This window comes from Spirosoma horti, from assembly GCF_054776595.1.
The window spans coordinates 459,668-921,040 of the sequence record NZ_BAAHBQ010000001.1 but is presented as its reverse complement, the minus strand read 5'-3'; the positions used below and the strand labels follow the sequence as shown (position 1 = coordinate 921,040).

Genomic DNA, 461,373 nt, shown 5'->3' with positions numbered 1-461,373 from the left:
CGGTCGCCATCGCTATATCGATACGGAAGTCGTGCGTGGAGCTCCCGATCAGCGGACCGGGCTTGGTGGGTTGCTGCTGGAAGCCTGGCAACGCTACGGTATTCCCATAGTCATTACTGAGGCTCACCTGGGCGATAGGGAAGAGGAGCAGATGCGTTGGCTGGGCGAAATCTGGCAACAGGCGCAGCAGGCGAAAGCGCTTGGTGTCGATGTGCGGGCGGTTACGTGCTGGGCCCTGATGGGATTATATGACTGGCACTGTTTGCTGACCCGTCAGGAAGATAAACACGAACCCGGCGTATTCAATGTGAGCTGTGGCCATCCCGAACCAACGGCGCTGGTGTCTATGCTACAGGGGCTGGCGGCAGGTAAACCCGTTGAGTCTTTGGTGCCTCCTGGCCTGGGCTGGTGGCAGGTGGAGCATCAATTCTCCTGTCTGGGAACGTCATTTGCCAACAGTATGCAATCCTATTAATGAATAATGAACGAACAGTTTACGAAACAGGAGTCTCCCGGGTCCGGGTCCTCACCTAAAGTAACGTGAATAATGAGTTTAAGTGTGAGGTGGAGTCCTTAACCTTAGGACGCATACACGTCTTTTTTCTTACAGAAAAGCCCTATCAGGTGCGACCTAGATGGACAAAGGTAAGTCGCACCTACGGCGCTTCAGATCAGACATAAGCTAGACAACTATTAACAGGCCATCCCTCGCGGGATTAGGCAGGTCTTTAATCTATTATTCACGTTAAAGTAGCTTATACACCCATCTCGACTGATGCCGTAGGCATCCGATATTTCGGAGCCGCCCGTGGGGTAGAAAAAGTAGGCCATCTTTCGGTCTTTTTGGTCGCGATCGAACGGAGCAAGGGTTTGATCGCGATGTGACCAAAAAAGGAGAAAAGAGGTGTCAGTTTGACAAACATTTAGCCGCTACGCGACCCCAAAAGATGTGTGCATACTCTACGTGTCTTCACGAACCGCCGGAGGGTTAGCCAGATTTACTTGCCGGATGTGCGGTCTTTAAGGAAACGGACCTAAGAGACAGTGTCAGTTGCTTAAAACGGACAATTAGAACGCTCTACTAATGAGCTTTTTACATAGTTAAAATACACAAAAAAAGGCTGGTTCGCCCATTTGTAAGTCGAACCAGCCTTTTTTTGTGTACTGCAGCTTATAATTTATCGACGATCTGCCGAGCTACTTTCAAATGGGTTTTTACCAGCGGATGAGCGGCTTTTGCAATGGCTTTCAGACTAGCATCCGATGCGCTTGACTGAACAGTTGACATAACCGTATCAAGTTTCTCATGGCCTTTAACCCCACTCTCGGTCAGGTATAGGCGGTCGAAAGACATTCCTGTAGCGCTTTGCAGTTTACTCAACATGGTCTGTGTTTCGGCGTCCGGTCCCGTAGGCAGCGTCATCCCTTTAGCGCTGGCAATTTCCTGGAGTTTAGCCGACAAACCGGTTTGTTCCTCGACCTCGGCCTGCGCCAGAAGTTTGATTTCGGGATTGGTGGCCTGTTGTACGGCCAGCTTGCTGGCTTCCAACTGCATGACGCCCCCTTTGGCTACCTGAAGCATAAGGTCCTGATCGGCTCCGGAGAGCTTCTCGGGGCTAGCCTTCACGGCGGCTACAGCGGCAGCCCCTTTCTTATTCTGGTTGTCGAACGACGACGTACTTTCTTTACCCACAGTAGTGGTCGAGCCTGCGTTCATTGTTGTATTGGTCTGCTGCGCCAGCGATGCTGTTGCGAGCGACAGAGAGACTAACAGGCCGAAAGCCATTGACTTAGTTTTCATAACGTTTTTTAAGTATTGATTCTGGAACAATTGCTGTTTCTTCTGAGCAACGACCTGCGTACGATTCCTGTTTACTGTCGCCGGAAAGAGTAAGGGAACGGGGCCTGGCAGCCCGGAAGAGGAAACTGCTCCGCATCAATTATGCCTACGGGTTCCTTTCAGGTTGGTTTGGGTAGGGTAACGGCACCCTACCAATAGTGGCGAAACCCATCGAAACAATCCAGCCATTCTTTATACGTGTTGGGCTTAACAATGTAGGAATTACTGCGATAATGATAGGAGTCCCGAATATCAGTAGGATCGCTGGAGCAGCTTAACATAACAACTGGAATCTCCCGGTATAAATGATGGGTTTTGAAAATCTGAAGTAAATTCCAGCCCATTGCGCGATAAGGCAGATACAGGTCCAGCAGAATCAGGCTAGGTAATTTTTTTTGCTCCAGTGAACAGTTCTCTAAATAATGAATTGCCTGAGCTGCATCGGGCATCCAGACGGCCTCCACTACCGGAAAACGTTGTAAAAGAGCCCATCGAATAATAAACTATTGATCGGGATTGTCCTCGATAATCAGGATAGATGCTTTTCGCTTAGTATCCGCTTTGGTAGTAGGCTGATACGACATATAGAGACTTAGTGAGATTACCTACAAATGTATATAATTATGTTTCTCAATCATTTGTAGGAGATATCAGATGTTGCTAAAAAAATAAAAATCGTTTTATTGATGGTCTAGTAGTGTTCGTAGTTAATCATCGGTAAACGTCTGGAGATGCATTTCTCCGTCGAAAAGGCTATTAAACCTTCTTCGTATCTGTTAGTTAAACGGATGAAAATAGGTTGTTCATTACTCAACATCTAGTACTATGGAAGACGAAGATAAAGAAGCGATCATTCGGGCTAAACAGGCCGTTTCGCCCGCAGGGTTGGGCGACCGCTCCGACAAATCCACTACTTTACCCGGTAACAACACGCCTGAAGATACCCCGCTCAGTGGTATGGATACATCGCCATCCGACGATGAACTGAATGATGATGAGGCAACAACGACGCATCCAAATCGAAATCGTGATGGGAAAGTCGACATCGGTAAGCCACCCTATAGCTAGGTAAGCAAGCCTGAGCTAGACGTTCGACACACGGCGAAGGCGTTTCCATCGGAAACGCCTTCGCTGCATAAAATAGCTAGAACGCTCCGCACTGTGCCCAAGCGCCGTTACCTGATTCAAGGGCTTTCCAGGGAATTGCAACCCCTGAATAAAGCCTAACCAAAATCCAGCGCTGAACCCATTGCATAACAATACCAATACAGTTGCCAACTAGGCTTTGTCCCGTAGCCCTCCGTAAAATTGCCTAGTAACGCGGTTAGACTAAGCGGAAATTTACTTCATCTGTACTAGCCACAAGCGTTAAATTAAACCAAAAACTAACGAAAAGCGCATGATTTTTGGCTGAAATGGAATAACTTTATAATCCATTGGTCAAGTAGATTAGTTCTATCTGTAACCGACCAATATCTCCCTTCAACTGTATGAAAAGTAAAAGCGATCAAGCCAGAATTAAGGCTAATTTTAGCCAGGCCAAAGTACTGGTCATCGACGATAGTGATGATCACTGGCTCCTCATTAAAAAGGCTATGCAGGTGTGTCTTTCTGAAGTGATGGCCGTACGGGCAACTACTGCTGATCAGGCACTTGATTGGTTAAGAGAGTGGCAAACCCAGGAGTGGGAACTACCTAAGCTGATCGTGCAGGATTTGTATGTACCCGAGCGGGAAAATGGCTGGACGTTGCTGCGGGCCATAAAAGATATGCCTGCCCCCTTAAATCAGATACCAATTCTCATGCTTAGCTCCTCTACGAGCAGCCACGATATTATGGATGCTTATAAACTCGGAGTTTCCTCTTATGTGACGAAACCAAGCAGTTACGAAGAATGGATCGCCTATTTCCAGGAACTGCGGGCTTACTGGTGGGAAACGGTTAGTCTGCCACCTTTGCAGTTTAGCCTATAAGTAACTAACCAGATAGCCTACGCACGGCCTTAAAGTCAAACTCCGCACCCACGTTCAGCGAACGTGGGTGCGGAGTTTGACTTTAAGGGTGAATACGTCGAAACGCATGCGGGCCTATCAGTCCGGATCTCCGCCCTGAGGTCTCGGCTGACCCGGATCATTCATGCCTGTACCGGTCGTTATCTGGCCTCCGCTTGTCCATAAACCACCGCCATTGACGCCATTGTTTTTGGTGTTTTCACCACTGGGCTTGTCGCGGGGGCCATCAGGATCGGCGGTGTTCTCCGGGTCATAATTGCCGGCATGGCTCCCCACATACGACTCACTTTCTTCAGCCATGTCCGCTTCTCTGGGGTCGCCGGGAGTAGGGCTGTTTTTGGCATCTGGCTTGTTGTTGGTATACTCGTCGTCCTGCGTTGTCATGAGTTTATAGATTAAGTTGATGGATCAATCAGGCCTCCAGGCTAATCGGTAGCCTGATCATTGCCTTAGTGTGGTTGCTTGAACTGATCGTTGAGATTTTGTGCTTCAATGACTTTTTCCAGCTCGACCTGTTCTGTTTCGTGCGGTAGATTGGACTCCGGCGTTTGGGAGAAGGGTACGTTTTGCGGGATGAAATCTTCCATGGCTCCGGGCTTGCTATACTCATACGGCCACCGATAAACGGCTGGCAGCTCGCCGGTCCAGTTGCCGTGTCCGGGATGGATAGGAGCCGTCCATTCCAGCGTGTTCGACCGCCACGGGTTTTGCGTTGCCTTTTTGCCTTTGAACATGCTATAGAAGAAATTCCACAGGAAAATCCACTGGCCAGCGAAGGTCATAATGGCCGCAATGGTAATGAAGGTGTTCATGCCCGAAAAGTTACCCTTCATGAAGTCATAGCTCGTAAAGGCATAATACCGCCTTGGAAAACCCGCAATGCCCAGGTAGTGCATCGGGAAAAACGTCAGATAAACGCCAACGAAGGTCAACCAGAAATGGATGTTGCCCAACCGCTCGTTCATCATCCGACCAAACATCTTGGGAAACCAGTGATAGACTCCGGCCAAAAGTCCGAATGCCGCAGCGGCCCCCATCACCAGGTGAAAGTGAGCCACTACAAAATACGTGTCGTGCAACGGAATGTCCAGCGTCGAATTGCCTAAAATAATACCCGTTAGACCGCCTGAAATGAAGAAAGAAACCAGCCCGATCGAAAACATCATGGCCGTTGTAAACCGAATGTTACCTTTCCAGAGCGTGGTGATGTAATTAAATGCTTTAACCGCCGACGGCACCGCAATGATCAGCGTCAGGAACATGAACACGGAGCCCAGAAATGGATTCATGCCGGAGACAAACATGTGGTGACCCCACACGATAAACGACAGAAACGCAATGCCCATCAGCGAGGCAATCATGGCTCTGTACCCGAAAATTGGCTTGCGGGCGTTTGTCGCAATAATTTCGGACGTGATACCCAGTGCTGGCATAATCACAATGTATACCTCCGGGTGACCCAGAAACCAGAATAAATGCTGAAACAAAATGGGGCTTCCACCAACGTTAGGCAGGGCTTCCCCTTTGATATAAATTTCGGATAGATAAAAGCTGGTGCCAAAGTGCCGGTCGAAAATGAGCAGCAGCACGGCAGAAAGTAGAACAGGGAAGGAAATCAAGCCCAGTACCGCCGTCAGAAAAAAGGACCAGATCGTTAAGGGTAGTTTGCTGAACGACATACCCCGCGTGCGCAAATTGATAACGGTGGTGATGTAATTGATGCCACCCAGTAGCTGAGAGATAATGAAGAACGCCATGCTAATGAGCCATAGGGTCATCCCTATTCCCGAACCCGGGTGAGCCTCCGGTATGGCACTCAGGGGCGGGTAGATGACCCAGCCGCCAGCCGCTGGCCCCGTTCGAACAAACAGCGACGAGAACATGATCAGACTGGCTAGGAAGAAAAACCAGTAGGAGAGCATGTTGAGAAAGCCCGACGCCATGTCGCGGGCACCGATCTGCAACGGAATCAGAAAGTTGGAAAACGTACCGCTCAGGCCGGCTGTCAGCACAAAGAACACCATGATGGTGCCGTGCATGGTGACCAGCGCCAGGTAAAAATCCTGATCCAGTTTACCGGCTTCATTGATCCAGTTACCCAGAATCGGACGTAGAAAATCCAGCTTCATGGACGAAAATCCCAGTTGAAGTCGAAAAAAAACGGATAAGCTCAGACCAATGACCGCCCAGAAAATTCCCGTAATCAGGTATTGCCGGGCAATGGTTTTATGGTCTTCGGAAAATAAATATTTCCGCCACCGGCTTTGGGGTTCGTGTTCGGCATGAACCGCGTGATGGGCCTCCGTTTCGGTCGAAAGAGCATCGGCTCGCGGGGTTGTTAAGCCCAGACGCATGCTGGCCGACCCGGCGAATAACCAGCCAAAAAAAATAGCTGAGATCACAAGTACTCCTGTAAGTAACATACAATGAGACTTTTAATGATTGATTACTAAGTTGTTGTCCTGGTTTCTGAGAGATAGGTGGCGGTACGCTGTTTATGTGGGAGACAGTTTACTTGAAAGGTGGGGCGTGGCCGTCTCAACTAGTAAGGATACGTGTTCACTATAAACCTATAAGGTTTTTGAAACCGCTCCGGCGGGCCTGGCTTATAAGTTTTTAATCGTGAGGCTGGGATCTTTCTCGGAGAAAGGCGACGTATCCTGGTCGCCGAGTAGCTGGAGTTCGGACTTTGCCTGGCGTTTTTTGTTGTGTTTCTTCTCCCTGACAAACTCGTTCTCAGAAGCTGGGTTTAACTTTTGTGTCAGGTAGGTCAATAGACCCGAAGCCAGCAATAAACCAATTATTCCATATATCATTTTTACCTCTTCCATGGCTTGTGTGGATCGGTTTAATGAGTTAAAACGCCATGCTTTAATCGGTATCATCATCCAGGCTATGCGTCACCAGCTTAGCCAGACCGATCGCACCCTGTTTCGCTTTTGCATCGCCACCCGGAATTTGGGCTACGACACTGAATACGTGATTGTTGTACAACACATGAAGGGCTCTTTTGCCGGGTTCCCAGATCGCCTTATCGCCTACGTTCTCAACCGCCACGCCAGTCGCCGTATTTTTGGCCGGGCTGGCAATGGGCGGAGTCGGATTCGTCATGCCATCGATCGGAGCCGATGGGTCATTGCCGCGAGCCGAGTCCTGCTTAGCGCTGGTCGTGGTAGTACTGGCCGGTAATTCGGCATTTGTTCCCTGGGGTTGCGGCCCGTAGATCGTTGGTTTGGCTACTGCATTTTCATCAGCCGCTTTTTTAGCTTCGGGTTGAAAAAGCTTATCGAAGAAATATTCAGACTGGAATGTAGACTCGAACGGTTTGTTACTTTCCAGGTAAATACCCACTTTGTTGGATCCCCACCGCAACTCGCAACTGTTGATCTCGCTGTACTTTGCCAGTTCTACGTTTTCGCCCAGTTGAAACAGATTCCGGACAAATTCTTCGGGCAGGTAATTACAGCGCTCCTGATAATGGTAATCGGTGCTGAGAAGCCAGGTTCCGCTTACGCGTTTGGCGACCTCATCATCACCCGTACCGGCTGCGCTGCCGTTGTCGATATTGTCCCGTTCCTGCGTCGAGCAGGCGATCAGGCATAACCCAATAAAAAAGAGATTTAGTTTTCTCATCGTTAAGGTTGTCAGAATGGCTTTGTCAGCCAGTTTTGTCTATCACAGTCCGGGAGCGAAAACGACCCGCATCGTTTCTTTTTTGTTGAACAGATCGTAGCCCTTCATACCCTCATCGAGCGACATTTTGTGTGTCAGCAGAAAAGATGAGTTCAGTTCACCTTTTTGCAAATGCTCCAGCAAACGCGGAATGTAGCGCTGGCCATGTTGCTGTCCCATCCTGAAGGTCAGGGCTTTGTTCATAGCCGCACCCATGGGAACGCTGTCAATCAGACCACCGTATACGCCCACAATGGAGATCGTGCCGCCCTTTCGGCAGGCCATAATGGCTTCACGGAGCACAATGGGCCGGTCGGACTCCAGCCGGACATATTGCTTGGCTTTATCGTAGTAATAATCCAGCCCTTCGCTCACGGCCTCCATGCCTACGCAGTCGATACAGCGGTCGGGACCGCGCCCACCCGTTAGTTCGCGCAGGGCTTCGTGAATGTTTACGTTCGAAAAGTCGAGGACTTCGGCTCCGCTAATTTCCTTCGCCATACGGAGCCGTTCGGGCTCCCGGTCAATGGCAATCACGCGGGATGCGCCCAGCAGAAAAGCGCTCTGAATCGCCATCTGGCCGACTCCTCCGCAGCCCCATATGGCCACAATATTGCCCGGTTGAATATCGGCGAGGTCAGCCGCCATAAATCCCGTCGGCATCGCATCCGACGCAAAAACGGCGGCTTCGTCGGGGAGTCCTTCCGGAATCACAAAACAACCCCGGTCGGCAAACGGAACCCGGATATAATCGGCATGCGAACCGGCATAGCCCCCAAAGGCGTGTGAATAGCCCAGAATGCCCGCTGGAGAATCGCCATAGGCTTTTTCCGGAATCCAGGCGTGTGGGTTCGAGTTATCACACAACGACCAGTTGGTGTCTTTGCAGTACTGGCACTCGCCACAGCCCAGAATCGAGCAGACGACCACCCGGTCGCCTTTCCGTAGCTGCTTCACCTCGGAGCCGATTTCGACCACCTCGCCCATAAACTCGTGGCCAATAATGTCGCCTTCGCGCATGGTGGGCACATAGCCATTGAGCAAGTGCAGGTCCGAGCCGCACACCGACGATAAAATAACCCGGATGATAGCATCCTTGGGGTTAATGATGGATGGATCGGGAACCCGCTCGGTGCGCAGGTCGCCAATGCCGTTATAACATACCGCTTTCATGTTTTTGGTCCGCGTCTGCGTATTCAAGTGAAGGTTTCTGACTCGTTTTCTGTTCGCTTTCGCGGCCCGATGGCTGCCCTTCGATGGTAGCAATCTCGCCGGTCTCCATCAACTGCTTGAACCGGCGCAGATCCTGCTTGATCATTTGCTCGAAGGCCGGATTGAACAGTTTCATAATGGCTCCACCCAACTGGCCTGCTGGTGGACGATATTGAATAACCGCATGAACTTCGGTGCCCTGCCCACTGGGCGCGTCCACAAAGCGTACTTCGCCTGCGTTGTCGATCCTGGCGTTGTCGACCGACTTCCAGACCAACTGCTCATTTTCGACTTCCGTGATGATCTGGGCATCCCACTCAACGGTTCCCAGTATGCTGGCCAGCTTCGTATCGGCCAGCTGGGCTACCCAGTGCGAGCGTTTATCGTCCAGTTGCCGAACCTCCTTCAGGTGATACATGAAACGGGGTAAGTTTTCCAACTGCCGCCAGTAGGCATATACTTCTTCGCGGGGTTTATTGACCGTTAGGCTTTTGGTAATTTCGATCAACGCCTTCGTTGTATCGGTTGAATCGGCCGTGTTACGGCCAATAGCGCTGTTGATCAGACAATTGCCTGATGCCCCCCGGTAAAAAAGGTAACCGCCCAGGGCCGCTGTAACGAGTCCGCCCAGCGAGTGCCGACGGAGGCCGGATGAGAGCAATAGGGCACCGCCCGCCACGGACAGGATTCGTTCACCTGCGCCTATATTTACCTGGCTTGAGCCCGTATTGTCTGGCTCAAGCTCGCCAATACCGAGTACACTCGACAGGGGTTTTTGCTTGTTTTTCATAGTTGTTGGTCGTTCTATGATCAAGGGTCGATCAGGCAGTCAGCTTAGCGGATAGCACCGTCTGATGCCGGACGTCCTGATAATGAGTTGGGTGAATTTAGATGAGCTCCATCGTCGACGCCTACACCCAGCCGGTCGATCAATTCGCCCCCTAGCCAGCCGGTAACGCCGGAGACAAGAAAGCCAAGAAAAGAAGCCGTTAGCGACAGCATCGACGGTTGGTAGGCTGGTTCGTCGCGCCGGAGGAACCAGCTCAACCCGAAGAGTAACAGCACAATCACGTTGCCAATCCCATGAAAGGCACCCACTTGTCGGGCGCGAGTTCCGGTGGGTATGGCCAGCCAATCGATCAGGCCCGGCACTGCGGCAGCAAGGCCACCGAGGAGACCGGCAACCGTCATCCAGTATGATACAACGGACATCGTGGGGTTGTCGTTGACGAGATAGACGATGTTGAAAATAACCGACGTGGCCAGCAGGCCAAGCGGGAATACGATAAGAATCGGGTGCGCCGGGTGACGCGCCAGCTTTGCTTTACTTTCCATAAATCAAGGGTTGGACGGCTAGAAAATGGCCGGTCAGTAGGGCATCCAGCTAAGGTATAATCAGCTCATCGATAGTCAGTAAGTTCATGGGAGAGGACGGTGCATGACGATCATGCGCCGTCCTCCCTGCACATGCGTATGCTTATGACCGGGCCGCTTGCTGATTGACATTGCTGGTCGCAATGGTCGTCAGCTTCTCGTCTGTCGACTTTTCTTCCTGTAAGGTTTGCTCCAGTAGATCTGCTACCTCATTCTGACCCGCCTGTTGGGCCAGTGTCCGGGCAGTACCATAGGCCGCAATTTCATAGTGCTCCATTTTCTGAGCGGCTCCAATGATGGCTGCGTCGGCCAGTTGATCATCTTCGAGTTGACTCAGCAGATCCTCTGCTTCATCAATCAACCCCTGCATGGCCATACACGTTTCGCCATCGGGATCAATGCCCATTTGCTGGGCAATCTGCTCAAGCCGTTTTACCTGCTGCTCGGTTTCACGCTGGTGTGTTTGAAATGCCTGGCGCAGTTGATCGTTCTGGGCGCGCTCCATCAGTTGAGGCATGGCTTCGAGAGCCTGCATTTCTGCGGAGTACAGATCCTGGATCGTGTGCTCCATAAATTCCTGTATTGTTTTCATGAGTGCTCTGTTGGTTTTGTTAGCGATATAACTTTATCGGCCAATGAGCGTATGGAACTTCAGCAAAAAGTAAGGATTTGGTCTTAGGCTTTTTTGAGGATGGAAATCATCAATAAAAACTCTCGATCTTCAGGAGTTGCTCTTCAACTGGCCGGGGAACAACTGCCCGGTCGAGCAGTATGGATGGAGCAGACTTCAGGGCTTCCCAAAACCCTCTACGCATATTGATGTCCGAAGCCATCTGCCTAAGAATAAGCAGTGTATGCCGGAAGGCGAAATACGTTGGCCGACGCAGCCAGTAATACCAGAGCGTATCGCGCGTGATATGCCGGGTCCGCTGGGCGACGTTTCGTAATGGAGAGGGGTAGTGATGGGCCACCATGTCTTCGGCATAAGCTAAACTCCAGCCGCGGGTGCGCATGTCGACCGAAAACATCCGCTCTTCGCCTGCTATGGCGAACCGGCTGTCAAAACCGCCTATGCTCAGGAAAGCTTCCCGCCGAACAACAACGGCGCAGCAAACAAATCCCAGTACGGGTGGGCCGGGTAGCGGGCGAGGGTCGGTCAGGGGGCTATTCTTCATGGCGTCGCAAACAGAGTCTACTTCCTGAGAGTCACCAATCAGTATTTTGCCGGCCAGTACGCCCAGGTGCGGATACTTTCGGAAATAAGTAGCGGCTTTGGATAGGGCATCCGGCTCCCAGAACGAATCATCGTCGCAGAAGGATACCAGGGGTGTTTTGGCCAACTCGACGCCATCATTACGAGCCGCACACCATTTGTTCTGGTCGAGAGCCAGCACCGTTACCTGGGGATAAGCGGCTTTCACACGGTCGGGGGTGTTATCCGTAGAGGCATTGTCGACAACGATGATGGGTGGTTTTTGCGGGAGGCTGGTTAATTTATCCAGTGTCCACAACAAGGTGTCGATTCGGTTTCGCGTAACAATAACAACTGTAATATCTTCCATTGCTGATCTAACGGAATCCTGCGGGATCGGTCAAGTAAAAGAGGGGAGGTTTATTCATGCTGGTGGAACGAGAGTAGTTCGTCCGACGAGGCCTCGTAACGGTGGGCCACGTGGTAGGCTGCGGGCTGCACATATTGTCGGCGCAACCACCGGCTCAGGCCGTCTAAACCGGGAAAAAGTACGCGCTCATTAACATTGGCCTGATCCAGCTTATCGCGTATTTCCCACTTCAGGGAGTAGTCGATAATTAATTTTCGATACATGTCCGGCCGTTGTTCGAGCCACTCACTCAGCGACATGCAAGGGCTGGATACGACCGAAAACAAAGCGTATTGATTGATAATGCGGTCATCAATCGAGGGCGGCTCGAAAAGCAATACAAAACGATCATCGGCCAGTTTATCGAACGCATCCAGTGACTGAAGGTGACTCAACATGTCGATCGTAAAAATATCGGCTCCTTCCTCTTTGAGCAACTGGCTTAGCGAATCAGGTAATTGCTGATGTACTTTCTTGTAATCGAGGCACCAGATGACCCCATCCCGGTCGTATAACTCCAGGGAGGCTGTCACAAAATGCAGAGCAACATAGGGCGAAAATGTCCAGTCCAGCAACCGGGTGGGTAAGCCGTGGTGCTGCGCTACGGAAAGCCAGTACCAGAACGAGTCGTGCTCTGCTAGGTTACGAAGCGCGTACTTTTTGAAGTTTCGGAGTAAATGCCGCTCGTTATGGGCATAATCGTCCCCCAACCGCATCAACGATGTGTTGAGCGTATAACTCGCATCGGCCATTCCCCGAAAGGCAAAAGGTGGCCGAAAACGCTGGATGGTCGGCGACCAGGCGTCTTCATACAGGCAATCCATTAACTGGCTCCAGGTGGTAACCCGCTCCTCACGCATAGGGCTGTCTGTTAAATATAGGGTGTGATCAGGCGCCGAGGGCTGTTTGAGTTACCGTGCTGTCAGTTTCAAGAAACCTATTGGATAGGCGGTCAACTGGACGAGGTTTTTAGGAACCTCCCGTGTCAGTTTTAAGCACGGCAACCGCAGACGGTCAGCGACCCGGCTGACAGCACGTCCATCGTGTCTGCACAACCGTCGGAGTAAGTTTTAGAAATCCTGATTTACTAAATGACTTACACGAACGAGTGAGCGTTGGTAGGCTCACTCGTTCGTGTAAAAATCGGATAAAAGAAGCCTGTACTACTTAAGGACGGCCACCTCCGCTACCCGACGAGCCGGACGTGCCGGACGTGCCGCTGCCGCCCGATCCACTACTTCCTGAACCGCTGCCCGTGGTGCCGCCACTGGCTTTGCTGTTTTTCTGCTTAGCACCCGATTTGCTACCCATTGAACCCTGGCCTGATGTGCTTCCGCTCGCCTGGCTGCCAACGCTTCCTGAGCCGCTCGAGGAGCTGCCCGAGCCTGAACCAACCGTTGAGCCGCTGCGGCCCGAGCCGGAGGTGCCTGACCGGCTACCGGAGCCACTGCCCGACTGGGTGCCTGAGCCGGTAGAGCCTTGGGAAGATGAACTTCCACTTTTGGTGTTCGTGGATGACTGGGCTTGTGTGCCCACGGCTACTGCTGTCAGCAGGGCAACCGTCATGATTACTGTTTTCATACGTTGAATTGGTTTATGAGTCTATGTTTCTAGATACTCATCCACCTCAACCGATCAGTAAGGTGAAAAGCTTTGGTGATGCGTAATGAGTGAGGAAACGGTTCTACTGATTCGATCACTCGTCGAGAGCTGTTTTCTTCTATAGATGAGGCAGCGGACCAATCAGACAAGGGCATGCATCAGGCCCGAGAGTTGCTTTACCAGTTTGTCGTACTGCGCTTCTTTGGGAAGAACTAATTCGTAGCCAAGTTGCTGGCATTTGGCTTCATCCACGGGCCTCTGGTTAGTGGCCATAATGACCACCGGAATGGTTTGCCAGGCGGGTGTCTGGGCCAATACGGTCAGGGCGGCATAGCCTTTCCGAAGGGCCATGTGCCAATCCATGATCAACAGGGATGGTTCCGGGTAAACATTCCCGCGCAGCGCATCGAGTAGTTGCGCTTTCTGCGTAAAAAAATAGAGAACGGCCATCGGACAAGCTTCGCCAAATGCCTGTCGGTACAGATATTGGTCGTCGAGCTGGTCGTCATCGGCAATAAATATAACTGGAGGACAGTTAACGGATTGTGTGTGCGTTTTCATAAAGGGTTGCTATGCCTTATACGAATTACGGGTTGAAATCAGGGCAGTTCAGCTGCCTTTGTCAGTTGGTGATGATTGACGAACTCCCGCAGCAGTGCCAGCACCTGCGGCACCGATTCGATCCGGTACAGGGCTGAAGTGGCACCTTGGCCAACCTTGATCGTGTGGTGCTCCGGGCCCGACAGGACCGAAAACAGGTCTTCGTCGGTGCGGTCATCGCCAACGGCAAGAACAAATTCATAGGGGTAAGCCAAGGCCAGCTGTCTGGCCATTCGGCCCTTGTCGGTGTCCGCATTTTTAACTTCCACGACTTTATTGCCGTCGATGACGCGAAGTTGATAGGGCAGGAGCACGTCGAGCGTGGTAATCATTTCCCGTGATCGGTCGAAGCCAATTTCTTCGCCTACATTCCGGTAGTGCCACACCAGCGAGTGGCTTTTTTCCTCGACGAATGAACCGGCGCAACGGCTACAGAAATCAGCCATGAAGGGCCGCACTGTCTCTTTCCAGGCATCATCATCCAGTACCGAACTGCGCCAGACGCCTTCCTGGCGGAGGTAGGTGCCGTGTTCGGCCACAAGGTCAATGGGCAGTCCATCCAGCCAGCGGTCGAGGGTGTCATGATCCCGACCGCTTATCACTACGACCTTGTTGTTGGGAAGGGCTGCCAACTCGTTCAGCAAATTGAGGAGGGCTGCCGACGGTGTGGCCTGCTCGGGTTTGTCGGTGAATTCAGTAAGTGTACCGTCATAATCCAGCAAGAGTAACCGCGACTGGGCTTTTTCATAAGCCTCCAGCAATTTGTGCTTACCAGCCCCCCGCAGGCTGCGGCTATGGCCTAACCGCTTGCCTTGGCGTGTGGCGAGTAACCTATCGAAAAAGTCATTTGCCCACTGCTTAACGTCGTACTCCCGAATGCGTTGCTGCATGACCCTCATCCGACGCTGCTGTTCGTCGGGCGGCATGGTGAGCGCCACCAGCATTTGTTCCGCTACTTCGTATTCATCCAGCGGGTTCACCAGCAGGGATTCTCCCAGCTCATTGGCTGCGCCCGTCAGTTCGCTGAGCAGCAGGACGCCCTGCTCGTCCTGACGCGATGCGATAAACTCTTTCGCTACCAGGTTCATCCCGTCTCGCAAGGGCGTGATCATGGCGACATCGCAGGCGGTGTAAAGGGCCAGTAACTGCGAAAAACGGAGTGAGGCATACCGATACACGATGGGCACCCAGGTCAGGGTGGCGAATTTCCCGTTGATGCGCCCAACGGCCTGTTCGATCATTTGCTTCCGTTCGCCGTAGGTCTGAATCTCATCCCGTGATGGAATCACGACCAGAATAAACACCAGATTCCCTTTCCAGTCGGGATGTGCTTCCAGAAAGGCCTCCAGGGCGTCCAGACGCTGCATCACTCCCTTGGTATAATCCAGGCGGTCTACCGAAAAAATGATCTTGCCTGAATAGCTCGCTTTCAATTCGTCGCGTTCGGTGACTACATCGGGCTGGTCGAAGGCGTCATGGTATAGATCGTAGTTAATGCCAATCGGAAAGGCCTGCCCCTGTACAAACCGGTCCTGATGTGGAATTTTCGCCAGGCTGTGCGACAGGCCGAGGTTAAGCTGTACGGATTCCAGAAAATGGACCAAGTAATCGTTGGTATGAAAACCGATCAGGTCAGCGCCCAGAAGACCTTTCAGTAAATACGTTCGGCATCGCCTGGTCAAAAGCCGCAATAATTCATTGGACGGAAACGGGATATGCAGGAAAAAGCCGATGGTTGCCTCCGGAACCCGTTCGCGAATTAGCTGGGGCAACGCTAAAAAGTGGTAATCGTGTACCCAGACCATATCGTCGGGCTGTAGTAATTCAACCACTTTCTCGCAAACGGTCTGATTGGCAGCCTGATAGGCCCTGAATGTCTCATCGTGATAGTCTACGTAAGACGGAAAATAGTGGAACAGCGGCCAAAGTACCGAGTTCGAGAAGCCATTGTAAAAGCCTTTGTTGGTGGCTTTGTCCAGAAACACGGGGACGTACTCGAAATCGTCATTGACCTCGTGTTTGTGATTCTCCCATATCCGCTGGGTAAAATCAGCGCATCCAATCCAGAGTGGTTTCTGCGGAGACGTTCCCAATTCCAGCGATTTAATGGCCGTTACCAGCCCCCCGGCTGACGGCGTAACCGTGGTTGTTCTATTTTTAGTTTTGATCGAAAAGGGCAACCGATACGAGATAATGACAAGGCGATTGTTCTTCATATTGTCTTGAATCAGGCATTTCAGGGCACTGGTTACGTTGATTAACCGCTGTCGCCACTGAAAGGCTTTACTAAGACAAAAGGAATCAGAACAATCGCCCAGACTACCTCACAAAGAAAGGTAATGGTCCTGTAGGGAGCGTATGCGCTTTATTAATCGCTACTCACCGCCCGACGTTGCTGCGCCCGACGGAAGCTTTTGCGGGGTAGTCGTTGGACCCAAAATGGTTATTTTACCGTTTTTTACCTGCATGCGATCAATAAACACGACACGATCGTCGCCCGTTTTGGCGGTCCGGCCATGGTAAACGCAGAACATCTCTTTGCCATCCGGCGAGTAAGCGATGCTGTTGTGCCCGGTGCCCGTCACGACTCCGCCTTTATCGATGTTTTTGGCCAGGATCGGGTTGTCGGCCGATTTTTTGAATGGACCCAACGGCGACGAGGAAGTAGCGTAACCAATGGCATAATGCTGACCGCCAAAATGATTGGCCGAATACATTATGTAATACACGTTGTCTTTCTTGAACATAACCGAACCCTCCGTCCAACGGCGGTTCGCTTCATGCGCCGTAACGGAAAGGCTTTCCCATTGCGCTTGTTTATCGCTGAGCTTAACGGGGGGGCGCAACAGTAAAACCGGCTGGCCGATGACGCCGGAAAAATCAGACTTCAGCTCGACGCCATATACCCAGCTTTCTTCAATCTCGTTGTACCAGCCTTTTTTGCGCGCCCATTCGGAAACGTCGCTCTTGACCGGATGCTTGTAACAGCAACGCGAGTAGTACAAATAGGCTTTGCCATTGGTGTCAAAAAATACATTGGCATCGATAATCGGGTAGCCCGGATCAAAGACGGGCCGGTTAGTCAGGTCAACAAAGGGGCCCGTGGGTTTGTCGGCAACGGCCACCCCAATGCGGAAGTTTTCCTTTTCATGCGTTGGGTTCACGTTCCACTGGGCACTGTAGAACAGGTAATATTTTCCCTTCACTTCATACACTTCGGGTGCCCAGTAAGCACCGTCCCAACTGGCTTTGGGATCGCTCCAGCCATTTTTGTTGTCGTGAAAGTAGACCTGTCCTTCTTTTTTCCAGTTGACCATGTCCGTGGACGAGTAAGCGGCAAAGCCCTTATCGGCTCCTCCTGTGCCGTACATATAATACTTGCCCTGGGTAAACAGCACGAATGGGTCACCGAACTGAACGGGTAGGGGATTAGAAAAGGTAACGTTATTACTGGCCGGGCGCTGCGTGGATTGTGCTTTGACAGCGTAGCAACCCAGGGCTGCGAAAAGGAATAGAAATGGCACGAATGGTTTCATGAGAGCAATCGAAGCGTTGAGTAACAAAAGTAGGTAAATTGGTTTTAGTAGAACTCTTGAGAAAGCGTTGATCAGGAAACTCTCTTTATAAACGTACTAAGGTTGCCAATTGGTCGTAGCTTTCTGTAAAACTCGTTTAGCTGACCAAAGGCTGTGCTTTGACTCGGTTTACTCGAAAACAGGCACTTTGCTCCCTGAGTTTGGCCTATTGTATATTTCTGCCTCAGCCACATTGATTACACAACCGGACATTAGCTATGAATCAGTCGTTTCAGTACCTGCAAGTGGTATTCATTATTCTCACCATTCTTTCCTATGTGGTGGGCCTGACGTTGGGTATCCTGGGTATTCTGGCCCTGCTCAAGTACTTGAAAAAGTAGGTCTACTTTAGTTTAGCACCGTGGCTGCTGAGAAGGCCATCAGGGCGATTTAAATTCACTTTTGTAACAGTCATAGCACTTATACAACGAGCTACATGAAGAAGTGCCTATCAAGTATGCTTTTAAAAAGTTAAAACAGTTTCTCCATTTAGACTTACCTTATCGACACATGCGCTATAAAAGGACGGAATTAAGCCTTTATCTATCATGAACCGTCGAATTTCTTTACTGGGGCTCGTTTATGTGTTAATTCTTTTGAGTCCGTTTGCCAGAGGGCAGTCCACGCTAATCACCCAGCCATTAAGTATTAGTGTCACCTGTCCAGGTTCTTCATTCATCGTTCCATTTTCGTCTAGCCCTGTAGACGTAGGCTATTCGACTAATACCATTTTTACGGTACAGGTCTCGGATGGGGGAGATTATAAAGATATTCCCACGAAAGGCACTTATGATACGTACGGTATACCCATAACGGCTACTGTTCCCGCCGATGTAATTCCGGGTCGCTTTTATTCGGTTCGAATAAGAACCACCAATCCCGATGTTGTAGGAACCCCCAGCTCGACCCGATTATTTATTAAAGGAAACGAGGCCAAGCCGCCCCCACCCCTGGTGGATTCGCTAACCTGGGATTGTATGTCAACCAACCAATCATCCATGTCTGGGCTTTACTCGTACTTAAATTTTAAGGTAGCAGCAGGCGCTACCCCCCGCTTGTACTACAATGACCAATGGAACCGCTTTAGCGATTACGCCGAATTTCCGTATGAAACCCAACAACAAAATGGTGAATATGTACACGATAAGCAGCGAGGCTACTTTCAGCTTAACAAGGCCAGCTTAACGTCACCGACCTATGTGTATCCCGTTTATGAACACACGTACTACATAACTCAGTACATTGATGGCTGTGAAAGTGAACCGGTCGCCAGCAAATTACGAATAGTCTGGAAAGCGGGTGGTGGTCCTAAGCCGCTTAACCCTTTACCCGGTTCTCCCACTTTCGGCCGGGTAACCTATTGCCAGGGCGAACAGGCGTATCCTCTCAATGTCAACGGACACCAGCCGCCATCCGAAAACTTCCAGGTTGCTTACGGGGTGGGAGGGTTTCAATCCGTTATCCCATTGTCCTTACTTGCGCCTACTCCCGACACCCGCACACCGGGTCTTACGGGTTATATCCTGAACTTAGTTCCCATTGATTCCCGCAAAGGTTGTGCAAACCAAAACTACCTGACCTTTACCTACTTGACCGTAGTCGTCAATCCCACACCAACTAAACCAACTACTACTACTGGTTTGATCGACTACTATCAGGGTCAGCAATCGACTTTCCTGACCGCTTCAACGACTGATAGTTCAGCCTCTTTAGTTTGGTATGGCACCAACGCAACCGGCGGCATCGGCTCTCCTACGGCCCCCCAGCCGTCTACCAGCCAGAGTGGTACATTTACCTATTATGTCGCCCAAAAAGTGGGGTCCTGCGAAAGTGAGCGTGTAGGTATTAGCGTCCGCATCAATCCATTAGTAGCCGTAGAGGATGCTTTGTTGGAAGCGCACAGTGAGGTATCCCCTAATCCAGTGACCTCTCGACTGTACGTGAAGGTTGGTGGTGTGTCACCTCAACAACCTGCCGTTCTGGAATTGGTGGAGTTAACGGGGAGGCCTCTACAGAAATATGTAATACAAGGCGATACGACTGTCTTAAACTTGGAGAACTACCCACACGGAAATTACTTCCTGCGGATTCGGGTTGGCAATCGTCAGATCATAAAACGGATTGTGAAGCTATAAAGGTGGTGGCGGTTTCAGATGCTGGTAAGAATTTAGGCTAACCAAACCTCTACAAAAGTACACCGGAATGGCTCACTCCTGAGCAAGCTGACTCAAAATCCGCGCTGGTTCGCTGTAGAGATTGAAACGGCTATCGCGGACAAAACCGGCCAGGGTCATTTGTGCTTCCTTCGCCATTTGAACCGCCAGACTCGATGGAGCACCGACAGCGGCCAGCATCGGGACACCCGCCAGCCAGCTTTTCTGAACAAGTTCGACGCCAATTCGGCCACTCAAAAAAATGCCGAACCCACTCAGCGGAAGCCAGTTCTGCCAGAAAGCAGCCCCAATGAGTTTGTCAAGCGCATTATGGCGACCAATATCTTCCCGGACGATCAGCAACTTACCCGTTGCGTCGAACAGCGCCGAGGCATGGATACCGCCCGTATGCGCAAAGGCCCGTTGTACCTGGCGAACTCGCTCGGGCAGGGCGTGCAGTATGGCCGGATCAACTGAGAAGTCGCCAACGATCGGGCCAGGGGTGAGCGCCATCACGGCGTCTATAGTGGCTTTGCCGCAGAGCCCACAACTCGATGAGGTAAAGGTATTTCGTTCCAGCCGCGACCAGTCCACCACAACGTCGGGATGGAGTTCAACCCGGAGTACGTTACCTTCTTTATGGGCATCCTGCACGCAGTGCCGGCACGACACGATGTCGGTCGGTTTGTGAATAATCCCCTCGGTAAACAAAAAGCCCATAGCCAGCTCTTCATCGTGGCCGGGCGTGCGCATGGTCACCGATACGGGTCGTTGCTGCCGGTCGGTTACCGGTCCGAAACCCAGCCGGATCTCCAAAGGCTCTTCCACCGCCAGCAAGTCGGGAGCCTCGGTGAGGCTTTCTCCAGAAATTTTATGAACGATAACGGGCGCAACGAGCGACATGAACAGTGTATTGAGTTACCAGAAAATCCGTGTTTTATAGTAACTCAATACACCGTTAAATGATTGCGGGCGGGATTAAAAACTAAACGAGGCCGACGCTTTCAGGGCAAATGAATTGAGTGGAATACCGTTGGGGCCGTCGTCCAGGTAATTCAACCGGTGAATAGCCTGAAGCCGAATTATTTTGAAGATGTTGTCGATGCCGTAGCCTACTTCCATGTAGGGCTTTTGGCCATCCAGGGTGCCGAAGTAAACAGGCCTTGTGCCGCCCGGCAGGGGCTTGAATGACTCCACATCCTGGTTGGCTTTGGTTTGCGATCCCCATAATGCGTCGATGTTAGCGACCAGCCTCCAGTTCAGTTTCCGAATACCTGGAATCCGGTTAAACAGCAGCCCTTCAAATCGGTGCTGAATATGAACAGCCACAAAACGGTCGCTGACAAATTCGTAAAACTGCATTCGGTTGAAGGTGTTGGTTGTCAACAGCGGAGTCGGGTTGCCAATGTGCGGGAACAGCAGGGGCGCGGGTAATGTAGAGGGCGTGTAGCCAGCCGAAAGCAGATAGGTCATCCGGCCAAGGGCCCCCAGTCGTAAGGATTGCTGAGCGCGTAGGGTCAGCCGGTCATAATTGTATTCGCCCCCCAACGATTTGGACCCATGCGTATACCGGATGGTCAGGACAGGCGCCCGTTTGGTACCTAGTGTGATTCGGTCGTTGCCATCCATCAGGTATTTTTCCTTGCGAGCCAGCCGTGCTTCAATGGACCAGTAGGCATCAAAAATATCGGACCGCAGCGCCGACTGATCGCCCAGTTCCGGTTCGGTTCGGTAGTGAAAAGGAAAGAGTGGGTCAAAGGTTCGGCTACCCAGGGTGGCCGTTAGCAAGATACCTCTGACGGGCTCCGTTTTAAAGAAAACTTCTTTCTGATAGCTTTGGTATCCACCGCGGAAGCGGCCAAACCGGCTCAGGGCGTAAAAGATCCGGTTGCCGCCGATCAACTCGGGGGTCAGGCCGAGTCGTTCAAGGTCATTGGCTACCCGAACACCCAGAATGGTCCAGTGCTGGCGTGAAAACAGGTAATTTATCTCGCCCCCATACTTAAATTCCTTGTCCAGTGTCCCATAAGCAACGTAACCCCGAAGCACCCAGTTGCGACTGAATTGCTCGTTGGTCCGGAACCCGATTCGTGTTCGCAGGCCTTCTACACTGTTTACGGCAAATAGATAGGGGTAGGGGCCAATGTCGAACCCGCCCACTTTATAAAACCCCGTTACGGCCACTTGCCCCACCGCTTCGGCCATTTTTACGGCCGGAACAGCACGTAATTTTTCGATGACCTGACGGGTTTTCTGATCCTCTTTATTGAGCGAATCCGCGCCAGCCAATGTACTCTGGACAGTATGCCAATAGGCTTCATTATTGGTTGAAACCGTATCGCTCGGCTCAATTGGTTGTTCATAGAAGGCCGCCGGGTGCGGATGATTCACAATAATATTACTGTTCCGCAGCGTAACCTGTGCCCGCAGCCCCAGCGATTGCTTCCCAACGCCGGTCAGATCGGCTTTGAGGTGAATGCTGACGGGTAACCAGCCCGCCGTAACCGATGAACCCGCCGAATCGGTCGTCGTTTCCAGTTCCTGTTCGATGGTGATTTCACGTACGTAGTTCAGATTGGCACCGGATCCAATGCGGGTTTCAATCTGGCACAGGGCAAACGAAGTGGTGTCGATCCAGGCTTTCCCCACAAAAGCGAGGTCTTCGGGGCGTTTGGGGTCGAACTGGATTTCGTAGCAAATGTGGTCGCCGATCTGGGTTGTATCGGCCAGAAAGAATTCATACCAGTTTTTCCAGTTATCGCCGATGGGCGAGGCAAAATCCTTTCCCAAAATGGGAATATAGTTATCGTAAAAATTCTGGTTGACAAGATTGGTTCCCCCTAATAACTGCGAGCTTAGACCAGCGTCGTCAACGGCGACACCTTTAATGCGTGTTTTCAGAATGTCCTCCCGTTTGTGTTGGGGGTTGGCTTTAAAATAATAGCGCGATACCGATTCGGAGGCTAATAGCGGCAGTACGCGATGCCCATCTTTGTCAATGATCGAGTCGTGCTTACTCATGGCTTCGTTGATCCGTTTGATGAGCGGATTCTTGCGCATGCGATCCGAAACGTGACTGAGAGCGATTTCCGTTTTTACGTAGCTGTCGTATTCATAGGCGGAGAGCCGTTTTCGGTCGTTGATCGAGCGGTTTTTGCGAAGCTGCCGTAGCACGCGCCAGGCTGGGTTTTCACCGGCTTTAACCGTGACTTCCTGTAAGGAATTGCCCCCCGATTCCAGCTTGATGTCAACCGCCTGGCTTGTCCGCTCCGGGTCGATAGCCCGACGGTTCACTTTATAGCCCATTGAGCTAACGGCTATCGAATCTGTCAGTATTTTGGCTACGAGCGTATAACGGCCTTTTTCGTCCGTTAGCGTCCCAGTGCGTCGCCCCACCAGCGATACACTGGCAAACGGTATTGGGTCACCCGTGTGGGCATCCGTAACCAGCCCGGTAACTGTATAGACGGTTTGCGCCTGAGTAGCGGTTACGGCTACGCTAAGTACTAACCACAAAAAGATTACTAGAGGAGGTAACTGTGTCTTCAAGCGTTCTGTCGTCTTGTCGTTCTAATTCGCATGGCGAAGATAACCAAATACAGGTAGTTATCAGGGGTTACATCAGATGAATCGACATTAAAAAACGATGAGTTGTTAAAACTACTCTATGAACAGTATGGAGTTAGCCGTTTATTTTTTATTCGTCAGGAGTAAGTAATTTTTACTAAATCAATTTTTTATCGACTGATTGGGCCTGTTAGCCAACTAACCAGATTCGATCCGCTTCGGCTCCCTGCTCAGTCCATTCCACCAGTACTTGCTGGGACTCCAGCGTATTAACACGTTTGCCGGTATAATCTGGTTTAATGGGCAGATCACGGTTATAGCGCCGATCGATCAGCACGAGCAGTTCCACTTTTCGAGGACGCCCGAAGGCGGTCATGGCATCGAGGGCGGCCCGCACCATCCGACCCGTAGCCAGTACATCATCCACCAGAATGACGCGCTTGTTTTCGATGATGAATGGAACATGCGTTGTGTTGGGCCGCAGGGGCGTATCGCGTCGCCGGAAATCGTCCCGATAAAAGGTCGCGTCAAGATAGCCAAGAGGCACATCATGCCCCAGCGCCCGGTTCAGTTCACGGGCCACACGTTCCGCAAAATAGATGCCCCGCGGCTGTAAGCCAAGAATGACCGTGTCGTCGAAATTCTGGTAATTTTCAATGAGTTGTTGGGCGAGTCGGCTCACAACAATTTCCAGCAACGGACTGGATAAAATTAGGCGTTGTTGATTCATGGAGTAAAAATAGTCGTAAGTCGTTCAGATACGGGTTAAAACTCATAAAATCATGCAAAGACAATAGTTCGGCCCGCAACTGTTTCTTTGTAGCTTTGATGGAAGCATATAAAATCCATCAAGTATGGGGGTTCGCACGTGTACTGGTCTAGTCTTACTTCTTTTTCTGAGTTTCACCCATGGCAACGCCCAGAACGTAGCTGGCCTTTGGCTGGGAGCCACGTATTCATCGACCACGGGAAAGCTTCTGTATGATTACACCATGACGCTGACCCAAACGGGTAGTACGCTGAATGGCACTACGCAGACGGCTACCCTGGCCGGTCCATTCGGCAGGCAGGCCGCTGTATCGGGGCAACTGAACGGATCGACGGTGACGTTTACGGAGTCTAGTCAGGATGGTAGTTTAGCGGGTAGTTGTTACTGGCGGGGAACAATGACGTATAATCCGGTAGACGAAAGCCTGATCGGTACGTTTGAAAATATTAGTACTAATATATACTGTTCGACTGCTCCGAACGGTCGAGTCGAGTTATACCGAATCGCGCTGAAAAGTGGGACAACCTTTTGTAAAAGTACACCCGCACACCTGACCGTTACGGGCAAAAATATCCGGTGGTATTCATCCGAGGCTAAAACTAACCTGCTGGCAACGGGCAACACATACACACCAAGGCTTAATGAGACAACGACGTTTTACGTTACGCAAACACTGAATCAATCTGAAAGTCCGGCGGTGCCGGTTACCGTTACCATCACTGAACCCATTTTTACCGTTGCGATTACCAATGCAGGCTGTGCTAAAAACAACGGGTCCATTCAGGTAATTGCTTCCAATGCAACCAACTGGCAGTATAGCCTAAACGCGGGTGCTTTTCAGGGGAGCCCCCTGTTTGCGAACCTTTCTCCGGGCTCTTACACTGTTGTTGCCCGAGATACCGATGGTTGTCAGGCCGCTCATACGGGCATCATTACGGCTGCGGCTGATACGGCCATTACCATCAGGAATGTACAAACGACACCCCCTGGCTGTGCCAGCGCCACCGGCGCTGTAAGCATTGTAGCCGTGAGTGGCAACGGACCGTTAATGTATTCTCTTGACGGCGGGGTTACGTTTCAGCCCAGCCCGGTCTTTTCGAAACTAGCCGGGGGAGCCTATACACTGCGGGTGCGCGATGCAAATGGATGTGAAGTGGATAAAGCCGTTACAGTGCCTACGGCCACACCCATAGAGGTAAATAGCCTGACCAGCGTACCTACTACGTGTGGACAGGCCAATGGGCAGGTGGCTGTGACAACGTCGGGTGGTCGAAAACCTATATACTACAGCCTTGACAACCGTCCGTTTCAGGCGAATTCTTTATTTATAAAGGTGCCAGCGGGCAGTTATTCCCTTTTGGCTAAAGACAGTGCGGGTTGTACCATTAGGCAGGCTGTAACCGTGGCTGCCAGCACGGTCCCTCAATTCGGAGCTATTCAAACCACAGCCTCAACCTGTGATGAGCAGAATGGGGCTATCCATATAGCACCGAACGCAACAACGGCAAATCTGCTGTTTTCCATCGACGGACAGCCGTTTCAGAAAAGCAGCGATTTTACCGGGCTAAAGGCAGGCCTGTACACGCTGACAGCGAAGGACGATAAGGATTGTATGGCCAGCCGATCCGTCCAGGTTTCGCTCAACTGCGCCCCTGTTCTCCATCTGCCAACGGCCTTCTCGCCTAACCACGATTCGATGAACGACGCCCTGACCGTTTATTTTTCGTTTCCATCCCTTACCGTCACCACCTTCATTGTTTATGATCGCTGGGGTACAGTCCTGTATAATCGTGCTAATTTTGCACTCTCCAGTGGAGAACCGCTCTGGGATGGTCAACTCAATGGTCAGGCAGTGCCAGCGGGTATGTATGCGTACCGGCTCGATTGCCAGTTTCCGGATGGAACACCCATGACGTACCGCCAGTCGGTAGCCCTTTTATACTGATTGTTTATGAAATTTCTGATTGTTGGTTTGGGCAATATTGGCCCAGAGTACGCGCTTACCCGGCACAACGCTGGTTTTATGGTGCTTGATCGGTTAGCGGCTCAGCACGGGTTTACGTTCACGATGACCCGGCTGGCCTATACGGCCAAGTGGCAGCACAAAGGCAAGCAATTGTTCTTTGTCAAACCCACTACATTTATGAACCTCAGTGGAAAGGCCGTGCTGTACTACATGAAACAGGAAAATATTCCGGTCGACAATGTGCTGATTATCACGGACGACAAAGATTTGCCGTTTGGCAAACTGCGCCTGAAGCCTAAAGGATCGCCGGGCGGTCACAATGGCCTGCGCAGTATTGACGAGTTGCTGGGCACGCAGGAATATGCGCGACTTCGGGTAGGGATTGGTAATAATTTCTCGAAAGGACGGCAGGTCGATTTTGTGTTGGGGGAGTTTCCGGAGGATGAATTGATTCAGTTGCCCGACTATTTGGACCGGGCAGGCAGCGCTGCACTCGCTTTTTGTACTATGGGAATACAAATGGCCATGAATAATTACAACCAATGATATAACTATTTAAAGAAAATTGCATTTTTCCTGAATAGTATAAACGCATAGTATATTATCTTAATATTAAAATTTTATTTGGTTTGTTTTCAATTTGTTTTGACAGATAGTGATTATTTAAAATAAAACGGCATAAAATTCGGAAGAAAATTTCGTAGAGGACATAATGGGCGTTTGCACTTTCAAACTTTCTATAGACCTTTGTGCGTTATCTAATTGAAAACAAAATAGAACAAAACAATGAAATCGCGTGTTATCTTTGCATCAGTAGTTCTTGGATTAGGATTAGTGATCACTCAGGCAAACGCGGCTACCACCACCAACACTGATGATAGCCCGGCAGCCACCAAGCCGGCAAGTGCTATGCTTGTCAATGGTTCACAAGTGCAGTTTGCTGCATACATTGGACAAAACGTTGGCAAGTTTGCGCAAACTACCAATTGGACAAACTTTATGAGTGTTGTCTCTTTGTATAACCAAAGCCCAGCGGCCGTTCTGAACATCAGTCCTGCCGACCGCGCTAAGTTTAACGAAGCAGCCGCTCAAGTAACGAATACACTGGCCAAGCAAAAAGATGCGAACGCTAGTCTTTGGATGCACCAGGCCGATCACACAACACGCATGATTAATTTCCTTTGGAATGCTAATCAATCTGCTGTTGAAGCCGCTGACATTCAGTAAGATAAATCAAATCCTGATTTCTTTTGGATTTGGAACAGAAAAGAGTAAAAGTTAGTTTTTCATGTAGAAAAGGTTAAGGGTTTAGGAATAGTCAGTATAGGGTTCTCCGCTTCGATCGGGGAACCTTATCTTTTTTTAGGGCCATTGGATTGGTTGATGACCGGCCTATTTCACCTCATTATTGGGTACAATTATGCGCAGTGCTCCAGGTCTGATGGCGGCTTTGAGGTTGGTAACACGGCCCCGATATTCCCCATCGACCTGAAAGTAGACCCGTCGCTGGGTTTCGATCTCCACGGACGTTGCTGGATGGATCTCTATTTTTTTAGGATCGAACGGCCGGTAACGCCAGAAAAGTTTGATGATTTCCCAAAACGATAACCGACGGAAGATAACGACCTCAAAGTGACCGTCGAAAGGATCTCCTTCGGGATTGATAATGGCTCCGGTTCCATACATCCGCGCATTGGCCAGCACCACCATAAAGGCTGCCCGCTGAATGCGCTCGTCACCAACCGTGATGGAAACCCGTAATAATCGCCGTTTTTGCAGCACCCTGACTACTCCCCGCAAATAACCCAGCTTACCCCGCAGGTTATTTTTTTCATAATAGCGAACGAGTTGCGCATTCAGGCCAATATCGCTCAGGTGCAGGCAGGTGTCATTTTCGTTGACAGTAATAATGTCAGTTGCCCTGGGCACACCGTCGATTAACAGAGCAAGGCTACCGTTAATATCGGGTGGGATGCCCAGTTCGCGGGCCATACCATTGGCTGATCCGGCTGGCAATACGCCCAGGAGAATATCCGTTTCAAGCAAGACAGTAGCCACGATCTTAAGGGTGCCGTCGCCCCCAACGGCAACAACGCAGTCGGGCTTGTGCTCATCGATTTGCTGACGGATGGTAGCCTCATCTGTTTTTCCGTTGAGGTGGAACTGATGGCAGGTATGCGGTAAGTCGGCGAAAAAATTAGTGATACCCTCTTCCCAGGCGCTTTTGTCCGTCCCACCTGATACCGGGTTGATTGCAAATAAAAATATCAACTTCTAAACAGATTATAGGTTATACAAGGGCTGAAACTGCTTGAACGTTATGGACACTGTGCAACCCCCTTTTGGGTATAAACAAAAAATAAGCCTGAAGGGTAGATTAAAACACTATTTATTAACATTGCTCCGGATAACAGATCAGCCGGTCGTTAAAGTATATAGAGGTTTTGGGAACGATAAGTACGCCACAGTTTACGGTCATGTCCTTCGACGAAGCGCAATGCCGCGACAAAAATACCGGGATATTGACTTCATCAACCTGCTGGCTGTATTACGGTTGTTTCTGGTGCGGCCTTATCCGCACGCCCTGGTTCGGCTGCGCGTAGAAAACCAGACTGTGCAGGTCATGTCGGACGCCGATGGGTGTTTTCAGGTCGACATACCGCTGCCAGCGCCATTGCTTCCTGGCTGGCATGCTGTTCGAGCGCAACTTATCTCCCAAACATTAGCGCCCGAGACCATACTCGCCGAGGGTGAAGGGAACGTTTTATTGCCGCATTCATCCCCGTTTATGTGCATTTCCGATATCGACGATACCTTTCTGGTTTCGCATTCGGCCACCATTGCGAAACGCTTGCTGGTATTGCTCACCGAAAATGCCCACAGCCGGATGCCATTCGATGGTGTTGTGTCTCATTATCAATTGCTTGCCGGAGCGAATAACAATCCGCATGCTGCGAATCCGTTTTTTTATGTGTCGAGCAGCGAATGGAATCTATACGACTATATTCTGGAGTTTTCCCGGAAAAATGGCTTACCCAAAGGCGTATATCGCCTGAGCCAGCTTAAACGATTATCGCAGGTGCTGAAAACCGGGAAAGGCAAGCACCATACGAAGTTTGATCGAATTGCGCAGATCCTGGACACCTATCCTGATCGACAGTTTGTTTTACTCGGTGACGACTCGCAGCAGGATCCAATCATTTATGAGTCTGTTGTTCAGCAGTATACCCGGCAAATACGCTGTGTTTACATTCGCCAGATTCACGCGAAGCACAAAGCCCGGACTATGGAGTTGATGGCCCGCATCGAAGCAAAAGGTGTGGCTTCTTGTTACTTTGCTCATAGTGCCGACGCCCGGCAGCATTCCATTTCCATTGGCCTTGTCACTAGTTAATCGACAAGATTCATACGCAACAAAGCAGCGCCCGTTGAACGTTGAAAAAATAATTTCCCGGATAATCAATTGTGCTGATACTGCACATAACTTATGTAGTTTGCAGTTTTACTGATAAATAGAACATATAGGCCATTTATTTGTATTCGTATAAGTTAAATTGCTTTAATATAGCAAAAGGTTAAATATCTGTGATTTTGTTAGTATATAATAACTGTATATCGTATATACTATATTTTCGTATAATAATTTTAAGTATATTGGAGTTATTCTTAAGTTGGCATGTTTTAAAGATCTGGTTGATTTTACCAGGGCTTACTGAAGAGTTCGATACCGACTAGTAGTGATCCTATAAAAGGTATAGATGTAGCCAAAAACAAGCATCAGCCGTGAGTCGAAAGACTTTTGCCAGAATCTATCTCTTTATCCACAGCTTGATTGGTGTTTCACTAGTAAATTCTTTTGTTTATGAATGTGGATCAGTTTAATCGGTTGACCATCGCCGAGCAGGTAGTTCTCATTCCCCTCAAAGGCCGCTTTGTTGCTGAGCGTCAAGCCAAAAAACAACTAGTCAAACTCTATCATTGGGGTAATGTCTTTTTGGAAATCTATTATCGATGGCCCTCTTCCCGGGGAAGCGGAGCAAACTGGGAGCCTTCTCGGGTAAATAGCTTTGCCGATAAGGCAGGTTGTTCAGGCCAGTTGCTGCCCTATGTAGATCAAATTAGTCTGGAGGCTATAGTGCCTTGAGCGAGCTACTTTGTTTCATATAGTTGTTAAGCTGTTTTCTCAACTGACTTTAGGCTTAGCCAGGTAAACTGCCTGTGTCTGATCGTTCTTAGCTGGCATACGAGCTTCGGCTAGCCGATAAAATCAGGCTCAGGTACCGACGAATATGTCGCAAATTCCCCCTTAAATTGCCTTCATCAGCCCCCTTCAGTCGCAACAGACTGTAGTATATTTGTAAAGCCACCTACCGATCCGGCAATGCGTGTCTGTGTAGTCTCAGCCGTAAAAACGATACTATATTGGTGAGCTATTATCCCCTAGTTGGCGATCTGACAAACAGCAAAGGCTATGAAAAAAACAAACATTATCTACTGGGTTTTTACGGGCTTATTTGCCTTCGCGATGGTAGGTTCGGCCATTCCCGACATTATGGTGGTTCCAATGGCTGTACAGGGATTCAAAGAGATAGGCTATCCTGCCTATCTGATTCCGTTTCTGGGCGTCGCCAAGCTCCTGGGCGTCATTGCCATACTCGTTCCGGGTTTTCCGCGCCTTAAAGAGTGGGCGTATGCCGGTTTGTTCTTCGATTTGCTGGGGGCAGCCTATTCCGTTTACAGTGTCGGCAAACCAATTACCGACTGGATACCCATGTTGGTGTTACTACTGATCGGGTATGGTTCTTATAGTTTCTACCATAAAAAGAGTCAGCCACAGCCCAGGATGATGGAGGCTGTTTAGGCTTTTAGATTAGCAAGGAAGCCGTTTGAGGGGAAAAGATGACCTAATTCAGAAAGTCATATTTTCCTCTCAAACGGCTTCTTTACCTTTACCTGATCTTGGCGCCCAGATACTCCCGATTCAGGCGGGTTATGTTTTCCAGTGACACCGAAGCCGGGCATTCGACCGCGCAGGCACCCGTAAACGAACAGGCGCCAAAGCCCTCAGAATCCATTTGGGCAACCATGCGTTCGGCGCGCTGCCGACGTTCAGCCTGCCCCTGCGGAAGTAATGCAAAGCGGGATACCTGAGCGCCCACGAATAACATCGCCGATGCATTTTTGCAGGCCGCTACACAGGCCCCGCAGGCAATGCAGGCGGCCGCGTCCATGGTCGTCTCCTGCGTTTCGCGGGAAACCAGAATCTCATTGGCTTCAGGTGCCGATCCGGTATTCACCGAAATATAGCCCCCCGCCTGCACGATCCGGTCGAAAGCGGATCGGTCGGTCGACAAATCCTTGACAATCGGAAATCCTCGCGCCCGCCAGGGTTCTACCACAATGGTATCGCCATCATTGAAGCTACGCATGTACAATTGACAGACAGCCGCTCCGGTTTGCGGCCCGTGTGGTCGCCCATTGACGTACATGGAACAGGAGCCACAAATGCCCTCGCGGCAGTCGTGATCGAAGGCTATTATTTGTTCCCCCTTGTGTGTTAACTGGCCATTGAGAATGTCGAACATCTCCAGAAATGACATATCCGGGTCGATGTCAGCCATTTTGTATTCGACTAATTTACCGGGGGTGCTGGCATTCTTCTGCCGCCAGATTTTCAGCGTGACATTCATGCGATTATAAACGACTATATTTTATACTTTACCTTTATAGTCCCAATGGTCTTTAGATACAGCCCCATTGGCGTCTTTCAGTAATCGGCGGGCAAATTAATCTCCTTTGATAATGCCTCGCTCATCGGCAGTACCGACAAACACAAGAATTGGATTACCTTCTTCGTTGGTCTTTGCCGCTACGTCGTATCGGCCAAACCGGAAGGCAATCATCCGGTTTGGCTCGTACGTTTTGTTGAGGTGTTTGAGCAGGCGTTCACCTATCTTCATGAGGTATTGATATATTCCTGTCAGCCAGAATTAATGGGCTGGATCAGCTAAGTCTCCGTTTATGGGCCACCGTAGGCTTCTTTTTGCGACTTAATAAGGCGATTACGGCTGTGGTAACGACAACCCCGACCAGTACATTTTGCACGAGTCCTTTCCGGTTGTATTTCCAGTCGGCTTTCCATCCCTTTTCGGCAAAAATGTTGGGAATATGTCCTTGCTTCAAGTCATCCACGATCCCTTCTACCACATTGATCCGGTCGGCGAGGAGGAGGGGAAGCCAGTGGCCGTATTCGGATTCACTAAAGGTGAAGGCATACCGGCGCAGGGCGCCACTCAGGCCAGAAGGGGGCGACGAGGTGCCAAAAACGGCCGTAAGCGTAGGGCGTTCGTTGGAGTGAAGTACCTCTACCGTTGCTGGCTGTAATGGTGGCCGTTCCCAGTTCAAGCGCTGGTGGTCGTCACCCGTGTAATGTTTCATGGGGTAGGTCGGCTCGTTTTTCGGGTCGGCATCTATTCCCCAGCCATTTATGTGCGAATAATCGCCTGGTATCTGTTCAACTATCGGAGTTGCTTCCATAATACGTTTCTTATTTTCGGGCAGAAGGTGGAATTAGAATTGGTTTGATACAGTTGTCCAGCTTGGCTGAAAAAATGTGATAGGCGTCCGCTACTTCTTCCAGAGGCACCCGATGTGTAATGATTTCTTTTGGGTTCAACCGACCCGCCTGAATGTGGTCGATGAGTCTGGGCAACAGGCGCTTGACCGATGCCTGGTTGGCCCGAATGGTGATGCCTTTGTTGACCACGTTGCCAATAGGAACCAGGTTGTCAGTAGGGCCATAGACACCCACAATGGAGACAATACCGCCTTTTTTAACGGAATTGATAGCCCAGTGAAGCGCCGTTGCCGAACCGGCCTGCAGGAGTAACTTTTTCCCGGTAATAGTCTGGAGCGGGCTACCGGAGGCATCGCCCCCAACGGCGTCGATACAAACATCGGCTCCGAACCAGTCGGTGGTTTGCTTGATAAACAGAACGGGGTCCTTCATCGACCGGAAGTTATACGCTTCGCACTGGGCATATTTACGAACGAAGTCAAGCCGGTATTCGAGGTGGTCGATAACGATGACACGTCCTGCACCGAACAGCCACGCACACTTGGCCGCCAGAATGCCCACGGGGCCAGCGCCGAAAACGACCACGGTGTCGCCCGGCTTGATGCCGCCCATTTCGGCCGCCTGATAGCCTGTTGGTACTACGTCGGTTAACAAAACGGCATCATCATGGTCCATCCAGTCGGGAATGATGGTCGGTCCAACATCGGCATACGGCACCCGGACAAATTCGGCCTGACCACCGTCGTAGCCACCCGCCGTGTGTGAATAGCCAAATATGCCGCCCACAGCTGTCGCTTCGGGGTTCGATTCGTGGCAATTGCCAAAGAGTCCCTGCTTACAGAAGGCACACTTCCCGCAGGCAATATTAAAGGGTACAATGACGTTGTCGCCGACTTTCAGGTTCTGGACCGACGATCCGATCTCTTCAACGACGCCAATGAATTCGTGGCCGAAGGTCATGCCTACCCGTGTGTCGGGAACCAGACCGTGATAGAGGTGTAAATCAGACCCGCAAATGCAGGAACGGGTGACCCGAACAATGGCATCGCTGGGGTGTAAAATTTCAGGAATGGGTTTTTGAGTGGCCCGTACTCGAAACGGACCTCGGTAGTTCATCGCTAACATATATCAGGTTTTTAGTTGAGTGCTCGTATGTCTACTGGTTGTTGGAGCTTCCTGATGTGCCGCCTGTTTTACTACCTTGCATGGTGCTGCCCTGCCCGGCGTTTTTACCGCCCGATTTGCTGCCCGTCATACTCTTTCCCTTTGGTGACGAAGATGAACCTGAGTTCGCCGATACACTGGCCGAAGCAGAGCCTGTTCCTTTTGAGCTTGCCTTCTGTTCAGCGTCTTTATTATACGGAACTCCTCTGCCTGTTGTCTGGCTGGTGTTGGCCTGTCGGGCGTTATTCTGAGGGGATGAACTTTGGGTTCCTCTATTGCTCCCTTTGTCATTACTACCTGTGTTTCCACCAGCCTGAGCCCATACGCTCATCGGTCCTAACAGTAGTGCCATGGTGAATACAATACCTACCTTTTTCATACCATACGTTGGTTTAAGAACGTGGAAACCACGTTCTCATGAAACCAGCTCCGTCAGACCATAGTGTAGTACAAGGTGAGAGAAGTAAGGTAACGGTCTTTGGGTATTTGTCAGGCTACCGGAGTTATTTGGGCGTATAGGTAAGTTGAACGATAGCCCCCTGGCTACCATCCTGGTTGGATCGGCGCCAGCCCAGGGCGAGGGGGAGATGTTTCTGTAGGTAAACTTCCACGCCCAGCACCAACTGGCCGTATTCGTGGGTGCCAGTGGCCCAATCGCCCAGCAAGTGAACTTTTTCGTACCAGATACCGGCATCGATGCCCAGGTGCATACCAACGGTTGAACCTTCGGCCAGGTAGCGTTGATTCCCGGCATAGGCCCCGATAACAACCTGATAGTGTTCCTTGTCGAAACTAGCCCCCAGATTCGCGTAGCCCCAGCCTACCCAGGCGCTGCTGTGTGTGGTTGGGAACAGATTGAGGCCCGTTTGCCCGCCCAGGCCCAGGTGCAGGGTCTCGGTCAGGTCAATGGTCCGTTGCGCATTGATCAGTAATAAAGGCGCGTAGGGCATTTGTAAGGTCGTGTCATTGCGTTGCCAGCTACGTTGTTTGGGTGAATAGTCGAGGTTATAGATATTCAGTCCGACCTCCCAATTGTGCCCCAGCCCAAAATCCACTGTTGTCGACGACCGGATCTGTTCCCCATTAATGTCGAGCTGTTGCTGGGCGAGGATTTTGTGGGTTGGCGTTATGTCTGAAGACGGTACACTAAAAATGGTTTGCTGCGCCAGGGCCGTTAGACTCCAGCTTACGAATGTCCAGAAAAGAAGAAGTTTTTTCATGTTGAGATAAAATGGAGGGTATTTCATTCGCCCGTTTCCGAATCTGGGGCATCGACAGGTTTGGATTCGGGAGAACCTTTCTGCCGCAGAAAAATAGACAGTACGACAATGGACAACACGGATAAAAATTCGCTCTGCCAGTTTTGAAGCGACTGAAACCAGAACTCACTCGTACCCAGAAATTGCCAGAGCGACAGCTGCTCGGGTTTGCCCATCAGGACCTGTTCTGCATTATACTGTTTTACGCCCCCGATGGCATGCAGGAAAAAGGAAAGGCCAAAGAGTAGGAAAAAGGCGATGCTGAGCGAATTCTTGTACAGTGCCAGCACCCAGCCCCCCTGCCGAACGGGCCAGGGAGCGCCTTTTCGCGTTGGCGAGGGCTCCCGATCAACCTCCTCTTCTGAATCCAGACTTTTGGATTCAGAGGAACCTTTCTGCCGGAGTGACACGGTTAGAAGTACATACAAGCCCATTTGCAAAAACTCACTCTCCCAGTTTTCGAAAACAGCTTCAATGCAATGGCCACTGGTCAGGTAGGCACCAAATGTTAAAGGGGAGCGTCCGTAATCGCTCAACTCGTTGTTGAACTCGTGCCAGCCCACAACGAGTTGCCCCGACAAGGTCAAAATGGTGATAAAGAGCAGGAGGAGGGAAAGGCCATTTTCATAGAGAAACTTTTTCATACGAATGATAGGTACGAGTAGATAAGGGTGTCTCGCAATGGAGAAGCCGCATCGATCAACTGGATTAACCGAATCCTTCTTCCTTTGTTTTTCTCTGGATTTTACAGGGCTGAATTAACTAAAACTCTCTTTTCTCATCGCTGAGCATCAGCCCAATGCCAAAGCCGGCAAGGAGGTCTTTTGTATCATGGCTTCACTCTGACAGGAATAAGCTTTACTGATTTTGTTTATGATAAATAAAATAGCTTAACTTGTTCGAAATTTTACCCCAAAAAGTAGTAACAAAAATCTGTTAGTCAGCTTGGCGTCATTTAATCCAAGAAAGCATGAACTCGGATGTTCTGAAACGCAATAACGTAACGATAATCGGTGAGGGGACCCAGCCTATGCTTTTCGGCCACGGACTCGGTTGCGACCAGCATATGTGGCGTTACGTTACACCCGCCTTTGAAGAGAATTACCGCCTGATTCTGTTTGATTACGTTGGCTCGGGCAAGTCCGACCGGTCTGAGTATGATCCAGTTCGCTACAATGATCTTGCTGGTTATGCACAGGATGTGCTGGATATATGCCAGGCTCTGGAGTTGACAAAGGTAGTCTTCGTGGGCCACTCGGTCAGTTCAATGATTGGCCTTCTGGCGGCTATTCAGCAACCGCAATACTTTGATCAGCTTGTTATGATAGCTCCATCGGCCCGTTACCTAAATGACCAACCCGATTACATCGGTGGTTTTGAGCAGACTGATATCGATCAGATGCTGGATATGATGGATCAGAACTACATGCGATGGGCAACGACTTTAGCGCCCGCAGTTATGGCTAATCCGGACAGGCCTGCTTTAAGCCAGGAGCTGGCGCAAAGCTTTTACGCGGCAGACTGGGTCATCATGCAGCAGTTCGCCCGTATTACGTATTTTTCCGATTGCCGTTCTGAATTGCCGAAACTACAGGTGCCAGCCCTGATTCTGCAATCTTCCCAGGATATTGTTGCGCCCTTGTTTGTGGGTGAATATATTCATAAGCATTTGCCATACAGTACATTGCGGTATATGCGGGCAACAGGCCATTATCCACACATGAGCGCTTCGGCTGAAACAGTTGCTTTGGTGAGGGACTATTTATCCACTCTTCAACAGAACTAGTTTGTCAGTTATGGATGATTTGATCAACCAACTTCCTTGTGGAGTTATTCGGGTTAGTGAAGATAGCTCAATCATCAGTATTAACTCGACCGCCGAACAACACCTTGGCTATGCACCGTCCGAATTGGCCGGGAAGCATATTAGTCAGATTTTAACAAAAGCGAGTCTGCTGTTTTACCACAATAATTTCTATCCACTTGTCAATCATAACGGGCGGGCAGACGAAGTCGCGCTGACGTTGTTGACCCGGCATGGTGAACAAATTCCAATACTGCTGAACGCCGTTGGTCGGCAGCACAACAAGGCGTGGGAGATGAACTGCGCCTACTTGCCAATCGGGCAGCGCCAGAGTTACGAAACGGAGCTTATCCAGGCGCGCAAATCGGCTGAACAAGCCCGTTTTGCTGTCGAGCGGAGTGAAGCCAATTATCGGGCTTTAGCCACGGCACTTGAAATACGGGTAGCTGAACGAACCCAGGAGTTACTCGTGGCTAATACCGATCTTAGTGATTTAAACGCTGAATTAAATCGGTCCAACGAAAATTTACAACGGTTTGCGTATGTAGCGAGTCATGATCTACAGGAGCCGATGCGCAAAATTCAGGCCTTTGCCGAATTGCTCAAGGATCAGTATGCGGATAAACTTGGAGAAGGAATCGGGCTGCTGGATCGGATGTACTCCGCATCTGGGCGGATGTCTACGCTGATTAGTGATTTACTGGCCTTTGCAACTATTTCGACGAAGCAGGACGTACAGGCCGAGGTTGACCTGTCGGAAGTGGTCAAGCTGGCTCTGGCAGATTTAGAGATGCGTATTCAGGAAACGGGCGCTGTCATCCATGTCGACCAACTACCAACTCTGCTAGGTGACGCCACTCAGCTGGGCCAACTGTTCCTGAATCTGATCAGTAATGCCTTAAAGTTCCGGCAGCCCGGCATAAGTCCGGTTATTCAGCTAAACACGCGATACCTGACTGCAAAACGTTTACCGGCTTCGATAAGGCCCGCGCGCACCGCCCGGGCTTACTACTGCATCACCGTAGCGGATAATGGAATTGGTTTCGATGAGAAATACCTTGACCGGATCTTTCAGGTTTTTCAGCGGCTGCATCGAAAAAAAGACTATTCTGGAACGGGTATTGGTCTGGCCATTTGCGAAAAAGTAGTTTCTAATCACGGAGGGGCGATCACGGCTACGAGCCAGCTCGGTCATGGCGCTACCTTCCATGTATATCTGCCCGTGTAAGACCGAACCGCAACCAGCATCTGTGGTTCGTGATCGCTGCCTGACGCGTCAAGGTTAAGTAATCTGGCTTAAGTTATTCGCGACCGAGCCGGGTACTCGAGAAGTCAGGATGTTTAAAGAGATGTATGGTTGGTCTTGGGAACCAGTAGTTTAACTATTTTCTCTAACTCTTCAGAAGAGGTAGGCTTGATCAGATAGTCGGTGGCACCCTGGTCCAGATAACGTTGCCGGTCTTCTTCCTTTAACTGGCCAACGAGCATAAACACAGGCGTGTTCTCGCAGCAAACATGGCTCAGTAAGGTTTTTAGCCAGGCTACTTCTTCTCCTTTGGGAACTACGCCATCGAGTACAATGGCGGAAGGTTTAGTGGGAGCGGTTATCGCTTCGTTCAGGAAGCGCTCGGCCGACGAGTACCACTTTAATTCGCCTTCGGTAGCCCAGGTCCGAAAGCCGTGTTGCCAGAATACAAAATCGTCCTCATCCTCATCCAGGAGGGCTACCCAAAAAGCTGATGTATTCATCCGTGTTGAACAGGTTGTCGTATGTACATAGACACGAGATAGTGGGTAATTGTTTACTTAAGTAAATCTATAAATTATATATGTTCAAAGGGTAATTGAGTTCATTGTTGTATCTTGGTTGCAACAAACCCCGTAACGATTATCCAGGTCCATGAAAGATTTGCCGGCTCATAGTGTATTTATTGCAGATGATGATGAAGACGACAGGCTGCTTTTGCGCTACGCTTTCGCTCGGTACAGCCCTGAATGTCATTTGCTATTTGCTGAAGATGGGTTAGCTTTACTCGATGCGCTGTCGGAAGTTAATACGGAGCCCTGCCTGATCATACTTGATTTGAATATGCCTCGCATCAATGGTCTGGAAGCGTTGCAATTGCTGCGACACCACTCTTTGTATGCGAATAAACCTATTGTAATTCTCACCACATCCAACGACGCCGTTGATCGTCAGCGTGCTTTTGCTTTAGGGGCAAACGAGTTTTTGACTAAACCGCTTACTATGGACCTGTTGGGCCAGATGGTGCTGGATCTTCGCGAAACATGGCGGCTGGATCAATGTATTTAACCTGAACTAAAGTTTGGTCAACTTCCTGAAGCACGTTGACTTTTCTAAATAGCGCGGCAATTATTAATGAAAAGCGATAAGCTGCCCATTAACGGATTCAGTTGACATCTGGATATAGGAGAGACACGAGGCAGATGGGAATAGGCAGGTTGTGACTAAAAGAAAGCCCGTCGGAGTTTGGACGGGCTTTTCTGCTTATAGTCTATTTTGCTCAGCTCACTGTAGAACATACTGCGTTTACCAGCCCACGGTTGCTGGTGGAGTGCTTTGTTTGGCCTTGTCAATAATGGAATAGACAAAACCAGCAATGTCGGGAGCTCTTTTGAGCGCGCTGACAACCTCCTGATATGTTTCCGTTACGTTAAACGGCTGTGCAATGCCTACCACATAAACATAACAACCCGCTGCCATGTCCATCACGCTTGCAATATGACCTGCATCGAATAAGGTATTTCGCTCACTAACTGTCACTTCAATAAATCTAGCCATAGTTAAGGTGTTTTGCCTAACCTACAAGGTAACTATTTCTGATTACAAAACGCATTTCTACCTGTATTCATACTACATGCTGATAACCAGTATCCGGCAATTTGCCTGGTTACTATGTCTATACGTCAAGCATGGGTGCCGATTATATTTGGGAATTCTGAGATGACATTGGCCGATTGAGTAAGCAACGAAACCGAGACAACAAGTGTAGCCAGCGCTTCTTTTGTTTGTTCATCAATCATCATCACCCAGTCGGTTTTGACGATTTTGTGGGTTTTGTGCCCAATCGGATCGTGCACAGCTTCATTGGCTGTTTCTTTTCGGGAAAGGGCAATGTTTATTTCATCGCCTTCCTTAAACGTGGGTACGAAGCTAAAATAGGCATCAGCGATAATACGACCCGCCTTACTTTCAGATGCAGGTTCGAAAAAAATAACTTTCAGATTTTCGGAGTTACTACTCATTGGTCTATCAGTGGGATTAAGGATACCGACAGGTAGATAACTTCTTTGCCAGGTAAATGTTATTCGCTCACCTCAATCTGATTCGACTGGCAGCGTTTACGCAAAAGCTCGTCCAGATTCGGAGATAACTCGGGTCATCCTTGATGTGCGGCACTGATCCGATCAGTTACTGCTAAATTTAAAAATGGCTCTGGTTGCTTAGTTTTTTTGCATTATCGTATCAATGGGCGTAATTTTGATGCTTCTAGACACTCTGCTAAGGAAAAGCTCAGCCTGCTTGTGTAGAAAAAGATTGGTTTGTCGATGGCAGCCAGTTTCCAAATTTGGTCCCGTAGCTCAGCTGGATAGAGCATCTTCCTTCTAAGAAGGCGGTCATTGGTTCGAATCCAATCGGGATCACCTTGATAATCAGCTAGTTAGCTTCGTTGCTAGCTAGCTGATTTGCGTTTAGGCACAACATTAGGTACAACAATCTTCTCTCATCTTACTTAGTCAGGAAGTATACTGCGATTCAATACAGTATTTAAAAGTGTGTAAATTGCTATATAAAACCTCTATCCAAATATAAAATGTTAAGTAAGGTACTACGTTCGCTTAGTAAGATGGGTGCTTGGTTAGGAGTGGTGGCCTTAACTCAGAACCATGATAAAATAGATTTACTTGATTCTGTAAATATTGATGATGGGCTCATTGACTTCGTTAAGGGGCTTGCTTCAAAAAGATTTTATGATTATTATAAATTAATCAGAGAACTTCCTACTTATAAAATTAGCAATGATCTTGAATCTGCCATAGGAAAGGCGATTGAGAATTTAGCAAAATCTTTATCAGTTAGATATATTGAACAGCGAAATTTAACCGAAGAAGAGAGTCAAAAAATTAAATTGTTTTTTGACTCTCTTTCTTTTCAACTTAATAAAGAGCAGATTAATGAGCGATACATTGATCTTTATATATCAGATAAGTTATCCTTTTTCAAGTCAATCTGTTCAAATAGAGGTGGTGAAGTATATACTCCTGATTTAAATGACATTATCTTAACTGATCTAGTTAATTTTATTGTAAATGAGTTTGATAGTGAATTGAAAGATCACTTAAATGAACAATTAAAAAGAGATAGTAAGGCGCAGGTAGATTACTTTGTTCACATTTTAGAATATGCTGCTCGTACTTTGAATGAAAATCAAGAAGAATTAAATAAAATATCAACTGTACTTAATGACTTAATTAATAATGCAAATAGAAGTAATGAGACATTATATAATATAGGTCATGGTTTGCAGTTAATAAGAGATAAACAAAGGGCTAGTGAATTAAATTTTAAAAAATACGTAGTAGATAATGAAAGATACCAAGAACGAATTAGTAAACAGTTAGAGCCAGCCTTAATTTTAACTCTATCAGATCGGTACACATCACTGCCTAGAGATTTTAGTTACCAATATGTATTGCGTTATACGACTTTTCTTCATAGAGATAATGAAATAGATAAATTGTGGCAATTTCTAAATAATGATAATTCAAATAAGTTTAGTTGGTGGATTGTTGAGGGTCCTGCTGGTGTGGGAAAAAGTAGATTAAGCTTAGAGTTTTGTTTGCAAGCAGATGCTGTAGATATATATGCTGGCTTTTTAGAAGTTTCTGAATTGGAAAACTTCAATTGGAGTAAATGGCAGCCTGATAAACCAACACTTATAATAATTGACTACGTATCTTCATACGCTGATGATGTAAGAGAAATGATAAGTAAGTTGAATAGAAATGTAAATAATATAAATAAACCTGTTCGGGTTTTACTTTTAGAACGGGAAATAAGAGGGAATTGGTGGGAGGGCTTTGTTAATAATAGGGATGTCTTTGCAAGTTCTTATAATGCTGGGGAGCCGAAAAATACTCTTCAACTCGGGGCTATTTCTAGAGAAGATAGTTGGAAAATAATTTTAGAAGTTCATAGAAAACAAGGGAAAACGGTAGGAGTCAGAAAAGAAGATGCTTTGAATGCATTGAGCAAAATTGATCCTTCAGGTCGTCCTTTATTTGCCTTTATTGTGGGGATGGCTTTAGCTGAAGGTGAGGAAATTAAAAACTGGAATATTCATGATTTACTCAAAAATTTACTTAGTCGGGAGGAAAGAGAAATTTGGAGCAAAAGTAATAAATGGAATGAATTAGGGGAGACACACAAAAATTTAGTTGTATTAACTACATTGACTAGAAGTATATCAAAAAATTTATTACATAATATTTATCTAGAAAAACATGCTTGGTTTAAAAGCTTACCAGTTGTAGAAATATATGACAAATTGTCTCAAGTACAAGAGAGTAAAGAAGACGTTGGGGATTTGATTTTTAAAGAGATGGAGCCAGATATAGTTGGAGAGTACTTTATACTGGAAAACCTATCTAATATGTTGAGAGAATTTGATGGCACTAATGCCGTAAGAGATTTAATACAAACAGCTTGGGTTTTAAAACCGGAAGAAACCAGATATACTGTTGAACGAATACTTCGTGATTTTGAAAATTTTCCTCATCATTTAAGAAGTGCTTATAAATATTTATGGACAACACTACCTCCCCAAAATTCTAATGAACAAGTATGGAGTGAATGGGGTTGGTTGTGGCCCCCTTTATCTTATTATCCTTTGTCCACTATCGATGTAGAGTCAATTAATGCTCAGCTTCAAAAAGGCCCTGTAACTGATTTATTAAAATTGCAGATAGCCGCTTCTAACCTGGGGGCTATTGTCTACTATTGTATGAATAATCAATGGGATGATGCTGAATCGAAATTTAAACAAATTGAAGAACTTAGTAACAATTATAAAAAAGATGAGGAACTATTTGTCTGTCAAATTAAAGGTGTCTATAATTTATTGATGGGATATGTATATGCGAAAGATTGGGAAATGTGTGAGAAAAAATTGAATTATATAAAAGATCTAGCTATTTCTAGTCATAATGAAATTGTCAAAAATCATTATTCAATGGCTTTGAAAGAACTAACTCTTGTTTACTTAAAAGAAAGAATATGGAATTTTATTGATTCAAAATACAATCAACTATTGGAATTTGCATTATTAAATCCTGATACTGAATCAGTAATTTCTAATTATGCAGATACAGTTAATAATTTGATATATTACTATGGCGAGAATGGAAAACTAGCGTCTATTTTATATATCAAAGATAATGCCTTTAGTTTACTGAATCAGTATTCTCATAGCAAATCAATTACTTATTTATTCGCTTCAATTAAGTATAATATATTCTATATGTTTATGAAAGAAAAGGATTTAATAAATTTTAAAATTTATTATGATGAGTTATTAGATTTAGTAAGCTCTAATCTTGAAGATCAAAAAATGATTACACTTGGGGCTAAATCAATTTATTATTATGTCAGATTTTTAGGGGATAATAATAAACTTAATGAAGCGATAGAAAGTATTAAGGAATTAGAGGAGTTTCTACTTAATTACTCCTTTGATACAGATGCGTGGTTTTTCTTAGCTAGAGCGTGTTACGATTGGTTATATTATACGCAATATTCGCCAATGGAAAAAGCATACTTCGCTACTTTATTAGAAAGCTTATTGGATAAATATGCAAGTGGTGCATGGTCTGAGCATTATGTGTATATCAATAATATGTTTAAAGTATTAGATTCATATAGTAAGAATGAAAAAATATCCTTTATTGGCAATTTTGTTTTTCGTAATGGCTAATTTTTGGTAATGGCTGAACTGTGTTGATCAAAAGAAGACTAGCTAGTACATAACAATCATTGACCTATTAGCATTTAATACGTTAGCTATTTAATCGTTTGACTACCAACTGCCTATCAACACAGTTCAGCCATTACCAATTTTTTCGTTCAGGATAAACTCTTGTAGTAAACAAAAGTCAAGTTAGCCAAAAGTGATTGCTTTTGTGGAGAGCTATACATGTACCCAACTTTACTGCTTTACCACGGATCAATAGTCTTCGGTTCTTAGCGCTGGCCGACTGCCGGGCGGTTCCATCAATACGTCGCCGATTTCTTCGGAGAGTGTCAAAAACAAGCTCATTTCATTCGATTCATCGGGGGCTGGCTGTCAACGTTACCGGGCGTACCGGCACTACGAATTAGTTTCGCAAAGCCACTGGGTGAAGCAACGGTGAGCGCCTGATTGGGTGCCTTGCCCGTTACGGCCACCACATGAGGGCACTAGCCGAGACTAGTTCCGGCCAACGACCGTAATTCGTATCCACCGCAAATAAAGCAGCTAAAGTCGGCGCGTCTTTAATGTCGGAAATAGAAACTGGAACGAACAGGTTTTTCTGAAGACCAATTCGCAGGAACTGCCGTCCAATCCGGCCAAAGCCATGTAAGGCAATACGTGTCATCAGGTAGGTTGTTTTGTGTAGTTAGTTGATTCACAGTGATAATACTTCCGTTACTGGGGAGAGTAGCACTGTTTATCGTTTACTGATCTGGGTAGGCAGTTTCTGAGACGCTTCGATAATAAAGGTGGCGACCTCTTTAGGATGGGACAGGATCGATACGTGCCCGCTGTTGAGTTCGAGCGTTGTCGCTTTTATGCGTTTGGCCTGATCCCGTTGCAGAACCGGACTTACCATCCTGTCTTGTTTGTCGATGATCACCCAGGATGGCTTGGTTTTCCAGGCCGCTCTGGTCACTTTATCGCTTAAGGCTTTTTTTGCCCACGGCCCCTGGGTGGCAAACACGTTTAACCGGTCAACCTGTGACAAATCCGGGACAAAATCCTCGTTCATTCCTTTTTCACTCAGGTACAAAAAGCCCGAAGCGTCTTCCTGCGTTTCAGCACCGCCGGGCGAATCCGGATACCCTTTTACCACGTCGACCACTGCCTGACCATCGTTGGGTATCAGCGCCGATATGTAGAGAAGGCCCTCTACTTTAGGATCATTACCGGCCTGCGTGATAACCATGCCCGCCCACGAATGGCCGACCAGCAATACAGGACCTTTCATGCGGGCGATGGCCCGCTGGGTGGCCGCGACGTCGTCTCCCAACGACGTCAGGGGGAGGTGTACCGCCACCACGTTGAGGCCTTTCGCATGCAGTTGAGGAATTACTTTATTATAGCTGAAACCGTCGGCATAGGCTCCATGAACCAAAACGACATTTTTTAAACCCCTAGACTTGACCTGGCCCTGGGCCGATTCGATGGAGAGAAAAGCAAAAAACAAACCCGTCAGAGCGCCCAGCGCAAGTTGATTGAGACGTAACATGATTGTGATAGATTTTGGTGAAAATGATAAGGTGATGGAATCGCCTGGCTTAGTTTCGCTCAGGGACAATGAAAGTGATGGATTTAGCAGCAATAATTTTGTGGGTGGGGTCAGCCAGCTCAATCAGCAGCTTGTGTTGACCCGCCGGAAAACCATTCAGTGTGATTGGTTCGTTACTTGCGTCAAGCCAGTGCCAGGGAGCATCATCAACGGTTACGTGCAGATGACCAATGCGCGGAGAAACATCCAGGGCCGCCGGACCATAGACGGGCACGATGTGCAGATTCTCTGTACGGTACTGGACAACGACCCGACCCAGGGCCAACGGCTCGGGTAATGGGTCATCGACCACCAGTTTGGCGGGTGGTTCTGATGCCAGTGGGACGACGGCCGCAGCGCCCCGAATGGCCCGTGCCGATTGTTGATCGGCCGGTGATGAGGCCGATTGTGCCTGCGTTGAATCGGTGACAGAAAGTGCCATAAGGATAGACACGAGCGCGTTGAGCGCCAGTGGATTTAAGTAGAATATGAAGCAAAGAAGTTTAGGGGAAGTGGAAAATGAAGGCCAGGCAGAAGCCTGATTTTCAATGGGATGGATGTTCAAATGCCGTTTCTGTGCCCGGTGCCAGAATGGTTAAGCGCTGGTCGATACCAAGGACCTGATAGGCGCGTTGCAGGTCTTTCTTGTTTTGCGTGTAATGCTTCCAGCCCTCGTAATGCAACGGAATTATGGTGGCATTCGGGAAAGCCAGGGCGGTATCCAGGCCGTCGTTCGTTCCCATCGTTACGTTGAATGGATCCCTGGTTTGAGCCGCTCCGGCGAAGATAAAAACATAAGCCGGGTTGTAGCGGTCAGCCACTTCGGCAATGCCTTCGTAATACACCGTGTCGCCGGTCAGGTAGATGTCGGCCTCCTGCTCCCCTTTGATCGACAACAGAAACCCCGTGACGTCTCCCTGTATTTTCTCCGTTCCGGCAGGGCTATGTCTGGCTGGCGTGGCGGTAATATCAAGAATCGTTCCGTCGGGCGTCACTAGGGTATCGCTTTGCCAGGTGTGATTCGACAAGCCCCACTGTTGTGAGGTTCTCGCCAAATAAACCGGGTGTCCAGTCATCCAGACTAATTTCGTTTCGCCAGTACCTATAATGAGTGGTATCATAGGTATACACAGCTTTATCAGGACCACCATGTACGCTGAAGTCAGCCTGTCGATCCCCCTGGAGATTGTGCAACTCGATGGATACTGGCCCTGGCACAGGCTCTTTGAAGATACCGGTCAGGATAGACCGTTCGCCCCACTGCACGAGGCAAACCAACATTAATCGAATGAATACGCATAAAAGTTGTGACAAGTTAAACGCTAGGCCATAGTTGGGACTTATAACAAAACGGTTAGACGCCTTCAACAAGAACGTAGGCTTCCTAAAAGCGTGCCAAAGCACAAAAAGGAGCTTAGCGGGGAGAAAAACCAGGTAAATGCCTCTTTAAATGCTTAGCAACCGTCATGACTTTTAGTAGGTCAACGTCATAAGGCTCTATCGGTTTGGAGACTCCAACGCTTAACTCCATCATAGTGGATGGGTGCTTAGATAGGGAAGAGTCAGAAATTAGCCAAAGTGCTCGATATGGGGAATGAAGGGGCCATTCAACGTTGTACTGAAGAGGAGTTAATGATTATGACGCTCAGTAAGCAACTTACTATTATAGGCCAGGCGGGATACATAAAACCATAAATTAATGTCAAGCCATCGGGTCGTCTGGTCAACGCCGTTCAGATGATCCGTTACTAAACACATAAATCAAGGGGAAACATGCAATCAACTGTTTATACATCGTTTGGGATTGCATTGGCTACCTTACTGGTGGTCTTTAGTTGGGTTGGTAGCCATACCGTAGTACCCGGAGCGAATCGCCAGCGTCTGGAGTGCCAGCAAAGTAGACCAGAACATCAGGACGGTGTATTTTAGAAGGACTAACACCGTTCCTGGTTATTCTAAATTTCAGCTAGACTTGAGTAGTCCTACCTCAGAAAACGGGTGGTACCACAAATATATACACCTTCAAATTCCTGAATCCTTATAACACGGGTATTTGGAGGCAGCTCACATGAATGTGAGCTGCCTCCGTTGTTCCGGGAACAACTTATTTTAGGAAGATACACAGGCTATTTTCCTGAAACTGTTGGGCGGTTTTTCTGAACGGTAGCCAGCCAGGAGGGAAGTGGCTGAAATCGGCCTGTTTACGGTCAATTAACACGCTTTGAGCAACTAAACAGTTAAAAGGCGAAAGATATCCAGTGATGAATGCTGCCGCTACTCGGCAATAGCCAATCCTGCACTTACGCTAAGTCAGCTCGGTTAGGTACCCGGGTAAACTCGATTCAACGCTGATACCTTGGGGTTCAATTTCGGTAATTGGTTTTGTAGAATACCTCTACCAACGCCATAATTGTATTATTCTCTATTTTCTCGACTATGGGTATATACGGATCGCTTATAAACGGAAGCTCTTGCTTGAGATGGTCTAACTCGTGGGCCGATAACGTTTTGTAACCCATCGACCAATCTGAAAAAGATCGTTGTTCAATTGGATCACTATATAACTTAATCACTTGTGTATGCTGGGGATCCCGACGAATAACTTCGTATAGGGATTTCACCCGCTCTTCAGGTCCTTCCAGCACCTGAATAATGCTGCCGTTGAAATAGAGTAAGATACCGGTAATACCTAACGCACGGTTGTTTTTCTGACTATGAAAGAGGATACGATTTAAGTCTTCATCGGAAAAGATACCTTTAGACGAACTCAGGTAAACAATACAGTAGTCCATGTTCATATTTCGTATACGAATAAAATGTATAATAGCACTTGGGCTAATAATCAGCTTCTTATTCTTCGCTAACTTCTTCAAGAGATAAGTAACGGACAATATCTGTATTGTTACCGATATAAACAAGAAGTAACATGAGGGACATTCTCTTCTTTATTCCGTCATTCATACTCGTTCACCCCATTCACGAACCGCCTAAGTTGAATCTATGGCGTTAACGTTGCTTGATCAGGAGTTGTCGAGCCTTTATTACGTCGTTGTTGAGGGCCATCGCCGTCAGCAGCCCGTTACTGTTTTCTAAAACGGGGAAGGAAAACGATGGCGATTCATAGATTTCCTGCACGGTAATCTTGTTGAGCGTCAGGGGGCGATTTTGTCGGTGCAGATATACGTAACTGATCCCTTCGTTACTGAATCTAGTCTTACCCAGGCAGGCGGAGTTAGAGAAATTAATTCATGAAATGGACCAGCTCGATGAGTTCAGACAAAAGGATTCCAGTCAGCATTTCGCTTATTTTATTAAGCATACACGTCGGTTAAATCAGTTAAATCGGAACGCTCGAGTTCGGCTCGATTTGGCCTCGGCCGCTTCCAGCTAACTCAACGGATCCGAACGCCTTCTGACCCTTGCCCTGCTGCTTCCCAAGTAGTAAAACCATCACAAATCGGGCGTTTCCGTACTTTTGTTTGCTTAACTTTAGGGCTAGGGGAGTTTTACATGATAGCGGAGGCAAAGAGTTGACAAACGATTTAGTGACAACCAGCGAGTTATTCGAATTACTGGCCAAAGCTACGAGTGATGCGGTTTGGCATTGGGATTTGAATACGAACACAATCTGGTGGAATGAGGGCCTTAAGACCTTATTTGGCCACGACATACAGGATAATACAAGTGGACCAGAGTTCTGGTATACCTTCATTCACCCCGACGATAAGAAACAGGTCGTCGACGATATTCATAAGCTCATTGATGAGGGGGGTCTAAATTGGGCAGCTGAATATCGGTTTCTTCGTGCCGATGGGACTATGGCTACTGTTTTAGATCGGGGATACGTTGTGCATCGTGAAGGCCGTGCCGTGCGAATGGTAGGCGCTATGCAGGATATAACCGAGCGAGTCGCCCTGCAGCAGCAACAGAACGAAAGCGAAGAGCGACTTCGTTTCGCGCTGGAGTCGGCGCAAATGGGTACCTGGTCATTCGATCCTGCCCGTAACCTGGCCAGTTGGGACGAGCGTTGTGAACGATTACTAGGCTGGGTTAAGGGCAACGTCAGTTATACCGATTCACTGAAAAATATCCATCCTGATGATAGAGGGCGGGTCGATAGAGAAGTACAGTGGGCGCTAAATCCCTTATCTGGGGGCAGATACGATACTACTTTCCGGACAATTAATAGCCAGAACGGTACGCTACACTGGGTACGGTTTATTGGTCAAACTCATTTTACCGAAACGGGAGATGTCCAGCGATTTTCGGGAGTAGCACAGGAGATAACAACCCAGGTACGCGCTCAGGAGCAGGCTGCGTTGATGGAACAACAGGCCCGAATAGCTATTGAAAGCTCTGGTTCCGGCTCTTTTTCGATCGACGTCGAGACGGATCAGATGCTCTATTCGCCTTCGCTCGCCCGCATATTTACGGGGGAAGAACAAGGTCTTATATCCCGAAGCACATTCATTGATCACCTTCATCCCGACGATCGCTCCATCCGCGATCAGGCGTACGAAACGGCGAAGCAGACCAATACTGTAAATTACGAAGCCCGTTTTATCTGGAAGGACAACTCCATACACTGGGTCAAAGTAATTGGGCAGTACCTCTTCAACTCAGCCGGTGAACCCGTATCGCTTTCGGGTATTGCGCTGGACATTACCGAACAAAAAGAACAAAAAAAGGCACTTCTTGAGGCTGAACAACGCTTTTCTGTTGCCTTTAACAATGCGTCGGTAGGCATGACGTTTACCGACGATACCGGTAAATTTACCGTAGCGAACAATGCATTCATACAACTACTGGGTTATCCGGCCCCGGAACTGTATACCTTTAACTTTCTGGATTTAACGCATCCCGATGACCGGGAAGAGAATCGTCGGCTCTTCGGGGAGCTTATGCGTGGTGAACGGAATTTCATCAGTCTGGTCAAGCGGTACATTCATAAAGATACCTCCGAACGATGGGTGCAGGTGAATGTTAACCGGATCGCTGAAGCCCGCGACGATACCCATGGTCTGCTGGTTATTGCCAACGACATCAGTGCCGAAATGGCTACGCGCCAGGCACTTTCTGATAGTGAAGCGCTGTTTCGAAACATCACCGATGCCTCAACGGCAGCGCTCTGGATTACCGACGAACACCTGGCTATTTCGTACGTAAGCCGAAAGTGGATCGACTGGACGGGCGCTCCGCTCGACAATCACCTGGGTAACGGATGGCTAATGTATGTAGTGGAAACCGACCGGCAACGCGCATCCGAAGAGCTGCTGGCCGACTTTACGGCACGTCGGTATCATGAAAGCCAGTTCAGGGTAACGCACGTAGACGGTACTGTTCGATGGGTTGTTTGTACGGGCACGCCACAATACAACGCCAGCGGGACATTTACCGGGTATATTGGCGCCATTCTGGATATTAGCGACCGGGTTGAAGCCGAAGGCAGGCTCCGGGCCAGTGAAGAGCGTTTCCGGCGAATGATTAACCAGGCTCCCGTGGCTATTGGGATTCTGAATGAGCGAAATATGGTCATTGAAACGGCGAACCTACCCATGTTAGAGATATGGGGAAAAGATGTGTCGATCATTGGCCTGCCCTTACTTGACGCGCTCCCTGAAATTAAAGAGCAGGAATTTCCCCAGTTGTTACTGGAGGTTTTTAATTCAGGTAATGCCCACTACGGCTATGAGACTCCCGCCTGGCTACATCGCAAAGGAAAACTGGAAGAAGCCTATTTCAACTTTGTCTATGCGCCGGTACAGGATCTTACAGATGCTACGGCGAGTATCATCGTTATTGCTACCGAAGTAACCCAACAGGTAAAGGCAAAAAAAGCATTACAGGAAAGTGAGCAACGGTTTCGCAACCTGATCGAAGAGTCGCCCGTGGCTATGAATTTATTCGTTGGCCCGAACCTGGTCATTGAAATGCCCAACGAGCCCATGCTCAAGTTCTGGGGCAAAGGCAATACCGTTCTCAACAAACCCCTTCTCGAAGCCCTGCCTGAACTGGAGGGACAGCCTTTTCTGGACATTCTGAATACCGTTTATGTGAGTGGTGTTCAGTATTCGGCTCAGGAAGCGGCCGCCGATATTATGGTGGATGGCAAGCTGGAACGCTATTATTTTAACTTTACCTACAAACCCCTGCGTGATGCCGATGGCCAGGTGTATGCCATCATGAGCATGGCTATCGAGGTGACCGAACAGGTGATAACGCGCCGTGCCATCGAAGAAAGCGAGTTGCGCTTCCGTACACTCATGGAAGCTATTGCGCAGATGACCTGGACCAACACGCCCGATGGGGAAATGAATTTTTTCAATCAGCGCTGGTATGATTATACCGGACTGGATGCCGCGCAGGCGAAATCCATTAATTGGGAGGATGTTGTGCATCCCAACGATCTGGCGTATACATTGGAAGCCTACAAGAAAGCCCTCGCTGACGGAACGAATTTTGTTGTGGAAAACCGGTATCGAAGAGGTTCGGATGGAATGTACCGCTGGCATCTAAACCGAGCTATTCCGATTTGGGATGAGAACGGGGATATTACGATCTGGGTAGGAACGGCGACCGATATTCATGAGCAGAAAGAACTGGCAGCCAATCTGGAAGAGCAGGTGCAGATACGTACTAAAGAGCTGGAAGCTTCCAATTATGACCTCCGTCGTTCCAATGATAACCTGGAAAAGTTCGCCTACATTGCCAGCCATGATTTGCAGGAGCCGCTTCGGAAAATTCAATCGTTTGGCGACATTCTAAAAAGCCAGTATGGTAGCCAATTAGGCGATGGAGCTAACCACCTAAAGCGAATGCAGGTGGCTGCCGAGCGAATGTCTTTATTGATCAAAGATTTACTTTCTTTTTCCCGGATTTCTACCCGACAGGAAAGAACGACTCCCGTGCGACTAAACGTACTGGTGGCCGAAGTATTGGATGATCTGGAAGTGGCCATTCAGCAGGCCGGTGCTAAAATTCTGGTCGATGAACTACCCACTATTCGGGGCGATGCGTCGCAACTGCGGCAATTGTTTCAGAACCTGTTGAGCAATGCGCTGAAGTTTCGCAAGATGGGTGTCATACCACACATTCATGTTCAGAATAAGCGTGTTCTGCCCAGTCAATTACCCGCATCGGTTAAGCCAGCCCGCGAGGCTGCCGCGTATCACTGTATACAGGTGATCGACAACGGCATTGGGTTTGATGAGAAATACATTGACCGGATCTTTCAGGTGTTCCAGCGGTTGCACGGCCGCAGTGAGTATGCCGGTACGGGTATCGGCCTCGCCATTTGTGAGAAAGTAGTGGCCAATCACGGTGGAGCCATCACGGCCGTCAGCCAACTGGGCGAAGGCGCTGCCTTTCTGATCTATTTGCCCATTAACGGGTAAAGGGCTTTTACTCATTGAACTGGTCTCACGACAGGCTGTTCTAAACGCCTACAAACCATTGGACTAGTTCTAAATTAGCGGGCATAAGGCAAGTGAAGAAACTTTGAACGTCATTCGGCGTTAATGGGTTGAAAGGCAATTCGTATGAAGTCAATTGTTGCATTCTTACTGGCTGGTCTGATCCTGGGAAGCAGTTTGCTGCCTGGTTTCAGTATTGACCAATCGGCTAAGTGGGTCGAGTTGATGCAACACTATGAGCAGCATCGCGTAGCCGATGCTCAGCTGAGTTTTATAGATTTTCTGGCCATGCACTATGGCGCTAATTCAGAACACCAGAAACATCCCAAACACAGCCATCAAAACTTGCCTACGGGTGGTCATACCGTACCTGTCTTTTCTCCCAATGCCGTCCGACTCCATTTCTCATCAACAGTTGGGGCCATCCTAGCCAGCAAAGCGGACTTTTTTCGCAAAGCCGACCTGTACTCGTTCCTGTCGGATTTCTCGCTCATCAACCCACCCCGAACGGTCATCGGTTGATTTGGTAAGCCTCATTGTGCCCATACGGGTGCATGAACCGCCTTCTTTAGACTAATTTCTACTTTCTACAGCGACTAGCTGACACACTCGGTGTTGTTCGCTTTTGTACCATGTAGCCTTCCGGCCAGGTTGGCAAGTGCTGTTCATTTTTTATTCTGCCGTTTTCCCATGTTAAATGCAATTATTCGGTTTTCCATCCGCAATAAGCTGATCATAGGCCTGCTCTCCCTTGCCCTGGTGGGGTGGGGTGGCTGGTCGGTCACCCAATTGCCGATTGACGCCGTTCCGGATATTACCAATAATCAGGTGCAGGTGATTACAAGCAGCCCGTCGTTGGCTGCCGAGGACATCGAACGCCTGATCACATTTCCCATCGAAGTCAGCTTATCCAACATTCCCGACATTACTGAACTTCGTTCCTTTTCGCGCTTTGGCCTGTCTATCGTGACGGTGGTTTTTACCGATGCGACCGATGTATACTGGGCCCGGCAACAGATTGCCGAGCGGCTTCAGAACGTGGCGGGCCAGATTCCGCCCGGTGTGGGCACACCCGTAATGGCTCCGGTTACAACGGGACTGGGTGAAATTTTTCAATACACGGTTACGCCCAAAAAAGGGTACGAATCCAAATATTCCCTCACCGACCTGCGAACCATTCAGGACTGGACGATTCGGCGGGGGCTGCTGGGTACGCCCGGTGTGGCCGATGTGAGTGGATTTGGGGGCCTGTTGAAGCAGTACGAAATTGCAGTTGATCCCGACCGGCTCAAGAGTATGGGCATCACCATCACCGATATTTTTACGGCCCTGCAGCAGAACAACCAAAACACGGGCGGGGCGTACATCGATAAAAAACCAAACGCCTACTTTATCCGGTCCGAAGGACTCATTACGTCGCCGGCCGATATTGGCGACATCGTGATCCGGCTCAGTACGCAAGCCTTACCAGTGCGCGTTCGGGATGTGGCCACGGTGCAGATCGGGTCGGCCGTTCGGTATGGGGCCGTTACCCGCAACGGAACGGGCGAAACCGTTGGGGCGGTGGTGATGATGATCAAAGGCGAAAACTCATCGGCAGTGATCAAACGGGTGAAAACCAAAATCGCTGAAATTCAGAAAACACTGCCCGAGGGCGTTCAGATCGTACCGTTTCTGGACCGAACAAAAATGGTTGACAGCGCCATCGGCACCGTTGAGCGAAACCTGCTGGAAGGAGCGACTATCGTGATTTTTGTACTGGTGTTACTACTGGGTAATTTTCGGGCTGGTTTTGTCGTAGCTTCCGTTATTCCTCTGGCGCTGCTGTTCGCCATTGCCATGATGAACCTGTTCGGCGTATCGGGTAACCTGATGAGTCTGGGCGCTATCGACTTCGGTCTGATCGTGGACGGGGCCGTTATCATTGTGGAAGCCACGCTCCACCACATTACGCTCCGCAACAAGGACAAAACCCTGACACAGGACGAAATGGACGAAGAGGTGTTTCTGTCGGCTGCCCGGATTCGCTCGTCGGCGGCCTTTGGCGAGATCATCATCCTGATTGTTTATTTACCCATTCTGGCCCTGTCGGGCATCGAGGGAAAAATGTTTCGGCCTATGGCCCTGACGGTGGCCTTCGCTATTCTGGGGGCGTTTATCCTGTCGCTGACGTATGTCCCCATGATTTCGGCGCTGATGCTGAATAAAAAGATCGTTCATAAAGAAACGTTTTCGGACAAGATCATGGGCCGGATCTACCGGTTTTACGAACCCGTTTTGCTGCGTGCCTTGAAACATAGGCTGCTCATTCTAGTGGGTGCCGTATCGTTGCTGGTGGTTACCATTTTTCTCTTCAGCCGAATGGGCGGTGAATTTATTCCGCAACTGGACGAAGGGGATTTTGCCGTCGATACGCGCACACTTACCGGGAGTTCACTCTCCGAAACCGTGGATGCGACCTTAAAAGCCGAGCGAGTGCTGCTCAAGCAATTTCCGGAGGTGGAGCAGGTGGTCGCTAAAATCGGCTCCGGTGAAATACCTACCGACCCGATGCCCATTGAAGCGGCCGATCAGATGGTTATTCTGAAGCCCAGAAGTGAATGGACGTCGGCCAAAACCCGCGATGAACTGGCTACCAAGATGGCCGAAGCCCTGTCGGTTATTCCGGGCGTTACGTTTGGCTTTCAACAGCCGGTTCAGATGCGATTCAACGAATTGATGACGGGTGCCCGGCAGGATGTGGCCCTCAAGATTTACGGCGAAGACCTTAAGGAACTGACCAGGCTCGCAACTAATGTGGGCCGTATTATCCGAACGATCAATGGGGCGCAGGATCTGTACATCGAGCAGGTGGGTGGCTTGTCGCAGATTCTGGTCAAGCTCGACCGAGCGCAGATTGCCAAGTTTGGCCTCAACGTGTCGGAGGTGAACCGGGTGATCAACACTGCCTTTGCCGGTCAGTCGGCGGGTCTTGTCTTCGAAGGCGAAAAGCGATTCGATCTGGTTGTGCGGTTAGCCGCCGATAAGCGGCAGAGCCTGGACGATATTCGCAATACCTACATTGCCACCTCAGGCGGTCAGATTCCGCTCAGTCAAGTCGCTACGGTGACGATGGAGCAGGCCCCTAACCAGATTCAGCGCGACAACACCCATCGACGGATTACCCTGGGTTTCAACGTCCGGGGGCGCGATGTGGAAAGTATCGTGGCTGAACTTCAGCAGAAAGTTGGTCGGCAAATCAAATACCCACCGGGCTATTACATCACCTACGGCGGTCAGTTCCAGAACCTTGTGGATGCCAAAAAGCGATTGACCATTGCCGTTCCCATTGCCCTGGGGCTCATTTTTGCCTTGTTGTTTTTTACGTTCGGCTCCGTCCGGCAGAGTCTGCTCATTTTTATGGCCATTCCTATGGCCGCCATTGGTGGCGTTTTCGCCCTGTTGCTACGGGATATGCCCTTTAGTATATCGGCGGGCGTTGGCTTCATCGCCTTATTCGGCGTGTCTGTCCTAAATGGAATTGTGCTGATTGCCGAATTCAACCGGCTCCGGCACGAGGAAGGGCTAACGGATATGACCGAAATTATCCGGCAGGGGGCCGAGGTTCGGTTGCGTCCCGTGATCATGACGGCCCTGGTAGCTTCCTTCGGCTTCATTCCGATGGCCATTTCCAATTCGGCGGGGGCAGAAGTGCAAAAACCGCTGGCCACCGTCGTAATTGGTGGGCTGCTCACGGCTACCTTGCTCACCCTCATCGTCTTACCCATATTGTATTCGCTGATGGAAAAGAAATCGTTGGAAAAAGAAGCGAAAGCGGCCACGAAAAAGCCGGCTACCGTAGCCACGATGTTGCTGTTGGCGCTCCTGTCGACGGGCTACCGGGCGCAAAGTCAAAGTGTGCAGATGCAAACGATCACCCTGGAGCAGGCATTGCAGCAGGCGGGTAGCCGAAATACACAGGTACAGATTGCAGGACTGGGCGTGAGTCAGCAGCAGGCTCTTCGCCGAACGGCCTACGATGCGGGCCGGTTATCGGCAACGCTGATGCTTGGTCAATACAATACCCGCCGATTCGACAATAACCTGACGGTTACGCAAACGATTCCAAATCCTGCGCTGATGCGCCGGTTAGCCGAACTGAACGATCAGACCGTTGCCAGCCGGGAAGCGGGCGTGCTCGTTACCCGCAACGACATTCAGTACCAGGTCAAATCGACGTATTACGAACTGAACTACCTGTATCAGAAGAGTCGTTTGTTTCGGCAACAGGACACCTTGCTGAGTGAATTCGTACAGGCGGCCAACCTTCGGTTTCGCACGGGCGAAACGGGGAGCCTGGAGAAAGCCACCGCCGAAAGCCAACGGGCCGACCAGCAGGTTCGGCTGGCGCAGAACGAGGCCAATCGGGTAGGGGCTCGAACGCGATTGCAGACATTACTGTATAGTTCGTCCGCTGTTGATATTGTGGATCAGCCACTGGCCAAACTGTCGCTCCAGATGCCGACCGATACCGCTAGTCTGAGGCAAAACCCATTGCTGCGGCAGTTGACCCAGCAAATCAGGGTGGCTCAACAAAGCCGGTTGGTGGAACAGGCGCGGCTAAAACCTGACTTTCTGGTGGGGGTATTTACGCAAACACTCGTTGGTAGTCAATTGATTGACGGCCAGGAATTATACTTTGGGCCGGGCCATCGTTTTCAGGGTGGGCAGGTTGGTATTTCGCTGCCTCTGCTGGGACAGGCCCAGAAAGCACGCATCAATGCAGCCCGCATTGGGGAGCAAATCGCCCAGACGGAGTTGCAGCAACAGCAGTTTGCCCTGAGCCAGCAAATGACGCAGGCGGTACAGCAATACGAGCAGTACCGGGATGCGCTGACGTATTATGAGCAGAACGGCTTGACACAGGCGGGCCTGATCCAGACCAATGCCCGCCGGGCGTTCAGCAGTGGCGACATTGGCTATGTCGAGTTTTCGCTGGCTCTCCAGCAGGCGCTCACAATCCGGTCAAACTACCTTGATCTGCTGAATCAGTACAACCAATCGGTTCTTTACATTAATTATTTACTGGGTAATCCATAGGCCCATTGCTATTCTCCTGCACTCGTATGAATTCTTCAATAAATTTAACTCAGTTATTCCGCCTGTTTGTCTTGTTCATCAGCGTTTTTATTGGGACGATGGCCTGCCAGTCCGGAGGAACGTCGGAGGAAGGGCAGACCAAAACAGACGAGAAGTCGCCAGCCGCTAAAGCCGATTCGGGCGGGGCAACGGCACCCTCGGGCCCGGTTGTCGTTTCGCTGACGCAGGCTCAATATGATATGGCTGCCATTGCGCTGGGCCAACCGACGCTTCGGCCTCTTAGTACCACCTTAAAAGTAAATGGGGCTATCGACGTGCCCGCTCAAAACATGGTGTCGGTGTCGGTGCCGGTTGGCGGATATATCCGCCAGATTCAGCTTGAACCGGGCATGCGCATCCGGAAAGGCCAAACGCTGGTTGTCCTCGAAAACCCTGAGTATATTCAATTGCAACAGGATTATCTGGATACCAAAGCCAAACTGGAATTTGCGGACCTGGAGTTTGCCCGCCAGCAGGAACTGAGCCGCGATAATGTCAACGCCCTGAAGGTTTTCCAGCAAATTCGATCCAGTCGGCAAAGTTTACAGGCGCAGCTGGCGGGTATGGGGCAGCGGCTGGCAATTCTGCGGATCAATCCAGCTACCCTGAGCCCCGACCGCATGACCCGAACCATTACCGTGCCAGCGCCCGTGTCGGGCTACGTGACCGACGTACCCGTGAACAATGGCCGTTTTGTGAACCCGGCCGATGTACTGGTGCAGATCACGAATGTTGACCACCCACACGTTCGGCTGAATATATTCGAGAAAGATATCAGCCGCATTCATACCGGGCAGATGGTTCGTTTCGGCATGGGGAGTGATGCCGCCCCCAATCGGCAGGGAACAATCTTTTTGATTGGAAAAGCCATTGCGGCCGATCGGACCATCTCGGTACTCGCTCACCCTGAAGGCACAGGCAGCGATTTTATTCCGGGCGCTTATGTATCAGCACAAGTTGATGTAAAAACACAGCCCCTGCCAGCGTTACCCGAAGCCGCTATCATTGAATATGGTGGCAAGTCATACGTTTATGTACTTGATCGTAAGGATACTAAAGCCGCCGTCTATCATTTTCGGCAGATAGAGATCAAGACCGGGGTGCATGAAAATGGGTATATCGCGGTTACGCTGCCCAACGACATTGACCCCCAAAAGACGCCGATCGTGATTCGTGGTGGGTATGGGCTGCTATCTAAACTGAACAACAGCGAAGAAGAGTAAGGGTACCCCACCTCCGGCTCCTCCACTAAAAAAAGGGGAGGGGGGCGTGAAGTCAGCGGGGCCGCCCGCTTCTCAAAACTGACTACACACAAGGGCAGGAATGCCGACCGCCAGGGAAGCCGCGAACAACGCTAGCTGACTCCGCAATGAACCTGAGATAGATTTGAATAGCTCCTTGAGATGAGGAGCTATTTTTTTTTGATAAGTACTCTGATAACGAATTTATTAAGTCTGTGCATTGGGCGGTTTTGTTAAATAACTGATAATTTTTTCAATAGTCATGCAACCTCTTCCCACCGTTCTCACATCTTCCTGTCAACTAACACAAAGAATACAACCTGAAGAAAACGCAACATCAATTTTCCTAAACCCTAATCTTGACTACAGCCATGAAAACGATCAAACACCTCCTCGCTTCGGCTTTATTGTTCGCATCAGTCGCTTCGTTTGCCCAAACGACGACCGTTATTATCAACTCTGATTCGACGGTTTCAACGATTCGCCACCGGAGAACGATGGAGCGGATTACCTCGGATTTTAGCATTTATCTGGGCTTCAATAATTTCGGTGGATCGCTGCCTTCGGGCTATGATTTTCGGCCTATTGGCTCTCGCTTTGTGGCGCTGTCCTGGCAAAAACGCATTCCGCTTTCGGTGAAAGGGGCCACCAAACTCCGGTTGGTTACCGGCCCCGAAGTTGCCTGGAATAACTTCATGTTCGAAGGCAGAAACACGCTGGTCAATCGGAATGGCCAACTGAGCATCGAACAGGCCGACGTTGATCTGCGTAAGTCGAAACTCGTAACGGCTCAACTGAATTTGCCGGTGATGATCAACGTCGCGTTTCGGTCGGGACTAACGTTGGGGGTAGGGGCGTATGCCGGTATCCGGCTGGATAGTTATACCAAAGTGAAGCCAGAAGGTGCATCGGCCGTTCGAACACACGGTTCCTACAACCTGAATCCCGTACGCTGGGGACTTACCACCGAACTGGGTTTCCGGGGTAGCTCGAAACTATTCTTCCGGTACGAACCAACGAGCCCATTCCGCACCGGACAAGGCCCGGACGCCAGCGTATGGGCCGTGGGGGTCAAAATCTAAACCAGTTTTTTATGCTTTTGCTTACTGACTCTGATTTTCGCAATGATGCTTTCGCTGAACGCATCATTGCGTTCGCAAACTGTCGAGGGGTACACTGCCGGTGAACTGTTGCAACTGATTATAAAGAGGTAAGCCGAGCAATCGCCATTCCAGCACACCGGCTGAAGTGTAATGAATATGCCGATCCTGGCCAACCGTTACAACTGAGGTTATGGGTTTCCATAAAATGCCCGATATAAAGCCGGTTAAATAGACTGCACTAGTGATTTGCGTCGAATCGGATTGACTTTTTCGGTGTACCATCAGATCTTGATTCAGTTGGAATGAACCCAAATCAACTAAGCGAGCCTGATACGGTTTTACCCACTCGGCGGAAAAGTTAGGAATCAAAACGGTTGTCGTCGAAAGACCCTTATTAGCTTGTGCGGACTGATTAGTTTCTGGTGATTGGCACATGGATACCGTTAGCAGAAACAGAATGCCGGTGGCGAGTAAACCATACCGTTGTGAGAAAAAGCGGAAGTATCGGTACGAAACGACAAACAGCGTAATGCCTAACCCAATATTTAAGAGCCCCCAGATTGTATAAAGTACTGCCATGAACGATGTGATGTATACGTTGCCGAAAAGTACAAATAAAAAGTATCGTAACGTGCAACGTTTACTTCTTCCTTGTGTCTTTCGTCTGAATTCCCCCTCCAGAAGTTAATCCCGCATTAAAATCCGCTTATCCTTCCGTTCAGACCGCTTGTGTAAGAACAGGTACTTTGTGATGCCCACTACCTACCTTTGCCATGTACTTCTGAAGAGAAGAACACAACCTCCTGAAAAGTCTATCATTATGAAAACTATTTTATCGGCCACACTCTTAAGCCTATTTGCTCTATCATCTGGGTTTGCACAAATCCTGACACGGGGTACCGTAAATGGACAAGTCGGTTCCGCAGCAGGGAAACCGCTTGAGTTTACAACCATGATGCTGCTGAAAGCCAACGATTCTACATTGGTGAAAGGCGCCATCAGTGACGTCGATGGGAAATATGCTTTTGAAAATGTTGGGGCCGGTAACTACTTGATCGCAGCTCAACAGATAGGCTACCGCAAAACGTATAGCGCACCGTTCGCGGTCGACGAGGCCCATCCTACGGTTAGCGTTCCCGCCTTAGCCATGAGTGATGAAACCAAAAGCCTGACCGAGGTAAAGGTTGTTGCCCAGAAACCATTCATCGAGCAACAGGTCGACCGCACTGTAATGAACGTGGAAAACAGCATCGTTGCCAGCGGTAACACCGCGCTGGAAGTGCTGGAGAAGGCGCCCGGCGTCACCATCGACCGGCAGAATGACCAAATTCAACTGAAGGGAAAGGCTGGTGTCATTGTCTATATCGACGGCAAACAGACTTATCTCTCGCAGCAGGAAGTGTCGAACTTACTCAAAAACACGCCCAGCGATAACATTGCCAGTATTGAGATCATCACCAATCCGGGTTCTAAATATGATGCGGCTGGTAATTCGGGGATCATCAATATCAAGATGAAGAAGAACAAGAATTTTGGTACTAATGGCACATTCATCCTCGGCACTGGCTACGGCTGGGTGAACAACCTAGTGGGCGCCCGCGACGATCTGCCAAAATTCAACACCTCGCTAAACCTGAACCACCGCGAAGGCAAAATCAACGCGTTTGGCAACTATAGCTATGTAAACCGGCAGAGCGCCCAGACGAACGAAATTAACCGGGCTATTCCGTACAATGGCAAGACGACCTACTTCGACCAGTATTCGTTCCGGCCGAACCAGTTTGCTGGTCATTCGTATAAAGCTGGCCTGGATTATTTTATCAATACGAAAAGTACGATTGGCGTTTTGTTCAATGGCTTCACCAACGACTGGCGTTCCAATGGCCAGAACAATACGTACATCAGCGATCAGAATCGGCAGCTGACCAGCCGACCCACGACCAAAACCGATGCCCGTGAATTTATGTCGAACGTGACGGGGAATATAAACTACAAGTACGATTTTGACGGAAAAGGGCGTGAATGGACTGTCGATGCCGATTACGTTCACTATGGCGGACAGAACTCGAACAACCTCAGCACGATCTATTACAATCCCGACAATACGCTGAACCGCCCGAGTCAGGATGTGCGCAACAACATGCCATCGGTGATTAACATCCTGGCCTTCAAGACGGATTATGTACATCCCATGAAAAACGGCAGCAAGGTGGAAGCCGGTTTGAAAAGCAGCTTTGTCGATGCCGACAACAATACGATTTATGACACCCTGCAACAGGAAACCCGGCAGTGGTTGCCCGACGCCAGCCGCTCGAATCAGTTCAAGTACAACGAAAATATCAACGCAGCTTACATCAATTACGCGGGTAAAGTGGGTAAGCTGAAAATCCAGACCGGACTGCGGGCTGAACACACCCACTCGACGGGGACGTCGGTTACGCTGAACCAAACGGTTGACCGCAATTACCTGAATCTGTTCCCGACGGTGTTTCTGTCCCGTCAACTCGATACCAACAACGTGTTGAATCTGTCGTACAGCCGCCGGATCGACCGGCCTGATTACCAGAACCTAAATCCATTCGTGTTCTACCTGGACCCCTATACCTACCAAAAAGGAAATCCATTTTTACGGCCCCAGTACACCAACTCAGTTGAATTGACCCACGTGTTCAAGGGCGCTTTTTCGACCACACTTGGTTTCAGCCGGACAACGGATTTTATCAACCAGGAAACCCCCCGGCAAATTGCCGCTCAGAATATCACCTATGTAACGCCCGAAAACTTGGGTCATCTGGACAATTTGAGCCTGAACATGAGTTTCCCGGTGCCCGTAACGAAATGGTGGCGCATGCAGAACAACATCAGCACTTACTACCAGAATTATCAGACCGTTTATTCAGATACCCCTTACCAGGTGAAGCTGGTGGCGTTCAATCTGTACACATCCAACAATTTTACGCTGAGCAAAACAGTATCGGCCGAGGTGTCGGGCTGGTATAATTCGGCCTCTCAATATGGCTTCTATCGGGCACAGCCTATGGGTGCGTTCAGTATCGGGGTTCAGAAGAAACTGATGGATGGAAAAGCCAACCTGAAACTGAATGTCAACGACCCGTTCTGGATGAACCAATTTAGAGGTCGCGCTGCGGTTCAGGACATTGACTTCCGGGTTGGATCGCGTTGGGAGAGCCGCCGGATTATGCTGACGTTCACCTACCGCTTTGGCAATCAAAACGTGAAAAGCGCCCGCCAGCGGAATTCAGCCACATCGGCCGAACAGAATCGGGTGAAATCAGGCAACTAGAAAGATATAAGATGTATGATATAGGCCGTAGGGTGGCGGATGTAGCGTAAATCATGCCAGACGCCAGAGCAGACGTCCTACAGTACAAATGATAACGGACTTAGTTTAGGTTAAGAAAATGCGAAAGCCATTCCCGTCTTGAGGAATGGCTTTTTTGTCTCTGGATAACGGCAGCACGGGCTTTCAGCCATTAAACAAGTTTGCGCACGGAGCCAATAACGAATTCGCCGTTGCGTAATCGCTCAACAACGATTTTGTACTGGCCATAGCCTCCCGTAAACTGAATCGACTGCATTTCAAATCGATTCAGTCCCAATGAGCCCTCCCGGCTTGTCGTCAAATCCCGAATCATCCGGAAATTATCAAACAGAAAGTCGGCAAATCCTTCTGTTTGCATTAAGGTGTGACTCACTGCCACGTACCCGGTAAAAGGCTTAATGGGGGTATACGTGTCAAGTGCGGTTGCGGTGGGTAAACTTTCGTTGATCATAGTATATGGTTTTGAAAATCAATATACGTCATATATAAAAGCCGCGCAACTGAAGTCCCGTTCGATTGTTTGCTTATTTATTTGATTTTTTAGGCAAAGGTCCTGCTTTTTACAAGGGCGCTAATATGGCTTCTGTTGTCGGAAAGACCGGTAAGTGTTTGTAAACGGCTCAATTCATCATTTGGGGCGTCTCAAATCTAGTTTGGGTCGAAGTGATGGGTACGGATCTGTCACCTTTGGATCGTCAATCACAAACGGCCAACCCCATGATACGATTCGTTACGTTCTCACTATTGTCGCTAACTACAATTTGGTCAATGGCCCAATCCGTAACGGGTTCCGTGCGGAATGCTACAAACCAGCCCATGCCGTTTGCGGTCGTCAAGCTGCTTCGGGCCGCTGACTCGACACTCGCCAAAGGAACACTCGCTAACGAAGCCGGGCAGTATGTATTTGCTCAAATAAGTGCTGGTACCTATCGAGTTCAGGTATCGCTGGTAGGCATGGCAAACACCACCAGTGAGCCTGTTTCGGTGCAGGATGGGCAGTCGACCGCACTGGAGCCGCTGGTGCTCAACGCTGCCGGGCAAACGCTGGCGGATGTGACCGTACGGGCGCAGAAGTCATTCGTCGAGCAACAGGTCGACAAGACCGTGCTCAATGTAGCGGCCGATGCCACGGCTCAGGGGAAAACGGCCTACGAACTCTTGCAACAGGCACCCGGCGTGGTCATTGACCCGAACGATAACATTCGGATGGCCGGGAAACAGGGCGTTAACGTGTTTATCGACGGAAAACCGACCAACTTGTCGGCGGCTGACCTGGCCAATTTGCTCCGGGCCACACCCGCGTCGACTATTGATAAAGTCGACTTAATTACGAACCCGTCGGCGCGGTTCGATGCTCAGGGCGGAGCGGGGATTATCAACATTAAATTCCGGCGGGATAAGCGCCTGGGCCTAAACGGAAATGCATCCGCAGGCTATGGGCAGAGTGACCACCATCGGGCCAACGCGGCTCTCGACCTGAATTACCGCGCCAACCGTGTAAACCTGTTCGGGAATGCCGCCGTCAGCGACAATTTCCAGATTACGAACGTTTTGCTGGACCGAATGTCAGGTGGGTCGCAGTTTCTCCAGCGCGGCTATGACTCCGACGGAACCCGGGCCGTTGTGTATAAAGCCGGGGTAGATTATACGCTGGATCATCGGAAGGCATCGCCCCGGCAAACGATCGGCCTGATTGTGTCGGGTAACTCGACGGCCAATCGCTTTGGAACATACACCACGACGAGAATTATCAACAGTCAAAACGCACTGGATTCGAGCCTCATAAACCAATCGACTACCGGAACGGCCGCACATCCCGCGCGAAACAACCGGGTCAATGCCGCGCTGAATTACCGCTACGCCGATACGCTGGGCCTGGAATTGAACCTCGATGCGGATGTGACGCGCTTTACCAACACCGCACCCAGCGCCATCACCAGCCACTATGTAAATCCAAATGGCCAGCCGCTGTTTCGGCGGCAACGCCGGTTCGATGCGGCAACCGACATCACCATCGTTACGTTGAAAGGTGATTTTGTGAAGGAGTGGAAAAGCCGCCATCTGAAACTCGAAACTGGCCTTAAACGTACCGATGTCGCCACCGATAATGACTTGTTGGCATTCACCGGGCCGGATAATGCAGAAACGACTGAGCAACCCGACGTCAACCGGACAAATCGGTTCACCTATCGGGAGATCGTCAGTGCCGTGTATGCGTCATTGAACCGGTCGGTGGGGAAATGGTCGATGCAGGGCGGGGTACGGGCCGAACACTCGAACGTGACAGGGCGCTCCGTCGATTTGCGCCAACGAGCCATCAACTCGCCGGATACCACTTACCTAAACCTGTTTCCAACGGCCTTTGTGCAGTATCGGGCTACCGACAACAGCCAGTTTTCAATCAATTACGGACGACGCATTGGGCGACCCAACTACCAGGATATGAATCCGTTTGTGTACCAGATGGACCCCTACACCAGCCAGCGGGGCAACCCCTATCTGCGCCCGACTTATACGCACAATGTTGAATTCAGCTATACCTACAAATGGGCGTCGACGATTAAACTAGCTTTCAGCCATACCGACGATTTTGCCACCGACGTGATCCGGCAGGAAGGCCTCATGGCTTATCAAACGGTTGCCAACGTGGGTCGGGTCGATGCGCTGAATGTATCGATCAGTTCACCGTATCAGTTTACGAAAGGGTGGAGCGTGTATGCGTATGCCGGGGCCACCTGGAATCGGTTTCAGGGTAAGCTGTCGGCTGATGAGCCATTCGATCAGCGGGCGTTTGCCTTCGAGGGGTATATGCAGCATTCGTTTACCCTCTCGAAAGTCTGGTCGGCGCAGGTGTCGGGCTTCTGGAGTGCTCCCACCCGGCAGACGGTTTATCATATTGGCGGCCTGGGTGCCCTGAACCTGAGCCTCCAGAAGAAAGTCATGCAGGAACGTGGTAAAATCACCTTAGGAATCGACGATTTGCTGAATACCATGCGCTGGAAACAGTCAGCTGATTTTCTGACCCAGCAATTCAACATCGACCGAAAATGGGAAAGCCGCCGGGCAACGATTCGGTTCAGCTATCGCTTTGGCAGCAAAGACATTAAAGCGGCCCGCGAGCGCCAGACCGGAACGGAGGCAGAACGAATCAAAACGAAAAGCAATCTATAAACTGAAGAATATGAACACGAAAATTGGCTGTTTTGCCCTGATCCTGCTTACACAAACTCTTTCTTCTATTGGTTTTGGGCAGAAAACGGAGCCAACAGATGCGGTTGCCCGCGTGGCGTTTACCCTTCGAAACAACCTTGGCTACCACCGGATGTTCCGCGCCGAAGGGCCGGGGATGGCCTATGGATTTACCATGAACCGCAACGAATCGACGCCCAAAAACTGGCCGGTCGGCAGCAAGCTCTATTTTAGTAAAGACGGCGAAACGACTGAGGGCTTTATCTTCACCGTAACGGGCGATGACGCAGGCAAGACATTGTTGACGAAGCCCGAAACAACAACCCGTTCGTCAATTCCCCTGGTGACCGTTCGTTTCCGGAACAATAGTATGATGCCTCGTAAGATTAGCCTCATTACGTATCGGCCCGACGAACCAGGAAACGGGACGAAGATAATGATGCTCATGCCAATGGACAATACGAAGCAAGAATTGCCCGTCGGTACGAAAGTTTACATGGCCGATGAGATGCAGGTTGATATCGTTATGAGTGGGAAGCGGATCGACGGGAGCAAGCCGTTTCTGGTCGTCAAAAAAGAGGACGGTGGCAAAACCATCAATATCTTTCGGTAATAAAACAGACTGTATCTTGCCTGAAAATAGATGTATCCATGACGTTTGAGTTCAACGCCTATTCATCGCCCCTGTTATTTGGCTTCATTCAGGGCTGGATTTACGCCCTGTTGCTGTGGATACGGGCCTGGCGCGAAGAACGCCTGTCCGACTGGCTGCTGGGCTGGGTATTGGTGGGCCTTAGTCTGAACATCTGGGAATACATGCTGGGCTTTGGCGGCATTGAGATTCTCTGGCGTGAACTCGAGTTTTTCCCCCGGACGCTCGGTTTTCTGTTCCCGGCTTTATGCTATTTCTACCTCAAAAGCCAAATCAATGCCGATTTCCGGTTCACCCGGCACGACATCTGGCATGCCGTTCCGTTTTTGATGTACGTCGTTTACCACATCAGCGTTTTTTCCATGGGTCCAGCCTTCGTCGAGCGTTGGAAAACCACCGTACACTACCCGTACCATATCAATGACCTGGAGACGATTGCGAGCATCGGTCTGGATGTCTATTACCTGATGCTGTCATTACGGCTTTACCGGCAGTATAGAGCCTGGATAAAAACGCAATTCTCCGATACAGAGGTTATTAGTTTTCGCTGGTTCCGCAATTTCCTGATTGCGCTGACGGCCACGTTCCTGTTCAGCTTAATCATGATGGTTCTCGATTTGATCTTCACGCTTACATTCTGGCAGGATTGGTGGGATGAGCTGGCGGGCGTTTTTATGATCTATTATGTAAGTATTCACGGCTATGCCCAAATCCAGCCCGGTCGGCGGTTAACGTTTGTGCAAACACCTGCGCCCATTCTGGCATCATTGCCCGATGGTGTAGAAGAGGAGCTGGAACGGGTAGCTGGCCCGGCACTGGTGGCCAGCGGATCGGCACGGCCGTTGAGTAAAACGCCCACCGCTTTAGCGACGGATTTAGTACTCTGGCGCGATACGTTGCTGGCGTATATGGAGAACGAACGGCCTTATCTGGACCCCGATCTGTCGCTGAATGACCTCGCCCGGCGGCTCAAAACGAACACCTCCGTATTATCGCCGGTGATCAACGCCGGAACAGGAAAAAACTTCAATGATTTTGTCAATCAATACCGGGTCGATGCGTTCAAACGCCAGGCGCTTGATCCGGCCAATGCACATTTAAGCTTGTTAGGCATTGCTCTCGACTGTGGCTTCAATTCAAAAGCAACCTTCAACCGGGCTTTCAGGAAACTGACCGGACTGTCGCCCCGAGAGTTCGTAGAGTCGGTTGGGTAGGGGAGTTATTTTGCAACCTAAGCCGGAATCAGGGAGTTGATAAACGTTGGCCGTCCCCGCTTTTTCGATGCCTGTTCATAGGCGTATCCCATTGATAATAAGGCACCTTCCTGATACGCCCCGGCAATGAGCGAAAAGCCGACGGGTAAGCCGTGGACGCTCCCCATTGGAATCGTCATGTGCGGATAACCCGCCATAGCCGCCGGTGGACAGAAGTAAAAACCAGTGTCGTAGTCGCCGTTGATCAGGTCGATACAGCCCGCAAATCCAATGCTGGTCCCACAAATGGCATCCAATTTATGATCCGACATGAGTTTATCGATGAGCTGGCGCGAACTCCGGGTTTTGGCCAGCGCATCGGTATATTCCTTGCTATCCAGTCCGGCTTTAGCCTCGCTGCTCTCCAGGGTTTCCTGTTTGAAGAAAGGCATGGCTTTAGCCGCGTTCTGCTGGTTGAACGCAATCACCTCCGCTAATGTCTTGACGCGGGCATTGGCCGTTGCCAGATACCGGTTTACGCCGTCTTTAAACTCGTATTGCAGGACGGTAAGTTCGGCCCCGCCAATGTCATCCAGTGACTTAAGCAGATCGACTTCAACAATAGTTGCCCCTTGTTTTTTCAGTACCTCAATGGCCTGTTTATATAAGCCAACCACACCTTCGTGTCCTTTCAGGAATGATTTCTCGACACCAATGCGCTTGCTCGATAACCCGTCTGCCTTGAGAAAGGTGGTGTAGTCGTTCGCGCTTTTGCCGCTGCTTTCGCTGGTAACCGCATCCGCCGGATCGACACCCGCCATAGCGCCCAGTAAAATGGCTGCATCGGTGACGGTTCTGGCCATTGGCCCGGCCGTATCCTGCGTTTTGGAAATGGGTATGATACCACTGCGGCTGATCAACCCGACGGTTGGCTTTATGCCGACTACGCCACAAAACGAGGATGGCGCAATCACCGAACCATCCGTTTCTGTTCCTACGGCCACTGCACATAGATTAGCGGCCACGGCTGAGCCCGACCCCGAACTGGAGCCACACGGACTGCGGTCCAGCACAACTGGGTTTCGGGTTTGTCCGCCCCGGCTACTCCACCCACTGCTGGAGCGCGTTGATCGGAAATTCGCCCATTCACTGAGGTTTGTTTTGCCCAGAATGACCGCCCCGGCTTCCCGTAATTTCGTGACGACAAACGCATCTTTTGCCGCTTTATGGCCTTCCAGCGCCAGCGAACCAGCGGTTGTCATCATTTGGTCGCCCGTGTCGATGTTGTCTTTGATCAGCACCGGGATGCCATGTAGCGGCCCTCGATTCTTACCCGACTTGCGTTCTTCATCCATCGCTTTGGCAATGGTCAGCGCGTCGGGATTGACTTCGATAACGGCATTCAGACCGGGGCCATTTTTATCAATGGCCTGAATACGGTCCAGGTACAACTGGGTAATGGTGGCCGAGCTGGCCTGGCCCGATTGCATTTTCTTCTGGAGATCACCGATGGTCAGTTCATTCAGCTCAAACTCATCCGTGAAGGGTTGAGTGTCGTTTTCTGTGCTTGTCTTTTTGGGTGTGTTACAGGCTGCTACGGTCAGCGACGCAGCCGATACACTGGCTACGGAACTACTCTTGATAAAATTCCGTCTGTTCATGACGTGTTTGCGAAGAAGATAGGAGTAAGAAGAACGGGGTATCGGGCAACTCGGTAATCCCTGCGTTATTGAGGCCGCTTGAACAGGCCGACATAGGCCGCTTTGCCCAATACGTGGGCCTGAATGGCGTTTAGCACGGCTGTCCGTGTGGCTGAGCCTTCGGTACCTGGTTTTACATCGAGTTTGGTGTCCAGGGCATACAACTCAAAAACATAATGGTGCAATGGCCCCGAAGCAGCCGCACCCGGTCCCCGATAGGAGGGCGTCAATACATTTACCTGGTAACTACCATCCGGCAACTGCGCCCCGGCGGGGATGGCCTCGGGGAGTCCGGTCGACGTAGCCGGAATGTTCCAGACCAGCCAGTGCAAATTGTCGTCAATCGTTTTATTTCGACTCACATCGACATCGTGCATGTGCAGCACAAAACTTTGCGTACCGGCTGGCACATCGGTCCAGGTCAGCGCCGGAGAAGCGCCACCGCCCGGCGCAGCACCCGGAGCCGCCTGGGTAAACTTGATCGGAATGAGGCCCCCATCCGGGAAGGCCGTGGTGGTTAATCGCATCGGCGGGGCTGCGGTTGATGCGGCCGGGGCTGGTTGCTGGGCAAGCGAAACTGAAACCGAACGGATCAGTAGGGCAGCGGCAAAGAGTATGCGTTTCATGTTAGGCGATGGTTAGTTTGTTCCTATAAATTGGCTCTCTGCGAAAGCTAAAGCTGACTCAGTATTTTTTGAGAATTTTGACTAGCTGGCGGCTAATCACTTCATACCCCTTATCGGATGGATGCAAGCCGTCGTAAGTCATATCGATAGCCTCCACCGGATACGGGTACTCATCGGTTTCTGGATTAAACGGAATGTCGATAAAATCCGGATACGGGTAGTTGGTGTATTGGCCGGTTTTCGGATCTTTCAGGCGTTTGAACTTAACGAGCTTCTTTACCTTTAACCCGTTCGTATGGTAAAGATCCAGGACGGGCAGGTGTTCTAATTTGCCGATGGAGTCGATGGCGTTGGCAAATGCTTCGAGATACTGGCCGTTTTTGGCTTTATACGAGCCATAGGCGTTGTTCTTGAAGTTCGTCAGGTAGACAAAATCAGCCCGCTGCATGGGCGTGATCAAAATGATGGGTGCCTGCGGATTCAGTTGGCGGAGTTTATTAATAATGATCCGGAACGACCCGTATACCGTCGTATTGCCCGCATTGGCCTGATAGTCAGCCAGACGGCCCAGAGGTCGGCTTGACCACCAGTCGTTGGTGCCCAGGAAGATGGAATATATATCTGCCTTAACCAGACCCAGGTTGTCGATTTCTTTGGCAATACCACCCGAGGTCCAGCCATTATGACCCTGGTTGGTGAAGTGCATATACGGGAGCCGTTCAGTGACTCGGGTCATGTATCCTTTGGTGATTCGATTGCCGGTTTCATCCAGGTGGTCATTCAAATACGTGATGGAATCCCCAATGGCCACCCAGCTAACCGCTTCGTGTTTGACGGCGCCAGTTAAACAGATCAGAGTCAGAAGAATGCAAAACTGTTTCATGCTTTTGAGTGTAGTGCTGGCTGGAAAAGAAAATCGGCTAATCTGTTTACTGTAGGACGTTCATCTGCACCGGGTTTATTCAATCGCACGAACTAAGCATCGGCATTTTTTACTCCTTCACATAGTTGTTCAACGGGCAGGTTTTCAGGGACTTGAGCCCATCAATTACCGACGATGCGTTGACTTTTGCTCCGGCAGCGTTTGTGTGCGTATTGTCCTTAACAAAGTACGTAGCTTGCAGGAGAGTGGAATCACCCACGACGTCGTATTTTCGGGCAACCAGCTCATTGAGGTTAAGGAAGTAAACGCCATTTTTGCCATTCTGCTCGGCGCTGGCTACTTCGGCAGCCCATTTGCCGTAATCGGTATCGCCACGAACCACTTTCCCCTCTTTCCAGGCATTGCGTGGAACCAACGACAAGACAATCGGTATGGCTCCCTTTGCTTTGGTATCGGTCACATATTTACGGATATACCAGCCGTAACTGTGCACGACCTCATGCTTCCGGGTCAGCAGATTATCGATTTCCTGCGTTTCATTGCCCGTACCTTTGAGGGTACCCCGGGCGCGGAGGGTATCATTGACGGCACTGGCGTCGTTATGCCCGAACTGGATCATAACAAAATCACCGGGTTTTAACCGGGTCATCAGTTTATCCCAGCGGCCTTCGGTCAGAAAGGTGCGGCTGCTTCGCCCGCCAATGGCGTGGTTCTCTATATGGATACGCGTTGTGTCGAAATAAGCGTCGATGAAGTGCCCCCAACCCCACATGCCGCCATCGCCCTTGTCGTTGGCATTCTTAACGGTCGAGTCGCCGATGAGGTAAAGGGAGGGACGTTGAACCTGGGTAGCAGCCATCCAGAAAAGAGCAGCGAGGAAAAACAACAGGATGGGTAGTCTCTTTTTCATAAACGTTAGTACGGTAAATCGAACTGATTTTTGGCTTCGTAGCCGCTTAACCCGATAGTTTCGGTTAAGTTTGCGAATGTACGGCTTCAGGTGTTGTCAGACCAGCCTAGTCGTTGACATTAACCGGAGCAGATCCATTTTTTGACTAAACGTTGTTTTCATTTCCTATGCAGATTAACCCTATGTCGCCCGAAAAAGCCTTTGCTGATACCGGTCTTTCGCTCCCCCCCGCACCCCAGCCCCTGGGTGTTTATAAACCATTTCTGATTGACGGTAAATACCTGTACGTGTCGGGGCATGGCCCGGTGCAGGATGATAAAAGCCTGATCATCGGCCGCGTTGGCGCTGATCTGGATATCGAGCAGGCCAAGTTGGCCGCCCGGCAAGTGGGCCTCACCATCCTGTCGACCATCCGAACGAACTTGGGTAGTCTTGATCGGGTAAAGCGCGTCATTAAAGTCCTCGGCATGGTGAACTGCACGGCCGATTTTGGTCGGCACCCGTACGTTATCAATGGATGCAGTGAACTTTTCGCCACCGTTTGGGGAGCTGACAACGGCATCGGTGTTCGGTCGGCAGTGGGCATGGGCTCGTTGCCCGACAATATTCCGGTTGAGATAGAAGCCTTATTTGAACTGGTTTAAGTCATGGAACAAGCCCCCTGGTACTCGATTGCCGACATAACCCAACTCGATACGCCTGCCCTGATGGTTTATCCGGATCGGGTCAAACAAAACATTGCGTCGCTGATAAAGGCAATCGACAACGTGAGTCGGTTGCGGCCCCACGTGAAAACAAACAAATCGCGGGAGGCCTGCCAGTTGATGCTCGATGCGGGGATTCGAAAGTTTAAATGTGCGACCATCGCTGAAGCTGAAATGCTGGCCATGATCGGCGCGCCCGATGTGCTGCTGGCTTATCAGCCAAACGAAGCCAAAATGCACCGGCTGCTCAACCTGATGACTACCTATCCCGATACGGAATTTTCCTGTCTGGTCGATAACCGCGTAACCGCCCAGCAACTGTCCGATCTAGCCGTGGCGGCTGGTCGGGTCGTTCCGGTCTATATTGACCTGAATGTGGGTATGAACCGCACTGGGATGGCACCGGGTGGCGCTGTTCTGGCGCTGTATGCCGAACTGGAGCAATTACCGGGCGTTCGTCCCGTGGGGTTGCATGCGTATGACGGACACCTGCGCGACCCGGATATGGCCATTCGCACAACCCAATGTGATGCGGCTTTCTGGCCCGTTCAACTCCTGCGCGATACGCTTGTTTCGCAGGGGTTCGCCAAACCCGTGCTGGTGGTAGGCGGGAGCCCGACGTTCCCGATTCATGCCAAACGGCCGGATGTGGAGTGCAGTCCCGGTACGTTTATTTACTGGGATAAAGGCTACCAGAGTGTGCTGACCGAGCAACCATTTTTACCAGCTGCGCTGGTGGTTTCGCGGGTGATCTCGCTGCCCGATGCGACAAAATTATGCCTCGATGTTGGCCATAAGTCCGTTGCTGCCGAGGGCGAACTTGCCCAGCGGATTACGTTTCTGAATGCGCCGGAACTAAAGGCGATTGGTCAGAGTGAGGAACATTTGGTGGTTGAAGCCGGAGCCGGACACCCGTATCAGATTGGCGACATATTCTATGGCATACCGAACCATATTTGCCCGACAGTAGCTCTGTACGAACGGGCTTACACCATCGAAAACGGTCACGCAACCGGTGAGTGGCGAACCATCTCCCGCGACCGGCTGATTTCAGTATAGTAAGGGGTAAATCTGTCTGGGCCAAGCCAGAGCTTGGCCCAGACAGATTTACCCCTTTGTTTCGAAAGACAACACTAGTCAACGACCCAGCCAGTCTTTGAATTCTGACTGGCGGCTTGTGCTGACAAACACATCCTGACGGGGAACGGGCAATAAGTCCAGTTTGAGCTTTCCGGCTGAATAGGCATGGACGGACTGGATCGCGGTTCGGGCAATGATAATCTGGCGGTTCACCCGGAAGAAGTGACCCGGATTGAGCAGGCCCGATACCTGATCGAGGCTGTATTCGAGCGGCAGCAATTGCCCTCCTTTGGTGATGAGGAACGTGGCTTTTTCCTCCGAATAGAAGTACGCAATATCGGCCACCTCCACACTATGAATTTTGGTGCCGATACTAACCATAAACCGTTCTTTAAAACTGTTCGACGCGGGCTGTTGCATCAGCTGGACCAGGGCCTTCAGGTCGGGCAATACGGGTTGACTTCGGGTGGATTTGAATTTTTCAATGGCGGCTACCAGCTCGTCATACTCCACCGGTTTGAGCAGATAATCGACACTGTTTACCTTGAAAGCCTTGAGCACATACTCGTCGTAGGCGGTTGTGAAAATAACGGGCACGGTCAGGTTTATCTGGTCAAAAATACGAAAAGCCAGGCCGTCTTCCAGATGGATATCCATGAAGGCTAAGTCAAGCTGTGGCCGTTGGTTGTTGTTAGGCTCACTGAACCAGGCAACAGATTCCTTCACAGAAGGCAGTTGGGCTAAGATATGAACCGAGCCATCATACTTTTTCAGCATTCGCTCCAGTTGACGGGCCGTACGGGCTTCATCTTCAATAATGACGACGTTCATACGAGTAAAGGGATTTTGACAACAAACAAATTATCCTGATGACCATACCACACCGGTCGTTTGGTGAGCAGCGAATAGCGATTGACAATATTCTGTAATCCCAGGCCGGTTGAAGATTCGGGCTGGTCGCGGGGTAGCCAGGTATTCTCGATAATCAACACATCATTCTGACAATGGATACGCACGCGTAGCGGTTCGTCAATGGCCATTCGATTGTGTTTGACGGCATTTTCAACCAGCAACTGAAGGGATAAGGGCGCAATTCGATACTGATTCTGCTGGGCTGGACTCGGCTCTATAACGACCTCGAATTTGTTCTCGAACCTGATCTGAAGCAGAAATGTGTAAGCACGAATGAAATCTACTTCAGTTTTAAGAAGAACCAGTTCCTGGTCCCGCTGTTCGAGGATGTAGCGATACACTCTGGCTAACTGCTTGATATATTGCTCCGATAAGTCGGCATCCTCATGGACCATGGCCGTAAGAATACTAAGGCTATTGAACAGAAAATGGGGACTGAGTTGATTTTTCAGGGCTTCGACCTGGCTTATGGCGGCCTCTTTCTCTGATTTTTCGGCCCGGAGCTGCACATGCTTTAGCTGCTGGTAAGAGCGGGAAATAAGGGTCAGGTAGAACGCCGAAAGCATAATGACCAAATTGAACACTTTATTTACCCGTTGCAGGTACGTAAAGACTTCGGGGCTGAACGGTGGCGTCTGGGAGGAGGGTCGTTTTAAAAAATCGCTGTGAAAGAGTAAGGAAAAAAGTGTCGATATGATCAGTTGAAAGACCTGTGCGTACAGAGCCGCCAAGCCAAGCGAAATGAGCATGGTCAGCACCAGTGCCTGCCAGCTGAAATCGAGCAGAAAGTCCTCCCCAAACCAGCGAAATAACTGAATCTGAATCCAGTCAGTGGCCGTAATCCAGATGAAGTATAAGCCCAACGCAATGAGAATAAAGATCGCGATGAAGGGCGATATCTCTACCAGCTTGGCCGGGTGTCGGACGGAGTTAGGCAAGTTAACGTACAGCAGCAGAGGTGAATACAGCAATAGTAACCGAATCACCACTTGCCATTTTTGTTGATAGGTCAGCTTTTCGACCATTGTCCATTTTTAGTGAAAAGATAAAGATGTCCGTTGGCTACTAGCTTACAAAAAAGTTGCGTTTCCACGGCTTGTTTCCCGCCCTTAGTTGAGCGATCAAAAATAGAGTCCAGGTCGGCCGCTCAAAAATCAACGCTACCGAAAGGCCACATCAGGCTGACGAGTGAAGCGTTTAGGCCGATGAGCGCCGTAAATGATACTACTCATCGGCCTGATGGCCCTTAGCGGTAAACGGTTGAGCCGGGTACGATTGCCAGGATTGGCAAAATAACGCGAATACTAGCTTAAGGACTTGCCCAATCCCGCTAGGGACGGCCTATTAATAGTTGTCTGGCTTATGTCTGGTCTGAAGCGCCGTTGGCGCGACCTACTCTTGTTCATCTGGGTCGCACCAACGGCGCTTTACATAAAGCTCATCCTCACGATTCTAGTAACAGGTCGCCCTTGACAGGGCTTTTCGGTAAGAAAGAAGACGTGTATGCGCCACAAGGTTAAGGACCCCCGCCCACGCTTAACCTCATTATTCACGTTAAAATAGGGGTCAGTATTATTAATTAACCGGCTGATTGTCAATGTCTATGCGGTTGTTCGTCCGGCAAAAACGGACACTCGTCAGGCCAATTTGACTGCTCGTCGCCTTTCATTTTCTGAGCGAATCATCCTATAGCACCTTTGTCACATCGAAACCGGTAGGCCGGGGCGGGCTTACCGTCAAAAACGAAATAAACAAAAACAGCCATGAAAAAAGTAGTTATTCTGATGCTGGGTCTGGTAGCCAGTACCGCATCATTCGCAACAACCAATGAGCCGGACAAATCCACAGCCGCTCAGACACATCTGGTGATGACCCCCGAACATAAAATCAAATTTTATGTCCAACCTATTCCAGCGAAAGGCCAATTGATGATTCGGGATGCCAATGGCCAATCCGTCTATACGGAAACTGTAAATCTTCAAAAAGGGCTGAGTCAGCAATTCGATCTCTCAAGTCTAGGCACCGGTACTTACCAATTGGCGCTGGTAGCAGGTACTCAAACCCTCACTAAAACGTTCGTTATACAGGTCAATCCGAATGAGAGTTTTGTCGTTCAGGAATAAGAATCGTAGGGCTAGGTTAGGGCGTCGATGACTCCCGGAGGACGTCGTAACCTAGTCAGCTCTATTACCTGTAGTCATTAAACGTATTGATTCTGATTTTAGATCTCTAGTTATGTTCTCGTCGCCAGGCTGCAACTCCTGCCGTTTTCTGGCTAAAAGAACTTACCACAACGAACGAATGGACCGCCGTAGCGGTTTAAAATTTTACCGACCCCAAGAAGTTCACTTGTCAGGCTGGAGCGGTGCCTATCGACCCGATCGAAACCGAGTCGATGTGCGTCGTACCTCAATGAAGTTGATTGCCAATGCGAACGTGACCGTTGGCCAATGAAATCAGTGAGGCTTCCAGCGCCAGTTTGTACTCAGCGAAAAGTCGATCAGAAAGTCGCTGAGGGTAACAACAGGTTGAATAGGGTCGTGTTAACCATTTTCGGTTGTTTCTGACAAAGACAGACGTATGAAACGGGGCGTTTGTATACCTGAATCGTGGAGAATCGGGTAAAAGCTGCCGTCACACACATGCGTTGCCTTGGTCAGCTACCAACTGTTACCATTTCGATCACCTACACAATGCTCGATATCTGTATCATAGGCCATATATCGCTGGATAAAATAGTTACGCCACAATCGGTGGCGTTTAAGCCGGGCGGTACCTCTATTTACATGGCCAAGTCCCTGCTCCATTCAGGGTTAAAGTATAAACTGGTAACGGCTTTATCGTTCGAGGAACATCAATTCGTTGACGACTTACGAGCAGAAGGCGTTGAGGTTGATGCCTTACCGAGCCCGCATACCGTTTATTTCGAAAACATTTATAGCGAGGATCAGGATCACCGTGATCAACGAGTTGAGCAAAAGGCGTTACCGTTCCGGGTTGCCAACATACCACCGATAGACGCCAGAATTGTTCATCTGGGGCCGCTGTTGTACGATGACATACCCACGAAGCTGATCGAGAATTTATCGAAAAAGAGCCTTGTCTCGTTAGATGTGCAAGGGTATTTAAGGCATGTCAGGCAGAAAAAAGTTGTTTATCAGGACTGGTCAGACAAGAAGAAAGTGCTCCCTTTTGTGCATACGCTGAAAGCGAACGAGTTTGAAATGAACGTGCTCACGGGGCAAACGGATGCACACGATGGCGCCCGTTATTTAGCGGATCTGGGCGTTCGGGAAGTCATCATAACGCTTGGCAGCAAGGGGTCACTCATTTATAGAGATGGTACATTCTATCCGATTCTGGCCGCACAGCCAACGGCCGTAGTCGACGCAACGGGTTGTGGAGATACCTACATGGCGGGCTACCTCTGGAGACGGCTGCAAGGCAGTTCCATCGAAGAAGCCGGTGACTTTGGTTCGGTCCTGGCTGCCGCGAAAATCAGTTCATCGGGCCCTTTTTCCGGCTCTCCGGCCTTAATTTCGTCGCTCTTAAACCAGGAAGTATAAGCTGATAAAGTATATACGCTAGTTTTGGGCAGCGGTGCTGCCCGGAGGTCCTTACTCGTACCAATCCTTGTAGTAGCCGCCCAACTCAAGCAAGGTGTAGAGAGTGGCTCGTAAAAGATCCGTTTCGGTTCCTTCATTGATCAGTAAGAGACAACTTTCTCCTTCTGCGTATAAACTGAATAGGTCATTTGAGTCAAGTGGGTTGGTTAATAGCCATTTGCTGGCTACGTACGTGGCGTCGATGCCGGTACGCTGACGAACACGCTCGATGATGTCTGGAATAGAAGGCGGGGGCCCTTCAAAGCACACTTGCCGACTGTATACCATCCGGTCTGCCTATTAGCGATTTAGTTAGCTAACTTAAACGTTTAGCAATCGATAGGCAAATGAAGTAAGCGGAATCGCCTTTTGCATCAGCGGAATGCCCTGATCAGGTGGTTAAAGGTTACGTCTCATTGCAGAAAAATACGGGTAAAACAGCGCTGATGAATGATGTATGGGCCTTGTTAGCCCATTCCCGAGTTACCGGTATGGTGTATACTTTTGGGACTGGCCCATACATAGTAATCTACCAGCTGAAGGCTATTCAGAATTTAGGTGGGATTGCCCCTCGATCATCCAAAACCACCGCATAGCCCGATCCAAAACAGTCTCATCGAACACCGTCACATACTCGCTGGCTGATCCAGGCCGGTCAAGCTGTAGCATACGACTTTGATCGTGGTTATGAATCACCAGCGTTGATTGACTTCCAATGGGGAAAAATTGAATACCCATTCCATTTTTCTGAAACGACACTGTCGGGCAACCTAAACAGCATAAATGCATTGGTAACGAATCGAGCGTGAAGGCCGCCAATGCCTGTTCGCTCAACGTGATCAGGTCGTCAAGTGTCAACTGACCAACGACTGAATATAGCCGATCAGCAGCCGTTGGGTGTTCCTGCCGAACACGCTCGTAAAGGGCTGTGGTGAATTCACTCTGGCCGCTAAACACCAATCCATACGGGCTTTGCGCCAAAAGCCGGGTGGCGAGCTGGCACCAATAATCAACCGATAACATGCGAATGGCACTGCCTGATTCGGGACAGAGTAAAATCGTTTTGCTTGCCGGCGCCGGTTGCCCTAGTTTACTCCACAGTTGCTGGGCTGACTGAGCCGGGTGAAAAAAATAGGGTTTAACGGTTCGGAGCTCGCCCTCGACGCCCATGGGCTTGAGCAGCATAAGTAGCAAATCAAAATTATTCGTTTCCTGATCGGGGAGAAAAAATTCGTTGTCCAGCAAGCCACCTAACCCGCGTGAGCCAAAGCCGATTTTGCGTTTGACCTTCAGGAAAGGCAGAATAAAATGCATAGGCGAATCGGAATAGCGAATGTCAACCGAATAATCGTACACTTCATCTTCCAGGGACTTGATGGCTGAACGGGTCGACTTGAAAAACGTCTGCCATTTGTCCATGCTGGAGCGTGTGCTTCGGTTGGTAGAAACGTGATTGAGGTGAACGACGCGCCGGACATACGGATTGTGTCGCCAGATGGGGTCACACCAGCTACCCGCCAGTATATCAATCTGAGCATTTGGGTAACGCTGCCGAATGAGTGGAAAAGTATAAGATAAAACGAGGGCATCGCCCAAATGACCCGCCGTCATCAATAAGATAGAGGGACTATCTGGTTCAACTGTGTCGTGCGTTTTAAGCTCGGTAGATGTCCGTCCCCGTACGTAGTTGTCTACGAATAGATCCAGAAATTGTAGGGGATAGGCAATACGGCGGGGTGCACAATATTTACGGACTTTACCAAGCATGAATTTTTCAGTGTTTTCAGCAGTGAGCAGACCAGTTTCTGTCTGATCAGGAGTTGCGTTTAACCGCGGTATAGTAACCCAACTGCGATTGCCGTAGATTTGTTACGTTGACTGTAACAACCTGGTGAAACTAAAAGTACCTAAGCTGGCGCACCTACTTAGTGTCTTGGCCATCACCGAAAGGGGCTGGAGAAATGGGAGCCGGGCGGCTCGGCGTATGGGTTTTAGCCTGGCTAACGATATACGGTTCTGTAAGCACAGCTTGAGATTTCTCCCTGTAGTGTGGCTGGAAGGCGTTTGATAAATAGGTAAAATAACTTAAAATGATTGATACCCCAGTCGACGGTTTTCGCAGTATTGGTTCATAAGCGGTTAGTCCATCGGTATGGGTTGAACCTTATAACTGATGACGCCATGCAGGGCGGGATGAAGCTTTTGCGCTAAGTCGTTGAGGTAAAGAAAGCCCAGCCGGGAGAGGGCTGATTTACTTTTTTCTTTGTGGTACGATGCCTGAATGACTTTTTTAGAAGCCAGTCCGGTACTTTTCTTAATAGATGGGGCCATCTGTATGGTGCCGGTTAATTTGACCAGACCAGCATGGACTGATAACTGGCTGATCAGTAGTGGCTCTGCTGACGAGGAATACGGAGTCGATTTGAGGGGGACGCTTATCTGTAAACAGTTACTGGCAACCTCGATTGGAATATTCTGTTCCATCAATACCTGGCTGATCGTAAGGTAAGCTTCCTTATCGGCTAGGTCAGTGGTGATGACAATGACATTAGCACCCTCAAAAGCAACTGGCTGGGCTTTCACTGCAGGCAAAAGAGGCAGAAATAAGAGGGTCAACCAGTAGTGAATTGACAAATAGGAAACGGATCTCATTCGTTCAGAGAAGTGAAAAGTACTGGATGGCACAATCGGTCGAATACCGTGATCAACAGGTGTGCAGAAAGGGTGAAGGGTATCCAAAGGCTACCTATAAATCGGAGTTATTAGCCTTGTTGATCGGACGAGGCTGGTGCATAAGTCGCCATTTGAGAAATTTCAGACCTAGCCATGAGTAAAGAAGCAGACCTGCTGTTTCCAGGCCAGTTTTTGTAGGCTGGCTGACAAACATGCCTGTTTGATAGTCGTGAACGCAATCCACAAATGTGACAAAATAGAGCGCTAAGCCGAGTATAGCTGCCGTAAACAGACCGAGGAGTAACAATAATTGTCGCATACGCAGGTGAGGCTATTGAATGATACCAAATGATTTGACGAATCTATATTAGCCATTTGTATGCCAGCCAACTCTCGCAAATAGCCTGACTGTCCTGTTAATGCTATATACGGCCGTATTTAGTCACATGAATGCAACGTAAACTCAATCCACTAAATGATGGGTCTTCTTTGATCGATCTGGTACAGGAAGCCGGTCGCGGAGTGGATTGATGCGGATAAGATTTCCGTAAGAAAAGGTGTAGCAGGAGGGACAGCGCATCTATTCTCAAAAGTATCAGCGATTGACTCATTTGTGACAGGGCTTCCTCTGCTGTGTGCCGACCTTTGATCTATCAAAACAGATCATTAATCACAAAACACATAGATCATGAAAGCGCTCATTAATCCCCTCGTCATTGCCTTTTCCTTAACCATCGCTACGTTCCAGGCTTCATTTGCGGACACCAATCCTGGTGGACGCCCTGCCACGGTGGCCAGCTACAAAACGGGAATGTACACCACGGCAGAAGGCAAACTTCAAATCGCCGTCGACAAAGAAGCGACGGGTGCGGTCGATATTCAACTGGTGAATGCAGCCGGTAAAGTGCTGTTTGCTCAGCGGGTCGCCAAAAAAGAAACGGTGGCTCGTCTTCGCCTGACGCTGAGTGACCTGCCCGACGGCGATTACAAAGTTCAAATGAACAACGGAGTAGAATTGACGACCTATTCGGTGACGTTGTCTACCCCGCAGCCCAGCGCCCCCAGTCGCCTGGTAGCCATTAACTAAAGCCAACAACTAACCTGTCTCACAAAGGGCAGCCATTCGAAAGAGTGGCTGCCCTTTGTGGCATAAACAAAATGGAGTTGTAGCGAATCGCCTATCAGGCAACTTGGCCGGTTACTAAAGGCACATGAATAGATTCGAGGAATCGTAGCGGAACAAATAAGTAATAGCCCAGTTCAAGGATGACTTATTCGTACTTGGTTCGTTCGCTTTTTCGTACAAAGTTATACGTCTACTAATCAATAAGTTAGTCGAGATGTACACACTTTGTCTACGGTCGGTTTTAGGATACCTTTTCAGCAAGACGTTAGTTTGTTAACTTACCCTTTACTAACTCAACGATTTTATGTAGTTCCTGATCGTTGACAAGTTGACTTGATTGGCCTGTCTTACGGAGCCAGACAGGTTTAAAACGGCTGCCAGCGCCTGGCCAGAAGTATGCTGGTTTGCCTATTCTTTTCGTACATAAATGATCCATTGGGTCATTTATATTAATTTCTGATCAATGTATATTACTCGCGAAGCCTATAACTTGAAACCCTTGCTAATTAAACAGGGAGCTTTATTTTTATGGGGCGTACACCTGACTAAATGGACCGATAACCGCTCTATTCATCACCTTTACCGATTTAACGATTTTTACGTGGAGATGTGCTGTGACAAACAGACCAGCCGGTTGATTCGTATAACTACGTTTACCAGTTCTTACCAGTTAATCCCTAACCGAGGCACCATGAACCTCGTTCAGCTTGACCAGTCCATTTAATAGGCTGCATTATATTGACTACGCATTCGTTTCGTGTAGCTGAATGGACCATCGATTATCCCGATGAGCAAAAATGGTTTTCTTGCCGCGAGGCAGAAAAGGATTATCAAGCTTGCTGCGCGTCAACGGCTAATAAATAGACCGTCATCGATTCTCCAACGGTTGCAATCCAGTGATCATAATCCGTAATGGCTTGCTGGCGCTGGCTTTCGGTAATGTACCCGGCATCCACCAATTGGGGACCGCGCAACTCGGCTACTTCGGACCATAAACGGCTGGCGATGCCAAAGTCAGGTTCGCTTTTCTGGGTTCGTTCAAACTGTTCGGTTACCTGCACCGTTGGAAAACCGATGCGGTGCATCAGCTCGGTAAGGTTGTCGGCAATGGCATTGTCGAAACCTGCATCCTGACGCCAGCGTAGAAAGGCATCATAGAAGAGTTGCATCGCTTCAGGTGGTTCTGGTGTCCACGTGATTTTTTCGTGGTTGAAGTCAAGTATGGCCAAATGGCCACCTGGTTTGACAAGCCGCTTCATAGTGATAAGGGCAGCCTCGGGCCGGGCCAGCCATTGCAACGTACGGGCGCAGGTTACCAGATCGAAGCGCTCAGTTGTGTCAAATGTGTATACGTCAGCTTGCTGAAAGGATAGGCCAGGTATCGTACTAGCCTGTTGCTTAGCCTGCTCAATCAGGGTTGGACTCGGATCGATACCCAGTACACGACCCGAAGGCCCGGTTTTCTCGGCAATGCTGCGCGTAATAGCCCCCGAACCGCAACCCACGTCGAGTACCGTCAGGCCCGGTCGCAAATAGGTGAGCAGATTTCGGTTCGCGTTCTCGACGGTTCTGCGCTCCAGAACGGGATTGTACGCAACCGGCATCTTGGCCCGGTCTGTAATGTATTGATCAGCCATAAATAAGGGAAATAAAAACAGGGCGTGCTAACACGCCCTAAAATGAACAATTTTTAACCACAGAGGCACAACGAACACAGAGGATTGTTGCCTGAGGGGCATTCTCCGTGTTCGTTGTGCCTCTGCGGTTAAAAATTGGTTATGCTATTACTTTTTTGTCGAGAATTGATAAATGGTCGTGGTCTTGTACGTTTGACCAGGTTTCAACTCGGTGGTTGGGAAGGCCGGATGGTTAGGGGAATCCGGATAATGTTCGGTTTCCAGACAGAGCGCATAGCGTTTCTTATACGCGAATCCTTCCCGACCCACTACCTGCCCATTCAGGAAATTGCCGGTATAAAACTGCACGGCCGGTTCGGTGGTGCGAACCTCCATAACCCGTCCGCTGGTGGGTTCATATACCGTTGCCGCCAGTTTCAGCTCGTTCGCCGGACCGTTCAGAACCCAGCCGTGGTCATACCCGCCACCATATTTGATCTGGGTATCGGTCGAGTCGTTAATGCGAGATCCTACCACCGTTGGCTTCAGAAAATCGAACGGCGTGCCCGCTACCGGCTTCAGTTCGCCCGTCGGAATCAGGGTTTGGTCGACGGCAATGAACTTGTCTGCGTTGAGGGTTACAACGTGGTCGAGAATATCGCGCTTGGCACCACCCGTCAGGTTGAAATAGGTGTGGTTAGTCAGGTTCACAACCGTGGGTTTGTCGGTTGTGGCCTTGTAGTCGATCTTGAGCGCGTTGTCTTTCTGCAACGTATACGTGACTTCAACCGACAGATTACCTGGGTAGCCTTCCTCCCCATCTTTGGCGGTGTAGGCTAATTTCAGGCTAGGTTCGTCGCCCTCTACCGGCGTGGCTGTCCAGAGAACTTTATCGAAGCCTACTTTACCACCGTGCAGGTGGTTGCCCATATTGTTGATGAACAGATTATAGGTCTTGCCTTCGAGCGTGAATTTCCCTTTGGCAATCCGGTTCCCATATCGGCCAACCAGAGCCCCAAAAAACGGATTGTTTTTTACGTAGGAAGAGAGCGAGTCGAGCCCCAGCGTAACGTCTTCAAATTTACCGTCTTTGTCGGGTGTTTTCAGCCCTACGATGATACCGCCGTAGTTCGTTATCTGGGCCGTCATGCCCGACGCATTGGTCAGCGTATACAGGTCGGCTTCCCGGCCATCAGGTAATTTACCGTAGGCTGTTTTCTCGATACCCGGCTTTTTTTCGTCGGATTGGTCTTCTTTTTTAGAGGAGCAGGAGGTCATAGTTAAACAACTTGTTAACAGGGCCAGCGATAAGAGTTGAGGCAGAAGCTTCATTGAACGATTAAGATTTAAGGATTTTACCGGAGCAATACGTTGGTCTAAACGAGATATATTGTGTTTTTACTATCTGGTTTAACCGGCGAACACCCGGACAGTTCGAACTGTAGGACATTTCTCTACGTAAAGAATAGTTGCGGGTATTCATACTATAGCGATTAGCAACCTTGCCCGTAGTACGCGTTTTTTCCGTGTTTTCGCTCGTAATGTTTGAGCCGTAGGGTATCCTTGATGCGGGGTGTATTGGGGTTGATCTGGAGCGTGAGGTAGGCCATGCGCGCCAGCTCTTCCAGAACGGCTGAGTTGTACACCGCTTTTTCGGCGGATTTTCCCCAGGTAAACGGGCCGTGATTTTGTAGCAGTACCATTTCCATTTCGGTATTCACTAATCCTTTCTGCGCGAAGCAGTTGAAGATCTGGTGGCCCGTTTCGTGTTCGTAGTCTCCCTGAATCATCTCGTCGGTGAGGGCAGGGGCACACGGAATATCCTGGTGGGTATGATCGGCGTGGGTCGTTCCAAAAATCGGGATGTCCATACCCGCCTGAGCCCAGGCAACGGCGTGGGTGCTGTGCGTATGCGCAATACCGCCGATGGTGTGCCAGGTTTTATAGAGCAACGCATGGGTTTTCGTATCCGATGAAGGCCGCAATTGCCCGTCGACCACGTTCCCCTCGTAATCGCAGATCACAATGTCTTCAGCCGTTAGTTTCTCATACGGCACTCCGCTGGGCTTGATGGCAAATACCGCCCGATCCCGATCCACCGCACTGACATTGCCAAACGTAAACAGCACAAGCCCCAGCTTAGGGAGCTGCATGTTGGCCTCGTAACATTCTTCTTTTAGCGTCTTGTACATGATTAAAGAGCGAATGAGTGAAAGAACGAAAGAGTGAAAGGCTGGCGCGAGTTTTAGCACTCTTTCACTCTTTCACCTTTTAAAGCTCCAGCACGACCACCGATACCGGGGGCAGCGTTACCGTTAAGTTATCGCCGGTCAATTTGGCACCCGTAAAAGCGGCTGGTTTGATTTTGGTGAGGTTCTCGAAGGTGTTATGATCGCGTACGTTGGCAGACGTTAGAATTCGTCCGGTTACGCCAGCCGCTTTCAGGCCATTCAAGTCTACCGAAATGTTCTGCGGTTTGGTTGGGTCGATGTTGACGAGCGAAACGTGAATCTTACCAGCTTTGTCGCGGGAGGCCGAGACCGAAACGGCAGGGAGCTTGTCTTTCTCAAACGTAAAATCGTCGGATTTGACACTCACCGGCAGTAGGGTCGCGTCCTGGTGCACATTGTACATTTCCAGAACGTGGTACGTAGGCGTCAGCAATATTTTGTCGCCTTTGGTCAGAATGACCGCCTGCAACACGTTGATGGCCTGCGCCAGATTCGCCATGCGAACGCGTTCGGCATGTTTGTGGAAAATGTTGAGCGTTGCACCAGCCAGTACAGCATCGCGCATGGTGTTTTGCTGATACAAAAAGCCCGGATTCGTGCCCGGTTCAACGTTATACCAACCGCCCCATTCATCGACGATCAGCGCAATTTTTTTCTCCGGGTCATACTTGTCCATAACGGCCGAATGCTTCTCGATCAGTTCGTCCATTAACAACGCCTGCTGCATCGTTTTGAAGTATTCCTGGTCCGAGAACTGCGTGGCGGAGCTTTTCTTACCTTCGCCCCACGACAGTACCGAGTAGTGGTGCATGGCCAGCCCTTCCATCATATTGGCAGGAATATTCTTCATGAGTGTTTCGGTCCAGTTGTAATCATTGTCGCTGGCTCCCGATGCGATTCGGAAAATTTTCCCTTTACCTACGACAGGGTTCATGAAGGTGCTGTACTGACGATACAGGTTGGCATAATAATCGGGTTTCATGTTGCCTCCGCAGCCCCAGGCTTCGTTGGCTACCCCCCAATATTTGACATTCCAGGGTATCTGTCGGCCATTTTGCTGCCGCAGGTTAGCCATAGGGCTGTTCTTCTCGAAGTTGACATACTGGACCCATTCCGACAATTCCTGTACGGTTCCACTCCCCACGTTTCCTGCCAGATAGGGCTCAGTCCCCAGTAGTTCGCACATATTCAGGAAGTCGTGAGTACCGAAGCTGTTATCTTCCGTAACGCCCCCCCACCAGGTATTGACGATCTTGGGCCGTTTTGCTTTCGGTCCGATGCCATCTTTCCAATGGTAGGTGTCGGCAAAACAGCCACCCGGCCAGCGGAGATTCGGGATTTTAAGTTTTTTCAGGGCGCTGACAACGTCGAGTCGAACGCCATTCTTGTTGGGTATCTTCGTGTTGTTTTCGCCTACGTAAAAGCCATCATAAATACTTCGCCCCAGGTGTTCGGCGAAATGGCCATAAATGTGTTTACTGATGACCGTTTTTCCGTCACCGGCATTGATCGTCACCTTGTTCTGCGCCGATGCGCCAAGGGCAAAACAGGCAAACGCAAGGGTAAGGAGTTGTTTTTTCATGAGGATGGTAAGGGGAAGAAGCGTTAATAGCACGAACGAAAACAGTCGCCCTATCAACGACACGCGATTTATTTATAATACACCTCACTCCAGCGCAGTTCGTTTTTCAACTGGCGAAGGTTGGTATTCTGATCAATGACGACTAACTCGACACCAAAAATATCGGCGAAGTCCTCGATATGATCCGTCGTGAGGTTTTGGCTGTACACTGTATGGTGAGCGCCCCCGGCTAGTATCCAGGCCGCACAACCCGTCTGCATGTCGGGCATGGGTTTCCACAACGCGCGGGCTACGGGTAATTTTGGCAGTGATTCGGTTACGGCAACAGCCTCTACTTCGTTGACAAGCAGACGGAAGCGATTGCCCATGTCGATCAACGACACATTGATGGCCGGGCCAGCAGGCGCGTTGAACACCAGCCGAACAGGGTCCGCTTTACCGCCAATACCCAGCGGGTGAATTTCACAGCTGGGTTTGTCGGCGGCAATGGATGGGCATATTTCCAGCATGTGCGAACCCAGTACCAGCGGGTTCGACGGATCAAAATGATAGGTGTAATCTTCCATGAACGAATTGCCACCACGAAGACCAGCCGCCATTACTTTCAGTGTACGGACCATAGCCGCCGTTTTCCAGTCGCCTTCGCCCGCAAAGCCATACCCATCGGCCATCAGCCGTTGAGCCGCAATGCCAGGTAGTTGGGTCATACCGTGGAGGTCCTCGAAGGTGTCTGTGAACGCGGAGAAATTACCATCTTTCAGGAAGGCCCGTAAGCCCAGTTCGATCTTTGCCGCGTCCCGCAGCGAGCCGTGCTGAGCCCCGCCACGCAGCAGCGAATCCATGAGCGTGTAGGTATCCGCATATTCGGTCACCAACTGGTCAATCTCCGCGTCGGATATTTGATTGATAACGGCTACCAGATCGCCAATACCGTGGGTATTGACTGACATGCCGAAGGTTATTTCAGCCGCCACCTTATCGCCATCCGTAACGGCTACCTGGCGCATGTTGTCGCCAAAGCGCACCACTTTCATGGTTTTCAGCTCGTAGGCGGCTACCGCTACCCGACTCCAGTCGGCTAGTTTAGCTAGCACATCGTCCTGCTCCCAATAACCAACAACAATCTTTCGATTCAGGCGCATACGGGACATAATGAACCCAAACTCCCGGTCGCCATGGGCCGACTGGTTGAGGTTCATAAAATCCATGTCAATAGAACTCCAGGGAATGTCACGATTGAACTGCGTATGCAGGTGGAGAAGTGGCTTCTTAAGGACAGACAAGCCACGAATCCACATCTTAGCGGGCGAGAACGTATGCATCCAGGTGATAATACCTACACAATTTGGCGCTACATTAGCCTCCTGGCAGAGGGCATAAATCTCATCCGGCGTTTTAACAACGGGTTTATAAACAACCCGCACCGGAATGGTCGGCGACTTATCGAACGATTGTGCAATGATTTGCGAATGGTCCGCTACCTGACGCAACGTCTCTTCGCCGTATAGATGCTGGCTCCCCGTTACGAACCAAATTTCAAATTGTTTCAGATCAAGCATTATTGAAAAATGTATTTTGTATATATCGTCAGTTACCTAAAGCTGACGTTTCATATGGTGTCAGTTTTAAGAATCGCACCGCAGCCGCGGACGGCCGGCGACCCGGCTGACAGCACTACCGTTACTCATTTCCCTTCGATAAAGGCGCCCAGAGCCAGGTATTTTTGATAAAGCACTTCATACGTCGCCACATGCGCTGGCCGGGGGTGGTATTCGGCGTCGAAGCCGGAACCCATAGCTTGCTGAGCCGCTTCCATAGTCGGATGGACACCAGCCGCTACCGAGGCACACATGGCGGCCCCCAGTGCACAGGCCTGATCGGCACTGGCAACCTGAATAGGCTTATTCAATACATCAGCCAGCGTTTGCATAACAAAAGCCGATTTTTTGGCGACTCCGCCAATGGCAATTACCTTTTTGATCGGGACGCCTTCCTCAACAAAACGATCCACGATGCTCCGCGAACCGAAGGCCGTTGCTTCCACGAGCGCTTTGAACACTTTAGCCGCATCGGTACCAAGATTAAGCCCCGAAATGGCTGCTTTGAGCGTGTGATTCGCGTCGGGTGTCCGGCGACCATTGATCCAGTCCAGCGCAATAACATCCGTCGGCGTAACCGGTAATTTAGCGGCCTGCGCCGATAGATGCGGAATCAGCTGACGGCTCATGGTGTCGGCGGCTTCGTGGCCCAGCAGTTCGCGGACGGGTCCTGTAATCAGCCCGGCAAACCACGCATACAGATCGCCAAAGGCCGACTGGCCCGCTTCCAGACCCAGCATCCCCGGAGCCACCGAGCCGTCGACCTGCCCGCAAATGCCCCGAATTAGTCGGTGCCCGATTTCGTCATTGGGAGCCATCAGAATGTCACACGTCGACGTACCAATGATCCGGACAAACGCATATGGTTCAATTTCCGCCCCAATGGCGCCCATGTGTGCATCGAAGGCGCCTACGCCCACAACGACATTCGTGGAAAGGCCCAGCTTTTCCGCCCATTCGGCCGAGAGATTGCCCATGGGTAGGTCCGATGTGTAGGTATCCGTGAACAGATGCTCCCGTAAACCACTGAGTAACGGGTCGAGTCTGGTTAGAAATTCGTCGGATGGTAATCCATTGAATTCATTATGCCAGAGCGCTTTATGGCCAGCCGCACACCGTGACCGGCGAATGGTAAGCGGGTTCGTATTCCCCGTGAGCACGGCTGAAACCCAGTCGCAGTGTTCAACCCAGGAGAAGGCGTGTTGCCGAACGGCTTCGTCTACCCGCAACGTCCGCAGAATCTTGGCCCAAAACCACTCCGACGAGTAAATTCCGCCTACATATTTAGTGTAGTCGACATCCCAGTGGTGCGCCAGGGTATTGATTTCTTCCGCTTCGGCGTTGGCAGTATGGTCTTTCCACAGAATGAACATGCCATTTGGATTCTCGGCGAAATCGGGCCGCAGCGCTAATGGCAGACCTGTTTCGTCTACCGGACCAGGTGTGGAGCCCGTCGTGTCGATGGATATACCGACGACCTGTTTCCGAATCTCGTCGGAAACTCCCGCTAAAGCCCCATTGATCGTTTCGGTCAGCCCTTCCAGGTAGTCGAGCGGGTGCTGCCGAAATTGCGAACTAGCCGGATCGCAGTATAAACCTTGTTTCCAGCGGGTGTATTCATGGACGTGGGTGCCACTTGTTTCGCCGGTTTGGGCGTTGACTACGAGTGCTCTGACGGAGTCGCTGCCAAAATCGATACCGATAACATACGAGTTGTTCATGGCTGGATTAGATTCCTGATGCTGACGAATAGGTTTATCAGATCGGATCATTGAATCGAAAAGGTTTTTGAGAATGGTGTTTAACTGACACAATACTACTGGAAATTTTGACTATTTCCATGACAAAACGTGATTATCTTCTTAAATCTTCAGGAAAGGGTCAGTTCAGGGAAGAAACTAACGTAATCGGTCAGGTATTCCTGGTACTTAATTGTGTTTAACCGATACAGTTGTCCTTTCTTGGTTACCGACGTCGTGTCTTTTTCGCCCGTACCGATCAGCAGATCAGTTGACAGGATTTTCCGACTGAAGTTTCGGCGGTCAAGTTGTCGGATATAGATGGCCTCATACAATTTTTGAAGCTGTGGAATCGTAAATTTTTCGGGCAGGAGTTCAAAACCGATTGCGTGCAGAGCGGCTTTGTAACGCAATCGGCGAAGCGCCTGCTCAACCATCGTGTCATGGTCGAAAATCAGGTTGGGTTTCTCCTCCAGATTGACCCAGGAAGCATTATGGCCCCGGATAGCCTGGATGTCCTGATCCTGAATATTGACCAGAGAGTAATAAACAACCGATATGGTTCGCTCAACTGGATCGCGGGCTACGGCCCCAAACGTCTGCAACTGTTCAAGATAGGTGTTGGTCAGGCCCGTCAGGTCATATAGAATACGCTGGGCCGCCGATTCCAAGTCTTCATTATCATGCAAAAATCCACCCATCAGCGACCACCGGCCCTGTTCGGGTTCCATGTTGCGTTTGATGATCAGTAATTTCAGTTGTTCGCCATCGTACCCAAAGATGATACAGTCCAGGGCAACCAGGATTCGATTGGGATGTGTGTAGTGGATCATTCGCTATTGTTGAAGGAGAGGTGCCTGCTAGCCCATCACGTCAAATAAAGGCAATGAACAGGCCGGAACGATGTACCTGCTAATAGCTATAAATAGTTTAGTCGTAAAACTTACTGATGGCATAAGGCAGAATTTATTTTGTATTAGGCAACCGGGAGGTAACGGCAAGGCCGTACCATTTGGTTAGGTAGACCGTTAAGACACTAGTGTATGCACCCACCTTTTTCGGTCGCGTAGCGATCAAATGTTTGTAAGATCGGCCTTTGTCGCTATTCTTTTGGTCGCGTAGCGATCGAACTCATACGTCGTCCAATTGCTACGCGGCCAAAAAATGAGGAACTGGCCTACTGCACGGGCGGCCCGGAAGCCAGCGCCACTATGCTACAGGCTCCGATTCGGGCTGTCCCAGCGTTACGGGTTGCATTTTCGGGGCCAGCAGGTGCATAACCAGCCAGGCTAACAAATAAGCCGAGCCGCACATCAGAAAAATAATGCCGTAGCCACTCTGCACATCACCAGCTCGTTTATAGCTATCCAGAATCCGACCGACAATTTCGGGGAAAATGATCCCGCCAACCGATCCGGCCATGCTCCCAATCCCTACAACGGAACTAACGGCCCGCTTGGGAAACATGTCGGAAGCTGTCGTGAAGATGTTGGCGCTCCAGGCCTGGTGGGCAGCTCCCGCCAAACCAATCAGCGCTACCGTTGTCCAGATGTCGGGACCGAAGCGAACGGCGATGACCGGAATGACCAAAAGGGCGAAAATGAGCATGGACGTTTTGCGTGCCTTCCAGACGCTCCAGCCCCGGTTAATGAGCGCTGATGATAGGTACCCACCGCCGATGCTGCCAATACTGACCAGCGTGTAAAGTACTGCCAGATATAGATTCGGCTTCTTGGTATCGAGGTGGAAGGTAGTCGAGAAATAATCCTGTAGCCAGAAGAGAAAAAACCACCAGATGGGGTCTGTGAGCATCTTGCCAAAAACGAATGCCCACGTTTGGCGAACACTCAGCAACTCGCCCCAGGATACGGGTTTGCCGTGGTCAGCTACCTCATCAGGTGTGGTTTCGTTGTCGCTGTGTATATAGTCGAATTCGGCTTTGGAGAGTTTGGCCTGCTTGGCGGGTATTTCGTAGGTAATGTACCAGACCACCAGCCAGATAAACCCAACGGCTCCCGTCACAATGAAAGCCATCTGCCAGCCATAAATGCCTAAGATCCAGGGGACGAGAATCGGCGCAACGACCGCGCCGATATTGGCACCCGAATTAAAAATGCCCGTTGCCAACGCCCGTTCCTTTTTCGGAAACCATTCGGCTACTGTTTTGATGGCCGCCGGAAAGTTACCCGCTTCGCCTAATCCCAGCCCTATGCGCGCAAAGATAAAGCCAAGGGTGCTGGTTGCCAGGGCGTGGCCCATAGCCGCTATACTCCAGAAAATAATGGCGATGGAGTAGCCCATTTTGGTGCCGATGCGATCGATGAAGCGACCGAAGACGAGCAGCCCAATGGCATAAGCCGCCGAAAAAACCTGCACAATTCGGCTATAATCCAGCTCCGACCAGGCAAATTCTTTCTCTAAGGTTGGTTTAAGCAAGCCGACCACTTGCCGGTCGAGGTAGTTGATGGTCGTCGCAAAAAAGAGAAGCGCTACGATGGTCCAGCGATAATTTCCGAGGGGTTTGTTCATACGGGCGTCGGTATCAAAGTGGCCACAAGCTTAACCAAAGATGCGATTCGGTCACGTAGAGCATCGGGCGATGCCGCCTGACCGGAAAAGAGTTGAGAGCCTATCCCAACGGCCGTGACGCCCGATCGGAACCAGGCCGACAAGCTATCAATGGTGGGCTCCACACCTCCCGTTACCATTAGTTTCAGGCCGGGCATTGGCCCTTTAATGGCTTTGATGAAATCGGGCCCGACAACATTTCCCGGAAATACTTTAACCAGATCGGCCCCCAGTTGTGTTGCCTGGTAAATCTCATTCAAGGTCGAACCTGCTGGCATCCAGGAGACGCCCCGCGCCCGGCAAACCTCGCCTACTGCAGCCGTGGTAACGGGTTGGACCACAAAGTCAGCGCCCGCATCCAGAAACCGTTCGGCGTCTTCGGGCGTTAGGATCGTACCGATGCCCATGGCCATATCGGGGCAGTTCTGGCGGACATACTGAATTAAGCCCGTGAAAACAGACAGGGCCATCTCGCCCCGGTTCGTAAACTCAAACGCCCGTAACCCACCATCGTAACAAGCCTGGACAATGGCCTGCGCATGAGCCCCGTCGGGATGGTAAAAGACCGGTACAATCGGGTGACTACTAATCAGGTCAAGGATTTTATCGGGAGTGAATGCTGACATAATAAGTTAGGATAATGGGGTTAATGTGTAAATTCTGTTGGTTATATCGGTAACGGATTGGCCGGTGGCGTCCCCTAATTCCTGTAATTTTCCAAAGGCAGCCTCTGCCGCGAACGTGACGACTTGTTGAGGAGGATGCTGGTGATACAGGCCATAGATCAGGCCAGCCATGAAACAATCGCCACTGCCGACCCGATCAACGACCGAATCGGTCAGTAATTCGGGCGAGAGATATTGTTGGCCTTCGGTAAAAAGGGTTGTGTAATAGCGGAGACCCGCAGGGGTCGTATCGAAACGGAACGTGTTCGCTACGACTTTGCAACGCGGGAACTGTTTCTGGATAGCCTCTGAAGTGGCCTGAGCATGGGCTACATAATCGGATTGTTGCCCTTTGGTATGGATCTGTTCATCGACCGGAATCCCCAACAAGGCGTTGGCCGCCCATATATTGCCCATCACCACATCGCAGTACGCCATCAGACCGGGCATAACATCGGTGGGAGCCATGCCATATTGCCAGAGCCGTGCCCGGTGGTTGAGGTCCATCGAAATGGTAATTCCTTTGGCCGAGGCTGCTGCCATCAGCTCCCGACAGGCCGCAGCCACATCAGCGCTTAGGGCGGGGCTAATGGCGCTTACATGTAGCCAGGCCGTATCGGTAAGCACCTCGTTCCAGTCCACTTTACCCGGCGAAAGCTCAGAAAATGATGAATGAGCTCGATCATAAATTACGCCCGCATGTTTGAGGTCAGTCCCTTGTGGCAGGAAATAGCTGCCTATTCGTTGGCCAAATCGAGCGATACCCGATGAGTCGATGCCTTTACTGTTTACATACCCGATGATGTCATCGGCTAGTGTGTTTACGGGTAAAACGGTGCTGTATTTAACCGGAAGACCCCAGTTGGCCAGGGCTGTGGCTACGTTCAATTCGGCGCCACCCACAAAGACCGGCATTACTCCCTGCCGAATCCATTCCCCCTTGGCAACGGGTGAAAAGCGTAGTAATAATTCGCCGAAGCAGGAAATTTTAGTCATAGCTACTAATAGGGCAATGAATGAGCCGGGGATAGGTTGATTAACCGGCTCTGCAAATTCATACAGCAAAGAGTAGTTGTTGCCTGTTTCATACCCATTTTACCCCCTAAAAACTACGAGATTGAGTTTGTAAAGTACGCAACCAGAAGGAACGGGGCATAGAATTGTCTTTTTCGTGGAAATGGCAGTTTGCCCGGCATATATCGAGCTTAGGCTATCCCTTATAAGGGTAAGCAAGCTATTTCTTATAGAGAAGCAATGCACCGTATTTTTTCACGCAAACGTTATCGGGAACGTTGCCGACTTGCCTATTTTTCGTAAATACTTATCGTAGGAGCCATGGACTTGCTGGCTAATCCTGTGAAACAAGGCTACTTTTGCTGATTCATTTTTTGCATTTTCCCCATAAAGCGGAAATACTTAACTGAGTTATCCTGTCGTTCTGCCGATGACGGAGGTGATTTTGCTGTCTGTAGATTCGGCCATAAGATCACCATTTTTATCGTAACGACGCTCCCCATTAGTCAGACCATTCCATTGCATCTAGTAGCCTCCATTATCGTTTATCTGCTTCTGATCGGTTCTGCTTTCTCAACCGATGCAGGCGTTTTGCCAGTCAACCCAACCGTCGCCTGCTTCAACCTGAAAGCGGGTCCTGTAAAGCGCAGCGGCACGAAACCGTTGCGCCAAAAGGCAGCGGTTCGGAAATCCCGTCCAAAAAAACCGGGCAGGAAGCACCCAACGTCGGCAAAAACGCGACGCTCAACGCATTCTGTCAAAAAACGCCACTCTGCCTCACCATCCGCTAAGCCCCTCAGAAAAACTACCGTGCGGACCGTGAGCAAAACGCTGGCCATTATGGGCCGCCGATACGCCACAATCCCCATACTGGATAATCAACTCAGCGGGGCAGTTTATTACCTGGCTTCCGGCCATGGCGGGCCCGATCCGGGGGCCATTGGCAAGTATGGTTCCAAGCGCCTGCCCGAAGACGAGTATGCGTATGATGTCACAATTCGGCTGGCACGCGTGCTCATTCAGCATGGCGCTACGGTCTACATGATCGTGCAGGACCACAATGATGGTATTCGGGATGGGGCCGTGCTGCCCATCGACTACGATGAACGGGCCTACCCAAATCAGGCTATTCCCCTCGATCAAACGACCCGACTTCGGCAAACCACCACGGCGGTCAATCGGCAATTTGCCAGTCATAAAGAACGGTACCAGCGGTTTGTAACCATTCACGTCGACAGCCGAAGCAAAGGGGAGACGATTGACGTCTTTTTTTATCATCATCCCCAGAGCAAAGTTGGGTTGAGGCTAGCCCGGAATATTCATCGGATGTTTCAGGCCAACTACAAACGCTACCGACCGGCGCGGCCTTACATGGGCCGGGTGAGCAGCCGTGGGAGCTTGTATGTGATCAGAAACAGTCAGGCCCCAACCGTTTTTATCGAGTTGGGCAACATTCAGAATCAACTGGATCAACGGCGGTTTCTACTGGCCGAGAATCGCCAGGCGCTGGCCAACTGGCTCTGTCAGGGAATGGTGGTCGATTATAAAAAACGATAATACACCCATCGAATCGTCTTTTTTGACCCTTAATGGTGCTAAATAGTCCCGTTAAATTTACAAATTTTTGAATTGGCCAGCTTGATCTATCAGAACCTTGTGTACTTTTGACACAAAGAAAAAAGGATGGCTATAAATCGGGTAAACTGCCTGCTTACGGCGTTATTGCTGGCGGGTAATCACTGGGTGCAGGCCCAGCAGGCGCACGTCAATCTGGATTGGAATCCTCAGAAAAACACACAGAACCTACTGCCGTTTGGCGCGAATGTTATCTCGCCCGATGTGCACGACGACCATACCATCACCTTTCGGCTCAAAGCTCCTGAGGCAAAGCAGGTGATGCTGACGGGAGGACCGCTATTACTGGCCCTGAACGCCAAAGAGCCAATACCCTTTCAAAAAAATGCCGACGGCCTTTGGTCGGTGACGGTTGGGCCCATCAAACCGGATATTTACGTGTACAAATTCGTGATCGATGGCGTACAGGTCGTTGATCCGAACAATACCCTCACGGGTTTCAATGACCAGCCGGGCTACAGTAACGTGGTCGTTCAGGGCGACGGGCCGGCTTACTACGATGCCAAAGCCGTGCCCCACGGCGCCGTAACGCGCCACATTTATCATTCGGATGTGCTGAATGGCGAACGGGAAATGTACGTGTATACGCCCCCCGGCTATTCATCCAAAAAGAAATACCCCGTCCTCTACCTAATGGGCGGCAGCGGTGAGCTCGCTTCGGGCTGGAGCCTCGACGGGCGGGCCAATTTCATTGCGGATAACCTCCTGGCCGAGGGTAAAATGGTGCCTATGCTGATTGCAATGCCCAACAACCAGGTCGTCCACCGCAGTGATCCGGCGCATGCCGAAAAGACGTTCAAACTGTTGGAAGACGAACTGAAAAAACAGATCGTACCTTTCATGGACAAAACCTACAGCACCCGGGCCGACCGCACCGGCCGTGCGTTGTCAGGCTTGTCGATGGGTGGACGGCATACGCAGCTGGTCGGCCTCACGAATCTGGACATGTTCAGTTCGTTTGCCATTTTGAGTGCGGGTGATCTGGAAACCGAAAACGTAAGTGCTGCCTTTCTAAACGACCCCAAAGCGAATCAGAAAGTTGATTATTTATTGGTCGGGCAGGGGACGGGCGAAGTAGAAACGATTGGCAAACGGGCCGTTGCTCTGCACGAAGCTCTTCAGAAGCACAACATCAGGCACGATTATTATGTCGGGGGCGAGGGTGCTCATGACTGGGGTACCTGGCGTCATCTACTGTATTACAGGCTCCTGCCAAATCTATGGCGTAACAAGTAGTTCGTCGATGGCGCGAGGCTCCAGCCTCGTGCCGACTATTACCCGGCCTCCGGCCGGTTTGAACAAAATTGCAAATAACAAAACAGTAACTACAGACCGGCCGGAGGCCGGGTAATAATTGGCACGAGGCTGGAGCCTCGCGCCATCGGCGGCCAAAGGCGGTGCCTTGCGCCATAGCTACAGTTCAATTCCTTAATCCTTTTTTCTTATGAAAAGACTCAACCCAATTCTCAAATCCGGCATTCGTAGCTTCGGGCTCGCTCTAGGCGCATCAATGGCTCTGTCGGGCGCTATGGCCCAAATGCCGCAGCGGACACCCACGCCTAACGACACGCTGAAGTCGCCTAAAGTAATGGCCGATAATCGGGTGGCTATTCAGATCTATGCCCCTAAAGCTACGGAGGTAACCGTCGGGGGCGATTTCTCGTCGACTTACAAACCCATTAGTCTCGTCAAAAATGAGCAGGGCGTCTGGTCGACGGTACTCGGCCCACTTCGGCCGGATTATTACACCTATACCCTGATGGTTGATGGCGTACGGACGATGGATCCGAAGAATCCGGTCATCAAGCAGGGTATCAGCAGTTTGGAAAATGTGATGGCCGTGCCCGGTGCCGAAACTGCTTTCGAGGACAACCGGGCTGTGCCCCATGGCCAGGTCAGAGAGGTCTGGTACTCGTCGGGTTCGCTGAATATGATGCGCCGAATGCACGTGTATACCCCCCCTGGCTACGAGCAGGGAAATGGAAAATACCCAGTCTTCTATTTGCTGCACGGAGCAGGCGACGATGATTCGGGCTGGAACACCGTTGGCCGGGCTGGCTTTATCCTGGATAATTTACTGGCCGCCGGACAGGCTAAACCCATGATCGTGGTGATGCCTAATGGCAGCATGCCGATGCCACCCGCAACGGGACAGGCCAACCCCATGCAGGGATTGAGTACCATGCGCGATATGTTTGCCAATGAATTCCTAAAAGACGTCATGCCCTATGTCGAGAAGACGTATCGCACGTTGCCAAATCGGGAAAACCGGGCATTGGCGGGTTTGTCGATGGGTGGATTTCAGACACTGGACGTGAGCCTGACCCGTCCCGACTTATTCAATTATGTTGGCGTGTTCAGCTCAGGCTTTTTTGGCCCGTCGATCGACGAAGCGGAGACTAAATATAGCAAAGCTCTGAACGACGCTTCCTTCAACAAAAACAAGAAACTGTTTTGGGTGGAGATTGGGAAAGATGATTTTGTGATGGATGCCAACAAGAAAACGCTGGCCCTCCTCGACAAGCACAAGATCAAATACCAGTATAAAGAAACCACTGGCGGCCATACCTGGATCAACTGGCGGCAGTATCTTAATGAGTATGTCCCCCAGTTATTCAAATAAGACAACCCTACTACGGCTCTGAAGAAGCGATTCATTTTTATGAAAGGAACGGTATTGGTATTGCTGCTAAGCCTGATCGGCGCTCCCATTCTGTCGGTCGGGGCTAAAGTCGATTCGCTGGATATTCCCTCGGCCGTTATGCAAAAGAACTTGCGGGCGGCTGTTGTCTTGCCAAACGCGTACGCAAAAGGCAAGGCGACCTATCCCGTATTGTATCTGTTGCACGGGGGAGGAGGGCGGTTCAGCGACTGGCTATCGAAAACGCCTGACAAACAGTTGTTGCAGAAGCTGTCCGATCAATATAACCTCATTATTGTAACACCGGAAGGCGAAACATTGAGCGGTTATCTGGACAGTCCCATTCAGAAAGACAACCAGTTTGAAACATACATTACAAAAGAGGTAATCGAAAAAATTGACAACACATACCGTACCATCAAGGACCGCAAAGGGCGGGTAATTAGCGGCTTAAGTATGGGCGGCCACGGGGCTTTATACCTTTCGGCGCGCCATCCGGACTTGTATTGTGCGGCCGGTAGCATGAGTGGGGCCGTCGATCTGGATCGGAAAAATTGGAAACTGACGCCCGAATTTGCCAAACAGATTACCCCGCAATTCGAACGGATCCTGGGTCCGGCCGGGGCTACTCCCGATTTGTACGCGGCTAATTCGGTGGTGAACATGGTCGATAAGATCAAAGCCAATGGCCTTAAGATCATTATCGATTGTGGGGTGGACGATTTCCTGATCGAGCCCAATCGGGAGCTACATCGGCGGCTCGTTTACAACCAGACGCCCCACGACTATACCGAACATCCGGGCGGGCACACCTGGGATTACTGGGAGAATTAACTGCCCTCTCATCTGCTGTTTTTTCATAAAATCCTGAAGGAGAATGGGAGTGCCATGCCTTGATAAGACCCTAGTTTTGAGACTCGATTAGCTCGTTATTCTATGAAACAAGTCATTTCTCTTTTCCTGATAAACCTCTCTTTATCTGTTGTTGGGCAATCGCTCGTTGTAAAGACTGACAACGGACGCATTGAGGGAACGGCTAATAAATCGGGCGACATACGGATTTATAAAGGCATCCCGTTTGCGGCTCCGCCGGTTGGAAATCTGCGGTGGAAAGCCCCGCAACCGGTCACCAGCTGGCGTGACATTCGGAAATGCCAGGCATACGGGCCTAGCCCCATGCAGGCGAAACCGGCACCCTTCATGTACTGGTCGTCGGAGTTTCTGATTCCCGAACAGCCTATCAGTGAAGATTGCCTGTACCTGAATGTGTGGACGGGGGCAAAATCGGCTGCCGAAAAACGTCCGGTGATCGTCTTCATTCCCGGCGGTGGTTTCCGAAGCGGGGGAGGAGCCTGCCCAATTTACGACGGGGAATCGATGGCGAAAAAAGGCGTCGTATTTGTCAACATCAACTACCGGCTTGGCGTGTTTGGTTTTCTGGCTCACCCCGAACTGTCGGCTGAGTCGGGGCATCACGCATCGGGTAATTACGCTTTGCTCGATATGATTGCCGCGTTGCAATGGGTACGGAAAAACATAGCCGCGTTGGGTGGCGATCCCAACAACGTCACCATCGCCGGGCAATCGGCGGGTGCGTTTGCGGTCAATTTCCTGACAGCATCACCCCTCGCCAAAGGACTTTTTCAGAAGGCAATTGCCGAGAGTGGCGGTAGTTTTGTGACCAGTCCTATCCGGCCCAACCTGACGTTGCAAGGCGCCGAGCAACAGGGTGTATCATTTGCCAAATCGTTGAATGCGAGTTCACTGGCCGAACTTCGGGCGTTATCCGCCGATGCCATTCAGCAGGCGAAAGGGGGGCTGAGTTCGCCCATTGTCGATGGGTACGTTACGCCCGAGCCGATTATGAACATCTACGCGAAGGCCCGCCAGAGTGACGTTCCGCTTATTGTTGGCTGGAACAAGGATGACAAAATTATGGGACCTCCCATCGGCGCCGAAGCCTTTCGGGAACAGGTAAAAAAGCGGTTCGGAGATAAACATGACGCCTTTCTGTCGGTATATCCGGCTCAGAACGATGCCGAAGCAGCCCAGGCGCAGGGAAATAGCAACCGGGACGAATCGTTTGGTATTCAGGATTACACCTGGGCCAACATGCAGGCCAAAACGGGTAAAGCACCCGTCTATATGTATAATTTTAACCGTCAGGTACCGGCCGCCACAGCAGCATCTCAATTTGGCGCGTTTCATTCCGGTGAAATCGTGTATGCCTATAATAACCTGCATACGCTCCACCGCCCCTGGGAGCCCGTTGACCAGCACATTGCCGATGTGATGTCGTCCTACTGGGTCAATTTTGCCAAAACCGGTAATCCAAATGGGGGGAGTTTACCCAACTGGCCAGTGTATACGCCAGCCGCTGAACGGGTTATGATCATTGATAAAACCATCGATAGCGCACCCTTGCCAACAAAGTCCCAGCTTGCCTTCTGGGAAACCTATTATGGAGTTAACAAGTAAGTAAATCAGCAGCGCCGAATCACTGCCGTAAACAGACAGGGATTTAATCCTCTTACTAACCTAAGAAAATGAAGAAACAACGTATTTGTATCGGTTTGCTGAGTTTATTCTCGGCCTCCGTTGCGTTTGGTCAGAACTGGACCGAAGCCAAACTGGGTAACTGGACGAAGGTGACCAACAAAGGAGGCAAAACACTGGGTTACTCGACCACTTCGGGGGTGAAATTGATTACGGAAAAAGGCTTTGCCTTCAAAGACCTGAACAAGAACGGTAAACTGGATAAATACGAAGACTGGCGCTTATCTGTCGATATTCGGGCCAAAGACCTGGCCTCGAAATTGACCGTTGAGCAGATTGCCGGACTGATGCTGTACAGCAAACACCAGCCCATTCCGGCTGCAGCCGGTGGCCCGTTTGCGGGGACCTACAACGGAAAAATATTCGCCCAAAGTGGCGCGAAGGTGGCTGATCTATCGGATCAACAGAACGAATTTTTAACCAAGGATAACCTGCGGCATGTCCTGATCACATCGGTGCAAAGTCCCGAGGCTGCCGCCGAGTGGAACAACAACGCCCAGGCGCTGGTCGAAGGGCTTGGCCTGGGTATTCCCATCAACAGCAGTTCCGATCCCCGGCATGGTACCCGTGCCGACGCTGAGTTCAACGCCGGAGCGGGCGGTGCCATTTCCATGTGGCCCGGCTCGCTGGGGCTGGCCGCAACGTTCAACCCTGAGCTAGTACAGCGATTTGGCCAAATTGCCGCTACTGAATACCGGGCGCTGGGTATCGCCACGGCGCTTTCTCCGCAAGTCGATCTGGCAACGGACCCCCGCTGGAACCGCGTTAGCGGCACATTTGGCGAAGACCCCAAACTGGCCACCGATATGGCGCGGGCGTATATCGACGGTTTTCAAACCTCAACGGGCGCGAACGAGATTACGGGCGGCTGGGGCTACCACAGCGTGAACGCGATGGTGAAGCACTGGCCGGGCGGTGGCTCAGGGGAGGGTGGCCGCGATGCACACTACGGCTACGGCAAGTATGCCGTTTATCCGGGTAAGAATTTTGAGGCTCATTTTCAACCCTTCCTCAACGGGGCTTTCAAGCTAAAAGGAAAAACGGGAATGGCATCGGCCGTCATGCCTTACTACACGATCTCATTCGATCAGGATAAAAAGTATGGGGAGAACGTGGGCAATAGCTACAATAAATACATTATCCACGATCTGTTGCGGACTAAATACAAGTACGATGGTGTGGTGTGCACGGACTGGCTGATTACAGCCGATGAAACCGCCGTCGATGTGTTTCTGACGGGTAAATCCTGGGGTGTCGAGAAGCTAACGGTGGCGCAGCGGCACTACAAGATTCTCATGAATGGGGTCGACCAGTTTGGGGGTAATAATGAAGCCAGGCCCGTGATTGATGCCTATCAAATGGGCGTTAAAGAGCATGGCGTCGCCTTCATGCGCAACCGGTTTGAGCAATCGGCCGTTCGGTTGTTGAAGAACATCTTCCGGGTGGGGCTCTTTGAAAATCCGTATTTGGATCCGCAGGTGTCGCAGCAGTCGGTGGGTACTGCCGAGTTCATGAAAGCGGGCTACCAGGCGCAGCTTGAATCGGTGGTGATGCTGAAGAACAGAGAAAAGGCGCTGCCGCTGACAAAAGGCAAGACCGTTTATATTCCTAAACGATTTACACCGGCGGGCCGCAACTTCCTGGGCATGCAGATTCCCGAGAAGCTGGATTACCCGGTCAATCTGGCCGTTGTTAAAAAATACTTTACCGTGACCGACAATCCTGCCGAGGCAGATTATGCGCTGGTGTTCATTCAGAGCCCTAATTCGGGCGGGGGCTACGACTCCGACGATGCCAAAGCAGGAGGCACGGGCTACGTGCCGGTTAGTCTGCAATATGGGAATTATACGGCTCAGGGTAGCCGCGACCCGAGTATTGCCGGTGGCGATCCGCTGGAAAAATTCACGAACCGGACCTACAATGGTAAAACGGCCAAGACCATTAATGCTTCTGATTTGGGTATGGTCACCGAAGCCCACGCCAAAATGAAGGGTAAGCCCGTGATCGTATCCTTGCTGGTATCGAACCCCACGGTTGTTCGCGAATTTGAGGCCCAGTCGAACGCTATTCTGGCTCATTTTGGCGTTCAGGATCAGGCGTTGATGGACATTCTGACCGGTGCCCATGAGCCTTCGGCGCTGCTGCCCATGCAGTTTCCGGCCGACATGAAAACCGTTGAAGCACAAGCCGAAGACGTTCCCCGGGACATGACTCCTTACAAAGATGCACTAGGGAACGTGTATGATTTTGGCTTTGGTCTGAACTGGAAGGGTGTCATCAACGATGCCCGGACAGCCACATATAAAAAGCCGGGGCAGTAGGGGTTCCTGTTTCCACGATCCGTGAGGACAATCAAAAGTTGATCACTACTGCACTAAAACAAGGCACCGACTCAAACCTGAATCGGTGCCTTGTCCTTTCAACATAAATCAATTATTTACTTTAGAATAGGCTCCAGGGCGGCCCGGTTTTCGTTGAGCCAATCGTGGATGTCCGTCACGATTTCGCGGATGCCCAACTCGGGTTTCCAACCCGTTAGGTTCGTGACGTTGGTGTTGTCGGTAATATAGAGCCGGATATCGGCGGCCCGGTTCTCGGCGACCTGCGTGATTGGAATCGTTTTGCCCGTTACTTCCTGGCAAATTTTGGTCAGTTCCTGCAACGAAGCGCTGCTCTGCTGACCACCACCGGCGTTCAGGATCTGGCCATTGACGGCATCCAGATGGTGCAGTTCCCAGTCGATCAACCGGTAGAGGTCCGCAATATGGAGCATATCGCGGGTTTGTTTTCCGGTGCCACCATAACCGATATACGCCAGCTTCTGCTCGAAAAAGTGCTTGGCGATCCAGAGCACCATAACGCCCTGGTCGACCTTACCCATTTGCCAGGGACCGGTGATGACGCCACAACGATTGATGACCGTTTTGAGTCCATAAAACTCGTTGTACTCCTGAATCAGCAGTTCGGACGCCAGCTTCGTGGTACCATACAGAGACCGGGCACCGTCGAGCGGGAAATTCTCCGCAATCCCTTTTGATGATACGCCGGGTACGGGTTGGTTGTCGGTCAACACAAAACGGGTATCGGCTTCCTCGAAATTTAGGGTTTCGATGGTCTTGATGGGATACACGCGGCTCGTCGACAGAAAGATGAAGTTGGCTTTGTGCTTCAGCGCATAGTTGAGGCAATTGACGGTGCCGAATAGATTCGTATTGATCAGGTAATCGGGCGTACCATCCAGACCAGCCAGTACCGATGGCTCAGCCGAAGCCTCGATCACCGTGTCTACAGCGGGTAAGGCGTCAAAATCTTCCTTATTCCGGATGTCGCCATGCAGAAACTCGATGCCAGCGGCTTTCAGGCGGGCCAGACTTAACTCCGATCCCCGTCGTTTAAGATTATCGAGCGCAAAAATTTCATACTGCGGGTAATTCTGCTTCAGCGAGATCGCCAGCGATGAGCCCACAAACCCGGCTCCACCTGTGATGAGTAGCTTCATAATTGAATGACCGAAGGATAGATTGATTGAAGGATTGAATAGCTGGCGCGAATACCTATTCAATCAATCTATCATTCAAAATTAAGTTGTAATACGTTTGAGTTGGACGTTTTCGACAGGGCGGATTACCAGCGGTACTTTTTCGACCTTCACCGAACTGCTATCGAGGCCGAACCACCGATCTTCGGGTGTGGTGAATCCTTTTATGGTAAAATATAGGTTCATGATGAACCGTTCGCGGGCGGGCAATTCGTTTTCAAACGACAGGAATTTCTCCAGAACCACGAACCGGAAATCGCCGATAACATTCTGGCGGCTAAGGGATTCGTAGCGGCTGGTAATATCTACTTCTTTGTTCTTAACCATGTCTTCGATCACCTTACGGAAGAACAGGTTGATGCGTTGTTCAACCCGGAAGCCCAGTTTAAAGGTTACTTTGTAGGCGTCGTCCGGGGCAATGGTGTTTACTTTATACTCCATCGTATACGGATCATCCGTTGTATCGACGTGAACAAACCAGTAGATGTCCGCACGTTTTGGCCGCTTCTGGAAGATCGAGTAAATAATTTTCGATTCGATCTCCGACTGCCGGGCGGCATTGCTCATGAATACGATGTGCGTGGCGTATTTAGGAATACTGATGTCCCGACTCAGCTCTTTGATCGCCTGTGTATATTGGTCGATGCGGACATATTCGGTCAAACGAAGTTTGATCTGGAAGGCCTGTAGCCAGATGTACATCACTCCGGCAATTGTTGAACCAATCAGTACAGAAACCCAGCCGCCATGCGGGAATTTGATGAGGTTGGCGACCAGAAAAGACCCTTCGATGCCCAGATAAACGGTCAGGAACAATACCACCCACCACGCCTGGTACTTGTGGGTATACAGGTAATAGGACATGAGCAAGGTGGTCATCAGCATGGTCAGCGTAATGGCAAGGCCATAGGCTGCTTCCATATTCGATGACTCGCGAAAGTAAAGAACCACCCCCACGCAACCCGCCCAAAGAAGCATGTTCACGCTGGGAACATAAAGCTGGCCTTTCTGAACACTTGGATACCGCAGCTGAACTTTGGGCCAGAAATTAAGGCGTATAGCCTCACTGATGAGCGTAAACGAACCACTGATGAGTGCCTGGCTGGCAATAACAGTGGCCGCCGTTGCAATGACAATACCGATGGTCAGGAACCAGGGGGGCATTACTTCATAAAAAGGAATGCGATCTTTCAGCACTTGCCCCTGAATGCCCAGGAGCCATGCTCCCTGGCCAAAGTAATTGAGGACCAGACACGATTTTACAAATATCCAGCTAACCCGGATGTTTGACCGGCCGCAGTGACCCATGTCGGAATAGAGAGCTTCGGCTCCCGTCGTACAGAGGAAAACGGAGCCCAGGAGCCAGAAACCGCCTGGGTATTCAACGAGTAACCACCAGGCGTAATAGGGATTGATAGCTGCCAGAACGCCCGGTGCCTGAGCGATCTGGATAGCGCCGAGCGTACCAAGCATCACGAACCATACGAGCATGATCGGCCCAAAAGCCGTTCCGACCACATTTGTACCAAACGCCTGAATCAGGAACAGAATGGTCAAAATCGCGATCACAATCTCAATAATTTCGGTGGGGGTGATGGCCGGATAAAGCAGACGCAACCCTTCTACCGCCGACGAAACCGAAATAGGGGGCGTAATGATCCCATCGGCCAGCAGCGCCGACCCCCCAATAATGGCCGGGAGAGTAAGCCAGCGGGCATGCCGTCTGACCAGTGCATACAGCGCAAAGATGCCTCCTTCACCCCGGTTATCGGCCCGCAAGATCAGAATGACATATTTGACGGTTGTTTGCAGGGTGAGCGTCCAGAGAACGCAGGAGAGGGCGCCACGAACAACATCAGGTCGAATAACATTTTCGGCTCCAATAATTGCCCGGAGCGTATACAGGGGCGATGTACCAATATCACCGTAAATGATGCCCATGGCCACTAACAGACCGGCAGCCGTAACAGTGTCTATATGTTTCTTATCTTCCATAAAATAGGCTAGCGCCTTCTTGTCTTACGAGCGGGTAGCGAGTCAAAACGGCGCAAAGATAACCGATGTTTACACCGTTTTGACGAGTAATGGGTTGAAAGTTACGCTCAATCGAGCCGTATAAAGATAGATACCTGGCTGTTTAGACGTATTCTTTACAGGAAAGGGGACACTCACAGCAATACAGGCCTGAAAATCAACAGAAAACGGAGGTTTTTATGTGGTATATATCAATTAAAGAAAATAGCGACAAATGCCATTTTCTTTACATGGGGCGCTTTTACTAGCGCCATAGAACCCATAAAAATAATTGAAAAGGCAGCCGAAGTAACCTTAGATTGATAAAACTAAAACCAGCTTTAAATCGTAAGTATGTATATAGTTTTAGTGCGGATTTTTTGGTTCTGTTTAATTAGGTGTGTTTTGCAGATGGCCCGTTAGCTTAACGGGCCATCTCTTTTTGAATAAATAAATAGTATACGGATAACTGCATATGTAAAGGAAATAAATTACCTTCGCTTCATAGAGTAGATATGCTATTAGCTAGTCGATTCTACAGCTTCCACACCCATGAACGATAGTCAGTTTTATCAACTGATCGATAACTTAAGCCAATTAACTGCTTATACAATTGGACGAAGTGTCGATAATCAACTGGTTCTTCCCCAGAGTAAAATTAGTGGGCATCACGCCCGGCTAATCCAATGCACCTCCACGAGCTTCATCGTTGAAGACCTTTCCAGTAAAAACGGCACGTTTGTCAATGAGGTGCGTATTACGCGTAAAGTAGTTGACCAAAAAGACACGCTCCGGCTTGCCGATACGCTCATTACCGTCGAAGAACTTTTGGCTCAGCTACCGGTTGCGCCCGCTAGCTCGACAGTAGAGGCAGCACCAGCAACGCCCCAAAAAATCCCCCAGGCAGAAGCTAATCCGCTGGATTTTACCAGCGCCTTCGCCGACCTGCAACAGGTTTATGTGCAATACCCGATACTTAGAAAAGACTGCCGTAATCGGGAGAAAATGATTCGGACGGGTAGCGTTATTCTTTCATCAATCGTTGGGATTAGCTCAGTTCTGTCAACGGGAGGAGCCGCTTTGCCACTGCTTCACATTATGTCTGGAGCCGGCCTGAGTATGCTGGTTCCCACGTTGTGCTCGACGCTGCTGTCGACCGAAGAGAAACTGGAAGTCATCGATAAAGAATACCGTGAGAAATATCGGTGCCCTAACCCGGCCTGTCGTGACCCATTTGGGAATCGGGAGTGGGAACTGCTCGTCCAGCAAAAGAGCTGCCGACGCTGTCAGGCTATCTGGGTCAACTAAAAAAGTTTTCTCCAGGTCACTTACCTTTTTCGGGCAATCCCTATCCATACACATCAATCAAGATTTAATCTTATTCAGCCATGTCGCAACTTGCCAACCAGTCCGATTTGCTAACCGATACCTATTCCATGACACCATCAACGTCTTCCTCTTCTAAATCTGACGCAAACACTAGTCAGAAAAAAGTACTAGGCATTGCTGCCGCCACCATGTTGTTAGGCGGAGCTGCCTGGGCCGTTTCTCATAAAATAAAAGAACAGGGGAAAGAACACGGTGATTCGTCTACTGAATCAGATACATCAACCACTACATCTACTGTGGTACTACCCGATGATGTTGACGTAGCTGGAAAGGTGACCGACAATATGACGTTTGAGCAGGCATTTACGGCGGCCCGCCAGGAAGTAGGTATGGGTGGCGTATTTAGCTGGCATGGTCACTGGTACAATACCTTCGAGAAAGAAGAATGGAATAGTTTGTCGCTCGAGCAACGTCAGGAGTATACCGAGAACATTACGGGCGAGAAATTACCGGTTAAGCCATACGGATTACCGGTGCATCGTGAGCAGGTTGCTGCTGGGCCAACAGCTGAAGCAGAGCCAACGATTATTGAAGGCTACCTCAATGGGCAACGGGTAATGGGTCTGGATTTCGATCAGGATGGCGTAATTGACACAATCGTACTGGATGGCGCAGATGGCTACACCTACCGCGTCGTCGATGCCCGTGGCGACGATGGCCTCGATACGCTCTATCGCTATGACTCGCTTAGTGGTGAATTGGTAGAAGCTGAGCGAATCGTCGAACCATTTGTTCTGTCCAATGATGATTTCAATCAGGGCCTCGAAGCGAGTATGTCGAAAGAGGTCGTGGATTCAATTCTTGAGCCAGATGCCGATGCCCCCGTCGAAACACCTGCCCCTGACGCCATAGAAACGCCCGATGTACATGGTTTTCGTGATCACGAAATGGATGAGTACAGAGCCAGTGAGAGTGAGTACCTCGCTGATTCCCATGAGGCCGATGATACCTATGTCAATAATGGGGATGTACGTGACATGGACGAATAGGAAACATGGCCGGATTTAAAACAACGCTTATTAGCTGCCAGCAATGTGGCCGACGAATCATGGTGCGTGCTGCCGATGCCGAACGCGGATCCATTATCTGTTCGCATGTTGGCTGCGGGGCCATGAATGTATTACCGACAGCGTTTCATTACGATGAAGCTATTGTGCAGGGCCTACCTTCATTTGGCCAACTGACGCATCTGGGCGAATCCGGAGCGACCTATCTGCTTCGGTTTGGCAGCAACGTAATCGGTACATCCGAAGTGAATACGATTCGGGTAGATCGGTTTGTCCACAATGGTCGCTGCTTCATTAGTCGTCGGCACTGTACGTTGACGATTACCTTCGATAAATGGGCGGGCCAGCTTCGGTATCACCTTCAGGACGGTGCTCCTGAGCCGGGTTCTCCATCGTATCAACCCAGCCTGAACGGGACAAGGGTTGACGGTACTCCGTTGCTGAAGACAGAAATTGTTGATGTTAACGATCAGTCAATTATTACCCTGGGTGGCCTGGATCGATTTCGTCTGACGCATTTTTCAATACCCTCCGCGATGCTCGAAACCTATAAGGTTTCATTGGATTATAACCCCGACCGCACCGAATAACGTATGTATATCCAATCCGCTTTGCCCTTTGCGTTTACGCACATTGGACAGCGCAGTATCAATCAGGATGCACTCTATCCGGCTGTCGGCATGGCAACGGATAAGACCCGGCTCTTCATCCTTTGTGATGGTATGGGTGGGGCTGATAAGGGCGAAATAGCCAGCAACTTATTGTGCAAGGCTATAAACGAGTATGCCCTGGCCATGAATGAGCCGGTTTTTGATCAGGCACATCTGAATGCTGCTCTGGATCGGGCGTATGATGCGTATGCCGCTTATTTTGAGCAGCATCCGTTTGTGAATCGCATGGGCTCTACGCTTGCGTTGCTACAGATTCATCAAAACGGCGTTACGGTAGCTCACGTGGGCGATAGCCGGGTTTATCAGTTTCGGGCGGGTAAGATCATCTTTCAAACCCAGGATCACCGGCAGGTGAACGACATGGTCGAGTCGGGAATTATCACGGCAACGCAGGCCCTGTCGCATCCCTGGCGCAATCGGTTGAGCCGGGCGGTGGTAGCCAGCTCTACCGACAAAAAAGGCCAAACGTCCCGCTCTGTGCCTGACATGGTAACTTTAACCGATATCCAGTCCGGTGATTATTTTTTCATGTGCACCGACGGTGTTCTGGAACAGATGGATGACTATGTGCTGGAAACGGTGCTCGCCAGCAACCTACCCGATCTGACCAAAATTCAGTCGTTGCAGGCGGTGTGTGGCGATCAGACAAAGGATAATTATTCTGGCTATTTGATTGGCATCAGTTACGTAAAACAAACTGAATTAGTCCATTCGTCCGATTCTTCCAAAAGGTATGCTGACTAATTTACTGATCTGTTTAGGTTCGTTTCTGGGCTACCATCCCACAGCCACCCCCGGAACTACCTATGCGGTGGTAGTCGGTATTGCCGATTATCAGGCTCTAACGTATGCAACGGGTGATTTGCGGTTTGCCGATCGGGATGCCAGGCAGGTCGTGGCCTTTTTGCGCAGTAAATCCGGCGGAAACGTACCAACCGCAAATATTCAGCTCCTGACCAACCGGCAGGCTACGCAGTCTGCGGTGCAGCAAGCTTTACGGCTCTTCCGGAAGGCGGGACCGGCCGATCGGGTTATTCTTTACTTTTCGGGACACGGTTTGCCAGGTAGCTTTGCTCCCTACGATGCCCAGCCCGGTAATCTGCGGACTATGGTATCCTATCAGGCCATTAAAATGGCTTTCCATGATTCTCCGGCCATAACTAAACTATGCATCGCCGATGCTTGCCTATCAGGCGGTATGACCCGGCAGAAAACCAGCCGACCGGCCATAGAGAGTAAGGGAAATGAGAAAAGTAATGTGGCCATGATACTGGCCAGCCGATCTACGCAGTATGCCGTTGAAGATGGCCAATTAGCGGGTGGTGCGTTTACGCATTTCCTGATCAAGGGCCTGACCGGGCAGGGTGATCTGGATGGCAATGGAATTGTGACGATACGGGAACTGCACCAGTACGTAGGGCCAGAGGTAAGGAAACGAACAAAAGGCCGTCAAACGCCCATGTTCTATGGGCGTTTTTCTGATAATCTGCCCTTGTCGTATCGCTAAATTTAGTAGTTATTGGTTTGTTGATCAGGTATATGCATCAAACGTTTACGTCGTTTAAAGACTTCAAACAACGATACCCTATTCGTCCCAACGACGAAGGGGCTTTGCTGGGTAGTGGTTCATATGGCCGGGTCATCAAGGTCGAAGACCAGCTGGAGACCGAATGGGTCGCCGTTAAAATAAGCGAGTTCAAAGGGAACGATACCAAGTCGCTCAAGGCCGAGGTCGAACTGGCGCAGCGCGTGCCCCGGCAGACCAACATCGCTCGCTATGATGCCTGCTATCGGCTCGAAACGGACACCAGCGTTAGTGACTTCGCCATTATGAAGTACTATCCGGATGGTAATCTGGCCGACCTGATCCGACGTGTCGTGCTAACACCTTCCCAGATTTATGACATTACGCAGGGCATTTTGCTGGGTCTTCAGCATTTGCATCGCCACCGGATCGTTCACCGCGATTTCAAGCCAGCCAACATTCTGATCTCACGCGACAACTCAGGCCGATTTATTCCCAAAATCGCGGATTTTGGACTGAGCAAGCTGGTCAGCGACGAGGAACTGGACAGTTCTGATTTTGACCTGAGCGATGGCCGGGGAACACCATCCTATAAAGCACCGGAGCAGATTGAAGGGAGTCGGGTAAGTTTTAACCTTGACTTGTGGGCGTTCGGCGTCATTCTGTATGAACTGATGACGGGCGAGAAGCCCTTCCGGTCCGACCAGCGTAACAGCAGTGAACAGTCCGTCCGGCGCGAGATCGAGAAGAAAATCATGACGGTCGACTTACCTGCCCGCCTTGACCAGATTGCTGAGCCATACCGGGCTATTATTCGCCGGTGTCTGGTTCGCGATATTCATGAACGTGCCCGCAAGGAGCAGGAATTACTGGATTTATTGGATGCAATTCCCCAACTGATCGCTGAAGCGCAGGAATTACTGAACAAACGGGAATACAAGCTCGCCAGCACGTTATATGAGCAGGTTCTCACCAAAAGGGAACACCATACTGACGCGCAAAAAGGGCTGGAACAATGTGTGGCTGGCTTACAGCATCAGCAACAGAGGGGTATTCTGAAGAAAGCTGATAGCCTCATCAGTCAGCAGCGTTTTGAGCAGGCCAAGGACTTATATGAGCAAGTACTACGGCTCGATCCGGTTGAGGAAACGGCTATTCGTGGTTTGGCGCTGTGCATCGAGTCTCTTCGGCCAAAATCATCCGTACCTGAACCTGAGTTGACCGATGTGTATCAGGAGGAGCGTACCGATGTTTATGTGCCGACGCCAGCACCAACTGTGAAGCCTAGTAAGCCGTTGGCTGTCAGGGAAGTAAAGCGCGAGTCGGCAAAGGCGATAAAGTCTGCTTTTGCGGCACCAGCTAAATCGTCGGCCAAACCCGCTAGTCAGCCGCCTGTTCTACCACCGACAAGTCAATCCGTTCTCGTTAACCCAACGGGGCGAGCGTTTCCCTGGCGGGTTATGGCGCCCATCGCCCTCGTTGTTGGGGGCATTGTGCTGTATGTTAATCTGCGAAGCATTACACCTGGCCCGTCAGAGTCCGTAAGAAAAACAGAGAGTAATTCAATGGCGGCAGTTAGTCCCTCAATCGGCCTAAAGCCGGAACTGGGAAAAAAGCCGGAAGTGATAAAGCCAGTGCCGGGTGAATCGAAAGAGGCCCTGAACAAACGAATAGATGTGGCCTTGGGTAAAGCGAAACGGTCGTACCTGCAGAAAGATTACATGGCTGTTGTTACGATGACCAACAGTGCATTGCGTCTTGATCCTGAACGACGGGATGTGGCTGCCTTACGGACGGAGGCTATAACGGCTATGAAAGAATTGCCGGGTAAAACGCCGGAAGAGAAGAAGACAGAGGAACCAGTTGCTGGTTCGTCAGAATCACCCAAAAAAGAAACGCCAGAATCAGACAAATCAAAAGCGACGGAAACAACTCCAATTCCAGAATCACCGAAGAACGCAAAGCTGGAAGCACAGGAGAAATACGATCAGCTCATCGAGAGTGGACAGAAGGCCATTGCAAAGGGAAATAACAAGACTAAAGCGATAGCTGATTTTACAGAAGCCCATTCGCTGGCAAAAGACCAGGACCTCAATACAGCCAAAGCCGATGCCGCTTATACAACCTACATGGCGACCGCCAATAGAATCTTTGACCGGGAAGAGTTTGAGGGAGCTAAAGACTGGTATCTGGTCGCCAAGTCGCTGAAAGACACTGACGAAGTCCGTCGGAAGATCAAACAATGTAATAACCAGTAACCCAATTTTATGCGTAAAGCACTACATCTTTTTATCCTTGCCGTATTATTATTCGCTCTGGTGCCTTCCGTTAGGGCGCTGGGTCGCATATCGGGTGCCGCCATTGTCGATGATGAATACGACCGTTACAAAAAACGGGGTGACGATCTTTTTAAAGAAGGTAGATACCAGGAAGCTCGTCGGCAGTATCAGAATTGCCTTGAAGTCCCCGGTTTCGAAAATGACCCCTATGCCAAGGAACAAATTCAGGAATGCACAACCGGACTGGCCTTGCGCCAGCAGGCCGACGATGCACTGAGAGGGAATAAAGGCCCGGAAGCGGTCAAACTATTTGGCCAACTGTTAAATCTTAACCCCGACGATGCCATTACGAAAATGCAGTTAGCGGATTACTATGAACGCGTCGGCAACCAGCTTTTTAACCAGAAACGCTACCTCGAGGCAAAGACTAATTATACGGAAGCCGTTAAGTACGCCACGGCGACAAAGAAAGAAACGCTGTCAATTCAAATTCAGACTATCAACGATATTTTGTTTCCAAAACCCTCCAAACGTGTTGGTATAAAGGTCGTTACGGGTCTGGTTGCGGTAGGGGCGGGCGCGTATGCTGCCCTGTTACGAAGTGATTATCAGTCGAAAATGAGCACGCTGAATCAGGTCAGCCAAACGACCGATCCAACCGGAAGTGGCGTTATTGCCGATCCTTCAAGTTACCAGCAATACGAAGCCGCTTATAATGCTGCTCAGGCTGCTCAACAGAAAAACGGGCTATTCAAAGCCTGTTTAGGCGTGGCGGCCGTGGCCACCGTAGCCGAACTTTATCTGCTATTGCATAAGCCAAAGCCAAGGGTGAGTGCGCTGCAATGGAAACCTTCGTCCCAGTCGTGGGGCTTGGCCATTAGCTACACGTTTTGATTTTTCTTATTCATACCATACAAATTCAATTTTGTGATGACTCGTTTATACACCTATTTACTTTGTTTGTTCTTTGTCGGTAGCGGTGGAGCACTTCTTTTAAGTTGTAATAGCTGGGATTTGCCCACAAAAAAAACGCAGCGGATTTGTGAACCTCCCAGTGGGAGTTTAACGGCAAAAGCGCAGGAACGGAAAGTTGATTTTTCGATTAGTGATGCCAAAGGAACCATTGACCAGGTTACCTGGAATTTTGGAAATGGAATTACCGCCACAACTACAAGTACAACGGTTACGTATACGTACCCGACTTCTGGTACATATACCGCCAGTGCAACGATGACAAATACGTGTACTGGTAAAGCGACATCATCCGCTGTAGTTAGTGTTTTTAATATCGTTGCTCCTTCGGTTAGCACGGCCAAGCCATCTAATACCAGTGTCGTAACAGTCAGTGCAAACATTATTGTTACTAATTATGGTAATCCTGCTGCTATAGAATATGGTATTTGTTATTCATCAAGTAGTAATATCCCAGACGACAAAAACTCAACTCTTGTGTCGGCAAACACGCCAACAGTAGGCGTAACCACGGCCGTCAACCTGACAAACTTGACCCCAAGTACGACATACTATTATCGTGCTTATGCCAAATTGCCTTCAGGACAGTTTGTCTATAGCTCAACAGTCGAAACCTTTACGACGCTAGCAGACCCGCTTCTTCAGGATCTGATTGCCTCTATCTCCTTCACCGATCAATCGCTTTTGGACGTCAGCGGGTATAATAACCATGTTAAACTGGTTGACAATCCTACGTTCACGACTGATCATAAGGGGAGAGCGAATTCCGCTATTTTCCTGGATGGTGTGAATGACTACTTCTATATGGATGAGAGCAACAGTCTGAATCCGGATGCTCTATCGGTAAGTGTCTGGTTTAAAATGTCTTCCTTCACGCACCGGATGCAGATATATAACAAATCGCACTTCACCGACAGCGCTAATGAAACCTACAGCGCCTTGCTAAAATTAGAAGACGATAAAGGACCTAATACGGTAGTTATGACCAATATCAAACAAAATAGCAATTGTCAATCCGGCAAAGGCTGGCAGGATTTTCCGGTTACCAGTAGAATACAAAAAGATACCTGGTATCATCTGGTCTTCACCTATAGCGGAAGAAGCATTCAAATGTATTTGAACAATGTGTTACTATACAGAAATGACGAACTTCCTTATAGCACAATGGATAAATGTCCCGGTGCCGAACTGAAATTTGGCGCGGCCATTCAGGAGCTCAACTGGTTCTTCCACGGCGCCATGGATGACATCCGTATTTACAAACGGGCGTTGACTGCCGGCGAAGTGGACGCGTTATATAAGCAGTAAAATCAGCTTACTCGATTTTTTTGAGCACTCGCTTGGCCAGCGATTGAAAAGGATGGGCCTTGTCTGTACTGATTCGTTTCAGGATGGGCAGGGCCTCTTCTTTTTGCTCGTTCTTCACAAAGGCCAGTGCCAGAAACCATTCCGATTTTTGCTGAAGTGTTCCTGACGATGTCGCCCGGGCTTTCGTCAGCAACGGAATAGCCTCCACGGGTTGCTTGTTGGCCAGGTAGCTTAGGCCCAGAAAGTAGTTTCTATACGGAAGCGTCTGTTTGTCGGCGGGCAACGTTTTTAACTGGTCGATCACCTCATCGTACTTTCCAGACTTGTACTTCGTCATCGCGTCCATGAACTGGTTGCGGACGGAAGGCAATACCTTGCCGGAAGGGAAATCCTTCATCAAGTCAGCCGATGGGTCAGACGAGAACGTTTCGGCGTAGGCAAGATCCGCCTGCCGACTTGTCGTCTGCTGATAAGTGAAATACCCCACGCCCAGCACAACGACGACCGAAGCAGCCGCAGCCCAATAGCGCCAGGAAACCAACGGACGAACAGTGGGCTGGTGAATAGATGCGGTTTCAACCGGAGCCGAAGTTGCCTTGTACTGCGCTTTTGCCTGTTCCAGTGCCCGTTCGATGCCCAGCGCCCGAAGGCCCAGCCGGATGTCGCGTTGCCGGTCGACCTCTGCCCGAAGTTCATTATCCGCTTGTATGTCCATCTCAAAGGCAGCCCGGTCGGCTGCCGACAGCTCATTAGTCAAATAAGCGTCGATAAGTTCGTATTGCTCTTCTGATAACTTCATAGCCCTTGCTGAGTCACGGTTTTCAGGTAAAACGTTTTCAGCTTTTCTGCGCAATCATAGCGCTTCGATTTAACCGATGATTCTTTCATACCAAGTCGTTCGGCAATATCCCGGAGGGAGAGGTCATCCATATAAAACCACTCCATCAATTTTCGGCATTCTCCTTTGAGCTGGTCAAGTGATTTTCGAACGGCGTCCACGACCTCCATCCGCTCTAGATCCTTGACCACATCGGCCGTATCAGCCGTGTCGATATCATCGGACAATGCTGTTTTTGTTCGGAACCGGGCCGACTTCAATTCGGTCTGCCACACGCGTTTGCAATACTCAAAGACGACCGTTGTAATGCGGGCCTCTGCCTGAAGCTGGTATTTTCCGGTTTCTACATTGAGCAGAAAATTAAGTAATCCTTTCTGAAACGAATCTTCGGCGTCCATATCGGAGCCACTGTTGGACAGTACCCAAAACCGAAAGGAAGGGAACACATCAGCGTACAGAAACTGATAGGCCCGCTCATCGCGACGGGTCAAGGCCGTATAAAATTCAAGTTCCGTTGAGTAAACAGGAAGTGGTCGGGTTGACATAGGGCTGTAGAATGGGCGAATATAAAGCCCGATGGCCCACAATCGTATCGACCCGCTAACTATTGGTTAATAGGAGACAGCTTAAAAAGGTAAGTGAAAATAAATTTTAAAAATTTCGCACTTCAGCCACTCACCTTTTTATCCCTCCGGCTATATACCGTCGAAAATCAACTGATTCCGCTTTCCGCATCTATCTACATCCATAAAACAGACCAATGTCCAACCTTTCTTTTCGCAAAATTCATGACCAGACAAGCTTATGAAAACGACTAATCCCCGGTGATTCACCGGGTGTCAACGCTGATGATCTATAACGCCTGATAGCCTGGATGTTGAGTCAAATCAGGTTAGAAAAATAGTTTCTCTGTAAAATAGGCTAGTAGGCACAAAATTTGTCCTGCTATTTATGGGGAAACATGCGTGAGACATTTGTAAACAACTTAAATTAGCTAAATCCTTTTTATCTGATCCACATTCAGCATGAAACTATCCATACTCATTCCCGCTTTCAATGAAGAACGTACAATATATTTCCTACTAGAACAGGTTTCGACCGTTCAGCTCCCAAAAGGCATTGAGCGAGAGGTAATTATTGTCGATGATTGTTCTCAGGATATGACCCAGGCTTGTGTGCAGAATTTCATGAGTCAATTTGATGGGGCGAACATTCAATACATTCGGCATGCCGTAAACCAAGGAAAGGGAGCCGCTTTAGTCACCGGAATAAATGCCGCAACCGGCGACTTTCTGGTGGTACAGGATGCCGATCTGGAGTATGATCCAACGGAATATTCGTTGTTGCTCCAGCCTATACTCGATAACAAAGCCGATGTGGTGTTTGGCTCCCGGTTTCTGGGCGGGCGACCGCATCGGGTCCTGTATTTCTGGCATTCTGTAGGCAACAGATTTCTTACATTGTTGTCGAATATGTTTACCGATCTGAATTTGACGGACATGGAAACCTGCTACAAAATGTTTCGTCTGGCCACGCTCAAGCAAATAAAATTACGCGAAAAACGGTTTGGCTTCGAGCCCGAAATTGTTGCCAAGATTTCTCGTATTCCCGGTATTCGTATTTATGAAGTAGGCATTTCCTATGCGGGCAGAACGTATGCCGACGGGAAGAAAATTGGCTGGCGCGATGGCTTCCGGGCCATCTACTGTATTGTCTATTACAATCTGTTTCGTGCTGCCAAGCCCCGGAAGTCTGTTGCACCCGTTAATGCGATGTATGAGCATCTGGATACTGTTCTGGGCAGTCGCTAGCCTCTGGTACGGCCAGTCTGTGTACCGGGCCCGTTGTGCAAATCCGGCGCCAGTTCGGTACGGGCTGATGGATTCACTACTTGTCAATACGGGAGCTGTCGTTTTTTTGACAGAGACATTAAGCTATTTTCATCAACTCAATCACGCCAAAGCAGGCCTGGCCTGGGTTGGGATAGCCATCTTTTTTACAGGCTGGGCGATCATTCAGCGCCGTAGAGGAGGAAACATAGCTGGGCTTCCGTGGCGTCGGTTGTCCAGGTTTGAGCGCCGATGCCTTCTCATAACAGGTATCATTCTGGCTCTGACGCTTCTGACCGCGATTCTTTATCCCCCCAATAATTTCGACTCCCTCACGTACCATATGGGGAGAATTGGGCACTGGCTGCAACAGCAAAGCATCCGGCCTTTCGCTACGCACATCGAACGGCAGATTTACCAGCCCCCGCTGGCAGAATGGGTAATTATGCACACCATGCTTCTTAGTCAGTCTGATCTGTGGGCTAATGTTGTACAATGGCTGGCGGGCGTTGGGTGCCTGGTTGGTTTGTCGTTGCTGACGCAGCAAATGGGCGGCTCTCGTTCCTTACAGATAGCTACCGTTTTCGTGGCCGGAACGATTCCTATGTTTATCCTTCAGGCATCGTCTACGCAAAACGATTTAGTCGTATCGTTCTATTTAATTCTACTGGGGCTCTATTTGCTTCGGTATTATCAGCATAGACAGATTGCAAGCATCGTTTGGGCCGGTCTTGCCTTAGGATTTGCCTGGCTTTCTAAAGGAACTGCCTATTTATTCAGTGCTCCCCTACTGCTAACGTGGGGCCTTATGGAGATTAGGCACCTGTTGTTTGTGGACAGAAGCAGCGCCATTGCAAACCAGTTTGCATACAAACTGGCATTACCCACGGTGCTACTCGTCCTGATAGGCCTGGGGCTGAATGCGGGCCATTATTCACGAAACGTTCTCGTTTATGCGCATCCGTTAACAAATGCTCAACTGGAGGGCGACTATACGAACCAGGTCCATTCGTTGCGCATGATGGTGTCGAACATAAGCCGTAATCTGGCTATTCATTTTGGGTTCCCGGGCGTAAATACGTTGGTTCAGCAGAGTGTAGAAAGCCTTCATAAGTTATTGGGCATCCGTACAAACGATCCAACTACCACCTTTGCGGGCAGTTCGTTCAAGCTGCCGAGGCTGAGTAATAATGAGGACAATGCCTCTTCGTTTATTCATTTTCTGTGGCTGACTGGCAGTCTCGTCTGGTTAATTCGCCACAAAAACCAGTCGAATCGAACGCCTTACCTCATTTTGGCCGGAATCATTTCCCTCACCTTCATGCTGTTTTGTGCCTACCTGAAGTGGCAACCCTGGCATACGCGTTTGCACCTGGTTCTGTTTCTGCTGGCCTCCCCAATCGGAGCCCTTGGGCTACAAGCGGCAGTTGAGAGAGGTATACACTGGCCCTTCTGGCTATTTGTGCTGTCGGCTGGCGGGTTTGTCTTGACGAACCCATTCCGGCCATTGATCACGTTGCCACCCCTCACGCAACCAGTGTCGTTTCTGACGGGCCGGGAACGTAATTATTTCGTGAATGGTCATGAATACCGAAGCGCTTTTGACCAGATTTCAACGTTTTTGAACCAGCAACGGCATGATTCTTTACAAATCGGGTTGATTTTGGGGGAAGATGACTTTGACTACATGTGGTACCATCAGCTCAGGCAACCTGTTCAGCTCTACCATATTCGCGTTACGACACCCAGTAAATCATTGGATACCCATCCAAAAGTCGACTACATTATCGCGATGCACCCCGGGAAGGACACCCTTCAGTATGGTGATAAAGTTTACCAGCGGCTACAACCTGAAACGGGCCCTATAGCTTTGTTCGGCCTTCGTTAACAACGTAGACAGACCTGTATCCAGGTAATCATAAACTCGAAACCGTATCCCACAGCAAATACCCATTCAGGCCAATGATGAGCACGGCAACTGCCCATGACAACGCCTTTATCCAGAGTGGATTAACGAAACGGCCCATTTTAGCTTTACTGTTCGTAAATAAAACCAGGGGCACTACCGCAAAACTAAGCTGAAGTGACAACACGACCTGACTAAGCACAAGCAACTCGCTGGTGCCGTGCTCGCCATATAAAATAGCCACAATCAGTGCCGGAACGATAGCGACCAGGCGGGTGATAAGCCGACGTATCCAGGGTTTAACGCGCAGGTTGATGAAGCCTTCCATCACAATCTGCCCGGCCAGCGTACCGGTGAGGGTCGAGTTTTGACCGGAAGCCAGCAGCGCTACCGCAAACAAAATACCGGCCATCTTAACGCCAAGTACGGGGTCGAGCAGGCGGTGGGCATCCGTGATGTCGGCCACTTGCTGATTGCCCGAAAAATGAAAGGCTGCTCCGGCCAGAATGAGTATGGCCGCGTTGATAAAAAAGGCTAAAAATAAGGAAACGGTCGAGTCGATGGTGGCGTACTTAATGGCCGATTTACGGCCCTCATCGTTGCGTCCGAAATTGCGGGTTTGCACAATGCTGGAGTGCAGATAGAGATTATGGGGCATCACCGTGGCTCCTAGTATGCCAATGGCAATGTAGAGCATACCCGGATTACTGATGATTTCGGTCCGTGGAATCAATCCCGAAACGACACCGGCAATGTCGGGTTTCGATACCAGCAGTTCATAGCCAAAACAGCCCACTATCAGGAAAATCAGGCTGGCAACAATCCGTTCAATGAGCTGGAATCCTTTGTTCTGTAAAAACAGCAGGAGTAATACGTCCAGCGCCGTAAGCAGAATGCCAACCGTGAGGGGTAGGCCAAACAGCAGGTTAAGCGCAATGGCTGAGCCAATTACTTCGGCCAGATCGGTGGCGGCAATGGCGATTTCGGCCAGCAGCCATAAACCAATGGAGACTGGCTTGCTGTAATGATCGCGGCAGGCCTGTGCCAGATCACGGCCGGTGGCAATGCCCAACTTGAGCGCCAGATGCTGAAGTAATATGGCAAAGAGGTTGGAAATCAGCACGACTGATAACAACCGATACCCATATCGCGCACCGCCCGCAATGTCCGTGGCCCAGTTGCCGGGGTCCATATACCCGACGGCAACCATCAGTCCCGGCCCCGCATAGGCGCGTAAGGTTTTGAAAAAGCCTCCGCCCACAGGTATTTGAACAGAGCTATGCACGTCGGCCAGTGAATTTGCCTTATTCTCCTGCCGCCAGCCGCTCATCGACGTATTCGTTGCTTCCATTTACTACAATCGAACGTTAACTACTTACTAGAGTTTTGTTCAACGAATTAGTTTACACGTTAATCGGTCCGCCCTCTGCTTTATGTGTCAGGGCGCTTGTTGTCAATACACTGTTCCTCTAACGAAATAAAGGTAAGGATTGTTGAAATAAAAATTTAGACTAGTCTAAATTTTTAGAAAGTTTAACATAAAAACTACCTTTGCCCGCAAACGGTTTCCGTTTGTTCAGCCGTTATGAATAAGCAGCCGTCTAGTCCATGCATTCATTCACTGAAGAGAACTATCTAAAGACCATCTATTACCTCGCCAATCGGCAACAGGGTGAAGTGAGCACGAATGCCCTGGCAGAAATGACGGCAACAAAGGCGGCATCGGTGACGGATATGCTGCGTAAACTGGCTGATAAACAGCTCATTCATTATAAGAAGTACCAGGGTGTCCGGCTAACCGAAGAAGGAGAACGGATTGCCCTTCAGGTTATTCGGCGGCATCGGCTCTGGGAGGTCTTTCTGGTTCAGAAACTTGGTTTTGGCTGGGATGAAGTACATGAGATTGCCGAAGAACTGGAACATATTCGGTCCGAAGAACTGGTGACGCGATTAGATACGTATCTGGGTTGTCCGCAGTTTGATCCCCATGGTGATCCGATTCCTACCCACGCCGGTCAAATGCCTGAAATGGGGTATCGAAAGCTGTCGGAGGTGGCCACGGGAGAAGATGTTTGCCTGATGGCCGTGCTGGAACACTCGACTGAGTTTCTGAAACACCTTGATCACTCGCACCTTACCCTGGGCAGTACGGTTACGGTCAATGAAATCAATACGTTCGATAAGTCTGTTCTGGTGCAGATAGAAACCGGACGGACAGTATTTGTCACTCACGAAGTCGCCATTAATTTATTAGTAAGTTAAGGTATTCGATTTAACGTGGTGTCGGCGGGGCCGCCCGCGCGGTTCTTAAAACCGACATGCCAACTAGTTTAATGTGCCGGTTTCTTAAAAACCGGCACCCCAAAAGATGAAACTTCTAGACGCCTACATACTGAAGCGCTTCCTGCAAACCTACATTTTTGTGGTGCTGGTGATTGTGCTGGTGGTGGTGATGATCGATTACACCGAAAAGGTGGACAACTTTCATAAAACCCATGCACCCGGCAATGAAATCCTGTTCAATTATTACCTCAATTTCATTCCCTACTGGGCTAATTACATCAGCCCCCTGATGGTGTTCATTGCGACCGTCTTTCTAACGTCGCGGTTAGCGGCTCGTACGGAGATTATCGCTATTTTAAGCAGTGGCGTCAGTTTTGTTCGGCTGCTTTTTCCGTACGTGCTGGGGGCATCGGTACTTGCTGTGGCTACCTATTTCATGGTCAATTACGTGATTCCCAGCGCCAACAAAACCCGGATCGCGTTCGAAATAAAATACATCAACGACGCGTATAATTATTCCGGCCGGAATGTGCATCTGAAGATCGCCCCCAATACGTACGCTTACCTGGAGAGTTACAACAACCAGAGCAATACCGGTTATAAGTTTACGATGGAGCGAGTGGAGGGCAATCAGCTCAAGCAAAAACTTTCCGCCGACCACATCGAATGGGATGCGAAAAAGAAAAAATGGACCGTCTATGATTATAAGATTCGGACAATCAATGGGTTACGGGAGACGCTCACGCCCGGTCCCCGCATCGATACGACCCTGAATCTTAAACCCGACGACTTTAGTTCGGATTTTAACTTGTACGAAACGCTCACGCGTCCGGAGCTGAACCTCCACATTGCGCTCTTGCAAAGCCGGGGTGCCGATGGGGTCGAAACGTATCTGCTCGAAAAATACAGCCGGGACACCCGCCCGTTTGCCATTATCATTCTGACGGTGATTGGCGTTATCATGTCGGCTCGGAAGAGTCGGCGGGGTGTAGGCTGGCAAGTGGCATTAGGGTTTATTCTGGCCTTCACGTATCTGCTGTTCTTCATGCTGGCCAAAGGCATTGCCGAGTCGGGTAACCTCAATCCCATAGTGGCGGTCTGGTTACCAAACGCTATTTTTGCGGCCATTGGCGTACTTTTGTACAACACCATTCCAAGGTAAGGAGTAACGAATGATGCATTGGGACCGTCCGGACGGTCCCAATGCATCATTTACTATTATGCAAGAAAAGGCTTCACTTACAGACTATCTTCAACTTCATTTCATTGTTCTGATCTGGGGCTTTACCGCTATTCTGGGCAAATTGCTGCAACCGCTCGATCCATCGGCGGTCGTTTTGTTTCGGACCCTGCTGGCGGTTCTCGGGCTTGGGGTTGTGCTCACCATCCGACGGCAAAACCTGCGGGTAACGACTGCTGACGCCTGGGGCCTGCTGGGAACGGGTGGACTTATTGGGTTACACTGGGTCTTATTTTTTCTGGCAGCCCGGTTGTCCAACGTGTCGGTATGCCTGGCCGGTATGGCAACCAGTTCGCTTTGGGCGAGTGTACTGGAGCCGTTGCTGTTGCGCCGGCGGGTGCGTCCTGTTGAGGTTGCGCTTGGGGCGGCCGTTATGGCAGGGCTTTACCTGATTTTTCGCTTCGAGTTCGATAAGGTAGTGGGGCTGGCCGTTGCCGTCGGGTCGGCCATGCTGTCGTCGCTGTTTACCATTATCAATAGCCGATTCACGCACCGGTATGATGCGCTGGTCATTTCATTCTATGAAATGGCCGGGGCCTTGTTGGGAGCAATTGTTCTCTGGTTGCTGGTACGGCAACTCAATGTTCAGGAAACCGGCGTTATTGTTCCGTACGTACCCCAGACAGCCCTGCAATGGCTCTGGCTGTTCGTGCTTTCGATGGTTTGCACCGTCTATGCCTATACCGTTGGGGTTAGCCTGTTACGAAAGTTTTCGGCGTATCTGGCCATATTAACTGTAAATTTGGAGCCGGTATATGGTATTTTACTGGCCTTATTGATTTTTGGCGATACCGAACACATGACATCGGGCTTCTACATTGGTACGCTCGTTATTCTGATTGCTGTCCTGGCTTACCCGTTCCTGAGTGGCCAGAAACCGACAAATACCACGCCTACCGGGGGTGATTTGGAAATAGATAGTCAACAATAAAGCGAATAGAGGGCATCGTTTGTGCCCTGATTTACGCCTGTACGAATTTTTGCATGAAACATCCGCTTATTGATCGGTTGGCGACCGTAACCGTTATTCTTCTGTTTTTACTGGCTTACCTGCCCTTAGTACTGCTCTCGTTTCACAACCATCCATCGGCTGCCGACGATTACTGTTTTGCCGATACGGCTGTACGGTACGGGTTCTGGCAGGGACAGAAATTTTATTACGATGGTTGGACAGGACGTTATTTCTCCAATATGCTCGTGCATGGCAGCCCCCTGGTGTGGGGCTGGTATGATGGGTACCGGTTTATTCCGGCGCTGTTAGCGACGGCACTGGTCGGCGCCATTTATGCACTAACCAATGAATTACTGCGGGGCGAGTCGTTGAAAAACCGGCTTCAGGTAACGGGGCTGCTGTTCTTTATGATTGTGCTGGCCTTGCAAAGTACCGTCGAAGCGTTTTTCTGGACAGCCGCCATGGCGACCTACACCGTCCCGACCATTCTCACCATTTATCTGCTGGCCGTTATTATTCAGTGGTATCGTTTACCGGATGGTGCGCTGAAATGGCTGACTGCTGTATGGGCGGGTTTTTTGGTATTTGCCAGCATCGGCTCCGGCGAAACGAACCTTGTTCTATTAATTTTACTGCTGCTGGCCATACTGGGATACCGCTTGGTGTTTCTTCGGCGGTTCGACCCCTTGTTGGTCTGGCTGGTGGTGGTGGCCTTCGTGTCGGCCTGGTTGTTGTTCCGGGCACCTGGCAATGCGATTCGGATGGGAAGCAATCAGGCAAAGGCTGGCGAACTGGTCAAGTCGATGGTGCTCTCATTCGGCTGGCTGGCCCGGTCGATGGGATTGTGGTTGCTTAAAACACCTGTTATTCCGTTCTCACTGCTTTTCATTCCAATTGCCCGTCGACTAGTTCGGCACGGTAGCCCGGTTCGTGAGTTATTTTTATTGCCGGCCGGTCTGGTGGCTGTTGTCTATCTGGGCCTACTGGCTGCCACCATTTTTCCGTCCTATTATGGGTTAGGCATTCCACCTTTTGCCCGAACGATGAACGTCCTGTTCGTTTTCTTTGCGCTCGGCTGGTTTTATGTATTGACGGTCTGGGTCGGTTGGCTGGAACGGCGTGGCCGCAGCCTGACGCTCGTTCAGAAGTGGCCTGCGCCCGTGTGGATGCTGGCCGGCATCTGGGTAATTGGCAGTGTTAGTTTCAGCAAGTCGATGAAACAGATGGGCACTGACATCGTAAGTGGCGATGCCGCCACCTATGACCGGGAAATGACCGAGCGGCATCGACAGTTGATGCTGTCTGCCGATACGGTTCATTTACGCCCCATTAGCGTCTATCCGCCCAGCATCTTTGTCGAAGATATTAAGCCGGACCGCTCACACTGGTGGAACCGTTGCCAATCAGGTTATTACGGACATAAAGTTATTGTTCTTGACTCTACCTTCACCGCCACCGCCAAGCCATAAATGTCGTCTGTCTGCATCATTATTCCCTGTTACAACGAAGCGACCCGCCTTCGGACCGAGGTTTTCCTGGCGTATATGCAACAGGGTACGAACGTGAATTTTTGCTTTGTCGACGACGGTAGCACCGATGGTACCAAAGCGGTGCTGGAAGGAATGCAAAGGCAATACGGCAACCGCATCGAGGCCTTAATTTTACCCCGGAATCAGGGGAAGGCGGGCGCTGTGCGGGCGGGCATGTTGCATTGTGCCGATAAACCATTCGAATACCTGGGTTATCTGGATGCCGACCTCGCCACACCGCTCACGGCCATTGCTGATCTGACCACTGTGCTGGATGCCAATCCGGTGCTTGATCTGGTCATGGGCTCGCGCATTAAGTTCCTGGGGGTCGATATTCGGCGGGATGCCTTTCGGCACTATGTTGGCCGGATCATTGCCACCGTTATCAGTACAATTCTGAAACTGCCCGTTTACGATTCGCAATGTGGCGCCAAACTGTTCCGGTCGGGCATTGTGGCGAAGCTGTTTCAGGAACCGTTCATCAGTCCGTGGCTATTCGATGTCGAACTACTGGCCCGGCTCACCCAACACTATGGTCGGCCGGACGTACTGAGCCACCTGGCCGAGCAGCCTCTGCGGCAGTGGATCGAGCAAAGCGATTCACGAATCAGCTCAGGCTATGTGTTTAGAATGTGGTATGAGTTGTACCGGATTCAGCGAAAATACAGAAATGTATAATCGACCATTAATCAACTTCTGTGAACACCAACCGGGGTGTTGACGGGAAGGAATCTGAAAAATTAAGTTCTGCATTATGTCTACAGTTAGTACCGCACCAGCCCAGAGCCGACTCGTTTCACGGCTACAAAGCGTTGCCCCTGTATTAATAGCGTTGCCAATTGGTTGCTTTATTCTGTTCGTAGTTACGTATGCGGTGAATGTTCCCTGGTTCGACGACATTGATGCGTTTCTGGGGTTCACCCTAGCCTATACGGATGCCACAACGCTCTCCGACAAGGTTTATAACGTTCTGGTGCCCAACAACGAACACCGGATTGTTATTGCCAAGTTGATTACGCTGGCCATGTATTACCTGACGGGTGAGGTCAATTTTCGATGGCTCATCCTGATTGCTCTATTGTTTATCCTCGGCACGCTTGGCTTGCTTTCCCGGGTATTCCGGTCCATGCAGTTGCCCTGGCTGGCTTTTTTGCCGGTGCCCTTCCTGCTGTTGCAACCTGAATACTACCTGACGAGTCTATGGTCCATTCCCGGTTTGCAGCATTCCGTTGTCATTTGCCTGACGCTGTCTTCGCTGTATATGCTTACCCAGCCGGGACGCAGCAACTTTGCGCTCGCGATTACGTTGCAGATTCTGGCGGCACTCTCGATGAGTAATGGGCTGATGGGCCTGATTGCCGGGGGAATCATTCTGGCCTTAAGCCGGAACTGGTATCGTCTGGGCGGCTGGGTCGTCGGAAGTGTAATCGCTATCTGGCTCTATTTCTACAATTTTCAGAGTGCTGGCCGGACCAGTGATAGTTTAGCCTACAGCCTGGCCCATCCTGTGCAGGCCTTCGGTGCCTTTTTTACGTTCACAGGAGCCATGTTCGATCTGACCCCGACTGTTCAGGGGAGCTGGCGCTATGCCGCACCCACGCTGGCGGGTGTGGTGCTGGCGGCATTGGTTCTAAGCCTGGTGTATCGAATGGGCCTTGGCTTTTGGCCCGCTGCCCATGAAAAACGGAATGAGGAGCGGCAAAAACGGCGACTGTTCTTTATCGGTGGGTATGTTTTCCTGTTCGGGAATGTCGCCATTATTGCGCTTTTACGCCTTCGCTACGGTTACGAGGTCATGGTTGTCAGCAATTACATGATCTATCCGGCGGTAATGGCTGCCCTAATCTACCTTAACGTACTGAGTGAAAGCCTGAACGGACGGGCTCAGCAACAGTGCCTGAAAGTAGGCGCATTGGTCAGTATCCTGATTTGGGTATTTGCCTATGGCCTGTATTGGCCCCGGGCGGCCTACCGGAAACAGATGTTGCTGACCAGCGCTATGAATCAGAAACACAATGATATTGGGCTGGGAGCCACTTGGGGAACACCGTTTGCCAATATGGCCCGCTCGGTCATGCGCGAATCGGCCAAACGGGGCATTTATAAATACCCGACTAGTTATGTTACGCCGGTTGAATCGCTGCTGACAGCAGCAACGGCTACTCCACCGAAGGACTCCTGCCTGACCATGCAGGTGCAGGGGGGAGGATACAGCTATGTGGCACAAACGGACCCAATGGCGTATCAAAACGGTTTAGGGCAAGCAGCTATTTTGGTGCAGTCTGATAAGCGACTGCTCCTGTATGCATCGGAAATACCGTTTACGCTACGAAATTTCTGGTTAAACAGGCCTATTACGTCGGTAAAGGCAGAAATTATTAATATCATGCTGGAGCCAGGTCGTTATAAAGTGGGCGTGTTGACGCCGTCGGAGCCGAATCGCCCGATTCAGTTTAGTTGCCAGACGGTGACCATTCCTTAAGAAAAGAACGGGCAGCCACGATCTGCAACGTCAAAAAGTTTACTTTTGTCAAGTCTGTACTGACTCAATATACACTGTTTTGCCGAATCCACAGATTTCTATTGTCGCTCCATTATACAACGAAACGGAATCGTTACCGCGTCTTGTCGACCGGCTGAACGCCGTCATGGATGCGTCGCCCCTGTCTATTGAAGTCGTCCTGGTCGATGACGGGAGCCGCGATACAACGGCCGTGCTGATGCAGCAACTAGCCCTCACCGACAGCCGATATCAGTGCGTATTCTTATCCCGCAATTACGGGCATCAGATTGCGCTCACGGCGGGTATAGCCTCGGCCAGCGGTACAGAAGCGCTCTTTATCATCGACGGCGATTTGCAGGATCCGCCCGAATTGCTGACGGAGTTTTACCAGAAATACCAGGAAGGGTACGACGTAGTGTATGCCGTTCGGAAGAAGCGAAAGGAAAACTGGTTTAAACGAACGGCTTACTCCCTGTTTTATCGGCTGATGCGGTCCATTTCGTACGTCGACCTGCCGTTGGATAGTGGTGATTTTTCCCTCATCAGCCGCCGGGTTGCTGATGTGCTCAAGCAGATGCCCGAAGAAAGTCGGTTTATCCGGGGGATGCGGAGCTGGATTGGATTTCGTCAGATCGGCGTTGAATACGAGCGTGACGCCCGGCTGGATGGCGAGTCGAAATACTCATTCGGTATGCTGCAACGCCTGGCCTATAATGGCATTTTTAACTTCAGCGAATACCCCGTGAAGCTGATTACCCGAATGGGGATGTTCACGATTGGCGTTGCGGTGATCTACCTGATCCAGACGCTGATAAAACGGTTTATTTACCACGACGTGCCTCAGGGCTTTACGGCGCTGTTGTTCGTTATTGTTCTGTTTAGCGGTGTACAACTGATTGCGCTGGGGCTGATTGGTGAATATGTATTGCGCATATTTTTTCAGGCCAAAGGGCGTCCGCTGTATGTTGTTCGGGAGGTTATCCGACACCAGCAGCGTCAGCCGTTGCCAACCCTCCGGAACGCAGATCCAACAACGACTGCTCCGCAAAACACACACTAAACAACCTGTTTCTCTTTGTAAAGAACCCCGATGGCTTTAGATAATACCTTGACCGCCTTTCCTGACCGTATCAACATCGTCATTCCTTTATTCAATGACTGGCAGGCGCTGGGGTTATTGCTGGAACGTATTCGGGACGTCAATGAACCGGCGTTAACGAGCCGACTGACTTTTTTGATTGTTGATGACTGCTCGTCAACGAACTTCAACACATTGCCCGGCGGCATTGGGCAGTCGTTATCGGTGCTGCGTCTTTTCCGGAATGTCGGACACCAGAAAGCCATAGCCCTGGGGTTATCGTATCTGGCTTCCTTACCCGATCAGTATCCAACCATCGTTATGGATTCCGATGGCGAAGACCGGCCCGAAGATATTCCGCAGTTGTTACAAACCGGCGCTGCCAACCCGGGTAGTATCGTGTTTGCGCACCGCGCCAAACGGCATGAAAGCTTTATCTTTCGTATGTTCTACGAGGTCTATAAAAGTGTTTTTCGTCTGCTAACGGGTAAGGTAATCACCTTTGGGAATTTCAGCCTTGTACCCGCCAGTCAGTTGCGTAAACTGGCGTATGTGTCAGAAATCTGGAATAATTATCCCGGTGGCGTGATCCGGTCGCGATTGCCTTACACGGCAGTTCCCCTGGAACGGGGCCGTCGGCTGGCCGGCGAGTCCAAAATGAATTTTGTGTCGCTGGTGCTACACGGTCTGAGCGCTGTATCGGTGCTGATGGATACGACCGCCGTGCGGCTAGCCTTATTTTGTGTTATGATGGTGGCCGTGTCGGTATGCGGCATAGGTGTGGTCGTATTCCTGCGTTTGTTTACCGATGCCACTGTGCCGGGATGGGCCACCTATCTGGTTTTTTCATTCCTAATCGTTATCCTGCAGGCTTTTCTGATTTCGCTACTGCTCGTTTTTATGGTGCTGTCGTATCGAACGCAACCCCAGTTTATTCCGGCCCGGCAATTTGAGGATTTTGTCGAAAAGGTTGAAAAGGTATACTAACAGGTTTACGGCGTATGGTTTACCGTTGGCTTATTGCCGCTGCAACCACACACGGTGCCTATTGAACGATGTTATTCAATTCACTACAATTTTTACTGTTCTTTACGGTCGTTACGCTTAGCTATTTCAGTTTGAAATGGCAGGGGCGGTGGATACTGTTGTTGATAGCCAGTTGCTATTTCTACATGGTTTTCCAGCCCGCGTACATCCTTATCCTGTTTCTGACCATCGTTATCGATTACATCGCCGGCATCTGGATCGAAAAAACGAGCGGCAAGTACAGGCGATGGCTGCTCATTCTGTCGCTTATTTCGAATCTGGGCATTCTGGCTTTTTTCAAATACCTCGGTTTTTTTGCCGAAAATCTGTCGTTCCTGTTTGACAAACTGAGCATGCCCGGTATGGCCGAAACAGTCACGGAACAGGTGAACCGGGTGTTTGTCAAAGTGCTGCACGTGTTTGGGCAAAGTGGCATCTCGTCGTATAAAGACAACATGAGCATTTTGCCTATCGGGCTGTCGTTTCACACGTTTCAGGCCATGAGCTACACGATTGAGGTCTACCGGGGCAATCAGAAAGCGGAGCGTCATTTCGGTATCTACGCGCTTTACGTCATGTTTTACCCGCAGCTGGTGGCCGGGCCAATTGAGCGACCACAAAATGTGCTCTGGCAGTTTCACGACTATTTTAAATACGATAAAGAGAACGTCAAAGCGGGCCTGATGCAAATGGCCTTCGGCTTGTTCAAGAAACTCGTCATTGCCGACCGGCTGGCGATGCTCGTCGATCATGCCTATGCCGAACCGGCTCAGCAAAATGGCCTGACGTTGCTGGTTGCCACGTTTTTCTACACATTCCAGATCTACTGCGACTTTTCGGGTTATTCCGACGTCGCCATCGGAGCGGCCCGGGTCATGGGTTTTACACTCATGGAAAACTTCCGGACGCCCTATATTGCCCAGTCCATCTCGGAATTCTGGCGACGCTGGCATATTTCGCTTTCGACCTGGTTCCGAGATTATCTGTATATCCCACTGGGCGGCAACCGAAAAGGGGAGGTGCGGCAGTACCTGAACATGCTCATCGTTTTCCTGGCCAGTGGTCTTTGGCACGGCCCAAACTGGACCTACGTGATCTGGGGAGGATTAAACGGCCTTTACCAGATTCTGGCCGTACTGCGGGATAAGCTACTGGCGAGAATGGGCTTTTCGAGTACACCGCCGAGTCAGGTAACGTCGCCCGCCAGCGAGAAGCCGGTGCAAAAATCGCCCGTGCGGGTGGTCGTAAACACCCTGATCACGTTTGTGCTCATCATGCTGACGTGGGTGTTTTTCCGCGCCCGTAGCCTGAGTGATGCCTTCCTGATTCTGAAACGGATTCCAACGCTCTCGTTCAGCGATCAGCTCAATAGTCCAATGAATACAACCGAGCTTTGGTTCAGTGTTTTTCTGATTGTTTTCCTTCTCCTAAAAGAGCAGTTTTACCTTACCATCCCCACCCGAAACACCATCCGTTTTGCGGCTTTGTTTGTGCTGGTCACGTTCGTTACCTATCTGTTCGGCGTATTCTCCTCGAACCAGTTCATCTATTTCCAGTTCTGACGAATCTCCGGACTTGTTTGACTTTATGCCTGGAGTCTATCCGGCCAGAAGTTGAAACCGCAGGTTGACTCACGTGGGAAAAGTACTTCTGTGCGTTGACGGCTGGATTACAGCCGCTTGTTTATTCTTTTCGTTAAGTCTTCTTCTGCAGCAAAGCAATACCCATCGATCAATCTTTCTGATTGGGTAGGAACGCGTATACGCGCTAATCGCGGTCAAGTGTACTGCGTTTATCAGCTGGGTAAACGTAAAAAATGATCATTTCATGCTTATTTAGTAGACGGTATGCCTGTTTTGTATATTACAAGTTACCTTTATGTCGATATGTTTACAAATGTTTACGTTCTATATAACGCAGCTCAGTTCTTATGAAACAAATTTTACTGGCAATTTCATTGATTCTTCCATCCACACTCTATGCGCAGTCTGACCTGTCCGCAACAGCATCGGAGCGTACGTCTCTTTCAGCCCGTTCGTTACCTGCTTATCGGCCGGGCTTTGCCATTATGGCGTCCGCGGGCACAGCTGGCGGGGGGCTGGCTGTAGGTTACTCCATCAACCGACGGTTTGCTGCCCGGCTTGGTGTTAATGCATTCCAATACTCAAATACGCTGAAAAGTGGTAAGGATTCCGACGATCTTCAAATCGGGTTTGACTATAAGATCAAACTGAAAACCATCAATGCGTTAGTCGATTATTATCCATTTGCTCAAACTGGATTTCGGATCACGGGGGGGGCTTTTTATAACCTAAACCAGATTGATTTTTTCGGCAAACCTACTAAAGACGTCAAATTAAACGACGTAACATTTTCGATTGACGAAGTTGGTACATTGACTGGACAAGCTGATTTCAATCGGATTGCGCCCTATTTAGGCCTGGGCTTCGGAAACCCCTACACGCGTCGCCGGGTGAAGTTTATGTTCGATCTGGGCCTCTTTTACCAGCAAGCCCCCCAAATTACCTTTAAAACGACTGGGCTCCTGGAACCCTCCTCCGATCAGGGTCCCATAATTCAGGAGAACCTGAAACCGCTCAAATTTTACCCAGTCATTAACATTGGTCTTTCTTATAAGCTGTAACCATACCATCTATTTAGCCAATATCATCTCGTATTATGAATCACTTTTCACTTGCCTCATCGCGTCCTTTTTTGAAGACATTATTCATCCTGACAACACTTGGGTTAGCCGTTGGCTGTCAGGAGGTAACCGATATTAAAAACATAGACCCTTTGAAAGGGGTAGTATTTAAATTAAACTACCAGCCTGGCAAAGCGCAGGTTCAGGGCCTGGTAGTTGATGCCAAAACGGGTGCACCTCTGGATATTCCGATTCAGGTCTCTATTCAGGGTAAAGATGCCAGCCGCACCATTACGTTCGATGGCAAAGCCCTAACCACGTATACGGCCCCGAAAGGTGATTTATACATTGGTTTAAAGGGAACTGTGCCTACAGCCGCAGCTCCTGCCGAACTGAGAATCGTAGTCGATGCCGAAGGGTACATCGCATCCAGCGCTAATCTGTCCTTAAAGCGGGCTTTAAACGACCCGTTTACGATTCGTTTAGTAAAGATCACGTCAACGCCAGCAGGGGTGGCGGCTAAAGTTGACGACGCAACGTCGTCAACTGCCGGTGCCTTAACGACCGATAAGCTGATTCAGGTAACAACGCCGTCCAGTGCTTCGGCAGCGTCTACGAATATGGCTGTCTCGTGGCCCGCCAGTACACTAATCAAAGATAGCAAGGGCCAACCCGTAACGGGCAAGATAACCACCTCTGTTGTCGCTTATTCGGGGCAGAGCCGGGAAGCTTTACAGACTTTTCCTGGTGGTTTAGACGCGTCAGTCGCGAAAGATGCTCAAGGTAAAAGTAACACAAAGGGTATTTTTGAGCCGATTGGATTTGTCGCCATTGAAATGAAAAATTCGGCTAATCAAACGGTTTCCACCTTTAGCAAGCCCGTTACGGTTCAAATGAGTATCCCCACTAATAGACTAAACAGCTCGACGGGTCAGCCTATAAAAGAAGGTGATAAGCTGGAGGTGTATAGCTATAACGAAACGACGGGTGCCTGGACCTACGAACGGGAGGTTATGGCCGAGCGTAAAGGGAATGATCTGGTTGCCAACGTATCCATCAATCACTTATCGTATTACGCGGTGACCATTCCCCGCAGTACGACAACCTGTCATGTTTCCTATACCGTTCGTGGGCTTCCGGCGGGGTATTCCGTCCGCTATACGATTTCGAAAGATGGCATGACAATAACATCTGGGAACAGTGCCGAGACTACGGCTGATCGTGTTTTTGAGTTTGATGTGCCGGCTGGTAATTACGAAATTTCGGTGCTCGACCCTGTTGCGAACAATGCCGTGCTTGGTACCACAAACGTAACGAACCCTTGCGGGGCTATTTCTCTGAATGTTACTGTCCCCTCCAGCGTAGATGCCAGCTTCACGGTTCGGGCTCGATGCGAGAATGGAAAGAATCTTGAAGTGTATCCAACCGTCACGGTATTCTATGGCGAAGTTGGTAACGCGTATGCAGGCGGATCGGCTACATTTGTGAATGGAAAAGGCGTACTGAAAGGGTTGAAGCCAAATTCGAAATACCAGGCTTGCGTTCATTACGAGGGTGAGTATTGTGAGGAATTTACAACCACAGGCGCAAGCGCCGAACAAACCCTGGATTACATCCTCAAGTCAAACACCGAGGCCTGCAAAAATTAATCAGGCAGAACCGGTAGCTTTTTTGATTCAATACATTTCGGCCTGCGACTAAAGTACGGTTTGCCAGGTAAAAGAGACCTCCTTTATGACGTTAGCATTGTTGTGATGCTTTACGCCGTCAGGGAGGTCTCCGTTTGTCAAGCCATAGGCGATTGAGGAGCCGTTAAATTTTGGTCGTCAGGATTTTTAATATGGGTTTCCGCTATGGCTTCCCCTCTTCGAACACCATTGCCACGCCATTCATGCAATAGCGCAGGCTTATTGATCCGTAATACGTTTCCAGATATTGAGAATACGCTGTGCTCGCTGACTCGCTGTTCTCGGCTCCAGGTGAGCGTATATGTTTTCGTAGACATTAGCGTCTGAGAGTAATACGGCTATCGCTTCTCGTAGATAGGAACGAACAGAATCCGTGCTCTGGATTAACTCATTTAAAAGTTCATTTCGATTATCGAACAGATAAATAATATCCTCGAAATCAGAATTACAGCGCAGGTCCCGGCCGTGTCGAAACGAGCTTAGGGCTTCTAATTTAGTGGCGACAAAATAAGGCGCAGAGAAAATTTGGATGGATTTTCGTTCATCTAATTTGTAGCCAATTGATTGAGTAACACCAGCTTCATACCAACGATTCGTAAAACCCAGAATGGATGAATCTGTAGGCATGATGTCGACAATCAAGCCACGTATTTTATACCGGCAAATGATTCCCGATTCAATGTCATTCACAAAACCTAACTGACGTAATCGATCGTCGAGCTGACGGCTGAATTCCGCATACGTAGCGACTTCAACGACTACATCTACATCCTCTGTTGGGCGTGGTTCGGAAGCGGCCGGGTCAGTTGCATACAAACTGACTGTTGCTCCACCCACAAATACGACTTTCTCGTTGAGTTCAGCTAATGCGTTTGCTACTGCTCGCAGTCGTACTAGATTAATGTGATGGCTCATTCGGTAATTAATAAACGTTGTCTAAGTTCATCAACGGCTAACTTGACCTCTCGGGCTTTTCCAACTCGTATAGCATCGATCAACGCCAACATTTCGTACAATAAGGAATCATTTTCAACCGCCTGTACGATAGTTGGATACAATGGCTCAATGGCCTGGCCACGAACCGTGCCATCAGCACTAGGCCAGACGTAATGTTCACTGGCCTGAATTAAAGCTGATAAAGGTTTTGCCGAATGAGCTGTTGGAGTTCCCCGAGTTAGGGCTCCCGGTTGTTGTGGGAAGACGTATTTCAAGCCATACTCCAAAAACTCGAATAAAGCCCTGGACATAACTCGTTTACTTTCCGGGTCATATAGGCCTGCAAATGCTGAGCGGGCTAGAGACTCCGTTACCTCTGAAGGGCTAATTCGGAGTTGAGCAGCAATGTCTTTATTTAATAGATCTCGTCCAGATTTTGGCAAGATCCGTATTTTATCTGAAGGGTTAAATTCACTCCAGCTTCTATTGTATTGAGCGCTAATCTTCAATAATACAGGTATATCCTGAGGGCGCATTCCATTGTGTTTTTTCATAATTCGCGATTCGCAAATTGCGAATTTTTGTCAAAGGTAACAAAAGAGCTATAAGCCTGATCAGTTCAATAATGGATGTAGGCTTATAGCTGACTTAAATAAGCTGTTTTGTTACAAAGATGTGGATTATGGCTTCCCCTCGTCAAACACCATCGCCACGCCATTCATACAATAGCGCAGGCCAGTAGGGGCCGGGCCGTCGCTGAAGACGTGCCCAAGGTGGGCGTCGCAAACAGAGCAACGCACTTCTGTTCGGCCACCATCGGGCTCGTTGTAAACCGCATTAGCGACGATGGGGGCGTAAAAACTAGGCCAACCCGTGCGGGAATCAAACTTGGTGGCCGACCTAAATAATGGATTATGGCAGCAGACGCAGGCATACACGCCTTGTCGGTGCTCGTGGGTGAGTTCGCTGCTATTTGGCCATTCTGTGCCACGGTCGCGGGCAACATTGTACTGGGAGCCAGTCAACTGCGTTTTCCAATCGGCATCTGATTTCTCAACCCGGCGGTTACCGGGCGATGTCGTACCGGCGGGGCGTTGGTGCGGGGGCCTTGGCCTGGCTATAAAGGTGCCATAAACCCATAAACCGGCAATCAGCAACACCGCTAATAATACGAAAATCCTGTTTTGTGGCATAGATGGAGACCCGAAGGTTTTTGTCTAAAACACAAAACGTACCATTTACCGTTCACCGGGACTTACCGGCCAATGGCTACTTTTCGCAAAATGGAATCGATGACCTGTAAGGTTGTCACACCGTCGGCTTCGGCTTCGTAATTGAGCATGATGCGGTGATTGAACACATCCGGGGCTACTTCTTTAATATCTTCCGGCAAAACATAATCCCGGCGGTCGAAGTAAGCAAGCGCCTTAGCAGCCAGGTTCAGGTTGATACTGGCTCGTGGCGACACACCAAACTGAATGTACCTGGCCTCGTCGCGGAGGTTATATTCCATGGGCCGACGCGTCGCGAAAACCAGCTCAATAATGTACCGCTCAAGGGTATCTGAAATGGTAATGCCATTGATCTCATTGCGAATGGCAGCCAGCTCTTCCTTGCCCAGTACCGGCTGCACTTCGTAATCGAAATTCATGTTCGACATCCGACGCATCACGGCCAGTTCGTCTTCTTTATTGAGGTAATCGACGAAGACTTTCATCATAAAGCGGTCTACTTGCGCTTCGGGAAGCGGATACGTACCTTCCTGCTCAACCGGGTTTTGGGTCGCCAGCACCAGAAAAGGACGGTCCAGAACAAACGTTTCTTCGCCAATGGTGACCTGCTTTTCCTGCATCGCTTCGAGCAGAGCCGCCTGTACTTTGGCAGGTGAACGATTGACCTCATCGGCCAGAATCAGGTTGGCAAAAATAGGCCCCTGTTTCACTTCGAATTCGGCCGTCTTCTGATTAAAGATCATCGTGCCGATCAGATCGGCGGGCAGCAGATCGGGGGTAAACTGAATGCGTTGAAAATCCAGTTCCAGCACCTTAGCAAGTGTGTTGATGGTCAGGGTTTTGGCCAGACCTGGTACGCCTTCGAGCAAAATATGGCCGCCCGTAAACAGCCCAATGAGCAACCGGTTGAGCAATCGATCCTGACCGACCACAACCTGGCTCATTTCGTTGAATACCTCGCGGATTTTAGTATGATAGGTGAATGAGGTCGTTGATTGCATAATAATTCGTTTATGATTTATGGTTTGTGGTTTACGGAGGCAATCACCGTCATGACTGGCCACTGTAAACCACAAACCGCAAACAGTAACCTAAATACCTTAAAACGTTATCCGAATACTGCGGTCTTTGCCGTGGATGTCTTTGTAGACGTGAATTTTGGTAAAGCCCCGGTCGGCAAAAACCTGCCGGGTCGCTTCGCCAAAGCGTTCGTTGATCTCCACATAGCAAGCTCCGTCTTTTGTCAGGTGCCGGACGCAGAAATCAGCCACGGCTTTATAGAAAACCAGCGGATCGTTGTCTTCAACGAAAAGAGCCAGGTCGGGTTCATAATCCAGCACATTGCGGTCCATATCGGCGGCCTCCGAGCGCGTCACATAAGGCGGATTGCTGACAACGCAATCGAACCGATGGCTGAAATCGGCGGGTACGTTCAGAATGTCCTGAATGGCAAAGTCAACATCGGCGTGGAGATTCTCCGCATTTTGGCGAGCCAACGCAAGCGCTTCCGTCGACACGTCCCAGCCCGTTACAACGGACTGAGGCAGGAATCTGGCCAGGGTGATGGCAATGCAGCCGCTGCCTGTACCAATGTCCAGAATGGGTACATCGTCGACGCGGTCGGCAAAATCGTGCATGATGAGCCGGACCAGGTCTTCGGTTTCGGGGCGGGGAATCAGCACATCGGGCGATACTTCAAACTCTAAACCGCAAAAAATTGTCGTACCAATAACGTGCTGAATGGGCTCCTGCCGGTTCAGCCGTTCCAGAATCTTGAACCAGTCGGGCTCCGTACGGTTTGGCGGAAGTGGTTTATCGGTGAGCACATCGGTTTTGCGTAAACCGAAATAATGATCAAGGAGCATGAAGGCCATTTCCCGGGCTTCTTCGGGCGCGTAAGCCGTAATGTTCTTGCTTAGGCGTTCGTATAAGGGTTTGGCAGTAGCCATTTGATTCGTGACGAGTAATTTTGCCAAAAATAGGAAAGTTTAGGCGGTTCCGTACCGGGATTTGCGGCATCTGATAGGCAGATTGCTTTTGTTGTCTGTAAAAAATACGATTAGCAGGGTACCGGATACCATTATAACGATAAACCTGTTTAAAGTTTCCGTACTTATGGAAAACGTTAAACAGGGTCGATATTCAAAACGTACAGAAACGATGTTGACTGGGATAGATGAACGGTTTATGAGTCGCGCGCTCGAACTGGCAAGCCTTGGCCGGGGGCAGGTCAGTCCGAACCCCATGGTTGGTTGTGTAATCACGCATGGGGTGGGTTCGACGGAGCCGCGAATTATTGGAGAAGGCTGGCATCAGCGTTATGGCGACTGGCATGCCGAGGTGAACGCCATTCGCTCGGTAAAGCCCGAAGACCGGCAGCTGCTACCCGAAGCGACCTTTTATGTGACGCTGGAGCCCTGTTCGCACTGGGGCAAAACGCCCCCCTGCGCTGATTTGCTCATTGAAAACCGGGTGAAACGGGTCATTTGTTGTAACGATGACCCAAATCCACTGGTGTCGGGGCAGGGGTTTGCCAAACTTCGGGCGGCTGGTATTTCCGTAGAAACGGGACTGCTTGCCGAACAGGGCCGCCAACTGAATGCCCGGTTCTTTACCTTTTTTGAGCGTAAGCGTCCGTATGTTATTTTGAAGTGGGCCGAAACCGCCGACGGATTTATTGCCGGGGAACAGGGTCGGCAAGTTACCATAAGCGGTGAACTGTCGCATCGGTTAGTGCATCGCTGGCGCAGTGAAGAACCGGCTATTATGGTCGGGGCCAATACCGCCCGGCTGGATAATCCGCGTCTGAATGTCCGCCTGTGGCCCGGCCCAGCTCCGTCCAACCAAAATCCAACACGCCTTGTGCTGGATAGTCAGCTATCGCTGGATCATTCGCTACACCTGTTTGATGGTTCTCAACCAACGATTGTGTACCATCGTGTCGAGGAGAAAACCGAATCCGGGTTTCCCAATGTCATGTATTCATTCGTGCCTGACGATACCCAATCGACACTCATTCATGTACTGGACGATCTCTACCAGCGAAAGATCCAGTCGGTGCTGGTAGAGGGCGGAACGCGCTTACTTACATCGTTTATGGAGGCTAGCCTCTGGGATGAAATGCGGGTATTTCGAAGCCAGACTATGCTGGGTACGGGCATCGCTGCTCCCCGGGTGCGGGGTAAGTTAAGTAATCAGGAAGCAATAGGTAAGGATGAATTGACCGTGTATGTAAACGCATGAAGACACACTGCCTGTCAGATTTTTCGGAAATAAAAAACACTCCGGTTTTAGCCGGAGCGTTTAGGGTGTGGAAGAGGAAGGGTGTTGTTTGCTCAGGCAACTGGCCTGAACGCCTTGTTACTGCGATTGGGCAACGGGTGTCGCATTACTGCCAATATTACCACTCGCCACCAGACTCGTGCCCGCCATAATTTTAACGTTGGCATTATAGGCATTCAGCTTATCATAGAAGCCCGCTTCGCTTATCGTGTAATATTTATTAGTGGAGAACTCGCCGGTCGTACCACTGATTGCATCGAGGGGTTTGAGCGTTTTGGCCGCACTATCGGCAGCCTTTCCCTCATAAATGGATGCGGCATAAGACGCTCCCGTTGCCGTGTTATACAGGCCCATTTCGACCAGGGTAACCGTCGAATTGTATTTGTAAAAGACCACCCGTCCATAAACGGTTGTTCCTGTGGCAGACGTGATGGTGTACGACTTGAAGGTCGTTATGGTACCACCGCCCGGCGCTACACTCGTATTGGGTTCGAATTTCTGCTGTTCACAGGAACTCAGGAAAGCAACGAGTGAGAAAAAGATGCCCAGTACGGCGATCGTATTTCGTATAGTGGAAAATCGGTTCATCGCTGGAAGTATAGTTAAAAGTTGAACATCAAACGGCCATAATAGTAAGCACCGTTGGACCCTTGCTGATTGTTGGAGTACAGATAAAAACCCTGGTTCTCGGGGCGGAGAATTTGTGGGTATTTATCGAAGATGTTGCTGCCACCGATGGATAGTTTCACATTCCGGTTCAGATCATACCCAACGCTTAAATCGAAAACTGCCTGTCCCGAAAATGTCTGGTCGTAAAAGTTACCGTCGTTATCTGAGGAAACAGACCGCTCCGTGACCGAACCAAAGTAGGTGCCTCTCAGCATGGTGTTAAATTTGCTCACCCGGTAGCTCACCGAACCGATCAGTTTTGTGCGGGGAGTGCCCGTTTCAAACTGGCCAATAACATCGCGGCTGAGGTATTTGCCAACAATTTGATCTTCGGTAAGATTGGCTACGTTCAGGTCGAGCACCTTTCGGTTGAGTACCGTATTCTTACTGAAAATGGCGGCCAGGCTGAACGTAACGCTGCTACCTTTTTGCAGATTAAGCGTGTAATTGCCAACGGCTTCGAGACCTTTCGAACGGACATCCGCTCCATTGACGAAAAACTGAGCTTCTCCGTCGCCGATGACTTCCTGGTAGTTGTTGCCAACTTCCGACGCGTTGAAATAACTGGTTCTGAAAATGCGGTTGTCAACATCGATCTGATAAGCGTCCAGGGTTACTTCAAAGCCTGGCGCCGGTTGGTAGGTCAGACCGAACCCATAGGTGCGCGACTGCTCCTGTTTTAAGCCTTTGATACCCAACACCCGGGCCGCTGTGCTGTTGGTCGGGTAAGTCGTTACATCCAGCGGTTGTGGAATGCCGTTCGCGTCGGGTACGAAAGCGGTTGCTGTATGGGTGTAGTTCAGCTCCTGTAGCGAAGGTGCCCGGAAGCCAGTAGCAATGGAGCCACGAATAGACAGGGTTTTTGTCAATGAATAGCGGGCGGCCAGTTTGCCGATGGTCACCCCGCCGAAATCCGAATAATTTTCCAGCCGGAAAGCGCCCGCCAGTAAAAATTTCCGCGTAAGTTCCAGTTCAGCATCTAAATAGGCGGCCATTGTGGTTCGGAATTCGTTCCGCTCATTCTTGGGTCCGAATCCCGCAAAGCACTGACAGTTAGACGACAGGGATTTTACCGTTACCTGCTGTCCGGCAAATACGGATAGTGGTTGCCCGTTTGCATCAACGATCGGGGCACTGTTGGCGTCTTCCAGTGGTTTTCCATCCGGGCCAACCAGCAGACCGTCCTTAACTACGGAAAGTATGCCTGCATTTCCGTAAGCGTAGCTCTCTTCCTGTCCCTTGATGATCTTGTAATTTTCAATCCGCATTTCTGCGCCAAAGGCGATATTCAGGCCATTCATCACGCCTTTGAAATAGCGGGATAAGTCGAGGTTCGTCGAATTCTGCGAGAACTGGTGGGTGCCCAGATTCATGTTCACCGGCGAATTGGAGCCGAGAGACGCATTGAACGTATTGACCATGCCCAGGCGCATGGTGTTCCTGCCAAATGTGTTGCTGAAGTCGACGCTGAAGTCTCCGATTTTGCTTTTGAGGCCAACGGTGTTCGAGATATCCGACGTATTCGACGTCATCTGAGGTCTGAATCCGTTGGGATAGAGCAGGTAGTTGAACCGGTCAGTTTGGGCGGGCCGGCGGAAATAACAGGAGAACCCTTCCAGGTATTTATACGACGCCCCGCCAAAACTGTAAATGGTGGTGGTCGGGTTTATCTCATAACCAGCATTGTAAAAGGTACTTCCCAAGGTAATGGCTGGCATGCCCGCATACACCGCAAAATCGGCTTTGGTCAGGCCTCGGGCACTCATCAGACCCGTCTCCGTTTTCAGGGCCGTAATCTGCGACGCGTTACCGGCCACCTGTGCACTGATCAATTCCGGGTTCGTAATGACTGGGTTTCCGTTCTTATCGGTTCGCAGGTTGTTCAGATAGGTATTGTCAAAAAAGCCCCAGTCGTTGACGAATGGCCGTAAGGTGGGTCGGCGCTGGGTAATCTGGCCTGAAATATTGAAAAAACCTTTGTCGCTGATCTTGAACCCGTAGTTGGCATCGAACTGATAATTGAACCCGTCTGGTTTTCCCGACTTGGTCAACGCGCCAGCCTGTCCGCCCGTGTTGGCATACCCGCCACCGGTAAGGCTACCCGTTAGTTTGTTCGTTCCTTTCTTCAGGATGATATTGACTACACCTGCCACGGCGTCGGAGCCATACTGTGCGGCTGCTCCATCCCGAAGTATTTCGACCCGATCGATGGCCGAGACGGGAATGGTCATTAAATCGACTGTAGTCGATGGGCTGCCAACGGCCGTTTCAGTAATGAGCAGGGCAGACGTGTGTCGTCTTTTCCCATTGACAAGAACCAGGATCTGGTTAGGTGCCATGTTCCGCAACTGAACCGGATCAACGTGCGAGTTGAGGTCGCCCCCCTGCGAACGAACCGCATTGAAACTCGGTGCCACAAAGGCGAGCATCTGGGCCAGATCCATTTGAGGCAGTTCGCCCATAATGTCTTTGATCGAGATCACATCGACGGGTACGGGCGTTTCCAGAATAGTGCGTCCCGTATTGCGCGATCCTGTCACGATCAATTCCGTTAATTGAGTGGCATCCTCATCCAGCGATATGTTGAAGGTGGTCTCGTTTCCTACTTTGACCTCTTTTGATTTGAAGCCAATAAAGCTGATCACAAGGACGTCTGTTGGCGACGCTTCCAGCGCAAACATGCCCTGGCTATCGGTAACGGCTCCTTTTCGTGTATTTCCTTTGACTAATACGTTGACTCCCTGCAGGGCTTCGGTGTTCCCGCTGATCGAAATTTTGCCCGTTATTTTCCGGCTTTGGGCCCACGTTTCTATAGGACACAAGGCGACCATGATGAACAGGGCGACCAGCATGTGATACTCACGTAATCTTTTTTTCATGGTTTGTATTTAATAGAGTTGAACAAACGAGTAGTAGGTAATTCGTGCATTTGGTGTGTTGTATCAGGTACTGGATTTAGGTAAAGGCAATGGTAAAATCTGGGCAATAGCAGACCGGAAGTCGATTTTATCGGCTTTACCAATTAGTAAAATTTGGGCTTAATCTTTTGCTGTAATCAGTTCAGTTATAGATGGTTCTATACGCTATACTCCTGCTGACTCAAAAACTCCCCGGAAAGTACCCGTGCGCACGGTTAGAGAGTAGTATTTACTGTTATTAATCAAATATTAATATTATAATATTGCATTCCAATAGTAAGGTAAAATATAATTCTGAAATACTTGATAAGTGCAATAGATAATTACTTGATGTCTATTTTTTCCAACTATAAGATTTTTTAGTATACTGATTGTCCAGAATTTGTTGCTGTAGGTTTAGACTGGAAAATTTGATCGCATTCGTGGTTACCGCCCCTTTCCCTCACAATCAGCGTACCGGCAAACTTGAATTGTTATCTTGCTGTATCAACCGGTTATGCATTTTACGGTATAGTCCTCTGTCCAACAAATGATTACATGTGTATGAACTACGTCTTCTTACTTATTTTCCTTTTATCGTATCCGTTTTCTGCCTTGGCCCAAAACGCACGTAACGCGGTGGAGGCTCAACATTTTATTAAGCTGGGAAATACCCTACGAATGGTTGATCGGTCTGAGCAGGCCATTGATTTACTATTGAGGGCCTTGCCCGCCGTCAGGTCGAAAGATGCGTATATGGAAGCGGTTACGTACGAAAATTTAGGCTATGCCTACCGCGAACAGGAGAACAGCCAGACGGCACTGGGCTATTTTCATAAAGCGCAGATGCTATACAAACAATTGAATTTTGGGGCTAGTGAAGCAGCCATGCGGCAATTGATCAGCGAAACCGCATCGAAAGATTTGTACGCGGGAATTGACGTCGGGGCGTCGGGGGTGAAGCTCGCTATTTTTCGAACCATCTACGAAAATGGGTTTTACAATAAAGACGTTAAAGTGAAACCCATTGCTCCCAACGTAACCCTGGTGTCAGGTACGGCTCAGTCGTTCAAAGATGGGCAGGAGGTGATGAAAGCCTATCTGGATTCGATTCGGCGCTACAACATTCCGGCCGATCATATTTACGTTGCCTTTAGCAGCGGGGTCAATGAAACGCTGGGGAAAACGCCCGCCAAGAAAAAGAAGCTGTACGAATTATTTTCGGCCCTGGTGACCAATAGCCTGCCCGGAAGCGATAGTCTGTTCATTGACTCGACACTAACGGCGGCCCGTGAAGCTGAACTGTTTATGATCGGGTCCATTCCTCGAAAACTGTGGCTTACGGCGTCCTGTGTCGATATCGGGAGTGGTAATACCAAAGGGGGGTATTATGACAGCGGCCATCGGTTTCATTCCGTTAGCTTACCCGTCGGTACCAAAACGCTGGCTAATCTGATCGATAACAATCGTTCATTATCCATTGATGCCTATAAAAAAGAAGCACAACGCGTTATTAAAATGATCGCCGATACGGCCATCAGTGTGGAGTTCAATACCACAAGTCCCGGCCTGCACCAACGCAGAACAGTAGCCCTGGGTGGCGGCATAGCCTGGGCCATGGCCGCCTACCTGCATCCCGAAAAAGCAGGCACGACGGCCGTGCCCATCACGCTGGCCGATGCTGAACAATTTGCCCGGTTGGCCATTACGGACTATCAAAGCCTGATTCACCCCGACTTGTCGGACCTGACCGATCCGGTTGTGCGCCGGAAGGCGGAGGCTGATCTGGTCAATGTGCAGAACCAGTTCAACGAAAAACAGCTTATTGCCGGGTCACTTTTAATGGAAGCTGTTTTACGCGCCTACGCCGACACGTCGATACCCAAGCGGTTTGTGTTTATTCGAGACTCGGATATCAGTTGGATAACGGGTAAGTTTCTGGAAACGCTGAATCAGAACTACGAGAAAGCCATCGCCAGAGACGCCCGATAAGTCATACTTACGCTAGCGGTTCACCCGATGCCCAGACACCTTTTACGTTCATAGACTGATCCAGCCGTACCAGATTGGCTACGTAATCAGGGTGAATTTTGCCTAATTGATCACCCATACCAATAATTTCGGCGGGAATAACCGAGGCCATTCGGAGCGCGTTCGTCAGCGGAATACCGGCTTGCTCAACGGCAATTTTAACGCAGTCGATCAACGTGATGGCCGAGCCAGCCAGGTTCCCTTCATTGTTGACATAGCGGCCGGGCCTGGGTTGATCAGGCTCAAAGTGCACGATAAACTGGCCCAGCTCAAAGTTGGGTCGGGGAGGATTGGCAAAGAGCGCGTCAGAAATCAGAAACAATCGTTCCGGTTCGCCGTCGGGGCACAGAAGCCGGTAGGCAATGCGGATGGCGGTCGGGTTGCAGTGATACCCATCGGCAATGATGCTGGCGTGAACCGTCGGGTAATCGAAAACCGCCCCGACAACCCCCGGCTCCCGGCTTTCGAAGCCGCGCATAGCGTTATAGAGGTGCGTTGCCAGCGGAATGCCCTCGTTGAACGCCGTGGTGGCTTGCTGGTAAGTTGCATTACTATGACCGAGGGAAAGAAGCGTGTTAGCGTGCTTTCGTTTTTTTATGGTGTCGAGCTGGTCGGGCGTCAGGATTTCGGGGGCCAGGGTTAGTATCCGAATGACATCGGCGTTGGTGCTGAACAGGGTTTCCAACTCGCCATCGGCTGGTGTTCGAACATAGGCGGTGCTGTGCGCACCCCGCTTAATCGGGTTAAAATACGGGCCTTCGATGTGAATACCCGGTACGCCAAATGGATTTTCGGCCCTTACAACCTGCACGGCCGCCATCGACTCCTGCATGATCGCGAGGGACGTGGAGTGAATGGTCGGTAGCAGGGTCGTGGTGCCGTTCCGGGAATGGGAGTCATAAATATGCCGAACCGTTTCGGGGGTTGGCTGATCGTTCAGAAATAAATCAGAGCCACCATACAGTTGCAGATCGACAAGACCCGGAATCAGGTAATCGCCGTCGAGATCAATGATCGTGGCCTTATCAAGATCACGTTGGGTGGGTGTTGAGGAGTTGATTTCCCGGATACGCCCGTTTTCGATGCGGACGGATGCGTTTGGTAACCAGTTGGTTCCGGTAAATAAATGGGCGTTTGTGAAAATAAGGGTCATGCCTGTTCAGCCTGAATGTTAGTTGAGTTGCCGGATACGTTCGGCGCTTTTAAGGACAGGGTTGCCGGATGGAGATCGGACAGACACTCGATAAATCGATCATTCTGTCGAAAAAGAACTCCCCGTCTGATACCCTAACGCAGATAATGGCCGGAATGTAGTCGATTTTTCGTTTTTTTGCGAACTATTTCGTGTCAGTACCAACCTGTTTATCTCTTGAACGCTGTTCGTTTAACACCCCCCGCCACGCTAACGCAATCCCGACTGGATGCTTCCGGTCTTGTCCAGGCCACGATTCCACTGGCTTCGTCGAAAAGTGAAAGTAACCGCGCGTTAATTATCGACGCACTCACCGGATTTCGCTGCGATTTGCAAAACCTCTCGACCGCCCGGGATACACAAACGATGATTCGGTTGCTGAAGTCAACCGATCAGACGGCCGATGTGCTGGATGCCGGGACAACCATGCGTTTTCTGACGGCTTATTTTGCTGTAACGGGCCAAGAAAAAATAATGACGGGCACCCCCCGGATGTGCGAGCGCCCAATCGGAATTCTCGTGGATGCCTTGCGGACGCTGGGTGCCAATATTACCTACCTCAAGCAGGAAGGCTACCCGCCCCTGCAAATCAAGGGGTTCTCCTCAGCAGCGGAAGCCGGTAATCGGCTGAGCATTCGTGGGGATGTGAGCAGTCAATACATATCGGCACTCGTGATGATTGCCCCACTGCTCCCAAATGGGCTGACACTGGAGTTGACGGGCGCCATTGGTTCCCGTCCATATATTGAAATGACCCTCGAACAGATGCGGTATTTCGGGGCCGATGTTCAGGCCGATTGGGAGACAAAGACGATCACCGTAGCGCCCAAACCCTATACGCCTAAATCATATGCGATTGAATCGGACTGGTCAGGGGCAAGTTACTGGTACAGTGTCGCAGCGTTGGCCAACGACCGGATCGCCGGACCGCTCACGACGGAGATCAACCTGCTGGGTCTGAAAGCGAAGTCGCTCCAGGGCGACAGTGCAATCGTCGACATCATGCGTTCGTTGGGTGTCGAGAGTACATTCACGGATTCGGGGGTTCGCCTAACCAAAGGCCCAACGGCCACATCGCTGGCCTGGGATTTTACGGATTGTCCTGATCTGGCCCAGACCGTAGCCGTTTGTGCCGCCGTGAAAGGAGTCGTGCTCCGGCTTACGGGTATCGAAAGTTTGAAGATAAAGGAGACGGACCGGGTGGCGGCTTTGCAGGCTGAGCTGCAAAAGATTGGTGCTGAGCTGGTTGAGGTAGAGCCGAATCATTTATACGAAGTTCATCGATTGGCGGAAAGTCCTTCAGGCCCGGCTACCATCGCAACCTACGACGATCACCGGATGGCCATGGCGTTTGCGCCGGTAGCCATGCAGCATGAAATCATTATTGACGAACCCGGCGTTGTGGCTAAGTCCTATCCTTCCTTCTGGGATGACATGGCGCAGGTGGCAACGGTATCGTACATACAGTAAATCGAGAACCATACATTTAGACCCAATTATGACACATCGGGAGCAATTCGAACAGCAGGGCTATCTCATTGTCCGTAACGTGTTTACGCCCGACGAAGTAGCTAACTTACGCCATTCGGCGTATGAACACCGGGATCGGCAACAGAAACTTGGCCAAGTGGCGCAGGTCAAACAGGCAGCTTCGGTGAAAGGGGATCTGTTGAGTAAAGACGGCCTGAGCTGGGTCATTTATGACCCACGAATTGTGGCCATTGCCACCGAACTTCTGGGCGATACACCTGTCTATTTTTCCGATAGTACGTATCAGATCGGAACGGGTACGCGCGGTTTCCACCGGGACAACATCGACCGCTATCAGTTTGGTCAGGGGGCTGACTGGGAAGGGCCATACCCGCTTATTCGTTTCGGTATTTATTTACAGAACCACGACAGCTTTAGTGGCGGCATTCGGTTTAAAGCCGGGAGCCACGAGGCTGCTGATGGCGCCGATGTCTTCGCCGACACGCGTGCGGGCGATATTGTGGTCTGGAACATGCGAACGCTCCACAGTGGCAACGCCCGTCGGATGAAAGTGCTGACCAATCTGCCCCTGCACGTGGGTCTGGAAAACCGACTGCCCGATTTTCTGTTCCGGGAGCAGCAGGGCGAACGCGTATCGCTGTTTTTTAGCTATGGTCTTGAAGGAAAACACCTCGATCGTTACCTTGAACAGCACATTCAGAAACGAGCTGATATGCAGGAAAACGTGCGTCTATCTACATACTCGCCCGAAACGCTTAAAAAAGCGCAGCAGAATAACGTAAAAGTGCTGGATGTGAAGAAGTTAGTTTAATCCGTAGATTTGGCCGCTGCTACTTTCACCGAGTTTGTGCTCCCGGCCAAGGCCTGAGACGGCGTATAGGTCGTTGGGAGAGTGATGCGAAACGTAGTTCCTTTTCCTATGACCGAATCGACCTGAATATGGCCATGATGCAATTCAATGATGCGTCGCGTCAGGGCCAGGCCAATGCCATGACCAATAATGGTCATGGTTGATTCTGAGCGGTAAAAAGGCTCAAAAATATGCGGAAGATCATTCTCCGGAATGCCATAGCCCTGATCACTGAAGGTAAGTTTTAACCGCCCTTGTTCAAAAAATATGCGCACCGATACGGACCCGTCCGGCGAATATTTACAACCGTTTTCCATCAGGTTCTGGAAGGCCGTTTGCAGGAGTGATTCTTCCCCAACAATGACCAGTTCTTCTTCATGAACAGGAAGGTTATCGAAGTCGATGTCAATCTGATAATCGGGCTTTTTGCTGATAATCAGACTCTGCGCCTGCCATAACAGCTCATCGATACGAACCGGCTGGTAGTTGAGCGTTACCACATCCGAACTGGCCCGGGCCAGTTCGAGCAGGCCGTTCACAAGCCGGATCATACTCTTCACTTCATCCAGCAACGCATCGAAAGCGACTTCATATTCCTCCGTTGTGCGGGCCTGTAGCCGGGTTACCTCAATCTGCCCCATCATGACCGTGAGCGGAGTACGCAGCTCATGGGATGCGTGCGAAACGAAGCTTTTCTGCAACACAAAGGCTTCTTCGAGTCGGAAAAGCAGATCGTTGAACGTTCGAGCCAGATCGGCCAGTTCATCGCGCGAACGACCCACCCGCAGGCGCTCGTGGATATTGGTTGCCGAGATGGCATTCACCTGGGTAATGAGCTCAGCCACAGGCCTTAGTGCATCGGTTGCAAACAGATAACCCGCTATGCCAACGATAACCAGGCTTAATAACCAACCTGAAAACAGGATTTCCCGCAGCCGGTCGAGCTTACTTAATCCATAGCGATCGTTGCCGGAAGCCACAATGATCAAAGGCTCTTTCCGGGCGTTCAAATGCAGCACCGCAATGGCCTCGATATCGCCAATTCGACTATACTGGGGTTTCTGGTAAGCAACTTTGCTCAGGAACGCCGGTGTTACCGGGAAGCGTGGGCGCTTGTTTTCCTGGTTGTATAAAACGGTACCCTGTCGGTTGTAGATCGTGACCTGCTCATCGGTCATCACGGGCAGATCCGCCCGCGGCACTTCACCGACGTCCTCACGCAGCCGGACAGTCGTGAACGCTTTCTCAACGAGCCGCTGCTGAAATTCCTGCTCCCTGAACTGGTCATACAGGTAATAAACAGAGACTGTAAACAGCAGGACTATCGAAGCGACCAGCAGTACAAATAATAACGTCAGGCGAGTGCGGATGTTCATAAAATAAGTCGTACGTTGAACGGTGACCAGTTATGACTGGCGACTGACCAACGTACGACCTGCCACTACCTGATGGATTCGATTTATTCTTCTTTTAACATATACCCCATGCCAATGACCGTATGAATAAGCTTGGTTGGGAAATCTTTGTCAATTTTTTTGCGAAGGAAATTGACATAAACATCAATAACATTCGTGCCTGTATCGAAGTGAATGTCCCAGACTTTTTCGGCAATATCGACCCGCGAGACGACGCGACCCCGGTTCCGCATCAAATAATCGAGCAGACCAAATTCTTTGGCTGTGAGCTCAATACGTTTATCACCCCGACGAGCAATTTTCTCATTCAAGTCCAGTTCCAGGTCGGCTACTTTCAGCACATTGGCCTGCATACCGGCATCGCTGCTTCGTTTGGTCAGTGCCCGTAAGCGAGCCATTAACTCACGAAACTCAAACGGCTTCACCAGATAATCATCGGCACCCGCTTCAAAGCCCGTTAATTTATCATCTACCGAACCCATAGCGGTCAGCATGAGAACGGGCGTCCGGTTTTTTTCCTGTCTGATGGATTGAACCACATCAAAGCCATTCATTTTTGGCAAGTTGATATCTAGTACAATCACGTCGTAGAGGTTATTGAGGGCCATGTTACGACCAACTTGCCCATCATAGGCCACATCTACTTCGCACGATTGCTCCTCCAGCCCCTTCTTGACAAAGGAAGCTAATTTGGGTTCATCTTCTACTACCAGGATCTTCATATCGGCAACATACATAGCTATCGGCTGATTTAAAAACGGCAGATTAATTTATTTATTAAAAGATATACACAGCCTAGCGAAAAGTGCCACACTAGTGTCGGCAGATGTTTACTTGGTTGAGTGTTTAAAACTCGCTGTGTAACCTTAAAAGGAGTTGAAAATGGAATTAAAAGGCTGTTAAATAAAAGCGGGGCTCTCGACTGGAGCTGGGTTCGGGTTCCTGAATCGGTAAATGGGAGCCATAGGTAGGCCAGAAAGCTAGTTGAATTCGGGCTTGGCTAATCAACAAAAAAGCCGCTCCGAATATCGGGGCGGCTTTCCGCTTCTATCCACACCATTTCAAGATTGACGACCGGGTGGCCGCCAAATCTTGATGTTCAACCTTCCCTTTGTAAAGGATTGTTATGCTAAAAGTAAGCAATTTTTTTATATATACAGAAAAGCAAGCACTTTTCTGTATTAACACCCTGCAAGGTTGCAATTTCTTTTTAAAAAAAACGAAAGAACCCGGTTAAAATTATTTAACGTATCTAAAATAGCCGCAATTAAATGTCATTGAACTTCTGCCGGTAGAAAGCATAGAATATCAGTGGAAAGATAAACAGCGTTAACAGGGTAGCTGTAATCAAGCCGCCGATCACGACAATGGCCAGAGGCTTAGCCGTTTCAGAGCCAATCCCGTGTGAAATAGCCGCCGGAATTAAACCGATACCGGCCATCATCGCGGTCATTACTACCGGTCGTATTCGTGAGATAACCCCCTCGCGTATCGCGTCAGTCAACGGTATACTATTGCGAAGATTTTTCTTGAAAACGGATATAAGAATGACACCGTTTTGAATACAAATTCCGAAGAGAGCGATGAAGCCAATGCCCGCCGAGATGCTGAAGTTGACGTGCGTAATCAGGAGCGCTGCAATGCCACCAATGATTGCGAAGGGGACATTGAAGAGCACCAGACCCGCGTCTTTTACATTGCCGAACAAAACAAACAGAATAAAGAAAATGGCCAGCAAACTAATGGGAACAACCTGCGCTAACCGGGCCGTGGCGCGTTGCTGATTCTCAAAATCGCCAGCCCACTTGGCCGTATAACCAGCCGGAAGTTTCACATTGGCCTGCACTTTCTGCTGAGCCTCGGCAACGGCACTACCCATGTCGCGGCCCCGTACCGAGAACTTGACCGCTCCGTAGCGCTGGCTGGCTTCCCGGAAAATCAGCACGGGTCCGGTCTGGGTGTATACATTGGCAATTTCTTTGATAGGAATCATACTGCCATTTTCGGTCGGCACCATCAATTGGCTGATCTGTGACTCGCTGGAACGGAACGGACGATCATATCGGATACGGAGATCGAACTTCCGTTCGCCTTCGTAAATCTGGGTAGCCGCCTTGCCACCGATAGCCATTTCAATCACCGCTTCGGCATCTGATTTGTTAACGCCATAGACGGCAAGCTTATGTTCGTCCAGCTCAATCCGCATTTCGGGCTGGCCCGTTGTGCGAATAACGCCCAGGTCTTCGATGCCCTGCACTGTAGCTAACTGGTTCCGGATCTCGTTGGCTTTCGTTTCCAGAACACCCTGATCCGGACCATAAATTTTCACAGCAATGGACCCTTTTACGCCCGATACAGCCTCTTCGACGTTGTCCATGATGGGTTGTGAGAACCCAAAGTTTACCCCCGGAAAAACGCTGAGTTTCTCCTGCATTTTTTCAATCAATTCTTCTTTGCTCAGACCACTTTTCCAGTCATCCTGCGGATAAATATCCACCAGGAACTCGATGTTGTAGAAGCCGGTTGGGTCCGTGCCGTCATTGGGGCGCCCCGTTTGGGAAATAACGCCTTTCACCTCGGGAAACTGCTCGAAAATGTGGCGCATCTGCACCGTTTGTTTCACCGACTCGGGCAGCGAAATACTCATGGGCATTGTTGCCCGTACATAAATAGACCCTTCGTTCAGCTCGGGTAGAAACTCGGTGCCCAGCAGCGTAAAGCCCGACAGCCCAACAGCGACCAGAACGCCCGTCAGAATCATGCTGATTTTTTTATGGGCGAAGGTAAAATTGAATAACCGTGTTGAAGCACTCGTTACCACATTTACGAACGGATTGTGCTTCTCCCGGACGTCTTTCTTGAGCAGAATACTCGCGAGTACGGGCACTAAAGTGAGGGTAAAAATCAGCGCACCGAGGAGCGCAAACCCAAGGGTCCAGGCCAGGGGAGAGAACATTTTACCTTCCACTTTCTGGAATGAGAAGATCGGTACCAGACAGGTGATGATAATGGCTTTGGAAAAGAAAATGGCCTTTCCCATTTCGGTGCCGGTTTTCCGGATGATTCCCATTTTAGCCAGCCGGTTGAACTTAGCCATTCCTTTTTCATGGGCCACTTCGTCGAGCGTTACGAAAATGCCCTCCACCATCACCACGGCACCGTCAACGATGATCCCGAAGTCGATGGCGCCCATGGACAGCAAATTGGCCGACATGCCTTTTAGCCGCAGGCAGATAAAGGCGAACAGCAACGCCAGCGGAATCACAATCGATACCGTAACGGTGGTACGCCAGTCGGCCATGAAGATAAACACAATGACCGTTACAAAGACGATCCCTTCGATGAGGTTGTGCGTAACTGTGTGGGTGGCGAAATTAATGAGCGTTTCCCGGTTGTAGAACGTGTTTATTTCTACGTCGCTGGGCAAGATGCTGGTATTCAGTTCGTTGATTTTGGCTTTCACCCGGTCAATGACCTCGCTCGGGTTTTCGCCCTTGCGCATCACCACAATACACTCAACGGCATCGTCTTCCTTATCGCGACCCGCCTGCCCGAGCCGCGGCATGGCCGACTCAGAAACCTGGGCGACGTTGTGGACCGTGATGGGCGTTCCTTTAATATTCTTGACAATGATATTCTGAATATCCTGCTGGTTCTTCAGTAGGCCAATGCCCCGCACTACGTAGGCTTCCGAGTTTTTCTCGATCACATCACCGCCCACATTGACGTTAGCGTTGGCAACGGCCTGATACAATTGCAGAGGGGTGATGTTGTAATCGATCAGGCGACGGGGGTCGACTGAGATCTCGTACGTTTTTACCTCGCCACCGAAACTAACGACATCGGCAACACCGGGTACACTCTTCAGCTGGCGTTCGATCACCCAGTCCTGCATGGTTTTCAGCTCACGGGCCGTGCGGGTGGGCGATTGAAGAGTATACCGAAAAATCTCGCCGGTAGGTCCATACGGAGGTTGCACATCGGGCTTGATCCCTTCGGGCAGTTCGACCCCATTGAGCAGGTTATTGACCTGCTGGCGGGCAAAGGCGTCATCGACCCCATCGTCGAACAGGATTTTAACCACCGACAGGCCGAACAGCGATGTAGATCGAATATCGGTGCGCTTCTGCACTGAATTCAGACCAATTTCGATGGGAATCGTTACAAACTTTTCAACTTCCTCGGCCGACCGCCCCGGCCATTGCGTAATAAGCGTGATCTGGGTATTGGTGACGTCGGGGAAGGCTTCAATGGGTGTATTCTGATAGCTGATAACACCCGCAACAACAGCTAAGCCTGTCAGAAAAAATATAAAAAACTTATTCTTCAGCGAGAATGATAAAATACTCTTTATGAATTTATTCATACCGATTACGGCGTGTACGTCATTTAGGTCTACAAAAGTGCTGGCCTGAACTTAAATTGGTCTTAACCTGCGGTTAAAAGAGTGTTAAATAAGTAGTCGGGATTCGGGGCTATAAAAACCAGGGTCAATTAGCCATTAATAAATGAATCCCAATTTTTTGAGACTTTCTTCCGTTTGATCGGTTTACTAGGTACTCAATCAATGTATAGCCGTTAATTGTCTTACGTATTATGTCCGAAATCCAATCAAATTTTGGTCTTACTGATAGTAAAGAGGAAGGCACTGCCGTCGATGAACCCATTAATCCGCTACCCAGAGCGGTACTCCGCTCCAACTCACACTGGCTGCTGGATGGCGAGTGGAAGTTTTCAATTGATGCCAATGACGCTGGTTTGCAGGATCGCTGGTTTCTGGGGCATTCGTATGAAGGAGTCGCTGAGTGGCCTGGTTCAATTGAAGAACATATGGCACAGGCGAAGGGACAGGCTGGCCCCGTCATCTGGCAGGACAAGGTGATTGCCTGGTATGAACGCGAATTTATCCTGCCCGAGCGAACCGAGCCACTTGCCAGTTCAATTATTCAGCTAACCTTTGGCGCCTGCGGTTACGAAACGCGCGTATGGCTCAATGGTCATCCGCTCAGCACGGTTGAAGGTGAGGCTATTCACTATGGGGAATATACGTCTTTTTCCTACGAATTAGCTGACGAATTGCTACGTCCCAATAACCGACTGACGGTACGTATCGCCGATACGATGGATGCTGAAACACCGCGCGGCAAACAGGAGTCACACGTCTATAAACGGGGTGGCATCTGGTATCAGACCTACACGGGTGCCGTGCGCTCCGTATGGCTCGAAACCGTTGAGCGAAACCGGCTACGCTCACGAGTGGGCGTGGTGAGCACTGTTGAGGACGAGTTGGTTCGGTTTAGCCTGACCACCCGGATTCACGACCCTGGCAATTACATTTTACGCCTGCAGGTATTCGAGCGAAAAGCGCCTTTGTCGTCGACACCGATGGCCACTTCCGATTTTCCATTGATGCTGGAAGCCGGGCAAAAGCAGCAACGAGTGGTGATCGAAGTACCGGGGGCGCAACTCTGGTCGCCCGAAAATCCGGTTCGGTATCGGCTCATAGCTCAGCTTATTGATGAAAGTGGCCATGTAGCGCAGATCGAATCGCAGTTTGGCCTTCGAAAGATTGAGGCACGGGGACGGTTCGTTTACCTGAATAACAAACCCATTTACCTGGACGGCATCCTGTATCAACCGGGTACGGCAACGTATGAGGAAATGAAACGCCACATGCTGGCCATGAAAGAGCTGGGTTGTAACCTGGTACGGGTTCATATTGCTGGTATCGACCCGCGCATTTATAATCTGGCCGATAAATTAGGCATGTTGCTTTGGGTCGAAGTGCCGAGCCCGCACAGCTCAACAGCTCGTAGCCGACATAATCACGAGGCTGAGTTAATGCGTATGCTGGCCCTGATTGGTACGCACCCATCGGTCGTGATCTGGAGCCTGTACAACGAAGACTGGGGCGCACAGGATATTGCAACGAATCCGAATACCCGGGAGTACATTATCAATATGTACCATTTCATGCAGCTTGCCTATCCGCAGTTTCTGGTGGTCGATAATGATGGCTGGCAACATATTTCTTACGAAGGACGCCTGAAGTCGGATCTGCTGACAGCTCATTTATATACGCCAGATCTGGACCGCTGGCAATCGCTCCTCGACCGGCTGGTGGCGGGGGATCTGGATACGGTTGCGGCTTTCCCGTTGGTTGTGGGCGATCCGTTTTTCTACCGGCGGCAGGTTCCGCTGGTGGTCAGTGAATGGGGCGGCTTCGGCTTTGCCGACTACGGTGGACCTCAGAGCGCGGACGAACGTACCGAACGCATTCGTCAGTTTAAGCAGGAAATGCGCAAACGCTCCATCGCCGGGGATGTGTATACCCAGGCAACCAATATTGAAGATGAGCAGAATGGCTTGATTGAGCCACATACCGGCGAGCTGACCGTACCGGCCGGCTTGCTGGCATCGGGCGGCTACAGTGAAGTGGCTGCCATGCCAGCGTAAAATGAGGCTATAACCGGGATTTTCATCGGCTTACTATTTCAGCAGATATTCGCAGAGGCAAGAAGGCATTTTCTGCGGGTATCTGCTGTTGTTCTGGTAGGGGATGTTTCCGGAAAGCCGTACGTAGGCCAGTGCGCAATTTTGTACGGATCGTCCTGAATTCTGTAAGCATAAAGAGGGAGACAGAACCGAAATTTGTTAACGAAAAGAAACGAGCTAAACGCTGAAATCATGGAAACCATAAAATTCAAAACCAATATAAAATGTGGCAACTGCATTGCTACCGTAACCCCATTTCTGAACGAAGCCGTGGGCGAAGGCAACTGGCAGGTGGATATCAGCGATCCCAAAAAAGTGCTGACCACAGAAAATGCCACGGCTGAGAAAGTCAGACAGGCGATTGAGAAAGCGGGGTACAAGGCCGAGCCGCTTAACTAATAAACCTATGAATACGACCATTGCCGATTCGGGGACGGCCACGGCCAGGCGTGGCGCTGTGACCGACATTCGGAAAACATATCCTGTGCTGGAAATGAGCTGTGCGGCCTGCGCCGTCAGTGTCGAATCGATCCTGAAACATACGCCAGGAGTTAGTGATGCCGGTGTGAACTATGCCAACCAATCGGCCTGGGTCCGGTTCAATCCGGCTGTCGTTAGCCCAACGGAGCTGCAACATGCCGTTCGGGAAATGGGCTACGACATCGTCATTGAAACGGAAGAGTCTGGCCCTGATGCCCGGCAAATACAGGAAGAAGCGAATCAAAAGCGGTTTCAGAGCCTCAGACAACGGACCATAGGGGCGTTGATTCTATCGTTGCCCCTTGTGGTGATCGGCATGTTTTTTATGTCGATTTCCTACGGGAACTACATCATGATGGCGTTGGCAACACCGGTCGTGTTTGGCCTGGGTCGGCCATTCTTTGTCAATGCCTGGAAACAGGCCCGGCATGGTAAAGCCAACATGGATACTCTGGTGGCGTTGAGTACGGGCATTGCTTTTCTGTTCAGCGCGTTCAATACGTTTTATCCTGAGTTTTGGCATCGTCGGAGCGGAGTTCATCCACACGTATATTTTGAGACTGCCGCCGTCGTTGTTACCTTCATTCTGCTGGGTAAACTGCTGGAGGAGCGCGCCAAACAGAACACCTCATCGGCCATCAAAAAGCTGATTGGTTTACAACCCAAAACGGTACATCTGGTTGAGGGAGATACCGAGCGCGAGATGCCTACTGCTGCCGTTCAGGTTGGTCATTTGTTGGTGGTGCGGCCGGGAGAACGAATTCCGGTAGACGGCCTTGTTGCATCGGGCCAGTCGTATGTCGATGAAAGTATGATCAGCGGAGAGCCCGTACCTGTACTGAAGCAGGTGGGGGAGCCCGTCTTTGCGGGTACGATCAACCAGAAGGGCAGCTTCCGGTTTCATGCCGAAAAAGTTGGTTCCGATACGCTTCTGGCGCAGATCATTCGCATGGTTCAGGAAGCGCAGGGAAGTAAAGCGCCTGTACAGCAGCTTGTGGACAGAATTGCCGGTATTTTCGTTCCTGTGGTGCTGGGCATTGCGGTATTGACGTTCGCCGTCTGGATGGTGTTTGGCCATTACCTGGCCCCCAACAGCGACCCGTTGACAACCGCTCTGCTGACCTCTGTTGCCGTATTGGTCATTGCCTGTCCGTGTGCGCTTGGGCTGGCAACGCCCACCGCCATTATGGTCGGTGTTGGCAAAGGGGCCGAAAATAACGTACTGATAAAAGATGCCGAAAGTCTGGAGATTGCTCATACGGTCAACGCGGTCGTGCTCGATAAAACGGGGACTATTACGGAAGGAAAGCCCCTCGTTACAGACGTACACTGGGCTGTTCCGGTCAATGAGCAAACCCATTTGATGCCCATTCTGTATTCGTTGGAAAAACAGTCGGAGCATCCGCTGGCCCAGGCCGTTACCGCTTTTTTTTCAACCCGTGAATTGTTACTCTTGGATGCCTTCAACAGTGTAACGGGGCGGGGCGTCCGGGCGACGTATCAAAACGTCGTTTACTACGTCGGCAACGAAAGCCTGCTAAACGAGAATCATATTACGCTACCTGCTGACCTGAGCCTGTATGCCGCTGACTTGCAAAATCAGGCAAAAACGCTCATTTATTTTGCCCGGGAAAATGAGTCTACCGGACAGGTTCTTGGGCTAATCGCCATTGCCGATCCTGTAAAAGCAAGCTCGAAGCAAGCCATTGAAACCTTACAGAGTCAAGGTATTGATGTGTATATGCTAACCGGCGACAATGAACAAACGGCTGCCGCCGTGGCTGGTCAAGTGGGGATTCATCACTACAAAGCCGGTGTCATGCCGGGCGATAAAGCTGATTTTGTAAGCGCTTTGCAGGCGTCGGGCAAGGTCGTGGCGATGGTGGGCGATGGCATCAACGATTCGCAGGCACTGGCCCAGGCCGACGTGAGTATTGCGATGGGCAAAGGGTCTGACATTGCCATAGATGTCGCCCGGATGACCCTCATTACGTCCGATCTGACCAGCATTCCCAGAGCACTCAACCTGTCGAGACAAACGGTTCGCGTTGTTCGACAGAATCTGTTCTGGGCATTTATCTACAACCTCATCGGTATTCCCATTGCGGCTGGTGTGTTGTTTCCGGCCTTTGGCTTTCTGCTGAATCCCATGATTGCGGGAGCCGCTATGGCGCTCAGCTCCGTCTCGGTGGTGAGTAACAGCCTGCGGTTGCGGGGCATGAAACTATAGTTGTAACGGCTTCTATCGGTAGAAAACACCGCCTGATAAAACAAGAAAGCCCGGCCAGAAGTCTGACCGGGCTTTCTTTGTAAATCTATTAGCCTTAAAAAATTGGCAGATATAATCAACCTTATTTGCCCACCGTACCACGCAGTGCACGTGGAATTTCGATGCTGGCAACTGGGTTGGATGCTTCTTCAAGCAGTTCGATGTTCTGTACAGAAATCTGACCAACACGAACCGATTTCCCCAGATCAAGATTCGAAACATCCACATCGATAAAGTCAGGGATGTTTTCGACGGTACCTTTCACGCGCAGTTTCCGAACGCGGGTCACCAGTTTACCACCTTTCTGAACACCCGGTGCTGTACCCAGTAAACGAACGGGAACGGCAATTTTGATGGGCTTTTTGTCCGAAATAAGCAGAAAATCAGCATGTAAAAGAACATCGCTTACTGGGTGGAACTGAGCTTCCTGAAGAATAGCCCGGTACTCAGCACCTTCAATGTTAAGCGCTACTTCAAAAATATTAGGCGTATAAATCAAATCGCGGAACAGAATCGCTGGTGCATAAAAATGCACTTGCTCTTCACCACCATATAACACGCATGGAACATTGCCCTCGGCCCGAATCGCCTGTGATTCCGTGCGGCCGAGATTCGCTCGTTGATACCCTACAATCTCGAGTTTTTTCATGATTTCAACTTTGAAAGAGTGAAAGAACAAATGAGCGAACGAATAAAAGGTGCAGATGAATTGCTCTGTCATTCGTTCACTCGTTTGCTCGTTTAATATTTTATAAACAGTGAACTAATAGATTCATGATCACGAATACGGCCAATGGCTTTGGCAAATAACTCGGCCACCGACAATACTCTAATTTTTTCATTCGATTGCTTCATCGGCAACGTATCCGCCACCACTAATTCCTGCAATACGGAATTGGCAATGTTTTCGTGCGCTTTGCCCGACATGATCGGGTGCGTGCAGACGGCTCGCACGGATAGAGCACCCTTATCCATGATGATCTGGGCAGCCTTGGCCATGGTACCACCCGTATCGATCAAATCGTCGACCAGCACCACGTTGGCGCCTTCAACATCCCCGATCACCTGCATAGACGCAATTTCATTGGCCCGCTTGCGGTGCTTGTCGCACAGTACAATGTCGGCGTTGAAGTGTTTCGCGAATGTGCGGGCCCGGTTAGCACCACCCACGTCCGGCGAGGCAACCACCAGATTTTCCAGGTTCAGGCTTCGGATATACGGCACGAACACCGATGTTCCTTCCAGATGGTCGACCGGAAAGTCGAAAAAACCCTGAATTTGTCCTGCATGCAAGTCAATCGTCATCAACCGGTCAACGCCCGATGCCGCTAGTGTATTGGCAACCAGTTTGGCTGCAATCGACACGCGCGGTTTGTCTTTACGATCCTGACGGGCATAACCGAAGTAAGGAATGACAACGGTTACGTAGTGTGCCGAGGCACGGCGGGCCGCATCGACCATCAGCATCAGCTCCAGCAGATTATCAGCGGGTGGGGGCGTCGACTGAATGAGAAAAACATCGCAGCCACGCACCGACTCTTCAAAACTGGGTGACATCTCACCGTCGCTGAAGCGTCGGCAGGTGTAACCACCTAAGTCTTTCCCGTAATAATGTGCAATTTTTTCGGCCAGATAGGTAGACTGACTGCCCGAAAAAATTTTAACCGGATTAAACGAAGCCATGTGTGCCGGACAAATTTCCCGCAAAGGTACGGAAAAAACAGCCCACTTGCTGGTAAGATGTAAACTTTCTTCCTATAAACTGGCTAGTGAACCCCAATATCAGGAAAAGCCAGCCCCAAAATCGGCCTTCATATGACAAATAGCTCAAACAATTTCGCGAACAATAGCTTTGATTCATATGGAAACGCTTAGACCTTTTCAGACTGCCGACTTGCCAAAAAAGCCGCTTTTGGAGCTGGATTCTGAACCAGTAGAGGCTTTATTGCGGCAAATTGCTGACACGGCTGCCCAAACAGACGATGATAAAACATTTCCTGAAGAAGCCTTCAGCCGTTTGGCCGATGCTGGTCTACTGGCGGTTACCCTGCCTGGCAGGCAACTGGATAATCAATTGCCCCAAACCAGCCAACTGCTTCAGTTATTGAAACGAATCGGGGGCGCTAATTTATCCGTTGGGCGGGTTTATGAAGGGCATATCAACGCCCTGAACCTGATTCATTTATACGCCAGGCCGGAGCAAAAAACAAGTTGGTATGCTGATGTAAGTCAGCACAAGCGATTATTCAGCGTCTGGAATACACAAGCGGGCGACGGCGTAACAATTCACGCCATTGGTAATGGTCGATACCGACTCGAAGGAGCTAAGACGTTCTGCTCGGGTTCGGGCTGGATTCAGCGACCCCTTATAACGGGTCAGCTCCTGGGTGACTCGTCTAAGCAAGGATGGCAGATGTGTATTATTCCAACAGAACGGATAAAGCCAATCCCGAAGGATACTACGTTCTGGCAGCCACTGGGTATGCGCGCATCGGTTAGCTATAAGCTCGATTTCACTGGTCTGGAAATCGGTGAGAATGACTTGCTCGGGCAACCCGACGATTATTACCAGCAACCGTATTTCAGCGGGGGAGCCAGCCGGTTTGCGGCCGTACAGTTGGGTGGGGCAGAGGCTTTGTTCAACGCAACGCGGGCACTGCTGATATCCATGAATCGAACCAACGATCAACTTCAGCGTACCAGGCTGGCCGAAATGGCCTGGCTGATCGAATCGGGCAATCAATGGATCAGGGCTGCCGGCGAGAACACCGATGCCTGGCTGGCCGAGGAGGACGGAGCTGAAAAAATTGTGGCTTATGCCAACATGACCCGGACGGCCATCGAAGAAATCTGCCTTCGGGTGATGCCCCTGGCCGAACGGTCGGTGGGCGCGCGCGGACTCATGCGGCCACTCCCCTTCGAGCGTATTCATCGCGACTTGACGTTCTATTTGCGGCAACCCGCCCCCGATGCTACCATCCTCGATATTGGGCGCTATGTTTTAGATAATCCCCAAAACGTGCATGAACTCTGGCGTTGATAAAGCTACTTTTCTGGACGCCATGGCGCATCCGATGGATGTGAATTTAATTGGCAATTCCTTGGTCATCGCTCCGCATCCGGATGATGAATCGTTGGGGTGTGGTGGAACCATAGCGCTTTTGCGGCAACGGGGTTTCCAGGTGCATGTGCTGTTTGTGAGCGACGGAACCATGTCGCATCCGAACTCGCTCAGCTACCCGGCCGATCGGTTGCAACAGGTGCGGGAGCTAGAAGCACTGGAAGCACTTCGGCAATTGGATGTGCCTACTGAAAATGCCTTTTTCATGCGGCAGAAAGATACCCAGGTGGCAACAGTCGATAGTGCACACTTTTCCGATGCGGTTGCTTTTGTTCATACGCTCCTGGCGGATATAAAACCCGCGACCGTGCTGGTTCCCTGGCGTCGGGACCCACACCGTGACCATCGGGCATCCTGGCAGATCGTACAGGCTGCCCTGTCAACGCTTCCGATGCGCCCGCGGGTACTGGAATACCTGATCTGGTTGTGGGAGCTTGGTAATGAGCAAGATATGCCTGGTCGTGACGAAATGGTTGTCTGGCATATACCGATTGAGCCGGTCATGGCACAGCGGAATCAGGCCATTGCGGCTCATCAGTCGCAGGTGAGTCGGCTGATCGACGACGACCCCACGGCATTTTATTTATCGCCCGAGTTGCTGATGCATTTCAGCAAACCACGGGAGTTGTTTCTGGAAGAGCGTATTAATGAAGTCGACTATGCCTAAATCAAGCTTACCCAAGACCTACTTCGATGATGTCTATCGGGCCAATGATGATCCCTGGTCCTTTGAAACCAGTTCGTATGAACTGGATAAATATGTGACGACGCTGGCCGCCCTGCCCCGAGAGCAGTACGCCAACGCGTTCGAGATCGGTTGTTCAATTGGGGTGCTGAGTGAATTACTGGCGCAACGGTGTAGCCGTTTGCTGTCGGTCGATGCGAGTGAACTACCCCTGGAAGCCGCCCGCAAACGGCTGGCTCCATATGAGCAGGTGACGGTCCGGCAATTGAGCATTCCGGCCGAATTCCCTGATGAACAGTTCGACCTGATCTTACTATCGGAAGTAGGGTATTACCTCACACTGGAAGATTTACAGCGGGCGCGTCAACAAATGCTCGATCACTTGACCGAAAATGGCCATCTGCTACTCGTCCACTGGACGCCATTCGTACCCGACTATCCGCTGACGGGTGATCAGGTCCATGAAGAGTTTTTAGCCATAGCCGGTGAAGGTAAACCGCTGAAGCATTTGCTAGGGCAGCGTCTGGAAACGTATCGTCTGGATCTGTTCCAGAAGTAGTAGCGTTTTTTATTTCGGGTATTTTTGCTACAAACATGCCGTGCCTACGGCACTTAATAAATTGAAATATAGGGACTTCAATTTATTATTTACATCAATTTACCTGACCAAATAGTTTCGCATGTCCTGAATGGCGACGGTAATGGGGACGGGTTTCCATTGGGTAATCCATTGCCCCGTTGTCATGCGTTCATCGATCATTTCCCAGATCTCTCCGAAAAACCGGCTCTTTTTGAATTGCTCGATGAGCCAGTCTGGATCAATGAGTAGTTCACGGGCGATATGCTTCAACGAGTCGGTGTGTACACCCTGACTACGTTTTTGCCAGCAGAGCCGTAATTGCTGCCGATTGCTGAGCCGCGTGATGACGGCTCCGGCGGGCTCTGCCAGTTGACATTGATTTTCCTGATTCAAGCTCGACCAATACCGTAGTTGCTCCGAAAAGCCAACCGCCACCCGGCCCTGCAATCGGGTCGATGTGTAGACCTTCACATGCGGGCTTTTTCTAACTTTAGCATCGATGCGGAGCAAAGCCCGATAAAAGGCTTCGTCTTCCAGGTATGGCGTTTCCGGAAGGCCGCCGACCTGCTCATACATACGGCAGGTGACAGCGATACTCGCACCAAAATGTTGAAAGTGACGGGGCCAGGGGTCATGCAAGCAGGGGTCGAACAGGGCTTCGGCTTTAGCCACCAGCGTTCGGTACATCACATCGCGCAGGTGAAACAACCGCACGGTACTCTGGTCGGGTCGGGTCAGAATGCGCCCTCCAACGGCGTCGTTGCCTTTCGCCATTTCCAGCATGATATGGTAAACCCATCGACTGTCAACGACCGTGTCGCCATCCGTTGAGGCTATAATGCCATCGGATTGCCCCTGACTCGTTAACCGGCGGTAGGCTTCGTCCATCAGCAACCGCCGGACAGTACCAATATTTGCTTTATCGGGCGGTAAATGAATCTGCGCAATATGTAGTTGAAATTCGGGGTAGTGCTGCTGGTATTGATGGGCAACGGCAAAAGAGGAATCGGTACAGTTATTAGCTAATAATAGAACTTCGTACAAGGATGGACTTAATGGTAATCTATTGCCATCCAATTGCTTACGAAGCGATTCCAAGGTTTCGGTCAGCTGGTCGGCTTCGTTTCTTACCGGAACAATTACCGTGAGTCGTGTCTGTAAAGAAGGCGGGCTATCGTTAAATAGGAGAGGCTGGGCAACTGCACCATTTATCTCCTGTATCTGCGTTGGCATAAGGCTATTCGTGGCCCATGTGAAAGATTTGATCACACGGAAAGGTCCTTAGTTACAACGGAATGTATGTAAGATTGTTAAGGCAATTTGTGAAGTTATTTGTACTCAATTATACCTTCTGTGGAGTCAGGTTCTCAAACCTGTCTACACGAAGATGCTGGCAAAAGTTAACCTGATGCATGTTTGACGCGCTTGTTAAACCAATTTACTCTTCTCTGAACGGACCTGTATCTTGCGCAGGACAAAAACACAAAAGGCTGCCGATACCATGCCAACGCCCGTGCCCGCCAGTACGTCGAGCGGGTAATGGGCCGCCACGTAAATCCGGCTATACGATACAACCGCTGCCCATAAAAAGCCCACCCATAGCCAGCGATGTTGTTTACCCAGCATGAACCAAAGACTGGCGGCCAGGGCAAACGTGGTGGCCGCATGTGAGGAGACAAAACCGTACTGGCCTCCGCATTCCATTACCGGATGAATGAACGTTTGCAACGCTAGTTCATGGCAGGGCCTCAGCCGGTGAACAAGTGGCTTAAAAACCGAAGAGGCCACCTGGTCGGCGAGCGCTACGGAAAAAATAATGGTCAGAATAAACCCAATGGCTTGCTTTCGGTACTCATAAATAAGCCAGCCAATGAGTAGGGCGTACAGCGGAAACCAGCTGTTGCGTTCCGTAATCCAGATCATGATCGGGTCCAGCCAGGGCGTGTAACGACCATTGAGCCACAAAAAAAGGTGGATGTCGAGTTGGTTGAGGGTTTGCAGCACTCCGAAAAAACAGATTGGTTAAGGCACTTCGTCACCCGCCCCTTGAGCCGGTGAAACGCCGGGCCAAAGATACAATAAATCAAACGACCGGTGTGCAGACCCTGCCCTACACTCGCCTAAGGCCTTGCGCCGGGAAGCGTCAGCGTCCAGTCAACATAGATATTCCCGGCCTTATCTATAGCCCAGTCGACCGCGCTGCCCGACGGTAAGGGTTTCTGACGGCTGAGGGCTATGTCGAGATTCGCCTGGCTCTGGTCGGCCCGAATGTAGGGTATCTGCCGGTTGTCGAGAACCGTCAATAAATCCTTAAAGGGAATCCGATCCCAGCGAAACGTTTTGGCTTTTGCTTCATCGACCGGGATAAGCGTATGTAGATGGGGACTACTTAGTTTGGTAATGCCGCGTGTGTTGGGCGTTGCGTTCTGGCTACCATGATGCCCCATTTTATAGAAAATAGTACGAGCCATCAGGTCCTCAACGGTTACTGCACGGGCTGGGTTGGTGGGTAATGTCCAGGCATATTGCCGTTGCTTAGCTGGTTTTTTTATGTCGCTTTCCCAATCATCCCACACGCCAAATTCAGCATCGCCTGAGAAGAAAAGCACTTCGTTGGTTTCCTCAATTTCAATGGCCAGCACCAAACTGGTATTATTAACGCCCGTGTTGAGCTTAATGGCCAGTTCGTCGGCAGTGCTCAGGTAATCGGCGTTGATTTGCCGCCAGGTTTGTGTCGGGTCAAAATAGGTCTGGAACGCCTTTGTCTGGGCAAGCCCATCGAAATTTTTCTGAACCTGTTGGCTAACGGCTGTCTGATTTTCGAGGAGGTTCAGGACCGCAGATGGCGGCAGCTTCTGCGTTTTTAGGTCGATAGGCATCACGAATTCCTCGTCGAAGGGGGCTTTCTGAACGTAGTACCAAAAGTCTCTGTCGGCCGAATCAGGGGTATCGGCAAAGTTGCTTTGCCCGAAATTAAATTCATTGGTGGTCGTATCGGTCCGCAGCGAACTTTGCCAGTCTTCGGGTTCGCTGGCCTGCATGACACTCAAATTACGCGGGGGACCCAACACAAATAGCTTCAGTCCCGGAAAAATAGTCGGGCTGGGCACGCTGGTCAGGCCTTCGCCAATGATATGCCCCGGCACAACCGTTTGTGATGGTTCTGTATAACCGGGTCGCAGGTACCGGACATTATCTTTTCCGACCTTCTCGATGAGCCTGTCGTAACTCTCATTCATCGAAAAATCCAGGTCGGGGTTGTCCGTGTCCTCTGCCGTTTCGTTAGCCGCAAATTCAAAACCGGCCATCAGATTTAACCGCTCGGCCAGACCAGCAGCCACCTTTGCCGTATGGTCGGTTGCCTTAAGCCGGGCTTCTACCTCTGATTTCTGGGCCTTGTTGGTTGCAGTTGCTAACTCTGCCGAATGCAGGCCGACCTGCTTTGTTAGTGTGTTTACTTCCTCCTGAACCTGCTGAACGGCCTTCTGGACCGACTCGCGGGTCCGCTTTTTATGGGTGCGCCATGCCTTTGCCATCTCATCTTTGGGGTCTTCGGTCCAGGCGAACCAGACTTGGCCAATATCAATTCCTTCCAGTTCATCGCGGGCCTGTTTCAACCCCGAAATGTGGTCCTGGTGTTCGTGCGTAATGGCCAGCACGTCCACAAACGGTTTTCCATCGCGTGTCAGGCCCTGGTTGGTCAAATAGTCTTTCAGGTGTCTGGCTATTTCCTGCATTCGGGTTGATTTTCCGGCCCGTGCGCCAAAATCAATCCAGAGGGTTTTTGCCGTTTTTGTTGTGGGCGTCGTTGATTCTTCATACCAGAAGGTCAGCAGAAAACAGTCGCCGAAGCCCGTATAATACATTCGAACGGAAACAGACGTAAGTTGTGCCATGAGTAAGGTTAGGTTAGCGGTGAAGTAGGGCAAAAGGTTCGACAAGGGCGGAGTTGGTGGGCCAGGTAGCTGGAGCAAAGGGCGATTCGCCTTCGGTCACGTCGGCGTTATACCGACGCAGCAACTCATCCGCCAGCCGGTTGGCGGTGATCACATTTCTGAACCGACGCAAAATGCCTTTGTGTACGAACCGAACGGTTTTCAGGTCAATATCAATGATTAAGGTGCAGCCGCCCCGGTATTCATAAAGCTGCCCGTCGGTCAGCTTCACCTGACACCGCTGCATAACCGTCAGAATAACCTGATTCAGTACATTATAGTCTGGCCCAACGCGCTGCGCCCGATTGAGTGAGTGGACCTCAAAACCCGGTCGTCCGTTGGGAATTGCCGTGCCGTTTTCGTCTTCAAGCGTGTTCATGAAGATTCTGTCGACCGCAATCTGAAGGCTGTTGTCGGTAGTTTGAGCGGCCAGTGCCCCGTTGATTGCCACCTTGCTATTTCGACAAAACGTGTCGTACAGGAATCTGTCGTCCAACATTAGCGTACCAGTCAAATCCTGAAAAACCTGTTTTGTGTTCTTGTCAAATTGGTCGATTAAGCGATGGACCTTTATTTTATAGGCCATAGACAACCGAAACAACTCTTTCCGATTCGATAACTCCACCGCCGTATCGTTGTAGTAGGTCCGCATCAGGTCAACCAGCCGCTGGATTTCACCACCTGTACCGGGATTTAATTTGCTGAGGTCTGACACGTCATTTTCGGTATAGAGCGTATAAGACAGATTTTCGACCGACAGCGTGCGGATGCCCACCGGATAGATGCCCCACCGTTTGAACGATTCGATAATTGCCACGCGAAAGCCAAGCGGGTCGTTGGGCACTAAATCGACATCGGCGGTGATCATGGCCCGAAGCAGTTCGCCGAAGGTGGTGCCGACGGGCGGGCAGTAATCTAATGCCCGGATGCAGAGCGAAAGAAATTGCTTGGCCGTTCGGGCAGCTTCGTCGGCCAGCCGCCTGACTAAGTCGGGATGAATTTCGCCATCGGGTAAAATGCCGCGCCCTTCGGTGGCAATTCGGTAGAGGTCGGCTGTCCGGCGGTTGTAAATATTGAGGAATGCGTCGAAAATGGCGGCTACCAGAATACTTCCCCGTTTGTGCGGTTCCCGCGTTTGTGCCAGTTCTTTGGGGCTGGGCTGCGTTCGCCCAATGGCATCGCGCAGGGCATTATATTGACCAATTGCCAGCCCGAACTGCTGCGCTAACTGCGAGAGCCACTGCTGACTGGCCAGGTTGCCTTTGGTGCGGGCAATCTGGCTTTCCAGAATCTCATTAAATGTAAAGTGTTGAAACAGAGCGACAATATCGGAGAAAGCTTCGTGGAGCGCGAGTGTATCTTCATGTACCGGCATTATGTACCGCTTGTAAATGCCGTCAATCAGCGCGTGGGTGATCTCGTGCGTGATAATGTCGTGCGATAAACACGAGAATACCAGACTGCCGGGCATGAGCAGGCTGGCATCGCTGGGACGGGCCGAGAAATACCCGAACAGCACCGCTTTTTTCTGCGAGCTGTAATATGCATTGGCATCGCGGAAGGCGTGTGGATAAATCCGCAATCGCTGCACAAACTGTTCCCGTTGTTTCGTTGCGGTGTCATACTCCGTCGAGGACCACTGCACCGGCCGGCCGAGGGCTTTCTCGAAGTGCTGAATCGTTAGCATGGCGACGGCATAGACCATCTGCTGATGAAACTGCGGATTACTCTCCGAGGGCGGTAGTCCGTCCTGCGCCAGTAGCTTGGGGTCGTCTAAATGAACCGGAGGGTACATGACTCCACTGGCCGGGTCAATATCAATGACTTCAATGTATTCGCCAATTGGCCCCGCTTCGAGGTCTTCCCAGCGGATAGGATAAACGACAATATTAATGCCGAACGCATCGAGTCGGTTGGCAAAACTGGGGTCGAAGGCATAGCCGCGCAGCCGTCGGTACGCGGGCTTCAGCGATGAGTCATTGATATTCATAAAGATATAGTCTGGCTAATGGATGTGAACAGATTGTACATAGCAGGTGCTATGTAGGTACGAGAGGAAGAGTCGAGCGGGGTAAAATAGTTGGTTTACTCCACCCATCAGGGAGAGGTTGGAGTATTGCTTAAGCGCTTTGTGATGGGCTTATTAGCCTGGGGTTATTCAGTGTATTGGCCTGCGCAATGAGCTGGTCGGCGGTACAGGCTGGATTTTTAAGGGTCGATAGCAGACCGGGATGCAGGTGAAAATCTTCCCCTGCTTTCTGGTAGGCATCCCAGATCAGCCGCGCCCGCCGGTTCAATTCCTGCCCGCGAGGGCCGATGGGAGCTTTCCGTTCAAACTGGCGTAGCAACCGGTAGCAACCGGTTATTTCGGCACTCGCTATCACGGCATTCATCCGGGGCTTGTCTGTCAGCCACCACAGCGTTGTGCTCATATCGCTGCCTGTACGGACGGTTTCATAGACAGCCTCCAACTGATTACGCACGGACGTTGGGGGTGTGCCGGGCCGTAGCGGCTGATTGTGCTCTTTAACAATACCGCCAATAATGCTGGGTATAACAACCATATCCGGTGGCAGGCCGTTGTCGGAGCCAAATACCAGCCCGTAGTCCAGCCCACGAACCCGACGCAGAAAAACGCTGGATAACAAGGTCAGCACACTGGACACACGAATGCGCAATAAATAGCCTAGTTGTTTGAATGACAGCCCCTGAAATGGGGGCAGGGCCAGTGCGTGAATCTCTACGCCAAGCAGCTTGAAATAGCCGGTAATTTTGTTCCACAGCCATTGAACACCCAGCGTAATGAGCAGCCCAACCGCCGATAAACCAGCTAGTAAACCAGCCCAGAAACTGCCGTGCCCATAATGGCTATTCTGAAATATGGCTAGTAGGAATACACCCAGCAACACCCATTGGGCCATGGTTCGGAATCGGCCCAACTGCCCAATCGACGAGCTTCCGGCGCGGGCAGGGCCCGGTTTGGGCGTATCATACAGATCCATCCCTGCACTGTCCACATCGGAAATTAATAGCAGCGTCGAAGGGTCCAGAAGTGCCCGCTGTGGCGGCAATAGAGTAGCGAGGGCCGGATTTGGGTTTTTAGGGTCACAATACCGGCGGTTACGCGCGTTGGCAGTCAATAGACTTTCAATTCCCTGGTTGTCATACACGCCCCCGTCTACCAGCCCAATCCGGTCCCGCTCTATCGCCTGCCCGTTCGCGTTGAGCAGAGCAGGTTGAATGCCATCTGGCGGAAAGAAATCGTCGGGCATTACCAGTGGCTCAAACCCGCCCGGAAAGCACGACGAAGCCGCAACGGTGTCGGCAATGCGTAGCTCGTGCGCCCGCTCCGCACGAATATGTACGTTGCCATTCCCAACTAGAAAACCGGGCCGGATGATACCCTTGTCATCGGTAATTGTTTCGGGTAGGAAAGACGCATACTGAAAGCGAAACGTTAGCCCCGAGAACAACTCGGTCGAACCGAATATGATGCTTTGCAGATGAAAGGGGTTGGCTGGGTCGGGATCCGGATCCCAGAATGCACCAAAACGTGCTTTATTGTACAGGTCCCGGTCATACACATCGGCAAACGCCTGAATGAGTTTGTAGTTGCTTTTGTCGGTATCAATGTTGATTTTCCATTGACGGAGCGCTTTGGGTAACAGCGTATCCTGCTCAAGAAACGTGTAAAAATCCTGGTAAATAGTCTCGAATGGCTTTCCCTGCTTTCGCCAGAACGCATAGAACGCGCCCGTAATGGTGCCGCCCGATGCAGTAGAGAGCATATGTACGTTGTCGAGCAGGCCAAGCAGGTAAAGGGTGTTCAGTGTGCCAAGACTATAAGCCGACGCCCGGAATCCGCCACCGGATAAGCTAAGGGCAATGCGATCAAAGGCCGAGTCGGGCGTACCCGAGGGCATAGAGGTAGAAGCCTGCGGCAAGGCAGACGGTTCAGCAAGTGACATGAAGAGGAAGGGTTGACGTATCGAAAGATAGGTATCTTCCCCTGTCACACCGATGAACTATAGCGCCATTTGAGTTAACGGTAGGTTTATGGTTGGTGTAGAACGGTACTCTGAGATTTTAGAGCACCAGGAACTGACTGAGGTAATTTCGAGCGGTCAGAATGGCCGTTTTGACATCGTCGGGATGGCTTTCATAGGCTTTATCTTCCACCTCGATACAAACAGGGCCTCTATACCGAACGTCCGTCAGGGCGGCAAAGAAATCGCGCCACCGAACATCGCCCAGACCAGGAAGTTTGGGCGAATGGTATTCCAGCGGATTGGCCATGATACCCACACGATTCAGTTTGTCGCGATACAGTTTTACATCTTTCAGATGAATGTGGTGCAGCCGGTCGCGATAGTCATAAATGGGTTTGACTTCGTCCATGATTTGCCAGATCAGGTGGCTGGGGTCGTAGTTGAGCCCCAGCGTCCGAGAGGGAATAATCTCGAACATCCGATCCCAGATGGCTGGGGTCGTGGCCAGGTTCTTACCCCCCGGCCACTCATCGTCGGTGAACCACATCGGGCAATTTTCGATACCGATTTTCACGTTACACGCTTCCGCTTCCCTGACGATGGCGGGCCAGTGTTCAGCATACAGTTTCAGGTTATCGGTAATGCTTAATGATGGGTTTCGGCCAATAAACGTGTTAACAACCGGAACGCCCAGCTTGGCGGCTGCCCGGATTATTTTCTTGATGTGTTCGCGGTAGAACTCTGCTTGCCCGGGGTTCGGGTCGAGGGGATTTGGGTAATAGCCCAGGCCAGAAATAGCCACGTTATGGAGCCGGGTCAGCGAGTGAATCTGGTCGACGTTCAGGTGGTCGACATCGATGTGCGTTACACCTGCATACCGGCGTGCATCGGCGTTGCCCGTTGGCCAGCACATGACTTCAACGCATTTAAACCGATGTTCTGACGCAAATTGGAGAACGCCATTTAAATCATAATCGGCCAGGATAGCCGAAACAAAGCCGAGGTTGAGCATATAAGGGTTTATTGCAGCCCGGATGGCCACATCCGGGCGGGTTAACACACATAGGAAAACACACGTCCGGATGTGGCCGTCCGGACTATTGTCAATACCCTGCCGAGTTACGCGCAGTCAAGTAGTTCGCCTATTCCGAAACTAAAAAACAACGACATAAACTGCTGAATGAAAACCAAAGGTAAAGGCTTTGGCGGTATAGAGGAGAGGACGTTCACGGAAAAGATCGGGACGACGCCTGGCGGCTTTGGGTGTTTGTTGCCAATAAAGGGTGTTTCTCCGGTAGGATTTTTTTAAACAGACGGGCATATTGCAGGGATTTTATACGCATTCGAGAGGTAGATTACCCCTAAAAGTGAGCTTCCTTCATCGCGTAGTCTACCGTTCTTTTACTGCCAGTCAACAGTTGGCAGAAACGTAAATTCCGATTTGCTATCGTATGAAAAAGAGTCAGCTCATTATCTATTCACTGGTTGTCGTTTCCTGGCTGGCAGTGGGTTGTGTTAGCAACAAAGCGATAAAAGAATTCACGGGCACATCCCTCGACGCCACCCGACGATTGCCGGTATTGGCTGCTGATCTGGCCGAGTCGTGCGTTCGGCAAAATCAGTATGGCGCCATCCGGGAGGGTCAGTTCGATCCCATCAAACTGAGGCAGGACGCCGAAGCCGAGAAAGCCTGTATTTCTCTGAAAGCCTCTGAAACGAATTTTGTCGTTGCCAATAAAGTACTTGTCCAATACCTGCAAATACTGGACAAATTGGCGGGCGACGATGTAGTTACCTACGATAAAAGCATCGACAAACTAGTTGCGAACCTGGGCGATTCCAAACTTATTCCCAAGGCGCAGGTAATGACGCTGTCGAAGCTTGCGAATTTGATAAGCGATGCCTCGTCAACGGGGTGGCGACGGAAGAAGTTAGGCAAAGCCATTGCGCAGGCCAATCCCGATATTCAGACGTTGCTGACGACGCTGTCGACGATTATAAAAAACGACTATGTTCAGCTGTTACAAAATGAGCAACTGGCTGCCAAAAACTTCTACCTGAGCACGATAAAAGAAAACGCAAAAAAAGAACCGGTGGCCGTTGTTCTTTTGCAGCAGCAGTGGAGTAAGGAGCTCAACGCACTGGAGGACAGGAAAGTCGCAGCCTCTACTTACGCCAGCATTCTGACAACCATTGCCCAGGGACACCAACTCCTGTTTGACAATCAGGCCAGGCTGAGCCGGAAGGAAGTGAAAAAGGAAATTTTAGATTATACCTCGAAGCTGATCCCTCTGATCGGCGAAATCCACGATAAATTTTAAGCCCTATCGTTATGGAACTAACGGCTGATCAGGCTCGTACGCTGGCGCGATCTTATTTCGATCTGGCGCAGGCACTGGGTGAATATCGCTTCGATAAATTTGATGCCTTAACCGCATCTAAACGCAAAAAAATAGAAGAATTTGAGCGGGCGCTGCTCGATTCATCAACGGCGTTTACCTCGCTGGCTATGTCTATTTCGCTGGCTGACCTGGAGCCCGTTCTGGCTCGGGTTGGCGAGGTGACAACGACCATGAAAGATAATATCAACGAACTGCAAAAAGTGGATCGAGTGCTTAAAATTGCAGGTAGTGCCGTTCAGCTAGCCGGTGCTATACTAACCGGTAATCCGACGGCAATTTTTGAGGCTGTCGATGAGTCGGCATCCCTTTTTGCCTGAGTGAATTTGTTTTTTGATTTGTCGGGTTAATTGGGTTCGCATTAAATAAGCGCAGAAAGATTATCTATTCATTCTCGCCGGGTTTTAACCCGGCGAGAATGAATGAAAACTGGCCTTATTTACGTCAAATCAATTAACCTGACGAATCAAAATAATTACAACGGCACAATTCCCGTTCGTACGGCCCACATAGCCAGCCCAACCCGGCTTTTGACTTGTAAGCGTTCAAAAAGGGCTTCCCGATAGCCGTCAACCGTGCGGGGACTGACACACATTTTGTCGGCGATTTGAACGTAGGTTAGCTCGGAACAAGCTAATTGTAAAAAATGGCGTTCACGATGATTCAACTGAACAGCGTCCAGATTATGGTTAGAGGAAGGATTGTACATTGTGTGGTGCGTATTAGTGTTCAGGCTAAAGGTAGATAACTGCCTGAAAAATAAACGCATACGCACTTTTTTCTTGAACGAAGTGAGTTAACGGTATGCTTTTTTTACAAGGCTACGAAAAGCCCAGTTTCTCCCGAACTCGGGCAATCGTTTTGCTCGCAACGGCACGTGCTTTCTCTTCGCCTGCCTGAAGTTCGGCTTCCAGCGCATCGTTGTTGTTCATATAATAGGTAAAGCGTTCGCGTTCGGTGGCAAACCGTTCCAGGATAAGTTCGTAAAACGCTTTTTTTGCCATTCCGTACCCGTAATTGCCCCCTTCATACAAACCCCGCATCCCGGAAATCTGCTCGTCTGAAGCCAGCAATGAATACAACTGGAAGGTGATGTCCGAATCAGGGTTCTTCGGCTCTTCAAGCGGAGTCGAATCCGATTTGATCTTCTTAATCACTTTCCATAACTCATTTTCGGGTAAGAAAATGTCGATGTAATTATTGTACGACTTGCTCATCTTCGCCCCGTCGATGCCCGGAATCGTCATCAGTCGATCATCAATCCGGGCGTCGGGTAGCACAAACACCTCACTGTCATATTGCCGGTTAAAAATGCTGGCAATATCACGCGTCATTTCAATATGCTGGCGCTGGTCTTTTCCGACCGGAATAATCTCGGCGTCGTATAAAAGAATGTCTGCCGCCTGCAAGACCGGGTACACGAACAAACCCGTATTGACTGGTCCGCTGGAGCGATCTGATTTTTCTTTAAATGAGGTAGCATTATTCAACATCGGTATCGGCGTGAAGCAACTCAGGTGCCAGGCTAATTCGGTATGCTCCGGTACCCTCGACTGCCGCCAGAACGTATTCTTATCTGTATCTAAGCCAAAAGCCAGCCAGGTAGCGGCTACCGCCCGGGTAAACTCCCGCCGGGTGGGACCATCCTTGATCGTGGTCAGCGAATGGAGATCAGCTATAAATAAAAACGACTCATTATCAGGATGTTTCGATAAGTCGATGGCTGGTTTGATCGCGCCCAGAATATTGCCTAAATGCGGCCGGCCGCTGCTTTGAATGCCCGTTAAGATTCGTGCCATAGTTTGTATGTAGTATTCAGTTTACGGTTTGTGGTTTGTGGTTGGCTGACGCGCCAGTGGACTGGCCAAGCTATGTATGTGTCAGCTAACCGTAAACCACAAACTGTAAAACCACAAACCGTAAACTGTATTTATTTTCCTTGTGCTTCGACAACGGCGATGGCGACCATATTGACAATTTCGCGTTCCGACGAACCTAGCTGCAATACATATACCGGCTTCCGAATGCCCAGTAGAATAGGGCCGATGGCATCGAAGCCAGCCGCTTCGCTCATCAAGTTATACGCAATGTTGGCCGCCGATAAGTTAGGAAAGATGAGCGTGTTAGCGCCTTCGCCAACCAACTTACTGAACGGGTGATTTTGCTGAAGCAATTCGGTATTAAAGGCTAAGTGCGCCTGAATTTCACCATCGACAATCAGATCTGGGTGTTTCTGTTGTAGAATTTCAACCGCCCGATTCATCTTCTCCGCATCTTCGCCCTTGGCGCTACCAAAGTTGGAATAAGTGACCAGGGCAATGCGTGGTTTGATGTTGAACCGCTCAACCGTGCGGGCTGTCAACTCGGTGATCTCAACGATTTCTTCAGCTGTGGGGTTGAAGTTTACCGTGGTGTCGGAAAAAAACAAGGGGCCACGTTTGGTGAGCAGAATGTACATCCCAGCCACTTTTTTAACGCCCGGCTCTTTGCCAATAATCTGCAGCGCGGGCCGAATGGTATCGGGGTAGCTGCGGGTCAGACCCGAAATGAGCGCATCGGCTTCGCCCGTTTCCACCATCATCGCCCCAAAGTAGTTGCGATAATACATCATTTTCCGGGCTTCGGTCGCGTTGACGCCCTTGCGTTTGCGCTTATCGAAATAGACGTCGGTAAACCGATCGATCAAACCTGATTGTTCGGGCGACCGTGGATCAAAAATGGGAATCTGACCCAGATCCAGACTGTTTTCTTTGATGAGTTGCTCAATGGTTGCCCGTTCACCCAGCAGGATTGGGGTCGCAATGCCTTCATCCCGAACCTGTTGGGCGGCTTTTAGTACTTTCAAATTCTCTGCATCGGCAAAGACCACTCGTTTGGGGTTTGCTTTGGCTTTGGTCAGAATGACCCTGGAAATCTGGTTATCCTGCCCCAGCCGTCGGGCAAGTTGTTGTTCGTAGGCGTCCCAATCGGTGATGGGCAATCGGGCCACGCCCGAGTCGATAGCGGCTTTAGCCACGGCTGGCGCCACCGTCGACAGCAGGCGCGGATCAACGGGTTTGGGTAGAATATAGGTTCGGCCAAAAATCATGTTGGATTCACCATACGCCAGGTTGACCAGATCAGGTACGGGCTTTTTAGCCAACTCTGCCAGCGCATAGGTAGCCGCCAGCTTCATGGCTTCATTGATTTCGGTGGCGCGCACATCCAGCGCACCCCGGAAAATGTACGGGAATCCCAGTACATTGTTCACCTGGTTGGGATAATCGGACCGGCCGGTGGCCATAATGATGTCCGGGCGGGCCGCCATGGCTTCGTCGTACCCAATTTCGGGCGTTGGATTGGCCATGGCAAACACAATGGCATTGGGGGCCATCGAGCGAATCAGATCCTGGTTCACAATGCCGCCTTTCGATAAGCCGATAAATACATCGGCACCGGCAAAGGCATCGGCCAGCGACCGAATGTCGCGGGTGGTTGCGAACGGGCGCATCAACTCGCTCAGGTCGGTGCGGTCTGTGCGGAGTGGGCCGTTTACATCGAACATCACGATGTTCTCATGTTTGGCCCCCAGGGCAACGTACTGGCGAGCGCACGAAATGGCGGCAGCCCCAGCGCCGAGGATCACAAACGCAGCTGTTTCAAGGGGTTTATTGACCAATTCGAGGGCATTGAGCAAAGCGGCTCCACTAACGATGGCTGTCCCGTGCTGGTCGTCGTGCATGACCGGAATGTTCATGTCGCGTTTGAGCCGTTCCTCAATTTCGAAACATTCCGGGGCTTTAATATCTTCCAGATTGACTCCACCAAAGGTGGGTTCCATAATCTTGACCGTGCGGACGAACTCGTCGATATTCTTCGTATTCAGCTCAATGTCGAAGACGTCGATGTCGGCATAGATTTTAAAGAGCAGGCCTTTACCCTCCATAACAGGCTTGCTGGCAGAAGGCCCAATGTCGCCCAGGCCCAGCACGGCCGTGCCATTGCTGATCACGGCGACAAGGTTTCCTTTGGCGGTATATTTAAACGCATCATCGGGGTTGGCTTCAATGGCCAGACAAGGCTCGGCCACGCCCGGTGAGTAGGCTAACGAAAGGTCGCGTTGGGTGCTGTATTCTTTTGTCGGAATGACTTCCAATTTACCCGGACGCCCTTTGGAATGGTAATCAAGGGCATCTTCGCGCCGGATTTTCTGATTCATACGAATGTTGATGAGTTTTTTGCTCAACGGTTGGGAGCGCGAAGGTACGGAAAAAGTCAGCCGGGTGGCGTATCAATCTGCTCCGATAACCGGCTGACGATCTACGGCAATCCAACCGACCCAGCATAAAAGCAGTAAAAAGCTGAGCAAGAATGTACGCTGGAGTGGGTTGGTGTGCGTTGGCTCCTGAACATCGGTGAGGTTGGGGGCCAGGCTATGTACGAAATCACCCTGCTCAACCCCAAAAATGGAAATTTCACTGTAATGATCGTACTTATCGCCAAACGTAAGAGGCTCCGTTTTAACCAGCTTTTTTTGCAAATCACTTTGCCGAAGGAGCAATGTAATGGGCTGGTTAGGCCGGATCGCATAACGAAGCGTATCCAGCCGATTGTCAAAATTATGACGGCCAACGTAAAACGAATAGCCGGGAAAGCTGCGTAAGGTGAGTGTTACGCCCGTTAGTCGGCTTTTGTTTCTGTTTTCCTTTACCCGAACCACTACGTCCGTAAGGGAGGCAAGCGGAGCGGAGGTTTTTTCAACGGCGTTGTGTGCCAGATAACCGAAAGCGATGTTCACCAAAATGAGCATACTTTGAGCGATGATTAACCAGCGGAGCCGGATCTTCTCCGTTTTTGTCAATACTGTTTTGAAGGTAATGGCCTGTCCATACTGTGTGAAGGTCTCCTTCAGGTATTCGTAGTCGCGAAATTCATTGGAGCGAATCACAAACCAGTTATCGGTCAGGTAAATCGTCAACTCCATAAATGTTCCCATCTTCGACTCGCTGGGCCGCTCATTATACGCCAGAATGGACTCGTACGCATGTTGGGAAGGCGTCTGTCCCGATTTTTTGACGCTGAAGGTTGCGTCATCGAACATGTGTATGGCGATCGTTTGCCACATGGAATACGTGACCCACATAAATACCACAAACCCCCCTATCAGAAAGAAGCTCAACAGCGTGTTCCAGTTGGGATAATACGGCGCTTCAAAAATCAATAGGGTAGGCCCGACCACCGTTGTCCCCAGCAGGAGCAAGAAAAGGAGCCAGCGAAAAAAGGTATTGATGGGTTTTACCCTAAAAAGATAATGGGGCTGATCGCTCATCTGATAAATGCCTTCTTGAGGGAGAAATAGGAATGTATATCCTTGCTAACTCCCAACAACGGCAACTGTCAGGCGACTTACGCACACCAGTTTACCCTGCTCGTCGGTAATGCGAATGTCCCACACATGGGTCGTTCGTCCGGTATGAATAGGCGTACACCGGCCATAGACCCAGCCATCGCGTACGGACCGAATGTGATTGGCGTTGATTTCCAGACCTACCGCCCGTTGGGTGGTAGGATCGTCCAGCATCATCCAGGAAGCGACGCTGCCCAGCGTTTCGGCCAGCACCACCGAGGCTCCGCCGTGCAGAATGCCAAAGGGTTGATGCGTGCGTTTGTCGACGGGCATCCGGGCAATCAAATACCCTTCGCCCGCTTCAACGAATTCGATGCCGAGGTGTTTGCTAATCGAATCGGTATCCATAAAACCAAGGGTAGTCAGGTCGAAGCCAGCTTTCATACGATTAAGTTTACGTGAATTTAAGCGCAATGTTTACCGCGAAACCTTGTCTCTGAAACAGATAAATACGGTGTTTTTTGTAATTTTGCACTCAAATTTGGAAAAAATTGCCAATAGGCAAGGCGAGACGATTGATACAGAAAACAATTTATCTGATTCGCCACGGCGAAACCGACTATAACCGGCGGGGAGTAGTCCAGGGCAGTGGCGTCGATTCAGACCTCAACGAGATGGGAAGAGCACAGGCTCAGGCTTTTTTTCAGGCCTACCAGCACGTGCCATTTAGTAAGATTTACATTTCAGGCCTCAAGCGGACTTACCAGACCGCCGAACCTTTTATTGAGCTTGGGCTGCCTTTCGAAAAACTAACCGGGCTGAATGAGATCAGTTGGGGCGTTATGGAAGGCAAAGCGCCCGGTAATCTGGAAAATGAGTATTACCGCGCGCTGATCGAAGCCTGGGCATCGGGAAATACGGCCAGAACGACCGACGGTGGAGAAAGTCCGGATCAGGTGGTAGCCCGGCAAAAAGAAGCCATCAACACTATTCTGGCACATCCTGAAGAAGAAACCATTCTGGTGGCCATGCACGGCCGGGCCATGCGTATTTTGCTGTGCTGGATTACCAACCAGCCACTTTCGATGATGGATCAGTTCGAGCACAGTAACCTTTGCCTGTACAAACTACAATACGACTACGACACGACGGCCTTTACCATTGAGTTGGCGAACGATACGGCGCACCTGCTATCGCTGGCAATGGCATAAGGGAAAAAGTAAGACAAGCTAGTGATGAGAAACGGATTGATGCTTTCTGCAGAATCGTTATATCGCTTCAGTCTATTCTTCCGCTTACGAACCCGGCCTTCCCGCTTTTTTTCCACTGGTGTAGTATAACCTATCCGCTGGAGTTAAACGATTTATATTCGCTGATTGACGAGTAGCGGGGCCGTAACAGAAAGGTATGTCGAAGCAAAGAATATATTGGTTTTGTCAGCTGTTCGGCTGGTCACTCCTCATTTTGGTGGAGTATCTGGCCTATTTGCTGGAAGATGGCTTTCAGGCCGATGAACTGTATTTAGCCATTGCCAATATCTTTCTGGGTATTACCCTTACTCATCTCTACCGGCTCATGATTCGGCGGTGGAACTGGGTGCGGCTGCCTTTCTTTCAACTGGCTCCCCGGGTGTTACTGTCTGTTTTTGTACTGGCCCTGATCATGACCATGGTCAATTTACCCATGGATCGGCTCATTGTCCCACAGCATTTGATGGACGAACCCTGGCCCTTATTCGGCTATATCATGACCTGGGGTAAAACCATGCTTGCCTGGGTGTTGAGTTATACGGCTTACCATTATGTGGAGGAGAACCGGAATGCCGAAATCGAAAAAATACTGCTCAAAACGAGCATTCGGGAAACCGAAGCCAAAGTATTGCGGTCGCAATTGAATCCGCACTTTGTGTTCAACGCCCTGAACAGCATCCGGGCGCTGGTCTATGAAAATCCAACAAAAGCCCAGCAGAGCATTACCCAACTTTCTAATTTGTTACGCAATTCGCTGCTGGCCGACCGGCGCAAAACGGTTGAACTTCGCGAAGAAATCAAAACCGTGGAGGATTACCTGGCCCTCGAAAAAGTGCGGTATGAGGAACGCCTGGAGTCATCGATCGAACTCGATGGCCGTACCCTTTACTGGCAGGTTCCTCCCATGATGCTGCAAACGCTGGTCGAAAATGCCATCAAACATGGCGTGTCGACGGCGGTAGGGGGTGGGTTTATTGAGGTGAAATCCAGCCTAGTAATGGATAAGCTCCACATCATTATTCGAAATACGGGCGTTCTGGGCGATAAAAAAGCCTCCGGGGGCTTTGGACTTGCCAATACTTCGCAGCGGCTTGAACTGCTGTATGGCCCCGATGCCCAGTTTCATATTTTCCAGGAAGATGACACCCTCCATGGGCACCCTGTTGTTTGTGCCGAAATAACCATTCCTGCCCAATCGGAGGGAATGTTCAGGCGCGAAAAAGTAAAAAGCCATGAAGGACGAGCGATAAATTAATTCTTGTCTATTCTAAACCTATGAGGTTTTAGAAACCGCTCCGACGGCCCGGCTCATAGGTTTTTAAACACACCAAATCAGAACCGATTATTTATCATTCAACCCTTATAATGAAAACCCTGATCATTGACGACGAACGCCTGGCTCGTAACGAGTTGCGTCGGTTGCTGGAAAACTTTCCTAAAATTCAGATTATTGGCGAAGCCGCCAACGCCGATGAAGCTCTTCCGATGATTGAAGAACTGGAGCCGGACCTTTTGTTTCTGGATATTCAGATGCCGGGCAAAAATGGATTCGAACTGCTACAGTCCATTGAAGGAAAAACTCCGGAAGTGATCTTTACAACGGCTTTCGACGAATACGCCATCAAAGCATTTGAATTCAACGCCCTCGATTATCTGCTCAAACCTGTCGAACTGGCACGTCTGTCGGAGGCTATTCATCGGGTAGAAGAAGAGCAGCACAATCAGGAATCGGCTCACACAACGTCGGCTGGTACGTCGACGAAGATATTGGGTGAAAATGATCAGGTCTTTGTGAAAGACGGCGAAAAATGCTGGTTCGTTAAACTAGGGAAGGTGCGGCTTTTCGAATCGATGGGTAACTACGTCCGGCTCTATTTCGATGATCAGAAGCCACTGGTGCTCAAGTCGTTGAATGCACTGGAAGATCGGCTCAATCCCGCTACGTTTTTCCGGGCAAATCGCAAACATATTATCAATTTGCAGTGGATTGAAAAGATCGAACCCTGGTTTAGTGGCGGTTTACTGGTTACCCTTAGAGGAGGAGATAAAATTGAAATTAGCCGTCGACAGGCCATCCGGTTTAAAGATTTGTTAAGTTTGTAGTATAGGGCGCCTGGTTTGTCGGAAATTTTATCCTGACAGCCAAGTGCTGCTAGTACGACAACGTCCTCATGAAGCATATCTTAGCCCTATTTTTTTGTGGCTTATTCTATATCGTTACGGCTTGCCATTCGACAAATTCAACGCCACCCGCCCTCGAAAAAAAGCAGTACGTATTTACGGGTTCAAACCGCTGCGATACGGCAAAAAATGCCGGTGTCGATGTTTCTGTCGCGTTTGTGTTACTTAAGGATGATACAGAAGGCTCCCGAAAAATTAATGATAGCCTTCGTCAGCTGGCCGCAAACAGTATCGTGGGCTGGCTCGACAGTGCATCGGTAGCCGAGCATCCCGAGGCAAAAACGGACCTGGCCAAAGCCGCTTCGCTGTTCGCCACCGATTATGAAGTTGTCCGTAAAGATATAGGTAACCTGGGTGGTTGCTGGGAAGTAAAGACGACTGCCGACACCGTTCATGTTGGTCCTAAAGCATTGACGGTGAAGTACGAAACCATGGCTTATACGGGTGGTGCGCATCCAAACTCCAGCCTGTCTTTTTATAACTTCGACCGAAAAACGGGCCAGATGCTAACGCTCACCGATATGGTTTCGGACACAACGGCACTGCTTGATTTAGTAGAAAAAGCATTTCGGGAGCAACAGCAGGTAATGCCTCAGAATAACCTTGAAGAGCGAGGGTACTTTCTGCGCGACGGTCGGTTTTTTCTGCCAGCCAATGTAGGGATGAGCCCCAGAGGTATGATATTCTATTATAATCCCTACGAAATTGCTGCATATGCCGTTGGGCCAATCCAGGTTACGGTGCCTTATGCCCAACTCGATGGGATATTGCAAAAAGACTGGCACTAAAAATTCCTTTTGTTACCAATATGGGTAGATTATTAAATTGATCAGCCAGAAAGACGTTTGCCCATCGTAATTTCGTAAATTTGCTTCACAAGATGTGCCGATCACTGCCTGCAATGGGCTCCTGGTTTATGTATGAGAACAAAGTGGATTGCTCCGGTTGCTGTCAGTAGCCTGATTTTACTTCTATTTTTTTGGTTTAAGATTATCCGGTTTCAGGGACTGTACTACACGTTCAATGACATGTACATCTTTCTGCAGGCGTCATGCAGCTGGATGAATGGACGACCACTACTTTACGAAAACATATGGGGATACGACGACCGGATTCATAACAATTATGCCATGCTACTCTGGGGGCCGCTCATTTATATAGCCGGTCCTTATGCGGTTTTTACAATTCAAACGGGACTTTCGCTGTTGAGTTATGGCTTACTGCTTCGTCAGCTTGGTACCCGAATGGCAAGCTGGGCCGTCTGGTTTATGCTATTCGTTTTACTGGCAGGCCCCGTTTGGTTCTGGTTCAATGACCACCCGGGCATTGGCTGGCATCCCGAATTGACCTATTTTCCGCTTTCCATTCTCTTCATTCTGGCCTTACAGGCAAAGCGTCCCGGCTGGTTCCTGCTCACGGCTCTATTGATTGTCCTTGTTAAAGAAGATGGGGCCTTACTGGCCGGCGCCATTCATCTGGCGTATTTAAGTATACAATACCTCGTCACCGATCGCCAGCGGAACGTCTTTGGTCTGCTGGCGCTGCCGAAGTTCTGGATTGTACTGGTAAGCTGGGCTGTTCTGTTTATCGCAGGAATGGCGTTTTTATCCTATAAAAATCACGCAGCTGAGCCGGAACCCCGTTTGCAGCAAGCCCTTACGGCGATTCAGAACGGGTTGCATGAATCTGTCTTTCTTCGCCGAAATGGCCTGTTGTTCATGCAGACAGTTGCCCTCCTGTTGCCCTCCATTGGCGCGTTGTTGTTCGGGTTATACCAGGTAAACTGGCGACAATCGGGAAGTATTCTGCTGGTGTATGCCGTGGCGCAGTCCGCTTTGCTGGCGTCAAACTGGGTGCAGGGAGCCACCTACTATGGCACAAACCCTTATTTTGACCTGGTTTCATTAACGTGGCCTCCGCGGTTCGTACTTGTCTATACGTTCTCCGTAACCTATGGCCTGCTTGTATGGGTTTTGTTCGGGGCGGGCAAGATCGTATTTACCTGGAAACCTCTGCTGGTTGGCTCACTGCTATTTGTCAGCCAATTTCCCATTGTTCAATATGGACGCCCGGACTATCAATGGGGTACGCTGCTCCGTAATATGGTGAAACATCGATACGACCCGATTAAGGAGCCTATGCTACCGGAGTCCGATGTGGCTATTGTCCGGGATCTGGGCCACGCCATTCCGGCGCACTCCAATGTGTTCATCTTCGATTTTCTGATTCCATTTTTTTACCAGCATTACAACATTTGGCCAACCCAAAACCAGTGGGAGAACGCCGATCTGGCGATCATCCCCAAAAAAGACTTTCAAAATCTTGGCCAGTATCTGCCTCGGGTAATGAAACATCCCTACCGGGCGGTATCGTTAAACGAGTATACTATTTACGTTACGCCCACCTATGAGCCATACGTAAGGGATTTGTTATCACAAAAAAACGCGCCAAAATGACGCTGGATCAATTCAATACTTCGCTTAGCCAAAGCGAACCCCCGGCAGATCTTCATCCGGTACTAAAAGGACTCTGGTACGATGCCAGGGGAGACTGGGAGCAAGCCCACAACATCGCCCAAAGTCGGGAAGGAGAGCCGCCCTACGATCGGCTGCACGCGTATCTGCATCGAAAGGAAGGCGATCGCTTCAATGCCAGTTACTGGTATCGCCGGGCCGGGGCTACCGTTTTTGAGGGCTCTTTACAGGACGAGTGGACTGCGCTGGTGACGCACTATTTATAAAGTGATTAAGGAATATAGGGACCTCCTGTTTCGCCCCATCCCCAGCTTGGCATCGGGGCATCTACCTCTTCACTGACAACACCGGCTTTAGAGTTGATAACGGCTAATCGGGAGCCCCACTCCAGATAGCCGACCAGTGCCGACCGGAATTCCGGGTCGTCGGGTAGTCCGACGACATCGGCCGTGTCGAGGATCAGACCGATCCAGCGCTGCCTTTGGCTTTCGGTGAGATGCTTTCCCAAATGGTGGTGGATCATGTCGTAGTGGCTTCCTTCCTCCGAACTGTAGGTAGTCGGACCGCGGAAGACTTCGGCAATAAAATGGGCGACATGACGGGCATGGTCAGCCGACATACCCTGAAAGACCGGAGCCAGAAGGGCGTCTTCCTTAACACGCTGATAAAATAAGTCGGTCCAGGCTTCAAATTTTTCCATACCACCGGCCCACTCGTATAAAGTCGGTACAGTTGCTTTTGAGTTTGTGTTCATCTGAGAAGTCTTATTTTGCTGGTCAAATTACAAAAAAAAGGCCGCACTCGTAAGAGTGCGACCTGCGTCTGTCGATGAATAAGTAATATTTGTTAGGCCATTTCTTCGGCCGTCAGCAGCGTGCTCACGTCGGTCAATGGCAAGTTAAATGCTTCAGCAACGCCTTTATAAACCACTTTACCATCCACGACATTCAATCCCATTTTGAGATCTGTGTTGTCGAGGCAAGCCTGTTGCCAGCCTTTGTTGGCCAGTTGCAGTGCGTAGGGTAATGTGGCATTGGTCAGGGCAAGCGTACTGGTATATGGAACAGCACCCGGCATATTGGCGACGCAGTAATGAACGACACCGTCAATAATGAAGGTTGGATTTTCGTGGGTGGTGGGGCTGCAGGTTTCAATGCAACCGCCCTGATCGACAGCTACGTCTACCAGTACTGTACCCGGCCGCATCTGTTTCAACATCTCCCGCGTAATGAGGTGGGGCGCTTTAGCACCAGGAATCAGCACAGCACCCACGATCAGGTCGCAAACTTTGATCATCTCCCGAATATTATATTCGTTCGACATCATGGTTTGCACGTTTGGCGGCATGATATCCGACAGATAACGCAGACGAGCCAGGCTGACATCCATGATGGTCACGTGTGCGCCAAGACCCGCAGCCATTTTGGCGGCCTGTGTCCCGACGATACCACCGCCCAGAATAAGTACGTTGGCTGGTTTTACACCCGGTACACCCCCGAGCAGAATGCCCCGGCCTTTCAGTGGTTTCTCTAAATATTTTGCTCCTTCCTGAATCGCCATCCGGCCCGCTACCTCCGACATGGGAACCAGCAGGGGCAAACTACGGTCAGGACGCTCCACGGTTTCATAGGCCAGGCAAACCGCTTTTTTAGCCAACATGGCCTGGGTCAACTCTTCTGACGAAGCAAAATGGAAATACGTAAACAGCAACTGGTCCTGTTTGATCAGGTTATATTCACTGGCAATCGGCTCTTTCACCTTCATGATCATTTCGGCAATGCCGTAAACGTCTTCGATGGTCGGGAGCATCGTCGCACCAGCCGCAATGTATTCTTCATCCTCGAATCCACTGCCCTCACCCGCATTGACCTGTACATACACCGTATGGCCATGCTTACGTAGTTCGGTTACACCAGCGGGCGTTAGCGCCACGCGGTTTTCGTTGTTTTTTATTTCTTTTGGAACACCAATAACCATGACGAATGAGTACGATTGGAGGGTTGTTTAATTCCTTGTCACAAAGGTAAAGTCGCTATGTCTGTTTTCTAATAGAAACTTGTTTTTCAGGATAAAGTACTTATCAACGCTATTTATGAAGGAAAAAAATCTATAAATTGCCGGATAACATAGCCCACGCCGTAAAAATGCCGTTATGGAAGGTTTAGATAAAACGGATCGCCGGATCCTCACGCTGTTACAACAAAATGCCCGATTGACGATCCAGGAGATCGGGCAGCAGATCAATCTTTCGAAAACGCCGGTTCATGAGCGCATCAAACGACTCGAACGGGAAGGTGTCATTGATCGCTACGTAACGATTTTGGATAAGAAGAAACTAGGGAATTTGCTGATCGTTTTCTGCCAGGTAACCCTTGACCGACAAACCCGCGATGCCTTTGCCGATTTTGAATCAGCTGTGCGCGTTTTGCCGGATGTTCTGGAGTGCAATCGCGTGTCGGGTACGTTCGATTATCTGATCAAAATCGTCAGCCGCGACATGGAAACCTACAATTACTTTTATCAGGAGCAGTTGTCCGTTATTCCGGGAACGCTGCACATCAGTAGTTTTTTTGTCATGGCCGATGTGAAAAATTCCACCGTCATTCCTGTTGAGTAGGCCATCCGATCAGCTTGTTGGTCAGTCCATTCTGTTTGGTTTGGCAAAACGATGGTTAGTTAGAGTAGTATCCGGTGAAAATATGATTTATTGATTCGTCTTGTTTTCTTCTCATTATTGATGTTTATGAAAGTATATTACGTTCCGCTTCTTTGTCTGCTGGGCAGTTTCCTGACCGGGCAGGCTCAGAGCTGGCAACCCGTAGTCACCCAGAATACCTGCTCGACCCGGCATGAGAATGCGGCAACGCTCATTGGTGATAGCCTATATGCAGTCGGTGGGCGCGGCATGAAACCATTAGAAGCACTGAATCTGAAAACGCTGGTGTGGCAAACCCTTCCGACGCCACCCGTCGAGATGAACCATTTTCAGGCCATTACGTACAACGGAGAGCTGTATGTCATCTGCGCTTTCCAGGGAAAATACCCGCACGAAACGCCCTTGCCGAACATCTACATCTACAGTCCTAAACAAGGAAAATGGCGTACGGGCCCCGAAATTCCGAAGGAACGGCTTCGGGGTTCGGCCGGGGTAGTAGTCTACAAAAACAAAATCTACTTGGCTTGCGGTATCACCGACGGGCATTATGACGGCCATGTTGCCTGGTTCGATGAGTATGACCCGAAAACCAACACCTGGAAACGACTGCCCGACGCACCCCGCACCCGCGATCACATCACAGCTGCTATGGTGGGCGATAAACTATATCTGGCGGGCGGCCGTAACTCGACGGCGCGTATCAATAAAGTACTCGAAACAACCATTGCCGAGGTCGATGTGTACGATTTCAAAACGGGACGCTGGGAAACGCTGCCTGCCAGTTCAAACATTCCAACGCAGCGAGCCGGGGCCACGGCGGTAACCCAGGGCGGCAAAGTCTGGATTATTGGTGGCGAAACGGTGCAGTTGCTGGCCCATAACGAGGCCGAAGCACTCGACCCGAAAACGAACAAATGGACCGCCGGGCCGACCTTAAAACAGGGTCGGCATGGCACGCAGGCCGTTGTTCATGACGGAAAAATTTACATCGTTGCGGGCTCGGCCAATCATGGTGGCGGCCCGGAACTGAATACGGTCGAAGTATTGAAGTAAGCATGACAAAAATAGCCTAAGGTCATTTATCCCGTCCTCCTACGTATGAAATCATTCCTATACATCGTCTATATTATTCTGTTTACCTCCAGCTTATCATCTGCGCAAAAAGCGGCCAGTAAAGAGGAGTGGGTGTCTATTTTTAATGGCAAAGACCTAACCGGCTGGGACATAAAAATTGCCGGACGACCGTTAAACGACAATTATCAAAACACGTTTCGCGTCGAAAATGGGATCATGCGCGTTGTCTATGACCAGTACAAAACCTTCGATGGGAAATACGGGCATATCTATTACAAGAAGCCCTATTCATACTATCGGGTGCGGTTCCAGTATCGGTTTTTGGGGAATCAAACGCCAGAGGGCGACTCCTGGAATGTTCGGAATAGCGGCATTATGCTCCATTCGCAATCGGCCGAAAGTTTGTCGCTCAATCAAACGTTCCCGGTCTCCCTGGAAATGCAGTTACTGGGTGGTCTGGGTAAGGGAGAGCGGCATACGGGCAACTTGTGCACTCCCGGCACGCAGGTATACATGAACGGGGAACTTCATACCGAACATTGCACGGATTCTGACTCGAAAACGTATGATGGCGATCGTTGGGTAACGGCCGAAGCGATTGTGATGGGCGATTCGATCATTCATCATCTCATTGATGGTGATACCGTATTGACCTATCAGCGTCCGCAGGTGGGCGGTGGTTTTGTGAGTCAAGACCACGATTGGAAGGCCGGCCGATTTAGTACTGAGGCCGAGAATTACTGGATCAAGCGGGCCAATACCCCACTTGGTAGCGGATTTCTTGCCTTACAAGCCGAAAGCCATCCCATTGATTTCCGGAACATAGAGGTGCTTGACCTTGCTGGTTGTATGAATCCGAAAGCCCTGAATTATAAGTCATACTACGTGAAAGCGGACAACACGAAGTGCCGGTATAAGAAATGAAGCGCGTCAATGCCATCGACATAATCCGTGGGCTGGTCATGGTCATTATGGCCCTGGATCACGTTCGGGATCTGCTGCATACGCCCGCCCTCACCCAAAATCCGACCGATCTGGCGACGACGACACCGGCGATCTTTATGACCCGGTGGATCACGCATCTATGCGCCCCAACGTTCGTTTTTCTGTCGGGTACATCGGCTTATCTATCGTTGAGGAAACAACAGGCAACGCATGGCGATGACAAAGCGGCCCGCCGGTTTCTGCTGAAGAGAGGTCTGGTTCTGATCCTGCTCGAACTAACGGTTGTCAACTTTGCCTTCTGGTTCGACATTCATTTTCAATCGCTGATGTTGCAGGTGATTTATGCCATTGGGGGCAGCTTGGTTATCTTATCGCTCCTGGCGAAATTACCCGTTAAGTGGGTGGGCATTATTGGCCTGGTCATTCTGTTTGGTCATAATACCCTGCAGTTGGTGCCCGCGTTCACCAATCCGACAGCGAAAGTGGTATGGGCGTTATTATTCCGAACGGAATTCTTTCCGTTCAGTCCGCACTTCGTTATGCTGGCAGGCTATCCACTCGTTCCCTGGCTGGGAATTATGCTGGTTGGCTTTGCGACAGGGCAATTGATCGAACGCCCGATCGAGCAGCGAAAACCGTTGCTCATGCGCATCGGTTTAGGGGCTTTGCTTTTATTTGTCCTGTTGCGTGTCCTGAATATATACGGCGACCCAGCACCCTGGTCTACCCAGAAAACCGGGCTGTTCACCGTTTTATCGTTTATCAACGTCACCAAATATCCGCCTTCGCTTCTATATGCGCTGCTCATGCTGGGCCTGATGCTACTTTTCTTATCGGCTGTAGATGGGAAGGATAATGCGTTTACCCGCTGGCTCACCGTGTATGGCAAAGTGCCGATGTTCTATTACATTTTACACTGGTACCTGGTGCATCTGGCCATGATCGGAATGAGTCTGCTTCAGGGCTATTCACTGGCTGATTTGCCAACGGGACCCCTGAACTTTGGCCGACCGGCCAATGCGGGTGTTTCTCTGGGCGGAGTTTATCTAGTATGGCTTGGCCTGGTTCTTCTGTTGTACCCTCTTTGTAAATGGTACGGGAAGTACAAAACAGCTCACCCGGAGATTGGCTGGCTGCGGTATATATAAGCACCAACATTCGTTTTGATGGCAATTTAGTATTCAGTAGATTTGGTATTAGCTGATAACGCACCTGACTATGCAACTTCCCCTGCACATACCTCAACTCGACGGTTTTACCGATGATGAATTAGTGAGGTTCTGTCTGGCCAATCCTGAACTAACGATTGAACGCGACGAGAATGGTATTTTATACATTAATATGTCTCCCACCCACCTGCTGACAAGTACAAATAATAGTGAGTTAAACGGCGAGTTCGTTATTTGGAATCGTAAGGCTAAAGCTGGCAAGGTGATTGATTCTAACGGCGGCTTCTTTTTGAAGGACAAATCAATGAAAGCGCCCGATGTCGCCTGGATACGACGCGAACAATGGGAAGCACTGAGCAAAAAAGAGAAACATTCCTTTCCTCATCTGGCACCAGATTTTGTACTCGAATTAGCCAGCGACTCGGATAATCTGGACCTAGTCAAAGAGAAAATGGAGAAGTGGCTTGCCAATGGTGTCCGATTAGCCTGGCTAATTTCACCGGAAGAAAAATTGACGTATATCTATCGGCCTGAACAATCTGTCGAAACAAAAGCCTTTACGGAAACGCTCTCCGGTGAGGATGTGATGATCGGCTTTGAGACGGTGCTGGCGGATATTCTGGAGGAGTAAGCCTACCTGCTCAAAAAAACAAGAACGCCGAACGGGCATCCGTTCGGCGTTCTCAACTCATTAAGTCGGCGACCTTTTTTACAACGCCCCCGCCTTGATGTCCTCGACAACAGCCGGATCGAGTAGGGTAGAGGTGTCGCCAAGGCTGCTGGTTTCACCCTCCGCAATTTTGCGCAGAATCCGGCGCATGATCTTCCCCGAACGCGTTTTTGGTAAGCCCGTGACAAACTGAATTTTATCCGGTTTGGCAATGGGCCCGATTACCCGACTAACCGTTGCCAGAATATCCCGTTTGGTCAGGTCGGCGTCGTGCCCTTCGGGAAACTGATCAGTAATGACATAGGCATAAATGCCCTGCCCCTTGATGTCATGCGGGTAACCGACCACGGCGCTTTCTACCACGCCGGTGTGCATGTTGATCGCATTTTCCACTTCGGCGGTGCCAATGCGGTGCCCCGATACGTTCAACACGTCATCGACCCGACCCGTGATTCGGTAATACCCATCTTCGTCGCGGAGGCAACCGTCGCCTGTAAAGTACAGTCCCGGATAAGTTGCAAAATAGGTTTGGCGGCAGCGTTCGTGGTCACCGTAGGTTGTCCGAAGCAGCCCCGGCCAGGGGAACTTGATACACAGATTTCCACTAACGCCGTTGCCTTCTATTTCTGCGCCATTTTCGTCAACCAGAACGGGTTGAACACCTGGTAGCGGAAGCGTCGCATAGGTTGGTTTGGTCTTGGTAATGCCAGCCAAGGGCGAAATGAGAATTCCGCCCGTTTCGGTTTGCCACCAGGTATCCACAATGGGGCAGCGGTTTTTACCAATGTTGTCGTCGTACCAATGCCAGGCTTCTTCGTTGATGGGTTCACCCACCGAGCCAAGCACCTGCAAACTGCTCAGGTCGTGGTTTTCAACCGTGTCCAGCCCGAAACCCATTAACGACCGAATGGCGGTCGGGGCCGTATACAGGATGTTGACGTTATGTTTATCCGTAATATCCCAGAAGCGTCCGGCATCGGGGTAGGTGGGTACCCCTTCAAAAAGCAGCGATGTCGCGCCACTAGCGAGGGGGCCATAGACGATATACGAGTGCCCGGTAATCCAGCCGATATCGGCGGTGCAGAAGAAAACCTGACCCGGCTCGTACTGAAACACATTCTGGAAGGTGTACGTCGCATACACCATGTAGCCTCCGCAGGTATGCACCACGCCTTTGGGTTTGCCTGTCGAGCCGGAGGTGTACAGAATGAACAGCATATCTTCGGCGTCCATTTCTTCGGCCGGACAATCGGCGGTGACCTGCTTGAGCTCCTGTTCCCACCAGACGTCGCGCCCTTTGAGCATCGAGACGGGCGTACGGGTGCGGGTCAGGACAATGACCCGTTGAACGGTTGGACAACCCAGCAACGCATCATCGACGGTGCTTTTCATCGGAATTTCTTTGTTTCCCCGATACGCGCCATCCGACGTGATGATCAATTTGCACTGTGCATCGTTGATGCGGTCGGCGATACTCTGGGCCGAAAAACCACCAAATACGACGGAATGGATTGCTCCAACGCGGGCACAGGCCAACACCGCAATGGCTAGTTCAGGAACCATCGGCATGTAGACGCAAACCCGGTCGCCTTTTACTACGCCATTCCGTTTCAGGACGTTGGCAAACCGACAAACCTGGTCGTGAAGCATGCGGTAGGTGAGCGTAACTCCGGCTTCGTGCGGGTCATTTGGTTCCCAGATAATGGCCGGTTGGTCGCCCCGCGTGGCCAGATGGCGGTCGAGGCAATTTTCCGTGATATTTAATTTGCCACCAATGAACCACTTTATACTGGGTTCGGTGAAGTTCCATTGCAGGGTTTTGGTCCAGGGTTTACGCCACTGAAATTCCTGGGCTATTTCGGCCCAGAACGACTCAGGATCGTCAACACTCTTTTGATAGGCTGTCTGGTATTCGTCAAAGGTTCGGATACGCATGGGTTTGTGACGTTGTTGGGGAATTGTTGTATTCAGCCGTTAAAGGTAAAACGGTCTGCGGAATTTTGGCGCACATTTACCGGCCAAACTTCCTGATTGGCTATTTAGGGTGGCTTGGCACCCGAGAAATAGCCGTCTTGACGGTCAGTCGTCGTATTCGCCCTGCAGTGCATAGAGGCCGAATCGAATCAACCCACCTACTATCAGGGGCATCAGGACAAACACAATGATGATGCCGAACACCAGGTCGTCTGTCTTGCCGGACGTGAGTTTGGGCAAACCCAGCGTCGTAATGCCAAAGTAACCAGCCAGGGTGGCCAGGGCCAGCCAGACAATGCCTAAAAATCGTTTTACCGTGTTCATAGGAAGTAAAAGTTAAAAACGGATAGCGTTAATCAACCACTTGTGCGCGGTTCCTGATGTAGAAAAGACCAATCAGAAAACTGACACCGGCCACAATGATCGGATACCAGAGTCCTTCCAGATAGGGAGCTGCGTAGGGCAATGCCTTCCCGGCTTTTTCGGCAGCGGTATTGGCTTCGTTGGCTCCCGTAGCCAGGTAGGTCGCCACGGCGGGCAGCAATCCACCAAAAACACCATTGCCAATATGATACGGTAGCGACATGGACGTATACCGAATCTTGACGGGAAACATCTCGACCAGAAAAGCAGCAATCGGGCCGTAGACCAGCGTGACGAAGATCACCTGGATAAAAACCAGCCAGATCAGCGACCATCGGTCATGATCATTCACGGTCACCGTTCTTTTTTTCTCGGGTTTTGCCGGTTCGGTGGCTGGGTCGGTTGAGCGTTTCAGTTTAGTTACTTCGGTTAGTAGTGTGCCGTCGGTATAGGTACGCTTAATGGTTTTGGTCATAATCGTGCCCCCCGCTACTTTCGGGTCAGGTGTTACGGTCGAGTCAGCCGAGAAGCTAGTTGCGATCTCCTGCTTGTTCTTTACGTTGGTCGTCTGGTACATCGACTCATAAATGGTCCGGTAGGAGAGAATGGCCACCAGCATGCCAAAGAGCATGATGCCCTTACGACCGATTTTGTCCGACAGCCAGCCAAAGACCACAAAGAAAGGAGTGCCCATAAGCAACGCCACCGTCATTAACTCATCGGATTGAATGGCGTCGACGTTGCAGACCGTTTTGACAAAATTCATGGCGTAGAACTGGCCCGTGTACCACACAACGCCCTGGCCCATCGTCGCGCCAAACAGGGCCAGCAGCACAAATTTGAAATTGTATTTGTTGCCAAAGCTTTCCTTGAGCGGATTCGTCGAGGTTTTGCCTTCGGCTTTCGCTTTAGCAAACAGGGGCGACTCATGCATGTTTTTCCGGATAATGTAGGAAATGAACACCATCAGGATCGACACCAGGAAGGGAACGCGCCAGCCCCATTCATCGAAATCGTCTTTCGACATGGATTTGCGGGTCAGCAGAATGACCAGTAAGGACACAAACAGGCCAATGGTTGCGGTCGTCTGAATCCAGGATGTCCAGTAGCCGCGTTGCCCCACGGGTGAGTACTCGGCCACATAAGTTGCGGCTCCTCCGTATTCGCCACCCAGCGCAAGTCCCTGAAGAAGCCTGAGGACCAGTACCAGCGTAGGGGCCAGGTAGCCAATGGTTTCGTAACTCGGAATCAGGCCAATAAAGAAGGTAGCCCCACCCATCAGCATGAGGGTGACCATGAACGTATATTTACGCCCGATCAAATCGCCCAGACGGCCAAAGAACAGGGCGCCAAAGGGCCGGACAATAAATCCGGCCGCAAACGTAGCCAGCGTAGAGAGAAAAGCGGCCGTTGGGTTACCTTCCGGGAAAAACTTGGTAGCCAGCACGGTAGCCAGCGATCCGAAAATGTAAAAGTCGTACCATTCAATGAGCGTACCGACCGATGAGGCCCCAATGACGCTAATCAAACTGCGTGTGCCGGACGTAGTTTTAGGTGCTTCTGTAAGCATAAAAAGTAAGGAAGTAGGCTTTATTTCATGTAAGCCATCCTAGCCCTACTTCCTACTGTAATAAGTTGCTCAGAAAGGTGATCGCGGTGGTTATTGACGCCTGCTAGGGGGCCAGCCGCTCCAGTTGCCAGGGTTGGGCAAGGTCCGTCCGGCGATACTGAATGCGGTCGTGTAACCGGCTGGGGCGACCCTGCCAGAATTCCAGCGTATGGGGCACCACCCGAAAGCCGCCCCAGTAGGGTGGGCGGGGCACGGCTTTGCCCATGAACTGAGCTTCCAGGTCACGCTGCCGCTCTTCCAGCACCTCGCGGCTGTCGATAATCGCACTTTGGTGCGAAACCCAGGCACCAATCTGGCTACCGCGCGGGCGACTGTTGAAATAGGCATCCGATTCTTCTGCACTCACTTTTTCAACAAGCCCCTCAATGCGTATCTGGCGTTCGAGCTGGGGATAAAAAAAGGTCAGGGCGGCAAACGGTTGTTGAGTCAGCTCAAGGCCTTTGCGGCTTTCGTAGTTCGTGTAGAAGGCAAACCCTGTCTCCGACACATCTTTAAGCAGCACAATTCGCCCGTCCGGACGTCCTTCTGCGGTCACCGTACTTAGGTGCATGGCATTGGGTTCGGGAACGCCCGCCTGAAGGGCTGCATCGAACCATTGCCGGAACTGAGCAAACGGGTCTGGTAAAACATCCGTGGTGTCTAACCCGTTTAGGGTGTATTCATTTCGTAAGTCGCTGATTGCTGAAGGCATTGCTGAGTTGAGATAATGGCTTTTGATGACTCTACTACAAGAAAATCCGCATATTGTCGTACTTTTGCAAAAGTAATCGGTACGTTCCCAACATGGCAAACCAAGAACAGGAAATTAACCAGCAGCCGGAAGTCCAAAACCTGGCTACTGACTCGCTGGCAGTAAATACTCCCGAAGATAACTCCACACCCGTTTCGGAGTCAACAGCTCCAGAACCTGCTGTAGAGGATAGTGAAACAACTATGTCCGATCCAGTAGATACGGCTGCAAACGCGCAGCCAGAATCCGTTGATGTCGTTAACTCCGCGGAAACACCAAGCCAAACACCGGTAGAGGAATCGACACCGGAAGTTTCATCTGTAGCAGATACCCCCGCTTCAGCAGGCGAAATTCCCGCGTCTACTGAGCCCGTTGCATCAGAAAATACAGATCCGTCAACGGCTGAGTCAGCACCGGAAACAAGTGAGCCGGTTGCTGAAACGACTCCGGATGTTACGACGCCCGTGGCCGATGCGAGTCCGTCGGAGCCAGCGTCCGAAGCGGCCGTTGTTGAAGAGATGACGGCGCAATACGCTGAGGTTCACGAGCCAGAGGAGGAAACACCTGCGCCGTCGACGGTCGATTACAGCCAGTTCTCAAAGCAGGATTTTGTTAATTTGCTCGAAACGCAACTGGCGGCTATCAGCCTTGCTGCCGTTACGCCCGGTGACTTCAAGAAAGCCGATCAGGTGCTGAAAGACGTAAAGCCGCTGTTCGACCAGATGAAGCGGGCCGAGCGGGAAGCAGCCTCTCAGTCATACATTGCCGAAACCGGTTCTGAAGAAGGATTCGAGTATAAATATGACGACGCCGTTCAACGGTTCGATGAGTTATACAAACTGATCAAGAGTCAGAAAAATACGTACTTCCAGAATCTGGATAAAGCAAAAGATACCAACTTCGCTTCGAAAACTGAATTGTTGACCCGCTTGCGCGAACTGGTTGAAACCGATGAAAATAACGCCGGTGATCCAAAAGTAAGCTGGAACGAATTTAAGAAAATTCAGGATGAGTGGAAGGCTGCCGGAAACATGAATTCTCCGCACAACGCTACGCTCTGGGCTACTTATCATGCGCTGGTCGATCGTTATTACAGCAACCGGAATATTTATTTTGAATTAAAAGAACTTGACCGGAAGCGCAATACCAACCTGAAAACGGAGGTGATCGAGAAGGTCGAAGCGATGGCGAAAGCTGCGGAAGAAACGCCTGTTACCCGCCAGACAATCGACGAAGCCAACGCGCTGTTTGAAGAATACAAACACATTGGTCCGGCGCCCAAAGCCGAACAGGAAGTACTTTGGGGTCGTATGAAAGCCGCTCTGGACGTATTGTATGACAAACGCCGGGGACAAACCAATGAGCAACGCAAAGAATCGGCGCAGTTATACGAAGAAAAGTCAGCCATTTACGAAGAATTAGTGCCCATTACCTCATTTACGTCGAACAGCATCAACGACTGGAACGACAAAACGAAGGCGGTAATGGCTTTGCAGGATCGCTGGAATGCCATCAAAGGGCCAATGCCACGCGAAGAAGGTAAAGAGCTGAGTAAGAAATTCTGGGCGGCACTGAAAACGTTCTTCCACAACAAGGGCGAATTCTTCCGGCAACTCGAAAGCAAGCGGGAAGAAAACCTGCGGGCTAAAACCGAACTGTGCGAGCAGGTAGAAGCCATCCTGGCAGCAGGAGAGGAGTCGCCCGAAATTACACAGACGGTAATTGAACTGCAACGCCAGTGGAAAAACATCGGCCAGGTGCCGGAGAAACAGAAAAACTCCATTTTTGACCGATTTAAAGCGGCTTGTGATGCGTTCTTCAACAAAAAACGGTCGAAAAATCAGGAAACCGAGCGTGAATTTGAAGGGAACCTGGCCAACAAACTGGCGCTGATCGAACGAATTGAAGCTGCGGCAACCGCCAATGCTGATCTTTCGCAACTTAATGAGTTCAAGAAGGAGTGGAACAGCATCGGCTTCGTTCCCAAAAAAGATATGCAGTCGACCCAGAAGCGGTATATCAATGCGATAAACGCACTGGTTGGCGCAACGGGTAAAATTCCGGCCAAAGATAAAGAGCGGATCATGCTCCAGAGTGAAGCCGAAGCAACCCGTACGGGTGGTCGTGGCGACCGCGACCGGGGTGACTACAACCGGGGCAATCGCGATGGAGGCAACCCTGATAACAAACGCGAAAGCGACATCCGTCGGCGCATTACCTCGATTGAAAACGATATCGCTACGTATCGCAACAACATCGAGTTTTTTGCCCGCTCGAAAAATGCCGATAAACTCCGCGCCGATATCGACCGGAAAATCGCCGATGCTGAAAAGCAACTGGACGACCTTCGGCATCAGTTGCGTGTAGCCCAGGCATAAGCCGCTGATAGACAAAATGAAAAGTGGTCTGATTTTAAATCAGACCACTTTTTTTTGCTTTTTTTAGGCATAGCCTTGCACCGACACACTAAAATTCCTACTTTTGCATCACAATTCGGAAACGAGTTGAGAATTGTTGCCAGTGTCGGATAGCGGTCGATTCCGCCTGATTTGTAATCAGGATGCGCAAGCGCGTCGGGGGTTCGAATCCCTCCACTGGCTCGTTGATTACCAGGTAGTTACAAACGAAAAACCGCCCTCAGTTCTGAGGGCGGTTTTTCGTTTGTATACATATTCGCATACGACGCATTTTATATCGGCTATGTGTAAAGTATACGTTCTAGTTCAGCTTCCGTTTCTTAAGTACCTGTTGCAACATCTGCTCCAACTGCGCTTGCTTCTGCTTAATAACCTGCAAAGCTTCGGTCTGCTGCTGAATGGTTTTATCTTGGTGAATACTGTATAAAGTCAACTCCTCAACTTTCTCTAACAGCGTAGCATTCATTTTTACCAGGTCAACACCGTCCTTGACCACCTGTTCAGCTGAGGGTACGCCGGGCAGATGCTGGTTAGCGTCAACGTATTTCTTTACCTCTGCCAATGGTTGCAGGGTATAGCCTGGTGCAAATACTTTATCACTCCAATCAGTAGCGCTGTTGATACGAAGCTGATAACGAGCTTTAACGACCTCACCCCTTTCGGTAATGGTTAAGAATTGATCAGTGGTTCGAGTAGTTGGACTGTCGGCGGTTAGATTGGTTAGCGTTAAGCCGCTGGTGTTGGGTGATTCACTGACTACTTCCAGGCGGTTAGCCGGTGCCGAGGTACCAATACCTACCTTCACTTGATTGCCCAGGATCAGGGCATTGCTGACGGCAACTCGACTATCGGCGCCAATGGCAATGGCGTTATACAAACCATCTTCAGCCTGACTGTTATAGCCCATCAACACATTGTCGTTACCCGTGGTGACAGTGGTGCCCGAGTTAGGGCCAATGATGATGTTGTTGGAGCCCGTGGTGTTGTTGGCACCTGCATTCGCGCCCAAGAATGTGTTGTTCTGCCCCGTTGTATTTTTCCATCCCGCCAATGTTCCGAAAAAGGAATTATAGCTACCTGTTGTATTGTCATTTCCTGTTTCGCGGCCAAAAAAAGAATTGTGCCAGCCAGATGTATTTGATCTGCCTGTTGTTGAACCGACAAAGGTGTTTGAATAGCCTGTAGTGTTAGAAAACCCCGAACTGTTACCTGCAAATGTATTTGTATAACCTCCTGTATTTTGAAAGCCAGCCTTGGAGCCTACAAACACATTGCTGGAGGCCGTATTGTTATAGCCAGCCGAATCACCAATGGCAACTACATTATGTCCATCTTGATTATTGGTGCCAGCGGCAAAGCCGATAAACACATTCGAGTAGCCTGTACGACTAAAGCTACCTGCACCATTCCCTAAAAATGTATTGTAAAAGCCTGAGGTATTCTGCCAACCTGCAAAGGCACCTACAAATGCATTTTCATGACCAATACCTGTATTTGTACCAGCATTAAATCCTAAAAACGAGTTACTACCGCCAGTGGAGTTAGATATACCTGCCTGCGCACCGACAAATGTATTCGATGATCCAGCACTCGTTGAACGACCCGCCCCAGATCCGACAAAACATTACTATTTCCTGTATCCGTGTTTAAACCAGCCTCCCAGCCAATCATTACGTTTACAATACCCGTTTTTGCATTCTTCCCAGCATCCATGCCAAGAAATGTATTTCTATTACCAGACGTTAAGGATGATCCGGCTCGAAAGCCAACTATCGAGTTTCGGTCACCTGTCAGGGTACTGTTACCTGACTCAGGGCCAATGAATGTATTCGCATTGCTGGGAGTTGCAGAATTTGGTGTATTGGCAATGTAATTAGATTGAGCAAGTAATGTAGCAGGTAACAGAAGTGTGACCAGGTAGAGGTTTTTTTTCATTAGCAAAGAAAGTCGCTAGAAATGGTTTGGTTTATTAGCGCAACTGTAGCATAAATCGTACCATGCCCTAGTGACTGTTAACTTATATTTTCAACAGAATTTCTATGTCTGAATCCGTAGGTAGCCAACTGACAGGTAATGCGAAGTTTAAGCGGGAAAGTACCACTATTCTGGGCTGAGGCTGGATTACTCAGGCGTCATAAAGACTCCTGTAGTAGGCCGTTAATTCGATCAGGCGCTTTTGGGACTCAGCTATCCTGTCCGCGTTGCGAAGGGCCAGATCATTTGACTGACTAAGGGTTATCCCGCTCGACATCCGATGTGTCAATTCTTTCAGGCACTCTATTCGACTGTTTAATAGCTGTCTATGCGTTTTCACTTTGGGGTATAGGTTAGTTTTGGTATGCTTTCGTCAATCAAGTCGACGAGTTGCCGGATAGGTATAGGTTGTGAAAGTCCACCGGACTGACGATAATAAATCTAATCTGATCGAAACTACGGATTAAAGGGGTAAGCCCTCCGAAATAGGGTGTAGACAAAGTGTAGACAGCTTATGTAAAGAATTGATTATTAGTAGATTAGTTTTCTGTATCCGTAATTTGCTGGCCGAAGTTGCGGCTGAATGATTATCTGTTCTTTTGTCTGTCGTTGGTTTTTAAGCAAGCCTTTCCAGACTAAGAACGGCAGCTCCTGTTACTACTTAAATTACCTTCTCCCGCCGTTTTGTGGCAATTTATGGGCGCAGCCCCAGCACGAATCTATGGCTGCTACAGTAGGTTCGTTAAGGCTTCCTGAGGGAAGTGACCTTAGTGCTGTTTGTGTGGCTGTTGCCTCTGTCAAATTATCCCTACCGACTGTTCGAAACTACTAGGTTTTTTGTCTCCATGGGGATAATTATGCATGAATCCTCCAACTATAACCCGTGGTGTAGCGCGTCATACACGCAAAATCAACTCAATCTTTTATGAATTTATCTTTACGTATATTTATAGGTTCATTAATTGCGTCAATGCTATGTTGTCAGGCGGCATTGGCGCAACAAGTTACGATTACCTCTGTTGCGCCTACTCCCGTCTGTGCCGGTGCAGCCATCACGGTTTCTTACGCACATTCGTTCACCGGGCTTGGAGCCTTCACTTTATATTTGTACGGCGGCAACTCGCCTGTACTGTTATCAGGGCCGACAAATTACAACTGGGTGCCGGGCTCCTATTCCCAGACGGCAACAATTCCTGCCAATCTGCCTACGGGAACCTATACGGTAGGCATTACAAGAACGCCTGTCTCTGGTCCCAACTATGAAAGTCCCCGAAGTAGCGGATTTACGATCAATGCAGTACCTTCAGCACCCGGCGTGTCGAATCTGGCCTACTGCGTAGGAGCGACAGGAGTGCCTCCCTTAACGGCTACAGGCCAGAATCTCAAATGGTATACTGCCAGCACGGGGGGTACTGGCAGCACCACAGCGCCCACGCCCCCAACCTCAACGGCGGGCACGAACAATTACTACGTAAGCCAGAGTGTGAATGGCTGCGAAGGGCCTCGGGCCACCCTGGCGGTGACCATCAATCCAAAACCCGCCCAACCCACGGTCGTTTCGTCGGTGTCCTATTGCCAGAATTCAACGGTGCCCTCCTTAGCGTCATCGGTGACTTCGGGGTCGAACCTGAAATGGTACGCATCCTTAACTAATGGTACTGGAACGACTGTCGCGCCAACGCCCTCAACCGGCAGCACAGGGTCAACGACCTACTACGTGAGTCAGACTAATGGCAATGGTTGCGAAAGTGACCGTTCGGCGATTACCGTTACCATCAAACCCAGTCCGGCGGCCCCAACCGTAACCTCGCCCGCTATCTATTGCCAGGATCAACCGGCCGCTCCCTTATCGGCGACGCCTGTTTCGGGTGGTAGCCTGAACTGGTATGGCCCCGCCAATAATTCGCTGGGCAGCACGGCTCCTACGCCCCCCACAAATTCCCCCGGCAGCACCTTTTATTCGGTTAGCCAAACGGTAAGTGGCTGTACGAGTGCAACAGTGACCATTACAGTTACTGTCAATCCAAAACCGGCGGCTCCAACGACGAAGCCCGTGGGTGTTTGTCAGGGGACGGCGCCGGTTTCCCTGGCCACGGGCGTTACCTCCGGGACGAATCTACGTTGGTACACCGCTGCCAGTGGGGGGACGGCCTCCACTGTAGCGCCAACGCCCTCGACGGGCAGCACGGGCTCTACACCCTATTACGTGAGTCAGATTAATAGTAACGGCTGTGAGAGCGACCGGGCGGTGATCACCTACACGGTGAATGCCTATCCAGCGGCTCCCGCGGTGAGTTCAACTCCACTGAGGTATTGTCAAGATTCGCAGGCAGTGCCGTTAACAGCCACGGGTGTGGCCAGTGCCACCCTTACCTATTATACTCTTGCCACAGGTGGAACACCTTACTCGACGCTGACGCCGTTAACGGATCAAAGTAATAACTATTATGTGAGTCAGACGCTCAATGGTTGTGAAGGCCCCCGGGCAACCATCAGCGTTGTTATCAATGCATTGCCTGCCCGGCCCGCCGTGACCACGCCCATTACCTACTGTCAATTCACCGTTGCTGCTCCCTTAAGTGCCACTGCGACTACGAACAACACACTCAGTTGGTACAATATGAATGCCCAGGGCGGAACGGCCTCGACAGTTGCGCCAACGCCGTCCACCGCTACGGATGGAGCCTTCACCTACTTTGTCAGTCAGAAAGATCCTTTTGGTTGTGAGAGTTCACGGGCCCAAATCAACGTGACGATCAATCCCAAGCCCGCAGCTCCGACGGTAATGGCCGCCAGCGCCTGTCTCAACAGCGTGCCCGCTCCCCTGACGCAATCCGTCACGGCGACCGGTACCCTGAAATGGTATACAGCCTCAACGGGCGGCACCGGCTCGACGGTTGCCCCTACGCTGTCGACCACCGCCACAGGATCAACGACGTACTACGTCAGCCAGACCAACGGCAGCGGCTGCGAAAGTGACCGCTCGGCGATTAGCTTCACGGTGAATCCGCTCCCGTTGGCTCCGGTACCCACACCGGCAACGCTCACCTACTGCCAGAATGCCCCAGCCCAGCCTTTAACGGCGAATGGCCAAAATCTGAAGTGGTACTTGGCTGCCACGGGCGGTAGCCCATTAAGCAATCCGGTAACGCCGTCTACGGCACTGGCGGGACCTATTACCTATTATGTGAGCCAGACGGATGGGAATGGTTGCGAAAGCCCCCGGGCCAGCGTCACGGTAACGACTACGTCAAGGCCTGTTGCTCCCACGGTGAGTGCGGTGAGCCCCAAGTATTGCCAGTTTGCGACGGCTGCCCCCTTATCGGCGACGCCCATAACGGGCAACACCCTTAGCTGGTATGGTCCCAATGCCACGAGCGGAACGGCTACGTCAGTCGCTACGGTTCCATCGACGGCTACACCCGGCAACACCCAGTATTACGTCAGCCAGACGGATGGCAATGGGTGCGAAAGCAGCAGCCGGGCATCTATTACGGTCACCGTTAATGCCAAACCGACCGCACCAACGGTGAACTCGGTTACCCTGTGTCAGAATGCACCTACGGTTGCCCTGGCGACGGCGGTGACCTCAGGCAGTAATTTGAAATGGTATACCGATCCAACGACTGGCACCGGCTCAACGGTAGCACCGACACTCTCGACGGCTGCTGTAGGATCGAAGACGTATTATGTGAGCCAGACGAGTGCCGAAGGTTGCGAGAGTGACCGGAGTGCGATTGTGGTCGAGGTGAAATCGCTGCCTGCCGCACCAACCATCACGCAGAATAACCAGAATCTCTGCCAGAGTTCGGTACCCACCCCGCTGACAGCTATTGCGACGGGAACGTTGACATGGTATAGCCCTAATGGTCAAATTACTTCGTCGGTAACACCGTCGACCAATGCGGTTGGACCAACCTCGTATTCAGTTAGCCAAACTGTTGATGGGTGCGAAGGGCCAAAGGCTACGCTGAACGTAGTGGTCATTCCGAAACCAGTAGCACCAACAGTTACCTCATCACTTACTATCTGTCAGGCAGCACCGACCATCACCTTGAGTGCTACGGCAACCTCGGGGAATACCTTGTTATGGTATACGAACCCGACAGGGGGGGCTTCGTCTGCAACGGCGCCAACACCACCAACATCGGATTCAGGAACAACATCATATTATGTTACCCAAACCGATGCCAATGGCTGCGAAAGTGACCGGGCATCCATTTCGTTTACTGTTAAACGGAAGCCAGCTGCACCAGGAACGGCACCTGTTAGCTTCTGTTCCAATCAGGTAACGCCCCTGACGGCCACATTTGAAGCGGGGACTATCCCGAACTGGTATGGTACGAATTCAGCGGGAACGCCAACCACAACGCCTACTACACCATCAACGGCCGTCATTGGCCAGGCTGTTCCTTATTACGTGAGCCAGACGTTGAATGGTTGTGAGAGTACCCTGGCCTCTATTGCCGTCACGATCAATGCACTTCCCGTAGCGCCTTCGGTGAGTTCAACGCCCGTCACGTATTGTCAGGATGCCACCGCAGCTCCTTTGTCGGCGACGGCATCCAGTGGTGGCAGCTTAAACTGGTATACGACATCAACCGGTGGTGTCGCGTCGCCGACCGCGCTGGTTCCACAGACGAATAGTAGCCTGCCACCCACAACGTTATACTACGTCAGTCAAACCAATACTAATGGCTGTGAAGGACCTCGGGCTACGCTTGCCGTAACCATTAACCCAAAACCCGATAAACCTACGGTCGTTTCGTCGCTAAGCTATTGCCAGAATACAACTGCCCAGCCGTTAACTGCAACGGGCGCTTCGGGGAATACCCTGCACTGGTACACGTCTTCGACAGGCGGCCCCGGATCAACGACCGCCCCAGTCCCACCCACATCGGACGCCCAAACCCCCATTACATATTACGTCAGCCAGACCAATGCCAATGGATGTGAAAGTGATCGGGCCGGTATTACGGTAACCATCATCGCTACCCCTGCCACTCCGGGTGTGTCTTCGCTGTCCCTGTGCCTGAACGAAACGGCCAGTCAGTTAACGGCAACGCCTGTTAATGGAGGTATCTTATACTGGTACGCTGCTACCTCGGGTGGAACGGGCAATACAATGGCCCCCACACCAATCACCTCTACGACGGGTACGGTTACCTATTATGTGAGTCAGCGTGTGAGTGGCTGCGAAGGGCCACGGGCAAGTCTGGATGTGACCGTTAAGCCTTTACCAACAGCTCCTACAGTAGACCCAACACCGATCAGGTACTGCCAGAGCGCGGTGGCTACTCCGCTGTCGGCTACGGCTAGTGCGGGGGGCACGCTAAACTGGTATGTCCTCCAGGGGGGCGTAGAAAGTTCGCTGGGACAGGCCACGCCAACTCCCTCAACGACGATAGCAGGACCGATTACGTATTACGTGAGCCAGAGCGTGAATGGCTGCGAAGGACCACGGGCCACCCTGACGGTGACCGTTAGCCAACGCTTGCCTAAACCAACAGTCGTTTCGTCGCTAACCTATTGCCAGAGTACAACGACAACCGCGCAGCCGCTCACCGCAACGGGAACAGGAACGTTGAAATGGTATAGTGATCCGAACACTACCACCACGATACCAACCCCGACGCCCTCAATCGCCACGGCAGGTCCTCCCGTTACGTATTATGTGAGCCAGACCGATGCCAATGGATGTGAAAGCGACCGGGCCAGTATCACAGTTAACATCATTGCTACGCCATCGCTTCCGGGTGTATCTTCGCTGAGTGTGTGCCAGAATGCGGCCGCGCCGACCCTGACCGCCACTACCAGTCCGGGAGGCAGCTTAAACTGGTACACAGCTGCCATAGGTGGAACAGCCAGTCCGTTCCCTTCAGCACTGTCCACCTCCACCGTAGGGCCGATCACGTTCTACGTGAGCCAGAGCGTGAGTGGCTGCGAGGGGCCCAGGGCTAGCCTGGAGGTAACCATTAAACCCTTACCCGCGGCTCCGATAGTGACCAACGGTGCACCCGCTTTCTGCCAGAATGGCGTGGCTACGGCGCTGTCGGCCACCCCGGCTAATGGGGGAACGTTAAACTGGTATATCATTCAGGGGGGCGTTCCGAGCCCGTTGGGGCAAGTCGCGCCAATCCCCTCGACGGCAACCGTGGGTGTGTTGACATATGCCGTGAGTCAGAGCGTGATTGGCTGCGAAGGACCACAAGCCACCATTACGGTGACCATTAAAGCCTTACCAGCGGCTCCGACTGTTTCGGCCAGCAGCGTAACGTTCTGTCAGGGTACTGTTGCAACAGCCTTAACCGCGGGTGTTAGTCCGGGAGGTACGTTGAACTGGTATACAACAGCAACAAGTGGTGTTCCTTCGCCTTTTGCACCGGTTCCGTTAACAGATACGCCGGGTCTCACTACGTACTATGTTAGCCAGATTGTCAATGATTGCGAAAGCCCACGGGTGCCGATCGTTGTCAATATAAAACGTACACCATCCGTTCCAACGGTTGGCACGGCTCCGATCTACTGCCAGGGTGGTACGGCAACGGCGTTGTCGGCCGTCGCGCCGGATGGTGGTTCGCTGAACTGGTACACCACACAGACGGGCGGAACAGCGTCGCCAACACCACCCGTTCCGCTGGTTAACACGGTTGGCCCGGTCACGTATTACGTCAGTCAGAATCTCGAAGGCTGTGAGAGTGGAAGGGTTAGCCTGACGGCAGACATCAAAGCGGCTCCGGCTGCACCCTTCGCAACCCCTTCGGTAGCTTATTGTCAGGGTGCTACCGCTGTTCCGCTGACGGCTACGCCAACGGCTGGCGTTCTGAACTGGTACAGCGCCCCAACGGGTGGTGGTGGGTCAACTGTGGCGCCTGTGCCTTCGACCAGTGCTCCTGGATCAACGCCGTATTACGTCAGTCAGATCGATGCGAATGGTTGTGAAAGTGTCCGCTCGGTCGTTACCGTTAAAGTAAATGCACTGCCTGTAGTTCCGTCGACAGTACCGGTTACATATTGTCAGGACGGCCCTACTACGGCGTTGACCGCAACCCTGACGGGTGGTGTGTCATTAAACTGGTACACGGCCGCAGCGGGCGGAGTTGCTTCGCCCGTGGCGCCTACACCCATAAGCACCAGCCCCGGATCAACGCCCTACTATGTCAGCCAGACCGATGCTAATGGCTGCGAAAGTAGCCGGAATGTGGTGCTGGTCACCGTCTCGCCAGCGCCAGCCGCACCGGCCGTTGCTGCGATAGATCCCGTTTGCCAGAATAGCCCATCTTTTGCCGTACAGGCTGCCGGGCAAAATCTGAAATGGTATAGTGATCCAACGTCTACCGCCAGCCTGGGAAGCTCAGTTATCCAGTCTACGGTGCTACCCGGAACGTTTATCTATTATGTCAGCCAGACGATTAACACATGTGAAGGCGCCCGGGCACAGGTGCAGGTCGTGGTCAATCCACTGCCAGCCGCGCCCATCGTGGCGAATCTGACGGGTTGCCAGGATGCTGTGGTGCAGCCGCTTACGGCTACCGGGACGGCCCTGCAGTGGTACGATGTTGGCGATAACCTGATTTCTGCGCCAACGCCCGTCACCAAAGTGGACGTAGCCCAGACCTATACCTACAAAGTATCGCAGACACTAAATGGCTGCACGAGTCCTAAAGCTACGTTTACCTATACGGTCAATGTGACGCCATTGCCAACGGTCGTTCCAGTGGTTGCCTACTGTCAGAATTCCGTAGCGACTCCCTTGCAGGCCACGGGCAGCAACTTAAAATGGACTGACCCGACCGGGGTCGTTAGTGCCAATGCACCCACGCCTACTACGCTGGCCGTAACTGCCGGAAGCAGCTATTCGGTCACCCAGACAAGCGTGCTCGGTTGCGAAAGCCGACCCGCCGAAATAAAGGTGGCGGTGAATGCGCAGGCTACCGCTAAACTAGACGGGAATGCATCGGTGTACCTGGGTAGTCCGGCGCTGCTGACGCTTACCTTAACCGGAGCGGGTCCGTATAGCTATACCCTGTCTGACGGGACATCCGGGATTGCCGAGACATCGGCAATCTCGCCGATAACCACGAAGCAGGTTTCCGTTACACCGGCTGCCACAACAACCTACACGATCGCGGCTGTGTCCAATGCCTGTGGCGTTGGACCTTCCAGTGGTGCGGGTACGGTCGTGGTCAAAGTGCCTACGATTACGACGCTTGCGTTATCAGCGTCATCAGTTTGTGCAGGAACGTCATTCACGGTACCGTTTTCAACCACGGGCGAATTTGTGACAGGAAATGCATTTACGGTTGAAATTGCCAATGTCGTGGGCGATTCGGCGAGCCGAAAATACATTCCGATTTCAAACGGGGTTATCCGGGGGCCGTTTATTACCACCACCATTCCGGCCACAATCGCTCCGGGACAGTATTATGTCCGGGTAATGGCATCCAATGCGCCGTATTCGATTTCAGGAACACTTAGTCCAACGATATTGACCGTGCGACCAGGAGCAACCGCTGGGTTTACTGCCAGTAGAAAGGCTATTTACAAAGGAGAAAGTGTCATACTGGTCTTCAATCTGGGGGGAGATGGGCCCTGGACGGGAACATATGCGGCTGGTTCGGAGATCAGAGCGTTTGGCACCACAACGAGTGTGTACTCGGCAACGCTCTCGCCAGCCGTCACGACAACCTATAAGTTGCTTTCAGTTGCCAATGGGTGTGGCACGGGTAAACTGGAAGGGGCTGACACCACAACGGTTCGCGTCGATATTCTGACGGCAGAGGAAGATCTGTTGAGCAATTCGGTAAAAGTCTATCCGGTGCCAACAGACGGGGCCGTGACCATCGATATCGATCTGCCTCTGCAGAGTAAGCCAGCCGAACTCCGATTGATTAGCCCGAGCGGACTCGTTACGCAGCAGATAGCAACCAAAAAGCGACAGACTATACTGGACCTGACCAAGGAGCCAGCGGGTACCTATCTGTTGTATATTACCGTCGGCGATCGATCAACGGTGCGTAAAATTCTTAAGTGGTAGCCTGATAAGCGTCGCTTATTGGGCTTTACCCCACCCCAACCCCTCCCCTTAGTTCAAGGGGAGGGGCTAAAAAAACTGAAAAACAAGTGCACCCGTACCTAATCCGCAATGATTATCGCGGTGTAGTCGTCGGCTCCTAATAGCTGCTGAGCCCGAAGCGTTTGCGTATAGGTCAGGAACTGAGCAGGGAAAGCCAGCGCCGTTCGAAGGGGGCTCCACACTGATTCTTCGAAGTTGACTCGTTTTTCAGACCAGTAGTTCAGGTGATTCTGCGCTCGATTGCCCAGGGCTGTTGGCTGTTGCGCCACCATTCGCAAGGTTTCCGAATCGCCCTGTAAGGCGGCATAGGCCATAAGGACAAACTGGCCTAAAGCGTCTGATAGCAGCGCATATTGCTGGGCGGGCCGATGCGGCCAAACGCCAGCCTGAAAGCCGTCGAAACTGGGCGGACTGAGCCAGTTGAGCAGATAGGGCGCGGCTTCAAACTGGCGTATGTCCGGATTGGCTGCCCATAACTCCCCCGTTGCCGGGCTGAAACAAAGCGCTACTGCGTCGCCGTACACCATCCAGTGGACTCTGTCTGCCTGCTGATGCAGCGTAGCCAGTGTCGCGCTGGAGCCTTCGCCCATAAACTTGCGGTCGATCAGGTAGTTTAGTTTGGCCTGAGGCTGGTAGGTGTCAAAAAAAGAGCCCCATCCGGTATCTAGCCAGTGGGCCAGCCCCTCAAGTCCCTGAAAAGGCAAAGCGGGCACATGCTGAACCAGATGCTCTGCCCATTCGCCGGCATAAATGCCCGTTCCACCAGCGCCATCGGCAACGGCCCACACGCCCGTTTCGCTATCGGCTCGCCAGGCGTCTTCGTTGTCGGTATACACCGGTGCTTCTTTGCCAACCGACTGCTGACAGCTTTTCATAAATCAGGCTGTAGGTTAGCCGCAAAATGCTGGTTGTGTTGCGTAGGCGTCCCAATGTTCATGAACTTGACCAGGGCGTCCATGTCGGCATTACTGCACATCCCTATGTAGGACGTTCGCTGATCGAGTCCGAACAGGCTGGCGATATCGGCATGATAGGAGGCAGGCATGTCGCTCGACATATCATAGAGCAGTCGTGCGTAGGGGTCGGCACCCAGTTCGTCCGCTTTCGAAGGAAAGAGAATCGTTTTTCCCTGCTCGTCCGACACATGAATGTTCATCAGGAGCACATGGCCATCCGTCGTGTGCAGGTTTTTTAACCGGTTGCAACAGGCCAGCAATTCATCCGTGGTGGCGTCGGTGGCTACACCATCGGTAATATTGATAACGGTAGGCGGGTAAACGTCTTTCCCGGCCTGCGCCACCAGCCACTGTTCCACCAGCGATTCGGCCAGACAAATGGCGCTCTTCATGGGCGTCCGATACCGATGAAGCGGCTGTAGCCAAATAGGACGCTTCTCCGTAACGGGAATAACCCGGCCCCGAATGGTGCGTTGGGTGGTCACTTCCTCGACCCGGATAGCGGCTTCGGCTAATTCGGCCGGGCTGAGAAAGGTCTTGCCCGTCATCGCACCCGACCAGAGCAGATTGGCTTCCTCATTGCTGAAACCACCATAACCAATCAGGGCAATGTCGTAGTAGTGTCGGATTTCGTCGCCTTTCTGGCAACGAAGTACCAATTCCAGCAGCGTTTGATTGATGATCTGCGCCACGGCCGCAGCTTTAGACAGCGATTGTCCCCGGTACGTCGTCCGTTCGTCCATCGACCCTGACTGATCGATCAGAAAGATGAACGCGGTAGGCGTCTGGCGCATGATCTGGGCCGAATAGGGTCGTGCCTTAATGGGCTGTCGCAGCGCGTCCTGCAGCGCTTTCTGCAAATCGGCGACCGATAGGGCATAGGACGGTAGGGGCTGTAGGTCGGTCATTGGGATGGTGATTACAAGGGTGGAAACTGTTGCTGTAGGTGGTTTATCTGTTGCTTCATCTGTTCCCGCAAGGCTGCAAAGTGCGTCATCAGGTCCGTCAGGCTGGTTTGTCGGCAGTAGGCATCATCTGCTTTCAATCGGTTGATTTCAGCTTGTAGCGTTGTGTTTCGGCCGGTGAGCCGCTGATACAAGTGTTGAAGCACTTCCATCGATTGGGTCGTTTCGAGGGGAGCCATGAACAGGAGGCCATCGGTAAGATCCTGCACCAATCGACGGACCATCGCCAGATCACGACGCTGATAGGCATCGTTGAGCCGAGCCATGTAAGCCGTTGCCTGGGCCACACGGTCAGGATCATTGATATGGCGGTCGGGATGGGCCAGCGTAACGGCTTTCCGGTAGAGCCGCCGGAGGTCCTGTTCGGCCGTATCGTCGAGGTCCGCTGGTTTATGGGCGATGGCTTCCTGAACCGCCCGATTCGTTTGCTCGAACCGGTCTTGCCAGGTTTGAGCGTCTTCGGCATCGCTCCGCCGACCGGTTTGCCCAGCCCGGCGGATCGCCAGTTTCAACTGGAGTTCGACAGTCTGGGTGAGCAAGTCGCCCAGATGAAGCCGGAATAGTCGGTAATACTGGTCGATCTGGTACTGACAGGCGGCTTTTTCTTCTTCCAGTAGTGCAATCTGCGATTCCAGCGCCCGAATCTGAGCCAGCAAGTCAGCTTTGGCGGGATGGACGACAAGCGAAGATGGGACAGACGAAGCGTTCATCGATTCAAACAATACATTGATTTTGCCATACTATTGCTCTTTTTTAGCTCACCGGGTTCGTTGAGCTGTATTAAATAAGGGGCGATTCGGCGGTTAGTTACGTCAGACGAAGTATCCCGGTGAGACTGAAGATACCGACGCTTATTTAGTGTAAACCAATTAACGTATTTAGGGATAAATTGACCGGCGAACAAACATACTTATGAACTTGAAGTGAAAAGCATAAAGAGACGTACCATATGGTTTATGTAGAAAGTGAGGGGGACTGATTGCTTTACTGTAACTTTTTGAGCAACTTAAGCCGGTTCCTCCATTTCGTCATAGTGCCTGCCTGTTCACGGCCTGCCACGCGCGCATGTTTCCTTCAATTAGCGAATATATACAATCTATTGAACTCTCAACCGAAACCTTACATCGGCTGAATCACCTGATTCCCGTTCGGAAACCAAATGGACAACTGTATTTCAGCAGCGGAAACTTTGCCGTGGTCTTTCGCATGCAGGATACCCGAACGGGCCAGCCGGTGGCGTTGCGTTGTTTTTTGAGAGAAATGGCCGGGCGCCGGGAGCGCCTTAGCGCTATTGCCAATTACCTGAGTGAAAACCCATCGGACTATCTACTCCCGTTTACCCTTTATCCGAACGAACTATGGGTCGACACCCGCTTTGGCCAGGAGCATGAATTCGATGTGATGGTGATGCCCTGGGTGGATGGGCAAACGCTGAGCCAGTATGTGGCCGATTGTTGCCGTAGCCAGCAGCCGCAAAAGCTCGATCAACTGGCTCATCGATTCGATGAACTGGGGCGCTGGCTGCTCGAGCAGCCCATGGCCCACGGTGACTTGAAAGCGGATAATATTCTGATCCGGCCCAACAGTCAACTGGTGCTTATTGATTATGATGGTTGTTTCGTGCCTGCGCTGGCCGGACAGGAAGCGACTGAAACCGGTACTTTGCCTTACCGGCACCCGGCTCGTACGCCCGCGCATTTCGACCGCCATCTGGACGATTTTAGTTTACTGGGCCTCTCGCTGGAGCTCCATGCACTACGGGTTTCCCCATCCTTATACACCGGCGCCGATACGTTACTCCTAACGCTTGGTCTTCTGAATGACCCGTTTAAAACGGACCAATGGAATCTGTTTCGGCAATTGTCGTCCGCTACCGTATCGGCCCGGGCAAGCCTGTTAGAACACGCGATTCATTGCCCACCCAAACCAATTGTAGGGCTTATGGAACTGTTGCCCACCCCAAAACCAGCTACCAGTACCGCTCCGGTAACGGCGTTGCTGGATACGCCGATTCCGTATTTTCAAAAACGACGTTGGGGATTTATCAATCAGGCGGGTGAACGCATCGGTCCCGGCGATTGGGAAAATGTCGGGCTTTTTACGGAAGGGCTGGCCCCCGTTCGCAAACAGAGTAAATGGGGATTTTGCAACCTGGAGGGCCAACTGACGATTGATTATCAGTTCGATGAAGTCCGGGAGTTCAGCGCAGGACTGGCCTTGGTTCGACAACGGGGAAAGTACGGGTTTATCGATCCGGACGGTCAACCGGTCATTCCCTGCGTTTATGACGAAGCCGGCCCGTTTGCCGCGAGACGCGCCCTGGTCCGGCAGAACAACGCCTATGGCTTTATTGATGAACGGGGGCAGGTTGTTATTCCCTTACAGTTTGAATCGGCGGGCCCCTTTGTCGAGGAATTGGCCCGGGTTAAACTGGGTGGTAAGTACGGATTTGTCGATGTAGATGGAAGGCTGCAAATAGCCTGCGAATTATCCTTTGCGGATAATTTCTCGGAAGGATTAGCTACGGTTGAAAAGGATGGTCAGTTTGGCTTTATCGATCAGGCCGGAGCCATTCCGATTCCGTACCAGTTCGACATGGCCGGTAGTTTCGCCGAAGGGCTGGCACCGGTGAAAAAAGGGAGAAAAGTTGGTTTTATCGACCGCAACGGAGCGCTGGCGATTCCCTATGAATTTGACGAGATCATGTATAATGTGGCCTTGCCCTTTCGGGAGAATCTGGTGTTGGTGAAGAAAGGAAGTCTGTTCGGCTACATCAACAGGCAAGGGCATACCGTTATTCCGTTCCAGTTTACGAATGCGGATAATTTTTCGGAAGGGCTGGCCGCTGTTCAGATGGGGGATAGGTGGGGCTATATCAACCAAAAGGGCGACCAAAAGATCGCCTTTGACCTGGACCATGCCTATCGTTTCCGCAAAGGATTGGCGCTGGTGCGAAAGAAAGGCCAATTGGTCTACATCGACCAGACGGGATTTGTATACTGGGATCAGCCGTAAATAAATGTGAAGGCCAAATTTTATTTTTGTCACCCTGACGTCAGGAACGATCTCGTGGTTCCTTATTACTCAGTTAAGACGAGTTAAGATCCTTCCTGACGTCCGGATGACAAAAAATATGCGCGAAAGAAGGGTTTTGGTCAAACCAGTTTCTTAAACAAGGTCACCCACTGCTGAATGGTTTCGGGCTGAAGACGGGTGGCTATCGTATCGAATAGTTTCGCTGTGCGCTGGGCCAGAGTTAGCTGCCAATCCGGGGCCAATACATACTCATTAGTCTCCGCAAACGACTTTATTTGATTCAAAATCGATTGGTCAGGCTGCAGGATATAATCAAAATCATCCGTTTTCAGACCACGATACATTCTGGAAAACTGCCGGGCAAGCTCATTCGCGGGAAATAAATCTTCCATCACCTGTGCCTCACGTAATGTAAGGACACGGGCGGGGTAGTCCTTAAACACGGTTTGCTGCAGGGTTTTGGCCAATGCCTGCTCCTTTCCCGTTCCGTCAAGCAGCACATGGGGCATCGACCCTGTCTGCTGAACCAACACGCGCGACAAGGGCTCCAGATCGGCTAATGAAGTGGTAGGGATAAATAAAAGGTCTTTTGTGGTGGGATGCCTACCCGTTTGCAGCAGGTAGGACTGAATAAGTTGTAGGTAGATCTGACTCGAAACGGCATTGACCAGCACTACTGAGCGCCCGGTCAGCAAGTGATCTGACACGCGCAGGTTTAAAGCCGCGCGGATCGGGTAAAAGGACGCATTTGCATCCGACGTCGATGCCTGGTACACATCCGAAACAATCGAGTTCCCATCTGGCCCAACGTGCAGCATGTTCAGCTTGCCTACTGCCTGGCTACCAATCATGAAAGGCGAATGCGTTGTGTAAATGAGTTGATTCGTATGGGAAAGCGACTGGAGGAATGTCAGCAGGTCCTGTTGAGCAATGGGGTGCAAAGAAAGACCGGGCTCGTCGAGCAGTAAAATACAATTCGCGTGACCGGTTGCCTGCTCGGCCCGAAAGGTTAAAAAGAAGCTGAAAAACCATTGCAGACCTTTGCTGCGGCCATCCAGTTCAATTTCTTCGGTCCGTTTTTCATCGCTAACCCAAATTCTGAAGTGATTTCCATCGGCCTGGAACCGGAACCGGTATTTACCTTGACGCCACCAGTCCTGAAAGGCCTCCGTGAGTTGAGCCGAAGCGGTTTGAAGAATAACTTCCCGTTTCTTTTTATTGGTCCGTTCCTGATCGACGGTGTTTTCCAGGGCGGTTTCGATCTCTGTGCTTTCAATTCGGCCATACGAATCGCGGGTGAGGATCTTCGTGTGACGTACCTCTGAGCCTAACTCCAGAATTTCTTCCGGCTTCAGTCGAACGAAATCAAATAACACGTTCAGCGTGCGCACTTTGGCCTGTTCCCTGAAACCAAGGTCCTGACGGGTACTGTTCTGAATTACATAAGGCAGGTAAATCTCAGCATCCAGATTGCTATACTCAGAATAGTAGAAGAAACGGGGCAGTTGCTCAAGAAACAGCCGCTGCTGGTCTACGGAGAGCAAAATACGCTTGTTCGCCAGCAGCCGGGCAATGTTTTCGAGGGGTGTTTTTAACTGCTCATCAACAAAAATCCGAAACGGTTGCCGCCGGGAATATTTGACTATACTAAATTCGTCGATCTGAGCGATGAGGTTATAAACATCGTATTCGCCCAGGCTTCCGGATTCCGGCAAAAGGGCGATCAGCCGATCAATAAATTCCCGTAAGTCCTGCGTATTTTCCTCTTTGTCCCTCGTGATCAGGTCGCTGGCTAAGTAGGTTTCCCAAAAGGCGCTCAGCAGGGCATGAATGTATTTGTTTGGGTACTGCTCCAGAAATGAAGCCGGGAAGTTCACCGCGTAGGAACCCGTGTAATAGCGGGCTACCTCGACCGTTGCCAGCAACTCCATAGGAAAGCCAACGCCAATGAGTGAAGCCAGTTGCTCCCTGGTCGATGCATCCAGTGCAAACGTGGCCCGAATGAACGGTTCGTTAGCCGCGTCGGTCTCGTAGGTTGCGTAGTGCTTACGGGGGTAATCGGCTAACGGGTCGATAAGCGTATCATCTGCCGGGTTGAGCTTTTGTAACGCAAGCAGCAAATTTGTCTTACCCGACTCATTCGTCCCGACCAGGCACATGTACTCGTTAATGGACAACTCACCCGAATCGAGGATGGACCTAAACTTAGTGACCCGGAACGACGTCAAGACAAAGGGCATTACTTAACTAGTTAAATTTTCGGGTGTTAACGAGCGTTTGGGGCTGTTTCCACCAATAATACGTTAGCACGCTTGGCCTACAAATATAGCTGAAGGTTTGAGGTTAACGGCCATGCTTTCCGGTTTCTACCAGCCAAAGTTGCGTGCGTTTCTGGTGTTCGGAGTGGGAAGTGACCAGGCGACCGAAATGGGCTTTTTCGGTATTACCCTGCCGACCCGTCCGACATAGCGCAGGTGTAATTGAAGCTACACGTGGCAATGCTCCAGGGCGGTTTGAAAAAGCTACCAGTTGTTTGAATACCATTATATCTATTTGCCTTATCTCTTCTTTTTAACCAGTTTAGGCATGACAGTTTCCTTTTTACTGAACTAGTCATTGCTCTTTTTGATATAGCTTAATTACAGTTCACCGAAATCCTTAGTCTGTATGCTTAGTCAGGACAAACAGAAGAAAAAAAACGTTGACAAAGGGAAAAAGCCTAGTAAGGAAAAAAAACAGCATTCTGGCCGGTTTGGTGTTCTCAAAAAAGAGAAAGAAGAGGAAGAACTCCTATTAAAAGACCGATTGAAACCGTTGAACTCCGGGGAGGTGTTGACTGTGTTGGCGAAGCCACAGGTCTTTGAAGGGCCTAGGGTTAATATTCAAAGTATGATTGTTCAGGAGTTGGAAAAGTTGATTACAAAGCGCCTGAATAGTATTGAAAATGAAGAAGAAAGAGTCAAAGCAGAGGAGAAATTAGCATCAGCTCATTTTATAGGTTCAATAGAACTGACGCACTCTCCAACGGGTAATCTACAGGAACTGATCGCTAATGCCAAACTCACCGATTCGCTTACTAAGAAATTTGATACTTGGGGAGAAAACAGAATGACTGGGCATTCATTAAATAAAGAAGACACCTTGTTTGATTTGGTCCAGGCGGCTGGATTAGAGCGGGCTATCGTTGAAAACACGCTGGCTACTATGGAGTCAGCCGGACAACTCGACTATTTGCAAAAGAGTGGACTGTTCAATGATGATTGGAAAGTCCTCATTGAGGTTCATTATTACCGCGACAGAGACAGGGCTCAGACTGGTTTACACAAAGATACACTAGGGCAAACGCTATTTGTTAACCTCAATTTTGAAAACGACCAAGAGGTTGCTGGCCCCGAATACATTATCAATCCGAACAGCAATGATGAATATGACAAAATACTTTCGAAAAATTTGCCAGCTTCCTTTGTCAATCACCTCGGTGAGATCAGAAGAAATTTTCCTGAGCCAGATGAATTTGGGGCGAGTAAGATCCCGATGCATGGAGTGGTTGCTTTTGTCGATGAAGCCATCCACCACAAGACGCCGACGCTAGGGCACCGCCAAATTGCGGTCAGTAAGGTCGTCGAGAAACTGGAAAATGAGTATCCTAAACAGTATGCAGATGCGAAACAGGCGTATCAAGAATATAGCTTAGATAAAAATCTTAGCACCTTCTCCTCATGCCTCAAGCTAATTAATCCTAAATACGCCAGAGCTTGGCTAACGTTTTGGGAAAAGAGCCTACAGCCAGATGCAAAATTCGACCGAACCGAACTTTCCAAAATTCTGCCAGCATCAGATATTGATATACTGATCGGAGGAGAAGGAGAGTGGGCTAAATCAGGGTCTCCTTATTATAACCAGTTTGGAAGCGCCAAATCACCTACATACACCAACAGAATGGTTGTTACAGGCAAACCCCAGTTAAAGCGTCAGATGAGTCAAATGCTACTAGATGGCACGGCACCAAATCCCGCGCAGGGTCGGCGTACATTCTTCCGTACCTGGGTCCGGGCGATACCGACACTAAATAATCAAACGCACACCGTTGCAATCAGTGACATAATCAAAAAGAACCCTAAGGTCAAAAAAGCTTACAACGATTTTGAGGGACGTTTCTGGTTTAATAAAGAGAAGAAATTCACCGATTACCTTCCTGATATATATCATCCTCAAGCTGATCAATGGTACGACATAATGAGTAAGGGTAAAAATGCTCGCTATTATTCAGCCGCACTCCATCCAGTGATAAAGGGCACGTTAAAATAGGCTGAAAGGCGAACCATGTAGTAATTAGCAGAATAGACGCTCACCTCCGCATCGTCTGTTTCTCCACCTCCTCCAGCGACTTTCCTTCTTTGTGAAACTCGCGGTTCAGGCTTATTAAAATATCATCCTGCGTTATTGGCCGTTGCCGATTCACCGAAATCATGACGCAGGAACGTAAGACGTTCATAATAATAGCGCCCGTAATGGCGAACCGCTCCGCCAGTTTATCGAAATCGACTTTGGCGTCAACCTCTACCGAGCCTTTAAACGCCTGTCGCCATAAATTAGCCCGTTTGGACGCGTTCGGCGCCGGGAAATAGATCATGGACTGGAAGCGCCGGGCAAAGGCTTCGTCAATGTTGTCTTTCAGGTTGGTCGCCAGTACAATCACGCCCGGAAAATTCTCCATCCGCTGGAGCAGGAATGCTACTTCCTGGTTCGCATGGCGGTCATTGGAGGACGTTGTTTCGGTCCGTTTGCCAAAGAGCGCATCGGCTTCGTCGAAAAACAGAATCCAGCGTCGGCGTTCGGCTAAATCGAATACACGACCCAGGTTTTTTTCGGTCTCGCCAATGTATTTCGAGACAATCATGGATAGGTCGATCCGGTACACATCCAGCCCCGTCGATTTTCCTAATAAACCTGCCGTCAGCGTTTTGCCCGTGCCGGGAGGTCCATAAAACAAGGCGCGATAACCTGGTTTGAGAAACTTCTTGAGTTGTTTGTTTTTTAAAATGGCTTCGGCATTATCGATCCAGGTTTTAATCTCCTTTACTTCTTCCATGATCTGAAAATCGAGCACCAGGTCATCCCAGTCCAGGTTGGTCGTTACCCGACTGGCCGGGAAGTCGGTGCTGAAATCCGGCCGGTTACTTTCGCCCGTGGTGAGCAACGCCCGGTATTCGTCGGATATGGTCAGGGCGCCACACGTTGCCGGTTCATTGGGCCCCGAGGGTCCAACCAGAATAATATTCAGCTGCGTGAGCATCGATTCGTGAAACAGATGCGACTGCAGACGGATACGGCGGGTCAGATCAGAGCCTGCCACCAGGAATAAAATGGTTTCCACCGTTGGTACAAAGCCACCCCGTGTGTTGTCCCGAACGCCACCAAATTCCGTAAAAACCCGGTCGTATGTACTGTTATTTGTGTAGAAGAAATCGAGCACCTGCGGCCGGATGTGAGGAGCCAGTGCCGTAATCAGCATCAGCCGCTCGTAATTATCCAACCCATGTTCGCGAACGAGCTGCGCATAAGCCGACTCATTGTCCGTTAAATCAGGCTCATCAATTTCTTCGACAGACCCATACTGACTTTCCTGCTCGAAATAAAGTTGAAAACGGGCTGAAATGACGTTTTCCAACCAAATCAATTCCTGTTCTAAAGCTGTTGCATTGATTGTAATCGCAAACAGGTCGGCGCTTGTTACGTCACTCATGGGATCATTTCGTTAGCTTACTTAATGCTGCCTGTTGCTGCCGGATCGCCTGCTGCTGCCCGTTTATTTGCTTGCGGTATTGTATCCAGGCAATGCTATAACCTATGCTGAAGGCAATGCCGAGCAGTAACAGCATTTCAATCAAAGCTACCCAGGGGTTTAGTGGATTCATGGTAGAAATAGGGGATTACTGTCTCTGGATTCGCCCCGGCGCATCTGATCCTGCCACGCCCGCAGTTCATCCCAACGGCCATCGGCCGCCAGCAGGGCCTGACCGGGCCAGGTAGCCGGATCATACGTATGCAGGAGCGGTCCATGCTCGGCCAGCACCCGCCGAACGGTGGAAACGGGTGTCTGGGCCAGTTGCATAAACCGAAAAATGCCGATGCCATTCAGAATGGCTTCTGCTTTGGGATTGATACCCGCAATTTCCTTTAAATCGTCTCGACCCGGTGTCGTCGAAAAGACTTCTTCAACGTCCAGCTCAATAATCTCTGCCTGCTCAAGGGCTTCTTCCAGCGCCTGGCGTTTGGCGACCAATTGGTTCAGTTGGTATCGGAAGCGTTCTCGAAAAATAAAATAAGCCAGTACCGCTGTTCCCTGAAGCATCAGGAAGTGCAGCAGACTGGCGTCTTCTAAATGAAACGGATTCAGGTCAAACATACTTAACGTCGTTCTACAAGCAACGTTACCCGCCGATTAGCTTCGCGGCCTTCCGGCAGGGCGTTGGGCGCAATGGGTGATTTATCACCCTGAGCTACAATCCTGAGCCATCGCCTGTTGGCCCCCTGCTTCACCAGCGAGTCCTGAACAGCCTTCGCCCGCAAAAAAGACAGGCGTAGGTTGCTCTTAGCCGTTCCAACACTATCGGTATGGCCCGTGATCACCAGCCGTTCCTGCCGGTGGTTGCGCAGGTAGGCAATGGCCTCACTGGCAAACTGTTCATTGTCGGGCGTATGGATGTAGGTTGTACCGCCCGTTGGAAAATATAAATGCAGTGGATGATATAGGTCAATATACTTCTGGTGCCGGGCCAGCCAGTCTGCATCGATGCGTATGGACTGAAACGCAAATGACAGGGCGTTGGTCGAATCCCGGACGAACATCAATGCTTCCGATGGAACTCCCCAGGTTTTCAGTTGATCGGCCGGCACACCCGCATTCAATAGGTATTCCTGAACAGCGTGCGCTCGTACACTGCCCAGGTTTGCCGTTAATGTTCGCTTGCCTTCGGCGGAGGTATGGTAGCCAATCACCGTGAGCAACCGCCGGGGATGGGAAATCAGGTAATCGGCCAGCGTGTCGAGTCCGGAACGGATGTTTGCTGACCGATTGCCTAATGCTTTAAGTTCGCCCCCGGCCTGTTGGAACAGACTGCCGGGAAGTTTCAGACGCAGTTGATTTCCATCAATGATGGGCACGGAGGGAAGCACAGGTTCTTCGGATAATCGAATTCGTTTGATATAAAATATATGCACATAAACGGAAACGATTACCCAGATTCCTAATGCCATCCACCAGACCCACAGCTTACTCATGCCGAATCAACTAGCTATTGATTGGCCACTGGGCGTCGTAGGCGGCTGTGCCAATGGTTATTTTCTCCGCCGTAATGGATATATCCGCGCTGAAGTTACTACCCCCCGCCGGTTGAAAGCCTTCCTTGTAGCTCGTGATGTAGCCACTTTTGAAATCGACCGTCCGGAAGACACCGTCTTTACCAGACTGCCAGAACTCGACCTTTCCTTCGATCATTTTATTCTGGGCATTGATCATGGTATCGATCAGGTTCTCGTTCTGCGTCACTTCGATCGTCAACGACATATCACCTGCCCGAACGGCTGAAGAAGGGCGGCCTTTTTGATCATAATCGCGCGAGAAGGACGCGCCAAAACTGAGAACATCAAACTTTTTAGCACCAATTGTTAATGTCGATGTAAACCCTACATCCGCTGCATCTGCCATGTTTGTATCTGATTAAAAAGTTAGGAGTTATTTCTTCACGGGCCACCGCTGATCAAGAATGGCTTCCTGAATTTGAATTTTTTCGGCCGACAGCGTCAGTGAACACGTATAAGCAGCACCAGCCGCTGAAAATGACTCACTGTAATTAACAATGTAGGCGTTGGTGAACGTAATCTTACGCGTTACTCCATCATCACCGGCATCCGTAAATTCTAAGGCACCTGTATCAAAAGGTTTGTTCTGCGAATTGACCATGTGCTCGACCAAGTTTGATTTATCAGTGACTTCCACCGTAAATGAGAACTGGCCACCCATGACGTGGCTGGACGGTCGTCCTTTGACATCAACACTTCTGGTAAACCCAATGTCTCCTCCCAAAATATCGTATGAGTCGGCGCCCAGCGTAATTTTACTTGAATATGGCATAATGCTAGCTTTAAAAAGTTGAAAGATAAATCGTTAGGAATAGTCAGTTGACCGGGCGGTTAAATCTGACCGTAATCGGATGTCCATTCCGGACTTTCCACATCATCGCCCCGGCGACCGTCTAACCGGATCACAAAGCTCTTGGCTGGGAAGTAAGGCGTCAGGCGAATGTCGAGGTAGATACGATCTTTTACTTTGTCGTCGCGTTCCAGGCGCATGATACGGAACTGATCGATCAGCTTGTCTGGTCCTTTGATGCTGTCCAGGAAGCCCGCAATCTGACGACGCAAATCGGCTTCGATGAGTGAGTTCCAGTTCTCGAATGCCCGACGGTTGAGGAAATCGAACAGCACTTTGGTGATGTAATCGAATACCCGGACAACGGAGTAGGTTTGCAGCCCCATGTTGTCGCCGTTGAAGAGGGTTTTGCTACCGAAGGCCATAACCCGACCATACTCGTCGATCATAGGGACCAGGTTCAGCCGCTCAACCGCCGACAGTTCGCTTTTACGAAGGGGGAAACGAACACCCGGTACTTCGTTCATACCGCCGTGTTTCTTACCCGCCGTTACCTGCGACATCAGTGTGTAATAGATTTTACCGGCCAGCGCCATGGAGGGTGGAACATACAGGTTTTCCGATTCGCCCACCTCAGCTACTTTGCTCCGGCCCACAACCCAGTTACAGGTCATGATCACGCTGGAGCGGAACAGTTCGGCACCCGTCATGTTGGCCGTGCTGAACAGGTCGATAACGTCTTCCGAGCTTTCCAGATCGGCGAAATCGGTGAACAGCGTTACCTTGTTGTTGTGGGCAATTTTGGCCCATTTTTCCAGTACGGCATTCGATCCCATAAAGCCGGGAACGACCATCAGCGAATAGTTCTGACGGAGGTCGAGCCGGTCATAGTTCTGTTTCAGTTCATCGGCAATGTAATCGATGAAACGGGAGTTGTCCAGGTCGGTCAGTTGCTCGAAACTGGCGTTTACAACCGTAACGTTCGGGAGTTTATCGGCTTCAGCGTTTTTGTAGAACAAGGAAAGCGCGCGGTAGCTGGTTTCCAGCTCGCGGGTCGTTTCCAGCGCCGTCAGCAGGTTTTTTTGCAGATTTTGCTCAACTTCCGTTGCTTTCTGTTTAGACAGATCGAGCATCTCGTTCTGATTATCAGACGAGCTCAGGACTTCGATCCAGAGTTTGAGTTTCTCTTTCAGGACGGCCCGGTCGGCTTCTTTACTTGAGTCGCCCAGGTATATTTTCTTCCGCGCTTTGCGGTCGGGGTTCAGGTTTTGTGAACCGTCGATAAAACTTTCAATAAAGGCGTAGCCGCCATAAGCAGACAATTCAGGAATGCCGGGAAGTGGCGCACTGCGGCTAACGGCGGTTGAGGGTCTGGCATCGAGTTGTGCCGTAGGTACTGTTGGTTCGCTTTCCATAAAGACGATAAAAGGACTAACTGGTAGAACTTATTGGTAGAAAAGAAGATGGTTTTCCGAAGGTTAAGCCTCCGTTTTTTCGTTTGCCTCCAGTTCAGCGACCAGGGCTTGCAGCGTCTGAATCAGCGACGCTTTGGTATCCGGATTACTGAGCGCAGTCTGCAAAATGCGGTGCCCCTGTAGGCGACGGCTGATCTGCGTATATTCCTGATACTGAGCATCCAGCGATCGAAGAAATGGGCTCTGCGCCACCATTTCCTTCACCCGGAAATCGGCTACGCTCCGAAACTTCATGGTTTCTTTCGTCGGCATGCCATCCAGTGATTCCATTTCGATTTCCACTTCGGGCTTGAAGTGTTCGAAAACAGCCTCAACGGTTTTCAGGCCATAGACCGTCTCCGGGTTGACGGGAGCCTCCTGCGTTAGTTTTTGTGCCAGCAGCGTGCGATTGTGGGGGATATTAGCGATACCCTCTGCTGATTCGGGCTTTATCTCATTACCACCAATTTCGAAATCAAACATGTCTTATTTGGGCTGATGTTTAAGTTTATCAAAGCTATCAATAAGACGACAGGCAACAAGGCAACTGGCTGATGCAGAAAGGCAATTTCAAACAAACGGTACTTTTTTTTGTTTCGGTCAATCGTTGCTCAATGACGGGGTGCTAGATGCCCGGACAATCACTTGACCTGAGTCAGGGATTAACCCAGGTTGCGGGATAATCTCATGACTTGGCCCATTGTCCTACCAGTCCAACGGATTATCAATTCGTTGGACTGGTAGGACAATGGGCCACTTTTTTAGCCTGTCGGCTCAACGGATTGTCACTGCGTGGGCGGTTCCGTACGTTGTATAGCAATCGGTCATCTCCCAACTGGAGTTAGGTATCAGCTTACCTGCCAGATCAATTCGGCAGATTCGTCATTCCAACCGACGTTCAGCGCCTGACCGCTTTGAAGTTGACCGGAGATAATTAAGCGCGAAATTGGCCGACGGAGCTGGTTGCGGATGATACCGGCCAGGGGGCGGGCACCATACTGGGGCGTAAATCCCTGCAAGGCCAATTGCCGCCGGGCTTCGTCCTGAACCGTCAGGTCAATGCCCTGCTGTTTGAGGCTTTTGTGCAGGTGCTCCAGTTGGATATCGAAAATACGGACTACGTTTTCTTCCTTCATCGGAGAGAACGGAATGATTTCGGTAATCCGGGCCAGAAATTCGGGTCGGAACTGCCCCGTCATTCGCGTCATCAATTGCTGCGATGTCGGCATTCGGTTGGCCTGAAATTCACTGCTGATCCATTCACTGCCGATGTTGGACGTGAAAATGAGTAAGGCATTTGTGAAATCGCCCTCTTTCCCCAGTTTGTCGTGTAGTCGCCCTTCGTCCATAATCTGCAGAAAGACATCGAAGACTGAATTATGCGCCTTCTCAATTTCATCGAACAGGACAACCGAGTAGGGCTGTTTTCTGATTTTATTGACCAACAAGCCGCCTTCTTCGTAACCCACATAGCCCGGAGGAGCCCCGTAGAGTAAAGCCGCCGAGTGCTCTTCCTTAAACTCCGACATGTCGAAGCGGATCAGCGCCCGCTCGTCGTTGAACAGAAAATCGGCCAGCGATTTCGATAGTTCAGTTTTCCCGGTTCCCGTAGGGCCCAGCAAAAAGAAGGAGCCAATCGGCTGACCGGCCCGCTGTAGTCCACTGCGCGATTCCAGAATGGCATCGGACAGGGCATGAAGGGCATGATCCTGCCCCACGACCCGGCGCTGCAGAAAGCTCTCCATCGTCAGAAGTCGCTCTTTTTCCTGCGCCTGTACTTTCCCCATTGGAATACCCGTTTTGTGGGCCACCACGGCAGCCAGATCGCTGGTGGTAACGGTAGCTTCCTGCTCGCTGGCCAATGCCTGAAAACGGGCAAGTTTAGCCATGATGTAGTCGTGGTAGGCCGCAGGTGTTTCCAGCTCGGCGGGGTTGATCTCATCTTCCCATTGGCCGAGCAGGACCGGGCTGACCTGGTGATGCAGCAGCGTATCGAGCCAGCGGTACTCTTCCAGGACTTCATCGGGGGCCATGTCGCCAGCGGCCAGTTCGTTGATGGTTTTCTCAATCTGAGTCAATTCATTGCCGGAGGTCTCGATGGCCATTCGGATGGCCGCCATCGTTCGGTCGAGCAAGTCAAGGGCGGAGTCAGGGAGTCGACGTTCTTTGCTATAGCGCCGGGCCAGCCGGATACAGGTGGCTATAACGTCGGGCCGGATCGCCAGCTGGTGGTGTTGCTCATAAGCCGGAGCCAGCCCACGCATCATCCGTTCAGCCACTTTTTCGGTCGGTTCACCCACTGTCAGCATTTCAAATCGGCGGCTCAGGGCCTGATCCGGTTCAATGAGCTTACGGTATTCTTCGGGCGTTGTTGCCCCAATCACGGTCAGTTCGCCCCGCGCCAGTTCCGGCTTCAGCAGGTTAGCAACGCCGTTTCCGGCCGATCCCTTCGGGTCGAGCAGCATGTGGATCTCATCGATGAACAGGATGCATTTTTCATACTGCTTTACGTCTTTGATGACATTCTTGAGCCGATCTTCGACCTCACCCTTGTATGATGCACCCGCCAACAGCGCCCCGGGGTCCAGTTCCAGCAGAATGGCATTTTTCATCCGGGCAGGCACCAGCCCGGCAACGATCTGTTGGGCCAGCCCATCGATCAGGGCCGTTTTGCCGACGCCCGGATCGCCTACCACCATCACATTCGGTTTGCTGCGACGCCCCAGAATTTCGAGCATGGTCCGTACTTCCTGGTTCCGGCCAACAACGGGGTCCAGTTTCCCGGCGCGGGCCTGAGCCGTTTTATCGATGCAGAATTTGGGCTCTCCTTTGGGCGACTGGCTGGTGCGATGCTGTCCGTTCGTATGGTTCTGGGCCTGTCCGGTTTCGGGGGTCGGCGTTGACAACTCGCGAACAAAACGATCGAGCAGATCGCGCTCCGTCAGGGGGAGCGAGCGGAGCTGATCGGCGCTGAAGCCAATGCCGGGTTTGGTAATAGCGGCTAGTACACAGATTATTTCGATATAGTCCAGCCCCAGTTTTACCCGCAGGAAATCAGCTTCATTCATGACCCGCTCAACCGACATGTCGTGTTCGGGTTCGGTGACAACCAGCGCCGTGCGGGGCACTTCCTCCATCCAGACATCGGCCCAATCGAAAATATAGGGCACATCGTGCTGCATCGCGTTCAGAAGCGCGCTACCGCCCACATCATCATGGAGCAACGCGCGCAGCAGGTGAGCCGCCGAAAACTGTTCATTGTGGTATTCACGAGCCAGCGCGCGGGCAATGTGCAGGGCTTTTTCGACCGATTGGTGTAAGGGTAACTGACGCATAAAGAAGAATGGGTAAGGCAGATGTTATTTAAATAGGTCTTCACTGATCCAGTAATACGTCCGTTCGTTGGACGTGAATCGACTATTACGAAAGGTTGGTATGCGCCGGTAATAGTCACGTCGTTCGCGTAACAGATAGAGTACCTGATTGAGCAGGGCATCGGACACTTGTTTCCGGCTAATTAGCTGACGAATGGGCAGGCGTTTAAATAAAGGGTTCGTAACGGGTAAATCCAGAAAGCTGTTCAGTAACTGGTCGAGGGTAATCGAGGCTCGTTTCGACAAACCGGCTTCGCTCAGTACCTGTCGATATCGGTTGTGGAGTTTGAACCGGTCGAGGTTAAGGGCGGGGTCAATATCGTCGCCACTTAACTGATCCAGCCATCGGCTGATCCCGTCGTATTCATCGACCGGAAGCAGGGCAATATATTTCCAGCGTGTGCCTTCTTTACCAATCGCTGGTGTGTAGGCACGGGACAGATAGGGGTACTCATCCAGGCGCATCAGCGAAGAAGCACTGGCCGGTAATTTCATCCCCGCCGATGCATAGACCGGCGACAACTTGGGGTTGACCCGGTCGCCCTGCGGTTCCAGCCGCTGGAATGTTTTTTCTAAGGCTGTCGTGACCGTTTGGGATTCATTGGCAACCTGCAAAAACAGGCTGTCAGTGGCGGCATACAATTCTTTAAACGGGAGCGCCTGATTTTTGCGGGGGAAAAGTACCCAGCCCGGTACCATACTGTGGTCGGGATAGGCTAGCTGATAGACGTTCCGGTCACCCATGCGAAGGTTAAATTCATTCGTGGACGTAACCATATCGGGCCGTACGAGCCGGGCTTTTTTGAGATCGCTCCCGCGGTCGGCAATTTCCTGAACCAGTTCCCGGCTGTGAAGAATGAAATTGTTGGGAATGTCGCCCGGGGCGCCGAAAACCTGGAAGGACAGCAGCCGGCATTCTACTCGCTTCAGAGCAGCTGGTATTAGAACCCCATTGACGACCGACTGTACGTCGCCGTTAATGCCGACCAGCACGATAATGTTGTTTTCATTGGGGTGAGCCGCAAACTGTTTCAGGGCTTCGCCAATACCGGATCGAATACACTTGACTTCCGTTTCAGGCCGATTGCGCGGGGGAGGAGCCGTTTTGCTGATCAGACTTAACAGACTGGTGTAATTCGTTGTCAGGGGCATCAGCGTAACCTTGCCTTTGAGGGTAAGGCTTTTGTTGTCCGGAGTTTTTTCGTACTCGTTGTAGATCGTTGCGCCAACCTGCAGTGTAATCGATCGGGTTGTATCCTGCGTTAACTGCGTGACCGTATACTGTATGGTGTTGAGTAGTTCGCCCCAATAAGGCTGCATGGCCGAACTGCCCTCAATGACATACATCAGGTTGTAGCTGTTCGTGTGCGCCCGAACATTGGTCAGGACCTGGCTGGATATGGCCTTACCCGTAACATTCAGGACCGGCACCTGGCGTTTCTCGACCAAAGGGGTTAGCGCATTGGTCAGAATCACCGATTGACTGTCTGCGGTATTGTATTGTTTCAGCACCGGATATTTGGGCCCCAGTCGATTCCAGGAAACGGCCGGAAATGGACCATTGACAAGGGTCGAGTCCCGGCCTGCCCGGCGAAGCGCAGAAACAGAACGGTAAAAGGGGATCGGCTGGGCCGCCAGATTCATGGTGTCGGCCTCAACGAACACGCGCTGGCCGATGGGTTGCAGGACCTCAATGGGCGTCCAGCCCAGCATTATCTGTTTGACGCTATCCGTGGGAAACCAGGAAGCTCGACCAACCAGTGCCTGCTGGCGCGTTTCGGAGAGTTTATAGACATAAGCCAGATCGTACAGCCGCATTCTGGTTTCGGTGGCTGTATGTTGCGACGGATCCGTGAAAAGCCGTACGGAATCATGGGAAAAATACTGATCGGGGTTTGTCAGTAGAGCAGGCTGCGCCAGAACGGCACTGACAATCTGCGCCCGGCGCTGATCCGATGACCGGCTGCTCTGATTGGCCAGCAGAAACCGGCTTTTGAGCGCCCACCCGTAATAAACGGCCGCCTTTCGATCGGCAATGACGCGCTTGGAAAACTTATTGCCAATGGGAAGTGCCGGATCGTATTTAATGATCTTCAAATACCCATTTCGTTCCTTCAGGACGTAAAACGCTTCCATGAAATTCATCTTTCGAAACGGCACCGTTCCATTCGAACTGCGAAACGTCGTATTGTTGTTGCGATCTGAATAAACGATCCAGGGCGTGCCGCCGGGCGGTTGCAGGCTGGCCTTGAAGCCTTCGGTCGAAATGCCCACGCCAGACTTGATCTGACTCGGGTTTCCGGACACCGGTACCAGATTGGACGGTTGACGGGCGACCCGTAAAAAAAACGGTAACTGAGCCGTTGCCAACTGAGGGCCGCATAGCCAAATCAGCAGAAAAACAAGCCAATACGGAGGCCGGGCCAACCGGAAGATTGGCTCAGACGTAAAAAATAGCCCCTTGATTGGCAGACATCTCATGGTTTATGTTGAGTCACGTTTAAGCGTGTAATGCAGGAAGTCGTCGAATCAGAGATGACGGATACCCCGTCAATATGGACGCCCTTATCGAACTGGAGTCCCATGCAATAGGAATAAAAATCATTGGCTTTGGTGCTGTTTATCTGCACCAAAGCCCCGTTCCGGTTGCACAGGTACTTCCGCAGTAAATAATTATAATGGGTATTGAAGGATTGTCCCTCCGCAATCTGCTGGAGCTGCTGGCGAATATCGTTGCCGACAAAGTCCAGCGAATCGACCGGTGGGTCGAACCGGTTGTACCCCCGAATAATGGTAACCTGCTTCCGAATCGGGTACTTTGTGACATCGGTCATCAGTTCGACGGTGTAGGTATGGGGTTTCGAGCGATCCTCTTCGGTGGGATAACTGTATATGGCGGTCTGATCGCGGGAGTCAATCTGGCCGGTAGCGCCAAAGCGCCACGTAAACTGACGCGCCCCCCCGCCCACTGCCGTAAAAACCAGCTTTTCCCGCTCATACCCATTGCTCGGCCCCTGTATGCGGACAAGGGAATCCCGTCGGTCGGTCAGTGGTTTGGGTCTGATGACAACCGTAAAGGTTCGGGTGGCTTCTTTATTGACTCGTAGGCGAATCAGATACGTACCCGGCTGATAGTAGTACACGACGCCCCGTGACCGCCAGGATTCCTGCCCGTTTCCAAACTCCCAGCGCCATTGCTCGCCCTGGCTGGTGCTGTCGTTGTACCGAATCGGCTGGCCAACGACTTGCTGAACGGGATACACCCTCGCCTGAATTTCGAGCTCAGACGTGTACCAGTACAGCACAAGGAGTATGCCTACGGTTACTAAGAACGTCTGAGCCGATAAGGTCATTTTACTGTTCATAACACTTACCGGGAGCTGATGATAGGCGTAGTGGGCGCTGTAGCAGGCGCCGAACCAGGGAACATACCGACGCTACAGTCGTCTAATTGTTTACGAAACAGACTGATATTCGATTGCTTGCTCCAGACCAGCTTTTTATCTACATACATCATTCGATAGAAATCCGCGATCTGCGCAAACGTCCTGAACCGGGTGCCCTCCTGCTGGGGGCCGGATAGCCTTCGGATTTCATTCAGGTGGTCTTCAATATCGACTTCAATAAACACGGCGTTGATCTGCGGTTGATAGGCAACGATGGAATGATAAGCAGAGTCGAGCAAGGGCAGGTTATCGAGTTGACTGGTCAAAATCCGCTCTTTCAACTTAATCTGATCCGACAGGTATTTCGATTCCGCACTGGAATACGTTCTATTACGAAAAGCGATCCAGCTTACCAGAACGGATAACAGGCTGATGGCTGCCAGTAGGTATAGGAACTGAAGCCGCCGTTCACGCATTGTGAGCCGAAAAAAAGTATTCATAACTACTTGATTAAAAAGCTTTGGAAGCTCTGCCCCGTTTAACCTGCCGATTCTTTTCTACTGCCTGTTGAAGACAGCCCCTGAGTTCATCCCGAAGGTCGCCCTCTTCCATCATCGACTTGTTGAGTGAGTCTTTCAACAGAAGCATCTCGTTTACATGGCTGAATAAGCGGTTATAAACCACAAAATACCGTTGACTTTTTTGTTGCTGACTAACCAGTTTGGTGAATTCTTCCTTCTTTCGGGTTACCAGACGTTGCAATTGCTGGTCGTCCTGATTCTGATTGGTGTTCATCAGGCTCATATACGTATACAGAGAGTCAACTTTGTCGGCCAACATGGCATCGGTATAAATGACCCGATCAAACGCTTCTTTCTGCTGAATCAACTGGGTTGCCTGACGGGAACTCGTTTGAACACAGGAATAAACACAGGCAATCGTAACCAGCAATAAACTGGTGAACCAGGTTAAAAAATGATTGAACGCCTGCCTAATTTCTTTATGATTTAATGATTTCATCTGTTTACAAAGGTTCTTTCGCCAGAAACGGGTAACTTGTTTTTAAATAGTTCAATTCGTTCGTTGATCATGTCCGTTCTCCATCAATCTTCCGTTTCAACGCCTTATTTTCTTGACCTGCTCGATGTCGATTTTAAAGCCGAAATTCTGGCCGCTTCGTTAGCCAGTCAACAAGTGGCTCCCGAACGGATTATTATCAATCCAACCGGGCTCTACAGCCGGGCGTATTCTAAAGATATCGAAGACGTCAGAGACTGGTTGCTGGACGGCTCTACCTTCATTTATAACCGGATCGACACGCCCCGCGAGGGCTTGTTCGATATGATGCCCCAATACCTGTTTTTCAGCCCGGCCGAATCGACAAAGGCCGGAAACGTTGACCAGCTGCTCGACGATATCCGCCGGGATCGCGACGAGGAGCAACAGGGACGCCTGTTTTTTCTGCCCTTCGATGCTGAACTGAATTACTTACGAACCTTATCGGTCCATTACGACAATTCCGTTAATCACCTCGACCATGCTACCGTCATCATTGAGCAATTTGCTGAGCAGTGGCCAATTCTGAAAGCCATGAGCCGTATGCAGGCGGGCATCTTCATTCAGATACTACCCTGGCTCCATGCGCTTCGCAGCAATCTACCCTGGTTTAGTCGTTTCCTGCATCTCTTCTTCAATGTTCCGGTTCAGATTCAGACGGGGCACCGACGGCCCGAATCAGCGCGGACTGACAGTGCTTTAACCCTGGCCAACTTCCGACTCGGCATCGACTCTGTTGTCAGTGATCATTTCAGTTCCGATGAACATACCATTCAGATTAACGTTGGTCCTGTTCCGGATGCGCAGATAGCTGACTTTTTGCCGCATACCCAAACGATCGCGTTGTTACATAACCTCGTTGATTATTTCCTGCCTGTTTCCAGCGATGTGTCCATTTCCATTCTAACGGAACCGGATGTTCCCCAGCCCGACACTACTTTCCTGGGCTATAATTCCTTTCTTTAAGTACATACATAGGGTAGTCTAGTTAGGTGATTTCTTTATCGTGGGTTGCCTGGGTGGATTGCTGTATTGTAATCGCTTATTTTTAGCGGCTTCGTAAATGATCGTCGAACAACCGTCGGGCTCAACAAGCAGGTAATGGTTTTTCACAATCTGGCGATTACTGACGCGACTGATGATGTACTGATAAACAGTTGGTTGAGCGGGTAACGGTGCTAGACCCGGCCAGGTGAAATCCGGCTCCTGGATGGGGCCGTCATACACAAGCCTGAACACCACCTTGGTAGCGGTTGGGACTGGGGTGGACCGTATGGTTCTGGCCCGCACCGAATCAGCCCGTATAGAGTCCGTACGCACGGAATCCGATCGGACGGAGCGGGATTGAGTAGAGTCGGACCGAATGGAGTCAGATCGGACCGAATCGACCTGAACAGGCCGTAGTCGAATGGAATCCGATCGTACCGAATCCGGGCGTATGATCGCTGCCTGCAGCGAATCAACGGGCTCGGCCGATTGGCTGGCCGGTTTTGCCTGAACGGGTTTTTTGCCTTTGATGAGCTTTGCCTGTTTAGGCATACCCTTTGCCAGCGGAGTAGCGCCTTTGGCCAGGGGTACCAACCGCAGTTCATACAATTTGAGCGTATAGGCGGGTTCACGAGGGGCCGTTGGCTGCGTCTTCTCGGCCGATGGACGTTTATAAAAGCCGAGGGTGCCAACAACGGGCTCACTCCGGCATGTTTGCTCAAAATTATCAACCCGGGTTGTCGAAATCGAGTAGAAAAAATAGCTCGCTGTGTCGGGTATCGCCAGTTGCGCTGGCCAGGCCAGTTGGGGCTCCTGAACCGTTTTCTCGTAGACCAGTTTATTGCCTGGCAAAGTATAGAGCCGGACTGCATACCGCTCGCCCTCGGTGTAAATGGGCGCACTGCTCCGCCATCTGATAACCGGCTGACTAGTTGTACCTACGTAGTACTCATTGATCTGAGCGGGGTCCAGAATGGGTGGATAGCAAACGGGTCGGGGGCTGGTGGTGGGAACGACAGGATTGACGCGCGTTCGCTGCGAAGACAGAAACCGGTATGAAACCGCAACCTGAACGCCATACGTCGTTAGATCGACCTGCTTCTGGTTAAAGTTATTCGTACTACCTACCTGCGAATACCCAAACGAACTGAGTGAGGTACTGGCCGACAGGCCCGCACTCATTTGTTGAGTAAGCTGGTATTTGATGCCCGCACTGGCGTTGAAGCCAGGCCTGAACCGTCGATCGCTGGGGATGGCTGTCGTAAGGAATACGCCGTTCGACGGATCGTCCTCAAAGGAGTTCGACAGGTAAGCTCCTAAAACGGGGGCATCATTATAAAACAAGCCGCCCCGCAGGTCAATATCCAACAGAACTCGCTGACTAAGCGGAAACGAAAAGGCAGGCCCGATGGTCAGCATGAAGCTATTCTGAGACTTGAGAGGTAAAAAACGGGGCGTAGGAAATTTAGGAATTCCCGGATCTTTCTTGTATAATTCGCTGACGGCTAGGTTCTGGTAGCCCATAGAAATACCCAGGCCCCAGTACCGTCCAACGAAATAATCGGCAGACAGGCTGGTCTGAAAGCCATGCGTCAGGTAAAGATTGTCATTGGCATATCCTTTGGGAAGTAGCCGGTGATAACCAGCAGAACCACTCACGCGCCATTTTACAGGCGTATAGGCATCAATAGTCGTTGATTGGGTTAGTGTTAACGGGTTATAGTTTAGTGAATCCTGTGCCGCCACACGATTGACCAGGACGAGAACAGCATGACTAAGTACAATCCAGAAAAATATACGCATAAACGAAATACATGGATAAAATCTAAACGTGTGGCGTTTCCTGTGCCAGGAACAACCGGTATGAGGTAACCTGGCCCGAGCGATGAATCAGCTTTTGAAGAAGCCCTTCCATCATCACATGCCATTCGTCCTGGGTAAGCGTACTATCCTCCGCCGGATGCAGGCTGATATCGACGGTACGGATCAGCCCTTCTTTTTGTGTGTTGCCCGTCGCAACGCCTTTTCGAATCGTTACCGAGCCCAGTAAAGTCCCTAGTTCATGGTGAAAAAAGGCCCTGATATCTTCCAGCGTGACAATGCGCTGGTGAGTCATCAGCGCATACCGGTAGGTCTGCACACGATGAAGTGCTGAAGGACGGCTGCGGCCGCCGAGGGTGGTGGTCAATAACTTGATGCTTTCGTTTTGCAGGCTATTCGAACTGTAAGCCTGCAAGGTGGTACCGGCGGGGATGTGGTTGGCCAGTTCGCAATTGGTTGTCCAGAAATCGACCTGCATGGTATCCCCTTCCTCAAACGGCTTGAACAATACATATTGATTCAGGGCGATCGATGGAGTCATCGTGTTCTGAACCTTGCGTTCAAGTTGCTCGATCTTTTCCTGCAGTTGAGTCAGGAGCAAGCGCACCGTATCCTGACCGTACACCGCAAAGGCAACCGATTCATCGCGAAGCAGTTCCAGCAGAAAGGTCAAGTGTTCGCGGGCATTGCGGACATCGAACCGCTCGACCCCGCCCCGACGAACCGTATACCCGCCCTCGTCGATGTGATCCGCTTTGTGAAAAGGAAACGGCGTAAATACCCGTTCCTTACTGTCCACGACCATCCTGACCAGCAGCAGGGTCTCAAAAGAAGCCGTTTGCAGGGGGAGGAGGTTATAGTTGGCGTTGGTCCGGTAAAGAATTCGGTTGGCTTTTCGGTTCAGGGCCGGGAAGGCATTGAGCTCAACGGCTATTTTCTCCAGTACGGTTTCATCGAAGCGGGCCGGAAAATCAACCTCTAGCCAAAGCAACGATTCGCTTCCCAGCGATTGCAGTCCCTGCGCGCCAAAAACCTCATTGAAGGCGGCTGGATAGGGCACTTTGAGGGGCTCCATTTCTCCACTGGCAGGCTGCTTTATGTGCACAAAGCGAGTCTGGTAGGTTTGCCGAATGTCGCTCTCGAGCTGATAACTAATTTCATATTCGGACAGCAGTTGAGCCGGGCCATCGCTGCTACGCTCCTCAGCCTCGGCATAGGCCGGACCGGTAGCCGTCTGTAGGGGAGAGCCGTTCAGATACCAGCGACTCAAGGCTAGCAGCGGAAGTAACGGTTGTGAATCTACGTCACTGGGCCAGTTGAAGAAGAAATTTACCCGATCGAGGGAGTCGATGGCCGGGTTGAGCGCTAAACCGATCCAGAGCGTCTTCGGAGCCAGTTTGCGGAGCGGCATGGTTTGCGCCACCAGCCGTTTGCCCAATTGCGGATGAATGGCATGGAGGTGAGAACCGGCCGCCAGATAAGCCACCCGCCCGTCGACGAGCCTGAGCGAATCGACAGCCGAGAAAAACAGATCCTGCAGGCTATCCAGCTCGCCCATCAGCTGCGAGGCATATTTCTGCTGAAAAAGAAAACTTTGATTGGGTTCTAATTCAACCACCGGTTCTGCCGGGTGAGCCTGCATGATGGCATGGGCCGGACGGGGAATGGTCAGTAAGTCGGGGGTTAGCAGGTCGGCCAGGTGCTCAAGAACGCGCCCTTCCGACTCCATAAATTCGTTACTGATTTTATATACCTCATTGGCGAGTGTATCAATCAGCATCCTGACAAACGAATCGAGGTTATTCAGGTCCCGAACGCCCCACATCTGCATCATATGCAGCAGTAAACGTTGCCGAATAGCTTCTTTGGAAAAATAAGATCGTTGGTCACTCAGCGGCATGGGTGGTCAGGTAATAAAGTGAAATTGCCGGAAGAATAGGGCTCATTAGGTTGACAGCTGGCCGATGTGCAGTTGGGTGGCAAACCGGAAGGGCTCTTCTGTTTCGCACAGCGTCGCATTGATCGTCACGGTTGCCAGCCGTCGGTATTCGGCCGGAGTGGCATCGAGCCGATGCTCAACGGACTGGAATTGTACCGTTACCTGCGGATTTTTCAGCCGGCGTTCATGTTGCCGGATGGCGGCCTCCAGGGAGTCGCACAGGTAGTCGATCCAGCGGCTGTTTCGAATGGTATGGTCGAACTCGATATCCCATATTTTGCAGCCGAACGAGCGGTCACTCCGGAGCTCGCCATACTTGGTATGAAGCAGTAAATACAGCACTTGAGCAATCGAAACGCCCACACCGCAGGTGGGTAGTTCTTTGCCGGCCATCAAAGGTCCAAATCGAATTGGTAGACGGTAAAATGGCTGATTCATAATCATTTACGGGGCGTACGATAGTGGGCTGTAACAAATCCTAACCAATAAACAAAATTGGTTGGTAATCGACAAGCATTTTCTTACATTCGGCGTGGTTAATTCCAGGACCTAATTTTAACCCCGTTTACCTGCTCTGTTGAAAACTGACCAGGCTCTCTTACTCTCTCGTTCCCCTTGCCATGTCCGTTTATTCTGTTGTTACCGAAACCACATTGCTCATTGAAGGAAAACGAATCTCTTCCTTTCGTTCGCTAACCCTACAGCAGTCCATCCATTCCACGCATGAATTTCGGTTGCTGTTTGAGCACGACGCCATCGAAGAATTGGTGACCTTGTTTTCGGATCAGTTTGATCAATTGCAACGGAAGTCGATTGATATCACCATCAAAGGCGATGCGTCATCAAGTCCGCTGGAGTTTAAGGGCGTCATCACCCAAACCGAATTGCGGCAGCAAGACGATGCGTACTGGGGCCTCATGACGCTGATCGGGCATGGCCATTGCGAAGCCTTACGGACCGTACCCGGCACTCAGACATTTATTGACAAATCGATTTCAGATGTCGTCTCGGCCTCCCTGAGTACGTATGCACAGCCCAAAAAAGTAACAGCTCCCCTGGGGCCCGCCAGACTTCCGTTCTGCGTTCGGTACCAGGAGTCGGTCTGGGACTTTCTCAAACGGCTGGCCTATGACTTTGGGGCCTGGTTTTATTATGACGGAGCAAAACTCCAGTTTACGACCAGCCCCGGCACGCCGTCGGCCATGAACTTGACGTTTGGTGCCAATCTGGTCCATTTCCGCACGGGCGTACGGGCTGCCCCGACCTATTTTAAACAGTACGATTATTTGCCGGAGGAGGATCGTCGGCTAGAAACAGAATCTACAAAGGATCTGGCTCCCTACGGTAAGCCTGAAAATAATGGGGTGATCACTCCGCACCCGGCGCAGGCTACTGCCGACATGACGCCCTATCGCGACAATCGCAAGGCGGCTCTGGCTGCCGAAGAAAAATACATGGAAGGGCAGGCACGCGTGCCTGGGTTGTATCCGGGTTGTAAAATTATCGTGAAAGACGCCCCATCGGGCAAAGGAGGACAATCTGCGCCCTACCTCGTTACCGATGTGGTGCATTATGTAGATGGCGTCGGGCAGTACCACAATCGGTTTCGGGCTATTCCGGCCACGGTGGTGGCCATGCCCGTTCGGAAACTGGTGCGCCCCATGGCACAGACGCAGATTGGAGAGGTCACTGACAACAAAGATCCGAAAGGCATGGGCCGGGTAAAAGTAAAAATGCTGTGGATGAAAGATCCCGATACAACCCCGTTCATCCGAATGACGTTGCCGCACTTTGGGCTTCATGCCGATAACAAGAAAACGCGGGGCTTTCAATTCGTACCCACCGTTGGCGATCAGGTAATGGTGGGGTTCGAGTACAATGATCCGGAGCGCCCTTTTGTGATTGGGGCAATGCCTCACGGGAAGAACAGTGGGATCGATACCAGTAAGCCCGAAGAAGAAAAGCACATAAGCGTGGGCAGTGGCAGCACCCTGACATTTATCGAAAAGCCATCGGTGAAGGAAATTCACGTGCAGGTCGACGAGAAAAACTTTGTCAAGATCACCGTGCCGAGCGGTAATGGCACCATCACCGTTCAGTCGTCCAAAGACATATTGATAAAGGCCACCGCCAAAGTAACCGTTGAAGCGCCGGAAATTGTTCTGTCGGGTAACACTGTGACGATAGAAGGCAAGCAGGCCGTGAATATCAAAGGCGCTCAGGTGAAAATAGAAGCTACCGCCCAGATGGCCGTGAAAGGTAGCATGACCGATATCGAAGGCACCGGTACAATGAACGTCAAAAGCTCCGGCATGACTACCGTCAAGGGCTCAATGGTCATGATCAATTAACACGATTCGGGTAATTTATGCCATTTGTTGCCACAAATCCGCTGAGCCAGCGGCTGGCTGTGTTGGAACGGCTCTGGCTGGAATTCCGGCGGCTGCCCGATGCTCGCCTATGCCGATGGCTGTTTGCGCCGGGTGAAGCCTGGTTTCTGGATGTTTTCCTCCAGGAACAGGCCGGACCCGATGCCATTTCCAACGATATATTCATAACCCTTCGGACGCCGGTGCAGCACTGGCAGACCTATTTTGACCATGCCCTGGACGAATTGTCCAGCCTGATCGACCACGATACCGCGCTTCTTGCCGACCGGGATCTGACCATTGACTGGGCCGTTGACCCGAAAAAAAATGAAGCGGATTCCCTGGTTCGTTTCGTGGGGTATGTAAACCGGTTCGTCAAAGGACTCGGTGCGCATACCGATGGCGTATTGGTGTTGTGTATACTGCCGCCCACCTCGGCGAGTCCCGCTGTACTGGATCAGGTGCTGACGGCGCTGCTACTGGGCAAGTTGTCGTCCGACATTCGTATTATCGTAGCCGATACGATCGGGGAGGAGCAACTGGCTACCTTACCGGGTCGGTTCGGGAAGGAGGTTTATTCACACGCCATTGATCTCCAGCTTCAGAAAGTGACCCGGCAGGTAGCGTCCCTGGGGCCGCCAACAGCCCCCGATGTAAAGTTCCGGCAATGGCACGCGGAGTTGTCGAACGCGATGACCCAGCGGAACCTGCGGGACGTGGAGTATTTTGCCAGCAACTGCCTGCTGATCTGCCAGCAGGAACAGTGGTCTACGCTGGAAGGAAGTGTTCATTTGTCGGTCGCGCACGCTTACGTAACCCATCGTCGGTATGAAGAAGCGCTGGCCCGATACAGCCGGGTGGCCGACCAGATGGAAGCGTTGTATACCCAAGGCGACGAATCGGCCGGCCGAATGAGCATTATGGCCTGGCTGGGTGCGGGTGGCGTGTATGAGGCATTGCGCCAGCGTCAGCGCGCCATCGATTCTTATGATCTGGCCAGCGAACGGGCCGAAACGCTGACGGAGTGGTTACTGGCCATTGAAAGCCATCGTCGATTAGCGATTGTTCATGCCCAGGAAAGCCGGATGCGGTTATCCGAAACACATTACCGTCAGGTATTTGCGCTGGCCGAACAGCTTCCTCCCGAACAGCATCAGCTCGCCCATCTGTCGGACATCGGTCAGATTTACTGGCAGCAGCAGCAGACGCCCGAAAAAAGGCAGAAAGTAATGGAATTAGTGACCCAGGTACTGGGCCCTGAATGGCGCAAAACGTAAAGACATTTTTGTTACCTATAACGCAGTTCTTGCGATATCAAATTTAAGAGTCTGACATCACGTCGACACGAATGCCAAACCCGCCAATATGCCAGAATCACCTTTATTTCGGTCAGGATTACGCCGATTACTTTACCCCGCTGTTGTTCGCAGCTTGACCAGGGACGAGGAGAACCCCGGGCAACTGGACGAAAGCAGGCAACGGCTGGCGCTTCGGCCAGAAGATTGCCAGGCACTGCCCACCACACGCCGGATGCTGGCTGGCCGATTCGTGGATGTGGCAACCGGCGAAGTGCTGGTTGAACAGGTTGATGTAGAAATTCCGGGTGTGGTGCCGTTTCGGTGGGCTCGTCTCTGGCGTTCCAATCAGGAAAGTGCCGGATCGGTGGGCAATGGCTGGCGTCATTCGTATGACTTTGTGTTGCTGGAAGACCGGCTCAGTCGGCAGGTGATCATCCGCCTGCCCGATAACCGGGGCGTCTTGTTCCCGGCTCTGGCAGAGGGTGAAACGTTCCTGAACCGATCCGAAAAACTACGGCTGAAACGCGATTCGTATGGATACCAGTTACAGGGAACCGATGGGCTCCTGTATCGTTTTGCGATGAATCCGGTTGGCAGTCTTTGTCGGCTGGCATCAGTTGGAACGATTGGTACCAACTACCAGCTACGGTTCAGTTATACCAACACGGGTCAACTTCGTCGTATAACAGATGATTTTCAGCGGGTTATCGACATTACGACAACTGCCAGACAGCACATTAGCCGACTGGAAATTGTCCAGCCCAACCAGCCTCAGAAGTGGGTGACGCTGGTGGAGTACCAGTATGATGAGCTGCACGATCTGAAAGAAGTGATGGGGCGCGGGCAGCCTATGGCGCAGTACCATTATCGACAGCATCGACTGATTCGTGTGACGGATTTGTTTCGCCAGAGTGTCTACTTTACCTACGAAAAAATAGGAAATCAGCACGTGTGCAGCGAGCTGACAATCGAGAAAGGACAGCCTTCCCTGCAGTTTCGTTACCTGGTCACCGAGGGGCGTACCCAGGTCATCGATGGGACGGGCGGAATCAGGCAGTACGTACACGAAGACGGTGTTGTCCAGCGCTTCATCAGCGCGGGGGGGCGGCAGCGGGTCTGGTTTTTTAGTGAGTACGGCGAACTGCTCAGCGAGCAGGATGCGCTGGGAAATACCTCCTTCTTTATCTACGACGAGCAGGGAAACAGGACCGAGGCTGCCTGGCCAGACGGGGGGACAATGCACATGCAGTACAACGAGGATGGGCAATTAATGACCCTGACCGACCGTGCGGACGGCGTCTGGCAATGGACCTACGATGAGGCCGGTCGCCTGCTTTCCTGCATCGATCCCGTTGGCACCGAAACCAATTTTAGCTATGCCGAAGATGGTCTGTTGGCGGAACGTACTAAGTCCGATGGCCAAAAAAGCCAGTGGGCATATGATGCGTATGCAAATCAGTCTATACACACGGATCAACTAGGCAGGCAGACTTCCTGGGAATACGACTTTTTAGGCCAGTTGATCAGCGTTACCCAGCCAGATGGAGCCAGAACGAACGTAAGTGAGAAAACGAATGGGCGTTCGGTCGTAGCCATTCCTAAAGGAGAGACGACATCGGTGCAGGATCACCCGACATACGATGCGGATGGACTGCTCATTCGGCTTCGGCGCAGTAACCGGCTGAACTGGCAATTCATTCGGGATGCTGCCGGGTGTGTCCGCGAGTACACCCGGCCGGATGGCACATCGACCCATTTCCACTACAACGCAGCCGGACGCCTGACCGAGGTGCTTTTCAGCGATGGGAGCTGGTATCACTACACTTACCGACTGGACGGATGGCTTATCGAGGCCACCTCACCCACCACGGTCGTTCAGTTCGAGCGCGACCCCCTGGGCCGGATTATTGCCGAAACTGCACGACCCGTGCAGGTGACAACGGCCTACGACAACGCCGGTCGGCTGGTGAATTGGCAATCATCGAATCAGGTTGCCGTGCAGTCTACCTACGATGATCGGGGTTACTTAAGCCACCAGGCGCATTCGGACTGGCAACTTCAGTTTACTTATGATCGGCTGGGGCGCCTGACCGAGTGCCAAATGCCCGGTGGACTACAAAGCCGCTGGCAGTATGATATTGGTTCGCTGCCCGTCAGCCACAAGCTTTACTGGGGGAGTGGTTATCAGGCTTCCCGCTCGCAGACGTATAGCTGGGAACACCAGCGACTTGCCCGGATTGAGGATAATCGATATGGAACGGTTACGGTACAGTACGATGCCTTCAATGACCCAACGGAAGTGGTCTGTTCCACTGGCTGGACCGATCGTTGGGTAGCCGAACGGGCGCATTACCAGCAGCAACTCCTGAAACCCGCTCCGGAAACGGCTGAGCCGGGCTGGCAGATGCTGACGGTGGGGACGGCTCGTTTCTATTACGATGCCGACGGATACCTCCGTGAAAAACGGGTATCTGGTCAGGTCTGGACATTTCAATGGCACGAGTCCGGCGTTTTGCAGCGGGTTGTCCGACCCGACAACCGGGCCGTGACGTTCGCCTACGACGCCCTTGGCCGACGCCTTGAAAAAAAGCTAGACGACACTACCGTGCGCTGGGCGTGGAACGGCCGTCGACTCCTTCACGAATGGCACCATTCGCCGGGGAGCGAGCCCATTGAGTTAACCTGGCATATGGCAGGGAATGACGAACCGACAATGCTCCGGGTTGGCAGGCAATGGTATAGTGTCGTTTGCAACGTGGCTGGTCACCCCCTGTCGTTCCATAGCTTGCAGGGCGACCCGGTCTGGGAATGGCGCTGGTGTCTGTTTGGTAAAAAGCACAATATGACCGGCCCCTCCCACTGGCATACTTACCTGGGAAGGGGGCAATTTGAGGATCAGGAAACCGGTCTGATTTATGCGGATTTCAGGTACTATGATGCCGGTACCGGCTTGCCTATCAGTCCAGAATATTCCAGCCCCGCCGGGTGGGCGCGAGCTGAATGGGAGCCTCCTCGCGCACCAGAATCGTATCTTTCCGCTGCCCGATATATTCGAGCGTACTGAGTTTGTTCCAAAGCCGGGTAAAAACAGCCAGAAACTGCTCAACTGCCAGCATGGATCCCCCAATTTGCTGGTGGTTGTAGTCATGTTCGAGCAACCGTAAAAGTAATTCCTCAAATTGCCCGGGTGTCACATCGGTCCACTCGTAGAAATAATGCAGCAACTCCTCTTTCTGACGAGTGGGCAGGCAGTATAGTTCCGTGTAAATGATGCTGGTCAGGTTGGCGAAATAACCGACCAGATACACCGGCGGATGCTGGTGATCCAGGTTGCGGTACTCAAAAAAGACGGTTCCCAGATAATCCAGGATTCGGTTGCAAAACGCCTGAACCCGGCGGGCCAGATCCGACGGTTGGGACTGGTCGAGTATTTTGCGGATAATTTTGAACGAACTAACCTGAATTTCATTCAATCCCCAGCCAAAGTTCTTGTAATACTGAATCAAGCGGGGATGACTGGCCACGGAGGCACAGGGGGGAATGTATTGGCTATCGACGATATAGTGTCCTTCGTGATACGTAGCCTTGCCGATAATCAGGTGGTGATGTCCCAGATCGTTGGCATTGACCTGCTCCGACGACACCACCATCAGTTGGTAGGAATACTCCGTATAGGGATGCCGAAGCGGTGATTCTTCCGGATCGGGATTCCCGACGGGTACTTTTTTGAACGGATTGACAACCAGCACGATGTCATAATCCGGCCTGAGTTGATCGTCCAGACTTTGATTGATCTCAAACGAAGCTGTCAGCACCGTGAATTTCAGGACATCCGGATTGATGGCAATGCGGCAGCCGCCCTGCGTGATGGCATTGCATCGGTATAAGCGAACCTCAACGTGATCGCTGTTTTTTTCAAGCAGATCAAATTCGTGGGCCACCGACGTACCTCTGACCGGCGGCAACAGGCCGTAATTATAACTGGTCAGAAACAGCGATACGGAATCACGTACTAAATCCTGAACGTGATGGTCGGCTTCTACAAAATGCTGTTGCGACAGCTTCATGCCGTCGATCCAGTTGACAGGAAGGTGGTTCTTAGGAAATAACATAGGCTGTTAGCTGATTTCTTCTACCCGTTTGGCAACAATCAGGTAGTTTTCGCGAAGGTTATTCTGAGCGATTGTCTGCTCAAAATCAATATACGACCGTAATCGGAACAAAGAAGGCTTCAGGCTATAAAATAACCAGCCATATTCATGGGCCGTATCATCGAAGGTCTGAATCGGGTCGTTAGGGAATTTATGATTGTAGTCGTCAACAAATTTTTGAAACCAGGTGCCAAACGGCACATCGCCGGTTGTGCGCGCCTTTACTTTAATGGGGGGCTCTTTTCGGTTTGGATCTTTGTAGATCTGAACTTCCAGGAGCATAAGCCGGTAATAATCGACCCCTTCCATCTCGACTTCTTCGGCATGACGCGGGTAGTACCATAATTTATAGATTTCGTTTGGTACGTTCACCAGCGAATTAAAGGTATAAGCGAACAGCACCGGCAACAGGAACGGTAACAAACTGCTCGACGCCCATAAATCATACTGAAGCAACCCATACCTAAGGCTGCTCAGGTAATTGAAAAGGGGAGTGAACAAGACCAGGCCAAGCCCAACGGTACTGACCGTCATCAGGAGTACTAACGTAGGTTTTGTGGCAAACGCAGGCCCCATATCGGCGATCATCCGGTTCAGAAACAGAATGCCGCATAACAAACTGAATACCTGGACCACAACGTAGTAGACGGGAATAAATTGCAACCCATTCAAGCCGAACAGTCCGGCAATAGCCAGAACGAAGCCACTGAGCAGGACCGTTAAGATCAGCCGCTTGTTGCTCATTAATTCCAGTTTACGATTCAGCCATATCGTTGCAATGAACAGGCCTAACGTAACCAGGAATAAAAGTATATAACTTACTAAAAAAGGGGAAATAACATCCATAGAGCGTAATCTTAAGTCCTGACTAGTTATCCCGCGCTTAACCGCCAATCATTACTGTCGGAAGACCCAGTATGATAGAGCCTCCGTGTGCGGTCAGATCGCCCATACGAGCCGCTGGCGCTCCGCCAATCAGCACGGTTGCCGAGCCTTTGACGATGGTGTCTGGCGGGCCTACGCAGACAAGCGAATCACCCACGCGGGCGGCCGGCAGGTTGCCAATCATGACCGTCGGGCAGCCGGGTCCCACAATTGGCCCACCCACATGCGGAATGCCTGGTGGTGTTACTTGAGGACAGGTGTGCATGTCAGTTAAACGGGCGGCAGGCGGCATAAAAGCAGGAAAATCGAAGAATGTATAAATATAGGGTATAATTGATCCCCGCATACGTTTACCTGCTTTGCAGGCAACGGTTATCCCCAATAAAGATGTTGCAGCTCTTTTTTTACCATTGACCAGCGACGGCGGGAAATGATGATTTCAGTACCTGTCGCTAGGCGCAGCATAGGGCCTCGATGCGTCAGCTGCGTTTTCTGAACAAAATTCCGGTTGATCACACAGTTCTGATGAACGCGAATGAAATCGTCGATCGGTAACTGGTTGGCATAGTGCTTGATGGTATAGGCCATCATTTGTTTGCTGCCATCGTTCCAATATAACCAGCTGTATCCGCGTACCCCCTTGATCATGATCAAGTCATTGATCGACCGGCTTTGCCAGCCAATCCGGAGGTCATTGACACGTACGGATAAAATAATGTCTGAAACAGATGTTCCATCAGAACCTGAAACAACAAAACTTTTGCTCATTGGTAATTTTAGGTAGAGGGTTACAGATTAGGAGTATTGGTGATAATGCTACTGACTTCCTGCTCGTTTGTAATCAGAAAATAAATTCAGTTTACAAACTATACGATTACCTGTTTTGTAAAAAAAAAAGAACAAGTACTATTATACTTATTTTTCTCTCTTTTTTTTAGTTGACAGCTAATTATTATCCGATTTGTCGAAACTATACTCCACAAGTCATCAAAGCTGATTATCAGTTGCTTTAGCGGTTGTGTTCCAGGCTATTGTGTAAATGATTTGCTCATATATAGATATGGTTTCTCATTTCTGTTTAATTGTTCTTGTAGTTAATTTTACCGTTCAGCAAAAGAGTTACATCAAGTATTCGTCATTTAAAACTAGAGAATAACTAGGCAATAAGGTAGTCAGCATTGTCACTTACCTTGAAACAGCTGGTCATGGTCCTTCCTATTGCCTGTTAAGATGACTGTATTCCCGCACCGGAAAGTTGCTGGTCGTTACCTGGCAGGTGGTTATTGACCCGTTGAACGCAGCCGGTTTTAGTCGTCTCTCCGCTTTTTTTATACAGTCGAAGTTAACAGATGATCCGCCTGTGAATTACCGTATGTATACCAATGACAACAAACAGGGTGTGAACGACAATTTGTAGTATGTGAGTGGCGTCTTTTTGCCAGTGAGCTGCTTCGATTTTACGTATAGCGCATTTACAGACACTTTATTGGTCAGTTGCCCGACCCCGTTCCCGTTCCACAAAAGAAAGTAATGGGGCCTCGAATGCCTAAAATGAAGCATAGACAAAGTGTAGACAGCTTGTCTAAGCTGTTGATTATGAATACAATAAATTTAATGGATCCTGCTCTCCGGATAACTATTGTTACTGGATACTGACGTGTTTTTTCGCCCGGTATCTTTTTTTGAGCAAGTCGGGCCGGAATTACCCGTTATTCACCTGCTGCATCGGGTATGTGATCCGGCGACGTTTCCTGTAGGTTGGAAAAAGGAGATGACGTCTACCGCCCTGAGCAGGGCGGTAGTGCTTTTAATCGGGGACAGCGGTTTTGGGCTAAAGAAAGCCCTTAGTTATTGATATCGACGGTGCTTCCCGCCACATAATACAGCCTCGCAATCGTTTTTTGATACGTTGCCTTCAGGTATTCGCCTTTTACCCGCAGGTCGATCAACTTGGTTTCCCGGGAGTTGACCAAAAAGAGGGAACTCTCGCCCAGGAGAAATTTATCCGTCTCCCCCTTGACCAGAATCTGCTGGTTCTCGATCGTCCGCTGTTGGGTTTCCATCTGATTGATCAACGCCTGGAGTTGATTATACGCTACCTGAACACCGTTTACAATCGCTCGTCCCTGGTGCTGGCGATCCAAAAGCGTTTGCTGGTGTTTGATCTGAACCTCCCGAAGCTTGCCCCGTTCTTTGCGCAGAAACAAAGGAAACACAAGGTCGAGGCCGATTTTATAATTCTGGGGGCGGAATGAATAATAGCTGCTCCAGTCATAACCAACATCAAGAATGGGGGTCTGGCTGAGCAAACTGGCACTCAGGGCAATCTGCGGCTGAATCATGGCTTGCCGGAAACGCTCCTCCAGTGTCAACTGCTGCAACTTATTGTCGAGTTTAAGCAGATCAGGGTGGCGCTGGGCGGCCTGCTCCGACAACGACCGCTGGAGAACATCAATCGGCAGGGCGGAAGGGGGCATCTGCGGAACCGAATAGGGCGGCAGATCGACGGGTTGCCCGTCGGGAGTCCACAGGAAAACATTAACCCGCAGCCGGGCGTTTTGCTCATCGGCTATGGCCTGCTGCCTCTGAACCAGGCGGTCCTGTACCGTAATCAGCGCTTCTGTTGTGTCGATAAAGGCCACATCGCCCAGTTGAGCCTGCTGGCGCAGAGCCATGAACCGCCGTTCGGCCAGCACATACCCTTCTGTCAGTAACTGACGCTGCTGATAAGCCAGGAACCAGTCCCAATAGGCCGTGGCGGCTTCATACAGCGTTTTGTTGATCAGACTGATTCGATCCGCTTCCGCCAGGTTCTGGGCTACCCGGGCCTGCCTCACGGCATTACGGCGGGCATCGACGAACAGGGTTCGCCCGATGGGCACACTCAGCCCGACACCTGTCAGACCCGTTGGGGGAGTACGTTCTTCGGGGTTGATGTACTTTCCGGCCGGGTCGTTTCGATCATACGTAATGTTGAAATCGATGCCAGCGGGCCAGATGGGGATGGCCAGTTTGTTCTGCCAATGATCGTAATACAAATCGGAGCCGAACTCTTTGCGGTCATAATGAGACACCAGTTTGGGATCGAAGGCACCCCGAGCCTGGAGCACGATCTGGTTGGCCTCTTCGCCAAACAAACCTGCCTGCCGAATGAGCGGATGATGTTGCCGGACCAGCTCATAAAAGACGCGGGCCTGAAAAACAGTTGTGTCCAGACGGGCTGAATCATTCTGGCCGCGAAGCGTAAACGACAGGACGCACAGCCATAGAACCAGCCAGCCAGTCAGCAGATTACGGAACGAAGTCAGTCGGATCATGAGGGTGTTGATTTAGAAGGCTCCGCTTTCAGGCTGGGAGGAAATCCATTCAGTAGTCGCCACAGTTCGTACCAGATCGGTACATCGTCGAGCATGACCCAGCCGCGCACACCCGACCCGACCCGCAACTGCGCGGGCCACGGCTGGTCGCCCGGTTGCTGTATGGGCCGTACCAGCAGCCGATAGCGACCGTCGGGGCTGCTAACGGCGTCGATGACCGCGACTTTACCGCCAAAAGTACCGACCGCTACGCTGGGCCAGCCCGAAAACTGAATGGCTGGCCAGCCATCGAACTGCAGTCGGACGGTGCGGCCCCGCTGAATCAGGGGGACATCCATTGCGCGGACGTACAGCTCGACGGCCAGCTGAGGCTTGTCTGGCTGGAGGGTTGCAATGGGTTCACCCGCCGAAATAGTTTCCCCGATTCCTGTTTTGGCTGGCTGAACGATAAACCCGCTTTGCGGGGCCCGAACGATGTACATTCCCTGGCGAACCTGAACATTGCTGATCTGGTTGCGCAACTTGGCCACTTCACCCGCCGTTTGTGTGCGGCTCGACACGGCCGAGCTTTGATCGGAGCGGGCTTTGGCGATATTCTCGTCAAACTGAGCCTGGATCGTACTTAAATTGAGCCGGGCGTTAATCAGCTCCTGGCGCGTTATGCTCAGCTTATTCTCCTGGGCAATAACCTTGGCATTATCCTCCTGCACGCGGAGCCGCCGGGTTTCCAGATCGGTCAGGGAAATAAGCCCGCTCTGGTAAGCCTTTTCGTACCGGGCAATTCGGTCGAGTGTGATCTGGTAATTGCGTCGAATGGCCTGCAGATCAGCCTCATCGGCAGCCAGCCGAAATTCCGACTGCTTGACGCGGTTTCGGGCGGCATCCAGATTGACCCGCACACCGGCTTCGAGAGCCTGGATTTGCTTATCCAGGGCGCTGATCTTCGCCAGATAGGCCTGCTCGGAGCCGACTTTGGCCGTCAGCTGTTCATTCAGTCGCTGAATGATGGCGGGATCGAAAAACTCGTCTTTGATGTCGGAGATGACCAGCAGCGTGTCGCCCTGTTTGACAAAATCACCATCCTTGACCAGCCAGCGTTCGATGCGGCCGGGTATGACATTCTGAATGGTCTGGGGCCGATCTTTGGGCGTAAGTGCCGTTAATTTTCCCATGCCATCGATATTCTGACGCCAGGGCAGGAACATGACGACCAGCCCGACAAGCAGGAAAAACAGCCACCATCTGCCCAACCGCCGACCGCTGTCGGGATTGGGTAAGGTGCGTAGGGCGTTGATGGGATACCGATCAAGATCGTTGACATCGATCCGCTCGTTCGAGATATTAAGCATAGACTATATAGCAACAGGCGGTCGTTCAGGACGTTCTGCGCTTAGGATAATTCAGGTTCAACGTTGGGAATGGTAAGCGGTAAATCCGTAACCGTCGCAATCTTTTCAACGGCGGTGAGCATGTCAAACACCGTGTCGACGCCGGACAAAAGCTTGTCGACAGCGCCGGTGATCAACACAATCATCACTTCTGAAGCAACGAACTGACCCAGCGACATTTGCCGGCTAACGACCAGAGAGGTGCCGAGGATCAGCAAACCACCAACGACAATGGTCTTGAAGGCCACGCCACTATACAGGAATCGCTTGATTACCTCAAAGTGAGCCTGCCGGTTGGTGAGGTACTTGGCGACCAGCTCGTCCATTTTGGCCATAGCCTCGGTTTGGTCAACGAGTGGATGGCCCGGTTCCTGTTGCCGGTCGGGCAAGTTACTGGCCATCTCTTCCAGCCAGGCTTCAACCTTGTATTTATACTTGGATTCGGCCAGGCTGGTCTTGATACCACTCGGGCTGAGGATGCGGATAACCAGCCCCACCGACAGCGCCACGAAAAGACTAAATCCGATAAAAATAGGGTGATAGGCTGACAGCAATAACAAGCCAAATACGATCTGAACGATGGCCGTCGTGATGTCAACCAGGAGTTTCGGCATTCCTTTCTGAATTGTCAGAACATCGAAGAATCGGTTCATCAGCTCCGGTGGATAGTAGGCCGACAGGGCTTCCGGATCGATGCGGGGCAGCCGATAGGCAAACTCAAACGCGGCTTTGGTGAAAACACGCTGCTGAAGAATTTCGACCAGTGTCGTTTGCGCCACCATCAGCAATCCGGCAACAACGATGCCTACAATGACCAGGGCAATCATTACATACACTGAACTAAAGACCAGGCCACTGGAAACCAGTGTGAAAACGGCCTGCGTGCCTAAGGGTAATGACAGGCTGATGGCGCCTGTGATCAGGGCGTACAGGAAGATATAGCCGATGTCTTTTTTTTCGGCCGTCAGGAGCCGAATCAGTCGTTGGGTCGGTGTAGGCAAAGATTCAATACTACGTTTACCTGCCATTTGTAAAAGAATAAAGACGTTTTAAGGGACCAGATATTGACATTCATTGTGTACTGCACAGGACGTCCATTTACCTGTCTTCCAGGACTGATCGAGTAGAGGGCCAACCAGAAAACGATTTAGCCACTGCGTAGTAGTAAGCAGCCTGGGATTGGTAGAACTACTTAAAAAGGGATAGAAAGGTTTACCTATTCATCGAGTATGTTCTCTCTTGAAATGTGGCGCAATTTACGTTAAAAATTAAAAAGGGATTAAATTTTTAACAATAATTATCTTTTATGCCCTCTGGAGGCCGGTAGGGGTTAATCCGGATGAAAAGAATCAACTGGCCAGCTTCCGGGTTTACCCTACTTTTCTGCCCTCGCCTGTCTCCGTAATCTTACTCATTGCGCTGGATGGGCTTTCCAGCGACTGAATCGACTATAGCAGGGTTTGATAGTCAAAGTCGTACTGCAGATGCCCCTAAACGGAAATTGTTTCCGGCTAAACCATATGCTTTCGTGGCAAAGCAGAACGTATGCTGAACGGGTAGCCCCGGCAACAACTTGAGTACTATTGTAGTTTGATAGAGATTGGCTTTTATCAACTCCTTCGCTACACAGACTGCCAACAAAGTCGTGACCTGTCGTAACCTGATGGTCAGCTTTGTCAACGGTCCATGAAACGAACGATATCTGACCAGTCAATAGCCAGCTATATAAAACTCTATTTTAGTTAGTACCCTATGCGTATTTCGCCACATCCACACATAGAAACCTATAGGTTAGAAGCCCTGAAACGATATGATATATTGGATTCGCTGCCCGAGCAGGACTATGATAATATGGCTAAACTGGCCTCTCAGATCTGCCAGGCACCTATTTCGTTAATCAGTCTTCTCGGCGAGGAACGCCAGTGGTTTAAAGCCTGCTATGGCATTGCTCTTTGCGAAACCCCGCGTGAGTTTAGCTTCTGTATTCACCATGACCAGACCGATCCAAACGGAGCGCTGGTCGTGCCGGATTCCCGGCACGACCAGCGCTTTGCCAACAATCCCTTCGTGACGGGTGAGCCGCACGTAGTGTTCTATGCAGGGGTACCCCTCATCGATTCCGGCGGCTTTATGTTAGGCTCTTTGTGCATTATCGACCATGAGCCCCGGCAACTGGATCAGCGGCAACTGGACGCATTAAAAATTCTGGCCAAACAGGTGGTCAACCTGATCGAGCTCAGAAGTTCCAACAAAGCCCTGAAGCAGAGTGAAGAACGGTATTCCACGCTGTCGGCGGAACTGGAGAAGCAAGTGAAGCAACGAACCCAGGAACTGGCAACGGCCAATGAAGCCCTGAGCGACTCGAACAACCTGCTCTCCCGGTCCAACGAAAACCTGCAGCAGTTTGCCTACATCGCCAGCCACGACCTGCAGGAGCCCCTGCGTAAAGTGCAGTCGTTCGGCGATTTGCTGATAAACCAGTACGCCGACCAGCTTGGTGACGGCATCGTTTACCTGGAGCGAATGCAGGGCGCGGCCACCCGCATGTCGACGCTCATTCGGGACTTGCTCAGCTTTTCACGCATTCATACCCGGCGCGAAAATACGGTCGCCGTGTCGCTCAACGACGTTGTGAAGGCCGTATTGATCGATTTGGAACTGACTATTGCCAAAAATGGCGCGCAGGTAGAAGCGGGTCTCTTACCGACTATTCCGGGAGATGCCTCCCAACTGGGCCAGCTTTTTCAGAATCTGCTCACCAACGCGCTCAAGTTTCGCCGAAAAGATACCCCGCCCGTCATTCGGGTAACGTCCCGCTGGATCTCTGCCGATAGTCTGCCTGCCGGGAAGCAGCAGCCTGCAAATTCGATTGCCTATTACTGCATCGACGTGTCGGACAACGGGATTGGCTTTGACGAAAAATACCTGGATCGGATCTTTCAGATTTTCCAGCGGCTGCATGGTAAAAGCGAGTATGCCGGTACGGGAATAGGGCTGGCCGTGTGCGAAAAGGTGGTCGCCAATCATGGTGGGTTTATCAGCGCCCGGAGCGAAGCCGGGCAGGGGGCTACCTTTAGTATATACCTGCCCATCTGATCGGTGGTCCCATTTCCTGCAAATACATCCCGATTTGCCAACAAGCTGGCGGGTTAACCGTAGAAAAGGGAATCGTACAACGTTAAGAGGGTACACACAGCCGTTGCCTTTTAGGGGGCGGCTGGCGTTGTCTGAGCCCCGTTTCCTCACTGGCCCAAACCTTTTCCCCGAACCGGCGTCCCTACCTTATACTGCTGTATGCAGTGAATGGTGGAATACAGACAGCTGTCATCTCGTAGGTGACGGCTGTTTTTTTTTATCCGGGTCACCTCTCTGGGCCAAGCTCTGGCTTGTCCTTGTAATCTCTACGGCTTAGCCAGAGCTTGGCCCAGACAAGCCTCCAGGCAAGTCCACAAAAAAACGCTGACCCTAAGAGGGTCAGCGTTTTGGGCCTATTCCACAAAATAGATGAGCCATCAGGGCTCATATAGTCTATAGCAGGTACGCGCGGATCGAACCAAACGTGGCAAGGCTGATCATCAATTCATCGGGCGACCCATAGGAGAGAGGCTGCCCGGAAAGGCAAAAACCCAGCTTATTAAGCCGGGCCTTGCGATTTATGGGATAGATGTCAACTTAAGACCCATAAGCGGTGATAAGTAACGGGATTTGCAAAAAAAATAGTCAGCCCGACTCGTATCAGAAAGGAGTTAACCGGACTTTACCTCAGGATATATGGGCCTGTTATCGCCCAGACGCGGCCCGATCTGGAAAATTTTTAGTAATTATTTTGGTGTACCTATATCCTGGTACGTATCTTAAAACAGATCATGTCGTTACAATTGGCTCTATTTTTGCTACAAAAAGCATAAAATAAAGTATGTAGGTGTAATTATTAAATCTTAAGTAAACCTCTTGTGAGCACTATTACTTATTATGAAAATAGTTAAATTTATTGATGCCTAAAATGACATTTCATCTGAAGAGCGGTCTAAACAGTAAATAACCCGATTACATGGAAGGTAAAACCCACCGGAATAATAAACAGTCAACTGATCGATCGACATACGAAATGGTTTTAACAAAATGGTTTGAGGCTGCCTCTACGTTTTATAATCACTACAATCAATTACGGCCCTATGCCGCGCTGGTGAGTTCAGAGCAGGGCTTGAAAACGACTGCGTTTGTTAATCAGAGTCAATGTCCGGTCGGGCAATTGAGAAGGCTGCTGGGGCGGATGCATCAGGAACTGGAACTGCTCGTGCAGGATATGGACCAGGTAGATTCGCCTGATTTGGGCTGTACGCAGCAACAGTGCCGTAAACTGGTCAATCATACCCGCATCCTGACGCAGTTGAACCAAAGGGCGCAGACCATGAGCCTGCTCATTGCCCTACCCGCCAGTTAATCCAAAACACCTATCTGCCCGGGTCATTCTACGGCCCGCTGTTTATACCCGCCGACGAAAAGTCAGCGCTAATACGCTCAGCCCAACCTGACCAATTCGCCTTGCCGGTTGGTTTACGAAAGCAGAATGGGCGATCCCATCCCCCTAATTCGGATGCTCCTTCGGCGCAAATCCAGCGTCAGGAACGTATTTTCGGACAACAGCAAAAAGGCCGTTCAGGAGAGCCAACCTGCTCCGTCTGCCGACGCTGTGTACTGTTATTTCTACTCAGTCTATACTATCGCGAAAATTAGCCATTGACCTGCCTTGCACCAGGTTAACCGATTCGGCATGTCCAGGTAATCAGGTTCGCCGGGTATCGGGTTTAGTGATTTGACATACTTAAGCGCCAAATCGAACATGATCAGCCCACTGCTTTAGCTGTGGACTGATCATGTTCGATTCGGTGTCCATTCAAATCAACCCTGCACTATTATCAACTTGTTAAGATTTCGCTAGAGGAAAACCAGAGCCAGTCCAACCGCGTATGTTGACCGAATTATACACAAGACTGTATGAACTATGTGCTTTTTTACGGTTGGCAGGTGGGCTACCGTAAGATAACGTCAGTCCAGCTTTTTCAGGATCTGTTTGACCTGACTGTGTTTGATGCCTATGACCGGACACATTCGCTATTGAGCGGAGAAACCTTTTCACTCCCCCTCGACGACACCCACAGCATAGACCAGGTGATTAGCCAGTTCAGAGCCATTGGCGCACTTTGCCGCCCGGTAAACAGTCCACATGGTATAGCCCGGCAATAGAAGCGGTTAGATAGGCGATGGGTACCACCCATGAATGCCCACCCTAAAAGATGGCTACATTGTCGAGGCCGCCACTGTCTGGCCCGGATCGGTACTCACCCCGGATTCGCAGACCTGTCAGATTCGTTAACACTTTCTGTATATCGGCTTTCGTTGCCCGCGCATCTCCTTTTTTCCAGCCACTCAATTCATCCAGTTTAAGGGAATAACTGGTCCAGGTTGTGTTGGGATTGTAGGCTGTATCGAAGGTGAGGGTGGTTTTCCCATCCGTCAGGATCACATCATCGGCATACCGCTGCTCGGCGGTGCCTGACTGGATCAGATCGAAGCGCAGGGTTTTGCCATACCCTTTCCGGACTTCTGCCAGAAACGGATCAGGCGCAATAAAATACCACAATGTCTGAATGGGATCCAGATTATCCGACCCGGCCATGAAGCCACCGGGATAGCCGCCCGTAGCGCTAAAGCTGCCAACGCCCCCTTCACTAATCCGCCAGCCCTGGTCCCCATCGTCAAATGAATTGGTGGCCGGCGGAGCTAAGGGAGTAAGCGTAAACCGATAACACCCAATGAGCAGGGCCAAAAGCAACCCACCGACAGCCGCGAATTTATAAAAGACAACTTTTTCTGGGTTAGAGCCTAGTAACTTCATAAGTTGTTGATTTTTAGCTATTATCAACTTGAAGATACTGTTATAAGTAATAGAGTGATAAAAAAATGAGCTTGTACGACCTAGTCACATGAATAACCACCGCTTGATTAAGCGGATGTAAATGGCGTGAAGCTTAATAAATAGTAACGTTATCCAGACTCCCTCGATCCGGACCAAACTTATAATCACCTCGTATTCTAAGCCCAATCAGGTTTTGTAAAACAACTTGCATGTCAGTTTTAGTCGTTGGTTCCAATCCTTTTTTCCAGCCACTTGATTCGTCCAGCCGCACTGCATAGGTTGTCCAGGTTGTTGCTGGCTTGTAGGCCGTTTTAAAGGTCAATGTGGTCTTACCGTCGGTCAAAATAAGATCACTGATGTGGTCTGGGCTTAATTTGACTGCTTCTTGTTTCAGATCGAACCGAAGACTTCTTCCATAAGCCTTGCGTGTCTCCATAATAAAACTGTCGGAGGCATGGAAATACCAAGCCTTGCCGCCGGCATCATCCCCATAAAAAAAACCATTGGGATTTCCACCCGTAAGACTGTAGCCAGCCGTACCTCCTTCACTGACCAGCCACTCTTCATTATCTGCCTCAAAACCAACGAAGCCAGGATATCTCAAAGCCGTAAAGTTTCCTTCTGTACAAGCTGTAGCAAAAAAAGAAAGGATGAAAGATAAAGAAACTAATCTATAAAGTGTATTATTTATCACTTAAAATTTTGTTTTATGAAATGTTTACTTTTAACTTATAATAGTGAAGTTTGAAGAGGAGATTAAAAGCATGTTGCAAAATAATTTCACTAACTTTATTACTCTGTAATTAAATCTACTACCTCTTCTTTAGGTAAGTTTTCATTATAATTATCTTGGTATAATGTAAATGGGCTTTTATATAGATTAAGTTTTTGCTTAATTATGAAGTAAAAGAAAGGTAAATCATCTACTAAATAGCGTTTAACTAACCTTTTTGGATCGCAACACATACGATAGAACCATTCTAAACTTAAACGTCTAAAAAAGTGAGGTGCTCGCTTAATATTACCTGCTTCAAAATCTATGGTGGCGCCTAAAGCCATAAATAATTTTATATTAGGTAGTTTAGATTTATATTTACTTATCCAAATTTCTTGTTTAGGCGCACCTAAGCCAACGACCAAAACTGTTGCCTTACTACGATTTATAATAGAAATAATCTCGTCACACTCAAATTCATCTTGTTCAAAGCCGTATGAAGGTGAGTGAGTAGCTACAACTAGATCACTTTCAAGTCGTTTGTTAATATTACTCATAGCCTTACTAGCAACGCCTGGTCCTGCTCCAAGCAGGAATATTTTAACGGAGGAATCGCTTTTATGAAAATCACAATAGGCGGGAAAAAGAGAAGATCCTGGAATAGTTTCTTTAACTGGTGTTCCTAAAAATTTTAATGACCAGTAGACAATTTTGCTATCACAAATTACCCATTCTGCATTACTATAAACTTCGAAAAGCAATTTATTTTTTTGAAGTTTTACTAAATGATCAACATTAGGAGTTAGTAGAACACCATTGTTCATGCTCTGTAATAAATCATTTTGAGTGAGATTATGAATCTCAATGTTTAAAATAGAAGTTTTATCCATAATTCACTGAGAAGCTAAAGTGCGTACATGAAACGGTATCTTTGAGTGTAATTAATTTCAGAAGACCTCTCTTTGATATATTTTGCTGGATTTCCTCCAACTATAGTAAAAGGTTCTACATCCTTTGTAACAACACTACCAGCTAATATAATGGAGCCTTCCTTAATGGTAATTCCAGGCATAATTAAAGCATTTGAAAAAATGAAAACGTTATCTTCAATAAAAACAGGGGCTCCTTTCGTTTCAAACTTAGGACTTTCAAAATTATGTCCCAGTGTATAAATTTTTGTATTATGCGCTATGCCTACATTATTTCCAATGAAGATGCCTCTCCTATTATCTAAATAACAACCAAAATTTATTACTGAATTTTTTCCCAAACTAAAATTGCTAATGTGAAAAAATTTCACATTACGATGAATAGTTGAACCTTTATCTACATGAATGAAAAAACATCTTAAAAAATAATTTCTTAAAAAAAATGGTACATAATTATATAAACCATTTATAAAGTGTACAGATATAAATTTCAATTGCAAAAAGACTGAATTTTTCAAGTTAAAATAAAGTTTTGTAGTTTTGTAACATTTTGTCAACCGTGAATTTATTTTCATAAACAGATCTTGCATTTTTACATAATTGAATGTATTCAGGAGTACCGGGCAAAACAAGTTGTTCTAAATCTATTGCAAGTGAATTTATATTATTTACTAAATAGCCATTTACATTTGGTACAAGAATTTCTAAGTTTCCGCCAACATCATTACAAATAATAGGCTTAGCATGCATACATCCTTCAATAAGTACTGTAGGTAATCCTTCCATCTTTGAAAATAAAAATACATAATCATATTCAAAAATGGCTTTATTTATATCTACAAATCCTAACATAAAAAATTGAGGATGATCTTTAATACTATCCCTAAGTAATTTTTCGTCTGGTCCAGTACCAGCAAAATATATTTTTATATTTTTTGGAAGAGATGTTTTTAAAATTTCTACAATTTTTAGCTGCTGTTTAATAGTGGTAATTCTAGCGGGGTATATTATTTTTATCTCATCTGATACTATAGGACTATTCATATTAAAGGAATATTTGTCTGTAACTCCATTATAAATGACTTTTATTCTGTTACTCTCAATATTAAAATAATTTATTAAATTCTCCTTTACACCATTAGAAACAGCTATAATATCGTATGGTAATAAAGTAAGAGATTTTAAAGAATAAAACTCATTATGGGCAATGTGTATTATTTTAAAATTTTTATTGAACAATTTCCTTAAGATAATTAATATAGTTGTGAACTTTCTATGATGAGACAATATTATATTGTTCTTATTCAAGGTTAATATTGTTCTAATATTAATTCTTTCAATTTTAATTTGATCAATTTTGTACTTATAATTAATTGATCCAAACACAGGAAATAGTAGTAGTCTAGAATTAAAAGTTCTGTTAGATAATCCTTTCGTTAAGGCAATTGCAATGAGTTCTGCACCACCATAGACAGAGAGTGATGTGTAAGCATTATAAATTCTTCTTTTATTCATGACTTAATTCGAAAAAAGATTTAATCAATATTAGATTGAAGGCCAATCCAATTTTCTGGAAAGATATTAGGTTTTAGATCACTTGGATTCATCCAGCTAAATGGGTATATAACTAAACTAGTGTTTTTATTTAAATAAGCTGCCCAGTAACTAAAAGTACTGTTAGCTAATATATTTACTTTGCAGTGACTCATTAAATACATATCTATGTAGCTTTCTGATTTAATATTCCAGTCAATAAAAGTAGAATTTTCAACCTTAATATGTGCCTTTGCCCAATCTATATCATCCGAAAAAACATAGAAATTTAAACTTGAGTATCGAGATTTTGCAAATTTTATTGCATCTTCATAATAATGTTTTGTACATATATTGCCATAAATTGAGATGTTATCTGGATGATAATAATCTCCTCTTCTAACGTGGATAGAAACCGAATTGAAATCTTTTATTTCATTAAAAAGTTTCAAGTTGGTATCATTTAGATTTAACTTTTTAAATGAAATCCAATGATTTAAATAGTTGTAATATTTCAAATCGGGTTTGAATGCATTAAAAAAAAGTGCGTTTAAATTATCATTTTTTGGATTTAAATTGCAAATGGTTGTTTTAGGGAAAATTCTCTTATGTATATATAATAGGTAAACAAATATATTTACAAATATATTCGCTTTCGGCAAAGTCACATTGAATACTTTGTCTAACTCTAAACCATTATGCGCATTTAGCCACTTCTTATGGTAAACGCCAAATATATCATGGCTAGGAAACGTATTTTTTAAATGAAGGTAAAAAGCGTATTCGAAAATCTGATTTCCTAAACCGCCACCAAACAATACAATTTTCATAAATATTATTTAAAACTAAGTAGAAGTTTTATATACTGTTGTTTATCCTTTGCAGTATATGAAAATGAAAATATAATAGGTAGTTTAAGGAAAAAATAAAAAAATCTGAAAGTTATATATGTGGTTAGAGAACTCCATTTTTTTAAATATGTGAATAAACCATTTGTGCCAATTATGAGCTTTCTAAAATTACCTGTAGTGCTTTTGCCTTCAAAATGAATTATTTTAGGTCCATTTATAATAACACTACGGAGGCCATAACTAAAATATTTCCGCTGTAAATCATTTTCTTCGTGATACATAAAAAAACTGGGGTCAAAAAAACCATGTTCTTCAATAATCGATCTTCTTATGAAGAGATCGGCCCCGATAATTACATTTACATCACTAGGTAAGTTATTTAAATAAATATCTTTCTTTTCCTTTATAGAATTCAACTTTATGAATTTAAGATATGACTTAAGAGAAGATAGAAGTACGTCCTTTGTATTAAGAAAAGTGCCATAAGAAAAGGAGTAAGCGCCTGTTTCGTCTAATAGTTGACAGCCTAAACAAGCAATATTATTATCCATTGCTTCGGCGTAATCAAAAAATAATTTAACTGCATTATTTAGTAAAATAGTATCTGAGTTTAATAAAAATATATATTTTCCTTTTGTATAGCCTAATCCAATGTTGTTTGCTTTAGCAAACCCTAAGTTTGATTTATTACTTACTAATATTATGTGTTTTAATTTAGAGAAGACTTCAATACTACCATCAGTGGATGCGTTGTCAATTAATATAATTTCGTAAGAAATCCCAGAAGTCATTTTTAATATACTATTAATGCAGTCAGATGTTAACTTTAGCGTGTTATAATTAACAATAATGATCGAGACATCCATAATGTTTGAAATTTTTATAGTATTTCTTGGTAAAGTTTAATGATATTTTCCGCACAGTTCTCTGTCGAGTAAAGAGATGACACAGTTTTTTGTGATCGTTGAATTATAGGAAAATAATAATTAATTCCATTTTTTACAATTGTTTGCATGGCATTTACTAAATCATTTTCAGTTTTATATCTAACAGCGATTTCATTTTCACATAAAGCGTAACCGTTGTCAAATTGTTCTTTTGTGCCAGCACAATCTTTGCCAATGACTAAACAGCCATTAAACATAGCTTCTGCAGTTGTAAATCCGAAACCTTCACTAGAAGAGGCTACAATGAGAGCTGTAGCATTAGCCATTAAAATATCCACGTCATTTCTAAAACCTAAAAAAAGTATTTTATCGTTGAGCCCCTGGTCGATAATATTTTTCAAAAGTATTGATGAATATTTATCCTTCACTTCACCAACTATATGTAATGTATAATCACAATTATCTTTAAGAAATCTAATAAAGGCTTTTATTATTTGATCAACTCCTTTATGCTGGCAAATATTTCCAACAAATAAAAAATATTTACTCTTTTTTGAAATAAAATTAATCTGTTTATTTTCTCTTACCCCGTCATATATTATACGAGCTTTATGATTCATAGAAAAATGCTCAAATATCCCTTTGGTTATAGCTATAGGGAAATTATTTTTTCTTTTTAATAAAGAAGATAAATAATTTTTGCCACCAAGTGGCAAATAGCCCATATCAGTATCCTGGTATTCCCTAATGTGCCATACATGGGGAATTGATAGAGCTTTTGAAACTTTATAGCCAACTCGGAAAACTCCAATGTTAGTATGTATTATATCTGGATTTAATTGTTTACATAATCGAATTAGTTTATTTTTTCCAATATAATTTATTTGTATATTATTTAGAATCCTAGGTATTAAAAATAATATGTCAATCGTAGAGCGATATTTTGGTAAGATTTCAAATTTCAAATTAATTACTTCAAAAGGTATTTTCAACGTATCTATTTCGTTTTCTAGACCTAATTTTTTTGAAATTATAATATAAGGTTCAACATTTTTAAATGATGTGGATTTTAAAACATTTAAGAGTGCCTTGCCAGATCCATAAGAATCACCAACTGCGATATAAAGAACTTTTATCATAAAAGTTAACTTAATTAAAAAAAGTATAGTATGGGACTACAATATCACCATTTGTTGCTGAGTACTGTGAAGCAAGACCAGCACAAGTTTTATAGAAGAAATAAATTGTTGTAGTGGCATATACTGCTGCTGTAATCCTTGATTTTCGATCGAAGATGTATGGTATAACAACCATTACCATCATTAGTAGATACATGACTAATCTGAAACTAATTGGATGAGATATAATCACATTGTTTAATATTAAGCCAACTAGAAATAACTTTAAAAATAAATTATTTATTTTACTTTGATCAGCAAATTTATAACATGCAAAGCACAATAGTGAGAGAGGAAGCATATCCCATAAAATTCTATGAGAATTATAACTAAAATTCATAGATGTGGAATAATCATCATATCTATCAAACATATCGTAAGTTCCCCCTAAAAATTTGAATGTGTAATCTATTATAGTTCGATAATTAAGTAAGTCCAATATCCCTATAACAAAAGATGAAAAAATCAATATATAAGATAATCTTTTTGATATTACAACGTTATTGAAAATTAATACAATTGGAAGGCAATACAAAACTGTTGTATGAAAGAGTACGCTTAAACTAAAGAATATTATAGCATTTATATTCTTTTTGTTTACGTAATAATTCAGTGATATCAAAAACATAGAAATCGCCATAATCTGCCTAAGGCCAGAAAAAGTTAGCATGTAAAAGCTGGTTATTGTCCCGCATGTAACATATAAAAATAATGAGAATATTTTATGAGAAGAATTTTGATAAATAAAATAAATTACACCTCCCACAGAGATGAAAGATGTTAGAAATAAATAAAAATGAGGATTAGGTGAAATTGAATTTATTACATCATTCCATATTTGAAAACCAAGCTCTATATTTTGACCACCATATCCATAAACTGGACTTTGAAAATATTTTATATAATTTACAGTGTCTGTACCTACTTTAAAATCTCTTAAGGCAGGTAACAAAATTATGTATAAGCTTAAAGCCCAGAAACACCAGCTCGAAAAACTGTTATCATTCTTCCATGTTATTATTGAAGAAGCAATTAATAAACAAAATAGTATTACGTAGATAGTCATAAGGGTAGAATAACTTTATTTCCGTTCTTTTTTACAATGTATGCTGGATTACCAACTACGACGCAATTATCGGGAACGCTTTTCGTTACAACTGAACCAGCTCCAATGGTAACATTATTACCAATAAATATATTTCCAATTATAATTGCACCAGCTGAAATTTTTACATTATCACCAATCGTGGCTTTGTTTCCTGAATGTGAAATGTTTGTTCCAATAGTAACATTTTGCCATATTTGACACTTTTTACCGATCTTCTTTGCCTCAATAATTGTAGAAAAACCATGTTGAATTACAAGCCCTATCCCAACTTTATCAGGTGACATGTTTATATATAAAGATTCTCTACCTTTCGCAAGTAATTTTAAGATTGTTGAAAAGGGATATTTAATTCTAAAGTAATATATACTCCTATATTCTGGTACAAATCGCATTAACCAGATGAATTTTTTTACATTATAGGTGTCAACGTTCATGATTATTTTGATCCAATAATTTCTTTCTTCTAGTAAAATATTTTTCATTGGATGAAGATAGAAAATTATTATGTGAGGCAAGTATCTAATATATATAAAAGCCATATTTATTAGTTTAAATATTTTCCTCATATAATATTTTTGTCTAAGTAAGAGAATGCCAACTTTTGAAGTTCTTCTTGCATCTCCAAAACTTGTGTCCAATTAATTTTATTTTTAATTATATTCTCAATTAAATCTTCATCATAATGCGTCAATATTCTGTCAGATAATTGAAATTTATTTAATAAAGTATATATTCGATCATTCATCCCTTTATGCTTACCTTCAACCGGTATAGCGACAAAAGGTTTTTGAAATAGAATTGAAAATACTACTCCATGGAATGAGTTCGTTATAACAAATTTTGAGTTTCGTATATTAGAAAGCCAAGACTCAATACTAAGCATTGAGCTTTTTAAGTTTTTGGTATTTACTATTTTTATATTCTTTTTAATTTTTACATATTGATTTATATTTTTTATTAATATTTGATTTTTTTGTAGTGCATATGAAAAGTAGTAATCGTCCTTATGTGGTGGACGGCGAGGGATTAAATTATAGAGATCATTATATGATAACAGTAATGTCGGATCGGGCATAATTTGAGCTAAAATACCTTCGTTTTTTAAAATATCAATTCCACTATTTTCTCTAACACTTATTGCGTCGAAATTTTGTATATAAGGCTTTACTAATTGCATTTTTTCTATTGGGTAATCTGTGCAACCGAAACTTACTGCATAAGATATACGTTTCGTACTTGCTTTGCCAAACGAAAGGAAGTATGGGCTTGCTTTCTCGCTTATTATATACGGATTCCATATTTGGTCGCTACCACATATATAAATATCAAAATCGGGATAATCAGCATTTAAATCATCTAAGCTGTAATATCTTTTTGTTGTTAATAGATATTTTTTTCTAAAGTGTACAAAGTTTTTTTCTTTGAAATATGTTATTAGATTGCTTTTAATATTTCTGATATGCTTTGTTGCTACGCATTTATAGAGTGATTCGATGTGTGTTTTTGGAGCATAGTTAATAATACATACTTCACTGCCTTTTATATTATTTTTAATAAATTGTTGTAAGGCGTATGCTTGTAAAACACCACCATAATTTGTTCCCCAGTGGAAAGTCATTATTCCAATTTTCATAGCTCTAACTTATACAATAATTACAATTGTTCATTTTATTCACATTCTCTATCAAAAGAGTGCCTGTTTAATTTGTTTTTAGAAAAAAAATTTTATCTGTAAAGGATTTAATTTTTCCTTTAATTTTTAACTTTATAGGTTTTTGATATAATTTATTGTATTCTACAACCATTGGATTCATTAGTTTTACAAAGGTGCTAAAGGAGCCAGTTTTTATAGCTTCGACAAACGCTTTGTGACTTTCCTGTGCTAGTAAAAGTCTGTAATCTTGTTTTTTTTGCGCAATATTATCTAAGATATTACTAGCGATTACTCTTTTCTCTGGCCTCCATTGATCTTTTTTATCTGCTAATAATAAGCGGTAGGATAATCCTTCACGACGATGGAAAAAACCTGATTTTTGAGATTCTATAACTTCGCTACCATCAATTACCGTTAATTCTAATCTACCTTCAAGTCTTGCTGCTTCAATTATTTTTTCAATTTCTGGGTTACGAATGATTATAATATTTGTTCCTTTTCCATCTTTTACATATTGGGGTAACCAAGCATCACCTATCGATATGTCAGCTGTTTCTGCAACAACATCATCACAGTAATCGCACGCCTTGTACTTAAAGAAACCAAGCCCCCAATTTGTTCCATATAATTCGTTTACCGGTTTACTTGTTATGAAGATAGCTTTGCCGTTTAATATACTAGAAGCTGTAACTCCGTATTGGTTCGCTTTATAATTAGGTAATTTTGTTCTAAAATCAATAGAAACTAATTTTGAAGGACTTATTCCACACTGCCATGCAAACATTTTAGCAAATGATGCGCTTTTTAAATGTCCACATACTAGCCCTATGCAAAATTTTATTTTATCATTTAAAACTTCGTCTTGTTTTGCCAATAAGCGAACTGCTTTTATAAAGCATGGTATACCAACAATTGCATATTTTCCAGGCCTATTTTTTATTAATAGTAAAATTTCTGCTAAATCTATTGGATAGTATTTTGATTTTGCGCCTTTCATTATATCTTCTAAATTTGTTGAAAGGTGATAACGAAATAATCTTTCGTTACTTTCACTCGGAGTATTTTGTTGGATATGTATTATCCCGTCAATTAATCCTTTGTTTAGAAGTTCAGTTAGTATCCACGATCCCATACCACCAGAGCTACCTTTCTCTCGAAATGTAGATTCTATAACGTGCCCTGCGTAAGCTGTACGATAATACCCTAATTTGGTGTCATATTTTGCTACTTTATCATACAATTCTTTGCCTATCTCATCTTCATTTAAGCTTTTGTTTGAGAATGGACATACAGCTTGTATTTTATTTTCTAACGAAGATGATAGCTGCCTATCTGTTGTTGCTTGCAACTGAGAATATTGGTCGAACTTTATTTTTATTGGTGAACCCTCAATGACTGCACATGCTCCGCATCCGATACAGTAACCACCTTTAACAACTGTTTGAAAAAGGCCAAAACTGTCATTTTCTTCTTTCATATTATTTTGCTAATTATCTTGTTTCGGCTTATATAATTATGTAAAATGAGTTTTTCATCTTTACATAAACCAGTGAAATAAATGCTAATACTAAAAGTTATTATACATGTAATTGTTGTCAGAATAAATCTATTATCAATATCAATGTACTTATTTATCAAATAAGCAGTAAATATTATTGATATTAATGGAATTAACTCTTTTAAGACGACTCTATTAAAAAATTCTTTAATTGAAAGGCCTCCTATGTGTTTAAGGAAATATATTCTTAAACCACAAGTAATTAATTCAATTATTATATTAGTTATTAAGACTGAGTAAACCGGAAAGCTTTTTTTTAATAAAAAGTATGCAATAGGAACGTTCAAAATTAAAATTGATCCTACTATTGATTGGTATGATCTTATTTTGCCAATTGCTTGAAATGCGGTTTGTAACCCTATCGTTAATTGGTTTACCATCACACTAACCAATATTAAATCACAAAATATTACTGTATATGCTGGTACATTTTTCAGCCATATATTTAATATATTTTGCATTTCAAATATACAGGGAATAGCAATTATTGATAGCAAAAACAAACCTAACTTGCTAGCCATCATTGATAAACGTAACATTCTTAATCTGTCGCCTTGCCCTTCGCTTTTTATGATTTGTGGATTCATAGCTTGTAACATTGTCGCAGAAAAAAAATTTATTTGTGCCGCAATTTGGTTAGCAATTCCATAAGCAGCGTTTATTGCACTTCCAAGAAACAAATTTAAAATTATAGCTAAGCCTTGAATACGGCCTACACCACAGGCAGCGCCGAATAAATTCCATCCTGCAAATGACGCTAGTTCTTTTAACAGAGGCTTACTTATATCTTTATAAGTTCTTAGTGTGCATTCGGTATACTTTTTTAAGCAATATACAGCGTACAAGATCATACTTACAAAGCTAATTGTTGCAATTGCTAATCCATAAAAATAAAGTTTATCTAATTCGACAAATTTAAGAGTGTTTGCAATGAAAAACTTAAGTAATACTTCAATTATGTTTACTATAGATATCCATAACATATTTTCATGGGCATTCAGCGAACCTGAAAATGGTACTGAAACTACAGTAAATAACACCGTAATTGACATGAAATGGTATATTATTTTAGCAGTTGAAAGTCTATTGGTTGGTATATTCAAAAAGTTTTTAAATAATAGTATTCCTATTAACTCAAGTGAAACCACAATAATTAGTCCAATACATATATGCAACGTTAAACTGTTACTAAAAATACTTTTCAGTTTCTCCTTATCATTTTTTCCCTGGTAAATTGATAAGTAACGTTGGGTTGAAGCTGTCATCGCTGAATTTATAAATGAAAGCATTATAATTATTCCAGCAACTAAATTATATATTCCATAATCTACAACACCTAATGTTATTAATACCATTCGAGTTGAATATAATGATATTCCCATAGTTAATAGCATTCTTATATATAGAATTCCCGTATTTTTTATTACTAGTTCTCCTCGATTTTCCTTTTTCATAATATTTATTTTCTTACTTTATAAATACTTATCAGTTTTTATAAGCTATAAATGTTTATGTTTTTACAGATTTGGATTGATAATAGATTATGCTTTGTGTCATGAGTCTACAAATAAGTCATAGTTTTATGTTAGAATTTGTGTATACCAATAATGTGTATTAGTATACTTCATGAATTTGAGAGTATACTGTTAAATTTCATTATTGATTTACTATTTGTAATATTTGATTTTCATTTCATATTTAATTAGGTAATTTATGTTTGGTTCTACTATTTAAGTTATATTTATTCACCAAGCGTTTATATTTCCTTTCATCATAGCTGACAATGTCCACCAACATATTTTTATGTCTAGCCAAAACGATTTTTTTCTATTATAAAATCGATCAAGTTTCACTCTGTGCACCATTTTGATAAGTTCATCAGTTTCACCTCGGCAGCCTCGAACTTGAGCTAGTCCTGTAATACCTGGCTTTGTCCGGTATCGGCTTCCATATTTGGGTAATACTTTCCAGAATTGGGCGTCATGTTGCACGGCGTGGGGCCGAGGTCCAATAACACTCATTTGTCCCAGTAATACGTTGATGAATTGGGGCATTTCGTCCAGATTTGATCTCCTGAGGAATCGACCAATGCGTGTTACTCGGTTGTCCTGTTTCTGTGCCTGTTTAAAATGGGCTTTCGGGTTGTGCATCATAGTCCGAAATTTCAGGCAATCGAACCAGGTGCCTTTATATCCTGTGCGTTTTTGGACATACAGGATGGGTCCTCGTGAGTCTAACTTAATCAAGATGCCCAGCAAAGGAATTAACCAGGAGAGAACAAATAAGACAACGAGCAGGGAAAAGCAAATATCGAAGCCTCGCTTGCCTATAGTTTGATAGTCTACTCTGCGCCGGGTGTTAGGCTCAGTGTACACGTACAGGGGCTTGTAGTGTGTGTCAAGACTAAGCATACAAGTTTAGTTTTAGTTGGGTTGATTGTGGAGTGAGGAAGCAATGTTTATGGTTACTTTAGGTTGTTGTAAGGCGAACAGGATCGGGAGCGCTCTTGCGATCCGCGTCACGGTCAGGCATTCCCGTTGCCCAGCCATTTTTTCTTTTCGCTGCCGCCATAATACTCACCGTAGTTATAATTGTAGTAGTAGGATTCACCTTCGCCCACGCCGTTCAGAATGATGCTGAGCCGCTGGAAACGCTGCTCCTTAAACAGCACATCCACCATCTTGATCGAGTTCTTGGGTGTGTGATCATGGCGCACCATGAACAGGGTCGCATCGGCATAGGGAGCAATCAGTTGGGAGTCTGTCACCAGCCCTACGGGTGGGGAGTCTACCAAGATGTAATCGAACCGTTCTTTCAATTCCTCGAACAGTTTCCCCAGCCGGGGCGAACTCAACAGCTCCGCCGGGTTTGGGGGCAGCGGTCCTGCGGTAATAATGAAGTAGTTATCGTAGCCGGTAACAGGCTGCAGTAGTTCGTCGATGGTCGCTTCCCCAATCAGGTAATTGCTCAATCCTGAGTGGTTTTCCATATGGAGGCTCTTGTGGAGTTTGGGCTTGCGCATGTCCATCTCCAGAATCACCGTTCGGTTATTCACCAGGGCCAGGCTGGCCCCCAGGTTAAGCGACATAAAGGACTTGCCTTCGCCACTTATGCTGGAGGTGAACAGGACCACTTGGGGCGCATTAGGGTCACTTCGCAAAAAGTGCAGGTTGGTCCGTAGCGTACGGATCTGCTCACCAATGACCGATTGTAGCCGGGGTTTGAACACCATGTTGTCGATGGTGATCTGGCGGCTTTTGACTACCTCACCCAGAATAGGCACCTGGGTTACGTCCTCTACATCAGCCCGGTGCAATACCCGATTGTTCAGGGCATCTTTAGCAGTTAAAAAGCCGACCGGAACTAATAAACCCAATAAGCTGAAGATGGCAAAAATCATCATCTTTACGGGTTTTACCGGTTTACTGCCGGCCCGTGCGCTGTCTACAATGCGGCTGTCCGGAATGGCAGAGGCTGCCGAAAGGGCCGTTTCTTCGCGTTTTTGCAGCAGGTAGGTATACAGGCCGTTTTTGATCGCCTGCTGGCGCGTAATGTTGAGCAGGGCCCGCTCTTTGCCTGGCACCGTCCTAATCATGCCTTCCAGGCGTTGGTTGTTGGCCACCAATTGCCCCCGGTTGCTGGTCAGTTGCTGCCGGATGGTTTGCACGTTTTCGTTGATGCTCGCTTTCAGGGTTTTCAGCTGGCTATCCAGCGATTGAACCAGCGGGTTGTTGGGCGACATAGTGCGCGACACTTCATCGCGTTTCGCTTCCAGTTCGGATACTTTTACCAATAATCCAGTCAAAATCGGATCGCTCAGCCCCAGGGTCGCGGGAGCCAGGCCATTCTGCCCGGCCTGGTGCTGCAAATACCGTTCCACATCACCCAGGGCGCTCAGGCGAATGTTGACCTCATTCAACTGGGTGTCGTTGCCCTGAACAGTGGTCAGGAAGGTTTGCGCCTGCACGCCCAGGTCCGTAATGCCCTGGGTCGATTTATAGAGTTCGACTTCTTTCTCCACAGTCGAGAGCTCCCCGGAAATCAGGCCCAGGCGGTTTTCGATAAAGCTGAGCGTATTGCCCGCTTCCTTGTTTTTGTCGATAACGGCCTCCTTGTTATATTCATTGATGATCTGGTTCAGGATGGCCACGCCTTTGTCAGGGACGGCTTCATCCAGGGTCATCATCAGCACGGTAGCCTGTTTGGTCGTCGGCTCAACCGTCAGGTTGCCCAGATACCCTTCTACTGTAGCTGTATGATCACCCAGGGTGGCCACAACGGGCTCCATCTTATTGCTAATGGGCTTACGGGTCAGTATGCGGAGCTGGCCGTAGGGTGTCCGGATGCTCTGGTTCACGGGGTAGGGCTGCCCGTTCAACATCACCGTCCTGGCGTCTTTAAACGTAAACTCCAGGGCTTCGTCGGGTAACTGGGCCACCGGTTTCTCCACCAACAGGCGGATAGGGGAGTCGCCATAGATCTCTTTTTTCACCGTCCGGGTGGGCGTGTAGTAGTGCACATCGAGGCCCAGGTTCGTCACCACCCGATCCATGAGGGTATAGGACTTCAGAATTTCTATTTCATTTTCCACGACCTTACTAGGCGTAAAAATGTCGAGTTCTTTCAACATGCTGGTCCCATCCATGCCTTTCTTTTCGTCTTTGATCAGCAGGCTGGCTTTTACTTTATACCCCGGTGGCTGGTAAAGCAGATAAACGTAGGCTGCTCCCAGCGCCAGTACCAGCGACAGCACGAACCAGGGCCAGTTGCGCACATAGCGCATGAGCATGGCTCGTAAGTTGGTCTCCGGTTCTACTTCGTAAGCCTGAGAGGGGGTGTATAAATTATTGGTTACCATGTTGGCTGGTGTTAAAGGCGCGTAACTATAATGGCGATAAAGGATAGAGCACTGATAATAATGGGTAAAAGCTGGAATGTCTGGTCGGCGTTGTTCACGCGGGCCTTGCCGGGTTCTACATACACCACATCATTGGGATGCAGGTAGTAGTATGGGGATTTGAAAACATCCCGTTTCGTCAGGTCGATGTGGTTAAAGGTCCGCTTGCCGTTTTCCTCACGGATAATCAGGACATTGTCCCGGCGGCCGTAGATGGTAATGTCACCGGCCAGCCCCAGGGCTGCGGGTAAGGATATGCGTTCGTTGGGGATCGAGAAGAGCGAGGGCCGGGCCACTTCTCCCGATACGGCAATCTGAAAGTTCAGATTCCTGACGTTGACCGTGGGTTCTTTCAGGAAGTCGAGCAGTTTGGTCTTGATCTGAGCGGCCGCCTGGCTGTTGGTGAGGCCTGCCACGGTGAGCTGGCCCATCAGGGGCAGTTCAATCTGCCCTTCCTCGCTCACGACATAGCCGGGCGTGTAGGGCAGGGGTGTGGTGGGCGTTACCGTTTGGGGTGATCCGGCCCGTTCGGCCAGGGTAATGGCGGCATAGGGATTAAAGAACGTGGTGGCTTCGGGGCTCAGGCTACTGACCTGCACAGAAAGCACATCTCCCGGTTTAATGGTCGGAACGTAGCGGGGAGCCAGCGCAACGGTTGTGTCAGTACCTGCCGCACTTTGTTGGTACAGCACCAGCTCCTTGCTGGAGATGCAACCCGATAAACACGCCACCAAACCAAGAAACAAGCACCCAGCCTGGGCACGCAGCACGCGTAATTTCATAAGGGTAAAAGTCATTAACTAACGATACTGATTCTGTATATACCGGCTATGATACTGCCGCAGCAACGCATCCAACTGGTAACCGACTTTATAGCGCGACGCAATGTTGTAGCCCCGGCTATAGGCATATTCCCAGCGAAACTCTTCCGTTGTGCGCAGCCGTACCCGCTGGCCCTGTGCAATCCGTCCGGGTGCCAGGGGAATGGCAAAGTTGAAACCACCCGTTCCCCCGTTTACCGTTTTGCTGGCATAAAAGCCCACTTCCACATTGCCCAGCTGCCGGATGAGATCCAGTCTCACTCCCCGGTCCTGGTGCAGATATTGTCCGCCCGATACCTTGATCGTCACATCGTGCCGGGGCAGTCGGTAAGCCACATCGGCCAGGAGCAGAACATTACGCATGGATTCATAATAAAACCCGTTTTGCGGGAAGAAATAGAACCCCGTCAGGCCCGTTTCCAGACCATATGACCAGTTTTTGGTGAGATCAGCATGGCGGTACTGCACATTGACGCCATACTGATCCGAATAAAATAACCCCGCCGACAGGCTCATAAAATTGACCCCGTCCAGCGCCAGAAACTGGTTCAGAAAGGTCGGCGCGGGCCGCACATTCAGGCCCTGGTTGTCCAGGTGATTCGCAATGGGGAACAGCACCCCCCAGTTCAGCACCAGCCCCCGGTTCAGGTACAACTGGCTTTGCAGCAACAGATTCGTTTTCGCTTCAACCGTCTGTTCCCGGTACCCGAACTGGGCAATGAACTCGGGCTGCAAACGAAAATCGAACTTATAGGCCCGGCTGTCGAACGGATGCTGTTTTGCAAACCGTTGCCGTTCCTGCCGCGACAGGATCGTGGTGGTTACCGTGGTGTCCAGCCGGTATTGGGCAATGGGCACCCCCTGGTAGAGGGGAACAAACGTCTGTATGCCCCTGGCCGCCATGGGTTGTGCCGCATCCAGCATTCCCATGAACGGGTTTCGATACAGCCGCTGCTCGTAATATACCCGGTGTTCGGTGCTGTCCACCAGCACGTTTTCCAGGTTGGACAGCCCCTTACGCGACTGGGCAAGGCCGTCGGACAAGCCACTCAACAAGAGTGTCATTCCCAGCAACCAGGCCACCAACCCGTGGCGTTTTTCCCTCATCAAGCCGCTCCTCATGGTCGTTTCGGTTTACGGAGTAAAGGAAGGGCGTAGGAGGTTGACGCCGTCACCTGATCGCCGTTCAGCAGCCCCGCCTGAACGGTCCAGTGCTTGAACAGCAAGGCATACGCGCCCACGTTGACATGCTGCGAATCCCACTCCACCATGAACCCCCCTTTCTTGTTAAGATTGAGGTTAACGCCCCCAAACGGCCCGGCCAAGTAATAGTAAGGCTTGTCGCGCTTGTCGGAAAAGGTATAGCCCGTGAAAATGTCAGAATCCTGGTCATTTTTCACCTCAGACCGATAGAGCGAATAAGGGCTCCCCATGCCGAGGGTAAAGGCCGCCGATATCGACTTCGAAAGGTCGACATGCTTGGTCGCTACCAGCGCATTGGTGATGAGCGAGTTGTCGATGCCAAACGGTGCCGAAACAATGATCGCTACCGATGGCCGCTTTGCCGTCTCGGTCAACACGGCATACTTAATGTCGATTTGCCGGTCGCCAATGCCACGGCCGCTAAAGCCGATCGGGCCATTCGGATTCAGCAAATTGATATTTACTTCCAGCCGGGGCAGTATCGACAGATTGACAAAACAGATGCTTTCCGAATTCTTCTTATTGAAGCGAAACGCATAGCTCGATGGGTTGAACCCATACCCAAACGAGAACGTCCCATCCGCCACTACCTCGGCCGAGGGAATGTAGATCAACCCTGGTTTACCGGAAATATTTACCTGCGCCCAGCCCAGCCCCGGAAGCCCAAGGCAGAGCACTACACCCAGCATGAAAACCTTTTGAACGGTCTTCAAAACGGTGAGTAGATTGAACGATGTAGTATATACGTTACGTATAGTACTGTGATAAATCATTGCCGATAGGGGCTGAAAAATGAACAGGATGAACGAAGGGCTGCCCGGAGGCCTGTGAGTTGTACCGGAGAATCAGACCATGATCGGCTCGATCCATCCGGGACAATGTCCTGCGTTCGGTTTACTTACTTGAATTTGACTTTCAGGGAGAGACCGGCTTCCAGCCCGTTGAGGCTCACCTTCTGGGTTGTGCTGCTTGTCTCGCTTTTGACAACCTGGTTGTAGCTGCCCAGATGATACCGGACGTCGAGCGCCAGGAACAGTTTCTTCACCAGTTTTTTCTCGGCACCCACAAACACCTGCAGGCCGTAGTTATTGCCCGACTGGGTTTCGCTGACCGATCCCGTATTGCCCACTACCTGCCGCGAGAAATCGTTATTGATAAAATAACGGGACACGCTCACCCCCAGGTAGGGCGTCAGGAATGGCGCTTTGGGTTCACTGCCTGCTTCTTTGGTTGTTGTACTCACGGGAGCCGCTTTGGCAAAGGTGTACTTCAGATCGAGCGAGACCGGAATAATGGAAAGCGTCAGTTTTTCGGACCGGTTTGTGCCCCCCACGCTGACATCCCCCGAAACGGAGTTTTTCCAGTAGCCAACCCGGCCCCCGATGGAGAGACCCTGGGTAAGGCCTACTTCAAGAGCGGCTGAGGGCATAATGCCACCCGAAAAGGTTGCGCCTTTGCCGGCATTGTAGTCGAGCAGCATGGAGCGTTCGTTCCAGTAGTCGAGCGAGGGTTTCCAGTAACTGGCCCCTACGCTGATACTTTTCAGATTGACCTGCGCCTGTACAGCAGAGGGTCCGGCAAACAGGCCGCCTACGAGGGCAGCGACTGATAAAAAAAGGTAATTTGTTTTCATCGTACTGATTCGGTGTGAGTTACTGCAAACGTGTCTCTTGTGTGGAAGCATCTGAAAATCAACCGCCATTGCCCTGGTTGTGGCAGCTGGCCGTCGCTTTCGTCAGGGTTGCCTTGAGCGAGCCTGCGGCTGCATTGAAGTTGCTGTTGATCGTGCTCAGATCTTTGTCGCGGGCAGCCTGGGCGTTCACCAGTTTAGCGGCTCCAACGGCATCGCAGGCGGTTGTTTCGGCAGCCTGTAGCTTGGTGAAAACGTCATTGGCATCGGCCAGCGCTGCCAGGTATAGTAACCTCAGCAGATCGTAGGCACCGCCCAATAGGGCTTTATTTGCATCCAGGCTGGCCATGCCCGCGTCGAATGCCTGTTGCGCTGCGGCCCGCAGGGGTGTGTACTTCGCCGTTAGACCAGCCTTACAGGGAGCACTCTCGGCCGAGATTCCCGTCTGGATCTGAGTAAAATTCGCATTGATAGCCGCTGTCTGGCTGGCCTGAATTGCCTGCAGACCGGCCAGCGCTGTGTTATAGGCTGCGTTGGCAGCTGCCTTACAGGCGTCGTCATCCAGCGCTGCGTTGGCGGTTGCTACGGTAGCAACAATGTTACTGCCCGAGGTAGCCCCCACGCGTCCGCCTACTGCTTTCCCATTCACGGTCGGCAGGGTGAACGTTGGCAGATACGCTTTGAGCGCTGAATTGTTGCTCAGGGCGGTCAGCTGGCTTTTCAGGTTGGCCGGAATCTCCCCCGTGGTCGACATGGTTTTGATGACGTCGGGCGTGAAGCTGGCCGAAAGCTGCGAGGCAGCGGCTGGCGTAATGGCTTTACCGACATCGCTGGCGGCCTGTTGTACCGAGGCTGGCACGACGCCGGTGGCGCTCATGCTGGATAAACCGGAACTTACGGCAGCGGCAGCGGTGGAGGAGGTAACCGAAGCCGATGTAACCGAAACAGCAGCCGGTGCCGTTGGCTTGACGTCAGGCAGTTTGACATCCGTAAATCCCTTGAAGGTGTAGGTGAAAGGCGTCAGCGAATCAACATCTTTCGTTTTACAATTGTACAGGACGGTTGCCAGACAAAACCCGTAAAAGAGCAACTTGATGTTCGGTTTTGCAGTTTTCATGTAAAGGTTTTTGTGTGATAGTGAAACGTGATTGAATAATTAAATGCCAACTACTTGCTCAATTGACATGATGAGTAAACCAGAGCAACTGGGGTAACATGGATCACCAGCGTTCTGACCGGGAACCGTATTGTCTACTAAGAATGCAGGGTGGTTTACCCCATACGCGCTATTTATCTGAATAAACTAGACAAATAAAATCCGCGCATAGGACGTCCAGCCTATGTAAAGTATAGGTCAATGACAACGTGTATTCTTCCCTGACTGGGTGAGAACAGAAATAGGCCTTTCGATGTATGGAGTATACACCACCAGAGAACATTAAAAAATGTCACATTATTCTGATGGGCTAAATCCGGCGATAGTTATTTCTCGTAATTAGATAACACCGTGAACTTGATGTTCATGACTACTGGCCCAGGCTGGCGTAGTAGGAATGGTAAAGACAAAATTTTGTCTGGTTGACATAGCAGGTGTAGAAAAGATCATAGATGTAGATAACTGGGTGCTTGCTCATGTTTACTGAAACACGATGAAGTAAATTTACAAATAATTCCATTCGATAATCTTTTCGACAAAAACGGGGCGTAGACACGGGTCAGCGCCTTTAAGTATATAGTGATTTCTACGGATGAGTATATGTGCGCAAGAATGAAGATAAATTATAACTAATTGTTTGTATAGTTATACATGTGTATGGGTTTAGAGTAAAAAAGTATTAAAGCACACCTGTTTTAGGCACTTGTTGAGTGTTTTGGTAACAGACTACATGGTTCAGAATTAATCTATTTTTAATCTCTTTTTAATCTTAAACCCTTTTTATTATGAAATTCACTGTTTTGTATATAAGTAATGTAGTAGTTTATATTAAATATTAAACGGTAACTATATATTGATGTATATGGGAGTATAGATTATATTAAATAGTAATTTTTTGCAAAAGCGCATCTTTATTAATAGGGCGAACTTTTGTCCTAATAACGTATAGGCTAGGATACTATTTTGGCTAGTAAAGTGGTCAGTTTGACTAATTTAATGTATATACTATCTTTATAAGTATATATTTCTGTGCCCTGTTAAATTGCCTCTTTCTTTCTTTAGCTAGTTAATGAGGAGTGTAGGATAGTTTGTGGTATCTCTTAAAGGGTTACATGGTCTACCGGAAGTTACTAGTTAGTTTCTACTAGAAAACATCAGGCAGGCATAGTTACTTTGGGCCGGGAACTCCCTTCAGAAGGCTGGCTCCAGAGGTAAAGCCGCGGGCCGTTATGTCCGTTCGATCCCTAGTTGTAAACCAGTAATCTGGCTAGTCAGGCCATTCTTTGGGACCGATCCATTGAATCAGATAGTTTTTTTTTGAACAGCGGGAAGGGGACCACAGGGTACCTTTGCCCGATGCATAGTGATGATGAGAAACTAATTGCCTTCTTCAAAGGCCGGAAATTACCGCCCAAAGGGTACTTCCAGATCTCTGACTGGGAATCGACGTTCAACGTCAGAAAAACAGTGGAACTGGCCATACTTGGCCTGCGGGCGGGTGATAACGCAAGCCGGGAAACCCTCCGGCGAATCAGACAAAAGCTGGATACAACTGAGAAAACAGACTAAAAAAAGCCCGGCAAACCGAAGCGGACCGGGCTATCATCATAGGTTAGTAACGGTAGTTTAGACGACAGTGTGGAACCGGAGTCACTTCATATGGCCGCTGGATGGGCCCCGGCTGGTACAGCAGGTGTGTGTTGCCTTAGGTCGCCATTGACCACTGAGTAAGCCGTCAGATTAATCAAAAATTAATCTGACAAACGCGGGCGGGATTCGTTAAAGAGGTGCTGTACCAACGATTTACCTTCCCCGACTTACCTGTATGAGCGCTTTCGATCAACTTGTTCCTTTGCCCGGTAGCGAAAAATCGGCTCCGGATGCTAGCCCGATCCAGACACTTGATCCCAATGACGTGCTGACCATTACGGTTCGAATCCGTCGAAAGCAGTCGCTGGATCCGCTGGTCAGCACCAGTAATCCCGTTGAGAGCGTCGTAAGCCGCAGTGCCTATGCGGGGCGGTTCGGGGCTGATCCTTCCGTTATCAGACAGGTAGAAGCCTTCGCGACAACCTATGATCTGAGCTTGGTCGACCAGAGTGCGGCCCGCCGGACGGTGTTGCTGCGGGGAACCGTGGCCCAGATGGAACGGGCCTTTGGCGTCCTGTTAACCAATTACCGCACCGCCGATGGCACGGAGTTTCGGGGCCGAACGGGGCCGATCAATGTGCCGCTGGAACTGGTCGACGCCATCGAAGGTGTCTTTGGCTTAGACAATCGGCCGCAGGCACAGGCTCATTTTCAGGTTCTGAAGACAGAGGCAGGAACGCACATTGCTCCCCTGGCAACGAGTGTCTCCTTTACGCCACCCCAACTGGCCAGCCTGTACAACTTTCCGACGGGTGTAACGGGGAAAGGGCAGAGCATCGCCATCATTGAGCTGGGCGGTGGCTTTCGAAAGGCAGACATCACCACTTATTTTGCGGGTTTAGGCCTGAAGCCGCCGACAGTGGTGGCCGTTTCGGTCGATGGTGGACTCAACGCACCCAGTACCGCCGACGGGGCCGATGGCGAGGTAATGCTCGATATCGAAGTGGCCGGAGCCGTTGCACCGGGCGCTACCATTGTCGTTTATTTTGCGCCTAATACAGATCAGGGGTTCCTGGATGCCATCACCACGGCCATTCACGATACAAAATACAAACCATCCGTTATTTCCATTAGCTGGGGAGCCGCTGAAAAAAACTGGACACCGCAGGCGCTTACGTCCTTCGATCAGGCCTTTCAGGCGGCAGCCGCCTTGGGGATAACGGTTTGCGCAGCCGCGGGCGATACCGGTTCTGACGATAGCGTTGGGGATGGAAAAGCGCATGTCGACTTCCCATCGTCGAGCCCGTTTGTGCTGGCTTGCGGAGGCACAAAGCTCACCGCTTCGGGCAACTCCATCTCGGCCGAAGTGGTCTGGCACGAAAGCAAGACCAGCGCCACGGGGGGCGGCATAAGCGACGCGTTCGACCTGCCCGACTATCAGCAGAAGAGCCATGTTCCTGCATCGGTGAACGACAAAAAACGAATTGGCCGGGGCGTCCCCGACGTAGCAGCCGTAGCGGACCCCGCCACGGGCTATGCTGTTCGGGTCGATGGCAGCAACCTGATCATTGGCGGAACGAGTGCCGTAGCGCCGTTAATGGCCGGTCTGATTGCCCTGATCAACCAGCAGCGGGGCAAAGCCGCTGGCTTTATTCACCCTATCCTCTACGCGAATCCAAAAGCGTTTCGGGATATAACTCAGGGAAATAACAGCACAACGACGGGCAACAAAGGCTACAAGGCGGGAGCGGGTTGGGATGCCTGCACCGGGCTGGGCGTTCCTGACGGCAAGCAGTTGGCTACGGTACTGGGGAGCCAGACCCAAAGCTAATACCGCCACAACGCAGTCTGGCCGCTGACTTCAGGTCAGAAAATAAAGCAGCCCGGGAACGGTTAGCAGGAAGAGGAGAACAAGTAAAAAAACAAGTTGCCAGGATCGCTCATACTCCACGTATCGGCTGTTTCCAGCAACCAGATTCATTAGTTCATTTAGCCAGTGGCGTATCATTCAGGTAATTAGATCGTAATGCCAGACGAAAGTAAACGATTCCGGCATACCGGCGGTATTATAAAATTGTTACGTGGGTGACGGCTACCTTTTGCGCGGATAAAAATAAATAAACTGTTTTGCGGTAAATGATTTCTCGGTGCTGGTGTAATAACCCGACCCGTCGATTGTCCAGCTAATGGCTTCGCCCTGTACTTCGTAGGCCAGTGGGAGCCGTCGGGGTATACGGGCGAGGGCATCGCCAACGGTTTCTCCTTCCCGGCGGCTGTAGTAAAAAATCTGCTCGTAGGTTCGAATCAGAATTTCGTGGCCATCCGTCGATACGGCTGCCGATGTGGCATGGTCGAAGGGAATCCGCAGCAGGGGCGTCATCTGGGTAGACTGGGTCAGCGACTGTGGGTAAGCGGCCCGGTAAATGGCCGAGTAAGTGCCTTTGGAAATAAGGAACAGGTCTCTGGTGATTGGGTCCAGCAGAATCGCTTCGGCATTTTGTGAGCCATCGGGCAGGTGTAGCCGAATGGCTTCGGCATTGGTAATCTGCCCGTCAAAGGGGCGAGTTGGCCCGGCAAGGGTTGGTTCGGGAAAACGATAAATGATTTTTTCGGAACGCCAGCGCCGGTTGTCCCCGATATCGGCTACGTAAATGTAGGATTTTCCGGGTATTGGACCCGGTCCGACGGCTATATCTTCCCAATCCCGATTTTTCGCTCCTTCGATGCTGAACCGGGCCACGATCTGGCCGGTGGGACTGATCAACTGAATTTGATTGCCATTCCCCGAATCTTCTTCGGCCCAAAGGTGGCCCGTATGGATACGACTTGCGGCTAACCCAGATACTTCAGCCAGGTCGTCGTCATGCATGATACCCACCTTGCGGGCTTCCTTGAATAGGGTGGCGTCTTTGGGGATCGTGTCGATGGAATAAGTTACCCAGGGTATCGAGTCTGTGGAGAAGCCCGGTGCCGACTGGTGGTTGGATGACCCACAACCGCCAGTCAATAGGACCAGAACCGCCAGTTGGAAACGAATGAATTTACGTGTTGGCATAAGCGTATTCGTTGGGTATATTACCCGGTTCCTAACCTGGAACGACTCGTTTGTTTAGCGTGCACAAAGCCCAAAAGTCACTTAAACCGCCACGATCCGGGAACCGTGGGTACCGCATACCGCTATTTCCCCTGCAGGGCGGCCGAATTGACGAAACTACCCGGCAAAGACTTTAAGCGGGCTACCCGGATGCCCGACAAACGCTTGTGCCATTGAACATACTCGCTGATGGGATACGCCGAAATGACCACCATACCCTGGTCCGACGAGGCATGTAGCAGGTGCATCCGGCCATTGGGTTGCCGGACGGCCAGACCAACGTGCTTCATGTCCAGACCAGGGCGGGCTGCAATCAGCATGACAATGTCGCCCTCGCGGAGCTGGGCCTCGGCCTGCCGGATATTTTTGGTCGGTATGAACGAAAAGGACTGCTGACTCAGGGAAGCCTCGGTGAGAGCGACCTGTTTGAAAATATCCGGGTTATTGAGCTGGGGATATCTGTAGGTTGTCGACGTCATATAGGAAACGGGCTTGGCAACCATCAGACTACCGGGGAGTTCACCACTCACATCCGAGATCAGTCCTTTTCGTTCATTATCGCGGAGCCAGTCCGAAAAATAGTGTAAGCGGCTGGCGTAGCCATCGATCCGGCCGTTTCGATACCGTAGTCTGGTCAGGTAATTGCGAAACGTTTGCTCAGAAAGCACCGGACTGGGCTTGCTGGCTACGTCCTGCCAGGCCAGGGTCAGCGCCAGCACGCTTTCCAGAAAGGTGGTGCAATCGAATTCCCGGAGGTCGACAACCAGTTGTTCCGTTGTGTTCTGGTCGAGCGTGTTCGGGATGTAAGGCCTGCCCAGAAATTGCCTGCCGATGGTCAGGGCCGTTTCGGCCGGGGATTGGCCGCTCACAAAGGTCAACGACCGTAAATCGCCGGACGTCGTATCCTGGGCCTGTACGAGTGGCGATAAAAAAAGCAGAAAAAGTGCAGTAACGAATTTGGTCATGAATGGGCGGGGACTTTCGGGTATGGCTGTTGAGGAAACGACACCCGAAATGCACCACGAAGTTACGATTTAATTTCCAGCACCCGCACACTCCAGGGAGGAAGCACCAACGGTATGCCCGTTCGGCCAATGGCTTCCAGATTTTCGTTGGTGAGGAAAATATCCGTTAGCTGAAGCAAGGTGTTGGGGTCAATGCCCATATGCTCAAACGCTGCCGCCGGAATGGCAACGGTGGTGTCGTAGGTCGTGTGCTGCGAAAAGTTGCAGACGATGAGCAGCTTTTGCCGATCGGTGTAGCGCAGGTAGCTATAGAGCTGATGCGCGTCGTATCCGGCGCTTTGCCCATGATCATTCACGTATTGCAGATCATAGAAATACCCGTTTTGAATGGCATCGGAGCCATTGATGAGGTAATTCAACTGCTGGTAAAAAGCCCGCAACCGCCGTTGCTCATCGGGCAGATCTGCGCCGTTGTAGTGTCCATGACTGAGCCACTGTTGCCATTCAGGAATGCCCCAATAGTCAAAGATCGTTGTCCGGCCATCGTCGCCACTGAACCCTTCAGAACCGGCTGCCCGAACGCCAACTTCCTGGCCAAAATACAGAAGAACGGGCCCCGTATGCATGGTTGCCGATAAGGTCATGGCCGGCACGGCGGCCCAGGGATTATTGGCAAAAAAACGGGAGGCAATCCGGTGTTCATCGTGATTCTCGAGAAACCGAAGCATGTGCTGGGCAAAATCACCGGATTCCTGTTGCCAGACGCGGATCAGGTCGTAGCACGAGCCATGGCCTTCCATCAGGCGCCGGACCGCATCGTAGAGCCCTACTTTATCGTAGAGGTAATCAAAACCACCATCCAGAATAAAGGGGCGGTATAAGCCGGGCTCGTATATTTCGGCGATGAATATCAGGTTAGGGTAGCGCTGTTTGACCTGGCGGATGGCCCAGTGCCAGAACTCGATGGGTACCATATGGGCCATATCGCACCGGAAACCATCGACGCCTTTGGCCGACCAGAAAAGTAGAATGTCGAGCATCTGTTTCCAGGTGGCCGGAATGGGATCGAAATGACGGCTTCCGTCAAATACGTTGATGCCGTAGTTCAGTTTGATCGTTTCATACCAGTCGTTGCGGTCGGGCGTGGCCGTAATGGAACCACTGCCCGTTACCCTGGCCGGGTATTCGTTCAGCCTTTGCGACGGCATCTGTCCATCAGCCTGTTGAGGAGCCACGAACGGTTGTCCGGGCAGGTAATAAAAATTGTTATCCGGAGCGAAACCGACAGATGTGTCATCGTTCTGACCAAGATCGACCACGCCCTGGGGTTTGGCATCGGACCGGTACTGCCGGGCCACATGATTCGGTATAAAATCGATAATGACCTTTAGGCCGTGGGCATGGGTGCGCTGGACAAGGGCCTCGAATTCGGCCATCCGGTCGGGCACACTGACCGCCAGATCGGGGTCGACGTCGTAGTAATCTTTAATGGCGTAGGGTGATCCGGCACGCCCTTTCACCACCGCCGGGTCGTCGGGCAGGATACCATATGCCGAATAGTCGGTTTGGGTAGCGTGCTCGATAATCCCCGTATACCAAACGTGCGAAACGCCAAATTGCCGAATGGACTGGAGTGCCGCATTGTTGATGTCGTTGAATTTGCCGGACCCATTTTCTGCATAAGTCCCATTCCACTGGTTTGTGGTCGACTGGTTACCAAACAGGCGCGTAAAAATCTGATAAATAATCAGTTTGTCGATCAGAGGAACAACGGATGTCGTAGGCATATCGGTAAATGAAGACGGAGCCGGTCAAGCTATAGGGTTGCTGAACGCAAAACTATGGCCTTTTTTGACGAAAATGCTGGGTTATTTTTACGTTATTGTTGCATTATTCTCAGTCTGTAACCGAGTCTGGTGCGTTTATAGCCGACCAACCTATGAAAAGAATCGTTTTTACGTTACTCGTCGTCTTATCGGCCTGTCTATCGCCCGCCCTGGCGCAGCCCGCCCGGATTCAGCGTGTGAACCCCACCAACTGGTGGGTGGGTATGAAAAATCCTAACCTGCAACTGCTGGTGTATGGCCCCAATGCCGGAACCCTGACCTACACGATCAACTATGCCGGGGTAAAACTCCTGAAAACGCATACCGTGGACAATCCCAATTACGCTTTCCTTGATCTGACCATTGCCCCGGCTGCAAAAGCCGGAACCATCCAGATTGTGGGCAAGCGCGGGAGCCAGACCCTGACCCAGCCGTTTGCCCTGAAAGCCCGCGACAAAGCCCCGAAAGGACAGGGCGTGACGGCGGCCGACTTCATTTACCTGATCATGCCGGACCGGTTTGCCAATGGGGATCCCGGCAACGACAAATTCCCGGATATGCTCGATCAGGAAGCCGACACCAAAAATCCATACCTGCGCCACGGGGGCGACTTTAAAGGCATTATCAATCGGCTGGATTACCTGAAAGATCTGGGCGTTACGGCGCTCTGGCTGACCCCCGTACTCGACAACGACGAAACGCTCAAAAAAGAAGGCCCCGACCGAAACCAGGCGGGTTATCATGGTTACCACTTCACCGACCATTATGCAATCGATAAACGGTTTGGTGGCAGCGCTGGCTACATCGAACTGGCCAAGGCCCTGCACGCTCGGGGGATGAAACTGGTGCAGGATGCGGTGTATAACCACATCAGCGACGACCACTGGTTTTTTAAAGATAAACCCATGAAAGACTGGGTCAACGAGTGGCCCAGCTATACCGGCTCGACTCATAAAGAGCAATCGCTTTATGACCCGCACGGAGCCAATGGCGATAAGAAAACCCTGTTGGATGGCTGGTTTACGCCTTTTTTGCCAGATATGAATCAACGTAACCCATTCGTCGCTAACTTCCTGATTCAGCACGCCATCTGGTCGACGGAAATGTTCAGCCTCGATGCCTGGCGAATCGATACGTATAAATACAATGATCTTGCGTTCCTGAATCGCTGTAATCAGGCGTTGATGGACGAGTATCCGAAGATTCATCTGTTTGGCGAATCTGTCGTGAACAACCCGGTCGGGCAGGCCTTTTTTGTGAAAAATACGGTGGGGTTTCCGTTCAAGAGTAATCAGCCGGGGGCTCTGGATTTTGTGTTGTACAATGCCTTCAACGATGCGTTGAATCAAAAATTCGACTGGGACTCGGGTGTGAATCGGATTCACCAGGTGCTTGCCCAGGATGACGTGTATGCCGATCCCAACAGGCTGGTGACCTTTCTGGAAAACCATGATACGGATCGCTACTTATCCGTCATTGGCGACGATTACGATAAATACAAAATTGGGGTTACCTGGCTGCTCACCACCCGAGGCATACCGCACTGGTACTATGGCACTGAAATCCTGATGAAAGGCACCAAAAACCCCAGCGATGCCGAAGTTCGCAAAGATTTTCCGGGCGGCTTTCCGGGCGATAAAGAGAATAAATTCGAGACGGCCGGACGAACGGACAAAGAAAATGCGGCTTTCCAGTTTGTCCGCAAACTAGCTACGTACCGGCGCGACAACCCCGTTTTGCATACGGGTAAACTAATGCAGTTTTTGCCGCAGGATGGCACATACGTATACTTCCGCTATGATGGGAGCAAAACCGTAATGGTGGCGACGAACACGGGCGATAAGGAAATCGGGCTTGACACGGGCCGGTTTGCTGAACGGATGAACGGCTTTACGTCGGCCCGCGATGTGCTGACCGATGCCAAACTGACCGACCTCAAACTGATAAAATTGCCCGCTAAATCGGCGCTGGTGCTGGAATTGGGAAAATGAGTTCTAATCAGGTATCAGACCGAAGCTAGTTCTTCAACGTGGGATTTTTGAAACACCGGGTTTATTAGTTTGCCTTGATAAATCGCCGGGTTGAAACCCTGGTAGCCCACTGCTTTTGCTGTGGGCTACCAGGGTTTTTAATGTAAATCAATAACCCGGTGTCACATTAGCCCATGCCAAAATTGTAATGTTGTCCTTAACCTACCTTAAGGGTATTTATTAATCTTGTTTATGGTCAGAACAGTGCCTGAATGGCGACCTTTGTCATGTACTTAGTTTGACCAAAACGACCTGATGAAAGCCGCTATAACCACACAATCTGGACCTCCTGAGGTGATCCAGATCCAGGAAAAACCCCAGCCAACGGCGAAAGAAGGCTGGGTTATCATTCGCGTAAAGGCCTTTGGGCTCAATCGATCCGAACTGTTTACGCGGCAGGGGCATTCGCCGGGGGTCGAATTTCCAATCATACAGGGCATCGAATGCGTCGGTGAAATAGAAGACGATTTATCCGGGGTTTACCCGAAAGGGCAGAAAGTGGCCGTTTGTATGGGCGGAATGGGCCGCAATTTCGATGGGAGCTATGCCGAATTTGTTCGGGTTCCTACTGAGATTATCATTCCCTTCGACAGTGAGTTACCCTGGCACATCCTCGGGGCCATTCCGGAGATGTTTCAAACGGTATCGGGGTCGTTGCACGAAGCACTCGAGGTGAAGGCTGGCCAAACCCTCCTTATTCGCGGGGGCAGTTCGTCTATTGGCATGTTGGCCAGCCAGCTGGCAACGTATCTGGGCGTAACGGTTATCGCCACGACGCGCAATGCCGATAAACAGAAAGCGCTCTTGGATAACGGTGCTGCGCACGTCCTGCTGGATGACGGAAATATCCACGAAGCCGTAAGGAAACGCTATCCGGCGGGTGTCGATAACGTGCTGGAACTGGTGGGTATCACAACCCTGAAGGATTCCCTGACGTGTATTAAACCCAAAGGCGTCGTTTGCATGACCGGTATTTTGGGTGGCAGCTGGACCATGAATGAATTCACGCCGATGGGGGATATTCCCTCGCTGGGCAGGCTAACCGTTTACATGGGCGAAGCCAGCAATTTGGGAAAAGAGCAGCTCCAGGATTTTATCGATGCCGTGGCCAAAGGAGCTATTTCGTTAAACATCGACAAGACATTTCGGCTCGATCAACTGGTGGAAGCCCATCAGTATATGGAAAGTAACCGAGCGACAGGAAAGCTGGTCGTCGTCCTGTAACAGGTGGCTACCCGGTTATGGCTCCCTACCTAAATCTGGCTACCTTTGGGCTTTATACAGCTAATTAAACACAAATGAGTCAGATAAAAGCTTTTCTTTTTGACCTCGATGGCGTCATTGTAGACACGGCGATTTACCACTATCAGGCCTGGAAACGACTGGCCACGGAGCTTGGTTTCGATATCTCGGAAGAGTTTAACGAGGGCCTCAAAGGTGTCAGCCGGATGGAGTCGCTGGATCTTATTCTGGCCCATGGTGGATTGACACTGCCCGACGAAGAAAAAGCCAGACTAGCGGATCAGAAGAACGAATGGTATCTTGACCTGGTCAGCCGAATGACGCCCGAAGCTATTTTGCCGGGAGTTGCCACTTTTTTCTCACAGGTGCGTCAGGCGGGGTTGAAGACGGCACTTGGTTCGGTTAGTAAAAATGCGCCCCTGATTCTGGAGCGCATCGGTATGACCGACGCCTTTGATGCTATTATTGACGGGACTAAGATCAGTAAGGGCAAACCGGATCCGGAAGTATTTACGAAAGGAGCCGACGAATTAGGCGTTCGGCCCGACGAATGTGTGGTGTTTGAAGACGCCGTGGCGGGTGTTGAGGCCGGCAAACGGGGCGGTATGTTTGTTGTTGGACTGGGTTCGCCGGATGTGCTCCGGCAGGCCGATCTGATTGCGCCCTCCCTGGCCGAATTAACGGTAGAAGAGGTGCTGAGCAAGAGTGATAAGCCATAAGTACCAAACAGCTTCTGGCTGTTTGAGTGAATGAACAGCTAGTACGTTTATCTCAAACAGCCAGAGGCTGTTTGGTACTTATGCCTACAGCATTTTTAACCGCGGGTGAAGTCAGATCCTTAACGATGACGAATGAGGTTTCTGAAAACCTCGGTCGGTTATAAGTAACCGACCCCGCATATCAAGAGGCAGCAGGGCTAATGCGCGCCTACTGCACCGATGGAAAGGCCCGTTGGGCGGCAATGATCTGCCACTTTTTATCCTGCTCTTTTAACAGGTGCGTGTATACGGATGGCGAGGTTGCGGTCGAGTTGGTTGCCGTACCGTAAACCAGGATCAGGTGGTCGTCGAGAGCTTCGGCATGGTCGACCTTTGTTTTTATAACCTCGCGGGCCGTTCGTTTCAGGATATTTTTCTGCATATCGGAACCGCTTAGGATCGTTCCGGCTTCCGTGAGCAGCGCTGTTTTAACGGGCATAATGGCCGCTAAAGCGCCTGTATCGCCTTTCATATAGGCCGCAGCGTATGCTGTTTCAACCGCGCTGGCAATGGAATCGACCTTAGGTTGCGCCATTGGACCGCTCTTTGGCCGTTCGCCCCGGAACAGGTCTTTACCCGCATTGGCCAGTTTCTTGAAAACCGGTAAGTCGAACCCGATACCTAAGGCAAAAATGGCCACCAGAACAACCGAAATAACGAATTCTTTCTGGATAGCTCCCGTCCGGCGATTTTTGGTATAGCCTGTTATGGACGACCAGTTGTTGACAATGTGGAATACCGACGCGGCCACAAACAACACCCCAAACCAGGCATGTGTGTGATCGACCAGATGAGACCCTTGTCCAAAATAGATCAGGAGACCCGTAATGGACAACACGAAAAATACGGCTGCAACCGAAAGACTAACTAGATTTTTGGATTTCATCGGGAATGTCGTGTAAATGATCTGGTAAAAGTAAGCGCGGAGACCACAAAAAGAAACCCCTCCTGCAAAGCAAGAGGGATTGATCACCAACCTAATCTAATTGTCGGAAACCCGGCCAGACACGTCTGGCCGGGTGTAATCTTTTAGCGTGGGCGACCACCACCCGGACGGCCACCACCGGCTGGAGCCGATTGTTGGGCTGGCTGTTGCTGGTTATCGCCACCACCGTCGCCATCTTTCACGTCGTCGTTGTTGACCGATCTTTTCCGTTTCTGTGGCGCATCGAAACTCATTTTGCCCAGTTTGTAGCTGAACGTCAGGCGAACACCCGCGTTGTAGAAACTCGTCTGCGAATTCTGACTCAGGATGGGCGACGACAGTTCAGACCGCTGGGTGAATGGGTGGTTGAAGATGTTCTCTGCAGCCAGACCCAGGCTCGCTTTCTTGTCGTTAAACTCTTTCCGCATGCCGATGCTGTAGAAATACATCGGGCTCTGATAGCCCTGTAATTGTACCTGCTTGCCCCGGCCGCCACCGAAGATCTGGAAACCCCAGCCATTGCTCAGCGAAAGGCTGCTCTGGATGCGTCCGGCGATGACCAGGCCCGAATTCGAGGCCGAATAGACCGGGTTCGCATTGTTGTTGGTCAGGCTAACATGGTAGACGTCGATACCACCACCCAGTTGAAGTTTACGGAACAGGGTTCCATTACCAAACAGATTCAGTCCGTAAGCGTCCTGGTGCCCAACGTTCTGATAGGTCGTTTGGATCACCTGCTGGAATACCTGGTTGATCGGATCACCAACGGGCTGTTGGGTTACATCGCGAACAGCCGTGATCTCCCCATTGGTCCGCCGACCGAACAACGACGCGTTCAGGTACACGCCTTTGATGTTACCGCTCGTACTGAACTCAATGTTATCCGTAAATTCGGGCGAAAGCAGCGGGTTCCCACGGGTGATGTTTGTTGGGTTCGAGGAGTTGACGTTCGGGTTCAGAAACTGAATACCGGGGCGTTGAATCCGGCGGTTGTAGGCCAGTTTCAAAATCCGGCCACCTTTCAGGCTTTTGGAAATGTTGACACTCGGAACCAGGGTACCATAGTTTGGAATGTTGGTTGGCGTGGCTGTCACTTCGTTGCTGAACCGGGCGTCAATGACCGTGTATTCGTAGCGGGCTCCTGCTTTGATGGTATACTTGTTCTTCGTTGTCAGCGTATACGACAAATAGGAGGCAGCGATGTCCTGGTTGTAGTAAAGCGTGTTCGCTGGACGCGAATTATCAACAATAAAATCACCCGTGTCGCCCGTGGCGAGGTAGTACTGATAGTCACTGTTGGCTTTCCGGAAAATACCTTTCACCCCAAATTCAAGCAGTTGATTCGTCTTGATCGGCGTTTGATAGTCGATCTGCAGCGTCGACTCCTGGTTGTAGCTCAGGTTGTCATTTCTGATTCTGGACGAAATGGTCTCAAAATCAGTTCCGCCGAGAATATCTGACACGAAGTTGTTGGTGCGGTTGTTCCGGCTAAACAACGCCAGGATACTAAACTCCTGCTGAGGCTTATAAATCTTGGTATAGGTTAGGTTCGCATCGACGGTGCCCGACAAATCTTTGGTTTTTACATTCCGGTCGCTGATGGTTGGGAAATAGCTGGTCGGGGAAAACGTTTGCGTGAACAGGTTATTCTGGTTGGCCGTGCCGTTGCGGGCGCCATACCGAATGCTGGCCGTGAGCGATGTCCGTTTGTCGATATCATAATCCCAGCCCAGCTGATAGTTTCCGAACAGGCGCTGGCTTAGTGTGCTGGCCGTTTGCAGGGTACGGGTACTGGCCGAGTAGGTGTTGGTCGCTGGATCATAGTTCCGGGTCGTCTGATCATTTTGGAAAGACCCCTTTACATTGTATTCCGCACGACCGAAGCCGCTGAGCGAAAAGCCCATTTTGCCTGTGCGGTAGTTCCCACTCAGCCCCAGGTTGCTGCCCCGGTTGCCTGCGCCACCGTTTACATCGAGAGTGGCACCCTGCAGGGTCGTTTTCTTGGTAACGATGTTGATGATCCCCGCTGACCCTTCGGCGTCATATTTAGCCGATGGTGACGTGATCACTTCGACCGTTTTGATCATGTCGGCCGGAATCTGTTTGAGGGCGTCGGCTACGCTGCTGGCTACGATGGTGGAGGGTTTGTTGTTGATCAGTACCGTCACGTTGGCACTGCCCCGGAGGCTGACATTACCGTCCAGATCAACTGATAACATAGGCACTTTACGGAGAATATCACCGGCATCGCCCCCTTTGGCGGCAATATCCTTGTCGGCGTTATACACTAGCCGATCCACTTTTTCTTCAATCATAGCGGCCTGCCCCACTACGTTTACTTCATTGAGCGTTCGAACATCGGCGCCCAGTTTAATGGTGCCGAGGTTAATGTCGCTGTTCTTGTCGACGGTAATCAGCGCGCTCCGTTTGTCTTTATACCCGATAAACGAATACTGAAGCCGGTATTTTCCGGGGGCTACTTTACCAATAGTGAACTTACCTTTCGCGTCGGCAGTCGTGCCGTCGATGGGTTTATTGGTAGCGGTATTGAGTAAAGCAATGGTTGCAAACTCAACGGGCTTGGTGCTAGCAGAGTCGATAAGCATACCACTGATTTTCCCATTACCACGGGCAATCGGGTCTGCCTCCGAGGTGGTGACGGCCGGTTGGGGCTGTGTGCCGGGTGTCTGAATGGTGGTTGGGCCACCGGGTGCCGTAAAGTTCTGGGGAGAAGTAGCCGCTGGTGTCGTGCCGAATGGATCGGGTACTGTATTCGCTGGAGCGACAACCGGGGCTGGTTGGCTCGTTGCCGGCGTAACGGCTGTTCCGCTGGCTGGTGCACCCGGTACTGTGGGCGTTTGAGCGAACAGCGTTGTTGCACTGACGATGAGTAAAGATAATAGCAGGGCTTTCATGAGATCGTATAATTAATGGGCCAAAGTTGACCCTGCCTATTTATAACCGAAAAACAATCTGGCTGAATGCCGTTTTTTTTATGCCGAAAGCAAAAAATGACCGCATGAAGAACAATCTGGCTGCTAGAACTTTTGGGTTGAACTGGGCTGGTGTAATAACCGGAATAATAGCCGGGCGGTTAATAAAAAGGTTTTGGTTGGGCTGGTGTGTTGTTTGTAAACCAGTACATTTGCCGACTTGACAACTGCAGTATCCGGGTTTTATGACGCGTCTTTTTCTGTTTCTGGTGCTTTTTTGCCCTTTCTTTTTTCTGTTTACCTACAACTCTGGCTATGGCTACGATGCGTACGAATATTTGATTATTGCCCGCAGCCTCAATGAGGGCTATGTGCTCTATGACTTTATCCCCTCCAAATCCTATTTACTGTATTCGTCCACCAATGTCTTATTGAATTTGCTGGGTGGTTACAACCATAGTAGCGTTTCCGGACTCATTACCTTGCTGGCGACCGGGGTCGTTCTATCCGCCTGGCGGGCAGCACGTATTGTTAGTGAACGAGCCGCGTTCGTGGCGGTTGGACTAACGGCCGCCAGTTGTTGCTTTATGGAAATGAATTTTCTGGAACCGGAAAGCTGGGTATCCATCTTTGGCCTGAATGCGTTTGCGCTGGCCGTGGTCGGAAAAGGACGTTCGGGCTGGCGTTGGCTGGGCGCGGGGGCTTTGCTCGGCATTGCGATGTGTTTCAAAAGCGTTGCTGCCTTCTATGTGGTCGGGTTTGGGGCATTCATTTTTGTCTTGTGGCTTACCGGTCGGCTTATGTTCTGGCCGATGGTCGGACGGGGAATGCTGGTTTTACTTGGATTTGTCCTGCCGCTGGTTTTTTCGGCCCTTTATTTCTACCTGACCAACCGGCTGGAGGCTCACCTGGAGTGGACCTATATCTATCCCTTCGGCGGGTATCCAGCGCATACGATCTTCCTGACGAAGTTTCTGATCAAGCTAAGCTGGTTTCTGTTGTTGCTGGCTGTCTCGTTTGTGCTCGTCTGGCAGCAACCTTATCGAAAACAATACCAGCAAACCCCGGCTATGTGGCTGGCTTTACTGCTGGCTGGCTTTGCCTGCGTGGCGATGCTCAAAACACAGGCCAGCCATTACTTCTTTCCGGCGGCTGTTTTCTTTGCCTTACACCTCGGCTTTATGGCCGATTTGTGGCTAAGCCACTATGAAGCCCGTCATAAGGCAGTTTCCTACAAAATGGTATTTATGGGAAGTGGTCTGGTGGTCGCGTTATTATTGATCAGTGGGCTGCTCTACCGGCCAGCTACACTCAAACGATTGGTATCCATTGCCGATTATTCGGGCGAGGAACAGGCGGGTGCGTTTATCCGGGAACAGGCGGGTCCTGCCGGAAAAGTGTTACTCTTCGATAATGCGTTAAGTTTATACTACCTCTCGGATCGGGAGCCGAATGTGCCGTTTATCTTTACGGAAATGCAGACAACGCATTACATCGAATCACACCCGGATACATACGGACGCGCGCTGGCCGACACCAGCCTGAAGCTGGTTGTGTTTGGCAACCGGTCGAGTGTTATTGATGATAGCACGGCCCTCAGTAAGCCCGCCAATGCTTATGCTATTCAGCAACTGCGGGCCGGGTTGCAAAAGAATTTTGTACAAATTAAAAATCCACACTTTCCGTTGATATACTGGGTGCGCAAGTAACACAGAACTTGTTTGCCCGTTATCATTTATATTTGTTTTATGCTGCTATCTGTTCTTATTCCTGCTTACAACGAGATTAATTCCATTGATACGTTACTTGAGAAAATTCAGGCTGTTCCCATAAATAAAGAAATAATTATTGTTGATGATGGGTCGACGGACGGCACCCGCGAACGACTGAAAATAGTTGAGTCTGCGCCCAACATTCGGGTTATTTTTCACGATCACAACCAGGGGAAGGGAGCGGCCATTCGCACGGCCATTCAGCACATGACGGGCGACATTGCCATTGTGCAGGACGCTGATCTCGAATATGAACCCCAGGACTATATGGCCCTGGTCAAGCCCATTGCCGATGGTAAAGAGAAAGTGGTTTACGGTTCCCGGTTTTTAAAGCCCGAGAACCGCCATTCGTATTTCAGTTTTTACATTGGTGGTCAGATCGTTACGTTACTCACTAATGCCCTGTTTAACCAGCGCCTTACTGATGAGCCAACCTGCTACAAAGTATTCGACGCTGATTTCCTGCGGTCTATTCCGCTGGAATGCACCCGTTTTGAGTTTTGTCCTGAAGTAACGGCCAAAGTAGCCAAGCGGGGAATACGGATTAAAGAACTCCCCATCAGCTATTATCCCCGTTCCATTGCAGAAGGAAAAAAAATCTCCTGGCTGGACGGGATCGAAGCGATCTGGGTGCTCCTTAAATACAGAGTTGTGAAGTAAGGGCGGGGCTCACTCCACTCGCTCCTTCAGCAGGCCCAGGAACAGTTTGGGGACCGGGGCACTGAAGTGCATGGCCTGACCTGTAATGGGATGCTCGAAGGCCAGTACCTCAGCATGCAGTCCCAGCCGACCGATGGGGTCCGTGGCGGCACCATATTTAGCATCGCCTGCCACGGGGTGGCCAATGTCCTGCATGTGCACTCGAATCTGGTTTTTACGGCCGGTTTCCAACTCCAGTTCCAGCAACGCGTAGCCATTATTGGCTTTCAGCACTTTGTAATTCGTAATGGATAATTGGCCGTTTTCGGGATTCTGGCTCGAATACACGATCAGGGCTTTACTCTCCCTGAGATAGGAGGTGATCCGGCCTTGTTCCGGGTTTGGTACACCCTCAACCAGGGCAACATAGGTGCGCTCTTTAGTGGTAGCGTTCCAGGATTCCTGCATTAGCTGCTGCACCTTTTCGCTTCGGGCGAACATCATGACCCCCGATGTCTCGCGGTCGAGCCGGTGAATGATAAAGATCTTGTTCTTCGGATTTTCTTTTTTGACATAATCGCTCAGGATGCCATAGGCTGTGCGATCCCGCTCCTTATTGGTTGCCATAGACAGCAAACCGGCCTGTTTATTAATAACAATCAGACTTTGATCTTCAAACAGGATCGTCAGCCCCCGGTACTGCGATGTTTCGGGGGCACGGTTTGCCGCAACCGTAACAACTTGGCCCGGCTTGAGCGGATGATTAAACTGTGTAAATACTTTTCCGTCGACAAGGATCTGCTTATTACTCAGCAACGACTTGATGTTGTTGCGGTTTTTATGCGGCAATTGGGCAATCAGAAAGGCCATTAATTCGGCGGGTTCCGAAACGGACAGTGTAACGTCGGTTCGCTGGCCGCGTTGCCGACGGGGCTGGTTTGGGTTCTCCATCCGGCAAAGGTACACCTTCATTTTCGATCTTACCTGTCTGAGCGTAAGTTAACGGTGGGATTTAGCCTGGGTTTCAGTCCGGCACCAGTTGTAGGGGTATATTAAGCAACGCTATCGCTGATTCGTCCGCAGCGTTTAACTAAGGCGACGGCGGCTCGATAACTTCGTTTAATTTTCTGGTTACCACCCTTAATACCGCAGGTAATTACGTCTAGAGTGAGGCTATCTCAACGCATACGTATGTGTGTTGGCAATACGATGAATGTCTTAGGACAAGTGCGTCTGGCGTAACAAATTACCTATTCAGGCCAAGGTTGTCGTGATCGTTATGGCATAGGTTACAAATTGTGGGCCGTTGCAATGAATGGAAAGTAAGTTTTGGCACTATTCTCTCATTTATGACATCAATGAGTAGTTTACGTATGGCCAATTTTTGGAAAATGAAGTGAATGTATAGGGGTCAAAACTGGCACTGAATTAGATATCAAGCGTCCTGATAGTTCATTCGGTTAGGTAGTATCTGGTCAGAAATAACCGGGTTAACTGCCTGACAGGAAACTTACCCAGGATAGCTAGAATTGTTATGACGACTGTAAACCGCCCCCATTTTCGTAAAAGCCACTTCATCATTTATTCAGGATTGATTATACTGTTCCTGTTGCTAAGCAAAAAGGCGTCCGCTCAATGCACATACCTTTTAAATACTGATTTTGAGACTACGCAGATTCCGAAAGCTAGTTTTAGCATCGTTAACCAAAGTACTGGGTCAGTATCGCCCTGGAAAACAACGGCTGCTGATGGTGCTCAAGAAGTGTGGAGTAGTGGGTTTCTTGACGTTCCAGCGTATTCGGGCAATCAATTTACTGAGCTAAATGCGAATGTTGCGGCTATGACCTATCAGGATTTTACCGCATATGCAGGAACTGAATTAACGTTGACCTTTGCCCACCGCGGCCGGTCAGGAACGGATGTGATGAACGTAACGATTGGTTCACCAAGCCCCACCAGCACGGGCAATGGAACCGCCGTAACGGGAACGACCTACCTGAATCTGGGTAACTTTTCGGATAGCAATACCGCCTGGGGCTATTATTCGGTAACTTTCACCGTGCCCGCAGGCGTGGCTAACAACACCTTTTCGGTTCGCTTTACAGCTGTTTCTGCTGCTGGTGGCGACCTTTCCTATGGTAATTTTCTGGATGCTATCTCGATTAGGGATGTAGCACCCGCCTTAACGGGAACGCCATCCGTAACCCTCACTTGCCCGGTCGCCATAACGGACCTGAGCAGTTTTACGGCCGCCAATCAGCCCACGGGTGTAACCCAAACCTGGCACACGGGGCCTGTGGCTACGGATGTCAACAGCCTGAGTAGTACCATTGTGAATGCGCCAGGAACGTATTATACGTCGTTTTACAATCCGGCGAAGGCGTGTTATGGGCCTACTGCCTCGGTCCTCGTTAGTGGGCCGACGAATGTGCCGGATGCGCCCACGGTCGTTCTGACAAAACCGACCTGTCTTAGCCCTGTAGGTACCATCACGATTACGACTCCCCTGGGCGCTGACCTTACCTATAGCATCGATAACACGAACTATATGGCGAGTACAAGCTTTTCGGGGCTGGCACCGGGTACGTATTCGGTATGGGTCAGTAATTGCAGTATTGGTATGTTGTGTATTTCTCCTCCAACAACGGTTGTGATCAATCCTCCCGTTATGCCAGCGGCTCCCATAGTGCGGGTGACCACTCAACCCAGTTGTACCACGGCTACAGGAACCATTACGGCGAGTGTACCCATGGAATCAGATTTGATCTACAGCATTGACGGAGCAACCTACAACAATACGTCAGGTGTATTCAGTGGTGTCGTGCCGGGTATATACCAGGTGACAGCGCTTAGTAAAGGCGGCTGTTTATCAGCGCCCACGTCGGTAGCCGTACTGCCTCAGCCCCCAGCCCCCGCGGCCCCTTCAGTAACCGTGACTGCTCAACCCAGTTGCACCCTGGCCACAGGCACGATCACGGTAAGTGCGCCTACAGGAGCCGGGTCTACCTATAGTATCAATGGAATAGACTACACCAATACGACCGGAATTTTCATAGGTCTACCAGCCAAAACATATGCCGTAACGGTTCGCAACAGCAACGGGTGCACCTCGGCCGCCAGCGCCGTGACGGTGATGGCACCGCCATCTATGCCGACCTATCTAAGTATACCCACCAGTATCCCGGCAAGCTGTCTGGGTGCCACAGCGACCAACAACACGGCGCGGATCGACTTTACGACGTTACAGAATACCGAACGGGCGGATATCTCGCTGGGTAGTACTTATACAGGCCCGGCCTATGGAGCCGCCAGCAATCAGACCGTCAGTGGGGGAGCCCTGAACTTCACGGGTCTACCCAATCCGGCAAATCCCCAGCCCTACACCATTCGGCTCTATAGTGAGAGTGGCACTTGTTTTATCGATGTGACAGTGCCGATCACCCCCGCCGACTGCCAGTGCCCGACGGGTTTATGCCTGCCTGTGGCCATGCATAAACTGAACTGACCTTTTTATCTGACGATGAAAAATCCCGGTTACTAGCTGGTAGCCGGGGTTTTTGCTGTTCGGCCACGGGATGGGTTCACTTACCCAGCCATTCCTTAAACTCGGTCATCCGATCGCCACTAACAAACACTTCCTGTCGTGATTTGGGGGTGAGGTCCAGCTTGAGCTTACCGGCCGAGAACGTATGGATTGTTTGAATCGCGGGCAATGAGACCAGGAACTGGCGGCTGATACGAAAAAAATGGCGCGGGTTCAGGAGTTGGGTAAGTTTGTCCAGGCTGTAATCAACGGGTAGTGTCAGGCCATCTTTCGTGACCAGAAAAACCACTTTTTCCTCGAGATAGAAATAGGCGACCTCACTGGTTTCAATACTTCTGATTTTGGTACCTACCGTAATCATGAACCGTTCTTTGTAGTCGGTATGTTTCGATTTACCAATCAGATTGAGCAGCGTTTCAATATCATGCGACGAGGACGTGTTTTGTCCGAACTGTTTTTTCAGTGACTTGTATTTTTCAATGGCGGCTACCAGCTCGTCATAGTTGATTGGTTTGAGCAGGTAGTCGATGCTATTGACCTTAAACGCCTGAATCATGTATTCATCGTAGGCTGTTGTAAAAATAACGGGCGTGGTCAGCTGTGTTTGCTCGAAGATGCGGAACCCAAGGTCATCTTCGAGGTGAATATCCATAAAGACCAGATCGATGGAGCGATCTGACTCGCCAAACCAGGCTACCGCTTCTGCAACGGATGGTATACGAGCCAGAACCGTGATGGCTGGGTCGTATTTATGAAGTAAACTTTCGAGCCGCTTCGCTGTCAGGTTCTCGTCTTCAATAATGACTACGTTCATAGGCTTAAAAAGTGAAATCGGACCGCTTGTGCCGGACGAATAGATCAGATTGCCCGCTGATAAAAAGGACAGGCAACCTTTCATTACGTGAGTAATGGAACCTTGATGATAAAATTTCCTTCGCTCTCGCCAACCCAAACGGGACGGTCGGTGAGCATGGCGTATCGCGTAATGATATTTTGCAAACCCATACCCGTCGAGGTTTCTGACTGGGGGCGTGGCTGTAAATTATTTTTGACAACCAGGCAATCGTTATCCAGCAGGATATGTACTTTCAACGGTTCTCGGGTCGACATGCGGTTGTGCTTTACGGCATTTTCAACCAGCAGTTGCAGGGTGAGCGGAGCGATGCTATAGCGCGTCTGATCGGCCTCGGGCACCGTAATGACCACGTCGAATTTGTTCTCAAACCGAATATTCAGCAAAAACCGATAGGCCTGGATGAACTCCAGTTCCGTTTTGAGTAATACGCGTTCGTTATCTTTCTGCTCCAGAATATACCGATACGCTCTCGACAACTGGTCGATGAATTTTTCGGACAACTCCGCATCGGCGTGCACCAGTGACGACAGGATACTGAGGCTATTGAACAGGAAATGCGGGTTTACCTGGCTTTTCAGAGCGGCAAACTGAGCCTGAACATTCTCCTTTTCGAGTCGTTCGGCCCGTACCTGCACAAGCTCCAGCTCGCGGTAGGTTCGGCGGTTGGCAGCCAGATAGAAGGCGGACAGCATGGCCATAACCGTCAATCCATTATTCACCCGTCGGCGCTGATCGCTGCGTTTACGTCGTTCTTCCAGAATATTGGGGGGCAATACGGGCTTTGCCTGGCGGGTGTCCTGTTCGCGATAAATGCCGAAATTGTGTTCCAGGGCCGTATCCAGCCCATGCCAGATCATGAAGAAAGCAAAGTTGAAAACCAATGCCAAGCCGCTGGCAATGAGTAATGTGGCTAATTGAGCCGGTATTTTGAATTCGATCAGAAACCCTTCCCCGAATCGTTTAAACAGGACCTGCTGAAGCCATTCCGTTACGGTGAGCCAGGCATAAAAGAAGAGCACGGTCAGAATCGTTTCCAGTATCCAGAAGGGAATATTACGCCCCATCAGGAGCCAGTTCCACGACCCTACATTTACGTATAGTCGGATTGGCCAGTAAATAACGAACACACTGATAGCGAGTTGCCATTTTTGTGAGGTCGTTAGCCGATAGGATATCATGGTGAGGTGGGTTTACTCAACAAAACTAGCTATAACCCGGAAACAGCAAAAAAGAAACCCGCGGAATGCCAGATTCGGGAATCTGAATGACGCCATTCGGATTATGAATGGACGACTACAGCTACCAGACAACTACCTGTAGTGGGTGAGTTGCGTTGCCCAGGCCTCAAAGTTCGGGGAGAAGACTGTACATTTGCCTAAAACCCGTTTGGTATGAATCGTCTTTTCTTTGGTATACTGCTGGTGCTGGCAGGCTGTGGCCCTTCGTCGAAAAAGGATGAAAAACCGGAAACCGGAACGCTGGCTTCGGACTTTAAACTGCCTTACCGACTCACGGCTCCCGACGAAAAATACACGATGCCCGGCGCGCTGAATGAGATCTCAGGCTTGACCTATTACAAAGACGATAAATTGCTTTGTGTTCAGGACGAAGAAGCCGTCGTATATGTGTTCGATACCAAAACAGGAAAAGTAGTGCAGGATTTCGGCTTCGGGGGCTACGGTGATTTTGAAGGAATTGAATACGTAAACGACGAGGTATATGTGCTGGAAAGCAACGGGAGATTGTCTCGTTTTGCGCCGGAGTCGACCAAAATCGGTCGTACAAAAACCGATTTGCCCAAGAAAACAGAAGTGGAGGGACTGGGGTATGATCCCAAAACAAAACGCCTGCTGATTGCTGTCAAGGAAGGCAAAGGGTCGAGCGATAAAGCCGTTTACTCGTTCGATTTGCTGAATAAAGCGGTTTTCAAAGACATGAGTCTGAACGATGAACAACTGGAGGCTGCCGGAATCGACCCCAAGACCTATAAACCGTCCGGCATTGCGGTGCATCCAATAACGGGCGAGTGGTACATGCTCACGTCGGTTGGGAAGCGGCTGCTCATTACTAGCCGACAGGCAAAAATAATCTATTCCGAACCGCTAGACCCCAAGGCATTTCGACAGCCCGAAGGGATTTGCTTCGCCCCAAACGGCGACCTGTACATTGCCAGCGAAGGAGACGGCAAACGGGGCTATATCTTGAAATTCAAATATCAGAAGGAATGACAATCGCATAGGTAGTTGTCATTACTTCTTGAACGCCAGTGCCTTTACAGGCTGAATCCGATTGATAATGACCGTTGATAACCAAAGGACCAGGCTGATCATCAGAATCGTAGCTGCATTCAGAGCGAGAATCGTTTTCCAGTCCCAGGCGATCGGAACGTAGCTGATGAAGTAATTTTTTGGGTCAAGAGGAATGAGCCTGTAGCGTTCCTGCAGGAAACAAATCCCTAACCCAAGTACATTCCCAATGAGCAGCCCCCAGCCAACCATGTTCAGCCCAACGAAAACAAACAGGCGTCGGATGAGCGAATTGTTGCCGCCAAGGGCCTTGAGTAGCCCAATCATAGGGGTTCGCTCCATCATCAGCACCAGCAGCACCGATACCATGTTGAACGAAGCGACGAAGGTGATCAGGCTTAGCAGGATAACCATGTTCCGATCAAGCAGTAGCATCCAGTCAAAGAGGGGACGGTACTGATCCGTCACGCGGGTTAAGCGCATATTGGGCGTCATGGCCTCAAAAACATTGTCGGCTGCCGTTTTTAGCTGATCGAAATCATTCACATAGATCTCATAAATCCCCACCGAATCAGGGCCCCAGCGATTGAGTCGTTGAACGAGCCGGATATCGCCCAGAGCAATGGTCTTGTCGACTTCTTCGAGTCCTGTTTCATAAATGCCAACGACGGTCATTTTGCGGGCGCGGGGCGGATTACCCAGAAAGTACAGGGGGACAGCATCGCCAACCTTGACGTTCAACTGATTGGCCATCAATTGGCTCAGCAGCAGTTCGGTAGAGCCAGAACCCGTATCGGCACCAACGACGGGCACTTTCCCCGCAATGAGCGACCCCCGAAACAGGTTCCAGTCATAATCTTTGCCCACACCTTTCAGAATGACCCCGCTGAGTTCTTCAGGTGTTTTCAGAATACCTGCTTTCAGAGCAACCGCCTGAATGTGACGTACGCCGGGAATTCGGGTGCTATCCTGATACAGCGTTGTCTTGAGCGGAAGGGCCGTTTGTTCATAAGACGCGTTGTTGGTGAATTTGCTCACCTGCAAGTGAGCACCGAATAGAAAGATTTTCTGCTCGATGGTTCGTTTATAGCCAAACAAAACAGCAAACGCGACAATCAGGATGGCCAACCCGAGCGCAATACTGGCTACCCCAACGCGGGTAACGGTAGCCGAAAAACTTCCTTCCGGTGCGTGACGAACCTTTCGGGCCAAAAAAACAGGTACGTTCAAAGTGAGTAAGTGTTAATGAGTCGGAAGAAAGTTAAAAGCTAAAGGCATACTTCGTACCTGATTAACGTATCTTCTTTGTTATGGTGCGTAAAAGTAAGAGTTTTGCATGACGCACTTCCCGCTTGTTACGATGACTTTCTTGACAAAACTCTTTTTTATTGGCTTTAGTATGCTTGCTATGGCCTGCCAGGCTCAAACGAGTAAGCAAAAAACAACGCCTGCCGTGCAAACCGGCGCCGATCAAATGAACTTATACCTGCCCACGTTGCAGGGAAAGCGGGTTGGCCTGGTGGTCAATCACACGTCCAGGGTTGGTGCCGCGCATCTGGTCGACAGCTTGCTTTCCCGGGGCGTATCCATCAAAACCATTTTTGCGCCGGAACATGGTTTTCGGGGGCAGGCTACCGATGGGGAAGAAATCAGTAGCGGACGTGATCCGAAAACGGGCATTATGATCACCTCGCTATATGGTAAAAATCGCAAACCAACTCCCCAGCAGATGGACTCGCTGGATGTAGTCGTTTTTGATATTCAGGATGTGGGTGCCCGGTTTTATACCTACACCAGCACCATGCATTATGTAATGGAAGCCTGTGCGGAAGCAAACAAGCCGATGATTTTGCTGGATCGCCCTAATCCCAATGGCCATTATGTGGATGGCCCGGTGCTTGAGGCCAAGTTTAAATCGTTTGTTGGGCTGAACCCGATTCCTGTTGTATATGGACTGACTATGGGGGAGTTGGCCCGCATGATTAATGGGCAGGGATGGTTAGCGGGAGCCAAAACATGCCCGCTGACGGTGATTCCACTCAAAAACTACACACACCAGACCCCTTATACCTTATCGGTGCCTCCATCGCCGAACCTGCCGAACCAGCAGGCTATCTTGCTGTATCCATCGCTTTGTTTTTTTGAAGGTACGGTTGTTAGTGTGGGGCGCGGCACCGATAAGCAGTTTCAAGTGATTGGGTCACCTTATACTAAATACGGCCCGTATACATTCACGCCGGTCGATAAGCCAGGTGCCATTAATCCTCCGCTGGAAGGACAACTGTGTTATGGGCTGGATTTATCCGCAGTTATGGTCTCGAAGCAAGGACTGATGCTGGACTATTTTTTTGACTTCTTCAATCGGGCTTCTGACAAAAGCAAGTTTTTCCTGGCCAATAATGGTATCGACCGGCTTGCCGGAACGGATCAACTTCGGCTACAACTACTGGCGGGTGTTCCCGTTGCGAAGATTCGCAAAAGCTGGGAGCCTGGGATAAATGCCTACAAACTAATTCGAAAAAAATATCTTTTGTACCCATAAGCCCGTAAGCAGATTATTTGTAATCATTTGTTTATTCTTTATTAACAATCATTTAGTTACAATAAAGTACATTTGCCGCACATCACTTCTGCTGGTACTCTTTTTCTTCCGTAACTCTGTGAAACTGTTAGTAACCTTTTTACTTTTAAGCATCTTACTTCCCTTTCAGGGGTCGGCGCAGGCCACTGTTTCTTTTGAACAGTGGCCTGCTCGATTGCAGCTTTATGCCCGTGATCAAACCAATCAATGTGTGGTTGCGATTTCCGGTCGGGCATCCGTTGGCGACGTGAAAGCTGTTTCACTGGTCGTCCGGCGAAATCAGCTTCGTTATCAATATGCCCGGACAGCCGTAGACTCCACCACCGGGCGTTTTGCGTTTAAGCCCATTATCAAAGCCGAGTTAAGCCAGTACAGTTTTCAGGTATTCGTGCACCGGGCTACTCCCGGTGATTCCGTTCAGGTAGCCATTCGGGATAGTATTGTCTGTGGCGATGTATTCCTGATTATGGGCCAGTCGAACGCTGTTGGCCGGTTTAACGAAAATGCCTATAAAAGCGAATTCTGCCGAACTTTTGGTGTTAATAATGGAGCCGTAGCCTATAATCCTGCCGATACGGCCTGGTGCCTGACCAACACGACGGAAGGGGCGAATACCCTTTGGGGAGTTGAGCTTCAACGCTACATTAAAGAGCAGAATGGGATTCCAACGGCCGTGATCAATGGCGCTGTTGGATCGACGGATATTAACAGCCATGCCATTCGGGATGCCAACCAACCGGCTTCAATGAATTCGCTGTATGGGCGCTTATACTACCGAGCCAGCAAGGCCGGTGTTGCTGCCCAGGTGAAAGCCATGATCTGGCGGCAGGGCGAAGCCGAGGCCGCCAATGATCCCGATGTATACAGCCGCGTTTTTCCGCAATTATATAGCTATTGGAAAAAAGATTATCCAGGTATCAAAAAGGTGTACCACTCACAGCTGAATCTGCTCACCAACGATGTCATAAAAGCGGGAGCATTGCGTGATTTTCAGCGCCGATCCAAAACACTGTTTGGGGATAACGAACCCATTGCTACGGTAGGTCTGCCTGGCTATCAGGGGCTTCACTATGATGAAGTGGCGTATCGTCAATTCGGCCTGGAATTATACCGGCTCGTTGCCAGTGACTTTTATGCCTCTGCCGATACCAGCAATATTCATTCGCCTAACCTGCAACGCCTTTATTACAGTACACCCAAACAGGACGAAATAACCCTTGAATTCGAGCCTGGTCAGGAAATACACTGGCCCGCCGATACAACCATCACCAATCCTGGCAATGGCCACAAGTATGCCCAAAGCTTATCTGATTTCATCTATTCAGATTATCCGAATGGCGAAAGTGGGATCATTAAATCCGTAACGGAACAGGGAAACCGGCTGGTGTTGAAATTGACGAAACCGGTTACTGCCAAGCACCTGACGTATTTGCCCTCCTCGTATAAAGACAATGAACTTGGGTTTTATGCCGGACCCGTTATTCGTAATCGTCGGGGAATGCGCGCCCTGACGTTTTATCAGGTACCAATCGCGCCACCCTTGCCAGCGGTTTCGGATTTGCGGGCCATACCGGTCGATACAAGTGCGATCAAACTCACCTGGGAGACAAAGTCGGACAGCATTGCGCAGTGGGCCATCGAGCGGGCCGACAGCGGTGATCTGTTTAAACCAATTGCGCTGCTGCCAGGTACCGCCGTCATGTATCAGGACCTGCGTAAGGCAAATCGCCCCGATTCGCTCAAGCTTGGTAAAATTTATAAATACCGGATTCGAGCGTTTGGAAAGCGCGCCGAATCCGATTACTCTCCCACAGTAACGGCTTCGTTGCAATTGGTTTTAAATGTAAAAGTAGGGCCCGAGCTGGAGTTAGGGTATACCGGCTCGCTGGCTAATTCGAGTGCCTTGGTCTATCCTAATCCGGCCACGGACCAGGTGAACATACGACTGCCGTTAGACTGGAGTGGCGACGCTGTGTCGCTTACCATAACCAGCGAAGCGGGCAAAGTTGTGCTGCAACGGAATTATCAGGTACCGGCGGGTACCCCGTTTTTATCATTTTCGGTGGCCTCTTTGCCGACGGGTACGTATGTGCTGGCCATGCGGTACAAAACGGGTGGGGTTCAGTGTCGATTACTCGTTACCCGCTAAGCATTCTGGGTAAGGTTGCTTCGGTTAGGGCGTTTTCACGAAAAATGCCCTAACTTTGCATTTTAGAGACCTATTCATGGCCACCGAACAGATTCTGATTCTTGATTTTGGTTCTCAGTATACACAACTCATTGCTCGCCGGGTACGCGAACTGAATGTTTACTGCGAAATCCATCCGTATAATCACCTTCCAACTATTACGCCCGACGTTAAGGGCATCATTCTCTCAGGCAGTCCTTCGTCCGTTCGTGATGCCGATGCGCCCGAAGTTCATCTGGCCGCTTTCCGGCATAAAATGCCTTTACTGGGCGTTTGCTACGGCGCTCAATTGCTGGCTCACACCAGCGGAGGAGAAGTTAAAGCATCGTCCATTCGTGAATATGGCCGGGCCAAGCTAGGCACCGTGAAGGGAGAGAGCCCGCTGATGAAGGGGATCGACCAGCACTCACAGGTGTGGATGTCGCATGCCGATACCATTACGAGCGTACCCGAAAACTTCGACATCATTGCGTCGACCGATACGGTTCATGTGGCCGCTTTCCAGGTAGACGGTGAGCCAACCTACGGCATTCAGTTTCACCCCGAAGTAACGCATTCACTGCAGGGCAAAATGCTCCTTCACAACTTCGTTGTCGATATCTGCGGCTGTTCGCAGAACTGGACGGCAGCCTCATTTGCCGAAACGACAGTGGCCAGCCTGAAACAGCAGCTAGGCGATGACAAAGTCGTGCTGGGACTGTCCGGAGGTGTCGATTCGTCGGTAGCGGCCATGCTGATTCACCAGGCAATCGGTGAAAACCTTTACTGCATTTTTGTCGATAACGGCGTGCTCCGGAAAGATGAGTTTGCGGGCGTTCTGGAATCCTACAAAACATTGGGCCTGAACGTAAAAGGTGTCGATGCAAAAGAGCAATTCTACAGCGCGCTGGCTGGCTTGACCGATCCGGAAGCCAAGCGTAAAGCCATCGGACGAACGTTTATCGAGGTATTCGACCACGAGGCCCATCTGATCGAAGGTGTATCCTGGTTGGGGCAGGGGACCATTTACCCGGACGTTATCGAATCCGTTTCCGTAAAAGGACCATCGGCAACGATCAAGTCGCACCATAATGTCGGGGGACTTCCTGATTTCATGAAACTGAAAGTTGTGGAACCGCTCAATACCTTGTTCAAAGACGAAGTTCGCGCGGTTGGCCGGACGTTGGGTCTGCCCGAAGCCATTCTGGGCCGACATCCGTTCCCGGGCCCTGGTCTGGCCATTCGTATTCTGGGCGATGTGACAGCCGAAAAGGTAGACATTTTGCAGCAGGTCGATGCCCTGTTTATCGACGGCTTGAAACGCGAAGGTCTGTACGATAAAGTATGGCAGGCGGGGGCAATGCTTCTGCCGGTGCAATCGGTTGGCGTTATGGGCGACGAGCGGACGTATGAACGTGTTGTCGCGCTGCGGGCCGTAACGAGCGTAGACGGAATGACCGCCGACTGGGCGCACCTTCCCTACGAATTTCTGGCCGATATATCGAATGAAATCATCAACCGGGTGAAAGGTGTCAATCGGGTTGTGTACGATATTTCATCGAAACCACCCGCTACAATCGAGTGGGAGTAAGCTTCGTCGCTTGACTATTCACGCAAAATACCCGATGCTAAAAATAGTATCGGGTATTTTTATGTAAAACGTATGCCATAGGGTACTCGCTTATCGTCCTTTTGCCTACTTTTAGGCCGGATACTTACTATTTACTACAATGAAACTAACAGGCATAAACCGACTGATGATCTTCGCATTGGCGGGTGTACTAATGAGTGTAACGGCCTGGGCGCAGGGAGATAAGGCAAATCGGCCAAGTCCGCCTGCTATGGCCAGCGGAAAAGTAAATGGCGCGACGATCACAATTAACTACAGTAGTCCGTCCGTAAAAGGCCGGTCTGTTTGGGAGACGACCAGCTCTCTTGCACCTTACGGGAAAGTGTGGCGTTCGGGCGCTAACGAGGCTACGACATTCGAAACCGATAAAGACATTATGGTGGAGGGTAAATCATTGCCAGCCGGTAAATACGGTTTTTTTACCATCCCCGGCGAGAACGAATGGACCGTTATTTTTAACAAAGTGGCGAACCAGTGGGGTGCTTTCAAGTACGACCAGGGGCAGGATGTGTTGCGCGTTATGGCGAAACCAATGAAATCCGCCCAGATGCATGAGCGACTGGTGTATGACATAACGGGTAAGGGCGTTTTACTTCGTTGGGAACATGTCGACCTGCCCATTGCAATCAAGTAATCAGCATGACTCGATAGAGCGTTCAGTTTTGCGCTGTACTTTTGACAAAACAAAAAGGCAGACCCAGTAACTGGGTATGCCTTTTTGTTTTGTCAAAAGCTACTTATTAGTTCAGCTTCAACGCATCTTCAATGTTGTTGATGCCTGATTTCGTGGCATCAGCCGCATCGTCGACCTTATTGTTATACGCGTTTTTCGCACGCTCCTGGTTGTATGTCGATTGTGCTTCATTTTTAAGCTGATCAACTTTGTTCTCAGCCTTGTTGGCATATTGATTTGCCGTTGTTTCTGCTTTACCGACTAGTTTGTCGACCTGCGATTTTACCTGCGCTACGCCCTCTTCCCACTGGCCCTGTAAGTCATTGACATTCTGGGTCAGTTTGTCACGAGTTTCTTTGCCACTCCGGGGAGCTGTCAGATAACCAATAGCTAATCCTGCTAACACACCTCTTATAAAGCTCATAATCTTGTTTGTTTTGAATTTCGATTGGGATTACCTGTACTGTCTAAAAATTGTGCCATATTCTGTTTAAATGGATTAATCTATTGTTTATCAGTACATTAAACATCAATTGGTGGTTTATTGCAGACAATGCCAATCCTTTGTTGAGTAGTTTATTCCACAGGATAGGGGCCTTAGGTGGGCAACAAAAAAGGCCACTCTCTATAGAATGGCCTTTTTTATTGATTAAGTAAATAATCGCTAGTTAATTAGAGTTGACGATTTTCGGCCAGTACTTCCCGAATATCATTAATGATCTTTCCCGCCAGATGATCGGCGGTTGCCAGCGTGTCTGATTCCGAATAAATACGAATAATGGGTTCCGTGTTTGACTTTCGAAGGTGAACCCATTCCTTATCAAACTCAATCTTGACCCCGTCGATGGTGTTGATCGGATTCTTGGCATATTTTGCCTGAATGCGATCCAGCACCGCATCGACATTGATATCGGGTGTGAGCTCGATCTTGTTTTTGGAAATGTAGTAGTTCGGGTAAATTCGACGCAGCATAGACGCTGACTTGCCAAATTTTGCCAGATGCGTCAGGAAAAGGGCAATGCCCACGAGTGCGTCGCGTCCATGATGGAGGTCAGGGTAGATAATACCGCCATTTCCCTCGCCACCAATGATGGCGTCTTTCTCTTTCATCATTTCCACCACGTTCACCTCGCCCACGGCGGAGGCAAAATGCTGTCCCCCGTACTTCCGGGTCACATCACGCAGGGCAACCGTGCTCGACATGTTGGAAATTGTATTGCCTGCCTTGCCCTCGGGCTTATTTTTTAGGACATAATCGGCCACGGCAACCAGCGTATACTCTTCGCCGAAGGCTGAACCATCTTCACAAATCAGCGCCAGCCGATCTACGTCGGGATCGACCACGATGCCCAGATCGGCATTGCCCTTTTCCATCTCTTTAATGATGTCGCGCAGGTTTTCGGGAAGCGGCTCTGGGTTGTGGGCAAAATTGCCCGTGGGCTCACAGTGCAGTTTTGTGATCTGCTCAACACCCAGTGCCTCCAGCAGCATCGGAACGGCAATGCCACCAGTCGAGTTGACCGCATCGACAACAACCCGAAAATTTCGGGCGACAATCGCATCCCGATCAACCAGCGGCAGGGCCAGAATCTGATCAATGTGTTTTTGCAGCCAGGTGTTATCCGCCGTATATTTTCCTAATTTACGAACCTCCGCAAAGTCAAAGGATTCACTATCGGCAATGGCCAGAACATCGGCCCCATCCTGGGCGGATATAAATTCGCCGGTTTCATTAAGCAGTTTGAGGGCGTTCCATTGAATCGGGTTATGGCTGGCCGTCAGAATAATACCACCAGCCGCGCCTTCACCAACCACGGCCAGCTCAACGGTAGGCGTAGTGGACAGACCCAGATCGATCACATGCAGGCCCAGGCCCTGCAGGGTGGCGGCTACCAACTTGGATACCATTTCTCCTGACAAGCGACCATCGCGGCCAATAACAACCGACTGGCGTTCGGGATTGCGTTGCCGGAGCCATTGACCAAATGCTGCTGTAAATTTAACAACATCCAAAGGGGTCAGTCCGTCTCCGCTGCGCCCCCCAATCGTTCCTCGAATCCCGGAAATAGACTTAATTAATGCCACGTTTTGGGTTAGGTAAATAAATGTAGATAAGTATGCAAAGATAGTCGATCGTGCGTAAGCAATGGGTGTTCAGACCCCCTAAAGTTCAGCCAAAAGGTACGTGCAGCAGCAGTTTTTTTAAACGAAGAACAGTTCAGAGCGAAGGGTTGAGTTGGCCCGCCCTTTGAATGTTCCGCTAATGGGGGCAGCCAGCTCGGGCTTCGCCGTCGAGGTTAGAAAAATGTGCCGATTCAGCACCAGCGACCCTTCGGTAGGGTCGAAGCCACGCCAGCCAGCACCCGGCAGGTATACTTCGGCCCAGGCATGTAGTTGGTGCTCCTGCTGCGGGTTTCCAAATAAATAGCCACTGACAAAACGGGCGGCAATGCCCAGGCTCCGGCAGGCGGCCATGAACAGGGTTGTATAATCCCGGCAGGAGCCTTTATGAAGGGTCAATGTTTGCTCGGGTGGAAAGGGCGCGCCTAATTCGCGAATTTCGTAGGTGAATTTTCGAAGGGCCTGATTTAGCGCGATTAAAAAGCCCGTTGTCTGCCAGTTGGCTCCGGCTGCCAGTTCCCGGGCCCAGCTGCTGACACGCTCCGAAACGCCCACCTGTTTGAGATAAGGCTGAAGTAAATCCTCGATGGCTTGCGGGTATCGAAATGGCACCCGCTTCGTGTCAAACGGATATAAGACAAAATCGAACGAATTGAAATCATCGGACTGGAGCTCCATGTCGGCCGATACCCTGAGGTGTTTCGTTGGGTGATTGAAATAGACCACCTGCTGAACATTCCCTTCCACATCGACATTGCGAACAACCCGGGCCGGTTGTGGATCGATCAGCAGTTCGTATTTCAGCAACCGCTGATAAGGATACGTCCGGGGATACAGATAAAGCGTTTGTGGACCCAGGGCCACGGGGCTATCGTATGTATATTCGGATTCGTGCCGAACGTGAAGCTGCATAGAAGGATGAGTTATGAATGATGAGTTATAAATGATGAAATAGGCTAAAGCTTTATTTATCATTTATAACTCATCATTCATCATTTTTTTGTAGAACGTACTTTCTCAAAAATAGGGTCCATCCAGTAGGTCGGTACTTTACGGACGGAATTGCCAAGTAAAGCACTCCACTGGTGAGAAATTTCGTCCATGTCTTCTTTCTCGAGCCTGTACTCGGTCATGTGAAAACTATCTTTCGGATAAACGACCACGTCTAAGGGGTAATCCACATCGTTGGCGCTGACGCGGGTGGCATCAAATGCCAGAAAACCGATTTTCAGCGCATCGGCCATGCTGGACTCGTACGACAAATTTCTGAACAACAGCGGTTTGCCGTAACCGGAATTGCCGATTATTTTGAACGGTGATCCCTGATCCACTTCAACCCAGTTTCCTTCTGGGTACAGCATGAAGAGCTTATGTTCTTCATCGTCTTCCAACTGCCCGCCCACAATGGCGTTTAGGTTGAAATTCAGGCCGCTGGCCACAATGGATGTTTTATCTTCCTGCGCCACTCGTTTCACCTGCTCTCCGAAGGCATTGACAGCTTTGTAGAGTTTATTGAATGAGCGATCTTGTTCAGCCAGTACTTCTTTGAAATAGGTTATCGCTTTATCGCGTACGGAACGCAGTCCCGATGTCATGATAAACAGGGAGTGATTCTCGACTTCATGAACCGAAATTTTCCGGTTAGACGACACTTCGGAGCCCGAAGTCAATCGTCTGTCAGCGATGGCAACCAGGCCCGACGCGACTTTAATTCCTAAACAATACGTCATTCTCTACAGTGGGAAAGCAACTTGTAAACCCAACAAATATACAGGTTGCCTACGTTTTTGTTCGATTTACGAACCTGTTTTCTCGAAAATGCTAGTGTGGGCGGCCAGGTAACGCCCCCCTTGAACGTCCCGAACGCAAGGCTTGGCGTCAATGGGTACGAATGGCTGCGTTTTAGGGAGGGTTGCTTTCGATCGTTAGCGGGATGGCTTTGTGAAACACGTAACGGACAGCTTTTTAAGCCGCAGGGGTTTGTTTTTGGCGAACGATTGTGTTACTTTGGCGATCAGAAGGCGTTTAATCCCTCTGCCCATTTTGTAATGAACTTTGACGACGAAGACGACGACGATAGCTTCATGGACTGGGATGGTTTCGACGAGGACTATGACCCTGAAGAAGCCCGTGCCGAGATGGAGGCCGAAAACAGGCGCATTAAAAATTTGCCTATTCTTCGCAAAGCCAACGAGTTAATGGAGTTGACGCAGGCCATTGTCGAAACCATTAATAAGGAAGAAGATGTCCTGATGATGCATGAACAGATGCTGGCGAATGCGATGATGCTGGCGCCGAAAATTGTTGGTGCCGAAGGGGGCGATCTATACACGCTGCGTATGGAAAACGCGGTTATTATAAAAATGCATGCCCGTGAATTACTGGCTCAAACATCGTATTGCAAAGCCGAAAAGCTGACTCAAACCGCTTATCTGAACGTGCTGCGCGAGGAAATTGAACAGTTTAGACTGTTGTTCGTCGAATGGGTAAACAGCTTTGATAAAGATAATGACGCTCCGGATGACTGGGGTCTTTTTTACTAAGTTTCACACCAATTGATTCGGGTGACAAGGTAAAAAGAGAACAAACGCAAGAAGGCCACCCAGGTAGAGTCTGGGTGGCCTTCTTGCTGTATGGCTCACTCCATGGCCATCTGCTTACCGAAAACTAATAAACAAGTCGTCTCCTGCCCATGGTTATGGCTTGTAAACTACATTTGTGTTTGCGAAAACAGCTTCGTTATGAATAAACATGTACAAGTCTTTTTCTGGTTTTTTAGACAAACAAACCGAATAAGTCTACTCGGTTTGTTTGCGTTTCTCCGGTTAACGACAACCGCGTGGGCAGCCGGCGATGTAGAAACCCAGGCACCAACCGCATTCGCCGTAGCTGTGACCTCCGCAACCGTTTGTGCAGGCACCAAAACCGATCTGACCGCTTCAGGCTGTAGTGGGTCAGTCCGCTGGTCGACAACACAAACCGGGGCGACCATTACGGTGACACCGGCCAAAACAACAACGTATACCGCCTTCTGTGACATACCCAGCACAACCCCCGGCAGTGGTACGGCTACTAGTGTAACAACAACAACGGCTACGGGCACCGTACAGGTTTATACGCCTATTGTGCTGACGCCCAGTTCGTTGTCTACCCTATGTAATGGCGGCAAAGATGGTCAGGTAGCCATTAATGCCACGGGTGGGACCGGTGCGCTTCAGTACCAGTTTAATGGGCAGCCTTTTCAGACGGTCAATACGACGTTCGGTAATTTAACCGCTGGCACCTATGCTGTGGCTGTTAAAGACGCCATCGGATGTACGGCCCAGGCGACGGTCGAGGTGAAACAGCCCCCGGCGTTGAGTGTTAGTGTTTCGCCTGTTCTGCCCAAGTGTCTGGGTGGATCAGATGGCGCTTTGCTGGCTGTAGCCTTCGGCGGGGTGGGCGATTATCGTTACCTGCTCAATTTAGGCCCTCCTCAGGTAAGTGGCACGTTTATAAACCTAAAAGCAAATACAACGTATTCGCTGGGGGTGACGGATAAAAATAATTGCATATTTTTTCAGGATGTACTGATTGGCTCGCCGGTTCCTTTTGATATTAAGCTGGACATGAAGCCTACCCGCTGCACAGGTTCGGCGGATGGGATTGTTACCGTTTCGGCTACCGGTGGAGCCGGAACCTACCAGTATCAGCTAGGAACCAGCCCTTTGCAGACAGGAACACAATTTACGGGTCTGGCAGCGAACACGTACGAAATAACGGTAATTGACGGAAATGGCTGTCAGGGGAAGAAATCGGTGGTTGTTGAGCAGCCTGCTCCGCTAATATTGACTGCCGTTGCCGGAGCCGTTAACTGCTTCGGCCCCAACAGCGGCTCCATTAAAGTGACGCCCGCTGGCGGAACAGGCGCTACGCGCTATCAACTTTCTACGGGCAAGACCCCACAAAGCAGCAATGTATTCACCGGGCTGGCTGCGGGTGACTACACCATTGTGGGTACAGATGCCAATGGGTGTACGAGCCTTGTGTCGGTGACGGTTGGCAAATCTGACCCGCTGAAAGCCCAGGCTGTGTCGCTGGCTGCCACCTGCTGTATTTGCCCAACCGGTGCCGTAAAATTCACCACGACAGGAGGGATCGGTACCGTCAGGCAGTATCAGGTTGTTGGACAGCCTTACCAAACGGATAGCCAGATCAATGGCCTTCGACCAAATACTTATCGATTCCGAGTAGCCGATGAAGTTGGCTGCACCGATTCCATTGTGGCTGTGGTGACAGACGGAGGGGCCGTTACGCTATCGGTGGGTACGATCAAAGACGTGACCTGCAAGGGTGGTCAGGATGGCCAGGCAACCGTGCAGGTAGCGGGTGGCACCAGGCCATTTAAATTCTATTGGACCACTGAGCGCCGGGATACCCTGAAAACCTTTACGGCTACCCAGTCTACGTTGACCGAGGGCACCTACACGGTAAGCGTAGTCGATAGCAATCAATGCTCAACAAATACATTGTTTGTACCTCTGAAAGCCCAGTTTCCGTTACCGTCCAAACCACTCGTTACGCAAACAGGAAGTGGTGCCCTAACGACCGACCCGGTAGCTGGCATTCAATGGTACATTCGCGTGGGGGGCGACCCCGGCAAACCCGTTCCCAATGCGACAGGGCCATCGTTAGTACCCTATCAGAGCGGCCAGTATTATGTGGTCGTTACGGCCAATGGGTGTGCCTCACCACCATCTGAGGCCATTAATTTTGTGCTGACGGCGTTGGCCGAACCTGCTTCATTGCTCTCGGCTCGGGTGATGCCAAACCCAATTGTTGATCGATTACGGATTGAAATTGAACAGGACGAACGATCTGCCGTGATGGTTCAGCTACTGGATGCCTCGGGCCGGACGGTCATGTACCAACAGATACCCGCCTTTACCGGTAAAAAGCAAGCGGAATGGCCCCTGACGGGCATTACCGCTGGGAGCTATCTACTAAAGCTAACGGCCAGCGTTCGCCAATCGGTGATTCGCGTATTGGTGGAGTGAGGGTTTTTATGGGTTGTAGTTTATAGTTTATAATTGGCTGACGCGAATCTATACGTGCGTCAGCCAACCATAAACCACAACCTACAAACGCTATAACCGTTCTTCAAACAGCTTCAAAATTCGTTTGTACTCATCCATCCAACTGGTGGGTTCCACAAAGCCGTGGTCTTCCATGGGGTAGGTGGCTACTTCCCAATTGTCTTTTTTGAGTTCGATCAGGCGCTGCATGAGCCGGACGGTGTCCTGAAAGTGAACGTTCACATCGACCATGCCGTGGCAAATGAGCAAGTAATTTTTCAGTCCCTCGGCGAAGTAGATGGGAGAGGAGCGACGGTAGGAAAGCGAGTCGTTCTGCGGTTCGTTCAGAATGTTGGCCGTGTATGGGTGATTATAGGCGGCCCAGTCCGTAACGGGGCGTAGCGCTGCTCCGGCTTTAAAAACATCGGGTGTCGTAAACATGGCCATCAGCGTAATAAAGCCACCATACGAGCCGCCGTAAATTCCGATCCGTTTGGCATCCACTCCCTGGGTTGCCACCAGCCATTTGGCCGCATCGACATGATCGTCCAGATCTTTGCCGCCCATATGCCGATAAATTCCCGTGCGCCAGTCGCGGCCATACCCGGCGCTGGCTCGGTAGTCGATGTCGAGAACAGTATAGCCTTTGTCAGTCAGTAAGTTATGAAACATATATTCCCGCGAATACTGGCTCCACCACTTGTGGGCATTCTGTAAATAACCCGCTCCGTGCACAAACACAACGGCTTTGCCGGTTGATGTCTTTGGTCTATACAGACGAGCGTAGATCTGCTGCCCATCGCGAGCCGGAATCGTGACGAGCGTCGGTTCCTGCCAGGCATAAGCCTTGAAGGCTTCGGTTGGTGAGTTGGTCAGTTTAATAGGAGTAGACACACCCGCAGTCTGTGAAACTGCTGGCTGAGAAGCACGTTTAGGCGTTGCCAATGACTGTTGATGAACAGCCATCAGGTACAGTTCCCAAGGTTTGTTGGTAGACGAATACCGCACAGCCATCAGGGTTTCGTCGGGTGAAAGCGTTACATCGTTGGCCCCCGTCATGTTCGTCAGGCGCGTTCGTTCTGGCCGTGAACCAGTTACCGGCATCCGATAAAAATGCTGCTCGCCCGGGTGAACTTCGTTGGTTTGCACGAAGAACTGGGTTTTGTCTTTTGATAATTGTACCTGCTGCACCTCAAACGTACCCGATGTCAGTTGCCTGCGTTCACCTGTGAGCACATTAACGGTGTAGATATGGGAGTAGCCATCCGCTTCCGACTGAAACCAAAGCGTCTGATTATCGGCCAGGAAATTCATGTTGCCCGGCGAGTTAAGCGAACCAATACCCGGCCCACCAATCCAGGTGTCTTCATGTTGTCGGTCGAGGAGGGAAAGCGTCAGCGTTTCCGGTACAAAACGCATAATCCAGCGATCCTTGTTATCCAATGACCGGACCACAACCACACAAACTTTTCCGTTATCCGACCAGACGGGTCCACTAATAACGACCGGACGCATCTTTTTGGCCGTATCGGCTTTCGCTTTTCCGACCGATTGTAGATAGGCCGGTCTGTCCATAATACCCGGAATATCTTTTATGGACACCGCCCGAACCGTGTCCTTCGCTATATCATAAACGAAAAACTCCTGACTGGCAGCGGGAGCGCCCACCTTCGTCCGACCCGGAATATCTTCCGTATAGCCCGACTCGGTTACGTAATTGGGAACCTGCGTATTTTTTACGCCCGTTGCGGGCTTCGTTAAGCGATAGGTAACGAAACGCCCGTCGGGGCTGAGTTGCGGATTAACGACCGTTTTGTCATCCAGGTAAATCTCTTTGGCGCGTTTGGGCCGGTCGGCTTTGCTGATCCGATCGGCTTCATCCTTTTTCTCTTTCCGTTCTTTCAGCACCGACGACAGCCGGAGTTGATCCTGTTTCAGAAATTTCTCTTCATCGGTTAATTTGGGTTCGGCTTTTTTCGCGCCCGTGCGAAAATCAGTAAGCTGGAGTAGCTCGCCGGTTTTCAGATCGATGCTATACAAATTGGACCCGCTTCGCCGAAAAACGACCTTCTGTTCATCACCCGAGAACGTGGGATCCACTTCGTTTTCGACCGTATTGGTCAATTGACGGACCGACCCCGACTTAACGTCGAGCAGAAACAAGTCGCCCTGGCGGTCAAACAGCCGCTGTGTGTAGGCGCGGTTGTAGGTCGATACGGGTGGCGTTGGCAGCGCTCGGCGCTCGCTGGGACTAACTTTTATCGGTTCCGAGGCTGTCAGCGTTTTTTTGCGGGCATCGCGAAGGATGGTCACCTTGTAAAGTGAATCACCTTTTGCGGGACCACCTTTGGCCTGGCTGGGATTCCAGGTAAAATAAAGTGTCTTAGAGTCGTCGGACCAGAACGGATTTGTTGGCGACGTGCCGACCCAGCTTTTTGGGTCCTGCATGATGGTTTCGACGGTCAGCGTGGGGGGATTATTGGACGAAGATTGCGCCCACAGCGATGTGGCAGGCAACAGAAGTAGCCCGTAGAGGAAGCGATTCATTGATGAATGACGTGAGAGATTGGCCAAAAGCCGGAAATTAGGAAGAAAACAGCGAAAGACTTACTTTTCGACCTGAAAACGCACACCAATCCGGCTACAGACCCGATTGTCCGGACTTGGTAGCCCATGCCCTCACTGCAGTTTATTTTGACCAAAATCTAATCCCATAGCATTGGCTGGCAGTCGAAAGATGGTATCTTGCTTACTGAAACAATTGTCTGCTTGATGAAGTACATTGTACACGCTTACGATCATACCGACCCCGGTGCTCTTGACCGGCGCATGGCTGTTCGGCCAGCTCACCTGACGTATGTCCGTCAACTAAAAGAGAAGGGCCAGTTTGTGCTCGGAGGGGCGCTCCTCAATCCCGAACAAATCATGATCGGGTCCATGCTCATCCTTGACCTCGACACAGAAGCGGACCTTCAGCAGTATCTGAAGACAGATCCGTATGTTGTGGAGGGTGTCTGGGAAACATTGGATGTGAAACCGTTTCGGCAGGCAGATGTATAACGGCCGGTTCCCTAAGATCCTACCACCGATGCGCCCTGAACGATCATGGTTGACCTATTTAACGGGTATATTCCTTTTATCCTGTTTGGGATCACTTTCTGCCTGTGGGCAGGAGACAAAAACGAAAACAGCTACGGTTCCCGTCGATACAACCATTGTTGACGACGATACGCTTGAGGTCAATGACGTGCCCAAAGCTAAACAAACAGAGCACGCCCGTTGATTATTAAAGTGTAAAACTAATACCTTACGAATTTTGATAGACGCAGCAATATTTGATATGGATGGGCTGCTGGTGGACTCTGAGCCTCACTGGCGTGCTATGGAACGGGTGGTATTTGATACCGTTGGCCTACATCTGACCGACGAAGAGTGCAAGCAAACCACAGGAATGCCCATCCTGGAAGTTGTCCGGTACTGGTTTGCCCGGGCTCCCTGGTCGGAGGAGGCCGCAGCGGGAAGGAGTCTTGAAAATCTGGCCGATGCCATCACCGACGGGGTCCATGACCGCATTGCGAGGCTGGCCGAACCGATGCCGGGCGCCATCGAAACCTTACAATTCTTTGTTAGCCGGGGTATTCCAACGGCCATCGCTTCGGCCTCGCCCATGAGTTTGATCGAAGTGGTCGTGAATCGGTTGGGCATTCGGGACGCGCTGACGCTCTGGCACTCGGCCACGCTGGAAGCCCGTAACAAACCAGCTCCCGATGTGTACCTGGGCACGGCCCGTAAGCTAGCTGTATCGCCTGCCAATTGCCTGACCTTTGAAGATTCGGGAAGCGGTCTGCTATCGGCTTATTCGGCGGGCATGCGGACCGTAGCCGTACCGGCAGCGTTTGAGTATAGCGATCCGAAATTTGATATTGCCGACCTGATTATACCGGCGCTGACAGCGTTTACGGTCGATACATTTAGTCTGTTGCAAGCCAAAGATCAATAGTCCTAATTTCCTAAACCGTGCCTTGTGCACCCTTAATCGTATGAGAATTTATCAACTTGATGCCTTTACCGACAAGCTTTTTGCTGGTAATCCGGCGGCTGTTGTGCCACTGGCTGAGTGGCTTCCCGATGAGCAGATGCAGCGGATAGCCGCTGAAAACAACCTGGCTGAAACCGCTTTTTACGTGAAAACCGACGAAGAAAGAACCTACCATATTCGTTGGTTTACGCCCACGGTGGAAGTTGAATTATGCGGCCATGCGACGCTGGCGACGGGCTATGTCGTGTTTTTTCTGGAAAACGGTGCGCCCGAAAACGACCAGATCTTTTTCAACTCCCGCAGTGGTTTATTAAAGGTTTGCCGGGGAGAAAATGGCTGGCTCACCCTCGATTTTCCGGCCGATCCGGTGCATAAAGCGAATGTACAGCCACCTGCGCTGATCGCCAGTATGGGCGAAAAACCGGTTGGTATTTTTAAAGGGAAAACCGATTACATGCTGGTTTATGAAACCCAGGCCCAGATCGAGGCCCTGCAGCCGGACTTTCGGGAAATGAGCAGCGTTCCAGCCCGGGGAGTCATTGTAACAGCACCTGGCCAGGATAATCAGGGAGAAACGGTCGATTTCGTGTCGCGGTTTTTTGGACCACAGTCGGGCATCGATGAAGACCCTGTCACGGGTTCGGCACACACGACGCTAGTTCCCTATTGGGCTGAAAAACTTGGTAAAACGGAATTGACTGCCCGTCAGCTTTCCAAACGGGGCGGCTACCTGCGTTGTAAACTTAATGATGACGGCGAAAATTCCGCCCGAGTTGATATATCAGGGCAAGTGCAGTTGTACTTAACGGGTGAAATTCATCCGTAAGCTCTGTTTTTATCTTTGCAACTTCTTTTGAATCTAGGGAATAGATTCAAAAGAAGTTGCAAGGAATTTGCTAATTTTAATTTGTAATAAATCTAAACAAGCTTACCTTTGCGCTCGTAAACGACTTCCGTGAATGACTGCCGAGTATAATTTTTCTGAAAACATAGGGGCTGCGAGTGAAGCCAAACCCTTGCTGCAGGTCAATCCTTTTTTAAGCCAGGAGTGTGTGTTGAAAAAGTGTTGTAAGAAGTACAAGAAAGGAAAACGCTGCAAGAAGTGTCCTGATTGATCGAGCTTGCCCTTCGGTCTTATTTAAGTCTTGGTTAGGCAGGTTCATCCTTTTCTCCTCTTTTGTGAACCCAATAGCTGCCTTTGTTGTCATTGAGATAGATGCATCTCTATCTACATATACCTTTTTGCAAGCAAGCCTGCCACTACTGCGACTTCCATTTTAGCACCAGTCTGGGGCAGAAATCAGCGCTGGTTGATGCGCTCTGTACCGAGATTTCCCTGCAAAAAGACTACCTGCCCAGTCGAACGCTCGAAACCATCTATTTCGGCGGAGGAACACCATCTCTGCTGACTGAGCGCGAAATCCAACAGATCTTTGCCGCCATACAAACGCATTTCACTGTGTCGCCCACGGCAGAGATAACGCTCGAAGCCAATCCCGACGATCTGAATCTGGAGAAGCTGACGATGTTGCGTACCTATGTCAATCGCTTAAGTATTGGTATACAGACGTTTGATGAAGCCACACTCCGCTGGATGAACCGTGCTCACACCGCAACTGAGGCTGAAGCCTGTGTTCGGCTAGCCCGGGAAGCGGGCTTTGAGAATATGAGCGTCGATCTGATCTATGGCATTCCAAACAGGGATACGACGCGCTGGCAGCTTGATTTACAGAAAGTCCTTGCGCTCGACGTACCACACCTTTCAGCCTATGCCCTGACCATTGAGCCCGACACTGCGTTTGGCCGCTGGCAGAAAAAAGGAAAACTGCCGCCCGCTGACGAAGACAGTGCCGCCGAACAGTTTGAAGAGCTGACGAAGGCATTGAATGAGGCAAATTACGACCATTACGAAATCTCCAACTTTGCCAAACCTGATCAGTACGCCCGGCATAATAGCGCCTACTGGCAACGTCGGCCCTACCTCGGCATTGGGCCGAGTGCACACTCCTATAATGGGCATTCGCGGCAATACAATCTGGCAAACAACAGCCGGTACATTGCCGCCATCAGTCAAGGCAAGCTCCCTGCTACCCTCGAAACGCTAACGATTGCCGATCAGGTAAACGAGTATTTATTAACCGGTCTCCGAACAAAGTGGGGTTGTTCGCTGGCTGACCTCAATGCCTTGCTAACCAGTAACTTTGCTGAAAAACAGGCTCGTGATCTTACGGCTATGTATGCAACCGGCTGGCTTTCACGCGTGGGTGATCGCTTATTACTGACCCAGTCGGGAAAGCTTTTTGCCGACCGGGTGGCCGCTACCTTATTTGTTGAGGAGTAGATGTAACGCTTTTTCATAATTTACACGTTAATTCGTGGAAAGCGCGGGTTTAGAGCCGCCAGCATACTATTTTCGCGGTAAGACTCTTCAGCTATGAACCCGCAACGTCCGGTAAACACTTTTCGCACGTCTCCAGCGCCGACACCCAGGCCAAAGGCGGCCAACTCCTCTGCTCAACGGACGCAGCCAGCCGGACGAAAACCCGCGTCAGAGAAAAAAACTTCGTCGGGAAAGTGGCAGCAGGCCCGTCACTTTATCCGCGAACGGCCCATGTTGGAACGGGTTTACTGGTTCGCTATCAAAGCGTTTCTCTGGCTGTTTTTTGGTTCATTTGGTTACGTCATTGTCTTGAAATATGTACCGGTTTGGGTAACGCCCTTAATCGTTTCCCGTTGGATAGACACCTTTGGCACCGACGAAAGTAGCCACGTCTACAAGCAGTGGCGTCCTTACGAAAAGATCAGCAAAGAAGCTGCACTGGCCGTGGTATCATCAGAAGATCAGGCATTTCCAACCCATTGGGGCTTTGACTTTGACGAGATCCAGGATGCTATCAAGGAAAACCAGACCCGTAAACGGCCTCGGGGTGCCAGTACGATTTCTCAGCAGGTTGCCAAAAATGTATTTCTCTGGAACGGCCGCAGTTACCTGCGCAAAGGATTGGAAGTGTATTTCACGGCTCTGATCGAGCTGATCTGGGGCAAAAAGCGTATTCTGGAAGTATACCTGAATGTGGCTGAAACGGGCCCAATGACTTTTGGTGTCGAGGCCGCTTCCCAACGTTATTACGGTCATTCGTCGGCGACTCTTTCCCGGGACGAAGCCGCCCGAATTGCGGCCGTACTGCCCAATCCACGCTTGTTTTCGATCAAAAAACCATCGGCTTATATCCAGCGTCGAACACGGCAGATTGCCCGGCAGATGCGCTATCTGGGTGGACAGAAATACATTCGAAATTTATAATGGGGGTAGCAGGGGTACTGCTAACAGAGTAGGTCTTGACTATTGCTTTTTCGTTATGAAGACTTTACTGCTTTCCTGGGGGCTATTGTTGTTAACGGCTGCTTCTTTATTGGCTCAAAGTCGTGTGTCTGTTGCCCCAACTTACTGGTTCAATTATAACCCTTACTCATACCAGGCTCGTATGACCTATAATGGATCGAGCACCCAGTTTCAAGCATCCGGCCATAATGTAATCTCTTCGTTCGGCTTGACCGCACGGTATCAGGTTACCCCTCGATGGGATGTCTCGGTGGGGGTATTGTATTACCGAAGCACGGATCACATCAAGAGCCCTCTGGGACCGTATGGCGAACCGACACCCTTTACCAGTAAGGGGTGGCAATTACCAGCCCTGATAAGCTACCGGTTAACTGCGCATCGTTTATCTCCTTATTTCTCCGCAGGAGCCATTTTTACCCAGAGCAAGACGTTTACAGCCCGCCCCATAACGACTGACGGAGTACTAGGAGTTGGTTTAACTTACCGGATCAATACGGGCTTATCGCTACTGCTGCAACCCACTGCCAGCTACTCCTTTTATCGGCCCGCCAGTGACGATTATTACCAGGTCGCTAAGTATAGCTCCTACAACCTGGGTATACAGGCTCAAGCGATCTGGCAATTCTGATCCAGAATAAGCTATGGATAACGCACAAATGAATGCAGTTTGGCTATTGAGTAGGCTGACCTAAAACTCATTTTGAGCTATATCACTCGCTTATGCAGGCCCTCTTGCCAGGACCAGCGCGGGCGTATAGCGACCTGCTCTGTAGTATAGGCTACCGGGCTAGGGACTCAATTCGGTTCATAGTCGAAGCGCAGGACTTCTGTAATGGCGCCATTGATGATGGTTGTGCGGCTGGCTGGCAGGTTGGCTGCGTTATAAGTGTAGGTATACACCGTGTTTGTTCCATCGGAGTTGACGGCAGACAGTACGTTATTCTGGCTTAAATTAAGCGTGTTGTCAATTCCGCCGTACAGCATATAGAATGGACCAAAGGCTCCGGAACCGGCGAATGGAAGAAACACCCCCGGTGCTGGAATGATGAATACGCCATAAAACGGATTTAGCTTATCATCGAATGTATAGGTCATTCGGATTGATCTGCTGTAAACGGGAGGATCAGATGGAGACCCTCCTGTACGGTAAACGTTAAAGTTCTCAGCGGAAGACGTCAGGTTATTTCCAGTAAAGGATAAGGCACCCCCTCCGGTTGACCGAAGTCCGCTCACACCAATGCTTTTACTATAGCCTGATACCTGATTCGCGGAGTTATATTGGAGCGATACACTGAACGTGGACGTCGAGTTGGCCAATCCCGATAACTGACCCGCTGCGTTATACGTCAGGGTGTACGTCTCAGCACTCGACCCACGTCGAACTTGTGAGTGTTGCACCCTGACTAGTCGGTTTTGCGTGTCGTACTGATAAATTGTGTTTTCGACCGGTGCCACTGTGCTGTCGGGCGCCTGATATGTCAAGATGGAACTCAGCCGACCCTGTCCATCATAGGAAAAGGCGTTCACCGTATTTTCACTGGCCCTGCCAGTAACTTGTTGAGAGATGCTCTTTACTCGCAAGCGATCGGCGCCGGGTGTCACTACATACAAGTGATCTTTGCAGCTCAGCAACTCAACAGCCATTAGCAGGCCGATAAATCCTTTGTATAAACGAGTGGTGTTCATGTAGGGTGTGGTTAAAGTTGATTCATACGAAAAGTTAATGAGCCATTATAAAGTGTTGATAGCCAATAGATACCATTAGAGGCTATGCACTTAAAAATTAGCAACGCGGGTACGAATGTATTTTTAAATTTATATTTATTATAGAAAAAGTCTATCAATAGTAGCTGAATTTATAAAACGGTCGTATTGAGCTTTATACACCCGGTTAGTCCTTGTGGAAGATAAGCCGGTCGCTTTTCACTTTTTATGAAAACTGGATCAGTGAAAACTACCCTGATTTGGCCTTAAGAAGTAAGGTATATAGCTGCTTGTGAAGCCAGACATAGTAAAAACGCTCCATAATGTTCCTTTTACAGAAAGACAAAAGAAGGCGCTCTCCACACGCATAATCCCTGGACATGTGTTTTTCCTGAACCAATAATAAGCATGCGACAATGAAACCATCAAGACGAAATTTTTTACAGTCGCTGGGACTTGGAGTAGCCAGTGTAGGAGTATCTCACCAGGCCACGGCAGTTGCTCCCCCCAAGACCAAAACGCCGAAACCATCAGGAGATGAGCAGATCTTGTTCGTCGGCGATAGTATCGCCGTTGCTAATACAGAACATGGCAAAGTCAGAGGTTTTATTCTTCGGGGTATCCACCAATTTTTAGGGATACCGTATGGCGCCGATACGTCCGGAAAAAATCGGTTCATGCCCCCGCAAAAACCTACACCCTGGGCAGATATCCGGCCCGCCCTCTGGTGGGGAAATTCGGCTCCTCAGATCATGGAAAAACGGTATGCTAATCCGTATGCGTCGTTTGTCGACCATTGGAATTATGACGATGTTTCGGAAGACTGCCTCAAACTCAACGTGTGGACACCGGCTTTGGATACCCAAAAACGGCCGGTGGTTGTTTGGCTACATGGGGGTGGCTTCGTGAATGGAAATGCGATTGAACAGGATGGGTATCATGGCGAAAATCTTGCCCGTTTGGGGAATGTCGTTTTCTGTTCAATCAATCACCGGCTCGGTTCGCTGGGTTATACGCAACTAAGTGCCGCTGGTGGCCATGCTGCGTCCGGCAATGTCGGCAATCTGGATATGGTGGCTGCCCTCGAATGGATTAAGAATAATATTGCCAACTTTGGAGGAGACCCCAACAAGGTAACCATCATTGGCCAATCGGGGGGAGGAGCTAAGGTGACTACCTTAATGAACATGCCATCCGCTAAAGGATTGTTTCACCGGGCCGTTGCGCTGAGCGGCAGTTCGTTGGCAGGAACCAATAAAGAGTATGCCGAAAAATTAGGGCTTAAAGTGATGGAAGAGGCTGGCCTGAAACCCGGCGAAATAGCTAAACTTCAGCAAATTCCATGGCGGGAGTACATCGACATTGCCAACCGGGCCGTTGAAAAAATGGCCGATGAAGCCAAAAAGCTTGGTATTCAGCGGGGAGGATTCGCTCCCGTAGCGGATGGCGTGGCCTTGAATGCGGGTGCTTTCTTCAACGATTCCAATCATTTCTCGGCGGATATTCCCCTGATGATCTGCTCGACGTTTCATGAGCAAAACCCCGACAGAACGGATGCGAGCCTGGAAAGTATTTCGCTGGCTGAAGTGAAAGAAAAAGTCAAACCCCGTTTCGGTGATAAGGCTGGCGAAATTGTAGATGCCTATGCGAAGAATTTCCCCAAGGCGCGTCCGATCGAGATTTGGGCCTTAGTCGTTTCTAACCGGAAAAACGCCGTTGCCACCGCCGATGCGAAAGCTTCGCAACAAAAGGCGCCTGTCTATCTGGCCTGGTTTGGCTGGCAACCTCCGTTATTCGACGGTCGAATGCGGGCGTTCCACTGCGATGACATCTGTTTCTGGTTTTACAATACCGATTTGATGCTCACCCACACGGGCGGAGGTAAAAGGCCCCGGGCTTTATCGGAAAAGATGGCAGGCTCTTTTATCAATTTTGTGAAAACCGGTAATCCAAATGGGGGCGGATTGCCCACCTGGAAACCGTATACAAGTCAAAATGGAGAAACCATGATTCTGGATGATGTCCCTAGCCTGGCCAACGATCCGGACCGTAATGCCCGGAAAGCATTGGCTTAGTGAGTCAGATGACTTAGCCGCTCTTTGCGTAAATCAATTTAGCCGTAAAGAGCGGCCCTGCTTTTCAGGAGAAAGCGGCCCTTCGGGACGTTGTATGTAAGTATAAAAACAGATGAGAAAGCGTACTGTACCGGCCATTCTACGTACTAATTTACTTGTATTCCTTTATCTTTTCTGCGGATCGGTCTTTGCGCAGACTACGCCTAAATCGGTTAATGAATCGCTCCAGAGCCCTTTTGAGCTAAAGAGTGGGGATCGGGTTGTCTTTCTGGGGAATTCATTGTTCGAAGATGATTTTCAGTATGGTTATCTCGAACTGGCCCTGACAACCCGATGGCCCGGTCGTGAGGTTACCTACCGCAACCTTGGCTGGACGGGCGATAATGTATTCGGCGTTGCCCGAAGCACCATTACCAACCCGCCAACTGGGTATGACTTACTGATGGAGCACATTACCAAAGCCCAACCGACGGTTGTTTTTGTTGGCTATGGCGGGATTGAAGCGCAGGAGGGGGAAGCCGGTTTAGCCACGTTCAGGGATGGCCTGACCAAATTGCTTGATAAGATTGACCAGCTCGGGGCAAGAACTATCCTGCTATCGCCCATCCCAATCCTGGCCGCCGACTCGGTGGCGAATCTGGCCAAACGCAATGCCATGCTGGAACGGTATGCAGCCACAATTGCGAAAATGGCTGAAGAGCGTGGCAAACGCTTTGTCGATCTGTTCAGGCCGATTCAGGAAGCTGGAAAAAGCGCCATTCTTACGGAAGATGGTGTTCACCTGAACGAAGCGGGGTATTATTACCTGGCAACCAGTCTCGAAAAAGGACTGGGGCTGGCCCCGCGAACGGAGCAAGTGACGATAACGGTTGTCAAAACGGGTGCGGAAGCAGCCGCTCCGGTCAAAATACGGGAAATGGGTACGAATACGGGGTCTCTGACCTTCACGATCGATCAACCGTACTTGCCCCTTCCGCTGCCCGTAAACGAAAATGGAGTAGTTGACAAGGGGCGGCAGGTCATTAAACTAACGGGGTTGAAAAAAGGTATCTATACTCTTACGGCCGATAATGAGGAGGTTATAACGGCGTCAGCCAGCCAGTGGGAAGCGGGCGTCGACATCAGACAGGGGCCTGCCTTCGAGCAGGTTCGTGAGTTGCAGCATATGATATTGAAAAAGAATGAGCTGTTTTTCTTTCAATACCGGCCGCTGAATACGACCTATATTCTGGGTATGCGCGCCTATGAACAGGGGCGGCATGCCAAAGGGCTGGAGGAGCAAAGCCTGATCATTAAATGGCTGGAAGGGCAGATTGCCCTGAAGCGCATACCCAAGCCAAGCGTCTATAAACTTACCCTTCTAAAGTAGAATGAACGTTATACAAACGAGCTGGCCAGTGAAGTTCTTCCGCCGACTGATCCTTGTTCCGGCTGCACTGATCCTTATCTCTTCTGCCAACCAGGGTAATCAAAAAGACAATCCCGATCCGGATGTGAAGCGGGAACTGGAGTCGTTTAAAGTTGCCGATGGTTTTGAGGTGACGCTGTTCGCGGCCGAACCGCTGGTGGCCAAGCCTATTCAGATGAACTGGGATGCCGACGGTCGATTGTGGGTTGTGAGCAGCACCGCTTATCCGCATCTGAAAACGGGCGAGCAGGCCAACGACAAGATTTTCGTTCTGGAAGATACGGACGGCGATGGCAAGGCCGATAAATCAACCATTTTTACCGAAGGCCTGATTACCCCTACCGGAATCCTGCCCGGTGATGGGGGCGTTTACGTCGCCAATTCAACTGAAATCCTGCATTTTGCGGATACCGACGGCGATGGGAAAGCAGACAAAAAGCGTCGAATTCTGAATGGATTTGGCACGGCCGATACCCATCACTTGATTCATACCTTCCGTTGGGGGCCGGAAGGACTTCTGTATTTCAACCAGTCCATTTACATCTACAGCCACGTTGAAACACCATCCGGTATCAAACGTCTGGAAGGGGGTGGCGTCTGGCAGTTGAATCCTAAAGATCGCGAGCTGGATATTTACGCCAAAGGGCTGGTCAATCCGTGGGGACTGCAGTTTGATCGCTGGGGGCAAACGTTTCTGACCGATGGCGCTGGCTTTGAAGGAATCAATTATGCATTCCCGGGCGCTACTTTCCTGACGTCGCCGGGTGCCGCCCGAATCTTGCGGGGATTGAATCCTGGACAACCCAAACATAGCGGCCTGGAGGTAATATCCGGTCGTCATTTGCCCGAGTCGTGGCAGGGGAGTGTCATTACCAACGACTTCCGGGCCAACCGCATCAACCGGTTCAGGCTGGAAGAGCAGGGCAGCGGGTATGCCTCCAAACAGGTCGACGATTTGTTGTGGACCGATCATGTCGCTTTCCGTCCGGTCGATATCTCCGTTGGTCCGGATGGCGCCATCTACGTGGCCGATTGGTATAACCCTATTATTCAGCATGGCGAGGTGGATTTTCACGATCCGCGACGGGATCACGAGCATGGCCGTATCTGGCGGATTGTCGCCAAAAACCGGCCTCTGGTCAGGAAGACACAGTTGAGTAAAGCGAGTGTCGGCGAGCTGCTGGATGACCTGAAACTGCCGGAAGACTGGACCCGTGCGCAGGCCAAACAGGTGCTGAAGGCCCGTGGTGCTGCGGAGGTCATTCCTGCCCTGCAGAAATGGGTACAGGGACTGGATAAAACCGACGCTGAGTACGAGCACAATCTGCTGGAAGCGCTCTGGGTCTATCAAACGCTTGAGGTCGTGAGCGAGCCACTTCTTTTACAACTGTTAACCGCTCAAAATCACAAGGCGCGGGCCGCTGCTCTGCGGGCGCTGGAATTATGGTATCCCAAGCTACATCATGTATCGGCTCTGCTTACCAAAGCCGTTGCCGACAAGCACCCCCAGGTGCGTCTTGAAGCGGTTATTGCCCTTCGGAAAGTGCATACAGCTGAAGCCGCCCGTACGGCGTTGACGGTGTTGGACAATCCGATGGACGAGTTCCTGGACTTTGCCTTGTGGCAGACCGTCCGCGAACTGGAACCCCAATGGATGACCCAACTCAAGGCCAGCCCCGACTTCTTTGGGAATGCCCGAAAGACCACCTTCGCGCTCAAGTCGGTGAGTAACCCCGAAGCCGTCGCCCGGCTGGCTCAATTGTATCAACAGGGCCAGATTCCTGACGAGTACCAAAAAGATGTGCTCGGTTCGATTGCCAAATTTGGCAGCGCTACTGATTTGACTAGTCTGTTTGATCAGGCTGTGCAGGGAAATAAAGGGCAGACGAAACCCATGGCTGCTCAACTGAATGTACTGGAAGAAGCCGCCCGACGGGGGGTGATGCCGACCGGGAATCTGACCAGGATCGCCAGCTTCGTTGATAATGAGGACGAGACGATTGCGGTAAGTGCTATCCGATTGATTGGCTTGTGGCATCTGAATGAGCAGAATGGGACTCTGGTCAGCCTGGCTAAAAAGGGCGATAAGAACGTGCGGAAAGCCGCCCTTTCCGCCTTGGCTATGCTGGGTAATGAGCAGGCCCGTGTGGCCGTTGTGGCCATGACCAATGCCAGCAATCCCGCCGAGTTGAGGCTAGCTGCGGCCTCTCAGTTGGTGTCAATGAATGCCTCGGAATCCGCCCGAACGGGCGTTGACCTTTTACGGTCGTTACCCACGCAAACCGATGTAACCGAGCTTGTTCAGGCATTTATCGCCAACAAAACGGGCATCCGGTTGCTCGCCGACGAGTTGGTTGCCCGGAAAATACCTGAGAGCCGGGCAAAACAGATTCGTCAATTTTTACAGCGCAATCTGCCTGCCAATCGACGTAACACGGATGATGTCAAACTGCTTACGCAGGCGCTGGAAGCATCCGGTGGTGTTTTATTGCCCGAAAAAATGCCTCAGGAACTAACGGATCAGGAAATCGCCAGCCTGGCTAAAACCGTCAGAGAAACAGCAGATCCTGTTAAAGGTGAGTTAGTATTTCGACAAAGCAACCTAAGCTGTCTTACCTGCCATGCTATCGGTGGAGCCGGTGGGCGTATCGGCCCGGATCTGAGCAGTCTGGGAACGAGTTCACCGTCGGAAACCATTATCCGGTCCATTCTTTACCCAAATCAATCCATCAAGGAAGGCTTCGAGCTTCAGCGGATCGCCAGGAAAGATGGCGGTGAACTGATGGGGTATCTGGTAAGTAATGCGACGTCTGAAGTTGTGGTGCGCGATGTAAGTGGCCTGGAAGTTTCCATTCCCAAGAGCCAGATCAGTTCAATCGAAAAAGTGCCCGGTTCGCTGATGCCTCCTGGATTGACGGCTGGTTTGGATAAGGAAGCGTTTGTCAATCTGGTCGGGTTTCTGTCGAAAATGGGTGAATCGGGCAAGTTTCGGGTACCCACAGCGCGGTTCGTGCGTCGCTGGAGCACCGTTACGGCGAATAAGGAACTGGCCCGGAAAATCGCGGTCGAAGGGCCCGTCTATATCACAAAGGACAACGCGAAAGCGCCCTGGCAGCCTGCCTATAGCAAAGTGTCCGGCGATCTTCCACTAGATGAACTGCCGGTTGTTGATGTTTTGCCAGGGAAGCGGCTCAGTTTCGTCCGGTTCGATATTGAAGTGGTTAGTAAAGGCAACGTAAAGCTAGCTATGAACTCAACGACGGGCGTCAGTGCTTGGGTCGGACAAAAGCCGGTCAACCTGACGGACGGAGGAGTAACGGACGTTTTCTCGCCGGGTATTCATTCCATCACGGTCGCTATCGACAGGAGTACATATAAGAATAATACACTGAGCATCCAGCTTGTGGATGCGGAAAACTCGCCCGCTCAGACACGACTGGTCATCGGCCGATGAGGAAGTTTCTGGGTTGTTGTTCGCTACCGACCCCAGTTCACGCCACGTAACTTAGGCAAAATGTATAGCGGCTGGCTGCTTTATACTATAAAATTAACGTCAAAAAATCATAGATTTTACGTTAATTTTGTAAAGTATGATTATGCGTTCATGCTGATAGGACAGACAGAGTTTGCTTGTTCCCACTCAGGGAATGTATTGTCAATATAAATTGGAACAAGATCGTAGCCTAAGCGCATTATTTTAACTAAGTGGACGAACTTCAACTTTGGACCGCTTTTCAGGCGGGCGATGAGGAGGCTTACACGCAACTTTATCAACTACACATTCGAGCCATGTACCGCTATGGTATGAGTCTGGTCTCGGCTTCGGAAGCTTTCGTACTGGATTGTGTGCACGATGTATTCACGGAGATCTGGGTAAAGCGAACCCGGCTCACAACACCGACTAGTGTCCGGCACTATTTACTGAAAGCCCTTAAAATTCGAATTATTCATCTCCTCGAACGCAAAGAACATCCGGTTCAGTCATTGACCGAAACGGATTATGATGCCCTCTGGACGGAGCCTGATGAGTTGGAGCTTCTGGAAGAACTGGAAGCGGCCAATTCCCGGAAGGAACGCTTGTTGCGTTTGATCGCTCAGCTTCCGCCCCGCCAGCAGGAAGCCCTTAAACTGCGCTTCGTTGAAAATATGAATTATAACCAGATTGGGGATGTCATGGATGTCAATCAACAGTCAGCTAAAAATCTGGTATTCAGAGCCGTTGAGAAGCTCCGGGGCTGGATTATCCTTCCTTTTTTAACTTTTTTCATTTTTTTTATAAATAAGTGAGTACGTTTTTCTGATCTCGTCATCTATTGTTGAAACCAATAGATTGTGCAGCCCGATTACGACCAATTTTCATCCGCTGATTTTTTAACCGACGACTTTTTTGTCAATCACCAGCTTGCGCCGACTCCCCAGTCGACAGCGTTCTGGAATGGCTGGTGTGAGAAGCATTCGCTGGAGCAATGGCAACAAGCGGTGAGTCTGTTAGACGCCATTCGGCTAGGGCTCGACACCTATGCCCAGACGTCCCTGCCGGAAGAAACGATTCGGCAGCTACTCATCCGGATTCGGCAAACGAATGCCCAGTCACTCAAGACCGTGAGGCCCGTTGCTCGATTTGTCTGGATCAAGTGGGCTGCGGCAGCCTCGGTTGGTTTGGCGGTCGGTATCTGGTGGTTAACCACCTATACCGTGACGCCTTATGAACACCGGCTGGCTACCCTGGAGAAAACGTTCTCGGAAAAAATTAATACGACTGATCAATCCCAGCTTGTTCGGTTACCCGATCAATCGGTTGTGTCGCTGAATCCAAACAGTCGCTTAAGTTATCCGGTAGATTTTGGGCAGAAAAACCGGCTGGTGTATTTGTCGGGAGAAGCCACATTTTCTGTGACGAAAGATGCCCAGAAGCCATTTCTGGTACTGGCGAATGAACTAGTCACCAAGGTGGTAGGAACAACGTTCAAAATCAGGGCCTTTTCTAAAGAAAACAATATCCGGGTTCAGGTGCTCTCCGGGCAGGTATCGGTGTATCGGGATCATGCCAATTCCGCACGTGTACATCAGAAAGGGGTGCTCCTGCTGCCAAACCAGCAGGTTGTGTTTACCAGGGAAACTGACCAGTTCGATAAATCGCTGGTCAACCAGCCATTGGTCATAAAACCGCCTGGCCGCGTAAAGCAATCGGCCGCTTTTGTCTACAATGAAACGCCAATTTCTCAGGTTCTAAAGGAAGTAAAAGAAGCCTATGGTATTGACATTCTCTACAATAAAGAAGCGCTTATTGATTGCCAGCTAACTTCATCGATGGATGGCCTGTCCTTTGATCAAAAGCTGATGATTATTTGCAAAACGGTTGGGGCAACCTACGACGTCATTGATGGCCAGGTCGTTATCAATGGGGGGAGTTGCCAGTAACCCGTTTCGGATCACCTCGTTTAGTTGATGTTTACACGATTGAGACCACTACCGCCTATGGACCAGTAACCACTGATATCCTCTTTAATCCAACGTAAAAAAAGCCAATGGTGGGGCAAGCACCATTGGCCCAACGGTTCCCTTTTACGAACAGCCTGTCATTGGCTGAAGGGAATTGCTTTGCCTGATGTCAAACCGACAAAACCAATCAAACTTATGAAAAAAATTAACCCTTACTTACTAAGGTGTATGAAATGTACGTTTTTCCAACTTCTGCTGGCGCTCACTTTCGTAGGCGTATCGTGGGCCGACGATGCGTCGGGGCAGGAAATGCTGGATCGCCGGGTAAGTCTGACTATCCAGCATGAATCCATTAAAACAGTTTTGCGGAGCATTGAAAAGGCCGCTAACGTCAAGTTTTCTTACAGTCCTCAAATTGTCCGTTCGAAACAACTCGTTTCGATGCGGGTACAGAATAGCACGTTGAAAGATGTGCTGGAAAAACTGTTGGCTCCCTTACAGGTCAGTTTTAGTATTTCCGGTGATCAGATTATCCTGGCCCGCACGGCTGCCTCCTCCGTTACCATTGAGATGGGGGACCCCAACGGTGGCCTGGAAGCGCCAGCCGATCGAACTATTTCCGGCGTTGTGTCGGACGAAAAAGGAGAAGGGCTACCTGGCGTAAGTGTCGTTGTAAAAGGGGCTACGCGGGGTTCCGTAACGGATGCGTCGGGGTCTTTTAAATTGACCATCCCCGATGGCCCGCAGACGCTGGTGTTCAGTTTTGTTGGCTTTACAACTCAGGAAGTCCCGCTCAACAATCAGACAACGCTGAACGTGCAGTTAAAGCCTGATGTGAAATCCATCAATGAAGTTGTTGTCGTTGGTTATGGATCGCTGAGCCGTAAGGAAGTAACCAGCGCCGTTACCCACTTGTCGTCCGGCGATCTGCTTCGGGTTGGTAGTAATAGCCCTTTGATGGCCATTCAGGGGAAGGTGGCTGGTTTATCCGTGACCAACACGGCCGCTGGCGACCCGAACTCAACCCCTAACATTCAGTTGCGTGGGGCTTCCTCGCGGAGTGCCGGACTGGGGCCCCTGTTCGTTATTAACGGTATACCAGGTGGTAATCTGGACAATATCAACCAGAACGAAATCGAATCCATCGACGTCCTGAAGGGAGGAGCTGCTTCTGCCATTTATGGGACGCGCGGTGGCAATGGGGTCATTGTGGTAACGACCAAGAAAGGGTCGTCGGAATCGCGCATCTTTTACGATGGCTACAGTTCGTTCGATTACATCACCAATAAGCTGTCTATCCTTTCCCACGACGAGTTTCTGGCCAACAAACGGGGTGTGGATTTAGGAGGTAATACAGACTGGATGAAGTCCGTTAGCCGCAGTCCTGCTTTTTCGCAAAAGCACACGTTGCAGTTTTCCGGCGGAAATGGAAAGACGAACTATTTCACGTCGCTGGATTACCGGAATGCGAAAGGCATTGACCTGCGTTCTGCTAAGCAGGAATATGGTGGCCGGGTGAACATCAACCATACGTCAGCCAACAACTTATACGCCATTACCTTCAGCGCTGCCCCCCGGTACGCCAAAACGAGTGGCGCTGATTACAGCGGATTTAACTACGCCCTGACGCTCAATCCCACGCAACCATTGTACGACAACACGGGTAAATACGCGTACATCAACAATGGCTTTTTTGCCAATAACCCGGTCGAAGCTGCTAAAAATGTGTTATCAGGACAGGAGATAAAATACCTGGATTTGAACACCTCGTTCAAGCTCAATCTGCTCGAAAACTTATCGACAGTCGTTACGCTGGGCGAAGTGAGTTCATCCTTCCGAAATGAGAATTTCAGCCCCTCGACGCTGACGACGGTGATCAATGGCACGAAGCGGAACACGGCTTCCCAATCCCTGGATGAAAATGATCAGAAGAGTTTCGAATGGACTGGTAACTACGCCCTGGAGACCGGCAAGCACTCGGTCAAACTGCTGGGTGGCTATTCGTATCAGGCGTTTATGTCATCCGGTTTTAGTGCCTCCAACGAAAACCTTCCCTCAGATGTCCTGACGTACAACAACTTAGGGTCTGGTCTGTGGAACCTTGAAAAGGGGATTAATAACGTCGGTTCTTACCGGAATAGCTCTAAACTGGCCGCGTTCTTTGGTCGGGTAAACTACGACTTCGATCAGAAGTACTACTTGTCGGCCAGTCTTCGCCGGGAGGGCTCGTCTAAATTCGGTTACGACAATAAATGGGGCTATTTCCCGGCCGCATCGGTTGGCTGGCGCATTACCCAGGAGAAATTCGGGCAGGGGATTTCCTGGTTGAACGAGTTGAAACTACGGGCCGATTATGGGGTGACCGGTAATCAGGACTTTGGCAATTACTTGTCGCTGGATACCTATGGCGGGTACGGGTATTATCTTTATAACAACACATCGTACCAGGTATGGGGACCAAGCCAGAATACGAACTACAACCTGCGCTGGGAAAAAGCGATCAACGTCAACATCGGTGTTGATTTCGACCTATTCAAAAACAGCCGCCTGACCGGAAGTTTGAATTACTACGTTCGTACGAATAAAGACCTGCTGGGCTCGTATAATGTTCCCAACCCGCCCAACGTGCAGGGGTCGACCTTCGCCAACGTCGGAACGATGCAGAACTCAGGCCTGGAAATCCAGTTGAGTGCAGCCGTAATTAGTCAGAAAGATTTTACCTACAATCTGGCCTTTACCGGAGCGACCAATAGCAACAAATTTGTCAATTTCTCCAACGATGCTTACAAAGGACAGAACTACATCGATGTAGTGGGTATGCCCGCACCGGGTAGCCCCGGTAATATTCAGCGGTTGCAGGAAAACACCCGAATCGGCAGTTTTTATATGTTGAAATCTGCCGGAGTAGATGAAACGGGCGCATTATTGGTGTATAACAAGGCGGGTGATGTGATCGTGGCCAACAAGGCATCCAATGATGATAAACAATTTGTAGGTAATGGCTTACCCCAGTTTACGGCGGGTCTGACCAACAGCTTTAAGTATAAAAAATGGGATTTAACCGTTTTTCTGCGGGGTGCATTTGGCTACAAATTATTCAATACCTACGCCTTTTACTTAGGAACGCCCTCCACGCAGCAGAATGCCAATACACTCACTTCGGCGTATGATGGCGGGAAGTATTCAAAACTAACCAATGCCGCTACGTACTCTACCTTGTCGGACTACTTCCTGGAGTCGGGTAGCTTCGTCAAAATTGACAATGTAATGCTCAGTTATACCCAGCCACTGACGGTTAAATTCCTGCGTTCCGTTCGGGTATATGCCACCACCCGGAACCTGAAGACCTTTACCAAGTTTACGGGGGGCGATCCGGATTTGATTCAGACCAATGGCTTGTATCCGGGTGTGAACCAACGGGTTGATAGTAACGGGAACACGGTTGGTACGCTCAATTATTTCCCCTCAACGACACAACTTCTGCTGGGTCTGCAACTCACGTTTTAATCTTATTACGACATAGACAATGAAAGGCAACCATATTTTTAATAGTCTTCTGGTCAGGGTGTCAGCCTCCTTTATTCTGCTGATGGCGGTGGGCTGTACCAACCTGGATGAAGTCCTGTACGACAAAATTACCTCCGAGAACTTCCTGCAAACCAAGAATGATGTCATTCGGGATTTTCTGCGGCCTTTTGAGCACAGCTACTGGACTATCCAGGGCGGCTCAACCTTCATGCTGCAGGAAAACAGTACCGACGAACTGATGACGCCTAACCGGCAGGGAGACTGGTTCGATGGAGGGCAATACCAGCGCGTTCATAACCACACCTGGACGCCCAATGACGGCTACACCACCGATGCCTGGAATGCCCTGTATGGCGGTGTTACCCTGGCGACAAATACCCTGGAGGATTTGCAGGCCATTACGGACCCTGGCAAATTCGACATGACGCAGGCCGAACTCGACGATATGATCGCTGAAGTGCGAACCCTCAGAGCCTGGCTTAACCTGAGGCTGCTGGATTTTTACCGGAACATTGTTCTGGTGAAAAAAGTAAAAGGTGAATCGGCGGGTGGGCCACAGGTTTCACCGCAGGAAGCGTTTTCGTACATCGAACAGGAGTTGAAAGAGTCGCTGCCGAAACTACCGACCCGCCAAAGCCTGGGCGACAATGCCATTGGCCGCTGGACCCAGGGCGGGGCTGCCGCTTTGCTGGTGCGTCTCTATCTGAATGCTAAAGTGTATACAGGCACCGACCATTTTGCCGACTGCGCAGCTGTGTGCCAGGACATCATTGCCGGTAAATATGGCACCTACGGGCTGGAGAAGCGGTGGGATGCGCCCTTCGATTACACCAACCCAACCTCTCCGGAGGTCGTCTTCGGCTTTCCCGGTAGCTTCGGGCTAACGCACTGGCAGTATGATGGTAATATGTATTTCAATATGATGCCTGTCAATGCGCCCTACTATTTCGGATTCACTGATTTTGGTACGTCCAATCCTAAATATGCCTTACAGCCCGGCCGGGATGTCGATAGCACGGAATACAATTTTGCCCTGGGTAAGCCGTATCTGAAATTCAAAAAATATGCGGACGATTTCCGGTTGAAAACCTACAAGAATCTGGGTAACAGCACACGGGAAGGGATGTTTCTGTCGGGGTATCTGCCTTACGTCAATTCGAATGGCAAAGTCGATACCGTTCGCTCGACGAAGGGGCCATATGCACTCTTCATTCGGGATCAGGTTGGTATGTTTCTCGACGCCAAGCCTGGTACCAAAATCGCCGATAAGGTATCGAATATGAACCATGCCGATCAGAATTCGGGGCTTCTTCCGGTGAAGTACCCGTATTACCCGAGCAGTGATCCAAACAAGATTTCGTCGGCTTACGCTGAAATTCGCCTGGCCGAAATTTATTACTCCTTAGCTGAATGCAAATACCGGGCGGGCGATAAAGCATCTGCGGCTACATTGCTGAATACCGTCCGGGCGCGCAACTACCCGGCGGGTTCACCCAGTCTATACAAACCCGACGGCAGCCAGTTGACCGACCAGGAAATGATCGATGAGTGGGGCCGTGAATTTTTAGTCGAAAGCCGTCGTCGTACGGACCTGATTCGCTGGGGTGTATTCAACTCGGGCACCTGGTGGGATAAACAACCCGATGCCGATAACCACACCGCAATTTTCCCCATTGGGCAGAATGTGCTGAATGTCTCCACGCAGTTGAAGCAAAATCCCGGGTACTAAGCCAGGGAAAAGCAATTGTGTTTACTAAACAAACCCATCTGTGGCCTGAGGATTCAGGGTATGGATGGGTTTGTTTTTTGGCAATGCAACGAAGAAGTAATGGCACTAAAATAGCAACGTCAGGCAGTAGTCTGCTTTAGAACTTACTGGATAAATTGCTGGAAGGAAAAGTCGGGATGTCGCATCTCGATTTCGTTCTCGCTCGATTCCCGTTGTGCTTCTGAGGCATACACAACCATTTTTTGTTCGTAGTCGTCGATAGCTGCCTGGAGGGTTTCCTGTTTTCCGTTGGTGAGGCTGTCGGCTAGCGTTAATGCATCTACCAGTCCGGTATTTACGCCCTGGCCCGCGAAGGGCGGCATCAAATGGGCGGCATCGCCAATGAGCGTTATGGGCAACGGACGATCCTTCTTCCAGGGTTTATCGAGGGGCAATTTTCTGGTCGGTAGGCCAACAAAGAAGGATGTAACCTGGGCTAATTGCCGGTACCGCTCATCCCAATCCGAGAACCGATCGACAAGAAACCGACGAACGCTGGCTGTATCCTGAAAGGCTAATTCATCGCCATGACGCCAGGCGTCGGGCTTTTTAAAAATCAGGCCATAGCTCAAAGACCCACTGTTGTACGGGTTGGCAACGAATAAATTGCCTCCATGAGCGGTCATTAGTCTTTTTCCATCGCAGAATTGATAAAATTCCGGACAGCTTCGTTCGGGTTGAGGGATGTCTCCCTGGATGATAAAGGTTCCGGTTTCGTCAACGTCCGTATCTGTAACATAGCTTCTTACTTTGGACATGCCCCCGTTGGCAACGATAACAAAATCGGCGGTCGCAGCGGGCTTATTGTCGAATTGTAACACCCATCGGTCGGCTTGTTCGACCAGTCCAGTACATTTTCGATCCCAGACAACGGTGTCGGTGGCTAAACTATTGAGCAACAGTTGCCTTAGATCGTTCCTGTTTATTTCTGGATTATCGTATTGATTGTCGGGGGTACTTTCTTTGATAGCCAGTATGTTGGCCTGTTCGTCCGTGATGAGTATCCCCATGGGTATCGCCCTGGCATAATAGCTTTCCAGCAAGCCTGCCTTTTTCAAGGCTTCCTGCCCTGAATGCTTGTGCAGGTCGAGCGTACCGCCCCAGATCCTTGTTTGTGCGTTTTTGTCTCGTTCGTAAACGGTTACCGCTACTCCTTCCTGTTGTAGTAATTTGGCCATGGTCAGCCCAACGGGCCCCGCACCCAGAATGGCTACTTGCTTATTCGTCAGTAACATGATTTTGCATTGCTTGATAACGAGGCAAAACTCCGAAATGTGCCAGCGTCAGTCTTGTACAAATGCGACAAAAAGGCATGAAAAGAGCCCAGCCTCTCCTGAAAAAGCAGGCTTTTTCAGGAGAGGCTGGGCTCGACGGTGTATTTAGTCAAAAAGCTGACGACTGATCTTATTTTTTTGCCGAAGAGATCAGGTCATTGGCCATTTTTACGTAATCCGCATTTTTGGCTTCACTCGCCAGGGCAACCGTTTTCTCGGCGCTGGCAATCGCACTGGCTTTTTCTTTTAATTTCAGCTCGATCCGGGCTTTCAGCAACATGACCCAGAACGCCTTCGGATTTTGTTCGGTGGCTTTGGTCACCCAGCCAAGCGCTTGTTTCAAATCCCGGTTTGTGTCGTAATAATAACTGGCAGCCTCAAAATAAGCCGGTTTATCTGACGCTAATGAAGCCTCGATATTTTTCACGATCGTTTGATCGATATCGGCGGTGATGGCAACGGGAACGCGGGTTTTATCCCACATGATTTCCAGGACGGCCGAATTTGGCTTGATATCCGCTATGTTGATGGTAAACGTTTCGACCCGGTTGGCCAGCGTGGTTGGTTTTACCTGCACCCGTACGACTTCGTTTTCCTTTTTGTAATCGCCCACGTTAGCGCCCAGAGCCAGATCTTTGGAAAGCATAACTTCCCAACTGGTTTTACCCGGAATCGTGAACAACCCGTAAGTGCCCGCTTTCACTTCTTTGCCTTCCAGCTTCACATCCATTGAGAAGGTGATTTTAGAGGTGGCATTGGCACCGGTACGCCATACTTTATCATAGGGGACCAGATCCCCAAAAATGGTTCGGTCTTTAACCGCTGGCCGGGAGTAGTCAAGCGTAATGTCGCCCAGCGCAAAACTTTGTTTCGTGGTCTGGGAAGGGCTGGCTGCCGGCACTTTAAGTTGAGCCTGAGCAACTGATAATGAACAAAGCGTAAGGAGAATGGCTACGGCAACGGGCGTAAAATTTCGACTCTTCATGATAAACAAATGATGAATGTAATGCGTGTGCGTTTATTTTTTGACACCCAAAGGTACAGATTATTGGGCCCGTTACGAGTCGGTGGCTGATAAGGAAACGTAAGTTTTGATTAGTCTATCGAATTTTGACGAATGTAGTTGAAACTTACTCTTCCAGATAGTCCAGATCTTTCTTAAACGTTTCGTCCAGAAATGACAGCGCAATCAGGGCGATTACCAGGGTAAGAAGCCCCACCGCCAAGGCGCTGTAAATAGTACCCAGGGCCGGTTTTAGTTGAATAAAAAGGGCACTTAGCGGAATCGTTGCACCCCGCACGAAGTTGGGAACGGTAGTGGCTACCGTAGCGCGGAGGTTGGTGCCAAAGAGTTCGGCGGCAATCGTCACGAACAGTGTCCAGTAGCCGTTGGCAAAACCAAGGCACACGCAGACGACATAAAAGAGCGTGATGTCATGAACGGGCGCCAGCAGATACACGAGCATAAAGCCAAACGAAAGCAACATAAACAGCCGGATCACTTTCTTGCGGCTCTGCATGGACTGACTCAGAAACCCGCTCACTAAATCGCCTGCTACCTGCCCCGAAAAGCTCAGCATGACGGCTTTCCCGGCTACGACCGGTGCGCTCAGGCCTAGGGCTTTCCCAAACTCCGGCGAGAACGTGATAAGAATGCCGACAACGAACCAGATTGGTAAACCAACCAGAATACTCTGCAGGTATTTCGTCAGGCGGGCTCTATTCGAGAATAACATACCGATACTGCCCCGAGAGACGTTCCGTTTCTGTGAGTTGATAAATAAACCCGATTCCAGCACATTGAAACGCAAAACAAGGAGCATCAGGCCCATGCCGCCCCCAATAAAATACGAGATTCGCCAGTCGAAGAGGTCGGCCATGAAATACGCCAGAATAGCGCCCAGGACGCCCATCGTGGCCACAAGGGTAGTCCCGTAGCCCCGAATTTGCTTCGGCAAAATCTCAGTGACCAGCGTAATACCTGCCCCCAGTTCACCAGCTAAACCCAGCCCGGCGATAAATCGCAGACCTACATACTGATCCAGCGAGGTAACGAATCCATTCGCAATATTGGCTAGCGAATACAGTAGGATTGAACCAAAAAGTACGGACAAGCGCCCCCGCTTATCGCCCAGGACACCCCAGAAAATGCCGCCGATCAGCAACCCGGCCATCTGCGCATTGAGCAACAAAATGCCTTCACTCAGCAACCGGTCGCCATCGACCCCCAGCGCTTTTAAGCTGGGAACCCGTACAACACTGAACAAAAAGAGGTCATACATATCGACCAGATAACCGAGGGCCGCTACCAGTACGGGCAGTTGCAGGAGTTGGCTGATCACTGTACGGTTTGTGGAGGTTGGTGCCGGGGGAATCATTGGATTTTGAGAATTGAAGGAGATTTGGGTAGTCTTGATTTTTGAGAGTCGGGATCGGGTTCTCCCCAACGGGTGGAGTCGGGTTTGAGAACCCGACTCCACGAAAAAACGACTCCATAGAAAGAACTTGGAAGACGAATCGACTTGTTTTACACTTTCTCCGGCACCACAAACGGCGCCCGATACTTGCGGGTCAGCATCTGGTTGGCTTCTTTATCGCTCACAAACACTTCATTCTTGGGATCGAAATGCAGGGTGCGTCCCAGCCGATAGGCGATATTGCCCAGGTGGGCGATCCCAGACGCCAGGTGGGCCGTTTCAACAGGGCCATTTTGCTTTGCCGTGTCCCGCGCCCGAACCGCTTCGATAAAGTTCAGGTAATGGTCACCCCCTTCGTTGCGGGCCGGACCCGGCGCGCGTTCTTTCCCCAGGAACGTTTTATAGTCCGAATAACCGTTAACGACCATGTAGCCCTTGTCGCCGTAGAAGATGTTGCCAATTTCAACGCCGTCTTCCTTGTTGGTCATCCAGGGGCGAACCTCGAACTGAATGACCTTCCCCTGCGATGGGTACTTGTAGATCGACGTGAGCGTTTCGGGTGTTTCCTTGCAGTCGTTCCAGAGAAACTTGCCCCCCGCCGACGTTATTTCTTCGGGAAGGCCGACGTCCAGGCCCCACATGCAGAGGTCCGTTTCGTGAATGCCTTGGTTGCCAATGTCGCCATTGCCGTAGTCCCAGAACCAGTGCCAGTTGTAATGCACATAGTTTTTGCTGAACTCTTTGGCCTGTGCCGGACCCTGCCACATGTTCCAGTTTAGCTCAGATGGAACGGGCGAGGGGCCTTTGTTCCCAATGTCGGGTCGCCATTTGTAGACCAGTCCCCGCGCCATGTAGACCTTCCCGATCAGCCCGTCGCGCAGGTGTTTGATCGCTTCCTGAATCGCCACGGAGCTTCGCAACTGCACGCCATGTTGCACGATACGTTTGTAATGGTGGGCTGCTTCTACCAGCTTCCGGCCCTCCCGAAGGTTATGGGCACCAGGTTTCTCCACATACACATCCTTTCCCGCCTGACAGGCCCAGATAGCCGCCAGGGCGTGCCAGTGGTTGGGCGTGGCAATACTCACCGCATCAATATCTTTGTCTTCATAGACCTGCCGAAGGTCGGCCATGGTCTTCACTTTTTTGTTGTACTTCTTCTCGAACTCGCTGGCTCCGTTCTGAAGCACTGTGCTATCCACATCGCAAAGGGTTGCCACCTCCACATCTTTGAGCCGCGAAAAACCCTGAATATGATCTTTCCCGCGTCCATTGATCCCTATTACGGCAATACGAATTCGGTCATTGGCCCCAAAGGCACTTGCCGGAATGAAGGTAGGCAGGCCCATGGCTGCTAAGGAACCAACTGCTCCGGCCTTGAGGACATACCGCCTTGAAACTTGATTTTCGTTCATCATTAAGTTGGTTTAGGAGAGTTTGATGTTAGTGGTTTGTAGTTAGTGGTTTGACGTTCGTAGTTCGTGGTTGGCTGACGCGTCTACAAACTACCAACCACAAACCATTCACAGCCTCGGTATCGTCAACCCGCCGTCGACCAGAATAACCTGGCCGGTCGAATAGGGGAAGTCGCCTTTTGCCAGGGCCGCTACGGCCCGGCCTACGTCGTTGGGGAGCCCCCAGCGTTTCTGCAAACAAAGTCCGCTCGCAATGAGCGCATCGTATTTGGCCGTCACGCCAGCCGTCATATCCGTTTTAATTAAGCCCGGCCGTACTTCATAGACCGGTATGTCATATTCGCCCAGCCGGGCTGCAAACAACTGAGTCGCCATGCTCAGGCCAGCTTTTGCTACGCAATATTCTCCCCGATTCACTGACGCAACCGTAGCCGAAACGGAGGATACATTGATAATGCAGCCCCAGAAATCCACTTTTTCTGCCCGTTGAGCAATCATCCAGTTAGCGGCAGCTTGTGTCAGGAAGTAGGCTCCCTGCAGATTGGTTGATAGTACATACTGAAAACTTTCTTCGGTGGCTTCGAGAATGTCCCGTCGCTCTTTGGGGGCTACCCCTGCGTTGTTCACCAGCACATTCAGCTGGCCAAAATGGGTCTTAATCGATTGCAACATATCAATACGATCCAATGTCGACGCAATGTCGCCCGGACAGTAAATCACATCGCTCCCCCGGCTTTTCAACGCGTCGAGGGCAACCGCAACAGCTTCTGCCGGCCGAACGCCGTTGATTGCAAGATCGAATCCGGCATCGGCCAACTTCTCGGCTATGCCGTATCCAATGCCCCGGCTTCCGCCGGTGATGAAGGCAACAGGGCGGCTCTCCGGGTGTCTCATAAGCTTTCTTTTATCGCTTTAAGCTGGTCGGCTTCCTGGGTTTTCTTGTAGAGCGGATCCAACGGGTAACAACCTGAAATGAGGCCGTTCCGCGGGGCCGTCGTACAGTCCGAAAACGTGCGACAAATCTGATTACGAACCAGCGCCCGCCCTGCCAGCATGTCGGCGGGCATCGTCGGGTAGGAGAGAACCATCCTACCAAAACCAACGCTATCGGCCATGCCCGTGCGTAGTACATGTTGCGCAACGTTGGGCAGCCATTCCTGTAAATACGAATACCCAGAGCCAATGATCACCAGATTTGGGAAAGCCTGTTTCAGTTCGTGGGTCACCTCCAGCTGGCGTTTCACCCCCAGGAGCGGATCTTCGGGTGGCAGGTAACCATCCGACGGTGGAAACAGCGCCGGCCGCATCAGATGGGGATTGTAGTAGGGGCTACCCCCCGTAATACATACCAGCTGGATGCCGAGCGATTCCACCAACGACAGGAGCGCTTTGGTCTCCGTTAGGTCGAAGTCTAACCCGTTGGATTTTCCGCCAAAGGCAAACGGGTACTGCTCTGCTCCTTCGGGAATGCCCGTACCCATCGGTCCTTTTTTGAAGGGGAGCATATCGAACGCGCTCAGGCGAATGCCGATCTCAAGCCCCGGCGCGGCCTCCCGGATCCCCGCAACGATGTTTCGCAGATAGCGGGTCCTATTCTCAAACGAACCGCCGTAGCGTCCTTCCCGGCTCACCGCGCTCAGGAACTCGTGGCCCAGATAACCATGGCAGTGCTTGACATCCACAAAGTCAAAACCCGCTTTTTGCGCAAGGACGGCAGTTTGTACGTATTGTTCAATAATCTGATCAATAGCCGCATCGGTGAGTACCGGATGATCGGCACGCATGCCGAACTTGCTGTTCAGAAACGGGTGACTGTACAGGATTTTAGGCTCGAATGTTTTCTTATCGGTAGGTTTACAAAAACGGCCTGAATGCGTCAGCTGGAGACCAATCAGTAAATCGTCGGTCTGTCCGACTGCTTCGGTATGCGTATCCAGAATGAGTTGCCGTAATTCGACAAAATCGGGCAGCGTTTCGCTGTTCAGCACCAACTGGTTCGGGTTGGCCTTCCCGGAATGGCAGACCGCCACGGCCTCGCAGCCAAATAATAATTTTGCACCACTGATGGCAAACTTCTTCCAGCGGGTTCGGGTAAAATCCGTGGGTCGACCATCAGTGGTGCCATCCCAGCCTTCCATAGGCAAAATGCAGAGGCTATTGCCAATTTTCTTGCCTGACTTGAGCTGAATCGGTCGATTAAACGGACTTTCGGCAGGGGGCAATAATGCGTCATCGAACGGCAGGCTGATGTCGTTCTTCGTTAGATAGTTGCGCAGGTCAGCCGTGGTTTTCAACTGGGCCACGCGCGGAAATTGAGGCTTGTATTTCTCACTCATCGGCTCTGATCAGGTTCGGCGATTCGGTTAAAGAAGGTGTAGTAAGGTTCGTTGCGAATAATTCGCTGGAGGTACAGGGCAACCTCACGGGCATGGTAATCGCCCCACATGCTCGATTCGCCATTGGCAATTTTGCTCCCCTCCGGTACGTAATCCCAGCCGTTGGGCTGGTGATAGATAGAATGTAAAAGCAATCCCTGATGGGTTGGGTCGGTGCTGAGATAGGGCGCGTCAAAGAGCGTGTTAAGTACCGTTAATCCCGCCTGAAAATACCGCTGGCCAGCGTCTGTGTTGCCCTTTCGTCTTAAGTAGTCGCCCAGTCGTAACAAGCCCTGTGCCCCAATGGCTGCTGCCGAGCTATCGACGGGCTCAAACGCATTATATGGGTCGGCGGGGCGGTTCAGGTAGTCGCCTAAGCGGTGCAGGTTTGGCGCGCCCGTATCCCAGTAGGGAATGCCATCAGTCGGGGTATGGTCGATGTAAAAATCGCAGGTGGCCGTGGCGGCTCTTAGCATAAAGGCTTCGATGGACTCACGTCCGCCAAAGGGTTCCAGCTCGGCATCGGCGCGGGTGGCGAGCCATTCCAGTTCTTCGGCAAAACCACACATGGCCCAGGCCAGACCACGCGTCCAGGTTGTAAAGCCCGAATAGCCCTGCTGCGAATTGGGGCAACGGAAATTACCGTCTTTCGCATTAAAAACACTTTCGTGGGCCGTACGGCCCCAGCAATCATAGCGATCGCGTCCTTCACCGTAAAATACGGAGTAATCCGCCGTGGCTTTCATGTGCTGGAGTGCCCGTTTCAACAGGTTGATTTTTACATCGCCCTCACCCTGGAAAACATGGCCCAGCGCATGGCTCAGTACCAATGCCCGGCACGAGCGAATGGTATCGACAAAGAGCGAATGTGGGCCATTGAAGGAACTGATAAAGCCTCCATTTTTAATGGGTGTCCAGCGGCTGGCCTGAACCGCCCCGGAGATTTTCAGCGCGAGTTCGTACAGGTTCCTCTCCCAGTCATTAGCCGGAATACGTCCTTCCTGCATCAACCGAAGCAGATTGCCGTAGGTGCTGACATTGTTGAAACCGTGGTCGTGTACACCCGTGTGGCTGATGTGGGGAGCCATCAGGCTGCGTGTTTTCTGACGACCCATCTCCAGAAAATAGGGTTCGTCGGTAGCATCGAACTGTAAGATAGCTGACCCAAACTGAAAGCCCTGTGTCCACTCTGTCCAGCCTCGGGTGGTGTACTTACCCTGAACGGTGAAGACCGGAGAGCCTTTATTTACATCGTATTCTGTATCGATCAGTCGGATTTTCTGGCCCGAGAGCGCCCACAATCGGTCAAGTTTGGTCGATAAATCGGTCGGGTGGAGCGAATGGTCAATCTGCATTGGGTTGCGAAGACTGGAGTTTTGTAGCTGGGTGCTAGTTTATCATGGAATTATCTAACTCGACAAAGGAGGAGAAGCCGGGTCGCTACTGTATAGGCGCTATTGAAAATGAAATATTCGTGTAATAGCGGGGAAGTTGGCCGTCGTAATGCGCAGTCTGGTCGATTTGTAGAGCAACGAGCTGGTCGGCAGACTGCTCACACTGCATCGCGGCAAGGGCACCGCAACGGGAAATGCACCAATTCGCCTGATTGGTGAACGGAAAACGACTATTCTTGAGAGGAAAGTTAGAAAAGGCCCTGCCCGAGAAATTGCGGCAAGGCGATGGGCTTATTGTTCAGAATAAGAAAGTAAACCAATCCGGCCAGGACCAAATAGCTGAAAGCCAGCCATTTCCTTTTTTGTGCGAACTCCACCGGGTGGTGGTAATAATCATAAATCATGGATGCCGATAAGCCCATGACCATCAGAAAGAACGAGAACACCCCAAAATCTGTTCGATAAGGACTCACCGACTGCATGAACTTTGCGCCCGACAGGATGTAGAGCAACCAGGCCCCGAACCCTGCCCGATACAGGTAGACGCTCAACCGCCGGTCATTCTTAAGGTCAAAAAGGTCGTCAGTGAATTTTTCAGACATAGCCTGCTTTACGTTTGGCTTGTGAAAATACTAACTCTTTCTATTAAACGCAAAAACACAATGCTTGATTCACAACCGGTTGACACCGTTCAGGAATTTAAGACAATGCAGGTCGAGCTGGTTCGCGTCGACGATGCCTTTCATTTTGAAGCCCTTGGTGCCTCAGGTGTGGCCCAGCATATGGATGCGGCAACCGACATTGGTGGCCATAATGCAGGGGCCCGCCCGATGGAGATGTTGCTGATGGGCCTGGCTGGTTGCTCGGCGATCGACGTTGTTCTGATCCTTCAGAAACAAAAACAGGTCATCGACGACTTTCGGATGAAAGTTGACGGTTTACGGGAAAAAGACGCAACGCCGTCGCCCTTTAAAAAAATTCACATTACCTACCTGCTTAAGGGCCAGCTAGATGAGGTAAAAGTAAAACGGGCCATCGACCTGTCGATGGATAAATATTGCTCGGCAACTGCCCAGTTCCGGCCTTCAGCCGATATTACCTATTCGTTTGAGATTCAGAAATAAGTAAACCTACAAGGTTTTGAAACTTTATAGGTTTTGTGGGCAAACGGCTTATTCGTTGCTTACATGGTGGCGAAGCGTGCTGATGCCATGAGAATCTTACGAATTACCCCTCCGCCTTTGGGTCGAGGGGTTTTATTTTGACTAAAACTTGCCTTACCCCTCACGACTTACGACTTTTGTTTATGCAACAATACCACGATCTCCTACGCCACATTCTCGCCAATGGTTCGCGTAAAACAGACCGCACCGGCACGGGTACCCTTAGTGTTTTTGGTTACCAGATGCGTTTTAATCTGCAGGATGGCTTCCCACTGCTAACGACCAAGAAAGTCCATACAAAGTCTATTATCCACGAATTGTTATGGTTCATTAAGGGCGATACCAACATTAAATACCTGAAAGACAATGGCGTTTCTATCTGGGACGAATGGGCGGACGAGAATGGTGATTTAGGGCCGGTATATGGCAAACAGTGGCGAAGCTGGCAGTCGGATGGACAAACGATCGATCAGTTAAGTGACGTATTGAAGCAGCTTAAAACCACGCCTGATTCGCGACGGATGATTATTTCGGCCTGGAATCCCGCCGATGTGCCCAGTATGGCCCTGCCGCCCTGTCATCTATTGATGCAATTTTATGTGGCTCCCCCGGACCCCGAAAAAGGAGAGACGCTGAACAAACTCTCCTGCCAGCTGTACCAACGCAGCGCCGATGTGTTTTTGGGGGTGCCCTTTAACATTGCCAGCTACGCCTTACTGACGATGATGATTGCCCAGGAGTGCGGCTACACAGCGCACGAATTTATCTGGACGGGCGGGGATACACATCTGTACCTGAACCACTTGGAGCAGGTGGAAACCCAGCTTGCCCGCGACATCCGGCCGTTGCCAACCATGCGGCTGAACCCAGCGGTGAAGTCCGTATTCGACTTTACCTACGACGATTTTACACTCGAAAATTATACCCCACACCCGGCCATTAAGGCGCCGGTCGCGGTGTAAGGTCAAGTAGTTGGTTTACGGTGAAGAACGCGCGTTTGCTGTTCAGTCAACCCGGATGAATAACCCGTAAACCAACTACCATTTCACTGACCGACCAGCTTCCGGTACTCTTTTTCGATCATATCCTGTTCATTACCCCTGTGGTATACGCTGGCATAGTGCGACAGTAAGCCAATGCCCCAGCCGATCATCGGGAAAATAGGCCAGGGGAAAAAAAGTACCTGTGTGCTCTGTTGAGCGAACGACGAAGGCGGTGAAAGCCCAGATGAGCCACAAGCCCCCATTGATAATCAGGAAGGCGCGTAAGTGAATACGAAAACCGACGCGTGCTTTCGCTTGTTTCCACAGATAAGGGTTGCGTTGGGAGGTGTTATGAATCGGTTCCATGCTCTTGATTTTTTGTCTAGGATTGATAAACAGGTTTGTCTGTTTCGATGGATCAAAGATCATAGCGCCAAACCCTCATTTTCCTTAAAATCTGACCAATTGCCTAACTTGCGGAGTGAATTCCCTCATGACCATGACCAATTCTGAAATCGTCGACCTGCTTGAATTGACGGGCCGGTTGATGGAGCTTCACGACCGTGATGCCTTCAAAACACGTACCTTCCAGAGTGCCGCCTTTAACCTGGACAAATCCACCGCCGACCTAAGCAACTTGCCCGTTGAGGAGTTGGTTAAGCTACCCGGCGTGGGCAAATCGGTGGCACAAAAAATCCGGGAAATAGCCGAGACAGGGCATTTGGCGGATCTGGATGAGCTACTGGCCCAAACGCCCGAAGGTGTTCTGGACATGTTTCGGATAAAGGGATTGGGCGTCAAAAAAGTCCGGACGCTCTGGCAGGAGCTGGGTATTACCAACCTTCGGGATCTTCAACTGGCGGGCGAGAACGGCCAGATTGCCAAAATCAAGGGATTTGGCGCCAGTACGCAGGAGAAAATCCTGGCGGCCCTGGAGTTTTTACAGGAGCAACAGGGCAAGGTTCGAATGGACAAAGCCGCTATGATCGCAAACCTGCTTCAGAACGAGTTGTCGACTCATTTTGACCGCGTCGAAATAAGTGGCCAGGTACGTCGGAAAGCCCAGGAGGTTGATGCTGTGCAACTGCTCATCCAAACCAGCGACCCGATTTCAGCAATGGATACGTTGAAGACATTGCCGAATTTAAATCAAAATGAAGCCGAATCATCGCCGTTTGCCTGGCGTGGCCAATTAACGGGTTTCGATGTTCAGGTGGAATTGTTGCTTTATCCGGCCGAACAAATGAACCGACAATTGTTCATTCATACCGCTGCCGATCCCCATTTGCTCCAGGCCGGAACGGGCGGCATTCCCTTGTTGCAGGTGGCCTACGCCAGCACGCTATCGGAAGTAGCGCACTCAGAAGATGTAGCCGATACGGAACGGGCCATTTATCAGCGGGCGGGTTTGCCGTATATCGTACCCGAAATGCGCGAAGATGACTTTGCCTACCGCTGGGCCAGCCGCCATTCAAACGAAGAGCTGGTTACCTGGGACGACCTCCGGGGAACACTCCATAACCACAGCACCTGGTCGGACGGAAAGCAGTCTGTGGCCGATATGGCGGCTTACTGCCGGGAGCTTGGGCTGAGTTATTTTGGTATTGCCGACCATTCCAAAACAGCCTCCTATGCTGGTGGGCTCGACGCCGAACGGGTGCATCAGCAACAGCGGGAGATCGATGAACTGAACAAAGGGTTTAGCGATGACTTTCGAATCTTTAAAGGCATTGAATCGGATATTTTGAGTGACGGCTCGCTCGATTATGATGAGGCTACGCTGGCCACCTTCGACTACGTCGTTGCATCCGTCCATCAAACCCTGACGATGTCGGAGGAAAAGGCCACGACGCGATTATTACGGGCCATCGAAAACCCCTATACGACAATTCTCGGGCATCCAACCGGTCGTTTATTGCTTGCTCGCGAAGGCTACCCAATCGATCACCGGGCCATCATCGACGCCTGTGCCGAGCATCACGTCATTATTGAAATCAACGCCAGTCCCTACCGGCTTGACATTGACTGGCGCTGGATCGATTATGCCATGCAACAGGGTGTTAAGTTGAGTATTAACCCCGATGCGCATGATTTGGTTGGGTTGCTGGACATGCACTATGGCGTGGCAATTGGCCGGAAAGGCGGCTTAACCAAAGCCATGACCTTTAATGCGCTTACATTGGATGAGATGAGTACTTATCTAACAAATAGAAAGGGAAATGTACTTAAGTAAATGACTTTGTTCCTTTAACTATCAATTAATAATCCGTTAAGGATCGTTAGAAATAGGGTATATCGACCGTTTTACGTCTTTAGTCCATTAAGTATCAGCTTAATGGACTTTTTGCTTTTACGCTTTCTAACCACCAATCTATGCGTTTTTTACCTTTACTGTTGCTTTCGTTATTCGTACTCAACGGGGCTATGGCCCAGCAAAAAAACAGCCCGGCGGTTTCACCGGCTACGTTCTCGGCAACGGGCTATGTTCGGGATGCAAAAACCGGTAAACCAATTCAGGGGGTCAATATTGTCGTTCTGAACGTATCGAAAGGGTACGTGACAGCAAAAGACGGCTTTTATATTGTGCAACTGCCGCCCGGCAACTATGTCTTGCGCTTCTCACACGTGGGCTACCGCTCAAAGCAGGATACAATTTCGTTGCAGAAAACGCTTTTCCGGGAAGTGACGATGGAAGACGATGCCAAAGATCTGGAAGAAGTCGTCGTAACGAGTGAAACACCCGACCGAAATGTTCGTAAAGTTGAAATAGGGGTCTCGCAATTAACCATCCGTAGTATCCGTCGAATTCCGCCCCTGATGGGCGAGGTAGACATTGTGCGCAGTCTGCTGTTGCTGCCGGGTGTAACAACGGTTGGCGAGGGCGCACCGGGGTTTAACGTTCGGGGAGGGAGTGCCGACCAGAACCTGATCTTGTTCGATGAGGCTCCGGTATTCAATTCCAGCCACTTGATGGGTTTTTTCTCCGTGTTTAATCCCGATGTTGTGCGCGACGTGACCTTGAATCGGGGTGGAGTTGCAGCCGCTTACGGGGGTCGGGCTTCGTCGGTATTGGATGTGAAGATTAAAGAACCGGATGCCGATAAGTGGAGTATCAATGGAGGCATTGGTATCATTTCCAGTCGATTAGGGGTGGAAGGGCCAATCATCAAAAAGAAACTCTCGTTTCTGGTTGCTGCGCGGGCATCGTTCAATGATTTTCTATTTAAACTGGCGCCCCCGAATCTGAAAGGGACACAAGCCAATTTCTACGACCTGACGAGCAAACTCAAGTACCAACCCAACGAAAAGAATACAATCACACTGACGGGCTACTTGAGTAAGGATATTTTTAAGCTGGCGTCTGACTCCCTTTCCGGAGAAGAAATAAATGCCTCCTCAACCCGGTTTAACTACCAGACGATGAACGCCGTGCTACGCTGGAATTACTTCATGAGTAAACAGGTAAATCTGGCCACATCCGTCATTTTAAGCCGTTATCAGGCTAATTTGTCGTCGCCAGATTCATCGAATGCTTTTGAACTGAAGTCGGGTGTCTGGCATCGTCAGCTGAAGTCAGACCTAACATATACACCCAACGAAGTTCACCAGTGGCAGGCAGGCGTGAGCGCTATTGCTTACCAGATTCAGCCCAACACCCGTATTCCGGGGGTGTATTCCAACGTGCTGCCGGTCGATCTTGCCCGCGAGCAGGCCTACGAACTCGCGGCCTATGTGCAGGACGAATGGAAAGTAAATCCAGCGGTGGCGATTATTGCCGGGCTGCGCTATTCCGAATTATTGAACCGGGGACCGGCAACCGTACGTACCTACCAGGAAAACGGGCCTCGGCAGGACGAAACGGTGGCTTCTCAGCAAACGTATGGGTCGGGTAAAATCTATAACTCAGTGGGGGGCCTGGAGCCCCGGCTGGCGGTGCGCTGGTCGGTTAGTGAAGGAAAGGCTATCAAAGCTGGCTATAGCCGATTGCGGCAGTACATTCAGCAGGTGACCAATACAACGGCTGCCCTGCCCACGTCGCGCTGGCACCTGAGCGATATGTACACCAAGCCCGTAATCGCCGACCAGTGGTCACTCGGTTATTTCAGCAATACCGCCGACAATGCCATTGAGGCATCGGGTGAAGTGTATTATAAAACACTGACCAATGCGATCGACTACCGGGATGGGGCCGAGTTGCAACTGGCCGAAGCGGTTGAAACACAGATTGTGCAGGGGAGTGGCCGGGCTTATGGATTTGAAGGCCTGCTCCGTAAAAATAAGGGCCGCTGGACGGGCTTCATGAGTTATACCTACGCCCGTACCTTCCTGACCATGAATAGCCTGTATCCTAGCGAGCGGGTCAATAACGGTAATCCATATCCGGCAAATTACGACAAGCCCCATACGTTCAATGTACTGGCCACGCACCGGCCAACGCCCTGGTTCAGCATGTCCCTGAACTTTACCTATAGCACAGGACGCCCAACGACTCAGCCATCGGCCATTGCCCAGGTGGCCGGGATATCCATCCCGATCTACCTGGACCGTAACCAGCAACGTGTTCCGGACTATCACCGGCTCGATTTTTCAATGACGTTTGAGCAGAATCCACTCAAACACAAAAAGAACCAGAGCAGTTGGGTATTTTCGATTTACAACGTGTACGCGCACAAAAATGCGTATTCTATTTTTTATAAGCTGAGCCCGGCCTCGGCTTCGGACGCCTACAAGCTATCTATTTTCGGAACAGCTTTCCCTTCACTGACCTATAACTTCAAATTCTGATGAGACTACCAGCTTTTGTGTTTTCTTTGCTCTTGCTGTGTCTACTACTCGTGGTCTCGTGCGTCACGGAATTCCAGCCAGACAACGTTAGTATTCCCCCTTCGCTAATCGTTGAAGGACAAGTTACCGATCAGCCCGGTCCCTATTCAATCAGGCTCACCCGCACAGCCGACTACTCCTACAAGAGCCTGAATCTGCTGGAAATGGGCGCCACGGTCGTTATTTCGGACAACCTGGGCAACAAAGAAACCCTAACCGAGCAGGCCCCCGGTGGCACATACCAGACAACCAACCTGCGGGGCGTAGTTGGCCGGAGCTATAAGGTCAGTATTCAGACCAAAGCGGGTAAGAAATATGAATCAGATATGGAAGTCTTGACGGCGGCTCCCCCCATTTCGAAAATTTATGCCGAGTACACAAAAGAAACGGGAGGTATAAGTTCGGCAAAGAACCAGAGTTGGGATGTGTATCTGGACACGAAAGACCCCGAAGTATCGGGCAATTACTACCGTTGGGCGTGGACACATTACGAATTTATAGACATTTGTTCGAAGCAGGAACAGCGAGATGGTACACTGCTGGGCAGGCTCTGCTGTTCAAATTGCTGGGATATTACCCGTTGTTATACGTGCATCAATATCACATCAGACGTTAATATCAACGGAAAAGACATTAGTCGCCAGTTTATTTCGCGTGTGCCTTACAAATCGAGGAGTGCCTATTACATCGAAGTACAGCAACAGGCGATCAGTAAAGGGGCGTATGAGTTCTGGAAAAGCGTTCGGCAGTTGACCAGCAACACGGGTGGACTGTTCGATGCTGCCCCGTCTACGGTACGAGGGAATATTCATGCGCTGAGCGACCCAACCGAAACCGTCTATGGTTATTTTGGGGCAACGGGTATCTCCGAGAAATACTTGAATGTAGATCGTAGTGATGGAGAAGGCTTCCCGGATATAGATCCTCCGATAACGGTAGCACAGCCTCCTGCCAGTTGCGTTGTCTGCGAAAATAGCCTATACCGAACGCCAAATAAGCCGCGGTGGTGGCAACCCTAAAGAATCCGGGTAATCAGAAGACTCTAAACGTACGCCCATTGGGTAATATGTATCCACCAGTGCTACTCACTAAGCCGCGCTGGTGGACTTATTAACTGGTTTGGTGAGGTGTTAGAAATAGAATAGATTTGTGAAGTGATTACATTATGGCCTCCCCGGTGAACGTACTGATTCTGCAATTTGCCTCCATTGGCGATGTCGTTCTGACGTCGCCTGTTGTGCGTTGCCTGAAACAGCAGCTCCCCAATGCCGTTATTCATTTTTGCACCCGTCGGGAGTATCGGCCCATTGTTGCCCATAATCCATACATTGCGGACTGTCATTATCTGGAAGATAGCTTATATGCGTTAATCCGGCAGCTCAGAACGCAGCGGTTCGATTACGTTATCGACCTGCAAAATACGTTTTCTACCCGACTGATCAAGGCCGCGCTGGGTTCTCGGTCATATAGTGTCGACAAACAGTCTTTCCGTAAATGGCTGTACGTCGGCTGGAAGATCAATGCGCTTCCTGATCAGCACATTGTGGATCGTTACATGGCCACGGTGCTGCCGTTAGGGATAGAAAACGATGGGCGGGGACTGGATTATTTCATCCCCTATAAAGACGAAGTCGAAGCCAACTGGTTGCCAGAAACGCATCAGAATGACTTCGTTGCCTATGCCATTGGAGGCAAACACATGACCTGTCGGTTGCCGCTGCTGCGCATGATTGAGTTATGCCTTAAAATCAACTATCCCATTGTTTTGCTAGGTGATAAAGAGGACCGTAAGGTTGGTGACGAAATTGTGAGGGCCATTGGGCATGAGCATATTTATAACGCCTGTGGCCTGTTTAACCTCAATCAATCGGCTTCATTTTTGCAACGGGCTCGGGTGGTTTTTAGTCACGACACGGGACTGATGCACATAGCCGCTGCCCTCCGAAAAAAAGTTTATTCCATTTGGGGTAGTACCACTCCCCAGTTTGGGTTCTACCCCTACAAGACGGCCCATGTTCGGCTCGAAACACCAGGTTTGGGTTGTCGTCCCTGTTCGTCAACAGGCCTCGATAACTGCCCGATGAAGCACTTCAAGTGCATGACTGAGCTCTCGTTCGATTTTGACGTGAAAGAGCTGCGAACGAAGAAGAAGAACTTTGAGTAAAGTCTTGTTCTCTCCAGGTCCTTAAGACCCATACCCCAATACTATTGGAGAAAAGTCGTTTTCGTTTGGCCAAACGTTCCGTTATTTAGTTATAGACAAGTGGGCTGAGGTGACCAGTTCAGCCCGCTCAACGGTTCAGTCCCGACCTAGTAGCCTCCAGATTGTATGGAAAAGTCTCCTAACAGCGAATCCAAGCCAAGTAATCCGGCCGAACAGGATATAAATAACGCACCCAAAAGTGGTGAACGCCCCAACCAGGGCACAGAAATGACCAACGATCACTACGACCCGTCGGGTAAGCCCGATGCCGACAAACGCGTTTTTCCCACCCCCGATAATGTGGGCGCCAAACATAAAAACCCCGTACTGGCCCAGCCGCCTGAAGCCTTTACCGGGCTCAAGTTAGGGAAACCCGCCACGGTGGCTGCCGGGGTTACTGCCGTACTTAAATCCATGGAATTTTCATGGGGAGAAGCGGGGGTTGGCCGGGGCACACACGCGCTGCTGAAACTCAATCAGAAAGATGGGTTCGACTGCTCATCGTGCGCCTGGCCCGATCCCGACGACCATCGATCGGTAGCGGAATTCTGCGAAAACGGCGCGAAAGCAACCGCTTCGGATGCCGATCACCACCGTGTCGATCCGGCGTTCTTCGCCAACCATAGTCTGGTGGAGCTATCGCACATGACCGACCGTGATCTCAACAACGCTGGTCGGTTGACGCATCCTGTTGTCCGGCGTCCGGGTGCCACGCACTATACCCAGATTTCGTGGCCCGACGCCTTCCAACTAGTGGCAGACGAACTCAATGCGCTGAAATCGCCCAACGAAGCAGTCTTTTACACCTCAGGTAAAGTGCCCAATGAACCGGCTTACCTCTACCAGCTTTTTGTGCGGCAGTTTGGCACCAATAACCTGCCCGACTGTTCCAACATGTGCCATGAGAGCAGCGGATCGGGCTTAAGCCCGACGCTGGGATTAGGCAAAGGATCGGTAACGCTGAACGATGTGCATGAAGCGGAAGTCATCCTGATCATTGGGCAGAACCCCGGCACCAATCACCCCAGAATGCTGACAGCTTTGCAAATTGCCAAGCGAAACGGCGCCAAGATCATTGCCGTCAATCCGTTGCACGAAGCGGGCCTGAGTCATTTCAAGAATCCTCAGGATTTCATGAATCCTATCAAAGCGGTGGGTACGTTGCTCGGCGCGGGAACGCCCATCGCCGACCTGCATTTACAAGTCAAGGTCAATGGAGACATGGCCGTTTTGCAGGGTATCATGAAGCACCTGCTGCGAGCCGAAGAACTGAACCCCGGCGAAGTTATCGACTATGCGTTTATCAAGCAGTACACCGCTCATTACGATGAATTTCTGGCGAATCTCAAAAAAACCAGTTGGGAGGATATTGAGGAAATCAGCGGGGTCTCGCAGGGCCAATTGCTGGAAGCCGCTAATCTGATTGCCCCCAAGCAGAAGATCATTACTTGCTGGGCTATGGGCATTACGCAACAGAAAAATGGCGTGATGAGCGTTCAGGAGATTGTCAACCTGCACCTGATGAAAGGGGCGATTGGCAAGCCGGGTGCCGGGACCTGTCCTGTGCGGGGTCATTCCAATGTGCAGGGCGACCGCACGATGGGTATTTGGGAGCGCCCTCAAAAGGAGTTTCTGGACGCCCTGGTTAAGGAATACGGTTTCGAACCGCCCCGCGAGCATGGCTACGATGTGGTGGAGTCGATCAAGGCGATGTATGAGGGGAAAACAAAGGTATTCATGAGCCTGGGTGGGAATTTCCTGTCGGCAGCTCCCGATACCGAGTTTGTTGCCGAAGCCCTTCGTAAACAGCGGCTTACCGTTTTTGTCAGCACAAAACTGAACCGGGGCCACCTCGTAACGGGTGAAACATCCCTGATTTTGCCCTGCCTGACCCACGTGGATATCGATATGCAGCGCTCGGGCCATCAGTTCACGTCCTGCGAAAACTCGATGGGCGTAATCAGCCAGAACAAAGGCGTGCTGCAGCCGCTATCTAGCGAAATGCTAAGCGAGGTGGCCATTCTTTCGGGAATTGCCATTGCCACGCTAGGCGACCGCTCGACGGTGGATTGGGTTGGTTATACGGAAAATTACGATACCATTCGGGATGCGATTGCCCGGGTAATTCCGGGATTCGATAAGTTCAACGAGAAGATTCGTAAACCCGGCGGCTTTTATCTGCCCAACGGCCCCCGTGAACGAAACTTCACGACGGAGAACGGCAAGGCTAATTTTACCGTGGCGGAAATGCCGAAACACCATATGGAGCCCGATCAGTTGGTGCTGATGTCGATCCGTAGCCACGACCAGTTCAACACGACGGTCTATGATTATAATGACCGTTACCGCGGGGTGTATGGCGAACGTCGGGTGATCTTCATGAACCCACAGGATATGAGTGACCGGCACATTCGCGAGCGCCAGTTGGTGACGATTACTAGCCATTTCGAGGGCCAGAAACGGATGCTGGAGAAGTTCATCGCTATCCCTTACAACATTCCGAGAGGGAATACGGCAGCTTATTACCCGGAGATGAATCCGTTGGTACCCATCGCCAGTGTGGCGTACATCAGTAACCAGCCAACCTCCAAATTCGTCGTCGTCACGGTAGAGCCGATGCCAGAACTACTACCCGAAGGAAGTACGTCAACCATTTCAATGACAGTAGCGGCATAGATTTTTCAGTAAAAAGAGCGCCACCCTTACAAATAAGGGTGGCGCTCTTTTTTACTGAGTGGGTTTATCACCGTGTGATTGAGTTTTCCAAAGACTCAGCCCGTTTAGTGGCCTTATCCCTAATTTTTTTACGACCCACCAATAGGATGAACAGGGCCAGCAAGGACGTGGACGCCATAATACTCACCATGGGTATGGCCGTGTGATTGTTAAGGACACTCACACAGAGGGAGGCCAGAGCGCCGAGCCCCATTTGGGTAGCGCCCATTAGCGCCGAAGCACTGCCAGCGTTTTTAGTGAACGGTGCCAAAGCCAACGCTCCGTTATTGGGGTTACTGATGCCGAGGCAGGCCAGGAAAGCGAACAGGAGTATCAGCGTACCGACGAGCCCAATCCAGCCAAGGCTGGTCAGCAACAGAAAAATCAGCGTGATGGTCACCTGGCAGCAGAGAGCGGCAAATACAAGTTGTTCACTGCGGTAGTGCCGCAATAGCGAGCTGTTGAGCTGGCTGGCGCCAATCAGGCCCACCGATAACCCGGCGAATATCCAGCCGTATACCTGCCCGCTGACCTTGAAAATATCCATGAACACCAATGGCGAATCGGCCACATAGGCAAACAGGCCCGCAAAGGACATGCCACCCGCAAAGGCATACGTAGAAAATTGAGGCTCCCGAAGCACCATCAGAAAGTTGGCTAAAATCGGGCGGGGCTTCAGGGATAAAGAGGTGTCGGGTTGGTAGCCATCCGGTAACCCGTAGCGGGTAGCCAGCAGGAGCAGCGCGCCCATGACCGCCAGAATGATAAAAACCGATTGCCAGCCAAACGCAGCCGTAACATACCCGCCGATAGTCGGTGCCAATAGAGGTGACAGACCCAGCACCAGCATTAACAGCGCGAATACTTTGGCATTTTCTTCGACCGGAAACAGGTCGCGTACCATCGCTACGGCGGCCACACCCGCTACGCAACTGCCAATCGCCTGCAAAAAGCGAAGGGCAATCAACGCATCGATACTTTGCGCAGTCATGCAGCCAATGGACGTTAGGATGAACAGACTCATGCCCGCATACAATGGTTTCTTGCGGCCGAACCGATCCAGCAGGGGACCATATAGCAACTGCCCGGCCGAGATGCCAATGAAGAACGTGGAAAGAGACAGCGCTACCTGGGGTACCGTTGTCTTTAAGTCACGGGCAATGGCCGGAAAGCCAGGCAAATACATGTCAATCGAAAAGGGCGATAGGGCCGTCATGGCACCCAAAATCAGAATTATAGATGAGCGTTGGCGTTGAGTCATAAAGGAGGTTGTTGCAAGCGTAAAATCGTATCAAACGAGGTTGATCGTGGTATTAATGGAGCATTTGCTGTACCCTTGCCGAAACAGCTTCGACCGAAATGTCGTTCAGGCAGGCCAGGTCGCCCCGCCAGCAGGGCTTGTTGCCAAACACGGAACAGGGCCGACAGGTGAGGATCTCCGGTGAAATCTGAAGGACAGCCTCAGCCCCCTGCCCCCAAGGTCCAAAACCAGCATCGGGATGTGTAGCACCCCAGATAGACAGCACCGGCACGCCACTCAGGGCCGCCAGGTGCATGTTTCCCGAATCCATGCACAGCATTCCGCTCAGTCGGCTGATGAGCAGTAGCTCGGCGGCCATGGAAAGCTGTCCGGCCACCAGAATAGCCTGCGGAAATTGTCGTTGCAGGGTTTCAAGTTGAGCGATTTCCGTAGCGCCCCCGCCGAATAGAAAAACCATAACCGGAGGCCCCGCATAGACCTGTTTCAGCAGCGGGGCGAACCGCTCGAAAGGCCACATTTTTTGGGTGTGCTGGGCGAAAGGTGCTATGCCGAGCCAGGATGTATTTTCTGTAATTACCTGGTTGTTCAGAAAGGCATTAAGCTCCGCTTCGGCTGTTGTGAAGGGTGGAAACTGAAAGGGCTTCGCGGGTTGAAGAGCCAGTCCGGCGGCATCAAATACACGGGCGTAACGGTCCACACTATGTGGCAGCTGGCGCCGGATTTTATTCGTCTTTCGGGTTAAGGCTCTTTTTTCAGTACGACCCTTATTGATCGTAAACGATGGAACCCCGACCAGGCGAAACAGGCTTTTCAGCACCGCCGAGCGCATGTTTTGGTGGGCATCCAGCACAACCTCGAACGAGGCCATTTGCCGTAACTCATTGAACAGACGAACCAGGCCTCCGAGGCCCTTGTGCGGACCGTCGAAATCAGCACCGATAACATGAACGTTGGGGAACTGTGCGAAAAAAACGGCAAATTTAGCCCGTGTCACCAGGGTGATGCGGGTATCGGGGTAACGCTGCGTAAACGCCTGAACAACGGGTGCCAGCAGGGCTACGTCGCCCATCGCTGAAAACCGAAGAAGAAGCACGTGCTTCATACACTAAGTGAAGGTGTGAGGAACAATCCCGATGCCTATTTTGCCTCGCTGTAGAGAACCGGATTCAGCGTGGGATCATTGTACATTTTCATTTGCCGATACACCTTCATGAAGCGGTCACCGTTGCGGATATCCTCCAGCAACTCATCGAAGCAACGGGCCAGATCCTGTTCCTGTTCGAGAAGAACGGCGAGTTTTTGCTGCGCTTTCAGGCGGTGTTCGTCCGATACCGACGGGCGGTCGACCTGTTCCTGGAAGTGGTAAATTTTGAGCTGTAAAATCGACATCCTGTCGAGGAGCCAGGCGGGCGTTTCGGAGTTTAGCCGGGCGGTTGGCTTGGCATGAATACCCCGAAATTGTTCGAAAAACCAACTGTCCATCTGTTCAACGGTATCCGTCCGGTCCTGATTCGACTGATCGATCCGGCGCTTGATGGCCACTAGTTCGTCGGGGCGAATAGTTGGGCTACGAATAAGGTCTTCCAGGTGCCATTGAACCGTATCGATCCAGTTTTTCTGGTATAACAGGAAGGCAATAGCATCAGCCGGAAACGGGTTGTTGATCGGGGTATCGACGTTGTCGGTCAGGTGATAGGCCTGAATACTCTGGCGAAACAGATCGTTGGCGAAAGTGGCGTTCATAAGCGGTTAATCAGTCGCAAAGATACGATTTTCGCCGGGAATGCGCTCAGGCAGGTTTTGGATGGCTACGGATTAGGTGGCCCAAAATGTCCGCTGGTTGGCCTTTGTGAGATAAAATAACCCTGTACTTTTACACCCTAACGAAACGGGTCGATGTCTGCTACTGCGCAACTGATTTTTGTTGTACCGCCCTGCGTACATGTTCTGGATCTAACGGGGCCAGTGCAGGTCTTTTATGAAGCCGCCGAATATGGAGCGCCTTATCGGCTGACGTATTGTTCACTTGGAAAGCCCGTTACCAGCTCGGCAGGGCTGAATTTCGGTAGTATACCGTCGTTTGCCGATATGGAAACACAGCCCGGCGATTTTATTTTTTTGCCCGGTATGGACATGACTTATCTTCGGTCGAACGAGTTTAAGCAGGAAACGGCTTTCTTTGACTGGCTCCGGCAACAGCACCAAAAAGGCGTTCATTTATGCTCTGTCTGTACTGGTGCCTTTCTACTGGCGCAGGCAGGCCTCCTCGATGGCCGGAAATGTACAACGCACTGGAAACGGATCGAGGAGCTACAGGCCACTTATCCCCGCTTACTGGTCCAGCACGACAGACTGTTCATCAAAGACGCTGGTATCTATACCAGTGCAGGTATTACGGCGGGTATCGATCTGGCGTTAGCCATTGTTGAGGAACACCAGGGGCCTTTGTTCGCTACCAAAATAGCGCGCGAACTGGTGGTTTACTTTCGCCGGGGCGAAGGGCATTCGCAGAAAAGTGTGTACCTGGATTACCGGAACCATATGAACGTGGCTATCCATCGAATGCAGGACTGGCTGATCGCCAATCTGGAAACGAATGCAAGCCTGGAAGAGCTGGCCGACATTGTGGGCATGAGTACCCGAAACCTGACGCGGACCTTTCGGAAAGAAACCGGCACCACGATTAATGCCTACACAACGCTGCTGCGACTCGAACTGGCCCATACGCTGCTGCATAATCCCGTCATGACGATGGATGCGATTGCCGCCAAATGCGGCTTTCGGGATGCGCGCCAACTCCGCCGAATCTGGAAAAAATCGGGTCCTGTCTCAACGATAAAGTAATCATTTTCATCCTGAATTTCACGTCTATGAACTCAATCATGTATATCGTACGCTCCCTTCCTGTCATCGGTTTATGGGTAGCCTGTTTTACGCCAATCTACGCCCATCAAATAGGTCCAAAACCAGACCTGATGGCCTACTATTGCGAGCCCTGCGGCAGCGCTTGTGATTTGGAGCGGCATAATGATCCCGGTACTTGTCTGCACTGCGGCATGCCACTTGTCAAACGGAGTGTTTCGATGATGAATTCGGTTGCTAATCGTCAGCCAACCGCGAAGAAGCGGAATGTAGCCATCTTCATTCATAATGGCGTTGAGGTGTTGGATTTCTCGGGTCCAAGCGAGGTTTTCGCGTCAACGGAAGGGTTCAACGTGTATACCGTTTCGCTTACTAAAGAGCCCATCACCAGTCAGGGATTCATCCGGATTATACCCAATTATAGCCTGGAGGATTGCCCAACGCCGGATATTGTTGTGCTGCCCGGTGGCCAAACGGGGCCATTTATTGAGAACAAGACGCTGATCAGCTGGATAAAAAACTCCGCTGAACACGCCGAAATAATGATGTCCGTTTGCACGGGGGCCGGGCTGCTGGCAAAAGCGGGGCTTCTGGACGGGAAGCAGGCGACGACGTTCCACAGTTACATCGACCCATTGCAAAAGGCGACACCCAACGCGAAGATTTTACGAAATACCCGTTTCGTTGACAATGGGCAAGTCATTACAACGGCAGGCGTGTCCGCCGGGATTGACGGAGCCCTGCACGTTGTGGCCCGGCTCAAAGGGATTGAGGTGGCCCGACAAACGGCCTTTTACATGGAGTACGATAAATGGAAACCAAGTGAAGGACTGGTTATCGAACAGAAAAATAAGCCCAAATCGGTCGAATAAGCTAACGGCCCCTTAGCTGCGTGTCGGCCATACCGGAAAGGCTTCTCCGATGCCAAACTCCGAGCGTTCGGCGGGGAGCTCCATGAAGGCATCGGCTGCCAGTAAATTAGCAAAGTCGGCTGATCCTGAGCCGGGTAGCGGGTGTGCCAGTGTCCGGCCATCGGGTTCCGAGGTCAGGCGAACGGGCAGGAAGTACGTAATGGCTGGTTTGAACACAACCGGCGTGGCCAGTTGGGCATACCGTGGTCGGGAAGGCGGCAATCCCAGCGATGCCCGCAAATAGGGCAGCACATACCGATAAGCGCAGAGCACCGTAGAAACCGGATTGCCGGGTAACGCAAAGACCGCTTTGGTCTGTTCACTTCGGGTATTTCCGTACGGGGTTTCTCCATCCTGGGCCACGGCCGTTCCGAACCAGAGCGGTTTGCCGGGGCGCTGCTCAATTTTATGGAAATGTTTCTGTACACCTAACTGGGCAAGCACCGAGGGCACAAAGTCAGCTTTGCCAGCCGAAACGCCCCCACTCAGAATCAGCACGTCATTATCGGCAAGCAGGGTTTTTAGCTGGTCTTTCAGAACAGCCTCATCATCAATGATGTGGTGCAACGTGGCGGCAATACCCAAGGTTGCCAGCGCCGTTCGGAGCATGTAGGTATTCGATCGGCGAATCTGGTAGGGCAGGGGTGTGTCGCCAACGTCGACCAGCTCATCGCCTGTGGAGATGAGCGCCACACGCGGAAGCGCCGTTACGGTCAATGTGGTTTGCCCAACCGAAGCGGCTACGGCCAGTTCCGACGGGCCAAGCCACATGCCGATCGACAAAAGTTCGTCGCCCGCCCGCCGGTCAGTTGCTTGTGGGTGAATATGTTGTCCCAACTGCACATCCTCAATGGCAATGGTCGCCTGCGAATCGGCAAGGCGTATGTCTTCGTACCGGATAACCGTGTCAGCGCCAATCGGCAGCATCGCTCCGGTCATAATTTCCAGACAGGTGTCGGCCTCGCTCAGCGTTTGCTGCGGTTGCCCTGCGAGTTGCGTTCCCTCAATACGGAATGTACGTTGCCCGGCGGCATAATCGGCAAATCGAATGGCGATGCCGTCCATCGCCACCCGGTTAAAGGGCGGGAAATCCCGGTCGGCACGAACCGTTTTCCGAAGCACCCGGCCTGCGGCATTGGCAAGGGAAACGGTTTCAGTCGGCAGGCTTAGTTTATGGTGTTGCGTAAGGGCGAAAGCGTCGGTAACGGTAAGCATGCCGTAAATGATGAATGATAAAGTATAAATGATGAATTTTGTCCTGAAAGGCGCAATCTATTCATCATTCATAATTTATCAGTCTTTAAATGGATTCTTTTTCTCATCTCAACGCAGACGGTAATCCGGCCATGGTCGATGTGGGTGCCAAGACGGTGACGCGCCGAACGGCCCGCGCCCAGAGCATTGTTGCCCTTGGCCCCGATATTATGCAACATCTAGCCCCGTCTGGACTGGGTGGTAACGACATTGCCACCAGGAAAGGCCCCGTGTTCCAGACGGCGATCATTGCCGGAACCATGGCTGCCAAACGTACCGACGACCTGATTCCCCTTTGTCATTCGCTTGGTTTGGACAGTTGCCAGATCACCATCACGACGGAAGGAACCGACGCCATCATCGACTGCCTGGTGTCGACCGAAGGAAAAACCGGCGTGGAGATGGAAGCGCTGGTGGGGGCATCGGTGGCGGCTCTGACGATTTATGACATGTGCAAAGCCCTGTCGCACGACATCATTATCCAGGAAACGAAATTAATGGAAAAGACGGGTGGGAAACGGGACTTTCGGCGTGCCTAAGCTAAACGGCCTGATTCTGACGGGTGGGCGCAGTACCCGGATGGGGCGTGATAAGTCGACACTGATTTACCACGGAAAACCCCAGCGGGAACACCTCACTGAACTGCTGGCCCCCTATTGTGAGGCCGTTTTCTGGTCGGTCAATGCGGAACAGGCCGTTGAGCAAACGGCAACCGGTCAGCCGCTTGTTATCGACTTGTTCAACTTTCCGGGGCCGCTCAATGGCATCCTGTCGGCGTTTGCTCAGGATGCTTCTGCGGCCTGGCTCGTGGTGGCCTGTGATATGCCACTGTTAACGAGCCAGTCGCTCGACGCGCTGTTGCAGGGACGAAATCCGGCGAAACGGGCTACTGTTTTTTATGATTCGGATGGCCGGTTTCCGGAGCCGCTACTGGGCATTTATGAGCCCGCCTTTTACCCGGTTCTACAGCAGGCAATGGCCGCCGGAGACTACTCTCCGCGTCAGGCCCTCCAACAAAATGATGTTCAGCTACTGACGGTGCCCGACATCCGGGAGCTGGCCAATGTGAATGACCCCGCGACAAAGGCTCGCCTGGGCTTATAAACATCGCCCCGCACAGCCTGTTTATACCCAAAATCAGCATTTATGAACTCATTTCAAAAACTCCTTTTAACGGCTGGTTCTGTGCTGCTTGGCGGTACGGTCGTGGGGCAGCGTGTCACACCTTCCACCGAATTGCGCGACTTTAGTGAGCAACGCATCCGGCATCAGAAAACCCTCGGTCTGACCCTCGGCAGCTTTGCCCTGGCCAACATTGCGGTGGGAGCCGTAGCGGCCGGGCAGACAACGGGCGAAACCCGGTATTTTCACAAGATGAACGTGTATTGGAATCTGGTCAATCTGGGTATTGCCGGGGCTGGCTTGCTGGGTTCGCGCAAAAAGAAGGCGGATGCCGAAACGCTGGCGGATGCCGTCAGACAGCACGAAAACATGAAGCAGGTGCTGTTGATCAATGCCGGGTTAGACGTGGCTTATGTGATCGGTGGCGCGTACTTGCGGGAGCGGGCCGAGTCGCATCCCGACAAGGCCGATCAATTGCGCGGTTACGGATCGTCCATTATGGCTCAGGGTGGTTTTTTGCTGGCGTTTGATCTGGTCAACTATTTTATCTTTAAAAACAGGGGCGATAAACAGGAACGGCTGTTGCTCTCCGCCAGCGCCAACGGATTGGGGGTTGTGCTGCCTATCCGGTAAGTGTTGTTGAACTAATCGAAAAAGGCGGTCGTTCCGTACTAATTTACTACTCTCAACTGCGTATGCCGTCTCATTTACACCCGTTTCAATTAGTTATCGACAAGGCTGTTCAGGTCTGTCAGCAAGACCCTGAAGCGATTGGACTAGCCGCAGGCGGCTCGTGGATTTCGGGCGAGATCGACGCCTATTCGGATCTCGATCTGGTGTTGATTACTACCCGGCAGCTAGCGCCTGATGTTAGCCACATGCGCGATTATGCAGCCCGGTTCGGCCCATTGCTGGCGTCCTTTCGGGGCGATCATGTGGGGGAGCCCCGGTTACTGATTGCGCTCTATGAGTCGCCCTTGCTGCATGTGGATATTAAGTTTTTAACCCCGGTCGAGTTTTACGAGCGGGTTGAGAATCCGGTTGTGCTCTGGGAGCGGGATCAACTGCTAACGACCATTATCCAGCAATCGACGGCGCAGTATCCACCCGTCGATTTCCAGGCAACGGAAGATCGATTCTGGATCTGGATGCATTATGCCGCTCTGAAAGTGGGGCGGGGCGAGTATTTTGAAGCCATTGATTTTCTGGCATTCGTGCGGAATATGGTGCTGGGTCCGCTGTTACATCTGAAAAACGGTGGCTTGCCACGAGGGGTGCGCCGGGCCGAAATGGCATTCTCAGCGGTTGATTTAGGTCGATTGCGAGCAACCGTAGCGACGCCTGATCGGGAGGACCTTCTGTTGAGTTTAACCGAAGCCATGCATCTTTACGAGGAACTCCGCGATGCCCTGGCACCAGCCTCACTGCTCAAAAATAGAACGGCACAATTGGCCGTTATCCAGTATCTGGGCACTCTTAAACAAGCAACAATTTCTATTTAGTAGTAGACAATGACGAATCAGGATGATTTTTTTCTGCGCGAGGCCATTCAACTGGCCCGCGAGGGCATGACAAGCGGACAGGGTGGGCCGTTTGGTTCTGTTATTGTGCGCGATGGCGTGATCGTAGGAAAGGGATGCAACCGCGTCACCTCGACCAATGACCCGACAGCCCATGCGGAGGTCGTTGCCATTCGGGATGCCTGCCAGAATCTCGGCACGTTTCAACTGGATGGCTGTACACTCTATGCCTCCTGCGAACCTTGCCCGATGTGTCTGGGCGCTATTTATTGGGCGCGTCCCAGCCGGATTGTCTACGCAGCCTTGCACGCCGATGCCGCCGGAGCCGGTTTCGACGATCAGTTTATTTATGAGGAAATCGACAAGCCCCGCGAAGAACGCCATATTCCGATGCATCAGCTTCTTCGCGACGAAGCCAACACTGTTTTTGAGGAGTGGGTCGGGCTGGGAAAACGGATTCCCTATTAACGAATAGGCGTTTCCCGAAAATCCATGTATTCGTTCTCGGGTGAAAACCCGTACTTTTGCAGATAACTGGTCGCCAGGTAAGTCAACTTTCGGAAGCGACCCTCTAAACGGATTACGTCATGCCAGGAATGGAATTTTTCGGAGCCGCTGAGCGCACAGAAATCAACGATGTGCTCGAGACCGGCATCCTGTTTCGGTATAATCACGAAGCACAACGCAATAATATTTATAAAGCCCGTGAGTTTGAGGCCGAGGTTGCCAAACTCGTCAGGGCCAAGTATGCACATGCCGTATCGAGCGGGTCGACCGCCGTTTTGTGCGCCCTGGCTGCGGCTGGCATCGGTGCCGGCGACGAGGTAATCGTGCCGCCTTTCACCTACATTGCCACCGTTGAAGCGGTGCTTATGGTGGGGGCGTTGCCCGTTTTCGCCGACATCGACGAGACAATCTGCCTGAGTGCCGATGGCATCCGCAAGGCTATAACGCCTAAAACGAAAGCCATTTGCCTGGTCCATATGTGCGGACAAATGGCAGACATGGACGCCATTATGGCCGTCGTGAACGAATATAACCTGGTGCTGGTAGAAGATGCCGGACAGGCAATGGGGGCCAGCTACAAAGGCGTGTCAACGGGATTGTGGGGTAAAACCGGCGCGTACTCGTTTGATTTCTTCAAAATTGCCACGGCTGGCGAGGGCGGTATCATGGTCACCAACGATGAGACTGCTTACAAACATGCCGATTCCTACTCCGATCACGGCCATGACCATATCGGGAGCAACCGGGGCATGGAGCAGCACCCGGTTCTTGGGTTCAACTACCGGATCAGCGAACTGCATGCGGCAGTCGGACTGGTTCAGACGCGTCGGGTGCCCGAAATCATTCGGAATAACAACGCCCACAAACGTCAACTGATGGCTGCGTTAGGTCAGGTGCCTGGCGTATCGTTTGCCCGCATCCCTGACGAAAACGGTGATTCAGCTACATTCCTGAATCTACTTATGCCCGATACCGATACGGCGCAACGGGTTGTTGCCGAGATGAATGCGGCTGGTATAGGCGGTTTCAATTACTGGTTCACGAATATGTACCACTTCATTAATCAGTGGGACCATATCAAACAGATGCGGACCGCAGCCACCCTGCCGATTGAAAAATTTGGTGCGCCACAGGATTACAACAACCTCGATATTCCAAACGCACAGGCCACCATTGGCCGGCTGATTTCGTTTGGTATCCGGGCCACCTGGACATCCGACGAGGTCGCCACGCTGGCCACCAATGTCGAAGCGGCCATTCGCAAAGCAACTCTGGTAGAAGCGTAACTTTTTTTAGCCAGTATGGCTTGACGATACTATGGTAGTTACACCAACACAAACCACGCATAAGAATTTTAAGGGCGTCGAGAAGACGGTTTTCGGACGGGGAAGCTTCTCGCAACTCGACGAAATCCTGGTTCCGCACCGGGTCGAGAATGAACGGTACTTCGTTTTTCTGATCGATAATTACTTCAAAGGCAAACCCCTGGAAGGGCAGGTTCCGGCCCATGCAGAGGACTTGACCTATTACATCAGTGTTGAAGAGCACGAACCCACGACGGATCAGATTGACCAGCTGCGCGATGAGATCCTGGCCAAAAAAGGGTTGCCGTCGGGCGTTGTAGGCATTGGGGGCGGCAGCATCATGGATATTGCCAAAGCGCTGTCATTGATGCTTACCAACGAAGGCTCTTCGACGCTTTATCAGGGCTTGAACCTGATCAAAAAGCCGGGTGTCTACCACGTTGGCGTACCCACCATATCGGGTACCGGTGCCGAAGTATCCATGACGGCCGTCCTGACCGGACCAGTTAAAAAGCTGGGCCTCAAATGCGAATGGACGGTTTTCAACCAGATTGTACTCGACCCCGAGCTGATCGCCAGCGTACCACGTAACTGGTGGTTCTATACGGGCATGGATACGTACATCCACTGCATCGAATCGGAGAATGGCCGACTGAACAATGCGTATTCACACGCCTACGCCGAGCAGTCGATGAAGCTTTGCCGGGAGGTGTATTTAGGCCCTGACTCAGGCCAGACGCCCGAAAACGACGACAAACTCATGGTGGCATCTATGATGGGTGGCTTAAGCCTGACCTATTCCGAAGTAGGCGTTTGCCATGCGCTCAGTTATGGGTTGTCCAAGATTCTGGGAACCCGGCATTGTTATGCCAATTGTCTGATCATGAATCACCTCGCCGACTATTACCCGCAAGGCGTGGCTGAGTTTAAGGAGATGGTGGCGTATCACCAGATCGATTTGCCGCAGGGCTTATCCAACGACTGGAGCGACGACACCATTACCCAAATGGCGCATGTCTCTTATAACCTGCCCCATATGTGGCTGCACGCCATCGGCGACAACTGGCAGGAGGTGATCACCATCGACCTGCTGAAGGACTTATTCCGACGGCTGTAAATTATTATCAACTACTGACTATTATGTCTCAGAAAATTGTTCGCGTTGGCGACATCGAATGTGGGTCTGATGAGTTGTTTCTCATCTCGGGACCGTGTGTTATCGAAGACGAAAAAATTATGATGAGTGTGGCTGAGCAGCTTCGCGAAATCCAGGAGCGGCTCGGTATCAAAATCATTTATAAATCATCGTTTCAGAAAGACAACCGCTCCAGCCTGAACTATTACAATGGACCGGGCCTAAACAAAGGCATTAAAATTCTGGCGAAGGTGAAAGAGCAGTTTGGCTTTCCCCTCCTCACCGACGTGCATTACCCGGATCAGTGTGCTCCGGCTGCCGAAGTGGTCGACGTGTTGCAAATTCCGGCTTACCTCTGCATGCAAACCATGCTGGTGGTAGCTGCTGCCCAAACGGGCCGGGTCGTCAATGTGAAGCACGGCCAGTTTCTGGCACCGGAGAACATGAAACACCCGGTCAAGAAAATCGAAGATTCGGGCAATGACCAGATTATCCTGACCGAGCGGGGATATACCTTTGGCTACAATGACCTGGTGGTCGATCCACGTAGTTTCTACCACATGGCCCGCACCAATTATCCGGTTGTGTTCGACGTAACCCACGCCATCCGGAAATACGGCATCCCGTCGGCCGATGCTAAAGGGGGCGCTCGTGAGTATTTACCCGTACTGGCCCGTGCCGGTGTTGCCTCGGGTGTGGATGGTTTGTTCATCGAATCGCATACCTGCCCGTCGGAAGCACTTTGCGACGCGGCCAGCCAACTCGATATCCGCTACCTGGAAGAGTTCATGAAACCGCTTATCGAACTCCATGCGGTCGAAGTAAAATACCGCAATACACTGCCAGAACTAGCTTAATGATGTAGGCTATAGGATGTATGCCATATGGGTTGCGCATATGGCATACATCCTATAGCCTACATCCCTCTCATGGTTGACATCGAACAAACCTTCACCGCGCTTGGCGGCCAATTTGTAACCCCTGCTAATGTCCTAACCGAAAAGCTGAAAGTCGTTCGGGCTGTTGTGTTCGACTGGGATGGCGTGTTCAACGACGGTATCAAAACCGAAGCGGGCAGCAGTTCATTCAGTGAAGTCGACTCGATGGGTACCAATCTGCTTCGGTTTGGTTTCTGGCTACACCACGGTGGGCAGTTGCCAGTCGCGGCTATCATAACCGGAGTAACGAATGGGCTGGCAGATGCACTCGTGCGTCGGGAGCATTTTCATGCTTGTTATTCGCAGGCCAAGCACAAGATTGATGTATTGGCCCATTTTCTGGCCGAGCACAACCTGCAACCGCACGAGGTCGCCTTTTTCTTTGACGACGCCCTCGATTTGTCCGTTGCCGAAGTGGCCGGGGTCCGGATTATGGTTCGTCGGAATGCTAACCCACTCTTTACAAATTACGTCGTTCGAAATGGTCTCGTCGACTATGTAACCGGTAGTCAAAGCGGGCAGTTTGCCGTGCGGGAAGGGTGTGAACTGATGCTGGGCCTGCTGGGCCAGTTCGATACGGTCATGGATGAGCGACTTCGCTACAAGCCTGTTTATGATCGCTATTATCAGCAACGGCAGGCAGTTGAGTCAAGTTACTGGACTGTGGGGGTGAATGGCCCCGAACGCAAACTCATCGAATTCGTCTAAATCAGCCCCCAAGCCGGTCAGCGCATCGATTCGACCTTAAAAACGCCGTTAACCCCCGGTTGCCTTTCAACCCCTGTTACCTATGATTATCGGAATAATTCCCGCCCGTTACGGCTCCTCTCGTTTTCCTGGCAAACCGCTGGCCGACATTGGCGGAAAAAGCATGATTCAGCGGGTGCTCGAACAGGCTAGTCAGGCGACATCGTTAGCGAAAGTTATCGTCGCCACGGATGATGAGCGCATTGCCGAAGCCGTGCGCCGAATCGGTTTTGAAGCCATTATGACCCGTACCGACCACCCCAGTGGCACCGACCGGTGCTGGGAAGCTTACGATCGGCTGAAAGCGGATGGTTTGATCACGGGAAGTCCATCGGATTATATTCTTAATATTCAGGGTGATGAACCCTTCATCGACCCCGCTCAGATCGATGAACTGGCTTCTATTCTGGACGGTACCATCGAACTGGCCACCCAAATGGCAACGGTCGACTCAGCCGCGATGTTGCACGATCCGAAGGAAGCGAAGATCGTTATCAACGAGCAAAACGAAGCTTTGTACTTCAGCCGGTCGGCGGTGCCATATCTATGGGGTGTAGAGCCGGAACGCTGGCATGAACAACATGCGTATCACCGCCATGTTGGGCTGTATGCGTATCGGGCGGATGTGCTTGCAAAAATTACGCAGTTACCGCCCTCACCTCTCGAACGGGTTGAATCGCTGGAGCAACTGCGCTGGCTGGAAGCGGGCTTCCGGATCAAGCTTGTTGCTACGACTTACCAGACGCCAAGCGTGGATAGCCCCGGCGATATTGAAAAAATACTAAAAAGCGGCCTGTAACTATCCTCATGTCATCGCATCACATTGTTCGGGAGAAACAGGAACCCGCCCTGCTCATTGCCAACGGTGAAGCCTGTTCGGAAGAACTGATAGGCCAGCTTTTGGAGTGGAGCCCAACCGTTGTGGTGCTCGATAGTGCCATCTGGCGCGTATTCGATTTGGGCATCAAAGTCGATGTACTACTTGGCGACTTCGACAGGAATCTTGACCTCGACAATATTCGGGCACAGCAGTACCCACTCGACGTTGTGCACGCACCTGATCAGGACAAAACCGATCTGGATAAAGGCATCGAATACCTGATTGAACAGGGGTATTCAGCCGTCAACATCATTTGGGCAACCGGTCGCCGGGCGGATCATACACTGACGAATATGACCAATATTGTCCGGTATAAAGACCAGATTCGGATCGTGATGATCGATGATCATTCCAAAATCTTTCCATTGGTTGGGCGGTTCGAGAAGTGGTACGAAGCTGGAACGCCTATTTCCCTGATACCCGTTGGCACGGTGACGGGTTTTACCTCAGAGGGGCTGAAGTACAATCTTCAGGAAGCTACATTGAAACTAGGCTATTTCACGAGCAGCAGTAACGAAGCTGCCGAGGATGGCTTTGTCCGTATCGAAGCAAGATCGGGTGATTTGTTGATTATGGAATGTTGGGATTAACGACTGACTTGATCTTTACTGGTTCGTAGCCATTGGTACAGCGGCTTCTCAATGAAGCTATAAAGTCCGTGGGCAATCAACACCAGCAGGCCGAATAACAGGCAGCGATTGGTGATACCTGCTCTTTGTAGTCCATGTGCCACGACGCCAATGTGAATCAGGTAGAAAGCATAGGAGCTTCGGCCTAAAGCCTGTAGTAATGAATGGGAAAGTAGTTGGCGAAGGCCAGCGTTTGACGAGATTAATCCCAGAAGAAAAAGGCTGATACCGATCGGTAAGATAAAGTTATAAACGGCGATTTCACTACCGATGAGCACGATGCGAGTAGCGGCAAACAAGGATATGCCCGTTTGCCAGAGAACGCAACTGCTTATAATAAGCAGGCCAATTCTCATGGCGTAAGGGATATAGAAGAATCGGTTTTGCTGCCACCGATGGGCCAGCCACATACCCAGAACAAATTCGAACGACCGGCCAAAAAACGTATAAAAAAACAGAAAGGGTACCTGCCTGTGTAGAGCCTCCCTGTAATCAAGGCTCCCGGCAAGATATGTACTGGTTGCCCGGATCAATAACCCCGAACCAATCAGCCAGACGGTTAGGGGTAAGGGACCCCACCGTTTTAAGGCGACAAAGAGCAAGGGAGCTAGCAGGTAAAAACAGACCTCGACCGTCAAACTCCAGCTCTGGGCAATACCACTGGAGGCATACGTTTCGGAAAACCCTTGCAGCAGCATGAAGTCCAGAATGACCACTGGTAAAGGCATTGGATGGCCCATTTGCGCCTTAACACTGACCGTGAGTAGTAGAAGCAGGGCATACAAGGGAAAAATTCGGGCAAAACGATTTTGCAGATACCTGCGCCAGGACCAGTTAATACGCCCTAGGTAATCGTCGGCATACCGGTGATGGATCAGAAATCCACTCAGCACGAAAAAAAACGACACACCGATGTACCCCTGATGGAAAAGCCGATTCGCGAACGCGCCGACCGGGCTGGGATTATAATGATGCAGAAAGACGAGATAAGCCGCTATGGCCCGCAGGCCCGTAAAGGCGGGGATATAGGTAGCCGTTTGGCGGCTCTGTTCCACGGACGCAGTCGGTATGAGCTTGGTCTGCATCAGCGATTCAGGATGAGCCGACCATTTAGTTTTTTCGATACCTCATCGCCCACGGGCCAGTCAACCCCATCAGCCGTAGTAATCGTCAATGTGTATAGATAGACTCCGGGTGGTAGCTGTCTACCCGCATCATCCCGACCATCCCAGGGCCACTCGTTCAGACCCACGCGGGCTGGTCGTATGAATTGCCGCACCGGGTGTCCGGAAAGGTTAGTGATGGTGAGTATTACGTTTTCTGGAGCCTGATCGCCGGTTAGCTGAAAGGTGAAGAGTACCTGCTCCTGGAAAGGATTTGGGTAAATGGTGAGTTGGGTAAGTTTTCGGTCATTCACCACCCGAAAGCTCACCTGGTATGGCACCGCCCGATTGCCGATCAGGTCCCTGGCTGTCACGAGAAGCTGGTAAGTTCCTTCACTTAATGTCGGCGATGGGTAGCGTAAACGGAATACATTGTCGGGGGCTGTGGGCTGGCTAACGGAATTGCGCCAGCTTAGCCGTTCAAAGGCTGTATTAGTTCCGGGCCGTTGCAGGTATAAATCCAGGCCAGTTGTATCCCGACGTATCAGGGCGCGGTTGTCGTCGGCAACCAGCATATCGATTACGGGTTGAGCGGACACAACAGCACCGTCAGCGATGCGGGCCCCATCAAAAGCGACCTCAAGTACCGGGCCTAGTTGGTCAGGTTGAACGCGTAGCGAGAAATCGAGGGTATTGTTTAGAAACGAGTATTCGGGTTGAAGGCGTGGGTTAACGGTTAATATAACCCGGTTGATGCCGGGTAGTTTCTCCGTATCGATGGCTGTAGTCAATCGGAGGGTATCGCCGGTAACCGGTGCTTTTACTGCCCACGTTTTTTCCTGTGCATTGGCTAAACCAGCCGCATAAATCACTTGCCTGACCATCAATGAATCGGAAAACGGAACCGGGCTCAGGTTAGTAAAGTATGCGCGGATCGGAAAGACATCCCCTTGTCGGACATCGACCGGCAGCGGAGCTGCCAGCCAAAGCTGGCCTTCTGGTAGGCCAGTGGTCGTGCTGTTGGGGGCGTATACAAATGAGCCGGTTACCCAGGCCGTTGGGTTGCTTTGGGTTGCGCTATCGACCTTGTTCGCTAAACGGACGCGCCAGTAATACGACGTATTAGGCCGGTCTGGTAAAACGGTCGGATAGCTGATCCGTGTGGTGGCCGTGATGCGCTGCCGGAGCCTAAAGGGGCTGTTAAACTGAGCCGTGCTGTCGAGTTCGAGGTCGAACACATGGGTACCTTCGGTCAGGTATTGGGCCGTCAGCTGGACAGCTGTTTGCCTGATGAGTGTGTTGAGTGCGGGGAAGATCAGAACCGGTTTCTGGCCGGAAATCGTTAGTTCGGCACTGGCCTGATTGTTGGCATGATCAGCTTCGGTCTGGCCAATGGGTGAATCCGCCGGGTTGATCGTTACCTCAAACTGGTTTTGCCCTTCGGCGTCGCGCTCGTTTGGAAACGACAGGCTGAGCGTGTCCCGGCAAGCAATCGGTGATGCACGCAGATTAAACACACCTGATTCTCGTCCATTAATAAATCGGCGCACCCGCACCGGAATCAGTCCACGCCAGTATTGCCCGTTGTTCTGAACGATGGCCTTAATCTGTACCGAATCGCTCAGGCTCGTGAGTGGTTTTTGGTCCGTACCGGCGATTGTCAGGCCACCAGCCGTTAACACATAGTCGGGCGTATGGAAGGGGAATAAGCGAATTGCCGGGTCGCCCTGCAAGACCATTTGCTGGCAATTCGCTACCGCTCGTCCATCTGTCGATTGAGCCAGAACACGCCGGATGGTTTCCTGCTGGAGCTGACCAATGGACTGATGCAGTTGTAAGCTATCGGCCAACAGACTATAAAAGGTGGTGCTGTAGGTATGCATCACATCCGCGTAGCCAAGATGACTATGCGCAATGGCTGCAATAGCGCCCCGGCCGGGTGCCAGGACCCAATCGGTCGCCAGCGTTGGCCGACCGTAGAAGAAATTTCCAATGGCACAGCCGTTGATGAGCAACACGGGATACTTGCCTTTATTGCGATAGCCGAGGGCGTCATTGGAACAGAAACCAATATCCAGGTCTGTAATGTCAAGACCCGAGTGCCCGAAGAACGTAATGAGTCCAACGCCGTTATTAACGGGCGTTACGACCTGAATGGGTTCAACCAGCCTGTCCGTCCCTTTTGACAGAATCGTTACCTGTGCTCCCAGCGATTGAGCGCTGGCCTGGGATCGGTAGCCCTCGACCAATCGGCGTAATAAATCCTGTTCGCCCGGCGTCTGACCACCACTCAAATGGAGTAGATGCTTGCGCCAGCTTAGATCCGTGTCGGGATGTTCGTAGTCCTTAACTTTAGCCAGGTAATTAAGAACGTCCTGGGGTGTTCCGGCATTGATGCGCCCTGTTGGAATAGCCGGTACGTTCTCCGGAAGTCCGTTCAACCCTGCCGAAAACACAACGTCGGAACCTGGAAAACCGGCCGTCATCACCATGTCGAGCATTGACTGATCCGGGTTTCGCCGAATACCAGGGGTACTGCGGGACTGTCCGATCAGCAGCAGATAGGCGAGCGAACCTTTGTCCTGGCGAATTAACTGCGTCAAAAATCGGCGAATGGCAAGGGGGTGGCGCTCGCCATAGCTGTACTGATCGAACAGTTGCTGCATCGTTACCGTCAGGGTATCGTAGCCACCGCCCAGTACCGAGGCCCGGTAAGCAGCATACGCCCGAACCGCATTGGACGACGTTGCCACGGGCTTATATAAGGATTCGTGACTGATAATCAGGTAGGTTGGTTTGTAGTTGTTCCAGTTCGTGAAGGTGACCCGGCGAATGGTCGATACCGATAGAGGCTGACTGGCAGACAGAATTGTCTTCGCTACCGTAGCGCCCTGAATACGTAATTGCGTTGACCCGCCCGCCAGGCTCGTTGCCCTGATTTGACCAGGGGCGTTCGGGTCGGTAATATCCCAGAAACGGGTGTTGGCTGGTGCATCCGGAATCACAAGCAGTGAGCGATTCATTCCTGCGTTTGGCTCAAGCCGGAACAGGTGAGACCCCTGCCCATTGGCCGTGAAGGACTGCGGGTAGCGAAGTTGGATATAGGATACAGAGTAATTGTCAACAGTATTGTTCTCGCCCCGCGAAACAGTTGAAAGAAACAGAGTACCATCTGGACCAATATCCGACCAGTTTATGGGTTGTTGGATACGTACATTGTCATAGGTCGAAAAGCGAACGGAGTCGAGCAGGCGCATCTGGTCGGGTCGTGGACCAATAAAACAGTCGACCTGGTGGTTGGTGTAATCGCGGCCCGTGAACAGGATGTCGATCTGTGGTGATGGCCCGGAGGGAACGGCACTCGTGAGCAGAAATTTAATGGTGTAAGGCTTTCCCTTTAGTTGAACAACGCCCGTATAGCCTTCGCCCGCTTCGTAAAAACTGTACTCGATTTTTGGTGCAATGCCGGCCGCCCAGCCGGGGTAATTCTCCGTGAATACCCGTAGGTCTTCTGCCCAGTGGTAAGGGGCGGGATGTAGGTCGTCATGGGTTGTATCCGCATAGGCGGTCATTCGTCTACCGGGCTTACCGTTCGCCTGCCAGGTTAGAAAATAGGCCGTTGTATCGCTGAAAAGACTGTAGAAGCGGTGAGGTTGGGCACGGATTGGATGATACAGCAGCGAATCCGGCACACCATCGTTGCTTCGCCCGTAGAATTCCAGATAGTCATCCGTATCCAGACGATGGTCTGCTTCACCGGACAAGAAAATAGCCTGCTCGACTCCCCGGTGAAAAAGCTGGATGGTTGTTGGGTCAATTTCCTGAAGCGGAACGCCCGCCTGTTGCAGGTCGCGGGTAGTAATTCGGTAGATACCGGCTTTGGCAATCGGAATTTTGTAGTACGATTGCGAATAATTCAACCACAGAGTCGGGTCAGGATCCGATGTCGATTGTCCCTGCGTAACCAATGGAAGGGACACGGACAAGCTGATAAGCAGAGCGGTAAATCGGTATGGCATAGGGAGAACGTATTCCCCTTAGACGCACGGTACCCACAAGAAGTATCGGACTTGTGGCTCAACCCGATTAGTTAATTGCTTTGGAATAAATAAGCGCCGAATCAATTAACCCAGTGGAACGGTGTAACACTAATCAGTTGTTTCGGCGTGTGGCGTGTGTAGAAATACTTTGCTGGCTTGCTTGAAGTTAAGCAAAGCCCGGAACATGCCGAAAATCAACGAAGGGAGAACGAAGAAGTCATGGATCGATAATTTTTTCCACAGCACTGTTGGAATAGACACCACCAGGCATAAAACCATCATAGCAAACATACCCAGGGCGAACAACTGAAAGGGTAGGCTACCTGTAAATAAACTCACAAATGCCATTAAGAGAAGGGCACACAATAAAATGGATCGTGGCAGCAGCAGCGATCTAAAAAAGGCGTTAAACGCCTGCCAGTTGCCTTTCCGCAATTGCTGAAAACCTACTTTGTAATAGGCTTTTATGAAATACAATTGAGCGGCAATCCAGCGTGTACGCTGTTTATTGAACACGGCTACATTTTGTACTTTTTCGTCGTAAATGACCGCATCCTGTAAGTAGCCAACCCGAACATGGTTGATAGTCAGAAGCATTTCGAGTTCTTTATCATAGCCGCCCACCGTCTGGATCTGGTTCATGATCCGCTTCATCAGGTTGGTCTCAAAGGCCATGCCCGAGCCAATGCACATGGCCGAAAGTCCCAGCGCGCGCTGCCCTGCCCGAAAGAGATTGTTATTCACTTCTTCGTTCATGGCGTCAAAAATTGCCACGCTCTTATTTGTGTTTTTAGCTTTGCGGTGCCCCTGAACGGCCAGCCAGCCTTGCCCAAAGGCGTAATTGATTCGTTCCAGAAAGTCAGTGGCCATATGGTTATCCGCGTCCGAAATCACGACGAAATCATAGGTATTTTCAGGAAGCGCATTGAGGGCATAAGTAACGGATTTTTGGACCGTCGATTGCTCGAAATACACCTCTAATACCTTAATCGGGTAATGCGAAAGTTTTTCCAGCGTTTCGGGTAGGAATGAATCGGCAATCACGACTAAATCGTATAAAGCAGAAGGATAGCTCTGTTTCAAGTTAGCCGCCACTGACCCCAGAATGACGGCATCCTCCTTGTAGGCTGGAATCAGGACGGCAATTCGCCGTTGAACGTCATCAGCCTTGGGTGAGTAAACATCACTTTGGCAACCCAATCGGCCCGCTATTGCTGAAACGAACAGGTAGCTAACGTTAAGCGCCAGATAACCAGCGAGTAAGAATCCGATAAAGTAGATAAAGTAAAAGAATAGAGCCATTGGGAATAAAGAGAATATGATCTATACCTTTGTTAATACAAATCAGTGAATAAAATTAATAAACATTTAAATTAATATACAATTAGTATATGAAATATTGTTATAATAAATAAAACTTTTAAACTTTACCTTAATTGTTTAACCAGGTCATACATGGAAAAAAATTTACTTTCAATCTTTACGTGCGTTGCTATAGTATTGACGGTCAGTATACATACTGATTGGGGCAAAACAACCGAGTTACAAGCGACAAGTTTATCCATCAAACCCGCCATTAATCAGGTAAGTGTAAATGTGCCTGGTCGGATCGAAGCCGAAAATTTCGTCTCCATGCAGGGCATCGGGCTGGAAACAACCGACGATCAGGGTGGGGGGCAGAACATCAATAACATAGATACGGGCGACTGGCTTACGTACAGCATCAATGTGCCGCAGACCGGCGTTTATTCCTTTCGCTTTCGGGTGGCCAATGGCTATGGTGATGGTTCAAAGTTCCAGATCCGATTGGCTGATGGTACCGCGCTGAGCACGGTCGATGTTCCGCGAACGGGTGGTATTCAGAACTGGCAAACAACCGGAGCAACGGCTCACCTGACTGCGGGTACCCAGATCATACAGATTTACGTGTTGAAAGGTGATTGGAATCTGAACTGGTTCGACATTACAACCGGCCAGTCGCTGCCGGGGAAAGTACAAGCGGAAAGTTTCGACGTAGCCACCGATGTTCGTCCTGAAGATGTGACCGATACCGACGGGGGACTGGACCTGAATTATATCGACGATGGCGACTGGATGGATTACAACGTCACAGTCCCATCGACCGGCGTCTATACGTTTCAGTTTCGGGTAGCTAATGCTTGGGGAAATGGACGTATTGACATTCGGACGGAGTCGGGCGTGGTGCTGGGCAGCATCGATGTGCCCCGAACGGGCGGCTGGCAGAACTGGACCACCATAAATACAACCGCTACGTTACAGGCGGGGAGCCAGGTGTTACGAATCTTCTCGGTGCGGGGTGCCTGGAGTTTTAACTGGGTCAACATTACACAGGGTGGGACGGCCCTTGCGCCATCAGTTATCAGTTTTGGGGCACTGCCCGATAAGACGACCGACGATGGCGATTTCGCGCTGGTCGCCACGAGTAATAATAACCAGACACCCATTACTTTTTCGTCATCTAACCCCGCCGTACTGTCCGTGTCGAACGCTACCGGTTCATGGAAGGCCACTGTCGTTGCTGCCGGAACGGCCATCCTGACGGCTTCGCAGGCCGCTTCCTCGTCATTTCTAGCCGCAAATGACGTAACCCAGACGCAGGTTATCCGGACGTCATCGATCATCGCGGCCGACCGGAAAATTCCGATTGATCCGAAACGCTGGTATCAGCTTACAAATGTGAGTAATGGGCTACAGGGCCTATTCGATGGCGTTACCGATGCGACCGTTGAAACGGGTTGGGGCAAGGTTCTACCCCAGTATGATGCTTATTATCCACTGCTGAACGGGGAGTCGATGACCCTGGAAAGTTTACGCTTCTACGATTTTGTTGGCTCATGTCAGGATACACCCATGACGCTGGCAGTCATTACCGATCAATGGCAACGCATCCCGATTGCTACCTTCACGGGTAGTGATTATGCCGCCTGGGTTGGTCCTTACCCGGACCGCTCCACCACCGGTAATGCCAAGTTTAAGCTGGACCAGCCCATCGCCAATGCCCGCTATCTAGTAATCAACACCTACGGGTCCTTCCCAACAGAGATCGAGCTATTTGGTTCTTATACACCACCCAGTCAGCAGCCCACCCCGACGCCGGCAAAATCCGTCAAGCTGAGCGACATGCTGGGCGTGAACGCCTACGAGTGGAATTTCGAAGATGGCAATTCGCCCTGGATGATCAATGAGGCCAAAATGAATATCGTGAAAAGTTTTTCCGGTATTCGCCATTACATGGACTGGAACAAACTTGAATCGACCGAGGGAAGCTATTCCTATAATCCAACGATGAGCGGAGGCTGGAACTTCGACGCGATCTACGAGCGCTGCAAAGCGGAAGGCATAGACGTGCTGGCCTGTGTGAAAACCATTCCGGACTGGATGGTCAATACCTATCCGCAGGACCAGCGGGATGCCGAAAACACACCGGTGCGCTACGGTAAAGACTTCGCCGATCCGAACTCGTATCTGGAACAGGCAAAAGTGGGTTTCCAGTATATGGCGCGCTACGGCTATAATCCGAATGTAAACCCCGCCTTGCTCCATGTGAATTCGACACCGCGCTGGACGGGCGATACCCCGAATTCGATTAAAGTTGGCTTAGGGCTGATAAAATACATTGAGTGTGATAATGAGCGCGACAAATGGTGGAAAGGCCGAAAAGCGTATCAAACGGCCCGCGAGTATGCGGCCAATCTATCGGCGTTCTACGACGGACACAAAAACACGATGGGCGTGGGTGTTGGGGTCAAAAACGCCGATCCTTCGGTGAAGGTGGTCATTGGCGGACTGGCGTCGGCATCGAGCGGGTCCGATTATGTAAAAGGGATGATCGACTGGTGTAAGCAGTACCGCGGCTACAAACCCGATGGCTCGGTCAACCTGTGCTGGGATATCATCAACTACCACATGTATTCCGACAACACCTCGTCGTCGCAGAGTGGTACATCCACCCGGGGAGCCGCTCCGGAAGTGACGCCGGTCAATAAAATTGCGGAGGATTTTCGGCAAACGGCGCATCGGCAATCCTACGATATGCCCGTCTGGATTACGGAGGCTGGCTATGATGTGAACCAGGGAAGCCCGCTGCGGGCTATCCCCATCGGGAATAAGTCGGCTCTGCAAACGCAGGGTGACTGGATCCTGAGAACAGCCTTGATGTATGCCCGACTGGGGATCGAGAAAGTGTTTTTCTACCAGCTTTACGACGATAATTCCGGCGGGGGTATGTTTGGTACATCGGGGCTGGCCAACGGTGATAATACAACCCGACGTCCGGCGGCTGATTATCTGTTCCAGACAAAAAAACTTTTTGGGGATTACGTGTATAAGGAAACACTTGCCCGCGATCCATTCGTGGACCGGTATGAGCGGAGCGGTAATTCGATGTACATGCTGGTGGTGCCCGATGAAGTTGGTCGTACGGCTTCCTACTCGCTCGACCTGGGCAGTGCGACCCAGGCCCGAATCTATCGACCCAAAGTGGGCAGTAATGACATGGAGGTGGAAGTGGTTACGACAACTCTTGGTAAAGTGCAGTTGACCGTCACGGAAACGCCCCTGTTTGTGGTGCCGGGAAATGCCGCGCCCAATGCGCGGAAAGCCAGCCTGGCCGAGGTTAAAAGTCTGGAAGAGTCTATTCAGGTATTTCCAAACCCAACCGTCGATTTTGTGACGATTCAGGCAGAGCGAGCCACGACAGACCCGATGCGCGTGCGTGTTTTTAATGCTGGAACGGGGCAGATGCACCATCGGCTGGTTATCCCGAATACGGGCGACCGTTTTTCAGGTAAGATCGATCTGTCTCAGCTTCCCACAGGAAACTATGTCCTGGAAATAAAGCAGGGAGACGAACGGGCTATGCGAAAAGTGCTGAAAAATTAACGTAGTGATCATAGGGTGACAATGGCCACGGTGGGCAACTAAAAAACACTGTGGTCATTGAAAGCATCCTCTGGTTAACGGATGGTTTCATTGAACCACCAAGCCACAACGAACACAAAGACTTCTTACATCCTCCGGGAAGGGAAAACTTAATGTTCGTTGTGGCTTGGTGGTTTAACTTTTTACCGCTTTCCCGTACTCCCCGAGAAGCCTCGTGTCGAGTCACTACGCCCAGATCCAATAAAGCTATACAATCCCTGATGAGACCTGTCAGACAAGGTGGGGTTTATTGACTTGACTTGCCGTATAACAAACAGAAGGATATATTTTGTTTATTTTGTTTAGAAAAGGTAAATATTGAGTTTATCTTTATGGTGGTATTAATATATGTATAAGAGCGATGTCAAAAACTGGGGTAATCGTCTGATGAGGATGGATACCTGTACAATGTATGGCAGATGTAAACCGGATAAATACAACACCACTCATATCCCTCATCACGATCAACTATAATCAGGCGGTGGTAACCTGTGACCTGCTGGAGTCTACCCGGCAGCTTACCTACCCCAATTTTGAGATTATCGTTGTCGATAACGGATCAGTAGAGGACCCGACCGAACGAATAAGGCAGGGTAACTATCCCAATGTGCGTGTGATCGTCAGTGCAGAAAATTTAGGGTTTTCCGGCGGGAACAACCTCGGAATTCAACAGGCAAAAGGCGACTATTATTTCTTGCTCAACAACGATACCATCGTTACACCTGATCTTCTGGATCAGTTGATAAAGCCATTTTTCGAGGACGCAACCATTGGCGTTTGCTGCCCCAAAATCCGGTATTACGATCAACCCGATGTTATCCAGTATGCCGGGTACCATCCGCTCAACAGGTACACGGGGCGGACATGGGCCATTGGCCTGATGGAGCCCGACCAGGGGCAACATGATCAGGCTAAAGCCACTTATTTCGCGCACGGGGCCGCCATGCTGGTTAGTCGGGAAGTGCTGGACCGCGTGGGTAGCCTGGACGACAGTTTTTTCCTTTATTATGAAGAACTGGACTGGTCGATGCGGATTCGAAAGGCGGGCTTTCATATCTATTACCAGCCCCAGGCCCTTATTTACCACCGCGAATCGATGAGCGTGGGGAAGCAAAATCCCATGAAGGTGTACTACCACACGCGTAACCGGCTGTGGTTCATGCGCCGAAATGTGGAAAAGCTGCCGCTATTCGTTTTTTACACCTACTATTTTGGACTGGCGCTGCCCAAAGCACTTCTTCAATACACGCTTCGCTGGCAACCCGATTATCTGAAAGCGGTGCGAAATGCAGTTGTCTGGAACCTGAAGCATACGGTGACCAAAACCCGTCCTGAAGGAAAATCAACACCCATAGCCAAGCCGTTTGATGCGATGTTGACGAACTAGGGACACGACGCAGACAAACTACTACTCGGAATCAGCATGCCCCTATCTGCCTTATCTATCTCCAGCAACCTCAGGTCAAATCAGTTCTGGTTATTTACGCTCTTCGGAGGTATCTATACCGTGGCTGTCGGCTATTTCGTGAGTCAGCTGGGTGTACCGGGTGCCGTACTGGCGATTGTGGTCCCAATCGCCATCGGGCTAGTCATGCTGGTGTTCATGCAGCCACGCTGGGGCTTGTTTCTGTATGTACAGCTAAGTTATATCATCGGGTTCACCCGCTTTCTGCTCGTGCAGCTTCCCGTGGGCCTGCTCATCGATGGTTTATTGTTCCTGACGTTGTTCAGCCTGTTTCTGAACGGCCAGCGGATGGAGTGGAACCGGTTGCGCACCGGTGCGTTTGCCCTGATTGCCATCTGGTTTCTGTATACCGTTATTGAACTGATCAACCCGGAGGCACCATATCGTCCGGCCTGGTTTTTTCACGTGCGCCCCTTTTCGCTGCACTGGATTATCGTCGCCTGTGCGGTGCTGGTCATACCCCTCACGCGTCGGGACGTCCGGATTTTCGTCAACACCTGGTTGATCTGGTCGTTTATGGCGGCATTATGGGGCTTCAAACAGCAGTATCTGGGCCTGTCGCCCGCCGAAGTTGTCTGGTTGAATAGTGGATTCAATGCCCGGACGCATATGCTCTTTGGGCAGCTCCGCTGTTTCTCGTTCTATTCGGATGCGGCTCAGTTCGGGGGCGAAATGGCCGGGGTGACGCTGGTGGCGCTCATTCGGGTTTTCGAAGAGAAAACGCTTCCTAAAAAAATAGCTTATACAGCCCTTACGCTGGTTTATTTCTGGGGTTATGCCATTTCTGGAACCCGAAGTGCCCTGTTCGTGATGGTGGGCGGATTTGCCTTTTACCTGCTTCTCAAACGCGATTTTCTGAAGCTGGTGATCGGTATGATTTTATCGGTTCCCTTGTTTTTGCTGTTGATGTATACCAGCGTGGGTAGCTCAAATTACCAGGTGCAGCGCATGCGCTCGGCGCTGACGCCCATGAATGATCCCTCGTTTATTCTGCGTCTCCAGAATCAGGCAAAGCTGAAAGCCTATCTGGCCGATCTTCCTTTTGGGGCAGGCATCGGCACATCGACCGATATGGGCGCGCGGTTTTCTCCCTGGCATTGGGCCGCCCAAACTCCGCCGGATAGCTGGTACGTTGAGCTCTGGATCGAAACCGGTCGGGTAGGGGTCGCGCTCTATATCGCGATGCTGATCGGGCTCACCGGAATAGGCGTATACAGGGTCTGGCAGTTGAAAGACCCGTGGATGATCAAGGTGATGTATGCCTTTCTGGCCGAGTTTGTCGGGATGGCTATTATGGGCTATTCCAACCCTGTTCTGGGCCAGTTCCCGACCAGCAGTATCGTGTTTATCAGTACTATGCTGGTCGCTTCCTGCAATCGGTGGGATAGCCAGCCGACCCTTTCCGGCTCCGTTAATGAAGAACGTAAACTTGTAACGCCCGAACCCTATGCAGCAATTTGACAGTATCATCTGCCTGACCCAAACACCCTGGGCGGGCGATTTTCAAAAGGCCGTGGTGCAGTTAATGACTGAGTTGTCGGCTCGTCATCGGGTGCTTTTTGTCGATTATATGTACACCGTCAAAGATCTGGCAGCTGGCCGGAAGGAGATGCCGGTTCGGGAAACCCTGCGTCTCCGCAAGCCACTAACCAAAATTTCGACAAAACACGGCGGAGAACTTTACGTCTGGAATCCACCCCTGATGCTGCCGATCAACTGGTTGCCGCCTACCTCGCATGACCGCTTACTCCACTGGAATACAAACCGGCTGGCCAGCAGCCTGCGGGGCGTTATGCGCCAATTGGGTATACATAAGCCGTTGATCATCAACGCTTATAATCCGGTAGTTGGTTTGCCGTTGCTGGGCAAGCTGAATGAATGCGCCACGATTTATTATTGTTTCGACGAGATTACGGCGGCCGGTGATTGGATGAGCCGGCATGGCGATCGCTTTGAAGACGAATTTATCCGGCGTGTCGATGCTATTGTGACAACATCTGAAACACTGCGACAGGATAAGTCCCGGCTGCAACCCAGAACGTTTTGCGTCAAGAACGGCGCCAATTTCGAACTGTTCAATCGCACCCGGCAACTGGCGCAGCAAGAGCCGCCCACAAAGCCGGTCGTTGGCTATCTGGGCTCGGCCGACAACCGGATCGACGGTGAACTGATGGCCTACTGCGCCGAGAACATGCCGGATGTTGAGTTTCAATTTATTGGCGAGGTTCATGATCCAACGTTACCGGCACGGCTGGCTGCTTTCCCAAATGTGCGGTTCATTCCGCCCCGCCAGCCTGCCGAGTTACCGCCATTGCTGGCCAAATTCAGCGTCGGCATTATTCCATTTGTGTGTAACAAGCACACCTACACCATTTATCCGCTCAAAATTAATGAATACCTGGCGGCTGGCTTGCCGGTTGTGTCAACGCCGTTCTCCATACTGGATGAGTTTATCGGCATCATCGAGTTGGCCGACCGTCCGGAACGCTTTGTCGATGCACTCCGGCGGGCCCTGGCCGACACCGATGAGGAGCGCATTCAGCAACGGGTCGACATGGCACAGGCGAACTCCTGGGAGCAGCGGGCCAGGGAGTTTGACGCCGTGATTCAACACGTGCCCACGGCCTGGAAGCAGGAGCACGTAGTTCAATAATAAACTAACCAATACGCTATAACGCACGACTTTACCACATTGTTAATGAATCGTTTTCGTCAATTTACGCGCCGATGGTTGCTGAGTTTAGGACTGTTGGCCACAGGAGCAACCGTCAACTACGGGCAGGTTGCCAAGCCCGCACCCGGATCGGTCAAATCAACCATTACAGCGGCCGATGGATTGCCCATTGATAGCATTGGGTTCGATTTTGACCGGGATATTGCCATACAGCTTGTGCCGTTCGATGAAATCTTCAAGATAGCGCTGGCGTATGCCCCATCCGTAAAATTTGAGGGGGCGGTGGCCACCTCACAAGCCGAGGCCTACCGGTTGGCCAAGTTGCAGGTGTGGCAAAACTTTACGGGCTATGCCAACTATTCGACGGGTAACCAAGCCATTCTGTCGACCGGAACGAACGCCACGGATCAGTTGGGGCAAATATCCAATGGCTACCGGGCCGGGGTCAACGTCGCCATCAGTATTCATGACCTGATTGGTCGGCCGCACCAGATCCGGCTAGCCCAGGCCAACTATGAAGCTACGCAGGAACGTCGTCGAACGGCCGAAATTCTGCTGAAACGGGATGTCTTCAACTTATACCAGGACCTTATTCTGGCGCAGCGCATTTTGCAAATCCGCCTGCGGGATGATCAGGCATCGCTGGCAGCTTACCGTATTGGGGAAGTCGAGTTGCAAAAAGGGAAAATTACGCCCGAAACGCACGCCTTCAACAGTAACCGCTATGCCGAAACACGATCGACCGTGGAGCAGGCGAAGACCCAGTTCATCAAGAGTATATACGCCCTGGAATTGTTCGTTGGGGTGCCTATTCATCAACTGAAACGCAATTAACCACATGACTATTCAAGGACTTATCCGGCTCCTGAAACAGCATCTTCTCTGGTTCATCCTGTTTCCCTGCCTGGCCGGAGGAACGGTATACTACTTCATGCGCAACGAGACGAAGGTGTATAAAACCAAGGCAACCCTATATACCGGCTTAACGTCGGGCTATACCCTGCGGTCGGCGCAGGAGGGTTTCCAGACAGATTACTCGGCGGTCAGCAATGCATTCGATAATATTCTGACAACGCTGACCTCTAACCAGACGCTCTATTACGTAGGCCTCAACCTGCTGGCCGAGCACCTGCAACTTACCAAGCCATCTGAACGGCAGCTCTCGGCGGCCAATTTTCAGGCGTTGCAAGTGGCCATTCCCGCCAGCTTTCGGCAGTCGCTGCTCCGGGCCGGTGACCTGGCCTATACCCGTGTACGGCTCGATAGTCTGGCAAAAAGCTCGACGGATAATCCCGTCCGGCAGCTATTGATTGGGTCCGACTCGTATTACACGGCCGACTACATTGGTAAAAAGCTGAAGGCTACCCGAAGGAGCGGCAGTGATATGCTGGATCTGGAGTATGAAGGGGATGACCCGGCGGTGGTTCAGCAGACGCTGAAACTGGCCATTACGGAACTCAATGAGCGGTATACCGCCCTGAAGAGAGGGGAAACCAATCCCGTGGTTGGCTACTACGAAAGCAAAGCGAAAGAGGCTAAGCGGCAACTGGATAATGCGGAGGCTAAACTCAAGGCATTCAATGTCCAGCATAACGTACTCAATTTTGAGGAAGAACTGAAAACGCGCTCGGTGACCCGTGAGGCTCTGGTTGCCGAGTACAATGAGGAAGTCATGCGGAACCAGGCGGCCAAAGCTGCCATGAATGCCCTGAATCAGCGGATGACCCAGGGCGGAAGTTTGCTCAAGATCAATACGGCGCTGACCGATAAACAGGCCGAACTAACTGCGGCTGAATCCCAGCTCATCACCGCCCGGACCAATGGGCAGCCACAGGCCGTTCTGGATAAATACCAAGCCAAAATCAACCAGGCGTCGGACGAGCTGAAGCAGATTGCCCAGACATATTTTGCGGCCGATAATGGGTCGGAGTCGGTTCCAAAGCTGAAGCTGGTGAACGAATGGCTGACGAAAGTGCTGGAATATGAAGAATCGGGTGCCCGGATGGGTGTCGTTAAAAAACGGCTGGACGACTATCAGGCTGAATCCACGACGTTTACCCCGCTGGAATCAGAACAGCGGCAACTGACCCGCGACATGGACATCGCCGAGAAAGAATACCTGGGTCTGGTACAGTCGTTGAACCAGGCCACAACACATCGACAGGATATCAGCATCGACGGGTCATTGTCGGTACTGGACCCGCCCGCCTTTCCGCTGTCGGCACAAGCCCTCAAGCGCTGGCTGTTTACCGCCATTGCGGCTGGTGTGGGCCTGGTTGTTGCGCTGGTGCTGGCGGCTATCCGTTTCTGGGTCGACAAGCGGATAAACACGCTGGAGCAGGCTGAACATGTATTGGGAAAATCCATGACGGCCGTGTTTCCGATGGTTAAAAAGTTTGCGGCCAAATCACGGACTGGCCGGGCTGCCGTTGGCATGTTCGAGCAATTGGGGAACGCCATTAATATTGAGATCGAGCATCGGCGACCAGCGGACCAAACGCCCCTCATCACCCTATTCAGTATGCGCTCGAAGCAGGGGAAAACCTGGTGTGCGCACGGCTTGGCCCGGATGTATGCGGAATCGGGCGAGAAGGTGGCTTATTTCTACCCCCGGTTGTCCGAAATGGATAAGTCATTTGAGCAGGAAAATATCGTTTTTCTGCCCTATGAGCTGCATCCAAACTTTATGAATGTTCGGGAGCCGGAGCAGTTGACGATCAATGGCGATATGCCGCTGATGAGCACGGTGAACAAAATCATTTTTGAATTGCCCGCCCTCGTGGGTAGCCCGATCCCGTTGCATCTGGTCAACCAGAGTGCGGTGTCGCTCATGGTACTTACGGTACACACGCTCTGGGGTCGTCGGGATAAAGAATTGTTTGGGCTGTACGCAAAAGCGGTCAGACATCCGTTGCTGATTGCGCTCAATAAAGTGGAGGGCAGTGATAACGATGCGCCAACCTTGGGCGATATCGAGCAGGGGCTGGTCCGTACCAAGCGCTATACAGAGCCTAACCTGGTGGTGCCCGGTGCCTCGCCAACCGAGAACGTACTTGACCAGCAACCTAAATGAGTCAGAAACAACAGGCGCTTAGCGGGGGTAAATGGATGACGATGTCCACGGCTATTTCCACCGTCTTTCAGTTTGGCCAGGTTGCCATTCTGGCCCGGTTGCTGGAGCCGTCGGTGTTCGGGATTGTCAGCGTGAGTACGCTGATGATTGCCTTCTTCAGCATTTTTGCTAACCTGGGATTTTCTAATTCCATCATCTACAAGCAGGAGGAGGACCGGCGCGTCTTGTCGACCATTTACCTGCTCAACCTGATCCTGGGGCTGCTGATCGGTGTTGTCGTTTTCTTTAGCTGGCCGCTGGTCGTGGCTTATTACAAAGAGCCCCGGCTGGAGCAGGTGATTAAATTATCATCGTTCTATTTCAGCATTGTCTATGTCGGGCAGATTTACCTGTTTCTGCTTCAGAAAGAGCTTCAGTTCAAAGCCGTTGCCAGCATCGACATTGCCGGGACCATTTTCGGGAGCAGCGTAACCATTCTCCTGGCCTACAACGGATACGCGGAATTATCGCTGATGTACGGGCAACTGGCACAGCAGGCGATCAAGTCGATTCTGCAACTGATGTATGGCCGGAAGCTGTTTAAGCCCGTGGCCACATTTGATCTGAGTCTGATCAAGGATCACCTGCGGTTTGGCCTGTATAATGTTGGCGATGGCATTGTTGGGTTCATTCAGGCCAACTCCGACAATATTCTGGTTGGGGGTATGCTTGGCGTGAAGCAGTTGGGTTATTATACACTGGCTTCTCAACTGGCCGTATTTCCCATTCAACGGCTTAACCCGATTGTTCTTCAGGTTGCGTACCCGATTCTGGCCCGGCTGAAAGGCGATACCAACGAGCTGAAAAAGTCGTATTTGACCATTCTGGACCTGCTCAGTTACGTGAATTTGCCGCTGCTGGCGGGCTTGTTCATTATGGCCGACAGCGTGGTGTTCCTCTTTTATGGGCCCGGTTGGGAGCCAACGGTGCTGTTGATCCGAATTTTTGTTTTCGTCAGCATTTTCACGTTTCTGAGTAATCCGTTGTTTACGCTGGCGTTTTCGAAAGGGAAACCGAAGTTGCTCTTTTTTCTCAATATCATTACCCTCGTCATCAAGATTCCGCTGGTTTTTCTATTCGCCCAGCAATGGGGAGTCGTCGGTATCGCATCGGCTTTTCTCGTGGCTACGTTCGTCAATCTGCTGTTTAATTTTGGTATTGTCCATTCGCTGATTGGCTCATTTCTGGGTGAGTTTGCTCAGAATATCAGCAAACCGATTCTGTTCTGCGGGCTAATGGTGGCCGCCATTCTGCTCTATAAATCGTTTGCCGATTCCATCAATACGGTCAATACGCTGGTGGAAATAGCCATTGGCGGACTGATTTATAGTGGCTTGACGATTCGCTACAAATATCCGATCAACGACCTGAAAACGTTTGGCAAAGCGGCCTGATTCTATGCAAAAATTGTTGTTAAAATCTCTGTATGTCGTCGCCCGGTTTACCTATCCGAAACTGCCCCAGGATCTATGGTATTTTGTGCGGGATAACTACTACTGCAAGCTGGTTCAGGGGCGGTATGTGGTTCGCGATTACGTGCTGAAGAAGAAGTATAAAGTGATTAGTTATCACGGCGAATTCGATCAGGAATTGCGGTATGTGTTGCCCTTCGCCTACTGGCACTACCTGAACGGTACGCTTCTGAAAACGATTTCGACCCGGCATACGAAGGAGTTCTATTTCTTCAGTGAAGACCACGAGGAGCGATTCGAGAAACGGGTCTGGACGGAATCGTATGCGCACTATAATGTGCCAAACATGACCCACAGCAATACCTACAGCTTCCGGAAATGGGCGCAGGTGCCGTATAAAGCGCATTTCAAAAATGATGTGTTCGTTTTCGATAAGCCCATTCTGATCATTGCCAATAAATACAATATTGAGTGGGATCAACCGCCCATCAACTTTCTGGACATTCCCACCCTCGATCGGATTATTCAACAGGTTGGTTCTTCCTATCAGATCATTTACAACCGGCCCTTACCGACGCACATCGTGCAGGATAATAGCGAAACGATGGTCCTGAACGAGCATGCGTGGTTGCGGGAAAAGCACCCGGAGGTTGTGTTGATGGATGACCTGTTTGCCCGATACCATCCCGATACGGTCAATAATTACAATCATCTGCAATTGATGGTCTATGCCAATTGCAACCATTTTATTTCGATGCATGGGGGAACAGCCGCGCTGGCAAGCTGTTTTGGGGGAACAAATATTATCCTGTCGAATCCAGCCTGGGGAAAAGAGCACCCGTTCAACGAGTATGAGAACCTGTTCCCCCGGTTATCTGGAGCCACCATTCTGCATGCCAGAGACCGGGAAGAGGTGTTGGCCCATTTAACCGACAACTACTAAAATTCGGCAATTTCCCATTCTTAAATTTGACATAATTCGCATAAATGTTAACTTTATATTTATATATAGTAGATATAGAAAACTTATTGATTTTTAGTATCCAGTCCTTGTTCTCACGGAGCAGGGCCTGAAAAGCCAAATGAACCAGAAGTAGTATTGATCTACGATGATTATTAGCAGAATTACCAGTGGCTTAGGAAATCAGCTGTTTCAGTATGCAACGGGTCGGCATCTTGCCTTGAAAAACAAGGCCGCTTTGTATCTGGACTTGAGCTATTACCTCTATGAGTATTCCGACGATACGGTGCGGCCCTTCAAGCTGGACCACTTTAAGGTTCCCTATCGGCTCCTTCAGAAATCGCCAATGGAATACGTTTCCAAAGCCACGAAGCTGCTGCCAAACCGGAGTTTGCCGCCCGTAGTTCGGTTTCTGAAAGAAAAGCATTTTCACTTCGATCAGAGCATTCTCGATGCCCGCGCTGGCTGTATTATATTGGAGGGCTTCTGGCAATCGGAAGCGTATTTTCGGGACGATGCCCAGACAATCCGGCAGGAGATAACCTTGGCAGGCGTGCCCAGCCCGGAGTTTTCGCATTACCGCCAACAGATCGGCAATACGCCGACACCCGTTTCCATTCACATTCGGCGGGGCGATTATGTGAACCACCCGGAGTTCAGTAAAACCTTTGGCTTTGTGGGGCTGGACTATTACAAACAGGCGCTTCAGCAGTTGAATGAGCATTATGAAAATACGCAGTTATACGTCTTCAGCGATGATCACGCGTGGGTGCATGAGCATCTGGCGCTCCCGGACAATACCGTTTTTGTCGAGAATACCGGGCCCAACGGCGACGTGGCCGATCTGGTGCTGATGAGCCAATGCCGTCACCATATCATTGCGAACAGTTCCTTTAGCTGGTGGGGAGCCTGGCTCAACCCGCACACGGATAAACTGGTCATCACGCCCCGAAAGTGGTACAAACAACAGCCTACCTGGAATACAAAAGACCTGTTGCCATCGACTTGGATGGCCCTTTAACACCCTGAAAATGAAACACCTTTCCGACCGTTCTATCCGATGACTAAAGTATTTATTGACCATCAGAAATTCACTACCCAAAAATACGGCGGTATCAGCCGCTACTTTGCCAATATTATTCAGGGCATAAAACGTACCGATGACATTACGTATCAATTAGGCGTGATGCATGCCAAAAATCACTATATCCAGAACGAGCCCCTTCCCCTAAAAGGTAACCTGAGCGATAAGATACTGAATCGTAATGAACGCTATGATTACCGGCTTAACGAATTTTACTGCAAACGCCTGCTGGATAAATCCGACTTCGACGTCTTTCATCCCACCTACTACGATACCTATTACATGAATCGGCTGAAGAAGCCGCTGGTGATCACCATTCACGACATGACCTACGAGCGGTTGCCGGAGTACTTCTGGGCGCTCGATCCACTTACCCGCCAGAAGCGGGAAAATATTCTGCGGGCCGACGCCATTATCACCATCTCCAATACGACCCGGAACGATATGCTCAGCTTTTTTGACATCGACCCCAAAAAAGTCTGGACCATCTACCACGGCATTGATCTGAACAGCCCCGTGCTGACGCAGCCAGTGCCTGGGTTGCCTGAGCAATATGTGCTGTTCGTGGGCGATCGTAGCGGGTACAAGAATTTTTATCTCTTCCTGAACGCGATCAGTAAACTGGCGCCCCGTTTTCCGGCGCTGAACGTCGTGCTGGCTGGTGGCGGCAAACTGGAAGTGGCGGATCTTGAATTCATTCAACGGTTAAAACTGACGAGCCGGGTACGGCACATTGGTGCCACAGATGAACAACTCAATTACCTCTATCAACACGCCCAGGTGTTTGCCTATCCGTCGCTCTATGAAGGCTTCGGGTTGCCCATTCTGGAGGCTTTCAAAGCGAAATGCCCCATTCTGTTGAGTGATACGGAGTGTTTCCGCGAGATCGCAACGAATGCTGCGGTGTATTTCCGGCCAAATGATCTGGATGACCTGGCCGAAACACTGGCCGACTTGCTGACCAATCCAGCGCTGAGATCCCAGTTAGTCGTAAAGGGAACGCAGCGGCTGAACGATTTTTCGCTGGAGAAATCCATCGATCAGACCCTCAATGTGTACAAATCTTTAGCCTGATTGTATCATGAGATTTAAAGCGGTTGATTCGTTTCGGGGTATGGCGGCCATTATGGTGATTCTATTCCATTTACAGCGTCTGGAGTTATTGTCCGGCATTGCCTTCGTTGCCAAAAGTGACATTTTTGTCGACTTCTTTTTTGTCTTGTCGGGCTTTGTTATTACCCATAGCAACTATGATCGGATCAACGATTTCGCCAGTCTGCGGCCTTTCATACGGAAACGATTTAATCGACTGTATCCGCTTCATCTGTTCACGTTGCTCCTGGTGTTGGGGTTCGAACTGGTGCGCTACGGCATTGACCGGTACATTGTTAAGCTAAGCTTTCCCGTCTTTGCCAGTGACAAAAGTATGCTGTCTTTTTTGGCCAACCTCACCTTAGCCCAATCGCTGAACCTGTTTGATCAGGTCACCTGGAACGGGCCAAGCTGGAGCATCAGCGTTGAGTTTTACACGTACATCGTGTGGGCGTTGTGCCTGGTTGTGTTTCGTAAAAACCTGCTGCTCATGGGCAGCTTCCTTTTCGGTTTGCTGGGCTGGTTTATCGTACAGCATCAGGGCAACATCATTTTCAACTACGATTATGGCTTTGTGCGTTGCCTGTATAGTTTTCTGATCGGCATGTTTACCTACCGATTGAACCGGCAGTTGCCCCTTCGATTCAGCTACCGGCAGTTTTCTGTTGTCGAGGTCTTACTGTTTGGCCTGACCATCGTTGCGGTCAGTTCATTCACGCACCGCGAAAGCTGGTTGATGCCGTTTCTGTTTGCGCTGGTCATCATTGTTTTCTCCCGCGAATTGGGGGCTTTTTCCAGGCTGCTGGCTCGCCCTCGGTTCGAGTTTCTGGGAAAACTTTCTTACTCCTATTACCTGAATCACATGGTTGTGCTGACCGTCATGGATCTGTTTTTCTTCAAGTTGCTGAAGGTGCCACACTCGGTCATGAGCGAGTTGTCTTTTGTGCTTATCTGCCTGGTCTGTGTTCATTTAATGTCGGTCTTTACGCACCGTTATATTGAGTTAATTCTTCAACCGCCTGCCCCGGATCGGTCCGGCAAGGCGGTGCCCAAAATGGTAGTTTCCTAAGTTCGACCTTTATCAAAGACACCCGATGAGTATTTTCAATGCGCCTGCCTGGCTTGATCAGTTCAACTTTCCATATACGTCATACGACGACGTCCCTCAATCGACGTTCGATGCCATTAATCAGGATCTGGATGCGCTTCTGCATCCCGATCCCCTGGTCAGCGTTGTCATTCCGGCCTGGAATGAAGAGGTAAATATTCTACGCAGTATTGCCTCGCTGGCCAAGCTGAAAACGTCCATTCCGATGGAGATTCTGGTTGTCAATAACAACTCGACCGATCAGATGCAAAAAACATTGGATAAACTGCACGTTCGGTCGGTGTTTCAGCCTATACAGGGATGGGGACCGGCCCGGCAGATGGGGCTGGAGCAGGCGCGGGGTAAATACCTGCTGACGGCCGATGCCGACGGAATTTATCCGCCCGAATGGCTGAATGAAATGATGGCTGTTCTGCAGCAACCGGGGGTTATCTGTGTCTGTGGGCGATATTCGTTCATTCCCGCACCGGGCTTTCCGCGCTGGGTATTATCGATTCATGAATCCTTGAAAGATACGCTGGCCACGGCCCGCCATGTGAAACGCCCCCACCTGAACGCTTATGGGATCAGTATTGGCTATGAGCGTAAATATGCCCTCAAAATTGGGTATGTCATGCGCAAGGTGCGGGGAGAAGATGGCCGGATGTGTTTCGATATGCTGCAGTACGGCAAGGTGAAACTGGTGAAATCGAGAAAGGCCCGTGTCTGGACCGGTACCCGGACGCTTCGGGTAGAAGGGAATGGGAGCTATGCCAGAGCCTTGTGGCTAAAAGTGGGCACCGAACTCCGGCGGTTGGGCGGCCTCTTTGTGGCCCAGGCTCCCCACGATACAAAGACATCGGTGAATGAATAAGTATGCGATAGCCCTTGGCCTGTTTCTGTTAGTAATAGCAACAGCCATCGTGTGTCAGGCACAGTGCAGCCAGGGGGCTATCATTTGCGAAACGTTTGGCAGCGGGCCAAAGGGTCCACTGCCGCAAGGCGTTACGAACTTTAAATATGTATCAAAAAGCTGTCCCGACGATGGCGAATACAGCGTTATGGACACCGTGGCCGGGAGCTGCCACGGCCAGGCCTGGCATGCTGTGCTGGAAGATCATACGCCCAACGATGTTCGGGGCAACATGTTCGTTGTCAACGCGTCGTATCAGCCCAGTGAATTTTACAGCCAGAAAGTGGTGGGACTATGCCCCGGTGTCGTGTATGAGTTTTCGCTTTGGGCCCTTAACCTGAACCGGATTTTGCAGGCGGGTGCCTGCGATGACTACAGCCTGCGCAATCCAATTATTGCCATGCGGATCGAACTACCGGATGGTACGCTGATCAGCGAAGTCGTTCAGCCGGCCGTTTCCCGTTCGGCAACGCCCGTCTGGACGCCCCTGTCCATGCAGTTCTCTATTCCCACAAGTGGCAATGATATTGTTGTTAAGCTCATCAACAAGGGGCTCGGAGGCTGTGGTAATGATCTGGCTATTGATGACATCAGTTTCCGGCCCATTCACCCGGTCCTGAGCATTCAGTTTCCCGGCTCATCGGTGTCTGAAGTGACCGTTTGCGCCGATACCCAGCTCAAACTGACCGTTGGCGCGGCTCCTGGCTATGTTAACCCTGTTTACCAGTGGCAGCAAAGCCAGGATGCTATAAGCTGGCTACCCGTACCGAACGCCAATCAGGTAACGTGCCTAATTAATCCAGTGCGGGCGGGGCGCACCTATTACCGGCTTCGAAATACCCAGTCCATCAATGCATCAGCCATAGGGAGTGCCCAATGCTCGGCCGTATCGAACGTACTGGTTGTGAACGGACGTCCGGACAGCCCCTTTTCCCTGGGCGATGATGTGGCGCTCTGCCAGGGAATCACCAAGGTGTTGGGGACACAGAATGCCTGGCCAGCCGGTACATCCTTCTTGTGGTCGGATCAAAGCACGAGTTCCTCCCTGAGCGTTACAACACCCGGCAGCTATTGGCTGGAAACGAACCTCAATGGCTGTACCTATCGGGACACGGTCGAGGTGAATCACCAGAACTGCCGATTGAGTGATATTTATGTTCCCGACGCGTTTTCGCCGAATGGGGATGCCTACAACGATCAGTTCCGCGTCTTCCACGAAGGCCAGTTTACAACCTACGCGTTTCGGGTGTATGACCGTTGGGGAAGTGTGATTTTCTACAGCCAGCAGGCCGACATAGGCTGGGATGGTACATATCACAACCAACCCTGTTCTGAGGCTATGTATGCCTGGACGGTTGACTACAGTGTCGTGGATCAGACCAACCGGGAGGAACATTTCGTCCGAAGCGGGCGGGTGCTGTTGGTTCGCTAATTATACGTTCTCCACTCATCCATATAGATAGCCTTCCCCTTATCGAGCACCACCAAATGCTCACCCATAATTTCGGTTATGTAGCGGGTTTGCCCTTCTGTGTCGTCAATCTGATGGGTTTTGAGTTTACCTTCCAAAAAAATTAAACTTCCTTTTTGCAGGTATTTATGAGCCAGCTCCGCTAGTTCTTTTCGTAAGACAATGGTATGTTGCTCTATGTTTACCTGTTTCCCTCCCTTGTTATCGTTTAAGGTTTCCGTGGTCGTTAGCAAAAACCTTGCTACGCTGATACCACCTTCCAGTTGCTGAATTTCGACGTCTTTAGCTATGCTCCCAATCAGGGTTACTTTATTTAATCCTCTCATAGTTTAGTAATATACTTAGTTGGCCAGGTTTAGGATTTATTCTTAGTCGAAAAGAATAAGTTACCATCTAAATGTCTATCAGACGATGAAGGGAAATGTTGGTAACATAAGTTAGGTGGAAGTGAATCTGGGAATGAGTAATGGACGCGGGCTTATTACTTTAACAGAAATGACTACAATGATCCGATCTCTGCTTTTCATCGCCACCGTTGGCCTACTGGCCCTGTCCATTGCCAAACCGACCCGAGTTGTTTTCTTCGGGGATTCCATCACCCAGGCTGGCGTGAATCCCGGCGGTTACATCGACCGCCTGAAAAAAATGCTTCCCGCCGAGCAGTTCGAACTGATAGGCGCTGGAATTGGGGGTAATAAAATCTATGACTTATTCCTGCGTATGGACGATGACGTGCTGGCCAAACAGCCCGATGTCGTGATCGTCTGGGTAGGGGTGAACGATGTGTGGCATAAAGCTTCCTACGGGACAGGTACCGACCCCGATAAGTTTGTGAAATTTTACGAAGCCGTTGTCAAGAAGCTTCAGGCGGCCAATGCTAGAGTGATGCTGTGTACACCGGCAGCCATTGGCGAAAAAACGGACTTCAGTAACCAGCAGGATGGCGACCTGAACCAATACAGCCAACTGATCCGCGATCTGGCCAAACGACAGAACATACCGCTGATCGATCTTCGGAAGGCGTTTCTGGAGTACAATCTGAAAAATAATCCCGATAACAAAGAGAAGGGTATTTTGACCACGGATCGCGTACACCTCAACGACGCGGGGAATCAGCTGGTGGCCGAACAAATGCAGAAAGCCCTGCAAAGCATGGGGAAATAGCGATCCAATTGACCATCGTTTTCCAATCCTGATCCGGCCATCCTGCTTTAGCGGGATGGCCATTTTTATGGCAACTAGAGTAATCGCCCATGGCTTGAGCCTTATTTGGCTTCGAATAGATACCGACAACCCATGACTCCATTTCGCCCATTTATCCGAATCATTGCCCTGATTCTATGGCTACAGGTTTCTGCGAAGGCGCAAACTAATCAACTGAGTGGCCCCGTGACAATGCCTGATCACCCGCGATTACTGTTATTGAAGGGTGAAGAAGAATCCATAAAACAAACCATCAACGGCGATAAAACCTGGGATAAACTGCATCAGGCTATTCTGGCCGAATGCGATGTCATGCTGACGACGGCCCCTCTTGAACGAATCCAGATCGGTCGACGGCTGCTGGACAAGTCCAGAGAAGCGCTTCGCCGGATATTTTACCTGTCGTATGCCTGGCGAATGACGCACCAGGAAACATATCGTCAGCGCGCTGAAACCGAATTGCTGGCCGTGTCGGCCTTTTCAGACTGGAATCCATCCCACTTCCTGGATGTGGCCGAAATGACCATGGCCGTGTCCATTGGCTACGACTGGCTCTACAATGACCTGTCGGAGCAGTCCCGGACGAGTATAAAAGAAGCGATTCTGAAAAAAGGCATCGAGCCATCCATGAACCCCAAAAATAATGGGTGGCTGAAAAATACCAACAACTGGAATCAGGTGTGTAATGCTGGCATTACTTATGGGGCCATAGCCCTGTATGAGGACCAGCCGGAGCAGTCCGTAGCGCTGATCAACCGGGCGTTAACGTCGATTACTCTGCCAATGGGGGAATATAAACCCGATGGAGCTTATCCCGAAGGCTATAGCTACTGGGGCTATGGAACAAGTTTTAATGTGCTGTTCATCAGCGCTCTGGAGAAGTTGTTCGGACGTGATTTCGGCCTTTCGCAACAACCCGGCTTTTTGAAAACGGCGGGTTATCTGGAAAATATGACCGGGCCATCGGGGAATGCCTATAACTATTCCGATTCAGGCCTGGAGGGAGAGGTGCAACCCGCGATGTTTTGGTTTGCCCAAAAAGCAAACGATCCCTCTTTGTTATGGGTTGAACGTAGCCGGTTGCTGTCGGCTACGGCCAAACCACCCATCAAAGACCGTATCTTACCGGCTATCCTGGTCTGGAGCAATCGTGCGAAATTAAGTCAGCTAACCGCGCCCAGGTCCACCATGTGGGTAGGGGGAGGTAAAACGCCCGTGGCCCTCATGCGTACGTCCTGGTCCGATCCATCGGCGATCTATGTTGGCGTAAAAGGCGGAAGTCCGTCAACAAGCCACGCTCATATGGACGTCGGGTCGTTTGTGATGGAAGCGGATGGCGTCCGCTGGGCAATGGATTTTGGGATGCAGAGTTATGAATCGCTGGAGTCAAAAGGGGTAGATTTATGGAACATGCGGCAAAATTCGCAGCGCTGGCAGGTGAAGCGCTATACCAACCTCGTTCATAATACCCTGACGGTGAATAACGAACGGCAACGGGTGGATGGCATGGCTCCGCTGACGGCTCATTCCAACACGCCCATGTTTATGAATGCCACCTTCGATCTGACCAGTGTCTATAACGGATTGGTGACGAAAGCGAACCGGGGTGTGGCCATTATGAATAAAGGGTACGTGGTGGTTCGGGATGAACTTGAAACACTACCCGCTGAAACAACCATACGCTGGACAATGCTGAGCGCAGCCTCCGTTAAGCTGACCGGCCCCAACAAAGCGGAACTGACAAAAGATGGGAAAACACTCACCCTCCAGGTAATGGAACCAGCTATGGTGGAAATGAAAACCTGGCCAACCGATCCAGAGCAGGCCTACGACGCCCCCAATCCCGGAACAATTCTGGTTGGGTTTGAGGTAAAGTTGCCTGCCAATGCGAAAACGGCCATCAGCGTAACGCTGACGCCCGGGTCATCGGCCAGCCAGCGCAAACCCGTGGTGCCACCACTGCACCAGTGGCCCCATTGAACACTCGCTAAACGGCAGACGAATTTTCTTGAATAGGGTATGGCTGTAAGGTTGTACCCTATTCGCTTGTATACCCTGAGTGGAGCGCCATCAATTGGGCGAGCCGCCCTATCAAGGAGCCATTAAGATTCTTAAGGCATTTTAATGAATTTTTTTACGCAACCGTTCCCGCAAGCGCTTGCGGGAACGGTTGCGTAAAAAAGCCCTTATTTATATAAGTAAAGCCGGTTAAAATAGAACTCTATGCATAAATGTCCGTGGGAACCAGCTGATCTAAAGGATAAATTATTAAAGAGAAACCTTAGCAACGGCAGATGACAGGCACGGACATGTCCTTTACAATATGTGTATCTATAGAAAAAGAAGACTCAATTACCAACTCACATGACTATGCAAAATATGTATCTTTTCTGGAGAGCAGCGCTGTGTTGTCTCTTCGTATTACAAGTGGGCGTGGGCTTCTCCGCCTTTGCCCGTGCCGCTGATCAACCCATTTCGGGTAAAATCACCGATGAAAAAGGAGACGTTCTCCCTGGCGTGAGTGTCGTGCTTAAAGGAACCACACGCGGAACGACAACGGATGCCAACGGGCAGTTTAAACTTACGGTTCCCGATGGAAAAGCGGTGCTGATTATCAGTTTCGTAGGCTATACGCGACAGGAGATTGCGGTCAATAATCGCTCCGTCATCGATGTTCAGCTGCAGAACGACGATAAATCGCTCGAAGAGGTGGTGGTGGTTGGTTACGGTACTCAGAAAAAGGTGAACCTGACTGGTGCCGTTTCCACCATTGAGTCGAAGGCCATTGAAAATCGGCCCGTGAGCAATCTGGCAAACGCCTTACAGGGGGTAACGCCTGGGTTAAATATTACCCGTGCCAGTGGCCAGCCCGGCCGCGAGAGCATGGCCATCCAGATTCGGGGGGTCACGTCGGCCAACGGCAATGTCAATCCGCTTGTTATTCTGGATGGCGTTAGTGCGCCAATCACAACATTGCAAACCCTTAACCCCAACGATGTAGAGAGCATCAGTGTGTTGAAGGATGCTGCGGCAGCCGCTATTTATGGCGCCCAGGCGGCTGGCGGGGTCATTTTAGTGACAACCAAAAAAGGGAAAGCAGGCAAAGTGGTATTTGATTACCTGGCGCAGTTTGGTACCGACTGGTCGATTAATACACCAGGCCGGATGAGTCTTCTGGAAGAGGCTAATTTCGCTAATCTGGCCCGAAAAAATTCGGGTAGTGGTGCCGAATACACGGATGAAGATTTACAGCGAATCCGGGATGGTGTTCCGTATGTCATTAATCCGGCCGACACGGGTTCGTATTTGTATTACAATCAGCAGTCGCTGTCGGATCAGATTCTGAAAAAGAATACCATGATGCAAACCCACAACCTGACGGCGCGGGGTGGCACGGATAAACTCAACTTTTTGATTTCGGGTGGCTACTACGACAAGCAGGGATTATTTAAGGTGGGCCCCGATAATTACAAGCGTTATAATCTCCGGGTCAATCTGGGGGCTCAACTGACGAAACATATTTCGCTCGATACACGCCTGTCGTATACCCTCGATAAAACCAGGAGTTCAGCGGTGGATGCGAGTGGGAGCGGATTGATTTACCAGATTAACCGATTGCGTACCCGAACGCCTTTCTTTACGCCGGAGGGCCGCTACAACGGTGCGGGTTCGGCTGCAACAGCCTACGCATCGCTTGAATCGGGTGGGTACAACAACTACGACCGGAATTTCTTCGATGGGGTGTTCACACTCCAGGCGGCCAACTTTGTGAAGGGGCTTACCTTACGGGCCGTGGCAGGAACGCAATATCGGCTGGGCAACCGGGCTATTTTTAACCGGACTGTTCCATTATGGGGTAAATCCAGAGTGCTCAGCTACCTCAATCAGCCCAATTCGTACCAGCTCACCAATGAACTGACGAAGAATACGAACCTTCAGTTTCTGGCTAACTATGACGTTAAAGTGGGCGATAAACACAACTTTGGCTTTTTCGTCGGCTACCAGTGGGAAGATTACCGCTTTCAGGCCGACTCCTCAAGAGCACTCAGCCTGGTCAGTAATGACCTGCCCACGCTGAACCTTGGCGACGACAGAACCAAGGTGAACGGGGAGGTTATTCAAACCTACGCCTACCAGTCGGTCTTCGGTCGGTTCAATTACAATTACGCTGACAAATACTTGTTTGAAGCGACCGTTCGGCAGGACGAAAGCTCGAAGCTGGCACCGGGCCTGCGTACCAAAGTGTTTCCGTCGGCATCAGCAGGCTGGAACATGACCAGGGAGCCCTGGTTTGCCAAAGTGCTTCCGTTCTTCTCGGAGTTCAAACTGCGAGGATCGTGGGGCCGACTGGGCGGAGCGCTTGGTAGTGGTCTTGGGTATTATGATTACCTGAGCCAGCTGACCAAATCGGCCAGTTTAGTGCTGGGGGATGCCCGTACTTCCTATATCTACCAGAATTCCATACCGTCGGCCAGCCTGTCCTGGGAAACCATTGAAACCACCGATGGCGGCATTGACATGGCTTTTTTGCAAAACCGCCTGCAGTTCAATGGGGATTATTATGTGAAGTTCAACCGGAATATGCTGACGCCCCAGCAGTTACCTGCTACGATTGGCATTGGCACCCCGCGTAAGAACAGTGGTGAGTTGAAATCATGGGGATGGGAAGCTGAACTCCGGTACCGCGACCGGATTGGCAAAGATTTTACCTATTCAGTTTCAGCTAACCTGTCGGACAACCAGAACCGGCTAATCAGCTACTCCGGACGGACCGTGGTCAACGCGGGCACAAATAACCTGATCGAGGGCTTCCCGATCAATACAATCTGGGGGTACCAAACGGCGGGGTATTTCCAGACGGCCGACGAGGTAAAGGCTGCGGCTTTTCAGGATAGCCGCACGGGCGCTGGTGACATAAAATACATCGATCAGGATGGAGATAATAAACTGACGATCGGGCAGGGAACCGTGGCCAACCACGGCGATCTGCTGCTGCTGGGAACGACCCAGCCCCGTTACCTCTTCGGGTTCACGCTGGGGGCTCAGTGGAAGGGCTTCGACATGACGATCTTCCTGCAAGGGGTGGGCAAACGGAATTACCGGCCAAACACCGAATCCATCGCGCCACTCCTGGTTACCTGGAAACAGGCGCTGGCTATTCACAATGACTACTGGACGCCCGAGAATACCAACGCCCTGTACCCACGGCCGTATGTGGGGGCCACGCACAACTACGTATCATCCGATAAATGGGTACTGAATGCGAGCTACATGCGGCTGAAAAATATTCAGTTCGGCTATACGCTACCAAGTACGCTGACCCAGAAAATAGGCATCTCGCGGGCGCGTTTCTTTTTCTCGGGACAGGATCTGTTTACCATTTCCGGGCTGGGCAAATTTCAGGGGTACTTCGATCCTGAATCCCGCGATGGTGTTGACAACGACTACCCTTATTTCTCGACAGCCTCGGTGGGCCTCAACGTATCTTTTTAAGTAACGGCATCACCTGGCTAAACCTGATTTACCATGAAATCAATCTTAAAACCTTCTATACTCGCACTGGCTATCCTGGCCGGTTTGCCTTCCTGCGAGGTCGATCGTCTGCCCGAAACATCCGTAAGCGACGAAACCTTCTGGCGTTCGGAATCCGATTTAAAAACGGCAGCCAATTACTTATACACATTTTTACCCGTCTTTAATACCGACGATGTCTGGTCGGATGATGCGACTGGTTTGGCTACCAATAATATCAGCGATGGGTCAAGGCTGGCTCCCAGCACATCTGGGGATTACAACACACCTTATGCACTTATTCGGGCCGCCAATAATATCATCGAGAAATCGACCCGGGCATCGGCGACTACATCGGCCACAATTATTGACCGGTATGCAGCGGAAGCCCGTTTTTTTCGGGCCTGGGGCTATTATTCGCTGGTTCAGAAATACGGCGATGTGCCGTTGATTCTAAAAACGCTGGTCGATACATCGCCCGAATTGCAGGCTCCGGCTGCGCCCAGGGCTCAGATTTTCGACCAGATCTATCAGGATCTCGATATTGCCGCGCAGAAACTACCCACACCAACGGCTCTGGGTTCTGCTGACTATGGCCGGATCAGTAATACAGCCGCTCTGGCGTTTAAGGCACGGGTGGCTCTGTTTGAAGGGACTCGCTCGAAATACCACAGCTATGGCGAGCCTGCTAAACATCTGAAGCTGGCCGTAGATGCCGCTAAGGCGGTTATGGACAGCAAGCAGCATAATCTGTTTAGTGGGAGCTACTTCGATCTGTTTCAGATGGCGGGTGAAGGGCGGCAAAATCAGGAAAATATCATCGTGCGTCAGTACGGGGTATCCACCTCAGACCGCGTTTCGACGCACAGCTATTTCCGGTCTTCACTCGAAACCGGAAACATGAACCCCACCAAGAGCCTGGCCGATTCCTACCTGATGAAAGATGGACTGCCCATTACCAAGTCGCCGTTGTATGTGGCTCCGACGAAATCGACGGACGTGTTCAAAGACCGAGACACGCGCATGTCCGATACGTTTTTTAAGCTGGGTGATGCCTGGATTGGCACGAAACTCGTCTTCGATATTGCTCCGCTGGTTTTCAACAAAACAGGATTGGTCTTCCGAAAATATTCGAACATGGACGATTGGGTCACCCAGGCATCGCTCATCGACCGGGTGCTGCTGCGCTATGCTGAAGTGTTGCTTACCTACGCCGAGGCAACGTATGAGTTGAACGGCACCATCAGTGACGCGGACCTTGACCTGACAATCAATCGACTCCGGGCGCGGGGTGGCGTGGCAAAATTGTCCAATACGTTTGCAACCGCCAACGGGCTGAACATGCGGGACGAAATTCGACGGGAGCGTCGGGTTGAACTGGCGCAGGAGAGCTTCCGGTATTGGGATTTGATTCGATGGAAAACCGCCGAAATCGAACTGCCTAAACCAGTTTTGGGTAATTACTACTTTAAAACGGAATACGGCACTACCACGGCGGTTAACCTCACGGCGGATAATTACATTCTGGTACAGGCGGCCAGTTTCCGGAAATTCGATCCGAACAAGGACTATCTCTGGCCATTACCCATCAACGAAATAGCGCTCAATCCGGCACTCAAGCAGAACCCCGGCTGGTAAGCACCGCCGAGACGCTGCCAGCCAACGCTACTTAACGGACTGCATGGCAGCGGGCCTCTTACTGGTTAAATCAGAAGATGCCCGCTGCTGTAGTTTTGTATAGACCCCTCTCAATTCGCAAGTTTATGAAACGCTTTTTTGTCTGCGTAGTCGCGGTGCTAGTAAGTTGGCAGGCCTACGCCCAGCAGCAGGAATTGCTGAGTGGAAAATTCTCCCAGGAGGCCTTGAAAAATGTGTTAACTTCGCAGGCAAAGTGGACGCCGTTTCCCCGGCGCGATGACCGGGCAGGCTGGGCCAACGCGGACCAAGCTATGATGAAGGCGTATCTGAAAAAGGCTGAATCGTATCTGGATTATAAATGGCCCTACATACCGGCAACCAAATCGTTGCTGATCGAGCGCACGGGCGACCGGGAGCAGTACCAGGCCATCAGTTACGAGAAACGGGAGGTGCTGGGAACGCTGTTGCTGGCTGAAATCTATGAAAACAAAGGCCGGTTTGTCGATCCGATCATTGACGGTGTCTGGTCTATTTGTGAAGAATCTTTCTGGGGCGTCCCGGCGCATTTGCCAAAATCGAAAGAATACGCGGGCCTGATGGACGTGTCCCGCCCCTTCGTCGATCTGTTTGCGGCCGAAACGGCTACCTATCTGGCCTGGGTCGATTATTACCTGGGCGATAAGCTGGACGCAGTGTCTCCGCAAATTCGAAAGCGGATCTATACCGAAACCAACAACCGGATTTTTCAACCGCTTATGACCAAACCACACGGCTGGATGACCAAAACGGCGGCCGGTCGTGCCCCCAACAACTGGAATCCGTGGATTTGCTCGAACTGGTTAAATGCCGTCCTGCTCCTGGAGAAAGACGACGATAAACGAACCGCTTCGGTATACAAGATTCTGGATGTGCTGGACGAGTTTCTGAATCCGTACCCGCAGGATGGGGGCTGCGACGAGGGACCGAGCTATTGGGGCGCGGCAGCGGCTTCGTTGTACGACAACATCGCCATGCTCAATACGGCCAGCAATGACGCGTTTCAATACGTATATGCGGATGAGAAATTCAGAAATATGGGCCGGTTTATTTACCGCGCCCAAATCAGCGAGCGGTATTTTCTGAATTTTGCCGATGCCGATCCGCAACCCGGTATGGCCGCAACCATGATTTACCGCTATGGCAAAGCGATCAAGGACCCCGATATGATGAAATTCGGGGCTTTTTATCGGAAGCCCGAAACGGGTGAAATTGGGAAATTCCATTACTTCCGGCACTTCTACGCTCTGTTTATGCAGAATGAGTTCAACAAAGCCGAACAGGGGTTACCACTACCCAAAAACGTCTGGCTTCCCGATCTGCAGGTAGTTGCCGCCCGCGATCAGGCTGGAACAACCAACGGTTTTTACATAGCCGCCAAAGGGGGGCACAATGATGAAAGCCATAACCACAACGACGTGGGTACTTATGTCGTGTATTACAACGGACAGCCTTTGCTGATCGACGTGGGCCGGGGTACTTATACGGCTAAAACGTTCAGCAATAAGCGGTATGATATCTGGTACAATTGCTCGGATTACCATAACCTGCCAACAATCAATGGCGTGAATCAGCCAGCGGGTAAGGCCTTCGACGCCCGGAATGTCTCGTACAAAACGGACAACTCATCCACTCAATTTGCGGTCGACATTGCCCACGCGTACCCGAAAGAAGCTGGTGTATCGAGCTGGATGCGAACCATCCGGCTAAATCGGGGGAAAGGCGTTCACATTCAGGATGTCGTCAACCTGAAACAGGCCACTTCCCTGACGCAGCACCTGATGACCTGCTACCCCGCCGAAGTTGGGAAACCGGGCGAGTTGATCATTCATTATGCCCCTAAAGATGGGCAAACGAAAGACTTCGTCGTCCGTTATGACCCAAAACAAATGCAACCAACTGTGGAGAAAGTAAAGCTGGACGCACCCGAAGATAAAGGAATTATTACAAAATGGGGCGACACGATTTACCGGATTAATTTCAGCGTGTTAACGCCTAAAACGACCGATAAACTGGTGTTCGACGTGGCGGCTAAATGAGTCAACTTTTGTCGACTCACTTTTTGCTGAAATCCAGGTCGTATTTCACGTTGAGCCGGAAGCCGTTGTTGATTTCGAAGACGGGTTTCTGAGTGATGGGCTCCAGTTCAGGATGCTGCGAAATCTGGTTGAGGTAATTCAACTCAACTTTGAACGCATCCCGAAACTGATACCCCAAACCACCTGAAATCCGATTTTGGTTAAAGACGTTTTGCTCGACATTTCGGCCGAAGCCAATAAACAACTCATCGAAGAAATTAGCGTACCATTCGCCATCGTCGATGGTAGTTCCCTGAAGCGGAATGGTTCCCGAAATCTGGTAGCGAGCCCGGTTCTGGTATTCCCAGCTTTCGATGTGGCGCGGATTTGAGTCAGCTCCCGTGCCGAGCCACCGCTGTTCGAGTCGGAAGCGGTGGCTGAGTTTAACGATACCCGTTGTCGCACTGAGTTGAATGTCCTGATGCGTCCGGTTTTCGATGGTCGGAACGCCCGCATCGGCAACGGGGTAGTCGCCATATGGGTACGTAGTGAAAAAGGTGTATCCGCCCGACAGCTTCACCTGATCGGTTAGTTTATACCCTGCTCCAATTCGCGCCAGCGACTGTTGCCAGGACTGAATCAGTTCCACCCGTCGCCATTGGTATTCAGTGTGTAATTCCCAGCGTTTGCTCAGTTTATGATCGCCATTGTAGACATACCAGCCAATGGCGTTGCGGTCTATGATCCGGTATTGTTGCCCAAAACTGGTACCCGAAAGAAAAAGAAAGAAAAGTAAATAACGGAGGATCATCGGGTCAACGGGTGTACATGATAGGTGTACAAGCGCTTTATGACCCTGTAGGTTTGAAATTAGTATCGTCCGGTAGCTGGATGGAAGGTTTGCCAACTATGCCAGAACTCCTGATGGGTAGCTAGCCGGGCGAGTCCAGGGCCGGTATTCAACGAGCGGCCACTTAACGCATAGGCTTGTTTTCCATCGCTAAGCGTATCATGCCGCAGCACAAAGCGGCTGGAAGGAGCCGGGCGTTCATAGGCGAAAAAAGAGCGATTGTCATTCGCCAGCACAAGTAATACCGGCCGATCGGCGAGTGTATCCTGAATCAGGCGTTCCCGTTTCAGACGGTTCCAGTCGTAGGCTTTGCTGTGCTTGCCAACGCTCAATCCCACTACCCACGATTTGTCATGCCACGACAGACTATCCATCCGGGTAAGGTCACTGCTGCCTTTGCCGCGCTCGTAAGTATCCATTTTTGTGTAACGCTCTGAAAAGGTCGTATCGGGCTGCATAACGAGGCTATTCGGATGCAGGGACATCCATTGTTTCAGGGTCATCTGCTCGCTGAATAGTTCGGGCAACGTGTCGCCTTTGAGCGTCCCGGCAATGGCTTCGCCATTGGCCTGGCGCCACCAGCTTCCCGTAGCCGCATCTTCAAACATCGCATTGAAATGGTCCATACCGACGAGTCGAAACGTTGCTGGGGTTCCCTTGATAAGGGGCCGAAATACGCGTCCGGTACGGCAAACGGTGCAATAGGTAACCATAATCGGCTGCCCGTTGATCGTATCCAGCACCTGATGATGGTACCCAATAAATTGAATGGGATACGCCTTTGCCTGTCCGTTTACCTCGATCCCCAGAATTTCCCGATCTGGTTTAACGGCATTTTGACTCGCTGGCTGGAGTTCTAACGAGGTGGGTTGATAAAACATATGGTCGGCCGCCATTCGAAAATTAAACGCGTAGCCAACACCAGCGACAAGCACCAGCGCGATCAGTACACCCCACCTCGACTGCCTGATTGCCGACATGGCACCTGCCAGGATTAATAAGCCGAAAACAACCCGGAATACCCACCGCCACGAATAGAGGAAATAAGCCAGATCGAGGCTGTTCATGCGTTGACTACCCGGCATCGGCATGATAAAATAAACGTTGGCTATTTCGAACAGGAGCAACCCGACGATACCAAAATAGAAGAATGTCTTCATGCTGCTAAAGCTAAACGTTTAATGAGTTAAGGTTAATTCACGTCACGAGGTAGTCCCATAGGGACTTTCTACAAACATCCGACCGCTAACGCGGCTGCTCCGGTATCTTGCATTTTAAATAAAGGCACCCATTTGACATTCTGGTGCTATTTATGGCAATGCAAACGCTACGTACTGGTTGCCTTTCTTTTGCCCTAGCTTCCCTCCGCCACAGGCAATGACAACATACTGTTTGTTCCCCACCTGATAGGTGGCTGGTGTGGCAAATCCGGCGGCTGGCAAAGTCGTTTCCCAAAGGATCTGGCCGGTCTTTTTATCAAATGCCCTGAATTTCCCGTCTTTCGTAGCCCCAATAAACAACAGGCCACCCGCCGTTACCACCGGGCCGCCGTAGTTTTCAACGCCCGTGTTATGGATGCCTTTAGCGGCCAGTTCGGGCTCTTCGCCCAGGGGAATTTTCCAAAGGTATTCACCCGTATTCAGGTCGATGGCGTTGAGCGTGCCCCAGGGTGGCGAAATGCCGGATAACCCTTTGCTATCCAGGAATTTGGTGTAGCCCGAAATTTTGTAGGGCACATACGGCGTCTTGCTGCCTTTGGTCACCTTGCCAACGGCTTCTATCTTTTCGTCATCAAAGAGAAAGCCCACCAGAGCCTGCTTTTCGGCGGCTGACAATTGGGTAAAGCCCGGCATCATGCCTTTCCCATGTCCGATAATCTGTGTTACGTAGGCCCGATCCCGTCGCTGCCCGATGTTGACCAGCGATGGGTAGCCGCTCGTGGCATTGCCCTTTCGTTCGGCTCCGTGGCAACTGGAGCAGGTCGTGGTATACAGGCGATTGCCCAGCGTAAGATGAGCCAGTTCATCCTGCTTTGGAGCCAAATTCAGGGCGATCAGCCAGGCGGCTTCATTGGCATTCACATACATAATGCCATTGGGATCGGTGGCGGCACCACCCCATTCGGCTCCGCCATCCAGACCGGGATAGATGAAAGCGCCCCGCCGACTAAGGGGTTGAAAAGTGCCCCGGTCACTGCGTCGATATTGAGCTAATAAGGAGTCCCGCTCGGTAGAATAGGGATTCAGGTCAGCTTCGCCAAAATTCTGACGGGCAAACGGAGCCGGACGTGTAGGTATAGGCTGAGTAGGCCAGGTTTCTTCGCCGGGCACATCGGATTTGGGCATGGGTGTTTCCTTGATGGGGAAAAGCGGCTTACCCGTAACGCGGTCGAATACAAAAACAAAGCCCGATTTAGTAACCTGAGCCACCGCATCAACCCGCCGAGGCCGACCGTCGGGCCCCTTGCTGGTGACGGTCAGGAGGTTGGGTGGCGCCGGGAAATCACGGTCCCAAATGTCGTGGTGAACGGCCTGAAAGTGCCAGAGCCGTTTGCCGGTGCGGGCGTCCAGCGCCAGCAAGCAGTTAGCAAACAGGTTTTGCCCTTTGCGATTGCCGCCATAGAAATCGAAAGCGGCCGAACCGGTCGGTACATAAAGAATGCCCCGAGGCCGGTCAACCGCCATACCCGACCAGTTATTAGCACCGCCAACATCCGTGTTCTTATACGTTTCCTTCGGCCAGGTATCGTACCCATATTCACCGGGCTGAGGAATAGTATGAAACGTCCAGGCCAGTTTGCCCGTGCGGACATTGAACGCCCGTATATGGCCCGGTGCGGCATCGGCTCCTTCCGAAAGGCGGACGGGCATAATAATCAGATCTTCGAAAATGGTGCCGGGCGTATTGGAAATAACGAATTTATCCTTTGCCTGCTCGCCCAGCCCCTCGTGCAGATCGATGTGGCCGTTCTGCCCAAAGCTCGGAATGGGCTTTCCCGTTTTAGCATCCAGCGCGTAGAGGGAAGAGCCCACAGTATACAGAATTCGGCTTTCCGGTTCGCCCTTACCCGCTTGTTTGGCCGACTGCCAATAGGTAACACCCCGGCTGGTGCTTAATGATTGCTTGTCTGGTGTCCCGAATTTCCAGATTTCTTTGCCCGTAGCGGCATCAAGGGCAAAGGCCTGTACGGTAGGCGTTACCCCATACAGCACACCATCGATAATAATTGGATTGGCCTGAATCTGCCCGCTGTCAGGCGCGGCATACGTCCAGGCTACGGTCAGGTTCTTGACGTTATCCGGGGTAATCTGGGTCAGGGCCGAGTAATGGCTTCGGTCAGGGCCGCCCAGGTATTCGCCCCAGTTTGTGTAATCGTTGGGTTTGGTATCCGTCGTATTCTGGTGAAAGCGAGACCAGCCAACGGCTAGTACCGCAAAAACGAAGAGGGCAACAAGTACGCGTATCATGGAGCTTAAGGAGTAGTCTGACAAATCTACACCAAAAGCAAAAATGAGGGGCGATATTACTATACGTTGTAAGCTATAAAAGCAAACGTGGCAGATGATCGAGGGTTACCTTCGATTATCTGCCACGTTGTGATAGGCTGTTTAACAGGCCTAATAATTCTTGTCAGAGCTTGAATTACTGAACCGGCTGTTGCCAGTACCCCGGCTTTGTGTCTGTGGACGACTGGCAGGGCGGCTAGGCCGGTTGCTTTCTGTTTCTCGCGGAGCAGACGAACTGCTACCCTGGCTTTCAGACCGGGGGCGCGGATTCTGGTTACGGGACTGGCCGCCACCGTTGTTCGATGAGCTGGCTGAGCGTCCGTTGTTGTTTCCCGGACGACCACCGCCCCGGCGATTATCGTTGCGACCACCTTGTCCCTGACGGGCAGGAGCTGGCGAAATGGTTGACTCGGATATATTGAGGACGTATGGGTGGTTATCGATAACCGGAACGCGTTTACCAATCAGTTTATGGATGTCGCGCAGAAATTCCGTTTCTTCCGCATCGCAGAACGATAGCGCAATCCCATCATGCCCCGCCCGGCCTGTCCGACCAATGCGGTGAACATAGGTTTCGGGAATATTTGGCAACTCGTAGTTGATCACGTGCGACAATTCGTCGACGTCAATACCGCGGGCCGCAATATCCGTGGCCACCAGTACGCGCGTCTCCCGACTCTTGAAGTTGGACAGGGCACGCTGGCGGGCATTCTGCGACTTGTTACCGTGAATGGCTTCGGCACCGATACCTGCTTTCAACAGATCTTTAACCACTTTGTCAGCACCATGCTTGGTCCGGGCGAAAACAAGGGCCGATTTGATATTCTTATCGTCAAGAATATGGACGAGCAGTTTACGCTTGTCATCTTTCCCGACAAAATACATGGCCTGCTCAATGGTGTCGGCTGTTGAGGAAACGGGTGTCACTTCAACTTTAGCCGGATTGTTTAAAATCGTATCGGCAAGTTTGGCTACATCAACCGGCATGGTTGCCGAGAAGAACAACGATTGCCGATTTGACGGTAATTTGGTGATGACTTTCTTGACGTCGTGAATGAAGCCCATGTCGAGCATCCGGTCGGCTTCATCCAGAACAAAGAACTGCACATCCCGGAGCGAGACAAAGCCCTGGTTCATCAGGTCGAGCAGACGACCGGGTGTAGCGATGAGCACATCTACACCGGCTTTCAACGTATTTACCTGGGCGTGTTGCGAAACACCACCGAAAATTACCGTACTACGCAGATTTAAATAACGACCATAGGCCGTAAAGCTTTCGGCGATCTGAATGGCTAATTCACGGGTTGGCGTCAGGATGAGCGTCTTGATGCGCCGTGGGCCACCCGTACTTTTGCTGCGTTCTTCGTTCAGCAATTGCAGGATTGGAATGGCGAAGGCGGCCGTTTTACCCGTTCCGGTTTGTGCGCAGCCCAGGAGATCCCGGCGGCTTAACAAAATCGGTATGGCTTTTTCCTGAATGGGGGTGGGGTTGGTGTATCCTTCTTCGGCGAGGGCCTTTAGGATAGGATCAATCAATGATAAATCGGAAAATTGCATGTGTTGGTTGGACGTCGGTAGGCAATGGAATAGGGTACTAAAATGGGTCCAGCATCCAACGTCTTTGTAAAGTTATATGTGTACAACGGCTGTAGTGCAAATAAAGTGCCATTTGTTGGCGGAATACAATTTGCCAGCCAATAACAGAACGGCCTCTGCGCACTTGCCGGGCCGTCCTGCTTATTGATAGATGACCGGATGGGCTAATCGTAAATGCTGCCAGCGGTTTGTTCAACCAGGCCTTTTGGCAGCAGCCAGGCCATTAATTTTCCGGCTTTGTTGAGCAATCCTGTTACCAGTTCCGTCTTACCGGCCAGGGTGGCTTCCACCGCTTGCCGGGCCACTTCGGCAGGGGTCATGTTTACTTTTTCGGCGGCTTTCCGTCCTTTAGCGCCAATTTGTGCCCGATCAACAAAGTTTGTATCCGTAGAGCCGGGACATACGCAGGTGACAGAAACCGTTGAGCGTCTTAACTCCTGGTGCAATCCACGGCTGAATTGAAGGACGAACGACTTGGAAGCTGCATACAAACTCAGTCCCGGCACCGCCTGATAGGCGGCCGAACTACCTATATTCAGAATGTACGCTTTAGGCTTTTGGCGAAGCTGGGGCAGGAAGAGGTACGTTAGCTCGACTAAGGCGGTCATATTAACCGCCATCATGTTGGTATGCTCGTCCAGCGAATGTTTCTCAAACGGACCGCTCAGGCCGTATCCCGCGTTATTGACCAGCATCCGAATCGAATATTGCTTCCTGCTGCACCAGTCAACAACCTGCTGGGCGGCACCCGGCTGGGCCAGATCAACGGCCAGAAAGTCTGTTTTAACGCCGTGGTCGTTTGTCAGCTGACTGGCAACCTCCGCCAGCAATGATTCTGAACGGGCGACCAGCAACAGATCGAACTTTCGACGGGCCAGCTCTTTGGCAATGGCCAGGCCAATACCCTTGCTGGCTCCAGTGATTAAGGCGTAGGCCATGATGTGTCAGAATATAGTGGTAAATGAACAAGTCGCAGGGAGTAAGTGGCTAACGGGCGCGTGTTGCGTTTGCGTCGGCCATTTACTCCCTGCGACTTAGTCACGTACGACGGGTTTAAATATTTACTTTCGAGATAAACCGGTGGTAGAATGGGGTTTTGCTGTTGGCGTTTTTCGGCATGTATTTACCCGTAACGACCGGTACGTACATAACCCGCCGACGGCTGGCTTCGCCCACGAAGGGAGACTGCTGCGCCCGGTGCCAAAGCCGACCATCATGCACGGATAAATCACCGGCATTGATATCGAAGCCAATTTCGTGTTTGTCAGGGTCATTGTCCACAAAGTATTTTTTGCGGAACAACATCTTGAAAATGCCCTGTTTGTGGGTGCCCGGAATAACCCGCAGACCGCCATTTTCGTAGGGCGTTGGGTTGAGGTGAATGCCCACATTGAGCATCGGCATGATGCGCTGTCCGAGGAAAATGTCGCGTGGGCTATCCGTATGCCAGCCCATCTGCGAAAATTTGCTGTTGGGCGTACGGATGTAATGGTTCATGATAAGCCCGTCTTTCTCGATTTCGGCAATGCGTCCTTCATAAGGCTGAAGCAGATCGACGACAGCCTGAAGGCGGGGATCCTGCAAAAATTCATGGAGGGCCGTGCTGTGTTGCGACAGGAAACACATCCGCTGAATCATTGGGTCTCCGGACTCATTCTGACCGAATTTCAACGGTACACCGTTGACTTTGTCACGACCTTCGGCCAGCCACTCTTTTTCAATGCGTTCAACTTCACTGATGAATAATTTGACTGTTTCCGGATGGATAAAATTGCGAAATACGATAACGCCATTTTTGTTGAAAAACTGGCGTTGTTCGGGGGTAATGGTTTCGCCCAGCGTAAAGGGCGGCAAGTTTAATTTGCTCATATCGGTGGTTTACAATTCGGAGGTTCCGTCGTTGATGCCTACCGGCGACCGCACGCTAACCGACGGGCGCAAGTTTCACTGTTTATTAAAGGCTCAAATCTACGAAATTTACAATTTTAGGATTACTTTGGCGCAATTTAATTAATGTGACTTTAATTAACGGTCATTCCGGTTGCTGTGCATATTTTACGTGATAAAAGGTCATTTTTGCTGTTAATCAGCATTTTAATGGGTGGATTTAGTACTTTACTAGCCCAGTCAGATAGTATTCCAGTCCCTCAAGAACCCATACCTAACCAGCTCTTAAAAACCAGAAATACCCTAATTCTACCCTTAGTAGCCCGCTCGATCGAAACAGACTGGTCGTTAGGACTGGCCGGTTCGTTTACATTCCGGTTCAACCGGCATGATACCCTTACGCGCACGTCGAATACACAAGCGCTGGCCTTATACTCGTTACGGAAACAGTTCATTGCCGCTATCAATGGCACGACCTATTTCCCTGGCGAACGGATCATCCTGAATTATCAATTGTCGTACAGCGATTTTCCCGATAAATTCTGGGGCCTGGGGAAATTTGCCCCCAACAGCCAGGAAGAAGCCTATGCGTTCCGGCAATATTACGTTTACCTGCATTTTCAGCGCAAACTTCGGGATCGTGTCTTTCTGGGTGTCGTCTACGAATACCAACGGTTGCTGGAAGTCGACTACCTGCCAGGCGGTCTGTTCGACCAGTTACACGTAACCGGTCGTGATCCATATCACATTTCGGGAGCAGGGTTAAGCCTAACATACGATTCACGAAACAATGCGTTTGCCCCCGATAAGGGTGGGTTTTTGCAGGTATTTTTTAACCATTTTTCGCCCGCCTTTGGTTCCAACTTCCAATACACCAATTACGTTATCGACTTCCGGCGTTTTCTCCGGATTTACCAGCAACAGGTCCTGGCTATCCAGGCGTATGGATTTTTTAACTCGGGTGACGTTCCCTTGCGTAGCCTGGCCAGCTTTGGGGGTTCCAATAGTATGCGGGGTTTTTATGACGGGCGCTACCGCAGTAAAAATCAGGTGGTGGTTCAGGCAGAATACCGCGTTCCGTTGTTCTGGCGACTAGGAGCGGTCGGATTTGCGGGGGTCGGCAACGTAGGAAATCGGCTTCGAAACCTTAATTTCGAAGAGCTTAAGTATTCGTATGGCGGGGGAGTTCGACTCGCCCTTAACCGCAAAGAACGCTTGAACCTGCGTATCGACTACGGCTGGGGCGTAGGACAGGGACTGTCGAATGGCCTGTATTTTCAATTAGGCGAAGCCTTTTAATTCTGTCGTTTTTCCACATTGTCCCAGCCCGAGAGCGCAAACTGCTTGCCCAGCCAGTAAAGCGGATACGTAAAGGCAAACGCACCCAGCACGTCGACCGTGTAATGAACATGCTGCACCAGCAATAAACAGCCGACCACGATGGACCCGATGAGCGCAAAAAGTCGGTCCCACCACCGGCGCAGGCATAAAAACATCAGAAAAATAGAGGACGTATGGCCCGAATAAAATAGGTCTTTGGTGATATAGGTCTTGCCGTAAAAGGCATTACTGATCGGGTCGATGAGCGGAATCAGGCCAACGGGCGGATCAAGGGGGACGAGGTTGATGCTGAGCATCCGCGACAGACTGACGATGATGTAGCCATAAATAAACATCATGAACACTGCCGGGCTGAACCGGGCCCGAATAACCAGCAGCAGGGCCGTTGCCCAGATGGTCAGAAAGATGCCCAGCGAGACATCGGTTGGGGGAAGCTGGTTCAGTACCCAATCGTTCAAGACGGGTCCCGAATGGCTCTCAATGGTTTGGAAGAAACCAGGAAACGTAAACAGCAGCGCGATGGTGGCCACAAGCCCTAGACTAAATTTCCAGCGAAACGTCTTCGATTGCCAGGCTGCCTGCCAAATCAGGTCGCTGGTTGGATTGGGTGTGAGAATGGACATGTAAAACTATAAAAGGCCGCAAAGGTACAACGAGGCTTTTAAATGCGCCAAGCCTGTTTCGATCTTAAACCATAAGCAGCCGCCAAATTCCCGAGAGTAATACTAAAATCAGGCCAACGGGGGTTAGCACTTTCCAGCACAGAAACATCATCTGATCGACCCGAACGCGGGGAAACGTCCAGCGAACCCACATCTGTACTAAAACGGCAAAAAATACTTTCGACAGGAGCCAGAATCCACCTGTCAAATTGCCCCAGATCGTACCAGGGTCGCCACTTGTCCAGTCGGCCAGCCGAACGGGACCGAGATTGGGGAGGGGCGTGTTCCAACTGCCCAGAAACAACACCGCACCCAGAAACGAAACCAGCAGCATCATGGCGTACTCAGACAGATAGAGTAGGGCAAACCGCATCCCCGAGTACTCAGTATGAAAACCAGCCACTATTTCCGACTCGCCTTCCGGTAAATCGAAGGGAGCCCGGTTGCTTTCGGCTAGGGTGCAAATGAAGAAGATGATGTAGGCAACGAGCAGGAACGGATTCCGGACGATATTCCAGGCGAAGATGCCGCCCCAGTGGGTAACGTCGATGCCCAGCCCTTTCAACCCGAACAGGTAGTTTTTGCCGGCTGAAAAAATGCCCTGCTGAAAACTAATTTCCTGCAAATCGAGCGTCTGGCAAATCATGACCACACACAGGATCGTCAGCCCCAGCGGGATTTCGTAGGAAATGATCTGCGCCACCGACCGCATGGCCCCGAACAGTGAGTATTTGTTGTTGGAGCCCCAGCCCGCCATTAAAATGCCCACGACATCGAACGAAACGATGGCCATCAGGTAGAAGACGCCAACGGCGGCTCCCGATCCCTGTAAATCGGGCGAGAGGGGCAGTACGGCAAAGCCAGCAAACACCGACGCGAAAATGATGGCCGGTGCCAGCAGAAACAGCCGTCGGTCGGCTGCGGCCGGAACAATGTCTTCTTTCTGGAGAAGTTTGAGCAGGTCGGCAAAGAGTTGAAGCATTCCCCATTTGCCCGTCTCCATCGGTCCAAGCCGGTCCTGCATGAAAGCCGAAACCTTACGTTCCGTATACACACCAACGACGACAAAGCCGGATGCCAGAGCAAGAAAAATGGGGAGTGCCAGCATGATTCGATTTGTAGTGGTGGTTTGTGATTTACAGTTTGTGGTTCGTGGTTGGTTGACGCACTGGCGACAGTAATTCATGCGTCAGCCAACCACGAACCACAAACTGTAAACCACAAACCATAAACCGTGATCAAATTTTAAAATTCGGCAGTTTTTGGGGCGCGGGGGAATGGAATGACATCGCGGATGTTGCCCATGCCCGTGACGAACAACACTAGTCGCTCGAAGCCGAGGCCGAAACCGGCGTGGGGGGCCGAGCCAAACCGACGCGTATCCAGGTACCACCACAGCGCTTCGGGCTCAATGCCTACTTCGTGCATCCGGGCAGTGAGTTTATCGAAATCGTCCTCCCGCTGGGAACCGCCAATGATTTCGCCGATGCCCGGGAACAACACGTCCATGGCACGAACGGTGGGGCCAAACACTTCGCCCCTTGTTCCAACAGCCGGTTCGGCGTCCTGCTTCATATAAAACGCCTTGATCTCCCGCGGGTAGTTGGTCAGAATGACCGGCTTTTTGAAATGCTTCTCGACCAGATACCGCTCGTGTTCCGACTGCAGATCGACGCCCCAACTCACGTCGTACTGGAACTGCCCTTTTTTGGCGGGTTTCGAGTTGATCAGAATGTCGATGGCTTCCGTATAGGTGAGTCGAACAAAATCATTGCTGATCACAAACTGGAGTTTTTCCAGCAGTCCCAACTCGCTCTGTTCTTCTTTCTTTTTGGTCTTTTCTTCCTCTTTCAGGCGATTATCCAGAAAGGCCAGATCATCGGCGCAGTGTTGGAGCGCATACCGAATGATGGTCTTCAGGAAATCTTCGGCCAGATTCATGTTGTCCACCAGTTCGTAAAAAGCCATTTCCGGCTCAATCATCCAGAACTCGGCGAGGTGGCGCGTCGTATTGGAATTCTCGGCCCGGAACGTTGGCCCGAAGGTATAAATCTTGCCCAGCGCCATGGCACCCAGTTCGCCCTCCAACTGACCCGATACGGTGAGGTTGGTTTCGCGGCCGAAGAAATCCTGGCTGTAGTCGACTTTACCGTCTTCGGTCAAGGGTGGCTTGGTCGCATCGAGCGTGGTTACCCGGAACATTTCACCCGCTCCTTCGGCGTCAGAAGCGGTAATGATGGGTGTGTTGAGGTAATAAAACCCGTTGTCGTTGAAATACTTATGAACGGCAAACGCCAGCGCGTGCCGGATGCGCAGAATGGCGCTGAAGGTATTGGTGCGGGGACGCAGGTGGGCGATCTCGCGCAGAAACTCCAGTGAATGGCGTTTGGGTTGCAGAGGATACTTTTCCGGATCGGCGGTGCCGTAAATGATAACGTCTGAAATTTTTACTTCAACGGCCTGCCCAGCCCCCTGCGATTCGACCAACTGACCCGTAACGGCCAGGCAGGATCCGGTGGTGATGAGCTTTAATGTTTCTTCAGGAAGTTGACCTGCTTCGGCCACGACCTGAATGTTATTGATGGTTGACCCATCGTTTAGGGCAATGAAAACGGCGTTTTTGCTCTCGCGTTTGGTGCGGACCCACCCCTTTACGGTTACGGTGGTTCCGATGTGGGCAGTTTTTAATAATTGCTGAATAGGTAAATAACTCATACGAAAACGGCGACCAGTATAGTGGTTATGAGCGTAAAAGTACGGATTGTCGTCCGAAACGTCCATAAGTGAAGGAAACACATTTGTCGCCAGGCATCGTTTTACAATTGATTTAATAAGGTATGAGCCAACAACCCGCTTAATTTTGCGTCTAATTCTTTCCAGATATGCCCATTACACTCTATATCGTTCGTCACGCTAAAGCCGAAGACCGTGCGACTTTCATGCCTGACCACGACCGTCAGCTGACCTCAGACGGTATTATTGCTGCTGCCCGAATGGGTCGTTATCTTCATGGGAAGACGATTCGGCCCGACGTGATCATTAGCAGCACGGCCTCTCGGGCTAAAGACACGGCTATGGTCATGGCCGAACAAATTGGCTACGATCCGGCACAGATTCGACTGGATGAGGATTTGTTCGATGGCGGACCAAAAGCTTACCTGGCCGCCCTGAACGCCTTGCCCAGCACAGTTCAATCGGCCATGATTGTGGGGCATAACCCGGATGTATCGTATCTTGCCGAATACCTGACGCACCAACCCATTGGGTCGATGAGCAAGGGCGCTGTAGTCACCCTTGTATTTGACGATGTGAACTGGGCCGAAATGTCGGGTCGTACGGGGCATGTAACGTTTGAAATCGCCCCGAAGCAACTACCTGCCGAGTAATGGATGTTATCTGTCAAACCCGCATCGTCAGCAATTTAAGACCACGTTTATGAATCGAAACCGACGAATCTTTATCATTGTCTTTATCGTTTTTACATCCATCGTGATTCTGATCGCCATTGACATGGGCCGCCGGACAACGGCTCCCTGGAACAAACGCCGGGAGGTTGAACGGGCGCTCCCGATGTCGAAAGATGGCGTCGCCGTCGACACCATGGCGACAGACACACTCCTTGCTCCCTGAACCTGTATGCTCAATCTATCTGCTGTTCACCACATCGCCCTCATTTGTTCCGACTACGAAACCTCGAAGCGGTTTTATACGGAGATACTGGGGCTGTCCATTCTAGGCGAATATTTTCGGGCCGAACGGAATTCGTATAAACTGGATCTGGCCCTGAATGGTCAGTATATCATCGAACTGTTTTCATTTCCGAATCCGCCAAAACGCCCATCCCGACCCGAAGCGCTGGGACTTCGTCATCTTTGCTTCGCCGTTCCCGACCTGGATGCGGCTATTGCGCACCTCAATGAGAATGGTGTACTAACAGAACCCGTTCGGGTCGATCAGCACACCGGTCGGCGGTTCACCTTCTTCGCCGATCCCGACGACCTGCCGCTGGAATTTTACGAACACGTGTAGAGCCCGCACCGGCGGACCGGCATATTTGCGGCTCACATGCGTCAGCAATAGGGTTGCGTCAGGGAAACCATCCGTTGGGGAACCGATCGTTGAAATCATCCTGCAAAAACCATCCGGATGTGAGCCGCAAATATGCCGGTCCGCCGGTGCGGGCTCTACGTGAGGACCTGCGTTAATACACGAACCAGCGCGTCGGCATCTTCGGGGGTATTATAGAGGTGAGGAGCAATGCGCAAGGCCTGCGCCCGGGCGGATACCGATACTTTTTCGGCCTGCAAGGCCTGTTGGATTGCCATGGGGTCGGTATGGTCAGGGAGCCATAAACCGACCAGATGATGGGCCCGGCCCTGACGGCCATCGATGGGCTCTACCCGACAACCAAGGTCTTCCAACGCGGGCCAGGCATCGCGCATAAGTACATCCGTATAGGCCTGAATCCGTTCCGGTAGCCAGTCATTCAATTGGGCCAGCGCGGCTTCGAGCATAGGCATTTGCAGGAAATGCGAATGCTCGCCAACGTTGTATCGATACGCTTTGGGTCGGTAAACGGGCTGGTAGTCCATCAGGCGGTGGAACTGGTTGCTGTCGAGCCGATTCATCCAACCTTCTTCCAAAGGCGTTCCATCATCGAAAGCCGGTCCATAATAAGCTAGGCCCATAGAATAAGGCCCCATCAACCATTTATATCCCGCACAAATGACGGCGTCGGGTTGAATCGCTGTCAGGTCGAACGGCAGGGCACCGATAGCCTGTGTACCGTCGACGGCTAGCCAGGCACCGACTTCACGCGCCCGTTTGCCTACGGCTTCCAGATCGAACCGAGTACCGTACATCCAATGAACGGGCGGCACAACGACCAGAGCCGTATCGGGGCCAATTGCATCGAGCAGACGTTCATTCCAGATAGCGCCCTTGGGGAAATCGGCGGGTATGCCGACTGTGGTAATTGTCAGGCCCAGTTCGGTACAGACGCGATCCCAGGCATATACATCGCTGGGAAATTCACTGCCAACCAACACGATGCGCTGCCTGGCCCGGATACCCGGCTTGTTGGGTAGATTGCGGGCCACCACGGCCATTCCGTACGACACGGATGGAATAACGGCAATCCGTTCCGGATCCGGATTGTTAATAAGCTGTGAAAACAACGACCGAACGCGTACGGGCCCGCTGAAGAAATCGTCGGGGCGCAGGCCAAATGGATTGGTATCGCGACGAATCGCGTCCAGACCAGCCTGTTCAACGGTTTTGCTCAGGGGGGAACGGGTAGCACAATTCAGATAGTGAAGATCTTCGGGAAGCGTAAACGTATCTTTTTGGGTGAGAAGTGGCGGAAGCGAAGTAGGCATACAGTGAAAACGCGAAATGGTTAATTTATTCTGGCACGACGTTTGTTTATGCTAGTATGAATTCTTTAACATGAGTGATTTATGGATACCCTGTTGGGCATTGGTTCCCGCATACGGCACGACGAGTTTGGTAACGGCGTCGTTATCAACTTAAAAGCAACGGGTTATACCGTTACGTTTCATGATCATGGCGTGAAGATACTCAAATTCGACGCACCCCTGACCATCATCGAGGCCATTGAGCCCGACGGCGATATGGTAAGTTTGTTCGATGTCGAGCAGTCCATTACGCGGGTTCTTCAGCGATGGGTTGACCAGACCGAAATGGTTCCGCTGGGCGATAAATGGAAGGGTGGTAAACTGATTCTAAAACCCGGCCGGGCCGATTTGTCGCAGAAAGAAATGCCGATTGATGCCTTCTTTCACAAAATCGTGATGGTGCGGGATCGCCTTCGCGTCCTGGAGCAGCGTGTAAACGCCAGCTCAATCGATGATGAGGAAAAAGTTAATATTCAACAATATATCACGCGCATTTACGGTAGTCTGACGTCGTTCAATCTGCTGTTCAAACATCAGCACCAGCAATTTGTGGGTGAAAAAGTTAGTGCAGACGCGTAGTCTGCTACGATCAAATGGAGTGAAGTTTTTATTAAGTTTTGGGTTAGTTAGATTGGGGATCCCCGCCATCGGCTTCGATAGCGGGGACTTTTTTTACCAGGATTTTTATGATTGGATTGATTTCTGTGAGTTTGCTGTTTAGCGCAATAGTCCCGTAGGAACTTAATGGTTGTAGAAGAAGTAGCATTAGAACAGAACTGGTCGCGTAGCGATATAACTGAGCTTTTGTCTGATCGCTACGCGACCAATTCCTGCTCCAATGCTACTTCTTCTGTAACCTTCTGACCGCTAACGCGACCGTCCTTCTACTTTATACTTGGGTTAGATTTCAAACCCAAAATCTACTTTCTGACACTGGTAAATTAATAGGAATCTGGCCGGACTTTGGGGCGGCTCTGGCTACGGGGGTGATACTCACGCAGGGTCTGTTGTAAATAATCCCGGTCCAGGTGTGTATAAATTTCGGTGGTGGTAATGGACTCATGGCCAAGCATTTGCTGTACCGCCCGCAGGTCAGCGCCCCCTTCGATCAGGTGCGTGGCGAACGAATGCCGGAAGGTGTGCGGGCTGATCGTCTTGTCGATACCTGCCTCGATTGCCAGCTTTTTAATGGTCGTGAAAACCGAAATGCGGGATAGCTGCTTCCCCCGAAGATTCAGGAAAATAGTGTCTTCGTCGCCCTTCTGAACCTCCAGTTTTCGGCGTACATGCTCGACATACACAAGCGTATAATGAATCGCATCCTGACCAATCGGCACGAGCCTGACCTTATCGCCTTTGCCCAGCACCCGCACAAACCCGTCCTGAAAATAGCAGTTTGTCAGGCGCAGGTTGAGCAATTCAGATACCCGCAATCCTGAACTGTACAGGACTTCGATCATGGCGCGGTCCCGCGTGCCGCCGGGTGTCGAGAGGTCAATGGCCGCCAGCATGGCTTCGATTTCGGGAAAGCTGAGTGTATCGGGCAGTTTACGGCCAAGTTTCGGAGCTTCCAGTAACTGGGTTGGGTCATGCTGGATCAGATTTTCGAGGATCAGATACTTGAAAAATGATTTTATGCCCGACAGCATCCGGGCCTGGCTGTGAGCCGATAAGCCCAACTCGCCCAGATACATTAGAAAATTAGTCAGTTCCTTTTCCGTCACCTGCATGGGTGTTCGGCTGGGGTCCGTCAGGAGTATATATTCATACAACTTCTCGGCGTCGTGCAGGTAGGCCTCCACCGAATTTTCGGCCAGCGACCGTTCCAGCTTTAGGTAGTTCTTAAAGGCGTTTATATAACTTTGCCACACAGTTGGTTTATGGTTTGTGGTTTGTGGTTTACGGTTTGTAGTCTCGTTGGGCTCCTTCGCGTCAGCCAACCGTGAACTACAAACCACAAACCACAAACCACAATGAAATCAATCTTAATTATTAACGGTCCCAACCTGAACTTGCTGGGCAAGCGGGAACCAACAATTTATGGCAATCGCTCGTTCGTTGATTACCTAAAAACCATCGAAGCGATGTTTCCCGAGGTGCAACTTCGCTATTTTCAGTCGAATCACGAAGGCGAACTGATCGATAAAATTCATGAGCTTGGTTTTGAGGTAGATGGCATCGTCATTAATGCGGGGGCCTACACGCACACGTCCATCGCTATTGCCGACGCCTTGTCGGCGGTGACGGCCCCGGCTGTGGAGGTGCACATCTCCAATGTACACGCCCGCGAGTCGTTTCGGCACCACAGTTATCTGTCAGCCAAATGCAAAGGTGTCGTTGTCGGCTTAGGCTTGATAGGCTATGAGATGGCGGTACGGTATTTACTTAGTTTGTAGTTTGTAATCTGTGGTTTACGACGGACCGCCGTAGCGACGGACCGCCACAAACTACAGACTACAAACTCTCCTCCATGGTCCGTGCCTTCACAAACCACAAACTGTAAACTACAAACCACATGATCACCTTCTACCCTGGTCCATCGAAAGTATACCCGCAGGTGGCTGATTATGCCGCCGAAGCCGTGCATCAGGGTATCGTAAGCCTGAATCACCGAAGTGCCGGTTTCATGGATATTGTCGAAGAAACCGTTCGGTTGCTGCACGAGAAACTGGCTATTCCAGCTGATTATCATGTTGCGCTGGTGTCATCGGCAACGGAATGCTGGGAAATCGTGGCGCAGTCACTAACCGAAACGGCCAGCCTGCATCCCTATAGCGGTGCATTTGGGAAGAAATGGGCGGAGTATGCGTATAAAATAAAGCCACCCGTTAGCCTGAACGACGCCGATGTGTTATGCATCGTCCAGAACGAAACATCCAATGGCACACAGGTTAGTATGGAAACGCTCGCCCAGTTCCGGCGGGATTTCTCGGCCCTGATTGCTGTGGATGCCGTCTCGTCAATGGCAGGCATTGCGTTCGACTGGTCGCTGGCCGATGTCTGGTTTGCCTCGGTGCAGAAATGTTTCGGCCTTCCGGCGGGGCTGGCCGTGCTCGTCTATTCGCCGGCCGCCCTCAAACGGGCAGAGGAAATCGGCGAGAATGCCCACTACAACAGTTTACTGTTCATCCACGAGAATTTCGCGAAGTTCCAGACCCCATATACACCAAACGGTCTGGGTATTTATATGCTGATGCGGGTGCTGCAACAGGTACCGCCAATTGACGTAGTTGATAAAATTACAAAAAAACGGGCGCACGATTGGTATTCTTTTTTCGCTGAATCCAGCCCGGGTTTTGGTCGGAAATCTGGTTTATCCGCTACGGGCGGGGCTGCGGTCAATCTCCTGATTAACGATCCCGCTATTCGGTCCGACACGGTCATCGCCGTAGAAGGTTCTGGAAATACCATAAAAGACATCAAACAGGCTGCTTATCAGGCTGGTATAATTCTTGGTAATGGCTATGGTGACTGGAAGAGCACGACCTTTCGAATCGCTAACTTCCCGGCTATTTCAGACGAAGAGATTGGAACCTTAATGGCATTTCTTCGGTCATATTAATCTCGTGCGGAGCCTGAATGGCCACGTATGCGGTTAATTATCAACTTAGTAGTCTTCGCCAGGACGTGGCCGTCCCGGTAATGCCACCATCATGTTTAGTTTCAAAGAAACGGTTTCCGTTACACTCATTCTCTTTTCAGTGATCGACGTTGTCGGCTCACTCCCTGTCATTATTGACCTCCGTAAAAAAGCCGGTAAAATTGAATCCGAACGGGCTACGCTTGCTTCGGGTGTGTTGATGATCTCCTTTCTGTTCGTCGGTGAACGGATTCTGAAATTGTTTGGCGTCGACGTCGCTTCGTTTGCGGTAGCAGGTGCCCTGATTATTTTTCTAATCGGGCTGGAGATGATCCTGGGCCGAACGATTTTCAAATCGGAAGTGTCGACTGGTGGCGCTTCACACATTGTGCCAATTGCTTTTCCGCTGATTGCCGGTGCCGGCACCTTAACAACCATCATTTCGCTCCGGGCCGAGTATCAAACGCTTAACATTATAATCGGAATCATTCTCAATCTGATCCTGATCTACGTTGTTCTAAAATCGACTGGCTGGTTGGAAAAGCAGTTAGGCGCTGGCGGCCTGGAAGTGTTGCGCAAGATTTTCGGTATTATTCTGCTGGCGATTGCCATTAAGTTATTTAAAACCAACCTGATCGCCGATTTTTGATCATTGGTTAGAGCGCTTACAACACGACTATAACAAGCGGTATTTCCCGAAATATCCGCATTTTTTCAATCTGGGCCCTTTATTCCTGAGCATAAATCAGGAATAAAGGGCCTTTTTGCTGCAGACCGGTTTAGATTATAAACCAATAAAAAATGTGGCTAAATGTTGCCATTTACTGTACCAAACGAATTAAAATTATAATATTTCCATAAAATCAATAAGAAATACGGTTAAAGGCCAGTAAAGCATTTATTTTTTATTGTAAAGCCGTACTATATTTGCTGAAAGTATTGTGACAAAACCCCTATTCAATTAATCCACTTGTACATCATGGCAAAGGCGAAGTTAGAATACATTTGGCTCGATGGTTATAAGCCCACCCAAAGCTTACGTTCCAAAACAAAAATTGAAGCTGATTTCTCGGGTGAGCTCGACGATTGCCCAATGTGGTCGTTCGATGGCTCTTCGACCGGACAGGCTGAGGGCGGTTCATCGGACTGTCTGCTGAAACCAGTTTTCATCTGCCCTGATCCACAGCGTAAGAATGGCTATCTGGTTATGTGTGAAGTTCTGAATGCTGATGGCACTCCGCACGTAACAAACGGTCGTGCTACGATTGAGGATGACGACAACGATTTCTGGTTTGGTTTCGAGCAGGAGTATTTCCTGTGGGATACGTCAATCGACAAACCACTGGGCTTCCCCGAAGAAGGCTTCCCAACACGTCCACAAGGACCCTATTACTGTTCCGTAGGTGCGCAGAACGCCTTCGGCCGGAATATCGTTGAAGAGCATCTGGATGTTTGTCTCGATGCAGGTCTGAACGTAGAAGGGATCAATGCAGAAGTAGCCACGGGCCAGTGGGAATTCCAGATTTTCGCCAAAGGTGCCAAAGACGCTGGTGACCAGATTTGGGTAGCCCGTTATCTGTTGGAGCGGATCGGTGAAAACTACGATGTGGCCATCAACTGGCATTGTAAGCCGCTTGGTGCTACCGACTGGAACGGTTCGGGGATGCACGCGAACTTCTCGAACACCGCCCTGCGTACATCGGGAAGCAAAGAAGTTTACGACAAAATTTGCCAGTCGTTCTCACCTGCCGATGTGATCAAAGCACACATCGCCGTGTATGGTGCGGACAACGAACTGCGCTTGACCGGTAAACACGAAACCCAATCGATCGATCAATTCTCATACGGTATCTCCGACCGGGGTGCTTCGATCCGTATCCCGATCGCTACGGTAGAACGCGGCTGGAAAGGCTGGCTCGAAGATCGTCGGCCAAACTCGGCGGCTGATCCCTATAAAGTAGCGGCTGTGATCATCAAAACCGTTAAATCGGCTTCCGACGTGCTGGAAACAGCCTAGTTTACCCGAATAAATAGATTATCAAAGCCCGACCGCGTGAGTGGTCGGGCTTTTTTGTGCTGGCCGTTGTAATCCGTGCCGAAGGCGTGTATGTTTGGTTAAAATTTGAACCTAAACCGTTAGCTACATCAATGTCTAATTTCCGTTTTAAAGCCCTTGAAATCGCTCAAAGCCGTCAGGCGTTGGCTGTCGCAGCGCCGACTGAGCGTGTGGGTGATTTTTTTGGGAGCAATACCTTTAATAGTGAAGTGATGCGGACGCTTCTGTCGCCCGAAGCGTATCTGAAAGTAACTGAGGCCATTAGCACCAACGGGCAGATTGACCGGACCATTGCCGACGAAGTGGCGGGTGCCATGAAATCGTGGGCAACGTCCAAGGGCGCTACCCACTATACCCACTGGTTTCAGCCGCTGACGGGCGAAACGGCTGAAAAGCACGATGCTTTTTTCGACATTACGATGGAAGGAAAAGCTGTAGAAAAATTCAAGGGTAGTGCGCTGGTTCAGCAGGAACCCGATGCCTCGTCGTTTCCAAATGGGGGCCTGCGGAATACGTTCGAAGCCCGTGGTTATACGGGTTGGGACCCGTCTTCCCCGGCTTTTCTGATGGACAATGGCGCCGGTGGGAAAACGCTCTGCATACCATCGGTATTCATCTCCTACACAGGTGAGGCTTTGGATTACAAAACGCCCCTTCTGAAAGCGCTCAATGCGCTGGATAAAGCCGCTACGGCCGTTTGCCAGTATTTCGACCGGAACATTACCAAAGTAACACCAACGCTAGGCCCGGAGCAGGAGTACTTCGTGGTCGACCGGGCGTTGTTCTATGCCCGCCCGGATCTGGTGCTGGCAGGCCGCACCGTTTTTGGCCATTCGCCCGCGCGGGGTCAACAACTGGATGACCATTATTTCGGCTCCATTCCGCCCCGCATCAACGCCTTTATGGTCGATTTTGAATTTGAGTCGATGAAGTTGGGCATGCCCGTTCGAACCCGCCATAACGAAGTGGCACCGGGTCAGTTTGAGGTAGCGCCGACATTCGAGGAAGTGAACCTGGCCGTTGACCACAATGCGCTGTTGATGGACTTAATGGAAAAAATATCCGAGAAGCATAACCTGAAAGTGCTTTTCCATGAGAAACCATTTGCCGGGGTCAATGGGAGCGGCAAGCACAATAACTGGTCGATGGGTACCAATACCGGGGTTAATTTGCTGGCACCCAGCACGAAGCCCAAGGAGAGTCTGCGGTTTCTGACGTTTCTGGTCAATGTGGTCAAGGCCGTTCATGACAATGCCGATTTGCTTCGGGCCACCATTGCCTCGGCGGGCAATGAACACCGGCTTGGCGCTAATGAAGCGCCACCCGCTATCGTGTCGGTCTTTCTGGGTGAGTCGTTGACACAGGCGCTTAATGACCTGGAAACCAAGTCGGAAGTAACCGTCAACAAAGGTGATAATGTGTATTATAAACTCGGACTGAACCGGATTCCAAGTCTGATGCGCGATAATACCGACCGCAACCGGACGTCGCCGTTTGCCTTTACCGGAAACAAATTCGAGTTTCGGGCCGTAGGTAGTGCCGCCAATTCGGCTTCTACCATGACCGTGTTGAATGCCATCGTGGCCGATCAGTTGAACGCCTTCAAAAGCGATCTCGATGCCCGACTGGCAAAAGGTGAAAAGAAAGAACTGGCCATTGTCGATATCCTGAAAGAATACTACGCCAACACGAAGCGGATTCTGTTCGAAGGCAATGGCTATTCCGACGAGTGGGTGGAGGAAGCGGCTCGACGTGGTTTGTCGAATATCAAATCGTCGCCCGAGGCTCTGGGCGTATTTGTGCAACCCGAATCGCTGGCGTTGTTCGAGCGGACGGGCGTGATGAACCACGCCGAAGTGGAGTCCCGCTACGAGATTGAGCTGGAGAAATACATCAAAAATGTGCAGATCGAGTCGCGCGTGATGGGCGATCTGGCCATGAACCATGTCGTCTCGACGGCGTTGAAATACCAGAACAAACTGGCCGAAACGGCCCGGAATCTGGTGGATCTGGGCATGAATGCTGAAGCAGAACCCATTAAGGATATTCTTCGCGAAATATCGACGCGCGTGATTACGATCAAACGAAATGTTGAATCGATGGTGGATGCCCGCAAGAAAGCCAATAATGTAGCCGACACCACCGAACGAGCCAAACTTTACTCGACGGAGGTAAAGGACCACTTCGACATCATCCGCTACGAGGTCGATAAACTCGAAGAAGTCGTGGACGATGAAGACTGGCCACTGGTGAAATACCGGGAGTTGCTGTTCGTGAAATAAACAGTACATGGCTGACGCGGCTCAACTATGACGCGTCAGCCTTAACTAAGCTGCGTAATTCCGGTACGGTCGTTATGACGTTATCTGGCCACTCAGTAATACATACGGCCTTTGCCAACTGTGAAGTAAATCCATTCTGCGTGAAAATTTCCGTCCAGACCATCCTCCGCGACCTCACTGCATTGCCTCATCGGGGGGCCGCCACGGCCAACGGAGCCAAAGCGGCTGCACTGTTGAAAAACTACCTTGGTGCCATGGGAGCGAGGGTGCAGATGGAACCGTTTGAAACGCCCAGAACATACGCGACCATCGTCTACTGGCTGATTGGTGGTTTGCTAACGGGCCTGGCCCTTGTGCCCGTCACTGGCGTAGCTGTTGGCCTGGTCTGGTATTTCATTTGGATGGCCATCTTGTATTTCAACTGGCGTTATTCGTTCATTATCAGGTTTCCGGCTCAGCATACGGATCAAAATGTGATCGGTCGCTGGACAGCTCGCCGAGCGGGCGAGCAACCCGTGCGCAAAATCATCCTGATGGCGCACTATGATACTGCACCCATTTCACTTCTGTACAACCCTAAACGACAGGCTTCATTTCGGGGCTCCCTTCTGATCTCCCTGTTCCTGATGTTGTTAGCGGGGGTGGCGGCTACTTATGAAGTGTTCCGGGTTGGCTTGCCGTATCTGACTTATCTGCGGTATGGCCTGATGGTTTACTTTCTGTTACAGGCGGTTATCGGTACCGCAGGCTACTGGCTCAAAGGGTACAGCAACGGAGCCAGCGATAATGCAACGGGCGTGGCCGCTGCCCTGGCGACGGCCAGTCGGCTCCACGAAGCCAGTTTGCCGGATGTAGAAATTGAGGTTGTGTTAACCAGCGCCGAAGAAGTTGGCATGGTTGGCGCGTATCATTATGTGAAGGCGCACCGGAAAGAATGGAAACCGGCGCAAACGATGGCGATCAATTTCGATACCCTTGGCGCTGGCAAGCTTACCATAATAGAGAAAACAGGAACCGCTGAACAAATTAAGTACGATAACAAGCCGACCCGTCTGGCACGTCAACTAGCGACAACCGAGGCATTCCAGCATCGAACGCAGGTTGGGAACTGGCACACCGCCGACTTCGACAGCGTCTGGTTTGTGCGCAATAAAATTCCGGTGCTGGCTTTGTGTGCGCTGGACGCCGATGGCCGAATGCCACGCATTCATCAGCCAACCGACACCCTCGATCAGCTGGATATAACGCCCCTTGATACCGCTATTGATCTGGCCGAAGCCGTCGTTTATGCGTGGTTAACTCCTGATAAAGAATAATGGATAGCCGTTTTTGTCATCTCTGATTCAGGTTAATTTATGTCGCGAGACAGTTCTCTAACGCGACCGTTGGGGTATTTGAATTGGTTTAAGGTTAGGATTTTTGACTTCGTACTGGCGCCCATACAGGTAGCGTAAAGAAAGGCCGAAGCCCCATCCCGTTCCATCAGCGGTAATGGTAGCTTGTGCTTTCGACCCATTATTGACCGTATAAACCAGATCAGACTGCAGGGCGTTACTGAGCCCCCAGTACTTGCGGACATAAAACCCCATCTCAAAACGCGACGCCAGCCGAGTCGTATAATCAAGCCCAAGCTCAGCAATACCCGTAACCTGTTTGAGTATGGTTGTCGTGTTATTCAGCCTGATCGTATCGACTCGGTTCCGGCCAGAGTGATTGTAGCCAATCAGGCGAAAATCGCCCGTTTGCCCGTTACCATTCGGAATCAGCCAGGCACCGCCGGTAACCCAGAAGCCGGTACCATTCGCGGCCCGCTTTCCAGAACCAATGCGCCGTTTTACACGCAGCGGAATGCCGTAGCCGCTATTCAGATAATTAAAAACGAGAGGAGTGCTCCCGTTGGCAATGCTGATGTTCAGGTGAATAGGCGCACGGGTGTAGCCCGCTTCAATTGTCCAGGCGTTGTGGTATGTATACCCCAGCAGAGCACTCCAGGAAGCTTTCGTGGGTGTCGGATTACTGACCAGCCGGTCGAGGGAGTTGCTCAATACGCTGCCATCGCTGCGAAAGCCAGTTTCGGCGCTCACATACCAGGTTTGGACTTCGGTAAGTTTTTCGAGCAACTCCCGTCTCCGACTGGCTTGTCGATCACTTCCTGATTGATGTTTCGGGTTATTGTCCGGATCTTCTGTCAGTACCCGTCGGCGCACGACGGGTGGGGGCACGTAATAAGTAGTATCGATGATGACCTCCTGCGCCTGCCCCGACATGGATATGCCTATCAGAAAAGTAAGAAGGAAGAGCTGTTTCATGGTAGTGGTTTCGATCAAATAAAGACGGAGTAGTAAACGGATTACGCAGCGAAAGAGAAATGCGTTGCGGTTGGTCTGAATTCCTTGAACGAGGTGCTACAGGCTCAGAAAATGCCTGACTGTTCAGGGCCGGATATGGTTTCTGGATAAGAAATACTAGCTTTGCCCTATGGCAAATTACAAAAATGACGGGTACGACCCAGAAGAGATCAGCGCACTGAAAGACGAGTGTAGCCAGGAAGGTAAATCGTTCATTTACGTAGAAGACGACGATCTGGACGTATTGGAAGAAGGCGAATGTCGGCATATTCAGTTCCCGGGTCAGTATCAGGGGCAGGAAGTTATTTTCGATACACTGGTGTATACGCTGCGGTTGCACCACAGTAGTCTGGTATACGAAATGGCTGTGGAAGAGGTTCAGAAAACGTTCCCCACCTATGTGCCGCCCGAAGAACGCAAGCCAAATTACAAAATCGCGCCCGAACTGGAAGAGGAGGCTGAAACAGCCCTGACCGAAATCATCGAGGAAATCGAAGAAACCGAAACGGTTAAGGTACAGGAACACGTTGAGGTCGACCTGGAGTCTGATTATGGAATTGCTCTGGACGTTTGCCTGAACGTTGACGAAATAACCGATGAGGTTATCGAAGACTTTATCGCGCAGTTCAACGCAAACACCCTTTCGTTAGACACAACACTCTATTCCTTCAGCAGCGAAGAGGAGGAAGACTAACTTAATTTAGTAACGAATGATGAGTTATGAATCAAGAATACACGCATAGACCCTATTCTTGATTCATAACTCTTCATTCGTCATTCACAAACTATGCAACAACCGGACTCGCTTAACCAGGTCGCGGAATTTCACCGCACCTTTCATGCGCCTATTTTAGAAACGCCCCGGATTCCGTCAGAAGCCCGTAGTCAACTTCGGGTATCGCTGCTGGCCGAAGAACTGGACGAACTGCGCGAAGCCATTGCCGAGGGCGATATTGTGGCCGTGGCCGATGCACTTTGCGATTTGCAGTATGTGCTGTCGGGCGCAGTGCTTGAGTTTGGCCTGGGTGATAAATTTAAAGAATTATTTGATGAAGTACAGCGCTCTAACATGAGCAAAGCCTGCCTGACCGTTGCCGAAGCCGAAGCCACCGTGGCCCAGTATCAGGCCAAAGGCGTTCCCTGCCATTTTATCGAATCAGATGGAAAATTCCTCGTTTATCGCGACGCCGACCACAAGACCCTGAAAAGTGTAAATTATTCTCCAGCTGATCTGGAAGGGATTTTAGTGCCTACTGTATAAGGCAATCAGCTGACCGATAAGCAGCTAGCTAACGATTGTATCGGACAGCGACGTGCCGAAAATTACTGAAAATGTTTGATGGAAAACTACCACTACACCGCCGTTGACCGTTTCCTGCGCTATGTGCAGATCGATACCCAGTCGGACCCGCAGTCGACGACGAATCCGAGTACCGAGAAGCAGAAAGACCTAAGTCGGGTGTTGGTGCAGGAATTGCTGGATATGGGCATTGCCGATGCCGAGATGGATGAATGGGGGTACGTATACGCAACCATTCCGGCCAATACAGACAAGCCGAATGTGCCGACCATTTGCTTCTGCTCGCACGTAGATACTTCCCCTGATGTAACGGGTGCTGGTGTGAAGCCAATCATTCACGAACGATGGAATGGGGCAGATATCATCTTGCCGGATGATCCGTCCCAGCAAATCCGGGTAGCCGATCACCCCGATCTACAAAATCAGATCGGCAACGACATCATTACGGCTAGCGGCACTACCTTGCTAGGCGCTGACAACAAGGCCGGATTGGCCGAAATTATGGATGCCACGCAGTACCTGTTGACCCATCCCGACGTAAAACATGGTCGAATCCGGCTGCTGTTTACGCCCGATGAAGAAGTAGGGCGCGGTACCGAAAAGGTTGATATTCAGAAATTAGGAGCCAACTTCGGTTATACGATTGATGGGGAAGCGTTAGGGACGCTCGAAGACGAAACGTTCTCCGCCGATGCCGTCAAAATTACCATTCAGGGCGTAAGCACACACCCCGGCTTTGCCAAGGGAAAGCTGGAGAACGCTCTGAAAATTGCGGCCGATTTACTGGCCGCGTTACCGAAAAATGCGCTTTCTCCCGAAACGACCGAGGCCAAAGAAGGCTTTGTGCATCCAACCCGCATGGAGGGCAATCAGGATAAGGCCGTGCTGGAATTCATCATTCGTGACTTTAGTGAGGCAGGGTTACAGGAAAAAGAAACCTACCTGCAAAATCAGCTGAATGACATAATGACCCAATACCCGGGCTCGTCGGTGCAATTTGTGGTGAAGGAACAGTACCGCAACATGAAAGAGGTACTGGATCAGCACCCGGCCGTTGTTGACAACGCACTCGAAGCCATTCGCCGATCCGGATTATCCGCCCAGCGACGCAGCATTCGGGGGGGCACTGATGGCTCACGGCTATCGTTTATGGGACTGTCTTGCCCGAATATATTTGCCGGTGAACATGCCTTTCATTCGCGACAGGAGTGGGTATCGGTGCAGGACATGCAAAAGGCTGTTGCCGTCATTGTCAACGTAGCGCAGGTGTGGGAGGAGCGAAGTTAGGCCCGTGGACCGTTGGTGCATAGTGGCAAACAATCTATTGCGTCTATGGGTTGGAAAGCTAACTAAGCTCAACGCCTATGGAAACGCAAGTCGATGTTGAATCGTCAATTGAAACTGACACAAAAACCCCTTATGACGTAACCGCCGATGTGGCGGGAATTAAGACGTTGTTTGTTAATGTATTCTTTATTGGAACACCCGGTCCCGGTAATCACTGGGTATTGGTCGATGCCGGTTTGACGGGCTATGCCAGCCAGATAAAAAAGCGCGCTGAGCAGCTATTTGGCCCCGGTACCAAACCCGATGCAATCATCCTCACGCATGGCCATGCCGACCATACGGGTTCGCTGGAAAAACTGCTGAGTGAGTGGGAGGTGCCGGTTTACGCCCACAAACTTGAACTGCCCTACTTACGGGGTAAATCAAGTTATCCACCACCCGACCCGGCCATTGGCGGAGGGGGCATGTCATATATGTCGTGGGTATTTCCCATTGGCCCATCGGATTTTGGTGATCGCATCCAGCCTATTGCCGACGATGGGAAAATTCCCGAACTCCCCGACTGGCGGGCCATTCACACGCCGGGGCATGCACCGGGCCATATTTCCTTATTTCGCGACAAAGATCGGACGCTCATTGCGGGCGATGCCTTCGTAACGACGAACCAGAACGCGATCACGGCAGTGGCTACCCAGCGTGAAGAATTCCACGGGCCACCCGCTTACTTCACCTGCGACTGGCAAGCTGCGAAAAAATCGGTTTTGGCTCTGAACAACCTGAATCCGCTTGCCGCTGGAACGGGTCATGGCGTTTCTGTACGCGGCCTCGATCTGCAACTTGGGTTGAACAAACTGGCCCACGAGTTTGAATCCCGCTCCATTCCATCGGAAGGGCGATACGTGAAACAACCGGCTGTTACGGACGAAAACGGGATCGTCGATATGCCAACGCCAACCTCGTTTCATGTGGCCCGAGTGCTAGCGATGAGTACACTGGCCGGGCTGACGATGTACATGCTCTGGTCCGTGTTGAAAAGTGATAAATAGACATTGACTACATAAACAGAAAAGCCCTGTATCAGCAGGGCTCTTCTGTTTATGTAGGACAATTGCGGTCCTACACGTCGAACAAACCTGGATGTGTCCTTACTTTTGCAAAAAGGAACGTCTTCTATATGGCGCAGAAAAAGCCCAAATTTTACGTTGTCTGGCACGGTAGAAAGCCTGGCGTTTATGACAGTTGGGATGAAGCAAAAGCCCAAACCGATGGTTTTGCCAAGCCGCTATTTAAGGCTTTCGATAGTAAACCGGCTGCTATTCAGGCATTTAAGGACAAGCCTCACGCCCACATCGGGCAGGCGACTAAGCCAGCGGGGAAACAGGGAAAATTAACCGAGTTGGTCGGCTTGCCCATTCAGGATAGTCTGGTTGTCGATGCTGCGTGGAACACCGCTTCCGGCGATATGGAGTATCAGGGTATCTACCTGGCTACGAAACAAAAGTTGTTTTTGAAAGGGCCTTATCACGACGGTACCAACAATATTGGTGAGTTCCTGGCTATTGTTCACGCTCTGGCCTTGTTGCATCAGAAAAACAGCAATATTCCGGTTTATTCCGATTCCCGAACGGCTATCGGTTGGGTAAAAAAGAAAAAAGCAAATACCAAACTGGAAGAAACGGCCCGCAATGCCGAGCTATTCGAACTCCTCGACCGGGCTGAAACCTGGCTTCAGACACACCGATTTGCGAACCCTGTTCTGAAATGGGAAACGACCGTTTGGGGGGAAAATCCGGCCGATTTTGGCCGTAAATAAGCTGAACCGGGAATTTTGTGATTGACATGATTGCTAGAATAAAGACCCTGACTCGTACTGGACGTATAGGCTACTCCATAAAGTATAAAAATCCCGGTTCAGATGTTTAGTTTCAAGCAATTCACCATCCAACAGGATCGTACGGCCATGAAGGTTTGTACGGATGCCTGTGTGTTAGGCGCTTACGCTGAGGTTACGGGTATTGAGTCAACGGATGCGGGCGGCTTAGTAAAGCGAATCCTCGATATTGGCACCGGCACCGGCTTACTGGCCTTGATGACCGCCCAGCGAAATCAAAGAGCGCAGATCGATGCCGTTGAGGTAGACGAGGCTGCGTTTGGGCAGGCTCAGGAAAACGTAGTGGCTAGTCCGTTCGCTGAACGGGTGCATGTTTGGCATAGTCGCATTCAGGATTTTGAACCGGCCGATCGGTATGATCGAATTTTAACCAACCCACCGTTTTATACCAACCACCTGCGTTCGCCCGATTCGGCGGTCAACCGGGCGCTGCATACGGACGAACTGCCCTTTCCGGAACTGATCGAGGCTGTGGTGCGGTTGATGAAACCCGATGGTCAGTGGTGGGTTTTGTTGCCTCCCTATGAAACGGAAAAATTGGCCATTCTGGCCGAGCAGGCAGGTCTGCATGCCTACAAACGGCTCCTGCTTCGGCACAATGCACAGAAGCCGGCATTTCGGATCATAACCGGCTTTTCGTTCGAGGAACGTTATCCGGAAGAAGAAACGTTGACCATTTACGAGCCCAAAAAAACAACCGATTTACCTGAAAATCGACTTGCCGAGACCTATACGTCAGAATTTCGGACATTACTCCGTGAATTTTACCTAATATTCTGAAAACTCTGCGAACTTTGTAGTAATACCTGTGCCCGGTCAGGGTGGAGCCGTTCAGGCGTTTCTATTCTGCGTTTAAAAAGTATATGCCCGAATTGCTTCAACTTACCGTTTTAATTCCGCTTTATAACGAAGATGAGTCGCTGCCCGAGTTGCACGACTGGATTGTGCGGGTTGTGACGGAACACCATTTCTCCTACGAAATTCTGTTCGTTGACGACGGCAGTACGGATGATTCATGGTCGGTTATCGAGCAACTGGCAAACCGAAATCCCAATGTGAGGGGTATCCGGTTTAACCGGAACTACGGCAAAACAGCCGCACTGCAAACGGGTTTCCAGGCTGCTCGCGGGCAGGTTGTCATTACAATGGATGCCGATTTGCAGGATAGCCCCGACGAGATTCCGGAGCTGTACCGCATGATTGTGCAGGATAAGTATGACCTGGTGTCGGGCTGGAAGCAGAAGCGCTATGACCCCATCACCAAAACACTCCCGACAAAGCTTTTTAATGCCGTTTCGCGCTGGATTTCGGGGGTACAACTGCACGATTTCAACTGTGGTTTGAAAGCCTACAAACAGAAGGTTGTGAAAACGATTGCGCCCTCGCTGTATGGCGATATGCACCGAAACCTACCCATTGTAGCCAATTGGGACGGATTTAGTCGGATCGGAGAGAAAGTCGTGCAGCACCGCGCCCGTAAATACGGCACAACCAAATTTGGATTGGAGCGTTTTGTCAATGGGTTTTTAGATGTACTGGTGATCGGCTTTGTGCACCGGTTTAGTAAGCGGCCCATGCACTTTTTCGGTACCTTCGGTACGCTGTCCTTTTTTGTCGGGTCGGTGCTGGCTATCTGGCTCATTATTGAGAAACTTATCAACATTGCTCAAGGGGTCAAGTTTCGGAATGTGACCGACAACCCCTTGTTTTTCTTTGGCTTAGTGGCCATCATTCTGGGGGTTCAGTTGTTTCTGGCGGGATTTCTGGGTGAAATGCTTGTTCGCCAGACCCTCAATCGTTCAGCAGAACAATTGGTGGCCGAAAAAGTAGGATTTACCGAACGAAACGTATCTATCTAGCTCCCTAATTTTATCAATAGATTGTCAATTTTTAGTAATACAACCAATGAAGAGTAATTTTAAAGCCCATCCATGGCATGGCATCCCCATCGGCGAACTGGCTCCACAGCAAGTAACTTGCTTCATCGAGATCGTTCCAACCGATACCGTTAAATACGAAATCGATAAAGCAACCGGTTACCTTAAAATCGACCGGCCCCAGCAGTACTCCAACGTATTACCGGCCCTATACGGCTTTATTCCCCAAACCTATTGCGGTGATCAAATTGCGCGGCTGGCCAGTGAAAAATCGGGTAAGACGGTTGAAATGGGCGATGGTGACCCCCTCGATATCTGCGTGCTGACCGAACGTGAAATCACGCACGGTGACTTGATTCTGCAGGCTATCCCCATCGGCGGTTTCCGGCTGATCGATAAAGGCGAGGCCGATGATAAAATCATCGCTGTGCTCAAAGGCGACGCAATGTATGGGCAGTATACCGAGCTGGGCCAGCTACCCGAAGCCGTTGTAAAACGTCTTCGTCACTACTTCCTGACCTACAAAAACCTGCCCGAGGAGCCTGCCGTCATGGAATTGGCTAATATTTATGGGCAGCAGGAAGCCTGGGAGGTCATTCAGACATCAGTCAACGATTATAAGCTGATGTAAGGATTACGCCTTTCGTCCAGTCTTTTCGTTCACTTAACACTTTTATAGCCCGGAAACTTTCTTCCGGGCTATATTTGTATACAGCCTGTTAAACAAGGCCATTTTATTCATGCGACAGTTTCTTAAATATGTATTAGCCACAATTGTTGGTCTACTGTTGTTTTCATTTATCGGTTTTTTGCTCCTGATTGGAGCGGGAGCTGCCTTGTCTTCCGCATCGGATAGCAAGCCGGCCGTTAAAGAAAACACGGTTTTAAAGTTGGATTTGGATAAGCCCATTGAAGAGCGAAGTGTCAATAATCCATTTAACGGATTCGGGCCCATTAGCAGTTCGGGTGATGCCATTGGTCTGGTCGAGCTGAAGCGAGCCCTGAAAGAAGCCAAAGGCGACGCAAATATTAAAGGAATCTACCTGCAAACCGAAAGCCCGTCGGCCGGTTGGGCCTCGCTGGAAGAAGTTCGTAATGCCCTGATTGACTTTAAACAGTCGAAAAAGTTTGTCTATGCTTATGCCGAGACGATGACCGAAAAAGGGTATTACATTGCGTCGGTAGCCGATAAAATTTACCTGAACCCAGCGGGCGACCTGGAATGGAACGGCCTGAATGCCGAACTCTCGTTCTTCAAAGGAACCCTCGATAAGTTGAATATTAAACCCGAAATCTTCAAGGTGGGTGATTTCAAAAGCGCGGTTGAACCGTTTATTCGGGAGAACATGAGCGATCCTAACCGCCTGCAGGTAAACTCCTTCCTGAACTCGGTGAATGACCACATGCTGGTCCGGGTGGCGCAAAGTCGGAACCTACGGGTCGACTCGCTGAAAAACTACGCTAACAACCTGACGATCCAGAAACCCGAAGATGCCCTGCGGACTAAACTGGTGACGAATATCGGCTATCAGGATGAATTGGAAAGCCTGATAAAGAAGCAACTGGGCGTAGAGGAAAAAAAGAAAATCAATTATGTATCGCTGAGTCGTTACGAAGAGTCGGAAAAGACCAGCGATGATACCGATGGAACCAGTAAAAACCGCATCGCCGTCATTATCGCTTCGGGCGATATTCAGTCGGGCAAGAGTGGCGACAACAGCATCGGTTCTGAAACGATCGTTGAAGAAATTCGCAAAGCACGGCTGGACGATAAAGTGAAAGCCATCGTGTTGCGTGTTAACTCGGGTGGCGGCAGTGCCCTGGCGTCGGATGTAATGTATCGAGAAGTTCAACTAGCGCGTAAAGTGAAGCCCGTTATCGGCTCCATGTCCGACTATGCGGCTTCGGGCGGCTATTACATGCTGATGGGATGCGACAAGATTGTGGCCCAGCCCAACACCATTACGGGTTCGATCGGCGTATTCTCATTGATGTTCAATACCGAGAACTTCTTTAAAGACAAACTTGGTGTGACCTACGACCGGGTGAAGACCAACACCAACGCCGATTTCCCGACGGCCACGCACGAAATGACCCCATTTCAGAAGCAGACCATGCAACGGGCTACCGAGCGCATTTATGCTGAGTTTACAAGCAAAGCTGCTTCTGGCCGTAAATTGCCCATTGACAGCCTGCGGGCTATTGCGGGTGGCCGGGTCTGGACGGGAACACAAGGGAAAGCCATCGGGCTGGTTGACCAACTCGGTGGACTGGACGACGCCATCAAACTGGCGGCACGATCGGCCAACTTGAAAGAGGATGATTTTCAACTTCGGTATCAACCTCGCAAGAAAGAATTCCTGGAGCAACTGATGCTGTCGTTTGGGAGCGACGAGGAAGCTAAAATTCAGGCGCAACTGGGCGAGCTGGCTCCGTATGTAAAATATATAAAGAAGCTCAAAATGATGGAAGGCACGCAAATGCGAATGCCCTTCGAAATGGAGATTCGTTAAGTATACTGGTTTACGCGGTGAAGACCTATGCGATTTTTAAGATCGCATAGGTCTTTTTTTTACCTTGCATTAAGCAACACTCATTCGATGCAAACTCCCCCTCTCCAACTTGATTTATTCGCCCTGATCATTTTTCTAGGTGTAGCGCAGGGGATATTTCTGGGCATATTTTTCCTGACCGGCGAGCGAAGCGGAAGCGTGGCCAACCGGTGTCTGGGTTATCTTATGCTGGCCTTATCGGCGGTTATTGGCGAAATGTTTCTTTGCTACAGCAACTACATGTTTCGGCTGCTGGCTTTCGTCGACTTCTCGGAACCGTTCAATTTTGTGATGGGGCCGCTGTTCTATCTCTTTGTATTTGCCCGAATCGCAGGGCGATTGCCGAAGCGCTGGGTATGGCATTTCATACCGGCTGTGCTCTGGGCGATCAATGCGATTTCCTGGCTATACCAGCCGATAGAGGTTAAATACAACAACTATCTGAATGCTTATCATCCCGAGCTCCCGTTTGCTTCGGAACCAGCTCACTATATACCCGAAGATTTCTTTAACCTTCGGGACTACATCGACGAAATGACGCTGCTGAGCTGTCTGATCTATAATGTGCTGGCGCTGGTCCTTATTTATCAGGCCTATCGCCAGGCAGATAAACCATTCTGGCAAAACTCACCCACTCGCCTGGCGCAACTGCGAAACCAGTGCATCCTGTTTCTGATCGTGCCCATACTGATCGTTATTATCAAACCGCAGTTTCATGAAGATCTGGGCGATTATTTACTGGCCTGCTACCTCACGTTGATTATTTATAGCACGAGCATACGGGTTATGGCTGGCTCCAGTTATTTCTCTGATGAACCGAATGTAAGTCCACCTTTGCCAGAAACGACCGTCGAGACGAAAAAGAAATACGAAAAATCGACCTTGTCGGAAGAAGTAGAGGATGCGGTTCTGGGCAAACTCAACCGCCTGCTGGAAGCCGAGAAACCGTATCTGGACAGTGACCTGTCGCTGCCCAAACTAGCGGCCCGGCTCGATACGAGTCCGCATAATTTATCGCAGCTATTGAATGACCGATTGGGGCAAACCTTCTTCGACTGGCTGGCTACTTACCGAATTGCCGAAGCACAACGGTTGCTGAATGAAGCCGCTACGGCAAATCTGAAAATCGACGAGATCGCCGAGCGGGTAGGCTACAACTCACCTTCCGCTTTTCATACGGCCTTTAAGCGGCTAACCAACCAGACCCCGGCCCAGTACCGGCAATTAGTCGCCGGGACGAAGTCGGACGTGACCCAGACGGGAGTTCGCCCGACTTCGTCCCGGTCGGCATGAACTTCGTGAATACCGGGACATAGGCCATTAGGCGTAATTGAGCCTCATTTTTGGGACATCAAACAAAATCGCATGTAGCTCATGGCACCCGCCCAACAACAAACGTTCAGTGCTTTTAAAGTAGACGCAGATTCGTCCTTACCACTTACTTCACGTCGATATGATCTCGACTGGCTTCGCGTCATTGCCATTTTAACCCTGTTATTTTACCATACCGGCATGATCTATGTCTCCTGGGGCTGGCATATCAAAAGCGCCGAACATAGTCGGCCGATGCAAGAAGTGATGCGCTGGCTTCACCAATGGCGGATGCCCCTGTTGTTCTTAATTTCCGGAGCCGGAACATTCTTTGCCCTACGGAAACGGTCACTTGGCGTATATGCTGGCGAACGTGTCCGCCGACTTTTCGTCCCGCTCGTATTTGGGATGTTCGTTATTGTGCCGCCCCAGATCTATCTGGAGTGGTTGTTTCGTGGCCGTTTTTCGGGGAGTTACAGTGAGTTTTACCCGGAGGTATTCAACTTTCAGCCCTATCGCGATGGAGGAACGGGCGGGGCCTTTAGCTGGCATCATCTCTGGTTTGTTACATATTTATTTCTCTTCTCGCTGCTTAGTATCCCTGTATTTGGCTGGTTGAAATCCGCCAGCGGGCAACGATTCACGTCTGGCTTTGGTCGCTTGATCGCCTTGCCGGGTGGTGCATTGTGGATCATAATTGTGAGTATACTGGCCAGCCAGTATGCGCTACGGCCGTATTTCCCCGACGAAACCCACGCTTTGGTAAACGACTGGGCCTATTTTGCAGAAAATCTGTTGCTGTTCTGGTTTGGGTATCTGCTAGTGAGCCGAAAGGAGTTCTGGGCAATTCTTACCAAACAACGCCATATCTTTCTGGTGGCAACACTTGTCTTTACGGTCGTTATGTACGGAATGAGTTACTGGTTTACGTACGATGAAATTGATACGGTTTTCTGGCTCGACTTCACGTATTTTACGAACCGGCAATGCCTCATGGTGGCTTCGGTGCTGGCGACTGTTGCTTATGGCTATCGCTATCTAAACATCAATAAGCCAGTTTTGCCCCGCCTAAACGAAGCCGTTTACCCTTTTTACATACTCCATCAGACGGTAATTGTTATCATTGGCTATGCCGTTTTAACGAGAACGAATCTGGGTGTTTACGACGGATTTCTGGTGGTAAGCCTTTCAACATTAGTCGTTTGCGTTGCTGTTTATTTACTGCTCATCAAGCCGTTCAAGGTGACTCGGTTTCTCTTTGGATTGAAATAAACGGGCATACTATTGATTTACGCGTGCTGGTTTACGATTTTTGATGATCTGAACGCATCATTCGGAGAGTAGAGCGGATTGTATCTGGTTCGTCTCGTCAATTAAAAATCGTACTGCTATGCTTCGCACTGATTGGACTCGTGCTGAAATCGCCGAAATATACAATTCACCCGTTCTGGACCTGATGTACCGGGCTGCCACCGTACACCGCCAACACCACGATCCTCAGGAAGTGCAGGTTTGCACGCTGCTATCGGTTAAGACTGGTGGCTGTCCCGAAGATTGTGCCTACTGCCCGCAGGCGGCCCGCTACCATACCGCTGTGAAAGTGCACAAGCTCATGGAAGTAGACGAGGTACTAACCGCTGCCCAGCGCGCAAAAGACACGGGCAGCACGCGCTTCTGCATGGGTGCAGCCTGGCGCGAAGTGCGTGACAACAGCGATTTCGACAAAGTCCTGGATATGGTACAGGGCGTTAATGAAATGGGTCTCGAAGTATGCTGTACCCTCGGTATGCTGACCGAAAGCCAGGCGCAGAAGCTCAAAGACGCGGGCTTGTATGCCTACAACCATAACCTCGACACAAGCGAGGAGTTCTATGGCGACATTATCAGTACTCGGACATACGATGATCGCCTGGATACACTGGGACACGCCCGGAAAGCGGGTATCTCGGTTTGTTCGGGCGGCATTATCGGTATGGGCGAGTCGGATCAGGATCGGATTGGTATGCTGCACACGCTCGCTACCTTACCGCAGCATCCCGAATCCGTGCCGGTCAATGCGCTGGTACCCGTAGAAGGAACGCCATTGGAAGATCAGCCGCGGGTGTCGGTATGGGAGATGATTCGGATGATTGCTACGGCGCGGATCATCATGCCCAAAGCCATGGTCCGTTTATCGGCCGGACGGGTTCGCATGAATACTGAAGAGCAGGCGTTGTGTTTTCTGGCCGGAGCCAACTCTATTTTTGCGGGCGATAAACTGCTGACTACGCCAAACCCGAACGAAGACGCTGATCTGCAACTGTTCCAGACGCTCAATATTCGCCCTCGCAAAGCCTTTAAGGACGCGGACCAACCCGCCGTTGTGTTCGAGCAGATTCCGCTTTGAGTCAAACGGGCAGGTTACCCTAATGAGAAGAATAAAACGAGCTGGCCATGTGTTGCACATGGCCAGCTCGTTTGCTTGCTTATCCGGTTGCGGCCACGGCTTGGCTTATAAATAGGTAAAGGCGTTGCCCGATGGGATGTAGGCGATGTTGAGGCCGGGAAGCTGAGGTGTCAGCCAGGATACGACCCATTCCATGCCAGCGGCTTCACTCATGATATGGCCGAGAATGACCAGGGACAGTTTTTTACCCAGCTGGCGGGCATCCCGCACATACTCAGGTGTTTCCCACTCACTGGCTTCTCCGCAAAAAATAACATCGGGTTTTTCCTTCTCGATGGCGCTTATTTGGCTGCGTCCGCCCGAAGCGCCGGGCATGAGCAGGATACGCTTACAGGATTGGGCAGGGTCGCCAACGACCCGCACCATCTTAATGCCCAGTTTGGCTTTCGCGTGGGTAATGAGCTGACCCAGCGGGGTGGCCGGTAGCGTAAGCACATGCGGGTTGTCGGCGCTGGCATACTTCGCCCATTCTAAAGCGGCTAACACACCCGCCTGAACGCCATCGGGGCGGTGCGAATGGATGTAATCGTGAAAACGCCAGAGGGCAATGTTGTGCTTCGTCAGCAAGTCTTGCTTATAACGAAAAACGTCGTCGCTTTTCAGCCAGTCCGTCTCATCCAGGTGGTTGTAGAAAGTCGGTTCGTGGGCGATGATGAAGTTAGCACCCGCTGCAATGGTTTTTTCAATGACGTCAACCGTGGCAAACATGGTAGAAACGATGCCCGTTACTTTCTGAGACGCGTTGCCTGACTTCAGGGTGTCAACTGTCTTAGGAAAAGGGGCATTAGGTATTGTTTTGAGCACCATCTCCATGATTTGCCCAACGGTAAACGATTGCTGCCCGGCCTGTATATCCTGAATGCCCCCAAGGGTGGGCAATAGTAGTGAAGCGCCAACGGCTTTGGTGATGACACCCACAAATTCTCTTCGTCCAGATTGTTCCTCCATATGCATATGCTGGTTTTAGCTGACCAGGATAGGAAGCGTAGCGTAGACCAAAAATACTGTATGGTCTCTCTGAAAAGGGATCAACTACCGTTCCCGTGGTGTCAGATTTAAGAATCTGACCCCACGGGAACGGTAGTGGTTTGTCAATTGAATGACTGCCTGAATTCTAGCGGAGAAAGGGTAGTTTTTGTCTTGAAAAGCTTGCTGAACGATTGCGGATGTTCGAATCCTAACGCGTAGGCAATTTCACTGACAGACATATCTGTGGCGGATAACTGCTCTTTTGCCTTCTCAATCAATTTGTTGTGTATATGTTGCTGGGTGCTCTGGCCGGTCAGCACTTTCAGCAAGCCGCTTAAATAAGTGGGCGAGACGTTTAGGGTGTCAGCAATGTATTGAACGGTTGGCAAGCCTTTCTCCGCCAACGTATCGCCATTGAAATAGCGGGCAAGAATAGCTTCCAGACGATCCAGCGTTTGATGATTGGTTATTTTACGGGTAATAAACTGGCGCTGGTAAAACCGGTCGGCATAGGTCAGCACCAAGTCAAGCTGGCCAATAATAATGTCCTGACTGAATTTGTCAATGTTGGCGTGGTACTCGTGTGCCATATGCTGCACAAGGCCCGTTACCACGCCTTCTTCTTTTTCGGAAAGATGCAGGGCTTCGTGCACGGAGTAGCTGAAATAGTCGTACTGCTTCATTTTTTTAGTCAAGGGCGTATTCCAGAAAAAGTCGGGATGGACCAGTACCATCCATCCCGAAAGCTGATAATCGCTATCAGCCATTACTGAAAAAACCTGCCCAGGGGCTATAAAGAACATAACACCTTCGTCAAAGTCATAGGCTTGCTGACCATACCTGTATTTCACGGTGGCATTGAAATTTCGTTTCAGGGCAATTAAATAGAAATCAAACACCACATTTGTTGGCCTTTCGCCTGGCCAATGCTTAACTTCATCTAAATTGATCACGGAGATCAATGGGTGCTCCGGTTTAGGGAGCCCACGAGTCTGATGATAGTCGCTGATCGTTTTAATCCGGTAAGGTTTTGTACCTGCCATACTACAAATCAATTACGCTTGTTTAAACGCATTCGCAAAGTCAATGGCGAAATCTTCCATCTTTACGTTACCCATTATTTTGGGCTTGTGCCGGTCATAATCTTCGTTCAATAAGCCGGTATGACAGGCGCCATACATGTCAACCAGTTGAGCTGCAACCGGGGCAGGTACGCCATTCGCTTCCATACCGGTTTGCATTTGCTTGTCGGTAATCGTCACCCATTTTAAGTCGGGATTACCAATGGCTGCCCCTAAAATCTGCGCCATCTCGTTGCAGCTACGCTCGTCACTCGCCACATACCGTACGTTCCGGCCAGGTGTTTGTGATTCAAGCTCTTCGGCCGCTGCTGCTGCAATGTCTTGTGGTGACACCAATACAACCCGATCGTCGTCGCCATAGTTTGTTCCGATAAAGCCCAACGATTTTATCATGTTCACGTAAGCGTACATGTTGTAATAAATATAGGTGGCACGAAGGTGCGTAAGCGCTTCTAGAGGTAAAGCGTCCAATGCCTTTTCTGCGTGGTAATGGCCGACAATCAGCCCGGTACCTTTTTCTAACTGTGCTCCATAACTGCTTACGTACAACACGCGCTTTACGCCCGATTGACCAATGGCCTGCGCCAGACAGTCACCTAATTTCTTATGCCGGGCTATTGGATCAGGCGAAGCATTGGTTGGTGGTATCATGGCATGTACGGCATCCGCGCCGGTGAAGGCAGATACCAAAAAATCAACATCGTCTACCGAGCCGATAGCAGCCGTCGCCCCCAATGCTTCAATGGTAGCCTGTTTTTGGGGATCACTGCTAATCACCGTGACGGAATGGCCCTTTTGTACTAGTAATTCGGTTAGCGGTTTGCCGATGTGTCCTAGTGAACCTGTTACAACAATTTTCATTTGTCTGTTTTTTGTTTCGACAAAGGTCAGGAGTCCACAAAAAGCAGACGTAGTCGAATCTATGGTTGTTGTAGGCAAACTTACTGCGAAACAAAAAGATAGCTGGAAACGGGAGCGAGCCGCAACGCCAATGGCACAAAATAAAATAAGGCGTGCCGCTGGTTGAACCAGCAGCACGCCTTATTGATGGAAACAGATTGGTTCGCTTACAGCGCGCTGGTGTACTCGTTTTCGGCGATTTTATCGATCAGCACTTCAACCAGGCTCAGAGCGTGTTCTTTCTTCAGCTCAGGCTTTTCTTTAGTCTCAACCGTTACGCTGATGATGTTGTTGTTGTACAGAACGTGCATGGCACCAGTCGAGGCATCCCAAACGGCTTTGTCGCCCACATTTTTCACGGCTTCGTAGTGGCCGGTACTAACGGCGTGTTTGGTAAGCGCAGGCGTTGCAGCCGTAATTCCACCGTGTTGCGGCTGGTTATCGTCAGTCGTATGATGTGCTACTGTTTCGTTTTCGGCTGTAGCGGGTGTTTCGGCGTTGGTGCCTTCTGGGTGCGGGCCACTTTCTGTGGAGTCATCGGCAACCTCAATCGATTTCGTCATGGCCAGTGCTGGCTTGCCCTGATACATTTTGTCGAATGTATATTCGGCAACGTACATAGATTCGAAAGGACGTGTACCGGCAAACGTAACCAGAACCTTGTTCCCTGCCCATGAGAATTCACAACCATTGTGCTCGTGAACTTCTTCAAGCTTTGTGTCTTCCCCTAAATTGAAGGTGGTACGAACATACTCTTCACCCAAAATGTTGCAGGGCTCATCATAATTCCGATCAACGGAGAGTGTATTCACCCCAACAACCTGTTTCGCCACAATTGGGCTGGCGTCAACATTGCTGGCAGGATCGGTGGTGGAGCTTGGGCTGCTGCAGGCTAAACACAAAACAGGAAAAGCCAGTATCAGTGATTTGATTTTCATGAGATGATTTTGAGAAAAGCCAAAATTAGCGTTTTCTTACATACCATATTAGTTGGTGAGCTGTTTTTGTGGTAGGATATACCACAACGATGATAAAACGTGAGTTATTGGTCGGGCTCTCAGCCGGAGCACCGTTCAAAGCCAAAGACCTGAAGTAGGTTCGGGAATACAGACTGAGTAGGATGAAGGAATACGTGAATGAATCTGCTTGCGTACCTTTACGGCAGAATTACCGTATGCATGTCTGATCTCGAAACAATTCCACTTGCCCCTAGCCGTAACGTTTATTTTGCTTCTGACTTTCACCTTGGCACGCCTTCCATCGAGCAGAGCCACCAACGGGAGAAAATCATTGTTGCCTGGCTAGATGCCATCCGGCCTCATGCCGAGGTTATTTTTTTGGTAGGGGATGTATTTGACTTCTGGTTCGAATACAAACACAGCATTCCTAAAGGATTCATTCGTTTACAGGGCAAGCTGGCCGAACTAACCGATGCCGGTATTCGCATCATCCTCTTCACGGGCAACCACGACATGTGGATGAACGACTATTTTACGAAAGAACTGGGTATTCCCGTCTACCGCAATCCGCGCCGGTATGAGATTGGGAATAAACATTTCCTGATTGGGCACGGCGATGGACTTGGTCCCGGCGATTTTGTTTATAAACGACTCAAGACAGTCTTCGAAAGTAGCCTTGCCCGGGGATTGTTTCGTTGGGTACATCCCGATTTGGGCATTGGGCTGGCACAGGCCTGGTCAAGGCGGAGCCGGGCCAGTAATCAGGAGAAAGGGGAGGAGCAATTTCTGGGTGAAGACCGCGAGTGGCTGATGCAATATTGCCGGGAAGTAGAAACCCGCATGCACCACGATTATTACATCTTCGGGCATCGCCACCTGCCACTCGATCTGGCCGTTTCGCCCACCAGCCGTTATGTAAACCTCGGCGAATGGGTATCCGCCAAGACCTACGCTGTATTCGACGGCACTGATTTGACGTTGACAAACTGGAAGAATGATAGATGATGAAACGATGTATGATGTATTTTTTCTATACACCATACATCCTATATCATACATCATTTTATCACGTCTTCCCAGCGGTAATAATGGAATGTTTTATCGTCGGACATGACAACGAACAGGCCGTGGGGGAACTGCTTGCCCAACGCCACGTTCGTTACGTCGGAGCCATCGCTCACCTGGGCCGCTACTTTGACGATTTTAACCAGTTTGTACTCATTTGGATTGCCAGCTTCGCCTTCCCGTTTGAAGATGTGAAACTGGTTTGCGCCCTGATCAGATACCAGGATATAGCCTGTTTTCGGACCCGTTTTGTAGATGGAAATACCCTCGTGATCTTCCGCGAAACCCGTTTTAGCGAATAATGCTAATTCCTGGCTGCCCTTTTCGGGATCGGCATAGTACTTCCGAACACCAACCCCTTCGTCGGAATAATACACATAGCCAAGTTCATTGTCGACGGCAATGGATTCGATTTCCTTCTTGCCGCTATACGCGCCGAACTTCCGGACGAGGGTAGCCCGAACCTGACCCTTGCCGTCGTCTTCGAGCCGGTACTGGCCAATGTATGAGCCATCCGTTGGTCCTGATTTTCGGCCAACCATGGCATACAAAACTCCCGCTGAATTTTTATACAGAGCAATACCCATCAGATCCCGAAACCCATCGCTCGTATCGCCGACGAACATCTCCAGCCCGCCGTTATCAACGGGTTTCATATCGGGCAATGAGAAGATGCGGAGCTTGTGGGTAAAGCGTTCGGTCGTCACCGCAATATCGGTCGGCTTGCCAGCAAGCGTCAGGCCATAGGCCACGTCTACGTTGTCGGGGCGTTTGAGGTCGTGCACTTCACGAACAATTTTGCCTTTCAAATCAAAGACGTACAAGCCGCCATCCTGATCTTTATCCGTGCCAATAACCAGACTTTGCGCCGGGTCTTTGGGATTGATCCAGATGGCCGGATCGTCGGTGTCGTGCCGCACGGTATCGGTTATGATAACCGGCTTGACAACGGTTTGCGCCGACGATTGGCAGGCTATTGTGAGAGAAATTAGTAGTAACGGCAGGTGGTTCTTCATCCGATTAATTAGTGCCGAAAGCACCAATGGTTGTCGAGGGCGCGGGGGATTTATAGGTCGTACCGTTCGCAAACGAAAGCCCATCGGCATACAAACGGGTGAAGCTGGTTGTCCCTTTGCCAATGGCGGGCGAGCCGCTTTGCAGCCGGAAATCCCAGGTTGTGTTAAAAATGGCATTCTTCTGATCCGTATTGAGTGGGTAATTCACGAATTTAGGATCATTATCGCCAGCCGTTTTGCTGATCACGTCGTTCGTACCCGTCAGGATTTCGGCCGTCGGCTGGAAGTTCGTAACCCCTTCGGCGGTGTAGTTATAATACAGGTTATTGCTCACTTTCGACCGCGCATCTTCGGGGTTCTTCGGGTCGCGTTTGATACCGAACCGGTCATTGGCCAGCAGGTTGTTGTATAACTCGGCACGAACGGCGATCTCTACCCAGATCGATCCGCCTTTGATGGTTGGCCGACGCCAGCCCGCGTTGACAATCGTGTTGTTATAGCCAATGACATAGGCCTGTGGGGTCCGGTCGCCGGTATTCGACAGTTTCATCGCGTTTGTATTTGGGCTATACACGAGGTTGAAGGCTACGTCGGCCTGCACACCCGATTTGATGTTGATGGCATCGCCACCCGATACACCCTGCGTGTAAATTTTGTTGTTGGCGATAATTACTTTGCCACCCTCGATGTAAAAGCCATCTTCGTTCTGGTTGTTTAACCGGCTGTTGACGATGACCAGTTTGCCATTCACATTCGAGTAGTTTACGGCCGGAACGTGGCTTCCGGCCGTGGCCTTGTATAAGCCCGCTTTTACGGAGGGCGAACTCTCGGTCGTTACGGCACCGCCGTATTCGAGAATGGCGTTGTCGATCAGGAGTTCAGCGCAGGTAGGTGCGGCAATGATACCGCCCCACAGGTTTCCCCACTGGTTGGCTGCCGTTTTCCAGGCATCGGGCACCGTCAGTTTCACCGGGTTGGCCGATGTTCCCATGATGTACAGATTTCCCTTAACGATGAACTCCGGTTTCACAGTCGAATCACTGAAGACGACCGTTACGCCCTCCTGAATAACCAGCGACTGGCTGGCGGGCACCTGCAAATGCCCCGTAATTTTGTACGTACTGCCTTTTTCCCAAATGCCCGATACATCGCCCGATACGGCTTCTTTAACAACGGGAGCTGGTGTTGGCGTAACTGTATTGCCCGTATCACTGGTTTTCGAACAACCCACCAGTACCGCAGCGGAGAGTGCGGCCAGAATAAATGCTTGTTTCATGGTAATTGATTGGTTAATACTGACTGTTAAAGTTTATAGCGTATGCCCAGCACGTAAGAGCGCTGGTAGTAATCGCGCCGGATGAGCGTTTTGCCCGACACATCCTGATTGGGGACATCCGAATTTTTCGGACTGGTATTCTTGATAAAAATCTCGGTGGGCGTATTCAGCAGGTTATTCGCCTTGGCAAATAGCAGGAAGCCACCTTTAATGCGCTTTTCGAGGGAAGCATCCATTTGCACGAATCCTTTCTGATACAGGTCGTTATCGACAAACTGCGATACCGTATTGATGCGCCCGCCGGTATAGCTGGCCGCCAGTTGTCCATCCCAGCCGTGTTCGCTGCTTTTGTAGAGCAGGGAGAGGTTGGCCACATGCGCCGACTGACCATACAGGGCGCGGGTCTGGTTGACGGTGATCGTTTGCAGGTCGCCCTGGGCGTTTCGGATACGCTTCGATTTGGGTGTCGTGATGCTGGAGTTGGTGTAGGTGTAATTGGCTTTGATGCCCCACTGCCGAAAGTATTTAATGGCGTCGAGTTCCAGCCCAAAGTTGGTTGCGTTGCCGAAGTTGCCCGGTCCGTAGTACAGGTCCTGTCCCCGGATGGCATCTTTCTGAAGCGTGTATTCGATGGGGTCCTTGAGGTGTTTGTAGAACAGGCCGATCATAAACTGCTCCAGGGGGCGGGGGAAAAACTCATAGCGCAGATCAACGTTATCCGCAATGACCCGTTTCAGGTTCGGGTTGCCGCGTTCCTGGTATTCTTCGTTCACGATCCGATAGGGAACGATCTCGAAAAAGCCCGGCCGGTTGAGCGACCGGAAATAAGAGAGCCGCCAGTTCGTTGTCTCGGTAGGGCGGTAGCGAAAATGCAGACTTGGCAACACGTCCGTATAAATCTGGCTACCCACGGGCTGGTCTTCGCCAATGGGGAACTTCATCGCATAGCCTTGATTGGTGTGCTCGACGCGAACGCCACCCGTTACTTCCAGCGGCTGGTCGGTGGTGCGGAATTGCAGATAACCCGAAGTCGTCGTCTCGCTGGCATCGTAATTGAGAGCCGACGCCACCGAACCCAGGGGGTTCTGTATGCTGTACGTAATCTGATTATAGTCAGTAAAATCAACGCCGTACTGGGCAAACGGATTGGTTGGCCGCAGGGTGTAGTTATTGTAAAAATTGGTCCGCTGCTTGTCGCGGTAAAGCCCACCCGCCATCCACTCGACAGTCATGCCGGCTAGACTGGTTTTGAGGGTAAGGTTCAGATAGCCCGCCAGGTCATTGTCGGTGTTATGTTCCCAGCGCCGGGTGCCGTCCTGCACGGTTGTGCGGGTTTCCGCAAAGTTCTTCCGACTGCCCAGCAGCGAAACATAGGTTTGGTCGGGCACATCGTTGGTCGCCAGCGAATAAACCGCCGACCAGGTCAAACCGAGCGCGGGCGTAAGCTGATGCGTGCCTTGCAGGGTGCTGTTGTAGATTTTCTGTTTGGTCAGTCGGGAGCGCGTTTCATAGCCAAGCGTAGCGTTGCCGAGTACGGGGTCGAAACCGCCAATGCCTAACTCCGTCGATTTCGTCTCGCGAATCTGTTCATTCCTGAGGCTGATGAGGGCGTTGAACCACTGAATTTTGTTGGTTTCATTGACGCGGAAGTCCATCTTGGCATGAAGGCCAGAGCGGGTCTGGTGTTCGGAATACTGCCGTTCGCTCTGTTTGGTCAGGGTTATGCCCCGCAGCGTATCAACGACATCGCCATTGAAAAACAGGCTGTTACTACCCCGGAACGTATTTTGCAGACTCCCGGCCAGCATGATCCCGAATCGCTGATTGAGAAAGCGATTGCCAATGGCAAAACTGCCAATTAAGTTGGGGGGCGGATTATGGCTGGTGTAGATGGTCGATGCCTTGTTGAAATCAGTGAACTTGGCACTATACTGATTGCCGTATTGCTCGTAAGGCGATTGGCGGTTGACGTTCTTCGCGTCGAAACTTACAAACGGGCGATTCAGAAACAACTCACTGTAGCCCGTTGCCAGGTTCGCCAGCACGGTTAGCCGTTCCGGAGCGTCTTTCATCACCATGTTGATGGCTCCGCCCACGGCATCACCCTCCATGCTGGGCGTCAGGGCTTTGTATACCTCCAGACGGTCAAGGAGTTCCGATGGGAAAATGTCGAGGGGTACGTAGCGATAGCGATTATCGGGGCTGGGAATCTTTACGCCATTGACGAGGGTGTAGTTGTAGCGTTTGTCCATGCCCCGCAAAATGGCGTATTGCCCATCACCGTTGCTGTTGCGCTCGATGGAAATGCCCGACACCCGCTGAATGACATTGGCTACGGTCAGGTCCGGCGATAGTTCGATAGTGCGGCCAGACACGATATTGGTCACCTGCAGGGCATTGCGTTCGAGGTCGCGGGCGGTTCGGTCGCTCGATCCATCCCGCTTTCCTTTGACCGTAACCTCCGCAATTTCGCGGTTCGATTCGGTTTCGAGCGGCAGATCCAGTGTCAGCGTATGGTCGTCGTTCTCAATGACGGCATCGCGGGTCATGGTTCGATAGGATACGTAACTAATGCGAATCGTGTACGAGCCGCCGGGGACGTTTCGTATGGCAAACGAACCATCAAGACCCGATACCGTATAGAATTTGGTATTCTCAATGATCAACGTTGCGCCAATGATGGGCTGGCCCGTTGTGGCATCCACTGTTTTGCCCCGAATCGTGCCCGCCAAAACGTCGAGTACAAATAGGAAGCAGAAACCAGTCAGTAGTAGTCGATTCATCCGGTGTAGCAAGATTGCAATTCCTCGTTTTACGCTTACCCAGCGTCGTGTAGGATTGGTGACGCAAAGGTGAGGGGAAGAAGAGGAGCCGGACAAATTTGATCCGTTAACAGAAGAACAACAAGGCTATTTGACGCGTTAACAGACAGGCAGCACATCTTTGTAATTGCCTGGAAATTAATGAGTTGATTGGCTATTTGCTGGCCATTATGTTATTGTTAACAAGCTGTTTCCTAATTGTTAAGTGGCTATTTGAGGTCATTAAGGCAGGCGAATGGAGATGGAACTATTTTATGGGTAGCACGAAC

The 461,373-nt window shown here is 50.4% G+C and carries 378 protein-coding genes, 2 tRNA genes and 2 pseudogenes (1 of these 382 running past the window's edge); 187 read left to right on the top strand and 195 right to left on the bottom strand.

Annotation, left to right across the window (positions count from 1 at the left end):
* On the top strand, positions 1-475 hold the 3' end of the coding sequence (locus ACYVAM_RS03860) for a family 1 glycosylhydrolase (RefSeq protein WP_461064085.1). Its footprint begins 881 nt before the window's first position; 475 of the gene's 1,356 nt are visible here — the last part of the coding sequence; its start codon lies beyond the left edge, outside the window; the stop codon is at positions 473-475.
* Between the two features lie 696 nt (positions 476-1,171).
* Here ACYVAM_RS03860 and ACYVAM_RS03855 read toward each other — a convergent pair.
* Positions 1,172-1,801 carry a DUF4142 domain-containing protein gene (locus tag ACYVAM_RS03855; protein ID WP_461064083.1) on the bottom strand — a complete coding sequence of 210 codons (630 nt, stop codon included), beginning with the start codon at positions 1,799-1,801 and terminating at the stop codon, positions 1,172-1,174.
* A gap of 188 nt (positions 1,802-1,989) precedes the next feature.
* The gene (locus ACYVAM_RS03850; RefSeq protein ID WP_461064081.1) at positions 1,990-2,304 is read right to left on the bottom strand and encodes a response regulator; all 315 of its coding nucleotides are present in this window, start codon (positions 2,302-2,304) and stop codon (positions 1,990-1,992) included.
* A gap of 361 nt (positions 2,305-2,665) precedes the next feature.
* Here ACYVAM_RS03850 and ACYVAM_RS03845 point away from each other — a divergent pair, with 361 nt between their 5' ends.
* Both ACYVAM_RS03845 and ACYVAM_RS03840 read left to right on the top strand, forming a co-directional pair.
* Positions 2,666-2,908, top strand: a complete 243-nt coding sequence (locus ACYVAM_RS03845) for a hypothetical protein (RefSeq protein WP_461064079.1) — start codon at positions 2,666-2,668, stop codon at positions 2,906-2,908.
* A 422-nt stretch (positions 2,909-3,330) separates the two neighbouring features.
* Positions 3,331-3,813 (top strand): response regulator, encoded by a 483-nt coding sequence (locus tag ACYVAM_RS03840; protein WP_461064077.1) that lies wholly within the window; start codon positions 3,331-3,333, stop codon positions 3,811-3,813.
* A 117-nt stretch (positions 3,814-3,930) separates the two neighbouring features.
* Here ACYVAM_RS03840 and ACYVAM_RS03835 read toward each other — a convergent pair whose 3' ends face one another.
* From ACYVAM_RS03835 to ACYVAM_RS03770, 14 genes are all read right to left on the bottom strand, one after another.
* The gene (locus ACYVAM_RS03835; protein WP_461064075.1) at positions 3,931-4,236 is read right to left on the bottom strand and encodes a hypothetical protein; all 306 of its coding nucleotides are present in this window, start codon (positions 4,234-4,236) and stop codon (positions 3,931-3,933) included.
* A gap of 65 nt (positions 4,237-4,301) precedes the next feature.
* Positions 4,302-6,275, bottom strand: a complete 1,974-nt coding sequence (locus ACYVAM_RS03830) for a cytochrome c oxidase subunit I (protein ID WP_461064073.1) — start codon at positions 6,273-6,275, stop codon at positions 4,302-4,304.
* Between the two features lie 183 nt (positions 6,276-6,458).
* On the bottom strand, positions 6,459-6,683 hold the full coding sequence (locus ACYVAM_RS03825; RefSeq protein WP_461064071.1) for a hypothetical protein: 225 nt from the start codon (positions 6,681-6,683) through the stop codon (positions 6,459-6,461).
* Between the two features lie 40 nt (positions 6,684-6,723).
* A complete protein-coding gene (locus tag ACYVAM_RS03820) occupies positions 6,724-7,485 on the bottom strand; it encodes a hypothetical protein (protein ID WP_461064069.1) in 762 nt (253 codons plus the stop codon).
* Between the two features lie 42 nt (positions 7,486-7,527).
* Positions 7,528-8,697, bottom strand: a complete 1,170-nt coding sequence (locus ACYVAM_RS03815; protein WP_461064067.1) for a zinc-dependent alcohol dehydrogenase — start codon at positions 8,695-8,697, stop codon at positions 7,528-7,530.
* Positions 8,678-9,526 carry an SRPBCC family protein gene (locus ACYVAM_RS03810; protein ID WP_461064065.1) on the bottom strand — a complete coding sequence of 283 codons (849 nt, stop codon included), beginning with the start codon at positions 9,524-9,526 and terminating at the stop codon, positions 8,678-8,680. Before ACYVAM_RS03810 ends, ACYVAM_RS03815 begins: the two co-directional genes overlap by 20 nt.
* 44 nt (positions 9,527-9,570) lie before the next feature.
* Positions 9,571-10,071: a DUF2231 domain-containing protein gene (locus ACYVAM_RS03805; protein ID WP_461064063.1), complete on the bottom strand. Its 501-nt coding sequence runs from the start codon at positions 10,069-10,071 to the stop codon at positions 9,571-9,573.
* A gap of 142 nt (positions 10,072-10,213) precedes the next feature.
* Complete coding sequence (locus tag ACYVAM_RS03800; protein WP_461064061.1) at positions 10,214-10,702, bottom strand: ferritin-like domain-containing protein; 489 nt, start codon at positions 10,700-10,702, stop codon at positions 10,214-10,216.
* Between the two features lie 109 nt (positions 10,703-10,811).
* On the bottom strand, positions 10,812-11,672 hold the full coding sequence (locus ACYVAM_RS03795) for a glycosyltransferase family 2 protein (RefSeq protein WP_461064059.1): 861 nt from the start codon (positions 11,670-11,672) through the stop codon (positions 10,812-10,814).
* A 50-nt stretch (positions 11,673-11,722) separates the two neighbouring features.
* On the bottom strand, positions 11,723-12,571 hold the full coding sequence (locus tag ACYVAM_RS03790) for an FRG domain-containing protein (protein ID WP_461064057.1): 849 nt from the start codon (positions 12,569-12,571) through the stop codon (positions 11,723-11,725).
* Between the two features lie 307 nt (positions 12,572-12,878).
* On the bottom strand, positions 12,879-13,292 hold the full coding sequence (locus tag ACYVAM_RS03785; protein ID WP_461064055.1) for a hypothetical protein: 414 nt from the start codon (positions 13,290-13,292) through the stop codon (positions 12,879-12,881).
* A 162-nt stretch (positions 13,293-13,454) separates the two neighbouring features.
* Complete coding sequence (locus tag ACYVAM_RS03780; RefSeq protein ID WP_461064053.1) at positions 13,455-13,874, bottom strand: response regulator; 420 nt, start codon at positions 13,872-13,874, stop codon at positions 13,455-13,457.
* A 38-nt stretch (positions 13,875-13,912) separates the two neighbouring features.
* A complete protein-coding gene (locus tag ACYVAM_RS03775) occupies positions 13,913-16,129 on the bottom strand; it encodes a bifunctional alpha,alpha-trehalose-phosphate synthase (UDP-forming)/trehalose-phosphatase (RefSeq protein WP_461064051.1) in 2,217 nt (738 codons plus the stop codon).
* Between the two features lie 159 nt (positions 16,130-16,288).
* On the bottom strand, positions 16,289-17,449 hold the full coding sequence (locus tag ACYVAM_RS03770) for a glycoside hydrolase family 43 protein (RefSeq protein ID WP_461064049.1): 1,161 nt from the start codon (positions 17,447-17,449) through the stop codon (positions 16,289-16,291).
* Positions 17,450-17,706: 257 nt separating this feature from the next.
* Between ACYVAM_RS03770 and ACYVAM_RS03765 the strand changes: the two genes are divergently transcribed.
* Positions 17,707-17,829, top strand: a complete 123-nt coding sequence (locus ACYVAM_RS03765; RefSeq protein ID WP_461064047.1) for a hypothetical protein — start codon at positions 17,707-17,709, stop codon at positions 17,827-17,829.
* Positions 17,830-18,036: 207 nt separating this feature from the next.
* Positions 18,037-19,623: a T9SS type A sorting domain-containing protein gene (locus ACYVAM_RS03760; protein WP_461064045.1), complete on the top strand. Its 1,587-nt coding sequence runs from the start codon at positions 18,037-18,039 to the stop codon at positions 19,621-19,623.
* 72 nt (positions 19,624-19,695) lie between these two features.
* On the opposite strand, the gene fdhD is transcribed toward ACYVAM_RS03760, so the two are convergent.
* From fdhD to pyrR, 3 genes are all read right to left on the bottom strand, one after another.
* A complete protein-coding gene (gene fdhD, locus ACYVAM_RS03755) occupies positions 19,696-20,544 on the bottom strand; it encodes a formate dehydrogenase accessory sulfurtransferase FdhD (protein WP_461064043.1) in 849 nt (282 codons plus the stop codon).
* A 75-nt stretch (positions 20,545-20,619) separates the two neighbouring features.
* Positions 20,620-23,157: a DUF5686 and carboxypeptidase-like regulatory domain-containing protein gene (locus ACYVAM_RS03750; protein WP_461064041.1), complete on the bottom strand. Its 2,538-nt coding sequence runs from the start codon at positions 23,155-23,157 to the stop codon at positions 20,620-20,622.
* A 241-nt stretch (positions 23,158-23,398) separates the two neighbouring features.
* On the bottom strand, positions 23,399-23,938 hold the full coding sequence (pyrR, locus tag ACYVAM_RS03745) for a bifunctional pyr operon transcriptional regulator/uracil phosphoribosyltransferase PyrR (protein WP_461064039.1): 540 nt from the start codon (positions 23,936-23,938) through the stop codon (positions 23,399-23,401).
* A gap of 124 nt (positions 23,939-24,062) precedes the next feature.
* Between pyrR and ACYVAM_RS03740 the strand changes: the two genes are divergently transcribed.
* The 3 genes from ACYVAM_RS03740 (at position 24,063) to ACYVAM_RS03730 (ending at position 27,170) form a co-directional block, all read left to right on the top strand.
* A complete protein-coding gene (locus ACYVAM_RS03740) occupies positions 24,063-25,922 on the top strand; it encodes a T9SS type B sorting domain-containing protein (RefSeq protein ID WP_461064037.1) in 1,860 nt (619 codons plus the stop codon).
* A 6-nt stretch (positions 25,923-25,928) separates the two neighbouring features.
* Complete coding sequence (pth, locus tag ACYVAM_RS03735) at positions 25,929-26,489, top strand: aminoacyl-tRNA hydrolase (RefSeq protein WP_461064035.1); 561 nt, start codon at positions 25,929-25,931, stop codon at positions 26,487-26,489.
* 240 nt (positions 26,490-26,729) lie between these two features.
* Positions 26,730-27,170, top strand: coding sequence for a hypothetical protein (locus ACYVAM_RS03730; RefSeq protein WP_461064033.1), 441 nt, complete (start codon positions 26,730-26,732; stop codon positions 27,168-27,170).
* Positions 27,171-27,335: 165 nt separating this feature from the next.
* On the opposite strand, the gene ACYVAM_RS03725 is transcribed toward ACYVAM_RS03730, so the two are convergent.
* Positions 27,336-28,214, bottom strand: a complete 879-nt coding sequence (locus tag ACYVAM_RS03725) for a diacylglycerol/lipid kinase family protein (RefSeq protein WP_461064031.1) — start codon at positions 28,212-28,214, stop codon at positions 27,336-27,338.
* A gap of 226 nt (positions 28,215-28,440) precedes the next feature.
* Here ACYVAM_RS03725 and ACYVAM_RS03720 point away from each other — a divergent pair, with 226 nt between their 5' ends.
* From ACYVAM_RS03720 to ACYVAM_RS03710, 3 genes are all read left to right on the top strand, one after another.
* A complete protein-coding gene (locus tag ACYVAM_RS03720) occupies positions 28,441-29,337 on the top strand; it encodes an App1 family protein (protein WP_461064029.1) in 897 nt (298 codons plus the stop codon).
* A 468-nt stretch (positions 29,338-29,805) separates the two neighbouring features.
* Positions 29,806-30,087 (top strand): hypothetical protein, encoded by a 282-nt coding sequence (locus ACYVAM_RS03715; RefSeq protein ID WP_461064027.1) that lies wholly within the window; start codon positions 29,806-29,808, stop codon positions 30,085-30,087.
* A gap of 327 nt (positions 30,088-30,414) precedes the next feature.
* On the top strand, positions 30,415-30,804 hold the full coding sequence (locus ACYVAM_RS03710; protein WP_461064025.1) for a DoxX family protein: 390 nt from the start codon (positions 30,415-30,417) through the stop codon (positions 30,802-30,804).
* 88 nt (positions 30,805-30,892) lie between these two features.
* On the opposite strand, the gene ACYVAM_RS03705 is transcribed toward ACYVAM_RS03710, so the two are convergent.
* The 7 genes from ACYVAM_RS03705 to ACYVAM_RS03675 all read right to left on the bottom strand — a co-directional run bounded on the left by ACYVAM_RS03705 (position 30,893) and on the right by ACYVAM_RS03675 (position 35,587).
* Positions 30,893-31,633, bottom strand: a complete 741-nt coding sequence (locus tag ACYVAM_RS03705) for a succinate dehydrogenase/fumarate reductase iron-sulfur subunit (protein ID WP_461064023.1) — start codon at positions 31,631-31,633, stop codon at positions 30,893-30,895.
* Between the two features lie 96 nt (positions 31,634-31,729).
* The gene (locus ACYVAM_RS03700; protein WP_461064021.1) at positions 31,730-31,903 is read right to left on the bottom strand and encodes a hypothetical protein; all 174 of its coding nucleotides are present in this window, start codon (positions 31,901-31,903) and stop codon (positions 31,730-31,732) included.
* A 43-nt stretch (positions 31,904-31,946) separates the two neighbouring features.
* Positions 31,947-32,480 (bottom strand): hypothetical protein, encoded by a 534-nt coding sequence (locus ACYVAM_RS03695; protein WP_461064019.1) that lies wholly within the window; start codon positions 32,478-32,480, stop codon positions 31,947-31,949.
* A 10-nt stretch (positions 32,481-32,490) separates the two neighbouring features.
* On the bottom strand, positions 32,491-33,645 hold the full coding sequence (locus ACYVAM_RS03690; RefSeq protein WP_461064017.1) for a zinc-dependent alcohol dehydrogenase: 1,155 nt from the start codon (positions 33,643-33,645) through the stop codon (positions 32,491-32,493).
* Positions 33,646-33,676: 31 nt separating this feature from the next.
* Positions 33,677-34,036 carry a hypothetical protein gene (locus ACYVAM_RS03685; protein WP_461064015.1) on the bottom strand — a complete coding sequence of 120 codons (360 nt, stop codon included), beginning with the start codon at positions 34,034-34,036 and terminating at the stop codon, positions 33,677-33,679.
* A 151-nt stretch (positions 34,037-34,187) separates the two neighbouring features.
* Positions 34,188-34,904, bottom strand: a complete 717-nt coding sequence (locus ACYVAM_RS03680) for a hypothetical protein (RefSeq protein ID WP_461064014.1) — start codon at positions 34,902-34,904, stop codon at positions 34,188-34,190.
* 23 nt (positions 34,905-34,927) lie between these two features.
* Positions 34,928-35,587, bottom strand: a complete 660-nt coding sequence (locus ACYVAM_RS03675; RefSeq protein WP_461064012.1) for a DUF6766 family protein — start codon at positions 35,585-35,587, stop codon at positions 34,928-34,930.
* A 326-nt stretch (positions 35,588-35,913) separates the two neighbouring features.
* On the opposite strand from ACYVAM_RS03675, the gene ACYVAM_RS03670 reads away from it, so the two are divergent.
* Positions 35,914-36,729 (top strand): alpha/beta fold hydrolase, encoded by an 816-nt coding sequence (locus ACYVAM_RS03670; protein WP_461064010.1) that lies wholly within the window; start codon positions 35,914-35,916, stop codon positions 36,727-36,729.
* A 10-nt stretch (positions 36,730-36,739) separates the two neighbouring features.
* Positions 36,740-37,975 carry an ATP-binding protein gene (locus ACYVAM_RS03665; RefSeq protein ID WP_461064008.1) on the top strand — a complete coding sequence of 412 codons (1,236 nt, stop codon included), beginning with the start codon at positions 36,740-36,742 and terminating at the stop codon, positions 37,973-37,975.
* A 113-nt stretch (positions 37,976-38,088) separates the two neighbouring features.
* Here ACYVAM_RS03665 and ACYVAM_RS03660 read toward each other — a convergent pair whose 3' ends face one another.
* Positions 38,089-38,496, bottom strand: a complete 408-nt coding sequence (locus ACYVAM_RS03660; protein ID WP_461064006.1) for a response regulator — start codon at positions 38,494-38,496, stop codon at positions 38,089-38,091.
* 151 nt (positions 38,497-38,647) lie between these two features.
* On the opposite strand from ACYVAM_RS03660, the gene ACYVAM_RS03655 reads away from it, so the two are divergent.
* Positions 38,648-39,061: a response regulator gene (locus ACYVAM_RS03655; protein WP_461064004.1), complete on the top strand. Its 414-nt coding sequence runs from the start codon at positions 38,648-38,650 to the stop codon at positions 39,059-39,061.
* 237 nt (positions 39,062-39,298) lie between these two features.
* Here ACYVAM_RS03655 and ACYVAM_RS03650 read toward each other — a convergent pair whose 3' ends face one another.
* Both ACYVAM_RS03650 and ACYVAM_RS03645 read right to left on the bottom strand, forming a co-directional pair.
* Positions 39,299-39,550 (bottom strand): hypothetical protein, encoded by a 252-nt coding sequence (locus tag ACYVAM_RS03650; protein ID WP_461064002.1) that lies wholly within the window; start codon positions 39,548-39,550, stop codon positions 39,299-39,301.
* Between the two features lie 125 nt (positions 39,551-39,675).
* On the bottom strand, positions 39,676-40,014 hold the full coding sequence (locus ACYVAM_RS03645) for a hypothetical protein (RefSeq protein ID WP_461064000.1): 339 nt from the start codon (positions 40,012-40,014) through the stop codon (positions 39,676-39,678).
* Positions 40,015-40,339: 325 nt separating this feature from the next.
* On the opposite strand from ACYVAM_RS03645, the gene ACYVAM_RS03640 reads away from it, so the two are divergent.
* Together ACYVAM_RS03640 and ACYVAM_RS03635 are read left to right on the top strand one after the other, a co-directional pair.
* Positions 40,340-40,413, top strand: a tRNA-Arg gene (locus tag ACYVAM_RS03640).
* Positions 40,414-40,616: 203 nt separating this feature from the next.
* Positions 40,617-43,742 (top strand): hypothetical protein, encoded by a 3,126-nt coding sequence (locus tag ACYVAM_RS03635; RefSeq protein WP_461063998.1) that lies wholly within the window; start codon positions 40,617-40,619, stop codon positions 43,740-43,742.
* Between the two features lie 460 nt (positions 43,743-44,202).
* Here ACYVAM_RS03635 and ACYVAM_RS03630 read toward each other — a convergent pair whose 3' ends face one another.
* The 7 genes from ACYVAM_RS03630 to ACYVAM_RS03600 all read right to left on the bottom strand — a co-directional run bounded on the left by ACYVAM_RS03630 (position 44,203) and on the right by ACYVAM_RS03600 (position 48,447).
* On the bottom strand, positions 44,203-44,403 hold the full coding sequence (locus ACYVAM_RS03630) for a glyceraldehyde 3-phosphate dehydrogenase NAD-binding domain-containing protein (protein ID WP_461063996.1): 201 nt from the start codon (positions 44,401-44,403) through the stop codon (positions 44,203-44,205).
* Between the two features lie 72 nt (positions 44,404-44,475).
* The gene (locus ACYVAM_RS03625) at positions 44,476-45,273 is read right to left on the bottom strand and encodes an alpha/beta hydrolase (RefSeq protein WP_461063994.1); all 798 of its coding nucleotides are present in this window, start codon (positions 45,271-45,273) and stop codon (positions 44,476-44,478) included.
* Positions 45,274-45,322: 49 nt separating this feature from the next.
* Positions 45,323-45,754 carry a DUF6130 family protein gene (locus tag ACYVAM_RS03620; RefSeq protein ID WP_461063992.1) on the bottom strand — a complete coding sequence of 144 codons (432 nt, stop codon included), beginning with the start codon at positions 45,752-45,754 and terminating at the stop codon, positions 45,323-45,325.
* A gap of 103 nt (positions 45,755-45,857) precedes the next feature.
* The gene (locus ACYVAM_RS03615; protein ID WP_461063990.1) at positions 45,858-46,388 is read right to left on the bottom strand and encodes an MBL fold metallo-hydrolase; all 531 of its coding nucleotides are present in this window, start codon (positions 46,386-46,388) and stop codon (positions 45,858-45,860) included.
* The gene (locus ACYVAM_RS03610; protein ID WP_461063988.1) at positions 46,282-46,593 is read right to left on the bottom strand and encodes an MOSC domain-containing protein; all 312 of its coding nucleotides are present in this window, start codon (positions 46,591-46,593) and stop codon (positions 46,282-46,284) included. Before ACYVAM_RS03610 ends, ACYVAM_RS03615 begins: the two co-directional genes overlap by 107 nt.
* Positions 46,594-47,675: 1,082 nt before the next feature.
* A complete protein-coding gene (locus ACYVAM_RS03605; RefSeq protein ID WP_461063986.1) occupies positions 47,676-48,185 on the bottom strand; it encodes a BLUF domain-containing protein in 510 nt (169 codons plus the stop codon).
* Between the two features lie 133 nt (positions 48,186-48,318).
* Positions 48,319-48,447 (bottom strand): hypothetical protein, encoded by a 129-nt coding sequence (locus ACYVAM_RS03600; RefSeq protein ID WP_461063985.1) that lies wholly within the window; start codon positions 48,445-48,447, stop codon positions 48,319-48,321.
* A gap of 395 nt (positions 48,448-48,842) precedes the next feature.
* Here ACYVAM_RS03600 and ACYVAM_RS03595 point away from each other — a divergent pair, with 395 nt between their 5' ends.
* From ACYVAM_RS03595 to ACYVAM_RS03575, 5 genes are all read left to right on the top strand, one after another.
* Entirely contained in the window at positions 48,843-52,706 is a 3,864-nt protein-coding gene (locus ACYVAM_RS03595; protein WP_461063983.1) for a PAS domain S-box protein, read from the top strand.
* Positions 52,707-52,850: 144 nt separating this feature from the next.
* Positions 52,851-53,246 carry a hypothetical protein gene (locus ACYVAM_RS03590; RefSeq protein ID WP_461063981.1) on the top strand — a complete coding sequence of 132 codons (396 nt, stop codon included), beginning with the start codon at positions 52,851-52,853 and terminating at the stop codon, positions 53,244-53,246.
* A gap of 168 nt (positions 53,247-53,414) precedes the next feature.
* Entirely contained in the window at positions 53,415-57,803 is a 4,389-nt protein-coding gene (locus tag ACYVAM_RS03585; RefSeq protein ID WP_461063979.1) for a CusA/CzcA family heavy metal efflux RND transporter, read from the top strand.
* Positions 57,804-57,829: 26 nt separating this feature from the next.
* Complete coding sequence (locus ACYVAM_RS03580) at positions 57,830-59,065, top strand: efflux RND transporter periplasmic adaptor subunit (RefSeq protein ID WP_461063977.1); 1,236 nt, start codon at positions 57,830-57,832, stop codon at positions 59,063-59,065.
* A gap of 389 nt (positions 59,066-59,454) precedes the next feature.
* Positions 59,455-60,165, top strand: a complete 711-nt coding sequence (locus ACYVAM_RS03575) for an outer membrane beta-barrel protein (RefSeq protein ID WP_461063975.1) — start codon at positions 59,455-59,457, stop codon at positions 60,163-60,165.
* A gap of 63 nt (positions 60,166-60,228) precedes the next feature.
* Here the strand turns inward: ACYVAM_RS03575 and ACYVAM_RS03570 are convergent, their stop codons facing one another.
* Positions 60,229-60,765, bottom strand: a complete 537-nt coding sequence (locus ACYVAM_RS03570) for a hypothetical protein (RefSeq protein WP_461063973.1) — start codon at positions 60,763-60,765, stop codon at positions 60,229-60,231.
* 241 nt (positions 60,766-61,006) lie between these two features.
* On the opposite strand from ACYVAM_RS03570, the gene ACYVAM_RS03565 reads away from it, so the two are divergent.
* Positions 61,007-63,490, top strand: coding sequence for an outer membrane beta-barrel protein (locus ACYVAM_RS03565; protein WP_461063971.1), 2,484 nt, complete (start codon positions 61,007-61,009; stop codon positions 63,488-63,490).
* A gap of 190 nt (positions 63,491-63,680) precedes the next feature.
* On the opposite strand, the gene ACYVAM_RS03560 is transcribed toward ACYVAM_RS03565, so the two are convergent.
* Positions 63,681-63,980 (bottom strand): hypothetical protein, encoded by a 300-nt coding sequence (locus tag ACYVAM_RS03560; protein ID WP_461063969.1) that lies wholly within the window; start codon positions 63,978-63,980, stop codon positions 63,681-63,683.
* A gap of 317 nt (positions 63,981-64,297) precedes the next feature.
* On the opposite strand from ACYVAM_RS03560, the gene ACYVAM_RS03555 reads away from it, so the two are divergent.
* Genes ACYVAM_RS03555 through ACYVAM_RS03545 form a run of 3 tightly spaced genes read left to right on the top strand, consistent with a single transcriptional unit; the run spans position 64,298 to position 68,584 of the window.
* Positions 64,298-66,700, top strand: a complete 2,403-nt coding sequence (locus tag ACYVAM_RS03555; RefSeq protein ID WP_461063967.1) for a TonB-dependent receptor domain-containing protein — start codon at positions 64,298-64,300, stop codon at positions 66,698-66,700.
* Positions 66,701-66,710: 10 nt separating this feature from the next.
* Positions 66,711-67,331, top strand: a complete 621-nt coding sequence (locus ACYVAM_RS03550) for a hypothetical protein (RefSeq protein WP_461063965.1) — start codon at positions 66,711-66,713, stop codon at positions 67,329-67,331.
* Positions 67,332-67,369: 38 nt separating this feature from the next.
* Positions 67,370-68,584 (top strand): helix-turn-helix domain-containing protein, encoded by a 1,215-nt coding sequence (locus tag ACYVAM_RS03545; RefSeq protein WP_461063963.1) that lies wholly within the window; start codon positions 67,370-67,372, stop codon positions 68,582-68,584.
* Positions 68,585-68,601: 17 nt separating this feature from the next.
* On the opposite strand, the gene ACYVAM_RS03540 is transcribed toward ACYVAM_RS03545, so the two are convergent.
* From ACYVAM_RS03540 to ACYVAM_RS03525, 4 genes are all read right to left on the bottom strand, one after another.
* Positions 68,602-70,224 carry an amidase gene (locus ACYVAM_RS03540; protein ID WP_461063961.1) on the bottom strand — a complete coding sequence of 541 codons (1,623 nt, stop codon included), beginning with the start codon at positions 70,222-70,224 and terminating at the stop codon, positions 68,602-68,604.
* Positions 70,225-70,289: 65 nt separating this feature from the next.
* Positions 70,290-70,889 carry a YbhB/YbcL family Raf kinase inhibitor-like protein gene (locus tag ACYVAM_RS03535; protein ID WP_461063959.1) on the bottom strand — a complete coding sequence of 200 codons (600 nt, stop codon included), beginning with the start codon at positions 70,887-70,889 and terminating at the stop codon, positions 70,290-70,292.
* A gap of 58 nt (positions 70,890-70,947) precedes the next feature.
* Complete coding sequence (locus tag ACYVAM_RS03530) at positions 70,948-71,772, bottom strand: SGNH/GDSL hydrolase family protein (RefSeq protein ID WP_461063957.1); 825 nt, start codon at positions 71,770-71,772, stop codon at positions 70,948-70,950.
* A gap of 109 nt (positions 71,773-71,881) precedes the next feature.
* Positions 71,882-72,682 (bottom strand): rhamnogalacturonan acetylesterase, encoded by an 801-nt coding sequence (locus tag ACYVAM_RS03525; RefSeq protein ID WP_461063955.1) that lies wholly within the window; start codon positions 72,680-72,682, stop codon positions 71,882-71,884.
* A 167-nt stretch (positions 72,683-72,849) separates the two neighbouring features.
* Between ACYVAM_RS03525 and ACYVAM_RS03520 the strand changes: the two genes are divergently transcribed.
* Both ACYVAM_RS03520 and ACYVAM_RS03515 read left to right on the top strand, forming a co-directional pair.
* The gene (locus ACYVAM_RS03520) at positions 72,850-73,326 is read left to right on the top strand and encodes a RidA family protein (protein ID WP_461063953.1); all 477 of its coding nucleotides are present in this window, start codon (positions 72,850-72,852) and stop codon (positions 73,324-73,326) included.
* A gap of 3 nt (positions 73,327-73,329) precedes the next feature.
* Entirely contained in the window at positions 73,330-74,445 is a 1,116-nt protein-coding gene (locus ACYVAM_RS03515) for a D-TA family PLP-dependent enzyme (RefSeq protein ID WP_461063951.1), read from the top strand.
* A 78-nt stretch (positions 74,446-74,523) separates the two neighbouring features.
* On the opposite strand, the gene ACYVAM_RS03510 is transcribed toward ACYVAM_RS03515, so the two are convergent.
* Positions 74,524-75,297, bottom strand: a complete 774-nt coding sequence (locus ACYVAM_RS03510; protein WP_461063949.1) for a LytR/AlgR family response regulator transcription factor — start codon at positions 75,295-75,297, stop codon at positions 74,524-74,526.
* On the bottom strand, positions 75,294-76,403 hold the full coding sequence (locus tag ACYVAM_RS03505) for a sensor histidine kinase (protein ID WP_461063947.1): 1,110 nt from the start codon (positions 76,401-76,403) through the stop codon (positions 75,294-75,296). Before ACYVAM_RS03505 ends, ACYVAM_RS03510 begins: the two co-directional genes overlap by 4 nt.
* 738 nt (positions 76,404-77,141) lie before the next feature.
* Here ACYVAM_RS03505 and ACYVAM_RS03500 point away from each other — a divergent pair.
* The 3 genes from ACYVAM_RS03500 (at position 77,142) to ACYVAM_RS03490 (ending at position 78,944) form a co-directional block, all read left to right on the top strand.
* On the top strand, positions 77,142-77,501 hold the full coding sequence (locus tag ACYVAM_RS03500; RefSeq protein ID WP_461063945.1) for a T9SS type A sorting domain-containing protein: 360 nt from the start codon (positions 77,142-77,144) through the stop codon (positions 77,499-77,501).
* A gap of 178 nt (positions 77,502-77,679) precedes the next feature.
* Entirely contained in the window at positions 77,680-77,832 is a 153-nt protein-coding gene (locus tag ACYVAM_RS03495) for a hypothetical protein (protein ID WP_461063943.1), read from the top strand.
* A 239-nt stretch (positions 77,833-78,071) separates the two neighbouring features.
* Positions 78,072-78,944, top strand: a complete 873-nt coding sequence (locus ACYVAM_RS03490; protein ID WP_461063941.1) for a PfkB family carbohydrate kinase — start codon at positions 78,072-78,074, stop codon at positions 78,942-78,944.
* A 51-nt stretch (positions 78,945-78,995) separates the two neighbouring features.
* Here the strand turns inward: ACYVAM_RS03490 and ACYVAM_RS03485 are convergent, their stop codons facing one another.
* The 4 genes from ACYVAM_RS03485 to ACYVAM_RS03470 all read right to left on the bottom strand — a co-directional run bounded on the left by ACYVAM_RS03485 (position 78,996) and on the right by ACYVAM_RS03470 (position 81,975).
* Positions 78,996-79,271 (bottom strand): hypothetical protein, encoded by a 276-nt coding sequence (locus ACYVAM_RS03485; protein ID WP_461063939.1) that lies wholly within the window; start codon positions 79,269-79,271, stop codon positions 78,996-78,998.
* 255 nt (positions 79,272-79,526) lie between these two features.
* Complete coding sequence (locus ACYVAM_RS03480; protein ID WP_461063938.1) at positions 79,527-80,750, bottom strand: glycosyltransferase family 9 protein; 1,224 nt, start codon at positions 80,748-80,750, stop codon at positions 79,527-79,529.
* Positions 80,751-81,122: 372 nt separating this feature from the next.
* A complete protein-coding gene (locus ACYVAM_RS03475) occupies positions 81,123-81,635 on the bottom strand; it encodes a hypothetical protein (RefSeq protein WP_461063936.1) in 513 nt (170 codons plus the stop codon).
* 94 nt (positions 81,636-81,729) lie between these two features.
* Positions 81,730-81,975: a hypothetical protein gene (locus ACYVAM_RS03470; protein ID WP_461063934.1), complete on the bottom strand. Its 246-nt coding sequence runs from the start codon at positions 81,973-81,975 to the stop codon at positions 81,730-81,732.
* A gap of 369 nt (positions 81,976-82,344) precedes the next feature.
* On the opposite strand from ACYVAM_RS03470, the gene ACYVAM_RS03465 reads away from it, so the two are divergent.
* Positions 82,345-82,743, top strand: coding sequence for a hypothetical protein (locus ACYVAM_RS03465; RefSeq protein ID WP_461063932.1), 399 nt, complete (start codon positions 82,345-82,347; stop codon positions 82,741-82,743).
* A gap of 502 nt (positions 82,744-83,245) precedes the next feature.
* Positions 83,246-83,506, top strand: coding sequence for a hypothetical protein (locus ACYVAM_RS03460; protein ID WP_461063930.1), 261 nt, complete (start codon positions 83,246-83,248; stop codon positions 83,504-83,506).
* 106 nt (positions 83,507-83,612) lie between these two features.
* Here the strand turns inward: ACYVAM_RS03460 and ACYVAM_RS03455 are convergent, their stop codons facing one another.
* The 10 genes from ACYVAM_RS03455 to ACYVAM_RS03410 form a co-directional block, all read right to left on the bottom strand.
* Complete coding sequence (locus tag ACYVAM_RS03455; RefSeq protein WP_461063928.1) at positions 83,613-84,419, bottom strand: class I SAM-dependent methyltransferase; 807 nt, start codon at positions 84,417-84,419, stop codon at positions 83,613-83,615.
* A gap of 147 nt (positions 84,420-84,566) precedes the next feature.
* A complete protein-coding gene (locus ACYVAM_RS03450) occupies positions 84,567-85,730 on the bottom strand; it encodes an aldose epimerase family protein (RefSeq protein WP_461063926.1) in 1,164 nt (387 codons plus the stop codon).
* A 161-nt stretch (positions 85,731-85,891) separates the two neighbouring features.
* A complete protein-coding gene (locus ACYVAM_RS03445; RefSeq protein ID WP_461063924.1) occupies positions 85,892-86,590 on the bottom strand; it encodes an L-ribulose-5-phosphate 4-epimerase in 699 nt (232 codons plus the stop codon).
* Between the two features lie 79 nt (positions 86,591-86,669).
* Positions 86,670-88,211 carry an alpha-N-arabinofuranosidase gene (locus tag ACYVAM_RS03440; RefSeq protein WP_461063922.1) on the bottom strand — a complete coding sequence of 514 codons (1,542 nt, stop codon included), beginning with the start codon at positions 88,209-88,211 and terminating at the stop codon, positions 86,670-86,672.
* Between the two features lie 68 nt (positions 88,212-88,279).
* Complete coding sequence (gene araA / locus ACYVAM_RS03435; protein WP_461063920.1) at positions 88,280-89,770, bottom strand: L-arabinose isomerase; 1,491 nt, start codon at positions 89,768-89,770, stop codon at positions 88,280-88,282.
* A gap of 125 nt (positions 89,771-89,895) precedes the next feature.
* Positions 89,896-91,530 (bottom strand): ribulokinase, encoded by a 1,635-nt coding sequence (locus tag ACYVAM_RS03430; RefSeq protein WP_461064223.1) that lies wholly within the window; start codon positions 91,528-91,530, stop codon positions 89,896-89,898.
* 149 nt (positions 91,531-91,679) lie between these two features.
* A complete protein-coding gene (locus ACYVAM_RS03425) occupies positions 91,680-92,381 on the bottom strand; it encodes an NUDIX hydrolase (protein WP_461063918.1) in 702 nt (233 codons plus the stop codon).
* A gap of 376 nt (positions 92,382-92,757) precedes the next feature.
* Entirely contained in the window at positions 92,758-94,077 is a 1,320-nt protein-coding gene (locus ACYVAM_RS03420; RefSeq protein WP_461063916.1) for an MFS transporter, read from the bottom strand.
* Positions 94,074-94,742 carry a beta/alpha barrel domain-containing protein gene (locus ACYVAM_RS03415; RefSeq protein ID WP_461063914.1) on the bottom strand — a complete coding sequence of 223 codons (669 nt, stop codon included), beginning with the start codon at positions 94,740-94,742 and terminating at the stop codon, positions 94,074-94,076. Before ACYVAM_RS03415 ends, ACYVAM_RS03420 begins: the two co-directional genes overlap by 4 nt.
* A 6-nt stretch (positions 94,743-94,748) precedes the next feature.
* Positions 94,749-95,777, bottom strand: coding sequence for a sugar kinase (locus ACYVAM_RS03410; RefSeq protein ID WP_461063912.1), 1,029 nt, complete (start codon positions 95,775-95,777; stop codon positions 94,749-94,751).
* A 537-nt stretch (positions 95,778-96,314) separates the two neighbouring features.
* Between ACYVAM_RS03410 and ACYVAM_RS03405 the strand changes: the two genes are divergently transcribed.
* From ACYVAM_RS03405 to ACYVAM_RS03380, 6 genes and pseudogenes are all read left to right on the top strand, one after another.
* A complete protein-coding gene (locus ACYVAM_RS03405) occupies positions 96,315-97,352 on the top strand; it encodes an N-acetylmuramoyl-L-alanine amidase family protein (RefSeq protein WP_461063910.1) in 1,038 nt (345 codons plus the stop codon).
* A gap of 126 nt (positions 97,353-97,478) precedes the next feature.
* Positions 97,479-98,666 carry an esterase gene (locus ACYVAM_RS03400; RefSeq protein WP_461063908.1) on the top strand — a complete coding sequence of 396 codons (1,188 nt, stop codon included), beginning with the start codon at positions 97,479-97,481 and terminating at the stop codon, positions 98,664-98,666.
* Between the two features lie 274 nt (positions 98,667-98,940).
* Positions 98,941-100,053: an esterase gene (locus ACYVAM_RS03395; RefSeq protein ID WP_046579626.1), complete on the top strand. Its 1,113-nt coding sequence runs from the start codon at positions 98,941-98,943 to the stop codon at positions 100,051-100,053.
* 39 nt (positions 100,054-100,092) lie between these two features.
* Positions 100,093-100,902 (top strand): annotated as a pseudogene (locus tag ACYVAM_RS03390) (alpha/beta hydrolase); the annotation flags it as partial.
* A 105-nt stretch (positions 100,903-101,007) separates the two neighbouring features.
* A complete protein-coding gene (locus ACYVAM_RS03385) occupies positions 101,008-102,549 on the top strand; it encodes a carboxylesterase/lipase family protein (RefSeq protein ID WP_461063906.1) in 1,542 nt (513 codons plus the stop codon).
* 68 nt (positions 102,550-102,617) lie between these two features.
* On the top strand, positions 102,618-104,948 hold the full coding sequence (locus tag ACYVAM_RS03380; RefSeq protein WP_461063904.1) for a glycoside hydrolase family 3 protein: 2,331 nt from the start codon (positions 102,618-102,620) through the stop codon (positions 104,946-104,948).
* A gap of 116 nt (positions 104,949-105,064) precedes the next feature.
* Here ACYVAM_RS03380 and ACYVAM_RS03375 read toward each other — a convergent pair whose 3' ends face one another.
* Both ACYVAM_RS03375 and ACYVAM_RS03370 read right to left on the bottom strand, forming a co-directional pair.
* The gene (locus tag ACYVAM_RS03375; RefSeq protein WP_461063902.1) at positions 105,065-106,126 is read right to left on the bottom strand and encodes an NAD-dependent epimerase/dehydratase family protein; all 1,062 of its coding nucleotides are present in this window, start codon (positions 106,124-106,126) and stop codon (positions 105,065-105,067) included.
* 81 nt (positions 106,127-106,207) lie between these two features.
* The gene (locus ACYVAM_RS03370; RefSeq protein ID WP_461063900.1) at positions 106,208-108,160 is read right to left on the bottom strand and encodes a KUP/HAK/KT family potassium transporter; all 1,953 of its coding nucleotides are present in this window, start codon (positions 108,158-108,160) and stop codon (positions 106,208-106,210) included.
* Between the two features lie 570 nt (positions 108,161-108,730).
* Between ACYVAM_RS03370 and ACYVAM_RS03365 the strand changes: the two genes are divergently transcribed.
* From ACYVAM_RS03365 to ACYVAM_RS03325, 9 genes and pseudogenes are all read left to right on the top strand, one after another.
* The gene (locus ACYVAM_RS03365) at positions 108,731-109,486 is read left to right on the top strand and encodes an FHA domain-containing protein (protein WP_461063898.1); all 756 of its coding nucleotides are present in this window, start codon (positions 108,731-108,733) and stop codon (positions 109,484-109,486) included.
* Positions 109,487-109,566: 80 nt separating this feature from the next.
* Positions 109,567-110,556: a hypothetical protein gene (locus ACYVAM_RS03360; RefSeq protein WP_461063896.1), complete on the top strand. Its 990-nt coding sequence runs from the start codon at positions 109,567-109,569 to the stop codon at positions 110,554-110,556.
* Between the two features lie 5 nt (positions 110,557-110,561).
* Positions 110,562-111,164 carry an FHA domain-containing protein gene (locus tag ACYVAM_RS03355; RefSeq protein ID WP_461063894.1) on the top strand — a complete coding sequence of 201 codons (603 nt, stop codon included), beginning with the start codon at positions 110,562-110,564 and terminating at the stop codon, positions 111,162-111,164.
* 3 nt (positions 111,165-111,167) lie between these two features.
* A complete protein-coding gene (locus ACYVAM_RS03350; protein WP_461063892.1) occupies positions 111,168-111,989 on the top strand; it encodes a PP2C family protein-serine/threonine phosphatase in 822 nt (273 codons plus the stop codon).
* Positions 111,979-112,752 (top strand): caspase family protein, encoded by a 774-nt coding sequence (locus ACYVAM_RS03345; RefSeq protein ID WP_461063890.1) that lies wholly within the window; start codon positions 111,979-111,981, stop codon positions 112,750-112,752. The genes ACYVAM_RS03350 and ACYVAM_RS03345 overlap by 11 nt, the downstream gene beginning before the upstream one ends.
* 32 nt (positions 112,753-112,784) lie before the next feature.
* Complete coding sequence (locus ACYVAM_RS03340; protein ID WP_461063889.1) at positions 112,785-115,028, top strand: protein kinase domain-containing protein; 2,244 nt, start codon at positions 112,785-112,787, stop codon at positions 115,026-115,028.
* A gap of 9 nt (positions 115,029-115,037) precedes the next feature.
* Positions 115,038-115,943 carry a tetratricopeptide repeat protein gene (locus tag ACYVAM_RS03335; protein ID WP_461063887.1) on the top strand — a complete coding sequence of 302 codons (906 nt, stop codon included), beginning with the start codon at positions 115,038-115,040 and terminating at the stop codon, positions 115,941-115,943.
* A 36-nt stretch (positions 115,944-115,979) separates the two neighbouring features.
* Positions 115,980-116,264: pseudogene (locus tag ACYVAM_RS03330) on the top strand (PKD domain-containing protein); the annotation flags it as partial.
* 234 nt (positions 116,265-116,498) lie between these two features.
* The gene (locus tag ACYVAM_RS03325; protein WP_461064221.1) at positions 116,499-117,329 is read left to right on the top strand and encodes a LamG domain-containing protein; all 831 of its coding nucleotides are present in this window, start codon (positions 116,499-116,501) and stop codon (positions 117,327-117,329) included.
* 7 nt (positions 117,330-117,336) lie between these two features.
* Here the strand turns inward: ACYVAM_RS03325 and ACYVAM_RS03320 are convergent, their stop codons facing one another.
* Positions 117,337-118,128, bottom strand: a complete 792-nt coding sequence (locus ACYVAM_RS03320; protein ID WP_461063885.1) for a hypothetical protein — start codon at positions 118,126-118,128, stop codon at positions 117,337-117,339.
* A complete protein-coding gene (locus tag ACYVAM_RS03315) occupies positions 118,125-118,712 on the bottom strand; it encodes an RNA polymerase sigma factor (RefSeq protein WP_461063883.1) in 588 nt (195 codons plus the stop codon). The genes ACYVAM_RS03320 and ACYVAM_RS03315 overlap by 4 nt, the downstream gene beginning before the upstream one ends.
* A 480-nt stretch (positions 118,713-119,192) precedes the next feature.
* On the opposite strand from ACYVAM_RS03315, the gene ACYVAM_RS03310 reads away from it, so the two are divergent.
* Both ACYVAM_RS03310 and ACYVAM_RS03305 read left to right on the top strand, forming a co-directional pair.
* Positions 119,193-119,978, top strand: coding sequence for a glycosyltransferase family 2 protein (locus ACYVAM_RS03310; protein ID WP_461063881.1), 786 nt, complete (start codon positions 119,193-119,195; stop codon positions 119,976-119,978).
* Positions 119,944-121,884 carry a glycosyltransferase family 39 protein gene (locus ACYVAM_RS03305; RefSeq protein WP_461063879.1) on the top strand — a complete coding sequence of 647 codons (1,941 nt, stop codon included), beginning with the start codon at positions 119,944-119,946 and terminating at the stop codon, positions 121,882-121,884. The genes ACYVAM_RS03310 and ACYVAM_RS03305 overlap by 35 nt, the downstream gene beginning before the upstream one ends.
* 28 nt (positions 121,885-121,912) lie before the next feature.
* Here ACYVAM_RS03305 and ACYVAM_RS03300 read toward each other — a convergent pair whose 3' ends face one another.
* Positions 121,913-123,253 carry an Nramp family divalent metal transporter gene (locus tag ACYVAM_RS03300; protein WP_461063877.1) on the bottom strand — a complete coding sequence of 447 codons (1,341 nt, stop codon included), beginning with the start codon at positions 123,251-123,253 and terminating at the stop codon, positions 121,913-121,915.
* A 257-nt stretch (positions 123,254-123,510) separates the two neighbouring features.
* On the opposite strand from ACYVAM_RS03300, the gene ACYVAM_RS03295 reads away from it, so the two are divergent.
* The 11 genes from ACYVAM_RS03295 (at position 123,511) to ACYVAM_RS03245 (ending at position 136,806) form a co-directional block, all read left to right on the top strand.
* Positions 123,511-124,164 carry a metal-dependent transcriptional regulator gene (locus ACYVAM_RS03295; protein WP_461063875.1) on the top strand — a complete coding sequence of 218 codons (654 nt, stop codon included), beginning with the start codon at positions 123,511-123,513 and terminating at the stop codon, positions 124,162-124,164.
* Positions 124,165-124,270: 106 nt separating this feature from the next.
* Positions 124,271-125,347, top strand: a complete 1,077-nt coding sequence (locus tag ACYVAM_RS03290) for an LptF/LptG family permease (protein ID WP_461063873.1) — start codon at positions 124,271-124,273, stop codon at positions 125,345-125,347.
* 58 nt (positions 125,348-125,405) lie between these two features.
* Complete coding sequence (locus ACYVAM_RS03285) at positions 125,406-126,356, top strand: DMT family transporter (protein ID WP_461063871.1); 951 nt, start codon at positions 125,406-125,408, stop codon at positions 126,354-126,356.
* Between the two features lie 53 nt (positions 126,357-126,409).
* The gene (locus ACYVAM_RS03280; protein WP_461063869.1) at positions 126,410-127,846 is read left to right on the top strand and encodes a DUF6056 family protein; all 1,437 of its coding nucleotides are present in this window, start codon (positions 126,410-126,412) and stop codon (positions 127,844-127,846) included.
* Positions 127,847-128,584: a glycosyltransferase gene (locus ACYVAM_RS03275; RefSeq protein ID WP_461063867.1), complete on the top strand. Its 738-nt coding sequence runs from the start codon at positions 127,847-127,849 to the stop codon at positions 128,582-128,584.
* A gap of 76 nt (positions 128,585-128,660) precedes the next feature.
* Complete coding sequence (locus ACYVAM_RS03270) at positions 128,661-130,388, top strand: hypothetical protein (RefSeq protein ID WP_461063865.1); 1,728 nt, start codon at positions 128,661-128,663, stop codon at positions 130,386-130,388.
* A gap of 79 nt (positions 130,389-130,467) precedes the next feature.
* Entirely contained in the window at positions 130,468-131,469 is a 1,002-nt protein-coding gene (locus ACYVAM_RS03265; RefSeq protein WP_461063863.1) for a glycosyltransferase family 2 protein, read from the top strand.
* 30 nt (positions 131,470-131,499) lie between these two features.
* Positions 131,500-132,474, top strand: coding sequence for a glycosyltransferase (locus ACYVAM_RS03260; RefSeq protein WP_461063861.1), 975 nt, complete (start codon positions 131,500-131,502; stop codon positions 132,472-132,474).
* A gap of 68 nt (positions 132,475-132,542) precedes the next feature.
* On the top strand, positions 132,543-134,075 hold the full coding sequence (locus ACYVAM_RS03255) for an MBOAT family O-acyltransferase (RefSeq protein ID WP_461063859.1): 1,533 nt from the start codon (positions 132,543-132,545) through the stop codon (positions 134,073-134,075).
* A 368-nt stretch (positions 134,076-134,443) separates the two neighbouring features.
* Positions 134,444-135,157, top strand: a complete 714-nt coding sequence (locus ACYVAM_RS03250; protein ID WP_461063857.1) for a hypothetical protein — start codon at positions 134,444-134,446, stop codon at positions 135,155-135,157.
* Positions 135,158-135,192: 35 nt separating this feature from the next.
* Positions 135,193-136,806 carry a hypothetical protein gene (locus ACYVAM_RS03245; protein WP_461063855.1) on the top strand — a complete coding sequence of 538 codons (1,614 nt, stop codon included), beginning with the start codon at positions 135,193-135,195 and terminating at the stop codon, positions 136,804-136,806.
* A gap of 258 nt (positions 136,807-137,064) precedes the next feature.
* Here ACYVAM_RS03245 and ACYVAM_RS03240 read toward each other — a convergent pair whose 3' ends face one another.
* From ACYVAM_RS03240 to prmC, 5 genes are all read right to left on the bottom strand, one after another.
* Positions 137,065-137,760 (bottom strand): nucleotidyl transferase AbiEii/AbiGii toxin family protein, encoded by a 696-nt coding sequence (locus ACYVAM_RS03240; RefSeq protein ID WP_461063853.1) that lies wholly within the window; start codon positions 137,758-137,760, stop codon positions 137,065-137,067.
* Positions 137,757-138,335, bottom strand: a complete 579-nt coding sequence (locus ACYVAM_RS03235; protein WP_461063851.1) for a hypothetical protein — start codon at positions 138,333-138,335, stop codon at positions 137,757-137,759. Before ACYVAM_RS03235 ends, ACYVAM_RS03240 begins: the two co-directional genes overlap by 4 nt.
* Before the next feature lie 126 nt (positions 138,336-138,461).
* Positions 138,462-138,974, bottom strand: coding sequence for a peptide-methionine (R)-S-oxide reductase MsrB (msrB, locus tag ACYVAM_RS03230; RefSeq protein ID WP_461063849.1), 513 nt, complete (start codon positions 138,972-138,974; stop codon positions 138,462-138,464).
* A 62-nt stretch (positions 138,975-139,036) separates the two neighbouring features.
* Entirely contained in the window at positions 139,037-140,014 is a 978-nt protein-coding gene (locus tag ACYVAM_RS03225) for an AAA family ATPase (RefSeq protein ID WP_461063847.1), read from the bottom strand.
* 99 nt (positions 140,015-140,113) lie between these two features.
* Positions 140,114-140,962 carry a peptide chain release factor N(5)-glutamine methyltransferase gene (prmC, locus tag ACYVAM_RS03220; RefSeq protein WP_461064219.1) on the bottom strand — a complete coding sequence of 283 codons (849 nt, stop codon included), beginning with the start codon at positions 140,960-140,962 and terminating at the stop codon, positions 140,114-140,116.
* Positions 140,963-141,173: 211 nt separating this feature from the next.
* Here prmC and ribD point away from each other — a divergent pair, with 211 nt between their 5' ends.
* Positions 141,174-142,256 carry a bifunctional diaminohydroxyphosphoribosylaminopyrimidine deaminase/5-amino-6-(5-phosphoribosylamino)uracil reductase RibD gene (gene ribD, locus ACYVAM_RS03215; RefSeq protein ID WP_461063845.1) on the top strand — a complete coding sequence of 361 codons (1,083 nt, stop codon included), beginning with the start codon at positions 141,174-141,176 and terminating at the stop codon, positions 142,254-142,256.
* Between the two features lie 117 nt (positions 142,257-142,373).
* Here the strand turns inward: ribD and ACYVAM_RS03210 are convergent, their stop codons facing one another.
* Positions 142,374-142,883 (bottom strand): hypothetical protein, encoded by a 510-nt coding sequence (locus tag ACYVAM_RS03210; RefSeq protein WP_461063843.1) that lies wholly within the window; start codon positions 142,881-142,883, stop codon positions 142,374-142,376.
* Positions 142,884-142,897: 14 nt separating this feature from the next.
* Positions 142,898-145,843, bottom strand: a complete 2,946-nt coding sequence (locus ACYVAM_RS03205; RefSeq protein WP_461063841.1) for a TonB-dependent receptor — start codon at positions 145,841-145,843, stop codon at positions 142,898-142,900.
* A gap of 582 nt (positions 145,844-146,425) precedes the next feature.
* On the opposite strand from ACYVAM_RS03205, the gene ACYVAM_RS03200 reads away from it, so the two are divergent.
* Positions 146,426-147,853: a tetratricopeptide repeat protein gene (locus ACYVAM_RS03200; protein ID WP_461063839.1), complete on the top strand. Its 1,428-nt coding sequence runs from the start codon at positions 146,426-146,428 to the stop codon at positions 147,851-147,853.
* 7 nt (positions 147,854-147,860) lie between these two features.
* Here the strand turns inward: ACYVAM_RS03200 and nagA are convergent, their stop codons facing one another.
* Positions 147,861-149,045 carry an N-acetylglucosamine-6-phosphate deacetylase gene (gene nagA, locus ACYVAM_RS03195; RefSeq protein ID WP_461063837.1) on the bottom strand — a complete coding sequence of 395 codons (1,185 nt, stop codon included), beginning with the start codon at positions 149,043-149,045 and terminating at the stop codon, positions 147,861-147,863.
* A 216-nt stretch (positions 149,046-149,261) separates the two neighbouring features.
* Between nagA and ACYVAM_RS03190 the strand changes: the two genes are divergently transcribed.
* Positions 149,262-150,554 carry a 3-phosphoshikimate 1-carboxyvinyltransferase gene (locus tag ACYVAM_RS03190; RefSeq protein ID WP_461063835.1) on the top strand — a complete coding sequence of 431 codons (1,293 nt, stop codon included), beginning with the start codon at positions 149,262-149,264 and terminating at the stop codon, positions 150,552-150,554.
* A gap of 28 nt (positions 150,555-150,582) precedes the next feature.
* Positions 150,583-151,386: a phytanoyl-CoA dioxygenase family protein gene (locus tag ACYVAM_RS03185; RefSeq protein WP_461063833.1), complete on the top strand. Its 804-nt coding sequence runs from the start codon at positions 150,583-150,585 to the stop codon at positions 151,384-151,386.
* Here ACYVAM_RS03185 and ACYVAM_RS03180 read toward each other — a convergent pair.
* From ACYVAM_RS03180 to ACYVAM_RS03170, 3 genes are all read right to left on the bottom strand, one after another.
* Positions 151,383-152,801, bottom strand: a complete 1,419-nt coding sequence (locus tag ACYVAM_RS03180) for a sensor histidine kinase (RefSeq protein WP_461063831.1) — start codon at positions 152,799-152,801, stop codon at positions 151,383-151,385. The genes ACYVAM_RS03185 and ACYVAM_RS03180 overlap by 4 nt on opposite strands.
* A gap of 83 nt (positions 152,802-152,884) precedes the next feature.
* Positions 152,885-153,562 carry a response regulator gene (locus ACYVAM_RS03175; protein ID WP_179945465.1) on the bottom strand — a complete coding sequence of 226 codons (678 nt, stop codon included), beginning with the start codon at positions 153,560-153,562 and terminating at the stop codon, positions 152,885-152,887.
* A 545-nt stretch (positions 153,563-154,107) separates the two neighbouring features.
* Positions 154,108-157,206 carry an efflux RND transporter permease subunit gene (locus ACYVAM_RS03170; RefSeq protein WP_461063829.1) on the bottom strand — a complete coding sequence of 1,033 codons (3,099 nt, stop codon included), beginning with the start codon at positions 157,204-157,206 and terminating at the stop codon, positions 154,108-154,110.
* 230 nt (positions 157,207-157,436) lie between these two features.
* Between ACYVAM_RS03170 and ACYVAM_RS03165 the strand changes: the two genes are divergently transcribed.
* The 3 genes from ACYVAM_RS03165 to ACYVAM_RS03155 all read left to right on the top strand — a co-directional run bounded on the left by ACYVAM_RS03165 (position 157,437) and on the right by ACYVAM_RS03155 (position 162,045).
* Positions 157,437-159,296, top strand: coding sequence for a glycoside hydrolase family 2 protein (locus ACYVAM_RS03165; RefSeq protein ID WP_461063827.1), 1,860 nt, complete (start codon positions 157,437-157,439; stop codon positions 159,294-159,296).
* A 231-nt stretch (positions 159,297-159,527) separates the two neighbouring features.
* Complete coding sequence (locus ACYVAM_RS03160; protein ID WP_461063825.1) at positions 159,528-159,734, top strand: heavy-metal-associated domain-containing protein; 207 nt, start codon at positions 159,528-159,530, stop codon at positions 159,732-159,734.
* A 7-nt stretch (positions 159,735-159,741) separates the two neighbouring features.
* Entirely contained in the window at positions 159,742-162,045 is a 2,304-nt protein-coding gene (locus ACYVAM_RS03155; RefSeq protein ID WP_461063823.1) for a heavy metal translocating P-type ATPase, read from the top strand.
* Positions 162,046-162,166: 121 nt separating this feature from the next.
* Here the strand turns inward: ACYVAM_RS03155 and ACYVAM_RS03150 are convergent, their stop codons facing one another.
* Entirely contained in the window at positions 162,167-162,733 is a 567-nt protein-coding gene (locus ACYVAM_RS03150; protein ID WP_461063821.1) for a 50S ribosomal protein L25/general stress protein Ctc, read from the bottom strand.
* A 92-nt stretch (positions 162,734-162,825) separates the two neighbouring features.
* Positions 162,826-163,767 carry a ribose-phosphate pyrophosphokinase gene (locus ACYVAM_RS03145; protein WP_461063819.1) on the bottom strand — a complete coding sequence of 314 codons (942 nt, stop codon included), beginning with the start codon at positions 163,765-163,767 and terminating at the stop codon, positions 162,826-162,828.
* A gap of 178 nt (positions 163,768-163,945) precedes the next feature.
* On the opposite strand from ACYVAM_RS03145, the gene ACYVAM_RS03140 reads away from it, so the two are divergent.
* From ACYVAM_RS03140 to ACYVAM_RS03130, 3 genes are read left to right on the top strand one after another with little or no spacing between them, the layout of a single operon-like run.
* Positions 163,946-165,124, top strand: a complete 1,179-nt coding sequence (locus ACYVAM_RS03140) for an acyl-CoA dehydrogenase family protein (RefSeq protein WP_461063817.1) — start codon at positions 163,946-163,948, stop codon at positions 165,122-165,124.
* A complete protein-coding gene (locus ACYVAM_RS03135) occupies positions 165,108-165,872 on the top strand; it encodes a PIG-L deacetylase family protein (RefSeq protein ID WP_461063815.1) in 765 nt (254 codons plus the stop codon). The genes ACYVAM_RS03140 and ACYVAM_RS03135 overlap by 17 nt, the downstream gene beginning before the upstream one ends.
* Positions 165,865-166,449: a class I SAM-dependent DNA methyltransferase gene (locus tag ACYVAM_RS03130; RefSeq protein WP_461063813.1), complete on the top strand. Its 585-nt coding sequence runs from the start codon at positions 165,865-165,867 to the stop codon at positions 166,447-166,449. Before ACYVAM_RS03135 ends, ACYVAM_RS03130 begins: the two co-directional genes overlap by 8 nt.
* Before the next feature lie 99 nt (positions 166,450-166,548).
* Here ACYVAM_RS03130 and ACYVAM_RS03125 read toward each other — a convergent pair whose 3' ends face one another.
* The 6 genes from ACYVAM_RS03125 to ACYVAM_RS03100 form a co-directional block, all read right to left on the bottom strand.
* Complete coding sequence (locus ACYVAM_RS03125) at positions 166,549-167,703, bottom strand: glycosyltransferase family 2 protein (protein WP_461063811.1); 1,155 nt, start codon at positions 167,701-167,703, stop codon at positions 166,549-166,551.
* 195 nt (positions 167,704-167,898) lie between these two features.
* Entirely contained in the window at positions 167,899-168,474 is a 576-nt protein-coding gene (locus ACYVAM_RS03120) for a phosphatase PAP2 family protein (protein WP_461063809.1), read from the bottom strand.
* A 116-nt stretch (positions 168,475-168,590) separates the two neighbouring features.
* Complete coding sequence (locus ACYVAM_RS03115) at positions 168,591-170,366, bottom strand: ComEC/Rec2 family competence protein (protein WP_461063807.1); 1,776 nt, start codon at positions 170,364-170,366, stop codon at positions 168,591-168,593.
* 13 nt (positions 170,367-170,379) lie between these two features.
* Positions 170,380-172,395, bottom strand: a complete 2,016-nt coding sequence (locus tag ACYVAM_RS03110) for a hypothetical protein (RefSeq protein WP_461063805.1) — start codon at positions 172,393-172,395, stop codon at positions 170,380-170,382.
* A gap of 130 nt (positions 172,396-172,525) precedes the next feature.
* Entirely contained in the window at positions 172,526-174,373 is a 1,848-nt protein-coding gene (locus ACYVAM_RS03105; protein WP_461063804.1) for a patatin-like phospholipase family protein, read from the bottom strand.
* Between the two features lie 118 nt (positions 174,374-174,491).
* Entirely contained in the window at positions 174,492-175,406 is a 915-nt protein-coding gene (locus ACYVAM_RS03100; RefSeq protein WP_461063802.1) for a sugar phosphate isomerase/epimerase family protein, read from the bottom strand.
* Between the two features lie 439 nt (positions 175,407-175,845).
* On the opposite strand from ACYVAM_RS03100, the gene ACYVAM_RS03095 reads away from it, so the two are divergent.
* Both ACYVAM_RS03095 and ACYVAM_RS03090 read left to right on the top strand, forming a co-directional pair.
* The gene (locus ACYVAM_RS03095; protein WP_461063800.1) at positions 175,846-176,715 is read left to right on the top strand and encodes a hypothetical protein; all 870 of its coding nucleotides are present in this window, start codon (positions 175,846-175,848) and stop codon (positions 176,713-176,715) included.
* Positions 176,716-176,726: 11 nt separating this feature from the next.
* On the top strand, positions 176,727-177,113 hold the full coding sequence (locus tag ACYVAM_RS03090) for a hypothetical protein (RefSeq protein ID WP_461063798.1): 387 nt from the start codon (positions 176,727-176,729) through the stop codon (positions 177,111-177,113).
* Between the two features lie 155 nt (positions 177,114-177,268).
* Here ACYVAM_RS03090 and ACYVAM_RS03085 read toward each other — a convergent pair whose 3' ends face one another.
* The 5 genes from ACYVAM_RS03085 to ACYVAM_RS03065 form a co-directional block, all read right to left on the bottom strand.
* On the bottom strand, positions 177,269-177,562 hold the full coding sequence (locus ACYVAM_RS03085; protein WP_461063796.1) for a response regulator transcription factor: 294 nt from the start codon (positions 177,560-177,562) through the stop codon (positions 177,269-177,271).
* A gap of 52 nt (positions 177,563-177,614) precedes the next feature.
* On the bottom strand, positions 177,615-178,592 hold the full coding sequence (gene trpS, locus ACYVAM_RS03080) for a tryptophan--tRNA ligase (RefSeq protein ID WP_461063794.1): 978 nt from the start codon (positions 178,590-178,592) through the stop codon (positions 177,615-177,617).
* A 131-nt stretch (positions 178,593-178,723) separates the two neighbouring features.
* A complete protein-coding gene (locus ACYVAM_RS03075) occupies positions 178,724-180,991 on the bottom strand; it encodes an NADP-dependent malic enzyme (RefSeq protein WP_461063792.1) in 2,268 nt (755 codons plus the stop codon).
* A 72-nt stretch (positions 180,992-181,063) separates the two neighbouring features.
* Positions 181,064-182,101 carry a hypothetical protein gene (locus ACYVAM_RS03070; protein ID WP_461063790.1) on the bottom strand — a complete coding sequence of 346 codons (1,038 nt, stop codon included), beginning with the start codon at positions 182,099-182,101 and terminating at the stop codon, positions 181,064-181,066.
* A 45-nt stretch (positions 182,102-182,146) separates the two neighbouring features.
* The gene (locus ACYVAM_RS03065) at positions 182,147-182,563 is read right to left on the bottom strand and encodes a hotdog fold thioesterase (RefSeq protein ID WP_461063788.1); all 417 of its coding nucleotides are present in this window, start codon (positions 182,561-182,563) and stop codon (positions 182,147-182,149) included.
* A 131-nt stretch (positions 182,564-182,694) separates the two neighbouring features.
* On the opposite strand from ACYVAM_RS03065, the gene ACYVAM_RS03060 reads away from it, so the two are divergent.
* From ACYVAM_RS03060 to ACYVAM_RS03035, 6 genes are all read left to right on the top strand, one after another.
* Positions 182,695-183,330, top strand: a complete 636-nt coding sequence (locus ACYVAM_RS03060; protein ID WP_461063786.1) for a histidine phosphatase family protein — start codon at positions 182,695-182,697, stop codon at positions 183,328-183,330.
* 196 nt (positions 183,331-183,526) lie between these two features.
* Positions 183,527-184,624, top strand: coding sequence for a sensor histidine kinase (locus ACYVAM_RS03055; RefSeq protein WP_461063784.1), 1,098 nt, complete (start codon positions 183,527-183,529; stop codon positions 184,622-184,624).
* 110 nt (positions 184,625-184,734) lie between these two features.
* Positions 184,735-185,472 carry a LytR/AlgR family response regulator transcription factor gene (locus ACYVAM_RS03050; protein WP_461063782.1) on the top strand — a complete coding sequence of 246 codons (738 nt, stop codon included), beginning with the start codon at positions 184,735-184,737 and terminating at the stop codon, positions 185,470-185,472.
* Positions 185,473-185,540: 68 nt separating this feature from the next.
* Positions 185,541-186,338, top strand: coding sequence for an RsiV family protein (locus tag ACYVAM_RS03045; protein ID WP_461063780.1), 798 nt, complete (start codon positions 185,541-185,543; stop codon positions 186,336-186,338).
* A 132-nt stretch (positions 186,339-186,470) separates the two neighbouring features.
* Entirely contained in the window at positions 186,471-188,006 is a 1,536-nt protein-coding gene (locus ACYVAM_RS03040) for a hypothetical protein (RefSeq protein WP_461063778.1), read from the top strand.
* Positions 188,003-188,290: a hypothetical protein gene (locus ACYVAM_RS03035; protein ID WP_461063776.1), complete on the top strand. Its 288-nt coding sequence runs from the start codon at positions 188,003-188,005 to the stop codon at positions 188,288-188,290. Before ACYVAM_RS03040 ends, ACYVAM_RS03035 begins: the two co-directional genes overlap by 4 nt.
* A 5-nt stretch (positions 188,291-188,295) precedes the next feature.
* On the opposite strand, the gene ACYVAM_RS03030 is transcribed toward ACYVAM_RS03035, so the two are convergent.
* Both ACYVAM_RS03030 and ald read right to left on the bottom strand, forming a co-directional pair.
* Positions 188,296-188,778, bottom strand: a complete 483-nt coding sequence (locus tag ACYVAM_RS03030; protein ID WP_461063774.1) for a group II truncated hemoglobin — start codon at positions 188,776-188,778, stop codon at positions 188,296-188,298.
* A 92-nt stretch (positions 188,779-188,870) separates the two neighbouring features.
* A complete protein-coding gene (gene ald / locus ACYVAM_RS03025) occupies positions 188,871-190,001 on the bottom strand; it encodes an alanine dehydrogenase (protein WP_461063772.1) in 1,131 nt (376 codons plus the stop codon).
* 175 nt (positions 190,002-190,176) lie between these two features.
* On the opposite strand from ald, the gene ACYVAM_RS03020 reads away from it, so the two are divergent.
* The 5 genes from ACYVAM_RS03020 to ACYVAM_RS03000 all read left to right on the top strand — a co-directional run bounded on the left by ACYVAM_RS03020 (position 190,177) and on the right by ACYVAM_RS03000 (position 194,499).
* A complete protein-coding gene (locus tag ACYVAM_RS03020; protein WP_461063770.1) occupies positions 190,177-190,641 on the top strand; it encodes an Lrp/AsnC family transcriptional regulator in 465 nt (154 codons plus the stop codon).
* Between the two features lie 126 nt (positions 190,642-190,767).
* Positions 190,768-191,733, top strand: coding sequence for a Kelch repeat-containing protein (locus ACYVAM_RS03015; protein WP_461063768.1), 966 nt, complete (start codon positions 190,768-190,770; stop codon positions 191,731-191,733).
* A gap of 45 nt (positions 191,734-191,778) precedes the next feature.
* Positions 191,779-192,678: a 3-keto-disaccharide hydrolase gene (locus ACYVAM_RS03010; protein ID WP_461063766.1), complete on the top strand. Its 900-nt coding sequence runs from the start codon at positions 191,779-191,781 to the stop codon at positions 192,676-192,678.
* On the top strand, positions 192,675-193,847 hold the full coding sequence (locus ACYVAM_RS03005) for a DUF1624 domain-containing protein (RefSeq protein WP_461063764.1): 1,173 nt from the start codon (positions 192,675-192,677) through the stop codon (positions 193,845-193,847). Before ACYVAM_RS03010 ends, ACYVAM_RS03005 begins: the two co-directional genes overlap by 4 nt.
* 70 nt (positions 193,848-193,917) lie before the next feature.
* Positions 193,918-194,499, top strand: coding sequence for a Uma2 family endonuclease (locus ACYVAM_RS03000; protein WP_461063762.1), 582 nt, complete (start codon positions 193,918-193,920; stop codon positions 194,497-194,499).
* Positions 194,500-194,577: 78 nt separating this feature from the next.
* Here the strand turns inward: ACYVAM_RS03000 and acs are convergent, their stop codons facing one another.
* The 4 genes from acs to pdxH form a co-directional block, all read right to left on the bottom strand.
* A complete protein-coding gene (gene acs / locus ACYVAM_RS02995; protein ID WP_461064217.1) occupies positions 194,578-196,497 on the bottom strand; it encodes an acetate--CoA ligase in 1,920 nt (639 codons plus the stop codon).
* 120 nt (positions 196,498-196,617) lie between these two features.
* Positions 196,618-196,836 (bottom strand): DUF6814 family protein, encoded by a 219-nt coding sequence (locus ACYVAM_RS02990; RefSeq protein WP_461063760.1) that lies wholly within the window; start codon positions 196,834-196,836, stop codon positions 196,618-196,620.
* A gap of 28 nt (positions 196,837-196,864) precedes the next feature.
* Entirely contained in the window at positions 196,865-198,445 is a 1,581-nt protein-coding gene (locus ACYVAM_RS02985) for an MFS transporter (RefSeq protein ID WP_461063758.1), read from the bottom strand.
* Between the two features lie 103 nt (positions 198,446-198,548).
* A complete protein-coding gene (gene pdxH / locus ACYVAM_RS02980) occupies positions 198,549-199,196 on the bottom strand; it encodes a pyridoxamine 5'-phosphate oxidase (RefSeq protein ID WP_461063756.1) in 648 nt (215 codons plus the stop codon).
* A gap of 92 nt (positions 199,197-199,288) precedes the next feature.
* Here pdxH and ACYVAM_RS02975 point away from each other — a divergent pair, with 92 nt between their 5' ends.
* Positions 199,289-201,613, top strand: coding sequence for a DUF349 domain-containing protein (locus ACYVAM_RS02975; protein ID WP_461063754.1), 2,325 nt, complete (start codon positions 199,289-199,291; stop codon positions 201,611-201,613).
* 138 nt (positions 201,614-201,751) lie between these two features.
* Positions 201,752-201,835 (top strand) — tRNA-Thr (locus ACYVAM_RS02970).
* 118 nt (positions 201,836-201,953) lie between these two features.
* Here ACYVAM_RS02970 and ACYVAM_RS02965 read toward each other — a convergent pair.
* A complete protein-coding gene (locus ACYVAM_RS02965) occupies positions 201,954-202,703 on the bottom strand; it encodes a hypothetical protein (protein WP_461063752.1) in 750 nt (249 codons plus the stop codon).
* A gap of 189 nt (positions 202,704-202,892) precedes the next feature.
* Between ACYVAM_RS02965 and ACYVAM_RS02960 the strand changes: the two genes are divergently transcribed.
* On the top strand, positions 202,893-203,066 hold the full coding sequence (locus ACYVAM_RS02960) for a hypothetical protein (protein WP_461063750.1): 174 nt from the start codon (positions 202,893-202,895) through the stop codon (positions 203,064-203,066).
* 98 nt (positions 203,067-203,164) lie between these two features.
* On the opposite strand, the gene ACYVAM_RS02955 is transcribed toward ACYVAM_RS02960, so the two are convergent.
* The gene (locus ACYVAM_RS02955) at positions 203,165-203,587 is read right to left on the bottom strand and encodes a hypothetical protein (protein WP_461063748.1); all 423 of its coding nucleotides are present in this window, start codon (positions 203,585-203,587) and stop codon (positions 203,165-203,167) included.
* Between the two features lie 964 nt (positions 203,588-204,551).
* On the opposite strand from ACYVAM_RS02955, the gene ACYVAM_RS02950 reads away from it, so the two are divergent.
* Positions 204,552-212,663, top strand: coding sequence for an Ig-like domain-containing protein (locus ACYVAM_RS02950; RefSeq protein WP_461063746.1), 8,112 nt, complete (start codon positions 204,552-204,554; stop codon positions 212,661-212,663).
* 98 nt (positions 212,664-212,761) lie between these two features.
* Here ACYVAM_RS02950 and ACYVAM_RS02945 read toward each other — a convergent pair whose 3' ends face one another.
* The 3 genes from ACYVAM_RS02945 to ACYVAM_RS02935 are packed head-to-tail and all read right to left on the bottom strand — an operon-like array spanning position 212,762 to position 215,333.
* Positions 212,762-213,577, bottom strand: coding sequence for a hypothetical protein (locus ACYVAM_RS02945; RefSeq protein WP_461063744.1), 816 nt, complete (start codon positions 213,575-213,577; stop codon positions 212,762-212,764).
* Positions 213,574-214,566, bottom strand: coding sequence for a vWA domain-containing protein (locus tag ACYVAM_RS02940; protein ID WP_461063742.1), 993 nt, complete (start codon positions 214,564-214,566; stop codon positions 213,574-213,576). Before ACYVAM_RS02940 ends, ACYVAM_RS02945 begins: the two co-directional genes overlap by 4 nt.
* An 11-nt stretch (positions 214,567-214,577) precedes the next feature.
* Positions 214,578-215,333, bottom strand: a complete 756-nt coding sequence (locus ACYVAM_RS02935) for a J domain-containing protein (RefSeq protein WP_461063740.1) — start codon at positions 215,331-215,333, stop codon at positions 214,578-214,580.
* A gap of 355 nt (positions 215,334-215,688) precedes the next feature.
* Between ACYVAM_RS02935 and ACYVAM_RS02930 the strand changes: the two genes are divergently transcribed.
* Positions 215,689-217,638, top strand: coding sequence for a WG repeat-containing protein (locus tag ACYVAM_RS02930; protein ID WP_461063738.1), 1,950 nt, complete (start codon positions 215,689-215,691; stop codon positions 217,636-217,638).
* A gap of 140 nt (positions 217,639-217,778) precedes the next feature.
* Here the strand turns inward: ACYVAM_RS02930 and ACYVAM_RS02925 are convergent, their stop codons facing one another.
* The gene (locus tag ACYVAM_RS02925) at positions 217,779-219,899 is read right to left on the bottom strand and encodes an ATP-dependent nuclease (protein ID WP_461063736.1); all 2,121 of its coding nucleotides are present in this window, start codon (positions 219,897-219,899) and stop codon (positions 217,779-217,781) included.
* Between the two features lie 427 nt (positions 219,900-220,326).
* Here ACYVAM_RS02925 and ACYVAM_RS02920 point away from each other — a divergent pair, with 427 nt between their 5' ends.
* On the top strand, positions 220,327-221,967 hold the full coding sequence (locus tag ACYVAM_RS02920) for a hypothetical protein (protein ID WP_461063734.1): 1,641 nt from the start codon (positions 220,327-220,329) through the stop codon (positions 221,965-221,967).
* A 40-nt stretch (positions 221,968-222,007) separates the two neighbouring features.
* Here ACYVAM_RS02920 and ACYVAM_RS02915 read toward each other — a convergent pair whose 3' ends face one another.
* The 13 genes from ACYVAM_RS02915 to tssO (ACYVAM_RS02855) all read right to left on the bottom strand — a co-directional run bounded on the left by ACYVAM_RS02915 (position 222,008) and on the right by tssO (ACYVAM_RS02855) (position 235,048).
* Positions 222,008-223,405 (bottom strand): ATP-binding protein, encoded by a 1,398-nt coding sequence (locus tag ACYVAM_RS02915; RefSeq protein ID WP_461063732.1) that lies wholly within the window; start codon positions 223,403-223,405, stop codon positions 222,008-222,010.
* Positions 223,406-223,409: 4 nt separating this feature from the next.
* A complete protein-coding gene (locus ACYVAM_RS02910) occupies positions 223,410-223,577 on the bottom strand; it encodes a hypothetical protein (protein WP_461063730.1) in 168 nt (55 codons plus the stop codon).
* Positions 223,574-224,068: a hypothetical protein gene (locus ACYVAM_RS02905; RefSeq protein WP_461063728.1), complete on the bottom strand. Its 495-nt coding sequence runs from the start codon at positions 224,066-224,068 to the stop codon at positions 223,574-223,576. The genes ACYVAM_RS02910 and ACYVAM_RS02905 overlap by 4 nt, the downstream gene beginning before the upstream one ends.
* 2 nt (positions 224,069-224,070) lie before the next feature.
* Positions 224,071-224,943, bottom strand: a complete 873-nt coding sequence (locus ACYVAM_RS02900) for an OmpA family protein (protein WP_461063726.1) — start codon at positions 224,941-224,943, stop codon at positions 224,071-224,073.
* A gap of 10 nt (positions 224,944-224,953) precedes the next feature.
* Positions 224,954-225,370: a type VI secretion system tube protein TssD gene (gene tssD / locus ACYVAM_RS02895; protein WP_046574840.1), complete on the bottom strand. Its 417-nt coding sequence runs from the start codon at positions 225,368-225,370 to the stop codon at positions 224,954-224,956.
* Between the two features lie 27 nt (positions 225,371-225,397).
* The gene (tssD, locus tag ACYVAM_RS02890; protein WP_461063724.1) at positions 225,398-225,796 is read right to left on the bottom strand and encodes a type VI secretion system tube protein TssD; all 399 of its coding nucleotides are present in this window, start codon (positions 225,794-225,796) and stop codon (positions 225,398-225,400) included.
* 59 nt (positions 225,797-225,855) lie between these two features.
* The gene (locus ACYVAM_RS02885; protein ID WP_461063722.1) at positions 225,856-227,229 is read right to left on the bottom strand and encodes a DUF5458 family protein; all 1,374 of its coding nucleotides are present in this window, start codon (positions 227,227-227,229) and stop codon (positions 225,856-225,858) included.
* A 63-nt stretch (positions 227,230-227,292) separates the two neighbouring features.
* Positions 227,293-227,751, bottom strand: a complete 459-nt coding sequence (locus ACYVAM_RS02880; RefSeq protein WP_461063720.1) for a hypothetical protein — start codon at positions 227,749-227,751, stop codon at positions 227,293-227,295.
* 365 nt (positions 227,752-228,116) lie between these two features.
* Entirely contained in the window at positions 228,117-230,603 is a 2,487-nt protein-coding gene (locus ACYVAM_RS02875; protein WP_461063718.1) for an ATP-dependent Clp protease ATP-binding subunit, read from the bottom strand.
* A gap of 24 nt (positions 230,604-230,627) precedes the next feature.
* Positions 230,628-233,123 carry a type VI secretion system protein TssR domain-containing protein gene (gene tssR / locus ACYVAM_RS02870; protein ID WP_461063716.1) on the bottom strand — a complete coding sequence of 832 codons (2,496 nt, stop codon included), beginning with the start codon at positions 233,121-233,123 and terminating at the stop codon, positions 230,628-230,630.
* A complete protein-coding gene (locus ACYVAM_RS02865) occupies positions 233,120-234,007 on the bottom strand; it encodes a hypothetical protein (RefSeq protein WP_461063714.1) in 888 nt (295 codons plus the stop codon). Before ACYVAM_RS02865 ends, tssR begins: the two co-directional genes overlap by 4 nt.
* A 5-nt stretch (positions 234,008-234,012) precedes the next feature.
* On the bottom strand, positions 234,013-234,528 hold the full coding sequence (gene tssO, locus ACYVAM_RS02860; protein ID WP_461063712.1) for a type VI secretion system TssO: 516 nt from the start codon (positions 234,526-234,528) through the stop codon (positions 234,013-234,015).
* 10 nt (positions 234,529-234,538) lie between these two features.
* Positions 234,539-235,048 carry a type VI secretion system TssO gene (gene tssO / locus ACYVAM_RS02855; RefSeq protein ID WP_461063710.1) on the bottom strand — a complete coding sequence of 170 codons (510 nt, stop codon included), beginning with the start codon at positions 235,046-235,048 and terminating at the stop codon, positions 234,539-234,541.
* 69 nt (positions 235,049-235,117) lie between these two features.
* On the opposite strand from tssO (ACYVAM_RS02855), the gene ACYVAM_RS02850 reads away from it, so the two are divergent.
* Entirely contained in the window at positions 235,118-236,050 is a 933-nt protein-coding gene (locus tag ACYVAM_RS02850; protein ID WP_461063708.1) for a type VI secretion system baseplate subunit TssG, read from the top strand.
* Between the two features lie 18 nt (positions 236,051-236,068).
* Here ACYVAM_RS02850 and ACYVAM_RS02845 read toward each other — a convergent pair whose 3' ends face one another.
* The 3 genes from ACYVAM_RS02845 to ACYVAM_RS02835 are packed head-to-tail and all read right to left on the bottom strand — an operon-like array spanning position 236,069 to position 240,269.
* Complete coding sequence (locus ACYVAM_RS02845; protein WP_461063706.1) at positions 236,069-237,874, bottom strand: outer membrane beta-barrel protein; 1,806 nt, start codon at positions 237,872-237,874, stop codon at positions 236,069-236,071.
* Between the two features lie 22 nt (positions 237,875-237,896).
* The gene (locus ACYVAM_RS02840) at positions 237,897-239,792 is read right to left on the bottom strand and encodes a hypothetical protein (RefSeq protein WP_461063704.1); all 1,896 of its coding nucleotides are present in this window, start codon (positions 239,790-239,792) and stop codon (positions 237,897-237,899) included.
* Positions 239,793-239,837: 45 nt separating this feature from the next.
* A complete protein-coding gene (locus ACYVAM_RS02835; protein WP_461063702.1) occupies positions 239,838-240,269 on the bottom strand; it encodes a GPW/gp25 family protein in 432 nt (143 codons plus the stop codon).
* Between the two features lie 182 nt (positions 240,270-240,451).
* On the opposite strand from ACYVAM_RS02835, the gene ACYVAM_RS02830 reads away from it, so the two are divergent.
* The 3 genes from ACYVAM_RS02830 (at position 240,452) to ACYVAM_RS02820 (ending at position 246,562) form a co-directional block, all read left to right on the top strand.
* Positions 240,452-242,182: a type VI secretion system Vgr family protein gene (locus ACYVAM_RS02830; protein ID WP_461063700.1), complete on the top strand. Its 1,731-nt coding sequence runs from the start codon at positions 240,452-240,454 to the stop codon at positions 242,180-242,182.
* 17 nt (positions 242,183-242,199) lie between these two features.
* On the top strand, positions 242,200-243,477 hold the full coding sequence (locus ACYVAM_RS02825; RefSeq protein ID WP_461063698.1) for a hypothetical protein: 1,278 nt from the start codon (positions 242,200-242,202) through the stop codon (positions 243,475-243,477).
* A gap of 88 nt (positions 243,478-243,565) precedes the next feature.
* A complete protein-coding gene (locus ACYVAM_RS02820) occupies positions 243,566-246,562 on the top strand; it encodes a DUF6531 domain-containing protein (protein ID WP_461063696.1) in 2,997 nt (998 codons plus the stop codon).
* Here the strand turns inward: ACYVAM_RS02820 and ACYVAM_RS02815 are convergent.
* The 7 genes from ACYVAM_RS02815 to ACYVAM_RS02785 all read right to left on the bottom strand — a co-directional run bounded on the left by ACYVAM_RS02815 (position 246,456) and on the right by ACYVAM_RS02785 (position 254,267).
* The gene (locus tag ACYVAM_RS02815) at positions 246,456-247,610 is read right to left on the bottom strand and encodes a hypothetical protein (RefSeq protein WP_461063694.1); all 1,155 of its coding nucleotides are present in this window, start codon (positions 247,608-247,610) and stop codon (positions 246,456-246,458) included. The two genes, ACYVAM_RS02820 and ACYVAM_RS02815, sit on opposite strands and share 107 nt — an antisense overlap.
* A 6-nt stretch (positions 247,611-247,616) precedes the next feature.
* Entirely contained in the window at positions 247,617-248,495 is an 879-nt protein-coding gene (locus tag ACYVAM_RS02810; RefSeq protein ID WP_461063692.1) for a TssN family type VI secretion system protein, read from the bottom strand.
* Between the two features lie 37 nt (positions 248,496-248,532).
* Positions 248,533-248,826 carry a PAAR domain-containing protein gene (locus ACYVAM_RS02805; protein WP_461064215.1) on the bottom strand — a complete coding sequence of 98 codons (294 nt, stop codon included), beginning with the start codon at positions 248,824-248,826 and terminating at the stop codon, positions 248,533-248,535.
* A gap of 80 nt (positions 248,827-248,906) precedes the next feature.
* Entirely contained in the window at positions 248,907-249,302 is a 396-nt protein-coding gene (locus ACYVAM_RS02800) for a LytR/AlgR family response regulator transcription factor (protein ID WP_461063690.1), read from the bottom strand.
* A 1,076-nt stretch (positions 249,303-250,378) separates the two neighbouring features.
* Complete coding sequence (locus ACYVAM_RS02795) at positions 250,379-251,851, bottom strand: TolC family protein (RefSeq protein ID WP_461063688.1); 1,473 nt, start codon at positions 251,849-251,851, stop codon at positions 250,379-250,381.
* Entirely contained in the window at positions 251,848-253,200 is a 1,353-nt protein-coding gene (locus ACYVAM_RS02790; protein WP_461063686.1) for an HlyD family secretion protein, read from the bottom strand. The genes ACYVAM_RS02795 and ACYVAM_RS02790 overlap by 4 nt, the downstream gene beginning before the upstream one ends.
* Before the next feature lie 41 nt (positions 253,201-253,241).
* Positions 253,242-254,267: an ABC transporter transmembrane domain-containing protein gene (locus tag ACYVAM_RS02785; protein ID WP_461063684.1), complete on the bottom strand. Its 1,026-nt coding sequence runs from the start codon at positions 254,265-254,267 to the stop codon at positions 253,242-253,244.
* Between the two features lie 724 nt (positions 254,268-254,991).
* On the opposite strand from ACYVAM_RS02785, the gene ACYVAM_RS02780 reads away from it, so the two are divergent.
* The 3 genes from ACYVAM_RS02780 to ACYVAM_RS02770 all read left to right on the top strand — a co-directional run bounded on the left by ACYVAM_RS02780 (position 254,992) and on the right by ACYVAM_RS02770 (position 258,486).
* The gene (locus ACYVAM_RS02780) at positions 254,992-256,335 is read left to right on the top strand and encodes a sensor histidine kinase (RefSeq protein ID WP_461063682.1); all 1,344 of its coding nucleotides are present in this window, start codon (positions 254,992-254,994) and stop codon (positions 256,333-256,335) included.
* Between the two features lie 955 nt (positions 256,336-257,290).
* On the top strand, positions 257,291-257,683 hold the full coding sequence (locus ACYVAM_RS02775; protein WP_461063680.1) for a hypothetical protein: 393 nt from the start codon (positions 257,291-257,293) through the stop codon (positions 257,681-257,683).
* Between the two features lie 554 nt (positions 257,684-258,237).
* On the top strand, positions 258,238-258,486 hold the full coding sequence (locus ACYVAM_RS02770) for a hypothetical protein (RefSeq protein WP_461063678.1): 249 nt from the start codon (positions 258,238-258,240) through the stop codon (positions 258,484-258,486).
* 43 nt (positions 258,487-258,529) lie between these two features.
* On the opposite strand, the gene ACYVAM_RS02765 is transcribed toward ACYVAM_RS02770, so the two are convergent.
* From ACYVAM_RS02765 to ACYVAM_RS02670, 20 genes are all read right to left on the bottom strand, one after another.
* Positions 258,530-259,138, bottom strand: coding sequence for a laminin B domain-containing protein (locus ACYVAM_RS02765; protein WP_461063676.1), 609 nt, complete (start codon positions 259,136-259,138; stop codon positions 258,530-258,532).
* A 133-nt stretch (positions 259,139-259,271) separates the two neighbouring features.
* Entirely contained in the window at positions 259,272-259,853 is a 582-nt protein-coding gene (locus tag ACYVAM_RS02760; protein WP_461063674.1) for a laminin B domain-containing protein, read from the bottom strand.
* A gap of 98 nt (positions 259,854-259,951) precedes the next feature.
* Positions 259,952-260,764 (bottom strand): WecB/TagA/CpsF family glycosyltransferase, encoded by an 813-nt coding sequence (locus ACYVAM_RS02755; protein ID WP_461063672.1) that lies wholly within the window; start codon positions 260,762-260,764, stop codon positions 259,952-259,954.
* Between the two features lie 14 nt (positions 260,765-260,778).
* Positions 260,779-261,321 (bottom strand): acyltransferase, encoded by a 543-nt coding sequence (locus ACYVAM_RS02750; RefSeq protein WP_461063670.1) that lies wholly within the window; start codon positions 261,319-261,321, stop codon positions 260,779-260,781.
* Position 261,322: 1 nt separating this feature from the next.
* On the bottom strand, positions 261,323-262,318 hold the full coding sequence (locus ACYVAM_RS02745; RefSeq protein WP_461063668.1) for a glycosyltransferase family 4 protein: 996 nt from the start codon (positions 262,316-262,318) through the stop codon (positions 261,323-261,325).
* Between the two features lie 20 nt (positions 262,319-262,338).
* Positions 262,339-263,166 (bottom strand): alpha-1,2-fucosyltransferase, encoded by an 828-nt coding sequence (locus ACYVAM_RS02740; protein ID WP_461063666.1) that lies wholly within the window; start codon positions 263,164-263,166, stop codon positions 262,339-262,341.
* Positions 263,167-263,171: 5 nt separating this feature from the next.
* Entirely contained in the window at positions 263,172-264,053 is an 882-nt protein-coding gene (locus ACYVAM_RS02735) for a glycosyltransferase family 2 protein (RefSeq protein ID WP_461063664.1), read from the bottom strand.
* 14 nt (positions 264,054-264,067) lie between these two features.
* On the bottom strand, positions 264,068-265,213 hold the full coding sequence (locus tag ACYVAM_RS02730) for a glycosyltransferase family 4 protein (protein WP_461063662.1): 1,146 nt from the start codon (positions 265,211-265,213) through the stop codon (positions 264,068-264,070).
* A 10-nt stretch (positions 265,214-265,223) separates the two neighbouring features.
* A complete protein-coding gene (locus ACYVAM_RS02725; protein ID WP_461063660.1) occupies positions 265,224-266,318 on the bottom strand; it encodes an EpsG family protein in 1,095 nt (364 codons plus the stop codon).
* Positions 266,315-266,842 (bottom strand): hypothetical protein, encoded by a 528-nt coding sequence (locus tag ACYVAM_RS02720; protein ID WP_461063658.1) that lies wholly within the window; start codon positions 266,840-266,842, stop codon positions 266,315-266,317. The genes ACYVAM_RS02725 and ACYVAM_RS02720 overlap by 4 nt, the downstream gene beginning before the upstream one ends.
* A gap of 80 nt (positions 266,843-266,922) precedes the next feature.
* Positions 266,923-267,993, bottom strand: a complete 1,071-nt coding sequence (locus ACYVAM_RS02715; protein WP_461063656.1) for a polysaccharide pyruvyl transferase family protein — start codon at positions 267,991-267,993, stop codon at positions 266,923-266,925.
* Positions 267,994-268,060: 67 nt separating this feature from the next.
* Positions 268,061-269,491, bottom strand: coding sequence for a Coenzyme F420 hydrogenase/dehydrogenase, beta subunit C-terminal domain (locus tag ACYVAM_RS02710; protein ID WP_461063654.1), 1,431 nt, complete (start codon positions 269,489-269,491; stop codon positions 268,061-268,063).
* On the bottom strand, positions 269,488-271,026 hold the full coding sequence (locus ACYVAM_RS02705) for an MATE family efflux transporter (RefSeq protein WP_461063652.1): 1,539 nt from the start codon (positions 271,024-271,026) through the stop codon (positions 269,488-269,490). Before ACYVAM_RS02705 ends, ACYVAM_RS02710 begins: the two co-directional genes overlap by 4 nt.
* Before the next feature lie 291 nt (positions 271,027-271,317).
* A complete protein-coding gene (locus ACYVAM_RS02700; RefSeq protein ID WP_461063650.1) occupies positions 271,318-271,983 on the bottom strand; it encodes a sugar transferase in 666 nt (221 codons plus the stop codon).
* A gap of 113 nt (positions 271,984-272,096) precedes the next feature.
* The gene (locus tag ACYVAM_RS02695; RefSeq protein WP_461063648.1) at positions 272,097-274,430 is read right to left on the bottom strand and encodes a GumC family protein; all 2,334 of its coding nucleotides are present in this window, start codon (positions 274,428-274,430) and stop codon (positions 272,097-272,099) included.
* A gap of 11 nt (positions 274,431-274,441) precedes the next feature.
* Positions 274,442-275,251, bottom strand: coding sequence for a polysaccharide biosynthesis/export family protein (locus tag ACYVAM_RS02690; RefSeq protein WP_461063646.1), 810 nt, complete (start codon positions 275,249-275,251; stop codon positions 274,442-274,444).
* Positions 275,252-275,269: 18 nt separating this feature from the next.
* Positions 275,270-276,412: a YjbH domain-containing protein gene (locus tag ACYVAM_RS02685; RefSeq protein WP_461063644.1), complete on the bottom strand. Its 1,143-nt coding sequence runs from the start codon at positions 276,410-276,412 to the stop codon at positions 275,270-275,272.
* Entirely contained in the window at positions 276,409-277,206 is a 798-nt protein-coding gene (locus ACYVAM_RS02680; RefSeq protein ID WP_461063642.1) for a YjbH domain-containing protein, read from the bottom strand. Before ACYVAM_RS02680 ends, ACYVAM_RS02685 begins: the two co-directional genes overlap by 4 nt.
* 185 nt (positions 277,207-277,391) lie before the next feature.
* A complete protein-coding gene (locus tag ACYVAM_RS02675) occupies positions 277,392-278,126 on the bottom strand; it encodes a hypothetical protein (RefSeq protein WP_461063640.1) in 735 nt (244 codons plus the stop codon).
* A 58-nt stretch (positions 278,127-278,184) separates the two neighbouring features.
* Positions 278,185-279,240, bottom strand: a complete 1,056-nt coding sequence (locus ACYVAM_RS02670; protein WP_461063638.1) for a hypothetical protein — start codon at positions 279,238-279,240, stop codon at positions 278,185-278,187.
* A gap of 1,395 nt (positions 279,241-280,635) precedes the next feature.
* Between ACYVAM_RS02670 and ACYVAM_RS02665 the strand changes: the two genes are divergently transcribed.
* Both ACYVAM_RS02665 and ACYVAM_RS02660 read left to right on the top strand, forming a co-directional pair.
* Positions 280,636-280,848 (top strand): DUF6965 family protein, encoded by a 213-nt coding sequence (locus ACYVAM_RS02665; protein WP_461063636.1) that lies wholly within the window; start codon positions 280,636-280,638, stop codon positions 280,846-280,848.
* A 256-nt stretch (positions 280,849-281,104) separates the two neighbouring features.
* Positions 281,105-282,700, top strand: a complete 1,596-nt coding sequence (locus tag ACYVAM_RS02660; protein WP_461063635.1) for a S53 family peptidase — start codon at positions 281,105-281,107, stop codon at positions 282,698-282,700.
* Positions 282,701-282,961: 261 nt separating this feature from the next.
* Here the strand turns inward: ACYVAM_RS02660 and ACYVAM_RS02655 are convergent, their stop codons facing one another.
* From ACYVAM_RS02655 to ACYVAM_RS02645, 3 genes are all read right to left on the bottom strand, one after another.
* The gene (locus ACYVAM_RS02655) at positions 282,962-283,924 is read right to left on the bottom strand and encodes a hypothetical protein (RefSeq protein WP_461063634.1); all 963 of its coding nucleotides are present in this window, start codon (positions 283,922-283,924) and stop codon (positions 282,962-282,964) included.
* A gap of 122 nt (positions 283,925-284,046) precedes the next feature.
* A complete protein-coding gene (locus ACYVAM_RS02650; RefSeq protein ID WP_461063632.1) occupies positions 284,047-284,928 on the bottom strand; it encodes an N-acetylmuramoyl-L-alanine amidase-like domain-containing protein in 882 nt (293 codons plus the stop codon).
* 62 nt (positions 284,929-284,990) lie between these two features.
* On the bottom strand, positions 284,991-286,715 hold the full coding sequence (locus ACYVAM_RS02645) for an alpha-amylase family protein (protein ID WP_461063630.1): 1,725 nt from the start codon (positions 286,713-286,715) through the stop codon (positions 284,991-284,993).
* Between the two features lie 152 nt (positions 286,716-286,867).
* Between ACYVAM_RS02645 and ACYVAM_RS02640 the strand changes: the two genes are divergently transcribed.
* The 3 genes from ACYVAM_RS02640 (at position 286,868) to pgmB (ending at position 290,745) form a co-directional block, all read left to right on the top strand.
* Positions 286,868-288,745 carry a glycoside hydrolase family 13 protein gene (locus ACYVAM_RS02640; RefSeq protein ID WP_461063628.1) on the top strand — a complete coding sequence of 626 codons (1,878 nt, stop codon included), beginning with the start codon at positions 286,868-286,870 and terminating at the stop codon, positions 288,743-288,745.
* A 294-nt stretch (positions 288,746-289,039) separates the two neighbouring features.
* Entirely contained in the window at positions 289,040-290,008 is a 969-nt protein-coding gene (locus ACYVAM_RS02635) for a zinc-binding alcohol dehydrogenase family protein (protein ID WP_461063626.1), read from the top strand.
* A gap of 74 nt (positions 290,009-290,082) precedes the next feature.
* Positions 290,083-290,745: a beta-phosphoglucomutase gene (gene pgmB / locus ACYVAM_RS02630; protein WP_461063624.1), complete on the top strand. Its 663-nt coding sequence runs from the start codon at positions 290,083-290,085 to the stop codon at positions 290,743-290,745.
* 208 nt (positions 290,746-290,953) lie between these two features.
* On the opposite strand, the gene ACYVAM_RS02625 is transcribed toward pgmB, so the two are convergent.
* Both ACYVAM_RS02625 and ACYVAM_RS02620 read right to left on the bottom strand, forming a co-directional pair.
* Positions 290,954-291,670 carry a DUF4405 domain-containing protein gene (locus ACYVAM_RS02625; protein ID WP_461063622.1) on the bottom strand — a complete coding sequence of 239 codons (717 nt, stop codon included), beginning with the start codon at positions 291,668-291,670 and terminating at the stop codon, positions 290,954-290,956.
* 143 nt (positions 291,671-291,813) lie between these two features.
* Positions 291,814-294,624, bottom strand: coding sequence for a TonB-dependent receptor domain-containing protein (locus ACYVAM_RS02620; RefSeq protein ID WP_461063621.1), 2,811 nt, complete (start codon positions 294,622-294,624; stop codon positions 291,814-291,816).
* A gap of 263 nt (positions 294,625-294,887) precedes the next feature.
* Here ACYVAM_RS02620 and ACYVAM_RS02615 point away from each other — a divergent pair, with 263 nt between their 5' ends.
* Together ACYVAM_RS02615 and ACYVAM_RS02610 are read left to right on the top strand one after the other, a co-directional pair.
* Entirely contained in the window at positions 294,888-296,351 is a 1,464-nt protein-coding gene (locus ACYVAM_RS02615) for a hypothetical protein (RefSeq protein WP_461063619.1), read from the top strand.
* A 39-nt stretch (positions 296,352-296,390) separates the two neighbouring features.
* The gene (locus ACYVAM_RS02610) at positions 296,391-297,074 is read left to right on the top strand and encodes a glycosyltransferase family 2 protein (RefSeq protein ID WP_461063617.1); all 684 of its coding nucleotides are present in this window, start codon (positions 296,391-296,393) and stop codon (positions 297,072-297,074) included.
* Between the two features lie 9 nt (positions 297,075-297,083).
* Here ACYVAM_RS02610 and ACYVAM_RS02605 read toward each other — a convergent pair whose 3' ends face one another.
* A complete protein-coding gene (locus ACYVAM_RS02605; RefSeq protein WP_461063615.1) occupies positions 297,084-298,004 on the bottom strand; it encodes an RluA family pseudouridine synthase in 921 nt (306 codons plus the stop codon).
* Positions 298,005-298,587: 583 nt separating this feature from the next.
* On the opposite strand from ACYVAM_RS02605, the gene ACYVAM_RS02600 reads away from it, so the two are divergent.
* The gene (locus ACYVAM_RS02600; protein WP_461063613.1) at positions 298,588-300,558 is read left to right on the top strand and encodes a hypothetical protein; all 1,971 of its coding nucleotides are present in this window, start codon (positions 298,588-298,590) and stop codon (positions 300,556-300,558) included.
* A gap of 76 nt (positions 300,559-300,634) precedes the next feature.
* On the opposite strand, the gene ACYVAM_RS02595 is transcribed toward ACYVAM_RS02600, so the two are convergent.
* A complete protein-coding gene (locus ACYVAM_RS02595) occupies positions 300,635-301,411 on the bottom strand; it encodes a LytR/AlgR family response regulator transcription factor (protein ID WP_461063611.1) in 777 nt (258 codons plus the stop codon).
* Between the two features lie 83 nt (positions 301,412-301,494).
* Positions 301,495-302,628 carry a sensor histidine kinase gene (locus ACYVAM_RS02590; protein ID WP_461064213.1) on the bottom strand — a complete coding sequence of 378 codons (1,134 nt, stop codon included), beginning with the start codon at positions 302,626-302,628 and terminating at the stop codon, positions 301,495-301,497.
* Between the two features lie 216 nt (positions 302,629-302,844).
* On the opposite strand from ACYVAM_RS02590, the gene ACYVAM_RS02585 reads away from it, so the two are divergent.
* Positions 302,845-303,681, top strand: coding sequence for an SdiA-regulated domain-containing protein (locus ACYVAM_RS02585; protein ID WP_461063609.1), 837 nt, complete (start codon positions 302,845-302,847; stop codon positions 303,679-303,681).
* Between the two features lie 21 nt (positions 303,682-303,702).
* Here ACYVAM_RS02585 and ACYVAM_RS02580 read toward each other — a convergent pair whose 3' ends face one another.
* A complete protein-coding gene (locus ACYVAM_RS02580; RefSeq protein WP_461063607.1) occupies positions 303,703-304,929 on the bottom strand; it encodes an ABC transporter permease in 1,227 nt (408 codons plus the stop codon).
* A gap of 130 nt (positions 304,930-305,059) precedes the next feature.
* Here ACYVAM_RS02580 and ACYVAM_RS02575 point away from each other — a divergent pair, with 130 nt between their 5' ends.
* The 4 genes from ACYVAM_RS02575 to ACYVAM_RS02560 all read left to right on the top strand — a co-directional run bounded on the left by ACYVAM_RS02575 (position 305,060) and on the right by ACYVAM_RS02560 (position 310,711).
* A complete protein-coding gene (locus ACYVAM_RS02575) occupies positions 305,060-306,241 on the top strand; it encodes an exo-beta-N-acetylmuramidase NamZ family protein (protein WP_461063605.1) in 1,182 nt (393 codons plus the stop codon).
* A 118-nt stretch (positions 306,242-306,359) separates the two neighbouring features.
* On the top strand, positions 306,360-308,429 hold the full coding sequence (locus ACYVAM_RS02570; RefSeq protein WP_461063603.1) for a sialate O-acetylesterase: 2,070 nt from the start codon (positions 306,360-306,362) through the stop codon (positions 308,427-308,429).
* 76 nt (positions 308,430-308,505) lie between these two features.
* Positions 308,506-310,038 carry a glutamine-hydrolyzing GMP synthase gene (gene guaA, locus ACYVAM_RS02565; RefSeq protein WP_461063601.1) on the top strand — a complete coding sequence of 511 codons (1,533 nt, stop codon included), beginning with the start codon at positions 308,506-308,508 and terminating at the stop codon, positions 310,036-310,038.
* A gap of 139 nt (positions 310,039-310,177) precedes the next feature.
* Positions 310,178-310,711, top strand: coding sequence for a DUF2911 domain-containing protein (locus ACYVAM_RS02560; RefSeq protein ID WP_461063599.1), 534 nt, complete (start codon positions 310,178-310,180; stop codon positions 310,709-310,711).
* A 106-nt stretch (positions 310,712-310,817) separates the two neighbouring features.
* Here ACYVAM_RS02560 and ACYVAM_RS02555 read toward each other — a convergent pair whose 3' ends face one another.
* From ACYVAM_RS02555 to ACYVAM_RS02540, 4 genes are all read right to left on the bottom strand, one after another.
* Entirely contained in the window at positions 310,818-311,174 is a 357-nt protein-coding gene (locus ACYVAM_RS02555; RefSeq protein ID WP_461063597.1) for a YtxH domain-containing protein, read from the bottom strand.
* A 248-nt stretch (positions 311,175-311,422) separates the two neighbouring features.
* Entirely contained in the window at positions 311,423-312,835 is a 1,413-nt protein-coding gene (gene glmM, locus ACYVAM_RS02550) for a phosphoglucosamine mutase (RefSeq protein ID WP_461063595.1), read from the bottom strand.
* A 117-nt stretch (positions 312,836-312,952) separates the two neighbouring features.
* Entirely contained in the window at positions 312,953-313,783 is an 831-nt protein-coding gene (locus ACYVAM_RS02545) for a transglutaminase family protein (protein ID WP_461063593.1), read from the bottom strand.
* 80 nt (positions 313,784-313,863) lie between these two features.
* Entirely contained in the window at positions 313,864-314,601 is a 738-nt protein-coding gene (locus ACYVAM_RS02540; RefSeq protein ID WP_046579576.1) for a peptidase, read from the bottom strand.
* Positions 314,602-314,919: 318 nt separating this feature from the next.
* Here ACYVAM_RS02540 and ACYVAM_RS02535 point away from each other — a divergent pair, with 318 nt between their 5' ends.
* Together ACYVAM_RS02535 and ACYVAM_RS02530 are read left to right on the top strand one after the other, a co-directional pair.
* A complete protein-coding gene (locus tag ACYVAM_RS02535) occupies positions 314,920-315,414 on the top strand; it encodes a hypothetical protein (RefSeq protein ID WP_046574745.1) in 495 nt (164 codons plus the stop codon).
* 198 nt (positions 315,415-315,612) lie between these two features.
* Complete coding sequence (locus ACYVAM_RS02530) at positions 315,613-317,907, top strand: T9SS type A sorting domain-containing protein (protein WP_461063591.1); 2,295 nt, start codon at positions 315,613-315,615, stop codon at positions 317,905-317,907.
* 90 nt (positions 317,908-317,997) lie between these two features.
* Here the strand turns inward: ACYVAM_RS02530 and ACYVAM_RS02525 are convergent, their stop codons facing one another.
* Positions 317,998-320,472 carry a S9 family peptidase gene (locus ACYVAM_RS02525; protein WP_461063589.1) on the bottom strand — a complete coding sequence of 825 codons (2,475 nt, stop codon included), beginning with the start codon at positions 320,470-320,472 and terminating at the stop codon, positions 317,998-318,000.
* 225 nt (positions 320,473-320,697) lie between these two features.
* Here ACYVAM_RS02525 and ACYVAM_RS02520 point away from each other — a divergent pair, with 225 nt between their 5' ends.
* The 7 genes from ACYVAM_RS02520 (at position 320,698) to ACYVAM_RS02490 (ending at position 325,935) form a co-directional block, all read left to right on the top strand.
* Positions 320,698-320,985, top strand: coding sequence for a YciI family protein (locus ACYVAM_RS02520; RefSeq protein ID WP_461063587.1), 288 nt, complete (start codon positions 320,698-320,700; stop codon positions 320,983-320,985).
* 28 nt (positions 320,986-321,013) lie between these two features.
* On the top strand, positions 321,014-321,208 hold the full coding sequence (locus tag ACYVAM_RS02515) for a hypothetical protein (protein ID WP_461063585.1): 195 nt from the start codon (positions 321,014-321,016) through the stop codon (positions 321,206-321,208).
* 33 nt (positions 321,209-321,241) lie between these two features.
* A complete protein-coding gene (locus ACYVAM_RS02510) occupies positions 321,242-321,925 on the top strand; it encodes an HAD-IA family hydrolase (RefSeq protein WP_461063583.1) in 684 nt (227 codons plus the stop codon).
* A 40-nt stretch (positions 321,926-321,965) separates the two neighbouring features.
* Complete coding sequence (locus tag ACYVAM_RS02505; RefSeq protein WP_461063581.1) at positions 321,966-322,790, top strand: PhzF family phenazine biosynthesis protein; 825 nt, start codon at positions 321,966-321,968, stop codon at positions 322,788-322,790.
* A gap of 390 nt (positions 322,791-323,180) precedes the next feature.
* A complete protein-coding gene (gene hemW / locus ACYVAM_RS02500) occupies positions 323,181-324,305 on the top strand; it encodes a radical SAM family heme chaperone HemW (RefSeq protein ID WP_461063579.1) in 1,125 nt (374 codons plus the stop codon).
* Positions 324,306-324,398: 93 nt separating this feature from the next.
* Positions 324,399-325,268: a monofunctional biosynthetic peptidoglycan transglycosylase gene (gene mtgA / locus ACYVAM_RS02495; protein ID WP_461063577.1), complete on the top strand. Its 870-nt coding sequence runs from the start codon at positions 324,399-324,401 to the stop codon at positions 325,266-325,268.
* A 55-nt stretch (positions 325,269-325,323) separates the two neighbouring features.
* Positions 325,324-325,935: an outer membrane beta-barrel protein gene (locus tag ACYVAM_RS02490; RefSeq protein WP_461063575.1), complete on the top strand. Its 612-nt coding sequence runs from the start codon at positions 325,324-325,326 to the stop codon at positions 325,933-325,935.
* 167 nt (positions 325,936-326,102) lie between these two features.
* On the opposite strand, the gene ACYVAM_RS02485 is transcribed toward ACYVAM_RS02490, so the two are convergent.
* Complete coding sequence (locus ACYVAM_RS02485) at positions 326,103-326,993, bottom strand: hypothetical protein (protein WP_461063573.1); 891 nt, start codon at positions 326,991-326,993, stop codon at positions 326,103-326,105.
* A gap of 434 nt (positions 326,994-327,427) precedes the next feature.
* Here ACYVAM_RS02485 and ACYVAM_RS02480 point away from each other — a divergent pair, with 434 nt between their 5' ends.
* The 7 genes from ACYVAM_RS02480 (at position 327,428) to ACYVAM_RS02450 (ending at position 341,193) form a co-directional block, all read left to right on the top strand.
* Positions 327,428-329,086, top strand: a complete 1,659-nt coding sequence (locus ACYVAM_RS02480) for a carboxylesterase/lipase family protein (RefSeq protein ID WP_461063572.1) — start codon at positions 327,428-327,430, stop codon at positions 329,084-329,086.
* A 112-nt stretch (positions 329,087-329,198) separates the two neighbouring features.
* Entirely contained in the window at positions 329,199-330,455 is a 1,257-nt protein-coding gene (locus ACYVAM_RS02475) for a GDSL-type esterase/lipase family protein (protein WP_461063569.1), read from the top strand.
* A gap of 1 nt (position 330,456) precedes the next feature.
* Positions 330,457-333,948, top strand: coding sequence for a PVC-type heme-binding CxxCH protein (locus ACYVAM_RS02470; protein ID WP_461063567.1), 3,492 nt, complete (start codon positions 330,457-330,459; stop codon positions 333,946-333,948).
* 251 nt (positions 333,949-334,199) lie between these two features.
* Entirely contained in the window at positions 334,200-334,781 is a 582-nt protein-coding gene (locus ACYVAM_RS02465) for an RNA polymerase sigma factor (protein ID WP_461063565.1), read from the top strand.
* A 45-nt stretch (positions 334,782-334,826) separates the two neighbouring features.
* On the top strand, positions 334,827-335,915 hold the full coding sequence (locus ACYVAM_RS02460) for a FecR family protein (protein ID WP_461063563.1): 1,089 nt from the start codon (positions 334,827-334,829) through the stop codon (positions 335,913-335,915).
* A gap of 216 nt (positions 335,916-336,131) precedes the next feature.
* On the top strand, positions 336,132-339,443 hold the full coding sequence (locus tag ACYVAM_RS02455) for a SusC/RagA family TonB-linked outer membrane protein (protein ID WP_461063561.1): 3,312 nt from the start codon (positions 336,132-336,134) through the stop codon (positions 339,441-339,443).
* Between the two features lie 19 nt (positions 339,444-339,462).
* Positions 339,463-341,193, top strand: coding sequence for a RagB/SusD family nutrient uptake outer membrane protein (locus ACYVAM_RS02450; RefSeq protein ID WP_461063559.1), 1,731 nt, complete (start codon positions 339,463-339,465; stop codon positions 341,191-341,193).
* Positions 341,194-341,336: 143 nt separating this feature from the next.
* Here ACYVAM_RS02450 and ACYVAM_RS02445 read toward each other — a convergent pair whose 3' ends face one another.
* The 8 genes from ACYVAM_RS02445 to ACYVAM_RS02410 form a co-directional block, all read right to left on the bottom strand.
* Positions 341,337-342,467 carry an FAD-dependent oxidoreductase gene (locus ACYVAM_RS02445; protein ID WP_461063557.1) on the bottom strand — a complete coding sequence of 377 codons (1,131 nt, stop codon included), beginning with the start codon at positions 342,465-342,467 and terminating at the stop codon, positions 341,337-341,339.
* A gap of 169 nt (positions 342,468-342,636) precedes the next feature.
* Complete coding sequence (locus ACYVAM_RS02440; protein ID WP_461063555.1) at positions 342,637-343,491, bottom strand: DUF2911 domain-containing protein; 855 nt, start codon at positions 343,489-343,491, stop codon at positions 342,637-342,639.
* A 145-nt stretch (positions 343,492-343,636) separates the two neighbouring features.
* A complete protein-coding gene (locus tag ACYVAM_RS02435; protein ID WP_461063553.1) occupies positions 343,637-344,884 on the bottom strand; it encodes an MFS transporter in 1,248 nt (415 codons plus the stop codon).
* Between the two features lie 149 nt (positions 344,885-345,033).
* Entirely contained in the window at positions 345,034-346,338 is a 1,305-nt protein-coding gene (locus ACYVAM_RS02430; protein ID WP_461064211.1) for a Gfo/Idh/MocA family protein, read from the bottom strand.
* A gap of 108 nt (positions 346,339-346,446) precedes the next feature.
* Positions 346,447-347,232 (bottom strand): 3-ketoacyl-ACP reductase, encoded by a 786-nt coding sequence (locus tag ACYVAM_RS02425; protein WP_461063551.1) that lies wholly within the window; start codon positions 347,230-347,232, stop codon positions 346,447-346,449.
* A complete protein-coding gene (locus ACYVAM_RS02420; RefSeq protein ID WP_461063549.1) occupies positions 347,229-348,674 on the bottom strand; it encodes an oxidoreductase in 1,446 nt (481 codons plus the stop codon). The genes ACYVAM_RS02425 and ACYVAM_RS02420 overlap by 4 nt, the downstream gene beginning before the upstream one ends.
* Positions 348,671-350,068, bottom strand: coding sequence for a glycosyl hydrolase (locus ACYVAM_RS02415; RefSeq protein ID WP_461063547.1), 1,398 nt, complete (start codon positions 350,066-350,068; stop codon positions 348,671-348,673). The genes ACYVAM_RS02420 and ACYVAM_RS02415 overlap by 4 nt, the downstream gene beginning before the upstream one ends.
* 287 nt (positions 350,069-350,355) lie before the next feature.
* Positions 350,356-350,709, bottom strand: a complete 354-nt coding sequence (locus tag ACYVAM_RS02410; protein ID WP_461063545.1) for a hypothetical protein — start codon at positions 350,707-350,709, stop codon at positions 350,356-350,358.
* Positions 350,710-350,769: 60 nt separating this feature from the next.
* Between ACYVAM_RS02410 and ACYVAM_RS02405 the strand changes: the two genes are divergently transcribed.
* Positions 350,770-351,231: an OsmC family protein gene (locus tag ACYVAM_RS02405; RefSeq protein WP_461063543.1), complete on the top strand. Its 462-nt coding sequence runs from the start codon at positions 350,770-350,772 to the stop codon at positions 351,229-351,231.
* A 182-nt stretch (positions 351,232-351,413) separates the two neighbouring features.
* The gene (locus ACYVAM_RS02400; protein WP_461063541.1) at positions 351,414-352,232 is read left to right on the top strand and encodes a thymidylate synthase; all 819 of its coding nucleotides are present in this window, start codon (positions 351,414-351,416) and stop codon (positions 352,230-352,232) included.
* A gap of 83 nt (positions 352,233-352,315) precedes the next feature.
* Here ACYVAM_RS02400 and ACYVAM_RS02395 read toward each other — a convergent pair whose 3' ends face one another.
* Entirely contained in the window at positions 352,316-352,408 is a 93-nt protein-coding gene (locus ACYVAM_RS02395; protein WP_461064209.1) for a hypothetical protein, read from the bottom strand.
* Entirely contained in the window at positions 352,365-352,619 is a 255-nt protein-coding gene (locus tag ACYVAM_RS02390; protein WP_461064227.1) for a hypothetical protein, read from the bottom strand. Before ACYVAM_RS02390 ends, ACYVAM_RS02395 begins: the two co-directional genes overlap by 44 nt.
* 133 nt (positions 352,620-352,752) lie before the next feature.
* On the opposite strand from ACYVAM_RS02390, the gene ACYVAM_RS02385 reads away from it, so the two are divergent.
* The 5 genes from ACYVAM_RS02385 to ACYVAM_RS02365 all read left to right on the top strand — a co-directional run bounded on the left by ACYVAM_RS02385 (position 352,753) and on the right by ACYVAM_RS02365 (position 361,956).
* Positions 352,753-354,486, top strand: a complete 1,734-nt coding sequence (locus ACYVAM_RS02385) for a helix-hairpin-helix domain-containing protein (RefSeq protein WP_461063540.1) — start codon at positions 352,753-352,755, stop codon at positions 354,484-354,486.
* 140 nt (positions 354,487-354,626) lie between these two features.
* Positions 354,627-357,038 carry a TonB-dependent receptor gene (locus ACYVAM_RS02380; RefSeq protein WP_461063538.1) on the top strand — a complete coding sequence of 804 codons (2,412 nt, stop codon included), beginning with the start codon at positions 354,627-354,629 and terminating at the stop codon, positions 357,036-357,038.
* On the top strand, positions 357,038-358,096 hold the full coding sequence (locus ACYVAM_RS02375; protein WP_461063536.1) for a DUF4249 domain-containing protein: 1,059 nt from the start codon (positions 357,038-357,040) through the stop codon (positions 358,094-358,096). The genes ACYVAM_RS02380 and ACYVAM_RS02375 overlap by 1 nt, the downstream gene beginning before the upstream one ends.
* Before the next feature lie 146 nt (positions 358,097-358,242).
* Positions 358,243-359,241 carry a glycosyltransferase family 9 protein gene (locus ACYVAM_RS02370; protein ID WP_461063534.1) on the top strand — a complete coding sequence of 333 codons (999 nt, stop codon included), beginning with the start codon at positions 358,243-358,245 and terminating at the stop codon, positions 359,239-359,241.
* 165 nt (positions 359,242-359,406) lie between these two features.
* Entirely contained in the window at positions 359,407-361,956 is a 2,550-nt protein-coding gene (locus tag ACYVAM_RS02365) for an FdhF/YdeP family oxidoreductase (RefSeq protein WP_461063532.1), read from the top strand.
* 67 nt (positions 361,957-362,023) lie between these two features.
* On the opposite strand, the gene ACYVAM_RS02360 is transcribed toward ACYVAM_RS02365, so the two are convergent.
* From ACYVAM_RS02360 to ACYVAM_RS02350, 3 genes are read right to left on the bottom strand one after another with little or no spacing between them, the layout of a single operon-like run.
* Entirely contained in the window at positions 362,024-363,256 is a 1,233-nt protein-coding gene (locus ACYVAM_RS02360; protein ID WP_461063530.1) for a multidrug effflux MFS transporter, read from the bottom strand.
* A gap of 52 nt (positions 363,257-363,308) precedes the next feature.
* A complete protein-coding gene (locus tag ACYVAM_RS02355; RefSeq protein WP_461063528.1) occupies positions 363,309-364,358 on the bottom strand; it encodes a glycosyltransferase family 9 protein in 1,050 nt (349 codons plus the stop codon).
* Positions 364,359-364,393: 35 nt separating this feature from the next.
* Positions 364,394-364,999: a DUF4254 domain-containing protein gene (locus ACYVAM_RS02350; protein WP_461063526.1), complete on the bottom strand. Its 606-nt coding sequence runs from the start codon at positions 364,997-364,999 to the stop codon at positions 364,394-364,396.
* A gap of 153 nt (positions 365,000-365,152) precedes the next feature.
* On the opposite strand from ACYVAM_RS02350, the gene ACYVAM_RS02345 reads away from it, so the two are divergent.
* Positions 365,153-366,100 carry a GlxA family transcriptional regulator gene (locus tag ACYVAM_RS02345; RefSeq protein WP_461063524.1) on the top strand — a complete coding sequence of 316 codons (948 nt, stop codon included), beginning with the start codon at positions 365,153-365,155 and terminating at the stop codon, positions 366,098-366,100.
* A gap of 26 nt (positions 366,101-366,126) precedes the next feature.
* A complete protein-coding gene (locus ACYVAM_RS02340) occupies positions 366,127-366,990 on the top strand; it encodes a DJ-1/PfpI family protein (protein WP_461063522.1) in 864 nt (287 codons plus the stop codon).
* Between the two features lie 12 nt (positions 366,991-367,002).
* Here ACYVAM_RS02340 and ACYVAM_RS02335 read toward each other — a convergent pair whose 3' ends face one another.
* Positions 367,003-368,244: a molybdopterin molybdotransferase MoeA gene (locus ACYVAM_RS02335; RefSeq protein WP_461063520.1), complete on the bottom strand. Its 1,242-nt coding sequence runs from the start codon at positions 368,242-368,244 to the stop codon at positions 367,003-367,005.
* An 89-nt stretch (positions 368,245-368,333) separates the two neighbouring features.
* On the opposite strand from ACYVAM_RS02335, the gene moaC reads away from it, so the two are divergent.
* The 11 genes from moaC (at position 368,334) to ACYVAM_RS02280 (ending at position 377,026) form a co-directional block, all read left to right on the top strand.
* Positions 368,334-368,822: a cyclic pyranopterin monophosphate synthase MoaC gene (gene moaC / locus ACYVAM_RS02330; protein ID WP_461063518.1), complete on the top strand. Its 489-nt coding sequence runs from the start codon at positions 368,334-368,336 to the stop codon at positions 368,820-368,822.
* A complete protein-coding gene (locus ACYVAM_RS02325; protein ID WP_461063516.1) occupies positions 368,815-369,387 on the top strand; it encodes an NTP transferase domain-containing protein in 573 nt (190 codons plus the stop codon). The genes moaC and ACYVAM_RS02325 overlap by 8 nt, the downstream gene beginning before the upstream one ends.
* A gap of 42 nt (positions 369,388-369,429) precedes the next feature.
* Positions 369,430-370,038 (top strand): DUF6992 family protein, encoded by a 609-nt coding sequence (locus ACYVAM_RS02320; protein WP_461063514.1) that lies wholly within the window; start codon positions 369,430-369,432, stop codon positions 370,036-370,038.
* Between the two features lie 62 nt (positions 370,039-370,100).
* Positions 370,101-370,907 carry a nucleotidyltransferase domain-containing protein gene (locus tag ACYVAM_RS02315; RefSeq protein WP_461063512.1) on the top strand — a complete coding sequence of 269 codons (807 nt, stop codon included), beginning with the start codon at positions 370,101-370,103 and terminating at the stop codon, positions 370,905-370,907.
* Between the two features lie 9 nt (positions 370,908-370,916).
* The gene (locus ACYVAM_RS02310; protein WP_461063510.1) at positions 370,917-371,393 is read left to right on the top strand and encodes a nucleoside deaminase; all 477 of its coding nucleotides are present in this window, start codon (positions 370,917-370,919) and stop codon (positions 371,391-371,393) included.
* A gap of 119 nt (positions 371,394-371,512) precedes the next feature.
* On the top strand, positions 371,513-372,718 hold the full coding sequence (locus ACYVAM_RS02305; RefSeq protein ID WP_461063509.1) for a DegT/DnrJ/EryC1/StrS family aminotransferase: 1,206 nt from the start codon (positions 371,513-371,515) through the stop codon (positions 372,716-372,718).
* 31 nt (positions 372,719-372,749) lie between these two features.
* Complete coding sequence (locus ACYVAM_RS02300) at positions 372,750-373,853, top strand: iron-containing alcohol dehydrogenase family protein (protein ID WP_461063507.1); 1,104 nt, start codon at positions 372,750-372,752, stop codon at positions 373,851-373,853.
* Between the two features lie 23 nt (positions 373,854-373,876).
* A complete protein-coding gene (kdsA, locus tag ACYVAM_RS02295) occupies positions 373,877-374,728 on the top strand; it encodes a 3-deoxy-8-phosphooctulonate synthase (RefSeq protein ID WP_461063505.1) in 852 nt (283 codons plus the stop codon).
* Positions 374,729-374,800: 72 nt separating this feature from the next.
* Complete coding sequence (locus ACYVAM_RS02290) at positions 374,801-375,517, top strand: phosphatase (protein WP_461063503.1); 717 nt, start codon at positions 374,801-374,803, stop codon at positions 375,515-375,517.
* 82 nt (positions 375,518-375,599) lie between these two features.
* Positions 375,600-376,355 carry a 3-deoxy-manno-octulosonate cytidylyltransferase gene (gene kdsB / locus ACYVAM_RS02285; RefSeq protein ID WP_461063501.1) on the top strand — a complete coding sequence of 252 codons (756 nt, stop codon included), beginning with the start codon at positions 375,600-375,602 and terminating at the stop codon, positions 376,353-376,355.
* A gap of 8 nt (positions 376,356-376,363) precedes the next feature.
* Positions 376,364-377,026, top strand: a complete 663-nt coding sequence (locus tag ACYVAM_RS02280; protein ID WP_461063499.1) for a thiamine diphosphokinase — start codon at positions 376,364-376,366, stop codon at positions 377,024-377,026.
* Here the strand turns inward: ACYVAM_RS02280 and ACYVAM_RS02275 are convergent.
* The 3 genes from ACYVAM_RS02275 to ACYVAM_RS02265 all read right to left on the bottom strand — a co-directional run bounded on the left by ACYVAM_RS02275 (position 377,023) and on the right by ACYVAM_RS02265 (position 383,510).
* Positions 377,023-378,150, bottom strand: a complete 1,128-nt coding sequence (locus ACYVAM_RS02275; protein ID WP_461063497.1) for an acyltransferase family protein — start codon at positions 378,148-378,150, stop codon at positions 377,023-377,025. The two genes, ACYVAM_RS02280 and ACYVAM_RS02275, sit on opposite strands and share 4 nt — an antisense overlap.
* The gene (porU2, locus tag ACYVAM_RS02270) at positions 378,150-382,187 is read right to left on the bottom strand and encodes a putative type IX secretion system sortase PorU2 (RefSeq protein ID WP_461063495.1); all 4,038 of its coding nucleotides are present in this window, start codon (positions 382,185-382,187) and stop codon (positions 378,150-378,152) included. Before porU2 ends, ACYVAM_RS02275 begins: the two co-directional genes overlap by 1 nt.
* Positions 382,188-382,316: 129 nt before the next feature.
* Positions 382,317-383,510: a glycosyltransferase family 2 protein gene (locus ACYVAM_RS02265; RefSeq protein ID WP_461063493.1), complete on the bottom strand. Its 1,194-nt coding sequence runs from the start codon at positions 383,508-383,510 to the stop codon at positions 382,317-382,319.
* A 153-nt stretch (positions 383,511-383,663) separates the two neighbouring features.
* Between ACYVAM_RS02265 and ACYVAM_RS02260 the strand changes: the two genes are divergently transcribed.
* The 13 genes from ACYVAM_RS02260 to ACYVAM_RS02200 all read left to right on the top strand — a co-directional run bounded on the left by ACYVAM_RS02260 (position 383,664) and on the right by ACYVAM_RS02200 (position 402,381).
* The gene (locus ACYVAM_RS02260; RefSeq protein WP_461063491.1) at positions 383,664-387,110 is read left to right on the top strand and encodes a carbohydrate-binding protein; all 3,447 of its coding nucleotides are present in this window, start codon (positions 383,664-383,666) and stop codon (positions 387,108-387,110) included.
* A gap of 451 nt (positions 387,111-387,561) precedes the next feature.
* On the top strand, positions 387,562-388,536 hold the full coding sequence (locus tag ACYVAM_RS02255) for a glycosyltransferase family 2 protein (protein ID WP_461063489.1): 975 nt from the start codon (positions 387,562-387,564) through the stop codon (positions 388,534-388,536).
* Between the two features lie 36 nt (positions 388,537-388,572).
* Positions 388,573-390,075, top strand: a complete 1,503-nt coding sequence (locus tag ACYVAM_RS02250) for an O-antigen ligase family protein (protein WP_461063487.1) — start codon at positions 388,573-388,575, stop codon at positions 390,073-390,075.
* Positions 390,062-391,267 carry a glycosyltransferase gene (locus ACYVAM_RS02245; protein ID WP_461063485.1) on the top strand — a complete coding sequence of 402 codons (1,206 nt, stop codon included), beginning with the start codon at positions 390,062-390,064 and terminating at the stop codon, positions 391,265-391,267. Before ACYVAM_RS02250 ends, ACYVAM_RS02245 begins: the two co-directional genes overlap by 14 nt.
* A 45-nt stretch (positions 391,268-391,312) precedes the next feature.
* The gene (locus ACYVAM_RS02240; RefSeq protein WP_461063483.1) at positions 391,313-392,122 is read left to right on the top strand and encodes a TolC family protein; all 810 of its coding nucleotides are present in this window, start codon (positions 391,313-391,315) and stop codon (positions 392,120-392,122) included.
* A 4-nt stretch (positions 392,123-392,126) separates the two neighbouring features.
* Positions 392,127-394,361, top strand: a complete 2,235-nt coding sequence (locus ACYVAM_RS02235) for a GumC family protein (RefSeq protein ID WP_461063481.1) — start codon at positions 392,127-392,129, stop codon at positions 394,359-394,361.
* Entirely contained in the window at positions 394,358-395,794 is a 1,437-nt protein-coding gene (locus ACYVAM_RS02230) for an MOP flippase family protein (protein ID WP_461063479.1), read from the top strand. Before ACYVAM_RS02235 ends, ACYVAM_RS02230 begins: the two co-directional genes overlap by 4 nt.
* Before the next feature lie 4 nt (positions 395,795-395,798).
* The gene (locus ACYVAM_RS02225; RefSeq protein ID WP_461063477.1) at positions 395,799-396,755 is read left to right on the top strand and encodes a hypothetical protein; all 957 of its coding nucleotides are present in this window, start codon (positions 395,799-395,801) and stop codon (positions 396,753-396,755) included.
* 166 nt (positions 396,756-396,921) lie between these two features.
* On the top strand, positions 396,922-397,794 hold the full coding sequence (locus tag ACYVAM_RS02220) for an alpha-1,2-fucosyltransferase (protein WP_461063475.1): 873 nt from the start codon (positions 396,922-396,924) through the stop codon (positions 397,792-397,794).
* Positions 397,795-397,833: 39 nt separating this feature from the next.
* Positions 397,834-398,931: a glycosyltransferase family 4 protein gene (locus ACYVAM_RS02215; protein ID WP_461063473.1), complete on the top strand. Its 1,098-nt coding sequence runs from the start codon at positions 397,834-397,836 to the stop codon at positions 398,929-398,931.
* A 7-nt stretch (positions 398,932-398,938) separates the two neighbouring features.
* Entirely contained in the window at positions 398,939-400,018 is a 1,080-nt protein-coding gene (locus tag ACYVAM_RS02210) for an acyltransferase family protein (protein WP_461063471.1), read from the top strand.
* A 25-nt stretch (positions 400,019-400,043) separates the two neighbouring features.
* Positions 400,044-400,910 carry a glycosyltransferase family 2 protein gene (locus ACYVAM_RS02205; RefSeq protein WP_461063469.1) on the top strand — a complete coding sequence of 289 codons (867 nt, stop codon included), beginning with the start codon at positions 400,044-400,046 and terminating at the stop codon, positions 400,908-400,910.
* A complete protein-coding gene (locus tag ACYVAM_RS02200; protein ID WP_461063467.1) occupies positions 400,903-402,381 on the top strand; it encodes a T9SS type B sorting domain-containing protein in 1,479 nt (492 codons plus the stop codon). The genes ACYVAM_RS02205 and ACYVAM_RS02200 overlap by 8 nt, the downstream gene beginning before the upstream one ends.
* Here ACYVAM_RS02200 and ACYVAM_RS02195 read toward each other — a convergent pair.
* Positions 402,378-402,746 (bottom strand): single-stranded DNA-binding protein, encoded by a 369-nt coding sequence (locus tag ACYVAM_RS02195; protein ID WP_461063465.1) that lies wholly within the window; start codon positions 402,744-402,746, stop codon positions 402,378-402,380. The two genes, ACYVAM_RS02200 and ACYVAM_RS02195, sit on opposite strands and share 4 nt — an antisense overlap.
* A gap of 169 nt (positions 402,747-402,915) precedes the next feature.
* Here ACYVAM_RS02195 and ACYVAM_RS02190 point away from each other — a divergent pair, with 169 nt between their 5' ends.
* From ACYVAM_RS02190 to ACYVAM_RS02170, 5 genes are all read left to right on the top strand, one after another.
* Entirely contained in the window at positions 402,916-403,584 is a 669-nt protein-coding gene (locus ACYVAM_RS02190; RefSeq protein ID WP_461063463.1) for an SGNH/GDSL hydrolase family protein, read from the top strand.
* Positions 403,585-403,716: 132 nt separating this feature from the next.
* Positions 403,717-405,603, top strand: a complete 1,887-nt coding sequence (locus ACYVAM_RS02185; protein WP_461063461.1) for a heparinase II/III domain-containing protein — start codon at positions 403,717-403,719, stop codon at positions 405,601-405,603.
* 390 nt (positions 405,604-405,993) lie between these two features.
* Positions 405,994-409,116 (top strand): SusC/RagA family TonB-linked outer membrane protein, encoded by a 3,123-nt coding sequence (locus tag ACYVAM_RS02180; RefSeq protein ID WP_461063459.1) that lies wholly within the window; start codon positions 405,994-405,996, stop codon positions 409,114-409,116.
* A gap of 33 nt (positions 409,117-409,149) precedes the next feature.
* Entirely contained in the window at positions 409,150-410,772 is a 1,623-nt protein-coding gene (locus tag ACYVAM_RS02175) for a RagB/SusD family nutrient uptake outer membrane protein (RefSeq protein ID WP_461063457.1), read from the top strand.
* A 125-nt stretch (positions 410,773-410,897) separates the two neighbouring features.
* Positions 410,898-412,847 carry a heparinase II/III domain-containing protein gene (locus ACYVAM_RS02170; RefSeq protein WP_461063455.1) on the top strand — a complete coding sequence of 650 codons (1,950 nt, stop codon included), beginning with the start codon at positions 410,898-410,900 and terminating at the stop codon, positions 412,845-412,847.
* A gap of 16 nt (positions 412,848-412,863) precedes the next feature.
* Here ACYVAM_RS02170 and ACYVAM_RS02165 read toward each other — a convergent pair whose 3' ends face one another.
* From ACYVAM_RS02165 to ACYVAM_RS02140, 6 genes are all read right to left on the bottom strand, one after another.
* Positions 412,864-413,637, bottom strand: coding sequence for a DUF2490 domain-containing protein (locus ACYVAM_RS02165; protein WP_461063453.1), 774 nt, complete (start codon positions 413,635-413,637; stop codon positions 412,864-412,866).
* Between the two features lie 59 nt (positions 413,638-413,696).
* Entirely contained in the window at positions 413,697-414,836 is a 1,140-nt protein-coding gene (locus ACYVAM_RS02160) for a DUF3179 domain-containing (seleno)protein (RefSeq protein WP_461063451.1), read from the bottom strand.
* Between the two features lie 150 nt (positions 414,837-414,986).
* Positions 414,987-417,143 carry an outer membrane protein assembly factor BamB family protein gene (locus tag ACYVAM_RS02155; protein ID WP_461063449.1) on the bottom strand — a complete coding sequence of 719 codons (2,157 nt, stop codon included), beginning with the start codon at positions 417,141-417,143 and terminating at the stop codon, positions 414,987-414,989.
* Positions 417,144-417,293: 150 nt separating this feature from the next.
* On the bottom strand, positions 417,294-418,739 hold the full coding sequence (locus ACYVAM_RS02150) for a DEAD/DEAH box helicase (RefSeq protein WP_461063447.1): 1,446 nt from the start codon (positions 418,737-418,739) through the stop codon (positions 417,294-417,296).
* Between the two features lie 203 nt (positions 418,740-418,942).
* Positions 418,943-419,716, bottom strand: coding sequence for an SDR family NAD(P)-dependent oxidoreductase (locus tag ACYVAM_RS02145; protein WP_461063445.1), 774 nt, complete (start codon positions 419,714-419,716; stop codon positions 418,943-418,945).
* Between the two features lie 115 nt (positions 419,717-419,831).
* The gene (locus ACYVAM_RS02140; RefSeq protein WP_461063443.1) at positions 419,832-420,647 is read right to left on the bottom strand and encodes a phytanoyl-CoA dioxygenase family protein; all 816 of its coding nucleotides are present in this window, start codon (positions 420,645-420,647) and stop codon (positions 419,832-419,834) included.
* A gap of 228 nt (positions 420,648-420,875) precedes the next feature.
* Here ACYVAM_RS02140 and ACYVAM_RS02135 point away from each other — a divergent pair, with 228 nt between their 5' ends.
* On the top strand, positions 420,876-421,964 hold the full coding sequence (locus ACYVAM_RS02135; RefSeq protein ID WP_461063441.1) for a BamA/TamA family outer membrane protein: 1,089 nt from the start codon (positions 420,876-420,878) through the stop codon (positions 421,962-421,964).
* On the opposite strand, the gene ACYVAM_RS02130 is transcribed toward ACYVAM_RS02135, so the two are convergent.
* The 3 genes from ACYVAM_RS02130 to asnS form a co-directional block, all read right to left on the bottom strand.
* On the bottom strand, positions 421,961-422,629 hold the full coding sequence (locus tag ACYVAM_RS02130) for a phosphatase PAP2-related protein (protein ID WP_461063439.1): 669 nt from the start codon (positions 422,627-422,629) through the stop codon (positions 421,961-421,963). The two genes, ACYVAM_RS02135 and ACYVAM_RS02130, sit on opposite strands and share 4 nt — an antisense overlap.
* Positions 422,630-422,693: 64 nt before the next feature.
* Positions 422,694-423,776 (bottom strand): complex I subunit 1/NuoH family protein, encoded by a 1,083-nt coding sequence (locus tag ACYVAM_RS02125; RefSeq protein ID WP_461063437.1) that lies wholly within the window; start codon positions 423,774-423,776, stop codon positions 422,694-422,696.
* A gap of 137 nt (positions 423,777-423,913) precedes the next feature.
* Complete coding sequence (gene asnS, locus ACYVAM_RS02120; RefSeq protein ID WP_461063435.1) at positions 423,914-425,383, bottom strand: asparagine--tRNA ligase; 1,470 nt, start codon at positions 425,381-425,383, stop codon at positions 423,914-423,916.
* Positions 425,384-425,550: 167 nt separating this feature from the next.
* On the opposite strand from asnS, the gene ACYVAM_RS02115 reads away from it, so the two are divergent.
* The 3 genes from ACYVAM_RS02115 to gloA2 are packed head-to-tail and all read left to right on the top strand — an operon-like array spanning position 425,551 to position 426,697.
* Complete coding sequence (locus ACYVAM_RS02115) at positions 425,551-426,054, top strand: SixA phosphatase family protein (protein WP_461063433.1); 504 nt, start codon at positions 425,551-425,553, stop codon at positions 426,052-426,054.
* Between the two features lie 49 nt (positions 426,055-426,103).
* Positions 426,104-426,298: a hypothetical protein gene (locus ACYVAM_RS02110; RefSeq protein ID WP_461063431.1), complete on the top strand. Its 195-nt coding sequence runs from the start codon at positions 426,104-426,106 to the stop codon at positions 426,296-426,298.
* A 6-nt stretch (positions 426,299-426,304) separates the two neighbouring features.
* Positions 426,305-426,697 carry an SMU1112c/YaeR family gloxylase I-like metalloprotein gene (gene gloA2, locus ACYVAM_RS02105; protein ID WP_461063429.1) on the top strand — a complete coding sequence of 131 codons (393 nt, stop codon included), beginning with the start codon at positions 426,305-426,307 and terminating at the stop codon, positions 426,695-426,697.
* A 155-nt stretch (positions 426,698-426,852) separates the two neighbouring features.
* On the opposite strand, the gene ACYVAM_RS02100 is transcribed toward gloA2, so the two are convergent.
* Complete coding sequence (locus ACYVAM_RS02100) at positions 426,853-428,046, bottom strand: aminotransferase class V-fold PLP-dependent enzyme (RefSeq protein WP_461063427.1); 1,194 nt, start codon at positions 428,044-428,046, stop codon at positions 426,853-426,855.
* Positions 428,047-428,127: 81 nt separating this feature from the next.
* Between ACYVAM_RS02100 and ACYVAM_RS02095 the strand changes: the two genes are divergently transcribed.
* Entirely contained in the window at positions 428,128-428,664 is a 537-nt protein-coding gene (locus ACYVAM_RS02095) for a hypothetical protein (RefSeq protein ID WP_461063425.1), read from the top strand.
* 362 nt (positions 428,665-429,026) lie between these two features.
* Here ACYVAM_RS02095 and xerD read toward each other — a convergent pair whose 3' ends face one another.
* The gene (gene xerD, locus ACYVAM_RS02090; protein ID WP_461063423.1) at positions 429,027-429,956 is read right to left on the bottom strand and encodes a site-specific tyrosine recombinase XerD; all 930 of its coding nucleotides are present in this window, start codon (positions 429,954-429,956) and stop codon (positions 429,027-429,029) included.
* Between the two features lie 102 nt (positions 429,957-430,058).
* On the opposite strand from xerD, the gene aroQ reads away from it, so the two are divergent.
* The 6 genes from aroQ (at position 430,059) to ACYVAM_RS02060 (ending at position 437,319) form a co-directional block, all read left to right on the top strand.
* Positions 430,059-430,481, top strand: a complete 423-nt coding sequence (gene aroQ, locus ACYVAM_RS02085) for a type II 3-dehydroquinate dehydratase (protein WP_461063421.1) — start codon at positions 430,059-430,061, stop codon at positions 430,479-430,481.
* Between the two features lie 119 nt (positions 430,482-430,600).
* Positions 430,601-431,647: an aminotransferase class V-fold PLP-dependent enzyme gene (locus ACYVAM_RS02080; protein WP_461063419.1), complete on the top strand. Its 1,047-nt coding sequence runs from the start codon at positions 430,601-430,603 to the stop codon at positions 431,645-431,647.
* 91 nt (positions 431,648-431,738) lie between these two features.
* A complete protein-coding gene (locus ACYVAM_RS02075) occupies positions 431,739-432,314 on the top strand; it encodes a MarC family protein (RefSeq protein ID WP_461063417.1) in 576 nt (191 codons plus the stop codon).
* A 330-nt stretch (positions 432,315-432,644) separates the two neighbouring features.
* Complete coding sequence (locus ACYVAM_RS02070; protein ID WP_461063415.1) at positions 432,645-433,682, top strand: glutamine synthetase beta-grasp domain-containing protein; 1,038 nt, start codon at positions 432,645-432,647, stop codon at positions 433,680-433,682.
* A 131-nt stretch (positions 433,683-433,813) separates the two neighbouring features.
* Positions 433,814-436,003 (top strand): glutamine synthetase III family protein, encoded by a 2,190-nt coding sequence (locus ACYVAM_RS02065; RefSeq protein WP_461063413.1) that lies wholly within the window; start codon positions 433,814-433,816, stop codon positions 436,001-436,003.
* Positions 436,004-436,143: 140 nt separating this feature from the next.
* Positions 436,144-437,319: a M28 family metallopeptidase gene (locus tag ACYVAM_RS02060; RefSeq protein ID WP_461063411.1), complete on the top strand. Its 1,176-nt coding sequence runs from the start codon at positions 436,144-436,146 to the stop codon at positions 437,317-437,319.
* A gap of 57 nt (positions 437,320-437,376) precedes the next feature.
* Here the strand turns inward: ACYVAM_RS02060 and ACYVAM_RS02055 are convergent, their stop codons facing one another.
* Positions 437,377-438,312 (bottom strand): hypothetical protein, encoded by a 936-nt coding sequence (locus ACYVAM_RS02055; RefSeq protein WP_461063409.1) that lies wholly within the window; start codon positions 438,310-438,312, stop codon positions 437,377-437,379.
* Positions 438,313-438,481: 169 nt separating this feature from the next.
* On the opposite strand from ACYVAM_RS02055, the gene ACYVAM_RS02050 reads away from it, so the two are divergent.
* The 12 genes from ACYVAM_RS02050 to bioB all read left to right on the top strand — a co-directional run bounded on the left by ACYVAM_RS02050 (position 438,482) and on the right by bioB (position 450,955).
* Positions 438,482-439,045: a hypothetical protein gene (locus tag ACYVAM_RS02050; RefSeq protein WP_461063407.1), complete on the top strand. Its 564-nt coding sequence runs from the start codon at positions 438,482-438,484 to the stop codon at positions 439,043-439,045.
* 93 nt (positions 439,046-439,138) lie between these two features.
* Positions 439,139-439,612, top strand: coding sequence for a pyrophosphohydrolase domain-containing protein (locus ACYVAM_RS02045; RefSeq protein ID WP_461063405.1), 474 nt, complete (start codon positions 439,139-439,141; stop codon positions 439,610-439,612).
* Between the two features lie 78 nt (positions 439,613-439,690).
* Positions 439,691-440,938, top strand: a complete 1,248-nt coding sequence (gene pepT, locus ACYVAM_RS02040) for a peptidase T (RefSeq protein WP_461063403.1) — start codon at positions 439,691-439,693, stop codon at positions 440,936-440,938.
* Between the two features lie 77 nt (positions 440,939-441,015).
* Positions 441,016-441,984, top strand: coding sequence for an MBL fold metallo-hydrolase (locus ACYVAM_RS02035; protein WP_461063401.1), 969 nt, complete (start codon positions 441,016-441,018; stop codon positions 441,982-441,984).
* Positions 441,985-442,112: 128 nt separating this feature from the next.
* Positions 442,113-442,751, top strand: coding sequence for a ribonuclease H1 domain-containing protein (locus ACYVAM_RS02030; RefSeq protein ID WP_461063399.1), 639 nt, complete (start codon positions 442,113-442,115; stop codon positions 442,749-442,751).
* Positions 442,752-442,853: 102 nt separating this feature from the next.
* Positions 442,854-443,609, top strand: coding sequence for a tRNA1(Val) (adenine(37)-N6)-methyltransferase (locus ACYVAM_RS02025; protein WP_461063397.1), 756 nt, complete (start codon positions 442,854-442,856; stop codon positions 443,607-443,609).
* 83 nt (positions 443,610-443,692) lie between these two features.
* Positions 443,693-444,688 (top strand): glycosyltransferase family 2 protein, encoded by a 996-nt coding sequence (locus ACYVAM_RS02020; RefSeq protein ID WP_461063395.1) that lies wholly within the window; start codon positions 443,693-443,695, stop codon positions 444,686-444,688.
* A 46-nt stretch (positions 444,689-444,734) separates the two neighbouring features.
* Entirely contained in the window at positions 444,735-445,337 is a 603-nt protein-coding gene (locus tag ACYVAM_RS02015; protein ID WP_461063393.1) for an inorganic pyrophosphatase, read from the top strand.
* A 109-nt stretch (positions 445,338-445,446) separates the two neighbouring features.
* Complete coding sequence (gene sppA, locus ACYVAM_RS02010; RefSeq protein WP_461063391.1) at positions 445,447-447,219, top strand: signal peptide peptidase SppA; 1,773 nt, start codon at positions 445,447-445,449, stop codon at positions 447,217-447,219.
* An 87-nt stretch (positions 447,220-447,306) separates the two neighbouring features.
* On the top strand, positions 447,307-448,551 hold the full coding sequence (locus ACYVAM_RS02005; RefSeq protein ID WP_461063389.1) for a helix-turn-helix domain-containing protein: 1,245 nt from the start codon (positions 447,307-447,309) through the stop codon (positions 448,549-448,551).
* An 81-nt stretch (positions 448,552-448,632) separates the two neighbouring features.
* Positions 448,633-449,841, top strand: coding sequence for an acyltransferase (locus ACYVAM_RS02000; RefSeq protein ID WP_461063387.1), 1,209 nt, complete (start codon positions 448,633-448,635; stop codon positions 449,839-449,841).
* Positions 449,842-449,959: 118 nt separating this feature from the next.
* Positions 449,960-450,955 carry a biotin synthase BioB gene (gene bioB / locus ACYVAM_RS01995; protein WP_461063385.1) on the top strand — a complete coding sequence of 332 codons (996 nt, stop codon included), beginning with the start codon at positions 449,960-449,962 and terminating at the stop codon, positions 450,953-450,955.
* A gap of 105 nt (positions 450,956-451,060) precedes the next feature.
* Here bioB and ACYVAM_RS01990 read toward each other — a convergent pair whose 3' ends face one another.
* From ACYVAM_RS01990 to ACYVAM_RS01975, 4 genes are all read right to left on the bottom strand, one after another.
* Positions 451,061-451,963: a Nif3-like dinuclear metal center hexameric protein gene (locus ACYVAM_RS01990; protein ID WP_461063384.1), complete on the bottom strand. Its 903-nt coding sequence runs from the start codon at positions 451,961-451,963 to the stop codon at positions 451,061-451,063.
* Positions 451,964-452,106: 143 nt separating this feature from the next.
* On the bottom strand, positions 452,107-453,027 hold the full coding sequence (locus tag ACYVAM_RS01985) for a helix-turn-helix domain-containing protein (protein ID WP_461063382.1): 921 nt from the start codon (positions 453,025-453,027) through the stop codon (positions 452,107-452,109).
* A 12-nt stretch (positions 453,028-453,039) separates the two neighbouring features.
* Positions 453,040-453,927 (bottom strand): NmrA family NAD(P)-binding protein, encoded by an 888-nt coding sequence (locus tag ACYVAM_RS01980; protein WP_461063380.1) that lies wholly within the window; start codon positions 453,925-453,927, stop codon positions 453,040-453,042.
* A gap of 206 nt (positions 453,928-454,133) precedes the next feature.
* The gene (locus ACYVAM_RS01975) at positions 454,134-454,904 is read right to left on the bottom strand and encodes a hypothetical protein (RefSeq protein WP_461063379.1); all 771 of its coding nucleotides are present in this window, start codon (positions 454,902-454,904) and stop codon (positions 454,134-454,136) included.
* Between the two features lie 240 nt (positions 454,905-455,144).
* Between ACYVAM_RS01975 and ACYVAM_RS01970 the strand changes: the two genes are divergently transcribed.
* Entirely contained in the window at positions 455,145-455,930 is a 786-nt protein-coding gene (locus tag ACYVAM_RS01970) for a UDP-2,3-diacylglucosamine diphosphatase (protein WP_461063377.1), read from the top strand.
* Between the two features lie 53 nt (positions 455,931-455,983).
* Here the strand turns inward: ACYVAM_RS01970 and ACYVAM_RS01965 are convergent, their stop codons facing one another.
* The 3 genes from ACYVAM_RS01965 to ACYVAM_RS01955 are packed head-to-tail and all read right to left on the bottom strand — an operon-like array spanning position 455,984 to position 461,065.
* On the bottom strand, positions 455,984-457,006 hold the full coding sequence (locus tag ACYVAM_RS01965) for a phytase (protein WP_461063375.1): 1,023 nt from the start codon (positions 457,004-457,006) through the stop codon (positions 455,984-455,986).
* Positions 457,007-457,010: 4 nt separating this feature from the next.
* The gene (locus ACYVAM_RS01960; RefSeq protein ID WP_461063373.1) at positions 457,011-458,282 is read right to left on the bottom strand and encodes a right-handed parallel beta-helix repeat-containing protein; all 1,272 of its coding nucleotides are present in this window, start codon (positions 458,280-458,282) and stop codon (positions 457,011-457,013) included.
* A 26-nt stretch (positions 458,283-458,308) separates the two neighbouring features.
* Positions 458,309-461,065 (bottom strand): TonB-dependent receptor, encoded by a 2,757-nt coding sequence (locus ACYVAM_RS01955; RefSeq protein WP_461063371.1) that lies wholly within the window; start codon positions 461,063-461,065, stop codon positions 458,309-458,311.
* Positions 461,066-461,373: the final 308 nt, after the last annotated feature.

What these genes read in the sequence shown, in the direction of transcription:
- ACYVAM_RS03855 (WP_461064083.1), bottom strand. Translation starts at nt 1,801, where the DNA reads ATGAAAACTAAGTCAATGGCTTTCGGCCTGTTAGTCTCTCTGTCGCTC.
- ACYVAM_RS03845 (WP_461064079.1), top strand. Translation starts at nt 2,666, where the DNA reads ATGGAAGACGAAGATAAAGAAGCGATCATTCGGGCTAAACAGGCCGTT.
- ACYVAM_RS03840 (WP_461064077.1), top strand. Translation starts at nt 3,331, where the DNA reads ATGAAAAGTAAAAGCGATCAAGCCAGAATTAAGGCTAATTTTAGCCAG.
- ACYVAM_RS03835 (WP_461064075.1), bottom strand. Translation starts at nt 4,236, where the DNA reads ATGACAACGCAGGACGACGAGTATACCAACAACAAGCCAGATGCCAAA.
- ACYVAM_RS03830 (WP_461064073.1), bottom strand. Translation starts at nt 6,275, where the DNA reads ATGTTACTTACAGGAGTACTTGTGATCTCAGCTATTTTTTTTGGCTGG.
- ACYVAM_RS03825 (WP_461064071.1), bottom strand. Translation starts at nt 6,683, where the DNA reads ATGGAAGAGGTAAAAATGATATATGGAATAATTGGTTTATTGCTGGCT.
- ACYVAM_RS03820 (WP_461064069.1), bottom strand. Translation starts at nt 7,485, where the DNA reads ATGAGAAAACTAAATCTCTTTTTTATTGGGTTATGCCTGATCGCCTGC.
- ACYVAM_RS03815 (WP_461064067.1), bottom strand. Translation starts at nt 8,697, where the DNA reads ATGAAAGCGGTATGTTATAACGGCATTGGCGACCTGCGCACCGAGCGG.
- ACYVAM_RS03810 (WP_461064065.1), bottom strand. Translation starts at nt 9,526, where the DNA reads ATGAAAAACAAGCAAAAACCCCTGTCGAGTGTACTCGGTATTGGCGAG.
- ACYVAM_RS03805 (WP_461064063.1), bottom strand. Translation starts at nt 10,071, where the DNA reads ATGGAAAGTAAAGCAAAGCTGGCGCGTCACCCGGCGCACCCGATTCTT.
- ACYVAM_RS03800 (WP_461064061.1), bottom strand. Translation starts at nt 10,702, where the DNA reads ATGAAAACAATACAGGAATTTATGGAGCACACGATCCAGGATCTGTAC.
- ACYVAM_RS03795 (WP_461064059.1), bottom strand. Translation starts at nt 11,672, where the DNA reads ATGGAAGATATTACAGTTGTTATTGTTACGCGAAACCGAATCGACACC.
- ACYVAM_RS03790 (WP_461064057.1), bottom strand. Translation starts at nt 12,571, where the DNA reads ATGCGTGAGGAGCGGGTTACCACCTGGAGCCAGTTAATGGATTGCCTG.
- ACYVAM_RS03785 (WP_461064055.1), bottom strand. Translation starts at nt 13,292, where the DNA reads ATGAAAACAGTAATCATGACGGTTGCCCTGCTGACAGCAGTAGCCGTG.
- ACYVAM_RS03780 (WP_461064053.1), bottom strand. Translation starts at nt 13,874, where the DNA reads ATGAAAACGCACACACAATCCGTTAACTGTCCTCCAGTTATATTTATT.
- ACYVAM_RS03775 (WP_461064051.1), bottom strand. Translation starts at nt 16,129, where the DNA reads ATGAAGAACAATCGCCTTGTCATTATCTCGTATCGGTTGCCCTTTTCG.
- ACYVAM_RS03770 (WP_461064049.1), bottom strand. Translation starts at nt 17,449, where the DNA reads ATGAAACCATTCGTGCCATTTCTATTCCTTTTCGCAGCCCTGGGTTGC.
- ACYVAM_RS03765 (WP_461064047.1), top strand. Translation starts at nt 17,707, where the DNA reads ATGAATCAGTCGTTTCAGTACCTGCAAGTGGTATTCATTATTCTCACC.
- ACYVAM_RS03760 (WP_461064045.1), top strand. Translation starts at nt 18,037, where the DNA reads ATGAACCGTCGAATTTCTTTACTGGGGCTCGTTTATGTGTTAATTCTT.
- fdhD (WP_461064043.1), bottom strand. Translation starts at nt 20,544, where the DNA reads ATGTCGCTCGTTGCGCCCGTTATCGTTCATAAAATTTCTGGAGAAAGC.
- pyrR (WP_461064039.1), bottom strand. Translation starts at nt 23,938, where the DNA reads ATGAATCAACAACGCCTAATTTTATCCAGTCCGTTGCTGGAAATTGTT.
- ACYVAM_RS03740 (WP_461064037.1), top strand. Translation starts at nt 24,063, where the DNA reads ATGGGGGTTCGCACGTGTACTGGTCTAGTCTTACTTCTTTTTCTGAGT.
- pth (WP_461064035.1), top strand. Translation starts at nt 25,929, where the DNA reads ATGAAATTTCTGATTGTTGGTTTGGGCAATATTGGCCCAGAGTACGCG.
- ACYVAM_RS03730 (WP_461064033.1), top strand. Translation starts at nt 26,730, where the DNA reads ATGAAATCGCGTGTTATCTTTGCATCAGTAGTTCTTGGATTAGGATTA.
- ACYVAM_RS03720 (WP_461064029.1), top strand. Translation starts at nt 28,441, where the DNA reads ATGCCGCGACAAAAATACCGGGATATTGACTTCATCAACCTGCTGGCT.
- ACYVAM_RS03715 (WP_461064027.1), top strand. Translation starts at nt 29,806, where the DNA reads ATGAATGTGGATCAGTTTAATCGGTTGACCATCGCCGAGCAGGTAGTT.
- ACYVAM_RS03710 (WP_461064025.1), top strand. Translation starts at nt 30,415, where the DNA reads ATGAAAAAAACAAACATTATCTACTGGGTTTTTACGGGCTTATTTGCC.
- ACYVAM_RS03705 (WP_461064023.1), bottom strand. Translation starts at nt 31,633, where the DNA reads ATGAATGTCACGCTGAAAATCTGGCGGCAGAAGAATGCCAGCACCCCC.
- ACYVAM_RS03700 (WP_461064021.1), bottom strand. Translation starts at nt 31,903, where the DNA reads ATGAAGATAGGTGAACGCCTGCTCAAACACCTCAACAAAACGTACGAG.
- ACYVAM_RS03695 (WP_461064019.1), bottom strand. Translation starts at nt 32,480, where the DNA reads ATGGAAGCAACTCCGATAGTTGAACAGATACCAGGCGATTATTCGCAC.
- ACYVAM_RS03690 (WP_461064017.1), bottom strand. Translation starts at nt 33,645, where the DNA reads ATGTTAGCGATGAACTACCGAGGTCCGTTTCGAGTACGGGCCACTCAA.
- ACYVAM_RS03685 (WP_461064015.1), bottom strand. Translation starts at nt 34,036, where the DNA reads ATGGCACTACTGTTAGGACCGATGAGCGTATGGGCTCAGGCTGGTGGA.
- ACYVAM_RS03680 (WP_461064014.1), bottom strand. Translation starts at nt 34,904, where the DNA reads ATGAAAAAACTTCTTCTTTTCTGGACATTCGTAAGCTGGAGTCTAACG.
- ACYVAM_RS03675 (WP_461064012.1), bottom strand. Translation starts at nt 35,587, where the DNA reads ATGAAAAAGTTTCTCTATGAAAATGGCCTTTCCCTCCTCCTGCTCTTT.
- ACYVAM_RS03670 (WP_461064010.1), top strand. Translation starts at nt 35,914, where the DNA reads ATGAACTCGGATGTTCTGAAACGCAATAACGTAACGATAATCGGTGAG.
- ACYVAM_RS03665 (WP_461064008.1), top strand. Translation starts at nt 36,740, where the DNA reads ATGGATGATTTGATCAACCAACTTCCTTGTGGAGTTATTCGGGTTAGT.
- ACYVAM_RS03660 (WP_461064006.1), bottom strand. Translation starts at nt 38,496, where the DNA reads ATGAATACATCAGCTTTTTGGGTAGCCCTCCTGGATGAGGATGAGGAC.
- ACYVAM_RS03655 (WP_461064004.1), top strand. Translation starts at nt 38,648, where the DNA reads ATGAAAGATTTGCCGGCTCATAGTGTATTTATTGCAGATGATGATGAA.
- ACYVAM_RS03650 (WP_461064002.1), bottom strand. Translation starts at nt 39,550, where the DNA reads ATGGCTAGATTTATTGAAGTGACAGTTAGTGAGCGAAATACCTTATTC.
- ACYVAM_RS03645 (WP_461064000.1), bottom strand. Translation starts at nt 40,014, where the DNA reads ATGAGTAGTAACTCCGAAAATCTGAAAGTTATTTTTTTCGAACCTGCA.
- ACYVAM_RS03635 (WP_461063998.1), top strand. Translation starts at nt 40,617, where the DNA reads ATGGGTGCTTGGTTAGGAGTGGTGGCCTTAACTCAGAACCATGATAAA.
- ACYVAM_RS03630 (WP_461063996.1), bottom strand. Translation starts at nt 44,403, where the DNA reads ATGACACGTATTGCCTTACATGGCTTTGGCCGGATTGGACGGCAGTTC.
- ACYVAM_RS03625 (WP_461063994.1), bottom strand. Translation starts at nt 45,273, where the DNA reads ATGTTACGTCTCAATCAACTTGCGCTGGGCGCTCTGACGGGTTTGTTT.
- ACYVAM_RS03620 (WP_461063992.1), bottom strand. Translation starts at nt 45,754, where the DNA reads ATGGCACTTTCTGTCACCGATTCAACGCAGGCACAATCGGCCTCATCA.
- ACYVAM_RS03615 (WP_461063990.1), bottom strand. Translation starts at nt 46,388, where the DNA reads ATGACTGGACACCCGGTTTATTTGGCGAGAACCTCACAACAGTGGGGC.
- ACYVAM_RS03610 (WP_461063988.1), bottom strand. Translation starts at nt 46,593, where the DNA reads ATGTTGGTTTGCCTCGTGCAGTGGGGCGAACGGTCTATCCTGACCGGT.
- ACYVAM_RS03590 (WP_461063981.1), top strand. Translation starts at nt 52,851, where the DNA reads ATGAAGTCAATTGTTGCATTCTTACTGGCTGGTCTGATCCTGGGAAGC.
- ACYVAM_RS03585 (WP_461063979.1), top strand. Translation starts at nt 53,415, where the DNA reads ATGTTAAATGCAATTATTCGGTTTTCCATCCGCAATAAGCTGATCATA.
- ACYVAM_RS03580 (WP_461063977.1), top strand. Translation starts at nt 57,830, where the DNA reads ATGAATTCTTCAATAAATTTAACTCAGTTATTCCGCCTGTTTGTCTTG.
- ACYVAM_RS03575 (WP_461063975.1), top strand. Translation starts at nt 59,455, where the DNA reads ATGAAAACGATCAAACACCTCCTCGCTTCGGCTTTATTGTTCGCATCA.
- ACYVAM_RS03570 (WP_461063973.1), bottom strand. Translation starts at nt 60,765, where the DNA reads ATGGCAGTACTTTATACAATCTGGGGGCTCTTAAATATTGGGTTAGGC.
- ACYVAM_RS03565 (WP_461063971.1), top strand. Translation starts at nt 61,007, where the DNA reads ATGAAAACTATTTTATCGGCCACACTCTTAAGCCTATTTGCTCTATCA.
- ACYVAM_RS03560 (WP_461063969.1), bottom strand. Translation starts at nt 63,980, where the DNA reads ATGATCAACGAAAGTTTACCCACCGCAACCGCACTTGACACGTATACC.
- ACYVAM_RS03555 (WP_461063967.1), top strand. Translation starts at nt 64,298, where the DNA reads ATGGCCCAATCCGTAACGGGTTCCGTGCGGAATGCTACAAACCAGCCC.
- ACYVAM_RS03550 (WP_461063965.1), top strand. Translation starts at nt 66,711, where the DNA reads ATGAACACGAAAATTGGCTGTTTTGCCCTGATCCTGCTTACACAAACT.
- ACYVAM_RS03545 (WP_461063963.1), top strand. Translation starts at nt 67,370, where the DNA reads ATGACGTTTGAGTTCAACGCCTATTCATCGCCCCTGTTATTTGGCTTC.
- ACYVAM_RS03540 (WP_461063961.1), bottom strand. Translation starts at nt 70,224, where the DNA reads ATGAACAGACGGAATTTTATCAAGAGTAGTTCCGTAGCCAGTGTATCG.
- ACYVAM_RS03535 (WP_461063959.1), bottom strand. Translation starts at nt 70,889, where the DNA reads ATGAAACGCATACTCTTTGCCGCTGCCCTACTGATCCGTTCGGTTTCA.
- ACYVAM_RS03530 (WP_461063957.1), bottom strand. Translation starts at nt 71,772, where the DNA reads ATGAAACAGTTTTGCATTCTTCTGACTCTGATCTGTTTAACTGGCGCC.
- ACYVAM_RS03525 (WP_461063955.1), bottom strand. Translation starts at nt 72,682, where the DNA reads ATGAAAAAGAGACTACCCATCCTGTTGTTTTTCCTCGCTGCTCTTTTC.
- ACYVAM_RS03520 (WP_461063953.1), top strand. Translation starts at nt 72,850, where the DNA reads ATGCAGATTAACCCTATGTCGCCCGAAAAAGCCTTTGCTGATACCGGT.
- ACYVAM_RS03515 (WP_461063951.1), top strand. Translation starts at nt 73,330, where the DNA reads ATGGAACAAGCCCCCTGGTACTCGATTGCCGACATAACCCAACTCGAT.
- ACYVAM_RS03510 (WP_461063949.1), bottom strand. Translation starts at nt 75,297, where the DNA reads ATGAACGTCGTCATTATTGAAGATGAAGCCCGTACGGCCCGTCAACTG.
- ACYVAM_RS03505 (WP_461063947.1), bottom strand. Translation starts at nt 76,403, where the DNA reads ATGGTCGAAAAGCTGACCTATCAACAAAAATGGCAAGTGGTGATTCGG.
- ACYVAM_RS03500 (WP_461063945.1), top strand. Translation starts at nt 77,142, where the DNA reads ATGAAAAAAGTAGTTATTCTGATGCTGGGTCTGGTAGCCAGTACCGCA.
- ACYVAM_RS03495 (WP_461063943.1), top strand. Translation starts at nt 77,680, where the DNA reads ATGGACCGCCGTAGCGGTTTAAAATTTTACCGACCCCAAGAAGTTCAC.
- ACYVAM_RS03490 (WP_461063941.1), top strand. Translation starts at nt 78,072, where the DNA reads ATGCTCGATATCTGTATCATAGGCCATATATCGCTGGATAAAATAGTT.
- ACYVAM_RS03485 (WP_461063939.1), bottom strand. Translation starts at nt 79,271, where the DNA reads ATGGTATACAGTCGGCAAGTGTGCTTTGAAGGGCCCCCGCCTTCTATT.
- ACYVAM_RS03480 (WP_461063938.1), bottom strand. Translation starts at nt 80,750, where the DNA reads ATGCTTGGTAAAGTCCGTAAATATTGTGCACCCCGCCGTATTGCCTAT.
- ACYVAM_RS03475 (WP_461063936.1), bottom strand. Translation starts at nt 81,635, where the DNA reads ATGAGATCCGTTTCCTATTTGTCAATTCACTACTGGTTGACCCTCTTA.
- ACYVAM_RS03470 (WP_461063934.1), bottom strand. Translation starts at nt 81,975, where the DNA reads ATGCGACAATTATTGTTACTCCTCGGTCTGTTTACGGCAGCTATACTC.
- ACYVAM_RS03465 (WP_461063932.1), top strand. Translation starts at nt 82,345, where the DNA reads ATGAAAGCGCTCATTAATCCCCTCGTCATTGCCTTTTCCTTAACCATC.
- ACYVAM_RS03460 (WP_461063930.1), top strand. Translation starts at nt 83,246, where the DNA reads ATGTATATTACTCGCGAAGCCTATAACTTGAAACCCTTGCTAATTAAA.
- ACYVAM_RS03455 (WP_461063928.1), bottom strand. Translation starts at nt 84,419, where the DNA reads ATGGCTGATCAATACATTACAGACCGGGCCAAGATGCCGGTTGCGTAC.
- ACYVAM_RS03450 (WP_461063926.1), bottom strand. Translation starts at nt 85,730, where the DNA reads ATGAAGCTTCTGCCTCAACTCTTATCGCTGGCCCTGTTAACAAGTTGT.
- ACYVAM_RS03445 (WP_461063924.1), bottom strand. Translation starts at nt 86,590, where the DNA reads ATGTACAAGACGCTAAAAGAAGAATGTTACGAGGCCAACATGCAGCTC.
- ACYVAM_RS03440 (WP_461063922.1), bottom strand. Translation starts at nt 88,211, where the DNA reads ATGAAAAAACAACTCCTTACCCTTGCGTTTGCCTGTTTTGCCCTTGGC.
- araA (WP_461063920.1), bottom strand. Translation starts at nt 89,770, where the DNA reads ATGCTTGATCTGAAACAATTTGAAATTTGGTTCGTAACGGGGAGCCAG.
- ACYVAM_RS03430 (WP_461064223.1), bottom strand. Translation starts at nt 91,530, where the DNA reads ATGAACAACTCGTATGTTATCGGTATCGATTTTGGCAGCGACTCCGTC.
- ACYVAM_RS03425 (WP_461063918.1), bottom strand. Translation starts at nt 92,381, where the DNA reads ATGATCCACTACACACATCCCAATCGAATCCTGGTTGCCCTGGACTGT.
- ACYVAM_RS03420 (WP_461063916.1), bottom strand. Translation starts at nt 94,077, where the DNA reads ATGAACAAACCCCTCGGAAATTATCGCTGGACCATCGTAGCGCTTCTC.
- ACYVAM_RS03415 (WP_461063914.1), bottom strand. Translation starts at nt 94,742, where the DNA reads ATGTCAGCATTCACTCCCGATAAAATCCTTGACCTGATTAGTAGTCAC.
- ACYVAM_RS03410 (WP_461063912.1), bottom strand. Translation starts at nt 95,777, where the DNA reads ATGACTAAAATTTCCTGCTTCGGCGAATTATTACTACGCTTTTCACCC.
- ACYVAM_RS03400 (WP_461063908.1), top strand. Translation starts at nt 97,479, where the DNA reads ATGGCTATAAATCGGGTAAACTGCCTGCTTACGGCGTTATTGCTGGCG.
- ACYVAM_RS03395 (WP_046579626.1), top strand. Translation starts at nt 98,941, where the DNA reads ATGGCTCTGTCGGGCGCTATGGCCCAAATGCCGCAGCGGACACCCACG.
- ACYVAM_RS03385 (WP_461063906.1), top strand. Translation starts at nt 101,008, where the DNA reads ATGAAACAAGTCATTTCTCTTTTCCTGATAAACCTCTCTTTATCTGTT.
- ACYVAM_RS03380 (WP_461063904.1), top strand. Translation starts at nt 102,618, where the DNA reads ATGAAGAAACAACGTATTTGTATCGGTTTGCTGAGTTTATTCTCGGCC.
- ACYVAM_RS03375 (WP_461063902.1), bottom strand. Translation starts at nt 106,126, where the DNA reads ATGAAGCTACTCATCACAGGTGGAGCCGGGTTTGTGGGCTCATCGCTG.
- ACYVAM_RS03370 (WP_461063900.1), bottom strand. Translation starts at nt 108,160, where the DNA reads ATGGAAGATAAGAAACATATAGACACTGTTACGGCTGCCGGTCTGTTA.
- ACYVAM_RS03365 (WP_461063898.1), top strand. Translation starts at nt 108,731, where the DNA reads ATGAACGATAGTCAGTTTTATCAACTGATCGATAACTTAAGCCAATTA.
- ACYVAM_RS03360 (WP_461063896.1), top strand. Translation starts at nt 109,567, where the DNA reads ATGTCGCAACTTGCCAACCAGTCCGATTTGCTAACCGATACCTATTCC.
- ACYVAM_RS03355 (WP_461063894.1), top strand. Translation starts at nt 110,562, where the DNA reads ATGGCCGGATTTAAAACAACGCTTATTAGCTGCCAGCAATGTGGCCGA.
- ACYVAM_RS03350 (WP_461063892.1), top strand. Translation starts at nt 111,168, where the DNA reads ATGTATATCCAATCCGCTTTGCCCTTTGCGTTTACGCACATTGGACAG.
- ACYVAM_RS03345 (WP_461063890.1), top strand. Translation starts at nt 111,979, where the DNA reads ATGCTGACTAATTTACTGATCTGTTTAGGTTCGTTTCTGGGCTACCAT.
- ACYVAM_RS03340 (WP_461063889.1), top strand. Translation starts at nt 112,785, where the DNA reads ATGCATCAAACGTTTACGTCGTTTAAAGACTTCAAACAACGATACCCT.
- ACYVAM_RS03335 (WP_461063887.1), top strand. Translation starts at nt 115,038, where the DNA reads ATGCGTAAAGCACTACATCTTTTTATCCTTGCCGTATTATTATTCGCT.
- ACYVAM_RS03320 (WP_461063885.1), bottom strand. Translation starts at nt 118,128, where the DNA reads ATGAAGTTATCAGAAGAGCAATACGAACTTATCGACGCTTATTTGACT.
- ACYVAM_RS03315 (WP_461063883.1), bottom strand. Translation starts at nt 118,712, where the DNA reads ATGTCAACCCGACCACTTCCTGTTTACTCAACGGAACTTGAATTTTAT.
- ACYVAM_RS03310 (WP_461063881.1), top strand. Translation starts at nt 119,193, where the DNA reads ATGAAACTATCCATACTCATTCCCGCTTTCAATGAAGAACGTACAATA.
- ACYVAM_RS03305 (WP_461063879.1), top strand. Translation starts at nt 119,944, where the DNA reads ATGAGCATCTGGATACTGTTCTGGGCAGTCGCTAGCCTCTGGTACGGC.
- ACYVAM_RS03300 (WP_461063877.1), bottom strand. Translation starts at nt 123,253, where the DNA reads ATGGAAGCAACGAATACGTCGATGAGCGGCTGGCGGCAGGAGAATAAG.
- ACYVAM_RS03295 (WP_461063875.1), top strand. Translation starts at nt 123,511, where the DNA reads ATGCATTCATTCACTGAAGAGAACTATCTAAAGACCATCTATTACCTC.
- ACYVAM_RS03290 (WP_461063873.1), top strand. Translation starts at nt 124,271, where the DNA reads ATGAAACTTCTAGACGCCTACATACTGAAGCGCTTCCTGCAAACCTAC.
- ACYVAM_RS03285 (WP_461063871.1), top strand. Translation starts at nt 125,406, where the DNA reads ATGCAAGAAAAGGCTTCACTTACAGACTATCTTCAACTTCATTTCATT.
- ACYVAM_RS03280 (WP_461063869.1), top strand. Translation starts at nt 126,410, where the DNA reads ATGAAACATCCGCTTATTGATCGGTTGGCGACCGTAACCGTTATTCTT.
- ACYVAM_RS03275 (WP_461063867.1), top strand. Translation starts at nt 127,847, where the DNA reads ATGTCGTCTGTCTGCATCATTATTCCCTGTTACAACGAAGCGACCCGC.
- ACYVAM_RS03270 (WP_461063865.1), top strand. Translation starts at nt 128,661, where the DNA reads ATGTCTACAGTTAGTACCGCACCAGCCCAGAGCCGACTCGTTTCACGG.
- ACYVAM_RS03260 (WP_461063861.1), top strand. Translation starts at nt 131,500, where the DNA reads ATGGCTTTAGATAATACCTTGACCGCCTTTCCTGACCGTATCAACATC.
- ACYVAM_RS03255 (WP_461063859.1), top strand. Translation starts at nt 132,543, where the DNA reads ATGTTATTCAATTCACTACAATTTTTACTGTTCTTTACGGTCGTTACG.
- ACYVAM_RS03250 (WP_461063857.1), top strand. Translation starts at nt 134,444, where the DNA reads ATGAAACAAATTTTACTGGCAATTTCATTGATTCTTCCATCCACACTC.
- ACYVAM_RS03245 (WP_461063855.1), top strand. Translation starts at nt 135,193, where the DNA reads ATGAATCACTTTTCACTTGCCTCATCGCGTCCTTTTTTGAAGACATTA.
- ACYVAM_RS03240 (WP_461063853.1), bottom strand. Translation starts at nt 137,760, where the DNA reads ATGAGCCATCACATTAATCTAGTACGACTGCGAGCAGTAGCAAACGCA.
- ACYVAM_RS03235 (WP_461063851.1), bottom strand. Translation starts at nt 138,335, where the DNA reads ATGAAAAAACACAATGGAATGCGCCCTCAGGATATACCTGTATTATTG.
- msrB (WP_461063849.1), bottom strand. Translation starts at nt 138,974, where the DNA reads ATGCCACAAAACAGGATTTTCGTATTATTAGCGGTGTTGCTGATTGCC.
- ACYVAM_RS03225 (WP_461063847.1), bottom strand. Translation starts at nt 140,014, where the DNA reads ATGCAATCAACGACCTCATTCACCTATCATACTAAAATCCGCGAGGTA.
- prmC (WP_461064219.1), bottom strand. Translation starts at nt 140,962, where the DNA reads ATGGCTACTGCCAAACCCTTATACGAACGCCTAAGCAAGAACATTACG.
- ribD (WP_461063845.1), top strand. Translation starts at nt 141,174, where the DNA reads ATGTTGACTGGGATAGATGAACGGTTTATGAGTCGCGCGCTCGAACTG.
- ACYVAM_RS03210 (WP_461063843.1), bottom strand. Translation starts at nt 142,883, where the DNA reads ATGAACCGATTTTCCACTATACGAAATACGATCGCCGTACTGGGCATC.
- ACYVAM_RS03205 (WP_461063841.1), bottom strand. Translation starts at nt 145,843, where the DNA reads ATGAAAAAAAGATTACGTGAGTATCACATGCTGGTCGCCCTGTTCATC.
- ACYVAM_RS03200 (WP_461063839.1), top strand. Translation starts at nt 146,426, where the DNA reads ATGAACTACGTCTTCTTACTTATTTTCCTTTTATCGTATCCGTTTTCT.
- nagA (WP_461063837.1), bottom strand. Translation starts at nt 149,045, where the DNA reads ATGACCCTTATTTTCACAAACGCCCATTTATTTACCGGAACCAACTGG.
- ACYVAM_RS03185 (WP_461063833.1), top strand. Translation starts at nt 150,583, where the DNA reads ATGACACATCGGGAGCAATTCGAACAGCAGGGCTATCTCATTGTCCGT.
- ACYVAM_RS03180 (WP_461063831.1), bottom strand. Translation starts at nt 152,801, where the DNA reads ATGAACATCCGCACTCGCCTGACGTTATTATTTGTACTGCTGGTCGCT.
- ACYVAM_RS03175 (WP_179945465.1), bottom strand. Translation starts at nt 153,562, where the DNA reads ATGAAGATCCTGGTAGTAGAAGATGAACCCAAATTAGCTTCCTTTGTC.
- ACYVAM_RS03170 (WP_461063829.1), bottom strand. Translation starts at nt 157,206, where the DNA reads ATGAATAAATTCATAAAGAGTATTTTATCATTCTCGCTGAAGAATAAG.
- ACYVAM_RS03165 (WP_461063827.1), top strand. Translation starts at nt 157,437, where the DNA reads ATGTCCGAAATCCAATCAAATTTTGGTCTTACTGATAGTAAAGAGGAA.
- ACYVAM_RS03160 (WP_461063825.1), top strand. Translation starts at nt 159,528, where the DNA reads ATGGAAACCATAAAATTCAAAACCAATATAAAATGTGGCAACTGCATT.
- ACYVAM_RS03155 (WP_461063823.1), top strand. Translation starts at nt 159,742, where the DNA reads ATGAATACGACCATTGCCGATTCGGGGACGGCCACGGCCAGGCGTGGC.
- ACYVAM_RS03150 (WP_461063821.1), bottom strand. Translation starts at nt 162,733, where the DNA reads ATGAAAAAACTCGAGATTGTAGGGTATCAACGAGCGAATCTCGGCCGC.
- ACYVAM_RS03145 (WP_461063819.1), bottom strand. Translation starts at nt 163,767, where the DNA reads ATGGCTTCGTTTAATCCGGTTAAAATTTTTTCGGGCAGTCAGTCTACC.
- ACYVAM_RS03140 (WP_461063817.1), top strand. Translation starts at nt 163,946, where the DNA reads ATGGAAACGCTTAGACCTTTTCAGACTGCCGACTTGCCAAAAAAGCCG.
- ACYVAM_RS03135 (WP_461063815.1), top strand. Translation starts at nt 165,108, where the DNA reads ATGAACTCTGGCGTTGATAAAGCTACTTTTCTGGACGCCATGGCGCAT.
- ACYVAM_RS03130 (WP_461063813.1), top strand. Translation starts at nt 165,865, where the DNA reads ATGCCTAAATCAAGCTTACCCAAGACCTACTTCGATGATGTCTATCGG.
- ACYVAM_RS03125 (WP_461063811.1), bottom strand. Translation starts at nt 167,703, where the DNA reads ATGCCAACGCAGATACAGGAGATAAATGGTGCAGTTGCCCAGCCTCTC.
- ACYVAM_RS03115 (WP_461063807.1), bottom strand. Translation starts at nt 170,366, where the DNA reads ATGGCACAACTTACGTCTGTTTCCGTTCGAATGTATTATACGGGCTTC.
- ACYVAM_RS03110 (WP_461063805.1), bottom strand. Translation starts at nt 172,395, where the DNA reads ATGAATATCAATGACTCATCGCTGAAGCCCGCGTACCGACGGCTGCGC.
- ACYVAM_RS03105 (WP_461063804.1), bottom strand. Translation starts at nt 174,373, where the DNA reads ATGTCACTTGCTGAACCGTCTGCCTTGCCGCAGGCTTCTACCTCTATG.
- ACYVAM_RS03100 (WP_461063802.1), bottom strand. Translation starts at nt 175,406, where the DNA reads ATGCTCAACCTCGGCTTTGTTTCGGCTATCCTGGCCGATTATGATTTA.
- ACYVAM_RS03095 (WP_461063800.1), top strand. Translation starts at nt 175,846, where the DNA reads ATGAAAAAGAGTCAGCTCATTATCTATTCACTGGTTGTCGTTTCCTGG.
- ACYVAM_RS03090 (WP_461063798.1), top strand. Translation starts at nt 176,727, where the DNA reads ATGGAACTAACGGCTGATCAGGCTCGTACGCTGGCGCGATCTTATTTC.
- ACYVAM_RS03085 (WP_461063796.1), bottom strand. Translation starts at nt 177,562, where the DNA reads ATGCGTTTATTTTTCAGGCAGTTATCTACCTTTAGCCTGAACACTAAT.
- trpS (WP_461063794.1), bottom strand. Translation starts at nt 178,592, where the DNA reads ATGGCACGAATCTTAACGGGCATTCAAAGCAGCGGCCGGCCGCATTTA.
- ACYVAM_RS03075 (WP_461063792.1), bottom strand. Translation starts at nt 180,991, where the DNA reads ATGAATCAGAAAATCCGGCGCGAAGATGCCCTTGATTACCATTCCAAA.
- ACYVAM_RS03070 (WP_461063790.1), bottom strand. Translation starts at nt 182,101, where the DNA reads ATGAGCGATCAGCCCCATTATCTTTTTAGGGTAAAACCCATCAATACC.
- ACYVAM_RS03065 (WP_461063788.1), bottom strand. Translation starts at nt 182,563, where the DNA reads ATGAAAGCTGGCTTCGACCTGACTACCCTTGGTTTTATGGATACCGAT.
- ACYVAM_RS03055 (WP_461063784.1), top strand. Translation starts at nt 183,527, where the DNA reads ATGTCGAAGCAAAGAATATATTGGTTTTGTCAGCTGTTCGGCTGGTCA.
- ACYVAM_RS03050 (WP_461063782.1), top strand. Translation starts at nt 184,735, where the DNA reads ATGAAAACCCTGATCATTGACGACGAACGCCTGGCTCGTAACGAGTTG.
- ACYVAM_RS03045 (WP_461063780.1), top strand. Translation starts at nt 185,541, where the DNA reads ATGAAGCATATCTTAGCCCTATTTTTTTGTGGCTTATTCTATATCGTT.
- ACYVAM_RS03040 (WP_461063778.1), top strand. Translation starts at nt 186,471, where the DNA reads ATGAGAACAAAGTGGATTGCTCCGGTTGCTGTCAGTAGCCTGATTTTA.
- ACYVAM_RS03035 (WP_461063776.1), top strand. Translation starts at nt 188,003, where the DNA reads ATGACGCTGGATCAATTCAATACTTCGCTTAGCCAAAGCGAACCCCCG.
- ACYVAM_RS03030 (WP_461063774.1), bottom strand. Translation starts at nt 188,778, where the DNA reads ATGAACACAAACTCAAAAGCAACTGTACCGACTTTATACGAGTGGGCC.
- ald (WP_461063772.1), bottom strand. Translation starts at nt 190,001, where the DNA reads ATGGTTATTGGTGTTCCAAAAGAAATAAAAAACAACGAAAACCGCGTG.
- ACYVAM_RS03020 (WP_461063770.1), top strand. Translation starts at nt 190,177, where the DNA reads ATGGAAGGTTTAGATAAAACGGATCGCCGGATCCTCACGCTGTTACAA.
- ACYVAM_RS03015 (WP_461063768.1), top strand. Translation starts at nt 190,768, where the DNA reads ATGAAAGTATATTACGTTCCGCTTCTTTGTCTGCTGGGCAGTTTCCTG.
- ACYVAM_RS03010 (WP_461063766.1), top strand. Translation starts at nt 191,779, where the DNA reads ATGAAATCATTCCTATACATCGTCTATATTATTCTGTTTACCTCCAGC.
- ACYVAM_RS03005 (WP_461063764.1), top strand. Translation starts at nt 192,675, where the DNA reads ATGAAGCGCGTCAATGCCATCGACATAATCCGTGGGCTGGTCATGGTC.
- ACYVAM_RS03000 (WP_461063762.1), top strand. Translation starts at nt 193,918, where the DNA reads ATGCAACTTCCCCTGCACATACCTCAACTCGACGGTTTTACCGATGAT.
- ACYVAM_RS02990 (WP_461063760.1), bottom strand. Translation starts at nt 196,836, where the DNA reads ATGAACACGGTAAAACGATTTTTAGGCATTGTCTGGCTGGCCCTGGCC.
- ACYVAM_RS02985 (WP_461063758.1), bottom strand. Translation starts at nt 198,445, where the DNA reads ATGCTTACAGAAGCACCTAAAACTACGTCCGGCACACGCAGTTTGATT.
- pdxH (WP_461063756.1), bottom strand. Translation starts at nt 199,196, where the DNA reads ATGCCTTCAGCAATCAGCGACTTACGAAATGAATACACCCTAAACGGG.
- ACYVAM_RS02975 (WP_461063754.1), top strand. Translation starts at nt 199,289, where the DNA reads ATGGCAAACCAAGAACAGGAAATTAACCAGCAGCCGGAAGTCCAAAAC.
- ACYVAM_RS02955 (WP_461063748.1), bottom strand. Translation starts at nt 203,587, where the DNA reads ATGAAAAAAAACCTCTACCTGGTCACACTTCTGTTACCTGCTACATTA.
- ACYVAM_RS02950 (WP_461063746.1), top strand. Translation starts at nt 204,552, where the DNA reads ATGAATTTATCTTTACGTATATTTATAGGTTCATTAATTGCGTCAATG.
- ACYVAM_RS02945 (WP_461063744.1), bottom strand. Translation starts at nt 213,577, where the DNA reads ATGAAAAGCTGTCAGCAGTCGGTTGGCAAAGAAGCACCGGTGTATACC.
- ACYVAM_RS02940 (WP_461063742.1), bottom strand. Translation starts at nt 214,566, where the DNA reads ATGACCGACCTACAGCCCCTACCGTCCTATGCCCTATCGGTCGCCGAT.
- ACYVAM_RS02935 (WP_461063740.1), bottom strand. Translation starts at nt 215,333, where the DNA reads ATGAACGCTTCGTCTGTCCCATCTTCGCTTGTCGTCCATCCCGCCAAA.
- ACYVAM_RS02930 (WP_461063738.1), top strand. Translation starts at nt 215,689, where the DNA reads ATGTTTCCTTCAATTAGCGAATATATACAATCTATTGAACTCTCAACC.
- ACYVAM_RS02925 (WP_461063736.1), bottom strand. Translation starts at nt 219,899, where the DNA reads ATGCCCTTTGTCTTGACGTCGTTCCGGGTCACTAAGTTTAGGTCCATC.
- ACYVAM_RS02920 (WP_461063734.1), top strand. Translation starts at nt 220,327, where the DNA reads ATGCTTAGTCAGGACAAACAGAAGAAAAAAAACGTTGACAAAGGGAAA.
- ACYVAM_RS02915 (WP_461063732.1), bottom strand. Translation starts at nt 223,405, where the DNA reads ATGAGTGACGTAACAAGCGCCGACCTGTTTGCGATTACAATCAATGCA.
- ACYVAM_RS02910 (WP_461063730.1), bottom strand. Translation starts at nt 223,577, where the DNA reads ATGAATCCACTAAACCCCTGGGTAGCTTTGATTGAAATGCTGTTACTG.
- ACYVAM_RS02905 (WP_461063728.1), bottom strand. Translation starts at nt 224,068, where the DNA reads ATGTTTGACCTGAATCCGTTTCATTTAGAAGACGCCAGTCTGCTGCAC.
- ACYVAM_RS02900 (WP_461063726.1), bottom strand. Translation starts at nt 224,943, where the DNA reads ATGAGTAAGCTGTGGGTCTGGTGGATGGCATTAGGAATCTGGGTAATC.
- tssD (WP_046574840.1), bottom strand. Translation starts at nt 225,370, where the DNA reads ATGGCAGATGCAGCGGATGTAGGGTTTACATCGACATTAACAATTGGT.
- tssD (WP_461063724.1), bottom strand. Translation starts at nt 225,796, where the DNA reads ATGCCATATTCAAGTAAAATTACGCTGGGCGCCGACTCATACGATATT.
- ACYVAM_RS02885 (WP_461063722.1), bottom strand. Translation starts at nt 227,229, where the DNA reads ATGGAAAGCGAACCAACAGTACCTACGGCACAACTCGATGCCAGACCC.
- ACYVAM_RS02880 (WP_461063720.1), bottom strand. Translation starts at nt 227,751, where the DNA reads ATGTTTGATTTCGAAATTGGTGGTAATGAGATAAAGCCCGAATCAGCA.
- ACYVAM_RS02875 (WP_461063718.1), bottom strand. Translation starts at nt 230,603, where the DNA reads ATGCGTCAGTTACCCTTACACCAATCGGTCGAAAAAGCCCTGCACATT.
- tssR (WP_461063716.1), bottom strand. Translation starts at nt 233,123, where the DNA reads ATGAGATGTCTGCCAATCAAGGGGCTATTTTTTACGTCTGAGCCAATC.
- ACYVAM_RS02865 (WP_461063714.1), bottom strand. Translation starts at nt 234,007, where the DNA reads ATGAACAGTAAAATGACCTTATCGGCTCAGACGTTCTTAGTAACCGTA.
- tssO (WP_461063712.1), bottom strand. Translation starts at nt 234,528, where the DNA reads ATGAATACTTTTTTTCGGCTCACAATGCGTGAACGGCGGCTTCAGTTC.
- tssO (WP_461063710.1), bottom strand. Translation starts at nt 235,048, where the DNA reads ATGAAATCATTAAATCATAAAGAAATTAGGCAGGCGTTCAATCATTTT.
- ACYVAM_RS02850 (WP_461063708.1), top strand. Translation starts at nt 235,118, where the DNA reads ATGTCCGTTCTCCATCAATCTTCCGTTTCAACGCCTTATTTTCTTGAC.
- ACYVAM_RS02845 (WP_461063706.1), bottom strand. Translation starts at nt 237,874, where the DNA reads ATGCGTATATTTTTCTGGATTGTACTTAGTCATGCTGTTCTCGTCCTG.
- ACYVAM_RS02840 (WP_461063704.1), bottom strand. Translation starts at nt 239,792, where the DNA reads ATGCCGCTGAGTGACCAACGATCTTATTTTTCCAAAGAAGCTATTCGG.
- ACYVAM_RS02835 (WP_461063702.1), bottom strand. Translation starts at nt 240,269, where the DNA reads ATGAATCAGCCATTTTACCGTCTACCAATTCGATTTGGACCTTTGATG.
- ACYVAM_RS02830 (WP_461063700.1), top strand. Translation starts at nt 240,452, where the DNA reads ATGTCCGTTTATTCTGTTGTTACCGAAACCACATTGCTCATTGAAGGA.
- ACYVAM_RS02825 (WP_461063698.1), top strand. Translation starts at nt 242,200, where the DNA reads ATGCCATTTGTTGCCACAAATCCGCTGAGCCAGCGGCTGGCTGTGTTG.
- ACYVAM_RS02820 (WP_461063696.1), top strand. Translation starts at nt 243,566, where the DNA reads ATGCCAGAATCACCTTTATTTCGGTCAGGATTACGCCGATTACTTTAC.
- ACYVAM_RS02815 (WP_461063694.1), bottom strand. Translation starts at nt 247,610, where the DNA reads ATGTTATTTCCTAAGAACCACCTTCCTGTCAACTGGATCGACGGCATG.
- ACYVAM_RS02810 (WP_461063692.1), bottom strand. Translation starts at nt 248,495, where the DNA reads ATGGATGTTATTTCCCCTTTTTTAGTAAGTTATATACTTTTATTCCTG.
- ACYVAM_RS02805 (WP_461064215.1), bottom strand. Translation starts at nt 248,826, where the DNA reads ATGCCGCCTGCCGCCCGTTTAACTGACATGCACACCTGTCCTCAAGTA.
- ACYVAM_RS02800 (WP_461063690.1), bottom strand. Translation starts at nt 249,302, where the DNA reads ATGAGCAAAAGTTTTGTTGTTTCAGGTTCTGATGGAACATCTGTTTCA.
- ACYVAM_RS02795 (WP_461063688.1), bottom strand. Translation starts at nt 251,851, where the DNA reads ATGATCCGACTGACTTCGTTCCGTAATCTGCTGACTGGCTGGCTGGTT.
- ACYVAM_RS02790 (WP_461063686.1), bottom strand. Translation starts at nt 253,200, where the DNA reads ATGCTTAATATCTCGAACGAGCGGATCGATGTCAACGATCTTGATCGG.
- ACYVAM_RS02785 (WP_461063684.1), bottom strand. Translation starts at nt 254,267, where the DNA reads ATGGCAGGTAAACGTAGTATTGAATCTTTGCCTACACCGACCCAACGA.
- ACYVAM_RS02780 (WP_461063682.1), top strand. Translation starts at nt 254,992, where the DNA reads ATGCGTATTTCGCCACATCCACACATAGAAACCTATAGGTTAGAAGCC.
- ACYVAM_RS02775 (WP_461063680.1), top strand. Translation starts at nt 257,291, where the DNA reads ATGGAAGGTAAAACCCACCGGAATAATAAACAGTCAACTGATCGATCG.
- ACYVAM_RS02770 (WP_461063678.1), top strand. Translation starts at nt 258,238, where the DNA reads ATGAACTATGTGCTTTTTTACGGTTGGCAGGTGGGCTACCGTAAGATA.
- ACYVAM_RS02765 (WP_461063676.1), bottom strand. Translation starts at nt 259,138, where the DNA reads ATGAAGTTACTAGGCTCTAACCCAGAAAAAGTTGTCTTTTATAAATTC.
- ACYVAM_RS02755 (WP_461063672.1), bottom strand. Translation starts at nt 260,764, where the DNA reads ATGGATAAAACTTCTATTTTAAACATTGAGATTCATAATCTCACTCAA.
- ACYVAM_RS02745 (WP_461063668.1), bottom strand. Translation starts at nt 262,318, where the DNA reads ATGAATAAAAGAAGAATTTATAATGCTTACACATCACTCTCTGTCTAT.
- ACYVAM_RS02740 (WP_461063666.1), bottom strand. Translation starts at nt 263,166, where the DNA reads ATGAAAATTGTATTGTTTGGTGGCGGTTTAGGAAATCAGATTTTCGAA.
- ACYVAM_RS02735 (WP_461063664.1), bottom strand. Translation starts at nt 264,053, where the DNA reads ATGGATGTCTCGATCATTATTGTTAATTATAACACGCTAAAGTTAACA.
- ACYVAM_RS02730 (WP_461063662.1), bottom strand. Translation starts at nt 265,213, where the DNA reads ATGATAAAAGTTCTTTATATCGCAGTTGGTGATTCTTATGGATCTGGC.
- ACYVAM_RS02725 (WP_461063660.1), bottom strand. Translation starts at nt 266,318, where the DNA reads ATGACTATCTACGTAATACTATTTTGTTTATTAATTGCTTCTTCAATA.
- ACYVAM_RS02720 (WP_461063658.1), bottom strand. Translation starts at nt 266,842, where the DNA reads ATGAAAAATATTTTACTAGAAGAAAGAAATTATTGGATCAAAATAATC.
- ACYVAM_RS02715 (WP_461063656.1), bottom strand. Translation starts at nt 267,993, where the DNA reads ATGAAAATTGGAATAATGACTTTCCACTGGGGAACAAATTATGGTGGT.
- ACYVAM_RS02710 (WP_461063654.1), bottom strand. Translation starts at nt 269,491, where the DNA reads ATGAAAGAAGAAAATGACAGTTTTGGCCTTTTTCAAACAGTTGTTAAA.
- ACYVAM_RS02705 (WP_461063652.1), bottom strand. Translation starts at nt 271,026, where the DNA reads ATGAAAAAGGAAAATCGAGGAGAACTAGTAATAAAAAATACGGGAATT.
- ACYVAM_RS02700 (WP_461063650.1), bottom strand. Translation starts at nt 271,983, where the DNA reads ATGCTTAGTCTTGACACACACTACAAGCCCCTGTACGTGTACACTGAG.
- ACYVAM_RS02695 (WP_461063648.1), bottom strand. Translation starts at nt 274,430, where the DNA reads ATGGTAACCAATAATTTATACACCCCCTCTCAGGCTTACGAAGTAGAA.
- ACYVAM_RS02690 (WP_461063646.1), bottom strand. Translation starts at nt 275,251, where the DNA reads ATGAAATTACGCGTGCTGCGTGCCCAGGCTGGGTGCTTGTTTCTTGGT.
- ACYVAM_RS02685 (WP_461063644.1), bottom strand. Translation starts at nt 276,412, where the DNA reads ATGAGGAGCGGCTTGATGAGGGAAAAACGCCACGGGTTGGTGGCCTGG.
- ACYVAM_RS02675 (WP_461063640.1), bottom strand. Translation starts at nt 278,126, where the DNA reads ATGAAAACAAATTACCTTTTTTTATCAGTCGCTGCCCTCGTAGGCGGC.
- ACYVAM_RS02670 (WP_461063638.1), bottom strand. Translation starts at nt 279,240, where the DNA reads ATGAAAACTGCAAAACCGAACATCAAGTTGCTCTTTTACGGGTTTTGT.
- ACYVAM_RS02665 (WP_461063636.1), top strand. Translation starts at nt 280,636, where the DNA reads ATGCATAGTGATGATGAGAAACTAATTGCCTTCTTCAAAGGCCGGAAA.
- ACYVAM_RS02660 (WP_461063635.1), top strand. Translation starts at nt 281,105, where the DNA reads ATGAGCGCTTTCGATCAACTTGTTCCTTTGCCCGGTAGCGAAAAATCG.
- ACYVAM_RS02655 (WP_461063634.1), bottom strand. Translation starts at nt 283,924, where the DNA reads ATGCCAACACGTAAATTCATTCGTTTCCAACTGGCGGTTCTGGTCCTA.
- ACYVAM_RS02650 (WP_461063632.1), bottom strand. Translation starts at nt 284,928, where the DNA reads ATGACCAAATTCGTTACTGCACTTTTTCTGCTTTTTTTATCGCCACTC.
- ACYVAM_RS02645 (WP_461063630.1), bottom strand. Translation starts at nt 286,715, where the DNA reads ATGCCTACGACATCCGTTGTTCCTCTGATCGACAAACTGATTATTTAT.
- ACYVAM_RS02640 (WP_461063628.1), top strand. Translation starts at nt 286,868, where the DNA reads ATGAAAAGAATCGTTTTTACGTTACTCGTCGTCTTATCGGCCTGTCTA.
- ACYVAM_RS02635 (WP_461063626.1), top strand. Translation starts at nt 289,040, where the DNA reads ATGAAAGCCGCTATAACCACACAATCTGGACCTCCTGAGGTGATCCAG.
- pgmB (WP_461063624.1), top strand. Translation starts at nt 290,083, where the DNA reads ATGAGTCAGATAAAAGCTTTTCTTTTTGACCTCGATGGCGTCATTGTA.
- ACYVAM_RS02625 (WP_461063622.1), bottom strand. Translation starts at nt 291,670, where the DNA reads ATGAAATCCAAAAATCTAGTTAGTCTTTCGGTTGCAGCCGTATTTTTC.
- ACYVAM_RS02620 (WP_461063621.1), bottom strand. Translation starts at nt 294,624, where the DNA reads ATGAAAGCCCTGCTATTATCTTTACTCATCGTCAGTGCAACAACGCTG.
- ACYVAM_RS02615 (WP_461063619.1), top strand. Translation starts at nt 294,888, where the DNA reads ATGACGCGTCTTTTTCTGTTTCTGGTGCTTTTTTGCCCTTTCTTTTTT.
- ACYVAM_RS02610 (WP_461063617.1), top strand. Translation starts at nt 296,391, where the DNA reads ATGCTGCTATCTGTTCTTATTCCTGCTTACAACGAGATTAATTCCATT.
- ACYVAM_RS02605 (WP_461063615.1), bottom strand. Translation starts at nt 298,004, where the DNA reads ATGGAGAACCCAAACCAGCCCCGTCGGCAACGCGGCCAGCGAACCGAC.
- ACYVAM_RS02600 (WP_461063613.1), top strand. Translation starts at nt 298,588, where the DNA reads ATGACGACTGTAAACCGCCCCCATTTTCGTAAAAGCCACTTCATCATT.
- ACYVAM_RS02595 (WP_461063611.1), bottom strand. Translation starts at nt 301,411, where the DNA reads ATGAACGTAGTCATTATTGAAGACGAGAACCTGACAGCGAAGCGGCTC.
- ACYVAM_RS02585 (WP_461063609.1), top strand. Translation starts at nt 302,845, where the DNA reads ATGAATCGTCTTTTCTTTGGTATACTGCTGGTGCTGGCAGGCTGTGGC.
- ACYVAM_RS02575 (WP_461063605.1), top strand. Translation starts at nt 305,060, where the DNA reads ATGACTTTCTTGACAAAACTCTTTTTTATTGGCTTTAGTATGCTTGCT.
- guaA (WP_461063601.1), top strand. Translation starts at nt 308,506, where the DNA reads ATGGCCACCGAACAGATTCTGATTCTTGATTTTGGTTCTCAGTATACA.
- ACYVAM_RS02560 (WP_461063599.1), top strand. Translation starts at nt 310,178, where the DNA reads ATGAAACTAACAGGCATAAACCGACTGATGATCTTCGCATTGGCGGGT.
- ACYVAM_RS02555 (WP_461063597.1), bottom strand. Translation starts at nt 311,174, where the DNA reads ATGAGCTTTATAAGAGGTGTGTTAGCAGGATTAGCTATTGGTTATCTG.
- ACYVAM_RS02545 (WP_461063593.1), bottom strand. Translation starts at nt 313,783, where the DNA reads ATGCAGCTTCACGTTCGGCACGAATCCGAATATACATACGATAGCCCC.
- ACYVAM_RS02540 (WP_046579576.1), bottom strand. Translation starts at nt 314,601, where the DNA reads ATGACGTATTGTTTAGGAATTAAAGTCGCGTCGGGCCTGGTTGCCATC.
- ACYVAM_RS02535 (WP_046574745.1), top strand. Translation starts at nt 314,920, where the DNA reads ATGAACTTTGACGACGAAGACGACGACGATAGCTTCATGGACTGGGAT.
- ACYVAM_RS02530 (WP_461063591.1), top strand. Translation starts at nt 315,613, where the DNA reads ATGAATAAACATGTACAAGTCTTTTTCTGGTTTTTTAGACAAACAAAC.
- ACYVAM_RS02525 (WP_461063589.1), bottom strand. Translation starts at nt 320,472, where the DNA reads ATGAATCGCTTCCTCTACGGGCTACTTCTGTTGCCTGCCACATCGCTG.
- ACYVAM_RS02520 (WP_461063587.1), top strand. Translation starts at nt 320,698, where the DNA reads ATGAAGTACATTGTACACGCTTACGATCATACCGACCCCGGTGCTCTT.
- ACYVAM_RS02515 (WP_461063585.1), top strand. Translation starts at nt 321,014, where the DNA reads ATGCGCCCTGAACGATCATGGTTGACCTATTTAACGGGTATATTCCTT.
- ACYVAM_RS02505 (WP_461063581.1), top strand. Translation starts at nt 321,966, where the DNA reads ATGAGAATTTATCAACTTGATGCCTTTACCGACAAGCTTTTTGCTGGT.
- hemW (WP_461063579.1), top strand. Translation starts at nt 323,181, where the DNA reads ATGCATCTCTATCTACATATACCTTTTTGCAAGCAAGCCTGCCACTAC.
- mtgA (WP_461063577.1), top strand. Translation starts at nt 324,399, where the DNA reads ATGAACCCGCAACGTCCGGTAAACACTTTTCGCACGTCTCCAGCGCCG.
- ACYVAM_RS02490 (WP_461063575.1), top strand. Translation starts at nt 325,324, where the DNA reads ATGAAGACTTTACTGCTTTCCTGGGGGCTATTGTTGTTAACGGCTGCT.
- ACYVAM_RS02485 (WP_461063573.1), bottom strand. Translation starts at nt 326,993, where the DNA reads ATGAACACCACTCGTTTATACAAAGGATTTATCGGCCTGCTAATGGCT.
- ACYVAM_RS02480 (WP_461063572.1), top strand. Translation starts at nt 327,428, where the DNA reads ATGAAACCATCAAGACGAAATTTTTTACAGTCGCTGGGACTTGGAGTA.
- ACYVAM_RS02475 (WP_461063569.1), top strand. Translation starts at nt 329,199, where the DNA reads ATGAGAAAGCGTACTGTACCGGCCATTCTACGTACTAATTTACTTGTA.
- ACYVAM_RS02470 (WP_461063567.1), top strand. Translation starts at nt 330,457, where the DNA reads ATGAACGTTATACAAACGAGCTGGCCAGTGAAGTTCTTCCGCCGACTG.
- ACYVAM_RS02455 (WP_461063561.1), top strand. Translation starts at nt 336,132, where the DNA reads ATGAAAAAAATTAACCCTTACTTACTAAGGTGTATGAAATGTACGTTT.
- ACYVAM_RS02450 (WP_461063559.1), top strand. Translation starts at nt 339,463, where the DNA reads ATGAAAGGCAACCATATTTTTAATAGTCTTCTGGTCAGGGTGTCAGCC.
- ACYVAM_RS02445 (WP_461063557.1), bottom strand. Translation starts at nt 342,467, where the DNA reads ATGTTACTGACGAATAAGCAAGTAGCCATTCTGGGTGCGGGGCCCGTT.
- ACYVAM_RS02440 (WP_461063555.1), bottom strand. Translation starts at nt 343,491, where the DNA reads ATGAAGAGTCGAAATTTTACGCCCGTTGCCGTAGCCATTCTCCTTACG.
- ACYVAM_RS02435 (WP_461063553.1), bottom strand. Translation starts at nt 344,884, where the DNA reads ATGATTCCCCCGGCACCAACCTCCACAAACCGTACAGTGATCAGCCAA.
- ACYVAM_RS02430 (WP_461064211.1), bottom strand. Translation starts at nt 346,338, where the DNA reads ATGAACGAAAATCAAGTTTCAAGGCGGTATGTCCTCAAGGCCGGAGCA.
- ACYVAM_RS02425 (WP_461063551.1), bottom strand. Translation starts at nt 347,232, where the DNA reads ATGAGACACCCGGAGAGCCGCCCTGTTGCCTTCATCACCGGCGGAAGC.
- ACYVAM_RS02420 (WP_461063549.1), bottom strand. Translation starts at nt 348,674, where the DNA reads ATGAGTGAGAAATACAAGCCTCAATTTCCGCGCGTGGCCCAGTTGAAA.
- ACYVAM_RS02415 (WP_461063547.1), bottom strand. Translation starts at nt 350,068, where the DNA reads ATGCAGATTGACCATTCGCTCCACCCGACCGATTTATCGACCAAACTT.
- ACYVAM_RS02410 (WP_461063545.1), bottom strand. Translation starts at nt 350,709, where the DNA reads ATGTCTGAAAAATTCACTGACGACCTTTTTGACCTTAAGAATGACCGG.
- ACYVAM_RS02405 (WP_461063543.1), top strand. Translation starts at nt 350,770, where the DNA reads ATGCTTGATTCACAACCGGTTGACACCGTTCAGGAATTTAAGACAATG.
- ACYVAM_RS02400 (WP_461063541.1), top strand. Translation starts at nt 351,414, where the DNA reads ATGCAACAATACCACGATCTCCTACGCCACATTCTCGCCAATGGTTCG.
- ACYVAM_RS02390 (WP_461064227.1), bottom strand. Translation starts at nt 352,619, where the DNA reads ATGGAACCGATTCATAACACCTCCCAACGCAACCCTTATCTGTGGAAA.
- ACYVAM_RS02385 (WP_461063540.1), top strand. Translation starts at nt 352,753, where the DNA reads ATGACCAATTCTGAAATCGTCGACCTGCTTGAATTGACGGGCCGGTTG.
- ACYVAM_RS02380 (WP_461063538.1), top strand. Translation starts at nt 354,627, where the DNA reads ATGCGTTTTTTACCTTTACTGTTGCTTTCGTTATTCGTACTCAACGGG.
- ACYVAM_RS02375 (WP_461063536.1), top strand. Translation starts at nt 357,038, where the DNA reads ATGAGACTACCAGCTTTTGTGTTTTCTTTGCTCTTGCTGTGTCTACTA.
- ACYVAM_RS02370 (WP_461063534.1), top strand. Translation starts at nt 358,243, where the DNA reads ATGGCCTCCCCGGTGAACGTACTGATTCTGCAATTTGCCTCCATTGGC.
- ACYVAM_RS02365 (WP_461063532.1), top strand. Translation starts at nt 359,407, where the DNA reads ATGGAAAAGTCTCCTAACAGCGAATCCAAGCCAAGTAATCCGGCCGAA.
- ACYVAM_RS02360 (WP_461063530.1), bottom strand. Translation starts at nt 363,256, where the DNA reads ATGACTCAACGCCAACGCTCATCTATAATTCTGATTTTGGGTGCCATG.
- ACYVAM_RS02355 (WP_461063528.1), bottom strand. Translation starts at nt 364,358, where the DNA reads ATGAAGCACGTGCTTCTTCTTCGGTTTTCAGCGATGGGCGACGTAGCC.
- ACYVAM_RS02350 (WP_461063526.1), bottom strand. Translation starts at nt 364,999, where the DNA reads ATGAACGCCACTTTCGCCAACGATCTGTTTCGCCAGAGTATTCAGGCC.
- ACYVAM_RS02345 (WP_461063524.1), top strand. Translation starts at nt 365,153, where the DNA reads ATGTCTGCTACTGCGCAACTGATTTTTGTTGTACCGCCCTGCGTACAT.
- ACYVAM_RS02340 (WP_461063522.1), top strand. Translation starts at nt 366,127, where the DNA reads ATGAACTCAATCATGTATATCGTACGCTCCCTTCCTGTCATCGGTTTA.
- ACYVAM_RS02335 (WP_461063520.1), bottom strand. Translation starts at nt 368,244, where the DNA reads ATGCTTACCGTTACCGACGCTTTCGCCCTTACGCAACACCATAAACTA.
- moaC (WP_461063518.1), top strand. Translation starts at nt 368,334, where the DNA reads ATGGATTCTTTTTCTCATCTCAACGCAGACGGTAATCCGGCCATGGTC.
- ACYVAM_RS02320 (WP_461063514.1), top strand. Translation starts at nt 369,430, where the DNA reads ATGAACTCATTTCAAAAACTCCTTTTAACGGCTGGTTCTGTGCTGCTT.
- ACYVAM_RS02315 (WP_461063512.1), top strand. Translation starts at nt 370,101, where the DNA reads ATGCCGTCTCATTTACACCCGTTTCAATTAGTTATCGACAAGGCTGTT.
- ACYVAM_RS02310 (WP_461063510.1), top strand. Translation starts at nt 370,917, where the DNA reads ATGACGAATCAGGATGATTTTTTTCTGCGCGAGGCCATTCAACTGGCC.
- ACYVAM_RS02305 (WP_461063509.1), top strand. Translation starts at nt 371,513, where the DNA reads ATGCCAGGAATGGAATTTTTCGGAGCCGCTGAGCGCACAGAAATCAAC.
- ACYVAM_RS02300 (WP_461063507.1), top strand. Translation starts at nt 372,750, where the DNA reads ATGGTAGTTACACCAACACAAACCACGCATAAGAATTTTAAGGGCGTC.
- kdsA (WP_461063505.1), top strand. Translation starts at nt 373,877, where the DNA reads ATGTCTCAGAAAATTGTTCGCGTTGGCGACATCGAATGTGGGTCTGAT.
- ACYVAM_RS02290 (WP_461063503.1), top strand. Translation starts at nt 374,801, where the DNA reads ATGGTTGACATCGAACAAACCTTCACCGCGCTTGGCGGCCAATTTGTA.
- kdsB (WP_461063501.1), top strand. Translation starts at nt 375,600, where the DNA reads ATGATTATCGGAATAATTCCCGCCCGTTACGGCTCCTCTCGTTTTCCT.
- ACYVAM_RS02280 (WP_461063499.1), top strand. Translation starts at nt 376,364, where the DNA reads ATGTCATCGCATCACATTGTTCGGGAGAAACAGGAACCCGCCCTGCTC.
- ACYVAM_RS02275 (WP_461063497.1), bottom strand. Translation starts at nt 378,150, where the DNA reads ATGCAGACCAAGCTCATACCGACTGCGTCCGTGGAACAGAGCCGCCAA.
- porU2 (WP_461063495.1), bottom strand. Translation starts at nt 382,187, where the DNA reads ATGCCATACCGATTTACCGCTCTGCTTATCAGCTTGTCCGTGTCCCTT.
- ACYVAM_RS02265 (WP_461063493.1), bottom strand. Translation starts at nt 383,510, where the DNA reads ATGGCTCTATTCTTTTACTTTATCTACTTTATCGGATTCTTACTCGCT.
- ACYVAM_RS02260 (WP_461063491.1), top strand. Translation starts at nt 383,664, where the DNA reads ATGGAAAAAAATTTACTTTCAATCTTTACGTGCGTTGCTATAGTATTG.
- ACYVAM_RS02255 (WP_461063489.1), top strand. Translation starts at nt 387,562, where the DNA reads ATGGCAGATGTAAACCGGATAAATACAACACCACTCATATCCCTCATC.
- ACYVAM_RS02250 (WP_461063487.1), top strand. Translation starts at nt 388,573, where the DNA reads ATGCCCCTATCTGCCTTATCTATCTCCAGCAACCTCAGGTCAAATCAG.
- ACYVAM_RS02245 (WP_461063485.1), top strand. Translation starts at nt 390,062, where the DNA reads ATGCAGCAATTTGACAGTATCATCTGCCTGACCCAAACACCCTGGGCG.
- ACYVAM_RS02240 (WP_461063483.1), top strand. Translation starts at nt 391,313, where the DNA reads ATGAATCGTTTTCGTCAATTTACGCGCCGATGGTTGCTGAGTTTAGGA.
- ACYVAM_RS02235 (WP_461063481.1), top strand. Translation starts at nt 392,127, where the DNA reads ATGACTATTCAAGGACTTATCCGGCTCCTGAAACAGCATCTTCTCTGG.
- ACYVAM_RS02230 (WP_461063479.1), top strand. Translation starts at nt 394,358, where the DNA reads ATGAGTCAGAAACAACAGGCGCTTAGCGGGGGTAAATGGATGACGATG.
- ACYVAM_RS02225 (WP_461063477.1), top strand. Translation starts at nt 395,799, where the DNA reads ATGCAAAAATTGTTGTTAAAATCTCTGTATGTCGTCGCCCGGTTTACC.
- ACYVAM_RS02220 (WP_461063475.1), top strand. Translation starts at nt 396,922, where the DNA reads ATGATTATTAGCAGAATTACCAGTGGCTTAGGAAATCAGCTGTTTCAG.
- ACYVAM_RS02215 (WP_461063473.1), top strand. Translation starts at nt 397,834, where the DNA reads ATGACTAAAGTATTTATTGACCATCAGAAATTCACTACCCAAAAATAC.
- ACYVAM_RS02210 (WP_461063471.1), top strand. Translation starts at nt 398,939, where the DNA reads ATGAGATTTAAAGCGGTTGATTCGTTTCGGGGTATGGCGGCCATTATG.
- ACYVAM_RS02205 (WP_461063469.1), top strand. Translation starts at nt 400,044, where the DNA reads ATGAGTATTTTCAATGCGCCTGCCTGGCTTGATCAGTTCAACTTTCCA.
- ACYVAM_RS02200 (WP_461063467.1), top strand. Translation starts at nt 400,903, where the DNA reads ATGAATAAGTATGCGATAGCCCTTGGCCTGTTTCTGTTAGTAATAGCA.
- ACYVAM_RS02195 (WP_461063465.1), bottom strand. Translation starts at nt 402,746, where the DNA reads ATGAGAGGATTAAATAAAGTAACCCTGATTGGGAGCATAGCTAAAGAC.
- ACYVAM_RS02190 (WP_461063463.1), top strand. Translation starts at nt 402,916, where the DNA reads ATGACTACAATGATCCGATCTCTGCTTTTCATCGCCACCGTTGGCCTA.
- ACYVAM_RS02185 (WP_461063461.1), top strand. Translation starts at nt 403,717, where the DNA reads ATGACTCCATTTCGCCCATTTATCCGAATCATTGCCCTGATTCTATGG.
- ACYVAM_RS02180 (WP_461063459.1), top strand. Translation starts at nt 405,994, where the DNA reads ATGCAAAATATGTATCTTTTCTGGAGAGCAGCGCTGTGTTGTCTCTTC.
- ACYVAM_RS02175 (WP_461063457.1), top strand. Translation starts at nt 409,150, where the DNA reads ATGAAATCAATCTTAAAACCTTCTATACTCGCACTGGCTATCCTGGCC.
- ACYVAM_RS02170 (WP_461063455.1), top strand. Translation starts at nt 410,898, where the DNA reads ATGAAACGCTTTTTTGTCTGCGTAGTCGCGGTGCTAGTAAGTTGGCAG.
- ACYVAM_RS02165 (WP_461063453.1), bottom strand. Translation starts at nt 413,637, where the DNA reads ATGATCCTCCGTTATTTACTTTTCTTTCTTTTTCTTTCGGGTACCAGT.
- ACYVAM_RS02160 (WP_461063451.1), bottom strand. Translation starts at nt 414,836, where the DNA reads ATGAAGACATTCTTCTATTTTGGTATCGTCGGGTTGCTCCTGTTCGAA.
- ACYVAM_RS02155 (WP_461063449.1), bottom strand. Translation starts at nt 417,143, where the DNA reads ATGATACGCGTACTTGTTGCCCTCTTCGTTTTTGCGGTACTAGCCGTT.
- ACYVAM_RS02150 (WP_461063447.1), bottom strand. Translation starts at nt 418,739, where the DNA reads ATGCAATTTTCCGATTTATCATTGATTGATCCTATCCTAAAGGCCCTC.
- ACYVAM_RS02145 (WP_461063445.1), bottom strand. Translation starts at nt 419,716, where the DNA reads ATGGCCTACGCCTTAATCACTGGAGCCAGCAAGGGTATTGGCCTGGCC.
- ACYVAM_RS02140 (WP_461063443.1), bottom strand. Translation starts at nt 420,647, where the DNA reads ATGAGCAAATTAAACTTGCCGCCCTTTACGCTGGGCGAAACCATTACC.
- ACYVAM_RS02135 (WP_461063441.1), top strand. Translation starts at nt 420,876, where the DNA reads ATGGGTGGATTTAGTACTTTACTAGCCCAGTCAGATAGTATTCCAGTC.
- ACYVAM_RS02130 (WP_461063439.1), bottom strand. Translation starts at nt 422,629, where the DNA reads ATGTCCATTCTCACACCCAATCCAACCAGCGACCTGATTTGGCAGGCA.
- ACYVAM_RS02125 (WP_461063437.1), bottom strand. Translation starts at nt 423,776, where the DNA reads ATGCTGGCACTCCCCATTTTTCTTGCTCTGGCATCCGGCTTTGTCGTC.
- asnS (WP_461063435.1), bottom strand. Translation starts at nt 425,383, where the DNA reads ATGAGTTATTTACCTATTCAGCAATTATTAAAAACTGCCCACATCGGA.
- ACYVAM_RS02115 (WP_461063433.1), top strand. Translation starts at nt 425,551, where the DNA reads ATGCCCATTACACTCTATATCGTTCGTCACGCTAAAGCCGAAGACCGT.
- ACYVAM_RS02110 (WP_461063431.1), top strand. Translation starts at nt 426,104, where the DNA reads ATGAATCGAAACCGACGAATCTTTATCATTGTCTTTATCGTTTTTACA.
- gloA2 (WP_461063429.1), top strand. Translation starts at nt 426,305, where the DNA reads ATGCTCAATCTATCTGCTGTTCACCACATCGCCCTCATTTGTTCCGAC.
- ACYVAM_RS02100 (WP_461063427.1), bottom strand. Translation starts at nt 428,046, where the DNA reads ATGCCTACTTCGCTTCCGCCACTTCTCACCCAAAAAGATACGTTTACG.
- ACYVAM_RS02095 (WP_461063425.1), top strand. Translation starts at nt 428,128, where the DNA reads ATGGATACCCTGTTGGGCATTGGTTCCCGCATACGGCACGACGAGTTT.
- aroQ (WP_461063421.1), top strand. Translation starts at nt 430,059, where the DNA reads ATGAAATCAATCTTAATTATTAACGGTCCCAACCTGAACTTGCTGGGC.
- ACYVAM_RS02080 (WP_461063419.1), top strand. Translation starts at nt 430,601, where the DNA reads ATGATCACCTTCTACCCTGGTCCATCGAAAGTATACCCGCAGGTGGCT.
- ACYVAM_RS02075 (WP_461063417.1), top strand. Translation starts at nt 431,739, where the DNA reads ATGTTTAGTTTCAAAGAAACGGTTTCCGTTACACTCATTCTCTTTTCA.
- ACYVAM_RS02070 (WP_461063415.1), top strand. Translation starts at nt 432,645, where the DNA reads ATGGCAAAGGCGAAGTTAGAATACATTTGGCTCGATGGTTATAAGCCC.
- ACYVAM_RS02065 (WP_461063413.1), top strand. Translation starts at nt 433,814, where the DNA reads ATGTCTAATTTCCGTTTTAAAGCCCTTGAAATCGCTCAAAGCCGTCAG.
- ACYVAM_RS02055 (WP_461063409.1), bottom strand. Translation starts at nt 438,312, where the DNA reads ATGAAACAGCTCTTCCTTCTTACTTTTCTGATAGGCATATCCATGTCG.
- ACYVAM_RS02050 (WP_461063407.1), top strand. Translation starts at nt 438,482, where the DNA reads ATGGCAAATTACAAAAATGACGGGTACGACCCAGAAGAGATCAGCGCA.
- ACYVAM_RS02045 (WP_461063405.1), top strand. Translation starts at nt 439,139, where the DNA reads ATGCAACAACCGGACTCGCTTAACCAGGTCGCGGAATTTCACCGCACC.
- pepT (WP_461063403.1), top strand. Translation starts at nt 439,691, where the DNA reads ATGGAAAACTACCACTACACCGCCGTTGACCGTTTCCTGCGCTATGTG.
- ACYVAM_RS02035 (WP_461063401.1), top strand. Translation starts at nt 441,016, where the DNA reads ATGGAAACGCAAGTCGATGTTGAATCGTCAATTGAAACTGACACAAAA.
- ACYVAM_RS02030 (WP_461063399.1), top strand. Translation starts at nt 442,113, where the DNA reads ATGGCGCAGAAAAAGCCCAAATTTTACGTTGTCTGGCACGGTAGAAAG.
- ACYVAM_RS02025 (WP_461063397.1), top strand. Translation starts at nt 442,854, where the DNA reads ATGTTTAGTTTCAAGCAATTCACCATCCAACAGGATCGTACGGCCATG.
- ACYVAM_RS02020 (WP_461063395.1), top strand. Translation starts at nt 443,693, where the DNA reads ATGCCCGAATTGCTTCAACTTACCGTTTTAATTCCGCTTTATAACGAA.
- ACYVAM_RS02015 (WP_461063393.1), top strand. Translation starts at nt 444,735, where the DNA reads ATGAAGAGTAATTTTAAAGCCCATCCATGGCATGGCATCCCCATCGGC.
- sppA (WP_461063391.1), top strand. Translation starts at nt 445,447, where the DNA reads ATGCGACAGTTTCTTAAATATGTATTAGCCACAATTGTTGGTCTACTG.
- ACYVAM_RS02005 (WP_461063389.1), top strand. Translation starts at nt 447,307, where the DNA reads ATGCAAACTCCCCCTCTCCAACTTGATTTATTCGCCCTGATCATTTTT.
- ACYVAM_RS02000 (WP_461063387.1), top strand. Translation starts at nt 448,633, where the DNA reads ATGGCACCCGCCCAACAACAAACGTTCAGTGCTTTTAAAGTAGACGCA.
- bioB (WP_461063385.1), top strand. Translation starts at nt 449,960, where the DNA reads ATGCTTCGCACTGATTGGACTCGTGCTGAAATCGCCGAAATATACAAT.
- ACYVAM_RS01990 (WP_461063384.1), bottom strand. Translation starts at nt 451,963, where the DNA reads ATGGAGGAACAATCTGGACGAAGAGAATTTGTGGGTGTCATCACCAAA.
- ACYVAM_RS01985 (WP_461063382.1), bottom strand. Translation starts at nt 453,027, where the DNA reads ATGGCAGGTACAAAACCTTACCGGATTAAAACGATCAGCGACTATCAT.
- ACYVAM_RS01980 (WP_461063380.1), bottom strand. Translation starts at nt 453,927, where the DNA reads ATGAAAATTGTTGTAACAGGTTCACTAGGACACATCGGCAAACCGCTA.
- ACYVAM_RS01975 (WP_461063379.1), bottom strand. Translation starts at nt 454,904, where the DNA reads ATGAAAATCAAATCACTGATACTGGCTTTTCCTGTTTTGTGTTTAGCC.
- ACYVAM_RS01970 (WP_461063377.1), top strand. Translation starts at nt 455,145, where the DNA reads ATGTCTGATCTCGAAACAATTCCACTTGCCCCTAGCCGTAACGTTTAT.
- ACYVAM_RS01965 (WP_461063375.1), bottom strand. Translation starts at nt 457,006, where the DNA reads ATGAAGAACCACCTGCCGTTACTACTAATTTCTCTCACAATAGCCTGC.
- ACYVAM_RS01960 (WP_461063373.1), bottom strand. Translation starts at nt 458,282, where the DNA reads ATGAAACAAGCATTTATTCTGGCCGCACTCTCCGCTGCGGTACTGGTG.
- ACYVAM_RS01955 (WP_461063371.1), bottom strand. Translation starts at nt 461,065, where the DNA reads ATGAATCGACTACTACTGACTGGTTTCTGCTTCCTATTTGTACTCGAC.